General features: G+C 67.6%; 361 protein-coding genes, 2 tRNA genes, 1 other RNA gene and 3 pseudogenes (2 of these 367 only partly in view). 214 read left to right on the plus strand and 153 right to left on the minus strand.

Annotated elements, in window-relative coordinates; translation table 11 throughout:
* The 7 genes from GQ464_RS13000 to GQ464_RS13030 all read left to right on the plus strand — a co-directional run.
* On the plus strand, nucleotides 1-811 hold the 3' portion of the coding sequence (locus GQ464_RS13000; RefSeq protein WP_166976205.1) for a glycosyltransferase family 2 protein. The gene continues 20 nt to the left of window position 1, outside the view; 811 of the gene's 831 nt are visible here — the last part of the coding sequence; its start codon lies beyond the left edge, outside the window; the stop codon is at nucleotides 809-811.
* 23 nt (nucleotides 812-834) lie between these two features.
* On the plus strand, nucleotides 835-2088 hold the full coding sequence (locus GQ464_RS13005) for an O-antigen ligase family protein (RefSeq protein WP_228350280.1): 1254 nt from the start codon (nucleotides 835-837) through the stop codon (nucleotides 2086-2088).
* Between the two features lie 111 nt (nucleotides 2089-2199).
* Nucleotides 2200-3219, plus strand: coding sequence for a glycosyltransferase family 4 protein (locus GQ464_RS13010; protein ID WP_228350281.1), 1020 nt, complete (start codon nucleotides 2200-2202; stop codon nucleotides 3217-3219).
* Between the two features lie 23 nt (nucleotides 3220-3242).
* Nucleotides 3243-4433, plus strand: coding sequence for a glycosyltransferase (locus GQ464_RS13015; RefSeq protein ID WP_166976215.1), 1191 nt, complete (start codon nucleotides 3243-3245; stop codon nucleotides 4431-4433).
* 69 nt (nucleotides 4434-4502) lie between these two features.
* Nucleotides 4503-5138, plus strand: a complete 636-nt coding sequence (locus GQ464_RS13020; RefSeq protein ID WP_228350282.1) for a class I SAM-dependent methyltransferase — start codon at nucleotides 4503-4505, stop codon at nucleotides 5136-5138.
* A 36-nt stretch (nucleotides 5139-5174) separates the two neighbouring features.
* Complete coding sequence (locus GQ464_RS13025) at nucleotides 5175-5960, plus strand: WecB/TagA/CpsF family glycosyltransferase (RefSeq protein WP_166976221.1); 786 nt, start codon at nucleotides 5175-5177, stop codon at nucleotides 5958-5960.
* 14 nt (nucleotides 5961-5974) lie between these two features.
* Nucleotides 5975-6961 (plus strand): NAD-dependent epimerase/dehydratase family protein, encoded by a 987-nt coding sequence (locus GQ464_RS13030; protein WP_166976224.1) that lies wholly within the window; start codon nucleotides 5975-5977, stop codon nucleotides 6959-6961.
* Nucleotides 6962-7473: 512 nt separating this feature from the next.
* Here GQ464_RS13030 and GQ464_RS13035 read toward each other — a convergent pair.
* Nucleotides 7474-8640, minus strand: a complete 1167-nt coding sequence (locus GQ464_RS13035) for an RNA-guided endonuclease InsQ/TnpB family protein (protein WP_166976227.1) — start codon at nucleotides 8638-8640, stop codon at nucleotides 7474-7476.
* A gap of 273 nt (nucleotides 8641-8913) precedes the next feature.
* On the opposite strand from GQ464_RS13035, the gene wbaP reads away from it, so the two are divergent.
* Nucleotides 8914-10380: an undecaprenyl-phosphate galactose phosphotransferase WbaP gene (gene wbaP / locus GQ464_RS13040; protein WP_166976230.1), complete on the plus strand. Its 1467-nt coding sequence runs from the start codon at nucleotides 8914-8916 to the stop codon at nucleotides 10378-10380.
* A gap of 18 nt (nucleotides 10381-10398) precedes the next feature.
* Here the strand turns inward: wbaP and GQ464_RS13045 are convergent, their stop codons facing one another.
* Complete coding sequence (locus GQ464_RS13045) at nucleotides 10399-11226, minus strand: SDR family oxidoreductase (protein ID WP_166976233.1); 828 nt, start codon at nucleotides 11224-11226, stop codon at nucleotides 10399-10401.
* A gap of 20 nt (nucleotides 11227-11246) precedes the next feature.
* Nucleotides 11247-12716 (minus strand): aldehyde dehydrogenase family protein, encoded by a 1470-nt coding sequence (locus GQ464_RS13050; protein WP_166976236.1) that lies wholly within the window; start codon nucleotides 12714-12716, stop codon nucleotides 11247-11249.
* A 275-nt stretch (nucleotides 12717-12991) separates the two neighbouring features.
* Here GQ464_RS13050 and GQ464_RS13055 point away from each other — a divergent pair, with 275 nt between their 5' ends.
* From GQ464_RS13055 to glgX (GQ464_RS13065), 3 genes are all read left to right on the plus strand, one after another.
* Nucleotides 12992-13390, plus strand: a complete 399-nt coding sequence (locus GQ464_RS13055) for a response regulator (protein ID WP_166976239.1) — start codon at nucleotides 12992-12994, stop codon at nucleotides 13388-13390.
* Nucleotides 13374-14543 carry a response regulator gene (locus GQ464_RS13060; protein WP_166976242.1) on the plus strand — a complete coding sequence of 390 codons (1170 nt, stop codon included), beginning with the start codon at nucleotides 13374-13376 and terminating at the stop codon, nucleotides 14541-14543. The genes GQ464_RS13055 and GQ464_RS13060 overlap by 17 nt, the downstream gene beginning before the upstream one ends.
* Nucleotides 14544-14635: 92 nt before the next feature.
* The gene (glgX, locus tag GQ464_RS13065) at nucleotides 14636-16684 is read left to right on the plus strand and encodes a glycogen debranching protein GlgX (RefSeq protein WP_166976245.1); all 2049 of its coding nucleotides are present in this window, start codon (nucleotides 14636-14638) and stop codon (nucleotides 16682-16684) included.
* A 9-nt stretch (nucleotides 16685-16693) separates the two neighbouring features.
* On the opposite strand, the gene GQ464_RS13070 is transcribed toward glgX (GQ464_RS13065), so the two are convergent.
* Nucleotides 16694-18736 (minus strand): porin family protein, encoded by a 2043-nt coding sequence (locus GQ464_RS13070; protein ID WP_166976248.1) that lies wholly within the window; start codon nucleotides 18734-18736, stop codon nucleotides 16694-16696.
* Nucleotides 18737-18842: 106 nt separating this feature from the next.
* Nucleotides 18843-19190 (minus strand): histidine triad nucleotide-binding protein, encoded by a 348-nt coding sequence (locus GQ464_RS13075; protein ID WP_166976251.1) that lies wholly within the window; start codon nucleotides 19188-19190, stop codon nucleotides 18843-18845.
* Between the two features lie 255 nt (nucleotides 19191-19445).
* Between GQ464_RS13075 and GQ464_RS13080 the strand changes: the two genes are divergently transcribed.
* From GQ464_RS13080 to GQ464_RS13090, 3 genes are read left to right on the plus strand one after another with little or no spacing between them, the layout of a single operon-like run.
* Nucleotides 19446-19859 carry a 6-pyruvoyl trahydropterin synthase family protein gene (locus GQ464_RS13080; RefSeq protein ID WP_166976254.1) on the plus strand — a complete coding sequence of 138 codons (414 nt, stop codon included), beginning with the start codon at nucleotides 19446-19448 and terminating at the stop codon, nucleotides 19857-19859.
* A gap of 57 nt (nucleotides 19860-19916) precedes the next feature.
* Nucleotides 19917-20576 (plus strand): GTP cyclohydrolase I FolE, encoded by a 660-nt coding sequence (folE, locus tag GQ464_RS13085; protein WP_166976257.1) that lies wholly within the window; start codon nucleotides 19917-19919, stop codon nucleotides 20574-20576.
* Nucleotides 20577-20622: 46 nt separating this feature from the next.
* Nucleotides 20623-21324 carry an SDR family oxidoreductase gene (locus GQ464_RS13090; protein ID WP_166976260.1) on the plus strand — a complete coding sequence of 234 codons (702 nt, stop codon included), beginning with the start codon at nucleotides 20623-20625 and terminating at the stop codon, nucleotides 21322-21324.
* Between the two features lie 58 nt (nucleotides 21325-21382).
* Here the strand turns inward: GQ464_RS13090 and fusA are convergent, their stop codons facing one another.
* Nucleotides 21383-23503: an elongation factor G gene (gene fusA, locus GQ464_RS13095; RefSeq protein ID WP_166976263.1), complete on the minus strand. Its 2121-nt coding sequence runs from the start codon at nucleotides 23501-23503 to the stop codon at nucleotides 21383-21385.
* A 324-nt stretch (nucleotides 23504-23827) separates the two neighbouring features.
* Here fusA and tsaB point away from each other — a divergent pair, with 324 nt between their 5' ends.
* Complete coding sequence (gene tsaB / locus GQ464_RS13100) at nucleotides 23828-24556, plus strand: tRNA (adenosine(37)-N6)-threonylcarbamoyltransferase complex dimerization subunit type 1 TsaB (protein WP_166976267.1); 729 nt, start codon at nucleotides 23828-23830, stop codon at nucleotides 24554-24556.
* A 77-nt stretch (nucleotides 24557-24633) separates the two neighbouring features.
* Nucleotides 24634-25491, plus strand: coding sequence for an acetyl-CoA carboxylase, carboxyltransferase subunit beta (gene accD, locus GQ464_RS13105; RefSeq protein WP_166976270.1), 858 nt, complete (start codon nucleotides 24634-24636; stop codon nucleotides 25489-25491).
* Between the two features lie 173 nt (nucleotides 25492-25664).
* Here accD and GQ464_RS13110 read toward each other — a convergent pair whose 3' ends face one another.
* Nucleotides 25665-27827, minus strand: a complete 2163-nt coding sequence (locus tag GQ464_RS13110; RefSeq protein WP_228350283.1) for a GspE/PulE family protein — start codon at nucleotides 27825-27827, stop codon at nucleotides 25665-25667.
* Between the two features lie 227 nt (nucleotides 27828-28054).
* Here GQ464_RS13110 and GQ464_RS13115 point away from each other — a divergent pair, with 227 nt between their 5' ends.
* From GQ464_RS13115 to GQ464_RS13130, 4 genes are all read left to right on the plus strand, one after another.
* Entirely contained in the window at nucleotides 28055-28318 is a 264-nt protein-coding gene (locus tag GQ464_RS13115; RefSeq protein WP_166978273.1) for a hypothetical protein, read from the plus strand.
* Between the two features lie 159 nt (nucleotides 28319-28477).
* On the plus strand, nucleotides 28478-29254 hold the full coding sequence (locus tag GQ464_RS13120; RefSeq protein ID WP_166978271.1) for an acyl-[acyl-carrier-protein] thioesterase: 777 nt from the start codon (nucleotides 28478-28480) through the stop codon (nucleotides 29252-29254).
* Between the two features lie 23 nt (nucleotides 29255-29277).
* Nucleotides 29278-30135 carry a mechanosensitive ion channel family protein gene (locus tag GQ464_RS13125; protein ID WP_166978269.1) on the plus strand — a complete coding sequence of 286 codons (858 nt, stop codon included), beginning with the start codon at nucleotides 29278-29280 and terminating at the stop codon, nucleotides 30133-30135.
* A gap of 43 nt (nucleotides 30136-30178) precedes the next feature.
* Nucleotides 30179-30508 carry an SCP2 sterol-binding domain-containing protein gene (locus GQ464_RS13130; RefSeq protein ID WP_166978284.1) on the plus strand — a complete coding sequence of 110 codons (330 nt, stop codon included), beginning with the start codon at nucleotides 30179-30181 and terminating at the stop codon, nucleotides 30506-30508.
* 11 nt (nucleotides 30509-30519) lie between these two features.
* On the opposite strand, the gene GQ464_RS13135 is transcribed toward GQ464_RS13130, so the two are convergent.
* Both GQ464_RS13135 and GQ464_RS13140 read right to left on the minus strand, forming a co-directional pair.
* Entirely contained in the window at nucleotides 30520-31878 is a 1359-nt protein-coding gene (locus GQ464_RS13135; RefSeq protein WP_166978267.1) for a class II 3-deoxy-7-phosphoheptulonate synthase, read from the minus strand.
* Between the two features lie 82 nt (nucleotides 31879-31960).
* Nucleotides 31961-32920, minus strand: coding sequence for a threonine ammonia-lyase (locus tag GQ464_RS13140; RefSeq protein ID WP_166978265.1), 960 nt, complete (start codon nucleotides 32918-32920; stop codon nucleotides 31961-31963).
* 33 nt (nucleotides 32921-32953) lie between these two features.
* Here GQ464_RS13140 and coaE point away from each other — a divergent pair, with 33 nt between their 5' ends.
* A complete protein-coding gene (gene coaE, locus GQ464_RS13145) occupies nucleotides 32954-33577 on the plus strand; it encodes a dephospho-CoA kinase (protein ID WP_166978264.1) in 624 nt (207 codons plus the stop codon).
* Nucleotides 33578-33582: 5 nt separating this feature from the next.
* Here the strand turns inward: coaE and GQ464_RS13150 are convergent, their stop codons facing one another.
* Entirely contained in the window at nucleotides 33583-35262 is a 1680-nt protein-coding gene (locus tag GQ464_RS13150; RefSeq protein ID WP_166978262.1) for a carboxylesterase family protein, read from the minus strand.
* A gap of 231 nt (nucleotides 35263-35493) precedes the next feature.
* Here GQ464_RS13150 and GQ464_RS13155 point away from each other — a divergent pair, with 231 nt between their 5' ends.
* From GQ464_RS13155 to GQ464_RS13165, 3 genes and pseudogenes are all read left to right on the plus strand, one after another.
* On the plus strand, nucleotides 35494-36243 hold the full coding sequence (locus GQ464_RS13155) for a class I SAM-dependent methyltransferase (protein ID WP_166978260.1): 750 nt from the start codon (nucleotides 35494-35496) through the stop codon (nucleotides 36241-36243).
* Nucleotides 36244-36327: 84 nt separating this feature from the next.
* Nucleotides 36328-36930: a lysophospholipid acyltransferase family protein gene (locus tag GQ464_RS13160; protein WP_228350284.1), complete on the plus strand. Its 603-nt coding sequence runs from the start codon at nucleotides 36328-36330 to the stop codon at nucleotides 36928-36930.
* Between the two features lie 187 nt (nucleotides 36931-37117).
* Nucleotides 37118-38290, plus strand: a pseudogene (locus GQ464_RS13165) (GAF domain-containing sensor histidine kinase).
* Here the strand turns inward: GQ464_RS13165 and GQ464_RS13170 are convergent.
* The 11 genes from GQ464_RS13170 to GQ464_RS13220 all read right to left on the minus strand — a co-directional run bounded on the left by GQ464_RS13170 (nucleotide 38251) and on the right by GQ464_RS13220 (nucleotide 52299).
* Nucleotides 38251-39459 (minus strand): DUF3095 domain-containing protein, encoded by a 1209-nt coding sequence (locus GQ464_RS13170; RefSeq protein ID WP_166978254.1) that lies wholly within the window; start codon nucleotides 39457-39459, stop codon nucleotides 38251-38253. The pseudogene GQ464_RS13165 and the gene GQ464_RS13170 sit on opposite strands and share 40 nt — an antisense overlap.
* A gap of 16 nt (nucleotides 39460-39475) precedes the next feature.
* Nucleotides 39476-42199, minus strand: a complete 2724-nt coding sequence (locus GQ464_RS13175) for an alpha-amylase family glycosyl hydrolase (RefSeq protein ID WP_228350285.1) — start codon at nucleotides 42197-42199, stop codon at nucleotides 39476-39478.
* 131 nt (nucleotides 42200-42330) lie between these two features.
* Nucleotides 42331-43635: an argininosuccinate lyase gene (gene argH, locus GQ464_RS13180; protein ID WP_228350286.1), complete on the minus strand. Its 1305-nt coding sequence runs from the start codon at nucleotides 43633-43635 to the stop codon at nucleotides 42331-42333.
* Nucleotides 43636-43643: 8 nt separating this feature from the next.
* Complete coding sequence (locus GQ464_RS13185) at nucleotides 43644-44720, minus strand: M20/M25/M40 family metallo-hydrolase (RefSeq protein ID WP_166978252.1); 1077 nt, start codon at nucleotides 44718-44720, stop codon at nucleotides 43644-43646.
* Between the two features lie 4 nt (nucleotides 44721-44724).
* Complete coding sequence (argB, locus tag GQ464_RS13190; protein ID WP_166978250.1) at nucleotides 44725-45537, minus strand: acetylglutamate kinase; 813 nt, start codon at nucleotides 45535-45537, stop codon at nucleotides 44725-44727.
* Nucleotides 45538-45557: 20 nt separating this feature from the next.
* Nucleotides 45558-46607 (minus strand): N-acetylornithine carbamoyltransferase, encoded by a 1050-nt coding sequence (locus GQ464_RS13195; RefSeq protein ID WP_166978248.1) that lies wholly within the window; start codon nucleotides 46605-46607, stop codon nucleotides 45558-45560.
* A gap of 107 nt (nucleotides 46608-46714) precedes the next feature.
* A complete protein-coding gene (locus GQ464_RS13200) occupies nucleotides 46715-47899 on the minus strand; it encodes an aspartate aminotransferase family protein (protein WP_166978246.1) in 1185 nt (394 codons plus the stop codon).
* Entirely contained in the window at nucleotides 47896-48963 is a 1068-nt protein-coding gene (gene argC, locus GQ464_RS13205; protein ID WP_166978244.1) for an N-acetyl-gamma-glutamyl-phosphate reductase, read from the minus strand. The genes GQ464_RS13200 and argC overlap by 4 nt, the downstream gene beginning before the upstream one ends.
* Nucleotides 48960-50069: a hypothetical protein gene (locus GQ464_RS13210; RefSeq protein ID WP_166978242.1), complete on the minus strand. Its 1110-nt coding sequence runs from the start codon at nucleotides 50067-50069 to the stop codon at nucleotides 48960-48962. Before GQ464_RS13210 ends, argC begins: the two co-directional genes overlap by 4 nt.
* Nucleotides 50070-50071: 2 nt before the next feature.
* Nucleotides 50072-51295, minus strand: coding sequence for an argininosuccinate synthase (locus tag GQ464_RS13215; protein WP_228350287.1), 1224 nt, complete (start codon nucleotides 51293-51295; stop codon nucleotides 50072-50074).
* A 380-nt stretch (nucleotides 51296-51675) separates the two neighbouring features.
* On the minus strand, nucleotides 51676-52299 hold the full coding sequence (locus GQ464_RS13220) for a 5'-methylthioadenosine/S-adenosylhomocysteine nucleosidase family protein (protein ID WP_166978238.1): 624 nt from the start codon (nucleotides 52297-52299) through the stop codon (nucleotides 51676-51678).
* 102 nt (nucleotides 52300-52401) lie between these two features.
* Here GQ464_RS13220 and metF point away from each other — a divergent pair, with 102 nt between their 5' ends.
* Entirely contained in the window at nucleotides 52402-53358 is a 957-nt protein-coding gene (gene metF, locus GQ464_RS13225; RefSeq protein WP_166978236.1) for a methylenetetrahydrofolate reductase [NAD(P)H], read from the plus strand.
* 78 nt (nucleotides 53359-53436) lie between these two features.
* On the opposite strand, the gene hpf is transcribed toward metF, so the two are convergent.
* From hpf to GQ464_RS13245, 4 genes are all read right to left on the minus strand, one after another.
* Nucleotides 53437-53751 (minus strand): ribosome hibernation-promoting factor, HPF/YfiA family, encoded by a 315-nt coding sequence (gene hpf, locus GQ464_RS13230; RefSeq protein ID WP_166978234.1) that lies wholly within the window; start codon nucleotides 53749-53751, stop codon nucleotides 53437-53439.
* Between the two features lie 108 nt (nucleotides 53752-53859).
* Complete coding sequence (ybeY, locus tag GQ464_RS13235; RefSeq protein ID WP_166978231.1) at nucleotides 53860-54300, minus strand: rRNA maturation RNase YbeY; 441 nt, start codon at nucleotides 54298-54300, stop codon at nucleotides 53860-53862.
* Nucleotides 54301-54315: 15 nt separating this feature from the next.
* Nucleotides 54316-54771: a hypothetical protein gene (locus tag GQ464_RS13240; protein WP_166978229.1), complete on the minus strand. Its 456-nt coding sequence runs from the start codon at nucleotides 54769-54771 to the stop codon at nucleotides 54316-54318.
* 140 nt (nucleotides 54772-54911) lie between these two features.
* Nucleotides 54912-55262 (minus strand): cold shock domain-containing protein, encoded by a 351-nt coding sequence (locus tag GQ464_RS13245; RefSeq protein ID WP_166978227.1) that lies wholly within the window; start codon nucleotides 55260-55262, stop codon nucleotides 54912-54914.
* 601 nt (nucleotides 55263-55863) lie between these two features.
* Between GQ464_RS13245 and GQ464_RS13250 the strand changes: the two genes are divergently transcribed.
* Nucleotides 55864-56235, plus strand: coding sequence for a DUF423 domain-containing protein (locus GQ464_RS13250; protein WP_166978225.1), 372 nt, complete (start codon nucleotides 55864-55866; stop codon nucleotides 56233-56235).
* 14 nt (nucleotides 56236-56249) lie between these two features.
* Here the strand turns inward: GQ464_RS13250 and GQ464_RS13255 are convergent, their stop codons facing one another.
* The 3 genes from GQ464_RS13255 to sov form a co-directional block, all read right to left on the minus strand.
* The gene (locus GQ464_RS13255) at nucleotides 56250-56609 is read right to left on the minus strand and encodes a hypothetical protein (protein WP_166978223.1); all 360 of its coding nucleotides are present in this window, start codon (nucleotides 56607-56609) and stop codon (nucleotides 56250-56252) included.
* Nucleotides 56610-56704: 95 nt separating this feature from the next.
* Nucleotides 56705-57490, minus strand: a complete 786-nt coding sequence (lipB, locus tag GQ464_RS13260; RefSeq protein ID WP_166978221.1) for a lipoyl(octanoyl) transferase LipB — start codon at nucleotides 57488-57490, stop codon at nucleotides 56705-56707.
* A gap of 36 nt (nucleotides 57491-57526) precedes the next feature.
* Complete coding sequence (sov, locus tag GQ464_RS13265) at nucleotides 57527-65302, minus strand: T9SS outer membrane translocon Sov/SprA (protein WP_228350288.1); 7776 nt, start codon at nucleotides 65300-65302, stop codon at nucleotides 57527-57529.
* Nucleotides 65303-65723: 421 nt separating this feature from the next.
* Between sov and GQ464_RS13270 the strand changes: the two genes are divergently transcribed.
* The 5 genes from GQ464_RS13270 to GQ464_RS13290 all read left to right on the plus strand — a co-directional run bounded on the left by GQ464_RS13270 (nucleotide 65724) and on the right by GQ464_RS13290 (nucleotide 67907).
* Nucleotides 65724-66221 carry a YybH family protein gene (locus GQ464_RS13270; protein WP_166978219.1) on the plus strand — a complete coding sequence of 166 codons (498 nt, stop codon included), beginning with the start codon at nucleotides 65724-65726 and terminating at the stop codon, nucleotides 66219-66221.
* A 33-nt stretch (nucleotides 66222-66254) separates the two neighbouring features.
* Nucleotides 66255-66923: an SDR family NAD(P)-dependent oxidoreductase gene (locus tag GQ464_RS13275; RefSeq protein ID WP_166978217.1), complete on the plus strand. Its 669-nt coding sequence runs from the start codon at nucleotides 66255-66257 to the stop codon at nucleotides 66921-66923.
* Nucleotides 66924-67310: 387 nt separating this feature from the next.
* A complete protein-coding gene (locus tag GQ464_RS13280) occupies nucleotides 67311-67526 on the plus strand; it encodes a type II toxin-antitoxin system HicB family antitoxin (protein WP_166978215.1) in 216 nt (71 codons plus the stop codon).
* Nucleotides 67523-67747, plus strand: a complete 225-nt coding sequence (locus tag GQ464_RS13285) for a type II toxin-antitoxin system HicA family toxin (protein ID WP_166978213.1) — start codon at nucleotides 67523-67525, stop codon at nucleotides 67745-67747. Before GQ464_RS13280 ends, GQ464_RS13285 begins: the two co-directional genes overlap by 4 nt.
* Before the next feature lie 4 nt (nucleotides 67748-67751).
* Nucleotides 67752-67907: a hypothetical protein gene (locus GQ464_RS13290; RefSeq protein ID WP_166978211.1), complete on the plus strand. Its 156-nt coding sequence runs from the start codon at nucleotides 67752-67754 to the stop codon at nucleotides 67905-67907.
* 1 nt (nucleotide 67908) lies between these two features.
* On the opposite strand, the gene GQ464_RS13295 is transcribed toward GQ464_RS13290, so the two are convergent.
* Together GQ464_RS13295 and GQ464_RS13300 are read right to left on the minus strand one after the other, a co-directional pair.
* Nucleotides 67909-69081 (minus strand): saccharopine dehydrogenase family protein, encoded by a 1173-nt coding sequence (locus tag GQ464_RS13295; protein WP_166978209.1) that lies wholly within the window; start codon nucleotides 69079-69081, stop codon nucleotides 67909-67911.
* A 130-nt stretch (nucleotides 69082-69211) separates the two neighbouring features.
* Nucleotides 69212-69658, minus strand: a complete 447-nt coding sequence (locus GQ464_RS13300) for a hypothetical protein (protein ID WP_166978207.1) — start codon at nucleotides 69656-69658, stop codon at nucleotides 69212-69214.
* Between the two features lie 239 nt (nucleotides 69659-69897).
* Here GQ464_RS13300 and ettA point away from each other — a divergent pair, with 239 nt between their 5' ends.
* Entirely contained in the window at nucleotides 69898-71574 is a 1677-nt protein-coding gene (gene ettA / locus GQ464_RS13305) for an energy-dependent translational throttle protein EttA (protein ID WP_166978205.1), read from the plus strand.
* A 105-nt stretch (nucleotides 71575-71679) separates the two neighbouring features.
* Here ettA and GQ464_RS13310 read toward each other — a convergent pair whose 3' ends face one another.
* Complete coding sequence (locus GQ464_RS13310; protein ID WP_166978203.1) at nucleotides 71680-72642, minus strand: integron integrase; 963 nt, start codon at nucleotides 72640-72642, stop codon at nucleotides 71680-71682.
* 198 nt (nucleotides 72643-72840) lie between these two features.
* Between GQ464_RS13310 and GQ464_RS19240 the strand changes: the two genes are divergently transcribed.
* The 7 genes from GQ464_RS19240 to GQ464_RS13335 all read left to right on the plus strand — a co-directional run bounded on the left by GQ464_RS19240 (nucleotide 72841) and on the right by GQ464_RS13335 (nucleotide 78804).
* A complete protein-coding gene (locus GQ464_RS19240; RefSeq protein ID WP_423816156.1) occupies nucleotides 72841-73191 on the plus strand; it encodes a 4-fold beta flower protein in 351 nt (116 codons plus the stop codon).
* 93 nt (nucleotides 73192-73284) lie between these two features.
* On the plus strand, nucleotides 73285-74019 hold the full coding sequence (locus tag GQ464_RS13315; RefSeq protein ID WP_166978201.1) for a hypothetical protein: 735 nt from the start codon (nucleotides 73285-73287) through the stop codon (nucleotides 74017-74019).
* Between the two features lie 195 nt (nucleotides 74020-74214).
* On the plus strand, nucleotides 74215-74637 hold the full coding sequence (locus GQ464_RS13320) for a hypothetical protein (protein ID WP_166978199.1): 423 nt from the start codon (nucleotides 74215-74217) through the stop codon (nucleotides 74635-74637).
* 53 nt (nucleotides 74638-74690) lie between these two features.
* Nucleotides 74691-76964, plus strand: a complete 2274-nt coding sequence (locus GQ464_RS13325; RefSeq protein WP_228350289.1) for a right-handed parallel beta-helix repeat-containing protein — start codon at nucleotides 74691-74693, stop codon at nucleotides 76962-76964.
* Nucleotides 76965-77009: 45 nt separating this feature from the next.
* A protein-coding gene (locus GQ464_RS13330; protein ID WP_228350172.1) for an IS630 family transposase occupies nucleotides 77010-78139 on the plus strand; the annotation gives its coding sequence in 2 pieces (ribosomal slippage) (nucleotides 77010-77442 and nucleotides 77442-78139; 1131 coding nt in all).
* A gap of 25 nt (nucleotides 78140-78164) precedes the next feature.
* Nucleotides 78165-78344, plus strand: coding sequence for a T9SS type A sorting domain-containing protein (locus GQ464_RS19245; RefSeq protein ID WP_423816158.1), 180 nt, complete (start codon nucleotides 78165-78167; stop codon nucleotides 78342-78344).
* Between the two features lie 136 nt (nucleotides 78345-78480).
* Nucleotides 78481-78804 carry a hypothetical protein gene (locus tag GQ464_RS13335; RefSeq protein WP_166982058.1) on the plus strand — a complete coding sequence of 108 codons (324 nt, stop codon included), beginning with the start codon at nucleotides 78481-78483 and terminating at the stop codon, nucleotides 78802-78804.
* Here GQ464_RS13335 and GQ464_RS13340 read toward each other — a convergent pair.
* Entirely contained in the window at nucleotides 78775-80124 is a 1350-nt protein-coding gene (locus GQ464_RS13340) for an IS701 family transposase (RefSeq protein ID WP_166982011.1), read from the minus strand. The genes GQ464_RS13335 and GQ464_RS13340 overlap by 30 nt on opposite strands.
* Nucleotides 80125-80144: 20 nt before the next feature.
* On the opposite strand from GQ464_RS13340, the gene GQ464_RS13345 reads away from it, so the two are divergent.
* From GQ464_RS13345 to GQ464_RS13365, 5 genes and pseudogenes are all read left to right on the plus strand, one after another.
* Nucleotides 80145-80987, plus strand: a complete 843-nt coding sequence (locus GQ464_RS13345) for a T9SS type A sorting domain-containing protein (protein ID WP_166981981.1) — start codon at nucleotides 80145-80147, stop codon at nucleotides 80985-80987.
* A gap of 38 nt (nucleotides 80988-81025) precedes the next feature.
* Complete coding sequence (locus GQ464_RS13350; protein ID WP_166981978.1) at nucleotides 81026-81538, plus strand: hypothetical protein; 513 nt, start codon at nucleotides 81026-81028, stop codon at nucleotides 81536-81538.
* Nucleotides 81528-82810, plus strand: a pseudogene (locus GQ464_RS13355) (IS256 family transposase). Before GQ464_RS13350 ends, GQ464_RS13355 begins: the two are co-directional and overlap by 11 nt.
* 21 nt (nucleotides 82811-82831) lie before the next feature.
* The gene (locus tag GQ464_RS13360) at nucleotides 82832-83890 is read left to right on the plus strand and encodes a T9SS type A sorting domain-containing protein (protein ID WP_166981983.1); all 1059 of its coding nucleotides are present in this window, start codon (nucleotides 82832-82834) and stop codon (nucleotides 83888-83890) included.
* 239 nt (nucleotides 83891-84129) lie between these two features.
* Entirely contained in the window at nucleotides 84130-84822 is a 693-nt protein-coding gene (locus tag GQ464_RS13365) for a YqjF family protein (protein WP_228350291.1), read from the plus strand.
* 130 nt (nucleotides 84823-84952) lie between these two features.
* On the opposite strand, the gene GQ464_RS13370 is transcribed toward GQ464_RS13365, so the two are convergent.
* From GQ464_RS13370 to dnaX, 6 genes are all read right to left on the minus strand, one after another.
* On the minus strand, nucleotides 84953-86611 hold the full coding sequence (locus tag GQ464_RS13370; protein ID WP_228350292.1) for an ABC transporter permease: 1659 nt from the start codon (nucleotides 86609-86611) through the stop codon (nucleotides 84953-84955).
* A 29-nt stretch (nucleotides 86612-86640) separates the two neighbouring features.
* Nucleotides 86641-86982: a PIN domain-containing protein gene (locus GQ464_RS13375; RefSeq protein ID WP_228350293.1), complete on the minus strand. Its 342-nt coding sequence runs from the start codon at nucleotides 86980-86982 to the stop codon at nucleotides 86641-86643.
* Nucleotides 86983-87082: 100 nt separating this feature from the next.
* A complete protein-coding gene (locus tag GQ464_RS13380) occupies nucleotides 87083-87367 on the minus strand; it encodes a DNA-binding protein (RefSeq protein ID WP_166978106.1) in 285 nt (94 codons plus the stop codon).
* Nucleotides 87368-87454: 87 nt separating this feature from the next.
* Entirely contained in the window at nucleotides 87455-88138 is a 684-nt protein-coding gene (recR, locus tag GQ464_RS13385) for a recombination mediator RecR (protein WP_166978104.1), read from the minus strand.
* 76 nt (nucleotides 88139-88214) lie between these two features.
* Complete coding sequence (locus GQ464_RS13390) at nucleotides 88215-88550, minus strand: YbaB/EbfC family nucleoid-associated protein (protein WP_166978102.1); 336 nt, start codon at nucleotides 88548-88550, stop codon at nucleotides 88215-88217.
* 34 nt (nucleotides 88551-88584) lie between these two features.
* Nucleotides 88585-90561 carry a DNA polymerase III subunit gamma/tau gene (gene dnaX, locus GQ464_RS13395; RefSeq protein ID WP_228350294.1) on the minus strand — a complete coding sequence of 659 codons (1977 nt, stop codon included), beginning with the start codon at nucleotides 90559-90561 and terminating at the stop codon, nucleotides 88585-88587.
* A 304-nt stretch (nucleotides 90562-90865) separates the two neighbouring features.
* On the opposite strand from dnaX, the gene GQ464_RS13400 reads away from it, so the two are divergent.
* From GQ464_RS13400 to hutU, 3 genes are all read left to right on the plus strand, one after another.
* The gene (locus tag GQ464_RS13400) at nucleotides 90866-91204 is read left to right on the plus strand and encodes a tRNA-binding protein (RefSeq protein WP_166978100.1); all 339 of its coding nucleotides are present in this window, start codon (nucleotides 90866-90868) and stop codon (nucleotides 91202-91204) included.
* 126 nt (nucleotides 91205-91330) lie between these two features.
* Complete coding sequence (locus GQ464_RS13405; protein ID WP_272493475.1) at nucleotides 91331-92512, plus strand: metal-dependent hydrolase family protein; 1182 nt, start codon at nucleotides 91331-91333, stop codon at nucleotides 92510-92512.
* 99 nt (nucleotides 92513-92611) lie between these two features.
* Nucleotides 92612-94279 (plus strand): urocanate hydratase, encoded by a 1668-nt coding sequence (gene hutU / locus GQ464_RS13410; RefSeq protein ID WP_166978116.1) that lies wholly within the window; start codon nucleotides 92612-92614, stop codon nucleotides 94277-94279.
* 7 nt (nucleotides 94280-94286) lie between these two features.
* On the opposite strand, the gene GQ464_RS13415 is transcribed toward hutU, so the two are convergent.
* Entirely contained in the window at nucleotides 94287-97385 is a 3099-nt protein-coding gene (locus GQ464_RS13415; RefSeq protein ID WP_166978096.1) for an efflux RND transporter permease subunit, read from the minus strand.
* 36 nt (nucleotides 97386-97421) lie between these two features.
* Nucleotides 97422-98504, minus strand: a complete 1083-nt coding sequence (locus GQ464_RS13420) for an efflux RND transporter periplasmic adaptor subunit (RefSeq protein WP_166978094.1) — start codon at nucleotides 98502-98504, stop codon at nucleotides 97422-97424.
* 267 nt (nucleotides 98505-98771) lie between these two features.
* On the opposite strand from GQ464_RS13420, the gene hutH reads away from it, so the two are divergent.
* Both hutH and hutI read left to right on the plus strand, forming a co-directional pair.
* Nucleotides 98772-100289: a histidine ammonia-lyase gene (hutH, locus tag GQ464_RS13425; RefSeq protein ID WP_166978092.1), complete on the plus strand. Its 1518-nt coding sequence runs from the start codon at nucleotides 98772-98774 to the stop codon at nucleotides 100287-100289.
* 87 nt (nucleotides 100290-100376) lie between these two features.
* Nucleotides 100377-101615: an imidazolonepropionase gene (gene hutI, locus GQ464_RS13430; RefSeq protein WP_166978090.1), complete on the plus strand. Its 1239-nt coding sequence runs from the start codon at nucleotides 100377-100379 to the stop codon at nucleotides 101613-101615.
* Here the strand turns inward: hutI and GQ464_RS13435 are convergent.
* Nucleotides 101524-104145 carry a PAS domain-containing sensor histidine kinase gene (locus GQ464_RS13435; RefSeq protein ID WP_166978088.1) on the minus strand — a complete coding sequence of 874 codons (2622 nt, stop codon included), beginning with the start codon at nucleotides 104143-104145 and terminating at the stop codon, nucleotides 101524-101526. The genes hutI and GQ464_RS13435 overlap by 92 nt on opposite strands.
* A gap of 93 nt (nucleotides 104146-104238) precedes the next feature.
* On the opposite strand from GQ464_RS13435, the gene GQ464_RS13440 reads away from it, so the two are divergent.
* The 16 genes from GQ464_RS13440 (at nucleotide 104239) to GQ464_RS13515 (ending at nucleotide 121873) form a co-directional block, all read left to right on the plus strand.
* On the plus strand, nucleotides 104239-104721 hold the full coding sequence (locus GQ464_RS13440) for an asparaginase domain-containing protein (RefSeq protein WP_166978086.1): 483 nt from the start codon (nucleotides 104239-104241) through the stop codon (nucleotides 104719-104721).
* 89 nt (nucleotides 104722-104810) lie between these two features.
* Nucleotides 104811-105389, plus strand: coding sequence for a GNAT family N-acetyltransferase (locus GQ464_RS13445; RefSeq protein ID WP_166978084.1), 579 nt, complete (start codon nucleotides 104811-104813; stop codon nucleotides 105387-105389).
* A 10-nt stretch (nucleotides 105390-105399) separates the two neighbouring features.
* Nucleotides 105400-106125 carry a class I SAM-dependent methyltransferase gene (locus GQ464_RS13450; RefSeq protein ID WP_166978082.1) on the plus strand — a complete coding sequence of 242 codons (726 nt, stop codon included), beginning with the start codon at nucleotides 105400-105402 and terminating at the stop codon, nucleotides 106123-106125.
* Nucleotides 106126-106375: 250 nt separating this feature from the next.
* Nucleotides 106376-106939, plus strand: coding sequence for an RNA polymerase sigma factor (locus tag GQ464_RS13455; protein ID WP_166978080.1), 564 nt, complete (start codon nucleotides 106376-106378; stop codon nucleotides 106937-106939).
* Between the two features lie 150 nt (nucleotides 106940-107089).
* The gene (locus tag GQ464_RS13460) at nucleotides 107090-108250 is read left to right on the plus strand and encodes a FecR domain-containing protein (RefSeq protein ID WP_166978079.1); all 1161 of its coding nucleotides are present in this window, start codon (nucleotides 107090-107092) and stop codon (nucleotides 108248-108250) included.
* A 173-nt stretch (nucleotides 108251-108423) separates the two neighbouring features.
* On the plus strand, nucleotides 108424-111054 hold the full coding sequence (locus GQ464_RS13465) for a TonB-dependent receptor (RefSeq protein ID WP_166978077.1): 2631 nt from the start codon (nucleotides 108424-108426) through the stop codon (nucleotides 111052-111054).
* The gene (locus tag GQ464_RS13470; protein ID WP_228350295.1) at nucleotides 111051-112052 is read left to right on the plus strand and encodes a DUF4249 domain-containing protein; all 1002 of its coding nucleotides are present in this window, start codon (nucleotides 111051-111053) and stop codon (nucleotides 112050-112052) included. The genes GQ464_RS13465 and GQ464_RS13470 overlap by 4 nt, the downstream gene beginning before the upstream one ends.
* On the plus strand, nucleotides 112049-112714 hold the full coding sequence (locus tag GQ464_RS13475; RefSeq protein ID WP_166978075.1) for a RecX family transcriptional regulator: 666 nt from the start codon (nucleotides 112049-112051) through the stop codon (nucleotides 112712-112714). Before GQ464_RS13470 ends, GQ464_RS13475 begins: the two co-directional genes overlap by 4 nt.
* Entirely contained in the window at nucleotides 112711-113841 is a 1131-nt protein-coding gene (locus GQ464_RS13480; RefSeq protein WP_166978073.1) for an AI-2E family transporter, read from the plus strand. The genes GQ464_RS13475 and GQ464_RS13480 overlap by 4 nt, the downstream gene beginning before the upstream one ends.
* Before the next feature lie 40 nt (nucleotides 113842-113881).
* Nucleotides 113882-114712 carry a purine-nucleoside phosphorylase gene (locus tag GQ464_RS13485; protein ID WP_228350296.1) on the plus strand — a complete coding sequence of 277 codons (831 nt, stop codon included), beginning with the start codon at nucleotides 113882-113884 and terminating at the stop codon, nucleotides 114710-114712.
* 136 nt (nucleotides 114713-114848) lie between these two features.
* Nucleotides 114849-116600, plus strand: coding sequence for a trypsin-like peptidase domain-containing protein (locus tag GQ464_RS13490; protein ID WP_166978068.1), 1752 nt, complete (start codon nucleotides 114849-114851; stop codon nucleotides 116598-116600).
* Nucleotides 116601-116843: 243 nt separating this feature from the next.
* Nucleotides 116844-117254 carry a DUF3276 family protein gene (locus tag GQ464_RS13495; RefSeq protein WP_166978066.1) on the plus strand — a complete coding sequence of 137 codons (411 nt, stop codon included), beginning with the start codon at nucleotides 116844-116846 and terminating at the stop codon, nucleotides 117252-117254.
* A gap of 185 nt (nucleotides 117255-117439) precedes the next feature.
* Nucleotides 117440-118549 (plus strand): histidinol-phosphate transaminase, encoded by a 1110-nt coding sequence (hisC, locus tag GQ464_RS13500; RefSeq protein WP_166978064.1) that lies wholly within the window; start codon nucleotides 117440-117442, stop codon nucleotides 118547-118549.
* A 114-nt stretch (nucleotides 118550-118663) separates the two neighbouring features.
* Complete coding sequence (locus GQ464_RS13505) at nucleotides 118664-119251, plus strand: bifunctional nuclease family protein (RefSeq protein ID WP_166978062.1); 588 nt, start codon at nucleotides 118664-118666, stop codon at nucleotides 119249-119251.
* Between the two features lie 149 nt (nucleotides 119252-119400).
* Complete coding sequence (gene bshC / locus GQ464_RS13510) at nucleotides 119401-121053, plus strand: bacillithiol biosynthesis cysteine-adding enzyme BshC (RefSeq protein ID WP_166978060.1); 1653 nt, start codon at nucleotides 119401-119403, stop codon at nucleotides 121051-121053.
* Nucleotides 121054-121180: 127 nt separating this feature from the next.
* Nucleotides 121181-121873 carry an HD domain-containing protein gene (locus tag GQ464_RS13515; protein WP_166978058.1) on the plus strand — a complete coding sequence of 231 codons (693 nt, stop codon included), beginning with the start codon at nucleotides 121181-121183 and terminating at the stop codon, nucleotides 121871-121873.
* 32 nt (nucleotides 121874-121905) lie between these two features.
* On the opposite strand, the gene GQ464_RS13520 is transcribed toward GQ464_RS13515, so the two are convergent.
* The 5 genes from GQ464_RS13520 to GQ464_RS13540 form a co-directional block, all read right to left on the minus strand.
* Entirely contained in the window at nucleotides 121906-123018 is a 1113-nt protein-coding gene (locus GQ464_RS13520) for a metal ABC transporter permease (protein ID WP_166978056.1), read from the minus strand.
* Between the two features lie 8 nt (nucleotides 123019-123026).
* Nucleotides 123027-124181 carry a metal ABC transporter permease gene (locus GQ464_RS13525; protein WP_166978054.1) on the minus strand — a complete coding sequence of 385 codons (1155 nt, stop codon included), beginning with the start codon at nucleotides 124179-124181 and terminating at the stop codon, nucleotides 123027-123029.
* Nucleotides 124182-124244: 63 nt separating this feature from the next.
* Nucleotides 124245-124997, minus strand: a complete 753-nt coding sequence (locus GQ464_RS13530; RefSeq protein ID WP_272493450.1) for a metal ABC transporter ATP-binding protein — start codon at nucleotides 124995-124997, stop codon at nucleotides 124245-124247.
* Between the two features lie 68 nt (nucleotides 124998-125065).
* Nucleotides 125066-126037: a metal ABC transporter solute-binding protein, Zn/Mn family gene (locus tag GQ464_RS13535; protein ID WP_166978049.1), complete on the minus strand. Its 972-nt coding sequence runs from the start codon at nucleotides 126035-126037 to the stop codon at nucleotides 125066-125068.
* A 127-nt stretch (nucleotides 126038-126164) separates the two neighbouring features.
* Nucleotides 126165-127346 (minus strand): TolB family protein, encoded by a 1182-nt coding sequence (locus GQ464_RS13540; protein ID WP_166978040.1) that lies wholly within the window; start codon nucleotides 127344-127346, stop codon nucleotides 126165-126167.
* A gap of 106 nt (nucleotides 127347-127452) precedes the next feature.
* Between GQ464_RS13540 and trxA the strand changes: the two genes are divergently transcribed.
* Nucleotides 127453-128268, plus strand: coding sequence for a thioredoxin (trxA, locus tag GQ464_RS18750; RefSeq protein WP_166978036.1), 816 nt, complete (start codon nucleotides 127453-127455; stop codon nucleotides 128266-128268).
* Nucleotides 128269-128303: 35 nt separating this feature from the next.
* Here trxA and GQ464_RS13555 read toward each other — a convergent pair whose 3' ends face one another.
* Nucleotides 128304-128735 (minus strand): secondary thiamine-phosphate synthase enzyme YjbQ, encoded by a 432-nt coding sequence (locus tag GQ464_RS13555; RefSeq protein ID WP_166978033.1) that lies wholly within the window; start codon nucleotides 128733-128735, stop codon nucleotides 128304-128306.
* Between the two features lie 108 nt (nucleotides 128736-128843).
* On the minus strand, nucleotides 128844-130112 hold the full coding sequence (locus GQ464_RS13560) for an endonuclease/exonuclease/phosphatase family protein (protein WP_166978029.1): 1269 nt from the start codon (nucleotides 130110-130112) through the stop codon (nucleotides 128844-128846).
* A gap of 629 nt (nucleotides 130113-130741) precedes the next feature.
* Between GQ464_RS13560 and glgX (GQ464_RS13565) the strand changes: the two genes are divergently transcribed.
* The 7 genes from glgX (GQ464_RS13565) to GQ464_RS13595 all read left to right on the plus strand — a co-directional run bounded on the left by glgX (GQ464_RS13565) (nucleotide 130742) and on the right by GQ464_RS13595 (nucleotide 140172).
* Nucleotides 130742-132850, plus strand: coding sequence for a glycogen debranching protein GlgX (gene glgX, locus GQ464_RS13565; RefSeq protein ID WP_166978112.1), 2109 nt, complete (start codon nucleotides 130742-130744; stop codon nucleotides 132848-132850).
* Nucleotides 132851-132931: 81 nt separating this feature from the next.
* The gene (locus tag GQ464_RS13570) at nucleotides 132932-134578 is read left to right on the plus strand and encodes a UxaA family hydrolase (RefSeq protein ID WP_166978025.1); all 1647 of its coding nucleotides are present in this window, start codon (nucleotides 132932-132934) and stop codon (nucleotides 134576-134578) included.
* A gap of 34 nt (nucleotides 134579-134612) precedes the next feature.
* Nucleotides 134613-135596 carry a TRAP transporter substrate-binding protein gene (locus GQ464_RS13575; RefSeq protein WP_166978023.1) on the plus strand — a complete coding sequence of 328 codons (984 nt, stop codon included), beginning with the start codon at nucleotides 134613-134615 and terminating at the stop codon, nucleotides 135594-135596.
* Between the two features lie 50 nt (nucleotides 135597-135646).
* A complete protein-coding gene (locus tag GQ464_RS13580; protein WP_166978021.1) occupies nucleotides 135647-136162 on the plus strand; it encodes a TRAP transporter small permease in 516 nt (171 codons plus the stop codon).
* A gap of 26 nt (nucleotides 136163-136188) precedes the next feature.
* Nucleotides 136189-137484, plus strand: a complete 1296-nt coding sequence (locus tag GQ464_RS13585; RefSeq protein ID WP_166978019.1) for a TRAP transporter large permease — start codon at nucleotides 136189-136191, stop codon at nucleotides 137482-137484.
* 94 nt (nucleotides 137485-137578) lie between these two features.
* Entirely contained in the window at nucleotides 137579-138643 is a 1065-nt protein-coding gene (locus GQ464_RS13590; RefSeq protein WP_228350298.1) for a LacI family DNA-binding transcriptional regulator, read from the plus strand.
* Nucleotides 138644-138678: 35 nt separating this feature from the next.
* A complete protein-coding gene (locus tag GQ464_RS13595; RefSeq protein WP_166978017.1) occupies nucleotides 138679-140172 on the plus strand; it encodes a tagaturonate reductase in 1494 nt (497 codons plus the stop codon).
* Between the two features lie 233 nt (nucleotides 140173-140405).
* Here the strand turns inward: GQ464_RS13595 and GQ464_RS13600 are convergent.
* Nucleotides 140406-141535, minus strand: a protein-coding gene (locus GQ464_RS13600) for an IS630 family transposase (protein WP_228350172.1) whose coding sequence is annotated in 2 segments (ribosomal slippage) — nucleotides 140406-141103 and nucleotides 141103-141535 — 1131 coding nt in all. Because the reading frame shifts where the segments join, the coding sequence is not laid out codon by codon here.
* A gap of 56 nt (nucleotides 141536-141591) precedes the next feature.
* Here GQ464_RS13600 and GQ464_RS13605 point away from each other — a divergent pair.
* The 17 genes from GQ464_RS13605 (at nucleotide 141592) to GQ464_RS13685 (ending at nucleotide 167697) form a co-directional block, all read left to right on the plus strand.
* Nucleotides 141592-142083 (plus strand): bifunctional 4-hydroxy-2-oxoglutarate aldolase/2-dehydro-3-deoxy-phosphogluconate aldolase, encoded by a 492-nt coding sequence (locus GQ464_RS13605; protein ID WP_166974556.1) that lies wholly within the window; start codon nucleotides 141592-141594, stop codon nucleotides 142081-142083.
* 53 nt (nucleotides 142084-142136) lie between these two features.
* The gene (locus tag GQ464_RS13610) at nucleotides 142137-143165 is read left to right on the plus strand and encodes a sugar kinase (protein WP_166974553.1); all 1029 of its coding nucleotides are present in this window, start codon (nucleotides 142137-142139) and stop codon (nucleotides 143163-143165) included.
* A gap of 36 nt (nucleotides 143166-143201) precedes the next feature.
* Nucleotides 143202-144650 (plus strand): glycoside hydrolase family 28 protein, encoded by a 1449-nt coding sequence (locus GQ464_RS13615; RefSeq protein WP_166974550.1) that lies wholly within the window; start codon nucleotides 143202-143204, stop codon nucleotides 144648-144650.
* 6 nt (nucleotides 144651-144656) lie between these two features.
* Nucleotides 144657-146162, plus strand: a complete 1506-nt coding sequence (locus GQ464_RS13620; protein WP_166974547.1) for a right-handed parallel beta-helix repeat-containing protein — start codon at nucleotides 144657-144659, stop codon at nucleotides 146160-146162.
* A gap of 34 nt (nucleotides 146163-146196) precedes the next feature.
* The gene (kduD, locus tag GQ464_RS13625) at nucleotides 146197-146955 is read left to right on the plus strand and encodes a 2-dehydro-3-deoxy-D-gluconate 5-dehydrogenase KduD (protein ID WP_166974544.1); all 759 of its coding nucleotides are present in this window, start codon (nucleotides 146197-146199) and stop codon (nucleotides 146953-146955) included.
* Nucleotides 146956-147012: 57 nt separating this feature from the next.
* Entirely contained in the window at nucleotides 147013-147840 is an 828-nt protein-coding gene (gene kduI / locus GQ464_RS13630) for a 5-dehydro-4-deoxy-D-glucuronate isomerase (RefSeq protein WP_166974541.1), read from the plus strand.
* A 204-nt stretch (nucleotides 147841-148044) separates the two neighbouring features.
* Nucleotides 148045-150993, plus strand: coding sequence for a TonB-dependent receptor (locus GQ464_RS13635; RefSeq protein ID WP_228350299.1), 2949 nt, complete (start codon nucleotides 148045-148047; stop codon nucleotides 150991-150993).
* Nucleotides 150994-151017: 24 nt separating this feature from the next.
* Complete coding sequence (locus tag GQ464_RS13640) at nucleotides 151018-153234, plus strand: T9SS C-terminal target domain-containing protein (RefSeq protein ID WP_166974538.1); 2217 nt, start codon at nucleotides 151018-151020, stop codon at nucleotides 153232-153234.
* Nucleotides 153235-153266: 32 nt separating this feature from the next.
* Entirely contained in the window at nucleotides 153267-154289 is a 1023-nt protein-coding gene (locus GQ464_RS13645; protein WP_228350300.1) for a PorV/PorQ family protein, read from the plus strand.
* A complete protein-coding gene (locus GQ464_RS13650; RefSeq protein WP_228350301.1) occupies nucleotides 154286-155776 on the plus strand; it encodes a hypothetical protein in 1491 nt (496 codons plus the stop codon). The genes GQ464_RS13645 and GQ464_RS13650 overlap by 4 nt, the downstream gene beginning before the upstream one ends.
* Nucleotides 155777-155846: 70 nt before the next feature.
* A complete protein-coding gene (locus tag GQ464_RS13655; RefSeq protein ID WP_166974532.1) occupies nucleotides 155847-157421 on the plus strand; it encodes a T9SS type A sorting domain-containing protein in 1575 nt (524 codons plus the stop codon).
* Between the two features lie 50 nt (nucleotides 157422-157471).
* Nucleotides 157472-159733, plus strand: coding sequence for a T9SS type A sorting domain-containing protein (locus GQ464_RS13660; RefSeq protein ID WP_166974529.1), 2262 nt, complete (start codon nucleotides 157472-157474; stop codon nucleotides 159731-159733).
* A gap of 162 nt (nucleotides 159734-159895) precedes the next feature.
* Nucleotides 159896-161368, plus strand: coding sequence for a glucuronate isomerase (gene uxaC, locus GQ464_RS13665; protein WP_166974524.1), 1473 nt, complete (start codon nucleotides 159896-159898; stop codon nucleotides 161366-161368).
* A gap of 16 nt (nucleotides 161369-161384) precedes the next feature.
* Nucleotides 161385-163439 (plus strand): PA14 domain-containing protein, encoded by a 2055-nt coding sequence (locus tag GQ464_RS13670; protein WP_166974519.1) that lies wholly within the window; start codon nucleotides 161385-161387, stop codon nucleotides 163437-163439.
* A gap of 11 nt (nucleotides 163440-163450) precedes the next feature.
* A complete protein-coding gene (locus tag GQ464_RS13675) occupies nucleotides 163451-164653 on the plus strand; it encodes a glycoside hydrolase family 88/105 protein (protein WP_166974514.1) in 1203 nt (400 codons plus the stop codon).
* Nucleotides 164654-164668: 15 nt separating this feature from the next.
* Entirely contained in the window at nucleotides 164669-165865 is a 1197-nt protein-coding gene (locus GQ464_RS13680) for a DUF4861 domain-containing protein (protein WP_166974508.1), read from the plus strand.
* Nucleotides 165865-167697, plus strand: coding sequence for a pectinesterase family protein (locus GQ464_RS13685; RefSeq protein WP_228350302.1), 1833 nt, complete (start codon nucleotides 165865-165867; stop codon nucleotides 167695-167697). The genes GQ464_RS13680 and GQ464_RS13685 overlap by 1 nt, the downstream gene beginning before the upstream one ends.
* Here GQ464_RS13685 and ilvA read toward each other — a convergent pair.
* The 3 genes from ilvA to GQ464_RS13700 all read right to left on the minus strand — a co-directional run bounded on the left by ilvA (nucleotide 167675) and on the right by GQ464_RS13700 (nucleotide 170306).
* A complete protein-coding gene (ilvA, locus tag GQ464_RS13690; RefSeq protein WP_166974493.1) occupies nucleotides 167675-168907 on the minus strand; it encodes a threonine ammonia-lyase in 1233 nt (410 codons plus the stop codon). The genes GQ464_RS13685 and ilvA overlap by 23 nt on opposite strands.
* Entirely contained in the window at nucleotides 168900-169775 is an 876-nt protein-coding gene (folD, locus tag GQ464_RS13695; RefSeq protein WP_166974488.1) for a bifunctional methylenetetrahydrofolate dehydrogenase/methenyltetrahydrofolate cyclohydrolase FolD, read from the minus strand. The genes ilvA and folD overlap by 8 nt, the downstream gene beginning before the upstream one ends.
* Before the next feature lie 150 nt (nucleotides 169776-169925).
* The gene (locus tag GQ464_RS13700; RefSeq protein WP_166974481.1) at nucleotides 169926-170306 is read right to left on the minus strand and encodes a four helix bundle protein; all 381 of its coding nucleotides are present in this window, start codon (nucleotides 170304-170306) and stop codon (nucleotides 169926-169928) included.
* A 296-nt stretch (nucleotides 170307-170602) separates the two neighbouring features.
* Here GQ464_RS13700 and lptC point away from each other — a divergent pair, with 296 nt between their 5' ends.
* The 4 genes and pseudogenes from lptC to lptB all read left to right on the plus strand — a co-directional run bounded on the left by lptC (nucleotide 170603) and on the right by lptB (nucleotide 173823).
* On the plus strand, nucleotides 170603-171181 hold the full coding sequence (lptC, locus tag GQ464_RS13705; protein WP_166974474.1) for an LPS export ABC transporter periplasmic protein LptC: 579 nt from the start codon (nucleotides 170603-170605) through the stop codon (nucleotides 171179-171181).
* Nucleotides 171178-172722 carry an OstA-like protein gene (locus GQ464_RS13710; protein WP_166974471.1) on the plus strand — a complete coding sequence of 515 codons (1545 nt, stop codon included), beginning with the start codon at nucleotides 171178-171180 and terminating at the stop codon, nucleotides 172720-172722. The genes lptC and GQ464_RS13710 overlap by 4 nt, the downstream gene beginning before the upstream one ends.
* 54 nt (nucleotides 172723-172776) lie before the next feature.
* Nucleotides 172777-172935, plus strand: a pseudogene (locus GQ464_RS19250) (tetratricopeptide repeat protein); the annotation flags it as partial.
* A 105-nt stretch (nucleotides 172936-173040) separates the two neighbouring features.
* On the plus strand, nucleotides 173041-173823 hold the full coding sequence (gene lptB / locus GQ464_RS13715; protein ID WP_272493477.1) for an LPS export ABC transporter ATP-binding protein: 783 nt from the start codon (nucleotides 173041-173043) through the stop codon (nucleotides 173821-173823).
* A 95-nt stretch (nucleotides 173824-173918) separates the two neighbouring features.
* Here lptB and GQ464_RS13720 read toward each other — a convergent pair whose 3' ends face one another.
* Nucleotides 173919-174149 (minus strand): hypothetical protein, encoded by a 231-nt coding sequence (locus tag GQ464_RS13720; RefSeq protein ID WP_166974466.1) that lies wholly within the window; start codon nucleotides 174147-174149, stop codon nucleotides 173919-173921.
* A gap of 258 nt (nucleotides 174150-174407) precedes the next feature.
* Here GQ464_RS13720 and tyrS point away from each other — a divergent pair, with 258 nt between their 5' ends.
* The 9 genes from tyrS (at nucleotide 174408) to GQ464_RS13765 (ending at nucleotide 186348) form a co-directional block, all read left to right on the plus strand.
* A complete protein-coding gene (gene tyrS, locus GQ464_RS13725) occupies nucleotides 174408-175724 on the plus strand; it encodes a tyrosine--tRNA ligase (protein WP_166974463.1) in 1317 nt (438 codons plus the stop codon).
* 142 nt (nucleotides 175725-175866) lie between these two features.
* On the plus strand, nucleotides 175867-176904 hold the full coding sequence (gene aroF / locus GQ464_RS13730; protein ID WP_166974459.1) for a 3-deoxy-7-phosphoheptulonate synthase: 1038 nt from the start codon (nucleotides 175867-175869) through the stop codon (nucleotides 176902-176904).
* A gap of 188 nt (nucleotides 176905-177092) precedes the next feature.
* Nucleotides 177093-178928, plus strand: coding sequence for a glutamine--fructose-6-phosphate transaminase (isomerizing) (gene glmS, locus GQ464_RS13735; protein ID WP_166974456.1), 1836 nt, complete (start codon nucleotides 177093-177095; stop codon nucleotides 178926-178928).
* Nucleotides 178929-178945: 17 nt separating this feature from the next.
* Nucleotides 178946-180022 (plus strand): peptide chain release factor 1, encoded by a 1077-nt coding sequence (prfA, locus tag GQ464_RS13740; RefSeq protein WP_166974453.1) that lies wholly within the window; start codon nucleotides 178946-178948, stop codon nucleotides 180020-180022.
* 143 nt (nucleotides 180023-180165) lie between these two features.
* A complete protein-coding gene (rpsF, locus tag GQ464_RS13745) occupies nucleotides 180166-180519 on the plus strand; it encodes a 30S ribosomal protein S6 (RefSeq protein ID WP_166974450.1) in 354 nt (117 codons plus the stop codon).
* Between the two features lie 49 nt (nucleotides 180520-180568).
* The gene (gene rpsR / locus GQ464_RS13750) at nucleotides 180569-180778 is read left to right on the plus strand and encodes a 30S ribosomal protein S18 (protein WP_166974447.1); all 210 of its coding nucleotides are present in this window, start codon (nucleotides 180569-180571) and stop codon (nucleotides 180776-180778) included.
* Nucleotides 180779-180851: 73 nt separating this feature from the next.
* Complete coding sequence (gene rplI / locus GQ464_RS13755; protein WP_166974444.1) at nucleotides 180852-181313, plus strand: 50S ribosomal protein L9; 462 nt, start codon at nucleotides 180852-180854, stop codon at nucleotides 181311-181313.
* A gap of 136 nt (nucleotides 181314-181449) precedes the next feature.
* The gene (locus GQ464_RS13760) at nucleotides 181450-183510 is read left to right on the plus strand and encodes a protein-disulfide reductase DsbD family protein (RefSeq protein WP_228350303.1); all 2061 of its coding nucleotides are present in this window, start codon (nucleotides 181450-181452) and stop codon (nucleotides 183508-183510) included.
* A gap of 558 nt (nucleotides 183511-184068) precedes the next feature.
* The gene (locus tag GQ464_RS13765) at nucleotides 184069-186348 is read left to right on the plus strand and encodes a T9SS type A sorting domain-containing protein (RefSeq protein WP_166974441.1); all 2280 of its coding nucleotides are present in this window, start codon (nucleotides 184069-184071) and stop codon (nucleotides 186346-186348) included.
* Between the two features lie 19 nt (nucleotides 186349-186367).
* On the opposite strand, the gene GQ464_RS13770 is transcribed toward GQ464_RS13765, so the two are convergent.
* From GQ464_RS13770 to GQ464_RS13780, 3 genes are all read right to left on the minus strand, one after another.
* Nucleotides 186368-186844: a hypothetical protein gene (locus tag GQ464_RS13770; RefSeq protein WP_166974438.1), complete on the minus strand. Its 477-nt coding sequence runs from the start codon at nucleotides 186842-186844 to the stop codon at nucleotides 186368-186370.
* Nucleotides 186845-186915: 71 nt separating this feature from the next.
* Entirely contained in the window at nucleotides 186916-187299 is a 384-nt protein-coding gene (locus tag GQ464_RS13775) for a hypothetical protein (protein WP_166974435.1), read from the minus strand.
* A gap of 253 nt (nucleotides 187300-187552) precedes the next feature.
* Nucleotides 187553-188773, minus strand: coding sequence for an RNA-guided endonuclease InsQ/TnpB family protein (locus GQ464_RS13780; protein ID WP_228350304.1), 1221 nt, complete (start codon nucleotides 188771-188773; stop codon nucleotides 187553-187555).
* 364 nt (nucleotides 188774-189137) lie between these two features.
* On the opposite strand from GQ464_RS13780, the gene GQ464_RS13785 reads away from it, so the two are divergent.
* Entirely contained in the window at nucleotides 189138-191294 is a 2157-nt protein-coding gene (locus GQ464_RS13785; protein ID WP_166974432.1) for a KAP family P-loop NTPase fold protein, read from the plus strand.
* Nucleotides 191295-191633: 339 nt separating this feature from the next.
* Here the strand turns inward: GQ464_RS13785 and GQ464_RS13790 are convergent, their stop codons facing one another.
* A complete protein-coding gene (locus GQ464_RS13790) occupies nucleotides 191634-193556 on the minus strand; it encodes a GspE/PulE family protein (RefSeq protein WP_166974429.1) in 1923 nt (640 codons plus the stop codon).
* A 373-nt stretch (nucleotides 193557-193929) separates the two neighbouring features.
* On the opposite strand from GQ464_RS13790, the gene GQ464_RS13795 reads away from it, so the two are divergent.
* Nucleotides 193930-195096: a trans-sulfuration enzyme family protein gene (locus tag GQ464_RS13795; protein ID WP_166974426.1), complete on the plus strand. Its 1167-nt coding sequence runs from the start codon at nucleotides 193930-193932 to the stop codon at nucleotides 195094-195096.
* Between the two features lie 40 nt (nucleotides 195097-195136).
* On the opposite strand, the gene fni is transcribed toward GQ464_RS13795, so the two are convergent.
* Nucleotides 195137-196165, minus strand: coding sequence for a type 2 isopentenyl-diphosphate Delta-isomerase (gene fni, locus GQ464_RS13800; RefSeq protein WP_166974423.1), 1029 nt, complete (start codon nucleotides 196163-196165; stop codon nucleotides 195137-195139).
* Between the two features lie 4 nt (nucleotides 196166-196169).
* Nucleotides 196170-197132, minus strand: a complete 963-nt coding sequence (porQ, locus tag GQ464_RS13805) for a type IX secretion system protein PorQ (protein ID WP_228350305.1) — start codon at nucleotides 197130-197132, stop codon at nucleotides 196170-196172.
* Between the two features lie 493 nt (nucleotides 197133-197625).
* Between porQ and secA the strand changes: the two genes are divergently transcribed.
* From secA to GQ464_RS13835, 6 genes are all read left to right on the plus strand, one after another.
* Nucleotides 197626-201030: a preprotein translocase subunit SecA gene (gene secA, locus GQ464_RS13810; RefSeq protein WP_166974417.1), complete on the plus strand. Its 3405-nt coding sequence runs from the start codon at nucleotides 197626-197628 to the stop codon at nucleotides 201028-201030.
* A 104-nt stretch (nucleotides 201031-201134) separates the two neighbouring features.
* Nucleotides 201135-201356, plus strand: a complete 222-nt coding sequence (locus tag GQ464_RS13815; protein WP_166974414.1) for a type II toxin-antitoxin system Phd/YefM family antitoxin — start codon at nucleotides 201135-201137, stop codon at nucleotides 201354-201356.
* Nucleotides 201356-201742, plus strand: a complete 387-nt coding sequence (locus tag GQ464_RS13820; protein ID WP_166974411.1) for a type II toxin-antitoxin system VapC family toxin — start codon at nucleotides 201356-201358, stop codon at nucleotides 201740-201742. The genes GQ464_RS13815 and GQ464_RS13820 overlap by 1 nt, the downstream gene beginning before the upstream one ends.
* A 138-nt stretch (nucleotides 201743-201880) precedes the next feature.
* Nucleotides 201881-203596, plus strand: a complete 1716-nt coding sequence (gene recN / locus GQ464_RS13825) for a DNA repair protein RecN (RefSeq protein WP_166974408.1) — start codon at nucleotides 201881-201883, stop codon at nucleotides 203594-203596.
* A gap of 157 nt (nucleotides 203597-203753) precedes the next feature.
* Nucleotides 203754-206012 (plus strand): phosphohexomutase domain-containing protein, encoded by a 2259-nt coding sequence (locus GQ464_RS13830; RefSeq protein WP_166974405.1) that lies wholly within the window; start codon nucleotides 203754-203756, stop codon nucleotides 206010-206012.
* Between the two features lie 85 nt (nucleotides 206013-206097).
* Nucleotides 206098-206859 carry an inositol monophosphatase family protein gene (locus GQ464_RS13835; RefSeq protein ID WP_166974402.1) on the plus strand — a complete coding sequence of 254 codons (762 nt, stop codon included), beginning with the start codon at nucleotides 206098-206100 and terminating at the stop codon, nucleotides 206857-206859.
* Nucleotides 206860-206866: 7 nt separating this feature from the next.
* On the opposite strand, the gene GQ464_RS13840 is transcribed toward GQ464_RS13835, so the two are convergent.
* The 9 genes from GQ464_RS13840 to GQ464_RS13880 form a co-directional block, all read right to left on the minus strand.
* Nucleotides 206867-207925, minus strand: coding sequence for a PfkB family carbohydrate kinase (locus tag GQ464_RS13840; protein ID WP_166974399.1), 1059 nt, complete (start codon nucleotides 207923-207925; stop codon nucleotides 206867-206869).
* A gap of 11 nt (nucleotides 207926-207936) precedes the next feature.
* Entirely contained in the window at nucleotides 207937-208446 is a 510-nt protein-coding gene (locus GQ464_RS13845; protein ID WP_166974396.1) for a GAF domain-containing protein, read from the minus strand.
* Between the two features lie 21 nt (nucleotides 208447-208467).
* A complete protein-coding gene (locus GQ464_RS13850) occupies nucleotides 208468-208749 on the minus strand; it encodes a DUF427 domain-containing protein (RefSeq protein WP_166974393.1) in 282 nt (93 codons plus the stop codon).
* 70 nt (nucleotides 208750-208819) lie between these two features.
* Nucleotides 208820-210244: a cryptochrome/photolyase family protein gene (locus GQ464_RS13855; RefSeq protein WP_166974390.1), complete on the minus strand. Its 1425-nt coding sequence runs from the start codon at nucleotides 210242-210244 to the stop codon at nucleotides 208820-208822.
* A 68-nt stretch (nucleotides 210245-210312) separates the two neighbouring features.
* On the minus strand, nucleotides 210313-211209 hold the full coding sequence (locus tag GQ464_RS13860; RefSeq protein WP_166974387.1) for a DUF6454 family protein: 897 nt from the start codon (nucleotides 211207-211209) through the stop codon (nucleotides 210313-210315).
* A gap of 168 nt (nucleotides 211210-211377) precedes the next feature.
* Nucleotides 211378-212514 (minus strand): hypothetical protein, encoded by a 1137-nt coding sequence (locus GQ464_RS13865; RefSeq protein ID WP_166974076.1) that lies wholly within the window; start codon nucleotides 212512-212514, stop codon nucleotides 211378-211380.
* Nucleotides 212515-212585: 71 nt separating this feature from the next.
* Nucleotides 212586-213218 (minus strand): hypothetical protein, encoded by a 633-nt coding sequence (locus GQ464_RS13870; protein ID WP_166974385.1) that lies wholly within the window; start codon nucleotides 213216-213218, stop codon nucleotides 212586-212588.
* Between the two features lie 27 nt (nucleotides 213219-213245).
* The gene (locus tag GQ464_RS13875; RefSeq protein ID WP_166974383.1) at nucleotides 213246-213794 is read right to left on the minus strand and encodes a hypothetical protein; all 549 of its coding nucleotides are present in this window, start codon (nucleotides 213792-213794) and stop codon (nucleotides 213246-213248) included.
* Between the two features lie 409 nt (nucleotides 213795-214203).
* Complete coding sequence (locus GQ464_RS13880; RefSeq protein ID WP_166974381.1) at nucleotides 214204-215709, minus strand: S8 family serine peptidase; 1506 nt, start codon at nucleotides 215707-215709, stop codon at nucleotides 214204-214206.
* Nucleotides 215710-215983: 274 nt separating this feature from the next.
* Here GQ464_RS13880 and GQ464_RS13885 point away from each other — a divergent pair, with 274 nt between their 5' ends.
* Complete coding sequence (locus GQ464_RS13885) at nucleotides 215984-216454, plus strand: aminoacyl-tRNA deacylase (RefSeq protein ID WP_166974379.1); 471 nt, start codon at nucleotides 215984-215986, stop codon at nucleotides 216452-216454.
* A 19-nt stretch (nucleotides 216455-216473) separates the two neighbouring features.
* Here GQ464_RS13885 and GQ464_RS13890 read toward each other — a convergent pair whose 3' ends face one another.
* Both GQ464_RS13890 and GQ464_RS13895 read right to left on the minus strand, forming a co-directional pair.
* Nucleotides 216474-217262, minus strand: a complete 789-nt coding sequence (locus GQ464_RS13890; protein ID WP_166974377.1) for a slipin family protein — start codon at nucleotides 217260-217262, stop codon at nucleotides 216474-216476.
* Between the two features lie 135 nt (nucleotides 217263-217397).
* A complete protein-coding gene (locus GQ464_RS13895) occupies nucleotides 217398-218753 on the minus strand; it encodes an NfeD family protein (RefSeq protein ID WP_166974375.1) in 1356 nt (451 codons plus the stop codon).
* Nucleotides 218754-219071: 318 nt separating this feature from the next.
* Between GQ464_RS13895 and GQ464_RS18760 the strand changes: the two genes are divergently transcribed.
* The 6 genes from GQ464_RS18760 to GQ464_RS13920 all read left to right on the plus strand — a co-directional run bounded on the left by GQ464_RS18760 (nucleotide 219072) and on the right by GQ464_RS13920 (nucleotide 225308).
* The gene (locus GQ464_RS18760) at nucleotides 219072-219194 is read left to right on the plus strand and encodes a hypothetical protein (protein WP_262899673.1); all 123 of its coding nucleotides are present in this window, start codon (nucleotides 219072-219074) and stop codon (nucleotides 219192-219194) included.
* Nucleotides 219195-219277: 83 nt separating this feature from the next.
* A complete protein-coding gene (locus tag GQ464_RS13900; RefSeq protein ID WP_166974374.1) occupies nucleotides 219278-220405 on the plus strand; it encodes a 6-phosphofructokinase in 1128 nt (375 codons plus the stop codon).
* 281 nt (nucleotides 220406-220686) lie between these two features.
* Nucleotides 220687-221610 carry a complex I NDUFA9 subunit family protein gene (locus GQ464_RS13905; protein ID WP_166974371.1) on the plus strand — a complete coding sequence of 308 codons (924 nt, stop codon included), beginning with the start codon at nucleotides 220687-220689 and terminating at the stop codon, nucleotides 221608-221610.
* Between the two features lie 123 nt (nucleotides 221611-221733).
* The gene (locus GQ464_RS13910; protein ID WP_166974368.1) at nucleotides 221734-222390 is read left to right on the plus strand and encodes a deoxynucleoside kinase; all 657 of its coding nucleotides are present in this window, start codon (nucleotides 221734-221736) and stop codon (nucleotides 222388-222390) included.
* Between the two features lie 41 nt (nucleotides 222391-222431).
* Entirely contained in the window at nucleotides 222432-224345 is a 1914-nt protein-coding gene (locus tag GQ464_RS13915) for a putative porin (protein WP_166974365.1), read from the plus strand.
* An 84-nt stretch (nucleotides 224346-224429) separates the two neighbouring features.
* Nucleotides 224430-225308 (plus strand): EcsC family protein, encoded by an 879-nt coding sequence (locus tag GQ464_RS13920; RefSeq protein ID WP_166974362.1) that lies wholly within the window; start codon nucleotides 224430-224432, stop codon nucleotides 225306-225308.
* Here GQ464_RS13920 and GQ464_RS13925 read toward each other — a convergent pair.
* Nucleotides 225293-226285 (minus strand): RsmB/NOP family class I SAM-dependent RNA methyltransferase, encoded by a 993-nt coding sequence (locus GQ464_RS13925; RefSeq protein ID WP_166974359.1) that lies wholly within the window; start codon nucleotides 226283-226285, stop codon nucleotides 225293-225295. The genes GQ464_RS13920 and GQ464_RS13925 overlap by 16 nt on opposite strands.
* A gap of 253 nt (nucleotides 226286-226538) precedes the next feature.
* Here GQ464_RS13925 and clpX point away from each other — a divergent pair, with 253 nt between their 5' ends.
* The 3 genes from clpX (at nucleotide 226539) to GQ464_RS13940 (ending at nucleotide 231223) form a co-directional block, all read left to right on the plus strand.
* Nucleotides 226539-227819, plus strand: a complete 1281-nt coding sequence (gene clpX, locus GQ464_RS13930; RefSeq protein WP_166974356.1) for an ATP-dependent Clp protease ATP-binding subunit ClpX — start codon at nucleotides 226539-226541, stop codon at nucleotides 227817-227819.
* 207 nt (nucleotides 227820-228026) lie between these two features.
* A complete protein-coding gene (locus GQ464_RS13935; RefSeq protein ID WP_166974353.1) occupies nucleotides 228027-229034 on the plus strand; it encodes a YihY/virulence factor BrkB family protein in 1008 nt (335 codons plus the stop codon).
* 74 nt (nucleotides 229035-229108) lie between these two features.
* Nucleotides 229109-231223 (plus strand): BamA/OMP85 family outer membrane protein, encoded by a 2115-nt coding sequence (locus tag GQ464_RS13940; RefSeq protein WP_166974350.1) that lies wholly within the window; start codon nucleotides 229109-229111, stop codon nucleotides 231221-231223.
* Between the two features lie 57 nt (nucleotides 231224-231280).
* Here the strand turns inward: GQ464_RS13940 and GQ464_RS13945 are convergent, their stop codons facing one another.
* Together GQ464_RS13945 and GQ464_RS13950 are read right to left on the minus strand one after the other, a co-directional pair.
* Nucleotides 231281-231856: a pentapeptide repeat-containing protein gene (locus GQ464_RS13945; protein ID WP_166974347.1), complete on the minus strand. Its 576-nt coding sequence runs from the start codon at nucleotides 231854-231856 to the stop codon at nucleotides 231281-231283.
* 79 nt (nucleotides 231857-231935) lie between these two features.
* Nucleotides 231936-232008: transfer RNA gene (locus GQ464_RS13950), tRNA-Ala, on the minus strand.
* 262 nt (nucleotides 232009-232270) lie between these two features.
* Here GQ464_RS13950 and thrA point away from each other — a divergent pair.
* Nucleotides 232271-234730 carry a bifunctional aspartate kinase/homoserine dehydrogenase I gene (gene thrA, locus GQ464_RS13955; protein WP_166974344.1) on the plus strand — a complete coding sequence of 820 codons (2460 nt, stop codon included), beginning with the start codon at nucleotides 232271-232273 and terminating at the stop codon, nucleotides 234728-234730.
* Between the two features lie 2 nt (nucleotides 234731-234732).
* On the opposite strand, the gene mreD is transcribed toward thrA, so the two are convergent.
* The gene (gene mreD / locus GQ464_RS13960) at nucleotides 234733-235203 is read right to left on the minus strand and encodes a rod shape-determining protein MreD (protein ID WP_166974341.1); all 471 of its coding nucleotides are present in this window, start codon (nucleotides 235201-235203) and stop codon (nucleotides 234733-234735) included.
* A gap of 223 nt (nucleotides 235204-235426) precedes the next feature.
* Between mreD and GQ464_RS13965 the strand changes: the two genes are divergently transcribed.
* Nucleotides 235427-235717, plus strand: a complete 291-nt coding sequence (locus GQ464_RS13965) for a DUF3098 domain-containing protein (protein ID WP_228350306.1) — start codon at nucleotides 235427-235429, stop codon at nucleotides 235715-235717.
* 63 nt (nucleotides 235718-235780) lie between these two features.
* Here GQ464_RS13965 and GQ464_RS13970 read toward each other — a convergent pair whose 3' ends face one another.
* The 9 genes from GQ464_RS13970 to GQ464_RS14010 form a co-directional block, all read right to left on the minus strand.
* On the minus strand, nucleotides 235781-238336 hold the full coding sequence (locus GQ464_RS13970; RefSeq protein WP_228350307.1) for a family 20 glycosylhydrolase: 2556 nt from the start codon (nucleotides 238334-238336) through the stop codon (nucleotides 235781-235783).
* 46 nt (nucleotides 238337-238382) lie between these two features.
* Complete coding sequence (locus GQ464_RS13975) at nucleotides 238383-238862, minus strand: FG-GAP repeat domain-containing protein (protein ID WP_166974335.1); 480 nt, start codon at nucleotides 238860-238862, stop codon at nucleotides 238383-238385.
* A gap of 183 nt (nucleotides 238863-239045) precedes the next feature.
* Nucleotides 239046-240644 carry a SusD/RagB family nutrient-binding outer membrane lipoprotein gene (locus GQ464_RS13980; RefSeq protein WP_228350308.1) on the minus strand — a complete coding sequence of 533 codons (1599 nt, stop codon included), beginning with the start codon at nucleotides 240642-240644 and terminating at the stop codon, nucleotides 239046-239048.
* 60 nt (nucleotides 240645-240704) lie between these two features.
* Nucleotides 240705-244091, minus strand: a complete 3387-nt coding sequence (locus tag GQ464_RS13985) for a SusC/RagA family TonB-linked outer membrane protein (protein ID WP_166974329.1) — start codon at nucleotides 244089-244091, stop codon at nucleotides 240705-240707.
* A gap of 218 nt (nucleotides 244092-244309) precedes the next feature.
* A complete protein-coding gene (locus GQ464_RS13990; RefSeq protein WP_166974326.1) occupies nucleotides 244310-246091 on the minus strand; it encodes an SLC13 family permease in 1782 nt (593 codons plus the stop codon).
* 221 nt (nucleotides 246092-246312) lie between these two features.
* Entirely contained in the window at nucleotides 246313-247377 is a 1065-nt protein-coding gene (locus GQ464_RS13995) for an SIR2 family protein (RefSeq protein WP_166974323.1), read from the minus strand.
* A gap of 12 nt (nucleotides 247378-247389) precedes the next feature.
* Nucleotides 247390-247728, minus strand: a complete 339-nt coding sequence (locus GQ464_RS14000) for an SdpI family protein (RefSeq protein ID WP_166974320.1) — start codon at nucleotides 247726-247728, stop codon at nucleotides 247390-247392.
* A complete protein-coding gene (locus GQ464_RS14005) occupies nucleotides 247728-248486 on the minus strand; it encodes an SDR family NAD(P)-dependent oxidoreductase (RefSeq protein WP_166974318.1) in 759 nt (252 codons plus the stop codon). The genes GQ464_RS14000 and GQ464_RS14005 overlap by 1 nt, the downstream gene beginning before the upstream one ends.
* A gap of 89 nt (nucleotides 248487-248575) precedes the next feature.
* Nucleotides 248576-248848 (minus strand): hypothetical protein, encoded by a 273-nt coding sequence (locus GQ464_RS14010; protein WP_166974316.1) that lies wholly within the window; start codon nucleotides 248846-248848, stop codon nucleotides 248576-248578.
* A gap of 200 nt (nucleotides 248849-249048) precedes the next feature.
* On the opposite strand from GQ464_RS14010, the gene GQ464_RS14015 reads away from it, so the two are divergent.
* The 8 genes from GQ464_RS14015 to GQ464_RS14050 all read left to right on the plus strand — a co-directional run bounded on the left by GQ464_RS14015 (nucleotide 249049) and on the right by GQ464_RS14050 (nucleotide 258733).
* Entirely contained in the window at nucleotides 249049-249927 is an 879-nt protein-coding gene (locus GQ464_RS14015) for a DUF58 domain-containing protein (protein WP_166974313.1), read from the plus strand.
* Nucleotides 249924-251507 carry a UbiA prenyltransferase family protein gene (locus GQ464_RS14020; RefSeq protein ID WP_166974310.1) on the plus strand — a complete coding sequence of 528 codons (1584 nt, stop codon included), beginning with the start codon at nucleotides 249924-249926 and terminating at the stop codon, nucleotides 251505-251507. The genes GQ464_RS14015 and GQ464_RS14020 overlap by 4 nt, the downstream gene beginning before the upstream one ends.
* Before the next feature lie 75 nt (nucleotides 251508-251582).
* Complete coding sequence (locus GQ464_RS14025) at nucleotides 251583-252383, plus strand: SIR2 family NAD-dependent protein deacylase (RefSeq protein ID WP_228350309.1); 801 nt, start codon at nucleotides 251583-251585, stop codon at nucleotides 252381-252383.
* A 12-nt stretch (nucleotides 252384-252395) separates the two neighbouring features.
* The gene (locus tag GQ464_RS14030) at nucleotides 252396-253379 is read left to right on the plus strand and encodes a vWA domain-containing protein (protein ID WP_166974307.1); all 984 of its coding nucleotides are present in this window, start codon (nucleotides 252396-252398) and stop codon (nucleotides 253377-253379) included.
* A 121-nt stretch (nucleotides 253380-253500) separates the two neighbouring features.
* The gene (locus GQ464_RS14035; protein WP_166974304.1) at nucleotides 253501-254568 is read left to right on the plus strand and encodes a vWA domain-containing protein; all 1068 of its coding nucleotides are present in this window, start codon (nucleotides 253501-253503) and stop codon (nucleotides 254566-254568) included.
* Between the two features lie 13 nt (nucleotides 254569-254581).
* Entirely contained in the window at nucleotides 254582-255328 is a 747-nt protein-coding gene (locus GQ464_RS14040) for a hypothetical protein (RefSeq protein WP_166974301.1), read from the plus strand.
* Between the two features lie 35 nt (nucleotides 255329-255363).
* Nucleotides 255364-258024 (plus strand): BatD family protein, encoded by a 2661-nt coding sequence (locus GQ464_RS14045; protein ID WP_166974298.1) that lies wholly within the window; start codon nucleotides 255364-255366, stop codon nucleotides 258022-258024.
* A gap of 67 nt (nucleotides 258025-258091) precedes the next feature.
* Nucleotides 258092-258733: a thymidine kinase gene (locus tag GQ464_RS14050; RefSeq protein WP_166974295.1), complete on the plus strand. Its 642-nt coding sequence runs from the start codon at nucleotides 258092-258094 to the stop codon at nucleotides 258731-258733.
* Between the two features lie 67 nt (nucleotides 258734-258800).
* Here GQ464_RS14050 and GQ464_RS14055 read toward each other — a convergent pair whose 3' ends face one another.
* From GQ464_RS14055 to frdA, 5 genes are read right to left on the minus strand one after another with little or no spacing between them, the layout of a single operon-like run.
* Nucleotides 258801-259301, minus strand: coding sequence for a hypothetical protein (locus GQ464_RS14055; protein ID WP_166974292.1), 501 nt, complete (start codon nucleotides 259299-259301; stop codon nucleotides 258801-258803).
* A gap of 34 nt (nucleotides 259302-259335) precedes the next feature.
* Nucleotides 259336-259683, minus strand: coding sequence for a fumarate reductase subunit FrdD (gene frdD / locus GQ464_RS14060; RefSeq protein WP_166974290.1), 348 nt, complete (start codon nucleotides 259681-259683; stop codon nucleotides 259336-259338).
* A gap of 15 nt (nucleotides 259684-259698) precedes the next feature.
* Complete coding sequence (locus tag GQ464_RS14065; protein WP_166974288.1) at nucleotides 259699-260115, minus strand: fumarate reductase subunit C; 417 nt, start codon at nucleotides 260113-260115, stop codon at nucleotides 259699-259701.
* 57 nt (nucleotides 260116-260172) lie between these two features.
* Nucleotides 260173-260922 carry a succinate dehydrogenase/fumarate reductase iron-sulfur subunit gene (locus tag GQ464_RS14070; RefSeq protein WP_166974285.1) on the minus strand — a complete coding sequence of 250 codons (750 nt, stop codon included), beginning with the start codon at nucleotides 260920-260922 and terminating at the stop codon, nucleotides 260173-260175.
* Nucleotides 260923-260960: 38 nt separating this feature from the next.
* Nucleotides 260961-262715 carry a fumarate reductase (quinol) flavoprotein subunit gene (gene frdA / locus GQ464_RS14075; protein WP_166974282.1) on the minus strand — a complete coding sequence of 585 codons (1755 nt, stop codon included), beginning with the start codon at nucleotides 262713-262715 and terminating at the stop codon, nucleotides 260961-260963.
* Between the two features lie 300 nt (nucleotides 262716-263015).
* Between frdA and GQ464_RS14080 the strand changes: the two genes are divergently transcribed.
* From GQ464_RS14080 to GQ464_RS14095, 4 genes are all read left to right on the plus strand, one after another.
* On the plus strand, nucleotides 263016-263735 hold the full coding sequence (locus GQ464_RS14080) for a succinate dehydrogenase cytochrome b subunit (RefSeq protein ID WP_166974279.1): 720 nt from the start codon (nucleotides 263016-263018) through the stop codon (nucleotides 263733-263735).
* A complete protein-coding gene (locus GQ464_RS14085) occupies nucleotides 263732-265675 on the plus strand; it encodes a fumarate reductase/succinate dehydrogenase flavoprotein subunit (RefSeq protein ID WP_166974276.1) in 1944 nt (647 codons plus the stop codon). Before GQ464_RS14080 ends, GQ464_RS14085 begins: the two co-directional genes overlap by 4 nt.
* 154 nt (nucleotides 265676-265829) lie before the next feature.
* Entirely contained in the window at nucleotides 265830-266570 is a 741-nt protein-coding gene (locus GQ464_RS14090; RefSeq protein WP_166974579.1) for a succinate dehydrogenase/fumarate reductase iron-sulfur subunit, read from the plus strand.
* A gap of 175 nt (nucleotides 266571-266745) precedes the next feature.
* Nucleotides 266746-267207, plus strand: a complete 462-nt coding sequence (locus GQ464_RS14095; protein ID WP_166974271.1) for a thermonuclease family protein — start codon at nucleotides 266746-266748, stop codon at nucleotides 267205-267207.
* Between the two features lie 3 nt (nucleotides 267208-267210).
* On the opposite strand, the gene GQ464_RS14100 is transcribed toward GQ464_RS14095, so the two are convergent.
* From GQ464_RS14100 to atpD, 3 genes are all read right to left on the minus strand, one after another.
* The gene (locus tag GQ464_RS14100) at nucleotides 267211-268422 is read right to left on the minus strand and encodes an alanine racemase (protein WP_228350311.1); all 1212 of its coding nucleotides are present in this window, start codon (nucleotides 268420-268422) and stop codon (nucleotides 267211-267213) included.
* A 234-nt stretch (nucleotides 268423-268656) separates the two neighbouring features.
* Nucleotides 268657-269082: a F0F1 ATP synthase subunit epsilon gene (locus GQ464_RS14105; protein WP_166974268.1), complete on the minus strand. Its 426-nt coding sequence runs from the start codon at nucleotides 269080-269082 to the stop codon at nucleotides 268657-268659.
* A gap of 56 nt (nucleotides 269083-269138) precedes the next feature.
* Nucleotides 269139-270635, minus strand: coding sequence for a F0F1 ATP synthase subunit beta (atpD, locus tag GQ464_RS14110; protein WP_166974265.1), 1497 nt, complete (start codon nucleotides 270633-270635; stop codon nucleotides 269139-269141).
* A gap of 328 nt (nucleotides 270636-270963) precedes the next feature.
* Between atpD and GQ464_RS14115 the strand changes: the two genes are divergently transcribed.
* Nucleotides 270964-273537 (plus strand): zinc-dependent metalloprotease, encoded by a 2574-nt coding sequence (locus tag GQ464_RS14115; protein ID WP_228350312.1) that lies wholly within the window; start codon nucleotides 270964-270966, stop codon nucleotides 273535-273537.
* Nucleotides 273534-275384, plus strand: a complete 1851-nt coding sequence (locus tag GQ464_RS14120; protein WP_228350313.1) for a glycoside hydrolase family 9 protein — start codon at nucleotides 273534-273536, stop codon at nucleotides 275382-275384. Before GQ464_RS14115 ends, GQ464_RS14120 begins: the two co-directional genes overlap by 4 nt.
* A 40-nt stretch (nucleotides 275385-275424) precedes the next feature.
* Here GQ464_RS14120 and GQ464_RS14125 read toward each other — a convergent pair whose 3' ends face one another.
* From GQ464_RS14125 to GQ464_RS14140, 4 genes are all read right to left on the minus strand, one after another.
* Nucleotides 275425-278301 carry a protein O-mannosyl-transferase family gene (locus tag GQ464_RS14125; protein WP_166974259.1) on the minus strand — a complete coding sequence of 959 codons (2877 nt, stop codon included), beginning with the start codon at nucleotides 278299-278301 and terminating at the stop codon, nucleotides 275425-275427.
* 173 nt (nucleotides 278302-278474) lie between these two features.
* Complete coding sequence (gene rsmI / locus GQ464_RS14130; RefSeq protein ID WP_166974256.1) at nucleotides 278475-279143, minus strand: 16S rRNA (cytidine(1402)-2'-O)-methyltransferase; 669 nt, start codon at nucleotides 279141-279143, stop codon at nucleotides 278475-278477.
* A 128-nt stretch (nucleotides 279144-279271) separates the two neighbouring features.
* Nucleotides 279272-280819 (minus strand): LptF/LptG family permease, encoded by a 1548-nt coding sequence (locus GQ464_RS14135; protein ID WP_166974253.1) that lies wholly within the window; start codon nucleotides 280817-280819, stop codon nucleotides 279272-279274.
* Between the two features lie 35 nt (nucleotides 280820-280854).
* Complete coding sequence (locus GQ464_RS14140; RefSeq protein ID WP_166974250.1) at nucleotides 280855-282138, minus strand: metallophosphoesterase; 1284 nt, start codon at nucleotides 282136-282138, stop codon at nucleotides 280855-280857.
* A 179-nt stretch (nucleotides 282139-282317) separates the two neighbouring features.
* Between GQ464_RS14140 and GQ464_RS14145 the strand changes: the two genes are divergently transcribed.
* On the plus strand, nucleotides 282318-282968 hold the full coding sequence (locus GQ464_RS14145; protein WP_166974246.1) for an MBL fold metallo-hydrolase: 651 nt from the start codon (nucleotides 282318-282320) through the stop codon (nucleotides 282966-282968).
* A gap of 92 nt (nucleotides 282969-283060) precedes the next feature.
* Here the strand turns inward: GQ464_RS14145 and GQ464_RS14150 are convergent, their stop codons facing one another.
* The 4 genes from GQ464_RS14150 to bshA all read right to left on the minus strand — a co-directional run bounded on the left by GQ464_RS14150 (nucleotide 283061) and on the right by bshA (nucleotide 289261).
* Nucleotides 283061-284077 carry a DUF6588 family protein gene (locus tag GQ464_RS14150; RefSeq protein WP_166974243.1) on the minus strand — a complete coding sequence of 339 codons (1017 nt, stop codon included), beginning with the start codon at nucleotides 284075-284077 and terminating at the stop codon, nucleotides 283061-283063.
* Nucleotides 284078-284090: 13 nt separating this feature from the next.
* On the minus strand, nucleotides 284091-286874 hold the full coding sequence (locus GQ464_RS14155; protein ID WP_166974240.1) for an outer membrane protein assembly factor BamB: 2784 nt from the start codon (nucleotides 286872-286874) through the stop codon (nucleotides 284091-284093).
* A 151-nt stretch (nucleotides 286875-287025) separates the two neighbouring features.
* Entirely contained in the window at nucleotides 287026-288090 is a 1065-nt protein-coding gene (locus GQ464_RS14160; RefSeq protein ID WP_166974237.1) for a hypothetical protein, read from the minus strand.
* 19 nt (nucleotides 288091-288109) lie between these two features.
* Nucleotides 288110-289261 carry an N-acetyl-alpha-D-glucosaminyl L-malate synthase BshA gene (gene bshA, locus GQ464_RS14165; RefSeq protein WP_166974234.1) on the minus strand — a complete coding sequence of 384 codons (1152 nt, stop codon included), beginning with the start codon at nucleotides 289259-289261 and terminating at the stop codon, nucleotides 288110-288112.
* A 205-nt stretch (nucleotides 289262-289466) separates the two neighbouring features.
* On the opposite strand from bshA, the gene GQ464_RS14170 reads away from it, so the two are divergent.
* Complete coding sequence (locus GQ464_RS14170; RefSeq protein WP_166974231.1) at nucleotides 289467-290093, plus strand: porin family protein; 627 nt, start codon at nucleotides 289467-289469, stop codon at nucleotides 290091-290093.
* 132 nt (nucleotides 290094-290225) lie between these two features.
* On the opposite strand, the gene GQ464_RS14175 is transcribed toward GQ464_RS14170, so the two are convergent.
* Nucleotides 290226-290894: a cell wall hydrolase gene (locus GQ464_RS14175; RefSeq protein WP_228350314.1), complete on the minus strand. Its 669-nt coding sequence runs from the start codon at nucleotides 290892-290894 to the stop codon at nucleotides 290226-290228.
* A gap of 392 nt (nucleotides 290895-291286) precedes the next feature.
* Here GQ464_RS14175 and GQ464_RS14180 point away from each other — a divergent pair, with 392 nt between their 5' ends.
* A complete protein-coding gene (locus GQ464_RS14180; protein WP_166974225.1) occupies nucleotides 291287-292504 on the plus strand; it encodes a 4-phosphoerythronate dehydrogenase in 1218 nt (405 codons plus the stop codon).
* A 35-nt stretch (nucleotides 292505-292539) separates the two neighbouring features.
* Here the strand turns inward: GQ464_RS14180 and GQ464_RS14185 are convergent, their stop codons facing one another.
* The 4 genes from GQ464_RS14185 to GQ464_RS14200 all read right to left on the minus strand — a co-directional run bounded on the left by GQ464_RS14185 (nucleotide 292540) and on the right by GQ464_RS14200 (nucleotide 298466).
* Nucleotides 292540-295467, minus strand: coding sequence for an nSTAND1 domain-containing NTPase (locus GQ464_RS14185; RefSeq protein WP_166974222.1), 2928 nt, complete (start codon nucleotides 295465-295467; stop codon nucleotides 292540-292542).
* A complete protein-coding gene (locus tag GQ464_RS14190) occupies nucleotides 295464-296366 on the minus strand; it encodes an SIR2 family protein (RefSeq protein ID WP_166974219.1) in 903 nt (300 codons plus the stop codon). The genes GQ464_RS14185 and GQ464_RS14190 overlap by 4 nt, the downstream gene beginning before the upstream one ends.
* 290 nt (nucleotides 296367-296656) lie before the next feature.
* Nucleotides 296657-297574 (minus strand): GTPase Era, encoded by a 918-nt coding sequence (gene era / locus GQ464_RS14195; RefSeq protein WP_228350315.1) that lies wholly within the window; start codon nucleotides 297572-297574, stop codon nucleotides 296657-296659.
* Between the two features lie 166 nt (nucleotides 297575-297740).
* Complete coding sequence (locus GQ464_RS14200) at nucleotides 297741-298466, minus strand: pyridoxine 5'-phosphate synthase (protein WP_166974216.1); 726 nt, start codon at nucleotides 298464-298466, stop codon at nucleotides 297741-297743.
* A gap of 242 nt (nucleotides 298467-298708) precedes the next feature.
* On the opposite strand from GQ464_RS14200, the gene GQ464_RS14205 reads away from it, so the two are divergent.
* From GQ464_RS14205 to GQ464_RS14240, 8 genes are all read left to right on the plus strand, one after another.
* Nucleotides 298709-299161: a hypothetical protein gene (locus GQ464_RS14205; protein ID WP_166974213.1), complete on the plus strand. Its 453-nt coding sequence runs from the start codon at nucleotides 298709-298711 to the stop codon at nucleotides 299159-299161.
* A gap of 60 nt (nucleotides 299162-299221) precedes the next feature.
* The gene (locus tag GQ464_RS14210; protein WP_166974210.1) at nucleotides 299222-300136 is read left to right on the plus strand and encodes a hypothetical protein; all 915 of its coding nucleotides are present in this window, start codon (nucleotides 299222-299224) and stop codon (nucleotides 300134-300136) included.
* 94 nt (nucleotides 300137-300230) lie between these two features.
* Nucleotides 300231-300791, plus strand: a complete 561-nt coding sequence (locus GQ464_RS14215) for an RsmD family RNA methyltransferase (RefSeq protein WP_166974207.1) — start codon at nucleotides 300231-300233, stop codon at nucleotides 300789-300791.
* Nucleotides 300792-300796: 5 nt separating this feature from the next.
* Nucleotides 300797-301267, plus strand: a complete 471-nt coding sequence (gene coaD, locus GQ464_RS14220; protein ID WP_166974204.1) for a pantetheine-phosphate adenylyltransferase — start codon at nucleotides 300797-300799, stop codon at nucleotides 301265-301267.
* A gap of 117 nt (nucleotides 301268-301384) precedes the next feature.
* Nucleotides 301385-302593 (plus strand): pyridoxal phosphate-dependent aminotransferase, encoded by a 1209-nt coding sequence (locus GQ464_RS14225; protein ID WP_166974201.1) that lies wholly within the window; start codon nucleotides 301385-301387, stop codon nucleotides 302591-302593.
* Between the two features lie 122 nt (nucleotides 302594-302715).
* Entirely contained in the window at nucleotides 302716-303465 is a 750-nt protein-coding gene (radC, locus tag GQ464_RS14230; protein ID WP_166974198.1) for a RadC family protein, read from the plus strand.
* A gap of 139 nt (nucleotides 303466-303604) precedes the next feature.
* Nucleotides 303605-305050, plus strand: a complete 1446-nt coding sequence (locus GQ464_RS14235) for a glycine--tRNA ligase (protein WP_166974195.1) — start codon at nucleotides 303605-303607, stop codon at nucleotides 305048-305050.
* Nucleotides 305051-305311: 261 nt separating this feature from the next.
* Complete coding sequence (locus tag GQ464_RS14240; RefSeq protein ID WP_166974192.1) at nucleotides 305312-306970, plus strand: sensor histidine kinase; 1659 nt, start codon at nucleotides 305312-305314, stop codon at nucleotides 306968-306970.
* On the opposite strand, the gene GQ464_RS14245 is transcribed toward GQ464_RS14240, so the two are convergent.
* The 4 genes from GQ464_RS14245 to GQ464_RS14260 all read right to left on the minus strand — a co-directional run bounded on the left by GQ464_RS14245 (nucleotide 306955) and on the right by GQ464_RS14260 (nucleotide 314601).
* Entirely contained in the window at nucleotides 306955-307767 is an 813-nt protein-coding gene (locus GQ464_RS14245; protein ID WP_166974189.1) for a helical backbone metal receptor, read from the minus strand. The two genes, GQ464_RS14240 and GQ464_RS14245, sit on opposite strands and share 16 nt — an antisense overlap.
* 28 nt (nucleotides 307768-307795) lie before the next feature.
* Entirely contained in the window at nucleotides 307796-309313 is a 1518-nt protein-coding gene (locus tag GQ464_RS14250; RefSeq protein ID WP_166974186.1) for a UDP-N-acetylmuramate--L-alanine ligase, read from the minus strand.
* Nucleotides 309310-310440, minus strand: a complete 1131-nt coding sequence (locus GQ464_RS14255; protein ID WP_166974183.1) for a hemolysin family protein — start codon at nucleotides 310438-310440, stop codon at nucleotides 309310-309312. Before GQ464_RS14255 ends, GQ464_RS14250 begins: the two co-directional genes overlap by 4 nt.
* Nucleotides 310441-310704: 264 nt before the next feature.
* Entirely contained in the window at nucleotides 310705-314601 is a 3897-nt protein-coding gene (locus GQ464_RS14260; protein WP_166974180.1) for an efflux RND transporter permease subunit, read from the minus strand.
* 136 nt (nucleotides 314602-314737) lie between these two features.
* On the opposite strand from GQ464_RS14260, the gene GQ464_RS14265 reads away from it, so the two are divergent.
* Nucleotides 314738-315892 (plus strand): RNA-guided endonuclease InsQ/TnpB family protein, encoded by a 1155-nt coding sequence (locus tag GQ464_RS14265; protein ID WP_166974177.1) that lies wholly within the window; start codon nucleotides 314738-314740, stop codon nucleotides 315890-315892.
* A gap of 146 nt (nucleotides 315893-316038) precedes the next feature.
* On the opposite strand, the gene GQ464_RS14270 is transcribed toward GQ464_RS14265, so the two are convergent.
* Genes GQ464_RS14270 through GQ464_RS14280 form a run of 3 tightly spaced genes read right to left on the minus strand, consistent with a single transcriptional unit; the run spans nucleotide 316039 to nucleotide 319567 of the window.
* Nucleotides 316039-317178 carry an efflux RND transporter periplasmic adaptor subunit gene (locus tag GQ464_RS14270; protein ID WP_228350316.1) on the minus strand — a complete coding sequence of 380 codons (1140 nt, stop codon included), beginning with the start codon at nucleotides 317176-317178 and terminating at the stop codon, nucleotides 316039-316041.
* A gap of 44 nt (nucleotides 317179-317222) precedes the next feature.
* Nucleotides 317223-318851: a TolC family protein gene (locus GQ464_RS14275; protein WP_166974171.1), complete on the minus strand. Its 1629-nt coding sequence runs from the start codon at nucleotides 318849-318851 to the stop codon at nucleotides 317223-317225.
* 2 nt (nucleotides 318852-318853) lie between these two features.
* On the minus strand, nucleotides 318854-319567 hold the full coding sequence (locus tag GQ464_RS14280) for a TetR/AcrR family transcriptional regulator (RefSeq protein WP_166974168.1): 714 nt from the start codon (nucleotides 319565-319567) through the stop codon (nucleotides 318854-318856).
* A 356-nt stretch (nucleotides 319568-319923) separates the two neighbouring features.
* On the opposite strand from GQ464_RS14280, the gene GQ464_RS14285 reads away from it, so the two are divergent.
* The 6 genes from GQ464_RS14285 (at nucleotide 319924) to GQ464_RS14310 (ending at nucleotide 329918) form a co-directional block, all read left to right on the plus strand.
* The gene (locus GQ464_RS14285) at nucleotides 319924-320826 is read left to right on the plus strand and encodes a DUF4097 family beta strand repeat-containing protein (RefSeq protein ID WP_166974165.1); all 903 of its coding nucleotides are present in this window, start codon (nucleotides 319924-319926) and stop codon (nucleotides 320824-320826) included.
* A gap of 172 nt (nucleotides 320827-320998) precedes the next feature.
* Nucleotides 320999-321631: a TetR/AcrR family transcriptional regulator gene (locus tag GQ464_RS14290; protein ID WP_166974162.1), complete on the plus strand. Its 633-nt coding sequence runs from the start codon at nucleotides 320999-321001 to the stop codon at nucleotides 321629-321631.
* 139 nt (nucleotides 321632-321770) lie between these two features.
* Nucleotides 321771-323666 (plus strand): AMP-dependent synthetase/ligase, encoded by a 1896-nt coding sequence (locus tag GQ464_RS14295; RefSeq protein WP_166974159.1) that lies wholly within the window; start codon nucleotides 321771-321773, stop codon nucleotides 323664-323666.
* Nucleotides 323667-323681: 15 nt separating this feature from the next.
* Nucleotides 323682-326099, plus strand: coding sequence for a 3-hydroxyacyl-CoA dehydrogenase/enoyl-CoA hydratase family protein (locus GQ464_RS14300; RefSeq protein ID WP_166974156.1), 2418 nt, complete (start codon nucleotides 323682-323684; stop codon nucleotides 326097-326099).
* A gap of 60 nt (nucleotides 326100-326159) precedes the next feature.
* Nucleotides 326160-327347, plus strand: a complete 1188-nt coding sequence (locus GQ464_RS14305; RefSeq protein WP_166974153.1) for a thiolase family protein — start codon at nucleotides 326160-326162, stop codon at nucleotides 327345-327347.
* 72 nt (nucleotides 327348-327419) lie between these two features.
* On the plus strand, nucleotides 327420-329918 hold the full coding sequence (locus GQ464_RS14310) for an acyl-CoA dehydrogenase (RefSeq protein WP_166974150.1): 2499 nt from the start codon (nucleotides 327420-327422) through the stop codon (nucleotides 329916-329918).
* An 80-nt stretch (nucleotides 329919-329998) separates the two neighbouring features.
* On the opposite strand, the gene GQ464_RS14315 is transcribed toward GQ464_RS14310, so the two are convergent.
* From GQ464_RS14315 to thrS, 5 genes are all read right to left on the minus strand, one after another.
* Nucleotides 329999-330790: a hypothetical protein gene (locus GQ464_RS14315; protein WP_166974147.1), complete on the minus strand. Its 792-nt coding sequence runs from the start codon at nucleotides 330788-330790 to the stop codon at nucleotides 329999-330001.
* Nucleotides 330756-331643 (minus strand): 2-keto-4-pentenoate hydratase, encoded by an 888-nt coding sequence (locus GQ464_RS14320; RefSeq protein ID WP_166974144.1) that lies wholly within the window; start codon nucleotides 331641-331643, stop codon nucleotides 330756-330758. The genes GQ464_RS14315 and GQ464_RS14320 overlap by 35 nt, the downstream gene beginning before the upstream one ends.
* Nucleotides 331636-332493, minus strand: coding sequence for an SDR family NAD(P)-dependent oxidoreductase (locus GQ464_RS14325; RefSeq protein WP_166974141.1), 858 nt, complete (start codon nucleotides 332491-332493; stop codon nucleotides 331636-331638). Before GQ464_RS14325 ends, GQ464_RS14320 begins: the two co-directional genes overlap by 8 nt.
* A gap of 75 nt (nucleotides 332494-332568) precedes the next feature.
* Nucleotides 332569-332700: an ACT domain-containing protein gene (locus GQ464_RS14330; RefSeq protein WP_228350317.1), complete on the minus strand. Its 132-nt coding sequence runs from the start codon at nucleotides 332698-332700 to the stop codon at nucleotides 332569-332571.
* Between the two features lie 40 nt (nucleotides 332701-332740).
* On the minus strand, nucleotides 332741-334702 hold the full coding sequence (gene thrS, locus GQ464_RS14335) for a threonine--tRNA ligase (protein WP_166974138.1): 1962 nt from the start codon (nucleotides 334700-334702) through the stop codon (nucleotides 332741-332743).
* A 326-nt stretch (nucleotides 334703-335028) separates the two neighbouring features.
* Here thrS and GQ464_RS14340 point away from each other — a divergent pair, with 326 nt between their 5' ends.
* Nucleotides 335029-335550 (plus strand): hypothetical protein, encoded by a 522-nt coding sequence (locus GQ464_RS14340; protein WP_166974135.1) that lies wholly within the window; start codon nucleotides 335029-335031, stop codon nucleotides 335548-335550.
* 145 nt (nucleotides 335551-335695) lie between these two features.
* On the opposite strand, the gene GQ464_RS14345 is transcribed toward GQ464_RS14340, so the two are convergent.
* The 4 genes from GQ464_RS14345 to GQ464_RS14360 form a co-directional block, all read right to left on the minus strand.
* Nucleotides 335696-335905, minus strand: a complete 210-nt coding sequence (locus tag GQ464_RS14345; protein WP_166974132.1) for a hypothetical protein — start codon at nucleotides 335903-335905, stop codon at nucleotides 335696-335698.
* Nucleotides 335906-336001: 96 nt separating this feature from the next.
* Nucleotides 336002-336769 carry a 3-hydroxyacyl-CoA dehydrogenase gene (locus GQ464_RS14350; protein WP_166974129.1) on the minus strand — a complete coding sequence of 256 codons (768 nt, stop codon included), beginning with the start codon at nucleotides 336767-336769 and terminating at the stop codon, nucleotides 336002-336004.
* A gap of 129 nt (nucleotides 336770-336898) precedes the next feature.
* Nucleotides 336899-337927 carry a zinc-dependent alcohol dehydrogenase family protein gene (locus GQ464_RS14355; RefSeq protein ID WP_166974126.1) on the minus strand — a complete coding sequence of 343 codons (1029 nt, stop codon included), beginning with the start codon at nucleotides 337925-337927 and terminating at the stop codon, nucleotides 336899-336901.
* Between the two features lie 63 nt (nucleotides 337928-337990).
* On the minus strand, nucleotides 337991-338458 hold the full coding sequence (locus tag GQ464_RS14360) for a hypothetical protein (RefSeq protein WP_166974124.1): 468 nt from the start codon (nucleotides 338456-338458) through the stop codon (nucleotides 337991-337993).
* A gap of 44 nt (nucleotides 338459-338502) precedes the next feature.
* Between GQ464_RS14360 and queE the strand changes: the two genes are divergently transcribed.
* Together queE and glgB are read left to right on the plus strand one after the other, a co-directional pair.
* Complete coding sequence (gene queE / locus GQ464_RS14365) at nucleotides 338503-339144, plus strand: 7-carboxy-7-deazaguanine synthase (RefSeq protein WP_166974121.1); 642 nt, start codon at nucleotides 338503-338505, stop codon at nucleotides 339142-339144.
* 121 nt (nucleotides 339145-339265) lie between these two features.
* Nucleotides 339266-341212 carry a 1,4-alpha-glucan branching protein GlgB gene (gene glgB, locus GQ464_RS14370; protein ID WP_166974118.1) on the plus strand — a complete coding sequence of 649 codons (1947 nt, stop codon included), beginning with the start codon at nucleotides 339266-339268 and terminating at the stop codon, nucleotides 341210-341212.
* A 10-nt stretch (nucleotides 341213-341222) separates the two neighbouring features.
* On the opposite strand, the gene GQ464_RS14375 is transcribed toward glgB, so the two are convergent.
* A complete protein-coding gene (locus tag GQ464_RS14375) occupies nucleotides 341223-343052 on the minus strand; it encodes an FG-GAP-like repeat-containing protein (protein WP_166974115.1) in 1830 nt (609 codons plus the stop codon).
* Between the two features lie 69 nt (nucleotides 343053-343121).
* Nucleotides 343122-344522, minus strand: coding sequence for a beta-propeller fold lactonase family protein (locus GQ464_RS14380; protein WP_228350318.1), 1401 nt, complete (start codon nucleotides 344520-344522; stop codon nucleotides 343122-343124).
* A gap of 324 nt (nucleotides 344523-344846) precedes the next feature.
* Between GQ464_RS14380 and nuoH the strand changes: the two genes are divergently transcribed.
* The 6 genes from nuoH (at nucleotide 344847) to yajC (ending at nucleotide 351377) form a co-directional block, all read left to right on the plus strand.
* Complete coding sequence (gene nuoH / locus GQ464_RS14385) at nucleotides 344847-345872, plus strand: NADH-quinone oxidoreductase subunit NuoH (protein ID WP_166974112.1); 1026 nt, start codon at nucleotides 344847-344849, stop codon at nucleotides 345870-345872.
* A 40-nt stretch (nucleotides 345873-345912) separates the two neighbouring features.
* Nucleotides 345913-346578: a ribulose-phosphate 3-epimerase gene (gene rpe, locus GQ464_RS14390; protein WP_166974109.1), complete on the plus strand. Its 666-nt coding sequence runs from the start codon at nucleotides 345913-345915 to the stop codon at nucleotides 346576-346578.
* Nucleotides 346579-346840: 262 nt separating this feature from the next.
* A complete protein-coding gene (locus tag GQ464_RS18940) occupies nucleotides 346841-347683 on the plus strand; it encodes a M23 family metallopeptidase (RefSeq protein ID WP_166974106.1) in 843 nt (280 codons plus the stop codon).
* A gap of 173 nt (nucleotides 347684-347856) precedes the next feature.
* The gene (priA, locus tag GQ464_RS14400; protein WP_166974103.1) at nucleotides 347857-350340 is read left to right on the plus strand and encodes a replication restart helicase PriA; all 2484 of its coding nucleotides are present in this window, start codon (nucleotides 347857-347859) and stop codon (nucleotides 350338-350340) included.
* Nucleotides 350341-350424: 84 nt separating this feature from the next.
* Nucleotides 350425-350524, plus strand: an RNA gene (gene ffs / locus GQ464_RS14405) — signal recognition particle sRNA small type.
* 535 nt (nucleotides 350525-351059) lie between these two features.
* Nucleotides 351060-351377, plus strand: a complete 318-nt coding sequence (gene yajC / locus GQ464_RS14410; protein ID WP_166974100.1) for a preprotein translocase subunit YajC — start codon at nucleotides 351060-351062, stop codon at nucleotides 351375-351377.
* A 61-nt stretch (nucleotides 351378-351438) separates the two neighbouring features.
* On the opposite strand, the gene GQ464_RS14415 is transcribed toward yajC, so the two are convergent.
* Nucleotides 351439-353721, minus strand: coding sequence for a PAS domain-containing hybrid sensor histidine kinase/response regulator (locus GQ464_RS14415; RefSeq protein WP_166974097.1), 2283 nt, complete (start codon nucleotides 353719-353721; stop codon nucleotides 351439-351441).
* Nucleotides 353722-354150: 429 nt separating this feature from the next.
* On the minus strand, nucleotides 354151-355326 hold the full coding sequence (locus tag GQ464_RS14420; RefSeq protein ID WP_166974094.1) for a Gfo/Idh/MocA family protein: 1176 nt from the start codon (nucleotides 355324-355326) through the stop codon (nucleotides 354151-354153).
* Nucleotides 355327-355600: 274 nt separating this feature from the next.
* Between GQ464_RS14420 and GQ464_RS14425 the strand changes: the two genes are divergently transcribed.
* The 7 genes from GQ464_RS14425 (at nucleotide 355601) to GQ464_RS14455 (ending at nucleotide 365789) form a co-directional block, all read left to right on the plus strand.
* Nucleotides 355601-356422, plus strand: coding sequence for a hypothetical protein (locus GQ464_RS14425; protein WP_166974091.1), 822 nt, complete (start codon nucleotides 355601-355603; stop codon nucleotides 356420-356422).
* A gap of 41 nt (nucleotides 356423-356463) precedes the next feature.
* Nucleotides 356464-358044, plus strand: coding sequence for a WD40/YVTN/BNR-like repeat-containing protein (locus tag GQ464_RS14430; protein WP_228350319.1), 1581 nt, complete (start codon nucleotides 356464-356466; stop codon nucleotides 358042-358044).
* Nucleotides 358045-358105: 61 nt separating this feature from the next.
* Nucleotides 358106-359131: a PorV/PorQ family protein gene (locus tag GQ464_RS14435; RefSeq protein WP_228350320.1), complete on the plus strand. Its 1026-nt coding sequence runs from the start codon at nucleotides 358106-358108 to the stop codon at nucleotides 359129-359131.
* Complete coding sequence (locus tag GQ464_RS14440; RefSeq protein ID WP_166974085.1) at nucleotides 359131-360048, plus strand: PorV/PorQ family protein; 918 nt, start codon at nucleotides 359131-359133, stop codon at nucleotides 360046-360048. Before GQ464_RS14435 ends, GQ464_RS14440 begins: the two co-directional genes overlap by 1 nt.
* Nucleotides 360049-360281: 233 nt before the next feature.
* Complete coding sequence (locus GQ464_RS14445) at nucleotides 360282-361031, plus strand: 3-keto-disaccharide hydrolase (RefSeq protein ID WP_166974082.1); 750 nt, start codon at nucleotides 360282-360284, stop codon at nucleotides 361029-361031.
* 56 nt (nucleotides 361032-361087) lie between these two features.
* Complete coding sequence (locus GQ464_RS14450) at nucleotides 361088-363457, plus strand: choice-of-anchor B family protein (RefSeq protein WP_228350321.1); 2370 nt, start codon at nucleotides 361088-361090, stop codon at nucleotides 363455-363457.
* Nucleotides 363458-363593: 136 nt separating this feature from the next.
* Nucleotides 363594-365789: an HAD-IIB family hydrolase gene (locus GQ464_RS14455; RefSeq protein ID WP_166976983.1), complete on the plus strand. Its 2196-nt coding sequence runs from the start codon at nucleotides 363594-363596 to the stop codon at nucleotides 365787-365789.
* Between the two features lie 4 nt (nucleotides 365790-365793).
* Here GQ464_RS14455 and GQ464_RS14460 read toward each other — a convergent pair whose 3' ends face one another.
* The 4 genes from GQ464_RS14460 to malQ all read right to left on the minus strand — a co-directional run bounded on the left by GQ464_RS14460 (nucleotide 365794) and on the right by malQ (nucleotide 370232).
* Nucleotides 365794-366585, minus strand: a complete 792-nt coding sequence (locus GQ464_RS14460) for a CPBP family intramembrane glutamic endopeptidase (RefSeq protein WP_166976974.1) — start codon at nucleotides 366583-366585, stop codon at nucleotides 365794-365796.
* Between the two features lie 85 nt (nucleotides 366586-366670).
* Nucleotides 366671-367468 (minus strand): alpha/beta hydrolase, encoded by a 798-nt coding sequence (locus GQ464_RS14465; RefSeq protein WP_166976972.1) that lies wholly within the window; start codon nucleotides 367466-367468, stop codon nucleotides 366671-366673.
* Nucleotides 367469-367574: 106 nt separating this feature from the next.
* Nucleotides 367575-368663, minus strand: coding sequence for a mechanosensitive ion channel family protein (locus GQ464_RS14470; RefSeq protein ID WP_166976970.1), 1089 nt, complete (start codon nucleotides 368661-368663; stop codon nucleotides 367575-367577).
* 9 nt (nucleotides 368664-368672) lie between these two features.
* A complete protein-coding gene (malQ, locus tag GQ464_RS14475) occupies nucleotides 368673-370232 on the minus strand; it encodes a 4-alpha-glucanotransferase (RefSeq protein WP_166976968.1) in 1560 nt (519 codons plus the stop codon).
* A 249-nt stretch (nucleotides 370233-370481) separates the two neighbouring features.
* On the opposite strand from malQ, the gene GQ464_RS14480 reads away from it, so the two are divergent.
* Entirely contained in the window at nucleotides 370482-371264 is a 783-nt protein-coding gene (locus tag GQ464_RS14480) for a hypothetical protein (protein WP_166976967.1), read from the plus strand.
* Here GQ464_RS14480 and GQ464_RS14485 read toward each other — a convergent pair.
* Genes GQ464_RS14485 through GQ464_RS14495 form a run of 3 tightly spaced genes read right to left on the minus strand, consistent with a single transcriptional unit; the run spans nucleotide 371186 to nucleotide 374094 of the window.
* Complete coding sequence (locus GQ464_RS14485) at nucleotides 371186-372802, minus strand: PH domain-containing protein (protein ID WP_166976965.1); 1617 nt, start codon at nucleotides 372800-372802, stop codon at nucleotides 371186-371188. The genes GQ464_RS14480 and GQ464_RS14485 overlap by 79 nt on opposite strands.
* Nucleotides 372792-373262: a PH domain-containing protein gene (locus tag GQ464_RS14490; protein ID WP_166976963.1), complete on the minus strand. Its 471-nt coding sequence runs from the start codon at nucleotides 373260-373262 to the stop codon at nucleotides 372792-372794. The genes GQ464_RS14485 and GQ464_RS14490 overlap by 11 nt, the downstream gene beginning before the upstream one ends.
* A gap of 10 nt (nucleotides 373263-373272) precedes the next feature.
* Nucleotides 373273-374094, minus strand: a complete 822-nt coding sequence (locus GQ464_RS14495) for a tetratricopeptide repeat protein (RefSeq protein ID WP_166976961.1) — start codon at nucleotides 374092-374094, stop codon at nucleotides 373273-373275.
* A gap of 230 nt (nucleotides 374095-374324) precedes the next feature.
* Here GQ464_RS14495 and egtB point away from each other — a divergent pair, with 230 nt between their 5' ends.
* The 5 genes from egtB to GQ464_RS14520 all read left to right on the plus strand — a co-directional run bounded on the left by egtB (nucleotide 374325) and on the right by GQ464_RS14520 (nucleotide 379549).
* Nucleotides 374325-375623 (plus strand): ergothioneine biosynthesis protein EgtB, encoded by a 1299-nt coding sequence (gene egtB, locus GQ464_RS14500; protein ID WP_166976959.1) that lies wholly within the window; start codon nucleotides 374325-374327, stop codon nucleotides 375621-375623.
* 33 nt (nucleotides 375624-375656) lie between these two features.
* Entirely contained in the window at nucleotides 375657-376628 is a 972-nt protein-coding gene (gene egtD / locus GQ464_RS14505; RefSeq protein ID WP_166976957.1) for an L-histidine N(alpha)-methyltransferase, read from the plus strand.
* 91 nt (nucleotides 376629-376719) lie between these two features.
* Nucleotides 376720-377286, plus strand: coding sequence for an inorganic diphosphatase (locus GQ464_RS14510; RefSeq protein ID WP_166976955.1), 567 nt, complete (start codon nucleotides 376720-376722; stop codon nucleotides 377284-377286).
* Nucleotides 377287-377328: 42 nt separating this feature from the next.
* On the plus strand, nucleotides 377329-378096 hold the full coding sequence (locus GQ464_RS14515; protein ID WP_166976953.1) for a TIGR00266 family protein: 768 nt from the start codon (nucleotides 377329-377331) through the stop codon (nucleotides 378094-378096).
* Between the two features lie 70 nt (nucleotides 378097-378166).
* On the plus strand, nucleotides 378167-379549 hold the full coding sequence (locus GQ464_RS14520) for a M28 family metallopeptidase (RefSeq protein ID WP_166976951.1): 1383 nt from the start codon (nucleotides 378167-378169) through the stop codon (nucleotides 379547-379549).
* A 223-nt stretch (nucleotides 379550-379772) separates the two neighbouring features.
* Here the strand turns inward: GQ464_RS14520 and GQ464_RS14525 are convergent, their stop codons facing one another.
* Nucleotides 379773-380336 carry an O-acetyl-ADP-ribose deacetylase gene (locus GQ464_RS14525; RefSeq protein ID WP_166976949.1) on the minus strand — a complete coding sequence of 188 codons (564 nt, stop codon included), beginning with the start codon at nucleotides 380334-380336 and terminating at the stop codon, nucleotides 379773-379775.
* Between the two features lie 531 nt (nucleotides 380337-380867).
* On the opposite strand from GQ464_RS14525, the gene GQ464_RS14530 reads away from it, so the two are divergent.
* Nucleotides 380868-382034, plus strand: coding sequence for a sialidase family protein (locus GQ464_RS14530; RefSeq protein ID WP_166976947.1), 1167 nt, complete (start codon nucleotides 380868-380870; stop codon nucleotides 382032-382034).
* Nucleotides 382035-382126: 92 nt separating this feature from the next.
* Here GQ464_RS14530 and GQ464_RS14535 read toward each other — a convergent pair whose 3' ends face one another.
* The 3 genes from GQ464_RS14535 to proS form a co-directional block, all read right to left on the minus strand.
* The gene (locus tag GQ464_RS14535; protein ID WP_166976945.1) at nucleotides 382127-384523 is read right to left on the minus strand and encodes a DNA polymerase domain-containing protein; all 2397 of its coding nucleotides are present in this window, start codon (nucleotides 384521-384523) and stop codon (nucleotides 382127-382129) included.
* A 94-nt stretch (nucleotides 384524-384617) separates the two neighbouring features.
* Nucleotides 384618-387098, minus strand: coding sequence for a TonB-dependent receptor (locus tag GQ464_RS14540; RefSeq protein WP_228350323.1), 2481 nt, complete (start codon nucleotides 387096-387098; stop codon nucleotides 384618-384620).
* 240 nt (nucleotides 387099-387338) lie between these two features.
* Complete coding sequence (gene proS / locus GQ464_RS14545) at nucleotides 387339-388814, minus strand: proline--tRNA ligase (RefSeq protein ID WP_166976943.1); 1476 nt, start codon at nucleotides 388812-388814, stop codon at nucleotides 387339-387341.
* A gap of 310 nt (nucleotides 388815-389124) precedes the next feature.
* On the opposite strand from proS, the gene GQ464_RS14550 reads away from it, so the two are divergent.
* The 3 genes from GQ464_RS14550 to GQ464_RS14560 all read left to right on the plus strand — a co-directional run bounded on the left by GQ464_RS14550 (nucleotide 389125) and on the right by GQ464_RS14560 (nucleotide 393915).
* Complete coding sequence (locus GQ464_RS14550) at nucleotides 389125-390330, plus strand: hypothetical protein (protein WP_166976941.1); 1206 nt, start codon at nucleotides 389125-389127, stop codon at nucleotides 390328-390330.
* A gap of 132 nt (nucleotides 390331-390462) precedes the next feature.
* Entirely contained in the window at nucleotides 390463-391995 is a 1533-nt protein-coding gene (locus tag GQ464_RS14555) for an OmpP1/FadL family transporter (RefSeq protein WP_166976939.1), read from the plus strand.
* A 114-nt stretch (nucleotides 391996-392109) separates the two neighbouring features.
* Nucleotides 392110-393915, plus strand: coding sequence for a carbamoyltransferase family protein (locus tag GQ464_RS14560; RefSeq protein WP_166976937.1), 1806 nt, complete (start codon nucleotides 392110-392112; stop codon nucleotides 393913-393915).
* On the opposite strand, the gene GQ464_RS14565 is transcribed toward GQ464_RS14560, so the two are convergent.
* Nucleotides 393912-396326: a GAF domain-containing protein gene (locus GQ464_RS14565; RefSeq protein ID WP_166976935.1), complete on the minus strand. Its 2415-nt coding sequence runs from the start codon at nucleotides 396324-396326 to the stop codon at nucleotides 393912-393914. The genes GQ464_RS14560 and GQ464_RS14565 overlap by 4 nt on opposite strands.
* Before the next feature lie 246 nt (nucleotides 396327-396572).
* Between GQ464_RS14565 and GQ464_RS14570 the strand changes: the two genes are divergently transcribed.
* The 3 genes from GQ464_RS14570 (at nucleotide 396573) to GQ464_RS14580 (ending at nucleotide 400624) form a co-directional block, all read left to right on the plus strand.
* Complete coding sequence (locus GQ464_RS14570) at nucleotides 396573-398054, plus strand: SLC13 family permease (RefSeq protein WP_166976934.1); 1482 nt, start codon at nucleotides 396573-396575, stop codon at nucleotides 398052-398054.
* A 111-nt stretch (nucleotides 398055-398165) separates the two neighbouring features.
* Nucleotides 398166-399977 carry a PAS domain S-box protein gene (locus GQ464_RS14575; protein WP_166976932.1) on the plus strand — a complete coding sequence of 604 codons (1812 nt, stop codon included), beginning with the start codon at nucleotides 398166-398168 and terminating at the stop codon, nucleotides 399975-399977.
* The gene (locus GQ464_RS14580; RefSeq protein WP_166976930.1) at nucleotides 399974-400624 is read left to right on the plus strand and encodes a response regulator; all 651 of its coding nucleotides are present in this window, start codon (nucleotides 399974-399976) and stop codon (nucleotides 400622-400624) included. The genes GQ464_RS14575 and GQ464_RS14580 overlap by 4 nt, the downstream gene beginning before the upstream one ends.
* A gap of 90 nt (nucleotides 400625-400714) precedes the next feature.
* Here the strand turns inward: GQ464_RS14580 and GQ464_RS14585 are convergent, their stop codons facing one another.
* The 4 genes from GQ464_RS14585 to GQ464_RS14600 all read right to left on the minus strand — a co-directional run bounded on the left by GQ464_RS14585 (nucleotide 400715) and on the right by GQ464_RS14600 (nucleotide 403895).
* A complete protein-coding gene (locus tag GQ464_RS14585; protein WP_166976928.1) occupies nucleotides 400715-401740 on the minus strand; it encodes a threonine aldolase family protein in 1026 nt (341 codons plus the stop codon).
* 189 nt (nucleotides 401741-401929) lie between these two features.
* A complete protein-coding gene (gene mtgA / locus GQ464_RS14590; RefSeq protein WP_228350324.1) occupies nucleotides 401930-402634 on the minus strand; it encodes a monofunctional biosynthetic peptidoglycan transglycosylase in 705 nt (234 codons plus the stop codon).
* Nucleotides 402635-402682: 48 nt separating this feature from the next.
* Nucleotides 402683-403162 carry a transcription elongation factor GreA gene (greA, locus tag GQ464_RS14595; RefSeq protein WP_166976926.1) on the minus strand — a complete coding sequence of 160 codons (480 nt, stop codon included), beginning with the start codon at nucleotides 403160-403162 and terminating at the stop codon, nucleotides 402683-402685.
* A gap of 211 nt (nucleotides 403163-403373) precedes the next feature.
* Complete coding sequence (locus GQ464_RS14600; protein WP_228350325.1) at nucleotides 403374-403895, minus strand: NlpC/P60 family protein; 522 nt, start codon at nucleotides 403893-403895, stop codon at nucleotides 403374-403376.
* Nucleotides 403896-404149: 254 nt separating this feature from the next.
* Here GQ464_RS14600 and GQ464_RS14605 point away from each other — a divergent pair, with 254 nt between their 5' ends.
* The 12 genes from GQ464_RS14605 to GQ464_RS14660 all read left to right on the plus strand — a co-directional run bounded on the left by GQ464_RS14605 (nucleotide 404150) and on the right by GQ464_RS14660 (nucleotide 416252).
* Nucleotides 404150-404500, plus strand: coding sequence for a YtxH domain-containing protein (locus GQ464_RS14605; RefSeq protein WP_166976922.1), 351 nt, complete (start codon nucleotides 404150-404152; stop codon nucleotides 404498-404500).
* A gap of 51 nt (nucleotides 404501-404551) precedes the next feature.
* Nucleotides 404552-405007: a hotdog fold thioesterase gene (locus tag GQ464_RS14610; RefSeq protein ID WP_166976920.1), complete on the plus strand. Its 456-nt coding sequence runs from the start codon at nucleotides 404552-404554 to the stop codon at nucleotides 405005-405007.
* 265 nt (nucleotides 405008-405272) lie between these two features.
* Nucleotides 405273-405866 (plus strand): YceI family protein, encoded by a 594-nt coding sequence (locus GQ464_RS14615; protein ID WP_166976918.1) that lies wholly within the window; start codon nucleotides 405273-405275, stop codon nucleotides 405864-405866.
* Between the two features lie 47 nt (nucleotides 405867-405913).
* The gene (locus GQ464_RS14620; protein WP_166976917.1) at nucleotides 405914-406576 is read left to right on the plus strand and encodes a YceI family protein; all 663 of its coding nucleotides are present in this window, start codon (nucleotides 405914-405916) and stop codon (nucleotides 406574-406576) included.
* Nucleotides 406577-406589: 13 nt separating this feature from the next.
* Entirely contained in the window at nucleotides 406590-407855 is a 1266-nt protein-coding gene (locus GQ464_RS14625; RefSeq protein ID WP_166976916.1) for a porin, read from the plus strand.
* Between the two features lie 243 nt (nucleotides 407856-408098).
* A complete protein-coding gene (locus GQ464_RS14630; protein WP_166976915.1) occupies nucleotides 408099-409808 on the plus strand; it encodes a DEDD exonuclease domain-containing protein in 1710 nt (569 codons plus the stop codon).
* 124 nt (nucleotides 409809-409932) lie between these two features.
* Nucleotides 409933-411129: a 6-phosphofructokinase gene (locus GQ464_RS14635; RefSeq protein WP_166976914.1), complete on the plus strand. Its 1197-nt coding sequence runs from the start codon at nucleotides 409933-409935 to the stop codon at nucleotides 411127-411129.
* Nucleotides 411122-412138, plus strand: a complete 1017-nt coding sequence (locus tag GQ464_RS14640) for a Gfo/Idh/MocA family protein (protein WP_166976913.1) — start codon at nucleotides 411122-411124, stop codon at nucleotides 412136-412138. The genes GQ464_RS14635 and GQ464_RS14640 overlap by 8 nt, the downstream gene beginning before the upstream one ends.
* 185 nt (nucleotides 412139-412323) lie before the next feature.
* On the plus strand, nucleotides 412324-413667 hold the full coding sequence (locus tag GQ464_RS14645) for a Gfo/Idh/MocA family protein (protein WP_166976912.1): 1344 nt from the start codon (nucleotides 412324-412326) through the stop codon (nucleotides 413665-413667).
* A 150-nt stretch (nucleotides 413668-413817) separates the two neighbouring features.
* Nucleotides 413818-414294 carry a GNAT family N-acetyltransferase gene (locus tag GQ464_RS14650; RefSeq protein WP_166976911.1) on the plus strand — a complete coding sequence of 159 codons (477 nt, stop codon included), beginning with the start codon at nucleotides 413818-413820 and terminating at the stop codon, nucleotides 414292-414294.
* Between the two features lie 84 nt (nucleotides 414295-414378).
* Nucleotides 414379-415257 (plus strand): cell division protein FtsX, encoded by an 879-nt coding sequence (locus GQ464_RS14655; RefSeq protein ID WP_166976910.1) that lies wholly within the window; start codon nucleotides 414379-414381, stop codon nucleotides 415255-415257.
* A gap of 44 nt (nucleotides 415258-415301) precedes the next feature.
* On the plus strand, nucleotides 415302-416252 hold the full coding sequence (locus tag GQ464_RS14660) for a DUF4097 family beta strand repeat-containing protein (protein ID WP_166976909.1): 951 nt from the start codon (nucleotides 415302-415304) through the stop codon (nucleotides 416250-416252).
* A gap of 10 nt (nucleotides 416253-416262) precedes the next feature.
* Here the strand turns inward: GQ464_RS14660 and GQ464_RS14665 are convergent, their stop codons facing one another.
* Nucleotides 416263-417051, minus strand: coding sequence for a cyclase family protein (locus GQ464_RS14665; RefSeq protein WP_166976908.1), 789 nt, complete (start codon nucleotides 417049-417051; stop codon nucleotides 416263-416265).
* 177 nt (nucleotides 417052-417228) lie between these two features.
* Here GQ464_RS14665 and GQ464_RS14670 point away from each other — a divergent pair, with 177 nt between their 5' ends.
* The 5 genes from GQ464_RS14670 to GQ464_RS14690 all read left to right on the plus strand — a co-directional run bounded on the left by GQ464_RS14670 (nucleotide 417229) and on the right by GQ464_RS14690 (nucleotide 421789).
* Nucleotides 417229-418245, plus strand: a complete 1017-nt coding sequence (locus tag GQ464_RS14670; RefSeq protein WP_166976907.1) for a D-alanine--D-alanine ligase family protein — start codon at nucleotides 417229-417231, stop codon at nucleotides 418243-418245.
* Between the two features lie 110 nt (nucleotides 418246-418355).
* Nucleotides 418356-419552: a KamA family radical SAM protein gene (locus GQ464_RS14675; protein ID WP_228350326.1), complete on the plus strand. Its 1197-nt coding sequence runs from the start codon at nucleotides 418356-418358 to the stop codon at nucleotides 419550-419552.
* 161 nt (nucleotides 419553-419713) lie between these two features.
* Nucleotides 419714-421111, plus strand: coding sequence for a hypothetical protein (locus GQ464_RS14680; RefSeq protein WP_166976906.1), 1398 nt, complete (start codon nucleotides 419714-419716; stop codon nucleotides 421109-421111).
* Between the two features lie 61 nt (nucleotides 421112-421172).
* Nucleotides 421173-421475: a EutN/CcmL family microcompartment protein gene (locus tag GQ464_RS14685; protein ID WP_166976905.1), complete on the plus strand. Its 303-nt coding sequence runs from the start codon at nucleotides 421173-421175 to the stop codon at nucleotides 421473-421475.
* Nucleotides 421472-421789: a EutN/CcmL family microcompartment protein gene (locus GQ464_RS14690; RefSeq protein ID WP_166976904.1), complete on the plus strand. Its 318-nt coding sequence runs from the start codon at nucleotides 421472-421474 to the stop codon at nucleotides 421787-421789. The genes GQ464_RS14685 and GQ464_RS14690 overlap by 4 nt, the downstream gene beginning before the upstream one ends.
* A gap of 180 nt (nucleotides 421790-421969) precedes the next feature.
* On the opposite strand, the gene ppc is transcribed toward GQ464_RS14690, so the two are convergent.
* The 3 genes from ppc to GQ464_RS14705 form a co-directional block, all read right to left on the minus strand.
* Nucleotides 421970-424810: a phosphoenolpyruvate carboxylase gene (gene ppc, locus GQ464_RS14695; RefSeq protein WP_166976903.1), complete on the minus strand. Its 2841-nt coding sequence runs from the start codon at nucleotides 424808-424810 to the stop codon at nucleotides 421970-421972.
* 163 nt (nucleotides 424811-424973) lie between these two features.
* Complete coding sequence (gene pyrF, locus GQ464_RS14700; protein WP_166976902.1) at nucleotides 424974-425801, minus strand: orotidine-5'-phosphate decarboxylase; 828 nt, start codon at nucleotides 425799-425801, stop codon at nucleotides 424974-424976.
* 163 nt (nucleotides 425802-425964) lie between these two features.
* A complete protein-coding gene (locus GQ464_RS14705) occupies nucleotides 425965-426900 on the minus strand; it encodes a cation diffusion facilitator family transporter (protein WP_166976901.1) in 936 nt (311 codons plus the stop codon).
* Nucleotides 426901-427087: 187 nt separating this feature from the next.
* On the opposite strand from GQ464_RS14705, the gene GQ464_RS14710 reads away from it, so the two are divergent.
* Nucleotides 427088-427756 carry an outer membrane beta-barrel protein gene (locus tag GQ464_RS14710; protein ID WP_166976900.1) on the plus strand — a complete coding sequence of 223 codons (669 nt, stop codon included), beginning with the start codon at nucleotides 427088-427090 and terminating at the stop codon, nucleotides 427754-427756.
* Between the two features lie 18 nt (nucleotides 427757-427774).
* Here the strand turns inward: GQ464_RS14710 and GQ464_RS14715 are convergent, their stop codons facing one another.
* From GQ464_RS14715 to folK, 3 genes are read right to left on the minus strand one after another with little or no spacing between them, the layout of a single operon-like run.
* Nucleotides 427775-428017 (minus strand): hypothetical protein, encoded by a 243-nt coding sequence (locus GQ464_RS14715; protein WP_166976899.1) that lies wholly within the window; start codon nucleotides 428015-428017, stop codon nucleotides 427775-427777.
* A gap of 9 nt (nucleotides 428018-428026) precedes the next feature.
* Nucleotides 428027-428737, minus strand: coding sequence for a deoxynucleoside kinase (locus tag GQ464_RS14720; RefSeq protein ID WP_166976898.1), 711 nt, complete (start codon nucleotides 428735-428737; stop codon nucleotides 428027-428029).
* A 19-nt stretch (nucleotides 428738-428756) separates the two neighbouring features.
* The gene (gene folK / locus GQ464_RS14725) at nucleotides 428757-429308 is read right to left on the minus strand and encodes a 2-amino-4-hydroxy-6-hydroxymethyldihydropteridine diphosphokinase (RefSeq protein WP_166976897.1); all 552 of its coding nucleotides are present in this window, start codon (nucleotides 429306-429308) and stop codon (nucleotides 428757-428759) included.
* 316 nt (nucleotides 429309-429624) lie between these two features.
* Between folK and GQ464_RS14730 the strand changes: the two genes are divergently transcribed.
* The gene (locus tag GQ464_RS14730) at nucleotides 429625-430293 is read left to right on the plus strand and encodes a nitroreductase family protein (RefSeq protein WP_166976896.1); all 669 of its coding nucleotides are present in this window, start codon (nucleotides 429625-429627) and stop codon (nucleotides 430291-430293) included.
* Here GQ464_RS14730 and GQ464_RS14735 read toward each other — a convergent pair.
* Nucleotides 430277-430762: a PH domain-containing protein gene (locus GQ464_RS14735; RefSeq protein ID WP_166976895.1), complete on the minus strand. Its 486-nt coding sequence runs from the start codon at nucleotides 430760-430762 to the stop codon at nucleotides 430277-430279. The two genes, GQ464_RS14730 and GQ464_RS14735, sit on opposite strands and share 17 nt — an antisense overlap.
* Nucleotides 430763-430882: 120 nt before the next feature.
* On the opposite strand from GQ464_RS14735, the gene GQ464_RS14740 reads away from it, so the two are divergent.
* Nucleotides 430883-432145, plus strand: coding sequence for a glycosyltransferase (locus GQ464_RS14740; RefSeq protein ID WP_228350327.1), 1263 nt, complete (start codon nucleotides 430883-430885; stop codon nucleotides 432143-432145).
* Between the two features lie 8 nt (nucleotides 432146-432153).
* Here the strand turns inward: GQ464_RS14740 and GQ464_RS14745 are convergent, their stop codons facing one another.
* Complete coding sequence (locus tag GQ464_RS14745) at nucleotides 432154-433632, minus strand: M61 family metallopeptidase (RefSeq protein WP_228350328.1); 1479 nt, start codon at nucleotides 433630-433632, stop codon at nucleotides 432154-432156.
* A 252-nt stretch (nucleotides 433633-433884) separates the two neighbouring features.
* Here GQ464_RS14745 and GQ464_RS14750 point away from each other — a divergent pair, with 252 nt between their 5' ends.
* The 3 genes from GQ464_RS14750 (at nucleotide 433885) to GQ464_RS14760 (ending at nucleotide 440624) form a co-directional block, all read left to right on the plus strand.
* The gene (locus GQ464_RS14750; RefSeq protein WP_166976892.1) at nucleotides 433885-438141 is read left to right on the plus strand and encodes a S8 family serine peptidase; all 4257 of its coding nucleotides are present in this window, start codon (nucleotides 433885-433887) and stop codon (nucleotides 438139-438141) included.
* Between the two features lie 102 nt (nucleotides 438142-438243).
* The gene (locus GQ464_RS14755) at nucleotides 438244-438675 is read left to right on the plus strand and encodes an ATP-binding protein (RefSeq protein WP_166976891.1); all 432 of its coding nucleotides are present in this window, start codon (nucleotides 438244-438246) and stop codon (nucleotides 438673-438675) included.
* A gap of 125 nt (nucleotides 438676-438800) precedes the next feature.
* The gene (locus GQ464_RS14760) at nucleotides 438801-440624 is read left to right on the plus strand and encodes a class I SAM-dependent methyltransferase (protein WP_166976890.1); all 1824 of its coding nucleotides are present in this window, start codon (nucleotides 438801-438803) and stop codon (nucleotides 440622-440624) included.
* Between the two features lie 72 nt (nucleotides 440625-440696).
* Here the strand turns inward: GQ464_RS14760 and GQ464_RS14765 are convergent, their stop codons facing one another.
* Nucleotides 440697-444500, minus strand: coding sequence for a BamA/TamA family outer membrane protein (locus GQ464_RS14765; RefSeq protein ID WP_166976889.1), 3804 nt, complete (start codon nucleotides 444498-444500; stop codon nucleotides 440697-440699).
* Between the two features lie 70 nt (nucleotides 444501-444570).
* Nucleotides 444571-445491, minus strand: a complete 921-nt coding sequence (locus GQ464_RS14770; RefSeq protein WP_166976888.1) for an SdiA-regulated domain-containing protein — start codon at nucleotides 445489-445491, stop codon at nucleotides 444571-444573.
* 189 nt (nucleotides 445492-445680) lie between these two features.
* Between GQ464_RS14770 and GQ464_RS14775 the strand changes: the two genes are divergently transcribed.
* From GQ464_RS14775 to alaS, 3 genes are all read left to right on the plus strand, one after another.
* On the plus strand, nucleotides 445681-446424 hold the full coding sequence (locus GQ464_RS14775) for a Pycsar system effector family protein (protein ID WP_166976887.1): 744 nt from the start codon (nucleotides 445681-445683) through the stop codon (nucleotides 446422-446424).
* A gap of 12 nt (nucleotides 446425-446436) precedes the next feature.
* Entirely contained in the window at nucleotides 446437-447261 is an 825-nt protein-coding gene (locus tag GQ464_RS14780; protein ID WP_228350329.1) for an MBL fold metallo-hydrolase, read from the plus strand.
* Between the two features lie 133 nt (nucleotides 447262-447394).
* The gene (gene alaS / locus GQ464_RS14785) at nucleotides 447395-450250 is read left to right on the plus strand and encodes an alanine--tRNA ligase (RefSeq protein ID WP_228350330.1); all 2856 of its coding nucleotides are present in this window, start codon (nucleotides 447395-447397) and stop codon (nucleotides 450248-450250) included.
* A gap of 19 nt (nucleotides 450251-450269) precedes the next feature.
* Here the strand turns inward: alaS and GQ464_RS14790 are convergent, their stop codons facing one another.
* Together GQ464_RS14790 and GQ464_RS14795 are read right to left on the minus strand one after the other, a co-directional pair.
* Nucleotides 450270-453404 carry an efflux RND transporter permease subunit gene (locus GQ464_RS14790; RefSeq protein WP_166979735.1) on the minus strand — a complete coding sequence of 1045 codons (3135 nt, stop codon included), beginning with the start codon at nucleotides 453402-453404 and terminating at the stop codon, nucleotides 450270-450272.
* 18 nt (nucleotides 453405-453422) lie between these two features.
* Nucleotides 453423-454826, minus strand: a complete 1404-nt coding sequence (locus tag GQ464_RS14795) for an efflux RND transporter periplasmic adaptor subunit (protein WP_166979737.1) — start codon at nucleotides 454824-454826, stop codon at nucleotides 453423-453425.
* Nucleotides 454827-455189: 363 nt separating this feature from the next.
* Between GQ464_RS14795 and GQ464_RS14800 the strand changes: the two genes are divergently transcribed.
* From GQ464_RS14800 to GQ464_RS14815, 4 genes are all read left to right on the plus strand, one after another.
* Nucleotides 455190-456365, plus strand: coding sequence for a sensor histidine kinase (locus GQ464_RS14800; RefSeq protein ID WP_166979739.1), 1176 nt, complete (start codon nucleotides 455190-455192; stop codon nucleotides 456363-456365).
* Nucleotides 456366-456372: 7 nt separating this feature from the next.
* Entirely contained in the window at nucleotides 456373-457179 is an 807-nt protein-coding gene (locus tag GQ464_RS14805) for a LytR/AlgR family response regulator transcription factor (protein WP_166979741.1), read from the plus strand.
* A gap of 119 nt (nucleotides 457180-457298) precedes the next feature.
* Nucleotides 457299-457387: transfer RNA gene (locus GQ464_RS14810), tRNA-Ser, on the plus strand.
* A gap of 122 nt (nucleotides 457388-457509) precedes the next feature.
* On the plus strand, nucleotides 457510-459950 hold the 5' portion of the coding sequence (locus tag GQ464_RS14815; RefSeq protein WP_166979743.1) for a PD40 domain-containing protein. 454 nt of this gene lie beyond the right edge of the window; only the first 2441 of its 2895 coding nucleotides appear in the window; its start codon is at nucleotides 457510-457512; the stop codon falls past the right edge of the window.

A 459950-nucleotide genomic window follows, 5' to 3' on the forward strand; every position in this document is an offset into this window, starting at 1 on the left:
GCAACCGCTTGTGAGTGCAATCATGCCTGCGTACAATGAACAGGCACATATCGGTGATGCTATACGGAGTATTTTGAGTCAGACGCTTCAGAATTGGGAGCTTATCATCGTCAATGACGGCTCTACAGACAATACAGAGCGAATCGTTCTCAGCTTTGATGATGCTCGCATAAAGTATGTCTATCAAGAAAACAAGGGGCGCGGGGCAGCGAGAAATAAGGCCCTGTCTCTAGCAAAGGGGAAATATGTTGCTGTGACAGATGCCGACGATATCAGTTTACCAGAAAGGTTCGAAACGGAGGTGCGTTTTCTGGAAGAACATCCGGAGATAGCCGTCGTATCGGGGCAGTTGATGGTGTTTGGCGACTCTTATACTCCCCGTCTGTTATACAGGTATCCAACTGACCTGGAAGAGATTAGAGCATATTTTGGACGAGGAGTAATGGGCGTGCCGCATCCTGCCAGCATGATTCGCCGATCCGTGTTTGATGAAATCGGTGGGTATTGTGAAGAATGCCTGCGTGCGCAGGATTTGGAATTATTCCTGCGGATCAACCAGCGGTATACACTAGCCTGTCTGGACGAATGCATGATCCATTATCGGGCATTGCCCTCTGAAATGACTGCCTCGTTCTGGTTTCGTCTGATGAAATACCAGGAGTATGCATACTATAGAAGTCGCTGCATCGCACTGGGACGAGAACCGGATTCTTTTACTATGTGGGAGCATGGACATTTGAATCGTCTCCGATTTTATGTATGGCATGGATTGAGGTATGTGAAATATAAGATTAGGTTTTTTATTAAATGAATTAGTTGTGAGGCAAAGATAAAATGTGGACAACAGCTTATCATATAACCCATTCAGTAGGTTTGTTCAAAAATCGTGGAGTGGCTATTGTCCTCGCGGGAATTTTGTTGCTAAGTGCGTTCGGGCCAATTTTTAGCGAGCTCAAGCTGGGGCCTGTGTCTGTTTGGGCTGCTATTACGATTATTTATGTTGTATTTTTGTGGGGTGAATGGTTATTTCTTTTGCGTCCTGTCAGCAGAACATTGCTCCTGCGGCTTTTGCCATTGTTGCTTTTTATGGCATGGGCATGGTGCAGCCTTGTTTGGTACAAGGTTACATTGGCGGGTTTGCAGAATCTCATTCTGATGACAGCATTTCTCGGTAGCATAATGCAGGCAGCGCACCTTGCTCGCCGGGCGCCCGAACGAGTACGCTGGGTGGTTGGAGGTCTCGAGTGGGGCATCTGGATTGCCCTGGCCATCTACGGCATTGGGTTGTGGAAGGAAGGAGTTGGCGCAAAGGAGTTGCTACATTCTCGGTCCTTCGCCATGTTTGCCTTGACGGGGTTGGCCTGGCAACTTGCACAGGTCAGAGGTGGCCGACGTGTTAGCTACTGGCAGATGGGGTTTATTTTGGGTGCAATCATTGTAAGTCTCTCCCGGGCTGTGATGGGTGCAGCACTCATCATGGTTTTACTGGCGTACTTTCGACCTACAGGTAAAGGGATAATACAGTTTATGGTGATAGCAAGCCTCGCTGTTGCAAGCACGGTAATGCTGTTCCGGCATTTTGAGCCGCTTAAGGAACGTTTCACTCAGGGAGATCTTAGGAGCGTAGAAGTGCTTGCAGTCGGTAAAGTGGCAGTAAATATGTCAGGTCGAAATATGCTCTGGGAAATCACGCTACGGTCCGCACAAGGGCATTGGTGGTTTGGTAAGGGAGCAGGGGCTGTGCAAGAGGAAATATCGAGTGTGTTCAATGGGAAACTGGAGCATCCTCATAATGAATATCTTCGTCTTTTTCATGATTATGGTGTAATTGGTTTATTGTTGTTTTTAATTTCATATTTTTCTTTGGCATGGAGGTCGTGGAAAGCTTATCAGCAAGAGTACATACAAGCATATTCTGGCACTATTCACCTGGCTTCAACGTTGGCATTGGTCGGTCAAGCTATTGTGATGATAACGGATAATTCATTGGTTTACTTGTTTGCGATTGTGCCTGTTGGAATAATGTGTGGTCTGTCATTGGGTAAGATGAATAGGGTAAGAAGAAAACAAAAAACTTTTCCTGCATGAAGTATGTGTCGTGTGGCTTTTCTTACGAACTTTATCCCTCCATACCGGTTGCCGGTGTTACAGGCTCTTCATGAACGCCTGGAGGCGTTTTGCGTTATCGCTTCCGTCAGTATGGAGGAGAATAGAAATTGGGAGCACATAAACGTCGGTAGTTTGGATGTTCGATATCAGCGGTGTGTTACGGTTGCCCGCACGTGGCGACACCCTGCAAATTTTGAAGAGACTACCTATCTGCATATACCCTATGATACGCTTTCTCAACTGGCGGCTTTCAATCCTGACGTTATAATCTCCGCCGAATTGGGTGCTCGAACGAGTCAAGCTGTACTCTACCGTAAGCTTCATCCTGGTACCCGCCTGGTCGTCTATGCGGACCTTTCGGAACGGACTGAGCAGGGAAGAGAGGGGTGGAGAGGGCTTCTCCGACGCTGGATTCTTCGTCATGCCGATGCGATCATCACTAACGGTACGAGCGGCGAGAGGTACATTCAGAAACTTGGATTCTCTCCCGAATACATCTATAAAATTCCTTATACAACTGATTTGTCTCTTTTTGCAGAAAGCCCAGTCATCTGTAAGGAAAATGGGCAGCTAGAATTGATCTATGTGGGGAGTTTATCTCAAAGAAAAGGTCTTGTTATATTTTGTGAACATCTGGATGCCTGTGTGCGCGAATCCAAACGTGATGTCAGGTTAACGCTCGTTGGAAATGGACCTATGCAGGAAGAAATCGCGCGCATGAAACATCGACTGGCTTTTAAATTGAATCTAGTAGGTGACGTGGCGTACGAGCAATTGCCAGACTACTATGCGGCGGCCGACGCATTCGTTTTTCCTACATTGGCCGATACTTGGGGGCTGGTTGTCAACGAGGCGATGGCAGCCGGGTTACCAATCATTGGAAGTCGGTATAGCCAAGCTGTTGAGGAACTGGTGGTAGACGGCGTTCACGGATGGACCTTTTACCCCGATCAGCCTGAGACGGTATATAAGGCCCTGCATCAGCTTTTTGCCATGTCAGCAGAGGAGCGTAAAGAAATGGGCGAAACTGCACGTAAGGCAGCGTTAGAGTGGTCTCCGGAGCTCGTTGCCAGCCGTTTTCTAGCAGTTGTAGAGGCTGTTCAGAGTTGAGGTTCAAACCAGGTGTATTTGAGATGAAAATATTAATTGTGCATAATTATTATAGTGGTGGTTTGGGTGGTGAAGATGTGGTGTTTAATGTGGAGAAAAATGTATTGTTAAAATATGGTAATATCGTATTATCGTACGAACGTCACAACGACGAAATCGAGGCTTTAACTATCTGGGAACGGACAGCTTTGGTGCCAGGCACGCTATGGATGTCACGGGGTTATCGTGAGGTGCACCAGTTGATCAGGCGTGAACGCCCCGACGTCGCTCATTTCCACAACACCTTCCCACTTATTTCTCCGTCAGCCTATTATGCCTGTCGAGCGGAAGGTGTACCCGTTGTGCAGACGCTTCACAATTATCGATTGCTTTGCCCGAACGCCCTTTTTCTTCGTGATGCCCGACCCTGTGAAGCCTGTCTGGGCCGGTTCTTTCCCTGGCCGGGCATACGATATGCCTGCTATCGCGACAGCCGGCCGGTAACAGCTACCGTCGCGGTCATGCTCGCGACTCATCGGGCTATGGGTACGTATGCAAAGGCTGTCGATCGGTATATCGCGCTCTCCGAGTTTGCAAGGAATAAGTTCATCGAGGGTGGCTTGCCTGCGGAGAAGATTTCCATCAAGCCTAACTTTCTGGCACACGACCCGGGTTACTGTGAGGGCAGGGGGACATATGCCTTGTTCGTAGGACGGTTATCGGAGGAAAAGGGCGTGCGACCTCTGTTGAACGCCTGGTCGTCCCTGAACCATCCCCTTCTTCGGATCGTCGGGGATGGACCGTTGGCAGGCGAGGTGCAAGCAGCCGCCGCATCGTTTCCTGATCGGATCGTGTGGGAGGGGAGCCAACCACGCGAGCGGGTCTATCACTTGATGCAGCAGGCGATGTTTCTGGTGCTGCCTTCGATCTGTTATGAAAACTTTCCGATGACAGTTGTCGAAGCGTTTGCCTGCGGAACACCCATTCTGGCGAGTAAGATCGGGAGCCTGGCGGAGATCGTTTGCGATCGCCGCACCGGCCTTCATTTCCGCCCCGGCGATCCCGAGGACTTGGCGGCCAAGGTGGAGTGGCTTCTGGCCCATTCGGACGAACTGGCTCGTATGCGCCGGGCGGCCCGTGCCGAGTACGAGGCGAAGTACACCGCGGAGCGCAATTACGAGATGCTGATGGCGATCTACGAGCAGGCGATTGCGCAGAAGGCAGAAACGTCATGAAGGTCATTATCTTAATCAGACCTTCATGACAGGCTTTCCTTTCAAAGTTAACCCTATCGACAGGTAAATATGAACATACATGCCATTTACAGAGCTGTAGGAAAGCGTTTTCGCCGCAAGAGAATGGGCGATTTTGTTCGGGCGTTCGGGATTACTGCCCAAACGCGCATTCTCGACATCGGAGGTACGCTTTACAACTGGTCGTTGATCGACGTTCCACCGCAACTTACCATCGTCAATTTATCTCCTCCGCCGGCACATCTTCCGGACAACGTAAGCTGGATCGTCGCGGATGCATGCGAGTTGCCATTTTCTGATAACTCTTTTGACGTTGTCTATTCAAATTCGGTAATCGAACATCTCTTCACCCGTGAGGCCCAGCAGCGGATGGCCCGGGAAGTCCAGCGGCTTGCGCCCAAGTACTACGTGCAAACGCCGAACAGTCGTTTTCCGATGGAGCCGCATTACCTCACCCCGTTCATACACTGGTTTCCGGTGCCCTTGCGGAAGCGGATGATACGGAATTTTACGCTCTGGGGGTGGATCACCCGCCCTTCTCGGGAAGCGTGTGCGCGGCGGGTGGAAGAGATTCAGCTCCTGAATGAACAGGAACTGCGGAATCTGTTCCCAGATGCCACGATCCTCCGTGAACGGTTTGCAGGGATGACAAAGTCGCTCATCGTCGTGAAAGGGGCTTCGGGTTGACGTGTTCAGAGATGCGTCTCGAAACCTTACGCTCGTATGATAAAGGTGGAAGTCCTCGGCCTGCCCCTTTTCGCGCGGGACATCCCGGCGGCGGTTGCGCTCGTCGTGCAGGGGTGCCTGGAGGCGGAAGGGGCGTCGCCCCGGTGCATCAGCGCCACCGGGGCACACGGGCTGGTGTTCGCCCACGCAAACCCGGACTTCCACGCTCTGCTCCGCCGTTTCTACCTGAACCTGCCCGACGGCATGCCTGCCGTGTGGGTCGGCCGGTGGAAGGGGGCCCGGGCCATGCAACGCTGCTACGGCCCGGACTTCTTCGCGGCCGTGATGGAGGCCACGGCCGCGCTGCCCGTTCGACACTTTTTCTGCGGGGGGAAAGAGGGGGTGGCGGATCGGCTCCGGGAAGCCGTGGCGGAGAAGTTCGGCAACCGGAACGTGGTGGGGACGCACTGCCCGCCGTTTCGCCCGCTCACGGACGACGAGTTCGCCGCCCTCGGGGCCGAGATCGACGCCACCGGCGCGCACGTCGTCTGGATCGGCATCAGCACCCCGAAGCAGGAACGCTTTGCCGCCGCGCTGGCACGACATACCCGGGCGCGGTTCATCGCCACCGTGGGCGCGGCGTTCGATTTTCATATCGGCGCGGTGCCGCAGGCGCCGGCCTGGGTGCAACGGGCCGGGATGGAATGGTTTTTTCGGGTCCTCATGGAGCCGCGGCGGCTCTGGCGCCGGTACGCCGGAATTGTCCCGGCCTTCATCTACCTCAACCTGAAGGAACGTATTTTCCACCCCGACCGGTGGAGGGTGAACCGTTCATCAAGCTGAAAGAAGGAGAGATCATGGCACGGAAAACGGCGATCGTATGCGGGGCCGGCGGCTTCATCGGCGGCCACCTGGTCAACCGGCTCAAGGAAGAAGGCTACTGGGTGCGCGGCGTCGACCTGAAAGAGAACGAGTTCGGCAACATGAACGCGGACGACTTCGTCCTGGGCGACCTGCGCGACCCGCGCGTCTGCGCCGCTCTCTTCGACCGCCAGATCGACGAGGTCTACCAGCTCGCCGCCGACATGGGCGGGGCCGGCTACATCTTCACCGGCGACCACGACGCCGCCGTCATGCACAACTCGGCCCTGATCAACCTGAACATGGTCGAGGAAGCCCGCAAGCACGGCGTCGGCAAGGTCTTCTACTCGTCCTCGGCCTGCATGTACCCCGAGTACAACCAGCTCGACCCGGACAACCCGAAGTGCTCGGAGGACTCGGCCTACCCGGCCGCGCCCGACAGCGAGTACGGCTGGGAAAAGCTCTTCAGCGAGCGGCTCTACCTGGCCTACGCCCGCAACTACGGGATGAACGTGCGCATCGCCCGCTTCCACAACATCTTCGGCCCCCAGGGCACGTGGACCGGCGGGCGTGAGAAGGCGCCGGCCGCCATCTGCCGCAAGGTCGCCATGGCCGAGGACGGCGGCGAGATCGAGATCTGGGGCGACGGCAAGCAGACCCGCTCCTTCCTCTACATCGACGAGTGCATCGAGGCCGTCCGCCGCCTGATGGAATCCGACTTCCCGGGGCCGGTCAACGTGGGGTCGGAGGAGATGGTCTCGATCAACCAGCTCGTCGATTATGTCTGCGAGATCGCCGGGAAGACGCTCCGCAGGCGCCACGACCTGACGAAGCCGCAGGGCGTGCGCGGGCGCAATTCGGACAACCGCCTCATCCGCGAAAAGCTGGGATGGGAACCGTCCATGCCGCTCAAGGAAGGGCTGCGGCGCACGTATGAATGGATCGCCGAGCAGGTGCGCCGGCACGAGGCGGCCTCGGTCTGAGCGGGGAAGGTTTTTCTGCAGGGCGGTGAAAAAACTGCCGCCGTGGTCCTGTACCCGAGGACGTACGCGGTTTCTACCCCTCCGTCGCTTCGCGACACCTCCCCTTGCGAAGGGGAGGGCCTTTAAAGGCCGAAAAAACGCCCTACGAGCCCTTCCCCCGGCCGCGCCCGGCGGCCCTGCAGGGGGAAGTCTCCCGGAGGGAGATGGGGGTGAACCCATAGGGTTCTATCGCCAACTGTGTAACTCCTAATACCAGGGCAATTTCACCGGCAGGAGAACGCCGCGCTGCCCGGCCTCCGTGGTGCGGAGCCGTCGCGAAAGGCGATGGCACATCGCCTGAAGCCGGATCCGGCGTCAAATGTCACGGACCTGCGTTATTTCTGCTGCACCGGGATCCCCCACGGATTTTCTGGAGGTCGTTCCCTAAGTTTGCCGGCAAAGCAATGCGCATCGGGTTTGAGGTGTCTTGATTCTTGACACTCCCACGGCTCTGGGCACGTGGGATTCTTGCTTCATCGACAGTTGCCTTCGCTAACCAGAGCTAGCGCCGGTCTTACACCGTCTCCACAAGCTGACACGGTATGTCCTACCGCCAGAATATTCTGTGCCGCGTTTATATCGCGGTCATGTTCCTCCCCGCAGCGAGGGCATACCCATGCCCGCACATCGAGAGGAAGGGTTTCCATTGTATAGTTGCAGCGCGAACACGTCTTGCTGCTCGGATACCAGCGGTCGATCTGCACAAAGCGTTTGCAGTACAACGTCGCCTTGTACGAGAGCATCCCGACGAACGCGCTCCAACCGGCATCGCTGATGGCCCGGGCAAGGCTGTGGTTCTTGACCATGCCCCTGACGCAGAGCGATTCGGCGTAGATCACGTCGTACCGCCGCACGAGCCGCGTCGAAAGCTGGTGCAAGAAGTCGGTGCGTTGGTTCCGCACCTTCGCGTGCAGCTTCGCCACCTTCCGGCGTTGCTTGTGCCAGTTGGCGGACCCCTTCTGCTTGCGGGCGAGCTTTCGCTGCTCGCGGGCAAGACGATCCAGAGCGCGTTTGAGATGCTTTGGATTACCGCTACGCCAGCCGTCGGAGGTTACCACCACATCCTTCACGCCGAGATCGATGCCCACCTCTCTCCTGGTTCTCGGGAGAGGCTTGTGCTCCACCTCAACGACGAAGCTGATGTAGTACGTCCCGTCCGGCTCCTGAACCACCGTCAGCGAAGACGGAGCGGACGGCAGCGGGCGGCTCCACCGAATCTTGAGCGGGGTGCTCATCCTGGCGAGCTTCACGACAGGCTGCCCCCGCACACCGCTGTCTCTGAGCGAAAAGCCGCGCCGGGTGTACGTGGCGCTCTGCCGGTGCTTCTTCGCCTTGAAGCGAGGAAACCGGGCGGTGCTCCGGAAGAAGGCGGTGTACGCTTTGTCGAGATGTCGAAGGGCCTGCTGAAGCGGAACGCTGGAGACGTCGCGAAGCCACGCATGATTGGGATCGCGTTTGAGTTCGGTCAGACGGCGATCCGTCTCGGCGTAGCCGATCTTCTCGCCTCGCTCGCGGAAAGCATCCCGCTTGAGTGCCAGCGCCCAGTTGTAGACGTACCGAACGCACCCGAACTGCCGGGCGAGCATCTGTCGCTGCTTGGCGTTGGGATAGAAACGGTATCGGTAACGTACGGTGGGCATAATGGTACCGGGGCCTCACAAGTTATTATGTGTCGCCTGCGGAAGTTCCTGGCTGGGCTGGATTTGCTCGTGCCCGAACGCGGCTTTCTCCCACATGGGCTATCTCATGGGGCCGCGTTACACGGCCAACATAGCCCTGAAGTCCGTGGGCTTCCGCCGCTCTCAACCCTGACCCTTTTATCGTGAAGGCTTGAAGAACGGATGGCGGCATGCGCGGCTGGCACAATGTGTGCTCGAAGCCGGTTGACCGCTGTCATATCCCATCTCGACGACATGGGAATCTCGGAACCGCTCGCTGTCGGCCCGGACGTACTGCATGGGCACGTAGCAGGGAGGAGACGCCGGCGCCGTTTTCTCTATCACCGAAGCTGGCTGATCAACACCCTCATGCTGGGTGCGGGGGACGGGCTGGCCCTGACGGTCGCCATCCTGCTGGCCGGGGCCGTGCGTTTCCTGTTCCGGGAGGGGCACATGTTGCAGGAGTGGTTCGCGCTGCTTCCGCTGGCCTGGTGGGTCGGGGCCGGCGTGGCCCGGCTGCTGCCCGGCTGGGGTCTCGGGGCCGTCGAGGGGTTGCGCCGCATCGTCATCGTGCTGGGCCTGGTCTTCGGGGGGGCCCTCGTGACCCTGTTTCTCCTGAAGCAGTCCGGCTCGGCCAGCCGCCTGACGTTGTCGATCGCGTTCGTGAACAGCCTCGTGCTGGTGCCGTTCACCCGCAGCCTGATCAAACAGTGGCTTATCCGGCACGACAGCTGGGGGGTGCCGACGGTGATCTACGGGGCCGGGCAGACCGGCCGGCGGGTCATCCGGGCCCTGCGGGAAGAGGCCGGGCTGGGGTACCTGCCGGTGGCGGTCTACGACGACGACCCCGAGACGTGGGGGGAGCGCGTGGAGGGGCTGCCCGTCCTGGGGGGGATCGGCGGGGGAGGCGGCGTGGCGCCCGTGGCCGTCGTGGCGCTGCCGGGCCTGCCCCGGCAGCGGCTGGCCGAGCTGATCGACGGCCCGTTGCAGCACCACCGGCAGGTGATCATCATCCCGGACCTCTTCGAGATCCCGTCGCTCTGGGTCCAGTCCCGCAGCCTGGGCGGCGTGCTGGGGCTGGAGATCACGCAGACCCTCGCCGACCCGCTGGTGCAGGCGGCGAAGCGGGCGCTGGAACTGGTGGTGGTGGTGCTCACGCTGCCCCTGTGGGCTCCCCTCTGCCTGCTCGTCGCGGCGGCCATCTGGCTCGAGGACCGGCACGCCCCCTTCTTCTACCAGGAACGGGTCGGGCGGCGCGGGCGCCGGTTCCGGGTGTGTAAGTTTCGCACGATGGTGCCGGATGCCGAAAGGGTGCTGGAGGAGCACCTGGCGCGTGATCCCGCGCTGCGCCGGGAGTGGGAAACGACGTTCAAGCTCCGGCAGGATCCCCGCCTCACCCGGGTCGGCCGGTGGCTGCGCCGGTACTCGCTGGACGAGCTGCCGCAGCTGTTCAACGTGCTTCGGGGCGAGATGTCGCTCGTGGGGCCGCGCCCGCTGCCCGCCTATCACCACGCGGAGCTGCCGGTACGCATCCGGCAACTGCGTACCGGTGTGCGGCCGGGCATGACGGGGCTCTGGCAGGTCTCGGGCCGGAGCGACATCGGCAACGAGGGGATGATCCGCTGGGATGCCTTCTACGTGCGGAACTGGTCCATCTGGCTGGATGTCGTCATCCTGGTGCGCACGCTGCGGGTGGTCCTCCGGGGTGCCGGGGCGTATTGAGGCCGGCGCCGGCGGGGGCTAACGGTGTCCCCGGGCCCCGTCACCCGGCCTGAACGTGTCCATCGACCGGCTGATGCCGAAGACGTCGAGCAGGGCGTCGAACGGGGCGGGCGGGAGCAGGCGCAGCGGGAAGACGGCATACACGAACCGGGGCAGGATGAGGCGCCGCCGCCGCTTCCGCACGGCCCGGACCACCTGCCGGGCCACGTATTCGGGGTGGAGGATCGGAAGCAGGCGGGGGAAGCGCGTCCGCACACCGGCAAACATCCCTGTGTCGATGTAGAAGGGGCAGACGACCGTGGTGGTGATCGGGTAGCCGAGGCGCCGGGCTTCGAGGCGGAGGGCCTCGTCGAACCCGACGGCGGCGAACTTCGAGGCGCAATAGTCGGTCATGCGGGCCGTGCCGACGAGCCCGCCGGCCGAGGCGATGGTGACCACATGCCCCCGCCCGTGTTCGATCATGGCCGGAAGGAAGGCTTTCGTCGTCCAGTAGAGCGCCAGCGTGTTCACGGCGAAGGTGCGTTCGATGGCCTCGTCGGGGGTTTCGAGCAGGGGTTGCCCGGAGACGACCCCGGCGTTGTGGACGAGCACGTCGATCCGCCCGTGGGCGTCGAGGACGGCGCGGGCCGTTGCGTAGACCGCCGCGCGGTCGGTCAGGTCCACCGCGTGGACGGTATGGGGGGCCGGGAATGCCGAGAGTTCGTCCTGGAGGGCCTGGAGGCCGATGTGGTCCACGTCCCAGGCGATGAGGCGGGCGCCCTCGCGGGCGAAGTGCAGGGCCAGCCGGCGGCCGAGGCCGCCGGCGGCGCCGGTAATCAGGACACGCTGGTCGTCGAAAGCAGCCACGGGGAAGGGGCGGTCAGGGTTCAGGCACCGAGCAGTTTCAGCAGCGCCGCGATCAGGCGGCGCGTGGTCCGGGTGTAGGGCGGGTAGAACCGTTTCAGCGGGGTGCGCCGGAGCCGCTGCCGGAGTACGGCCCGCTCGTTCGAGAAGGCCAGGAACGTCCGGTACCCGTGTGCCCGTCCGATGCCGCTCGGCCCGGCGCCGCCGAAGGGCAGCTCCGGATGGATGAAGGGAAGCAGGGTGTCGTTGACGCAGGTGCTGCCGGCCGTCGTCCGGTCCAGGACGTAGGCGACGTTGTCCCGTTTCCGGCTGAAGACGTACAGCGTCAGCGGCCGGCCGCCCTCGTTGATGCGCCGGACGGCCTCGTCCAGGTGCCGGAACGGGATCACGGGCAGCAGCGGGCCGAAGATCTCCTCCCGCATCAGGCGCACGTCCGGTGGGACACCGGTCAGCACCACCGGGTCGATGAAGCGATCGCCGGCGCGGTGCGCGGCTCCGGGGAAGGGGGTGGCGCCCGCCGCGAGCGCTTCGTCGTAGCAGGCCCGCAGCCGCGCGAAGTGGTGGTCGTTGACGATGCGGGCATAGCCGGGCGAGGCGGCACGGGCGCCGGCGTCCGCACCGTAGAACGCCCGGATCTGCGCCGTGAGGGCCTGCACGAAGGCGTCGTGCCGGCTTTCGTGAACGAACACGTGGTCCGGGGCGATGCACGTCTGGCCCGCGTTCGAAAACTTGCCGAAGGCGATCTTTTCGGCGGCGTCCTCGACGTCGGCCGTCTCGTCGACGATGACCGGCGACTTGCCGCCCAGCTCGAGCGTGACGGAGGCCAGGTGCTCGGCCGCCGCCTGCATGACGAGCCGGCCCACGGCAGTGCCGCCCGTGAAGTAGATGTGGTCGAACGGCCGGCGGAGCAGCGCCTGCGCCACGCGCCGGTCCCCTTCGATCACGGCCACCTCGCTTTCGGGAAAGACCGTCGCCAGCAGCTCCTTGAGCAGGCGGCCGGTGTGCGGGCAATGCTCGGAGGGTTTGAGGATCACCGGGCAGCCGGCGGCCACGGCCCCCACGAGCGGCCCGAGCGTCAGGTTGACCGGATAGTTCCACGGAGCGAGGATCAGCCCGCGTCCCTTTGGTTCGTAACGCACCTCGGCCGACGTGCCGATCAGGTAGAACGGGGTGCGCACCTTCTTCGGCCGCATCCACGCGGGCAGGTGGGCGATGGCGTGCCTGAGCTCGATGAGCACCGGGCCGATCTCGGTCAGGTCCACCTCCTCGGGCGGCTTGCGGAAGTCGGCGTGGAGGGCGGCGTGCAGGGCGGGGCGGTGGGCCATGAGGGCCGCGCGGAGCCGCCGGAGCTTGCGGATGCGCTGCGCGGCCGTCGTCCGTCGAAGCGGCTCCGCCTGCCGGCCCTGGAGGGTGAACAGGCGTTCGATCTCGGCGGTCAGGTTCGGCGGCAGGATCTCCGCGGGCGGCGGATCGGCTTCACGGGTCGAGGGCATGGCAGGGCGGTTCGGCGACGAAAACGGTTTTTTCTACGTTTGCCTTGCCGGCAGGCTCCGGCGCCGGCCTGTGTTGGGCATCGCACTTGAAAAGTCGCAAAGAAGGTCGATACGGGATAAGGTATACCGTCTCTGCGAATGCACCGTGCATGCTTCTGAACGTAAGTAGCGTCCGTGCACAGGCGTTTCGTGGAGCAGGTAGTAGATCGCCATGCGGAGGCCGGAAGGGAGGGGGCGATCCGACCGGGGAAAAAGCCTGTGTTGGAGACAAGGGGATGCATACCACCCTGAAACGTATTCTGATGGTCGAGGATGATCCGGACATCCAGGACCTGGTGCGCCTCGTCCTGGAAGTTTTCGGAGGGTTCTGTGTGGAAGCATGCAGCAACGGGCTGGAGGCCCTGCGCAAGGGACCGCGCTTCCGGCCGGATCTGATCCTGCTGGACGTCATGATGCCACAGATGGATGGCCCGGCGACGCTGGCGGCCCTGCGCGAGCTGGCCGGTCTGGAGGCCGTTCCGGTCGTCTTCCTGACCGCCCGGGCGCAGCCGCACGAAGTGAACTGGTACGAGGGCCTGGGGGTCGCCGGGGTGATCGCCAAACCCTTCGATCCGCTGTCGCTGGTGCCGGGTTTGATTCGGATATGGGAGCGGTGCCATGGAGACATCGCATAAGAAACAGAAAATACTCGCCGCATTGCACCGGCAGTTCCTGGACCGGCTGCCCGGCCAGGTGGAGCAGATCGCGGCGGACTGGGAGGCGCTCTGTTCCGGGGTGGCGACGGCGGACACCCTGGGCCGGTTGCACCATCTCGTGCACCGGCTGCACGGTACCAGCGGCACCTACGGGTTGCACGAGATCAGCGAACTGACACGCGATTTCGACGCATACCTGCACGACCTCGTCACCTCCGGCCGGGCACCGACGCCGGAGGAACAGACGCGCTTCGCAACCCTCATCGAGGCGCTGGCCGAACGGGCCGGGGCCGTGCAGGACGCCCCCCCGCCGGAGATGCCGTCCGCCCCGGCCGAAAAAAAACCGGACTTTGCCCGGCCGTTTCGTGTTTTGCTGGCAGAGGATGCATCCCTCTTTCGGCGTCACGTGGCGGTCGTGCTGGAAGGAGCCGGGCTCGTGGTCGATGAGGCGGAAAACGGGCATATCGCCCTGGCGAAGGCCCGAAAGCAGCCGCCGGATCTGGTGGTGCTCGACGTTATGATGCCGGGGCTGAGCGGCCTGGACGTGCTGCGCCACATGCGGGAAGACGAGGCATTGCAGGCCGTGCCGGTGATCGTGATGACGGCCCACAGCACCGTCGAAGATGTGAAAGAGGCCCTCCGGCTGGGGGCCGACGATTTCCTGACCAAGCCCGTCGATCCGGGCCAGCTCTTGCAGCGCATCGAAGCATTGCTGGCCGGTACCGCCCGGGAAGAACCCCCCCCGCATGCGATCACGATCCTGCTGGTGGAAGACTCGGCCATTATCCGCAAGCTCTTCGGGCACGTGCTGCAGGAGGCCGGGTACATGGTCGAAGAGGCCGAAAACGGGGCGGCGGCGCTTGAAAGCATGGCGCGGAGCCGTCCGGATCTGGTGTTGATGGACGTGATGATGCCGGTCATGGACGGCCTGGAGACGCTGCGCCGCATGCGGCAGGACGAGACGCTGCGCGACATACCGGTCGTCATCTTGACGGCCAAAGGCACCCTGGGAGACGTCCGAGAGGCCATGGGCCTCGACATCGCGGATTACATCGTCAAGCCGATCCGGCCGGAGGCTTTCCTGGAGCGCATGCAGGCGAACATCCGGCGGCTCGCCCTGGCCCACTCCTGAAACGGGCAGATCACATACGGTGCCCCTGAAAGACCGGGATTCGCCTTCCCCCCGGCACCTCCCCTGACTCACCGCCGCCCTCCCCGACCGTCATGACGCACGGCGTTCTACCCGGCCAGAGCTTTCCCCTCGGTGCGACCGTCTGCGAGGGCGGGGTCAACTTCTGCGTCTTCTCCCGCAACGCCACGGCGGTGGAGCTCCTTTTTTTCGACGACGTGGATGCGGGCCGTCCTGCCCGGCGCATCGTCTTCGATCCGAAGGTCAACCGGACCTTTTATTACTGGCACGTCTTCGTGCCCGGCGTCGAGGCGGGGCAGCTCTACGGCTACCGCGTGCACGGCCCGTTCCGGCCCGAGGCCGGCGACCGCTTCGACGGGATGAAGCTGCTGGTCGATCCGTACGCACGCGCCGTGGCCGTGGGGCGCCACTACGACCGGGAGGCGGCCGTCCGGCCGGGGGACAACACCGCCCGGGCCATGAAGAGCGTCGTGGTCGATCCGTCCGCGTACGACTGGGAGGGGGACCAGCCGCTCTGCCGCCCCTACAGCCGGACCGTCATCTACGAGATGCACGTGGGGGGCTTCACCCGCCATCCCAGTTCGGGGGTGGATCCGGCCCGGCGGGGCACCTATGCCGGCCTCGTCGAAAAGATACCGTACCTGAAAGACCTGGGGATCACGGCGGTCGAGCTCCTGCCCGTGCAGCAGTTCGACGAGCAGGACGTGGCCCCGCCGCTGCGCAACTACTGGGGCTACAACCCGGTGGCCTTCTTCGCCCCGCACAGCGGGTACAGCACCGACCGCAGCCCCCTCGGCCCGGTGAACGAGTTCCGCGACATGGTCAAGGCCCTCCACGCCGCCGGCATCGAGGTCATCCTCGACGTCGTCTTCAACCACACCGCCGAAGGAGACCACCGTGGCCCGACGCTTTCCTTCCGGGGATTCGAAAACCGCGCCTACTATCACCTCGAACCGGACCGGCGTCGTTATGCCAACTACACCGGCACGGGCAACACGCTCAACGCCAACCATTCCGTCGTGCGCCGGCTCATCGGCGACTGCCTGCGCTACTGGGTGGCCGAGATGCACGTCGACGGCTTCCGGTTCGATCTGGCCTCGGTGCTGGCCCGCGACGAGGACGGGCGTCCCCTCAACAACCCGCCCATCCTCTGGTCGATCGAGTCCGATCCGGTGCTGGCCGGCACCAAGATCATCGCCGAGGCGTGGGACGCCGCCGGGCTCTACCAGGTCGGCTCCTTCGTCGGGCACCGGTGGGCCGAGTGGAACGGCCCCTACCGGGACGACGTCCGCCGCTTCTTCCGGGGGGAGGAGGGCATGGTCGGCGCCCTGGCGGCTCGCCTCACCGGCAGCCCCGACCTGTTCGACCGCGATGGCCGCGATCCCAACCGCTCGATCAACTTCGTCACCTGCCACGACGGCTTCACCCTGAACGACCTGGTCTCCTACAACGAGAAGCACAACGAGGCCAACGGGGAGGAGAACCGCGACGGCACGGACGCCAACTACAGCTGGAACTGTGGCGTCGAGGGCCCCACCGACGACCCGGAGGTGGAAGCGCTTCGCCTCCGGCAGATCAAGAACTTTTTCACGACGCTGCTGATCTCCCAGGGAACGCCGATGCTGCTGATGGGGGACGAGGTTCGCCGCACCCAGCACGGCAACAACAACGCCTACTGCCAGGACAACGCGCTGAGCTGGTTCGACTGGCGGGCGGTCGAGCGGCAGGCCGGGCTGCTTCGCTTCGTGCGGGGCTTGATCCGCCTCAACCTGACGCATGAAGCCTTTCAGCAGGACCGCTTCTGGATCGACGGGGGCAACAGCGGCACGACCCGCGTCGTCTGGCACGGTGTGCGCCTGCACGAACCCGACTGGGCACCGCATTCGCACAGCCTGGCCTTTACGCTCGAGGACGGCGACCATCTGCACGTGATGCTCAACGCCTACTGGGAGCCGCTCGTCTTCGAGTTGCCGCCCCTGCAGGCGCCCCTGCGCTGGCACCGCCTCGTCGACACGGGCCGGGCCGCACCGGAGGATTTTCACGACCCGGACGAGGCGCCGCCGGTGGAGGGGGGTACGTATGCGGTGGGGGCCCGTGCCGTGGTCGTGCTGATGGCCCGTTGAGGGGGGCGTTCAAAAGCGCCAGAGCACGCTCACGGCGAGGTTGGGGATCAGGGTGCGGGTGCCGCGCCGGCCGGCCCGGCGGATGCGGTCGGCTGCGCCTTCGGGGAGGTCGCCGTAGAGGCGCCGGCGCACGTGCTGTACGGTGAGCCAGCCGTCGAGGCGGAGGGCCGAGCCGCCCCGCATGGGCCAGAGGAGCGCGCACGTGGGGCCGACCTGCTCGATGCGCTCGCGGCCGGGGCGGGTGATGGTGGTCGTGAGGATCTGCCCGTTCTCGTCGCGGAGCACCTGGCCGTTCTCGTCCACCCGCTCATAGCGCACGGTGGTGGCCCGGTCGAAGTCGCTCCGGATGAAGAAGCGCAGGCCGATCTCGGCGGTGATGCGCTGCCCGGCCTGCAGGCGCAGCCATCCGCTGTAGGTCCGCAGCGTGTCGAACGGGATCTCGGCGAAGCGGTCGGCCAGGAAGCGGCCGAGGTGCAGGTCGCTGAGGCCGCCCCGGGCGAGCACCCGGAGGCCCCGGCCGAAGTCCTGCGTCACGTCCAGTTCATAGCGCATTTCCCGGGCGGACTGGTCGGAGGGGCGGCGCCCGGCCAGGACGAAGTCGTCCACGGTGTAGGTGGCGCGTACCTCGGAGGTGAGGCGTACCTGCGTGCGGGGTGCGGGGGTCCACCGGACCGACGGGCGCAGCCGGAGCGAGCGCTGCACGTTGTTCTCGGCCGAGCGCTCGGCCCGGAGGTAGACCGTGTGGAAGTAGGAGCCGAAGAGCTGGATGTCGATCTGGAGGTAACGGCTGGGCTGGAGCAGAAGACCGGCCGTGCCGTTGTAGAGGATTTCGTCGCGGTCGTCCGGGTTGATCTCGGGCGTGTCGTGGCGGAGGGCGCTGGCCGTGCCGTCGAGGTGGAGGGCGAGGAAGGGGGTCAGCGTGGCCCGCAGGCGGGCGAGCAGGGTGACGTGCCCGCGGTCGTAGTCGGCCTGCCGGAGCAGCCTCCGGTTCGGCCCGGCCAGGGCGGGCGGCAGGTCGCCGGCGTTGGCCAGGTCGCGTCGTTCGACTTCGGCCCCGCCCTGAAAGCCGAGCCGGAGGGCCAGGTCCGGGGTGTCGTACGTGAGGCCGAGGTCGAGGTCGAAGGCGCGGCGGTTGAAGTCGGAATCGAAGAAGAGGACGTCGTCGGGGGCCCGGAGGGTGCGGACGAACCGGTTGTTGAGGGCTACGTCGAGGCGGCTCCGGAGGTTGAGGCGGCCCCGGATCGGGGTTTCCAGTTCGACGAAGGCGAAGAGGGTGTCGCTGGTGGTGGCCTCGACGGTTTCGGAGAGGCGGTCGGTCGGTACGTTGCGGTTGAGGAACGAGTTGGCCTGGTAGGCGTCGCGGCGGAAGGAGGCGAGCCGCACTTCCGTCGTCAGGCGGGTGGCTTCGAAGGTGCGCTCGGCGCGCCCGTGCAGGCGGAGCATCCGCCCGCGCCGGGGCGTGATGAACTGCCATGTCCCCTCGCCTTCGAGCCGGAGGTGGTAGGCGTCGACGGGTGGGGGCGTCAGGGCCAGGCGCACGCCGGCGGCCGGGCCGGCGTCGGTGCGCAGGGGGGGCGGGGTGCCGGCCTCGGTCAGCGCGCCGGGCCGCTGGTCCAGCGCCAGCCCCACCACCGGCTCGACCCACGCATACGGGCGCGGCCGGTAGCGCATCCCGCCGTAGAGCTCCTGGCTGAAGACCCGGCTGAGGCTGAACCAGGCCGCCCGGCCCTCCAGGCGGGGTTCGAGCATCGCGGTGCCTGCCCGCGACGCCCGCCAGGCCAGGCGGTTCTCGTCCCGGAAGCTGAGGCGGTCTTCGAAGAGGATGAAGGCGTCCGAGGCGAAGCGGTTGGTGAGGTCGAACGTCCACGCGCCCACGGGCTGGCTGACCTGCAGCGCGGCCGTCCAGCGGTAGCGGTTGACGTCCCGCTCGAAACCGGCTTCGAACTGCCGGACCGGCTGGGCCCGCACGACCGGCACCGCGATCAGCACCGCCAGCACCAGGGCCGTCCGGCGGTACCGCCGTCGCCTCCCTGTTCCCTCGCTTCCGCTCATGGCATGGATCCTGTCCCGGAGGTCGGAGGCCTGGCCGCCCGGATCGTGTCCGGTCGTATCCGTCTTCGGGAGGGCCCGCGTTCGGATCGACCCGCAGGGCGGTCGCTCAGCCCGGTGGCCAGCGCAGCCGCCGCCCTCCGATCAGGTGCAGGTGCAGGTGGGGTACGGTCTGCAGGGCGTCCGGGCCGTTGTTGAAGACGGTCCGGTAACCTCCGCTGAGCCCTTCCTGCGCGGCCACGCGTTGGGCGACCACGAACAGGTGGCCCACCAGCGGGGCGTCCTCCTCGGTCAGGGCGTCGAGGCTGGGAATGGGCTTGCGCGGGATCACCAGCAGGTGCACCGGCGCCTGCGGGTTGATGTCCCGGATCACCAGGCAGTGTTCGTCTTCGTAGACGATGTCCGCCGGAATCTCCCGGTCGGCGATCTTCTGGAAAAGCGTCTTGTTCTCGGCCATGGCCTCACGCTGCTCATGAACCTTTCGGGCTCGCCAATATACCCCAATCCGTCGTCCGACAAAAGGGTAGAACCATCGACCGGCTCGCCCGTCTCAAGAAGGCTTCCCGCCTCGTTGCTCGTTGGAACATGTAATCGCCGTGACGGTCTCTCTGTAGCGCGCCGCCCTGATCCTTCCACCCTCCGCAATCCGAAACACGACCCGCTCGCCGGACCCCGCTACCACCCCGGCCGGTTCAATCGTTCTCCTGCCGCCATGCCCACGGTCTACGTCACCCGGAAGGTTCGCTTCAACGCCGCCCACCGCCTGCACAACCCGGCCCGATCCGACGCGTGGAACCGGGAGACGTTCGGCAAATGCAACAACCCGAACTGGCACGGGCACAACTACACGCTGGAGGTGACCGTCGCCGGCGAGCCGGATCCGGAGACCGGCTATGTGATCGACCTCGGCGTGCTCAAGCGTATCCTCGAGGAAAAGGTGGTGGCCAAATGCGACCACGCCAACCTGAACCTCGACGTGGATTTCATGCAGGGTGTTCTGCCTTCGACCGAAAACTTCGCCGTGGCGATCTGGCACCAGCTCGTCGATGCCCTGCCTTCGGGACGGCTGGTGTCGGTGCGGCTGTATGAGACCGAGCACAACATGGCCGAATACCGCGGCGAGTGACGGCCGTGTTACACGGCCCGATCGCCACCTTTTTTGTCTCAGCCTGGATAGAACGACATGAAACCGCAGGAGCGGGGCGTGCAGCGTTTTCCCCTGCACCTCGACGACGACGAAGCAACGATGGAGCCGGCGGCGGCCGTCGCCTATGACGAAGCGGTGACGGCGGCCCTCAGCGGCCACGTCTATGACATGCTCGCCCGGCTCGGGGAGGACCCGGACCGGGAGGGCCTCCTGAAAACCCCCGAGCGCGTGGCGAAAGCCCTGCAGTTCCTCACCCAGGGCTACACGCAGGACCCGCGCGCCATCCTCGAAAGTGCCCTGTTCGAGGAAGACTACAGCGAGATGATCCTCGTCCGGGACATCGAGGTCTTCTCGCTCTGCGAGCACCACATGCTGCCGTTCTTCGGCAAGGCGCACGTGGCCTACATCCCCAACGGCAAGATCGTGGGGCTGAGCAAGATCCCGCGTGTGGTGGACGTGTTTGCGCGGCGGCTGCAGGTGCAGGAGCGGCTGACGATCCAGATCCGCGACGCCATCGAGGAGGTGCTGCACCCGCAGGGGGTGGCGGTGGTGATCGAGGCGACGCACCTGTGCATGGTGATGCGCGGTGTGCAGAAACAGCACTCGGTCACCACCACGAGCGCCATGAGCGGCGAGTTTCTGCGCAGCACGAGCACCCGCGCCGAGTTCATGCGGCTCATCAACGGCGGCCGCTGAGCACGTCCCCGGACCCGACCGTTCGACAGACGTTGGAGGAGCAACCGTGCCGCACGTCGTCATCACCGGAGCCAGCCAGGGGATCGGTGCGGCCCTCGCCGAAGCCTTTGCCCGCGAGCCGGAAGCCCGGCTGGCCCTGCTGGCCCGTTCCCGTGACCGGCTCGAAGCCGTGGCCGCCCGCTGCCGCACGCTCGGTGCGGAGACGGCCGTCCACCCCTGCGACGTGACCGACGACGCGGCCGTCGCGGCCGTGGCCCGGGCCCTGCTCGAGGCCTGGGGGCCGCCCGACGTGCTCATCAACAACGCCGGCCTTTTCCTGCCCGGCGATGCGCTGGGCACCGGCCCGGACGACTTTCGCGCCCAGCTGGCCGTCAACCTGACGAGCGCCTTCGTGGTCACGCACGCGTTTCTTCCCGCCATGCTCGAACGCGGGGAGGGGCACGTGTTCTTCCTGGGCTCGGTCGCGTCCCTGAAGGGGTATCCGCGCGGGGTGGCCTACTGCGCCGCCAAGCACGGCGTGCTCGGGCTGGCGCGCGCCCTCCGGGCCGACACGATGCACCGGGGCCTGCGGGTGACCACGCTGTTGCCCGGGGCCACCTTCACCCCCAGCTGGGAGGGGGTGGACCTGCCCGAGGAGCGCTTCATGCCCCCGGAGGACGTCGCCCGGGCGGCCGTCGAGATCTATCGCCTGAGCGAGCGCACGGTGGTCGAAGAGATCCTCCTGCGGCCCCGCGAGGGCGACCTTTAGGGGCGGATCGGCCGGTGGAGGTGCACCGGTCCGTCGCCGGCCCCGGGAGGAGCCGGCCTCAGGCTTCCTCCAGGGCGGCCGCCTCGGCAACCACCTTGTCCTGCACGTGGCGGGGCATGGGTTCGTAGTGGCTGAAGGTGGCCCGGTGCAGCCCGCGTCCCTGCGTCAGGGAGCGGAGCGCCGTCGAGTAGCGGTAGAGCTCCGCCTCCGGCACCTGCGCGATGATCTTCTGGAACGGTCCCTCGGCTTCGATGCCCTGGATGCGGGCACGGCGCGTGTTCAGGTCGCCCATCACGTCGCCGGTGTAGGCCTCCGGCACCAGGATCTCGACGTTGTAGATCGGTTCGAGCAGCACGGGGTTGGCCTGCCGGAACGCCTCGCGGAAGCACATCCGGGCCGCCGTTTTGAAGGCCGCCTCGTTCGAGTCGACCGAGTGCATGCCGCCGTCGTAGATGACGACGCGCACGTCGCCCACCGGATAGCCGGCGATGGGGCCGTTCTGCATGGCCTCGGCCACCCCTTTCTGGATGGCTCCGAAGAACCGTCGCATGTCGATCACACCGCCGACGATGGCATCGATGAACTCGATCCTGGCGCCCCAGGGCATTTCCATCTCGGCCTTGCCGCGCACCGTGATGTCGGCGTCGGGCTGGAATTCGCCGTTGAGGGGTTCCACCAGGAGCGCGATGTCGGCGAACTGCCCGGCGCCGCCGGTCTGTTTCTTGTGGCGATACTTGGCCCGGGCCTTCGTCTGCACCGTCTCGCGGTAGGCGACCTTGGGGCGGGCGAACTCGACGTCGACGCCGAAGCGGCTCTTGAGGCGGTAGCGGGCGATCTCGAGCTGCATCTCGCCCTGCCCGCCGATGACGATCTGGCCCAGGAGCGGGTCGTGCGTGACCACGAGCGAGGGGTCCTCTTCGACGAGCTGGTGCAGGCCCTGGGCCAGCTTGTCTTCCTCGCCTTCCCGCACCGGGCGCACGGCGACGCTGTAGCGCGGCTCGGGAAACGCGATGGGTTTGATGACGACCCGGCTGCCCTTGCGCCGCAGCGTGTCGTTGGTGTGGGTGGCACGCAGCTTGACGAGGGCGCCCAGGTCCCCCGCCACCATTTTGGCCACCGGGTCCCGCTCGCGCCCGTTGATGGCGTAGAGCTGTCCCAGCCGCTCCATGTTGCCGGACTGGGCGTTTTCCAGGTCCATGCCCTGTTCCAGCGTGCCCGCATAGACCCGGAAGAAGGAGTAGTCGCCCACGTGCTGTTCGGCCATCGTGCGGTAGATGAACGCCACCGGTTCGGCGGCCGGGTCGGCCTGGACCGGCTCGCCGGAGGTCGTCTCGGCCGGCGGCATCTCGGCCGGCGAGGGGCACACGTTGTCGATGAAGCTCATCAGGCGGGTGACGCCGATCTGGTTCGTGGCGCTCGTCAGAAAGATGGGGAAGAGCTCGCGCCGGAGCATCGCCTCGTGCAGGCCCTGCCGCATCTCGTCCTCGCTCAGTTCGCCCTTCTCGAAGTAGAGCTCCATGAGGGCCTCGTCATTCTCCGCGATGTTCTCGACGAGTTCGTTGTGCAGTTCTTCCGCCTCTTGCTGGAAGGCCGGGTCGATGTCGCCGAGTGCGGGGTTGCCGTGCTCGTCGAAGGTGAGTTGCTTCATCAGGAGCACGTCGATGATCGAGCGCGTGCCGGTGCCGGCGGGCAGCTGCACGACCGTTGCGCCCCGCCCGAAGCGCTCCCGGACCTGGCGGACGACGTCGCGGAAATCCACGCCGGGCTTGTCCATGTGGTTGAAGACGAACATGGCCGGCTTCTGCATCTGCTCGCCGGCCTGCCAGGCCAGCTCCGTGCCCACCTGAACGCCTTCCGCCGCATTGATCACGTACAGGGCCGTGTCCGCCACCTTCAGCGCCGCGATGACCTCGCCGACGAAGTCGGGGTAGCCGGGGGTGTCGAGGATGTTGATCTTGTGCCCCTTCCACTCGACGTGCAGCAGCGAGGTGAACACGGACATCTGGCGTTCCCGCTCGCTCGGGTGGTAGTCGCTCACGGTGTTGCCTTCCTCGATGCTGCCCATGCGCTGCAGGGCCCCGCTGGCATGGAGCATCGCCTCCGCGAGCATCGTCTTGCCGCTTCCCTGATGTCCCACCAGCGCAATGTTCCGAATGTGATCCGCATCGTAGACGTTCATACACTTGCTCCCCTTTGTACCGCACCGGGCGGTGAATCCAACGTGCCACGGAAAAAAGCGCCACACGACCCGGAGCCGGTGGCGTTCTTCGGAACGCGGGCCTGAAGCCGTCGCACTCCGCAACCCGACAAAGATACGCGTGATGGTGAAATAGTCAAGAAGCCGGAGCGGGGCCGGACACATTAACGCGGCCATCCGGGTTGGAGCGCGGATAGCCGGCCCCGGGCGGATCGCCGCCGTCGCCGGATCCGTCCGGGCCCGCGTATCCTGCGGGCCGTCCTGCCGTTGCGGAACCGGGCACGGCTTTCGGCTTTTGCACAGCGTATGTCTTGCCTGCTCGCCATAGAGACCGCCACCGACGTGTGCAGCGTGGCCCTGATGCAGCACGGCACCGTCGTGGCGGCGTCGACGCTGGTTCGGCCGCGGGCCCATGCGGAGAACCTGGTGCCGATGATCCGCGATGTGCTCGGCTATGCCGGGGTGCCGCCGGAGCGACTGGAGGCCGTGGCCGTCTCGAAGGGGCCGGGCTCCTATACCGGCCTCCGCATCGGTGTGAGCACGGCCAAGGGGCTGGTCGTCGCGCTGGGGATTCGCCTCGTGGGCGTGCCTTCGCTCGAAGCCCTGGCCGCACAGCTCGTCCCGGTGACGGCGCCGGGCGACCTGATCTGCACCGCCTTCAACGCCCGGCGGGACGAGGTCTATGTCGCCGCCTTTCGGCGGGCCGCGGACGGTCTCACGCCGGCCGCCGAGACGGCGGCCCTGCCGGTGACGGCCCTGGCGGACTGGCTGCCCTCGCCCGGGGCCGGGCGCCTCTGGCTTGCCGGCGAGGGGGCCCCGGCGGTGGCCGCGGCGTTGCCGCCCGCCCGCCGGGAGGACCTGCACCTGGTCGATCCCGCCTGCCTGGTTCCCGATGCCGGCGCCGTGGCCCGCCTCGGCCGGCTCCGCCTGGAACGCGGCCAGACCGAAGACCCCGCCACGTTCGAACCTTTTTATCTCAAACCGTTCGTCGCTCGAAAGGCCCCGCGCTCGGCTTTCGAGCGCCTTCCTTTCTGAGAGCCTGCCGGCGTGGGGCGCTCCCGGCGGGCCGCCCCCGCCCGGACCGCCCCGCCCGGATCAACCCGAAACCGACTATGGCCTGGTTCAGACGCAAAGAAGCCGGCATCCGCACCGGACGCGCCGAGCAAAACGACGTGCCGGAGGGCCAGTGGATCAAGTGCCCCGAATGCAAGGAGATCGTCAATCGCCGGACGCTTGAAGAACAGCTGCGTGTTTGCCCCAAATGCGGCTATCACTTCAAGATGGACAGCCTGGGCTATTTCCGTCTCCTCTTTGACGACGGTCGCTACGAGCTCTTCGACGAGCACCTTCGACCCGTCGATGCCCTCTCGTTTGTGGACCGCAAGCCCTACACCGCCCGGCTGCAGGAGGCTTCCCGCAAGACCGGCCTGCACGACGCCGTGCGCAGCGCCGTGGGCCTCGTTGGCGGGCATCGCCTCTCGGCGGCCGCGCTGGACTTTACCTTCATCGGCGGCTCGATGGGGTCGGTCGTCGGCGAAGTCGTCGCCCGGAGCATCAAACGGGCCTATACCGAGGAGATCCCTCTGCTCATCATCTCCCAGAGCGGCGGGGCCCGCATGATGGAAGGCGCCCTCAGCCTCATGCAGATGGCCAAGACGAGCGCTCACCTGACCCGCCTGGCCGAACGCGGCCTGCCCTACATCTCGCTCATGACCAACCCCACCACCGGGGGTGTCACGGCCTCGTTTGCCATGCTGGGCGACTTCAACCTCGCCGAACCCAAAGCCCTCATCGGCTTCGCCGGGCCCCGCGTCATCCGCGAAACGATGGGGCAAGACCTGCCCGACGGCTTTCAACGCGCCGAGTTTCTGCAGGAGAAGGGGTTCATCGACTTCATCGTGGACCGCCGCCACCTCCGGACCCGGCTCATCCACCTCCTCGACCTGGTCCTGGAGCCGAAGTCGTCCTGAGGCCCGCATACCATGTAAAACGCCCGGCACCGCCATGCGGCACCGGGCGTTTACAGCTACTGGATAGACATCACCCTTTAAGAGGCCTAGAGTAGCTCACCCGCTCCCAATATAGGCGCCTGCGGGGCAAAGGCAAGCCGGTCTTCGACCAACCCGCTTTTTCTTTCGACGAATCAGAGGGATCCGCCCGTGACGCGCAGGAGCTCCTCGATCGACGTGTCGCCCATCTTGACCACCTCGCGGGCGGAGTCCTGCAGCGTCAGCATGCCTTCCTTGACGGCCTGGTCCCGGAGCGCCTCCTCGTCGATCATGTCTTCGGCTTCCATGATCATGCTCCGGATCGTTCGGGAGAAGAGCATGGCCTCGGCAACGGCCCGGCGGCCCTTGTAGCCGGCGCCCCGGCAGGTTTTGCAATGCGGGTCGTTCCCCGGCCGGTAGAAGGTCGTCGCCGCGATCTCTTCCGGTTTGAAGCCCAGATGCCCGAGGAGGTCGTGGTCGAGGTCCGTGTCCACCGTCTTGCAGGTGGGGCAGAGCTTGCGGATGAGCCGCTGCGCCACGACCAGGTTGATCGCGTACGCGATCAGAAACGGCTCCACCCCCATCTTGTAGAGCCGGCTGACCGCACTCGGGGCGTCGTTCGTGTGCAGCGTCGAAAACGTCAGGTGCCCCGTGTTGGCCAGCTTGATCGCCAGCTCGGCCGTGGCCCGGTCGCGCATCTCCCCCACCATGACGATGTCCGGGTCGTGCCGCAGAATGGCCCGCAGCGCCCCCTCCAGGTCGAGCCGGTGACTGAGCTTGATCTGCCGCACGCCCTTGATGATGTACTCGACGGGGTCCTCGACCGTCAGCACGTTGACCTTGGGGCTGATGACCTGGTGGAGGGCCGCCACGAGCGTGGTGCTCTTGCCCGAGCCGGTCGGGCCGGTCAGGATGACCATGCCGTGCGGCTCGCGGATGGCGGCGTTGAAGCGTTTGAGGGCGACCTCCAGCATGCCGAGTTCGCGCAAGTCGGTGAGGACCTTGCGGTCGTCGAGGACGCGGATGACGATGCTTTCGGCGCGGATTTCCTGGGCGGCGGAGGCGATCGGGAGGACGGAGACGCGGAAGCGGATGAGGGCGCCGTCGATCCAGCGCTGGATGAAGCCGTCCTGCGCGATGTCCCGGTCGAAGCGGTCGACGCCCGCGGCGTTGTCCTTGGCGACGGCCAGGAAGGCTTCCGGATGGATGCGCTCTTCGGTGTGCCAGCGTTTCAGCTCGCCGTCGATGCGGAAGTGGATCTCGATCTGCCGGTCGGGGTTGGGGTAGATGTGGATGTCCGAGGCGCCCTGGTGCACGGCATCGACGAGGGCGGCCTCGAAGAGGTTGATGAGGGAGGAGCGGCTGATTTCGGCTTCGAGGGCCTCCTCGTCGATCAGCTCGTTCTGCCGGTCCTCGTAGCTCATCCCCAGGTCGAAGGCCATGGGGTCTTCGTTGAGGCGTTCGAGGAACTCGTTCTTGCCCAGGAACGCCTGCGTGATGAGCGAGGTGATGACCGACTCGGGGGCGTAGCGAAGCTCGAACCGCCGGACCGCCAGCTGCTGCAGGAGGTGGTTGACCTCGGGCCGGGCGGGGTCGTTCGTGGCAAAGATCCAGCGCAGCTCGCCCCGGTAGGGCTCCTTCTCCTGGGCCACGGGCAGCACGAAGAGGTCGATCATCTGATCCCACTGCTCCTCCGTGAAGACTTCGTTGATCCCCCGGAGGAACTGCAGGGTTTCGTCTTCGCGGAGCTGGATCTCTTCGAAGGCGTAGACGCGGGCCGCCACGGCATAGAGGCGCTCCCGGTCGAGCTCCTTGTCGCGGGTCAGCACGCGCCACAGCGGCGTCTTGACGCCTTCGCGGCGCATGCGTTTCCACTGTTCGAGGGCCAGACGGACCTTCTTTTCCGGGACGATGCCCTGGGCCATCAACTGCGTCACCACGCGGTCCCGGCGAACCAGCATGGCAAACTCGTCGCCCGGGTCGGCCGGCGCCGGGTGACGCGGGTAGGGCGGTCGCGGCGGGGCCACCGCCGCCGGCGCGGCGCCGGGTGCCTCGGGCTCCACATCGACCGGATAGCCGTCGCCGCCGGCCTCCAGGTCGGCGTCCGGTGAGGGGCCGGGTTCCCGCTCGAACGAGGGGGGCGGTTCCAGGTAGACCGCTTCGGTGTCGGCGAAGAGATCGTCGTGCCGGGCCGGAGCCTCATCCGCCAGCTCATAGGACTCCGGAGCCTCCGGTGCCGAGACCGTGGCGTTGTCCAGCAGGCGCTGTATTCGCCGAAACTGCTGGCGAAAACTGAAACTCTCCGTTTTTTCTCTCATACCAGGCACTCCAGCGGCGCATCTCACCCGGACGCCCCCGGGGGCAGGGGCGGGGAAGCTTCGCCCTGTGTATCGGCGCGGACAGGGCACAGTTAAGCCTGGAATGCCAGTCTCGCGCCGGGACGGCGGCTTCGTCACATTTGCCCGGGGATGGCGGGTTGCATCCCGGGGCGCCCGGGCGCGTACGAAGCGACACGCACGGTTTCATCTTTTTTTTCGCTACGGCTATGCCCTGTCTGCTTGCTCTTCTGGCACTGTTCGTGCCGCGCCTCGTCATCCTGGGGCTCTGGTTCTTCACCCGCTGGTTCGAAGGACTTTTCGACACCCTCCTCTGGCCGGTTCTGGGCTTCCTTTTCGCTCCCACCACCCTGCTCTGGTACAGCGTGGTGCAGAACGTGTATGACGGCACCTGGGGAACGCTTCAGATCATCGTCCTCGTCATTGCCGTCATGATCGACTTTTCGCCCTCCGCCGGCAGGCGGAAAAAATAGGCCAGGTTCGTGAACGGGAGCCTTGCGCGGCGCAACGGCGGATCCCTTCCCTTCGCAATCCGCCTTCCCCGCATCCTTTGGACCCGCCCTTTGAGAAAGTTCGGCGCCGAACGCCTATCTTTCCGGAGGGTTTTGTTCGTCCGTCGATGCTCGCCTACCATGCCGCCGTCCGCCGATCCGTGGCAGGAGACGTTTCGTGTTCGCTCCTATGAAGTGGAGCCGGGGGGGCATGCCTCGGTGCAGACGCTCTGTCACTACTTCGAGGAAGCCGCCGGCAACCATGCGCAGGCGCTGGGTCTTTCGGTGGAACAGCTCGCCTCGCAGGGCCTGACGTGGGTTCTCTCCCGCCTGCACGTGCAGGTGGCGGCGTTTCCCCGGTGGCGGGACACGGTGCGCGTGACGACGTGGCCTTCCGGCCAGAACGGCCTCTTCGCCCTGCGCGAGTTTCAGGTCCACGACGAGGGCGGGCGGCTGCTGGCACGGGCAACGAGCGGGTGGGTGATGATCGATGTGCAACGGCGGCGCCCCGTGCGGCTCCCCGGCTTCCTCCGGGCCTACCTCTTCCCCCGCCCCGACCGGGCCGTCGAGGACGACTTCACCCGCCTCCGGCCGCCTCCGGACGGCTACGAACGGGCGCGTCGCTTCCACGTCCGCTACAGCGACCTCGATCTCAACCGCCACGTCAACAACGTGCGCTACGTGGAGTGGGCCGTCGAGACGCTGCCGCCGGCGTTCCTCGAAACGCACCGGCTCGCCGGGCTGGAGATCCACTTCCGGGCGGAGACCGGATACGATGCCGCCGTGATCGCCGAGGCGGCATCCGACGCGGCGGCCGGCACCGGAACCGGCTTCTGGCACCGCCTCCGGCGCGAGGACGACGACCAGGACGTGGCCGTGGCCCGGACCCGCTGGCGGCCCGCTGCCCCTTCGGACTGACCGACCACCAGACCGCTTGCGTCATGGATACGACCTGGGTTCAAACGATGCTCGATCTCGTCACGGCCTATGCCCTCAACGTCATCGGCGGGGTGCTGTTGCTCATCGGCGGGTGGGTGGTGTCGAAATGGGTGCACCGCGGCGCGGCCCGGAGCCTCGACCGGACCCGGCTCGACCCGACGCTCGCCCGGTTCTTTGCCAATGCGGCGCGCTGGCTCGTGCTCATCTTTGCCGTGCTGGCCTCGCTCGAGCTCTTCGGCGTGCAGACGACGAGCTTCATCGCCGTGCTCGGAGCGGCCGGGCTGGCCGTCGGCCTCGCTTTTCAGGGCACCCTGTCGAACTTTGCCGCCGGCGTGCTCCTGCTCATCTTTCGTCCCTTCCGCGTCGGCGACGCCGTCCGCATTGCCGGGCAGACGGGCAAGGTCGAGGAGATCGATCTGTTCATGACCAAGCTGGATACGTTCGACAACCGCCGGCTGATGATCCCCAACAGCAAGATCACCGGCGACGTCATCGAGACGATCACGTTCCATCCGATCCGTCGTGCGGACGTGGCCGTGGGCACCGAGTACGCGGCCGACCTGGACCGCGTCCGCAGCGTGCTCGAACGGGCGGCCGCCTCGGTCGAAGGGGCCCTCGACGACCCGCCCCCGCAGGTCGTGCTCACGGGACTCGGCGCCTCGTCCATCGACTGGGAGGTGCGCCTCTGGGCTCCGACGTCCGACTTCCTGGCCGTTCGGCAGGCCGCCCTGCGTGCCGTCAAGCAGGCCCTCGACGAGGCCGGCATCGGGATCCCCTTCCCGCAGATGGACGTGCACCTCGATCCGGCGGATACCCGCCCGGCGACACGGCCCCCCGGACCCGCCGGCGAGAAAACCTGATTTGAAAGGAGCCGAACCCGTCATCCACAACCCGGAGCGAGCCATGGCCATCGAAACCCTGCAAGACCTCTTCGAAGCCTACAAAGCGAACTTCGTCCCGGCGCGGGCCGAAGGCATCGAGGCCACCTTTCAACTGCATCTCAGCGGGGAAGGGGGCGGCGACTACGTCCTCCGCGTCCAGGACCAGGAACTGACCATCGAGGAAGGCGTGGCCGAGAACCCGACGACGACGCTCAAAAGCTCGGTCGAGGACTGGATCAACCTGAGCCTGGGCAAGGCCAACCCGATGACGTTGATGATGACCGGCCGGCTCAAGGTCAGCGGTTCCATCCCCATGGCGACCAGGTTCCAGTCGATGTTCCGCACGGGTTGAGGGCGTGGCGCTCAGGCGCGCATGCGCTGGTGCTTGCGGACGATGCGGAAGGCCATCTCCAGGGCCTGTTCCCCGTTGAGGCGGGGATCGACGTGCGACTTGTAGGCGCGCTCGAGGTCCGCCTCGTCGAGGCCGCGGGCCCCGCCGATGCACTCGGTCACGTCCTCCCCGGTCAGTTCGAAGTGGACGCCTCCGAGGTGCGTGCCCATCGCCGCGTGGATGTCGAAGGCCTGTTCGAGTTCGGCCAGGATGTTCTCGAAGCGGCGGGTTTTGAGGCCCGACTCGGTGGTTTCGGTGTTGCCGTGCATGGGGTCGCAGCACCAGAGCACCATGCGGCCGGTGGCCCGGACGGCTTCGATGAGGGGGGGGAGGCAGTCGCCGATCCGGTCGGCGCCGAAGCGGGTGATGAGCGTCAGCCGGCCCGGTTCGTCGTCCGGGTTGAGCCGGTCGAGGAGGTCGCACAGCCAGGAGGGGGTCATGTCGGGCCCGACCTTGAGGCCGATCGGGTTGGCGATCCCGCGGGCGTATTCGACGTGGGCGCCGTCCGGCTGCGCCGTGCGCATACCGATCCAGGGGAAGTGTGTCGAGAGGTTGTAGGCGCCGGGGCGGTGGGCCACGAAGCGGGTCAGCGCTTCCTCATAGGGCAGCAGGAGCGCCTCGTGGCTCGTGTAGAAGGTGACCCGTTCGAGGGCGTGCAGCGGGGCGTCCGAGACGGTTTCCATGAAGCGGATGGCCTCGGCGATGGCGTCGACGATGTGGCGATAGTCGGCGGCCAGGGGGGAATGCTGGACGAAGTCGAGGTCCCAGTATTCGGGGTGGTGCAGGTCGGCGAAGCCGCCTTCGGCCAGGGCGCGGATGAAGTTGAGCGTGAGCGCCGAGCGGCTGTAGGCTTCGAGCATGCGCCGGGGATCGGGGCGCCGTTCGTCGGCGGAGAAGCCGGGTCCGTTGATGATGTCGCCCCGGTAGCTGGGCAGCGACCGGCCGTTGCGCGTCTCGACGTCGGCCGAGCGGGGCTTGGCATACTGGCCGGCCAGGCGCCCGACGCGGACGATGGGCAGGCGCAGCCCGTAGACGAGCACCAGGCTCATCTGCAGCAGCACCTTGAGCCGGTTGGTGATGACGGCGGCGCTGCATTCGTCGAAGCGTTCGGCGCAGTCGCCGCCCTGGAGCAGGAAGCGCCGGCCGGCGGCGGCTTCGGCCAGCTGCTGTTTCAGGCGTTCGACCTCCCACGAGGTCACCAGCGGTGGCAGGGCGGCCAGGTGGGCCCGTACCGTCTCCAGCGCTTCCGTATCCTCGTAGTCGGGTTGTTGCAGGGCCTCCCGGTCCCGCCAGGAGGCCGGGTGCCAGTCTCGAACGGAAGGAACGACCATCTTCTAGAGCGTTGCAGTGTTTGGGTTTCGGATCCCGCAGGACCCCGGCGGCCGGTGGGCCGGCGCACGGACGCGCCGTCGTTCAAGCGAGGATGTTGCGGAGGGTGGCCAGGCTCACGTTGCGCCCGGAGAGGAGGACGACCACCGGCCCGGCGGGGGGAGGCACGTCGCCGGCGAGGCAGGCGGCCACGGTGACGGCGGCGGAAGGCTCGACGAGGTAGCGGTGGTGGTCGAGCATCCATCGAACGCCTTCGCGGAGGTCTTGCTCCGGGACCAGGGCGACGTGGTCCACCCGGTCCCGGAGCACCGCGAACGGCAGCACGCCGAGCCCCCCTTCCAGGCCGCCGGCCACCGTCTCGACGGGCGGCATCTCGGTCACGGCCGCGCCGCGTTCGAGCGAGCGCAGGAGGGCCGGCGAGGCCGCGAGCTGGCAGGCGACGAGCCGGGCGTCCGGCAGCCGTTCTTTCACATAGAAGCCGAAGCCGCCGGCAAGCCCGCCGCCTCCGACGGGCAGGAGGAAGGTGCGTGCTTCCGGCACGTCGGCCAGCACTTCGGCGGCCACGGTACCCCCGTTGCCGGCCATGACGTGCGGGTCGTCGTAGGCGCTGAGGAAGGGCAGGCCCGCCCGCGCCGCCTCCTGCCGTGCCCAGGCTTCGGTGGCATCATAGCCGGAAAAGGCCGACCTTACGACGCGGGCGCCCAGCGCCTCGATCGCCCGGAGCTTGGCCTCGTCCACGCCGGCGGGGACATAGATCGTCGCCGGAATGCCCAGCCGGTGGGCGGCATGGGCCAGCCCGATGCCGTGGTTCCCGGCCGAGCAGGTAGCCACCCCGTGCCGGCGGTCGGCTTCGGACAGCTTCGAGAGCGCGAAGAGGGCCCCCCGTACCTTGAACGAGCCGGTCAGTTGCAGGCATTCGAGCTTGAGGTAGACGGGCACGCCGAGCCGCGCCGAGAGCAGGGGGGCGGGCTCCACCGGCGTCCGGCGGACCTGCCCGTCGAGGAAGGCGACGGCCTCGTCGATCAGGCCCAGATCGAGTGTCATGAATCGCTTTTCAACCTTGTCCTGTATCACGGTATGGTGAAAACCCTCGGCGTCACCGGCGGGATCGGCAGCGGCAAGACGACCGTGTGCCGGATGCTCGAAGCCCTCGGCGCCCGTGTCTTCTACGCCGACGATGAGGCCAAGCGCATCATGGCCGAGGACCCGGCGGTCCGGGCCGAGCTGGTCGACGCGTTCGGCCCGGCCAGCTACGACGCCGCAGGGCGACTGAACCGGGCCTACCTGGCGCAGCAGGTCTTCGGGGACGAGGCGAACGTCGCCCGGATCAACGCCATCGTGCACCCGCGCGTCTACGCCGCCTTCGAGCAGGCCCGGCGCCGGGCGGAGGCCGACGGCGTCCCGCTGCTCGTCAAAGAAGCCGCCCTCATCTTCGAGACCGGCGGCGACCGCCACCTCGACGCCGTGGCCGTGGTCGATGCGCCCGTGGAGGAGCGCATCCGCCGGGTGGCGGAACGCGACGGTGCGACCCCCGGGCAGGTGCGGGCTCGCATGGCACACCAGTTGCCGCCCGAAGAACTCCGGCGCCGCGCCGACTTCGTCATTGAGAACGACGGCGACCTGGCGCACCTCCGCCGGCAGGTGGAACGGCTCTATCGTACCATGACCGGCCGGCAGACCGGGGCGCCGGGGACGGGCTGACCGCTTCATTCGCCGCCGGGAAGCACCGTGGGGGCGAGCGTGACGACCCCGGTGGCGCGGATCGCTTCGGCGGCCTCGGGCGGCAGGTGCCAGGCGTCGTCGAAGCGGCCCGCGGCGATGAGGTTCTCCCGGCTCCCTTCGAACAGGAGGAAGTCCGCATCCCCGGGAAGCTGGAGGGCCACGACGCCCAGCCCGAAGCGGAAGGCGTCGTCGCGGCCGTGCCACCAGGGCAGCCCGGCGCTGACGAGCACGTAGTGGCCCTCGTGGGGATAGACGTAGACCAGCCCGTACCGGTCCGTGGCCGCATCGTCGAGGTGGAGGGGCAGGCGGTCGGCGAGCCGGGCGATGAGGCGGTTGGTTTCCTTCGTGCCGAAGAGGACCAGGCTGCCGCTTTCGAGATCGCTGGGCCGCACCTCCTGGTCCGAGATGATGCGGGGGAAGACCATCACCCGTCCCCAGAACGGCCCGCGGTAGACGGACCAGTTGCCGGCCTGCTCGGCCACCGCCCGGCGGGCGGCCAGCACGTCCTCGCCGGGCTCGCCGGCCGTGCCGTAGACGTAGACGTGCCGCCCGGCCACGGCCGCCGTCATCGGTCCCTCGGCGCCCGGGCGTTTGCCCCGTGCCGGGGCCGGGCCAACCTGCCAGCGCCCGCCGTCCCGGTGGAAGGAGACGGAATCCGCCGCCGGCACCTCGAAGCGCTCACCGTCGAGCTCGACGGCGAGCGCCTGACCGGCGTCGAAGCGCGGGTGGCCGGAAAGGTGCAGCGTGAAGCCGTCGAGGGCGCCGGTGTCGATCCGGAGCCGGTTCGGGCCGGTGAACCGGGCGTCGATGCGGGCCGGGGTGCCGGGCGTGAAGGCGTCGAGGCGGAGCCAGTAGGCCCGGCGGGCGGCATAGCGCGCGGTGACGAACCGCACCCGCTCGGGGTAGGGGTTGCGCTCGAAGCGGGCGAACCAGTCGAAGATGCGGCCGCCTTCGTAGGCCTGCACCCAGCTGTCGTGCCCGACGCCCTCGTACTCCTCGTAGGCGACCTGCGTGTCCAGCGCCTTCAGGCTGTCCACCCAGGCGCGGGTGCCCTCGGGGCGTACGACCGGGTCGGCGCCGCCCTGGAAGAAGTGCACGGGCAGGTTGAGCGCGTTCGGGGCCAGCGTCCAGGTGCCGGGGGGCGGGGCCGGGCACACCGGCGCGATGGCTGCCCACAGGTCGGGCCGGGAGAGCCCGATCCACAGCGTGCCGCCGCCGCCCATCGACAGGCCGGTCAGATACATCCGGTTCTCGTCGATGGGGAAGCGCCGCCGCACGTCCGCCACCACGTCGAGCACGTCCTTCTCCGCGATGCCCTGGTAGCCCATCGTGCCCCGGGCATAGGGCGAGACGACGATGAAGTCCACGTCTTCCCATGCGGGGAAATAGCGGCTGGCTTCTACGTCCGTCTCGTCGCCCGCATTGCTTTTGCCGAAGACGCGCCGGAGGTTGAGCCGGTGGTTCGAGCCGGCGCCGTGCAGGCTCACGACCAGCGGGTACCGCCGCGTCTCATCGAAGCCCGGCGGGAGGTAGATCGCATACGGCTGCTCTGTGTCGTCCACGTCGGAGAAGAAGGTGAGCACCTGCGGTCCCGGTGGCAGTTTCTGTCCGGGGGCAGGGAAAGCGAGGAGCGAGAACACAAGCAGGGGCAACAGGCGTTTCATGGGAGGGTCCAGTCATGGGCGTGGTGGAGGACCCCATTTTACGCACGCCATACCGTGATCTCAATTCTCCCGCTGCACTTTTCAGGTAGGCATGGCACAAGGAGGCGTGTTGAGCAAGGGCATCGAGAGGAACGATTTTAGGCCACGAAGACACAAAGACACAAAGGGAAGGCCAGGGTGCTTTCATCCTTCCAGCCTTCACTATTCAATCTCCCATCCTACCTGTCCCCTATGTCGTTTCGTGATCATTTTTCTGCAGTGGCGGAGGCGTACGCCCGGTACCGCCCCGGCTATTCGCCCGCCGTCTTCGCCTTTCTGTCCGGACGGGTGCCGGTGCATGAGCGGGCCTGGGATGCCGGGACGGGGAACGGGCAGGCGGCACTCGGGCTGGCCCGGCACTTCGACGAGGTCGTCGCCACGGATGCCAGCGCCCGGCAGATCGAGCGGGCCGTGCCGCACCCGCGCATCACCTACCGCGTCGAACCGGCGGAGCAGACCACCCTGGCCGGGGCCTCGGTCGACCTGGTGACGGTGGCGCAGGCCCTCCACTGGTTCGACCTCGACCGGTTCTACGCGGAGGTGCGCCGGGTGACGCGGCCCCACGCGGTGCTCGCCGTGCTGGCCTACGAGATGTGCACCGTCACGACGGCGGTCGATGCGGTCGTAGAGCGGTACTACCGGGAGGTGCTGGACGCCTACTGGCCGCCGGAGCGAGCGTACTACCTGCGGGGCTATGACGTGCCGTTCCCGTTCGCGCCGCTGGAGACCCCCTCGTTCGTCTACGAAGTGGACTGGGACCTGGAGACGTTCCTGGGGTATCTCGGGACGTGGAGCGCCGCACGCCGCTATGTGGAGGACCGGGGGGAGGATCCCCGCGAGGCGATCCGGCGCGACCTGACGGCGGCCTGGGGCGCTCCCGGCGCGAGGCAGCGCATCCGCTGGCCCCTGATCCTGAAAGTCGCCCGGGTGCACGGCGGATGAACAGCCCGGGCTTTCCTGTAGGCCAGGGGGCGCACCCGCGAAGGGTGCGGCTACATCGCGCTGCACAACGACACCTTCAATAGCATGGCCCAGCGCTCTATCATGGATCTTCCCCGGCTCGGCCCCGAAGTCCCGCAACGTGGAAACGCCTTCACGCGATGGCTCGGGCGGACGGTGCTCCGCCTGATGGGATGGCGCATCGAAGGCACGCCGCCGAACCTGCGGCGGTTCGTCATCATCGGGGCACCGCACACGTCCAACTGGGATTTCGTCGTGGCCATGGCGGCCGCCTTCGCGCTGGACCTGGACGTGCACTGGCTGGGCAAGCATACGCTGTTCCGGGGGCCGTTCGGCCGGCTTTTCCGGTGGATGGGCGGCATTCCCGTAGACCGCTCGCGGGGGCAGGGCGTGGTCGAGGCGGCCGTGGCGGCGTTTCGCGCACGGGAGCGGTTCGTCCTGGGCCTCTCGCCCGAGGGGACGCGCCGCAAGGTGGACCAGTGGAAGACGGGCTTCCACCGCATTGCCACGGGGGCCGGGGTGCCCGTCGTGCCGGTGATCCTGGACTATGGCCGCAAGGCCGTCGTCATCACCCCGCCGTTCCATCCCACCGCCGACGTGGCCGCCGATCTGGCGACGCTCCGGCGGCGCTATCAGCCCGGGCAGGCCCGGTATCCGGCGTACTTTTGATGAGAGGGGGGCGTCCGGGGGCTTAAGTGACGCCGGCGAGGGGCGATACGAGAAGCGAAAGAGGTTTTGCAGGGCCGAGTGGGCCGGAGGCGTTTCCATGCGATTGGTCAGGGCATTGAGGCCGGGCAGGAGGCTACGTGCACCTCAATACGAGCGGCTGCTGGAGATCAGCGTGCGGCTCAACACGATGGAGGACCTGGACGACCTCCTGCAGTACATCATCGAGACGGCGGCGGGCGTGCTGGACTGCGAGGCCGCCTCGCTCCTGCTCTTCGAGGAGGAAGGGGGGTGCCTTCGCTTCGCTGCCGCCACGGGGTCCGACCCGGTGGCCATCCGGCGCATCCTGGTTCCCCTGGATGGCAGCATTGCCGGCGCCGTCTTCACCGAGAACCGTCCCCGCCGCATCGACGACGTCCGCGCGGTGGACGGGCACTTCGACGGGGTGGACCGGCAGGTCGGTTTCCGGACGCGCTCCCTGCTCGGTGTGCCGATGCGCATCGACGGCCGGCCCACGGGCGTGCTGGAGGCGCTCAACAAACGCACCGGCGCTTTCACGGACGCCGATGCCGAGGTGCTTACCATCCTCGCCGCGCACGCGGCCATTGCGTTGCGGAACGCCCGGCAGCGGCAGGCCCTGCAACAGGCCTACGATAAACTGGCCTCGTTCGACCGCCTGAAGTCGGATTTCCTGGCGCTGGCCTCCCACGAGTTGCGTACGCCGCTGGCGGCGATCACCGGGGTGCTGGACCTGCTCCGCGCCGAGGTCGAGGGGCCGCTGGCGTCGTTCGTAGAAGATGCGGGGGCCGCTGCCCGGCGCATGCGCGAGGTCATCGACGTGATGGGTTATCTGGAGCGCATCCGCACGGGCGGGCTGGAGGCATCGCTCCATCCGGTGTGCCTGAACGCCTTGATCGAGTGCATCGACCTGGAGATGAAACCGGAGGCCCGCCGGCGAGGGCACCGGGTGACGCTGGACCTGTCGGCGCCGAGCGTGTGTGTGCCGGGTGATGAGGGGATGCTACACCGCGTCTTCACCAGCCTATGGTCGAACGCATTGCGCTTCACGCCGGAGCCGGGCGAGATCACCGTGCGCCTGTGTGTGGAGGACGACCGGGCGCACGTCGCCATCCGAGACACCGGCATCGGCCTCGCGCCGGAACACCGGGAGCGCATCTTCGACGAGTTCTTCTAGGTCGAGGACCACATGACACGCCGCGAAGACGGCCTGGGCCTGGGCCTGACGCTGGCGCGCCGCTTCGTGGAGATCCACGGGGGCCGGCTCTGGGCCGAGAGCGAGGGGCCGGGGTGTGGCAGCACGTTTCACGTGGCGCTGCCGCTGGCCGTGCCGGGGCGTGCCTGATCACGGGGGTCGGCCTGGGCCTTGAGCATCCGGGCCGCCCGGGTGTAGCCCCCGCCGGCCCCGTCGACGAAGTGGACCTGCGCGCCCATCCGCTCGTAGACGAGGCAGGTCATCAGCGCGCTATCGGCCACGTGGAGGCCGTAGCGCAGCGTGCCCTCTTCCCGCTCCGCCTCCAGAAACGCCTGTAACGCGGTGCGGGCGGCAGGAGGACCCTGGAGCACCATGCGTAGCACGGCGTCGAGTTTGCGGTAGTCCGTTGTGGCCTCGATACGGCCGGGGTAGTCGCGCCAGCGGGTCGGCCCGGTGCGCACATCGAAGCGGATGAAGAGCAGCAGGAGGAACTGCTGGAACCAGATCTTGAGCGTGTAGGCGAGCCGGCGGAGCGGGGCCTCCGGCACGCGCACCTTCGGTTCCATGGCGTGCAGGTACGGCAGGCTGAACGATGCCCGGAGCCGGTCCGCGACGACGGGCCGCCGGTCGGTTTCGGGGCCGTAGCACCGGTCGATGGCGTCGAGGACGCGGCGGTAGGTGGCGTGCACGTCCGGCCCGAGGGCCTCGACGAGGAGCGTTACGGTCTCGCCGTGCCGCGCGCGGATGGGACGCCAGCGGCATTCGATGCCGGTGCAGTCGGGCGCGGGGGTGCCGGGTTCCGGGGCGAAGCGGTAGGCTCGTCCGTCCACGGGGTCTTTGATGCGACGCTCGGCCTCGGGTAGCCCGTCGCCCAGCAGGATAGCCTGGGCATAGCCCGGGTCCGGTGCGTAGCGGCAGAGCGTGAGGGTGTGGCCGGCGGCATACAGGTCGGCGACCGGCACGGCGCCGGCGCGCAGGCGCAGCCCGTAGGCCGCCTCCGCCTGCCGCTGCATGCCCGTCAGGGCGCGCCGCAGGGCCGGAAGGCATGAGGCGGGGGCCAGCAGCGTGGCGCCGTCGCCGCCGAAGACGAAGGGCAGCGAAACCGGTGCGGCGGCATTGAGCGCCGCCGCGATGCACGCCGCCCCGACGAAGTTGACCGCACGGTACCGCCCGGCCTCGACGGCCGCCGTCGAGCCTTCCACGTCCGCCACGAGGACGTACCAGTCCGGCGGCACCGGGTGGTGGTGGGCCGGGTCGGCCACGTCCCGGAAGTCCGTCACGGCGGGCAGGCGGGCGAAGAAGTCGTCGTTCGAGGTCATGGTGCCGGCCCGGCGTTCATTCCCGCACCCAGATCTTCACGCTCGTCGGCGGCAGGGTGAGGTCATGCGCGGCGCTGCCGTCGAGCGTCGCGTCGGGGCCGTCGAGGCCGGCGATGTGGTCGACGCGGTCGGCGTCGGCGATGAGGCGCCAGGTGTCGCCGGGCAGCGTCACGCCGGTGAAGGTCTGCTCGGCGCCGGAGGTGTTCACGAGCACCAGCACGCGGCCGTCGACCACATAGCCGAGCAGGTGCGGGTCCTCGGGGAGGATCCACCGGTAATAGCCCTCGGGCACGGGCTCCGCCCGGCGAAACACCTTGCCGGCGTCGCTCATCCGGAAGGCGATCAGCCCCTTCCAGTACGCCAGCATGCCGGCGTAGTCGTTCGGCCCGTCGGTGCGGCCCACGTTCTCCCAGACGAACCGGTTGGGAGCCCGCAGGTTGTACGTGTCGTCCCGCCCTTTGAAGTGGATGGGGCCGCCTTCGATCTCGCGCTCGAACTCCTCCAGCGGGGCCAGGCCCTTGCTCCGCATCATCTCGGTGCCGCCGTGGAGGACGACGGGGCCGACGGTGGTCATGAGCAGCGTCGCGGCGATCTTGTAGGGGCCGGCGTCCACGCCCAGGTTGCCGTTCCAGTCCTGTACGGCGAATCGGTCGGCCAGCGCCCAGTTGTCATGGATGTCCAGGTAGGCGATGCCCTGGTTGGGGGAGGCGGCTTCCTCGGGGTAAGCGTTGGCGAGCGCCCGCATGGCGTCCTCGCGGAGGGCGGCGTTGCCCCCGGCATAGCCCCGATCCGTGGCCTTGTCCACCAGGCGGAAGGGAGAGCCGATGAAGGCATCTCGGGTGGCATCCTGGAAGAAGGTGATCGGGGCGTCCTCCTTGTACCAGTCCCAGTCGGGGTTCTTACGGACCTCGGGGTCGCTGGCGTCGATCCAGGGCTCGCCGTAGAGGATGATGTCCTCGGGCAGCGCGGCCTTCAGCAGGTAGAGCGTCTGCTCGTCGATCTGCCCGGCCAGGTCGATGCGGAAGCCGTCGACGCCCAGCTCCTCGACGAACATCCGGCACTGGTCGATGAGCCACCGCTGCACCATCGGCCGGTCTTCGGTCTTGACCTCGTTGCCGAAGGGGCCGATGTGCTCCAGGTTTTCATCGGTGCGGTAATAGTAGGGTTTGTCGAGGGCGTTGAAGTTGAACAGGAAATGGCGGCCGTCCATGTTCTCGCCGGTGTGGTTGGGCACCAGGTCGATGATGACGGCCATGCCGGCGTCGTGGAAGGCTTCGACGAGGGCGCGGAACTGCCGGCGCTCGGTGCCCGGCGGCGTCCCTTTCTGGCGGTAGCGGCTCTCCACCGCGAAGGCGTGCGTGGTCCGGTAGCCCCACTGGTAGTTCTCCCGGTCGATGCCCATGGCCTGCGCGAAGGGGTCGTCGGCAAAGGCGGCCTGCCAGGCGTCGTCCGGGTAGTGAAGGTACTCCTGCACGGGCATCAGGTGGACGACGTTGACGCCCAGCTCCTTGAGGTAGTCGAACCCGACGGGCTCGCCCCGGCTGTTGGTCAGGCCCGGGGTGACCATGGCGGGAAACGTCCCTTTGAGGTCGTCGTCGACGGGCAGGAGGTCGGTGAAGTCCTGCACGTGCACCTCGTAGGCGACGACGTCTTCCATCCGGGGGCGGCCCCCGCGTACGGGGCGTGGCGGGGCCTCGGTGCGCCATACGCGCGCCTTGCCGAACGAGTCGAGGCTGACGCGGGCATACGGGTCGGTGACCTGCACGGGGTGGGTGCCGAAGAAGAAGTTGCCGGGGTCAGGCGGGCCGTAGACGCGGAAGTCGTAGTACACGCCGTGGTGATCGCCGGGCTGCCGGGCCTCCCAGACGCCGCCCCCCACGGGCGTCATGTCGACCACGGCGTCGGCCTCCTCGGGTTGCTGATCCGGGTGGAGGTAGAGGTAGAGCGCCACCCGCTCGGCCCGGGGGGCGAAGAGGCGGAAGGTGGTCTCGGCGGCATCCTCACTCACGGTCGCGCCGAGCGGGAGGTCGCTGTAGAGGGTGCGGAAGGAGGGATCGCGGCGGACGAGCGCCTTCAGCCCCTGATCCGGCAACGCCAGATAATAGACGCGCCGCCAGTCCAGGTCGAAAGCCGGGATGAGGAGGGTGCGGGAGGCCGTGTTCGGGAGGACGGCGGCCAGCGGGATCACGTCGCCCCGGGCGTTGGTCAGGCGGTAGGCCGCCGGGTCGAGCGGGCGCGTGACGCCGTCGCCGGAGACGTCGGCCCAGACGGCCCGCGGCCCGGCGATCTCGGCCTTCAGCGTGGGCGGGGTGACGCCGTGGAGGAAGACCAGGTTGCCCCCCTCGGCGTTGGGCGCCCCGGCCGGCGGGTCGAGCCAGATGCCGTCGTCGATGCGGTACTTGAAGGGGGTCCCCGGGGCCAGGCTACGGTAGGCCGGGTTGGGCACGGCCAGCACCCACACCCCGCCGTCGCGGGGGCGAAGCTGCCAGGCGGGCAGGTCCATGTTGCCGTCCCAGCTGCGGAACGGGCCGGTCACCACCACCCGCTCGGGCCGCACGCCGTACAGCCCGGCGTCGAACACGAAGTACGTGGTATCCCCGGCATGGACGTACCCCTGCCGCCGGGCCTCGTCCGTCAGCGGCTGGCCGGGCGCCGGGGCCACCGGCAGGGCGAGCGCCAGGAGCAGGAGCGAAGGAAGGACAAGAAAGCGAGAGACGATGGATCGGGGGATCCGGGGCATGGGGGCAGGCGGTTTCGAGGGACGGGAAGACCAGGGGAACGGGCGGCCCGCTGAAGGGCACCCTGGTCCCGCACGGGCTGCGGTTTGCTTCGGGGAGGAATATAGCGCCGGCGCACACAAAGGGCGACCGTTCATGCCGGCTCCAGCCAGTCCCGGTGGGCCTCGAGGCGCCGGCGGAGGAGGTCCGGGCGGCCCCGGCCGGGGAAGCCGTCCACCCGGTAGGCGGCCAGGGCGTCTGCGGCGTCCGGCGCGGCCCGCGTCCCGACGGCCTGTGCGGCCTTGCGGTAGGCCTCGCGGAACGGCACGCCGTCGCGGACCAGTTCCAGGGCGTGGGCTGTGGCATACAGCTCGGGTGTGCAGGCTTCAGCCAGCCGCTCGCGGTCGAAACGGAGTCCGGGCACGACGTGGTTCATCGCCGCGAGCAGGTCGCCGGCCAGCAGGGTGCACCGCATGACGGCCTCTTTGGTCAGCTGGAGGTCGCGGTGGTAGCCCGAGGGCAGGTTGGCCGGGAGCGTGAGCAGCACGTTCATCTCGGCCAGCAGGCGGTGGTACGTGGCCCGCGCCAGCTCCAGCACGTCGGGGTTCTGCTTCTGCGGCATGATGCTGCTGCCGGTGCAGTATTCGGCCGGAAGCTCCACGAAGCCGAACTCGGCGCTGTTGAAAAGCACTAGGTCGGACGCCATCCGGTTGAGCGTGGCGCCCACCTGCACGAGCGCGTGCGCCACGTGCAGTTCCAGCTTGCCGCGCGAGAGCTGGACGGCCGTCACGTGGGTCTGCACGCCGTCGAAGCCCAGCCGGCGGGCGACCTCCTCACGGGGCAGCTCGAGGTAGGGCACGCCGTACCCGGCGGCGCTCCCCAGCGGCGAGACGTTGACCTGCCCTGCCGCGTGGCGGAGCGCGTCGAGGTCGGCCAGGAGGCATTCGGCATAGCCCAGCGCCCACTGCCCGGCCGTGGTGGGCATGGCCCGCTGGAGGTGGGTGTAGCCCGGCATCAGGGCGTCGTCGTAGGCGTCGCCCAGGCGGCAGAGGGCCTCGGCGAGGGCGTGCACCTGCCGGCCCCGCGCCCGGAGTTGCTCGCGGAGAAAGAGACGGAGGGCGGTCAGCACCTGGTCGTTCCGGGAGCGCCCCGTATGGATCTTCTTACCCACCTCGCCCAGGTGTTCGGTCAGGTACGTCTCGATCACGGTGTGGCAATCCTCGTCCGCCGGTGTGACGGTGACGTGGCCGGCTTCGTAGTCTGCGAGAAGCTGCCCCAGGGCGTCTTCGATCCGGGCAAACTCCTCGGCGGAGAGGAGGCCGATCTGCGCCAGCCCCCAGGCGTGGGCCCGTGTCCCTTCGATGTCGTAGGGCAGCAGAAGCGTATCCCAGCGATAGTCTTCCCCCACGGTGAACCGCGTCACCCAGTCCTCGACGCGCGTGTCTTTCTGCCAGAGCATGGGCCTGTTCAGGTTGATGCTTCGTGCGTGGAAAAATAGGCCCGGATGATGCGTTTGTACACCGCCACGGCCTGCTCGACCTCGGCGACGGCGATGTGCTCGTCGGCGGTGTGGGAGAGGGGGCTCTCGCCGGGCCCGATCTTGACGGTGGGCACGTCGGCCAGGAAGATCCAGTCGGAGGCCGTGGGTGAGCCGAAGGGCTCGGCCTCGGGGAGCGCGGTGCGGCAGGCCCGCACGATGCGGGCGTCGGGCGACGTGGCGACGGGGATGAGGCGCTTGCTGTAGACCTCCACGTCGGACTCGACGTGCCGGGCGATGTATTCGGTCAGTTCCTTGTGCGTGTAGGCGGGCGTGGAGCGGATGTCGAGCGTGAGGGTGCACCGGTCCGGGATGACGTTGTTCTTCGTCCCGCCCTCGATCATGGTGACGTTGACGGTGGGGGGGCCGAGGAACGGGTCGGCGCGGTCGAACGTGAGGCGCTGGAGGGCGAGCACGTCGCGGGCGGCGCGGACGATGGCGTTGTCGCCCAGGTGGGCGCGGGCGGCGTGGGCGCTCCGTCCACGGGCGTGGAGCTTCAGGATGAGCAGCCCCTTCTGGGCCACGCAGGGCCGCAGGCCGGTGGGCTCGCCGACGAGGGCGGCGGAGAGTGGCGGCAGGTGGGGGCGCAGGTCCTGCAGGCCGTTGTAGCCGCCCCCGCCTTCCTCGCAGGCCGTCAGCGCCAGCAGGAGGCGGCCGTTCCGGGGCTGCCACCCCTCGTGCGCCAGGTCGAGGAGCGCCGTCATCATGGCCGCGCCGCTGGCTTTGGCATCCACGGCACCGCGTCCGTAGAGCCGGCCGTCCACCTCGGTAGGGGTGAAGGGGTCGTAGGGATGGTCTTCGGAGGGGGGCACGACGTCCAGGTGGGAGTTGAGCAGGAGCGTGTCCGGCCCTTCGCCCAGCCAGGCGTAGACGTTGTTGGCGTGGCGCCCCACGTGCACCCCGGCGGCCCGCAGCCGGGCCTCCACGAAGTCGGCGATCGGGCCTTCTTCGAGGCTGAGCGAGGGGAAGCGGATCAGGTCCTTCAGGAGGGCGACGGCGTCGGACATGGCTTCACGGGAGGATGCGCGTGGCGCGGCGGCGTTCGAGCAGGTCGTCCGGCGCGAGGACATACACGTCGGGGATGCCGGCCCGGAGGGCTTCGAAGGCGACGGCGAGCTTGACGCGCATGCCGCCCTGGATCCACCCGTCGGCCACGCCCCGCTCGAACGTGGCGGCGTCGCACCGGTCGAGGAGGGAAGCCGGATCGGACGGGGTGCGACGGAGGCCGCCGGCTTCGGTCACCAGGAGGAAGGCGGCGGCCCCGAGGGCGGTGGCCAGGTGCCGGGCCACGGTGTCGGCATTGACGTTGTACACCTGCCCGGCTGCGTCGATGCCGAGCGGCGCGATCACCGGGACGAAGCCGCCGGCCAGCAGGGCCGCGACGATGCCGGGGCGCACGGCCTCTACGTCGCCCACCCAGCCGAAGTCCACCGTCTCGCCGTCGACCTGCCAGGGGGGGCGGCGGACGACGCGGACCAGCCCGCCGTCGGCGCCGGAGAGGCCGGCGGCCGGCACCCCGTGGCGGTGCGCCTGGGCCACCAGGTGGGTGTTCAACTCACCCCGCAGGGTCCACCGGATGATGTCGAGGTCGAGGTCGGACGTCACGCGGCGTCCGTGGACGATGCGGGGCTCGTGCCCCAGTCGCCGCGCCATGGCTGTGGCCTGCGGCCCGCCGCCGTGTACCAGCACCACCGGCGTCGTCTCACGCAGCCGTGCCACGGCCGCCCACAGCGGATCGAGCCGCTCCGGCTCGGCCACGAGCGCCCCGCCCACCTTGACGACGACGGGCCGGGCGGCCTCCCTTCCATGGGGGTTCAACGACATGGTTGATGGCCGGGAATGGTTCAGTCCAGGACGAAGGCGGGGCCGAAGACCTCCAACCGGGGATGCGGGAGCCCCCACAGGTGTTCGAGGATGGCTTTCTGGGCGTGCAGGCGGAACTCGGCCTGGAGCAGGTGGATCGCCTGCGGCCCGTCGAGGACGGCGTCGTCCACCACCACCCCGCGCCGGACGGGCAGGCAGTGCATGAAGACCCCGTCGCGGGTGCGGGCCATCCGTTCGGCCGTCACGCGCCAGCCCCGGTGCGACGCGCGCAGGGCCGCCTCGGCGTCGGGGTCCGTGTACCGAAGCCGCCCGCCCCAGGCTTTGGCGTAGATCACCTCGGCCCCGTCGTAGGCCGCGTCCGGGTCGTCCGTCTCCTCCACGGCCGTGCCGTGGGCGGCCGCATACGCCCGCGCCGTTTCCATGACGCCCTCATCCAGCTCGAACCCCGCGGGACGGGCTACGGTGACGTGCATCCCCAGCCGGGCCGCCGCCAGCAGGGCCGAGTTCGGGACGGCCATGGGCAGCGCCTTCGGGTGATACGCCCAGGTCAGCACGAACCGCCGGCCCCGGACGTCGCCGTCGAAGCGGGTGGCGAGGGTGGCGGCGTCGGCCAGGGCCTGGCAGGGGTGGTAGAAGGCGGACTCCAGGTTGACCACGGGCACGCCGGCATGGCGGGCGAAGGTGTGCAGCAGGGCGTCGGTGCGGTCCTGCTCATAGTCGGTGCCGGAGGCGAAGAGGCGCACGCCGAGGGCGTCGTAGTACCGCGACAGCACCCCCACGGCCTCGCGGATGTGCTCGGCCTCGTCGCCGTCCATCACCCCCTCGCCCCAGGCAAAGCCCCACGTGCCGGAGCCTGGCGTGATCGTCGTGGCGTGGGCGCCGAGTTGCACGGCCGCCAGCTCCATCGACGTGCGCGTGCGGAGCGAAGGATTGAAGAAAATCAGCGCAATGCTCTTGCCGCGGGCGGCCTCCGTCCACGTCTTCCCGGCCCGGTAGTGGGCCACGGCGGCCGTCAGGCACCGCCTCCATGTCGCGTCATCGAGCAAATGCCAGTCGAGCAGGTGGGGCATGCGGTTCTAGGGTTTACGGGTTTCGCGTTGAACGTTGGACGTTGAACGTTGGACGTTGGACTACTCCCGCATCGTCGTGTATAGTTCATGATGAGCGGAACCAATCCTCAGGCGCCGGGAACGGCCTCATCCTGGTAGACCGCGAGGAACGTTTCGATGAACGTGTCGAGGGCGTCGTCCGGGGTGTTGAGGGGGGGCATGAGACGGAGGACGTTCGGATCGTCGGCGCCGCCGGCCAGGATGCCGGCTTCGCGGAGGCGGGCGATGACGGGACGGGCGGGGCCGTCGAGGACGAGGCCGAGGAGGCAGCCCCGCCCGCGCACCGCCCGCACGTGCGGCGCCAGGGCCGTGGCGAGGCGTGCGTGGATTGCCTCGGCCCGGGCCATGAGGGCCTCGTCCCGGATCGTCTCCAGCGTGGCCGTCACCGCCGCCATAGCCAGCATCCCCCCGCCGAAGGTCGTCCCCTGGTCGCCGGGCTTCACGGTGGCGGCGATGGCGTCGGCGACGAGCACCGCCCCGACGGGCACGCCCGAGCCGAGGCTCTTCGCCAGCGTGATCAGGTCGGGCCGCACGCCGAGCTGCTCGGCGATGGAGAACGTGCCGGTGCGCCCCACGCCGGTCTGCACCTCGTCGAAGATCAGGGCCACGCCGTGCCGGTCGCACAGCCGCCGGAGTTCCTCGAAGTAGGCCGGTGGCGCCTCGGTGACGCCGGCCATGCTCTGGATGGGCTCCAGGATGACCGCGCCGATGTCGTTCCGCCCGGCCAGCACGCGGGCCACGGCGTCGGCGTCGCCGAAGGGGACGAACGTCGTCTCGGGAAGCACGGCGGCGTAGGGCTCCCGGTACTTCGGGTTCCACGTCACGGCCAGGCTGCCGAGCGTGCGCCCGTGGAAGCCGCCCTCGGTGGCGATCACGCCGGGTTTGCCCGTCCACGTGCGGGCGAGTTTCAGGGCCGTCTCGTTGGCCTCGGTGCCCGAGTTGCAGAAGAAGACGTGGCGCAACCCTTCCGGCGCCATCGAGGCCAGGAGCGCCGCCGCCCGCGCCCGGACGGGGCTATAGACCACGTTCGAGTAGAACATCAGCGTGGCCGCCTGCGCCTGCACGGCCTCGACGACGCGCGGCGGGCAATGGCCGAGCAGGGTAACGCAGTGCCCGCCGTAGAAATCGAGGTAGCGGTTTCCGTCCGTGTCCCACACGTAGATCCCCTCGCCACGCTCGAGCGCGATGGGGTACTTGGCATACGTGGGGATCTGGAACGAGTCTTCGAGGCGGAGGATGTCCGGGGTGTTCATGGGGTGATGGCGGGGTTGGATACCGGAGTGGGGAGGAGGCCGGCCGTCTCGGGCAGGCCCAGGACGAGGTTCATGTTCTGGACGGCCTGGCTGGCCGCCCCTTTGAGGAGGTTGTCCAGGGCGAAGCCCACGACGAGGTGGCCGTCGCGGAGGGTCCAGCCGAGGTCGCAGAAGGGCGTGCCCACGGCGTACCGCAGTTCGGGGAGGGTGCCGGGCCAGCAGCGCACCGCCGGGGCGGCGGCATAGGCGTCTTCGTACCAGGTGGCGATGTCGGCTTCGGTGAGGCCGCCCGGCAGCGCGATGTGGGCCGTCCCCCAGATGCCGCGCGTCCAGGGGCCGGAGACGGGCACGAAGGCCACGTGGGCGTTCGGTCCCAGCGTCTGGAGCACCTCGGGCAGGTGCTGGTGGGCGAGCACCTTGTAGGCCCGCACGTTCCCGTCGCGGGTGGGGAAGTGGGTGGTGGAAGAGGGACGGGTGCCCGAGCCGGAAGCGCCCGTCAGGGCCGTCACGGCGGCGTCGAGGCGGGGCAGATGGCGGGCGAGCGGCCAGAGCGCCAGCGCCAGCCCCGTGGCGAAGCAGCCGGGGTTGGCGATGTACGGCGTGGCGTACGGGGCGTGGACCTCCGGCAGCCCGTAGGCAAAGTCGGAGAGCCGTTCGGGTGCCGGGTGGCTGAAGCCGAACCACCGGTCGTAGACGTCCGGGTCGCGGAAGCGGAAGTCGGCGCTCAGGTCCACGATGGCGCCTGCGTAGCCGGCCTCGAGCAGGCTGGCCACGGCCCGCGCTCCCTGCCCGTGCTCGGCCGCGATGAAGACGACGTCGAGCGTGTCGAGCGGCAGGTCGTCGCCGTCGGAGAAGGCCAGGTCGGTCTGGCCGCGCAGGGCCGGGTGGGCCGTCCAGACGGGCTGCCCGGCAAAGGTGCGGCTGGTGACGACCTCGAGCGTGACGTGTGGGTGTGCGGTGAGCAGGCGGATCAGCTCGCCGCCCGCGTAGCCGGCGCCGTGGAGGAGGGCCACCCGGGCCGGTGGCCGGTCGGTCGAGGTTTCGCGGAACGGTGGGTTGGTCATAGGGCGACTCCGGCAAGGGCGTAGGGGACGGTGGAGAGCGAAGCGCCGGCCACGGCGCGGGCGACCGTCTCGACGAGCGCCCCGGTGTCCTGCAGGGCGTTGTGCGCCGGGATGCCGAGCGCGTTTTGAATATACTGCTTGCCGACGGCGTTGTCCGTCACCGGGCCGACGATGGCCGTGATCGGGGCGCGGTAGCGGTCGCGGAAGAGGTGGTCGGCGGCCCAGGCCCCGGCCAGGTCGGTGGCGGCGACCACGTGGGCCCGCGTGAAGCGCTGCAACTCCTTGTCCAGCAGCAGGTCGTCGACGCCATAGTAGCCGATGAAGCCGTCGCCCAGTTCGAGGACGATCACGTCCGGGACGGCTTCGTTCAGGTGGGCGATGATGCCCTTGGCGAAGGGGGCCATGTCCTTGTTCGTCGAGGCCACCACGCCGGCGTCGTTGAACGTGGCGCAGGCCACGGCGCCGCTTTCCTGCATCATCCGCACGTCACGGCGGAGGGAGGCCCCGGTGAGCTTGGCGGCCGCCACGCGCCAGCCCCGTTCCGTCAGCCCCCGCACGATGTGCGCGGCGGCGTGCGTCTTGCCGGTGTTCATCGCCGTGCCGCTGACCATCACGAGCGGGGCCGAGTGGGAGAGCGTAAAGGCGGGTTCGAGCGCGTAGTCCTGGATGCGGGCGTGGGCCCGGGTATCGTCCAGCTCGACGAGCGCGGCGCCGAGCACCTCCACGCGCAGCGCCGGCCCCAGGTCGGGGTGGTCGGAGGTGCACAGCCCGATGATGCCGCCCATGTTGAGCAGGTGGAGCACGTCGCCGGGGGCGATGCGGCGGGGGATGCGGCCGCTGTATCCCTTCAGGGCCTGCCGCTCGCCCAGCGTGCCGACGAACACCATGTCTTTTCGGACGGTGTGGAACGTGCCGTCGGCGGCTTCGAGCTGGTTGTAGCCCTGTTTGTCTTCGAGCGCCCGCACCACCACACAGTACCCCTCCTCGGCGACGAGGTAGGGGGCGACGGCGACGGGGTTGGTGAGCGGGCACCGGCCGGTGCTGGAGGCGATGAGGTCGACCGGCCGGCGATGCCGGCCGTTGGAGGCAAGGATGGAAAGGGGCATCGCTACGTGTCTTTCTGGGTGGGGGTGGAGACGGCGCCCTGACGGGCCCGGTGGGCGAGGTAGGCCTGCAGGCCGTAGATCCGTGTGAAGCCGCGGGCGTCGCGGGCGTCCCAGAGCTGGTTCGTCTCGCCGTAGGTGGCCACGCCCGCGTCGAACATGGAGTGGGGGCTGTCGCAGCCGAGGACGCTCACCTGCCCCTTGTGCAGGCGCACCCGCACGGTGCCGGTGACGACCTCCTGCGAGGCGTCGAGGAACGCCTCGATGTCCCGCATGACGGGGTCGAAGTATTGCGCGCCGTGGAGCATCATCCCGTAGAAGTCGGCCAGGTGGTTCTTCTGGAACTGCTGCCACTGGGTCAGCACGATCTTCTCCAGCTCCCGGTGGGCGGTGATGAGGATGAGGGGGGCCGGGGCTTCGAAGGCCACCCGCCCCTTGATGCCCAGGATGGTGTCGCCCACGTGGATGCCGCGCCCGACGCCGTGCCGGGCACCCAGGTCGTTGAGCGTCTCGATGAGCGTCACCGGGTCGAGCGTGCCCCCGTCGAGGGCCACGGGCAGGCCCTTCTCGAACGCGATCGTCAGGTCGAGCGGCGCGTCCGGCGCCTCGGCCGGGGCGACGGTGTCCGGGTAGGCCGCCTCGGGCAGCGGGTCGTGCGTGGTGAGCGTCTCGCGCCCGCCGATGGTGGTGCCCCAGAGGCCCTTGTTGATCGAGTACGTCGCCTTCTCGGCCGAGGCATGGAAGCCCCGCTCGGTCAGGTAGGCGGCCGTCTCGGGGCGGCTCAGCCCCAGGTCGCGGATGGGGGTGAGGATCTCGAGGTCGCCGCCGAGGATGCGCAGGGCCACGTCGAAGCGGACCTGGTCGTTGCCGGCGCCGGTGGAGCCGTGCGCCACGGCCCGGGCGCCGAGCTGGCGGGCGGCCTCCGCCACGTGCCGGGCCTGCACCACCCGCTCGGGTCCCACGCACAGCGGGTAGACGCCGCCGCGCAGCACGTTGCCCTTGATGAGGTAGCTCAGGAGGTCGTCGTAGAGGTCGCGCCGGGCGTCGAGGGTCAGGTGCTTCGCCGCGCCGAGCTCGAGCGCCTTCGCCTCGAGTGCCGCCGCCTCCTCGGCCGTGAGGCCGCCGGTGTTCACGGTGACGGTGTACACCGGCTCGCCGTAGGTCTCGGCCAGGTAGGGGACGCAGAAGGACGTGTCGAGCCCGCCGCTGAAGGCCAGTACGATGGACATGGTAAGCTTGGTCTGGGATGAACGGATGGACAAAAAAAAACGCCGATTCCGGAGGAACCAGCGCTTCGCCGAGGGCAAGACGTACGATCTATCGCCTGTCACGTACCCCGAACCAGCACGCTTTCCTCCGACGCGGCGGCTTCACGCGTCGCGTACGTCGAGAAAAGAGGGCGATATCGGGATGGCTCGTTGTCATGACGGCGCGAATGATACGGGGCTTTAAGCGCCCCTGTCAAGGGAAATGTTTCCCGAAGGAGAAGAGAAGCCCGGGATCCCCGCCCGTCCGGCGAAGCGAAAGCGCTTTTTTCGCCTTGGGGGGGCGGTGTGTGTATGTATGAAGTTTTGGTGGAAGGGAGGTCGGGGAACGCCAAAGAGGCCCGTCAGACCGCCGCCAGGGTGTTCAGGCGGGCGAGCAGGAAGTCGGCGATGGTCTGGTGGGCCATGCTCAGGGTTTTGCGCAGGTCGGCGTCCGGGGCGTTCAGGTGCCCGGTGACCACCTTGATGAGATGACAGGGGAGCCCGTGGGTGGCCGCCACGTAGGCGATGGGGTAGCCCGCCATGTCGATCATGTCGGCGATGCGTTGCCAGTAGGTGCGTTCCTGCTGGCCCTGCACCAGGTGATCCTGGGTGACCAGGGTGCCCTGCGGCAGGTCGTCGAAGGGTACGTCGAGGGGCATGCGCGGGTAAGCGGGCGCGGCCAGCTCGATCCGGTCGCCTTCGAGGACCTGGGCGGCGGCGACCACCGTGCCGACCGGCAGCCGGTCGGTCAGCGCGGTGCAGGTACCGATGTGCAGCAGGCGCGTCAGGCCGACGTCCTCCTTGAAGTGCTGCAACATGCGTTCCGTCCGGAGCGTCGTCTTGATCTTACCCAGGCCCGTCAGCGTCACCAGCAGCATGTCGTCGTGGAGCGTTTCCCCTTCGCTGAGGCCGTCGAACCGCCCCCGCTCGTACTTTTGAAGAAACGGTGCAGCTTCCTCTTCGGTGGAGAAAACGATGCCGAGCATTGAACCAGGCCGAGGATTCGAAGTAAGAAACCGGCGCCTGCGTCGTCGCCGGGGCGCACGTATATTAACGTAGCGCGGTTGAAAACGAAAATCGCCGGGGGTATGAAAATCGTCGAGCTACTGGACCGGGCCAGCGAGACGCTGATCTCCTACGAAATCATTCCCCCGAAGCGGGGTGGCTCGGTGGCGCAGATCATGGAGATCGTCGCGTCGTTGATGGAGTTCGAGCCACCGTTCATCGACGTGACGAGCCATTCGGCGCAGGTCTATTACGAGGAGATGCCGGACGGCACGTGGCGTCGGCACGTCAAGCGGAAGCGGCCCGGTACGCTCGGGCTCTGTGCGGCAATCAAGGGGCGTTTCGGGGTCGAGACGGTGCCGCACCTGCTCTGCCGGGGTTTCACGCGCGAGGAGACCGAAGATGCCCTCATCGAGCTCAACTACCTCGGCATCCACAACGTCATGGCCCTTCGCGGTGACGACAACGGCTTCAACAAGCCCGTTCTGTTCAACCGCTCCCGGAATGAATATGCCATCGACCTCGTGCACCAGATCGCCGAGATGAACCGGGGCCGCTATCTCGAAGAACTCATCGACGCGGCGCCGACGGACTTCTGCATCGGGGTGGCCGGTTATCCGGAGAAGCACTTCGAGGCGCCGAACCTGATGTGGGACATCCTGAACCTGAAACGCAAGGTGGACGCCGGCGCCCATTACGTGACAACCCAGATGTTCTTCGACAACCGCGCCTTTTTTCACTTCGTCGAGCGGTGCCGGGATGTGGGCATCACCGTGCCGATCATTCCCGGGTTGAAGATCCTCACGAGCAAAAAGCAGCTTCAGACGCTGCCGAGCCGCTTTCACGTGGAAGTGCCCGAGGCCCTGGCCGCCGAGGTCGAGGCGGCCCGGGACGAGCAGGTGCCGGAGATCGGCATCGAATGGGCCCTCCGGCAATGCGAGGAACTGCTCAACGCGCAGGTCCCCTGTATCCATTTCTACATCATGCAGACGGCGGCGCACGTGAAGCGGGTGGTGGGAGCCCTGCGCAAGATGGCCTGAGGGCGGGGCGGGCGACCCCGTTGGGGGGCCAGCAAAAAAGCCCCGTCCGGGGAGGAACGGGGCTTTGCGGGGAGCTTTTCAGGCGCGGCGGCGGTGGTGCCGGTTGGTGCCGCGCAGTTTCTCCTTGTAGCGCAGGAGCTGGCGACGCAGCTGTTCCGTGCACCGATCCACGGCCTCGGCATGGGTGGTGGCCGTCTCCCGGGCGGTGAGTTGCTGGCGGTAGACGTTCAGGATGATTTCGGCCTGCCGGTCGCCCACCTGGCCGTTGGTGAGCACGACGTGGGCGTCGGTGATCCCGTCGTAGTAGCGCTCCAGCCAGGCCAGTCTTTCCTTGATGTGTTGCTGGAGTTCGCTCGGCGCATGAAAGTGGCGTGCCGTGATCTGGGTTTGCATGAGAAGTCCTCCACCCTGCTTGGAAATCGTTGGAAAGGGCGCGCGGGTGCGCGGCCCTTTATGATTGGTTAATCACGGGGAGGGGGATTGTCAATGGGGCGGGTCAATTTATTCGGCGGAGAGGGCGGCGAGGTACCGGTCTTCCAGCGCCCGCAGGGCGGCGCGTTCGGCGGGGGTGGCGTCGTCGTGGCCGGCGAGGTGCAGCAGGCCGTGGACCACATAGCGGCGCACCTCTTCTTCGAAGGAGGCACCGAATTCCGCATGGCGTTCGGCGGCCGTGTCGAGGTCCACATAGACTTCGCCGGCGCGTTCCGGTGTTGCTTCGTCCGAGAGGTCGAACGAGAGCACGTCCGTGTGGTAGTCGTGGTTCAGGTAGGTGCGGTTGAGTTCGAGCACGGTGGCGTGGTCCGTCAGGATGATGCCGACGTACTGCCAGCGCACGCCTTCGGCGGCCAGGACGTGGCGGGCGAGCCGTTCGAGGGCGGCTTCGTCCACGTCGTAGGACGGGTGCTCGTTGGCGATGAGGAGCTCGGGGGCGTTTTCGGGCACGCAGGGCGGCGGGCGTCAGCCCAGGTCATCGAAGAGGGATTCCGTCATCGACAGGGCCACGCTGCTCATGATCATCTCGGGCGGCAGCCGGGTGAAGTCCGTCGAGAACAGCCGGTCGTCGACGTTGGCGTAGAGCGAGCAGCCGGCCTCGCGTTCGACGACCAGGCCGTTGGTGCGGCCACCGTGTTTGGCGACGAAGATGACCTCCCCCAGTTCCTTGCTCGCCAGAAAGCCGGTGCAGCCCTGGAGTTGCAGGAAGGAACTCGGTGCATAGACCGAGACCAGGTTGGCCGGTTGCGTCGACGACAGTTCCGGCGGCAGCGCCAGGGCCATCTGGATCTCTAGCGTCAGGCGGCGGCCGCTGGGCGCGTCGTGCAGTTCGAAACGAACCAGCGAGCCGTCGCGCTTGGGCGTGACACCGAGCACCGATGCGATCCGTTCGACATCGGCGTCAGAGAAAGCGAACGCCATAGTACTGCAGGATTGGGGGAGACGCACACGAAAGCCACCGGCACACCGGCACCGCACCGCACGCGCGGCCAGGGGTGCCCGGGCGGAAGCGGCCTGCAGGAAGATAGGCGATGCCCCCGGCAAAAACAACGCGGCGAGGCCTACGACGACTGCGACAGCGAAGCCGTGACGGAGCCAGGGACCGGCGGTGTGGCCTGGAGCAGGCTGGCGTCGAGGGTGCTGCCGTTGTTGATCGCCGCGGCGACGGCCGCCGGGTCGAGCGAAGGACGAATGACCTCGTTCGTTCCCCGGACCGCGTGGGCGTGCAACCCCTTCGGACCGTCATGTAACTCGTACTCGACAACCTCGCCCGTGCGAAGCGTCTTGAAACGCTTCTCGGAGATGATCTGGGTGTAGTGGACGAAGATGTCAGGCCCCTGATCCGGGTTCAAGATAAAGCCGTAACCTTTCTTTGCGTCGAACCACTTGACGACACTGCGCTGAACCTTCATGATAGGCCTCCTCGAATTGGTGCGAATCAACGGTCTTAAAGGGTGGAACAGGCAGGGACCGGATCTTTCTGGAGGATGTCCGGGCACCGCCGGGCGACGTGCAGGCTGAAACGTCAGAGCTCCGTACGAAACCCGTTTGGGGTGCGGCGGGCATCATCAGCGTGAACCGGTACGGGCCGGTATAGGTGAGCCTGGATCGTGGCAGTACACCGCAAGGACGGCTGGCCCCTGCTGACACAATCACGACGGGCAAGGAGGAACTGACATGCCGGGAGGCAATCCAACACGAGGTAATGCCGGTCAGGGGCGCGCCGGGGAGACAGCATTACGGGAAACGGTTGCCTCGCCGTGAGAGAGAGGAAAGCCTGCCACGAAAGCTTGAATTTCTCGCTGATTGTCTCTGGAGAAACAATATAGAATGCGGGACTTGAATGTGTCAACAGCCTTGTGGATTGAAACGGCCGGTCGGTTCTTGCATTTTGGTGTCGCCGTGAGAATTTTTCTCCTTATCGTGTTTTCCGTATGCGCCCGTGTATGGCAAGGACCGGCCCTCCGGCTCTCCGGCGGCCTGGCGCGGGCGGTTGAATGACCGGGAGGGGATATGCAACGTTTTTTGCTGATCGGCGCGATAGCGGCGGGGCTGGCCGTGGCGGCGGGGGCTTTCGGGGCGCACGCCCTGGCCGGGCGGGTGCCGCCGGCGCGGCTACAGGCGTTCGAGACGGCGGTGCGCTACCAGATGTACCACGCCCTGGCCCTGCTGGTCGTCGGCTGGCTCGGGCGGACGTGGAGCCTGTGGCAGCTGGAGGGGGCGGGCTATCTGTTCACGGCCGGTCTGCTCCTGTTCTCGGGCAGCCTCTACCTGCTCGTGCTGACCGATACGCCGTGGCTCGGAGCCGTGACGCCCTTCGGCGGCGTCGCCTTCCTGGGGGGCTGGACGCTGCTCGTCTGGGCTGTGCTGGCGGCCCCCCGTTGAGGGGAGCCGGGCCGTCAGGCGGCCTCGTCTTCCTCGAAAAGCAGCGTGATGCTGGGGGTGAGGCCGTGGGTGCGGGCCAGATCGAGCAGGACGCGGGCCACCTCGGTCGGGCTGTCGTACGTGCCATACTCGTTGCTGTCGACGGCCAGGGCATAGCCGATGTCGTCGTCTTCATCCGGTACGTACGTCTCCCACTCGGTGGCTTCCTCCACGACGAAGACGCCGTCTTCGGGCACGTACGAGGCGATGAAACGCTCCCGGGCCGCGGTCCGGTCGATCAGGCTGAGGTTGCCCAGGGCCCCGTATTCCTCATCATAGAAAAGCGTTTCGGCGATCAGACGGAGCGTGAAATCGTCGAGGTCGAAGGCGGGCATGATGCAAGCGGGATGATGGGCGGAAAAGAACCCGGCACACGCGGCGCCGGACCCGGGGCCGGGGCGTGCCGGCCTGACCGGCTCGACGGTACAAACTATGATCCGGCAGGTTCCGCTTCAAGATAGTGGGCCAGGAAATCGTGCGTGCCCGCCGGATCGAGGACGGTGGTGCGGGCCTGGAACCGCCGGGCGAAATGCGCGATGAGGCGCGTGCGCACGGCCGCCTCGTCGACGGGCCGGCCCAGCTCGCGGGCCAGCGACGTCACCCCCCGGTCGGCAATGCCGCAGGGGACGATGTGGGAGAAATAGGAGAGGTCGGTGTTGAGGTTGAGGGCGAAGCCGTGCATGGTGACCCAGCGGCTGCACCGGATGCCCATGGCGCAGATCTTGCGTTCGGGGCCCCGCGCGTCCGGCCCGACCCAGACGCCGGTACGCCCTTCGACGCGGCCGGCGGTGAGGCCCTCGTCGGCGCAGGTCTGGATGACGACTTCCTCGAGCTCGCGCAGGTAGCGGTGGATGTCGGTGAAGAAGCGGTCGAGGTCGAGGATCGGGTAGCCCACGAGTTGCCCTGGCCCGTGGAAGGTGATGTCGCCGCCGCGGTCGATGTGGAAGAAGGTGGCGCCCCGTTCCGCCAGGGCCGCTTCGGAGAGGAGCAGGTGGGCGGCGTTCCCGTTCTTGCCCAGCGTGTAGACGGGCGGGTGCTCCACGAGCAGCATCACATGGGGCAGCGGTTCGGGTGGTTCCCGGCGCTTGGCGGCAATCAGCCGGGCCTGCAGGCGTTGCTGCAACGCCCAGGCCTCCGCGTAGGGCACGCGCCCGAGCGGGCACACGACCACATGCTCCGGCGCCGTGTTCCGGCGTTTTCCCTGATCCCGGCTCATGGGCATTTCGGCTCCGGGGTTTGCGTTGCTACGGCGTCAGTTCTGGATGTTCACCCGGATGTTGAAGTTCCCCTGGATGTTCGTGGCCGAGGGCTGGCGGCTGTCTTTGCTGTCGAACTGCTCGTAGCGCAGCGTGAAGTTGGCCGAGACGCGGTTGCTGAACTGGTAGGAGATCTGGGGCGAGATGACCAGCCGCGTGTGGTCCGTGATGAGCGAGACGTTGGGATCTTTGAGGGCGTCCTCGAGGACAAATTCGCTGCCGCGGGTGGCGGCGTCGATCAGGGCCCGGCGCAGCAGGAAACGCTGGTTGCTGGTCTGCGAGCGCGAGACGGTCAGGCTGAAGCTGATGCGGTTGTTGAGCCGCTTGCCCCCCAGCAGCGGGATCTTCAGGCCGGTTTTCTGGAAGCTGGCCGTCACCGAGAGCTCCCGGGTTTCGTTCTGGCTGACCTCGAAGTTGCTGGTGCTCAGGGAGAAGGCGTTGCTCGTGTTGAAGGCGATGTTGGTCTGGATGCGTCCTTTCCAGCTGATGTCCAGCCCGATGAGGGGCTGAAACCGTTCGTTGATCCGGATGGTGCCGGCTTCGGTCAGGGGGAGGGTGAACTGGATGCGCCGGGTGCCGAGGTCGAACGTGCCCAGCGAGTCGCCTCCGGCCGCCAGGGTGTTGGTGCGGTAGTCGGCGCTGTAGTCGGCGCTGTAGCCGTGGCGGAGCGTCAGGCTTTGCGTGAGGCTGCGGAGCAGGGGCCATTTCGAAAGCCCCGAGTAGTTGACGTTCCAGCCGGGCATGGGGAAGGGGAGCAGGCCCTGGTCGTCGAGCGGTCCCAGGCCCGTCGTGAAGGCGGAGCGGAAGTCCTCGGCGACGGACTGGTTCGTCAGCACGACCCGGCCGTTGCCGTCTTCGTCGCCGAGGAGGGGGTTGGCCGGGTCCGGCTGATGGGCGAGGTCACGCTGGTAGGTTTCCAGTTGCCGGCGGAACAGGTCGAGGTAGGAGGCCCCGAAGGTCCAGACGCTGGCGCGGTTGCTGCCGCTTTCCGTCTCGGTGATCTCGATCCGGCCCGGGTCGTCGGGGGGGCGGCGGTAGGTGAGGGTGCGTCCCTGGTTCCAGTCCACGCTCCAGTTGAGGTTGATCTGCAGGGACGGGCTGGGGTTGAGGGCCGTGCGGCCCTGGATCCGGTTGGTGTTGTCGAACTGGTCGGCCACCTGCAGCGTGGGGTCGATGAGGCGGTTCTCGAGCGGGAGCGTGCGCTCGAGGCCGAAGCGGTAGCCCAGCGAGGGGCCGTTGCCCCGGAAGGCGTCGAAGAGGCTCCAGGGGGAGAGGACACCCGTGCTGTCGGCATTGAAGCGGCCGACGTTCGAGGAGCGGGCGCTGCGCGTGCCGGAGTAGGTGAGGGTCAGATCCCGGACGCCGGTGACCGCGAGCACCAGCTTGCGCATCAGGGAGACCGGGTCGGGCAGCGGGACCTTCAGGCCGCCACCCTCGTCGTCCTCTTTTTCTTCGGCCTGATCCTCCTGCCCGGCTTCGCCCTGTTCCGTCTCGGGTTTCGGTTTGAGCTGTTCGGCCCGGCGGCGTTCGGCCTCGCGTCGACGGCGTTCCTTCTCGGCCTGGGCCTGGCGTTCGGCTTCCTCGAGGGCCCGGTAGAAGGCGAACTTGCGCCAGAAGTCCTGCAGGCGCAGCGTGACGCCGCCGCGCACGTCGAACTGGTTCGAGACGGCGGCCCCGGTGTTGCGCCCGACGGGCCCGTTCTGCCATCCGAACTGGGCGCTGTAGACGACGTCCTGGAGGTTGATCCAGCTGAGCACGCCGCTGCGCGAGAGCTGGGGGCGGAACGTGGCCGAGAAGCGTTGCTCGTGCCGTTCGGTGCGGACCCCGTCGGCGCCCTTGAAGAACTTGGCGAACACCTCGTCGGCCGGGCGCACGCGCAGGCGCGCCAGCTCGAAGGCGTTGCGGCCGATGTCTTCCGCTTCGATCAGTCCCTGGGCCAGGGCCTCGTCCAGGTTGAGCCCTTCGAACGTCTCGACGGTGCCGGTGCTGTCGCGCGTCACCACGGAGAAGAGCGTGTCCACGCCGACGGCGTTCAGGCTCTGGTTCGTCGACATGTCGAAGCTCAGGTTCAGGAAGCCGAAGGGGTTGTACTGCAACTGGAAGTTGCGGCTGTGGGTGAAGGCGTGCTGCTCGCGCAGGGGGAAGGCGACGGGCTCCGGCAGGGCGTCTTCGGCGAGGAGGTCGCCTTCGCGCGGGCGGTCCTGCGTCTGGGAGAAACTGCGGGTGGCCGTACCGGAAGCCGAGAGGGACTGCGGCAGGTAGTTGAAGCGCAGGTCGCCCAGGAGCCCGAGGAGGGGAAGCTCGTCCAGGAACCAGAAGGGTCGCACCGTCTTCGGGCGCGGGACGTTCAGGCGGTAGCTGAGCGTGCTGGACCACCGCCAGGTGTCGTTGAGCCGGAGGGAGGGGCTGCGGGCGTCGGTGTCGCTGTAGGCATAGGTCAGGGCGAGGCCGTCCAGGGTGTAGCGCAGCAGCCCCGAGCGGGAGCCCTGCTTGCCGAAGCGGGTGGTGAACGAGCGGGTGAAGCTGCGCGTCTCGGCCGCCTCGATGGCCCGCTGCTTTTCGAGGGCTTTCTGGGCGGGGTCCAGGTCGTCCCGTTCTTCGATCTGGGCGAGGATCTCGTCGAGGCGCACGTCGCCCCGGGTCGGGGAGAAGCGCGGGCGCGTGCGGTTCGACTGGATCTGCAGCGAGACGGGGATCGACCAGCCGTAGCGCTCGGGGAGGAGCTTGTCGGCGTTGACCTCGGTCAGGAGGCTCCAGTTCGTCAGGTCCACCTGGTCCCGTTCGCCGAGCGTGCTCGAGAGCGAGCCGAAGCCGTCGGTCCGGGTCTGGAAGTTGGCCTTGACGCGGCCGAAGTCGGCCAGCTTGACGTCGGCGTTGACGAGGGCGGCCCAGCCGTTCTGCTCGTCATAGCCGGAGACGCGCAGCTCGTTGACCCAGATGGTGACGTCTTCGAGGATGTCTTCGAGGGCGTTGCTCGTCGAGTCGGCGGGGTTGCGCAGGCCGATGACGATGGTGTTGATGCGGCCGAGCGAGGGGTTTCCCCGGATGGCCAGGCGCGTTCCCGGCGGGGCGAACGCTTCGGCGTCGGGCACGTCCGGGGCCACGAGGGAATCTCCCCGCACGTTCCAGAAGACCTCTTCGGTGGGTACGCCGAGGCGGTCCCGGGCCACCTTGAGCTGGTTGAGGGCGCCCAGGACCAGGTTCATCGAGTTCAGGTCCAGGATGCGCCCGTCGAATTCCCGGTTGGTCTGCCAGAGTTCGTCCTCGTCGCCGGCGGTCTCGCTGCTGGGCGTCAGCGGCTGTTCGTACTCATAGTAGTCGTTGGTCTGGTTGGCCCCCAGGCGAACGAAGAGGCGCACTTTGCGGCGGGCTTCCTCCTTCGGCAACGCGGTCAGGTCCACCCCGTCGGCGGTGCGGCCGTGCATGTGGACGAACATGCGGAGGTTCGCGTACTTGAGCAGGTCCAGGCCCTGGTTGTAGGTGCGGAAGATGGCGCGCTGCTGGCCCGGGCGCAGGTGCTCGACCCGGAAGACGAGCGACTGCTCGCGGGCGTTCTGGGTGCCGCCGGTGGCCAGCCGCGTCTGGCTGACGATGGCGCCGAGGGGGGGACGGTAGAGGCTGTTTTCCTCGTTGTTGATCGAGGAGATCGTCGTGCGGGTGGGGCTGGCCGTCGTGTCGGCGGGCGTTTCGCGCTCGAGCGTGACCTGTTCGGATTTCTGCCACTGGCTGCCCACCAGTTCGAGCGTGGCGAAGCGGATCGTGATGGGCACCTCGTGGCCCGTCGTCCAGATCCGGATGGACTCGATCAGGCTGAAGTCCCGGATGTCGCCTACCCGGCGGGTGTAGTTCTGCACGGGGATGCGGATCTGGTACCACCCCGTCCGCCGGCCGGTCTGCGTGTCGACGATCTCGCCGACGACGAAGTCGTTGACGCGTTCCGGGGCGGCCAGCGAGTCCAGGATGGCTTTGCTCAGCGGCACCTCGTACTGGAAATAGCTGTTCTCGGTGTCGATGGCCGAGTTGAGGTTGCGGTCCTCCGAGTCGGGATAGCGGGAGTTGCCGCGCTTGATGGAGGTGTTGTTGGCCAGCTGGTTCTGGGTCTCGAAGGCATTCAACTCGTGCCCGGCGAACCAGCGGGTGAAGCGCTGCTGGAAGGTGGCGCGGTTGGGGAAGAAGGTGGGGTCGTCGAAGAAGCGGTCGTTGGCGAAGTAGTGGTAGTCGTCCCCGGAGGGGTCGGCCAGCGCTTTGGCGACCTCGGCCTGGTAGCGGGCATCCCCGCTGACGGCCGTGATGGCGTCGAGGAAGTGCCGGAAGTGTTCCTGTTCGGTCTTCGAGTAGGTGCCGTCCGTGACGTAGGAGGGCAGGCCGTCGAGGCCGAGGTCTTCCGTGCGGCGGGAGGCGTCGTCGATGTCGACGGCGCTGTTCTGGGAGCCGTTGGGCGTTCGCCCCCAGGGGCCGACGGCGGCCGGGTTGAAGTCGCTCAGGGAGAGGCCGTCCTCGTTGTTGAGCTTCTCGTCGGGGAGGATGTCTTCCGAGATCGACCCGAGGTCCACGTACAGCTTGGCGTCGCGCCCGGCGTCGCCGGTGGGATTTTCGGGGAAGGGGCGGATGATGAACTCGACGAAGTCGATGTTTTTCAGGCTGAAGTCGGTGAAGCCTTCGGGCAGGCGCTGGGCCATGCCGCCCCAGGCGTTCTTCGGGTTGTCGAGGAAGCCCTGGAGGTCGGTGGTGTAGTTGTAGGGGCCGCGTTCGGAGGGGTTGAAGTAGAGGTCGAGCGTCTGGAGCGTCTGGTCGATCTCGGCGCGGGTGTCCCGGTTGGGGAAGACGTCGCGGATCTGGACGATGTCGACGGCTTCCAGGTCGTAGACAGGGACCCCGTTGAGCTGGGAAAACATGTTGGCGTTGATCGTGTACCATCCGAAGCTGCCGCGCCAGGTGGTGCGGAGGGAGTCGGCCCGGGTACCGGGTACGACGCCGTCCCGGTCGATGGCGCCGATGGAGTCGGGCGGGGAGGCCAGTTGCCAGGCGCCGGGCTGTTTGAGGGAGAAGGTGTTTTCGAAGCCCTCGAAGTCGTCGATGTAGGAGATGCCGCGGAGCTCGTCGCCGTTGAAGTCGCGGCCGGCGTTGCGCAGGTTGCGCCGGGTGCGTTCGAAGGCGAGGGTTTCATTGGAGCCGGGGCGGAGCTGGGCGAACTCGCCGGTGACCGAGATGGCGCTGGGGGCGCGGGTCTGCACCAGCGGCAGCAGGTCGATGGCGCGCGTGAGCCAGCGCGGCTCGAGCCGGAGCGTGCCGTCCACCCCCCAGATCGTGTTCTGGATGGGTTCTTCGCCGATGCGGTACTTGTCGATGGGGGACTTCTGGCTCAGGCGCATGACGGTGGCGCCGAGGCCGAAGTTTTCGTTCAGGCTGTAGTCGGCCCGCAGGCCGAGCAGGGTTTTCTTCTGCAGGTTGAAGAACGAGTTTTGCTCGTACTCGATGTTGATGTCCCGCCCGGCGGTCAGGTAGGCGGGGTTCGTGATGGTGAGGGTGCCGCCCTGGTAGTCGACGACGAAGTCGGTGCCTTCGTTGAGGGGGGTGCCGCCCGAGGTGACGCGGACGGAGCCGGGCACCAGGCCGGCATAGGCCCGCAGGTCGTAGAAGGCCTGCACGGCCCCGCGGTAGGAGCCGCGGATGCGGTAGACGTCGTGCTGCGTGTCGCGCCGGGCATTCTCCTTTTTCTGGCGGTAGAGGCTGGAGAAGACGAACAGGTTTCTGGCCTCCTGCTTTTCCTGCTCGGAGCCCCCGCCCTGTTCGATGAGCCGTTCGAGGCGGCCGCCGAAGGGTTCGAGGAAGGGGAAGATGAGGCGGCCGTTGCCGGGGTCGATGGTGTAGTTGACCAGGTAGTCGAACTGGTCGTCCGGGCGGGGGGCCTGGTCGGTGTTGAGCCGGTCGAGGCCCAGGAGCTGCAGCAGCGTGGCCTGCCCGCCGACGCCGGGCAGGGTCTTCGAGGCCGTCTTGCCCGGGGGTTCGTAGAAGATCTGGAGGTTGAACTCGTTCGGGTTGATGCCGCTGCCGGGGAAGCGGTAGATGTTGCGGAGCTGGAGGTACCAGACGGCCGGGTTGAAGCCGGTCTCGGGGGCGGGCTGGCGCAGCTGGACCGGGCGCAGGAGCTTCAGCACCAGCTTGTCCTCGTTCTGCCCGCCGCCCGAGCCGCCGGTGCCCGTCGAGAAGTCGCCGACCTGGACGGAGCGCCCGTTTGCGATGTAGCGGAAGCTGACGGCCAGGGCTTCGTTTTCGAGCAGGCGCTGGCGCAGCGAGATGAAGCCGAGCACTTCGTCGAGGGTGTAGTCCCGTCCCCGTTCGAGTTTTTTGAAGCGGCCGACCTGGAAGTCGGCGCCGGTGAGGCCCTTGACGTCTTCGAGGTAGGAGGCCGGGGCGGCGTTGCCGTCGCGCAGCTGGGTGTCCAGCTCGCCGCCGGGGGTGTCGTCATACTGGTCGAGGGCGGGGTCGGGCAGCACCGTGGCGGTGTAGGCGTTGGCCTCGGTGAGCAGGCGCGGGTCTTCGGCCAGGTCCACCACGGCCACGGCCTGGCGGACGTTTTCCTCCTCGGGGGTCGTCGGTTGCAGCTTCCACACCTCGATTTCGGCGATGCGCTCGAAGCCGTTGGCCACGCGGAGGTTGGGCGGGTCGGAGAGGGCGTCCTCCCAGCGGTTGCGGAAGTAGTAGGCCAGGAAGAAGTGGGTTTCGTCTTCGTAGTCGGTGGGTTTGAGGTCGAAGTTGGTTGTCTCGGAGCCGCCGCTGATGGAGAGGCTGTTGGCCTGGCCCTCCTGCTGGCTCATGACGGTGGTCAGGTAGAGGCCGCCGATCTGGAACTCGCTCTTGATGCCGAAGAGGCTCTGGCCGCCCCGGATGAGGGAGGAGGGGGTCTGGAGGAAGACGTTGCCGGCCTCGATCTTCCGGATGATCTCGTCCTCGTAGCCGGTATATTCGAGCTTGATCTGGTTCTGGAAGTCGAACTGGCTGTTCGAGTCGTAGTTGACGTCGATGCGGAGCTTGTCGCCGATGGTGCCGTTGATGCCGAGGCGGAGGTCCTGCTTGAAGTCGGGGTCGAGCTGGGAGGCCCGCCCGGTGATGGCCACCTGCTGGTCGCTCTTGCGGTAGTCGAAGCCGGCGCGGATGTCCGCCTGCCCGTTGACGCGGAGGTCGAGTTCGTTTTTGCCGAAGATGGTGGTGAAGGCGCTCTCGCGCCCGCCGGGCACCACGACGCTGATGCCGAGGCCGCTTCGCTGGCTGCGGTTTCGCTGGCGGGCGCGCTGGTCGTAGAGCTCCCGCCAGTTCCGGGAGAGGTCGTGCCGGAGGCGGGCCCGGCGGTACGCGGCCAGGTCGAGCACGACGGGATGCCGTACGTCCTGGCCGGCCACCTGCTCGCGGATGACGTAGGCCTGCTCCGTGGAGTCGAGGGCGATCCGGTGTTGCCAGATCCGGCTCGGCCCGAGCGAGAGCGGAGACCGGGAGCGGGGAAAGAGCGACGCCGAGGGGCGATCCCGCCGCCACCGGGGCAGGTACCTGGCGGCCAGGCCCGTATCCGGCAGGGCGATCGTCGTGTCGGAGGCCGGCCGCGCCACGTGCACGCTGTCGGTGTCGGCCCGGGCGATGTAGAAGCCGCCCGGCTGCCCCGGCGGGACGAAGCGGCCGGGGGCCGCCATGCCCGCCAGCGCCGCCAGCAAGACCAGCACACCGGCTGCCAGCGCCGCCACGAAGCGTAGCGGGTGGGGACGCGCCTGCCTGACCATACCGGACCCGTCGGGATTGGATCGCACGAAACCTGGGTGGATAATGATACTGCTTCGATGACTACACCGGTGCCACGGTACGCTCCGGTCATCTCCGGGCGTTCTGCCTCAAGCAAGAGGTGTGGCCATACCGTTCAGGTTCGTAGCAAGCGGCGCGTATAAGCGGTCGAGGAAAAGGGTGTTCGAGAAAAAAAAGTTCGTCCGGCGTCCGGGCGGGTCCGGCAAGGCGGCTCAAAGCGGTCGGAAAGCTAACGTTTGCGCCGGTCGGCTTCAAGAGCAAAAAGGAGGGCCTTGCACAATCAATGGAGGCTCCACACAGGCCGGGACGGGTGCCCTTCTTTACCGTACCGTCGTATTTTTGTTCTGGCCGGGTTCCGGCAGGCGGAACCGTTGAAGAACATCCCGTAACAGGATCGGAAGCATGATACACAGCTTAAACACAGGGGGGGCGCTGGCGGGCGGAATCGCGCTGGTGCTGCTGGTGGTCTGGCCGGGAAGCGGGTGCACCCCGCCGGCGCCCGGCGAAGGGTTCGATCCCGCTGCCGAGACGCGGGCCGTCCGGGACGTCCTGCTGCGGCAGGTCGCCGCCTGGAACGAAGGCGACGTCGAGGGCTTCATGGACGGCTATGCCCGCACCGACTCGCTCCGCTTTGCCTCGGGCGGCTCGGTGCGCCGGGGATGGCAGGCCACGCTCGAGCGCTACCGCGCCGCCTACCCGGGGCGCGACGCCATGGGCACCCTGTCCTTCGACAGCCTGGAGGTGCACGTGCTCTCTCCCCGCTGGGCCACCGTCTTCGGGCGCTGGCACCTCCGGCGCAGCGGGGGCTTCGAGGACGCCGGCGGCCTCTTCACCCTGATCCTCGAAAAGCGACCCGAGGGCTGGCGCGTCCTCTACGACCATACCTCGTCCGGGTCGTAATCCGCTACCACCCCCATCTGACCTGACAGCCTCATGCTGGAAAACAGGCTCATCGTCGTCACCGGCGCCGGCGGCCGCCTGGGCCGGCGCATGGTACAGGACTTTGCCCGGCACGGGGCCACCGTGGCCGCCGTGCTGCGGCGTGAGGCGGCGGCGCCGTCCGTGCCGCAGGAGGACGGCGTCCACCTCTTCTTTGCCGATGCGACCGAGGAGGCAGCCGTCGAGGAGGTGTTCGGGGCGATTGCCCGGCAATGCGGCCCGCCGGATGCCCTCGTCCACACCGTCGGCGGCTGGGAAGCCCGGCCGTTTCTGGAGACGACGGCGGCGCAGTGGGACGCCATGCTGCGCGTCAACCTGACGTCGGCGTTCCTGTGCTTCCGGGCGGCGGCCCGTGTGATGCAGGCCGGCGGGCGCGGCGGACGGCTCATCGGCATCGCCGCCGGGCAGGGCGCCGACCGGGGCGCGGCCGAGCAGGCCGCCTATTCCGCCGCCAAGGCCGGCGTCATCCGCCTCGTCGAAGCCGTCGCGGCCGAGTTTGCGGGTACGGGCCTCACCGCCCACGCCATCGCCCCGTCGATGATCCTGTACGACGAGGACGGCGACAAGGGCGTCCGCGCCGCCGACCTGGTGGCCCTCTGCCGCTACCTGTGCACGGACGCGGGCGCGGCGCTCAACGGTGCCACGCTCCGGGCCTACGGGTGAGGGTGCGTGGTCTCGGGCCGGTCTGGTTTTCCCGCGTCGAGCGTACCTGTTTTTATGGCACTTCCTGTTGCGCGTTGCAAAAGGAAAGGGTAGCATATGGAGGCGGTCATTGGTGTGGATGGTTTAGCTATCGTCCGATACGATGGCCAGACATCTTGGAGTCCATACCGACCCTGTAGCCGCGGGCTTTGGCCTGGCGATGGCCGATGGGGTACCCCCGTGAAGGGTGCGACTATCTGTCTGTCCATTCGAGAGGAAGCCTTCCATAGCTATGCTATCAGGAGGCGTTATGTAGGATAAGACGATCGCGCCCCCACCGGCGGCAACCGCCAACGCTTCCAGTCGTTCTATGACGGGATGTGCCCTAAAACCAAACGTAATAACAGTATGAGCCGGGACTATAATGTCGTCATCGAGCGCGACAGTGAAGGATACTATGTTGCCTCTGTACCGAGTCTGCCGGGCTGCCATACGCAGGCGAAATCGCTGGACGTGCTCATGGAGCGCATTCGAGAGGCAATCGAACTCTGCCTGGAGATGGAGCAAGACGAAGAGGAGGAGCTGGACTTTGTGGGCGTGCAGAAGGTACGCGTAGCGACATGACGAAGCTACCGAGCCTCACGGGCAAAATGATCATAAAGGCTTTGGGGAAGGCTGGCTTCAAGGTGGTGCGTGTGAAAGGGAGCCACCATTTTCTGCGCCATGAAGACGGGCGGACTACGGTGGTGCCAGTTCATGCGGGAGAGACGATCGGCCCGGGCTTGCTGTCGAAGATCTTGCGCGACTGTGAAATGACGCGGGCCGGGTTTCAGGCCTTGCTGTAGGCCCATGAAGATGAGGTGTTTCGGGGGGAAGGCTTGTTCCTCCAAGGAGAGCCGGTTTTATCCTGCCGGGCAGGGCGCCGACCTGGTGGCCCTCTGCCGCTACCTGTGCACGGGCGCGGGCGCGGCGGTGGGCGGCGCCACGCTCCGGGCCTACGGGTGAGTCACCCCAGCGGGTCGCGCACGTCCACGTAGCCTTCGTGCCACGTCGAGGTGATCGGCAGGCCGCGTTCGATGACGTGGGAGCAGAACATCGCCTTCGGCACGACGCACTCCGGTGGGGCGGCGCCGCTGCCGGGGACCTCGCCGGCCGCGAGCATGTGGGCCACGGTGGCCGTCGGGATGCTGGTGCAACGCTTCATGGCCGTCATGTGGGTCGCCTCGTCGTAGCGGTCGATCATCTCGTAGACGAGCGAGGCCTCTTTGCCCTCGAGCAGGCCGTGGATGACCACCCGCAGGAGGACGGCGTCGCGGTGCTCGCCCCCGAGGCGCTCGGTCATGCGGCGGATGAGCACGTCGCGGTAGGTCAGGTGGGTGCGCACGTCGATGAGGCGCTCTTCGGCGAAGCCCAGGCCCAGGACGAACGCCATCTGGCTGGCGTGGCCCGGCCGGCGGATCGTCTTGTGGTCGAGCGTCCGGACCCGCCCGGCCAGTTCCTCGGCGAGCATGGAGAGGCTGCCGGCGGTGCAGAAGGCCTCCATCTCGTCGAACGTATCGAAGCGGATCGTCTCCAGGCGGGTCAGCGGGGCACACCGGACCACCTGCCCGTCCTCGATCAGGTGCACGTCGTTCGTGTAGTCGTCGATCACCTTGTGGGCCGACCACGAGATGCGAAAGTTGAAGGGCGGCTCCGGCTCCAGCGGCACGTCGCCCACGCGCAGGTGGGCGGCCTCGACCTCGTCGAACTGGCCGATCCCGAGCAGGCACAGGATGTTGACCAGGCCGGGGGCCAGCCCGCAGTTGGGCACCACCCACACCCCTTTTTCCCGGGCGGCTGCGTCGAGGGCCAGCTCCTGCCGGACGATCTCGTCGTTGCCGCCGAGGTCGCAGAAGTGGGCGCCCAGCTCGATGCTCATCTCGGCCAGTACGGGGTTGGCCTGGGGGGCCGCACAGCCGATGATGCAGGCGCTCCCCTCGGCGATGGGCGCCAGCACGTTCAGGTCGCGGGCATCCACCTGGAACGAGCGCAGCCGGGGATCCTGCACCATCTCGTGGAGCTGGCGGAGGGCGCGTGCACGTGCGTCGCACACCTGCACCTGCGTCACCGTCTCGTGCTGGACGAGCTCGTGGGCGATGGCGGACCCGATGGAGCCCGCCCCGATGATGGTGATTTTCATACGGCTTGCTCTGGCCTGGTCCTCGATGCGCCCGCCAAGATACGCATCGCCCCGGAGGAGAAAATGAGGCGAACGGGAAGAATTGCAAAATGAAAGGGCTTCCGGGTCTGCCAGCTACCGGGACAACGGTCTACAAACTATCCCCGCCGTGCGATCGGGCCGGCGGTGTCACGGGGCCGGCGGGGGCGGGCGCTCGGGCAGGCGGTCGAGGTTGAGCCAGGCCCGGGCCCCGGCGAGGTCGCGAAACAGGCGTCTCCCGCCCCGACGTCGCCATCAACGCCTTGAAAGCCTTCGCCATGGCAAGGTCTATTTCGCGCCATCCGACCAGGGCACACCGGCCGAAGCCGATCACGCTGCGGGCCTCCTTTTCCATCGAGGCCACGTCGTGCAGGGTGTCCCAGTCGAGGTCGAGTGTTTCGATGTACAGCCCGTTCCACAGCTCATGGAAGCCCGGCGTCCATGCCGGGTCGTCATAGAGTTGCATGTTCGCATGGATGATGTCTTCGCCGGTCACGTCGCCGTAGAGCCAGACGAAGCCGGTCCGCAGGGCGGGATCTACGAGGGTCTGGTACGGCATGAAGGGCTGGACGGCAGGTGGCGGTGAAGGGCAATCGGGGGAACGCCGGGGAGGGGCAGGGGATCACGCCGAAAATACGGCATAGCCGGGGCGGGGTCCAGGGCGAGGGTCTCTCCCGGTACCTGGTCCTACTTGCGTCATCGCAATTCGCCGGAAACCCACACCCGCGCCAGAACCCGGACGGAGGCAGGCGGCTATACGTCCCTCTGGTTCTCCCCACCGTGTAGCCGGCGAAGACGATGAGCGATCAGAAAATCATCTTCTCCATGCGGGGCGTGGGCAAACGCTACCGCTCCACGAACAAGCAGGTCCTCAAAGACATCTACCTGTCGTTCTTCTACGGGGCCAAGATCGGCGTGCTGGGCCTCAACGGGGCCGGCAAGAGCACCCTGCTGCGCATCATCGCCGGGCTCGACACCGACTACGAGGGCACCATCGACGTGCAGAAGGGCATCCGGTTCGGCTACCTGCCGCAGGAGCCGGAGCTGGACCCGACGAAGACGGTGCGGGAGATCGTGGAGGAGGGGGCCCGCGAAGCCGTCGAGCTGCTCCGGCAGTACGAGGCCGTCAGCGCCCGCTTCGCCGAGCCGGACGCCGACTTCGACGCGCTCATGGCCGAACAGACCCGCCTGCAGGAACGCATCGACCAGATCGACGCGTGGGACATCGACAACAAGCTGGAGATGGCCATGGACGCCCTCCGCTGCCCGCCGGGCGAGACGCCCGTCGCCGTGCTCTCGGGGGGCGAGCGGCGGCGCGTGGCCCTGGTCCGCCTCCTGCTCCAGGAACCCGACGTGCTGCTGCTCGACGAGCCCACCAACCACCTCGACGCCGAGAGCGTGGCCTGGCTCGAACAGCACCTGGCCCGCTACCCCGGCACCGTCATCGCCGTCACGCACGACCGCTACTTCCTCGACAACGTGGCCGGCTGGATCCTCGAGCTCGACCGGGGCCGCGGCATCCCCTTCGAGGGCAACTACACGGCGTGGCTGGAGCAGAAGCGGCAGCGGCTGGCCGTCGAAGAGAAGCAGGCCTCGAAGCGGCAGAAGGCCCTGGAGCGCGAGCTCGAATGGGTGCGCACCAGCCCGAAGGGCCGCCACGCCAAGAGCAAGGCCCGCATCGCCGCCTACGAGCGTATGCTGGAGGAACAGCAGGAGGCCCGCGACGAGTCCGTCGAGATCCCCATCCCGCCGGGGCCGCGCCTGGGCCAGACGGTCATCGAGGCCGAGGCCGTGGCCAAAGCCTACGGGGACAAGCTGCTCTTCGAGGACCTCACCTTCAGCCTCCCGCCCGGCGGCATCATCGGCGTCATCGGACCCAACGGCGCGGGCAAAACGACCCTATTCCGCCTGATCACCGGCCAGGAGGAGCCCGACGCCGGCACCCTCCGCCTCGGCGAGACGGTGGTGCTCGGCTACGTGGACCAGAACCGCCCGCTCGACCCCACGAAGACCGTCTGGGAGGAGATCTCCGGCGGGCACGACGTGATCCGGCTCGGCAACCGCGAGATCAATTCGCGCGCCTACGTGGGGCGGTTCAACTTCAGCGGCAGCGACCAGCAGAAGCTCGTCTCCGAGCTCTCCGGCGGCGAGCGCAACCGCGTCCACCTGGCCAAGATGCTCAAGGAGGGCGCCAACGTGCTGCTGCTCGACGAGCCCACGAACGACCTCGACGTGAACACGCTCCGGGCGCTCGAAGAAGCCCTCCTGAACTTCGCCGGGTGCGCCGTGGTCATCTCGCACGACCGCTGGTTCCTCGACCGCATCGCCACGCACATCCTGGCCTTCGAGGGTGACAGCCGCGTCTACTGGTTCGAGGGCAACTACGCCCAGTATGAGGAGGACCGCCGCCGGCGCCTCGGCCACGACGCCGACCGGCCCCACCGGATCAAGTACCGCAAGCTCCAGCGCGGGTGAAGGACGTTTGCCGGTTGAACGTTAAACGTTGAACGTTAGGAGTTCTCCGGCGTTACTGCTCAGTGGTCCGGACGTGTGATCGCCTCCACGTCTTCCAGGCACGCCTCACCGGTCGAGCGGGCTACGGACCGTGGTGCCCCGGTTCAGCACGTGCGTATAGATCATCGTCGTGCGCACGTCCTTGTGGCCGAGCAGCTCCTGGACGGTGCGGATATCATACCCGTCTTCGAGCAGGTGCGTGGCGAAGCTGTGGCGGAACGTGTGGCAAGTGACAGGTTTGCTGAGGTTGGCCTGCCTTCCAGCCTTTCGGACGGCTTTCTGGATCACCGACGGGTGAAGATGGTGGCGACGCAGGACGCCGGAGCGTGGATCACGCGAGCGCTGGGAGGCCGGAAAGACGTATTGCCACCCCTCGCTGTAACCCGCGTTCGGGTACTTTCGGGCGAGCGCGTACGGCAAGGGCGCTTCACCAAAGCCGGCTTCGAGATCTTCCTCATGCAGCAGCCGGACGCGCTGCCATTGCCTTTGCAAGGGGCCATGAAGACGGTCGGGCAACAGGGTGATCCGATCCTTGCCTCCCTTGCCGTCGCGCACGACGAGTTGCCGGTAGCCGAAGTCGAGGTCCTTGACGCGCAGCCGCAGGGCCTCGAGCAGGCGCAAGCCCGAACCATAGAGCAACTGGACGACGAGCCCCGGGGGCCCGATGAGATGGGAGAGGACATCGCCTACCTCGTGGCGGGTCAGCACGACCAGCAACCGTCTGGGACGTCTGGCGCGGGCGTACCCACCGAAGTCACCGAGTTCTCTGTGCAACACATGGCGATACAGGAAGACGAGGGCGTTGAGGGCCTGGTTCTGTGTGGAGGCCGCCACCTGCCGCACTTCGGCCAGAAAACTCAGGTATTCGCGCACGTGTGAAGCCCCGAGTTGTGCCGGATGACGCTTGCCGTGAAAGTAGATAAACCGTTTGATCCACTGGACATAGGCTCGTTCTGTGCTTATACTGTAGTGCCGGGTCCGGCAGACGGACCGAACCTGATCGAGCAACCGGGGTGAAGACGGGTTCATGGTGCTTCATGGGAATATGTGTAAGATATGTTGGTATTATATGGCCCGTGGCGGTATATTGTCAAGCAGGACCGAGAGGTAAGTGCTTGATTGTAGGATGTTTTGCCGGGATGGCGGGCGGGTAATACATGGCCACGGGGCGCGTTGTAACACGGCCCATGGCGGGTTAATAATAGGTTAGGCGCACGGAGAGGCAAGATGGAACCCATATTCGATCGCACAGGAGCTGTCGTCGGTTGGCTCCACGAGGGCCGCATCCTTGATCGGTCGAACCGATATCGCGGTTTTGTCAAGGGCGACGCAGTCTATGCGATGGGCGGCCAATATCTGGGCCGCTTTCGGAATGGATTCTTCAGGGACAGGTCAGGTGGAGCTGTGGCGTTCATTCAGGGCGCATCAGGAGGTCCCCTCCTCCCGATCACACAGATCCCTCCTGTACCTCCGATACCACCCATTCCACCCATCAACCCTGTTCCGCCCATCCCGCCCATTCCACCGGTTGATTCCCTGTCTTGGGGTGTCGATTGGGACGAGTTCTTAAACGGGTGAGCAACGGTGCCTAACAAGCGCTTGCACCTGACGCCGCTCCGCTGCGCTTCGCGGCGCAGGTGAAGCGCAAGCCGTTATACGGCTCTCCAAACGATGAAAGTGAATTGGGTCGGCGCGTATAATCGCGTCTTCGAGATCATCGACAAGCGCGAGCCGGACGGCTGCTACTTCTCAGGTCCTCGTTTCATCGACAAGGTCCGCGAGCTGGACCCTTACTTCCCGAACTATAAGCAGTATCTGAACGACCGACAGGCGAGCGGAAACAGCACGAGCCGCCGCGACTTCTTCTACGACATCCTCATGGGGTTGAGCGAGGGCAACCGGGTGCGTTTACTGAACTCAATTCTGGATGAGGTCGCCTATTGTGACCAGCGGGTAGCCAGCGACGTCCGGGCCATGCTAGCTGGTGGTGATCCCGGACCAACTGCAACTGTCCCAGCGGAGGCGTGGAATTCTGATCGACTCAAGAAGTATCTCGGGCAGATCGACGCGAGCATCGCTGAGCGCGAGTTCAATAGGGCAGTCACGCTCTGTTACACTTGCCTTGAAGGGTTCTACAAGGCGTTTGTCAGAAAGCACATTCCAGAGCAAGCGCGCCAGGATGAGATCATCAAGCTTTCCCGAGCCATTCAGAAGCATCTCCGCACGACGCTGGACTCATACCCGGATGAGGCGCTCAGCATGATCAACCACGTATCGTACACGGTGGACAAAGCTCGAAACGGGTTCAGCGAGTCGCACTTTGATGAAGAGGCTGCTCGCTGGCTCGCAAGCTACATTCGAGACCTAACCAACAGTCAGATACGGTTGCTCATTCACTTTCTCTAGCTTTCTCTAGCACAGAGCCGTATAACCCGCGGCTGCAGGCGGACGCAGGGCTTCACGGTCTTGCTTCGTTCTACCTGCGCCACTTACACTGCCTCGTTCGACCGGCTTTGCTGCCCTGCGCCGCTGAGCCGCATTCTGTTAGGCGCCTACAGGGGTAAGTTTTCCAATCCTAAGCCAGTGGGGAGGTAATACGAGATGAAAAACATTTATGACACTTTACAAAAGGTCTTTTTGACGGCTTTCATAGTAACCTGCCTCTCGGGCTGTCTTCTTTCTGCGGATGATCACAGTGGAAGTGTGATATACGGCCATTGGGTACGTGAACCAGAGAAACCGGAATTAAACGAGCCATGGGAGCGACTAATCTTTAACCAGAGCGGATATTATACGCGTTCGGTATTTGACTATTTCGAGGGTGAGTGGAAGTCGTCCGGTGACTCTTTAAAGTTTGAAGTTACGGAAGACAGCCTTCTTTTGCAGGAAGCACCCGGGAAGCCTCTTATAGCGCACGAACTGGTCAGACTTACAGGAGAACAGTTAGAATACAAAGTATTGGTGAGCAATGAGGAAATCCTGCTCACATGGCGAAGACCGCGTACGGACGATCCTGGGTACTGAGATGGGCTCGCCTGTCTTCAACCTATGCACTTAAATCTCCGTGAGGTGTAACCATGACTTTTCTAACCAACTGCTCAATGGAATACCTGCATGAGGTCCGTCAATCGCGCCTCTTCGCGGTGAGTTTAATGATCTGCATTTTGCTTCTTAGTGCAAAGATTGCGGATGCACAAACATGGACCTGCTACACTGAAACTTCGGGGAGCGCTGCTAAATATGGTTCAGGAAGCTCGTGTTCGTATCCATACACCCCTACCAATGTATCATATAAGGTGAGAATTTTTGTTCATGTGGTACGCCGAACAGATGGAACGGGTGGGCTTACTTCCTCGCAGGTCACCAACGCCATAAACAAAATGGAATCGGATTTTCAATCCGCAGGGATAACCTTTGACCAAATCGGTTCAGGAGAGGTCAGAAGCGATTACTACTACAATTTCGATAATTCCAAGTTCACCGGCTTGATTGGTCAAAATCCTCACGATGACGCGGTTGACATCTACCTGCTCCCTGTTGGCAATTATGGGGGTCGAGCTTCCGGGATTCCTGGAAAGGCTTTGGTCTTGGATGGACAGTATGCTGGAACAAGTGTGCTTTCACATGAAATGGGTCATGCGCTGGGGCTTTTTCATACGCACAGTGGGCGAGGTTGCGGGGACTTTGCTAATTGCCAGGAGGCGGTAGATGGATCAAACTGTTGTGAATGTGGAGATCTGGTTTGCGATACCCCGGCTGATCCTTGCCTCTCAGGTAGAGTAAACACTTCGTGTCAGTACATTGGACCATCAGGGTTCAATCCTGACATTGGAAATATCATGGCTTATACGCTCCCCTCCTGCATGACTCATTTCACAAACGAGCAATATTCGCGGGCGCTTTCCGAAACAGTCAACAAACTTCAGGATGTCTTATCGGAACTGACAGCGAGTACAAATCTCACAATCTCCTCAGGACAAACGTGGAGTCTGAAAAATGCGACGGTGAAGCTGGCCTCTGGGAAGCGGATCTATGTTTACGGCACGCTCAATGCTGACAACACTACCTTCACCGCCAGCGGCAGCGCCTGGAGTGGAATCGTCTTCAACAGCGGGTCCACGGGCACCATCGACGGCAGCACCCTTCAGGCTACGAGCGGCTACGCCGCCGTCCAGATCTCCAGCGCCTCGCCCACCCTCTCCTACTCCACCATCAGCAGCAACACCATCGGCATCTCCGTCAGCGGAAGCAGTAGCTCACCCTCCATCCACCACAATACCATCACCAGCGGCAGCTACGGCCTGCGCTTCTACGACGCAGGCGGCAACGTCTACAACAACACCATCACCAACACCAGCCAGGCCAGTACCGCCGTCATCACCTCCGTCTACGCCGATCCTTATCTCAGTTCCTCAGGCAGTGCCGCCGGTCACAACAAGATCCACGGCTTCTGGCAGGGCCTATGGGCCGAGACCGCCGCGACGATCTGGACTGGCTCGGGGACCAATTGCATCTACAACAACACCTCCTACGACGCCTTTGCAATGGACGGCGGCGTGATCTACGCTGAGAACAACTGGTGGGGCGGCGGCGCACCCTATGTCGATACGGACGAAACGGGCATCGTGGACTACACACCCTACCTGACCGGTGGATCGTGTCCGGCCTCGGGAGCTTCGAAGATGCAGCAGGTGGTTTCGTCCGATGCTTCGAGCGCAGCAGAAGATCTCCAGGGGCAGCTTCTGGCGGCCAAGTGGAAGGCCGTCGAGGGGCAGTATGCGGCGGCCGCCCGGCTGTTCAAGGCGATTGTAGAAGCGGCTCCCTCATCGCAGGAGGCAGGCGTGGCACTGGTTGAGTTGGGGCGTCTGGCGCGTCAGCGAGGCGACGCGGCGCTGGCCTCGTACCTGAGCGGCCAGGTGAGTGCCGGGCACACGCACCGGGCGACGGTGCTGGGGGTGCTCATTGGCTACCACCGAGCACGGAGCGAGGAAGCCGCCGCTCTCGCGTTGGCGACGGCGCTGGAGCAAGAGTACCCCGGGACGTGGCAGGCTTTCTACGGGCAGTGGCAAATGTTCCAGATGCATTTGGAGGCTGGGCACTACACAGATGCGTCGCAGGTATTGGAGCGGATGGAGCCGACGCGGGAGGCAGAGGCCTACGAGTTGGCCCTGGCGCGTGAACGGTTGGCCGAGGTGGCAGGCGTGCACTTTGCGGAGGGGCCACCCGAGGCCCCTGCCAAACAAGGATCGCCGGAGGCGGGCGTGGAGGTGGCCGTCTACCCGAACCCATTCAATCCGGCGACGACGATTCGATACGAGCTAGTGCTGCGTCAAGGATCATCTGCCGGGTAGGATAGTAGCTTCAACAGTCGCTCACTCCTGAAGCCACTTCCTGCCATGGCCAAAAAATACTGCGTCACGCTCAATGACAGTGAACGCCAGCACCTCGATGACCTCATTGAGCGGCGTTCAAAAGGTGTCCCGCCGGTCAAACGAGCCTTCATGCTGCTCAAAGCAGACCAGAGCCAGGGCGCACCGGCCTGGACCGATGAACGCATCGCCGAAAGCTACAACGTCAGTGTCCGAACCGTCGAGCGCTTACGTCGGCGCTTCGTCGAAGAAGGCTTCGAGGTGGCTCTCTACGGCAAAAAACGCGAACCGGTTAAAGAGAAGATCTTCGACGGGCAGGTCGAGGCTCATCTGGTGGCCCTGCGCTGTTCAGAGCCGCCGGAAGGCTTTGCCCGGTGGTCGCTCCGCCTTCTGGCTGACCGTATGATCGAACTCGGTTACGTCGAATCGATCTCGCATGAGAGCGTGCGGCAGTTGCTTAAAAAAACGAACTCAAGCCCTGGCGCGTTAAGTCGTGGGTAATTCCTCAGGCCGATGCCGCCTTCGTCTGCCAGATGGAGCAAGTGCTCGATGTCTACGCCCGGCCCTACGACCCGCTCCGACCGGTTGTGTGCCTCGACGAAGCGCGCAAGCAACTCATCAGCGAGGTGCGACAGCCCTTCACGCGTGCCGACGGGGTGCGGCACGTGGATTACGAGTACAAACGCGAAGGGACCCGCACGCTCTATATGCTCTGCGAGCCCCTGGGCGGCTTCCGGAAGGTGCTCGTCAAGGAGCGTCAGGACCGTTTGACCTGGGCTCGTGTGGTGGCCCACCTCGTCGAAGACCTCTATCCAGACGCCGAGACGATCACGCTGGTTCAGGACAACCTCTCCGCGCACACCGCCTCGGCGCTCTACGAGGTCTTCGACGCCGAGCGCGCCCGGCGCATCGTGCGCAAGTTGGAGATAGTCTCGACGCCGGTGCATGGTTCGTGGTTGAACATGGCCGAGATCGAGCTTTCGGTGCTGGTTCGTCAGGGTCTCTGTCGCCGCATCGGCAATGCATCGCAGTTAGAGGGCGAGATCGCCGCCTGGTACGAGGCGCGCAACGCAAAGCAGCGGGGTGTAGACTGGCAGTTCACGACGGCGGATGCGCGGGTGAAGTTGAAGCGGCTATACCCGTCAATTATAACTTGACACAGCACTAGCCCAGGCAGGGCCGGTGGTGCTCAAGGTGTATGACGTGTTAGGGCGCGAGGTGGCCACGCTCGTCGATGGGATGCAGCAGGCGGGATCGCAAGAGATCCAGTTTGAGGGTGCTGATTTGGCCAGTGGGCTGTACGTATATCGGCTGGAAGCGTCGGGGCAGATCGTAACAGGGCGGATGCTCTTGCAGAAGTAGAGCGGCGCATAACCCGGCAATTCAGCGGACACAGGGCACGTCAGCAATCACCTGTACGATGTGCTCCGTAGCATCGTAGGGGTCGTACTTGCAGGGCGTTGCTTCGCAGCCCTTTGCCGCTGATCGCCAAGACGTTATGCGCCTGAAATTAAGAACGGAAGCTTTGTATGCTGTGATGCCGTACCCATCATTCGAATCGATCACTGCCATGACGGACCGCTCTGCCCACGTTTCGCATCTCACCCTGCTGTTCGTTGGCCTATTCCTGTTTGCATCAGCACAGGCACAGGATTGCCCATTCACCGAAAGCGATGCTATCGCCGACACGCTCAATCCGAAGGGCTATTATCCGCTGGAAATCAATATTGTTCATGAGTATGTGAACAGGAGTGGACCCTTTATCGACTATCTACTTAGCTCGACTTTGTCCTTATGCGGCATAGGCCAACGTGCTGGTTAGCCGCTCAAACAAGGGCCTTGGGATTTTCAACATTTCGGTTCGCTCATGCGACATCGGAAAATCCATAGCTCGCCAGAGCACCATCCGTACGCCGGCCAGCGCGTCACTGAAGGTCGGATGGGGTTTGTCGTACCATGCGCTCCGAGCCACGGTCAACTCCCCCTCGGCATGCAGGCGATCGGCCATCAAGGCAACCAGCGAGAAGAGCCCCAACAGACAGGGCGTCGTGCGCAGGATCGCCGGATCGGACCACTGACGCTGCGTCTCAAACCCGAGGTGGCGACGCACTTCCTCGAAGGTCACCTCTACCGACCAGCGCCGAACGAACCACGTAAGTATGTCTACGGCGCACGCCTGTTGATCCGTGCACAGAAACCCTTTCGGCTCAAGGCGTCCGGCCGGATCGCGCACGAGGACCCACCGCAGCGGTACGACCGGCAGGCCGCTGTGGTACCAGAGGGCGCATCCGGTAGCCACGTCCACCTCGTAGGCTTCTCTTCCATACCACTGGCTCACCTGGAAGCGTCGCCACGCGGTCTTTTCGTCCGAGAGGATCTCGTGCAGCGAAGGCAAGCGTCGGCCCTTCTTCCGGGGCCGTCCCACCTGACCGGGCTTGCGCGGCGGAGCCGGCTCGTAGAGGGCCGCGTCGAGTCGCAGGCGCGTCACGACGGTGACGTGCTCGCCTACAGCGGCCAGAAACTCAATCGCCGAAAAACTGCTGTCCGCGGTGACAACGATTGGCCGGGCGGGCAGCCAGCGCTTCAGTTGCAACAGCATCTGCCGCGCCCAATCGGTCAGCTTCTTATGCTGCTTTCCAGCTTCGGTATGATAGCGTTCGCTGGGACAGAGCACCGTCAGAAACGGCAGCGCCCAGACCCGCTCAGCCCAGGGGATGCGCGGCAGGTACATCAACGAGAGCCAGCGCAGCCCGCTGGCCTTGACGAAGTGGCCTCGGCTCGAACGTACCGGGTCGCGGTAGATGCCCTTGGCGTTGATCTTGACCCCGCGCCGGCGTTCGATGGTCTCGTCGATGCCAAAGACCAGCGGCCCCTCGTCTGCACGATCATGGAAGGTCTCGATGAGCATGGTCAGCAGGATCTGGGCCGCCCGGCGGGCCGACCACGTGGCCCGATTGAGCACGCGGTGATAGTTCTGGAATGTGGTGAGCGCACTCAGCCCCATCACGCGCAGGGCACTGGCCACTGTACGGCGACCCGGTGCGAGGATCGCCCCGGCCACGAGCACCTGAGCGTGCTGAAAGACGGACTTGGAGAACAGCGGCCGGAAGGCTATCATGAAAGCAGTAAACGCGGGAGGCATCGTAGGCACCGGTCATCCCTTTGGGCGAAGAGATGATCAGCTTACGGTGGCCTCCCCGTTTGCGTCAATTGGACAAAGTCGAGCTTAGACAAGAAGTTGTAGCCGACACGCTTATTGATGAAGATCTGTTCTATAAGCTCAAAGTGATTTCATTCGACGCTGAAAACACCACGATTATCACAGAGACAGACACGTCCTATTACTATCGAGCCGTCATTAATGGGGTCCTGTCTAGCTGGACCCCCGAGGCAGGAAAAACTGAAAGCGAAATTCAATTCTTCCGAGACTTCAACACCTGTTATACGCACGCCAACAGGCCGGATGGGATTATCGTGCAAGGAGCCTACGACACCACGTTCACGTTTCCGTCGGGCGAATCCTCTACTCTGGCGGCCGTGAAGGAATTCGTCTTCATTCTACCTCAGGCTAGAGAAACACAGGAATATGGCTATGGAATAGGACTCCTACACAGCGGGGGAGAACCTAGCGTGAGTACAACGCTGACCTATGCCCGGATCGGTGGGCAAGAGTACGGCACTCCACTCGATTCGCTCTTCGACATCCGGGTAAGTCTCGAATCGCCATCGCTTCCCAAAGAGACATTTAGCCTGTCGGCATACCCGAATCCGTCGTACGCTCTGACCCATTTTGCTCTGGTGCTAGCTCAGTCTGGCCGTGCCTCCATACGAGTTTACAACGTGCTGGGTCAGCTTGTCGCCATGCCCCTACAGGATGTTTACCTACCGATAGGCAATCACACGATTGAATGGAACGCTGAGGCTGTAACTACCGGCGTGTATTTCGCCGAGCTTTTCGTCGAGGGTCACCCTGTAGCAAAAAGCAGTGTCGTTGTCACCCGGTAGATCCGAGGACGTGCTTTCACATCTGGCATAATCCGTGGATGCTCCATTTCAAGAACGGCCTTTTTCTAACTCATTACCCAACTCCAACAGATAGAGTGACTTATACCACACTGAAACAGCGGTTTCCTGCGTCGTTACGCGGTGTTTTCTTGCTCATGCTGATAGGAATTGCCTTTCCCTTGAGCGTCTTGGGCCAGGAGACGTCCTGTGCCCATGGAAATATCCAGTGGACGCAGAGCCAGATGCAAGCCATGCTGAGTTCGCAGGCTGAGGTGCCGACCTCTGGTCAGTTCAGAGCACTCATCGTTTTTGTCAGGTTCAAGGACGACACGTTCAACGACACGTGTAACGACAAGTGGCTCGCCTGGCACACGAGTGACATGCTGCCCGATATGGCGCATGACTTCCTCGCTCCAGGTGGAGCAGGCGGTCAGGCACGAGTTACATTCGGAAGTTGTGTACGGGCATCAATGAAAAAGGCGGCGTATCCTGATGATTGTCCAGATCATCATCCTCAACGCAAGGAGGGATACGCCACCCATGAGACATGATAACGTTCACCCGCTTCAAAGTCATCAGGCTTCTTCAAACGCGCTGGTCGACGACCCGCTCACCGAACTGCTGCGCCGGGGAGCACGCAAGCTGATCGAAGAAGCCATTCATGCCGAACTGGACCTGATGCTCGAGAGCGTCGCACACCTGAAGGACGAGGCCGGACGTCGCCGCGTGGTCCGCAACGGCTACCTGCCTGAGCGCTCGGTCCAGACCGGCATCGGGGAGGTCACGGTCAAGGTGCCTCGGGTTCGAGACCGTGCCAAGACGGCCCAGCAGAAAATCCGCTTCACCTCCTCAATCCTGCCGAAGTACATGCGCAAGACGCGCTCGCTGGAAGCACTCATCCCGTGGTTGTATCTCAAGGGCGTCTCGACCGGCGACTTCTCAGAGGCGCTGGCAGCGCTCTTGGGCACGGATGCACCTGGGCTGAGTCAGCCGACGATCTCTCGCCTGAAGGCAGCCTGGAAGCAGGAGTACGAGGCCTGGAGGCAACGCGACCTCTCACAGAAGGAGTACGTTTACGTCTGGGCCGACGGCGTCTACTTCAACGTGCGCATGGACCAGGAAGCGCAGTGCATCCTGGTGATCATCGGCGCGACGAAGGACGGCCGCAAGGAGCTCATCGCCATTGAGGACGGCTACCGCGAGTCGGCGCAGTCGTGGCGTGAGATGCTGCTGGATCTGAAGCGTCGTGGATTGAAGGTAGCTCCGAAGCTGGCCGTGGGCGACGGGGCCCTCGGCTTCTGGAAAGCGCTCTACGAGGTCTACGGCTCGACCCGTCAGCAGCGGTGCTGGGTGCACAAGACGGCCAACGTGCTGGGCTACCTGCCGAAGTCACAGCAGCCGAAGGCGAAGCAGCGGCTGCACAACATATACCTGGCCGAGTCGCGGGAAGCGGCCGAGGAGGCCTTCGACTTTTTCATCGAAGCCTACCAGGCCAAGTACCCGAAGGCGGCCGACTGCCTGGCCAGGGACCGAGAGCAGCTCCTGGCCTTCTACGACTTCCCGGCCGAGCACTGGCGGCACCTGCGCACGACCAACCCGATTGAGTCGACCTTCGCCACGGTGCGGCTGCGCACGGCCAAGGTACGGGGCTGCTTCTCCCGCGAGACCGTACTGACGGACGCGTCGCGCGTCCAATGGTCTTCCGCTTGGGCCAGTGTGCCGAGAAGACGTGGCGTCGGTTGAACGGCTCACCCTTGTTGGCCGACGTGCTGGCCGGCATCAGATACATCGACGGGATTCACCCCGACAGGATCGCCGCCTGATTCCTCGTACACAAAACTTGCATGTATCTCGTCTACGCCAACGCATCGTCATTGACTCTCGGCATTGCCCCCTCGGTGGTCTTGCCTGATGGCTATGCCGGCTACAATTCAATCTACGCCAACACAGGGAAGGACATGTATCTGACCAACGGGTCGGATGTGCGAGCCGAGCAGCACTGGTGGGGAGAGTCCCCGCCGAGCACGTCCGACTTTCACATCTCCGGTACCTCAACGCTCGACTACACGCCGTACCTGAACTCGAACCCGAATACAGCGATGTTTGCCACCGCCCATGTGCGACCCGGTACTAGCGAAGCCCTGGGCCTCGCCGAAGTAGAAGCCGGGCAACCGGCCCTGGTGCAATCCGCATCTGCTCCGATGGCGGAGACGACTACAGGCGAGGCAGGCACCTCTACAAAATCGCCATCTTCGAAGGGTCGCTTTGTGAGAGAGATCCTGGAGCGACGGGCCGAGCGGGGTCGTGCCGCTTCGGCGGAGGTCTTGCTGCGCACCGCAAGTGAGCGAGGTAACCCGCTGGCCTACCTCGCTCAGGTGTTCGCTGTGGGAGATCTGCTCTACCTGGGGCGAACGCAGGAAGCTATCCTGCTGGGGGAGGCCGTGCTACAAAGCGGGCGACTCGATGAAGGGGCCACGAGCGTAGTAGCGCAGGCTATGCTGTGGGCCTATGAAGACGTGCTGAAAGACGAAGCCAACGCTGCCCGGATGAGGCAAGTCCTTGCCCTTGCCGAAGAGGCTTCTGAAACCAATCCAGCTATTGCCAAGCTCGGTAACGATCAGTCTGAAGTAAAACAGGAATCTGTAGGACTTCAGTCAGGGGCTTATCCGAACCCGTTCAACCCAGAGGTAACGATTCACTACGCTTTGCCACAGGAAGGACGGGTACGGCTCAGAGTCTTCGACATGTTGGGGCGTCAGGTGGCGATGCTGGTGGATGAGGTGCAACAGGCGGGACAACACCGAGTGCGTTTTGTGGCTTCCGAACTGCCGAGCGGGGTCTACCTGTACCGCATCGAAGCAGCGGGGCAGACGAAGACAGAGAGGCTCATATTGCTGAAGTAGGACGGCGCATAACCCGGCGCTGCACGCGGACCCAAAGCCGGTCGGCGTTTCTACGACCATAGTTGCTACCGCTGAAGGTTTTTCTGAACTTGAAACATGGTGCCCGCAGGCCCTGGGCCGGTGAGCGCCAAGTCGTTAGGCAGACCACCTTTGCCCCGGTTGCCGTGAACACGTCGGATCTCCTGGCACAGACCTCGCACCGACCGTGGCCGCTGCCGCATGCGCGCTGGAGGATGCAGATGCGCTGGTGCGATCTCGCCTTTCTGCACTGGCCGCTCCCGCCCCAGATGCTCCGGCCCTTCATCCCGGCCCCGCTCGAACTGGACACCTTTGAGGCTCAGGCATGGCTCGGCATCGTGCCCTTCCGCATGGAGGCCGTGCGCTACCGCTACAGCCCCCCCATTCCGACCACCCATGCCTTTCCTGAGCTCAACGTGCGCACCTACGTGTGTACACCCGAGCGCACCGGCGTCTGGTTCTTCAGCTTGGATGCCACGAGCCGTCTCGCGGTGCGCGCAGCACGGTGCGTCTACAACCTCCCCTACTTCGACGCCGACATCCGGCTCCAGAGGGAAGGTGAGGGGATCAGGTACACGAGCCACCGCACGCATTCTCAGGCACCGCCCGCCGAGCTTCAGGTCCAGTATCGGGCAACAGGGGACGTGTACGAGGCCGCGCCCGGCACACTGGAGCACTGGCTGGTGGAGCGCTACTGCCTGTTCGCCCAGGCACGGAGCGGAGCGGTGTTCTTCGTGGACGTCCACCACCAGCCCTGGCCCCTGCAGCGGGCACAGGCCCGTGTGGAGCAGAACACGATGGCAGAAGCCGCCGGCATYGAGCTGCCGCCCCAGCCGCCTCTGGTACATTTCGCACGCGCTCTCGATGTGCTGGCCTGGAGTCGCATGCCGGTGACCGCACGCAGCTCTGCCTGACGAGCGGATGCAGGCGACCCACGGCCAGCCCTGCTGCGGACGCGATCGCCTGGCCCTTGCGCCTCGGCCACGACGCCGACCGGCCCCACGCCAACACGAGTACCGCAAGCTCCAGCGCGGGTGAGCGGGTTCAGAGCGCCCCGGCGGCGTCGCGGGCGCCCAGGCGGTGCACCACGAGGGTGGAGAGGCCGATGAGCAGCATCAGGAAGACGGCGTAGGCGGCGGCCGCGCCGAAGTCGTAGAGCCGGAGTTGCGCCAGGATCTCGACGCTGATGGGCCGGTTCTCGAAGATGTAGAGCATGATGGAGGAGACGAACTCGCCCAGGGCCGCCACGAACGTCAGCAGCGTGCCGGCCAGGATGCCCGGGCCGATGACGGGCAGCACCACACGCCGGAACGTGGTGAGGAAGCCCGCGCCCAGGTCGGCCGAGGCCTCGGAGAGGCGGTCGTCGTAGCCCTCGAGGGCGGCCACGGTGGCGCGCACCACGAAGGGGATGTGGCGGATGAAGTAGGCCAGCGGCAGGATCCAGAAGGTGCCCACCAGGATGCGCCCGAAGCCGAGCGGTGAGGGGGTGTTGAACGTCACGATCAGGTTGACGGCGATGACCGTGCCGGGGATGGCGAAGGGCAGGGCCGTCAGCAGGCGGAGAAAGGTGCGGCCGGGCAGCCGGCTCTTGGCGATCAGCAGCGCCGCCGCCACGCCGAAGACCACGTTCGCCGCCGTGGCCAGCGCGGCCATGCGCAGGCTGTTGCGGATGGGCTGGAACACGTCCGGGTCGGCCAGCAGGTCCACGTAGTTGGCCAGCGTGTAGCGGGCCGGGAGGATCTGGTAGGTCCAGCTCCCTTCCTGCGCGAAGGACAGCAGCACGATGGTGGCGATGGGCAGCAGGAGGAACAGCAGCAGGGCCAGCGCCCCGCCCAGGGCCAGCGCCCGCGCCCACCCGCTGCGGACCGGCACCGGCGGCGGGGCGGCCCCCTTGGCCGCCCCCGTGCCCGGCCGCCGCGGCCCCAGCTCGATCAGCAGCAGGAACGCCAGGCAGATCAGCGTCAGCACCGTGGAGACGGCCGCCGAGAGGGCCAGGTCGCCGTTGGTCTTGTAGTTGTAGATCTGGAGCGTGAGGAAGTTGTCCGTGCCGGCAAAGAGCAGCGGGGCGGTGAACGAGGCCATGGACACCATGAAGACGAGCAGGGCGGCGCTCACGAGGGCCGGCCGCAACAGCGGCAGCACCACCCGCCGGAAGGTCAGGTGGGGCGGGGCCCCCAGGTCCGCGGCGGCCTCCAGCAGGCTCCGGTCCACCCCGCGCAGCGCGGCCATGACGAACAGGTAGAAGTAGACGTAGAGCGAGTAGACGTGCACCAGCCAGACGGCCCACAGCCCCTCGAACCGGAACGGCACGGCGTCGAGGCCGAGCAGCGCCTGGAGGCTGCGGGGCAGGATGCCGCTCTCGCCGTAGAGGAACAGGAAGGCCAGCACCCCCACCAGCGGGGGCAGCGCCAGCGGGAGGGCCGCCAGCGCCATCAGCGTGCGCCGCAGCGGGAAGTCGAACCGGAAGAACAGGTAGGCCAGCGTGGTGCCCAGCACCCCGGCCCCCAGCACCGTCGTCAGCGAGATCCACACCGACGTGTAGAGCGCCCGCACGTTGGCCGAGCGCCACGACGAGAAGAGGGCCGCGTAGTTGTCCCACGTCATGCCTGTGGCGAACATCCGCAGGCTGGGGTAGACCACGTAGCCCAGCAGGATCGCCAGGACGGGGACGAGCAGCCAGAACGCACCGCGACGGGAGAGCATAGGGCAAACGATTCAGATCAGGAGCCGGGTCAGCGTGCGCCGAGATCGAACGTAGATTCCAGCGGATTCAGGAACTGCACGCCTTCGATGGTGGCGCCGGTCGGGAAGTCCTCGCTCAGCACGACAGGGATCTGGTTCAGCCGGGCCGTTGCCCAGATCTGTGCGTCGTAATAGGAGAAACCGTGGTCCCGCACGCCGCGAACAGCTTCCAGGATGACGGCGGGCGTGAGGGGAAAGATCGGGAAAACCTGCGCGTAAAGCTCGACGTGCCGGTACGCCTCGTCCGGCGAGAGCGGAGGGGTCAGCTTGCGCAGGGCTACGCTGCAAAACTCCGACGGCCGGTAAGGCTGCGCTCTGGGTCGCCCCAACATGGGCGAGCACGTCAAAGGCGCGCTGTTGCTTGCTCGGCGTGGAAGCGTCGAAGCAATAGAGGAGCAGGTTGGTGTCGAGCAGGTAGCGCAACATGGCCCCTCAGCGTCGCGTGCCGGGACGCAGTTGCTCCTCGCGCTCGGCGTAGAGGGCTTCACGGTCGAAGCGAAAGCCGGCCGGTGTGCGATGGGTTTCGGCGAGGCGACGGGTGTATTCGAGCAGGCCATGGAGCGCATCGCGACGGGGCAGGGGCTCTCCGGGCTGGTCGCGCAGCATCGCATCGAGGGCCCGGCGGATGAGCTCGGCTTCGGAGACGCCAAGCGCTTTCGCCCGGCGTTTGAGCGCGTGCTCCTGCTGTTCGGTGATATAAAGCTGCTTGCGGATCATGGGGATGAACGGGGCTTGTTTTTTCCTCAAACCGGCAACTTCACGATGAGGTTGCACCCGCTTTGATCCGGGCGTTGGCGGCGGGGGTCACACGGCGATGCGGCCTTCGAGGGCGCGGGAGAGGGTGGCCTCGTCGGCGTACTCGAGGTCGCCGCCGATGGGCAGGCCCCGCGCGATGCGGGTGACGCGCACGCCGAAGGGCTTGAGCAGTTGCGAGATGTAGTAGGCCGTCGTGTCGCCCTCGACGTTCGGGTTCATGGCGAGGATGACCTCGCGCACGGGCGGGCGTGGCTCGGCGGCCGGACCGGGTTCGCGAACGGTGCCGGGGGCGGGCAGGCCGTCCCCGCCGGCGGCCGTCGTGGCGAAGGACGGGTCCACGCGGGCCACCAGCTCCCGGATGCGCAGGTCGTCCGGCCCGACGCCGTCGAGCGGGGAGATGACGCCGCCGAGGACGTGGTAGACGCCGTGGTACTCGTTCGTGCGCTCGAGCGCCACCACATCGTTCGATTCCTCGACCACGCAGATGAGGCCGTGGTCGCGCCGGGGAGAGCGGCAGATCGGGCAGGGGTCGTCGTCCGTCACGTTGAAGCAGACCGAGCACGCCCGCACCCGGTCCTTGACGGCCACGAGCGCCTTCGCCAGCTCGACGACCTCCTCGCGCGGCATCTTCAGCACGTAGGCCGCCAGCCGCTGCGCCGTCTTCCGCCCGATGGTCGGCAGTTTCGTGAACTGCTCCACCAGCGCCTCCACGGATTCCGAAGTGAATTGCATCGTGTGGAAAAAAGTTCAGTCGGTACGGTCTCCGGCAAACCTACCACCGCCGGGTGACATCGATGTGTCACCGGGTTTAAAGGCCCAGCTGGCTCAGGTCCATCCCCGGGGGGAGGAAGCCCCCGGCGGCTTTTTGCAGCTCCTGCCGGGCCATCGCGGCGGCCTCGTCGAGCGCCTTGTTGACGCCCGCGATGATGAGGTCGGCGAGCAGTTCGGGGTCGTTCGGGTCGATGACGCCCGGCTCGAGCTCGAGGCCGGTGATGCGCTGCTGGCCGTTGGCGGTGACGCGCACCATCCCGCCACCCGCCTCGGCGGTGACGGTCTTCCGGGCGAGCGCCTCCTGCGCCTCGGCCATCTTCTGCTGCATCTCCATGATCTTGCCGAACATGTCGGCCATGTTCAATCCTTCCATGGGGTCGTTCTCCGGTCGTCACACGGCGGGGAGCTTACCAGACGATCTCGCCGCCGAATTGTTCGAAAATAGCCTGTAGAACGGGATTTTCGGCCCGTTTGTGCTGGAAGTAGGCCCGGGCGTCGAAGGCGTCGCCGGTGTCCTCGTCGGCGGCCGGTTTCACCTCGGGGCGGATGACGAACTGCAGCCGGGCGATTTCCTCGCGGGTGGTGGTGCGCAACTGTTTCAGGAGGAAGTCGTGCTGGCTGCCGAGGAGCCGCTGGTGGAAGTCGTCCGGCACGGCGACGAGGACCGTGCCGTGGCGCACGTCGAGGGGGGCGGTGTGCTGGAGCAGCGCCCCCACGTGGATGCGGGCCTTCTTGACGGCCTGCACGTAGGCGGTCCAGGCGCCTTCGATCCGGCGCAGCATGGGGGTGTCGTCGGTGCCCGGTGCCGGGGCGGCGGGGGCCTCGGCCACGGCCACGTCGACGCTTCCCTGCGGTCCGGACCCGTCCCCGCGGGAGGTTCGTTTCTTCAGCGCCGGCGGGCCGAACAGGGTGGGGTAGAGGTCGGTGTCGGGCTGGGAGGAGGGGGCTTCGGGGGACGGCGTTCGGGGGTCGGGCTGTGGGCTGTGGGGGGGGGCGACGCCGGCGGGCTCCTCTTCTTCCGCTTCCGGTTTCGCGGTCTCCGTTTCTTCACGCGCGTCGTTTCGTTCCTCCGGCGTGCCGGTTTCCGGCGTCCGGGCGTCGCGTGCGGTGCCGGGCCGTTCGGGTTTCGCCGGGGCCGGGCGTTGCACGTTCCGGTGTTCCGCGGTTCCGGTATCCGGCCCGGCGGCTGCGGGCAGGTCTGCGGGAAGCCTGCCCGCGGCGAGCATTTGTTCGAGGTGGTCGAGGCGGGCGAGGGCGGTCCGGAGGTCGGTGCTCCGGGTGAGGGCGGCCATTTTCAGCAGGGCCGTCTCCAGGCGGAGGCGTGGCTGGCGGCTCGTTTTGAGGGCGTCTTCCGTCTCGGTGGCGATCAGGAGCAGGCGCAGCAGGTCGGTCTCGGTGAAGTCGCGGCTGTGCGTGGCGTATGCCTGGCGGGTGGCCTCGACGGCTTCGATGAGCGTCGTATCCGGCATGGTGCGGGCGACGAGCAGGTTGCGCAGGTGTTCCGTCAACCCGTCGACGAACTCCTGCAGGTCGTAGCCGGCGCGGACGATCCGGTCGACCAGGCGGAGCATGCCGCCGCCGTCGCGGGCGACGACGTTCCGCGTCACCTCGAAGAAGAGGTCGGTGCTGACGACGCCGAGGGCGCGGGTCAGTTCGTCGTGCCGGAGGTCGGTGCCGCAGAGGGAGACGGCCTGGTCGAAGACGGAGAGGGCGTCGCGGAGGGCGCCGTCGCCCTTGCGGGCAATCAGCATGAGGGAGGCCTCATCCGCCGTAATGGCTTCCTCGCGGCAGATGTGCCGGAGCTGCGCGATGATCTCGCTGACGGCGATGCGGCGGAAGTCGAACCGCTGGCAGCGTGAGAGGATCGTCGGCAGCACCTTGTGCGGCTCGGTGGTGGCGAAGATGAACAGGGCGTAGGGCGGCGGCTCTTCGAGGGTTTTCAGAAAGGCGTTGAAGGCTGCCTGCGAGAGCATGTGCACCTCGTCGATGATGTACACCTTCTTGCGGGCACCCTGCGGCGGGATGCGGATGGTTTCCTGCAACTCCCGGATGTCGTTGACGCTGTTGTTCGAGGCGGCGTCGAGCTCGATGATGTTCAGGCTGCGGCCGGCCTCGAACGACAGGCACGCCTCGCAGCGGCGGCAGGGTTCGGCGGCGTCGTCGCGTTCCGCGGGCGGCGTCGTGCAGTTGATGGCTTTGGCCAGGATGCGGGCCGCCGTTGTCTTGCCCACCCCGCGCGGCCCGCTGAACAGATAAGCGTGCGCGAGCCGGTCCATCCGCAGCGCGTTCTTCAGCGTCTCGGTGACGTGCTCCTGCGCGACGACCTCGGAGAAGCGTTGCGGGCGATACTTCCGGGCGGTGACGAGGTACCTCTGTTCGGGCATGGGAGCGGGGACGACGTTCGGTGAAACGGGCCGGGCGCAACATAGCAGGTCGATCCCGGATCTGCAAGGGCATACCCTCCGTGCCCCGGCAAAGATCCGGTGCGGGAAGGCGCAGGCCGGGTAACCCGACGCCGCCCTTTCCCCCACCCCGCCGGCAGACGCCTCACGCCTCCGCTCCGGCTGCCGCGACGACACGAAGAAGCCACCGGGCCATGGAGTCGTCATCCTCCTTCCTCCACCCCTCCACACTTTTTTGGCAGGCAAACGCCGGTGTATTACCTTGGGGGGGAAAAGAAGGAGGAAGATGGAGCCGATCACCTGGGACGACTTTCAGAAGGTCGAACTGCGCGTCGGGACGATCGTGGCCGTCGAGGCGTTCCCCGAGGCCCGCAAGCCGGCCTACAAGCTGACGCTGGATTTCGGCGAGCCGATCGGGCGCCGGCGTTCGAGTGCGCAGATCACCGACCTGTATGCGCCCGAAGACTTGCTGGGCCGGCAGGTGGTGGCCGTGGTCAACTTTCCGCCGAAGCAGATCGGCCCGTTCATGTCGGAGTGCCTGGTGACGGGCTTTCCCGATGCGAACGGCGCCGTGGTGCTGGCCATCCCCGAGCGTCCCGTCCCGAACGGTGCCCGTCTTTTCTGAGCAACCACCCGACCCGATCGTGAAGCCATGCCGTCCTTTGCCTTGCGTTTCTCCGTTGCCTGTACGTTGATCCTGGCCGCCGTGCTGCCGGTGTGGGCGCAGCCTGCGGCGCTCCGGGCCGCCCGGATGCTCGACGTCGAGACGGGGCGGATCGTGGCCCCGGCGGTGGTCGTCGTCGAGGGCGCGCGCATCAGCGCCGTCAACCCGCCGGCGCTGCCCGAGGGGGCGGCGGTGCTCGACCTGGGCGACGTGACGCTCCTGCCCGGCCTGATCGACATGCACACGCACCTGACGGGCGACCTCTCGGGCGACTGGGTCCACCGCCCGGTGCGCGAGACGGCCGCCGACGCGGCGCTGCGCGGGGCGAAGAACGCCCGCACGACGCTCCTGGCCGGCTTCACCACCGTGCGCGACGTGGGGGCCCCGGGCTTCGCGGACGTGGCGCTCATGCGCGCCGTCGAGCGCGGCGACGTCGCCGGGCCGTGGATCTTCCCCGCCGGGCATGCCCTGGGCATCACCGGCGGCCACTGCGACGTGACGGGCTACGCCCCCGGCATCCTGGAGGGCGGGCCGGAGCAGGGCGTGGCCGACGGCCCGGACGAGGTGCTCAAGGCCGTCCGCTATCAGATCAAACACGGCGCGAAGGTCATCAAGACGTGCGCCACGGCCGGGGTGCTCTCGCACGAGGGGCCGGTGGGCGCCCAGCAGTACAGCGACGAGGAGCTGCGCGTGATGGTGGAGGAAGCCGCCCGCCACGGCCTGAAGGTGGCCGCGCACGCCCACGGCAGCGAGGGCATCCTGGCGGCGGTGCGCGCCGGCGTGGCCTCCATCGAGCACGGCTCCATGCTCACCGACGAGATCATCGCCGAGATGAAGGCCCGCGGCACCTACCTGGTCCCGACCACCTACCTGGCCGACGCCATCGACCTGGACGCGCTGCCGCCCCACATCCGCGCCAAGGCCGAATACGTGCTGCCGCTGGCCCGCGAGAGCCTCCGCCGCGCCATCGCCGCCGGCGTCCGGATCGCCTTCGGGACCGACGCGGCCGTCTACCCCCACGGCGACAACGCGAAGGAGTTCGCCGTGCTCGTCGCGCTGGGCATGACGCCGCTGGCGGCGATCCAGGCGGCCACGATCCACGCCGCCGACCTGCTCGGCGTCGACGACCGCGGCCGCATCGCGCCGGGCCTGCTGGCCGACCTGATCGCCGTGCCCGGCAACCCGCTCGACGACGTGCGCGTGCTCGAAGACGTGCGCTTCGTCATGCGCGGCGGGCAGGTGTTCAAGCACGGCAAGACGGCCCCCTGAACCGTTCCTTTCTGCGGGGCTGTGGTGGCTCCGATCTTCGAAGCGCTTCCGGCGTTGGTTGTTTGTCTTCCCGATGAATCCCGTGAGCATGGAGCGATGATGAGCACGACGACCCACACCCCGATCAAGGCCCCCACGGGCACGACCCTCCACTGCCGGGGCTGGCACCAGGAGGCCGCCATGCGGATGCTGATGAACAACCTCGACCCCGACGTGGCCGAGAAGCCGGACGAGCTGATCGTCTACGGCGGCAGCGGCAAGGCCGCCCGCAACTGGGCCTGCTACCACAAGATCGTCGAGACGCTCCGGCGGCTGGGCAACGACGAGACGCTGCTCGTGCAGAGCGGCAAGCCCGTCGGCGTCTTCCGCACGCACGAGGAGGCCCCCCGCGTGCTCATCGCCAACGCGCACCTGGTGCCGCGCTGGGCCACCTGGGACGAGTTCCGCCGCCTCGAGGCCCTGAGCCTGACCATGTACGGCCAGATGACCGCCGGCTCGTGGATCTACATCGGCACGCAGGGCATCCTGCAGGGCACCTACGAGACGTTCGCCGAGTGCGCCCGGCAGCACTTCGGCGGCAGCCTGGAGGGTCGCCTCGTCGTGACGGCCGGCCTCGGCGGCATGGGCGGGGCGCAGCCGCTGGCCGCCACCATGAACGGCGCCGCCTTCCTGGGCGTCGAGGTGGACCCCCACCGCATCCGGCGCCGCCTCGAAACCGGCTACCTCGACCGCATGGCCACCGACCTGGATGAGGCCCTCGACCTGGTGCTGGCGGCGAAACGCAACCGCGAAGCCCTCTCGGTGGGCCTGCTGGGCAACATCGCCGACGTGCTGCCCGAGCTGGTCCGCCGCGGCATCGTGCCGGACGTGCTCACGGACCAGACGTCGGCGCACGACCTCCGCGTGGGCTACATCCCCCGCGGCTACGACCTCGAGGCGGCCGCCGCTTTCCGCGAGAAGGATCCCGAAGGCTACGAGAACGCCGTGCTCGACAGCATGGTCGTACACGTGGAGGCCATGCTCGAGCTCCAGCAGGCCGGCGCCGTCGCGTTCGACTACGGCAATAACCTGCGCGGGCAGGTGGCCGACCACCGGAAACTGGCCGAGGCGTTCAAGATCCCCGGCTTCGTGCCGGCCTTCATCCGCCCCCTCTTCTGCCGGGGTGCCGGGCCGTTCCGCTGGGCCGCCCTCTCCGGCAACCCCCGCGACATCGCCGTCACCGACGAGGCGGTCCTGGAGACGTTTCCCGGGAAAGAGGCGCTGGCCCGGTGGATCCGCCAGGCCCGCGAGAAGGTGCACTTCCAGGGGCTGCCCGCCCGCATCTGCTGGCTCGAATACGGCGAGCGGGCCGAGATGGGGCTCAAGTTCAACTGGCTCGTCCGCAAGGGCCGGGTCGAGGCGCCGATCGTCATCGGGCGCGACCACCTCGACAGCGGCTCCGTCGCCTCGCCCAACCGCGAGACGGAGGGGATGCGGGACGGCTCCGACGCCATCGCGGACTGGCCTCTGCTCAACGCGCTGCTCAACACCGCCTGCGGGGCCTCGTGGGTGTCGATCCACCACGGCGGCGGCGTCGGCATCGGCTACTCGATCCACGCCGGGATGGTGTGCGTGGCCGATGGTACCGAGCGCGGGGACCGGCGCCTCGAACGGGTGCTCACGGCCGACCCCGGCACGGGCGTCATGCGCCACGCCGACGCGGGCTACGAGGAAGCCATCGAGACGGCCCGCACGCGCGGCGTCGACCTGCCGATGCTCGGGGCATGAGGCGGCGTCAGCCCACCTCTACCAGTTCGGCGTCGGCGGTGGGGACGGTGGCGGCGAGCGTCGGGGCGGCGTCGCGGCGCGTCAGGTAGGTGTAGACCGCCGGGATGACGTAGAGCGTCAGGAACGTGCCGAAGAGCATCCCGCCGATGATGGCGATGCCCATCGGGGCGCGGCTCTCGCTGCCGGCGCCCAGCGCCAGCGCGATCGGGAGGATGCCCAGGATCGTCGAGATGCTCGTCATGAGCACCGGACGGAACCGGGCTGCCGCCCCCTCCCGGATCGCCTCCCCGATCGACTGCCCCGTCGCCTTCCGCTGGTTGGCGAACTCGACGATCAGGATGCCGTTCTTCGTCACCAGGCCGATGAGCATGATCATCCCGATCTGGCTGAAGATGTTGATCGTCTGGCCGAAGTACCACAGCGAGAAGAGGGCGCCGGCCAGGGCCAGGGGCACCGTGAGCATGATGATGAGCGGGTCGCGGAAGCTCTCGAACTGGGCGGCCAGCACCAGGTAGATCAGCACCAGGGCCAGGAGGAAGACGAAGAGCAGGCTGGAGGCACTCTCGGCGAAGTCGCGCGAGGGGCCGGTCAGCGCCGTGGCGAACGTCTCGTCGAGCACCTCCCCGGCGAGGCGGTCCATGGCGGCGATGCCGTCGCCGATGGTCTTGCCCGGCGCCAGCCCGGCCGAGATGGTGGCCGAGACGTAGCGGTCGAAGCGATAGCGCTGGGGCGGGCTGCTCTCCTCCGAGACGCGCACCAGGTTGTCGAGCTGGACGGGCTCGCCGGCGGCGTTGCGGACGAAGAGGGTGCGCAGGTCGAGCGTCTCGTTGCGGTCGGCGCGGTCCACCTGGGCGATGACCTGGTACTGCTTGCCGTCCATGATGAAGTAGCCGACGCGCTGGGCGCTGAGGGCCAGCTGGAGCGTCTGCGCGATGTCGAGCGCCGAGACGCCCAGCGCGCGCGCCCGCTCGCGGTCGATGGTGATGCGCAGCTCGGGCTTGTTGAACTTCAGGTCGGCGTCGACGAAGGTGAAGGTCGGCTCCCGGCGGGCGGCCTCCAGGAAGCGCGGCAGCGTCTCGCGCAGCTTCTCGAAGCTGGGGGCCAGCAGGACGTACTGCACCGGCAGCCCGCCGCGCCGGTCGCCCAGGCTCTGCGGCTCGGAGACGAACGTGCGGGCGCGCGTCATCTGGTTGACGCGGGCCGTGAGCGCCTCGGCGATCTCCGTCTGGGACCGCGCCCGCTCCTCCGCCGGGGGCAGGATGAGGAAGGCAAAGCCCGAGTTGACCGACGAGGCGGCGCCGAAGCCCGGCGACGTCACCGAGATGATGGCCTCGGCTTCGGGCACCTCCGCCTGGATCGTCCGGATGAGGTCGTCCATGTAGGCATCCATGTACTCGTACGTGGCGCCCTCCGGGGCCGTGGCGAAGAGCCGGATACGGCCCCGGTCTTCTTTCGGGGCCAGCTCCTGCGGCAGGCTGGTGAAGAACAGGTAGACCAGGGCGAAGCACGCCGCGATGACGGGCAGGGCCAGCCACCGCCGCCGCAGGAAGGCGTCGAGCGAGCGGGTGTAGCGGCGGTTGAGTTGCACGAAGAACGGCTCCGTCTTCCGGTAGAACCACGAGTGGTGCGCGTGCGGCTTGAGCAGGCGCGTGCTCAGCATCGGCGTCAGCGTCAGCGCCACGAACGACGAGATGACGACGGCCCCGCCGAGCACCACCCCGAACTCGCGGAAGAGCCGCCCGGTCAGCCCGCCCAGAAACAGGATCGGCAGGAAGACGGACACGAGCGCCAGCGTCGTGGCGATCACGGCGAAGAAGATCTCGCGCGTGCCCGTGATGCCCGCCTCCAGCGGCGGCTTGCCCGCCTCGATCTTGGCGTAGATGTTCTCGAGCACCACGATGGCGTCGTCCACCACCAGCCCGATGGCCAGCACGAGCCCCAGCAGGGTCAGCACGTTGATCGAGAAGCCGGCCACGTACATGATGAAGAAGGCGCCGACGAGCGAGACCGGGATGACGAGCACCGGGATGAGGGTGGTGCGCACGTCGCGCAGGAACAGGAAGATGATGAGCACCACCAGGACCAGCGCCAGGAAGATCGTCTGCTGCACCTCGGTGACGGAGTCGCGGATGTAGTCGGTCACGTCGAAGCCGATGCCGAGCTCGATGTCCGGCGGCAGGTCCCGGGCGATCTGGTCGACGCGGCGGTAGAACTCGTCGGCGATGGCGATGTAGTTGGCGCCGGGCTGGGGCTGGAGCACCACGCCGACCATCGGGATGCCGTCCCGCTTGAGGACGGTGCGTTCGTTGAGCGGGCCCAGCTCGGCCCGGCCCACGTCGCGCAGGCGGACGATCTGCCCCTGGTTTTCCTTCAGGATGAGGTTGTTGAACGCCTCCGGGTCTTCGAGGCGGCTCATGGTGCGGATCGTCAGCTCTACCTGATCCCCCTCGATGCGGCCCGAGGGCAACTCCACGTTCTCACGCTGGAGGGCGTTGCGCACGTCGAGCGGGGAGAGCCGGTAGGCGGCCAGGCGCTGCGGGTCCAGCCAGATCCGCATGGCGTATTCCTTCTCGCCCCAGATCTGCACGGCGCTGACGCCGGGGATCGTCTGCAGACGCTCCTTGAAAACCTCGTCGGCGAAGCGGGAGAGCTCAAGCAGGTTGCGCCGGTCGCTCCGAATGTTGAGGAAAACGATAGGCTGAGCGTCCGCATCGGCCTTGGAGACGACGGGTGGCTCGGCATCCGGCGGCAGGTTGTTCATCGCCCGCGAGACGCGGTCGCGCACGTCGTTGGCGGCCCGCTCGAGGTCCACGTCCAGGTTGAATTCCACCGTGAGCGTGCTGCGGCCCTCGCGGCTGACCGACGTCAGCGTACGGATGCCGTCGACGCCGTTGACGGACTCCTCCAGCGGCTCGGTGATCTGTGACTCGATGACGTCGGCGTTGGCGCCCGGGTAGCTGGTGCTGACGCTGATGATCGGCGGGTCCACGGCCGGGTACTCGCGCACGCCCAGGAAGGTGAAGCCGATGAGGCCGAAGAGCAGGATGGCCACGGACATCACGATGGCCAGGACGGGGCGGCGGATGCTCAGCGAATAGAGGCTCATGGCGCGGGAGGGCTGGAGGAAAGCGGGCGGCGCGGCTCACTCGGTGCCCGGGGCGGCCAGGTCGAACCCGGCCAGCTCGACCGGCAGGCCGGAGCGGAGCTGCAACAGCCCGGACGTGATGACGGTGTCGCCGGGGGCCAGCCCGGCCACCACCTGCACCTGGTCCTCCAGGCGCAGGCCGGTCTCGACCGGCTGTTCGACGGCGCGTCCGGCGCGGTAGACGAAGACCTGCTTGCCGCCCAGCACGGGAATGACGGCGATGGCCGGCACGGTCAGCGCGTCGGGGATCTCCTCGAAGACGACTTCGACGCGGGCGAAGGCGCCGGGCAGCAGCCGGCCCTGCGGGTTGGCGGCGCGGGCCCGCAGGCGCAGCGTCCGCGTGGCGGCGTCGATGCGGGGCTCGTAGGCATAGATACGCCCCTCGAACGTGCCCTCGACGCCCTCGACGGTGAAGGCGATCCGGTTGCCGACGCGGACGCGGTGGGCATGCCGCTCGGGGATGGAGAACTCGAGCTTCACCGTGCCGATGTCCTGCAACGTGGCGATCCGGGTGCTCGGGCTGATGTAGCTGCCCTCGCTCACGTAGCGCAGCCCGATGAGTCCGTCGAAGGGGGCCCGTAGCTCCGTCCGGGCGATCTGGGCCTCGATCAGGGCGACGGCGGCCCGCTGCACGTCCCGCTCGTTCACCGTGGCGTCGTACGTCTCCTGGCTGATGCCCTGCTTCTCGAGCAGTTGCCGCTGCCGCTGCACCCGGTCCTCGGCCAGCCGGAGGCGGAGCCGGGCCTGCTGGAGCTGGGCCTGCAACTCCTGGTCGTTCACCTTCAGGAGCAACTCGCCGGCCTGCACGCGGCGGCCCTCCTCGATGGCCAGGTGCACGATCCGGCCCGTGGCCTCACTCCGCAACTCGACCTCCTCGTTGGCCAGGATCGTGCCCGTGGTCACGAGCCGGTCCTGCAACGGCTGCGGCTCGACGACGACGGCTTCGACGCGGAGGGGGGCCTGGTTACCGGCCGCGGGCTGGGTAGCGCCGGCCGCCGGCGTGCCGCCGCGCAGCTTCGGCCAGGCCAGCAGCGCCACGACGACCAGCAGACCGGCACCGATCAGGATGCGTTTGATCACGTTGAACGGTCGGGAAAGGGGTGAGCAGAGAACCTCGTGAACGGGCGGTGCGGGAAATACGGCGACGCCCGCCAAAAGTTTGTCTTGCACGGGGCGAACTGCATCGGCACCTCTTCGAACTGCATGCCCCTGTTGCCGGCTGCATCTTGCGGGGGCGTTGGCGGATTCCGTGTCCCGCACTGGAAAAAAGGGCACGAAACCGCGACCGGCCCATACAAGCCGGCGGGAGAAGCCGTATTTTGTCCGGAAAAAGAAAAAAAGACCGGTATGCGACCCGAGCCTCTGGTTTACGTCACGATCGCGCACCTGTACGAAGATCTGTGTCGCAGCCTGGACATGCTGCGCCGGGATGACTCGGCGGTGCGGCGGTCGCGGGCCGTGGTGGAGCGGGCCCTGGCCGATGGCGGGACGTACTACGGCATCAACACCGGCTTCGGCAAGCTGGCCCGGGTGCGCATCCCGGCGGATCAGCAGGCCCGGCTCCAGCGCAACCTGCTCCTGAGCCATGCCGTCGGGGTGGGCGAGCCGATCCCGCGCGACGTCACCCGCCTCATGCTGCACCTGAAGATCCACGCGCTGGGGCTCGGCTATTCGGGCGTTTCGCCGGAGACGTTCCACCGGCTGTTGCTCTTCGCCGAAAAGGACTGGGTGCCGGTAGTGCCGAGCAAGGGCAGCGTCGGTGCCTCGGGCGACCTGGCGCCGCTGGCGCACCTGGCGCTGCCCCTCCTGGGCCTGGGGGCCTTCTGGCGTCCCGACGGGGCGGGCACGGTGCCCGCCGCCGACGTGCTCGCGGCGCACGGCCTCGCTCCCATCGACCTCCAGCCAAAGGACGGGCTGGCTCTCATCAACGGGACGCAGATGATGAGCGCCTACGGAGCCTACGTGCTGGAGAAGGGGAGCCGGCTCGTCCGCACGGCCGACCTGCTGGCGGCCATGAGCCTGGAAGCCCTGCAGGGAAGCATCAAGCCGTTCGATGCCCGCATCCAGGCCGTCCGTCCCCATCCCGGGCAGGCCCGCGTGGCCGAGAACGTCCGGCACCTGCTCGAAGGCAGCGAGATCCTGGAATCGCACCGCGACTGCGGGAAGGTGCAGGACCCCTACTGCCTGCGGTGCGTGCCCCAGGTGCACGGCGCCGGCCGCGACGCGCTCGCCTATGCCACGCGCGTCGTCGAGACGGAGATCAACGCCGTCACGGACAACCCGCTGGTCTTCGAGGACGGCGACATCCTCAGCGGCGGCAACTTCCACGGGCAGCCGCTGGCCCTGGCCCTCGACGTCGCCGCGATGGCGCTGGCCGAGCTGGCTTCCATCTCCGAACGCCGCATCTACCTGCTCCTCGAAGGACACGACGGCCTGCCGACCCTCCTCATGCGCGAGACGGGCCTCAACTCGGGCTTCATGATTCCCCAGTACACCGCCGCCGCCCTCGTCTCGGAGAACAAGGTGCTCTGCCACCCCGCCTCCGTGGATTCGATCCCCACGAGCCTGGGGCAGGAAGACCACGTCAGCATGGGCTCGATCAGCGCCCTCAAGCTGGTGAACGTGCTGCGCAACCTGGAACACGTGCTGGCCATCGAACTGCTCACCGCCGCGCAGGCGCTCGACTACCGGTTGCCCCTTCGGCCCGGTCGCGGCGTGGAGGCGGCCCATCGCTACGTGCGCCGCCTCATCCCCCATCGCGAGGCCGACTACCTCTTCCAGGAAGACCTGCTCCCATGCCTCGACCTGATCCGCACCGACGCCCTCCTCGATGCCGTCGCCGAAGAAGGCTGTGTGCTGGCTTGACGTTTAAAAAACGGGGGTGACGGGTTCCGCATTCCCGGCCTGAAACGTGGAACACGCTTGCTTTCCTTTCAACGTGGAGCGACGGACATGCCTTTGAAACGTCTCGTCAACGCCGGCCTCCTGTATACGTGCGCTGCGCCGGGCGGGCAGGCGGCCGTGCATCCGGTCCCGCGCGGTACGCTCGTGTGGGAGGGCGAGGTGATCCGCTGGGTGGGGCCGGAGGCGGACCTGCCGGCGGCTTTCGCCGGAGCCGAGCCGGTCGATGCCGGCGGGGCGATGGTGATCCCCGGTCTCATCGACTGTCATACCCACCTGGCCTTCGGGGGCTGGCGGGCCGGCGAGTTCGAGCAGCGCATCCTGGGAGCGGGCTACCGTGAGATCGCCCGTGCCGGGGGGGGCATCGCCGCCACGGTGCGGCACACGCGAGCGGCCTCCGAAGAGGCCCTGTTTGCGCGCTGCCTGGACTTTCTTCGCGAGATGGCCCGCCTGGGGGTGACGACCGTCGAGTGCAAGAGTGGCTACGGGCTCACCGTCGAGGATGAGTTGAAGACGCTGCGGGTGTACCGGCGCCTGGCCGGGGCACAGCCCGTGGGGATCGTGCCCACGCTGCTGGGGGCGCACGTCGTCCCGCCCGAGTTTGCGAACGACCGGGCGGGCTACCTGCACCTGCTGTGCGACGAGCTGATCCCCCGCGTGGCCGCCGAACGGCTGGCCGTCTTCGCCGACGTGTTCGTCGAGGAGACCGCTTTCCGGCCGGAGGAGGCGCGGCGCTACCTGGCGGCGGCCCGCCGGCACGGGCTGGAGGCCAGACTCCACGTCGACCAGCTCGGCGACGACGGCGGCGCGCGCCTGGCCGCCGAGGTGGGGGCCGTCTCGGCCGACCACCTCGAGTACACCGGCGACGACGGCATCCGGGCCCTGGCCCGGGCCGGGGTGGTGGCCGTGGCCCTGCCGCTGGCCACCCTCTACCTGGGGCAGCGGCCCATGGCGGCCCGCCGCTTCGTCGAGGCCGGCGTGCCCGTGGCCGTGGCGACGGACTTCAACCCGGGCACGGCCCCCAGCTACCACCTGCCGCTGGCCCTCACGCTGGCCTGCACGCTGAACCGCCTGACGCCTGCCGAAGCCCTCAAGGGCGCCACCTGCTACGCCGCCCGGGCAATCCGGCAGGAACGGCGCCTCGGCTCACTCGAACCCGGCAAACGGGCGGACTTCGTCCTCCTCGACGCGCCGGACGTCAACTACTGGCTCTATCACTTTCGCCCGAACGCCGCGCTGGCGACGTTTCTGCGGGGACGGCCGCTTTCCACCGGGGCAGCGTCACCGTGAAGGTGCTGCCCGCCCCTGCCTCCGAGGTCACCGTCACCTGCCCGTCCATCATCTCGACGGCCTTCTTCACGATGGCCAGCCCGATACCGGTGCCCGGATATTCCTCCCGGCCGTGCAGGCGGTGGAAAACCTGGAAGATCTGCGTGTGAAACGCCGCCGGGATGCCGATACCGTTGTCCACCACATGGACGAGCACCTGACCGGACGTCGTTTCGGATCGGATGGTGATCTCGGGAGGGATGCCCTGCCGGTGATAGGTCAGTGCGTTTTCCATCAGGTTCAGGAATACCTGTTGCAGCAGGGTCGGGTCGCCTTTGACCACCGGCAGGTCGTCCGGCCGGTCGAGACGGGCGTCGAGCGCTTGCAGGCGCGGCGCCAGGGTTTTTTCGACCTGGTCGAAGACCCGTGCGAGCGGCACCGGCTCGCGGCCGACGGCCTTGCGGCCGAGGCGGGCGTAGGCCAGCAGGTCTTCGATGAGCTGTTCCATCCGCTCGCTGGCTTCGAGGATGTGGTTGAGGAAATGGCGGGTCTGTTCGTCGTGGGGATGACGGGCCAGGAGGTCGGCGAAGCTGCGGATGGCCCGGAGCGGAGCCCGCAGGTCGTGGGAGACGGAATAGCTGAAGGCCTGGAGTTCCCGGTTGGCGGCCTCCAGGCGGGCGGCGCGGCGCTGGAGGTCCCGGTTGAGGCGGCGGATCTGCTCCTCGGCTTGTTTGCGTTCGGTGATGTCCCGGCCGACGGCCTGGTATTCGACGATGCGCCCCTGCTCGTCGCAGAGCGCGCGGTGCGTCCAGAGGTGCCAGCGCACGTCGCCGCCGGGTCGTATGATGCGCAGCTCGACCGTGCGCACCGGGGAGGCACAGTTCAGGTCGTCGAGGTTCTGTGCCAGCAGGTGCTGGTCCTCGGGCGGGATCTCGGGGATGAAGGTCGAGCCTACGATCTCGTCCACGGTGCGCCCGAAGTAGCGGGCATAGGCCGCGTTGGCGAACGTCGTGACGCCTTCCGGCGTGAAGCGGCAGATGAGCTCGGTCTGGTCCTCGACGATGGCGCGGTACCGGGCCTCACTCAAGCGGAGCGCGTGCTCGGTGCGCCGGCGCTCGGCGATCTCTTCTTCGAGCCGGGCGATGGTGTGTTCGAGCTCGGCCGTGCGCTCGGCGACGCGCTGCTCGAGCTCGGCGTTGAGGCGGCGGATCTCCTCCTCGATCTTTTTCTGCTCCGTGATGTCCACCACCCCCGCGATGGCGCCGGTATAGCGCCCCTGTGCGTCGAGGATCGGCGCCGTCGCCATCAGGGTGTGGATGCGCCGGCCGTCGCGGTGCATCAGTTCGAACGTATGGAGTTCCTTGATGCCCTGTTGTCGTCGCTCCAGGTTGTGCATGGCGATGGCCTTTCCCTGTTCGTCCATGAAGTCGAACAGGTGGCGCCCGAGCATCTCGGCCGGGGTGTAACCGAGCATGTGCGCCATGCTGGGGTTGACGAACGTGGTGACGGCCCCGGCATCGATCACCCAGATCCCTTCCTGGGCCAGCTCGACGAGTTGCCGGTATTTGCGCTCGCTCTCGCGCAGGGCCTGCTCGGCCTGCTTCCGCTCGGTGATGTCACGGATCAGTCCCAGGGCTTCGTCGTTTCCGACGGGTACCAGGCGGGCCTCGAAATAGCGGAGTGCGTGGCCGGCGCGGTCCGGCAGTTCGTATTCGAAGACCTGTCCCGTTCCCGTCGCCAGGGTCTGTTCGAGGAAGTGCTGGGCCCGGGTGGCCAGGCTCGGCGGCAGCACGTCCTGCTGGCGCTTGCCGAGCAACTCCTCGGGCGGGATCAGCGGCTCGATCTCTTTGGAGGGGATGTATTCCAGATAGCGCCCTGTCCGGTCGAGCCGGAACATCATGTCCGGTACGGCTTCGAGCAGGGCGCGCAGGTGGGTTTCACGCTCGCGCAGGGCCTTTTCGCTTTCTCGAAGGCGTTCGAAGGCCTTTTGGAGGGCGTGGGAGGAGAGTTCGAGCAGCAGGGCCGTGATGAAGAAGTACAGGGAAACGATGAACCACGAGGTGTAGGTCGTGTCGGGTTGCCGGGAGGCGGGAAGCAGGTCCGCCCGGTCCAGCCAGGTCAGCGCCAGCCCGGCGAGGGCGGCCGCGCCGGCCACCTTCAGGGCGCCGCCCCGGCGCAGCACCAGCCCGGCCATGATGATCAGCAGGAAAAAGCCGTAATACGGCGCCGTGTGGATGCCGCCCCCCAGCACACTGCCGGCAAGGAAGAGAGCGCCCAGGCCGGTGATGAAGGCCACCGCCGACGACCGCACGTACCCGCGCCGCACGGTGTAGAGCAACCCGATCATGAGCAGGGTGGCCAGCCCGGCAAGCAGGTAGCGGGGCAGATCGGGGGGAATGATCCGGAGCGCGAGCAACAGCCCGTAGAGACCCATGCCACCGAGCGAGATCAGCAACGTCAGGTACAGCACATAGGCCTCGCGCGACGGGCCTTCCCGCGCAGACAGCGGCAGGGTTGTCAGGGTGTGGAGCCAGGCAGGCGTCACGGTCACCTCGTCTTCGAAAAAAAAGCGCCGGAACGGGCTTCATTATAGGATCTGCCCCCGTATTTTGCGACGAGAAAAAAAGGATCTTTCGAGACGGGCATGCACGTCAAGATTTTCACCACCGGTGGTACCATCGACAAGGTGTATTTCGACGCGAAGAGCGACTACGTCGTCGGGGAGCCGCAGATCATCGAGATTCTGCGCCAGGCCAACGTGACGGTGCACTACGAAGTGGAGACGCTCTTTCGCAAGGACAGCCTGGATTTGACCGACGCCGACCGGGCGGTGATCGTGGAGCGGGTGCGCCACGAGCCGGCCCGGCACGTGCTCATCACGCACGGCACCGACACGATGATCGAGACGGCTCGTGCGCTCCGGTCGGTTCCGGGCAAGACGATCGTGCTGGTGGGTTCGCTCAGCCCGGCCCGCTTCAAGCACACCGACGCCGAGTTCAACATCGGTTTCGCGATGGCGACGGTGCAGGCCATGCCCGAGGGGGTCTACATTGCGATGAACGGCCGCATCTTCGACCCGGAGCGGGTGCGGAAGAACCGGGCGATGAACCGGTTCGAGCCGGCGTGAGCCGACCCCGGGCAGGGAGGACCGGGAACGATTCGGGCGGCCTCCGGTATGCGCCTGCGTCTGCACGGCGTGTGGAGAAGGAGGAGGCCATGCAACATCTCCAGCACCTCGCGGCCGGAGACGGCCGCAACGACATCCCGACGGCACCGTTTCTGCGGCTCGAACCGGTGCATCTCGGACATGCGCCCGCCATTCAACGCCTGGCCGCCGACCCCGCCGTCACGGCGACGACCAACCTGCCGGAACCCTACCCGCCCGACGGGGCGCTGCACTGGATTCGCTACCTGTTGCCCAAGCGGCAGGCCGGGGTCGAATACGCGTTCGTCCTGCTCGATGCCCGGGACGAGGTCGTCGGCGTCAACGGGTTCGTGGAGGTCCGGCGGGAGGAAGGATGGGCCGAGCTGGGCTACTGGATCGGGCGTCCCTACTGGGGGCGCGGCTATGCCACCGCCGGCGGCCGTCTCCTCCTGAACTTCGGATTTGGAGAGCTGGGACTGCATAGCGTCGTCGCGCGGCCGCTCGTGCGCAACCGTGCCTCCTGCCGTGTGCTCGAAAAGCTCGGGTTTCGCTTCGTGGAAACCCAGCGCAACGTCTTCCCGAAGTTCCACCCGGACGACCTGCTGGCCGTCTACGAGATGACGGCTGGGGAATGGGCCGCGTTGCCGTGAGCCGGACGGTATGGACGCCGCTTGCTACCGTGAGATGGCCGCCCTGGAGGATCACCACTGGTGGTTCGTGGCCCGGCGGCGCATCCTGGCGACGGTGCTCGACGGGCTGGACCTGCCGGCGCACGCCACGGTGCTGGAGGTCGGCTGCGGCACGGGGGGCAACCTGCCCCTGCTGGCCCGTTACGGGTCTCTCTACGCCTGCGAGCCTGCACCCGAGGCCCTTGCCCTTGCCGCCGCCCGCGGGCTGGCCCGCGTGGCTCCGGGCCGCCTGCCGGACGGCCTGCCCTTCGGCGACACGACGTTCGACCTCATCGCCCTGCTCGACGTGCTCGAACACGTCCGTGAGGACACGGCCGGCCTGGCGGCGCTGTATGCCCGGCTTCGCCCCGGCGGATGGCTGCTGCTCACCGTCCCGGCCTACGGGTTCCTCTGGAGTGCGCACGACGAGGTCAACCACCACGTGCGCCGGTATACCCGCCGCGAGCTCGTGCGGAAACTCCGGCAGGCGGGCTTTCGGGTGTGCCATGCCACGTACTTCAACACGGTGCTTTTTCCGGCCGTGGCCGGCCTGCGACTGGCCGGGCGACTGCTCGGCCGCACCGGCAGCGACCTGACCCTGCCCGGCCCGCGTCTCAACGGGATGCTGGTACGAATCTTTGCCGCCGAACGCCACCTGGTGTCCCGCCGGCGGATGCCCTTCGGCGTCTCCATCCTGGCGCTGGGCCGGCGCCCGTAGCGTGACCGGACCCGGCGGCACCGACCACGTAGCGCGCCGGGTTGCGGATCCCCCGTTCCGGGCGGTCGCCCTCCGAACAGGGAAACGGGCAACCGGGAACCCGGAATCTGCACCGGCAATCCCAGACCTCCTCCGAACGTTCAACGGGCCGGGGCAACCTGAGGCCGGGTGGGCACGTATGGGCCGCGCCGGCTGCCGGTGCCGCATGCCGGCCGCGAGACAACGCGCAAGACAGGACGACGCAAGATTCATGGCGGGGCAAGACGGCTTCGGGGAGCTGCTCGTGGCACAGGCCCGGGCGGGAGACGAACGCGCGCGATCGGTGCTGCTCGAGCGCCTGGAGCCTATCCTCCGGGCCTTCTTCATCAAGCGCATCGGCGTGCGACCCGAAGTGGACGACCTCGTGCAGAACACCCTCGTGCGGGTGCACACCGGCCTGGCCGACCTCAAGGATCCGGCCCGGCTGAAAGCCTTCGCCATGAAGGCCGCCCTGTTCGAACTGCAGGACCTGTACCGGGGACGCTATGGCACCAGGGAATATCTCTTCGCGCCGGATGCCGCACCGGAACCGGACCCGCAACACGGCCCGGACGGCGCCGGCGTGGATCTCGAGCGGGCGCTGGCGGTGCTGACACCCCGTGCGCGCCGCATCATCGAACTGCGCGAATATGGATACCGGTACGAGGAAATCGCGCAAATGATCGGTTCCACGGAGGCGGCCATCAAGATGCAGGTCAAGCGGGCGTTCGAGAAGATGCGGAACGTTCTCGCGACGGTGCTCGTGGCCGGGCTTCTTGCCCTGCTCGGGGGCTAGCGGCAGGGACCGCTCTCGTGCGGGTGCGGGGGGGAATCCGTTGCCGGGGAGGTGTCCTGCGCCGTTACTTTTACGGGTGTGCGGGCGGCTACTCCGAAGGGCCACTTCAGGCCGGTTGGCTTTGCCTTGCTTTTGATGAGGATGCGTTCGATGAAGCAGGAGTTCGATCCAACGCTTTTTGACGAAGCCCTGACGCCGGAAGCGCGGCGGGCGTTGCAGGCGGTGCTGGACGAGGATCCGGCGCTGGCGGCAGCCTTCGAGCGCTGGCGGCGCGTGCGGATCGCCCTGCGTGCGCACCTGGAGGCCCGGGTCCCCGACCGTCATCTGCTCGTCCTCTACGCGCTGGCTCGTGGCGGGCGCGCCGACGTGCTGGAGCCCGGGGAGCGTGCGGCCCTCGAGGCGGCCCGGGAAGACCTCGACCGGGCGCTGGCAGCCCATCCGGCCCTGCACGACGTCATCCGCCGCATCCAGGCCGACGCAGACGCTTTTGAGGCGGTATGGGAGGCCCGGTCCGCTCCGGCCCGGCCGCGCAGGGCTGCGCGCGGTCCTGCGGAGCGCCCGGCCCGGCCGCCCCGTCGCCGCACCGTGCAGCGCTGGTCCTGGCGGGTTGGCGCCGTGGCAGCCGTCACCCTCTTTGCGGTGGTGCTCACGCTGCTGGTGCAACGCGAGCGTGGGATGGTCACCCTCCGCACCGGCCCCGGTGAGGTGCGTCTGGTCGAACTGGCCGGCGGCTCGACGGTCCGGCTGATGGGGGGCTCGGAGTTGACCTATGCCGACCCGACCCGCGGGGGGCCGCCGCATCGCCGGGCCCGGCTGCGGGGCCGCGCCTTCTTCGACATCGCACCGGATGGAGAGGGCTTCACGGTCGAGACGCCGGTGGCGCTGGCCACGGTGCTGGGGACGCGCTTCGGCGTGCAGGCCGGCGAGGCCGAAACCGAGGTGGTCCTCGTGACCGGACGCCTGGCCCTGGCGCCCCGGTCGGTGCAGGAACGCCTGGTGGTGCTCGAGCCGGGCCAGATGAGCCGGGTGGCCGCCGGCGCCCTTCCCTCCACCCCCGTTCCCGTCGACCTGACCGCGGCGCTCGACTGGACGGGGCTCTTCCTCTTTCGCGCCACGCCCCTTCCCGAGGTCCTCGAGCGGCTGAGTGATCACTACGGCGTCCCGGTGACGCATGCACCGGCACTGGCCGGAGAAGCCATCAGCGGCACGTTCGAACAGGACCAGGCCCTTCCCGAAATCCTGGAGACCCTTGCGGCCGCCCTCGGCGCCGAGGTGCGCCCCGCCGGCAACGGGTGGCGGCTGGAACGCTGAACCCGGAAACCCCGTGCCCGGGTGCGGGTAGGTAACCTCCGTTCGTGCCCGATGCCCGCTGGGCGGTCGGGAGCGGATGCGACGGGGGGAAACCGGCTCCGGGATGTGGTGTGCGCTGTGGCCCCTGCCGTCGTTCCCTGGCTTATCCTTCAGCTTTTCGGCCTTTTTCCGGCATGGGGCGGTGCGTGCTCTTCTTCGGCATCCTGCTCACCGGATGGCTGGGCGGGCCGTGCACCGCGTCGGCCCAGACCATCCGCCTGGACGGGCGCGCGCGGTCGCTGGCGGCAGCGCTGGAGCTGTTGCGTGAGGAAGCCGGGGTGGATGTGGTTTATGCCGAGCGGATGGTGGCGGACCGGATGACCACCTGCCGGTATGCCGGGAAAGATCCGGCCGCTGCGCTGGCGTGCCTGTTGCAGGGAACCGGGTTGCGGGCCGAGCGGGTGCGGGCAAGGCAATACGTGCTCATAGAAGAACCGGCCGCCGCCACGTCCACATTGCGACGGGAGACGCTCTCGGGCTTCGTCGTCGACGCGGAGACGGGCGAGGCGCTGCCGGGGGCACACGTCTACCTGGTCGAGCAGGGGCTGGGGGCTACCACGAACGGGGCCGGCTATTTCGCCTTGCCTGTGCCGGGCCCGGCCTCGCACCGCGTGCGTGTCAGCTACCTGGGCTATCAGGCCGTGGATACGGTGCTGGCGCTGCCCGCCCGGGCCGTCACCGTAGCCCTGCAGCCGGCCGCGCTCCCGGGCGAGGAGGTGGTGGTGGAAGGCACGCACCACCCGGCCGGAGACGCCGCCGGTACGCCGGGGGTGGTGGCCGTGCCCGTCAGCCGCCTCGAAGAGCTGCCGGCTTCGCTCGGCGGGCAGGACCTCTTTCAGGCCCTCGAGTGGATGCCCGGCGTCCAGCGAGCCGGCGAGGTGACCGGCGGCCTCATCGTCCGCGGCAGCGGGCCGGACCAGAACCTCTACCTCCTCGACGGGGCCCCCGTATACCACCCCTGGCACGCCTTCAGCCTCATCTCGACGTTCCAGACGGACACCTTCAAGGACATCCGGCTCTACCAGGGCGCCTTCCCGGCCGAGCATGGCGGGCGCCTCTCGGCCGTGCTCGACGCCGAACTCAAGGACGGAAGCCGCACCCAGCCGCACCTGCTGGCCGCCCTGAACGCCCTGAATGCCCGCTTCGTCGTCGAAAGCCCCATCACGCCGAACAGCTCGTTCATGCTTTCCGGGCGCCGCTCCTACATCGACAAGCTCATCGGGCGTGAGCATCCCGTCGAAGACGAGGCCGGCCGGCGGGATACCCTCCGCACAGGCTACTATTTCTACGACTGGAGCGCCAAGCTCCTGGTGCGTCCCGGTGCCCGGAGTCGCCTCACCCTCAGCTACTACCGGGGCCGGGACGTCGTCGACCTGCGCCTGCCCTTCGACGTCTCGCTCGACTTTTCGTCCTGGCTGCGTCCGGCCGACCTCTTCTTCGAGATCGATCAGCAGTGGGGCAACACCCTCTATAGCCTCCGGTATCAATCCCTGGCCTCGGATCGTCTCTTTCTGACGGTTACGGGGTATGATGCCGAATATGCGGCGAGCGAGGGCACCGTCCTGCAGCCGACGAGCAGCGCTTCCGTCGTATCGCGCTACGGTGTACGCCTGCGCGACCTCGGGCTGAAGGTGGACGTGGACTACTACCACACGCTTCGCCATCAGCTACGGGCGGGGGTGCAGGTGGTGCACCGGCGCTTCCGCAGCGACCTCCACGCGGTGCTGCAGCGTTCCCGGGCCGCCATCGACACGGTGGCACAGGCCGGCCGGCTGAGCGATGTGGAACTGGCGGCCTATGTGCAGGAGGTGTGGCAACCCACGCCGCGCTGGCGAATCCAGCCGGGGCTCCGGCTGAGCTATTTCAGCGGGGGAAACTACGTGCGCCTGAGCCCGCGCCTGAGCCTGCAGTATGCGGTGCATCCCGAACGGCTGATCCTGCGCGCGGCCGCCGGTACGCAGGTGCAGTACCTCCACCGCCTGCGCGATCGCTTCTCGTTCCTTTACGACCTGGTTTCGAGCCGGTGGATCCCTGCCGGCGAACGGGTGCATCCGTCGCGCGGCGCCCAGGTGAGCGTCGGCGCCGAGAGCCGCCTGCGCCCGTGGCTGGCGCTGACGGTGGAGGGGTACTGGCGGGGCGCGCGCAACGTCCTGTTGCCCGAAGACGTGTTTCAGGACAAGGACGGGCTGGAAGGGCCGGGCATCGACGTGGGGGCGCTGCTGGGGCAGTACGTGCCGGGCTATGCCTATGCCTACGGTGCAGAACTGACGGCGCAGCTGGTGCACGGGCCCTGGCACGTGCTGCTGAGCCACACGGCCGCCCGTGCCTTCAACCGGGCCCGCGATGAGGCCGCGCGTTATCCGTCCGACTACGACGTGCCCGCCTCTCTGCGTACCGTCGTGCAGTGGGAGCGGGGACGATGGCGGGCTTCGGTCGCCTCGGTCTGGCGGAGCGGCTACCCGTTGACGGTCCCCGTGGCCCGTTACGTGCTCCGTGGCCCGCTCGACGACGAGCCCACCCCGTATCTCTACCGTCCCCGGGTCAACAACGGCCGCCTGCCGCCCTACCTCCGCTTCGACGTGACGCTCGGCTACCGCTTCTCCTGGCTGGGCGCCCGGTGGCACGCCGAGGTGCACGTGTACAACCTCACGAACCGGCGCAACGTCATCGACCGGACGTATGACCCGGCCCAGGAGGTGGTGCGCGGCCAGGATCGGTACGGCCTGCCCCTCCTTCCCCTGTTCGAATTCCGGATGGAACTGTGACGCGCCGCCCGGTCATAGGACCCCTCGGGTGCGGGCTGCTGCTGGGCCTGCTCATCCTGGCGCTCGGCCGGTGCGATACCGTCGAGCCCGTGGAGGACGAGCGCGTGGTGATCGAGGCCTTCTTCGATGCAGGCCGGCCGCTGCCGCCGCTGACGCTCCGGCGCACCGGACCGCTCTCGGCCCCCTACCTGCCGGGCGAGGCCACCGCCATCACCGATGCCGGGGTGGTCCTCGAACTCGACGGGCAAACCATCCCGTACCGCCCCGACCCCGAGCATCCAGGGCGATACGTGCCGGCCGGAGGACCGGCCGTGGTGCCGCCACGGGCTGGCTTCGCCCTCACGGTGCAGTGGGCGCACCAGGTCGCCCGGGCCACGGGGACCATCCCGCCACCCGTCGCCCTGGACACCGTCGAGGTGTACGTGCCGGAGCGGCCCGTGCAGGCCGTCCTGCTCGATTCGCTTTTTCTGGGTGTCGACTCACTCAACGTCGGGGCGCGCGAAGGTTTTATCTATCCGGTCGAAGTCACCCTCCGCTGGCACGTCGACTTTGACGAGATCGGGCCGGACAGCCTCTACTGGGTGGAAACCCGTCTCCAGCCCCGTACCGCCTTTTCGTCGACCCTCATCGACTTCTTCCTGCTTCCGGAAGAGATTCTCAGGGAACGCACATTGCCGCGCGACGGGCAGGGACGTCGCGTCTGGACGGGCGTCTACGCCGTCCCCGTCGAGGCGGAGGACGTGCCGCTGCCGCTGCATGACCTGCGGGTGGCTCTGCTGCGCAGCGGTCAGGACTACGCCCGCTTCGCCACCACCCGCGACGCCCCCGAACGCCGGGAACCCCGCTCCAACGTTACCGGGGGGCTCGGCATCGCAGCGGGCATCTCGGTCGATTCACTCCGTCTCCGCCTCGGGCCGGGCAGCGGCCTGCACGGGAACCCGCTCGCCGGGTCGTCGTCCTCCCTCCGGCCACACCGTGCACCGAGGAAGGCGCCATGACCGAGATCGACCCGCCGGTACGAACCATCACCCGCCTCGCGACGCAGCAGAAAGACCCCGACCGCGTCTCCGTTTTTCTCGACGGGGCCTTTGCGTTCGGCCTGCACGCGGAAGTGGTGGCGTCGTTCGGGCTGGCGAAGGGGCAAACGCTCACCGAAGACGACTGTGCCCGGCTGGTGGAGGCGGACGCCGTGCTGCGGGCCAGGGCCGTCGCCTTCGACTACCTGGCCCACCGGGCGCGCACCGAGGCCGAAGTCCGGCGCCGGCTGGTCCGCAAGGGCTTCGCGCCGGGTGTGGCGGAGGAGGTCATTGCCCGGTTGCGGGCCCTCGGGTATCTCGACGATGCCGCCTATGCGCGGGCCTACGCCCGGAGCCGGTTCGCCGCCCGCGGCTATGGCCCGCAGCGCCTCCGCGCCGAACTGCTCCGCCGGGGGGTGGAGCCGGCCCTCGTCGAGGAGGCCCTGGCGGACTTCGCCGACGAGGCGGCCTTCCTGGAGGAGGCACGCCGCCACGCGCGCCGGCGATGGCCGCGCCTGGCCGGGGAACCCGATGCCCGCAAACGCCGGAGAAAACTGGCGGACTACCTCACCCGGCGGGGCTTCTCGTTCGACGTCGTCCGCCAGGTGGTGGAGGAACTGGAGCGCGAGGCAGGCGCAACATGAGGCAGCCGACCCCAGCGACGCAGCACGAGGGGCCCGCCCGGGCCCCCGTACCGGACGGCAGCGCCCCGGGCCGGTCCACGCTCGACCGGGCGCTGCGCCTCCTGCCGGTCGTGCTCGTCGTGGGGCTTGCCGGGCTGCTGCTGTGGTTCTTTGCCCGCCTGGTGGCCTTTCTGATGATCGGCCTGGTTCTGTCCTATCTCATGCGGCCCCTCATGTATCGCCTCGAAGGGCTGGGCCTCGGGCGCATGCCCGCGATCCTCGTCACGTTCCTGGTCTTCTTCGGTGCCGTCAGCCTGCTCCTGACGTATCTGGTGCCGTTTGTCGTCAGGCAGGCCGGCGCCATTGCGCAGGAGGTGTCGCCGGAGCGGGTGCGCGGCGTGGCGGTCAGCATCGAGGCCTACATCCGCCGTGTGGTGCCGCTGCCGCCCGGGCAGTTCGAAGAGGGCCTCACGCACGCCGTCGAGGCCCTCTTCCGCGAGGAGCGCCTGAGGGGCCTCGTCGGGTCCGTGGTGGACCTCTTCACCAACCTCTTTTACGCCGTCATCGTCATCCCCTTCATCACCTTTTTCTTCCTGAAAGATGGGGCGCAGATCCGCAACGGGCTGCTCCGTCTGGTGCCCAACCGGTATTTCGAGGTTACGCTGGTCCTGGTGGAGAAGATCGAGACGAACATCGGGCGGTATTTCCGCGCGCTGGTGTGGCAGAGTCTCTCCATCGCCACCGTGGCGACGGTGCTGCTCTACGTCGTGGGCCTGGAATACGCACTGGTGGTCGGGATCTTTACCGGGCTGGCCAACACGATCCCGTACTTCGGCCCGTTTCTCGGCTTTCTGGCCGGCACGCTCGTCGGGATCGCACAGACCGGCGACTTTTCGCTGGTGCCGGGGGTGATCGTGGCGATGCTCCTCACCCAGTTGGCGGACAATGTGTTCTTTCAGCCCTACATTTTCTCGAAGGCCGCGCACACGCACCCGCTCGTCATCCTGTTCGTCGTGCTCATCGGGGCGCAACTGGCCGGCATCGTGGGGATGTTGCTGGCGATTCCGGTCACGACGACGATCCTGGTGACGGTCGAGCAGGTCTTGTGGAGTTTTCGTAACTACCGGATCCTGCGCGTGGCGCGCTGAGACGAGGGTTGCAACGAAGGAGGTTGTGATGGTTGCAAGGGTGTCCGATTCGATTCCGCCCGCCGCCGACGTGCGGGAGGCCGTGGCGGCGATCCGCCGGGAGGAGCCGCGGGTGCCCGAGGTGGCCCTGGTGCTCGGCTCGGGCCTGGGGGACCTGGCCGAGGCGGCCGAGGCGGCCCGCGCCTTTCCGACGGCCGGCCTGCCGGGGTACCCGCACAGCACCGTCGAGGGACACCGGGGGCGGCTCGTCTTCGGGCGCTTCGAAGGGCGGGAGGTGGTGTTCGTACAGGGACGGGTGCATCTGTACGAGGGGCATCCCGTCCGGGCCGTGGCGTTTCCGATCCGGCTGGTGCATGCCCTCGGCGCCCGCCGCCTCGTCGTGACGAACGCGGCCGGCGGTATCCATCCGCTGTGCACGCCCGGCACGCTCATGTTCATCACGGACCACATCAACTTCGCGTTCGCCAACCCGCTCGTCGGGCCGAACCGGGACGGCGGGCCGCGCTTCCCCGACATGTCGGCGCCGTATGATCCGGCGTGGATCGACCGGGCCGAGGCGGAGGCCCTTCGGCTCGGCATCGCCACCCGGCGCGGCGTCTACCTGTGGACGCGCGGGCCGAGCTACGAGACCCGGGCGGAAATCCAGGCGTTTCGCCGCCTCGGGGCCGATGCGGTGGGCATGAGCACCGTGCCCGAGGTCATCCAGGCACGCTATCTGGGCATGCAGGTGCTCGGCATCTCCACCATCACGAACTACGCCGCCGGGTTGCACCCGGACCCGCTCCTGCACGAGGAGGTGCTTCGGGTCGGTCGCCAGATCCGGGAGGACCTGGAACGGCTCGTGCGGGGTGTGGTGCGGATGGGCGCCTGAGGCCGGGCCGGAGACCGGGTGATGGACGAGGAATTGCCCCGGAAAGCATTGCCTTTCTGGAAGATGGGCGATATTGTTAGGGTGAAGGAGGCGACGTGTTCTTCTACGCGGTGGCCTGGCGTTGGAGGCAAGGCAGATGTATGGGGTGAGTCGGGAAGACGGATGGCGGGCAGGGCTTCTGCTGGCGCTGGTCCTGTTCCTGCCGGTGCGTGCGGCGGCGGATCCGGCGCCCTACCGCCTTCATCTTTTCAGCGAGCTCGAACACCGGGTGGTGGCCGTGGGGGCACCGATCATCCTGGGCGTGAGTGTCTATGCGACACCCGGCACGCCGGAGCAGGCGAGGCAGATCGAGGCAGCCTTTCTCTCGGGGACCTTGCAGGGAACGTGGGAGGCGTTTGAACTGCTGCGTCGGGAGGAGGAACCGGTGCGCCGGGTTTCCTTCGACGGCGGCCCGGAGGTGCTGGTGCTTTCTGCCCGGTTCATCCTCCGGGCCTGGCAGACCGGTTCATTGCAGGTGCCTTCCTTCGTGATGACGCTCGGGGCCGCGGCGTATCGTACCCCCGCGCATGGGGTGCAGGTGTACCGGGTCGATCCGTCGTTCTTTTCGGCCCGGGAAGCGGTGGTGCCGGTGCGGGTGGAGGCACGCGATGTGGAGACGCGCCGGATCTACCGGCGGCACGGGTCGGCTTTTCTGGTGGCGCCGGATGCGTTTGTCACGAGTTATCACGTGGTGATGGAGGCCTCGCGCGTCGAGGTGACGTTGCCCACGGGCCGGCGTCTTCGGCTGGATCGCGCCTGGGCGGTCGATCCGGTGCACGACGTGGTGGTGCTCTACGTGAACCCGAAGGAGACGCGCGCCGCCGGCATGGTGCCCCTGCGCCTGGCGGCCACCGAAGGCGGGCCGGTCCCGGTGCCCGATCCGGCGGGCGCCGGAGACGTCGTCTTCACCTACGGCTGGCCCGGCGGCGTACAGCGCAGCACCGCCGCCCGGCGGTTCGACGACGTGGTCCTCACCGGGGCCGAGCGACTCTGGATCAGTGCCAACCCGGTGCGGCCCGGCGACAGCGGCGGCCCGCTGCTCAACGGGAAAGGCGAGGTGCTCGGCGTGGTGTCGGCAGGGACGGTGCTGGCCTACCATCGGGACGTGCTGCGCGAGGAGGTCTGCATCGCCTCGGATCCACGGCCCGCCCTGGCGCAGCGACGGCTCGGCGCACGTCCCCGGCTGCTCGACGACTTCTTCGAAGACCCCGCCTTTCAGTCGATGCCCCACGTGCTGGCTTTCCGCCTCTCGTCGTTGTTGCTGGCCGGGCATCGCCGGCAGGCGCTCTTCGACGCCTGGCTGGCCCTCTTCGAGGCGGCGGTCGCACAGTGGCAGACGCCCGATCCCGGATTGCACTTCGTGCAGGGCATGATCCATCAGCTGCTCGGTACCACCGAAGACGCCGCCGCTGCCTACCGGGCCGCCCTCGACACCTACGGCGACTATTTCCCGGCGGCCTACATGCTGGGCCGGTATCATATGGAAGCCGGCCGCTATGCGCTGGCCGAGCGGTTCTTCCGTCGCACGCGGCGGTATCCGCCGTACCGGCACCTGGGGGCCTACGGGCAGGCACAGGCGCTGATGAAGCTGTTGCGCTACGAACACGCCGTTCCGCTTCTGCAGGCGGTGCTGCACCACGACGCCGGCTTCGGCCCGGCCCTCTACGACCTGGCCCTCTGCCGGCTTGCCCTCGGCGATCTGGAAGCCGTGCGCATCCTGCATGCCCGGCTCTTCGAGATCAGCCCGCCGTGGGCCCGGCGGCTACGGCAGGTGTTGCGCACCCCGGCCCTTCAGCCGATAACCCTCCTCGAACGTCCGCGTGCCACCCTGCGGCAACCGCCGCTCTGAAAGCCCTGCACGGCGCTTCGCCCCCCTCGCGCCGCACCCTTCAAATGTGAAGTAAAACGCCTCTCTTGTGGATCATTGTATTTTCTCTGTTCCTTTTGCATATTAAGATACATAGACATCACCCACCATGTGCCTTTCACCCTCGCTCGCGGCTCGCCACCCCCGGCGGGTCATCCGCGGGTCGTTTTACATCATCAAATAACCCCCTGCGCAGGCAGGCAGAGACGGACGGAGCTGGGATCGATGAGTTACCAACGGGAGCACCGGGACTACGAAGAGCGTCGACATGCGGGCCGTAACAACCGGTATCGGGAACACTATGACGACGAGGACGGAGGAGCAGCCTCCGACCGGTACCAGCAGGAAGAAGTCTTCTCCAGGCGCGTCCCGGCCGGGAAACGCACCTATTTCTTTGACGTGAAGCCGACGCGCTCCGGCGAGGACTTTTTCATCACCATCACCGAAAGCAAGCGCATCGACGACGGCCGCTACGAAAAGCATAAGATCTTTCTTTACAAGGAAGACTTCGGCAAGTTTATGTCGGCCATGCACGAGGTCGTACAGTTCGTCCGGGAGGAATGCCTGCCCGACTACGACTTCCGCGGGTTGCCGGATGTCTTCTCGGATGAGGACTATCGCGACAGCGATTATTGAGCCCGGGCCGGCCGTGCGGCGTGGCGACGGGCGGCTCCGTGAACCTTTTGCAAAGCCCGCCCGGCCGGACCCCGGGGGCGAACAAATACCGCCGCGTGGATTATACAGGCCGGGCACGCCCGGTGCCGAAAAGGGTATGTGCGGGCGGCGACCCGCAACCCCGTTGTGATTTCGGCAGAGAGCAGATGACAACCGTGCTCAGGCAAGCGGCGGCGCTGGAGGCGGTGCTCCGGCACATCCGGCCGGCGGTGCGGCGCGAGCGTCCCTATCACGTCGGCGGCCTCCCGGACGTGGCCGTCAAGCTCAACCAGAACGAATCTCCCTACGACCTGCCGGACGACCTCAAGCGGGCGGTGCTGGAGGCGTTCATGGAGATCCCGTTCAACCGGTATCCCACCGAACAACCGGACCGCCTCCGGCACGCGCTGGCCCGGCGGCTCGAACACGACCCCGACGGCCTGCTGCTCAGCAACGGCTCCAACGAGCTGACCTACACGCTCGGGCTGGCCCTCGTCGAAGCCGGCACACCGGTGGTGTTGCCGCGGCCCCTCTTCTCCCTCTACGAAACCATGGTGCGCCTCTTCGGCGGGAAGGTGGTGGGCGTGCCGCCTCGCCCGGACCTGCATTTCGACGCCGATGCCCTGGTGGCCGCCGTGGAGCGGCACCGGCCCGCGCTGACGGTCCTGGCCTCCCCGAACAACCCGACCGGGCTGGCCATGCCCCTGGCCGACATCGAACGCCTGGCCGCCGCCGCCGAAGGGTTCGTCGTCGTCGACGAGGCCTACGTCGAGTTCAACGACGAACCCAGCGCCCGGCACTTGCTCGATACCTACCCGAACGTGCTCGTCATGCGGACGTTCTCGAAGGCGTTCGGGCTGGCCGGGTTGCGTGTGGGGTACCTGATGGGGCATCCCGCCGTCGTCGCCGAGCTGCTCAAGGCCCGCCTCCCTTTCATGGTCGACCGCCTGGCCGAGACGGTGGCCCTGGCACTGCTGGAGCGGCCCGAGCTGGTGACGGCCCGCGTGGCCGAGCTGAAGGCGTCCCGGCAGGCCCTGACCCAGGCCCTCCAGGCCATCGAGGGCGTCGAGGTGCTGCCCTCCCAGGCCAACTTCGTCCTTTTCCGAACCCCCCTGGAACCCCGGCCGCTCATGGCTCGTCTCGCAGGGAAAGGCGTGCTGGTGCGCGACATGAGCGGCTATCCCGAACTGCCCGGCTATCTCCGCGTCAATGCCGGCACCCCGGCTGAGAACAAGGCGTTTTTGGGGGCGTTGAAAGAGGCACTGCATCCAACCTGATGCGGGCGAACCCGGCACCGACCGCATCGCCGCGCGTAGACGCGGTAAGAAACGATTGCAGCGTCTTTCCCGGCGCAACACTTTTTCCGATACGGCACATTTCAACAGGATGCAATGGGCTTTATCCAGGTAGAAATCATCGGACTTTCGACCAGTCCTTCCAGCGGGGGCGCCTATGCGCTCGTGCTCGGCGAAGTCAACGGCAACCGCCGTCTGCCGATCATCATCGGTGCTTTCGAGGCCCAGGCCATCGCCCTGGAACTCGAGAAGATCACCCCGCCGCGGCCGATGACGCATGACCTCCTGCGTGATCTCTTCGAGGCGGTCGATGCCGAGGTCCTCGAAGTGCTGATCGACGAACTGCGCGAGGGGACGTTCTTTGCCAAGATCCGCTACGTGCACGACGGTGAGGAAGGACAGCTCGATGCGCGTCCCAGCGATGCGGTGGCGCTGGCCGTCCGGGTGGAAGCCCCGATCTTTGTGGCGGCTGCCGTGCTCGAGGAGGCCGGTATCCCGACCGAAGACGAGATGTCCATGACGCATGCCGAGCCGGTGGAGGAGGAAAAGGAGGAAGAGCCCCTGCCGAAGTCGCCCCTGGCCCGGCTGCAGAAGCAACTCGAAGACGCCATTGCGGAGGAAAACTACGAGCTCGCCGCCAAGCTCCGTGACAAGATCCAGCGTCTCGAAAGCGAAAACAACTGACGCCCCACCGGCCCGCTCGCCGGTGCCTCCGTCGTCCTCACCCGTACCGGTGAAACGAAAGGCTGCCCGCTTCAACCCATACGCCGGCGCCCTTTCGTTTTTTTCTTTTCCCGGCGGTCGTTCGCTGCCCGTATCAGCCTTCCGAGTTCATGACCGTAGCCGCTTCGACCATCGCTGCCGTGCGTCGCATCCCGTTCGGTGCGTTCGACGCCTTCCCCCTGCTCTTCGAAACCTATTGTACGGCCTATGAAGCCCTGGACGCGTTCTATGCGGGCGACTTCCGCCGCGCCGAGGTCCGCGCCGACGCCGCCCGCCGCGCCGCAGAACACCCGCGGGACCGGGCAGCCCTGGTGGACGTGCTCCTGGAGCAGAACGCGCGCTGGGGGCTCGACGACGCCACGCGGGCCAACATCGAGGCGCTGCGCCGGCCGGAAACCGTGGCCGTGGTGACGGGACAACAGGTGGGGCTCTTCACCGGTCCGCTCTACACCCCGTACAAAACCATCACGACGCTCCAGCTGGCGCGCCGGCTGCAGGAGGAAACCGGCCGGCCCGTCGTGCCGGTGTTCTGGCTCGAAGGAGAAGACCACGACTTCGACGAGGTGGCTGCGGTGCGGTTGCTCCAGCGTAACGAGCTGGTCGAAGTCCGCTATGCCGGGCACACCCCGCCCGAAGGCGGCAACCTCGGCCCGGTCGGGCGGCTCGTGCTCACCGGGCAGATCGACGAGGTGCTCGCAGCCGTCGAGGCGGCCCTTGCTCCTTCCGACTTTCGGGACGGGCTGATGGAACGGGTGCGCGATGCCTACCGGCCCGGCGTCTCCCTGCTCGACGCCTTCGCCCGGCTCATGCGGGCCTTCTTTCCGGAAGAAGGACTGGTCTTCATCTCCCCGGATGACGCCCGCCTGAAGCGCCTGGCGGCTCCCCTCTTTCGCCGGGAGATCGCGGACCACGCCACGGTGCAGGCGCGCTTCGAGGCCGTCAGTGCCCGCCTCTCGGAGCATTACCATGCCCAGGTGCACGCCCGCCCCACCAACCTTTTCCTGCTCGAAGACAACCGGCGCTATGCCCTCGATGCCGAAGGCACGCACTTCCGGCTGCGGGGCACCGACCGCCTCCTGAACCGCGAGGACCTGCTCGCCCGCCTCGACGAGCACCCCGGCTGCTTCAGCCCGAACGTCATCCTGCGCCCGCTCATGCAGGATACCCTCCTGCCGACGGCCGTCTACGTGGCAGGTCCCGGCGAGGTCTCCTACTTCGCCCAGCTCAAACCGGTCTATGAATGGGCCGGCGTCCCGATGCCCGTCGTCTACCCGCGTGCCAGCGCCACCCTCGTCGAGTCCAAGGTGAAGAAGGTGCTGGCGCAGCACCCGATCGACGTGCCGGACCTGGCCGAAGAGGCGGACCGGCTCTTTCGCCGTGTGGTGCTCGACGAGATGGAGGTGGACGTGGAGGCGGTCTTTCAGGAAGCCGTCCGGCACCTGCACACCGCCGTCAACACGTTCAAGCCGGTGGCCGAACGGGTGGACCGCTCGCTCGGCAAGGCCGCCGAAGCGACGCGGGCCGCGCTGGCGAAGGAGTTCGCCCGCCTGAAGGAGCGCGTCCTCAAGGCCGAAAAGCGCCATCACGACACGCTCCGCCAGCAGCTTCACAAGGCCCGGGTCAACCTCTTCCCGGACGGCAAGCTGCAGGAACGGGTGCTTTCTCCCCTGTATTTCCTGAACAAATACAGCCCGGCCCTGCTGGTGCACCTCCGGAACGACCTCGACCTGGACACCACCGAACACCAGATCGTGGAACTTTGATCGGCTTAAAGAACGGGTACGGGGATGGGCGCGGAGCGACCCGCAGGAGGTGCGGGAACGGTTTCCGCTATCCCGGGTGAGGAAGGGTGGAAACCCCGCAATCTGAAAGCCGCAAAGCCCGTTTCAAATGCATTCGGACGCCGCTTCGACCTCCGTCTTCAGCCCGTTGATCGAGATGGCCATCGAGCTGTCGGCGCAGTGGCATGACGGGACGTACCGGAAGAGCCGCTGGCGAGATCCCGCCTTCGAGGTGCCGACGGCCGAGGCCCTCGGGGTGCCGGTGATGGCACATGTGACCAATGTGGCCCTCACCGTCCAGCGAGCGGGATGGGACGACGTGACCGTGGCGGCGGCTTTCCTGCACGACGTCATCGAGGACGCCAACCGCTACGGGGAAGAGCTTCGTTACGGCGAGCTGTGCGCGCTCATGGGGGAGGAGGTGGCCCGCCGGGTGGCCGAGGTGACCGAACGGAAGTACGACGAGCACGGCAACCCTCGTTCGTGGCGGGTCCGCAAAGAGGACTACGTGGCGGCCTTGCGTGCGGCCTCGTCCGGCGCCATGGCCATCAGCCTGGCCGACAAGCTGCACAACCTCTGGTCGATGAACGAGAGCCTGGCCAGCGGCATCAACGTCTTCGAGAAGGGGCCGAACCGCAAGCCCCTCAGCGCCGGCCCGGAGGCGCAACGCTGGTTCTTCCGGGCCGTTCTGGAGGCTTCCACGCACCACGCGGATCCTCGTCTCGAACCCCTCCGTGCCGCCCTGCGCGAGGAGATCGAGCGTTTCGAGCGTCTGGCGGCCACGCTGCCCGGGCCGCACTGACGCGCCCGCGTGGCCGGGTCGTGTCCCCGGGCTCAGGCCTGGACGATGGCCTCGCGGGCAAGGGTGCGGCCGGCGTCGGTGAGGTGGAGGCGCCCGTCGCTGCGGCGCACGAGGCCCCTGCCGAGGGCTTCGCGGACGACCCGGTCGGCGAAGGCGGCTTCCCAGCGAAGGTGCTCCTGGAGGTGGTCGATGCGGCACTCACGGGCTTCGTGCGGGCCGCCCTCGTGGTGGAGCAGGTGGATGGTGAGCATCTTCACGGCGAAGATCCATCGCTGGCGTCGCCGCCGCCGCACCAGGGCCAGGAGGCCGCGCTCGGGTGCCAGGAAGAAGACCGCGGCAAAGAGCAGGCCCACGACGGTGGCCATGGCACCGGCGATGGAGGCGTCGAGCAGGTGGGCCAGCCAGTACCCGCCGACGGCCGAGGCCGCCCCGAGGCCCACGCCGAGCCCGATCATGACGTCGAGGCGATCGGTGAGCAGGTAGGCCGTTGCCGGCGGCCCGATCATCAGGGCCACGACCAGGATCGATCCCACGGCGTCGAAGGCGCCCACGGCCGTCATGGAGACAAGCGTCATCAGCCCGTAGTGCAGCAGGCCCGGGGCGAACCCGAGCGCCGCCGCCAGCCCGGCGTCGAACGTGGCCAGCTTCAGTTCCTTGTAGAAAAGCAGCAGGAAGAGCGCATTGAGCAGCCCGACGGCGCCCATCACGTAGAGGGCCTTCGGGCCGAGGTCATACCCGGCCAGCACGAGCCGGTCGAACGGGGCGAAGGCCAGCTCGCCGAGCAGCACCGCGTCGGTGTCCAGGTGGACGTCCCCGGCGAAGCGGGCGATCAGGATGACGCCGAGGCTGAACAGCACGGGAAAGACGAGCCCGATGGCGGCATCTTCCTTCACCAGCCGCGTCCGGTGGATCAGCTCGACGAGCGCCACCGTGAGCACCCCCGTCAGCGCCGCACCCAGGATGAGCAGGGGCGAGTTCAGGTCCTCCGTGAGGAAGAAGGCGACGACGATGCCGGGCAGGATGGCGTGGCTGATGGCGTCGCTCATCATGGCCATCCGGCGCAGGACGAGGAAGGCACCCGGCAGCGCGCACGCCGCCGCCACCACCACGGCCACCAGTTGTATCTCAACCTGTTCGGGCGTCATGGTCTGTTCTATGCGTTCGCGTCCTGCGGAGGGTTCCCGGCGTTCCGGTCCGTTGTTTCGCCCCGTGCAGCCAGGAGGCGGCGGGCCTGTTCGGTGCCTTCGGGGGTGAGGGCCCAGTGCTGGTCTCCGGTGGGGCGGACGTAGCCCTGCCCGGCGAGGGCTTCCAGGCTGCGGCGCGTGTGCACCGGCTCGTCGCGCATCACGTCGAGGACCGATTCGTGATGGGGATGACCGGGGTCGGTGTGCTGGCTCGAGAGGGCATAGAGGTCGAGCAGCACGGCCTCGTGGCGGAGGCGCCGGCTGTTGCGCCGGGCCCGTAGCTGGCGGGCCAGCAGGCCCCGGTTCGGGGCAAACAGCAGGGAGACGACGACGAGCACCCCGGCGCAGAGCACGATCATCGGTCCCGTCGGCAGGTTGGCCGCCGTGCTGCTGAGGAGGGCGCCGCCGGTGCCGGCCAGGGCGCCGAAGAGGGCCGAGAGGGCCACCATCAGGCCGAGGCGGTCGGTCCATTGCCGGGCCGAGGCGGCCGGGGCAATGAGCATGGCGCTCATGAGCACCACGCCTACGGCTTGCAGGCCGATGACGATGGCCACGACGAGCAGCGACGTCAGGAGCACGTCGAGCGGGCCCATGCGCAGGCCCAGCGTGTGCCCGAAAGCCGGGTCGAAGGCCAGCAGCTTGAACTCTTTCCAGAAGAGCAGCATCAGCACGAGGGCCACCGTGCCGAGGACACCCATCGTGAGGACGTCGCGCGTGACCAGGGCCGCCGCCTGGCCGAAGAGGAACGTGTCGAGGCCGGCCTGGTTGGCGTCCGGGCGTCGCTGGATGAAGGTCAGGAGCACGAGCCCGAAGCCGAAGAAGACCGAGAGCATGAGCCCGAGGGCGCTGTCGTACTTGACGCGGGTCGTCCGGGTGACGGCCATCACGAGCAGGGTGGCCAGCCAGCCGGCCGCGGCCGCACCGAGCATGAGCACCAGCGGCAGCTTGCTGCCGGTCAGGAGAAACGCCAGCGCGATGCCGGGCAGGGCGGCGTGCGAGATGGCGTCGCCGAGGAGGCTCTGTTGCCGCAACACGGCGAACGTCCCCAGCGCCCCGCTCACAATGCCGAGCGTCACCGCGCCCAGGACCACCGTGCGCAACGTGTAGTCGGTCAGCAGCTCCATCCCGGTTGTGGTTTCAGGTGGCAGGTTGCAGGGCGGAGCGGATCCCCCGCGTAGCCGCCCGCATCACGTTACCGAGGCGGTTTTGAGGAAGGCGATCCGCCCGCCGTAGGTCAGGCGCAGGTTCTCCTCCGTGAAGACCTCGTCGACCGGTCCGCTGGCGATGCATCGGACGTTGAGCAGCATCACGGCGTCGAAGTATTCGGGCACCGTCTGCAGGTCGTGGTGGACGGCGACGACCGTTTTGCCGCGGGCCCGCAGTTCGCGCAGCAGGGCGATGATGGCGCGTTCGGTGGTGGCATCGACCCCCTGGAACGGCTCGTCCATGAGGTAGAGCTGGGCGTCCTGCACGAGGGCACGGGCCAGGAAGACGCGCTGCTGCTGCCCGCCCGAGAGCTGGCTGATCTGCCGCTTCGCGAAGGCGGCCATGTCCACCTTTTCGAGGGCTTCCAGGGCCAGGGCCCGCTCGCGCCGTCCCGGACGGCGAAACCACCCGAGACGGCCATAGAGTCCCATCATCACCACGTCGAGGACCGAAGTGGGAAAATCCCAGTCGACGCTGCCCCGCTGGGGGACATAGGCCACGCGGTCCCGCTGTTTTTCGTACGGCTGCCCGTAGACGAGGATCTCGCCCGCCGCCGGCTTCACGAGCCCGAGGATGGCTTTCAGGAGGGTCGTCTTGCCGGCTCCGTTCGGCCCGACGATGGCCATGAGCACCCCCGGCGGTACGTCCAGGTCGATGTCCCAGAGCACCGGCCGGTCCCGGTACGCCACCGTCAGGTCGCGCACCTCGATGGCAGGAATGGTTTCCGGTTTCAAGTTGCGGCTTTCCGGTTGTTCCGATCCGTGGTTCTCGGAAGGAAGCCCGGCAAAGAACGTTCGCTGTGTCATGTCGACTGTAGCGTTTGCCGGCCGAGCAGGGCGTCGACGATGGTGTCGACGTTGTGGCGGACCATGCCGGTGTAGGTGCCGGCGGGGGTGTCCGGGGCACCCAGGGCATCGCCATAGAGGGTACCGCCGATCCGGACGTCGAAACCGCGGGCCCGCACCGCCGCCCGCACCGCCTCGATGCCGCGCGGCGAGACGGACGACTCGACGAACATCGCGGGGATGCGCCGCGTCGCCACGAAGTCGGCCAGCGCCTGCACGTCGGCGGCACCGGCTTCGGTGGCCGTGCTGATGCCCTGCAGGCCGCGCACCTCGAAGCCGTAGGCGCGGCCGAAATAGCCGAAGGCATCGTGCGACGTGATGAGCACGCGCTGCGCCGCCGGGATCTCGGCCACCCGCGCCCGCACATAGGCCTCCAGCGTCTCCAGCTCGGCGACGTACCGGCGGGCATTGGCCTCATAGGTGGCCGCGTGGGCCGGGTCGAGCGTCGCCAGCACCTTCGCCACGTACCGGGCCGCCTCCATCCAGAGCGAGACATCGAACCAGATGTGCGGGTCGTAATTGCCCGTGAAGTAGGCGGAACTCCGGTACCGGGTGGTGTCGATCCCGTCGGTGACGGCATAGGTCGGAATGCCCCGCTGCTTCATCTGCTCGAAGACCTCCGTCATCTTGCCCTCGAGGTGGAGGCCGTTGTAGAAGATGACGTCGGCCGAGGCCATGCGCGTCACGTCTCCCTCGCTGGCTTTGTAGAGGTGCGGGTCGACGCCCGGTCCCATCAGCCCCGTCACGTCCACGCGCTCCCCGCCGATGTGGCGGACCAGGTCGGCCACGAGGCTGGTGGTGGCCACGACGCGGATGGGGCGCCCGGACAGGTCGGCCGCGTCCGTCCGGGCGGCCTGCCGGCCGCAACCGGTGCCCAGCAGGGCCGAGACGAGAAGAACGACGAAGGAAGAACGTAGAGGTCCTGGCATAGGCGTGAGGTCCGTGCGTTGAAGACACGGGGCCTATTACGCCACACACCAATTTTAGTTTGGGCTAAAAATAATTTATGCCTCCTCAATCCCCACGGGCGTGCGGGGGGCGGAGGCCGGCGGTACGTCAGGGCGTCGTATGGGGAGGCTGAAAGTTGATGTCGACCGGCTCGGGGTTTTCGATCCAGTCGGCCACGAAGATGTTGGTTTCGCGCGAGGGGGTGCGGCTGACGTTCCGGTTGGAGGCGAAGGCGAGCTTTTTCCCGTCGAAGGAGAACATGGGGAAGGCGTCGAACGTGCCGGAATGGGTGATCTGTTCGAGGCCGGTGCCGTCGAGGTTGATCATGAAAAGGTCGAACAGGCGGCCGTCCTCTGCGAGGGTGTGGTGGTTCGAGGTGAAGAGGATTTTTTCGCCCGAGGGGTGGAAGAAGGGGGCCCAGTTGGCCCCGGGAAGGTCGGTGATCTGGCGCGCGTTCGAGCCGTCGAGGTCGGCCACGAAGAGGTTCAGGGCTTTGGGTTCGACGAGCCCCCTGGCGAGCAGGTCCCGGTAGACGTCGGCGTCCTTGCCGGTGGGGCGGCTGGCCCGCCAGACGATCCGCTTCGAGTCGGGGGAGAAGAAGGCGCCGCCATCGTAGCCGAGGTCGTGCGTGAGCTGGAGCAGCTCGCCGGTGGCGATCTCATAGCGCCACAGCTCCAGGTCGCCGGAGCGGGTGGAGGTGAAGACGACGTAGCGGCCGTCGGGGGAGACGGTGGCCTCGGCATCGTAGCCCGGCCCGCCGATGAGGCGTTCGGTGCCGGAGCCGTCCGCGTTGGCGACGTAGATGTCGTAGGTTTCGTAGATGGGCCACACGTAACGTCCCTGCTCGAACATCACGGTGGGGGGGCAGGCCGGGTCGGCGGCATGGGTGGAGGCGTAGATCACCCGTCCGTCGGGGAGGAAGTAGCCGCAGGTGGTGCGGCCCCGGCCGGTGGAGACGAGGCGATAGGGCTGGCCGTCGTCGAACGGGCGGCCGTCGGCGTTCATGACGTAGATCTGGTCGCAGCCCTGGTCGTTGATCGCGTCCCAGTCGCTCTGGAAGACCAGTTGTTCGTTGTCGAAGCTCCAGTACGCTTCGGCGTTGTTGCCGCCGAAGGTGAGCTGGCGGATGTTGCGCAGGTGCACTTCCCCGGCGAAGCGCAGCGAGTCGGTCGCCGGGTCGTAGGCGGCCGGGCCGGAGGTGCTCCGGGAGGAGGCGTCGCAGCCGGCCGTAGCCAGGGCAAGCAAAAATGCGATGAAGCCGAATCCGGCACGGGAGCATCGGGTATGCATAGGCCAGGTAAGGAAACGGGCGAAATGCCTGTGCCTTCGCCCGTGGGGAGGAACCGGATCAAAGTTGAACAAACTTCTCCAAAGTTAACCGACACGGGGGTTCGATATGGCGGTAGCGGTTCAAAACTTTGAAGAAGACGTCTTACAGGCCAGCCATGAGAAGCCCGTGCTGGTCGATTTCTGGGCACCGTGGTGCGGGCCGTGCCGGGTGCTTGGGCCGGTACTCGAACGGCTGGCGACCGAGCAGCCCGATCGCTTTACGCTGGTCAAGGTGAACACGGACGAACATCCGGAGCTGTCGATGCAGTACGGCATCCGGGGCATTCCGGCGGTGAAGCTGTTCGTCGACGGGCAGGTGGTCGATGAGTTCGTGGGGGCGTTGCCCGAGTATGCCGTCCGGCAATGGCTGGAGAAGGCGCTGCCGAGTGAGCACAGGAAGCGGCTTGCCGAAGCCGAGGAAGCGCTGGAGGCCGGCGATGCGGCGCAGGCCGAGGCCCTGGTGCGCCGGGTGCTGGCCGAGGAGCCGGCGAACCCGCAGGCCCGGGCACTGCTGGCCCGTCTGCTCGTCTTCGACGATCCGGAGGAGGCCGCCCGCCTGGCCGAAGGCGCCTCGACGGCCGAGCCGCGCTACGTCCACCTGGCCGAAGCCGTCAAGACCATCGCCGGGCTGCTGCGGCGGCGGGAACAGGTCGAAAACCTGCCGGAGAGCCCGGCGCGGGAAGCCTACCGGGCCGCCCTCGAAGCCCTCGCCCGCAGGGACTTCGACACCGCCCTGGCGCATTTCATCGAGGTCATCCGCACCGACCGGTACTACGACGACGATGCTTCGCGCAAGGCGTGTATCGCCCTGTTCCATCTCCTGGGTGAGGAGCACGAGGTAACCCGCCGTCATCGCCGGACGTTCGACATGGCCCTGTACTGAGGCCGGGCGGGCGTCCCTTCGCCGGACCGGCGGCTCTACTGCGCCGGTTCGCCCGTGAGGGTGACGACCAGGCGGCGCGGGCCGCCCCGATCCCGGTGCTCGCACAGGTAGAGCCCCTGCCAGGTCCCGAGCCGGAGCCGCCCCCCGGCGATGGGGAGCGTCAGGGCGGAGCCGATGAGCACGGCCTTGATGTGGGCCGGCATGTCGTCCGGTCCCTCGACGGTGTGACGGAAGTACGGGGCGTTTTCAGGCACGAGCCGGTTGAAGAACGCCTCCAGGTCGTGCCGCACGTCGGGGTCAGCATTTTCGTTGAGGGCCAGCGAGGCCGAGGTGTGGAGGATGAACACGTGGGCGAGGCCGGTTTCGATCTGCCGGAGCTCCGGCACCTGACGGGTGACTTCGTCGGTGATCAGGTGAAAGCCGCGCGGGCGCGGCGCCAGCGTGATCTCGCGTTGAAACCAGAGCATGGTCCTGTGTCGGGGTCGTTTTGATCGGTTCACCTTGCTCGTCGGCGGTGCCGGGCTTTCGCCCTGTTCCCGTTCCTCAGGGTTTGTCCTATGGGCTGCGCGGCCCGCTCACCCGCCGCCGGTGCCGGGGAGGGCGAGGTCCAGCCAGACTAGGAAGTGGTCGCTGAGCGGGGCGTTCGGGTCGTCGGGGCGGTCGATGCCGCCGTCGAGAATGGTGAGGCCGGTCGAAGGGAGCACATAGTCGACGCGGAGGCCCCAGCGGGCGGTGTCGTCGGGGTCGAGGTCGGGAAAGGGGGACTGGCCCGCGGCCTGCGGCACGAAGTCGCCCTGGATACGCGGGTGCCGGAGGAGGAAGGTGCCGACGGGGTCGTTGAGGGAGGAGCCTTCGTCCGGGTCGGCATTGAGGTCGCCGAGGAGGACGAAGGGGGCATCCGGGGCAAGCCCCCCGCGGCGGCCCTGGTCGTCGATCAGGAACGTCGTGTCCCGGCCGCGGGGGGGTGCGGTAAGGTATTCGGCCCAGAAGCGGATCTCATCGTGGTTTCGGCGCTTGTTGCGGCCCTCGGGGCCGTCGAAGGCGGGCGGCGTGGGGTGGCTGGCGAGGAGGTGGAGGACATGCCCTCCGGGCAGGCGCACCGGCACGTCCCAGTGGCTTTTCGAGCTGAGGGGAAAGGCCTGCCAGACCGCGTCGTCGTACCAGGGTTCACCGGTGGCGGGATCGATGGGGCGGAGGGCGTCCGGCAGGCGGTGCCAGGGGAAGTCGCGGAAGGTGCGCACGCTGTCGGTGAGGATCTCGAAATCTTCTCGCACGAGCAGGGCCATGGCATACTGGCCGGGAAACGTGCCGAAGCCCCAGCAGTCATTGCCGTAGGCGCGGCCTTCGGGGGTCTGGGGGGCGGGCCGGCCATCGGGCCCGGAGGGGGGCGGTTCGGGAAAGGCCGTCACGGCACGGCCGTCGTGGTCGAGGTCGAAGCCGCTGGGCCGGCCCGTGTTGGTCGGGGCCATGAAGGCCCGGTAGCGGATCGGTTCGAGCCCTTCGGCCTGGGAGACGGCGAGGAAAGTGTCGGCAAAGCGCTGGCCGTTCCGGCCTGCCGGATCGCCTTCCCGGTAGCCGGGGGCACCGGGCATGTCGTAGGCGATTTCGTTGAGCAACAGGATATCCGGCCGGCGTCGCTGGATCTGTGCGGCCAGGCGTTTCAGGCGCGGGTGGTCCGGGCGGCGAAGGTCCTCCGTTCGCACGTCTTCCAGGTTGAACGTGGCCACACGCACGGTGACGCGACCGGGCACCTCCGGAGAGGAGGAACAGCCGGACAGGGAAAGGGCCAGCAGCAGGGCGGCGGGGAACAGGCACAGCACGGGGAGACAGGCCGGGGGGGTCATACGGGGTTCGGATGATGCGACGGAGGGACCCAACATAGCACCGCCGGAGCAAAATCGCACCCCTGTTTGCCGAACAGGTCGGCATTGAACAGCAGGCTGTACAGTCGGCCGGTGGAAAGGCGGAAAAGGCGCGTTCACAGACGCCGGGGGACGGGTCGCAGAACATGGCACGGGCTTTGGAGGCAGTCCGGACGTCGTGAAAGCGATCGGCCCGTCGCCTCCCCGTGTCATGGTGGGGACAGCAGTCGGGGAGGCGACCATGACCGCACACACGGGCCGGGCCCTGCGTCGTACCGGCCCGTGTTTCCAGATACATGCGATATGGCCTGCTTTGCCTGCGGAGGCATTTGGGGAGGTGCTGGGGTTCGCAGGGAAGCAGGCCCGGTGCGCGTCGCCCGCCTGGATGGGTTCCCCTTCCGGGCAGGGGACGCGCACCTTTTTGGAGGGAAAGGGACCGGTCTCCGGTTCGTTGCGACCTGCCGGACCGTTCGGTATATTCGTTCGTTCCGGCGGTGCCGGCCGGCCGGCCCGGTCCGGGCATCGCCTCTGCCTCGAACCAAGAAGCACCCCCCGTGAAGCGCGAAAACGAGCAGGAACTCCTCGCTCGTCTGACGAGGCCGTCGCTGCACATGCATCCCGGCAGGCCCTTTCCGCTGGGCGCCACCTTCGACGGCCTCGGGGTGAACTTTGCCCTCTACAGCGTGCATGCCGAACGGGTGGAGCTGGTGCTTTTCGATCACCCGGACGATGCGACGCCGGCTTACACGTGTGCCCTTCCGGAGCGCACGGGGCCGATCTGGCACGGCTACGTGCCCGGCCTGCGGCCCGGCCAGCTCTACGGCTATCGCGTCTACGGGCCTTACCGCCCGGAGGAGGGGCATCGCTTCAACCCGAACAAGGTGCTGCTGGACCCGTATGCCCGGGCCATCGGCCGGCCGCTTCGCTGGCACGACAGCCTCTTCGGTTTCAAGCCCGGTGATCCCCAGCAGGACCTGTCCTTCAACCCGCAGGACAGCGCGCCGTACGCCCCCCTCGGCGCGGTCGTAGGCGAAGGGTTTGCCTGGGGCGACGACCACCCGCCGCGCATCCCGTGGTCGGACACGATCATCTACGAGACGCACGTCAAGGGCATCAGCATACGCCACCCGGAGGTGCCCGAAGAACTGCGCGGGACGTACCTCGGCCTGGCCTCCGAACCCATCCTGGAACACCTCAAACGCCTGGGTGTGACGACGATCCAGCTCCTGCCCGTCCATGCCAAGGTGAACGACCGGCACCTGGTCGAGGCCGGCCTCGCCAACTACTGGGGGTATAACACCCTGGCCTATTTCGCGCCGGAGCCGACCTATTCGACGAACGGACCCATCACAGCCGTGGACGACTTTCGGATGATGGTCCGCGCCCTGCACGCCGCCGGCTTCGAGGTCATCATCGACGTCGTCTACAACCACACCGGCGAAGGCAACCACCTCGGCCCCACCCTTTCCTTCCGGGGCATCGACAACCGGGCCTATTACAAGGAGCACCCGGACAACCCCCGTTTCCTGATGGACTTTACCGGAACGGGCAATACGCTCGACGCCGGCAACCCGCACGTGCTCCAGCTCATCATGGACAGCCTGCGGTACTGGGTCGAGGCGATGCACGTCGACGGCTTCCGCTTCGACCTGGCCGCCGCCCTGGCCCGCGACCTCTACGAGATCAACATGCTCTCGGCCTTCTTCAAGGTCATCCAGCAGGACCCCGTGCTCAGCCAGGTCAAGCTCATCGCCGAGCCGTGGGACGTGGGACCCGGCGGGTATCAGGTGGGGGAGTTTCCCTGGCTCTGGACCGAGTGGAACGGCAAGTACCGCGATGCCGTCCGCCGCTTCTGGCGCGGCGACCGCGGCGTCGCCGGCGACTTCGCCACGCGCATCGCCGGCTCCAGCGATCTCTACGAGCTTTCGGGCCGCCGTCCCTTCGCCTCGATCAACTTCGTCACCGCCCACGACGGCTTCACGCTCGAGGATCTGGTCAGCTACGAAAAGAAACACAACGAGGCCAACCTCGAAGACAACCGCGATGGCACCAACGCCAACTACAGCACCAATTGCGGCGTGGAGGGACCCACGGACGACGAGCGGATCCTGGCCCGGCGCGATGCCCTCAAGCAGAGCCTGCTCGGCACGCTGCTGCTCTCACAGGGTGTGCCCATGCTCCTCGGCGGCGACGAGCTCTCGCGCACCCAGCACGGCAACAACAACGCGTACTGCCAGGACAACGAGATCAGCTGGTACGACTGGGATCTCGACGAGCGCAAGAAAGCCTTCCTCGAATTCACACGCCGGCTCATCGCCTTTCGAAAGGCCCATCCCAATTTTCGTCGTCACCGCTTTCTGACCGGTCAGGTGGATGAGTTCGGGATCAAGGATGTGACGTGGTGGCATCCCGGCGGGCGGGAGATGACCGTGAAGGACTGGCAGGCACCGGAGCTGCATGCTTTCGGTATGCTCCTGCGGGGCGATCGCATCGCCGATGTGAATGCCCAGGGAAGACCCATCTTCGACGATACGTTTCTGGTGCTGTTCAACGCCGGGGATCGGAGTGTCGCCTTCACCCTGCCGGAGGCGCCGGCGGGGGCCCCGCGGCTGTGGGAACGCATGCCCGAGTTCCCGCGCAGCGTGCCGTTGCTGACCTACCGGCCGGGAGATACGGCCCGGCTCCGGCCCCATCATCTGGCCGTGCTCCGGGCGCGGTAGCGGGGCGGTGGTCCCGGCGGCTTGCGCGAAGCGCTTTTGTTTCGTAGCTTCGCTTAACCGGTAAAGTAGACGGCGGCTCACATGGCTCAGGTGCTCCAGGTTCATCCCGCGGACAACGTGCTCGTGGCGCTGGTCGACCTGCCGGCGGGCACGAGCGTGTCCTGCGACGGGGCCCGCTGTGTGCTGCCGGAGGCCGTGCCGGCCAAGCACAAGTTCGTCACGAAGGACCTGGCGCCCGGCGACCCGGTCGTCATGTACGGGGTGCTCGTCGGGCGGGCGGCCCGGCCCCTGACGCGGGGCACGCGTCTGACGACGGAGAACGTGCGTCACGACGCCAGCGGCTTCGGGGCCTGGCACGGCCCCCGTCCCTGGCAGGCGCCGGACGTCTCGCGATGGCAGGCGCGTACCTTCCTCGGCTATCACCGTTCGGACGGTCAGGTAGGGACGGCCAACGTGTGGCTCGTCGTGCCCCTCGTTTTCTGTGAGAACCGGAACGTAGAGGTGTTGCGCGAGGCCTTCGAACCCGTGCTCGGCTATGCCCGGCCCGGGCGCTACGCCCAGCTGGTCGCCGCGCTGGCGAACCGCTACCGGCAGGGCGCCACGCCCGACGAGCTGCGGCACCTGCCCGTCCCGCCGGGGACGGAAGCCCGTGCCGGCCGCGTCTTCCCGAACGTGGACGGCATCCGCTTTCTGACGCACCAGGCCGGTTGCGGGGGCACCCGCGAGGACGCCCGTGCGCTCTGCGGGTTGCTGGCCGGTTACCTGCATCATCCCAACGTGGCCGGTGCCACCGTCCTCAGCCTGGGCTGCCAGAACGCCCAGGTCGAGGTGCTGCGCGAGGAACTCCACCGGCGCAATCCCCGCTTCGACAAGCCGCTGCTGGTCTTCGAACACCAGCGCTACGGCACCGAGGAGGACCTGCTCACGGAGGCCGTACGGCAGACGTTCGTCGCCCTGGCGGAAGCCGACCGGATCGAACGGCGACCCGCCCCGCTGGGCAGGCTTACCATCGGAGTCGAGTGCGGGGGGTCGGACGGCTTCTCCGGGTTGTCCGCCAACCCGGTCATCGGGCACGTGGCCGACCTGATCGTAGCCCTCGGCGGCTCGGTCATCCTCTCGGAGTTTCCCGAACTGTGCGGGGTCGAACAGGAACTGATCGACCGGTGCGTGAGCGCCGAGGTGGCCGATCGCTTCCGGACGCTGATGCGGGCGTACGCCGCACGGGCCGAGGCCGTCGGGGCCGGCTTCGACATGAACCCCTCGCCGGGCAACATCCGGGACGGGCTCATCACCGACGCCATGAAGTCGGCCGGGGCCGCACGCAAGGGCGGCACCTCCCCGGTGGTGGATGTGCTCGACTACCCGGAATACGTGCGGCGGCCGGGTCTGAACCTGCTCTGCACGCCCGGCAACGACGTCGAGTCCACGACGGCCATGGCCGGTGCCGGCGCCAACGTGATCCTGTTCTCGACCGGGCTGGGCACGCCCACCGGCAACCCGGTCGCCCCCGTCGTCAAGGTCTCCTCGAACACGGCGCTGGCCCGGCGCATGCCGGACCTGATCGACTTCGATGCCGGGCCGGTGATCACCGGGGAGCAGACGATCGCGCAGGCCGGCGCAGCCCTGCTGGAGCTGGTGATCCGGGTTGCTTCCGGTGAGCAGCTTACGAAGGCGGAACGACTCGGCCAGTACGATTTCATCCCCTGGAAACGCGGGGTTTCGCTCTGATCGCTCTTTCGGTGCAAACGATCTGCTGAACGCTATGGCTGCATACGGCGGGCGTCGCTTTCTCCTGTTGGTGCTGATCTTCGTCCTGGCCGGATGCAGCGGGCGAACCGGCGTGCGGGTGATCAAGCTGGGCCACGGTCTCGACCCGACCCACCCGGTGCACCGGGCCATGGAGTACATGGGGGAGCGGCTGGTCGAGCTCTCCGGCGGCACCATGCGGCTGCAGATCTACCCGAGCCAGCAGCTGGGGACCGAGCGGGAAACGCTCGAACTGCTCCAGATCGGCTCGCTCGGCATGACGAAGGTGTCCTCCAGCGTGCTCGAAGGGTTCGTGCCGGCGTTTCAGGTCTTCGGCCTGCCCTATCTTTTCCGGGACGACACCCACCGGTTTGCCGTGCTCGACGGGCCGGTGGGGCAGGAGTTGCTGCGGCGGGCCGAGCCGTTCAACCTTCGCGGGCTGGCCTATTACGACGCCGGCAGCCGGAGCTTCTACACGAAGGACCGCCCCGTCCTCACGCCGGCCGACCTGGCCGGGCTCAAGATCCGGACGCAGGAGAGTCCCGTGGCCATCCAGATGGTGCGGGCCCTCGGCGGGTCGGCCACCCCCATCGCCTGGGGGGAACTGTATACCGCCCTCCAGCAGGGGATCGTGGACGGGGCCGAGAACAACCCGCCTTCCTTCTACCTCTCCCGTCACTACGAAGTGTGCCGCTACTATTCGCTCGACGAGCACACCTCGGTGCCGGACGTGCTCCTGATCAGCACGCTCCTCTGGGAGGACCTGACCCCGCAGCAACAGGGCTGGTTGCAGGAGGCTGCGCAGGCCTCGGCGGTGTACCAGCGGCAGCTCTGGCAGGAGGCCGTCGAGGAGGCCCTGGCCGCCGTGCAGGAGGCCGGCGTCGAGGTCTTCCGCCCGGACAAGACCCCGTTCGTCGAGGCGGTGGCGCCGCTCTACGAGGCTTTCCGGAGCGACACGCTGGTCTACGGCCTCGTCGAGCGGATCCGCCGCACGGAGTGAGGCCGGCGCGGGAACACTGGCTGGACCGCATGAACCCGGAACGACACACCATGGAAAAACTACGCCGCCTCGTAGATCGCGGGCTCGCCGGGCTGCTCGTGGGCGTGATCGGGCTGGCCGTGCTCAACGTGCTGTGGCAGGTGTTCACCCGCTGGGTGCTGCGCGACCCGAGCTCGTACACGGAGGAACTGGCGCGCTACCTGCTCATCTGGATAGGGCTGCTCGGAGCCGCGTACGCCGCCGGGCAGAAGCTGCATCTGGCCATCGACCTGCTGCCGGGGCGGCTCACCGGCCGGGCGCGGCACCTCCTGGAGCTGGCGATCGGCGGGTGCGTCTTCGTCTTCGCGCTGGCCGTCATGGTGGTGGGCGGGAGCCGGCTCGTGCTGCTGACCCTTCGCTTCGAGCAGACGTCGGCGGCCCTGGGCGTGCCGCTCGGCTACGTCTACCTCGTGCTGCCGCTGAGCGGGCTGCTCATCATGTTCTACGCACTGGCCGACGGGCTCGGGCAGTGGCGGGCCTGGCGGCCGCGGCGGGACGAACCGCCCGCCCCCGGCGCGGAATCCTGATTTTCTGATCCTTGCTTCCCGGTCCTATGGCGTGGCTCGAAATCTTCATCCTGGTCTTCAGCTTCGTCGTGCTGATGACCCTGGGCGTCCCGATCGCGTTCTGCCTCGGGGTTGCGGCGGTGTGCACGATGCTGGTGAGCATCGACCCGGTGCCGGCCGTCACCACGGTGGCCCAGCGGATGGCCACCGGGCTCGACAGCTTCGCCCTGCTGGCGATCCCGTTCTTCATCCTGGCCGGCCAGCTCATGAACCGGGGCGGGATCGCCCGGCGCCTCATCGACTTCGCCAAGACCCTGGTGGCGGTTCTGCCCGGCGGGCTGGCCCACGTCAACATCCTGGCGGCCATGCTCTTCGGCGCCATCTCGGGTTCGTCGGTGGCGGCGGCCTCGGCCGTCGGCGGGGTGATGGCGCCCCGCATGGAAGAGGAGGGCTATGACCGGGGATTCGGCGCGGCGGTGAACATCACCTCGGCGACGACCGGTCTCATCATCCCGCCGTCGAACATCCTCATCGTGTATTCGCTCGCCTCGGGGGGGGTCTCCATCGCCGCGCTGTTCCTGGCGGGGTACCTGCCCGGCATCCTGGTGGGGTTGGCCCTGATGGTGGTGGCCGGCGTGATCGCCTGGCGGCGCGGCTACCCGCGGGCCGAACGCCTGCGGCCCCGCCTGATCGTGCGCCGCGGGCTGGAAGCCTTTCCGAGCCTGTTCATGCTCGTGCTGGTCATCGGCGGCATCGTGGCGGGCATCTTCACCGCCACCGAGGCCTCGGCCGTCGCCGTGGTCTATGCCTTCGTCCTGGCGATGATCTACCGCGAAGTGCGCCTGGCCGACGTGCCGGGCATTCTGCTGGAGACGGTCAAGACGACGGCCATCGTGATGCTCCTGATCGGCACGTCCATGGGGCTTTCCTGGGTGATGGCCTACGAAAACATCCCGCAGAACGTAACCGAGGGCCTCATCGGGCTGGCGGAGAGTCCCCTCGTGATCCTGCTCATCATCAACCTCATCCTGCTGGCCGTCGGCACGTTCATGGACATGACGCCGGCCGTGCTCATCTTCACCCCGATCTTTCTGCCCATCGTGACCGAGCTGGGGATGGACCCGACGCATTTCGGCATCGTGATGGTGCTCAACCTGTGCGTGGGGCTGTGCACGCCGCCGGTGGGGAGCGTCCTGTTCGTCGGGTGCGGTATCGCCGGGGTCCCCATCACGCGGGTCGTCCGGCCGCTGTTGCCGCTCTTTGCGGCCATGATCGTCGCGCTGTTGATCGTCACGTACGTGCCCTGGCTGAGCCTGTGGCTTCCGCGGGTGTTCGGTTTTTAGCCGGGGGCCGGTTCGTTGCTTTCGACGGGTGCACGTCGTAACTTAACCGATAAAGTAAACCCAAGGGGCGGGAACGACGCCTTCGAGGAGCATCATGGCCAAGCGCGTGCGCCTGATCGACATTGCCGAGCGGTTGAACCTGACCAAGGTCAGCGTCTCGAAGGCCCTGCGCGACCACCCGGACATCTCGAAGGAGACACGGGAGCTGGTCAAGAAGACGGCGGCGGAGATGGGCTACACGCCCAACCTGCTGGCGCGCTCGCTCTCGTCGCGCCGGTCCCACACGCTCGGGGTGGTCGTGCCCAAGATCGCCCACACCTTTTTCTCGACCGTCATCGACGCGGTGCAGGAGGAGGCGACGAAGGCCGGTTACGGGATCGTGCTGGCCGTCTCGAGCGAGCGCGCGGAACTCGAACGCCAGCACATCGAGCGCCTGCTGGCCATGCGGGTGGACGGGCTGCTCGTCTCGGTGTCGAAGGAGAAACCCGACCGGGCCATCTACGAGCGCGTCCGCGAGATGAACGTCCCCCTGGTCTTTTTCGACCGGCGGATCGAGGACATGGGCTTCAGCAGCGTGACGGTGGACGACCGTGACGGGGCCCGGCAGGCCGTCGCCTACCTGATCGGGCAGGGTTACCGGCGCATCGCGCACATCGCCGGGTCGAGCGAGGTCGAGATCGGCCGGGAGCGACGGGCCGGGTACGAGGAGGCGCTGCGCCGGCACGGCCTTCCGGTGCCGGCGCACTGGGTCATCGAAGGCGGCTTCGACGAACAGCACGGCTATGACGCCTTCCGCCGGATCCTCCAGACGGGCGACCTGCCCGAGGCGGTCTTCGCGGCGACGTTCCCGATCGGCCTGGGCGTCTACCGGGCCATCTGTGAACACAGCGTGGCCCTGTGCCGGTCGATCCAGATCGTCACTTTCGGCGAAGGGGGGCTGAACGAGTTTTATACGTATCCGCACCTGTGTGTGCGCCAGCCCACGCGCGAGATGGGGCGCCGGGCCGTGGAGGTGTTGCTGGCCGAGATCGAGGCGCTCGATGCGGGCCGGGTTGCGGAGGCGCCCCGGCACGTCGTGCTGGAGACGGAGCTCGTCCTGCCGCCCGACTACCCGCTGGCGCCGCTGGACGGCACGCAGGCACGCACCCCGGCCGGGTAATTTTTTATTTTGCCCGATAACTTAACCGGTTAAGCATGGCCTTACCCGACCTCAACCGGCATACGGCCCGGCAACGCGGGCAGGAGCCGCTGGCGGCGCTGCCGGAGCGGGTGCTCCAGTTCGGCACCGGCGCCTTCCTGCGGGGCTTCGCCGGCTACTTCGTCGACCGGGCCAACGAGGCCGGCCGGCTCAACGGCCGGATCGTCATGGTGGGCTCGACCGGCAGCGGGCGCGTGCAGCGCCTGGCCGCTCAGGACGGCCTCTACACGCTGCTGGTGCGCGGGCGCGAGCACGGGGAGGTCGTCGACCGGGCGCACCTCATCACGGCCGTCGGCCGGGTGCTCTCGGCCCGCGACCGGTGGGCCGAGGTGCTCGAAGTGGCCCGCCACCCCGACCTTGCCCTGGTCGTCTCGAACACGACCGAGGTGGGCATCACGCTGGACGAGGACGATCGCATCGACCGGAACCCGCCGCGTTCGTTTCCGGGCAAGCTCACCGCCGTGCTCTACGAGCGAGCCCGGGCCTTCGACTTCGACCCGGCGCGCGGGCTCCTCATCCTGCCCTGTGAACTCGTCGACGACAACGGGGATCGGCTCCGGGAGATCGTGCAGGCGCTGGCCGCCCGCTGGAAGCTCCCGCCCGCCTTCCTGGCGTGGCTCGACGCCTCCTGCCGCTTTTGCAACACCCTGGTCGACCGGATCGTGCCGGGGACGCCGCCGGAGGAGGAGGCCGCGGCCTTCTATGAGCGGCTGGGGTACCGGGACGAACTGCTGACCGTGGCCGAGCCGTATCGCCTCTGGGCCATCGAAGGCGACGACGAGGTGCGGGAGCGCCTGCCGCTCGCCGGCACCGACGCGGGGATCGTGGTCGCCGGCGACATCACGCCGTACCGGCTGCTCAAGGTGCGCATCCTCAACGGCGCGCACACGATCTCGGTGCCGGCCGCGCTGCTCTGCGGCCTGGAGACGGTCTGCGAGGCCGTGGGACACCCGCTGGTGGGGCGCTTCATCCAGCGCCTCGTCCGGGACGAGATCGCGCCGGGGCTGGACCTGCCGGAGGATCTGGTCACCCCCTTTGCCGAGGCGGTCCTGGAGCGCTTCGCCAACCCGTTCATCCGGCATGCCCTGCGCGACATCACGTTTCAGCAGACCATGAAGATGCGGGTGCGTGTGGTGCCCTCGATCGAGGCGTATGCGGCCCGGTTTGGCGAGGCGCCGCCGTCGCTGGCCTTCGGGTTTGCCTGCTTCCTGCTGTTTCAGCACCCGTGCTTTCGCCCGGACGGTCCCTGGCCCGAGGACGAGGCTGCGCCGTACTGGCAGGCCCGCTGGCAGGGGGTGGCGCCGGACGACGCGGAGGCGCTGGTGCAACGGGCCGCCGACGTGCTCGCCGACGCCGGCCGGTGGGGCCTGCAACTCCGCGCCGTGCCGGGTTTCGAACGGCACGTCGCCGTACATTTGCGGCGGGCTCTCCGGGAGGGTGTCCCGGCGGCACTGGCCGCGCATCTCGATGAGGTGGGCAGCCGGTCGTGAAGGGCCCGTGCAGGCACTCTTTCACGCAACCTGTGTGCAACCATGCGAGCGACGATTCTTCAGCGCATCATCGACAGCGGGGCCGTAGCCGTGATCCGGATGCGGGACGCGCAGAAGCTCCTGCGAGTGGTCGAAGCGATCCGGGAAGGCGGCATCACGGCGGTCGAGGTGACGATGACGGTGCCCGGGGCGCTGGCCGTCATCGAGGCGGTGGCCCGCCACCTAGTGCTGTGTCAAGTTATAATTGACGGGTATAGCCGCTTCAACTTCACCCGCGCATCCGCCGTCGTGAACTGCCAGTCTACACCCCGCTGCTTTGCGTTGCGCGCCTCGTACCAGGCGGCGATCTCGCCCTCTAACTGCGATGCATTGCCGATGCGGCGACAGAGACCCTGACGAACCAGCACCGAAAGCTCGATCTCGGCCATGTTCAACCACGAACCATGCACCGGCGTCGAGACTATCTCCAACTTGCGCACGATGCGCCGGGCGCGCTCGGCGTCGAAGACCTCGTAGAGCGCCGAGGCGGTGTGCGCGGAGAGGTTGTCCTGAACCAGCGTGATCGTCTCGGCGTCTGGATAGAGGTCTTCGACGAGGTGGGCCACCACACGAGCCCAGGTCAAACGGTCCTGACGCTCCTTGACGAGCACCTTCCGGAAGCCGCCCAGGGGCTCGCAGAGCATATAGAGCGTGCGGGTCCCTTCGCGTTTGTACTCGTAATCCACGTGCCGCACCCCGTCGGCACGCGTGAAGGGCTGTCGCACCTCGCTGATGAGTTGCTTGCGCGCTTCGTCGAGGCACACAACCGGTCGGAGCGGGTCGTAGGGCCGGGCGTAGACATCGAGCACTTGCTCCATCTGGCAGACGAAGGCGGCATCGGCCTGAGGAATTACCCACGACTTAACGCGCCAGGGCTTGAGTTCGTTTTTTTAAGCAACTGCCGCACGCTCTCATGCGAGATCGATTCGACGTAACCGAGTTCGATCATACGGTCAGCCAGAAGGCGGAGCGACCACCGGGCAAAGCCTTCCGGCGGCTCTGAACAGCGCAGGGCCACCAGATGAGCCTCGACCTGCCCGTCGAAGATCTTCTCTTTAACCGGTTCGCGTTTTTTGCCGTAGAGAGCCACCTCGAAGCCTTCTTCGACGAAGCGCCGACGTAAGCGCTCGACGGTTCGGACACTGACGTTGTAGCTTTCGGCGATGCGTTCATCGGTCCAGGCCGGTGCGCCCTGGCTCTGGTCTGCTTTGAGCAGCATGAAGGCTCGTTTGACCGGCGGGACACCTTTTGAACGCCGCTCAATGAGGTCATCGAGGTGCTGGCGTTCACTGTCATTGAGCGTGACGCAGTATTTTTTGGCCATGGCAGGAAGTGGCTTCAGGAGTGAGCGACTGTTGAAGCTACTATCCTACCCGGCAGATGATCCTTGACGCAGCACTAGGCGACGACGTGCAACTGGGCGTGGGGTCGGTGCTCTCGGCCGAGGTGGCCCGCCAGGCCATCGACGCCGGCGCCCGCTACGTCGTCAGCCCCGTCTTCAAGCCCGAGATCGTGGCCGAGGCGCACCGGCACGACGTGCCCGCCATGCCGGGCTGCTTCACGCCCACCGAGATCCTGGCCGCCACCGAGGCCGGCGCCGACCTCATCAAGGTGTTCCCGGCCGACGTGGTGGGGATGCCCTTCTTCAAGGCGGTGCTGGCCCCGATGCCGCACCTGAAGCTGATGCCCACCGGCGGCGTCACGCTCGAGAACGCGGGCGACTGGATCCGCGCCGGCGCCGTGGCCGTCGGCGTCGGCAGCGCCCTGCTGGACAAGGCCGCCATCGCCGCGGGCGACTATGCCGTCCTCACCGAGAACGCCCGGACGCTGCGCCGGAGCGTCGAGGCCGGGCGGGCCGCCGTGGCCTCCTGAGCGGCTCCAGGCCGGCGGCGGGTTTCATCCAACGCAAAACAGGAACAGCGATCATGAAAGTCATCACCCTCGGCGAGATCATGCTCCGGCTCTCGACGCCGGGCTTCCAGCGGTTCGTGCAGGCGTCGTCGTTCGACGTCACCTTCGGAGGCGGCGAGGCCAACGTGGCCGTGTCGCTGGCGAACTACGGCTTCGAGAGCTACTTCGTCACGAAGCTGCCCCGCCACGAGATCGGGCAGGCGGCCGTCAACCACCTGCGGCGTTTCGGGGTGTCGGACCGCTTCATCGTCCGCGGCGGCGAGCGGGTCGGCATCTATTTCCTGGAGACGGGCGCCAGCCAGCGGGCCTCGAAGGTCGTCTACGACCGGGCCGGCGCCGCCGTCACCACGCTCACGCCGGAGGAGTTGGACTTCGAGGCGCTCTTCGACGGGGCGCGGTGGTTCCACTTCACCGGCATCACCCCGGCCCTCGGCGAGATCCCCCGGCGGACGGTGACGGCCGCGGCCCGCGCGGCCAAGGCGGCCGGCGTGACGGTTTCGTGCGATCTCAACTACCGCAAGAAGCTCTGGACGGTCGAGGAAGCACAGGCCACGATGCGCCCGCTGATGGAGTACGTGGACGTATGCATCGCCAACGAGGAGGATGCCGAGAAGAGCCTGGGCATGAAGGCGGGCGGGACCGACGTGGAGGCGGCGCACCTGGAGGAGGAAGCCTACGTGGAGCTGGCGCGCCGGCTCAAGACGACGTACGGGTTCGAGGCCGTCGCCATCACGCTGCGCGAGAGCTTCTCGGCCTCGGTCAACGGCTGGAGCGCGCTGCTGCACGACGACCGGGATTGCCGGGAGCCGTACCGCTCGCGTCGGTACGAGATCCAGCTGGTCGACCGCGTCGGCGGGGGGGATGCCTTCGCCGGCGGGCTGATCGCGGGGCTGTTGCAGAAGGACGACACCCGCCAGGCCCTCGAGTTCGCCGTGGCCGCCTCGTGCCTCAAACAGACCATTCCGGGCGACTTCAACCTGGTCAGCCGCGACGAGGTCGAGAAGCTCGCCGCCGGCGGCGGTTCGGGGCGCGTCGAGCGCTGAACCGGCCCGGCTCCGTTTCACCAGCCATCCACCCCCATGTCGTCACTCGCTTCCCGTCGTGAATTCCTCCGGTGCCTGGCAGCCGGGGCCGGAGGCCTGATCGTGCTGCCCCTGGCCGGCAGCGGTTGCCGGGGGGGCGCAGGCCTCCGCGATGCGGCCGCGTGGGCGGAGGTGCCCGGCATCCTTGAGCGCATCCGGCCGCCCCGGTTCCCCGACCGTGATGTGCTCGTCACCGACTTCGGCGCCGTGCCGGGCGGGACGGAACCGGCCACCGACGCGTTCCGCCGGGCCGTGGCCGCCTGCCATGACGCCGGCGGCGGGCGCGTCGTGGTGCCGCCCGGCGACTTCCTCACCGGCCCGATCCACCTGCGCTCGAACGTCAACCTGCACCTCGCCGAAGGCGCGACGCTGCGCTTCTCCACCAACCCGGAGGACTACCTGCCGCCCGTCTACACCCGGTGGGAGGGGGTCGAGTTGATGAACTATTCGCCGCTCATCTATGCGCGGGGGCAGGAAAACGTGGCCGTCACCGGGGCGGGCACGCTCGACGGGCAGGCCGACGAGCAGCACTGGTGGCCGTGGAAAGGGCAGGCCCGGTATGGATGGACGGAGGGCAGCCCGGAGCAGGGGCCGGCCCGCGATCGCCTCTTCCGCATGGCCGAGGACGGCGTGCCCGTCGCCGAGCGCGTCTTCGGCACGGGCGACTACCTCCGGCCCAGTTTCATCGAGTTCTACGACTGCCGGAACGTGCTCATCGAAGGGGTGACGATCGTGCGCTCGCCGATGTGGCTCGTGCACCCGACGCTGTGCACCAACGTCACCGTGCGCGGGGTCACCGCCCGTTCCCACGGGCCGAACAACGACGGCTGTAATCCCGAGAGCTGCACCGACGTGCTCATCGAGGACTGCTTCTTCGACACGGGCGACGACTGCATCGCCCTGAAGTCGGGGCGCAACGCCGACGGGCGGCGCGTGGGCCGGCCCATCGAGAACGTCGTCATCCGGCGGTGCACGATGCGCGACGGGCACGGCGGCATCGTCATCGGGAGCGAGATGTCCGGCGGCGCCCGCCGCATCTTCGCCGAGGCCTGCCATCTGGACAGCCCCAACCTGGACCGCGTCCTGCGGATCAAGACCAACTCGGTGCGGGGCGGCTTCGTCGAGGACGTCTACCTGCGCGACATCACGGCCGGGCAGGTGGCCGACGCCGTCATCCGGATCAACTTCCTGTACGAGGAAGGAGATGCCGGCCCCCACGATCCCGTCGTGCGCAACATCGACGTGCGGCGGCTCACGAGCGGTCAGAGCACGTACGCGCTCTACCTCATCGGCTATCCGGACGCCCCCATCCGCGACGTGTACCTGGCGGACTGCCGCTTCGACGGCGTCGCGCGCGACAGCGTCGTCGAGCACGTCGAAGGTCTGGTGCTCGACGAGGTGTTCATCAACGGAGAGCGGGTCGAACGGCTCGCGCCCACAACCTGACCATCTATGCGAGGCTGGTTTCTTTTTCTGCTGGTGATGCTGGTGCCGGCGACGGCCGCGGCCCAGCAAACGTACTATGTGGCGCCGGGCGGACGTGCCACGGCGGCGGGCACCCTGGCCGATCCGTTCGATGGCATCCCGACCGCCCTGGCCCATGTGTCACCGGGCGACACGATCTACGTGCGCGGCGGCACCTACGTCTCGCCGGTTCCCATCCGCATCGACCGTACCGGCCTCGAAGGGCAGTATCTCCACATCTGGGCCTATCCCGGCGAGACGCCGGTCTTCGACTTCACCGGCGCCTCGCGCGGGTTCGACCTGCGCGGGTTCTACCTGCACCTGAAAGGGCTCGTGGCCGAGCACGCCGAGGATAACGGTTTTTACCTGAAGGGGGCCTCGTACAATATCCTCGAACAGGTGGTGGCGCGCTACAACGGCGACTCGGGCGTGCAGCTCGAAGACGGCGCCTCGTACAACCTGCTGCTCAACGTGGACTCCTACGGCAACTACGACCCCGGCAACCACGGCGAGAACGCCGACGGCTTCGCCATCAAGTTTGGCGTGGGGCCGGGCAACGTGCTGCGGGGGTGCCGGGCCTGGGGCAACTCGGACGACGGGTACGACTTCTGGTCGCGGGACGATCCCGGGCAGCAGGGCGTCACGGTGGAGGACAGCTGGGCCTTCAAGAACGGCATCAACGTGTGGGACGACCCGGGCTTTCAGGGGGATTCGAACGGCTTCAAGCTCGGGCACGGGCCGGGCCCGCACGTCCTCACCGGCAACGTGGCCTGGGGGCACCGGGCCCACGGCTTCGACGTCAACGGCAACCTCAGCGGGGTGACGCTCTACAACAACACGGCCTACCTCAACGGCGGCTACGACTTCTATTTCGACGACGATCCGAACGTGGCCGACGGCGGGCACGTGCTGCGCAACAACCTCGCCTACGGCCGGGTGCGGATGGATGCCACGGTGGTCGATGATGCCGGTAACGCGTGGAATGCCGGCCTGCCGGCCCCGCAGCCGTCCTTCTTCCTGAGCCTCGACGACACCGGCGCCGACGGGCCGCGCGGTCCGGACGGCAGCCTGCCCGTATTGCCCTTCCTCCGCCTGGCCGCCGGCAGCCCCTACATCGACGCCGGCGTGGACGTGGGGCGTCCCTACGAAGGGGCGGCGCCGGACCTGGGCGCCTTCGAGTCGCCGTATGCGACGGGCACGCCGGTGCAGGTGAGCAACGAGGTGCCGGAGCGCCTGTGGCTCGGGGCTCCCTATCCGAACCCGTTCGTCGACCGGGTCCACCTCACGTTCGAAGCCGCCCCGGCGGAGGAGTACCGCCTGCGCATCTTCGACGTGCTCGGGCGTACCGTCACCACGCTCGTCGATGGCGCCGTGGCGCCCGGGCGGCATACGGTCACGTGGGCGGCCGGCGCGCACCTGCCGCCCGGCCTCTACTTTGCCCGGCTGGAGGCCGGCGGGTCGGTACAGGTGGTCCGGCTCGTCAAAGCACGATAGAGCGATCGTTCAAACCAGACCGGAGCAACGACCGATGAAGCTGTTTTCGCTCGACGGCAGGAAGGCGCTGGTCACGGGGGCCAGCCGGGGGCTGGGGCGGGCGATGGCGCTCGCGCTGGCCCGTGCCGGGGCGGACGTCGTCTGTGCCGGCACCACCCGCCGCGGAACCGACGAGACGGCCGCCGCCATCCGGGCCCTGGGCCGCCGCGCCTGGCAGGTGGCGGCCGACCTTTCCGACCGCGCGGCCCTGCACGCCCTGGTCGAGGAGGTGCAACGGGCCGCCGGCGACATCGACATCCTGGTCAACAATGCCGGCACGATCCGCCGGCACCCGGCCGTCGACTTCCCCGCCGAAGACTGGGACCTGGTGCTGCGCACCAACCTGGACGCCACGTTCTTCCTGAGCCAGGCCTTCGGTCGCGCGATGATGGCACGGGGTGGCGGCAAGATCATCAACGTGGCCTCGCTGCTTTCCTTCACCGGAGGGATCACCGTGCCGGCCTACACCGCCAGCAAGCACGCCGTGGCCGGCCTCACCAAGGCCCTGGCCAACGAGTGGGCCCGGCACAACGTGCAGGTCAACGCCATCGCACCCGGCTACTTCCGCACCGACAACACGAAGGCGCTGCAGGAGGACCCGGTTCGTTCCCGCGAGATCAGCAGCCGGATTCCCGCCGGGCGGTGGGGAGAGCCGGACGACCTCGCCGGCGCCGTCGTCTTTCTGGCCGCCCCGGCCAGCGATTACGTGAACGGCCACATCCTCGTCGTCGATGGCGGCTGGACGGCCCGGTGACGGCAAGGGGCGGTGTGGTCCCTTCTCTTGAGATGACTGCGAACGAATACCGGAACCATGATGCATTACCTGCCTGATCTCGAACGCTTCCGCCGCATGAACACCGAGGAATTGCGTGCCCATTTTCTCGTGTCCGGCCTGTTTCGGCCCGGGCACGTGACGCTGCGCTACATCGACCTGGACCGGCTGGTGCTCGGCGGTGCGGTGCCGGTGGAAGAGGCGCTGCCGCTGGAGGCCGTCGACGCGCTGGCGGCGGCCTATTTCGCCGAGCGGCGCGAGGTGGGCATCCTCAACGTCGGCGGCAGCGGTCGCATCACGGTGGACGGCACACGGTATGCCATGGCGCCCCGCGACGGGTTGTACGTGGGCCGCGGCAGCCGGGAGGTGCGCTTCGAAAGCGATGACCCGTCCCACCCGGCGCGGTTCTACCTGGTCAGCTATCCGGCCCATGCGGCCTACCCGACGACTCCCATCCGCCAGCAGGACGTGGAGCGGGTGGAGCTGGGAACGGACGAAAAGGCCAACCGGCGTCACCTGTACAAGTACATCCATCCGGGTGGGGTGCGGAGTGCCCAGCTCGTCATGGGCATCACCGCGTTGCAGCCCGGCAACGTCTGGAACACGATGCCGGCCCATACGCACGCCCGGCGGACGGAGGTGTACCTGTATTTCGACCTGGCCCCCGACGACGTCGTCTTCCACTTCATGGGCGCGCCGCAGGAGACGCGCAGCCTCGTCGTGCGCAACGAGGAAGCGGCGCTCTCGCCCGGGTGGTCCATCCACGCCGGAGCCGGCACCGGCGCCTACACGTTCTGCTGGGCCATGGGCGGCGAAAACCAGGACTTCGCCGACATGCAGTTCGTCGACATGAAGGATCTGCGTTGACGGGAAGCGGACCCGCTTCCGGGGCAGAGACTTTTTTGAAGAGGCCCGGGAGATTGTCTTGACTTTGTTTGAAGGTTAAGATAGTTTAACCGGTGAAGTTACCGGTTAAGTCCCGGAGCAGAGACGGGAAACAGGGTGGGGTCTTCCGGGCGCGGGCGCCTTTCCCGGCATCCGGTTCACCGGGACGTAGATGGAATGAACGGCATGGCACGCGCATTCGAACAACGCCTGCACGCGCCGGCACGGCAGCCGGAAGCGCTTGTATTCCCGAAGCGCTGGCGCATCGGTGTCCGGAAGCTTGGTCTGGGGATGGTTCTGGCCTTTCTTCCCGTGGCGACGGTCCTGGCGCAGAACGTCGGTCGTATCGCCGGAACGGTGACGGATGCGTCCACCGGGGAGCCGCTGCCCGGCGTCAACGTGGTCGTGGAGGGGACGAGCCGGGGTGCCGCCACGGACGTCGACGGCACCTACTACATCCTGAACGTGCCGCCCGGGCGCTACGACCTGCGGGCCAGCATGGTCGGTTACGAGGCGGCCGTCGTGACGGATGTCATCGTCCATGCAAACCGGACTACCACGGTCGACTTCGTGCTCACCGATGCGGCCATCGGGGCCGGGGAGGTGGTCGTCACCGCCGAGCGCCCGGACGTGGAGCGGGACAAGACGTCCACCAGCTATGTGGTGCGCCCCGAAGAGGTGCAGGCCCTGCCCGGCATCCGCGACATCGGCGACGTGCTCCGGCTGAGCTCCGACGTCGTCGACGGGCACTTCCGCGGCGGGCGGCTGGGCGAGGAGTTCTATTCGGTGCAGGGCATGGGGATCATGAACCCGCTGGACAATTCGGCGGCCTTCATGCCCATCATGAGCGCCGTCGAGGAGGTCGAGGTCATCACGAGCGGGTTCGGGGCGCAGTACGGGAACGCGCAGTCCGGAGTGGTGCGGATCTCGATGAAAGAGGGGGATCGGACGGCCTGGCGCACCCAGGTCGAGGCCCGGGTGCGGCCGCCCGGACGCAAGCACTTCGGCCCCAGTGTCTTCGATCCGGACGACCAGCCCTACCTCCGCCTGTTGCTGGTCGAGGGGGACATCTGGCTGCGTGGGGATCCCGGCTCCGACGATCCGCAGCCGTTCTACGGGGCCATGGCCTCCGGTCTGACGAGCTACTTCGCCGGCGACACCCTGGCCCAGCTCGCCATGGCCCGCGCCCTCTACGAACAGACGCGCCGGGATGCCGGCCGGACGTACGGGCAGAACCTCGACCATTCGGTCGAACTGGCCACGGGCGGCCCCATCAACGACCGGATGCGCATGTTCGTAGCCCTGCGCACGCTCGACCGGTATCCCTTCCTGCCGACGGAACGGCCCGACACCGAGCAGCAGGTGATGGGCAACCTCGTCACGGACCTGTGGGACGGCGCGGCGCTCCGGGTGAGCGGGGGCCTGCTGCACGAGCGGGAAAGTGTCTTCCCGAGCCGGAACAGCGTCGGAGGCTACCAGCAATGGCTGTGGGACCGCGTCGTCGGCCTGCGCTACCGCAAGCGCACCAACGTGCAACTGGGGGCGCGCCTGACGCACGCGCTGAGTCCGAGCACCTACTACGAAGTGCAGCTCAGCACGCTGCAGACCAGCGACGAGGTGGGCTCGACGCCCGTGCCACACACCCTCCCGGATACGGTGAACATCAACTGGTTCGTGGGGACGCTCGCCTTCCCGAACAACAATTCGCCGGACGGGCTCGACTATCAGATCGGCAACCACACGTTTTCCAACGAGAAGAGCCGGACCATCTCGTTCGACGGCTCCATCACGAGCCAGGTCACGGAGGCGCATCTGGTCAACGGGGGCGTGCAGGTCAACGCCTATTCGATCGACGTCGCCAACATGCTCAACGTGCGCACGAGCCGTCTTGCGGAGGACTATACGGCCCGGCCGTTCGAAGCCGCCGTCTACCTGCAGGACAAGATGGAGTTCGAAGGGCTGATCGCCAACGTGGGCCTGCGCCTCGACCTGTGGTACTCCGGGATGGAGTACTACACGGACCTGTATACGCCGTTCGGCTCGCCCGACTCGACCGGCGTGTTCGATCCGGAGGCCGGCACCCGCAGCAAGGCGCCCGTGCACGTGCGCGTGCAGCCCCGGGTGGGCATCTCGTTCCCCGTCACGGCGAGCACCGTCTTTCACCTGAACTACGGGGCGTTCATGCAGCGGCCCTCGTTCCAGTACATCGTCTCCCGGCGGATCGGGCAGGTGGACCGCCGCCCCGACATCCTGGGCAACCCGGCGCTGAAGCCCGAGACGACCAACAGCTACGACATCGGGGTGTTGCAGGGCCTCGGGGCCGGCTTCACGCTGGACGTGAGCGGGTACTACAAGGACGTCAAAAACCTGGTCGAGCAGGCCCAGTTCACCGATGAGCGGGCCGGCTATCAGGTGGCCTCCTTCTTCAACCTGGATTATGCCGACATCCGGGGCTTCCGCATCGCCCTGAACAAGCGGCGGGGGGCCCTGCAGGGGTCGCTGAACTACCAGTACAGCTATGCCACCGGCAAGAGCCCGAACGCCACGGCGGCCTCGCCGCTCTTCAGCCGGGACACCCTGGGCGTCGTCACGAGCGACCTGACGAACGTGCCGACGCGCGACATCATCCTGGACTTCGACCGCACGCACAACCTCATCGTGTCGCTGACCTACCTGACGGGGGACCAGGCCGGGCCCAAGATCGGGAACGTCCGTCCCTTCGCCAACATGTCCTTCTCGGTCTATTCGACGGCCCGGAGCGGCCGGCCGTACACGTCGCCGACGGACATCCGGCTGATCAACACGAAGCGGACGCCGGCCGAGTACAACACCGACGTGAGCATCTCGAAGCATTTTCCCCGCTTTTTCGGGGCGTCGGCCACGTTCTACTTCGAGATCTTCAACCTCTTCAACAACGCCATCCTGAACTACAACTACCTGTTCCGCCGGCCGACGGCGACGAATCCGAACCTGGCGTTGCAGTACTACGAGACGTACGGCATCGAGGACCCGGACAACGGGGTGCGCTACTGGTGGGACAAGGGGCGGCAGGGGCCCTTTGCGGTGGATCAGTCTTTCCTCATCTACAGCAACGAGCCCCGCTCCTACAGTCTGGGCGTGCGGGTGACGTTTTAGCTCGGGCAATCCGTGAGAGTACGCATGAGAAGGTTCGTTTTGATGCTGGGGATGCTGGTCGTGCTGGCCGGCCCGGCCCGTGCGCAGCAGCGCGCGTGGCAGGTGCATACCCGGGGACTGCTGCATCAGACCGTCTTCAACACCGGCGAGCTGGGCCGCCCCTACAGCGCCGGCGGGACGGTGCCGGAGGGGCGCCCGTCGATGGAGTGGCCGCCCCACTCCCGGCTGATCCTGGACCGCCGCAACTACCCGGGGCAGCACAACTCGTTCGGCAGCGGCGTCTGGCTGGCGGCCACGAGGCCGGACGGGACGCGCCAGTACGCGTTCTGCGGGGCGGTCTCGAACACGGACGGCGAGCCGGTGCCCGTCGTCGGGGTCTACAGCACGCCCGTCGAGATACGCCGCATCGAGAACTTCCCGGTGCTCGAGGACGGCTCGCTGAATCCCGCCTTCGACCCGGACGAAGCGGAGGAGATCATCATCGCCGTCTGGGACACGCCGCTGGGCATCCGCGTCACGCGGACGAGCCGGGCCTGGAGCTATCCGGGCTATGACAGCTTCATCATCTACGAGTATGCCTTCGAGAACCGGTCCGGGCAGGTGCTCGAAGACGTCTTCATCACGTTTGCCAACACGTTCGCCCCGTCGATGTTCGGCTACCAGCGGATCCACGGGGACTGGACGGAGGCCTCGTTTCGGGGGCAGCCGCCGGCGGGGCTCGGGGATCATTTCGCCCGGTTCGATCTGAAGCGCTGGATGACCTACAACCACGAGCGCAACGGGCTGCCCGATCCCGACTTCTTCGATGCGTGGTCCGTGCCGGGCGGGCGGGGCGGCCTGAACTCGCCGCAGGCGGTGGGGCTGATGGTGCTCCACTACGACTACGAGCACCTCGCCACCCGGGATCAGACCCGCCAGGTTTTCCTCGTCCCGGCCGACAGTGCGGGCATGTGGGATCGCAACGGCAAGGCCAAGCAGCCCTTCCTGCTGCGCTATGAGAATGGCAACCTCTACGAGGGCAAGATCGCCACGTGGATGGATCCCCGGCTGCGCCGCAAGACGGGCATCTGGCAGAGTCCCCAGGACTCGACGCGGTTCAGCGAGCAGTTCGACCCCGACCTCTGGTCCTACTGGAAGGGGCGCACGAGCACGTCGAACAACCTTTCGTGGTGGCAGCCCGTGGCCCGGGCCTACGGGTTCTTTCCCTACTACATGGAGCCGGGTAGCACGGTCCGGTTTGCGGTGGCGGAAGTGGTGGGCTACGGCCCCGGCGGGCCGGGCGACCACGTCTATACCGACCTCGGGGGCACCGTGCGTGCCGGTGCCGATGCGGGGGCGCTCTTCAGCCCGGTCCCCAGCTGGTACGACGTCCTCGAATACCCGCACCTGGGCAGCGACGGAACCATCGGGAGCACCTACCTGCGGGATCATCCGCTGCCGTGGTACGTGACGCCCCCGGTCGTGTCGATCCGGGATGTGGCGGACCGGGCCATCGAGATGTACACGGGGCGGCTCCTCGTCAAGCACGACACGGTGCAGTATGAGCCGCTCGACGCGCCGCCCACGGGGCGGTACAACACCGTGCCCATCCCCGTCCCCGCCCCGGCCATCCGGATCGAGAACACGAGCGCGGCGGCCAACCGGATCGTGTGGGGGCCCCAGGTCGAATCGTTCTCGACGCCCCGTCTGCGGGCTCCGCTGGATCATTACGAGGTGCTCCGGGCGCCGCATCCGCTGGGACCCTGGACCGTCATCGCGCGGGTGACGCCGGGCGACCCGCAGTACTTCCAGGACGGCGAGTACCGCGTGCTCGACCCCGAGAGCAACCTGGGGGACGAGGTGGCCTATGCCGTGCGCTCGGTGGACGTGGAGGGGGGCAAGAGCGGCTGGACCAACCTGACCGTGCACGAGACGCAGGCCCCGCCGGCCGAGCGCCTGGGCAAGGTCTACGTGGTGCCGAACCCCCTGGTCGTCACGAGCGGCCTCTCCGGCGCGGACCGCGGCGGCGACATCGCGGACCGGATCCAGTTCATGGGCCTCACGAGCCGGTGCACGATCCGCATCTTCTCCTATACCGGCCAGCTCATCCAGACGATCGAGCACGACCGGGCCTCCTTCGGCAATCCCTGGTACCAGCTTTCCTTCAACAACCAGGTCATCGCCTCGGGCATCTACTACTTCGTCGTGGAGGATCACGCCACGGGGGAAAGGGCGACCGGCAAGTTTGTCGTCATTCACTGATAGCTATGGGCAGAACGGCGATGTGCACGAAAATGAAAGCCCTTCTGGGAGTCGTCGCGCTCCTCTTGCCGTGTGCGGGAACGGGGATGGCCCAGAAGGTGGGCAGCACCTCGATGCAGTTTCTGAAGGTCCTGCCTTCGGCCCGAGCGGCCGCCCTGGGCGAGGCCTACAGCGTCTGGGCCGCCGGGGCAGAGGCGGTCTTCTGGAACCCGGCCGGCCTGGCCCGCTCGCAGCGGCATGAGGTTTCGCTGACCTATACGGACTGGCTGTTCGATGCCCGGCAGGGGGCCTTCTCCTACGCACACCACCTCGGCTCACTGGGGGCCGTCGGGTTCCAGGTGCAGTACGTGGATTTCGGGGTGTTCGAGGAGACGACGAACGAGCGGCCCCACATCAGCAACCCCGATCAGCCCGGCATGACGGGGCGGACGTTCCGGCCTTTCAGCTACGTGGTCGGCCTCACCTATGCCCGCCACCTCACCGACCGCTTCGCCCTCGGCTTCGGGGCGAAATACGCCCACGAGTCGCTCTTCGACGGGGGAGCCGTGCGGGCTCAGATCCGGCAGAACGTGTTCGACGAAGTGGATACCCGGGCCTCGGCGGTCCTGTTCGACTTCGGCATCCGGTATGAGACGGGCTTCCGGTCGGTGCAGATCGCTTCGGCCGTGCAGAACTTCGGCCCCGACGTGCGCTATGCGGTCGAGTCGTATCCCGTTCCGCTGCTGTTTCGGGTGGGGATCGCGGCCGACCTGGTCGGGCCGGACGGGCTGCTGGCCGGGGGACGGGAGGACAGCCAGATCCGGGCCGCATTCGACCTCTTTCATCCCAACGACTATGCGCAGCAGATGCATTTCGGGATGGAATACGAGTTCATGCACCTGCTCTCCCTGCGGGCGGGATACAAGTTTTTCTACGACGCGGACGGGCTGACGCTCGGGGCCGGGCTGCGGTACGCGCTGGGGGCCGCCGGCGTGGCGATCGACTACAGCTACGGCTCGATGGGGGATTACCTGAGCGGGGTTCAACGTTTCAGTTTGATGATCGTGATTCCATGAACCGAGACCGGCATTACTGGATTCTGACGGCGGTTGCCTGTCTGGCGTGCCTGGCCTGGCCGGCCGCGACGGTGCGGGCGCAGGGATACGGAGGGCCGCTGACGGTGCAGGGATTGCACCAGCAGCACAACCCGTCCGCCGCCTCCCGCGCGTTCGGCGGGGTGACGATCGGGGCCGGAGGCGATCTGGGCCTGATGTTCGCCCACCCGGCGGCGCTGCACGGAGTGCAGGGGTTGCAGGTTTCGGTGGCCGGTTACCACCGCACCCGGGATCTGCGCCAGGAGCAGCACTATGCTCCCGTGCGCTACTATCCCAACCTGAGCCTGCTGCTCGAAAACCGGACGGATGCGATCCCCGACCCGGATCCGGAGCTGGTCGGTTTCACGCCGGCGGACTCCGTGCAGCGGCCTTACGACGACCTCTCCCCGAACTGGTCCCGGGATCGGACGGACAGCCGCCCGCTGCATGTGCTGCTGGCCGTTCCCTTCTCGCTGGGCGGTCTGCGGCTGGCCGCGGGGCTCGGTACGATCCAGTATGCGAACCTGGATCACTACTACCAGAACAACAACGTCCTCGACCCGGCCGTGCTCGCACAGCGGCCCCTGCCCACCCTGCGCCCCACGGACGACAACCCGGTGACGGTCGACTGGTACCAGGCGATCCGATCCCGCCAGGGGACGATCGACGGCTACGGCGGGGCGCTGGCCGCGCACCTGCCACGCCTCAACCTCTCACTCGGCGCCGGCGCGCTGCGCCTGCGCGGCGAGAGCGACGACTTCGAGCAGCGCCGTGAACGGGGGCGGCTCACGTTCCTGGCCAACGAGTTCCGGGCCGATTCGAGCGGGGGGCAGGTCACCCGCATGGGGACGTCCCGCTTCTCGGCCACCGAGTGGAGCTTCAGCGCGGAGCTCTCCGGCCGGTATGCCAGCCTGGGGATTACCCTGCATCCCCCCACGGCCTTCACACGGGAGTACACGCAGGCCGTCGAGGCCGACACCGCCGGGAGCTTCCACACCTGGACCGTCGACGGGGAGGATCGCTTCCGGTTGCCCTGGCGGGGCACGGTGGGCGTGTCGCTCCGGCCGCGCGAGCAGTTGCGCGTCGGCTTCGAGTACGTGTTCCGCCCGTACGCCCGGGCGACGTACACCCCGGCGGCGGGCGAGGCGACGACGCCCTGGCTCTCGGCCCGCCTGTTCCGTTTCGGTATCGCGTATGAGCCGGCGGACTGGCTGGTCTTCCGCGGGGGGATGCGGAGCGAGGCCGACGTGTTCGAACCCGAAGGCAGCGCGCTCGTCGGGGAGCCCGTCACCTACCGGGTTTTCTCCGTCGGCTTCGGGCTCTCCTTCCGGGGCATCCGGTGGGACGTCACGTACGAAGGCGGCCGCATGAAGTACGAAGACATCTGGGGCAGTGCCCTCAGCAAGAACACCGACGTGCGGCACGTCCTGGCGACGAACCTCTCGTTCACGCTTCCGGTCTCTCGATAGCCGGCCTGTGCGGCCCGTCGCCGGACCTCACCCATACGCACACCACAAACGATAACGCAGGAGGTGCAACATGAGAAAGACGGTTACGACGCGGTCGGTAGGGGCCGCACTACTCGGCATGTTCATGGGGGTCCTGCTCGCGGCGCCGGTCCGGGCCCAGTCGGAGGGGGACTATCGCACGCGGGACAGCGGCAACTGGAGCAACGCGCAGATCTGGGAGCGCTTCAACGGGTCCGCCTGGGTGGCCGTTGCGACGCCGCCCTCCGGGAGCGAGGTGATCACCGTGCGGGAGGCGGACTCGGTCTACGTGGACGTCGAGACCACGCTCACCGGGCATCTCGTCAACCAGGGCATCGTGGACACGGACAGCCTGCTGACCATCGGCGACGGCGGGGTCTACGAGCACGCCCGTGACGAAGGCAAGATCCCCCGGGTGATCTGGGCCGAAGGCTCCACGTTGCTCATGACCGGGGTCGTTGCCACGGCACCGGCGGACCGGAACCAGAACTACTACCACGTCACCTTCAACACGCCGGGCCTGCTCTCCAACCTCAACATGGCCCTCGACGAAGCCACCATCGGGGGAGACATTCGCGTGCTCGACACCGGCCTGGCCCGGTGGTACCTGACCACCGCCTCCCCCAACGACACCTCCACCGTGACGATCATGGGCAACGTCTACGTGGAGAACGGGGCCTTCTCGGTGCATGGGACCAGCAATGCCGGGACCACCTTCATCGTGCATCACTACGGCAACATCGAGGTGACGGGCGGCAACTTCTCCATCAGCCGCGGCTCGCAGGGCCTCGGCACGACGACCTGGTACCTCTACGAGGGCGATTTCTTCATGGCGAACGCCACGACGCAGAGCTCCACGATCACCCCGGGCGGGGCGAAGTTCGTCTTTGCCCGGCAGGGTCGCCAGACACTCACACTCGAGAACGTGGAGTTCTCGGCCCTGCCCATCGAGGTCAGCAGCGGCACGACCCTGGACATGGGCCTGAGCAAGCTGGGCGGAAGCGGCGACTTCACCCTGAAGGAAGGCGCCGGGCTCGCCACGGCCCTGCCGGGCGGCGTCGCCGAGATCTTCACGGACGTCGCCGGGGTGGTCACGCTCGAGGATAACGCCAGTTTCGAGTTCAACGGCACGGAGGCGCAGGTGACCAGCACGGCGATGCCGGCGGTCGTGCAGGACCTGGTGATCGACAACGCGGCGGGGGTGACGCTCTCGCAGGAGACGACGATCAACGGGGTGCTGGTGCTGCGAGCCGGTGTCTTCGACAACACGATTCCCTTCACACTCGGGAGCGGGGCCTCGATTTCGTTCGAGGGGGGCAGCCTGCTGATCCCGGTCGCCAGCGAGGTGGAAGGAGAGCTGCCCCGGGTGTTCTTCGTGGACCAGAATTACCCCAACCCCTTCAGCACCTCGACGGTGATTCGCTACGGCCTGCCCGTGGCCTCGGAGGTGACGGTGCGGGTGTACGACCTGCTGGGCCGGGAGGTGCGGACGGTGCATGAAGGCAGCAAGCCGGCCGGCGTGCACGAGGTGGTTCTGGAGGCCCGTGAACTCGGCGCCGGCCTGTATCTCTACCGGGTCGAGTCGGCTGGCCGTTCCGTTTCGCGGCAGATGGTCGTGATCCGTTGAAAAACCACCGCCTACGCAAGAACCGGATGGATACACACAGGGAGGACGTCATGAGAATCGTATTGACTATCGCTACTGCTCTATGGCTGCTGAGTCCCGGTCTGGCCAACCGGGCCCAGGCCCAGCAAGCCGGGGACTATCGCGCCGTGGCAAACGGCACCTGGAGCGCCGCCGCCACCTGGGAAACCTTCGACGGGACGAACTGGGTGGCCGCCGCCACGGCGCCAACCGGCTCGGAGACGATCACCATCGCCGGGGACGACACCGTCCGCGTCGACGCGGCCGTGACCGTGACCGGCTACGTCCGGGTGGCCGAGGAGGGCGTGCTGCTCGTCGACGGGGGCTCGTTGCAGTTCGCCGACGGAAGCACCTACGAACACGCCCGCGACGGCGGGGATCTGCCGTCGGCCGAATGGGCGGCCGGCTCCACCTACCTGCTGACGGGCACCGAGCAGGACGCACCGGGGAACCGCAACCAGAACTTCCACCACCTCACCATCAACACGCCCGCGCTGGGGCGCAACCGGGACCTCGGCCTCAACGGTGTCACCATCGGCGGGGACATCCGGGTCATCAGCACGGGCAGCAACCGGTGGCAGTTGACCTCGGCGTCCGCCGGCGACTCGTCGGTCGTGACGATCCTCGGCGACGTTTACGTCGAGGACGGCCAGTTCGCCGTGCAGGGGACCGGCAACGCCCTCACCACCTTCATCGTGCATCACTACGGCAACATCGTCGTCACCGGGGGCAACTTCTCCGCCGCACGGGGCTCGCAGGGCAGCGGCTCCGGCACGACCACCTGGTACCTCTACGGGGGTAACTTCACCCTGTCGAACGCCGCCACGCAGAACTCGAACCCCACTCCGGGCAACGCCCGCTTCGTCTTCGCCGCAAACGGGACGCAGCAACTGGCTTTCGAGAACGTCGACTATGCCGGCGGGCAGGTTCATTTCGAGGTGGCGGACTCCACCATGCTGGAGATCGGAGACGGGTTTGCCCTGAACGGCTGGCTCATCAACCGCGGAGAGGTGACCCCGCTCGGGACGCTGACGGTCATGGATGGCGCCGTCTACGAGCACGCCCGCAACGGAGGAACCGTCCCTTCGGCGACGTGGATGGAGGGCTCGACGGCCCTGTTCACCGGCATCACGACGGACGCCCCCGAAAACCGCGGGCAGGATTACCATCACCTCACGCTCGACACGCCGGACCTGGCCTCGAACCGGGACCTGGGCCTCGACGGGCACACGATCGGCGGCAACCTGTCGGTCCTCAGTTCCGGCAGCGCCCGCTGGCGCCTGGTGGGCGGAAGCTCCGGCACGGTGGTGATCAAGGGCGACCTGATCGTGCGCGACGCAAGCTTCGAGACGCAGGGTACCAGCAGCCCCACCGACGTGGTGGTCGAGCACTACGGAAACGTGGACGTCGACGGCGGTGAGTTCTCCATCAGCCGGGGCTCGCAGGGCAGCGGTACCGGCACGACCCTCTGGTACCTCTACGGAGGGAACTTCACGATGGCAAACGCCCGGACGCGGAACTCGAACCCCACCCCGGGCAATGCCCGCTTCATCTTCGCCGGGGGCGGGACACAGCACCTGACCCTGGGCGCGGACAACCAGATCGACGACCTGTCGGTGGAGGTGTCGGACTCGACGACCCTCGACGTGGGTACGAGCGAGATCGGAGGAGCCGGCGTGTTCATCCTGCAATCCGGAGCCACGCTGGCCACGGCACACCCGGACGGGGTGGCCGGATCGATCCAGACGAGCGGCCCCGTGACCCTGCCCGACGACGCCCGTTTCGAGTTCAACGGCACGGAGGCGCAGGTGACCAGCACGGCGATGCCGGCGGTCGTGCAGGACCTGGTGATCGACAACGCGGCGGGGGTGACGCTCTCGCAGGAGACGACGATCAACGGGGTGCTGGTGCTGCGAGCCGGTGTCTTCGACAACACGATTCCCTTCACACTCGGGAGCGGGGCCTCGATTTCGTTCGAGGGAGGCAGCCTGCTGATCCCGGTCGCCAGCGAGGAAGAGGCGGACCTCCCGTCGGAGTTCGCCCTGTATCCGAACTACCCCAACCCCTTCAGCACCTCGACCCTGATCCGCTTCGACCTGAAGGAAGCGGCGCACGTGACCCTCACGGTCTATGACGTCACGGGGCGGGAGGTGGCTGAACTGATGAACGATCAACGGGGGCCGGGTCGCTATCAGGTCGAATGGAACGCGGCCGGCCTGTCCAGCGGCGTCTATTTCTACCGGATCCGTGCCGGCTCGTGGCAGGAGACGCGGAGCCTGCTGCTGGCCCGATAGGCCGGCCCGGTTCCGGTACCATGCCGGCCAGGGTGCCTGCTGCGATCGTATGGGTCCCCCGGTCGCAGCAGGCGCCGCCGGCTTATTGCCCGGTGCTTTACGCCTCCCGTAAGGCGCCGGAAGGTGTGTCATGCCTGTCCCTTTTCTCTGAAGACTTGATCCGTGGAACCGCTCGAACTGCATCCCGACCGTTTTTTCGACCCGGACCCGTCGATCCGCCGGATCGCCCGCACGCTCTACGAGGAGGTGCGCGACCTGCCGCTCGTCTGCCCGCACGGGCACGTCCCGCCCGAACTGCTCGACCACAACGAGCCCTTCCCCGAGCCGACCTCGCTGCTGATCATCCCGGACCACTACATCTTCCGGATGCTCTACGCGCAGGGGGTGCCGCTCGAAGACCTGGGCATCCCCACGCGCGACGGCACGCCGGTCGAGACCGACCCGCGGGCCATCTGGCAGCGGTTTGCCGCACGCTACCACCTCTTTCTCGGCACGCCGACGCGGGCCTGGCTCGACCACGTCTTCTACGAGGTCTTCGGGCTGCGCGTCAAGCTGTCGGCCGAGACGGCGATGCACGTCTATGACCGCATCCTGGAGCAGCTGCAGGATCCGTCGTTTCGGCCGCGGGCGCTCTTCGAACGGTTCAACATCGAGGTGCTCACGACGACCGACGGGGCGGCCGACGCGCTCGTGCACCACCGCAACCTGCGGGCGTCGGGATGGGGCGGGCGGGTGATCCCGTGTTTCCGGCCGGACGCGGTCTTTCGCCTGGCCGCGCCCTCGTGGCGGGCGGAGGTGGCGCGCCTGGCCGAGGCGGCGGGGATGGACATCGCCGGGTACGCGGACTTCATCCGCGCGCTGGAGGTGCGGCGGGCCTTTTTCAAGGAGATGGGGGCGACGTCGACGGATCACGCGGTGCTGGAGCCGTACACGGAGCGGCTGTCCGAGGCGGAGGCGTCGCGGCTGTTCGAGCGGGGGCTCCGGGGGCGTGCCACGGCAGAGGACCAGCGCCGGTTCGAGGCGCACCTGCTCATGGAGATGGCGCGCATGAGCGTCGAGGACGGGCTGGTGATGCAGTTGCACGCGGGAGCGTTTCGGGACCACAACGAGGCGGTGTATCGCCGGTTCGGGCCGGACAAGGGCGGAGACATCCCGGTGGCGACGGAGTACACGCGCAACCTCCGGGCGCTGCTGAACGCCTACGGGACGGACCCGCGCTTCACGCTGGTGGTGTTCACGCTGGACGAGAGCACGTATGCGCGGGAGCTGGCGCCGATGGCAGGTCATTACCCGGCGATGCGGCTCGGACCGGCGTGGTGGTTTTTCGACAGCATCGAGGGGATCCGGCGCTACCGGGAGTGGACGACGGAGACGGCGGGGGTGTACAACACGGCCGGGTTCAACGACGACACGCGGGCGTTTCTGTCGATACCGGCGCGCCATGATCTGTGCCGCCGGGTGGATGCGAACTACGTGGCGGGCCTGGTGGCGCGTCATCAGGTGGACCTGTCGGATGCCCGCCGGATGGTTCGTGCGATGGCGTACGATCTGGCGCGGGAGACGTACCGGCTGGGCGATGCCGCGCCGGCGCCGGCTCCGTCGCGGGACGGTGCGGCCGGCGCACGCGATGACTGAACGGGGATTCCGGGCGATGCGGTGGCAAGGCACCATACGGCTCCTGGCGGCGGCGTGGTTGCTGGCCGGGTGGGCCCTGCCGGGGGCGGCTCAGGAGGGGCCGCGCCGGCTCCCGGCCTTTCCCGGCGCCGAGGGCTTCGGGGCCTTCACCGCCGGCGGGCGGGGCGGTGCCGTCTACCGGGTGACGACGCTGGCCGACTACGACGAGGACGAGCCGCCGGTGCCGGGCAGCCTGCGGGCCGCCGTTGAGGCCGAAGGGCCGCGTACCATCGTCTTCCGCGTCGCCGGGTACATCGCCCTGAAACGCCCCCTCGAGATCCATCACCCGCACCTGACCCTGGCCGCCCAGACGGCGCCCGGAGAGGGCATCACGCTGAAGAACTACGGCGTGGAGGTCTATGCCTCCGACGTCATCCTGCGCTACCTGCGCGTGCGCCCCGGCGACACGGCCCACCGCGAGCAGGACGCCATCAACGTCCGGGGGCGCAACGTCATCATCGACCATTGCTCGGTGAGCTGGTCCACCGACGAGGCGCTGAGCGTCATCGGCGCGGCCGACGACGTCACCATCCAGTGGTGCCTGATCGCCGAGAGCCTCAACCGCTCCGTTCACCACAAGGGGGCGCACGGTTACGGCAGCCTCCTGACGGCCACCGGGGACGTCTCCATCCATCACACCGTCTATGCCCTGCACGAGAGCCGCAACCCGCGCCCGAAGGACGTGCGGCTCGACTTCCGCCACAACCTGATCTACGGCTACGGCAACGAGGCCGGTTACAACGGCGAGGACGTCACGCGGATGAACTACGTGGGGAACGTCGTGTGGCCGCTGGCGCATAGCCATGACCCCGCCTGCGGCTTCCGCATCGGCGGGCGGCAGACCCGCGTGTTCGTGGACGGCAACCGGCTGGGCTACGGGCCGTCGGTGCGACGCGATGAGGCCCTGCTGTGCACGACGCGGGACCTGCGCGGGGAGGACGTGCTGGCGGCGGTGACGGTGGACGTGCCGTTCCCCGCCCCCTCGGTGACGCCGGACCCCGCCGCGACGCTGCCGGCGCGGTTGCTCGCCGGGGCCGGGGCCGTTCTGCCCGCCCGCGACGCCGTCGACCGGCGTGTGATGGAGCTGATCCGGGACGGCCGGGGGCGCATCATCGACACGCAGGACGAGGTGGGGGGATGGCCCCCGCTCGCGACGGCCGCGCCGCCGCCGGACGAGGACGCCGACGGCATGCCCGACCCCTGGGAACGGCTCCACGGCCTCGACCCCCGCGACGGCACCGACCACGCCGCCGATGCCGACGCCGACGGCTACACCAACCTCGAAGAATACCTCAACGCGACCGACCCGCGCGATCCGTTCCCCTGGGTGCCCCCGCCGGTGCTCGACCCGCCGCCCGGCACCGCCTTCACCGACTCCGCCCTGACCGTCGTCGTGCGCCCGCCGGAGCCGGGGTGGCCCGTGCACGTCACCCTCGACGGGCGCGAGCCGACCGCCGCCGATCCCCGCTACGAGGCGCCGCTCCGCCTCACCGGCAGCGCGCACGTGCGGGCGAAGGTCGTCCGGGACGGCCTCGTCACGACGGCGGCCTACGGGGCGTACGAGCGCCTGCCCTGGCTGCCGGCGGTGCCGCCGCCGCCGGCCACCGCACCCGGCCTGCGTTACGCCTATTACGAGACCGACGACTGGGACGACGGGCCGCCGCCCGAGGCCCTGACGCCCCGCGACACCGGCCGCGTGGACACCCCGGACCTGTCCGTCGCCCGGCGCTCTCACCACTTCGGCCTGCTCTTCGACGGCTACCTCCGCGTGCCGGAGGACGGCGTCTACACGTTCTTCCTCGAAGACGATTACCACAGCCGCCTCTTCATCGACGGGCGCCTCGTCACGTCCGGCACGGCACCGGGGCAGCCGGGCGGGCAGGTGGCGCTCCGGGCCGGCCTGCACCGTTTCCACCTGCGCATCCTCCAGGAAGGCGGCTATCCGGCGTCTCGTCTCCGCTGGGCCGGTCCCGGCTTCGGACCCGCCCCGATCCCGGCCGGCGTCTTCGTCCATGAACCCGAACGCCCATGATCCCGCCTGCCATGAACCGTTTCATCCTGCTCCTGATCTGCGTCCTCGTCCTCCCGGCCCGTGCCCAGGACGCCCCGGACCCCTCGCCCGTCGAGGAGGCCGGCCGCTGGGCCGTGCGCATGGCCGAATCCTTCATGGCCCGGCGCCCCATCGTCCGCGAGCGCTGGGACTATGAGACCGGCACCGTCCTGCGCGGCATCGAAGAGCTGTGGAAAAAGACGGGCGATGCCCGCTATTTCGACTACATCAAGCAGAACGTGGACGCCTACGTCCGGCCCGACGGCTCCATCGAGACGTACCGGTTCGAAGACTTCAACCTGGACAACATCAACACGGGCAAGCTGCTCTTCCTGCTGCACGAGCGCACCGGCGACCCGCGCTACCGGAAGGCGGCCGACACCCTGTTCGCCCAGCTCCGGCACCAGCCGACCACGAGCGAGGGCGGCTACTGGCACAAGAAGCGGTATCCCTACCAGATGTGGCTCGACGGCCTGTACATGGCCGAGCCGTTCGCCGCGCGCTACCTGCTCACCTGGGGCGACCCCGCCACGGTGGACGAAGGCCTGCGGCACGTGGCCCTGCAATACGCCCTGGCGGCCCGCTACCTGCGCGACCCGGCTACCGGCCTGTTCTACCACGGCTGGGACGAAAAGCGGGTGCAGATCTGGGCCGATTCGCTCACCGGGCGCTCCCCCCACTTCTGGGGCCGCGCCGTCGGGTGGTATGCCATGGCCCTCGTCGACGTGCTCGACGTCTTCCCGAAGGACCACCCGGACTACGGCACGATCCTCGGCATCTTCCGCGACCTGGCCGAAGCCGTGCGCCGGGTGCAGGATCCCGTCACGGGCGTGTGGTACCAGATCCTGGACCTGCCCGCGCGGGAAGGCAACTACCGGGAAGCCTCGGCCAGCAGCATGTTCGTGTATGCACTGGCCAAAGGCGTGCGCATGGGGTACCTGGATGCTTCCTACCTGGCGGCGGCCCGCCGCGGTTTCCGGGGGCTGGTCGAGGAGTTCGTCTCCGTCGAGGACGGCCACGTCAACCTGAACCGGATCGTCAAGGTCGGTGGTCTCGGCGGGGATACGCTCCGCGACGGCTCCTTCGAATACTACATGAGCGAGCCGGTGGTGACGAACGATCCCAAGGGCGTCGGACCCTTCATCCTGGCCGGGGTGGAGATCGAGGCCACGGCCGGCCTGTCTTTAACACCTTGATGGAAGGAGGGTACGATGCGGCTTTCGTTGACGCCGGGGTGGATCGATTCGTGGCTGCTGGCGCTGGCGCTGGCTTGTAGTGCGGTGGCACAGCCCGCGGCCGTCACGGTGCGGGTCGAGAACCCGCTGGCCGAGGCCCGGCCGGACGAGGTCGTCGCGGTGTCGTGGGCGGCGCTGCGGGAGCGCCTGCCGGGGCTGGCGGCCGGGCAGGTGCGCGTGCGAGAAGCCGCCACCGGCCGGGAGATGACGGTGCAGGTCGTCGATGAGGACGGCGACGGGGCGCCCGATGCGCTGCTCTGGCTGGTGCACCTGTGGCCGGAGGAGGTGCGGCACTACGCGGTGGAAGCCGCGGCCCCGGAGCAGACGCCGGTGGCACGGGCCTACGCCCGCCACGACGAGGAGCGCGACGACGTGGCCTGGGAGAGCGACCGCATCGCCTTCCGGGCCTACGGGCAGGGGCTGTGGCAGGCCTCCGCCTACGAGCCGCTCGTCAGCAACGGCATCGACGTCTGGCCCAAGCGCGTCCGCGATCTCGTCCTCGAACGGTGGTACGCCCTGGGCCATGACGCCTACCACGTCGACCGGGGGGAAGGGGCCGACTTCTTTTCCGTGGGGCCCTCGCTCGGTGGCGGCGGGACGGCCGTCTGGCACGCGGGTCGCATGTACCCGGCCCGCAACTTCGCCGCCTACCGGATCCTGGCCCGGGGACCGATCCGCGCCATCGTCGAACTGGTGTACGAACCCTGGGACGCCGGCGGGATGACCGTCTCGGAGGTGAAGCGCATCACCATCGACGCCGGGCAGCACCTGTTCCGTGCCGAGAGCGTGTATGCGGCCGAAGGGGCCGACTCGCTGTCGTTCGTCGTCGGGTTCGTCAAGCGACCGGAAGGGGTCGTCGGGGCCATGCGCCGGGAAGGGGACTGGGCCTGGCTGAGCACCTGGGGACCGGTCGAGCGCAAGAACGGCGGGCATGGCCACCTCGGCACCGCCGTCCTGATGCCGGCGGCGCGGCTGGCGGGCGTGCACGAGACGGAGGATCACTACCTGGCACAGGCCCGCGCCCGGTCCGGCGAGCCCGCCGTCCATTACGTCGGCGCCGGGTGGACGGCCTCCGGCGACTTCGACCGGGTGGAGGACTGGTGGGCCTACCTCGACGCCTTCGGCCGCCGGCTGGCCGCCCCGCTTCGTATCACCCTGCTGCCTTCGGAATGATGAATGCACTGCGTGGATGGCCCCTCCTGCTGCGCTGGGGCCTGCTCGCCGGGCTTCTGCTCGGGCTCGGAGGCCCGCCGCGGCCCATCACCGTCTTTCTGGCCGGCGACTCGACGATGGCCGAGAAGCGGGCGGATCGCCGCCCGGAAACCGGCTGGGGAGAGGCCCTGCCGGCCTTCTTCGACACGACGCAGGTGCGGGTGGAGAACCATGCCCGGAACGGGCGCAGCACCCGGACCTTCATCGAGGAAGGGCGGTGGCAGGCTCTGATCGAGCGGGTGCAGCCCGGCGACTACGTCTTCATCCAGTTCGGCCACAACGACCAGTCCGAGGCCAAGCCGGATCGCTACACCCCGCCGGAGGCGTTTCGGGGTAACCTGATCCGGTTCGTCCGGGACGTGCGGGCGCGGGGCGGCGAGCCGGTGCTCGTGACGCCGGTCGTGCGCCGTCGTTTCGATGCGGAAGGGCGGTTCTACGACGTGCACGGCGTCTACCCGGACCTGGTGCGGAGTGTGGCCGTGACCTACGGCGTGCCGCTGGTGGACCTGCACCGGGCCAGCGCCGGCCTGCTGCGGGAGCTGGGGCCGGAAGGGTCGAAGCGCCTGTTCCTGCACCTGAAGCCGGGGGCGCATCCGAACTACCCGGACGGGCTGGAAGACGACACCCACTTTTCCCCGGCCGGGGCGCGGGCCATGGCAGAGCGGGTCGTGCAGGAGGTCCGGGCGCTCGGCCTGCCCCTGGCGGCGCACCTGCGCACGCCGCCGCCCCCGCCGCCCCTGCACGACGCCGTCGTGGATGCACGGCACGCCGGCCCGCCCGGCGCCTTCGTCGACGGCGTGCCGGTCTATGCCACGCTCGGCGACGCCCTGGCGGCGGTGCCGGTCGACAACGACCGGCCCTTCGTGATCTTCATCCGGCCCGGGCGGTACCGCGAGAAGCTCACCATAGACCGCCCCCACGTCCACCTCGTCGGCGCGCAGCGGGACGCGACGGTCCTCACCTTCGACGCCTCGGCGGACACGCCGGCCCCCGGCGGCGGCACGTATGGCACCGAGGGCAGCTTCACCCTCCGCGTGACGGCCCCCGGCTTCCGCGCCGCGAACCTCACCATCGAGAACGCCTTCGACTATCCCGCCAACGCGGCCCTACCCGACGACGACCCCGCTCGTGTGCGGAACCCGCAGGCCGTCGCCCTCATGACCGCCGGCGACAGCGACCGGGCCGTCTTCGAAGACTGCGTCATCTCCGGCTACCAGGACACCCTCTTCCACGACGCCGGCCGCGCTTACTTTCACCGGTGCCGCATCGAAGGCCACGTCGACTTCATCTTCGGCGCGGGGCAGGCCGTTTTCGAGGACTGCGACATCGTCTCGCGCAACCGCCCCGGGAAGGACCCGACGGGGTACGTCACGGCGCCGAGCACGCCGGTGGCCCATCCCTACGGCTTCCTGTTCCTGCGAAGCCGCTTCCTCAAGGCGTCGCCGGACGTGCCGCCGGCCTCCGTGCGGCTGGGGCGTCCCTGGCACCCGTCCGCCGACCCGCACGTCAACGGCAGCGCCGTCTTCATCGGCTGCTTCATGGACGACCACCTCGGGCCGGACGGCTATGCCCCCATCTCCAGCCGGAACGCCGAAGGCGAGCGGATCTGGTTCGATCTGGAGCCCGGATCGCGTTTCTTCGAGTACGGGAGCTACGGCCCGGGTGCCGTCACCGGCCCGCGCCGCCCGGCGTTGACCGGGGCCGCGGCGGCCTGGTACACGCCGCGTCAGGTGCTCGGCGGGTGGGACCCGCACGGGCCCGGGGCGCCGGTCAGGTCAGTACCTGGCAGGTGAGGTGGCGCTCGGCCAGGGCCTGCCGGATGGCGTCGATGTGCTCCCGTCCGGGCGTGCGGAAGGTGATGGTGATGCGGACGTGCCCGATGGGGACAGCCGTGGTGAAGCGGTCGTGCTCGACCGACTCGATGTTGGCCTGCAGGCCGGCCAGGATGTCGAGCAGGAGCTGGAGGCTTCCGGGCTTGTCGGGCATGTCCACGGCAATGCGGGCACGCAGGCCCGTGTGCAGGAGGCCCCGCTCGATGATCTGCGTCAGCAGGCCCAGGTCTACGTTGCCGCCGCTGAGGATGACGGCGACGCGCCGGCCGGGGCACGTCACGGCGCCGGCAAGGAGAGCCGCCAGCCCGACGGCACCGGCCGGCTCGACGAGCAGCTTGGCCCGTTGCAGGAGCAGGTAGAGGGCATAGGCCGTGTCGCTGTCGGGCACCGTTACTACCTCGTCCACGTAGGCCTGCGCCAGCGCGAACGTCAGCCGGCCGGGCGTCTTGACGGCGATCCCGTCGGCGATCGTCGAGAGGCTGGTGGCCGGGACGAGGTGGCCGGCCTCGAGGGAGCGTTTCAGGGCGGGGGCTCCTTCGGCTTCCACCCCCACGATCCGTACGGAGGGGCGCAGGTGCTTCAGGGCCACGGCCACGCCGCCGATGAGCCCGCCGCCGCCCACGGGACAGAGCACCACGTCCACGTCGGGCAGGTCGTCGTAGAGTTCGAGGCCGAGCGTGCCCTGCCCGGCGATGATGTCTTCGTCGTCGAAGGCGGGGATGTACGTCTTGCCGTGTTCCTCGCAGAAGGCGCGGGCCGCCTCGTACGCCTCGTCGTACGTCCGGCCCACCAGGCGCACCTCGGCGCCGTAGGCCCGTGTCGCCTGGATCTTGGCCGGCGGCGCGAAGACCGGCATGAAGACGGTGCTGGCGATGCCGTGTGCGGCGGCCGAGAAGGCCACCCCCTGCGCGTGGTTGCCCGCCGAGGCACAGACGACACCGCGGGTCCGCTCGCCGGGGGTGAGCCGGCTGATCCGGTAATAGGCGCCGCGCAGTTTGAAAGAGCCTGTGCGCTGGAGGTTTTCGAGCTTGAGGAACACGTCGCTGCCCGTCATCTCCGAGAACGTCTTCGAGCGGATCAGCGGCGTGTGCCGGGCGACGGCCCGCACCGTCTCCCGGGCCGCCACGAGGTCCTCGAAGACCGGGCGCAGGGACGGAGGGACGTCAGGCATCGGAGCGGCGGGCAGCAGCCAGCGTGTTCTTCAGCAGCATGGCGATGGTCATCGGGCCGACGCCGCCCGGCACCGGCGTGATCCATCCGGCTTTCTCCTGCACCGCCTCGAAGTCGACGTCGCCCACGAGCCGGTAGCCGCGCGGGCGTGTGGCGTCCTCCACCCGGTTGATGCCCACGTCGATGACGACGGCACCGGGCTTGACCATCTCGGCCGTGACGAAACGGGCCCGCCCGATGGCGGCGATGAGCAGGTCGGCCTCCCGCGTCAGCGCCGGCAGGTCTCGCGTCCGGCTGTGGCAGACCGTGACGGTGGCATCGACGCCCTTCTGGAGGAGCAGGTTGGCCATCGGCTTGCCCACGATGTTCGAGCGGCCCAGCACCACGGCCCGCCGCCCCCGCGTCTCGATGCCGTGCCGGCGGATCATCTCCATGATCCCGGCCGGCGTGCAGGGCAGAAAGCGCGGCTCCCCGATGACGAGCTTCCCGACATTGACCGGGTGGAAGCAGTCCACGTCCTTTTCCGGCGCGACGGCCAGGATCACCTTCTGCTCGTCGATGTGGCCGGGCAGGGGGAGCTGGACCAGGATGCCGTCGACGCCGTCGTCGCGGTTCAGCTCGTCGATGACGCGCAGCAGCTCGGCCTCCGGGATGGAGGCGTCGAAGTGCAGGGTCTGGGCGTCGATGCCGGCTTCCAGGGCGGCTTTCTGCTTGCCGCGCACGTACGAGGCCGAGGCCGGGTTGTCGCCCACGAGGACGACGCGCAGGCAGGGGGGGCGGTGGCCGGCGGCCGTCCAGGCCTCCACGTCGGCGCGGACCTCTGCCCGCACCCCGGCTGCCAGCGCCTTTCCGTCGATCAACTGTGCCACGGGTTTCCAGCCGATGGTTGAAGGGTCGTGGCGAAGGTAAGCAGCGCAGACTGAAATGTTTATCAAAGCCGCTCGAAATCGTGACGGGCCGTGGCAAAAGAAAACGCCCCGCCGCTGGAGGCGACGGGGCGAAGCCGGAGCGTGTGCGGCTCAGAGCTGCCCGCATCGGGTACGCAAGAGGGTGATCAGGCGTTCGACCCGGTCCCTGCGGGTGGTGAGGATGCGGTGCTCGTCCGGCGAGAGGTTTTCACAGGCCCGGGCCACCTCCAGCCAGAGGGCCAGCCGGCGGCAGGCCTCGAGGGCCTCGTTCAGGTGCATGTGGAAGAGTGTGGCATCGTGCCGGTGGGTCCAGGCGTCTCCGATGGCTTCGGGAATGGCTTCGGCGTGGCGACGCAGCTGGTCGGCGATCATGTTGCGCCCTCCGCCCGGAAAGCGGCGGGTGAGCCAGAACAGGTCGGAGGCCAGATCCCAGGCCCGGCGATAGGCACGCAGGTTACGGTGTGAAGACAGCGTGGATACTAGCAGGTTCATAAGGGGGATCAAGCGGTTGAACGAACAACGGGCGTCTCATATTTAAAACACATCCTTGACCCGGATATAACCTCATGATGGAAAAAAAATTGTGATTGTTGCACGCGAGGTTCACATTCCGGAGACGGGCGCGTTCCGGCATCCCCGGGCAGCCTGGTGCGAACAGCGGTTCGCCCTGCGGCGTTGCACGAGGACCGCCCTGTTGTTCCGGGGCCGGGTGCCGGCACGTGTGAAGCTTGTTTCGGCCGTGTTCCCGTGTCCCGCATCCTTCCTCTGCAGCCTGATGGCCCGTCGTCATGAGAAGCCTTTCCCTCATAGCGCTGGTCGTGATCTGCCTGCCCGTTTTCGGCGGGATGGGCTGTGAGCGCCGGGTGCCGTCGCCGGTTTCCCCGCAGGTGCTGCAGGGGGATGTGCCGGACCGCGAGAGCTGGAACACCCGGTTTTACGTGAGCGAGGACGGGCGGCCCCGGGTGGAGATCGAGGCGGCCTACATGGCCGAGTACGAGCGGGAGGACAGCACCTATATGCTCCTGCGCGGCCTGCCCGACAGCGGGGCGGCCCGTGTGACGGTCCGTCTCTTCGATGAGCGGGGCGAGCCGTCGGCCACCCTCACCGCCGCCCGGGTGTATTATTATGACCGTGAACAACGCTTCGAGGCACACGGCGATGTGCGCGTCGTCACCCGTACGGGACGCCGGCTGGAGACCGAAGACCTGTTCTGGGATGAGCGTGAGCGCATCGTGCGCACGCCGGGCTTCGTACGGATCACGACGGAGAAAGAACAGTTGCAGGGCTACGAACTGGAGGCGGACGAGGACCTGGCCACCTACCGGCTCCGGCGCGTGACGGGAAGACGAACCGTGGAGGACGCGTGAGACGACGCACACAGCCGATACGACGGAGCGTGCGGGTGCTCCCGGTGGGCCTGGCGGCCCTGCTGTACCTCGTGCCGGTGACCGCCCGTGCCCAGGCCGCCGATACCACCGGTGCCGTGAAGGAGGTCGAACTCGTGCATGCCGATGAACTGCGCAAGACGTCGGCCGATACGCTCAACCTCATCGGCGACGTGCACCTGCGGCAGGGGGACACCGTGCTCCGCGCCCACCGCGCCATCGAGCTCATCGGGCGAGACGAATACCTCTTTCTGGGCGAGGTCTTCATCATCGAGCGGGGGGATACCCTGCAGGCCGGGCAGGTCCGCTACGACCGGCGAAGCAAAGTCGGCTATGCCACCGGGGCCGTGCGCCTCTCCGACGGCGAGGTGATCGTTCGGGCACCCTCCGGCCGCTATTTCACCGAAGAGAAGCGGGCCGTCTTCGACGACGGGGTCACGCTCGTCGACAGCGCCACCGTGCTCACGAGCCGGAGCGGCGTCTACTGGTCCGACGAGAAGCGGGCCGAGTTCGCCGGCGAGGTGAAGCTCTCCGGCGACCGCACCTACCTCGAAGCCGACTCCGTCACGTATTACCGCGAGACGGAGGTCGCCGTCGCCCGGGGCAACGTGTTCATCGAGCGCCTGGGCACGCGCGACGCCGCGGGGGCCGACTCGACCACCCGTACCTTCCTGTTTGGCGCATGGGCCTACAACGACAACCGTGCCGCCGTCAGCCGCATCCGGGGACGCCCGCTGCTGGTGCAGCTCCGGGCGGATTCCACCGGGGCCCCGGCCGACACCCTGCTCATCCGGGCCGGGCGCATGGAAGCCGTCCGGGAAGACTCGCTCCAGCGGCTCATTGCCGTCGACAGCGTGGAGATCTGGCAGCGCGACTTCGCCGCCGTCGCCGACTCGGTCGTCTACGAGCGGCGCCGGACGCCGGAGGGCATCCTTCGTGAGGAAAGCCGTCTCTTCGGCCGGCCCTCGGCGTGGTTCCAGCAGGCCCAGGCGACGGGCGACACCCTCCGGGTGACGGGGCGCGAGGACGCCGTCGATACCCTCTTCATCCGGGGCCGCGCCTTCGTCACCCGGCAAGACACCACCCTCGACCGCCTCTCGCAGCTTCGCGGGCGCGCCATGACCGGCCTCTTCGAACGCGACACGCTCCGCACCCTCCTCGTCGGTCCCAACGCCGAGGCCATCCACTTTCTCCGCGACGAAGAGACCGGCCGGCCCGACGGGGCCGTTCAGGCTTCCGCCGACCGCATCGTCTTCCACCTCCGAGGCGATGGCGAGGTGCAGGACATCCGGTTCTACCGCGGCGTGCAGGGGACCTATTACGACGAGGCCCTGGTGCCGCAGCCCTTCCGGCTCGAAGGGTTCCGCTGGGAACCCGAACGGCGACCCCGGAAGGAAGGGTTGCTGTCGCCCGGGCGCCTCGAACGGCTCACGCGGTGGACCGAACGCCTGCATGCCGCCGTGCCGGTGCAGCCGCCCTCCGGCGAGGCAGGGGCCGCGCCGCGCCGGCCACCGGAACGATGAGAAGGGGAGAAGGCGTAGAGGGAGACGCAACGTTGCAACGAACGGACCGACGACATGTCTCTCGGTGAGATCGAACAGGCGCTGGCGCTGCTGAAGGCAGGCAAGCCGGCCGAGGCCGTTCCCCTGCTGGAAGGGCTCGTGCGGCGGATGCCGGCCGATGTCCTGGCGCACGTCCTGCTGGCCCAGGCCTATGAGGCCGCCGGGAAGGGGGCGCAGGCGATGGGCGTCTGGCGGCGGCTCCACGAGATCGTACCCGGCGGGGCCGTCTCGCCGGAAGAACCGCCGCTGGCGGGGAGCCGGGCCGGGCCCGAACGGACGATGCCGGAGGACCCGGCCGGGAGGCACGACGGCACGGGCAACGGCGACGTGCTGACCCTGCGCGCCGTCGACCTCGTCAAGCGATACAAGAAGCGGACCGTCGTGCAGGACGTGAGCCTGACCGTCCGCAAGGGCGAGATCGTCGGGCTGCTCGGGCCCAACGGCGCCGGCAAGACGACGACCTTCTACATGATCGTCGGCCTCGAGCGTCCGGACGGGGGGCGGGTGCTGCTCGGGGGGAAAGACATCACCCGCCTGCCAATGTATGAGCGGGCGCGCCGGGGCATCGGCTATCTAGCCCAGGAGGCGTCCGTCTTCACCCAGCTCACCGTCGAAGACAACCTGCACGCCGTGCTCGAGTACCAGCCGATGACCCGCGCCGAACGGCAGGCCCGCGTCGACGAGCTGATCGCCGAGTTCGGGCTGGAGACGGTTCGTCGCTCCCGGGGCTACATGCTCTCGGGCGGGGAACGCCGGCGCACCGAGATCGCCCGGGCCCTGGCCACCCGGCCCAGCTTCTTCCTCCTGGACGAACCCTTTGCCGGCGTGGACCCCATCGCCGTCGAAGACATCCAGTCCATCGTGGCCGGGCTGAAGGAGCGCGGCATCGGCGTGCTCATCACCGACCACAACGTGCACGAGACGCTGGCCATCACGGACCGGGCCTACCTGCTCTATGAGGGCAAGATCCTCAAACAGGGCACGGCCGAAGCCCTGGCCGCCGACCCCGAGGTGCGCAAACGCTACCTCGGCGAGAAGTTCACCCTGGAACGCTACCGTTGAGGGGAAACGCTTCGGATGAGGGCCGCCGGGAGACCACGGCCGGCAGAAAGACTTCGGGCGATCTGAGATCGCCTGTGGACGGGGCGCCGTTCGGATCACAGCACGAGGCGGGCCAGGTCCACGAGCGTCTGGTGCCCGACGCCCAGGCGCCGTGCAGCGTAGCTGAGGGCGAAGAGGCGGGCATCTTCGAGGACGCGGTCGAGGTTCGCCTGCTCGTCGGCAAGGGCTCGCTGTAGCCGTTCGAGGTAGTGCTCCGGCGTTTCGAGCCGGTCCGGCACGCGCGGGCGTGCGGGGCGTTCGGGGGGCAGAATCGGGGCGGGTTCCATAGGATCGGGGGTCTGGAGGCGGAAGGTTCAGGGGACGGCGCGAGCCGGGACGAAAGATCCGTGCGGCGCACCGGAGCACGTTACGGGCTGGACGGCGAAAGCGCAAATATGCCGTGAAACCTCCACCGGAAGGGGTTCCCGGCCTTTCCATCCATCGTCCGTTGCCGTTTTATCCGGATCCCGGACGACGGGCCGTGAATACAACGCGGACATCCGGTGCGCCGGGCATCGGCATCCTTGCAACCAGTCTGATCCGACATGGAGACGAAGACCGAACGCGCGACCGCTTCCACCGGCACCCGAACGAACCTGTATGACGAATACGCCTGGCGCGGCATGGTCTACCATGCCACCCCCGAGCTGCCCGAGGTGCTCGCGTGCGAGAAGGTGACGGCCTATATCGGATTCGACCCCACGGCGCGCAGCCTGCACGTGGGGTCGCTGTTGCCCATCATGGCGCTGGCCCGGCTGCAACGCTTCGGCCACACGCCCATCGCCGTCGTCGGCGGCGGAACGGGGCTCATCGGCGATCCCAGCGGCAAGAGCCAGGAGCGCCCGCTGCTTACGCGCGCGCAGGTGGCCGAAAACCTGGAAGGCATCCGAAACCAGCTCGCCCACTTTCTCGACTTTGATGCGGTCTCGAATCCGGCCCGCATCGTCAACAACCTGGACTGGCTCGGGGCGCTCTCGCTGGTCGACTTTCTCCGCGACGTGGGCAAGTACTTCACCGTCAACTATATGCTGGCGAAGGAGTCCGTCAAGCGCCGCATCGCCTCCGAGGACGGCATTTCGTACACCGAGTTCACCTACATGCTCCTGCAGGCGTACGACTATTACGTTCTCCACGAGCGGTACGGGTGCACGTTGCAGATGGGCGGCAGCGACCAGTGGGGCAACATTCTGGCCGGTACGGATCTGATCCGCCGCGTCGCGGGGGCAAAGGCGCATGGCCTCGTCTTCCCGCTGGTGACCACCGCCGGCGGCACCAAGTTCGGCAAGACCGAGGCCGGCACCGTCTGGCTCGATCCGGAGCTGACCTCGCCCTACCGGTTCTATCAGTTCTGGCTCAACACCGACGACCAGGACGTGGTCACCTATCTGAAGTATTTCACCTGGCTGCCCCCGGAGGAGGTCGACGCGCTGGCGACGCTCGTGGAGACGGCCCCCGAACGCCGGGAAGCCCAGCGGACGCTGGCCCGCGAGGTGACCCGCACCGTCCACGGCGAGACGGCACTGGCCCGCGCCGAACGGGCCTCGGCCGTGCTCTTCGGCGGCGAACTGGGTGACCTCTCGCTCGATGAGCTGCGCGACATCTTCGAGGACGTGCCGTCGGCCGAGCTGCCGCGCGCGGCCTTCGAAGGCGAAGGCCTGGGGGTGGTCGACCTCTTTGCCGAGAGCGGGCTCGCTTCGTCGAAGGGCGAGGCGCGGCGGCTCGTGCGCAGCGGAGGCGCCTACGTCAACAACGTTCGCGTGCCGGACGAGCAGCACCGCGTCACGCTCGAAGCGGCCGTCGAAGGGCAGGCCCTCGTGCTGCGCAAAGGACGGAAGCACTACCAGCTGGTATGGCTACGGTGACACCCCCTCGCGGGGCCGGAAACGCTTTCCGGGAAAGCTTTATGTTTTGTACATTTGTGGCGCCGCTTCCCGTGCCGTATACTCGGAGGCCGGAGGCGGGGCATCCCGGCTTCACGCCCGAAAACAAAGCAGGGAGTACCCTATGGTTGTCGTGATGGAAGTGGGGGCTTCGGAGGCCCAGATTCAGTCCGTCATCGAGCATCTGAACCGCTACGGGTTCGACGTGCACCGGTCGAGCGGGGTGCAGCAGACCGTCCTCGGCGCCATCGGGGTCAAGCCCGACTTCGACGTGCGCCACATCAAGGTGCTCGACGGTGTGGCGGATGTCTATCGCGTCACCGAACCGTACAAGTTTGCCAGCCGGGCCTGGAAGCAGGAGAACACGCGGATCGACGTCCGGGGGGTAACCATCGGCGGGGACGAGGTGGTGGTGATGGCCGGGCCGTGCTCGGTCGAGGGAGAGGAGCAGATGGAGGTGACCGCCGCGCACGTGGCCGCCCACGGTGCGACGTTCCTCCGGGGGGGCGCCTTCAAGCCGCGTTCCTCACCGTACTCGTTTCAGGGGCTGGGGGAAGAGGGCCTGCGCATCCTGCGCGGGGCCGCCGACCGGCACGGCCTGCGGGTGATCACCGAGGTGATGGAGACGGCCCAGATCGAGCTGATCTATCCCTACACGGACGTCTTTCAGATCGGGGCGCGCAACATGCAGAACTTCTCCCTGCTCAAGGAGATCGGCAAGACGGACAAGCCCGTCTTTCTCAAGCGCGGCCTCTCCGCTACGATCAGCGAGTGGCTCATGAGCGCCGAATACGTGATGTCGCAGGGGAACCCCCACGTCATCCTGTGCGAGCGGGGCATCCGCACCTTCGAGACCTACACGCGCAACACGCTCGACCTCTCGGCGGTGCCGGTGGTGAAGGCCAAGAGCCACCTGCCCATCGTCGTCGATCCGAGTCACGGGACCGGCATCCGGAACAAGGTGATCCCGATGGCCCGGGCCGCCGTGGCCGCCGGGGCGGACGGGCTCATGGTGGAGGTGCACCCGGATCCGCCCAATGCCCGCAGCGACGGGCCCCAGTCGCTCTACTTCGATCAGTTCGTCGAACTGATGCAGCAGGTCCGGCGTATTGCCGAAGCCCTCGACCGGACCGTCCGTGCGCCGGAGCGGGTCTCGGTCTGAAGCGGCGCGGGAAACGTCTCCCGGCTGTGGGCGGTCTATGGGGAGTCCGCCCGGAAAAATTGAGAAGGGAATAGTATTTGTCCCCGGCGAAGCGGCAGGTGTTGCTCCGGCAACGTGCCGGGGATATGGCTCGCCGGGCAACGGGTATGGGTATGAACAAGCATAAACAATCGAAAGGATAACGTGCCATGTGTGGAATTGTCGGGTACATCGGGCACCGGCCGGCGGCCGACGTGTTGTTGCGCGGCCTGCAACGCCTGGAATATCGCGGCTACGATTCGGCCGGGATTGCGGTGATGAACGGAACCCTCGCCGTGCACAAGAAGAAGGGTAAGGTGCAGGATCTGGCGCACCTGCTCGAAAACGTGCAGGTCGACGGGTCCCTCGGTATCGGGCATACCCGCTGGGCCACCCACGGCTTTCCGAGTGACGTCAACGCCCATCCGCACGCGAACCCCTCGGGGGATTTCGCGCTGGTGCACAACGGGATCATCGAGAACTACGCGGCGCTGCGCGAGAAGCTCGTGGCCGAGGGCCGGACGTTCCAGAGCCAGACCGACACCGAGGTGCTGGTGCACCTGATCGACCGGCTGTGGGATGGCGGTGCGATATCGCTCGAAGAGGCCGTCCGGCAGGCGTTGCAGCTGGTGGTGGGCACCTACGGCATCGCCGTGGTCTCGGCCCACGACCCGGACCTGCTGATTGCGGCCCGCAAGGGGAGCCCGCTCATCCTCGGGGTGGGCGAGGGGGAGTACTTCATCGGGTCCGACGCGGCACCGCTCGTCGAATACACCCGCCAGGTGGTGTTCCTGAACGACGGCGAGATGGTCGTCGTCCGGCGGAGCGGGTACGAGGTGCGCACCATCGACAACGTGGTGCTCAACAAGGAGGTGCACGAGCTGGAGTGGGACCTCGAGCAGATCGAGAAGGGGGGCTACGAGCACTTCATGCTCAAGGAGATCATGGAGCAGCCCGTGAGCCTGGAGAACTGCATGCGGGGACGAGTGCAGCCGGCCGAGAACACCCTCAAGCTCGGGGGCCTGATTCACGAGATGGACCGCCTCCGCGCGGCCCGGCGCATCGTCATCGCCGCCTGCGGCACGTCCTGGCATGCCGGGCTCGTCGGTGAATACCTGATCGAGTCGCTGGCCCGCATCCCGGTCGAGGTCGAGTATGCGAGCGAGTTCCGGTATCGTAACCCCATCCTGGGCGAGGGTGACGTGGTGCTCGTAATTTCGCAGAGCGGCGAGACGGCCGACACGCTGGCCGCCGTTCGCGAGGCGAAACAGCGCAAGGTGCCCGTCTATGGCATCTGCAACGTCGTCGGCTCGACCATCGCCCGGGAGACCGACGCCGGGGTCTATCTCCACGCCGGCCCCGAGATCGGCGTCGCCTCGACGAAGGCGTTCACGGCGCAGGTGACGGTGCTGGCGATGCTGGCCCTCAAACTGGCCGAGGGGCGCACGATCTCGCAGGCCGAGATGGCCCACTACCTGCAGGCCCTCGCCGCGATCCCCGACAAGGTGCGTGCGGTACTCGAGACCTGCGACCAGCCCATCCGGCAGATCGCCCAGGTCTATCGCTATGCCTCGAACTTCCTGTACCTGGGACGCGGTTACAATTTCCCCGTGGCCCTCGAAGGCGCGCTCAAGCTCAAGGAGATCTCCTACATCCACGCCGAGGGCTATCCCGCCGCCGAGATGAAGCACGGGCCGATCGCCCTGATCGACCAGTTCATGCCCGTCGTCTTCATCGCCATGAAGGACAGCACCTACGACAAGGTGGTCTCGAACATCGAGGAGGTGGTGGCGCGAAAAGGCTCCGTGATCGCCATCACGGACACGGACAACGGCGAGCTCGACAAGCTGTGCGAGTACGTCATCCGCATTCCCGCCACCGAGGAGTTTCTCTCCCCGCTGCTGACGGTGGTGCCCTTGCAGCTGCTTTCCTATCACATCGCCGTCATGCGCGGGTGCAACGTCGACCAGCCACGCAACCTGGCCAAGAGCGTCACGGTCGAGTAAGCCGGTCTGGGTGCGGTATGATCGATCTCGACAAGCTGGAACGAATCAAGGCGCGCTGGCACGAAGTGACCGCCCTCATGGCGCAGCCCGAGGTGGCGACCGATCCGGCCCGGATGGCGGCGCTGGGGCGCGAGCACGTCGAACTCCGGGAGGTCGTCGAGGCGATCGAGCGGTATGAGGCCCTGCTGCGGGAGCGGGACGACCTGCGCGGCCTGATCGAGGCCGGCGAGGATGCCGAGCTGGTTCGGATGGCCCGGGCCGAGCTGGAGGACCTGGAGGAACGGTTGCCCGAGGTGGAGGAGGACCTGCGCTTCCGGCTCATCCCGAAGGACCCGGAAGATGCCCGGAACGCCATCGTCGAGATCCGGGCCGGCACGGGCGGCGACGAGGCGGCCCTCTTCGCCGGCGACCTCTTCCGCATGTACGCGCGCTTCGCCGAACAGCGCGGCTGGAAGCTGGAGGTGCTCGACAGCTCGCCCGGCGCCGTCGGCGGGTTCAAAGAGATCATCTTCAGCCTCAGCGGGCCCGACGCCTACGGCACGATGAAGTATGAGAGCGGTGTGCACCGGGTGCAGCGCGTGCCCGTGACCGAGTCCGGCGGTCGCATCCACACCTCGGCGGCGACCGTGGCCGTGCTGCCGGAGGCGGAAGAGGTGGATGTGCAGATCAACCCGGCCGATCTCAAGATCGACGTCTACCGCTCCAGCGGGCCGGGCGGGCAGAGCGTCAATACCACCGACTCGGCCGTGCGCATCACCCACCTGCCCACCGGCCTGGTCGTCACCTGCCAGGACGAAAAGAGCCAGCACAAGAACAAGGAGAAGGCCCTGCGGGTGCTGCGGGCCCGGCTCTACGAGCAGGAACGGGCACGGCGGGAGGCCGAACGCAGCGCCGCCCGCCGGTCCATGGTCTCCACCGGCGACCGCTCCGCCAAGATCCGCACCTACAACTGGCCGCAGGGCCGCGTCACCGACCACCGCCTCGAAGGCGACGACAAGAACCACGCCCTCGAACAGGTCATCGACGGCGACCTCGACGACATCATCCGCGCCCTGCGCACCGCCGAGCACGCCGAACGCCTGGCCCGCCTCTGAAACGGCTTCGTGGATATCTTGCAAAGCCGGATACCGGGCTGGTTTCGCTGCGTTATACGGCCTAACTTATCCCGCTACGGCAATCCCTGCTCTTACCCGCAGGCGGTAAGGGCGCACCGTCCAACCATCCACAGGGAAGGCTCATGGCCAGTCGAAAGAACACGTACGAACTCACGTACATCATCAACGCCGCCATCAGCGACGACCAGATCAAGCAACTGGTTCAGCGCGTCAACAAGTACATCGAGGAGCACGGCGGCAAGATCCTCGAGGTGGACGAGTGGGGCAACCGCCGGCTCGCCTATCCGATCAACAAGAAGCGCAACGGTTACTACGTCAACCTCTACTTCGAGGCCGAAGGCGATCTGATCGGCCGCCTCGAACGCGCCCTCGAGATCGACGACAACATCCTGCGCTATCTGACCCTGCGCATGGACGCCCGGATGCTCCGTCACTACGAGGCGCGGAAAAAGGCCGCCGCCCAGGCCCAGGACTGACGACCCGCGTTGCCTTGCGAACCACCACCTTCTTTGATCGAGAGAGACCATGGCAGACAACAAGCCCCAGGACACCGAACCGGCCTACGTCGACTACAAGGACGTCGAGTTGCTCAAGCGGTATCTGAACGAGCAGGGTAAGATCCTGCCCCGGCGTATTACCGGCGTCTCGGCCCGGTTTCAGCGGCAGCTTACCCGGGCCGTCAAGCGGGCGCGGCATCTGGCCCTGATTCCGTTTGTGGCCGACGCGGTGCGCTGAGCCGCACCGGTCCCCGGTCCACCCCGGTTCACGCCGAGGCGTGCCCCGGCGCGCCTCCACAGCAGAGAGAGTCATGAAAGTTCTTTTGCTTCAAGATGTTGAAAACCTCGGCAACGAGGGCGACATCGTGACCGTCAAGGACGGTTATGGACGCAACTACCTGATCCCACGGGGACTGGCCCGCCTGGCCACGCCGAGCCTGGTCAAGGCCTGGAAGGAGGAGCGCCGGCAGGCCGCCCGCAAGCTGATGCAGCAGAAGGCGGACGCCGAGAACCTGGCCGCCCAGCTGGCCGAGATGGAGGTCGTCGTCCCGGCAAAAGTGGGTGAGGAGAACCGCATCTTCGGCACCGTCACCGCGCAGCAGGTGGCCGACGGCCTGGCGAAGCAGGGCGTGCAGGTGGATCGCCGGCGGATCACCCTGGACGAGGACATCCGCCTCATCGGCGTCTACACCGCCACGCTCAAGCTCCATCCGGAGGTGACGGCAACGGTGAAGATCCGCGTCGTGCCGGAGGAGACGGAAGCCGAGGCCTGACCCCCTCCGGCCCGTGGCAACAATTTGCAAGGGTGCTCGTTTCCGGCGTGAGACGAGCACCCTTCGTCGTTTGAGACGGGCGTAACGTTCGGGAGGGGTCCTGTTCTAACAAAGGCAAAGTGAATAGCCCTTTTTGATGATGTCAGCCGTTCGCATCCGGAAGCGGTTGCCGGCGTTGCTGCTCCTCGCCGTGTGCATGGGCGGGGGGACGGTGGCGGCGGCCCAGGAGATCGGTCGTCCGTCCGACTACGTTGCCTGGCAGGCGCGGGCCGTCCCGCAGGGGGTGGCGCCGGGGGGCCAGGTGCAGCTCCTGCTCTCGGCCCGGATTGCCGACGGCTGGAAGATGTATGCGATGGACTCGCCGCCGCCCAGCCAGGGCGTGCAGGTGCATCTGGAGGAACCGCCTCCCGGTTTCACGCTGAGCGGGGCCCTGACGCAGTCTCCCCCGGCGGAGGCCTTCGATCCCTACTTCAAAACGAACGTCCGGTTCTTCAAAGAAAAGGCCCGGTTTGCGGCCGTCTATCGCGTGGGCGGAGACGTCTCGCCCGGTACGTATGAGCTGAGCGGGCGTGCCCGGTACCAGATCTGCAACGACGAGCTCGGTGTTTGCCTGCCGCCGGCCCCGGCCCCCTTCACGGTGGCGGTGGTCGTCGATCCGGGCTGCGACCCGGCCCGTGCGGGGGCGGGCGAGTGCCCGGTGGAGATGATCATCGAGGGCGATGGGTTCGATGCGACCGGGCTGGAGGCGCCGCGCGATCTCCGCCGGGGTACGCCCGGCGTGCCCGGGGCGGCCTCGCCCGGAAACGACGTTGCGCCGACCGACCTGGAGGCGGCGACGGCCGGGGGGCTCTGGACGTTTCTCCTGCTCGCGTTCGGTGCGGGGCTGGCGGCGCTGCTCACCCCGTGCGTCTTCCCGATGATTCCGCTCACGATCTCGTACTTTACGAAACATGCGGGCCGGCGTAGCGAGGCCCTCCGTATGGCGAGCGTCTACGGCGCCTCCATCGTCCTCACGTTTACGGGGCTCGGCGTGATCATGGCCGTGGTGGTGGGAGCGGCCGGGGCGCAGACGATTGCCGCCAACCCGTGGGTCAACCTGTTCATCGCGCTGGTGCTTGTCGCCTTCGGCCTGTCGCTGCTGGGGCTCTATGAACTGCGCCTGCCCGCCGGCCTGCTCAACTACGTGAACCGGCAGAGCCATACGCGCCGCGGCTACGTGGGCGTCCTTTTCATGGGGCTGACGCTGACGCTCGTTTCCTTCTCGTGCACGGCCCCGTTCGTCGGCGGGCTGCTGGCCGCGGCTGCCGGCGGGACGTGGGTCTATCCGCTGCTCGGCATGTTTGCCTTCAGCCTGGCTTTCGCCCTGCCGTTCGTGCTGCTGGCGCTTTTCCCGAAGGCCCTGGGCGCCCTGCCCCGCTCCGGAAGCTGGATGAATGCCGTCAAAGTGACGCTGGGTTTCGTCGAGCTGGCGGCGGCCCTCAAGTTCCTCTCGAACGCCGATCTGGTGTGGGGGTGGGGGATCCTTTCCCGCCCGCTCGCCATCGCCCTCACCACCGTCCTCTTCTTCCTGGCCGGGCTCTATCTGATCGGGGTGCTCCGGCTGGCCCATGAACCGGCTCCCGAGACGGTGGGGGTGGGCCGGCTGCTGGCTGCCGTAGCCTGCTTCGGGCTGTCGCTCTACCTGCTGCCCGGCCTCTTCGGGGCCCCGCTCAACCGTCTCGATGCTTTCCTGCCGCCGCGCCAGGGTACCGACGTGAGCCTGGCGGCTGCCCTGCGCGGGCGGGCCGAACCCGGTGGAACCGGCGAGGAAGCCTGGTTCGTGAACGACCTCGAAGGAGCCCTCGCGCGGGCCCGGCGGGAAAACAAACCGGTCTTCATCGACTTTACCGGCTATACGTGCACCAATTGCCGGGAGATGGAGGCCACCGTCTTTCCTCATCCCGATGTCGCCAAACGATTCGAGCGCGACTATGTGCTGCTGCGCCTCTATACCGACGACCTGAACAGCGGCGAGCGGTGGCTCAACTACCAGCTCAGACTCACCGGCACCGTCGCCCTGCCGACCTATGCCGTTGTCGATCCCGTCTCGGAGAAGCTGCTGGTCCGCAAAAGCGGGCTCCTCAAGGTCGAGGCCTTCCTGGCCCTGCTCGAAAACGGCACGGCCCGGTTCCGCCAGATGCATCTCGCGGCCGGCTGAGCATACGGCGGCGGGGCAGGGCGCACAAAATCCCCGTGCACGATTCACGGGTGGGAGCGTCCGGGATGTGTACGAGACCGGCCGGTTGACATCGACCCGCCGTTCGGCGCTACGGTCGTACGGAGCCTGCACAAAGGACCGCTGACCTGCGCTATACGGGTTGCGCTTTCTCTGTAAACACAGGATATTGCCCGGGTCAGGTATCTATTGCCCGGTGCATGTTTTGCAGGGCGCGTTGTGAGACGGGAGCTTTGTCGCGCCTCGCACGGCGAGCTATCGTGACCATGCTGGTGAAGTCGACGTCATTTCGGGCTCGCCGCGCTGCCAGGTACCTGTATCTCTTCGGCAAAGAGACCGGAATGTTCGCCTCTTTTGCGTGCCGTTGCTTTCCGTAGAAAGATGCGCGGGTGGCACCTGCACGGGTGGGTGGGAGAGTCCGTCCGCAGTGAGACAGGCCCATCCCGTTGACAAGAGGACAGATCGATGAGCAACGCTACGGAGCATGCATGTACCGGTCGTCGATGCCGGATGAACTGGCGGCGGTTGGTTTTACCAGTGATGGGGTGGGTTCTGATGCTGGGCATCGAGGATGCCCTGGCGCAGCGGGGCATGCGGGTCGAGGAGCGGTCCGAGCCGGAACGTCCCCCCATGGTCGCCTGGATCAACGGATATAGCCCGGACCGTCCCGTCCGGGGCATCTTCTACGACATCCGTCCGGTGGCCGGGAAGGCGGTGGACCCGGCATGGGAAAACCTGACCCACGAACCCATCAGGCCATTGAAGCTGTTTCACGGCACGGCCGACCGGCAACCGCTGGCGGTGGCCCCGCCGGTGCCGGCCGGGACCGCGGTTCCGGGGGCCCGGGCTGCGGCCGCGGTCATCTCGTTCGAGACCCAGGACTACGACGACAACATCACGACGACGGGCGGTTCGGCCTTCATCCCGCCGGATCCGCATGGTGCCGCCGGCCCCGCCGATGTGGTGGTCGTCAACAACGCCTCCATCGCCTCCTACGACAAGACGACGGGCAGCGTCTCGGGGGTGGCCCTGCAGAGCCTGAAGACGTTCTTCGGCTCGGCAACCTTCACGTTCGATCCCAAAGTGGTCTACGATCACTTCGATGACCGCTTCGTGCTCGTGACGCTGGAACGGGAGGATACCGAGAGCGGAGCGGCTTCGAACGAATCCCGCATCCTGCTGGCCGCCTCGCCCGTGGGAACGCCCGCCGGCACGTGGACGGCGGTTTCCATCGACGCCAAGTTGACGATCGGCGCCGACGAGAGCTGGTGCGACTACCCCGGCCTCGCCGCCGACGAAGAAGCCGTCTACGTTACCTGCAACTACTTCACCTTTGGAAGCTCGCCCACGCACAAGGGCCAGCGCCTCTGGACCGTGGACAAGGCCAAGTTCTACGCCGGCACCCTCACCGGTTCGGATGTCTTTACGTACGACCCGGCCACGGCCGCCGGTCCGTCGTTTCACGACGTTACGATGATGCCGGCCCGGCTCCACAGCGACCCCGATCCGGGCGGCAGCACCGGCACCTGGCTCGTGGGGTACAACGGGCTTACCGGAGGTGGGACGGAGTTTTACCAGGTGATCCGTGTCGACAGCCCCCTGGGGGGCGGAAGCGCCTCCTTCACCGGCACGTTCGTCTCCCTGGGCGACGTGGATGCCACGGCGACGGGCTTTCCGAATGCTCCCCAGTCCGGTACGGCCACGCGGATCGAGACGAACGACCGTCGCCTGCTCGACGCCGTCTGGCGGGACGGTGCCCTCTGGGGAGTGACGACCCTGATCCCGACCTCGGGCGCCGATGCCGGGCACGAGACGGCCTACTTCGCCCGGATCGATACGGGCACCCTGAGCAAGACCCTCGACGGCTTCGTCGGCGGGGAGCAGCTGGGCACGGAGACCTACACCTTTTTTCCCTCCATCGACGTCAACGCCGACTGTGCGGTCATGGGGTTCGCGGCCTCGAACGCCTCGATCTTCGCCGGGGCCTATTACGTGGGGATCAACGTCGGCACCGGCGCTACGGGAAGCCCCCTGACGCTGCGGGTCGGCGACGATTACTACATCCGCACCTTCAGCGGCTCGAGTAACCGGTGGGGAGATTATACGAGCACCGTGCTCGACTTCGACGATGAAGCCAGCTTCTGGGTCTTCAACCAGTATGCCCAGGTCCGCAGCGGCGTCCCCGACGGCAACGGCCACGACGGGCGCTGGGGGCAACGTGCCGCCGAGGACGCCTGCGGAAGCGTGCTGCCCGTGGACCTGGGGGCGTTGCACGCCCTGGCCGCGGGGCAAAGCGTGACGCTCACCTGGCGTACCTTCGGTGAGACGAACAACGCCGGGTTTGAGGTCGAGATGCGCCCGGCGACCGATCCCGGTGCAGCATGGCAGGTACGTGGCTTCGTGCCGGGGGCCGGCACCACACGGGAAACCCGAACCTATACGTACCGCCTGGACGACGTTCCGCCCGGCCCCCAGGTCTTCCGGCTCAAACAGCTCGACTTCGACGGAACCTTCTCCTACAGCCCCACGGTCGAGGTGTTCGTCGACCTGCCGGACGGCTTTGCGCTCTCGGAGGCCTCTCCGAATCCGTTCAGGGGGCAAACCCGCTTTACCCTGATCGTCCGGGCGGCGCAGCACGTGACCGTGCGCGTCTTCGACGTGCTGGGTCGTGAGGTGGCGCGGCTGCATGACGGGCCGCTGGCGCCGGAGACGCCCCACGTCTTCACCTTCGACGCGACCCGCCTGCCCGGCGGGCTGTATTTCTATCGCGCCGACGGCGAGACCTTCAGCACGGTCAGGACGGTGGTGCGGGTCCGGTAGGACTTTTTCCGGGAAGAAGTCAATCGAAGAGGTAGCGGGCGCCGAGGCCGCCGCCGAGGTCGCCGTCCGTGGCGGGCAGGAGGCTCAGGCGCGGGGTGAGTTGCACGAAGAGCTCGAACCGCTCGATGAAGAGTCCGAGCCCCACCTGGCCGCTGAGACCGACGACGACCTCGTCGTCCCGGAACCGGGGCCGGTCCAGGATGCCGATGAAGGCGCCGGGGCCGAAGAAGACGTGGAACTCCCGTTCCCGCCCGAGCGGGCGCGCGTTGAGCAGGTGGACGTTGAGGAAGAAGAAGTCGTCCAGATCCCACGCGGCGAGAAAGTCGTAGGAAACGCTCCGGGAGCGATAGAGCTTGAGTGTGATGCCGCTGGGCTCGCCGATCTGGCCGCCCAGCCCGAAGGAGCCGGGGGCCGGCTGGGCGTGGGTGGCCGGGGTGCCGAGGAGGAGACAGAGGACCGGCAGGACCGGAAGGAGCCGTCGAGGGGAGCAGGACATAGGCACGTGCATCGGGTTAAATTCGAAGGAAAGGGGCGGCACACGACGCCCGGGATCGGTCCCGGGTCGCGCTACGGGGTGTTCACGCTGAGCCACGCCATGGCGTCCTCGTAGCTGGCGAACGATCGTATGTTCAACCCGCGGTTCTGGGCGCACGTCGAGAGAAAGGCGACATGGTCGAAGAACCTGCCAGCCGGCACGAGCACGGCCACCTGCCGGCGGGTGGGCAGGGCCGGGTTGGGCCAGGCCATGTGCACGGCCAGTTCGTAGGCGTCCATGACCGACAGGGCACAGTTCATCTCCCGCAGGTCCAGCAGGATCTTGAAGCGCCGGTCGTAGTCCGGCGAGCCGGTAAGCCGTTGCAGGAGCTGCTTCGAACGCGGAAGGTCCAGCGTTCCCCGGGACGTCAGCACGATCAGTTCCTGGGCTGGATAGATGAAGATCTGCGTTTCCATCGAGGCCTGTTCCCGACAGGCATGGTACCGGTTGGGGGAAGCCCGGCCCTTCAGACCGGGCGTACGGCACGAAAAGCTCTGGAGAGAGGAAGCCGGCCGGGGTGTCGCGGGGCCGGCAATCCCGGTGCGCCAGATCACATCGAAGTCCGATCCGGTTCGGCGGTTCCCGGGGTTGTTGAATGAAAAGAAAAGACGATTGAATCGGGACAGGGTCTTGACACTCCCACGGCTCTGGGCACGTGAGATTCTTGCTTCATCGACAGTCGCCTTCGCTAACCGAGGCTAGCGCCGGTCTTACACCGTCTCCACAAGCTTTGCCGAACGAAAGGACGCGTAACGCGTCCGGTTCGGCTACGGTCTGCCCGACCGCCAGAACGTTCTGTGCCGCGTTTATATCGCGGTCATGTTCCTCCCCGCAGCGAGGGCACACCCATTTCCTCACATCGAGAGGGAGGGTTTCCATTGTGTAGTTACAACCCGAGCAGGTCTTGGAAGAGGGATACCACCGGTCGATTCGCACCAGCTGCTTGCAGTACAACGCCGCCTTGTACTCCAGCATCCCGACGAACGCGCTCCAACCGGCATCGCTGATGGCCCGGGCAAGGCTGTGGTTCTTGACCATGCCCCGGACGCAGAGCGATTCGGTGTAGATGGTGTCGTACCGGCGCACGAGCCGCGTCGAAAGCTGGTGCAGGAAATCCTGCCGCTGGTTCCTGACCTTCGCGTGCAGCTTCGCCACCTTCCGGCGCTGCTTGTGCCAGTTGGCGGATCCCTTCTGTTTGCGAGCGAGCCTTTTCTGCTCCAGAGCAAGACGATCCTGTGCACGCTTGAGGTGCTTTGGCCGTGTTACACGGCCCTTATTCCCGCTACGCCAGCCATCCGACGTGACGACCACATCCTTCAAGCCGAGGTCGATACCAACGCTGCGTTTGGTTCTCGGCAGCGGCTGATAATCCACCTCAACGACGAAGCTGATGTAGTACGTCCCGTCGGGCTCCTGAACCACCGTCAAGCTCGAAGGATCGCTCGGGAGCGGGCGGCTCCACCGAATCTTGAGCGGGGTACTCATCCTGGCGAGCTTCACGACGGGCTGCCCCGGCACTCCGCTGTCTCTGAGCGAGAAGCCGCGCCGGGTGTACGTGGCGCTCTGCCGGTGCTTCTTTGCCTTGAAGCGAGGAAACCGGGCGGTGCCCCGGAAGAACGCCGTGTAGGCTTTATCGAGATGTCGAAGGACCTGCTGAAGCGGAACGCTGGAGACTTCGCGAAGCCACGCATGATCGGGTTGCCGTTTTAGCTGTGTCAGCCGGCGATCCGTCTCAGCGTAGCCGATCTTCTCGCCTCGCTCGCGGAACGCATCGCGCTTCATTGCCAGCGCCCAGTTGTAGACGTACCGAACGCACCCGAACTGCCGGGCGAGCATCTGCCGCTGCTCGGCGTTGGGATGGAAGCGGTATCGGTAACGTAGGGTGGGCATGTGGGCGTTGAATCTTTACGAGACATTCAGTGTCGTTGCGAAAGTTCCTGCTCTCAGACAGGAAGTTGTGCTTTGAGTTGAGGCGCATTCCTCCCACGTTGGGCCGCGTTACGCGGCCTTTAAAGCACGTGGGCTTCCTGCGCTCGCGGGTATCAACTCTTTATCGTGAAAAAGTGACGGTTCCGTTCCGGCCGGACGGGTCGCATCGGGACGGGGCGGCGGCACGCCTGCTCCCGGCAGGAGGGGCCGGGGATTTTTTGCGGCGGCACTTTGGATTGGAATCGTTCGGCCGATACCTGCGATGTTCCATTCCATGAGGGAACGATCGGACGGACCCGTCACATGCGCGCCCGGTCGCCAGAGCATGATGCAAGAAGTCAACCCGGAATATTCCACGCCGACGTTTGCCGCCGATGCGCCGATCGACGATCCGGCGCTGGATCGTTTTGAACGCTGGCCGTTTGCCGAACGTGTGGCCAAGATTCTTGCTTCGCGGCAGGATCCGAGCAGCCTGGTCCTCGGGCTCTATGGCGCCTGGGGCGAAGGGAAGACCACCGTGCTGCGCTTCATCGACCGGGCTCTCAAGGACTACCCGCACGTCGTCTGCGTCTGGTTCAACCCGTGGCGTTTTCGGGACGAGGGGCACCTCATCCGGAGCTTCTTCAATGCCCTGGCCGACGCCGTGGACGCCTCCCTGGGACCGCGTCACGAGAAGGTGGGTCCCCGGCTGCAGGACTATGCGGCGATGCTGGTGCCGCAGGCGCAGGGGACCGGCCTGATGAACGGCTCCGGCGACGGCGGGCGTACCTACCGGGAAGCCAACGTGGCCGTCGAGCTGAAGAAGGTGCGGGCCTGGATCGGCGACCTGCTGCAGGCCCTCGGCCGCCGCGTCGTCGTCTTCGTCGACGACATGGACCGGCTGGACCGCGAAACCGTGCAGGCCGTCTTCCGGCTGGTCAAACTCTCAGCCGACTTCGACAACACCATCTACGTCCTCTCTTTCGATCCCAAGGTCGTGGCGACGTCCCTGCAGGCCTCGGGCTATGGCCGGACCGGCTACGACTTCCTCGAAAAGATCATCTCCGTACCGCTTCAGCTTCCGCCGGCCAGTCCCTCCTCGCTCCTCGACCTGGCCTACGACGGCGTCAACGAGGCGGTGCGCGTGGCCGAGATCGACCTGACCCAGCGGCAGGTCGACGAGTTCGTCCATCGTTTTCGTTATGGCTTCGAGCCCCGGCTTCAGACGCCGCGCATCGTGAACCAGTATGCCAACGCCCTGCTTTTCGCCCTGCCCATTCTGAAGGGCGAGGTGCATCCGGTCGATCAGATGCTCGTCGAGGGGTTGCGTATCTTCTACCCGGGACTCTACGAGCACATCAAGGAAAACCCGGATCTGTACCTCGGGCGCAGCGGAAGCCGGGACAAGGCCCAGCTACGCCAGGAGGCAGCCGAGCGCGAGCGCCCGCTCGAACGCCTCAACCGCCGCGAGCGGGAAGCCGCCCGCCGGCTGATCGCAGCTCTTTTTCCCCAGACGACGGGGGCCCGGCAGGATCAGACCCGGTGGGATCGGGAGCAGCGTGTTGCCTCGGAACGCTACTTCGAGCGGTACTTCCAGTATGCGATCTCCTCGCACGACCTGCCCGACCGGGAACTGAGTGCCTTTCTGGAACAGGCCGGGGACTGGTCGAGCGAGGAGGTGCACGCGCAGGTGCTGGCCCTGCTCGAGAAGGTGGATCCGAAGACCGTTGTGCGCAAGGTGGGCCTGCGGGTGGACGAGGTGCATCCGAAGGCGGCCTTCAAGCTGGCCCGGGTCCTGGCCAGGCTGGGGACCCGTTTCCCCGACACGCGCGAGGGCATGGTGGGTCCGTCCCTTTCCGCCGAGGCGGCCTATCTGGTAGCACAGTTGCTGGCCACCCTGCCCGAAGCCCAGCGTTTCGAGGGGGCCGCCGCCGTGCTCGGCGAGGCCGAACCGCTCTGGTTCGCGCTGCTGTGCATGTCCCGCCTGGTCGGCGACGAGGTCCGGGACGATGACGCCTGGCTGGGCGATGAGCAGGCGATGGAGCTGGTCAGAATGCTGGGCACGCGGATCCGTGAACGGGCCGCGCAGGGGCCGCTCCACCTCGACGAGCCGGAGCATGCCGTGGCGCTCTATACCACCTGGGCCGCCGGGTGCGGAGAGGCGGAGACGCAGGCCTACCTGGCCCGACGCTTCGCCGAGGAACCCACCGAGGCCCTGGCTCTCCTGAAGGCCAGCCTCCCGAAGATATGGCACCACGGCGGCAACGCCCGGCCCGGCAACTTCGAACGGGCCGAGTACGAGACCCTCGCCTGCTTCGTGGAGCCGGAGACCGTCTATGCCGCACTCGATCGGTGTTGTGCCGGCAGCCTCGACACGGTCCGGCGCAGCCACCTGAACGACCCCGACCTGTCTCTGGAAGAACGGGTGATGTACCAGTTCGCGCTGCTTCATCACCAGCACCGCCCGCGGCAGGACGACGCCCCGGCCGGCGCAGCCGCCTGACACGGGTTTCGTGGGTGCGCGTCCGCCGGGCCGGCCGTGCGGTGGTGGGGGCGCAAAGGCTGCGATACCGCGGCCGAAACGGCCCGGGCATGCGTGCCGTTCGTTCAGGAGCCTCAGGCGTTGAACACGAAGGCCAGAGCCAGCAGGAACAGCGACCAGCCGATGGCAAAGGCGGAAGCAAGGGTCGCGTGGCGCGACCCGTTCGAGGTCACTTTCATGGTGGAAGCCGGTGGGGAATCGCGTCAGGGAGACGGCGCCAACCTAGTCTGTCATCTTCGGGATAACAATGGGAAAAAGACGGGTTTGGATATGGGAATTTTTCCCGCCGGAGGCGGTGGTTCAGCGGTGCGTGAAGATGACGCGTAGCACCTCCTCAACCGACGTTTTGCCGGCCTGAATCAGCTTGCGGGCGGCTTCCTGCTGGGTGATCATGCCTTCCTTGAGGGCCTGTCGGCGGATGGCGCCCTCGTCGATGGCTTCCCCGGCGGTAATGATGAGATGCCGGATTGCCTCGGAGACGGGGAGCAGTTCCGCGATGGCCTGGCGGCCCCGGTAGCCGGCCCCGAAGCAGGTGCTGCACTGGGGCTTTTCGCCGGGTTTGAAGAAGGTGGTGGCGGCGATCTCCTCCGGGGTGAAGCCGAGCCGTTCCAGCAACACCGGGTCGGGGTGTTCGTCGGGCACCTTGCATTCCGGGCAGAGGATCCGCAGCAGTCGCTGCGCCACGACCAGGTGAATCGCGTACGCGATCAGAAACGGCTCCACCCCCATCTTGTAGAGCCGGCTGACCGCACTCGGGGCGTCGTTCGTGTGCAGCGTCGAAAACGTCAGGTGCCCCGTGTTGGCCAGCTTGATCGCCAGCTCGGCCGTGGCCCGGTCGCGCATCTCCCCCACCATGACGATGTCCGGGTCGTGCCGCAGGATCGCCCGCAGCGCCTCGTCCAGGGTCAGGTTGTGGCTGAGCTTGATCTGCCGCACCTTGGGCAGCACGTATTCGACCGGATCCTCGACCGAGAGCACGTTGCGGTCCGGGGTGGCCACCTGGTTCAGCAGGGCATTCAGCGTGGTGCTCTTGCCCGAGCCGGTCGGGCCGGTCAGGATGACCATGCCGTAAGGCTGCCGGATGGCCCATTCCAGGGTGGCGCAGGCCGGCTCGTCCAGGCCCAGCAGGCTCAGGTCCTGAATCACCTTGCGGTCGTCGAGGACGCGGATGACGATGCTCTCGGAGCGCAGGTCCAGGCGGGCGTTGACGACCGGCAGGACGGAGACGCGGAAGCGGATGAGGGCGCCGTCGACCTGGCGCTGGATGAAGCCGTCCTGTGCCCGGTCCCGCACGAAGCGGTCGACGCCCACGGCGTTGTCCTTGACGACGGCGATGAAAGCCTCCGGGTGCACGCGCTCTTCGACGTGCCATTGATGAAGAACGCCGTCGATGCGAAACAGGATCTCGATGTGGCGCCGGCTGTTCGGCACGATGTGGATGTCGGAAGCACCCTGCCGGACCGCCTCGACGAGCACGGTCTCGAACAGGTGAATGAGGGCCGAGCGGTTGATCTCGGCCTCGAGCGTCTCCTCATCGATCCGATGCTCGTCGTCCGGTGCCTGGCTGTAGTCGAGGGCCAGTTCGTGTCGTTCGAGCGAGGCCGTGTAGCGGGTGCGACCGGCCAGCAGGGCCGAGACGAGCGTCTCGGAGGCGTACCGGAGTTCGTAGCCCCGGAGGTTGAGGGATTCGAGGAAGCGGTGAACGGCCGGGTTGGTCGGGTCGTGCGTGGCGAAGATCAGCGGGCGCTGCCCGTTGCGGGCCGTATAGTCGATGCCGGCGGGCAGGAGGCGCAGCTCGGCCATGCGGGCCCACTGTGCGTCGGTGAACTGCTTGGCGTGGGTCTGAAGAAAGGCAAGGATCTCGACCTTGGTCAGTTCGAGCGGCTTGAAGTCGTAGACGGCTGCCGCCTGGGCAAAGATCGTCTCGCGGTCCAGGTCGGAAACCTCGAGCAGGAAGCGCCACAGCGGGGTCCGGTTGTTGGCGCGCCCGGCTTTCCACCGGTACCATGCCTGTTCCACCTGTTCGATCCGGATCAGCTCCTCGTAGAGCAGCTTGATCACCACCCGGTCTTCGAGCAGGTGCGGTGAGAAAGGGTCCGTACCGGCGGCATCACGCGGTGGAGGCGCCGGCGTTTCGGCGGCCGGCCGGGCCGGGGGATGGGGCCGCGTAGCCCGCTTGCGGCGAAGACGATGGGCGAGGATCCGTGGGGTTCGGGAAGGCATGGACGAGAAGGTTGAGGGGGCGGGACGGAGAAGACCGCTTTCGCTGCATGATGCCGGCCCCGGCCCGGCTACGGGAGCTACGGCGGGGCGGGATGCCGGGCGGTGCGGTGCGTGTCGTGGTTTGAAGTTCCCTGTTCGCGGCACGTCCGGCGTCATGCCGGCGGAATGACACGGGGAAGATATCGGCCTGTTTGATCCCGGCTAAAGCCTCGGGGAGGCCTCCCGGTTCGCGTCGCGTTTTTCGAGGGTGCCGGGTCCGTGCCGGATACGAAGTTCGAGACCGGGAAACCTGGCAACTTTTCCCCACGTACGGGCAGATCGCGATCCGCTTCATGCTTCCCCCGTCCACACCTCCACCCCTCATTTGTATCCCATGCCTTCCATCGACACGAAACTCATTCACGCCGGAGAACCGAAGCCGCGCATCCGTGGTGCCGTGGCGATGCCCATTTTCCAGACGGCCATGTATGAATATGGCGGCGAGGGTGCGCCGGACGAGCTGATGTACGTCCGTTACAACAACACGCCGAACCACGCCGCGCTCGCGCACAAGCTGGCGGCCCTCGAAGAGACGGAGGCTGCCCTGGTGACGGGCAGCGGCATGGCCGCCATCTCGGCGGCGCTGCTGGCGGTGCTCCGGCCCGGCGATCACCTTCTGGCGCAGCACGGGCTTTACGGCGGCACCTTCGGGCTGGTGACGCGGGAACTACCGGCTCTGGGCATCGAGGTGAGCTTCGTCGACGCGGCGGCGCCGGATACCTGGGCCGCCGCCCTGCGCCCGAACACCCGCGCCTTCTACGTCGAGGCCATCTCCAACCCGCTCATGGAGGTGGGCGCCCTCGATGCGGTGGCGGGCTTTGCCGGGGCGCACGGCCTCGTCTCGCTCATCGACAACACGTTTACCACCCCGGTCAACTTCCGGCCGGCGACGCTGGGTTTTGACCTCGTACTCCACAGCGCGACCAAGTACCTCAACGGTCATTCGGACCTGGTGGCCGGCGTAGTGGCGGGCCGGGCAGATCTGGTCGAGCGGGCCGGGGCGAAGCTCCGGCACCTCGGGGGAGCGCTCGATCCCCACGCCTGTTTCCTGTTGCATCGGGGCCTGAAGACGCTCGCACTCCGGATGCAGCGGCACAACGAGAGCGCGCTTCGGCTGGCCCGTTTCCTCGAGGCCCATCCGCTGATCGAGCGGGTGCACTATCCCGGCCTCGCCTCCAGCCCGCACCACGAACGGGCGAGTCGGCTGTTTGCGGGTTTCGGCGGGATGATCAGCTTCGAGCCGGCCGGCGGGCTGGCGGCGGCCGACCGGCTCCTGCAACACCTGCGCCTGCCCGTCGTGGCGCCGAGCCTGGGGGGCGTCGAGACGCTCGTCACGCGCCCGGCCATCACCTCGCACGCCGGGCTCACGCCCGAGGAGCGGGCGCGCCTGGGCATCCACGACCACCTCATTCGCCTCTCGGTCGGCATCGAAGGGCCGGACGACCTCCTGGCCGACTTCGAGCAGGCCCTGGCCGCGCTGGAGGTCGAGGCGGCGGGATGAGGCGTGCCGGCCGGGACGGCGGCGCTCACCCGCCGGCCGGTCAACGGATCTCGGAGCGCCGGACGAGGGGGGCGTGGCGCAGTTCGGCCAGGGTGCGGGCGCCGGTGCAGAACATAGCGATCTTGAGTTCGTGCACAAGGCGGGCCGCGTGCCGGGCCACGGCGTCGGCGTTTTCGAGGGCGGGTTGCAGGAAGGGGGCGGCGATCCCCGCCAGGTCGGCGCCCAGGGCGATGGCCTTGGCGACGTCGAGGCCGGAGCGGATGCCGCCGCTGCCGATGACGGTCACGCCGGGGACGGTGCGGACCTGCCGGATCGCCTCGGGCGTGGGGAGGCCCCAGTCGCCGAAGAGGGTACCGAGGTTTTCGTCGTCGGCGCGGGCGCTTTCGATGCGGGCCCAGCTTGTGCCGCCCCGCCCGGCCACGTCGAGGATACGCAGGCCCCGCGCCGCCAGCCGCTCGGCCGTCGCCCGCGAGAGGCCGGCGCCGACCTCCTTGACCACGACCGGCACGGGCAGGCGCGCCGCCACCGCCGCCATCTTGTCCAGCAGCCCGGTGAAGTTCGTTTGCCCTTCGGGCTGAAGCACCTCCTGGAGCGGGTTCAGATGGAAGATGAGGGCATCGGCGTCGATCATGCGGACGGCCTCGGCGCATTCGTCCACCCCGAAGCCGTAGTTGAGCTGGACGGCCCCCAGGTTGGCGAGCAGGGGCACCGACGGCGCCAGGTCGCGCACCTCGAATGTGGCGCGCTGCGACGGGTCCTCGAGGGCCTTGCGCTGCGAGCCCAGGGCCAGCGCGATGCCGGCCTGCTCGGCCCCGGCCGCCAGGTTGCGGTTGATCACGGCGGCCGCCTCCGTGCCGCCCGTCATCGACGAGATCAGGAGCGGCGCCGCGAGCGGTTTGCCCAGGAACGTGGTGCGCGTGTCGATCCCCGCGAAGTCGATCTCCGGCAGGGCTTCGTGGACGAAGACGTAGTCGTCGAAGAAGTTGCGCGCCTCCTGCATCCGTGGATCGAGTGCGAGGTGGAGGTGCTCGGCCTTGCGGTCGCGTTTGTCGGGTCGGCGGGGGGTCATGCCGTCAGAGGCGGGTGCGGACGGTGAACTGGTGCAGGCCGCCGAGCGAGGACCAGGAGTTGAAGGCGTAATCGACCCGGACGCGGGTGATCTTCAGACCCACGCCGATGCCGAAGCCGGCCAGGTCCAGCCGGCTTTTCAGCTTGAGGTCTTCGTGCCGCCGGTGGTTGTAGCCGAAGCGGAGGTTGAACGCCTCGCTGAACTGAAACTCGCCGCCGAAGGCGAGGTAGCGCAGCACATTGCTCACGGCGGAGGCGTTTTCGGGGCCGTCGCCCAGGTCGTGGAGGTTGTAGCCCATCACGGTGATGAGCAGGGGCAGGTGGCGCAGCCGCTTCGTGAAGCCCAGGCGCAGGTCGAGGGGCAGTTCGTCGCGGGTCAGGGTGCCCAGGGAGGAGAGCGTCACGCCCAGGTTGTTCACCGAGGCGCTGAGCGTCAGGTTCTGTTCGGCGAGGAGGTAGAGCACGCCGAGGTCCACCGCCAGGGCCGAGGCGTTGTAGGCGGCGATGCTGCTGTAGACGGCATGGATGCCGGCGCCATAGCGCAGGCGCTCGCCGTAGGTGCGGGCGGCGCCCAGGGTGAGGGCCACGTCCGAGGCGCCGAAGGTGCCCTGGCGCTCGCCATGCTCGTCGGCCCGGTCGAGGCGGCCCCAGGAGAGGAAGCGCAGGCCGAGCCCGAAGGTGCCGAGCCCTTCGTAGTGCCGGCTGTAGGCGGCGAAGCCGGCGTTCAGGTCGGCCAGGTGGTTCAGGTAGGAGAGCGAGAGCATCCCGTGCATCTGCTCGTTGAGCAGGGCCGGGTTGTAGAACAGGGCGTTGGCGTCGTCGCCGTAGACGGCCGCGTAGGAGCCGCCGAGGGCCGCCGCCCGGGCCGAGGGCTCGAGCCGGAGGAACGAGAAGCCGGTCACGTCGCCCGGCTGGGCCGTCGCAGCAAGCGGCACGACGAGGAAAAGGAGCAGGCAACGCAGGCGCATCGGGAAACGGAATGAACGCATCGGCGACGGGAAGCGGGCGGGTTCCGGCATGATACACCCGCGAGGAGGACCAGACCCAACCGGGAGGTCGGCCTGCCCGGGCAACGGCGGAGCTTTGTACGGCCGGCCGGTCGGTTGGTTCTTCCGGGAGGGCAGGGCGTTTCACCCGGCGGAAGAAGATACGTTCGGAAGGCCGGGCGCGCAGGGCAAAAAGGCGGAGAGGGGGCGGCCGGGCGGCGGAAGAAGGCGGCGCGAAGAAGCGAAAACGGTGGGAACGGAACGAAACGGCCGGGCGTGAGAGCATCGGCGTGTTGCGGCCTGCGTGGAAAGCCCGGACGTTCCGGGGAGGCCCGGTGCCGGTCGGGCCGTCGGTCCGGTTGGCACATTTTTCGTTCGTGCCCTCTCCGGTCGGATCGCCGGGCAGGCCGCGACACAATGGCAGAAGAGGCTCTCCGGCAAGGCCTTTTCCTTTCTTTCATTTCCGACACCCATCATGCTGAACGTCATAAAGAAGCTCTTCGGCGACAGCAACGAGCGAAAACTCCGGAAGCTGTGGCCGATCGTGGAACGGATCAACGAGGAGTTCGAGAAGCTGAAGGATCTCTCGGACGAGGAACTGCGGGCCAAGACCGATGCATTCCGGCAGCGGATCCGCGAGGCCGTCGCCGATATCGAGGCCGAGCAGGAAGCCATCCGGCGCCGCCTGCGTGGTGTGGTGGAGGTCGAGCACGTGGGCGGCAACGGCCAGGCCCCCGTGCCCGAGCGGCTGACCCCCGAGGAGCGGCAGGAGCTCTACGACCAGCTCGACGAGCTCGAAGAACAGTGGCTGGAGACGGTCGAGGACGTGCTCGAAGAGCTGCTGCCCGAGGCGTTTGCCGTCGTCAAGGAGGCCTGCCGCCGGATGGTGGGCAAGACGTGGGAGGCCGGCGGGCAGACCATCACCTGGGACATGGTGCCCTACGACGTGCAGCTCCTCGGCGGCATCGTGCTGCATCAGGGCAACATCGCCGAGATGAAGACGGGCGAGGGGAAGACGCTCGTGGCCGTGGCGCCGCTCTATCTGAATGCCCTCGTCGGGCGCGGGGCCCATCTGGTCACCGTCAACCCCTACCTGGCCGAGCGGGACGCCGAGTGGATGGGGCCCATCTACCGCTTCCTCGGCCTGACCGTCGACGTCATCGACCGCTACGAGCCGCACACCCCCGAGCGCAAGGCCGCCTACCGGGCCGACGTCACCTATGGCACCAACAACGAATTCGGCTTCGACTACCTCCGCGACAACTCGTTCGTGATCGACCCCGACCAGCTCATGCAGCGTGGGCATCACTACGCCATCGTCGACGAGGTGGACTCCGTCCTCATCGACGAGGCCCGCACGCCGCTGATCATCTCGGGGCCGGTGCCGCAGGCCGAAACGAACCGCTTCGAGGAACTCAAGCCCGCCGTCGAGAAGCTCGTCTACGCCCAGCAGCGGCTCGTCGGCAGCCTGGTCACCGAGGCGGAGCGGCTCCTCAATGAGGCCGACCGGGCCCTCGAAGCCGGCGACAACAAGCGGGCGAAGGAACTGGAGGACGACGCCGGACTGGCCCTGCTGCGGGCCTGGCGCGGCTTCCCCAAGAACAAGAAGCTCCGCAAGCTCCTGACCGAGCCCCGCTTCGAACAGCTCCGGCAGAAGACCGAGTTCTTCTACCTGCAGGACAACGCCAAGAACATGCCTTTCGTCGACGAATACCTGTATTTCGCGCTCGACGAAAAGCAACGCTCCATCGAGATGACCGAGAAGGGGCGTGAGTATGTCTCGCAGGCCGCCGGCATGGACGTGAACCTCTTCGTCCTGCCCGACGTCGGGGAGGAAGTGGCCCGCATCGAACGAACGTACGAGGAGAAGCTCCGGGCGCTCGAAGAAAGCCTGGCCGCCGACGAAAGCCTCTCTGAGGAGAAGCGGCAGAACAAGCTGGAGAACGACCGCCGCCTGCTCCGGAAGGAGATGGAGGAGGAGAAACGGCAACTCTACACGACCTACGCGGAGCGGGCCGAGCGGCTCCACGCCATCGAACAGCTCCTGCGCGCCTACACGATGTATGAGAAGGACGTCGAATACATCGTGCAGGACGGCAAGGTGATGATCGTCGACGAGCACACCGGGCGCGTACTCCCCGGCCGGCGCTATTCGGAAGGGTTGCACCAGGCCATCGAGGCCAAGGAGGGGGTCAAGGTGCAGGCCGCCACGCAGACCTACGCGACGATCACGCTGCAGAACTACTTCCGCATGTACCACAAGCTGGCCGGCATGACCGGCACGGCCGAGACCGAGGCGGAAGAGTTCTTCAAGATCTACGGGATGGACGTGGTCGTCGTGCCGACGAACAAGCCCGTCGCCCGGAAGGACCTCGACGACCTGGTCTTCCGCACGAAGCGGGAGAAATATGCGGCGGTCATCGAGAAGATCAAGGAATACCATAAGAAGGGGCAGCCGGTGCTGGTAGGCACCACCACGGTGGAGGTCTCCGAGACGCTCAGCCGGCTGCTGCAGCGCGAGGGCATCCGGCACAACGTGCTCAACGCCCGCCGGGACCGGGCCAAGGAGGAGTCGCTCATCGTCGCCGAGGCCGGGCGCAAGGGCGCCGTCACGATTGCCACCAACATGGCCGGTCGCGGCACCGACATCAAGCTGGGGCCCGGAGTGCGCGAGCTCGGCGGCCTGGCCATCATCGGCACCGAGCGTCACGAGAGCCGCCGCATCGACCTGCAGCTGCGCGGGCGCTCCGGCCGCCAGGGCGATCCCGGTGAGAGCCAGTTCTACGTCTCGCTCGACGACGACCTGATGCGCCTCTTCGGCTCCGACCGCGTTGCCCGCGTCATGGACCGGCTCAAGCTCGAAGAGGGAGCCGTCATCACCCATCCCTGGGTGAACAAGAGCATCGAGCGGGCCCAGAAAAAGGTGGAGCAGAACAACTTCGCCATCCGCAAGCGCCAGCTCGAATACGACGACGTGCTCAACGCGCAGCGGGCCGTCATCTATGACCGCCGCATGCACGCCCTCAAGGGCGAGCGCCTGCGCGGAGACCTGCAGGACATGCTCCGCGAGGTCGTCCAGCGCATCGTCGGAAAGCACTACGACGAGGGCAACCTCGACGAGATGCGCGAGGAGCTGCTGCGCACCATCGCCCTGGACTTCGAGATCGACCGGGAGGAGTTCAGCCGCCTCGGGGAAGACGGGGTCGTCGAACGGGTCTACCAGGCCGCCCTCGACTTCTACGAGCACAAGCGTAACATGCTGGCCGAGCCCTTCTACGCCAGCATGCGCCAGGTCATGGAGAGCGACCACGAAAACAAGCCCGAGCGCGTCTACGTCGACTTCACCGACGGCAAGCGCCTCATGCGGGCCGTCGTCCGGGTCGAGGACGCCCTGGCGACGCGCGGGCAGGAGATCAACGACGCCCTCGAACGCGTGGCGATGCTCTCTTTCATCGACATGTACTGGACCGAGCACCTGCGCAACCTCGACGAGCTGAAGGAAGGCATCGGCCTGCGCGCTTTCGGCCAGCGCGACCCGCTCATCGAGTACAAGATGGAGGCCTTCAAGCTCTTCACCCAGTTGATCGAGAACATCGACAACGAGATGGTCTCCTTCGTCTTCCGGGCCGGCCCGCTCGTCGACGGGCAGGCGGCCCGCCGCGGGCAGCCCACCCAGCAGCGCCGCCTCGATCCGCGCCGGGCCCGGTCCTCGCACGTCACCCGCGAGTCGTACGGCGTCGCCGCCGGGCAGGACAGTGCCGCCGGGCGCGATCCCACGGCCAAGCAGCAGCCCGTCGTCCTCGAAGAGAAGGTGGGCCGCAACGACCCGTGCCCCTGCGGCAGCGGCAAGAAGTACAAACACTGCCACGGACGGGCGTAAGGGTGGATTGGCCTCGTCATGGTGCTGTTCTCAAACTCCGGGGAGCCCCGCCCTATTCGTTGCGTTTGAGCCGGTGAAGATCACCTGCAAAACCAGAAGCTGCCATGTCACAGATCGAAATCGATCAGGCCAAAAGCCGCCTTGAGGAGCTCATAGAACAGGCCGCACGCGGCGAAGAAATCGTAATCACCAGAAATGACCGGCCCGTTGCCCGGCTGCTGGCCGTTGTGCCGGGGCGACGTCGTGAATTCGGCAGTGCAAAAGGGAAAATCTGGATGAGCGAGGATTTCGATGAGCCCCTTGAGGACTTCCGGGATTACATGTGATGCGGCTCTTGCTCGACACGCATAGCTTCCTCTGGTTTATCGGTGGCGACGAGCGGCTCTCGGCAAGGGCACGTGAGGTCATTGCCGATATCGAAAATGAAGCCTATCTGAGTGTGGCGAGTCTCTGGGAGATGGCGATCAAGATCAACCTGGGTAAGTTGAGGTTGCCTAGACCCTTCGGCGTGTTTGTTCCGGAGCAGATCATGCTCAATGAGATCAAGATCCTGCACGTCGAATTGCCGCATATATCAAGGTATATCGAGCTCCCATTGTACCATCGAGACCCCTTCGACCGGCTGCTGGCAGCGCAGGCTTACGTCGAGGGGATGACGGTGGTTAGCAAGGATGAAGTATTTGCCCGCTACGAGGTTGATCTTTTGTGGTGAAGGGGCCAGACCGATGTCGAAACACAAGGTGCTGGGTGAGCGCTTCGAATGTGCTGCGTCTGGATTTGTCGTTGTACTCCGACGCTAATGTGCCAAAAGGCGTTATCTGAAAACAACCCCTAAACCGGTAGTCAGGTCGTGCTTCGTACGCTCTACATCCGGGACTACGCACTGATCGAGGAGCTCGAGGTCGAGTTCGACAGCGGCCTCAACGTGATCACCGGCGAGACGGGGGCCGGCAAGTCGATCCTCGTCGGTGCCCTGAAGATGATCCTCGGCGAGCGGGCTTCGACGGACGTGATCCGTACCGGCGCCCGCAAGGCCGTCATCGAGGGCGTCTTCGACGAGACGGATACGCCGGTGCTGCGGGCGATGCTCGAGGCGAACGAGATCGACGTGCAGCCCCGGATGATCCTGCGCCGCGAGATCACCCCGAGCCAGAGCCGGGCTTTCATCAACGACACGCCGGCCACGGCCACGCTCCTGCGCGACGTGGCCGCCCGCCTGATCGACCTGCACGGCCAGCACGAGCACCAGTCGCTCCTGCGCACGGAGACGCACCTGGAGCTGCTCGACAACTTCGGCGGTCTGGGTGGGCTCGTGGCGGGCTACCGGCGGCAGTACGACCAGGTTGCCCGGTTACTGCAGGAACGGGACGAACTCGTCCGGCGCGAGCGGGAGCTCCGGCAACAGCAGGAACTCTACGGCTACCAGATCGAAGAGATCGACCGGGTGGCGCCGCAGGAAGGTGAGGAGGATGCCCTGGAGGCCGAGCGCCGCATCCTGGAGAACGCCGAACACCTCTACGAAGGAACGGCCCGGCTCTACGAGATGCTCTACGAGTCCGACGCCGCCGTGCACGACCAGCTCGTCGTGGCCCGGAACGAGTTGCAGGACCTGGCCCGCATCGACCGGGATTTCGAGGAAGCGCTCGAAGAGATCCGCTCGGCGCAGATCATCGTCTCGGAGGTTGCCAAGTTTCTGCAGGACTACAATGCCCGGATCGAGTTCAACCCCGAACGGCTCGAAGACATCCGGGCGCGCCTCGGCGAGCTGGAGCTGCTCAAGCGCCGCTACGGCGGGACGCTCGAGGCCGTGCTGGCTTACCGCCGCGAGATCGGGGCACAGTATGAACTGGCCAGCAACTTCGAGGGGGCTATCGCACGGCTGACGCAGCAGGTGGACGAGGCGCAGGCGGGGCTGACGGAGGCGGCGAGGCGCCTCTCGTCGAAACGGCGCGAGGTGGCCGGGCGCATCGAACAGGCCATCGTTGCCGAGCTGGCTCGCCTGGGGATGCCGCACTGCCACTTCGAGGTCCGCTTCGAGCGCGAAGCCGATCCCGGAGGCTGGATCCGTTTCGCCGACCGCGAACGCTATACCGCCTTCCCCCACGGGATGGACCGCGTCGAGTTTTACCTGACGACCAACCTGGGCGAGGCGCCGAGGCCGCTCGTGAAGGTGGCCTCCGGCGGGGAGGTCAGCCGCATCATGCTCGCACTCAAGACCATCCTGGCCAAGAGCGACCGCCTGCCCATCCTCGTCTTCGACGAGATCGACGTGGGCGTCTCCGGGGCGGTGGCGCACAAGGTCGGCCAGAGCCTGCACGACCTGGCACGCTACCACCAGATCATCACCATCACCCACCTGCCCCAGATCGCCGCCCTGGGCGACGTGCACTTCGTCGTCGAAAAGCACGTCGAGGGCGGGCGCACCAAGACCCGGATTCGCCGGCTCCCCGAAGAAGAACGGGCCGAGGCGGTGGCAACCCTGCTCAGCGGTTCCGAAATTACCGAAGCCTCGCTGGAGAGTGCCCGTGAATTGATCGTCGCCGGACGGCGGGACGTGCAACCCTGAGCCCGCCGGTGAACCCCGGCGCGGACCGCGGCCGTCCGGAGCACCGGGACGGCCCGCGCGAGCCGGTCAAGAGGCATCCCCGTTCCTCGCGGCATGGGACCGCACCCGATCCTTATATTCTCGCAACCCATTCGACGATTCAAACCCCACATTACCCATGATTACCGACCAAGCTGCCGATCTGCTGAAGCGTGCCGAGCAAGGCATCATGGAATACCTGAACGAGGCCCGCGCCGCCGGGCGCATCGACGAGGTGCTCTACAACACCGCCGTCGCCAACACGGTGCCCAACCTGAAAGCCTGGCTGGCGGACCCCAACATCGACCGCATCTCCAAAAACCTGAAAGAAGGGATCTACCGGACCATCGAGGCGGAGAAGTGGGAGGACCTGGTCAACGCCTACCGGCAGAACCTGCGCTTCGGCACGGGCGGCATCCGGGGCATGATGGCCTTCGACCGGGAATCCATCCGGATGATGTATGAGCACGGCATCGACGTGCCGATCCTGAAGGGGCCCAACACCATCAACGAGATCGTCTTCCTGAAGACGTCCGTGGGCGTGGCGCAGTTCGGGAAGGACCAGGACCCGGCCTTCGAGCGCATCGTCATCGGCTACGACAGCCGCGTGCGCGGGCAGGACTTCGCCCGCATGATCGCCGAGCTGTTCCTGGCCTACGGCTACACCGTCTACTTCTTCGACGAGCCCTGCCCGTATCCGGAAGTCACCTTCGCCATCCCGCACCTGAAGGCGGACGTGGGCATCCTCATCTCGGCCAGCCACAACGACTACCGCTACAACGGCTACAAGCTCTCCTCGGCCAACGGCTCGCAGTTCGACCCGAAGGAGCGCAACGAGATGTACAACGACTACATCGCCACGGCCACCACCGACGGCATCAAGCTGCTGCCCTTCGACCAGGCGCCGGCCGACAAGCTGTACTTCCTCGGCGGGGCCGAGCCCGTGGAGGGCTTCGACTACGGCGGGCGGGAGGCCAACCTGATCAACATCCACGCCCGGCACCAGGCGCACGTCAAGACGTTCCTCATGACGCCCGACCTGGCCGAGCGGCAGGCCGCCTCCGACGACCCCCTCCAGATCGCCTACTGCGCGTTCCACGGCGCCGGGCGCAAGGCCGTCCCGCGCCTGCTGGCCGACGTGGGGCTGACGCATGTGCGGGCCATCCACCACAACGGCCTCAACGACCTCAATGGCCTGTTCCCCTCGTTCAAGAGCGACCCGGGCGAGGAGCAGCAGCCGGACCCCGGCGACCCCCGCGCCGCCGAGATCGCCGTGGGCGCCTTCAAGGCCGAATACGGCGAGGAGGCCTGGGAAGAGATCGACATCCTCATCGGCACCGACCCGGACGCCGACCGCTGCGGCGTGGTGGTGAAGGTGCCCGAAAACCAGCGGCACGTCTACGGCGGCAAGGACTACTACCTGATGCCGGCCGACGACCTGTGGACGCTGCTCATCTGGTACCGCCTCTACCGCGAGATTGAAAAACACGGGGCGGTGCAGGAGCCCGAGAAACGCTTCCTCACGCTCTCGCACACCACCTCCGAGGCCATCGCGGCGCTGGCGCGCAAGCACGGCATCGGCGTGGTCAAGACGTGGGTGGGCTTCGCGGCCCTCTCGGCGGCCACGCGCGACGTGTGGGAAGGCAAACACGATCTCATCGCCGGCCTCGTGGAGGGGCGCAACGATGAGTTCGTCGACCTCTGCCACCCGTTCGTGTGCACCACCGAGGGGCTCGACGCCCGCCGGTCGTTCAACATCGGGGCGATGGAGCAGAGCAACGGCTTCTCGCTGCTGGGCGGCCCGCCGAAGGACAAACGCTCGCTGGGCACCGGCGGCCATGTGCGCGACAAGGACGGCACCTTCGCCGCCTTCCTGATGGCCGAGGTGGCCGCCTGGGCCAAGGAGAACGGCACCAACCTGATCGAGCTGCTCGACAAGCACGTCTACCTCGACCCGGACGTGGGCCTCTACATGACGTTCTATGAACCCGACCCGCTCGACGGTGAGTATCCGGGCATCGAGGGGGACCGCATCAAGCTGGCCATCCTGCGCCGTGCCCTCGGCCTGTTCCAGTTCGCCCTGGCCGGGGACCTGGAGATCGCCGGCATGCCGGTCAAGTCCGCCACCATCTACCGGACGGGCAAGTACGACGCCATCTACCCGGCCACCTGGCACTTCCAGTTCCCGGACGAAGGCATCCGTTTCTACTTCGACGACGAGCAGCGCAACCACCTGACGATCCGGCCCTCGGGCACGGGCAACTCGCTGCGCTTCCACATCCAGCTTCACACGTTCCCGACGGCGGACACGCTCATCGAGGACAAGCTGGCGCTGAAACAGAAAGGGGAAGCGCTCATGGACGCCCTGCGTGAAATGCTCCGCGCCCCGCGCGGCTGACGACGTGCCTGAACACCCACCGGCCGGTTTCCCGTCGCCCGCCCGCACGGGGAGCCGGCCGGTGCTTTTTGAAGCGAGGTATCCGATGGAGGCAGGCGAAGCGCTCGACGTGGCCGTGCGGCTCGTCCGGCAGGGTGGCATGATCGCGCGCGACATGATCCGCCGCGTGGACGTGCACGCCGTCAAGGCCCGGGGCGACCTGGTCACGGCCGCCGACCTGCGCGTGGAGGCCCACATCCTCGACCACCTGCGCCGGCTCTTCCCCGACCACGGCTTTTTCTCCGAGGAGAAGGGCGGGGAGCGCACGGAGGCGCCGTACGTGTGGGTGCTCGACCCCATCGACGGGACGAAACACTACGTGCGCGGCAACCCGATGTACGCCGTCTCGCTGGCGCTGACGGCCGGCGGCGAAACGGTGGCCGGGGCGGTCTACCTGCCCGAGATGGAGCAGCTCTACGCGGCGGCGCGGGGGCAGGGGGCCACGGTCAACGGGCGGCCCATCCGGTGCTCGACCGAGGCCCGGCTCGCCGAGGCCATCCCCTGCGTCGAGATCCCGAGCCGGCACATGGATGGCCCGGATCAGGCGCGCGCCTTCGACCGGCTCCAGCGCCTGATCCGGCACACCCAGCGCGTGCGCATCTTCGGCGTCAGCTCCATCGGCCTGTGCCTGACGGCCGCCGGCAGCTTCGACGTGTACGTCAACCTGGGCAGCGGCTGGCAGCCGCACGACGTGGCCGCCGCCCGCCTCATCCTGACCGAGGCCGGCGGCCGCTACCACGCCGAGGGCCAGCACCTCATCGCCGGCCCGCCGGCCCTCTGCGAGCAGGTGGAGCGGGTGCTGGGGTGAGCGAGAGCTAGGCCGACTCCAGGATGGTCTCGGCCTGCCGGACGAGCGCCAGGTCGAACCCCCGGGTGCCGGCGGCGTGGCGCACGGTGGCGGCGGCGACGGCCTGGCCGAGCCGGAGGGCGGCGGCGAGGTTGCGTCCGGTGGTGAGGCCGAGGAGGAAGCCGGCGTGGGCCGCATCGCCCGCGCCGAGGGTGGGGCCGGTGGCGGGGCCAAGGGCAGCGGCGAGCGGTGCGATATCGATGCGTGCCGACGGCGAGCCGGGGGGCGGGACCGCCTGCCAGACCCACGCGCCGGAGCGGTCGTGCACGTGGAGGATGCCGCGGAATCCTTCCCAGCGGGACGGGTCGATCTGCTCGAACTCGCGGCGGTTCATGGAGACGTAGTCCGGCGCCAGCCCGGCTTCCAGGCAGCGGATGAGGGAAGGGACGTCGATGTCGGCCGCGATGCGGGTGGTGGGGGTGACGGTGCGGAGCGTGCGGAGGACGTCGGGGTAGAGGCCGGGGACGCCGAGGGGTACCGAGCCCGCCAGCACGACGAGCCCCTCGGGCGGCTGTCGCCGGAGCGTGCGGAGGACGTGCCGCGCTTCGGCGTCGCTCCACACGAGGCGGGGGCTGAAGTTGAGCAGGTCGGTGCCGGTGCGCTCGTCGACGAGGTGGATGCACCGGCGGTCGGCGACGAGGCCGTCGCGGGGCGGGAGGGGTTCGTAGGCCAGCGTGATCCGGCGCATCTCCTGCCGTTGCAGGGCCCGGACGAACGCCGCGCCCGGGGTGAGGTCGTCGTCGCCGGGCCCGCTCCGCGCGAGGAAGGTGGTCAGCGATACGGTCGGTGCCGAACCGTCCCGGGCATCGAGGAGGCGGTCGAGGACGCGGGCCACGTTGGTGGCCTTGCCGCCGGCATAGAGGCCCCGCAGGAGGGGCCGCATCTTGGTGTCGTGCCGGGGGATGTCGTGAAAGGTGAGGGTGCCGGCGTCCGGGTCGCGGGCGGCATAGCCGGCATGGGGGTCGTGCTCGAGCCCCCAGATCTCGTCGGCGGCGGGGGCGAACTCGAGGATCGTGATCGGGGACACGGAGGCGATGGTCAGCGGACGGGCGTGCCGGCGAACCGCCGACCGAGGCGGGCACAGAGCCGTTCGAGGTACTGCTGGTCGGTGGCGTCGAAGGCGGCGGGATCGTCCGAGTCGACGTCGAGCACGGCCAGGAGGTCGCCCGCGGGCGTGAGGACCGGCACGACGATCTCGGAGCGGGTGGTCGACGAGCAGGCGATGTGGCCCGGGAAGGCGTCGACGTCCGGGACGAGCTGCGTGCGGCGCTCGCGGGCGGCGGCCCCGCAGACGCCCTTCGAGAACGGAATACGCAGGCATCCGTGCCCGCCCTGATAGGGGCCGATCACGAGCAGGTCGTCCGAGACGGCGCGGTAGAAGCCCGTCCAGTGGTAGTACGGAAAGGCATGGTGGAGCTCGCACGCCACCGTCGCCATCGCGGCGATCCAGTCGGTTTCGCCGTCGAGCAGGGCGTCGATCCGGGCCAGCACGGCCTCATAGGTGGCGGCGCGGTCCGTGGTGGTTGCGATGGTCGCGGGGTGGGTCATCGGCTGGTCGGGGAAGCAACGTTATTCGGTCACCTGCACGCCGTGCCAGAAGGCGACGTGATCCTTGATCTGCGCGGCGGCGGGCTTCGGGTCGGGGTAGTACCAGGCGGCGTCCGGGTTGCGTTGCCCGTTCACGACCACGGTGTAATAGTGGGCCACGCCTTTCCAGGGGCACGTCGTCCGCGTGTCGCTCGGTTCGAAGTAGGCCCGGTCGATCGATTCCGGGGGGAAGTAATGGTTGCCTTCGACGACCACCGTGTCGTCGCTTTCGGCCAGGACAGCGCCGTTCCAGAGGGCTTTCATGGGCGTGGGGGGATGGGGTGAGGGGAGTCGTTCAACGCGAGAGGGCGCGGGGGCGTTTCGGCCGGAGCCATCATTTGACGCGTTCGTAAGCGTCGAGCGCCCGCTGCCGGGCCTCGGCGTGGTTCACCATCGGCGCCGGGTACGTCTCCCCGAGCCGGACGCCCGCCTTCGCCAGCACCGCCGCCCCGGCTTCCCAGGGGGCGTGGAGGGCCCTGTCCTGCACGTCCTTCAGTTCCGGCACCCACCGGCGGACGTAGGCTCCGTCGGGATCGTGACGGCGGCCCTGCGCGACGGGGTTGAAGATGCGGAAGAAGGGCTGGGCGTCCGCGCCCGAGCCGGCGGACCATTGCCACCCGAGGGTGTTGTTGGCCAGGTCGGCATCGACCAGCGTGTCCCAGAACCAGCGAGCGCCCTCCTGCCAGGGGATGAGCAGGTCTTTCGTCAGAAACGAGGCCACGATCATCCGCACGCGGTTGTGCATCCATCCCGTGTGCCAGAGCTGTCGCATCCCGGCATCCACGATGGGGAAGCCCGTCCGGCCCCGCTGCCAGCGGTGCAGGGCGTCGTCGTCGTCGCGCCAGGGGAAGGCGTCGAACTTCTCCTGAAGGGGCCGGTCGGTCGTGTGGGGGAAGTGGTGGAGGAGGTGGTATCCGAACTCGCGCCAGCCCAGCTCGCGGAGGAACGCTTCGCCGGCGTCCTGCTCGCCGGTCTCCGCAATCCGGTTCCGGACGGCGTGCCACACCTGCCGGGGGCTGATCTCGCCGTGGGCCAGGTGGGGTGAGAGGCGCGATGTGCCGGGGCGGTCCGGCCGGTCGCGGCCTTCGGGGTAGGCCGCCAGGGTGTCGTCGAGGAAGGCCTCGAGGCGGGCGCGGGCGCCGTCCTCACCCGGCGTCCAGGCTTCGCGCAGCCCGCCGGCCCAGTCGATCTCGGGCAGGAGGCCCAGGGCGTCGACCGGGAGCGTCTCGGGCCACGTGGCAGGGGTGTGGTCGGGGGTGAGGTCCGGGACCGGCAGGGGGGCGGAGACCTCCACGGTGGCCTTCATCTTCTTCCAGAACGGCGTGAAGACCCGGTAGGGATCGCCGGCGTTCGTGCGGACGGCATCCGGGTCGTGCAGGAGCCGCCCGCCGAAGCGCGCCACCGTGATGCCTTCCCGTTTGAGGCTTTTCGCCAGGCGCTCGTCGCGCCGGCGGAGGGCTGGTTCGTAGCGGGCCGTCCAGTAGACGGCCGTGGCGCCGGTCTCGTCGAGCAGGGCGCGCAGGGTCTCGGCGGCGGGACCGCGGCGGAGGATCAGGCGCAGGCCCTTTCCGCGCAGAGCTTCGTCCAGGCGCCGCAGGCTGTGATGGAGCCACCACCGGCGGGCGGCCCCCGGCGGCCACGCGCCGTGCTCTTCGGGCGACCAGATAAACACCGGGAGAACGGGTCCGTCCGCGGCCGCCTGCGTCAGAGCCGGGTGGTCGCAAAGGCGGAGATCGTCGTGGAACCAGACGATGGTCATGGGCGGGTGCGGCTCAGTGGAGGGGGACGGTAGTACGCGCCAGCCCCCTCAGGTTTCACCCGGTCCGGTCAACCCGCGAGGCGGAAGGCGAGCACGTCGGCCAGGTGGCCGTCGCCGGGGAGGAGGTACAGCCGGTCGTCGTGGAAGGCGAGGCCTTCGCGGGTGAGCAGCAGGCCCGCCGCCGTGCGCCCGGCGTCGATGCGGTGGACGAGCCGCCACCGCACCGGGTCGATCAGGTCGATCATGCCCCGGTACGGGTTCCGGTAGCCCCCGCAGAGCAGGTGCTCGGCCACGACCTGGCAGTCCTGGTAGGCCACACCGGTGGGACTGGCGACCCGTTCGAGGAGGTTGCCCGCGTGGTCCCAGACGTAGAAGTGCTTCGAGTTCCAGTCGGTGCCGTAGAGGCGGCCCTGCCCGTCGGCGGCCACCAGGCTAACATGGTGGGGGACGACGAAGCTGTGTGCGACGCGCAGGTCGTCCGGCCGGAGGGCGAGGATGCGCGTGGCGCCATGCCGGTCGTAGGTGGCGTTCGGGACCCAGAGCCAGCGGCCGTCGAACGACAGGCCGCCGGGGTGGATGCGGGCGGCCTCGGTCAGGTCGACGCGCTGCGTGGGCCGTCCGGTGTCGCGGCGGACGCGGAAGAGCCAGCCGCGTCGCCGCCAGAGGTCGACGGCCGTGATGAAAAATGCGGTGTCCGTCACGACGAGCCCCTGCGTGTGGTGTGCCGGGAAGTGCAGGGGCAGCCGTTCCGGGCGATGCAGGCGAGGCGTGCCGGTGCCGAACACATCGCGGAGGAGGGCCGTCGCCGCACCATCCGCATTGCCTCGGGCCTGCGTGCCGGACTCCGGCGACCACGCGGCGAAGCGGTAAGCGTCTTCCGTGGGCAGGAGGCGGGGAGACGCGCACTGTGCGACCAGCAAGAGCGCCAGCAGGCAGGGTGTCGAGCGGAGGGCTGGTGCCGGCATGGAGGTTGGAGGCCTGTTCCGTTTTGCGCAGGAAGCTAGGCCGGCCGTATTAGGGGAGGTTAAAAAAGGTGTTAGGCAAGCTTGATGGATGGCAACGGGAGAAAAAGAAACCGGCAGGCCTGCACGGGGCGGCCTGCCGGTCCGTATGAGCCGGGCTTCGTATGCGGCTTATGTGCCGGAGGCGGGGATCATCCGGACCTCGATGACCTGGTCGCTGAAGTCCGGCATGTGGCCGTAGTCGCGCAGGCGCCAGTAGCCGCGTGCATCCGTTTCCGTCCAGCCCGTGCCACCGTAAGTTTTCTTCTTGTTATTCCACTGTGTGGTGCCGTATCCGTTCTGTTTGACGTCTTCGAGCTTTTTCTTGTCGAAGATCAGGTCTTCGAACGCGATGCGCCAGGTGCCCGGGTTGTAGGGGTTTTCCTGTATCATCGTGTATTCGCCCTCTTCGAGGTCCTTGAGGTCGGACGTGCCCAGCACCAGGGCTTCACGCGTGTATTCGAACATCGGGTCGTCGATGGTGACGCTCGTGTCGTTGCGTTTCTCGCAGTTGAAGTCGGCGTCGACGGCCAGGATGAAGTTGATGCGTTCGCCGGGGTTGATCACGGTCGAGTAGGTAGCCATGGCGCCGTCGCGGTTGTTGCCCGGGGCAAAGATCAGCTCGGGTTCGAGGAGGGTCCAGGCGCCGTTCCCCTTGGGCGTTTTCTTTTCGTCGTCGACGCTGGGGTCGCTGTCTTCGCCCTCTTTCGAGCCGCCGGGGTTGCTCGAGTCCACGCCGTCTTCGTTGTTGCCATGCCCGTTGTTACCCTTGGGGACCATACGCTGGAGGAAGATGGCGGAGCAGTAGCCGGCCATCGACTCCAGGAACTCGACCTCCAGGGTGCTCGGTTCCTCCACTTCGAGGATGCCGTCACCCAGGATGCCGCCGTCTTCGAGTTTTTCCGAGTGCACCTCGTGCTCGTTGACCTCATAGAAGCCCGTCGACGAGACGCCGAAGCTGGCGGCGCTGGTCAGGTAGATACGGGCCTGGTAGTAGCCGCCCTGATAGGAGCCGGTGATGTAGCCCTGCTGCCCGTTGACCAGGTCGATGATTTCTTCCAGGGTTTTATTCGGATATTCCTTCTGCAGCTGCCGGGTACGTGAGAGCAGGGCATTGTGGCCCGAGCGGGCGATCTCACGCGCCACCAGCTGTCCCTGTCGTTCGGCCTGCCGGATGTCCGTCTGCACGCGCGACTGGTTGTTCTGGAGCAAGATGGTGCTGCTCCCGACGATGGTGGCAGCCACCAGAAGTATTGCAAGCTTGCCCATAGTAGTTCCTCCGTGCGGTAACGTGACTTGATCAAAGGTTCAGGATGGTCGGACGTCGGGGGCGAAGGGGATCAGTTGGGAATGAGGAGGGTGGACCCGTAGTAGACGCGCCGGATGGCGGTAGTGGCCGTCTCGAAGGGGGTCACCATGAAGAAGCGGACCCGCGTGTTGCGGATCGCCTTCGGGTCGGCCGTGGCCGCGGCGACCGGGTCGGCCACGGGGACCGCGTCGCCGTTGAGCATCTCGATTTTGAAAAATCCGAGTGCCGGAGCACTGCCGCCGCTCGCTTTCCAGGGGCCGCCGTCGACCCGGAAGGACCGGGCGATCCGGTACACGTCCAGGGTGTCTCCCCCGGTGATGCGGCTGCCCATTTTTTTCAGCTCGTAGCGCGTTTCGATGCGGAAGGTGTCCGGGGGGATGACGCTGGTATCGAGCGAGTCCCGGAAGAAGCTGAAGGTGGTGGTCACGCCGGCCGAGTCGACCGGGTTGGTGAAGGGAATCGTCTTCGTCAGGTCCATGTTTTCGCCGATCTGGAGGAGGTCCTCCTCCAGCCAGGTGGCCAGGTTCGAAGCCTGGTTCTTGACCATGTACGTGGAGGTTTGCTCGATGCTCATGCCGGTGAGGCGCATCTGGAGCATGAGCAGCATCATCATCACGGTGGCGCCCACCAGGGCGGCGCTGAGGTGGTCGAAGATCAGGTTCATCGGTGCCAGGGCGGAAGGTGAAGGCCGTCAGAATTCATAGGCGAACACGCGTGAGAGCCGGACCGGCTCGTTCAGGAACGGGGTGCGGTCGATGCCCGGCCAGGTGTCCTGCACGCTTACGGTCACGGCTTTGTGGAAGGTGGGGGCGTCGTGGCGCTCGAAGTTCTCATCGACGTACATCACCTCCACGTCCAGCGTGAAGTACAGGGTGTCGGTGCCCATCGGGAACGGGACGGTGGCCGTTTGCATGCGGTGGAAGTCGTCGATGTCGTCGCAGACGTCGCCGCCGAGCCCGAAGACGCTGCAGGCGCGCCCGGTGGTGAAGTGTTCCTGGGCCGTGTTGAACGAAAAGAGATCGACGTCCGACAGCGTGCGGGTGACCGTGCTGTCCAGGACGGCCTGGTCGAACGCACGGGTGCGGATGATCTCCATGGCTTCGAGGGCGACGGAGCCGGCCATCTCCTCGATCTCGCGGGCGATGTCGCGTTGTTGCATGAAGACGTGCTGGCGCTGCACGCTGACCGAGTACGTGGTCATCAGCATCATCGCGACGAAAGCGAGCAGGGTCTGCGGCATGGCTTCTCAGAAAGAACGGGACGGAGGATCGTGGAACGGGATGAGGCCGTCGGGTGCCGTGCCTGGCGACGGGGATACCGTTGCTAAGTTCGGGGATCGTCGCGGCCGGAAACGGGCTTAAACCCGAAGGGTACCTTTTTGTGACAGGGCTTTTCTCCGGATGACGTCGCCGGCGCCGGCCCGTATCTCGGCAGCCGTCCGGGCGGCCGCGCCTGCGGTGCACGTGCGTGTCTGGCGGAACAGGGGGGTGCCGGCCGCTCCGGATCGTTTTTCGTTGCAGTACAGAGTATCTGGACGGGGTATCGGCCGGTCGTCCAAAAACTTAAGCGATCCTCGCGAAGGCTCGGGGGCGGGGCATCCGGGCCGGGGGAAGGGGCCGGAGGGGCGTCGCAGGGCGAGGCCGGTCGGGTCAGAAGGGCCGGTTGGCGGCGACGGGCTCCGCCAGCACGGCGCGCAGGGCGGCCTCGGCGTTGATGAGCCGTCCGACCCGTTCGGTGTCCTCGACGACGGTTCCGGTATCGTGGAGAAGGGTGTAGAGGTCCTCGGCCGTCAGGTCCGGGTCGAGGGCACGCAGCACGCCGGCGAGCCCGGCGACCAGGGGCGTGGCCATGGACGTGCCGCTGAGCGCGACGTAGGCGTCGTTCGGCTTGAGGGAGAGTATGTTGACGCCCGGGGCGGCCAGCGGGCGTTTCAGGCTGGTGTTGGTGTTCGAGAAGGGGGCCTTGCGCAGGTTTTCGTCGACGGCGGCCACCGTGATGACCCCCTCGACGTTCGAAGGCATGTGGTAGCGGGCGTCCTCGTTGGCGTTGCCCGCCGAGGCCACCACCACCGCGCCGCGCCGCCGGGCATATGCGATGGCGTCGACGATCACCTTGGGTGGGGTGGGGGCACGGTCGCCCAGCGAGAGCGAGATCACGTCGGCGCCGTCGCGGGCCGCGTCGATGATGGCCTGGGCGATCATTTCGAGGGTGCCCATGCCGGCCGCATTGAGGGCCTGGTAGCCGGCCACTTCCACGAACCGGCCTTCCCAGTTGAGTGAGGCGATGCCCACACCGTTGTTCGTGACGGCCCCGGCGAGGCCGGCACAATGGGTGCCGTGCCCGTGGGCGTCGCGGGCGGCCGGGCTCCGGTGAAAGGCTGCCTGCACGTCCTCATGGTTCCCGTCGACGCCGGTGTCCACGATGGCGATGCGGGCTTTTCGAACCGGTGTCCGGTCCCTGAGCAGGGCGTGTGCTTCGTGGGCGCGGATGGCGTCGAGGGCCCACTGACGGGCCACGAGCGGGTCGTTTTCCAGCACCGTCCGCGCGGAGGCGGCCGGCGCGCCGGCCGCCTCCGGCGGGGTGAGCCGGATCCACCGGTTCTCCTCCACGTGGTCCACGTTCTCTTCGTCGCCGCGCAGGGCCGTCATGAGCTCCGGAAGCGCGCGCGCCTCGACGTAGATCAGGAAGACCTGGGCCAGGTCCTCGTCGGTGTCCGGGGAGAGGCCCGGGAAGGCTCGCTCGTACCGGGCGCCGAAGCGTTCCAGCACCGGCATCACTTCCTCGATCCGGTCATCCGGGCCGAGTTCGAGGAGGAAGGACGTCTCGGTGCCGGCCGGTTGCAGGCCCAGGAGGCGTGTTCCGCCGTAGAAGAGGCCGGCGAGGCCCAGGGCCAGCAGGCCGAGTGCGAGGAAGGGGCGTGCCGTCGCCTTTCGGGCGGCCGAGAGGCCCGCCGCCAGGAGCAGGCCGATCCCCACTTCAGCCGAGAGGGCGGTCACCGAGAGCAGCAGGTGTCGTCCGGAGAAGAGGTGCAACAGAATCGCCGTGCCGAACAGGACCAGGCTCAGCAGCGGCACCAGGGGACGGCGGTGCTTCCCGGAGGCATCCCAGGCGAGCAAAAGCAGCGCAACGACGGTGAGGAAGGCGGTGACGTACATGAGGGCCGGGAAAAGTTCGTGCGTTCTGTCGCGGGGTCGATGCTCCGGCTACGAAGTGGTGGGACCGGGGGTTTCGGGCAGGCCCGATTCTCGTCGTCGGATACGGGGGTGTCCGGGATCGGCCTGCAGCGGGAACCGGGAAAGCCCGGCATCATCGTCGGGTTGTGCGGCCTACCTTGCCGCTGGAACGATGCAAGGGATAAGTCGTGAGAAAAGAAAGTTGTAGGATCCGGAAGTGCCTGCCCGTGTCACCTAACCCTGCGAGGTAAGCGTCATGCCTGTCCAGAAGCTGAAATCCTATCTCGATGCGAACGGCGTCAAGTACGTCACGATCAGCCATTCGCCGGCGTTCACGGCCCAGGAGGTCGCCGCGTCGGCCCACGTGCCGGGCCGGGAGATGGCCAAGACCGTCATGATCAAGGTGGATGGCAAGATGGCCATGGCGGTGTTGCCGGCTACCTTCAAGGTCGATCTGGAGATGCTCCGGCAGGCGCTCGGGGCGCAAAACGTCGAGCTGGCCACGGAGGAGGAGTTCAAGGACCTCTTTCCGGACTGTGAGCTCGGGGCGATGCCGCCTTTCGGTAACCTGTACGGGATGGACGTCTTCATGGCGGCCACCCTGGCCGAGGACGAGGAGATCGTCTTCAACGCCGGGACCCACACCGAGCTGATCCGGATGGCTTTCCCGGACTACGTGCGGCTGGTGAAGCCGGTGGAGCTTCAGTTTTCGCTGGTGACGGCCTGAGGATCCGGGCCGGGGGCGCTCATTCGGCCGGCGGTTTGTTCGAGGCGCCGGCATCCTCCGGGCGTTGCCGGAAGAAGGGGACGATCAGGTCGAGCGGGACGGGGAAGACCACGGTGGTGTTGTTCTCGGCCCCCACCTCGACGAGCGTCTGAAGAAACCGCATCTGCATGGCCATCGGATGTGCTTCGATGGTGCGGGCGGCCTCGCGCAGCCGGTTGGCGGCCTGGTATTCGCCCTCGGCGTGGATCACCTTGGCCCGTCGTTCGCGCTCGCTCTCGGCCTGTTTGGCCATGGCCCGCTTCATGTGTTCCGGCAGGTCGACGTGTTTGACCTCCACCAGCCCCACCTTGATGCCCCAGGGGTCGGTCTGCTGGTCGATGACCTCCTGCAGGTGCCGGTTGATCTTGTCGCGTTCGGCCAGCAGTTCGTCGAGCTCCACCTGGCCGACGATGCTGCGCAGCGTGGTCTGCGAGAGCTGGCTCGTCGCGTAGACGTAATCCTCGACCTCCAGGATCGCCTTCATCGGGTCGATCACGCGAAAGTAGACGACGGCGTTGACCTGCACGGAGACGTTGTCCAGGGTGATCACGTCCTGGGTGGGCACGTCCTGCACGATGACGCGGAGGCTGACGCGCATCAGCCGGTCGATGGGCCAGAAGACCATCAGGATACCGGGACCTTTCGGTTCGGGAAGCACCCGGCCGAGCCGGAAGATGACGCCGCGCTCGTATTCGTAGAGGATGCGGATACAGCTGACGAAGTAGAGGGCTATGACGCCCAGCGCGATACCAACGTATTGGAGTGTCATCGGCGTGGGGAGGTTGGTGGCGAGGAAATACCGGTTCGGCCGGGCCCTGCCGGCCCGGCAAGACGTCTTTCGTGGAGCGTAGGACGGCGTGCGGGAAGGACGCCGGGGGCGGCGGGGCCGCTCGGACGGCCGGCGTCATACCGGCTCGACGGTGAGGGTCAGGCCGTGTCGTTCGCGCACGCGCAGGCGGGTGCCGGCCGCGACGGGCCGCTCTGCGACCGCCTGCCAGATCTCCCCGTGGATGCGCACCGTCCCGCGAAAACGGCCGGCCTCAGGGGTGAAGTCGTCGAGGGCGACGGCCGTCTCGCCCATCAGCGACTCGCTGCCGGTGCGAACCGGCGTGCGATGACTTCTAAACACCCGGGTCATCAGGAAGAGCGAGATCAGCGCCGTGGCGAGGGCCAGCGGCAAAAGCACCGAGAGCGAGACGCGCATCACCGGGACGGGGGTGTCGACAAGCATCAGCCCGCCCAGTACCAGGCAGACCGTGCCGCCCAGGGTGAGGGCACCGTGGCTGGCGAAGAACGCTTCGGCCACGAACAGGCCCAGGCCCAGCGCCACGAGCGCCAGCCCCGCCATGTTGATCGGCAGCACCGAGAGCCCGAAGAAGGCCAGAATGAGGCAGATGGCGCCCAGGGTGCCGGCAACGCCCCAGCCGGGCGAGTAAAACTCGAACACGATGCCGTAGAAGCCGAACATCAGCAGGAGGAACGCCACGTTGGGGTTGGACAGCACGCCCAGCAGCTTTTCGCCCCACCACATGTCCAGGGGGCGAACCTCGGCGCCGGCCGTGCGGAGCGTGACGACCCCGGTCGGGAGCGTGACGCTGCGCCCGTCCACGGCGGCCAGCAACTCGGCCACGTCCCCGGCGACGAGGTCGATCACGCCGGCTTCGAGGGCTTCGGAGGCCGTGGCCGAGATGCTTTCCGTGACGGCCCGGGCCGCCCATTCGGCGTTGCGGCCGCGCAATTCGGCCAGCGAACGCACCCACGCCACGGCGTCGTTGACCACCTTTTGCTCCATGGCGCGCTGCGACGTGGCCTGCGACGTGTCCGGTGGGGCCGCGGGGCCGAGGGGCGATCCGCCGATGGAGACGGGGTGGGCCGCCCCGATCCGGGTGGCCGGGGCCATCGCCGCCACGTGGCTCGCCATCGTGATGAAGACCCCTGCCGAGGCCGCCCGTGCGCCGGCCGGCGACACGTAGACGAGGACCGGCACCGGGCTCTCGAGCATCGCCATGACGATGTCCCGGGTCGAACTCATCAGCCCGCCCGGGGTGTCGAGCACGAGCAACAGGCCGGTCGCCCCCGTCTCGCGGGCGGTGCGGAGTCCCCGCTCCACGTAGCGCGCCGTCACGGGGGTGATGACGTCGTCCTCCAGCCGGAGGCGGATCACGACGGCCCCGTCGCCGGGCTGGGCGCCTGCCGGCGAGGTGTACAGACCGAGGACGAACAGCCCGAACGCGAGGCCCAGGCAACAAGCCGGACGCATGGCACGGGACGAAAGGAAAGAGGAAGCAGGCGTGCAGAAGCCCGTCCCTCATGTATAACGCGCCACGGGATGAAAAGCAATCCCGGCTTCGCCCGGAAGGAAAGCCGTCAGAGGAGTGTGAAGACCGTGAAAACGATCATGCTTACGATACCCGCGCCAACCGTCATCGTTCGGATGGCACGTTCTACGGGGTTACGCATGGTCCGATACGGGTGGGATGTTTCGGATTATCAGGACGCTATCGGTATCGGAGGGCCGGAGAAGGAGTAAAATCGTCACGGGAAGAAAAAAACGGAGGGGACAACCCATCGCCCGTTCATGCGTAGTATGGACGGTTCGTTTCCCACCACCGCGCCCGCCATGCGGAAAGCCTTTCAACGGTTCTGGTTCGTGGGCCTGCTGCTGCTGGCGTTCGTCCTGGTGATGGCGCTGTGCGGCTGAGCCCGATGCCGGCCTCGCCGTGACGTCATGGCCGAGGTTGTCCTTTTCCGTTCTGTTATGGCAAACCCTCCGTATCCAGATCCATGTCTCGATCCCTGCGTGTAGGCGTCTTGACCGGCGGCGGCGACTGCCCCGGCCTCAACGCCGTGATCCGTGCCGTCACCAAGAGCCTTATCCTGGAGCATAACGCCGAGGTGCTTGGCTTCGAAGACGGCTTTCTCGGCCTGATCGAACGACGCATGCGCCCGCTCTCCTACGGTGACGTCAGCGGGATCCTCACGCGCGGCGGCACCATTCTCGGCACGCACAACAAGGCCAACCCGTTCAGCTATTACAAGCGCGGCGGCGCCGACGTCTCGGCGCAGGTGCTCAAGTATGCCGAGACGCTCGGCCTCGACGCCCTGGTCGCCATCGGGGGAGACGGGACCATGTCCATCGCCCATCGCCTCCAGCAGATGGGGCTCAACGTCGTCGGGGTTCCCAAAACCATCGACAACGACCTGGTCGGCACCGACCGCACGTTCGGCTTCGACACGGCCGTCTCCATCGTCGTGGAGGCCATCGACCGGCTGCACACGACGGCCCAGAGCCACCAGCGGGTGATGATCGTCGAGACGATGGGACGGTATGCCGGGTGGATCGCCCTCTATGCCGGCGTGGCCGGTGGGGCCGACGTGATCCTCATTCCGGAGTTCGAATACGAGATCGACGAGGTGGTGCAGATCATCCGGGAGCGCGAGAGCTACGGCCGCAGCTTCACGATCATCGTCATCGCCGAGGGGGCCAAGCCCCGGGGCGGCGAGCTGGTCGTACGCGACGTGATCGAGGAGAGCCCCGACCCCCTCCGCCTCGGGGGCGTCGGGCGGCAGCTGGAGCTGCAATTGCGGGAGCGCGTCAAGAGCGAGGTGCGTACCACCATCCTGGGGCACGTGCAGCGCGGCGGCACGCCCTCGGCCTACGACCGCAACCTGGCCACCGTCTTCGGCACCTATGCCGCCGCCATGGTCGCCGACGGCTCGTTCGGACGGATGGCCGCCCTGCAGGAGAACCGCATCACGAGCGTCCCGCTCGAACTGGTGGCCGGCAAGACCCGCAAGGTGCCCCGCGACGCCCCGATGGTGGCGGCGGCCCTGGCCGTGGGCACCTCCTTCGGCGTCCGGGAACTGTCCCACCGTTTCGTCGGCACCGAAGAGACGGCCGCCATCTCGTGATCCCGGGCAGGTGCCTGCACCGGCCGGTCCACGCCGGGTAGCACCGCTTCCGTCCGGGAACATCCGTGTGCCGCGGAGGGCGTGCGGATTGCAATACGTGAGGCGCCCGCGTGCCGGTCCGGATCCGCAGTGCCCGTTCTCGATCCGGGACGCGGCGGGTCCCGGCGGGGATCAGAGGGCGAAAGGCGGTCGCTTCCGCCCACCGGCGCCCCACGTCACGACGCCGCGCCGTCCCGGCGCAGGCCGGATCCGTACAACACACCAACCGTTTTTCGCCTGCCATGCATGTCTACGTCACCGGTGCCACCGGCTTCATCGGATCCTACGTTTTGCGCGAGTTGCTTGCCCGGGGCCACACCGCCCGCTGCCTCGTGCGCGATCCCGGCACCGCCCTCGTCGAGGCGGAGCGGGACCGGGTGGAACGCGTCCGGGGGGACGTGACCGACCCGAAGTCGCTTGCCGGGACGATGCGCGGCTGTGACGCCGTCATCCACCTCGTCGGCATCATCGAGGAGAAGCCGTCCCGGGGCGTCACCTTTGAGCGCATCCACTACGAGGGCGCCCGGAACGTCATCGACGAGGCCGTCGCCGCACGGATCGACCGGTTCGTGCTGATGAGCGCCAACGGGGCCCGCCCGGACGGCGTCTCGGCCTACCAGACGACCAAGTGGAAGGCGGAAGAGCACCTCCGCAAGGCCGGCTTCCCGCATGCCACCGTCTTCCGTCCCTCCGTCGTCTTCGGGGACCCGGGCCCGGAACACGAGGAATTCGCCACGCGCCTGGCCCGGACGCTCGTGAAGCCCTTTCCGATCCTGCCCGTCTTCGGCGATGGGCGTTTCCGCATGCAGCCGGTCTCCGTCGAGGAGGTGGCTGCGGCGTTCGTGCAGGCCCTGGAGCGCGAGGCCGCCCGCGGGCAGGCGTACGTGGCCGTGGGCCGGGAGGCCTATCCCTTCGTCGAGATCCTGGACATCATCGCGCGGGCGCTGGGGCTGGAACCGAAGCCCAAGCTCCCGCAGCCCCTCTGGCTCGTCCGGCCGCTCGTCCATACCGCCGGTCGCATCGGCCTGTTGCCCATCTCCCCGGACCAGTTCGAGATGCTCGTCGAGGGTAACACGGGCGACCCGACCGCCTTCTACCGGGATTTCGACCTCACCTATCGCCCCTTCACGCCGGAAAACCTGGCCTACCTCCGGGTGCGCGCCTGAATCGAAGCGGGGTGTCCACAATCGATCCACAACGCGCGAAACCGCTCCGCATCCTCGCACGAGGTTGCGTATCTTGGGCGCGGTCGATCACACCGGACCCGTCAAGCCGTTTTGCAGACCTCTATGGGGAAAGAAGCCGAAGTGCCCGGTGCCGGCAAGAAATACGTGGCCATCGCCGGTAATATCGGAGCGGGAAAAAGCACCCTCACGAAGGTGCTGAGCGATTATTTCAAATGGGAGGCCTTCTACGAACGGGTGGACGACAACCCCTACCTGGCCGACTTTTACCGGGACATGCGGCGCTGGTCTTTCAACCTGCAGGTCTTTTTTCTCTCCAGCCGGTTCAACCACCAGCGCCAGATCGAGGCGGCGCCGCATTCCGTCGTGCAGGACCGCTCCATCTACGAGGACGCCGAGATTTTCGCGCGGAACCTGTATGAGATGGGCCTGATGACGAAGCGGGACTTCGACAACTACACGGAGCTTTTCAAGATCATGACGTCGTATTTGCGCCCGCCGGATCTGCTGGTCTACCTGCGGGCGTCGGTGCCCACGCTCGTGCGGCACATCCAGGCCCGGGGGCGCGAGTTCGAGACGAGCATCCGCATCGACTACCTCGAACGCCTCAACGAGCACTATGAGAACTGGATCGAGCGGTACGATGCCGGGCCCCGGATGATCATCGACGTGGACGAGCTCGATTTCGTGAAGCGGGAGGAAGACCGCCGGGAGATCATCCGGCGCATCGAAAGCCGCCTCTACGGATTATTCCCTGAATGAAGGGGCAGGCGGCCATAGGGAAGCGGTGGAGGCGGTGCTGGGTGGCGGTGCTGCTGGGGGGGTGGCTGGCCGTGCCGCTGGCGGCCCAGGAGGCCGACACCCTCCGGGGGGCGCCGGCCGCGGCGACGACGGCGTCTTTCCCCGCCCCCGTGGCGTTTCCCGTGCCCGGCGACGCGGTCGGGACGGCGCTGCCGGCCCGGACGATTGCCCTGGACCCGGTCGACCTGCTGGGCGCGCAGCCCGGCAGCTTCGTCTACGATTTCGGCACGCCGGGCTGGCCGCATGGCTGGAGCCCGTACGGGGTCAGCCCGAACACCGTGGGGCTCTACGTCGACGGGTTGCCCTTCAACGACTTGATCACCGGCCGGGCCCGCTACGACCTGATCCCGTTCACGTTCATGGAGCCGCTTCGGGTGCAGCCGGCCTGGAACGATGCGCCGGTGGCGGTGCAGGGCCGGCTGCGTGCGTTCGACGTCGCCGAGCCGCTGACGGAGATCCGCTACCGTACGAGCAACAAGGGGTTACAGAGTGTGACGGTGGCACACGTGCAGCAGCGTCGTCCCGGATGGCTGGGAAACCCGGCCCGGCTGAACGTGCTCTTCGGCTACGGCGGGCACGCGGCGCGCGGGGAGTATCCCGGCAGCCGGTTACGGCGGGCGCGTCAGTTGCTGCTGCGGCTGCAGTATGCCCGTCCCGGCTGGGCGGTGGAAGTGAAGGAACTCTTCAACCGGCGGCGTGTGGGGGCCCACGGCGGGGTGCTGCCGATCCCGGGGGCTCCCTATGCGTCCATCTACCAGCGGCTCGGGGCCCGGGTGGAGCGGGAGGAAGCCCGGCGCGAAACCATCCGCAACGACCTGTCGGTCACGCTCCAGGTGCAGCTGGCGGCCGGGTATGCGCCCCTGCGCCTGACTGGCTTCTGGACGAACGAGCGCTTCCAGTACCGCAACGCGGCGGACACCCTCACGGCCCGGATGCGCCGGCTCGGCGTGCAGGCGACGCACAGTCTCCTGCCGGGCCGGCTGCATCTCCGCGCCGCGTTCTGGCACGACCGCGTCCGCGAGGGCCGGGCGCTCCCCGACTCGCTCGGCCTCACCCGGACGCAGGTGCACCTTGCGGCCCGTGACACCCTCGCCGCCGGCGGTTTTGAGGCGGTCCTCGAAGGCGGGTACCACCGGGACGGCGGGCGTACCTATCCGGCCGCCTTCGGACGGCTGGCCCGGGAAACCGGTCCCGTGACCCTCTTCGTCGAGGCAAGCCGGACGGTGCAGCCGGTTTCCCCCATGGTACGTTATGGCTTCGGATCCGTCGTACGCCCCTCGGACGAACCCGGCGGGCCCGTGACGCTGGGCCGCGGCGGCTTCACGGTCCGGCTGGGCTCCTTCGACCTGACGGCCTTTGCCTTCCTTCACCAGACCACCGACCCGCTCGATCTTTTCGTCGTGGCCGGAGACACGGTGGCGGCCCGGGTGGAGACCGGCACCTGGCGGCGTGCCGGCATCGCGCTCGATCTCGGCTTCCGCCGCCACGCCCGGCGGGGCCTCTACTTCGTCTTCCGGCCCACCTTCAGCCGCCCCGACCCGCCGGCCGGGGCCCTGCCCGACGCCCTGCCGGGCGTCTTCGGCGAGGCCCGCCTCGGCGCCCGGTTCGTCCTCTTCCGGAACGACCTCGATCTCGACGTCACCCTCCGGGGACGCTACTGGGGCGCGATGCAGGGACGCACGTTGCACCCGCCCACGGGACTGCTCGTCTTGCCCGAAGCCGGTGCGCGCCCGGTCGATGCCGCCGGCACGCTCGACCTGTTCGTGTCGGCCGGAGTACGTACGGCCATCCTCTTCCTCGCCTATGAGAACATGCTCAGCGGTACCGCCCTGCTGGTGGGAAACCTGATCGTTCCGGACTATCCGCTTCCGGAGCGCCGTTTTCGGTTCGGCGTTTTCTGGCCGATCTTCAACTGAGAACAACCTTTTGGTTCTGGCTCGTATAAGACCCGTTCGCCGCCGGCCGCAGCCGGGGGCATCCTCCTTCGACACGGAACGATCATGTCGCACGTACCGGTACCGGCTCCGCAGCCCTCGCCCTACGAGCGGGCGGTGTGGCGGCAGGCGCAGGCCTGGCGCAACCCGGAGAAGGGGTGGCTGGCACAGGCGGCCGGGGCGATCTCGGAGGCCTGGAGCGACGTAGCCGACCTTCTCTGCCAGGTGCCCGGCGTCGGGTGGACCGTCGACAACGTGGTGGCCGGGTTGCTCACGGTGGTCAATGAAGTCTGCCAGGATACCGTGCCGGCCGATGCCATCTGCCATGTCTACCGGCAGGCGGGGCACCCGGTCCGTCATCCCCGTGACATCCGCCGGCTCGACCTGGCCGAGGTGGACCGGGCCCTGGCGGGGCTCCGCGGCAAATACCGGGCGCTGGCGGCCGCCGAGGGCGCGGCGACGGGACTGGCCGGTGCCTCCGGCATCGTGCCCGACCTGGTGGCGCTGGTGGCGCTCAACCTCCGGGCCACCGGCGAATACGCGGCCTATTGCGGCTTCGACATCGCCGAGGCCGGGGAACGCCTCTATGCCCTCTCCATCCTGGACCACGTCTCGCGTTCGCGCAGCAAGGCACGCGACCTGGCGCTGAGCCCCGTACTCTCGGCCGCCGGACGGGTGGCCCGCCGGCAGGGCCTGCAGGCCATCGAACAGATGGGGCTGACGCGTGCCCTCGAACGGGCGGTTCGGATGCTGGGCCTTCGCCTGACCGGCGCCAAGCTGGGACAGGCCGTTCCCGTCGTCGGGGCCGTGGTCGGGAGCGGCTTCAATGCCTATTACACCGACCGCGTTTGCCGGACGGCCTATCATCTCTATCGCGAGCGTTTCCTTTTTGAAAAGTACGGGCCGGCAATCCTGCAAGAAGCGGCCCCTCATCCGGCGGCGTGACGTCTCCCGAGGGTGCTGTGCAGCTTGCGGAGCCGGCATACGAAGAACCCTTCCATGATCGGCGTCGGCAGCAGGCGACGGGCCGGTGCAAGGCCGGGGTCGAACGGGTGCCCCTGCCAGGCGGTGAGCGGCGGCTGCATGTTGTCGAGCGTGAGGCCGAGCGGTTCGGCGCGGAGGGCGTCGCCGAACTGCCGGAGGGCCCAGGCGATGATCCCCTCGTTCTCTTCCGGGGCGAGCGAGCACGTCGCATAGACCAGCACCCCGCCGGGCCGCAGGCACTGGACGGCCGAAAAAAGCAGCCGCCGCTGCTTGCGCACCATCTCCCGGATCTTGCGCGGGCTCCAGTAGGCATAGGACGACGGGTCCGCCGTGTGAAAGCGGCCCTCGCCCGAGCACGGTGCATCCAGCAGGACGCGGTCGAAGTATTCGGGGCGATGGCGCCAGGCGGTGGCGCCGTCGCGCAGGAGGGGACGGACGAAGGACGCGGCCCCCTGGGCCTCCAGGTTGGCGCGGAGCTTGAAGAACCGGTGCTTCACGGCTTCCACGGCTACGAGTTCGCCGGCACCCTGGAGGCGACAGGCGATCTGCAGGGTTTTGCTGCCCGGGGCGGCGGCCAGGTCGAGCACGCGCTCGCCCGGCACCGGCGCCAGGACCTCCACCGGCACCATGCTCGAGAGGTTCTGGACGTAGATCCGGTGTTCGACGGCCGGGGCGGAAGCCAGCAGGCGCGCGCGCATGGCCGCCGGTACCCAGAAGGCATCGGCCTTCCAGGGAACGGGATGAAGCCGGAGGCCCGCCCGCGTCAGGGCCTCCGTCACCTGCGCCGTGGCGGCCCGGAGCGTGTTCACCCGGAAGCCGGTCGCCCGGGGGGCAACGAACGCGTCGAGGACGGCCTCGTAGCGGTCCGGCGCCACGATGGCCCGCAGCCGGTCCAGGAAGGCCGGGGGCAACGACAGGGAACGGCGCGGGTCCAGCATGCGAACCGTGCGTCAGGTACCAGAAAACCATGAACGGCGCGTGGGCGCTCCGGGATGCAGCCCGCCTACCGCCGAAATGCGGCCGGGTTTCCGGGCGGGCATCACCCCGGTGAACACGCTTTTCACAGGGGGCGATCGCCGGGCCCGGCTTAAGTGGTTGCGGATCTGATGCGATATACGTACCATGGCAGAACGCATGGCGTGGGCCGATCCTTCCCCTCCTTTCGACCATCTTCAGGTATATCCATAGATCATGAGCAATCGGCGCGGAGAGGACATCATCCGCTGTTCCTTTTGTGGTCGTACGGCCCATGAAGTGACGTCGATGGTCGCCGGACCGGATGTGTACATCTGCGACCGGTGCATCAACGATGCGGCCGGTATCGTCCGAAGCGACCTGGCGGCCTATCACGGAGGGAACGGTGCTCCGGGAGGGCGGCGCGGTGCGCCCCCCCGCCACCGCCGGCTGACCCCCCTGGAGATCAAGCAGGCCCTCGATGAATACGTGATCGGGCAGGAACGGGCGAAAAAGGCCCTGGCGGTTGCCGTCTACAACCATTACAAGCGCATCGACGCCCGCGACTATTTCCACGAGTACGACGACGTCGAACTCGAAAAGTCGAACATCCTGCTCATCGGGCCCACCGGCACGGGCAAGACCCTGCTGGCCCGCACGCTGGCGCGCATCCTCGACGTGCCTTTCTCCATCTCCGACGCCACCGCCCTGACGGAAGCCGGCTATGTGGGCGAAGACGTCGAAAGCATCCTGGCCCACCTGTTGCACGCCGCCGACTTCAACGTCGAGCGGGCCGAGCGGGGCATCATCTACATCGACGAGATCGACAAGATCGCCCGCAAAGGGGACAACGCCTCCATCACGCGCGACGTCTCGGGCGAAGGGGTGCAGCAGGCCCTGCTCAAGATCCTCGAGGGCACCATCGCCGGCGTTCCTCCCAAGGGCGGGCGCAAGCACCCCGAACAGAGCCTCATCAACATCGACACCACCAACATTTTGTTCATCTGCGGCGGTGCCTTCGACGGCCTGAGCGAGATCATCGCCCGGCGCCTCTCGCGCAACACCATCGGCTTCCTGGCCGACGAGTCCCGCTCCGTCAGCAAGAACGACCCGGACATCTTTCAGCACGTCGAGCCGGACGACCTGCTCCGTTTCGGGCTGATTCCGGAGCTCATCGGGCGCCTGCCGGTCATCGCCGCGCTCGATGCCCTCTCAGACGAGGCCATGAAGGCGATTCTCACCCAACCCCGCAATGCGCTCGTCAAGCAGTACCAGAAGCTCCTGGCCATGGACGGCATCGACCTCTATTTCGACGACGATGCGCTCGACGCCATCGTAGAACGGGCGCGGGCCCTGGGTACCGGCGCCCGCGGCCTGCGGGCCGTCATGGAAGAAACGATGCTGGAGGTCATGTTCAATGTCCATGCCCATGCGGACGTCGGGGCCTGCCGGATCACCCGCGGCGCCGTCCTTTACAAGGAGGCGCCGGTCTACGAGGAACGCAAGGCCAGCGCCTGAGGGGCCGGCGCGCGTCGCGTGCCCGGCGATCTGCCCCGCCTCCACCTTTCCACCCTTCCACCCCCGCCTTCCTGCCCGGCGGGGGGTGGTCCGGGCAGGGAGCGCGTCAGGCCGGAGGGACGTTGCTTGCATCACGTAGCGGACGGAACGCGTCCGGATCGGAACGGCGTTGAATCAATCCCCGCGTGTTGCGAGTAGAGTTCCCGTATGAAGGAATTCCTGGTACGCCTGACCCCGGCGCCGGTCCGGTACTATCTGGGGGGATTGTACCGGCTTCTGGACGACAAGGACGTTTTCCTGTGGGCCCAGGCCATCGCATTCAAGGTGCTCGTGACGCTCGTGCCGCTGGTTCTCCTCGGCACCGGCATCCTCGCCCTCATGCTGCGCCAGGACGCTCCGCTGGAGACGGCCTTCGAGGCGATCTCCCGGCTCGTACGGGACTTTTTGCCGCCCCCGCAGAGCTGGCAAATCATCACGTTCCTGCAGCAGTTTCTGGCCGTCGGCGGCACGTTGACCTTCATCGGGGCGGTGGCGTTGTTTCTCTCCGCCATGACGCTCTTTTCCACCGTTCGTACGGTTCTGGCGAACGTCTTTCGCGAGGAGTGGCACGACCACCGTTCCATCCTGCGCGGCTACCTGTTCGACATGCGGATGGTCGTGCAGGTCGGCATCTTTTTCATTCTGTCCCTGGCACTCACCTTCGGGCTACAGGCGCTCAATGCGGCCGGTGCGGATTTTCTCCAGCAGGTCGGTCTGGACTACGTGTGGCTCCGCACCGGATGGCGGCGGCTGTTCAATGCGCTGGGCCTGGTGTTGCCTTTCGTGCTGAGCACGGCCGTGTTTTTTCAGCTCATCTATTTCAATCCGAAGCCGCACCCTCCGGTTCGGAGTGCCTTGCTCGGGGCCACGGTGGCGGCGTTGCTGTGGGAGGTGGTGAAGGTGGCCTTCGCCGTCTATGCCACCAAGGTGGGGCGTTTCGGCGGGGTCGGGATCGCGGCCGGCACCTTCGGGCTCATCATCGCGCTGGTCTTCTGGGCCTACTATTCGGGGCTGGTTTTCATCATCGGTGCGCTGGTGACCCTGCTCCATGAAAAGCGACACCGGCTGGGCGGCAGGCCGGAAGCGCCGCCGGAACCTGATGCGGTTTCCGGGGAACGAATGGATACGACCACGGTAACGGAGCCTTCTCCGGAAAAGCACCTCTCGCCACGTTAACTCGCCGTGCCATGTCGTGTATCGCACCCGGACGGAAAGGGGCCCGGGGTCGACGAGCCGCCGGGGGCCGGCGGATGGCCCTTGCGGGGCTGCTGCTCGTGCTGCTCGGGGGGGGCACGGCCGGGCCGGCGCGCGCACAGAACACCACCGACCTCTTTCTGAGCAACGACGCCACCACCGTCCGGGCCATTTCCTTCCGGTTCGTCGACACGAAGACGTTCGAGGAAGAGCAGCTCAAAGAACAGATCGTCACGCGGGCACCGGGCTTCTGGGACCGGCTGCGCGACGTGTTGCCCCTGCTCTCGTATGACCGGAGCCTCTACCGGCTGGACCCCATCGAACTGCAGCGGGACGTGGTGCGGCTCCGGCGCTTCTACCGGCGCAACGGTTTTCTCAATCCCGACATCGACTATCCGGCTTCACAGCTCGACACGACCGAGAACACCCTCCACGTCATCTTTACCATCCGGGAAGGGCCTCCGCTCGTTTTGCAGGACATCCGTTTTACCGGAGCCGACGGGCGCCCCGCCGTGGAGCAGTTTCCCGAGCCGCTGCAACCCCGCTGGCGCAAGCTGCGCGACCAGATCCGGCAGCGCGCCGGCAACCGGTTCACCGAGACGGAGCTGGTGCTGAGCCGGGGCGAGGTGGTACGCTGGCTGCGGGACCGGGGCTATGCCTTCGCCCAGGTCGATGCCTGGACGCTTGTGGATTCCGCGGCCCATGTGGTCGATCTGCATTTCACCGTCGATGCCGGTCCCATGGCCTATTTCGGGGAGGTCGAGGTGGAGGGGGTCCGGTCGGTGAGCGAGCGCGTGGTGCTCCGCGAGCTGCCGTTTCGGCCCGGCACCCGTTTTTCCTCCGGTCGCCTCGAACGGGGCCAGCGGGAGCTCTTCGGGCTGAACCTTTTCCGTGTGGCGCTCGTGGAGGTGCCCGAAGATCAACCGCGCGACAGCACCGTGACCGTGCGGGTGCGGGTCCGGGAGGCCGAACCCCGGTACGTCACGACGCAGATCGGCTGGGCCCGTGAAGACGGCCTGTCCCTGCAGGCCAGCTGGCAGCACCGCAACTTTTTCGGCGGGGCTCGCCAGTTCACGGCGTCGGCCGAGTGGCGGACGGGGTTGCTGGCACTGCCGCAGGGGGATCGCCAGGCCGTTCGGAGCTTCAGTGCGTCGCTGTCGCTGCGCCAGCCCTACCTCTTTACCACTCGCCTCTCGGTCATCCCGTCTCCCTTCTTCACCTGGTTCGACGACGAGAACCAGCTCGGCACCAGCTTCTACGAGTTTGGGATCAACACCACGTGGATCTATGAGTTCTTGCCCTTTCGCACGCTCAGCGTCCAGCACACGTTTGCCCGGGCGGTGCCGCTCGGAGGCGGCCAGATCGCCGACACGCTGAACGTCTACAACCGCAACATCGTGACGGCCGGTGCCACCCTGGGCCGCCTGAACGATTTCCAGAACCCGCGCCGGGGGTTTCTGATACGCCCGCAGGTAGAAGCGGCAGGGCTGTTGAAGTCGGGCATCACCTATTACAAGGCGTCGCTGGATCTACACGGCTACCTGCCGCTGACGCGCCGCGTCGGCCTGAATGCGCGTGTGACGGCAGGCCGGCTCTGGCCGCTGGGCGGGAGCCGCAACCAGCAGGATCCCGAGGTGGAATTTCGGTTCGACCCCATCCGCTTCTACGCCGGTGGCAGTGGCGACGTGCGGGGCTGGGCGTTGCAACTGCTCGGGGCCAAGTTTGCCCGGCCGGCCGCCCGGGACACCCTCTACGAAGCCGTGGGCGGGCTGGCCAAGCTGTCCGGCAGTGTGGAGGTGCGCTGGCCTTTTCCGGGGCTGGGTTCCCGGTGGGGACTGGCCACCTTCCTCGACGTCGGGCAGATCTCCGGCGCCCTGCAGCGGGACGCCGACGGGCGGGTGCTGCGCGACGAGAGTGGCAACCCGCTCCTGGCCGCGGAGTCGATCTTCAACCTCGATGCTCTCAAGTATGGCGTGGGCGCCGGGCTGCGGTATCAGTCGCCGGTCGGGGCGTTGCGCTTCGACATTGCCTACAAGCTGAACCCGGATCCCGAGGATTTACAGCCGGCGGCGGCGCGCTATCTGTTCGACATCGGTGCCCGCCCCGACCCGCCGGAGGAACGCTTCCTGAACCGCTTCAACATCCACTTCAGCATCGGGCAGACGTTCTGAAGGGCCTTCTCGGGCGTGTATCTGGCGTCGCCCGGTCAGGGCGAAGACCTGCATTCTTCACGCTTCGCGCTTCCAGTCTTCTTCTCCCTGGTTGAAGAGCGGCGGCAGGCTGGCGCCGTCGAGTGTGGCGCCGTCGAGTGTGGCGCCGATGAGGTCGGCATCGGTGAGGTCGGCGCCGGTGAGGTCGGCGCCGGTGAGGATGGCTTCGCGGAACTTGGCCCGCCGGGCCACGACGCCGCGCAGGTTGGCGCCGAAGAGGAGGGCTTCGAGCAGGTGCGCGTCGGAGAGGTCGGCGCCGGTGAGGTCGGCTTCGTTCAGGGTGGCGAAGCCGAGGTCGGCGTGCTGCATGCGGGCGCGCCGGAGACGGGCCCGGTCGAGGTGGGCGCCCGTGAGGTTGGTTTTCGTGAGGTCGGCGCCGGTGAGGTCGGCGTCTTCGAGGTCGGCCACCGTCAGGAACGTCTTGTGGAGGCGGGCGCCCTGCAGGTTGGCCCGCTTCAGGTTGATGTTCGTCAGGTTACGTCCCGAGAGGTCGGCGTCTTCGAGGTCCGGGCGGGTGTCCGGTTCGGCATCCCGCCAGGTGTTCCAGGCATCGACGCCCTGGTGGAGCCGGTCGAGGTGGGTCGGGTTGGCCATGGCGGTGGGATCGAGGGGGAAAGGAGCCTGGCGGTTGCCGGGGCAAAAAAAGAAAGCGGGGCAAGCCCGCTTCCGTGTGTGGAGCTAAGCGGATTCGAACCGCTGACCTCTGCAATGCCATTGCAGCGCTCTACCAACTGAGCTATAGCCCCCTGTGCCAGTAAGGACACCCAAGATAGCAAGCATCGGAACGGCGTTGCAATGCTTGCGGGGGCTTCCACGATCAATTCACAAACCAGGTTCCCGGCCGGCGTATCCCGGCCGCGCCCCGCGGCCCTTGTACGTCGCAGACGAGATTCGGCTTGTTAATTTTTTCGGGAAGAAGCGGGAAGGGGGGAACACGGGGTGGGATCATGGAAGCCCTTCCGGCGGTTGGGGGCGCTTCAACAGCGCACATGCAGTCGACGAAAAGCCATGGCAAGCGGGCTACCTTTTCACGTTTTCAAGTTTGGCGGCACCTCGGTGGCGACGGCCGAGCGGATCCGCCGGGTGGTGGAACTGGTGCGGGCCGAGCCGGAGGACGCCCACCGTGTGGTGGTGGTCTCGGCGCTCGGCGGGGTGACGGACCAGCTCATCGCCGCCATCGACGCGGCCCTCGCACGCACGGGCGAGCACCGGCAGCTACTCGATGCGCTCTGGCGGCGGCACGAGGAGGTCTTGCAGGCCCTGGCCCCGGCGGGGGAGCGGGAGGCGCTCCGTGAGACGCTGGCGGCCCACTGGCGAGACCTCGGCGAGCTGCTCGACGGTGTCTCGCTGCTCCGGGAGTGCACGCTTCGTTCGCGCGATGCCATCATCGGGATGGGCGAGCGCGTGTCGGCCCCGCTCGTGGCCGCCGCCTTTCGGGCCGCCGGCCTCGACGCCGCCGCCCACGACGCCACCCGCTTCATCCGTACGGACGATGCCTTCGGCGAGGCCACCGTCCTCTTCGACGAGACCAACCGGCTCGTCCGCACCTACTTCGAGGCGTTGCCCCCCGGTCAGATCGCTGTCGTAACCGGCTTCATCGCCTCGACCGAGCGCGGGGTGACCACCACCCTGGGCCGTTCGGGCAGCGACTATACGGCCACCATCCTGGCCGGGGCCCTTCGCGCCGAACGCGTCGTCATCTGGACGGACGTGGACGGGGTGCTGTCGGCCGATCCGCGCCTGGTACCCGCCGCCTTCACCCTGCCCGAACTGAGTTATCGTGAGGCCGCCGAACTGGCCTACTTCGGCGCGAAGGTGCTGCATCCCCGGACCATGCGGCCGCTCATCGAGGCCGGCATTCCGCTGCGTATCAAGAACACCCTCAACCCGGAGGCGCCGGGAACGCTGATCACCTCCGTTTCCAGGCCGACCGAGGGGCGGGTGAAGGCCGTCACCTCGATCCAGGGCGTGGCCCTCGTCATGATCGAAGGGACCGGTATGATGGGGGTGCCCGGCATCTCGGCCCGGGCCTTCGGCGCCCTGGCCGCCCGGCAGATCAACGTGCTGATGATTTCGCAGGCGTCGAGCGAGCAGAGCATCTGCATTGCGGTGCGGGAAGGGGAGGCCGAGCGGGCCGTGACGGCGCTGGTCGAGGCCTTCGCCCGTGAACTCGAACACGGCGACATAAGCCGCGTCTATCCCGTGCCGGAATGTGCGGTGCTCTCGGTCGTCGGTGATCAGATGCGGATGCAGCCGGGGCTGGCCGGCCGGATGTTCTCCACGCTCGGCCGGGCCAACATCAACGTGCTCGCCATCGCCCAGGGCGCGGCCGAAACCAACATCTCGGCGGTCGTGAGTGCGCGCGATGCCCGGCGGGCCGTGCGGGCGCTGCACGAGGTCTTTGCCCGGGCCCACGAGCGCGTCCACCTCTGCCTGATCGGTCCCGGCGGGGTCGGGCGGGCGCTCCTCCGCATCCTGGAGGTGCAGGCCCCGGTGCTGCTCAAAAGCCTGGATCTGAACCTCCGCCTCGTCGGGGTCGCCAACTCGGGCCGCATCGTGTGGGACGACGAAGGGATCGACTTCGGCGGTGCATGTGCCCGTCTCAAGGCAGAGGGCACGGCCACCACACTCGACGAACTCGTCGAACGGCTCATCGACAGCCATCTCGAGCGCCTCATCGTCATCGACGCGACGGCCTCGGAGGCGGTGGCCCGGCGCTATGCCGACCTCATCGGCAACGGCATCGGCGTCGTCACGCCGAACAAGCGCGCCAACACGCTGGAGCAGGCCTATTATGACCGGCTCCACTCGCTGGCCCGGCGCAACGAGGTTCCCTACCGCTACGAGACGACCGTGGGCGCAGCGCTGCCGGTGATCTCCACCCTGCGCGACCTGCTCCGGGCCGGGGACCGGCTCCTACGGCTCGAAGCGGTGCTTTCGGGAACGCTGGCCTTCGTCTTCAACCGGATGGCCGAAGGCGTGGCTTTCTCCGAGGCGGTCCGTGAAGCCCGCGCCCACGGCTACACCGAGCCCGACCCCCGGGAGGACCTCGACGGGCGGGACGTGGCGCGCAAGCTGCTCGTGATCGCCCGCGAGGCCGGCCTCAAGGCCGAACTGGCCGATGTGGCGGTGACGTCGCTCGTGCCCGGGACGCTGCGTTCGGGTTCCACGGAGGCGTTCCTGCGCTGCCTGGCGGAGGGGGACGACGCCTGGCGCGAACGCCTCGCACGTGCGGGGCGGTTGCAGTATGTGGCCCGCCTCGAGGACGGCTGCCTTCGCGCGGGCGTCGAGGCGGTCGATCCCGGCTCTCCGCTGGCCGGGCTGGCCGGCACGGACAACATGGTCGTCTTCACGACGGAGCGGTACCGCGACCGCCCCCTCGTCATCCAGGGGCCCGGTGCCGGACCGGAACTGACCGCCGCCGGCGTGCTCGCCGACCTCGTCCGCGCCGCCCGGGCGATGGCCTGAGCTCAACGCACGTTGAACAGGGCGGCGACGAAGCCGACGAACGCCGTGTAGAGGGACGACCCGAGCCAGAGCGCCGTCGCCATGAAGGTGTTGCTCGCCCCGGACTCGAGCGCCAGCAACGTGACCACGACGCCGTTGTGCAACAGGGCGATGACGAGCCCGCCGACCAGCGCCTGGCGCGGCAGGATCAGCAGCGTCTCGCGCTCCCGGGCCGGAAAGAGCCCCAGCAGGAAGCCCGTCAGGGTCTTGGCGAACATGTGGATGCCCCACAGGCCGTAGATGGCATCCATGAAGAAGCCGAAGACGAAGCCGCCGATCGCCCCGTAGCGTCGCCCGTGACGCAGGCCCAGCCAGGCCACGAAGAGCAGCACGGCATCGGGGGTGGCGCCCCAGAGGGCCAGCCGTCCGAGCACGAGCCATTGGACAAGCAAGACGACGAGGCCGGCGGCGGCGTGGCGAAAAAACGTGAGCATGGGACGAAAGCCTGAGCGGAACGGGCGGCAGGTCCGGCGGTGCCGCAATCTACGAACCAGCTTCTCCGGCCGGTACACCGGCGCGCAAGTTTGGCCGGTTTTCACGCGGCGGGCCGGTTGCGTTCCGACACCGGGCGACGGGGCGGAACCTCATCCCGGAACCCGAGTTTGTCGCCGGGTCGTCGTCAACGGCTTTTTGTCCACCTTCACGATTCCCGTCGAGATGCCTGCCCGATCCACTGCACGCCGGCGTTCGCGCGCCTCCGGTACCCGGCGCCGTCCGGGCACCCGGCGTGGCGGCGCGATGGTCTTTACCCGTCGCAACTACCTGTTGCTGCTGCTGGGGGTGGCGCTGGTCGTCGTCGGCTACGTGATCATGCGGATCGAGAACGAGGTGGACGGGTTCATCTCGCTGTACGTCGCCCCCCTGCTCATCCTGGGTGGCTACCTGGAGATCATCTACGCCGTCCTCTGGCGACCGAAAGCGGAGACGCCGGAGGCCGCCGGGGCCTGAAGGGGCGTCGTCGCTGCGGCAGGTAGGCAGGCAGCGTGGCGGTCGCGACCGGGCCGTGTGTCGCTACGGGTGAACCTCGACGGTGCGGCTACCGCGCCCGCGTGTGTCGAAGGTGCGGAGTTTCACCGGGCCGGTTACGGCCACGGGGCCGGCGTAGACGGTGGAGGTCGCCGTCGGCTCGGTGCCGTCGGTGGTGTAGCGGATCGTCAGGCCCGGAAAGGCCACGTTGGCGTGGAGCAGGCCGTTCTCGATGACGGCGCCGGGTGGCGGCAGGCGGTAGGCGACGCCGCCGTGCAAGTGGTCGAGTCGCGGCAGTTCGCGGCGGCCCAGGCGGTGGGCGAAGGCGCTCCAGGCTTCGGCCAGCGCGGCCTGGCGGCTGGCGGGGTCGTCGTGGCGGGCCCAGGCAGGCTCGGGCGCCCAGGCCCGTTCGGCCAGGCCGAGCAGCTTCGGAAACGCCATGTACTCGAGCCGCTCCGGCGAGATGAGGGTCTCGCCCCAGAGCTGCCCCTGCAGGCCCAGGATGTTGCGCCGTCCGGTCTCGGTCAGGCGCGCGCGCCCGGTGAAGGTGGCGGGATCGAGCGGGCGCCCCAGCGCATCTGCCCGGGCATTCTTGAACAGGTCGAACGGCACCAGCTCGAACGCCGCCCGCGTATCGGTGAAACCGGCCCAGTAGAAGCCCGGCTCTTCCGGGTGTTTGTCGTAGGCCATGTCGAAGTAGAGGTGGGGAGCGTTCGACAGGACGACGGGGTAGCCGGCGTTGGCGAGCCGGTAGGCCAGGTCCTCGGCGCCCCAGCCCCAGACGGTGTTCCACACGTAGGCCCGGAAGCCGCGCCGGGCGAAGCCGGGGTTCGGCACGCCGGCGGTATGGTCGGAGGAGGCCGCCAGCGCGATTTCCTCCCAGCCGGCCGTGGTCAGTCCACGCGCGGCGAGCAGGTCGCTCGTGCGGCGGAGGAAGTGGTCCCAGAGGTCATCCGTGCCGTCGAGGGCCGGGTCTTCGGCGATCAGGGCGGCGCACGCCGGTGAGCGTTCCCATACACCGTGCGGAACTTCGTCTCCGCCGATGTGGACGGTCGTCAGCGGTGCCCCCGCCTCGGCGTACATCGCGACGAGCGCGTCGAAGACGGCTTCGAGGAAGCGGTACGTACCGGGGACACAGGGGTTGAGGACGTTGTCGTCCCACATCTGAACGGAGCGGTAGGAGGAGGCGTCGTCCGGGTCGATGAGGCGGTAGGCGGCCGCCTCGCCGGGACGGTCCTCGGCCAGCAGGCGGGCGTGCCGGGCTTCCATCGCGCGGATGGCGGCCCGGGCGTGACCGGGCACGTCGACCTCGGGGATGACCTCGATGTGGCGGGCCGTCGCATGGCGAAGGATCTCGACGAAGTCGTCGCGGGTGTAGTGGCCGCTGCCGGGGAGGTGGTCCGGGAAGGGGCCGGAGCCGTAGGAAGGTACAAGGCGGTCGCGCTCGTCGGTGGTATGGCCTCGCCGCCCGCCGACGTCGGTCAGCTCGGGCAGGTCGGGGATTGCCAGGCGCCAGCCCTCGTCGTCGGTCAGGTGGAAGTGAAACCGGTTGAGCTTGTAGAAGGCCATCAGGTCGAGGAGCTTGAGGACGGCCTCCTTCGGCTGGAAGTTGCGGGCCACGTCCAGGTGGAAGCCCCGGTACGGAAAGCGCGGGGCGTCCTCGAGCGTGAGGGCGGGCACCTCGAGCGACGGCTGCGGGCCGGCATAGGCCTGGACGGGCAGGAGGGCCCGCAGGCTCTGTACGCCGTAGAACACCCCGGCCGGCCCCTCTCCGGCGATGCGGATGCCTTCCGGCGTGACCGCCAGGCGGTAGGCTTCGTCGTGCGTTGCGATGCCCGGCACCGCCACCGGGCCGGTTTCCAGAACGACGGCGCCCGCCCGGCGCTCCGTGCCGGGTTCGACGGGTGGGCGGGTGCCCAGGAGCGGGGCCAGCGCCTCGGCCAGGAAGGCCGCCTCGCCGTCGAGCCCTTCGGCGTGGCGGATGGGGGTGTCGGGCGTGAGTGTGAAGGTGCCCGTGCCCGGGGTCATCCGTACGGGCGTCGGGACGATGACGGGCGGTGTCTCGGGCGGGTGCGGCGGGAGGGCGGCGTTCGTGCGGTACACCGAGGCCGCCGTCGGCACGGGCAGCACGTCGGCCGGCGAGCGGCGCGTCTGCCGCTCCGACGTGAACGGGCGCACGGTGACGGGCACGGGGACGGGATCACGGTCGTCTTCGAAGATCAGATAGAATCCGGCAGGGGCGTCCGAGCGCTTGATGGCCCAGTACTGCCCCTGCATCGTCAGGGTCAGGCTGTCTCCCGGCGCGAGCTCGGGGAAAGCGTCGGTGGGGAAGAGGCGAAACAGATCCCCGTTGACGTGCTCGACGGTGACCTCGGGCGGTACCGACTCGGGCAGGATCCGCCGCAGGCTGTTGAAGTACAGCGTCCAGCCCGAAGCCGGCCAGGGGGCTGTACCTGCATTGGTCAGCGTGAGTGTGAAATCGAAAGCCTGGCCGCGGTTCTCTACGACGCCCCAGGTCAACCGGAGGGGAGCGGATTCGGGGGGCGTCTCACAGGCGACCAGCATGAGGGGGAGGGAGCACAGGGCGAGAAGCAGGCGCATGGGCGGAGGGGTTGGCTGGGTGGATGAGTGAGGGGGCGATGCGGCTTCACGAAGGGGGGCGGGACGGCAGGAGCGCGAAGACCGCCAGCGGGCCGTCGTTGTAGGCGGCGACAACGAGGGGCACCGTCCTCGTGCCGACGCCGGTATCCCGGGTGGCGTCGGTGCCGGAGAGGCCGGCCTGTTCGGTGACGTCTTCGAAGACGAAGTCGCCCCGGTTGAGGTAGAGCCGGTTGGGGCCGGCGTTGGCGGTGAAGAAAAGGTCGGGCAGGCCGTCGCCGTTGACGTCCCCGGCGACCACTCCGCCCCCGTTGTAGAAGTATTCGTATTCGAGGACGTTGAAGCCTTCGTCCTCGACGATGCGGTTGACGAAAGTGATGCCCGACCTTTCCGGCGGCACGCGGGAGAAAAGCGGCGGGACCTCTTCCGGCGGGCTGCTCCCGCATGCGGTTGCGAAGAGCACCGTCAGGAGAAGGGCCCGTTGCGGGGCAAGCCAGGTGCTGTTTGCGCGTGCAGCGTGCGGGTCCATGATCTTTGGCTGTTCCGTTCTCGGCGTGTACACGCCGAGATGTGGGCGTTCCGGGTGACGACGAAAGCGCGGGCCAGGAGATCCCGACCCGCGCTTTCTCGTCCCGCCAACCGGCCGTTGCTCAGGCGGCCGGTCTTGCGACCCGGGGCGGAGAGACGTCCCGGGTCGCGGTGATCCGGTGGGTCAGGGTGCGTCCCACCAGACAGGTGTAGAGAGGTCGAACTGGCCGGAGAGGCCCTGGCGTTCGAGGGCCGTCCGGGCATTGGGGTTGAGGACCAGGTCTCCCCAGAAGCCGAGCCGCCGGGGAATGCGCCCGCCGGTGACGTTGCCGGGCCAGTTGACCGGTTCGAGGACGGGGTAGCCGCTGCGCCGCCAGTTGGCCCAGGCCTCGTGGCCCTGTAGGAAGGTAGTGATCCAGATCTGGGTGTTGATCTGTTCGAGGGCCCGGCCCGGGTCGAAGGGGTTGGCGGCCAGGTAGGCGTCGATCTCGGCGGCGGAGATCTCCGGTGCGCCCTCGTAGAAGGCCAGTTGCTGCATGGAGGCGCGGACGCCGCTGGCGTAGTGCGTGGCCGGGTCGCCGCCGATCCCCCAGCGCACGGCGGCCTCGGCCGTGAGGAACGCGACTTCGGCGTAGGTCAGCAGGAACGTGGGGGCCGTTTTGCTGCTGACCCAGTCCGTCGGCACCGAATAGTCCGCAAAGCTGGTGAAGCCCGGGTCGTGCCAGGGCCAGCTCGGATCGCTGATCGTGTTGGCGTCGTTGCCGCCAGGCATGCCCTTTTGTGCTTCGAGTGAGGTCAGCCTACCTCCGATGCCGCAGAAGACGGTCAGGCGGGGGTCGGCGGTGGTTTTGAGGTGGTTGACGAATGTGCGGGTGCACTTGGGCCGGCCGAAGTCGGAGAGGACCTCGCCGACGCCGTTCGTGTTGAGGCCGTTGGGGCCCTCGCTGCCGCCCCGTTCGTGGCGCACCATGAAGTTGTCGTCAATGCCCTGCATGAGCCCGCCGCTGATGGCCTTCTGAGCCCATTGCTGGGCCAGGGCCGGGTCCCGCTTGACCAGGCGCATGGCCAGGCGGAGCATGAGCGAGTTGCCGAAGCGCCGCCATTTCTCCACGTCACCGCCGTAGATGACGTCCGCCGAGCCGTAGGTGGGGAAGGCCGGGTCGAGCTGGGCCACGGCCTGTTCCAGCTCTTTGAGCATGTCCCGGTAGATCTCCTCCTGCGTGTCGAAGCGGGGGGCGATGATGTTCCGGAGGAAGCCCATGCCGGCCTCGAAGTAGGGCAGGTCGCCGTACATGTCGGTCAGGCGCTGGAAGACGAACACGCGCAGCATCCGGGCCGCGGCGATCTTGTTGACGTTGGTCGCCGGGAAGGGGGGACATTCGGTGAAGATCTCCTGCGTCTGGCGGCATTCGGGATCCACGTTGTTGTAGATCAGGTCGACGAGGAGCTTGATCGGGGCCCGTTGCCCGTCGCCGTTGCCGTTGTAGGAGACCGTCCACAGGGCCGAGAGCCAGTCGGCGTTGGTGGTGTACTTGTCGCCGGTATACCAGGTCTCGGCCAGGTGCTGGATCATGGCCTCGGGGTAGATCAGGTTCGAGCGCCACTGTTCGTAGCGGGTGCCGGCCGTGGCCAGTTCCGCCGTGGTGAAGAGGAAGTCCGGCGGGATGGTGCTGGCCTCGGTCGGGTTCGTGTTCAGCTCGGTGAAACGGTCATCCTGATCGCAGCCCGCCAGCAGCAGGACGGCGGTGGCCAGGAGGGCCGCACGTTTCAGGGCAGTGCGCATGCGCTTCATGGTCAAGATCCTTTTTCTTTTCAACATAGGGCTGTCTGAGCGGCAGGCGGATCAGAACCGCAGGTTCACGTTGAAGCCGATGCTCCGGACCTGCGGGACGCCGGCCAGCTCGGTACCCTGTGCATTCCCGACGTTCAGGTTCGACTCGGGGTCGACGTTGGGGATGTTCTTGTGCAGGATGAGCAGGTTGCGGCCCACCAGCGAGACGGTCGCCATGCGGATCGGGGTACGGGCGATCCAGCGCGTGGGCAGGCGATAGCTCACCTGAAGCTGGCGCAGCTTGACGTAGGAGGCATCGTAGACGAACTCCTCGGCGATCTGGCTGACGATGCGCCCGTAGTAGTCTTCGGGATAGACCTTGGTGGTGTTCGGGGTACCGGCTTCGAAGACCTCGCGGGTGCGGCCGTTGCCTTCGCCTTCGTCCGGGCCGGGATAACCCGGGTCGCCGGGGCCGAGGCCGTCGCGTCCCTTGTCGCCGCTTTCGAAGGGGATGCCGTTCGGGAAGACGACTCCCGGGGCCGTCCAGCACGGTGCGGCGTAGCCGGCGGCGTCACACTCGGCCCGGCCTTCGAGCGTGTTTTTGTGCAGGCCGGCGGCATAGGCCTGCGCGTTCGTCCCGGAGAAAATCTCTCCGCCGACGCTGATGTCGATCAGGGCGCTCACCGTCAGGTTCTTGTAGCGGAACGTGTTGGTGATGCCGGCTGTCCAGTCGGGGTTGCCGTTGCCCAGCTCTTCGAAGGCACCCTGCACGGGCAGGCCGGCGTCGTCGAGGATGATGTTGCCGTTGGCATCGCGGGCATACTTGAAGCCTTTGATGATGCCGTAGGGCCGCCCCACCTCGGCAAAGATGCCCATGGTGCTGCCGCTGGCGATGCGCGAACGCCCGCCCAGGTCGAACGAGCCGAGGAACTGGGTGCAGTCCACGTCCTCGGGCGGGAACGGCTCGGCGCAGGCCGGGTCGCCGAGCAGCTCGGTCACCTTGCTGACGTTGCGGGCGAAGTTGACGTCGAGGTCCCAGCGCAGGGCGGGAGTGCGTACCGGCGTCAGGTTCAGCAGCAGCTCGACGCCCCGGTTCTCGATGGCTCCGGCATTGATGATCTTCGCGTTGTAGCCGGTGGTGACGGGCACCGTCGTGCTGAGGATCTGGTCGCTCGTCTCGGAGCTGTAGTAGGTGAAGTCCAGCCCGATCCGGTTGTCGAAGAGCCGGGTTTCAAAGCCGACCTCCCAGCCGGTATGGGACGAGGGCTTGAGGTCGGCCAGCGGGATCGACGTCTGCGCGATCCGCCCGACGGGCTGGCCCTGGTGGGTGAAGTTGGCCAGGGCATAGGTCAGGCTGAGGCGGTAGGGATCGGTGTCGCCGCCGACCTGGGCCCAGCTGCCGCGCACTTTCCCGTAGGTGAGCCAGGACGGCATCGAAAGGGCGTCCGAGAAGACGAAGCTGCCGCTGAAGGAGGGGTAGAAGTACGAGTTGTTGTTCACCGGCAGCGTCGAGGACCAGTCGTTCCGGCCCGTGACGGTCAGGAAAAGGTAGTTCCGGTAGGAAAACTCGGCCGAACCGTAGAGGGAGTTGATCTCTTTCTTCGAGACGCCGAAGCCGTTGCTGGTCTGCGCGGCGTTCGAGATCGTCTCGAGGCCGGGGATGCTGAAGTCGCTGCCGTTGAGGCTGAGTTGCTCGAACTCCCGTTGCAGCTTGTTCCCGCCGAAGGAGGCATTGAGGCGGATGTCCTGCGTCAGGGGCCGGTCGGCCATGAAGAGGAAGTCGTAGTTTCGTTCCTGGACCGTCCAATCGACCTCGTCGATGGAGCCGCGGGGGATGAAGGCGGTGCCGAAGGGCTGCACCCGCGTGCGGCGCGTCTTGTACCAGTCCTGCCCGACGCGGCCTTGCACGGAGAGCCAGTCCAGCAGCTTGTAGCTGAGCTGGGCGTGGCCGATGAGGCGATCCCGCGTGTCATCGGCGGTGAACTCGAGGGCGGACCAGTAGGGGTTCTGCTGGAAGACGCTCTCGCTGATGCGGAACTCGGCGTTCTCGTCGGTGCCCTGCGGGCAGATGGGCTTGCTCGGATCCGGGTCGCCCACGCAGTAGCCGGGCTTCATCGTCTCGACGTTGACGTTCGGCGGGAGAAAGGCCACCGTCCAGTTGGCATTGCGCGGGGCGTCGCTGAGCTCGCTCCGGTTGTTGGTGATGTCCCGCACGTAGTTGACCTTCACGTCCGCCGAAATGCGGCTGCCGAAGTCGGAGGTGCCGCGCAGGGAGAAGGTGTACCGCTCCAGGCCGGAGTTGGGGACGATGCTCTCGCTGTGCAGGCGCGAGAAGGAGGCCCGTACCGCCACGTTCTGGATGCTGCCGTTGAGCGAGAGGGTGTTCGTGTTGGTAAGGGCGGACCGGTAGAAGCGGTCCATGTTGTTGCCGACGGACGCGTAGGGACGGGCCACGCCGTCGAACTGGACGACCGGGGAGCCGTCCAGGCGGGCGCCCCAGGCGCTGAAGGCCTGGCTGAGGGCCTCGTCTTGCGTCTCCGGCTTCTGTCCTCGCGTGCCCTGCCCGTATTCGTCCTGGAAGTCGTAGCGGACGAGCACGTCTTCGAACGTCACGTTGGCGTTGTATTCGACGCCGATGCCGCCCAGGCCCGTCGCACGCCCGGTTTTCGTGGTGATCAGGATGACGCCGTTCTGGGCGCGGGTACCGTAGAGGGCGGCTGCCGCCGGGCCCTTGAGCACCGAGATGGACTCGATGTCGTCCGGGTTGAGGCTGGAGATGCCGTCGCCCAGGTCCTGGCCTCCCCACATGCCGGCGCTGCCCAGGTTGCTGTTGTCGATCGGGACGCCGTCGACCACGTAGAGCGGCTGGTTGTTGCCCTCGAGCGACGTGTTCCCCCGGATGATGACGCGGCTCGATCCGGCCGGTCCGGAGGCGGGCTTGCTCACGACCACGCCTGCCACCTTACCCGAGAGCGAAAGCGCCACGTTGTTCTCCCGGGCCTGGCGCAGGTCCTCCCCGTTGATCTCGCCGACCGAGAAGCCGACGGCGCGCTCTTGCCGCTCGATCCCGAAAGCCGTAACGACCACCTCTTCGAGGGCCGCCACGTCCTCCTGGAGCCGGATCGTCAGCTCCGGCTGCCCGTTGACGGGGACGGTCTGGGTGAGGAAGCCGACGAAGGAGACGGCCAGCGTGGCGTTCGGGTTGGAGACGATCAGGCGAAAGTGGCCGTCGGTGTCGGTGGCGGTGCCGGTCTGCGTGCCCACCTCGACGATGTTCACCCCCGGCAGGGGGGAGCCGTCGGCCGCTGAAAGCACGGTGCCGCGCACCTCGAACCGCTGGGCCCAGGCCAGCCCCGGCACCAGCATCAACAGGAGGAAGAACAGGCCGGCCCGGCCCAGCCGGTCGCCGGGTGCCGGGTCCAGGGAGAGAAAAGATTGCCGTCGTACGCTACGCTTCATGGTAAGCCTGACAGGGTGGTGAAAAGGGAAAGGATGTTTATCACGAAACCGGGAAGGTGGCCGCATAACCGGTTTCGAAACAAGGGAATAGGCCGGTGCGGGTGGGTGTGTGCTAACGGTATGATAACGCGGTGAAGACACCGTGGAAAGGCAACGACGGAGTTTGGAACCGATTCCAGATCAGGTTTGGAATCGATTCCAAAGTTGCCTCGAACGGGCTAGAGCCAGAGCAGCCCGATCATCGTGATCGCGATGATCGTGACGAGCAGGTTGACGATCAGGCCCGACTTGATGAAGTCGGTGAAGTGGTAGCCGCCCGCGGACCAGACCATCAGGTTGGTCTGGTAGCCGATGGGCGTCAGGAAGCTGGCCGAGGCGGCCACGGCCACGGCCACGGCGAACGCCTCCGGCGGGACGCCGAGCTCCTGGGAGGCCGCCAGGCCGATGCCCAGGGTGAGGGCGGCGGCGGCGTTGTTCGTGATCACTTCGGTGACCAGGCTCGTTGCCACGAAGAGCGCCGCCACGACCCCTATCGTCCCGAAGACGGAAGCCTTGTCGATCATGAGGTGGGCCGCCGCGGCGGCCAGGCCGGTGCGGTCGACGGCCATCCCGATACCCAGTGCGGCGGCGATGACGAGCAGGACCGGGAAGTCGACGGCCCGGCGGGCGTCCTGAAGGCGCAGGCAGCCGGTCACGATCATGGCCAGGGCGCCGAGGAATGCCGTCGTTACGATGTCGGCCACGTCCAGGGCGGCGAAGAGGATGACGCCGGCCAGGATGAGGAGGGCCAGCGGGGCCTTCCCGGTCTGCAGTTTCACCCTTTCGGGACGCCGGGGCGCCACCAGGTAGAACTCGTCCCGTTGCCGGTTCCATCGCTGGTCGAAGCCGTTGCGGGCTTCGATCAGCAGCAGGTCTCCGGCTTCGAGGGGGACGCGGCTCAGCGGCCCCTCGATCGTCGTCGCATGACGATAGATGCCCAGCACGATACCCTGATACTTTTCCCGAAACCCCACCTCCCGCAGGCTTTTGCCGACGAGGCTGGAGGTGGGCGCTACGACGGCTTCGTAGAGCGGCAGGGTGGTGTGGGACGTGGGGGCCACCTCCTGCTGAACCCGCGACAGCCCCGGCCGCTCCAGCAGCCGGTCCAGCACCAGGGCGCTACCCAGAAACGAGAGCACGTCGCCCTCACGAAGGAGGGTCTGGGGCGAAGACGGGATGATGTCTTCTCCGCGGCGCAGGTGGACCAGGTAGGCGTCTTCGAGGGAGCGAAGCCCGGCTTCTTCGACGGACAGCCCGGCCAGCGGGGAGCCGGGAGCCACGCGCAACTCGAACATACATTGCCGCAGGCCTTCTTCAACCCGGGGACGGGCCTTGCTGCGGTCGGGAAGGAAACGGTGCCCGATGAGGGCGAAGTACAGGATCACGCCCAGGGCCACGGGAATGCCGACGCCGGCCAGATCGAAGAGGCCCAGGCTGCCATGGCCGGAGGCCTCCATGAGCCCGGCCACCAGCAGGTTCGTCGAGGTGCCGATGAGGGTCGTCATGCCGCCCACGATGGTGCCGAACGAGAGGGGGATCATCAGTTTCGAGACGGGCACGCCCGTTTTCTCGCACCAGGCCCGCACGCGCGGGATGAGCATGGCCACGATGGGGGTGTTGTTGAGAAAGGCTGACATTGCGGCGGTTGTCAGCATGAGACGTGCCGTAACGAGGGACAGGCGCCGTGTGGAACGGGGAAAAACCAGCCGGTCGGCCATCTGAAGCGCCCCCGTGTGTTGCAGCCCGGCGGCGATGACGAAGAGGGCACCCACGGCCAGGACCGCTTTGTTGGCGAACCCGGCGAAGGCTTCTTCCGGCGTGAGCACGCCGAAGAGCAGGAGCAGGCCCAGGCACCCCGGCAGGATCAGCTCCGGGCGAGCCAGCTCTTTGAGCAACGCCACGAACATGAGCAGGAGGATGCCCAGCGTGATCCAGGCGTCCCAGCCTAGCACAGGAGCCATAGGGGGCAGAAAGGATGTGACCGGGGGGCGGTCCGTCGTCGGAGCCCCGGAAGCGCCGCCGCACCCGGTTTTCGGATGCCCGGGTGCCACGCGGCGTTCTCGAAGCACCCTGCGTCTTGCCCGGATCCCGATCCGACTCCTGATCGGGGCAAAGGATTCCGGGGAAAGTATCCCGGCCGGTGCGTCTCGCGGGGCCTGCGTTTCCGTGAGGCCGGCGGATTTCAGCCGGAGAGATGGGCCAGGAGGCCGGGGATTTCCGCGTGATCCTTGTACCAGATCGGCGTGACGCCGAGCTCTTTCAGCACCTTCGTGTTCTGCTCGACGCCCACCTGCTCGACGGCCTCCAGGATGCCCCGGATCTGTTCTTGCCAGCTCGGTCCCTTCCGGGCCACGCCCTTGATGCCGCTTCGCTCGAAGCGCTCCATGTAGGTGATGGCGCGTTCGTGGATGGCGCGCAGGTCGGCTTCGGAGGGCTGGCGTGGCGGGGGCATCTGCAGCAGGGCGTATTGCTCGCAGGGCAGGGCGGTGCGCGTGAGCGCGTCGAGCAGCCGCCGCATGTTACGGTCCGAGAGGGAGAGCCCGATCATGAGCCCGACCGTGCCGGACATGCTATGGAGTTGCACCAGGTTCGACCAGGAGTAGGCGTCCTGTGCGGCCAGATGGTACTGGTCCTCGGTGAAGACGATCTGGCTGGCGGTTGAGCCCTCGCCCGAAGGGGGCACGTAGCCGTGGACGTGGTAGATGGGCAGCGTGCCGGGCCGGAGGGGCGCCGGGCGCCAGAGCGGCTGCACGTCCCGGCCGTTCAGGGCTACCTCCAGCAGGCAGTCGTAGTTGTAGGTGACCACAGCCCGGACGCCTCCGGCCCCGGCTGCAAGGCCTGCCTCGCAGAGCCGGGCCACGGCGTCGAGGGTGGTGTTGCCGGACCGGAGCTCCCGGGGGTCGAGGGCCAGGTAGGCCGGGTCATCGCCGAAGCCGGCATAGAGGGTGGCTCGAAGGTCGGCCAGGAAGTCGTCCTGGTTGTCGTAGTGCAGCCGGATCTTGCGGGCCGTGATTTCGAGCGGCTCCTCGCGGTGGGCCAGTTGCCACTCGGCGATGGCGAAGAGGTAGTTCGGAAAGGGACGCCAGCCGGGCAGGTGGACCCTGCTGATGGCGGTGAAATACATCGCCAGCACGAGGCGCTCCCAGGTGGGCAGGCCGCTGGCGACCGAGACGCCTGCGCCCAGGTACAGGGTCAGGTCGTTCGCACGAAAGGCCGCGCGCAGGCGGTCGAGGGCGTCGTCGCTCATGGCGTCGGGGGGCTACAGCCCGCGTGCGTACCGGTACGTTTCGAGGCACGGGACCAGGTAGAGGAGCGGGGCGAGGGCGAACAACCATACCGGCAGGCTGGCTTCCTCCTCCAGGGGAACGAAAAACGCCGCCAGCCCGATCAGGAGCAGAACCGTCGACCAGAAGATCATGCGCCGGGCTCCGTAGCGGTTGATGTCGTACCACAGCGCCTCGGATTCGAAGGCTTTCCTGAAGCGGACTCCGTAGAGCCGGTTCGGTTTTACCCGGCCCCGGAGCAAGGGGAGGGACAGACCGATACCCAGCAGGGCACAGAGAACGTTCGTCAGGCCGAGGAAGATGCCGGGGTTCATCAGTGGACGTAGCTGCCGGCGTTGATGTCGATGGTGCATCCGGTGGCGTGGTCGGCCAGGCCGCTGGCCAGGAGCACGACGAAGGGCGCCAGGTCCTCCGGCTCCGTCAGGCGGTCGAGCGCCAGGTCGGCCAGGACATGGCGCTCGCCGTAGGTGTCGATGAAGTCGCGGGCCATGTCGGTGCGGACGAAGCCGGGGGCCAGGGTAAAGGCACAGACGTTGTCTTTGCCGAACCCGCGGGCGATGGAGCGGGTCAGGGCCACCAGCCCGCCTTTCGAGGCCGCGTAGGTCATGTATTCGGGGGTGTCTCCCCGGAAGGCGGCGCGGGAGGCGACGTTGATGATCCGCCCGCCGCCGTGCGTCCGGAAATGTTGCAGCGCCCGGCGGCACAGCAGTTCGGCGGCCCGGAGGTTGATCGCCATCGTGCGGTGCCAGGCGGCGGCCCAGTCGGCCGTCGGGGCGTCGAGCGGCGTCTCCAGGGCGATGCCGGCATTGTTGACGAGCGTGTGGAGGCGCCCGTAAGCGGCCACGACGTCGTCGAAGAGACGTTCGCAGGCGTCGAGGTCGGCCAGGTCGGCGGGGAAGACGCGGGCGCCCCGACCGAGTTCGGCGGCCAGGGTCTCGGCCTCGTCCCGGTGACGGTGGCAGTGGAGCGCCACCTGGGCCCCGGCACCGGCCAGCGCCCTTGCCAGCGCCCGCCCGATGCCCCGGCTGGCACCGGTGACCAGGATGTGCTGTCCGGTGAGGTCAAGCTTCATGAGGAAGGGGTGGGGGCGGTCGGCATGAAAAAACGCTGCGCGGCTCCCAAGATACGCGCAGCGTCGTTGAAAAACACCGGCGAGGGCGTTCAGTCGTCCACGTGCCGGATGTCGCCGTGACAGGCCTCCCGGATGCACCGGCAGACGCGGTAGAGGACGATCACGGCGCCGAGGGCCAGCCCCGTATAGAGGGCTATCTCGCTGGCATCGGCCCAGCTCAGCACCCCGAAGGCGACCATGCTGCTGCCCAGCGCCACGCTCCCGGCGGCGACGGCCGCCAGCGCCACCACCATCAGGGCAACGTGATCCAGGAGCCAGTCGAGCATCCCGGAATCCTGATTTTGCAGGGCATCGTTTTCCATGGCCGGGTGGGGGGCTGGAGCGGGAGGGCCGGTGTACATAAGAAGAGCGTATACGTTTGTAAAGTCAAGGGTCTGCCGGCGGAACTTTCTTCCTGTTTCGGCCGGTTGGGCACAGGCTGTAGCGGCCGGTGCAGAAAAAGGCACAACATGTCGGGCGCTGGGTCGTTATAGGTTTCCCGTCCGGATATGCCACCGTGCCGATGATCCCCAGAGAGCTTTTCAAAAAGATTCGCCAGATCGAGATCCGCACGCGCGGGCTCGTCCACGACATCTTTGGCGGGGAATACCATTCCGCCTTCAAAGGACAGGGAATCGAGTTTTCCGAAGTCCGCCCCTATCAGATCGGGGATGACATCCGCACCATCGACTGGAACGTTTCGGCCCGCAGCGGGGAGACCTATGTCAAAATCTTCGAGGAGGAACGGGAGCAGACGTTGATGCTGCTGGTAGACGTGTCGGGTTCGGAGGATTTCGGCTCGAAGGAGAAGTTCAAGCGGGAGGTGGCGGCCGAGATTTGCGCGGTGGCGGCCTTCAGTGCCATCCAGAACAACGACAAGGTGGGGTTGTTGCTTTTCACGGACCGGGTGGAGCGGTTCGTCCCGCCGAAGAAGGGACGGCGGCACGTGCTCCGGCTCATCCGCGACCTGTTTGCGCACACGCCCCAGTCGACGGGGACGAACCTGTCCGTGGCGTTGCAGCATGCGCTGCATGTGCTGCGGCGGCGTTCCATTGTGCTGATCGTCAGCGACTTTTTCGACGACGGTTTCGAGCCGGCCCTGCGGGCGCTGGCCCGCCGGCACGACACCGTCGCGATTCACCTGCAGGATCCCCGGGAAGAGGAGTTGCCGGCCGTCGGGCTGGTGGAACTGACGGACCCGGAGACGGGTGAGACGGTCCTGCTGGACACGTGGAGCCGCTCGGCCCGCCGCGTCTTCGCCGAGCAGGCCTATGCCCGCCGGCAGCGCACGGCCGGCCTGTTGCGCCGGCTGCACGTCGATCACGTGCCGATCCGCACCGATGAAGGCTACGTCGAGCCGCTGATTCGCTTCTTCCGCCATCGCAACCGCAAGGGTCGATGATGCGAGGTTTCTTTTTCGAAGGCATCGTGCGCCTGGGAGCCGGGTTGTTGCTATGCGGAGGCCTGGCGGGGCTGCCGGCGCAGGCGCAGCGCGTCGCGGCGGTGGCCTCTGCGGACAGCGTGACCGTCGGGGAGCGGTTTTACCTCACCCTCCTCATCGACCACGCCGCCGTGGAGCGACCGCGCCTGCCCGACGAGGCGCCGGCCGAAGTCGATTCGGTCACCGGCAAGGTGCGCCTCGGCGACCTGGAGCTGATCCGGCAGGTGAGCCGTGCCCGGCGCGCCCTGGCCGCCGGCATGATGCGGGACAGCGTCGTCTACGAGGTGACCACCTTCGCGCTGGACACGGCGTTCGTCCCGCCGATTCCGGTGGAGCTGGCGGCCGAGGGCGACACGGCGACGGTGTTTTCCGAACCCCTCCAGGTGTTCGTGACCTCGCTGGTGCCGCCCGACGCCGCCGACATCCGTGATCTGGCACCCCTGGTCGATTTTCCCCGGCCGCTCTGGCCCTGGATGCTGCTGGGTGGTGTATTGCTGATGCTGGTCGGGTTGCTGGTCTATTCCCGGCGGCAGCGCCCGTCGCCGGCGGCCGTCCCGGTGGCCCCGCCGCCTGCCCCGCTCTCGCCATTCGAAGAGGCCGTGCAACGCCTGCAGCATCTGGAACGCATCGACCTTTCGGTGCCGGAGGCCATCAAACCGTTCTACGTGGATCTTTCCGAGACGCTGCGCCGGTATCTGAGTCGCCGGCTGGGGGTGGCGGCGCTGGAGCACACCACCCGCGAGCTCGTTCACGATCTCCACGGGGTGGCCCGGCAGGGGCGCCTGAAGCCGGAACTCCCGGAGGCGGTCCGTGAGATCCTCGAACTGGCCGACTTTGCCAAGTTCGCCGATGCCCGGCCACCGGTGGCCCGGGGCAAGGAGGCCCTGCGGCGTGCGCGGGCTACGGTGCAGGCGATAGAGCTGCAGCAGGCGCATGCCATGGACGGCCAGGCCGGTGTGGAGGCGCCCCCGGCGCCGGCCGGTCCCGCCTCCGGTGCCCCACCCGGGGCGACGAACGGGCGCGCCCGGCACGACGGCCCCTCGAAACGCCGCCGCTCTGGCCGCGTCACGCGGCCCATCGTGTACCTCCTGGCCGGGGTGACGGTGGCCGGCGGCGTGCTGGCGTGGGGCTACGGCGGCCCCGGCGCGGCGTTGCCGTTCATGCTGGCCCTCGCCGTCTTCGTGGCGATCCGGCCGTTCGTGCCGGCGGACCGGCGCCCCTGGCTGGAAACGCTCTCCGTGCAGGCCGGGTTGTATGCATGGCTGCTCGGCGGGTACGTGTGGGCACCCGAACTGGTGGCCCACCCCGGGCTGGCCAGCGCCGAGGTGGTGCTGGCCGTGGCCGGGCTGGCCGGGCTGATGATCCGGCCGGGACGGCTGCCGGCAGGCCTGCTCGGCCTGCTCCAGCTCGGCGGGCTCGGCCTGCTCCTGCTCGGCGAACCGGCAGCCGTCGCAGCTCCTCCGGCCGTCGAAGGCGGCCTGCGTCTGCTGGCGCTCGCCACGCTCGGCCTCGGCCTGCGAGCCGGACAAGTGGACACCTGACAGCGCGTCGAGAACCCCGGCTGCCGTCCTCCTCCCGGACCGACATCCAGAACCCCCAACCCGCACTCCGCACGCTTGACCCCTCCGTTTTCCGACATACTCGTCCGGCGCCTGGCCCGGGCACGCCGTGTGGCGGTGTTGACCGGGGCGGGCATCAGCGCCGAGAGTGGCATCGCCACGTTCCGGGATCCCGGCGGGATCTGGGAAAAGTTCAGCCCGGAGGAACTGGCGAATGTGCGGGCTTTCCTGCGCAACCCGGAGCTGGTGCAGGGATGGTATGCCCATCGCCGGCGCCTCGTCGAGCAGGCCGTGCCGAACCCGGGTCATGAGGCGCTGGCCGCCCTCGAACGCATGGTGCCGGACTTCACCCTGATCACCCAGAACGTGGACGGCCTGCACCAGCGGGCCGGCAGCCGTGGCGTCGTCGAACTCCACGGCAACCTGACCCGCAGCTATTGCATCGACTGCCGGCGCCTCGCCACGGCCGAAGACCTGGATGCGCTGGCCGAGGGGGTGCCGGCCCGGTGCCCGGATTGCGGCGGGCTCATCCGCCCGGATGTCGTCTGGTTCGGTGAGTACTTGCCCGTGGCGGCTTTCGAGGCGGCCGAGGCGGCGGCCCGGCGTGCCGAGGTGTTCCTGAGCATCGGGACGAGCGCGGTGGTCTACCCGGCGGCGGGGCTTCCCCTGCTGGCCCGCGAGCACGGTGCCTACGTGGCCGAGGTCAACCTCACACCGAGCGCCATCGCCGGGTACGTGGACGAGGTGGTCGAAGGGGCGGCGGGCGCCGTGCTGCCCCGGCTCGTGCAGGCCGTCCGGGCCGCAAGCCGGGAAACGACCCCGGCCTCCGGCGTACAAAACGGGCGCAAAGAAGCTTGAGGCAAGAACGCGATGGAATTTGCCGAACCCGGATGGCTGTGGCTGCTCGTCCTCGTACCGGTGGTCGGGGCGTGGACGTGGTGGCGGGACCGTCACCGGCCGGGGCTGCGGTTCAGCAACGTGGCGGCGGCCCGGGGGGTCCCCCCCTCGCACTGGAGCCGCCTGCGGGCGCTGCCGGCCGTGCTCCGCATGACGACGCTCGCGCTCGGCATCCTGGCCCTGGCCCGGCCACAGGAGCGCAATGTCACGCGCGAGCGCTTCGCCGAGGGCGTCGACATCATGATGGTGCTCGACACCTCCACCTCCATGCGGGCCCAGGACTTCACCCCGAACCGCTTCGAAGCCGCCCGCAACGTCGGCGCCGAGTTCATCCGGGGACGCGTCTCCGACCGCATCGGCCTCATCGTCTTCGCTGCCAAGGCCTACACCCAGGCTCCGCTGACGCTCGACTATGACTTTCTCCTCGCGATGCTGCGCGAGGTGGAGATCGGGGTCATCGAGGACGGTACGGCCATCGGGACGGCGCTGGCCACGGCCGTCGCCCGGCTGAAGGACTCCGAGGCCCGGAGCAAGGTCATCATCCTGCTGACCGACGGGCAGAACAACCGGGGCGAAATCAGCCCCGAGACCGCCGCCGAGGTGGCGGCCACGATGGGGGTGCGCATCTACGCCATCGGGGTCGGCGCCCGCGGCGAGGCCCCCTTCATCGTCGATCACCCGTTCGCCGGCCCGCAGCGCCGCATGGTCCCCGTCGAGATCGACGAGGAAATGCTCCAGGCCCTCGCCGAAAAGACCGGCGGGAAATATTTCCGGGCCACGGACAACGAGGCCCTCCGTGCGATCTACCGCGAGATCGGTGAACTGGAGAAGACCAAGATCGAGGAACGGGTCTATGTGGACCACGAGGAGCGGTATGCGGCGTTTTTGTGGCCTGCCTTCGGGCTGCTGCTGCTCGAACTGCTCCTGGTCAACACCCGCCTCCGACGCCTGCCGTGATCACGGGGGAGCGAGATGTGTCGATGGATGCAGGCGGGAGGAAAGGTGTCGTACGCTGTAAAAAGTTGACAATGTTCAATTTGTAATCTGCCATTTGCAATCTTCTTAGGTCTAACCCGACATGGACTGGCTGCATCCGTCATACCTCTGGGCGCTGCTGGCGGTGCCGGTGGCCGTGGGACTGTTCCTGTGGGCGGCATGGCGCCGGCGTGAGGGATTCCGGCGGCTGGGTGATCCGGCGCTGGTGGCGCGCCTGGCGGTGGTCGTCAGCCCGCGCCGGCGGCGATGGAAGGCGGCCCTCCTCGTCCTCGGCGTGCTCTTGCTGGGGGTGGCACTGTCCGGGCCCCGTTTCGGGACGCAGCTGCGCGAGGTCAAGCGCGAAGGCGTGGATCTGGTCATCGCGCTCGACGTCTCCCTCTCGATGCGGGCCGAAGACGTGGCGCCGAACCGGCTCGCCCGGGCCAAGAACGAGATCAAGAAGCTGCTCGACACACTACGGGGCGACCGGGTGGGGCTGGTCCTCTTCGCCGGAGACGCCTTCATCCAGTGCCCGCTGACGACCGACTATAACGCCCTGCGCCTTTTCCTCGACGTGGCCGACCCCACGCTCATTCCCACTCCCGGCTCCGACTTCGGCGCGGCGTTGCGCACCGCCCTGAAAGCCTTCGAGAACACCCCGGCCGCGCCCGACGCCCCGCGTACCCGTGCCCTGCTCGTCGTCTCCGACGGGGAGAGCCATACCCCTCTCCACGACGACCTCCTCGACGAGCTGCGGCGGGCCGGCATCGTCGTCTTCGCCGCCGGGGTGGGCGAGACGGAAGGCACCGTCATCCCGCTTTACCGTGCCGGGCGGCGCGTCGAATACAAGAAGGACCGCGAAGGGCGCGTCGTCACGACACGGCTCGAAGAGGAAACCCTGAAGACGCTGGCCGAGGAGGGCGCCTATTTCCGCATCGCCCGCACCTCCAGCTCGCTCGGCAAGCTGGCGGCGGCGCTCGAAGACCTGGACAGGACGGAGTTCGGGCGGGAGCAGTTTGAGGCGTATGAGGAACGGTACCAGTGGCCGCTGGCGCTGGCGCTGTTGCTGCTCGTGGCCGAATACCTGATCGGCGACCGGCGTCGCCGCCCGGGGCCCGGATCGTATACGGGAACGCTTTTCGCCGCCGACGCCGGCGGCAACGTCAACTGATCGCGTGCAGACCATGTGGATCCGAACGCTCATGTTCTTCGTCGTCTTGCAGGCCGTGGCGCCCGCGCCGGGCGGCGACGGGTCGAGGCAGGGACGGCGCGGCAATGCGCTGTACCGGCAAGAGGACTATGCCGGGGCGGCCGCCGCCTACCGGGACGGGCTGGCTGCTTCCGAAGGACGCGGCCCCGGATTCGTCCGCAGCGGGCTCTTCAACAACCTGGGAGCGGCCCTCTACCGGAGCGAAGACTATGAAGCCGCTGCCGAAGCCTTCCGGAACGCGATGGGCGCCGCCGTGGCCGACGCCGACTTTGCACGGGCCGCCTACAATGCGGGCAACGCCGCCATGCGACGGGAGGACCTGCAGGCCGCCGTCGACCGCTACCGGCAGGCGCTCCTGGCGAACCCCGACGACGAGGACGCCAAATTCAACTACGAGTTTGCCCGGCGTCGCCTTGACGAGCAGCAACGATCCCGGCAGCAACAGAACCGGCCACAGGAACAGCAGCCGGATCAGGAAACACCACAGGATACGGGCCGGCAACCGCCGCCGCAGGAACAGCCGGACCAGGAAGGGCAGCCGGAGCCGGGACCGCAACAGCAGGGACAGGACCAGCCCCAGCCACGTCCCCCCGCACCGGACGCGCTGAGCCGGGAAGAGGCGGAGCGCATCCTGCAGGCCCTCCAGAACGACGAAGCGCAGCTTTTGCGCCAGGTGCAGCAGATGAAAACCCCGCCGCGCCGGGTTGAGAAAGACTGGTGAGCGGGAGACGGATGTCGAAGCGAAAGAGAACAGCGATGAGAAGACTGTGCGGCGCCCTTTCGTGCGGGTCCGTGCTGGTCCTGTGGATCGTGCTCGGGGTGGCAGCGCAGGCCCAGCCGGTCGTCTCCGCCTCCGTCAGTGAGACGACCATCGGGACGGAGGAGCGGCTGGTCTACACCGTCGAAGTGAAGGGCGGGCAGCTGGGGCGGGTCGAGCCGCCGGAGCCGCCCGAGACCCGCGGGCTCGTGCTCGTGCAGCAGTTCCCGAGCACCTCGCGCAGCATCTCCCTGGTGGGCGGGCAGATGGAACAGCGCATCAGCTTTCAGTGGACGTATCAGCCGGTGCGCGAGGGCACGGCACAGATCCTGCCGGCCCGCGTCAAGATCGGCGATGCCGTCTACCAGACCGAGGCCATCACGGTGACGGTCGTGCCCCAGGCGCAGCGTCCGGCCCGCCCACGCCGCGACCCGTTCGCACGCCTGCTCGACCCCTTTGCCGCACCCCCGGACGAGCCGCCGGCCGAAGAACCGGCGCCGGAGGACCTGTTCATCCGCGTCATCCCCAGCCGGCAGCAGGCCTATCAGAACGAGCAGGTCACCGTCGAATACCAGCTCTTCTTCCGCGAAGGCGTCCAGCTTCGCCAGAGCCGGCTCGCCGACTCGTGGGACGCCGAAGGGTTCTGGCGGGAGGAGTTCGAGGTGGACACCCGGCCCATCCCGCGCTCGGTCGTCGAAAACGGGTTGCGTTACCACATGATCGTGCTCAAGCGGGCCGCCGTCTTTCCCACGCGCACGGGGGAGCTGCGGATCGACCCGCTGCGCATCGAGACGGAGGCGATCCTGCCCTCGGCTTCGCGTGATCCCTTCGAACGCTTTTTCAGCCGAACCCGCGGTTTCCGAACCGTGGAGGTGGCCTCGGCCCCGCTGGTCATCACGGCACGGCCGCTGCCGGACGGGGCCCCGCCCGCTTTCCGGGGGGCGGTCGGGCAGTTCGAGATGCGCACCACGGTGGACCGGGCCGAGGTGGATCTCGGCGGCTCCGTGCAGCTCCGCGTCACCCTTTCCGGTACCGGCAACCTGGCGACGCTGGCGCCGCCGGTCTTCAATCCGCCGGGCGTCTTTGAGGTGTACGATCCACAGGTCGATCTCACCATCGACCGGAGCGGTCGTCACATTCGCGGAACGAAGACCTTCACCTATGTGCTGGTGCCGCGGTCGAACGGCACCTTCGAACTGCCGCCGGTGACCTTTGCCTTCTTCGATCCCGAGCAGGGGCAGTATCGGACGCTGCGTTCGGCCCCGCATCCCCTCCACGTGCGGGGGACAATGCCCCGTGCCGCCCCGGCGACGGCCACCTCCGCCGGGCTGCCCGTGGACGACATCGCCGGCCCGCTGGTCCGGGCGGACGGGTGGGTGAAGACGGGCCGCACGCCCCTGCACCGCCAGCACTGGCCCTACCTGCTGCTCGTGTTGCCGGCGCTGGCGCTCGCCGGCCTGGCGGCCTACCGGCGGTACGTGACCCGCCTGGCAACCGACGTGGCCTATGCCCGCCGACGCCGGGCCCATCCCGTGGCCCGACGCCATCTGAAACAGGCCGCCGCCCTGCTCGAGGCGTGTACCCGCGGCAACGAGGCCGAAGCCCGCGCCTTCTATGCCGAGCTGGATCGGGCCGTGCGCGGCTTCGTCGGCAACCGCTTGAACGTCGCCGAGGCGGGCCTGACACGCGCCCAGCTCGACGAACGCCTCGCCGCTGCCGGGGTGGCACCCGCCTGCCGGGAGGACCTGCATCGCCTGCTCGATGCGTGCGACCACGCCCGCTTCGCCCCCGTTCCCTCCGATCGTGCGGCGATGGAGGAAGCCCTCGACCGGGCCGGACGGCTCATTGTCCTGCTCGACGAGCAACTCGACCGGCCGCCCGCCCCGGCCACACGACCGGGACCGCGGGTGCTTCTCATGATGGCCGCGCTCGTGCTGTTCGGTGCTGCCCGCGCCCCGGCTCAGGTGACCGAGGCGGTACGGCACTTCGACGCGGGCAACCGCCTGTACGCCGAAGGCGACTACCGCGGTGCCCTCGAAGCCTACGAGCGTGCCCTGGCCACCGGCTTCGCCAGCGGCGCGCTTTACCTGAACCTGGGCAATGCGTATTATCGGCTCGACGAACTCGGCCAGGCTATCCGGTATTACGAGAAGGCCCGGCGGCTGCTGCCCGAAAGCCGGGAGGTGAGCCACAACCTGCGCATCACCCGCAGCCGTGCCGTCGATCAGTTCTCGCAGGTGCCGGTACCGTTCTGGCGGGGGTGGTGGCAGAAGGCCGTCGCCGCCCTCGGGGCCCGCGGCTTCTTTCTGGTCGGGCTGTCCGGCTACCTGACGGCTCTCGGCCTGGCCGGCCTGCGGATCTGGCGAGCGCGGCCGCACGCCTGGCACCGGCGGATGCTCACGCTGGCGGCCCTCGTGGGGGGCGTCGGGCTGGTTGCCGCCTTCGGCGCGTCCGTTGCCGAGGAGGGCGGGCGAAGGGCGGTCGTCGTCGTCGAGCAGGTCGAGTTGCGGACCCGGCCCGGCGAAACGGGGGAGGCCGCACTCACCGTACACGAGGGGCTCGTCGTCGACGTCACCGGCGAGGACGGCGGCTGGATCGCCGTGCGGCTGCCCAACGGCGTCACCGGCTGGCTGCGTGCCGGCACCCTCGGGGAGATCTGAGGAAGCCTCCGGGTGCCGCCTCAGGACCTGTTTTCCCCGCCTACAAACCCACAACGCACAGGCAGGCATGGTGGAACCACACGTCTTTCACCGGGACAAAAAGCCGGGCTGGATCGAGGTGATCTGCGGGTCGATGTTCAGCGGAAAAACCGAGGAACTGATTCGGCGCCTGCGGCGGGCCCGGATCGCCCGGCAGCGCGTCGAGATCTTCAAACCGGCGCTCGACAACCGCTTTGCCGCCGATGCGGTCGTTTCCCACGACGAAAACGCCATCCCCTCGACCCCCGTCGACGCCGCGGCTCAGATCCTCCTGTTTGCCGGGCGGGCAGACGTGGTCGGCATCGACGAGGCGCAGTTCTTCGACCTGACGCTGGTGGAGGTGTGCGAACGGCTTGCCCGCGACGGCCGGCGGGTGATCGTGGCCGGGCTGGATCAGGACTACCTCGGCCGGCCCTTCGAACCGATTCCCCAGCTCATGGCCGTGGCCGAGTACGTGACGAAATTGCATGCGGTATGCGTCGTCTGTGGTGCACCGGCCAATCATTCACAGCGACTCGTCCGTGAGGGGGGGCGGGTGCTGCTCGGCGCCAAGGAAACCTATGAACCCCGCTGCCGCCGCTGCTTCGATCCTCCGGATGACGAGCCCGCCCCTGCTCCCCGAGATCTGGAGGCAGTGCCGGCCACGCCTCCGGACCTGCGCGGTGAGTAGCCCGGGGAGAGGGCGGCACGAACGGTCCGGAGCCGCGGGTCGCCCGGACACGCGACGGCGGTTGTGTTCATTCCAGCATTGCCGGGCGGGGGTATTCGGGCTCGGGACGGACCTCCGGGTGGCGCATGATGATGCGGGCGCAGGTGTTCCACCGCAGGATGGCGTCGTCGTTGCCTTCGGGGCTGAGCGGTTCGGCTGCCTCGTAGCGTTCCATGGCCTGCCGGAACCACGCGTAGGCCAGGTGCCCGGCACCGGGGGTGCCCTGCCGGAGGTGGGCCTTGGCCCGCCGCTCGCAGATGAGGCCGTCGTAGTAGGCCCGGTGGTAGGGGTCTTTCAGGCGTGGCAGCAGGGCGCAGGCGCGCTGGAACGGCTCGCTCAACGTCCGTTCGAACTGGTCGGTCAGGGCCAGCAGCAGCGTGATGAGGGCGTCCTGGTGCCCGGGTTCCACTTCCAGGATGTCCAGGCAGATGCTTTCGGCCTGCATCGGCTCGTTGAGCAGGCGGTAGTGGCGGGCTTTTTCCAGCGCCGCCGGGATGCTTTCTCTGCGGATGGGTTTGAGTTCGAACATGGTACGCCTCCGTGGGGTTGGGGCAGTTCTCGGCTCAGAGCTGCCAGAGCAGGATGCCGGCCAGGAGAGAGCCGGCGAGGGCACCACCGTAGCAGAAGGCCAGAATGAGCGTCTCCAGGTGTTTGAGCTGGAGGCCGTCGTAGAGGGTGAAGCGGAAACGGTGCGCCCAGTGAAGCAGGGAAAAGGTGATCAGGACGAAGAGAAACAGCCGGGCCGGGAGGGAGGCGATCCGTGCCCGCAGCGCCTCGTAGCCGGGTGCTTCGACCCAGCCCAGCGGGATAGCCAGGCCGAACAGAAGGAGCAGAACCGGCAGGCACAGCGCCGACAGGGTGCCGCCGGCGCTAAAGAACGTCCACCAGAACGGATCGCGCGTTTTCTTCATGACGGCGGTTGCGGCTTAAGTTGCCAGAAGGAGGCCGGCCAGTCCCGCCGAGACGACGACCCAGGCCGCGTAATTCAATCCGCGCACGGCGGCATCCGGAATGCGCCGTCCTCCGGCGTGAAGGACCAGGGCGCGGGGGGCCAGGTTGAACCAGGTGAGGCTGTGGAAGAGCAGCATCAGCACCGTCACCGCATTCAGGATGAGGGCGACCGGTGTTTGCAGCCAGGCCAGGAAGGCCGCGTAGGCCGCCGGCCCCTGTCCCAGCGCTCGCACCAGGAACAGCAGCTCGAGCGCGCCGAAGGCCACGAACACGCTGGTCAGTTCCCGCGTGATGAAACGGATGTGGGCGGCCCGGTGCACCCACCAGAAGATCGGCATGCGGCGCTGGTAGAGCCGGGGCTGGTATCGGCGGTATCGCGGCCGGTGCGACATGGCAGGACGTCTTTTCGTGTTGCGTTTTTCCCTGAAGCCGTTCTCTCTTCCGCACGGCTATGTGCCGCGCTGCCAGGGGAGCAGGAAGTGCTTCCACCAGGCCACGGCGGCGGTAAGCTTGTACCGCTGTATGGCACCGGCCGGGTCGACGCCTTTCGGGCATACCGTAGAGCATTCCCCCACGAACGTGCATTCCCAGATGCCGTCGTCCTGCGAGAGCACGTCGGTCCGTTGCCGGAAGCCCTCGTCCCGGCTGTCCAGGTTGTAGCGCTGGGCCAGGGCGATGGCAGCCGGTCCGATGAACGTCGGTTCCAGCCCGTAGACCGGGCAGGCGGCGTAGCAGAGCAGGCAGTTGATGCACATGCTGTATGGTTTGTATTCGGCCAGCTGGGCGGGGGTCTGCAGGTATTCCCCTGCGCTCACGGGTTGCTCCTCGTGCCGGATGAGCCAGGGATGGACGCGGTTCAACTTCTCCATGAAATCCGTCATCAGGATGACGAGGTCGCGCACGACCGGGAAGTTTGCCAGGGGCTCGACGCGGATGGGGCCGGGACGATAGGAGGACAGGAAGGCGCCGCACGTGAGTACCGGCGTGCCGTTGACCATCATCCCACAGCTCCCGCAGACCCCCATCCGGCACGACCATCGGAAGGAGAGCGATCCGTCCAGCTCGTCCTTGATGTAGTTGAGCGCGTCCAGGATGACCCAGTCCTTCCGGCAGGGGACTTCGTACGCCTGAAAGGCCGGCGCTTCCTCGCGCTCGGGGCGGTAGCGAAAGATTTCCAGGGTGATGGTTTCTTCGGTCATGGCGTGCTGTTGTGGAGGGGTGGGTGCCGTGGGTGCGGCTATCGCCCGTAGACCCGTTCGCCCGGGGGCCAGCGGGTAATGACCACGTCCTTGTAGTCGATCCGGGGCGGGCCGTCGTTCGTGCGATAGGCCAGGGAGTGCTTGAGGAACCGCTCATCGTCGCGGCCGGGGTGGTCGGTACGCTGGTGGGCGCCCCGGCTTTCGGTGCGGGCCAGGGCGCTGTGTGCGATGGTCTCGGCCACGTCGAGCATGCCGTCGAGTTCGAGGGCGGCCACGAGTTCGGTGTTGAAGGTGAGGCTGCGGTCGTCGAGGCGGAGGTGGTTGAAGCGTGCGCGCAGCTCCGCCAGCTTCTCACAGGTCCGTTTCAGGTCATCGGCGTGGCGGTAGATGCCGGCGCCGGTTTCCATCGCCTCCTGCATCTCCCGGCGCAGCCGGGCCACCCGCTCCGTGCCGTCCTCCTTGCGGAGGAAAGCCCGGGTGAGCCGGGCCTGCTCGTCGACCCCCTGTTTTTCGAGGGCGACCACGTCGAGGTCCGGATGAGCAGCGGCGTAGGCGGCGGCCGCCCGTCCGGCGCGGGCGCCGAAGACCAGCAGCTCGGTCAGCGAGTTGGAGCCGAGCCGGTTGGCGCCGTTGATCGAGACGCAGGCGGTCTCCCCGGCGGCGAACAGGCCCGGGAGGGCGGTGGCGCCGTCGAGGTCGGTGTCGATTCCGCCCATGAAGTAGTGAACCACGGGCCGTACCGGGATCGGCTCGTCGACCGGGTCGATGCCGGCGTACTTGCGTGCCAGCTCGCGCACGAAGGGGATCTTTTCGTTGATCCGTTTTTCCCCGAGGTGGCGCAGGTCCAGCAGCACCACGTCGCCGTAGGGACCGGGGAGGGTACGGCCTTTTCGTTGTTCCTGGACGAAAGCCTGGCTGAGCCGGTCACGCGGGCCGAGTTCCATGCTCTTCTTGACCGGATGGCGCGGGTCGGTCACGTCCAGCGGGGTTCCCAGGTCGTAATCCTGGAGGTAACGATATCCGTCTTTGTTGACGAGGATGCCGCCTTCGCCGCGGGCGGCTTCGGTGATCAGGATACCGGTGCCGGGCAGGCCGGTGGGGTGGTACTGGACGAACTCCATGTCCTTCAGCGGAACGCCGGCGCGGTAGGCCAGGGCCATGCCATCGCCGGTTTTGATGGCCCCGTTCGTGGTGAAGGGGAAGACGCGCCCGGCGCCGCCGGTGCAGAGGATGGTGGCCCGGGCGGCCAGCACGTGCACCCGTCCCGTCTGCAACTCCAGGGCCGCCACGCCCTGGCACCGCCCGTCCTCGACCAGCAACCGGGTGACGAACCACTCGTCGTAGGGCGTGATGTTGTCGTACTTGAGCGAGGTCTGGAACAGGGTATGCAGCAGGTGGAAGCCCGTCTTGTCCGCGGCGAACCAGGTGCGCTCGATCTTCATGCCGCCGAAGGGCCGGACGGCCACCCGGCCGCCGGGTTCGCGACTCCAGGGGCATCCCCAGTGTTCGAGGCGCAACAGCTCCCGGGGCGCCTCCGCCACGAACAGTTCCACCGCGTCCTGATCGACGAGCCAGTCGCCCCCGGCGATGGTGTCCAGCGCGTGGGCCTCGAAGCTGTCGTGCTCCTTGATGACGGCCGCCGCGCCTCCTTCGGCGGAGACAGTGTGGCTGCGCATCGGATAGACCTTGCTCACCAGGGCCACGTCCAGCGACGGGTTGGCTTCGACCACCGCGATGGCCGCCCGCAGGCCGGCTCCACCTCCCCCGACGATGACCACGTCGTGTTCCGGCATAAGATGGTTCCTCCGGGCCTGCCCGCCGCATCGCCCCGGCAGCGGGATGAGAAGAAGAAGAATGGAAGAAAAAAGGATGGATGCATTATATCACATAAGGCCTTGTTTGTCAAAGGTGTGGCGTCGTTTTGTGGGTGCCGTCGTCCGCACTTCCGGGGTGGGATGGAGGGAAGGGGATGCAGGCGGCGGCGTGCACCGTGAAACGGGCGATCTTCACGCGCGTTTTGCCCCCCGGGGTGTCTTTCTTGGCCGCTTTGATTTACTTTACGGGCGGCTTTTTGGAAACCTGAACCGGGTGCCATGAACTCCTCGACCACGCGCCGATCCCTCTTTGCCTCGCCCGTCGGGAAGAAGATCCTGACGGGGCTCACCGGGCTGGGACTGACGGTGTTTGTCTTTTTCCACATGGCGGGCAACCTGACCCTGCTGTTCCGGGGTCGCGATGCGTACAATGCCTATTCGCACTTCCTGGTCAGCCTGGGGCCGCTGCTCTATGCGATCGAGCTGGGGCTGGCGGCGTTCTTCATCATCCATGCGGTGCTGGGCATCCGGATCTTCATCGGCAAACGCATGGCCCGGGGAGACGACTACTACCTGTACCGGAGTGCCGGGCGGCCCAGCCTGCAGTCGTTCAGCTCGCGCAGCATGATCTTCACCGGTGCCGTCCTGCTCGTCTTTCTGGTGATTCACCTGGCCTCGTTCAAGTTCGGCCCCGGTGGGCCGGGCCATGCCGACCCGAACTACGTCACCACGGTGGACGGCGTACAGATGCGCGACCTGGCGAAGCTCGTCATCGAGAAGTTCCAGAACCCGCTCTACGCCTTCGGCTACACGGCGGTGATGGTGCTGCTGGGCTTTCACCTGCGGCACGGCGTCTGGAGTGCCCTGCAATCGCTCGGGGCGATGAACCCCCGGCTGACGCCGCTCGTCTACGGCCTCGGCGGGTTGCTGGCCGTGCTGATCGCCGTCGGCTTCCTGGTCGTCCCCCTTTGGATCTACTTCGGAGGTGCCATCCGATGAACAAGGACGTGCTCGTTGCGGAAACGAAACGGCTCGATGCCCGCGTACCGGCCGGGCGGTTGCAGGAAAAGTGGGACAACTTCAAAAACACCTGCAAGCTGGTCAGCCCGGCCAACAAGCGCAGGCACACCATCCTGGTCGTCGGGACCGGGCTGGCCGGCGGTTCGGCGGCGGCGACGCTGGCCGAGCTGGGCTACAACGTCAAGAGCTTCTGCATCCAGGACTCCGCCCGGCGGGCCCATTCCATCGCCGCGCAGGGGGGCATCAACGCCGCCAAGAACTATCCCAACGACGGGGACACCATCTGGCGGCTCTTCTACGACACGATCAAGGGCGGGGACTACCGCTCGCGGGAGGCCAACGTCTACCGCCTGGCGCAGATCTCGAACCACATCATCGACCAGTGCGTGGCGCAGGGCGTGCCCTTCGCCCGTGAATACGGCGGCCTGCTGGCCAACCGCTCCTTCGGCGGGGCGCAGGTGTCGCGCACCTTCTACGCCCGCGGGCAGACCGGGCAGCAGCTCCTGCTCGGGGCGTACCAGGCCATGAGCCGGCAGATCCAGGCCGGCCGCATCCAGATGTACGCCCGGCACGAGATGCTCGACCTCGTCGTCATCGACGGGCAGGCCCGCGGCATCGTCACGCGCGACCTGGTCACCGGCGAGATCGAGCGGCACCTGGGCGACGCCGTCGTGCTGGCCACCGGCGGCTACGGCAACGTCTACTTCCTCTCGACCAACGCCAAGAACTCGAACGTGACGGCCGCCTGGCGCTGCTTCAAACGCGGGGCCTTCTTCGCCAACCCCTGCTTCACGCAGATCCACCCCACCTGCATCCCCGTCTCGGGCGACTACCAGTCCAAGCTGACGCTCATGAGCGAGAGCCTCCGCAACGACGGACGGGTGTGGGTGCCGAAGAAGAAAGGCGACAAGCGGCCGCCGAACGAGATCCCGGAGGATGAGCGCGACTATTACCTGGAACGCCGCTACCCCAGCTTCGGCAACCTCGTTCCCCGCGACGTGGCCTCGCGCAACGCCAAGTACGTCTGCGACGAGGGGCGCGGCGTCGGCGAGACGGGGCAGGCCGTCTACCTGGACTTCCGCGACGCCATCCGGCGGCTCGGCCGCGAGGTCATCGAGGAACGCTACGGTAACCTCTTCGAGATGTACGAGCGCATCACCGGGGAGAACCCGTACGAGACGCCCATGCGCATCTACCCGGCCGTGCACTACACCATGGGCGGCCTCTGGGTGGACTACGAGCTGATGAGCACCATCCCCGGCCTGTTCGTCCTCGGCGAGGCCAACTTCTCCGACCACGGCGCCAACCGCCTCGGCGCGAGCGCCCTCATGCAGGGCCTGGCCGACGGCTACTTCATCATCCCCTACACGCTGGGCAACTACCTGGCACAGACCGACCTCAAGCCGGTCACGACGGATCACGAGGCGTTCGCGGAGGCCGAGGACGCCGCCCGCCGGCGCCTGACGAAGCTGCTCTCGATCCGGGGCGAGAAGACGGTGCTCGAGTACCACCGCGAGCTCGGCAAGATCATGTGGGACTACGTCGGGATGTCGCGGACCCGGGAGGGACTGGAGCACGCCATCGAGGCCATCGCGCGGCTTCGCGACGAGTTCTGGGAGAACGTCCGCGTCCCGGGCGAAAACGAGATGTACAACAAGAACCTGGAATTTGCCGGGCGGGTGGCCGACTTCATGGAGCTGGGCCAGCTCATGGCCCTCGACGCGCTGCACCGCGAGGAGTCCTGCGGCGGCCACTTCCGGGAGGAGTACCAGACGCCCGACGGGGAGGCGCTCCGCCGCGACGACGAGTTCGCCTACGTGGCCGCCTGGGAGTACACCGGCGACATGGCCCGTCCCGTCCTCCACAAAGAGGACCTGGTGTTCGAGAACGTCAAACTGACCACGCGAAGCTACAAATAACGTTCGGTTTCCGGGCTGCCGGCCGGCGGTGCTTTTCGGGACGTGCGGCCGGTGGTCTGCCCGGTGGCGCGGTCAGGGGCACCGCCTCGCCGGCCGCGCGTCCAATCCGCAATCGGGAGAGCCGACAGCCAGAAGCGCTATGAGTGACAGCACGATGACCATCCACCTGAAGGTGTGGCGGCAGGCCGGGCCGGAGGCGCCGGGCCGGCTGGTCGACTACACGGTGCAGGTCAACCCGCACATGTCGTTCCTCGAGATGCTGGACGTGCTCAACGAGGAGCTGATCAAGCGGGGCGAAGAACCGGTCGAGTTCGATCACGATTGTCGTGAAGGCATCTGCGGTTCCTGTGGCATGGTCATCAACGGCATCGCCCACGGCCCGCAGCAACGTACGGCGGCCTGCCAGCTCCACATGCGCCATTTCCAGGACGGCGACACGATCGTCGTCGAGCCCTGGCGGGCGACGGCCTTCCCGGTCATCCGCGACCTGGTCGTCGACCGCAGCGCGTTCGACCGGATCATCGCCGCCGGCGGCTACGTCTCGGTCAACACCGGCTCGGCACCGGATGCCAACACGCTCCCGGTCCCGAAGGAGGATGCGGACCAGGCGTTCGACTACGCCACGTGTATCGGCTGCGGGGCCTGTGTGGCCGCATGCCCGAACGCCTCGGCCTCGCTCTTCACGGCGGCCAAGATCGCCCACCTGGCCCTGCTGCCGCAGGGCGCGCCCGAGCGCAAGCGCCGCGTCGTCGCCATGGTCGAGCAGATGCGCGCCGAAGGGTTCGGCGACTGCTCGAACCACGGCGAATGTGAGGCCGTCTGCCCCAAGGGCATCTCCATCTCGGCCATCGCCCTGATGCGGCGCGAATACCTGAAGGCCGTTCTTTCCTCGTAAAGCCACGCACCCGTGTAGCCGCGGGCTTCACCCCGGGCCTGCCGGTAGACGGAAGGCCGGCGTGCGTTCATGGGGCCGGCGTCGTATCTTGAACGACGTTGGGGCGCTGGTGCGGGTCCCTCCTTGCCTTTCAAAGGAACCTGTTGGCCGCGCAAGGTGGCCGGAGAGGACTGTCATGTCACGCCTTCCACGGGAGTTCGAGGTTCATCCGGCCGCCTATGAGGCCGTGAACGCGCGCGGCTTGCACCGGGCCGTCTGCCGCTACGTCGTCGACGGCGACACGGCGGACTTCTTCATCGACCTGGGCTGGCTCCAGTACGCCTATGTGTCCGTCCGCTTCTACGATGTGGACACGCCGGAGCTGCGCGGCACCTCGGGTGCCGAGCGGGAGGCGGCCTTCCGGGCGAAGGCGCGCGTGCAGGAACTCTTGCTCGACCGTCCCTGCCTGCTGAGGTCCTACAAGGACGCCACCACGTTCGGGCGCTTCGTGGCCACGATCTGGTTCGTCGTCCCGGACGACGACCCGCTCACCAGCCTGACCGGGTCCTTCAAGCTGGAGGCGGATGCCTCCCACACCTGGGTTTCCGTTGCCGAGGTGCTCAAGCACGAAGGGCTCATCAAGGCGGCCTTCGCCTGAGGGCTACCGCACCTGTCCCTGGGCGTCGACGGCCCACGTCGCGAGCACGTCTTCGCCGTCGACCAGGTAGAGCAGGGGCTGGGTGTTGACGACGACGCAGGCGTGGTTGGGGATGACGCGGAGGCGGTCGCCGACGCGGAGGGTGGCACCGCCGGGGACGCGCACCCAGGCGTGCTCTTCCGAGAGACCGGTGATGCGGGCGTGCGGCAGCGGGTCCATCGTGCGGGCGTTGTAGAGCGGGATGCCGTACCCCAGGGTGTGGTAGCCGACGTCCGAAGTGAAGACCTTTTTGCCGGCGTCGAGATAGAGCCGGTCCTGGCCGGTCGCATCGCGGTGCTTGCTGACGACGGTGGTGAGGACGGTCAGGGCGCAGGCGTCGAGGCCGGCCACGCCGAGACCCACCTGGATGGCATCGTGGAAGACGTAGTTGCCCGGCCGGATCTCGGTGATGCGGAAGCCCGCATGCGTGCGGTTTTCGAAGAAGCGGAGCGAGGGGGTGGAGCCGATGCTGAGCTCGAACGTGCCGGGGGTGACGCCCGGGATGCCGGCCTCGTGCAGGGCGGCGGCGAAGGCGAGCATCCGATCGCGTTCCTCCGCGCCGACGCGGCGGAGGGCGTCCTCGGCCGTCTCGTTTTCGCGGGGGCCGTGGTAGGCGTGCCCGGCGTGGGTGAGGAGGCCCGCCAGGCGAAGCCCCGGCAGGGCGGCGACCTCGCGCACGAAGCGGATGCTTTCGGGATGATCCCACCGGACGCCGCAGCGGCCATAGCCGACGTCGACCTCGACGAGCACCTCGGCACGGCGTCCGTGGGCTGCATAGAAGGCCGAGGCGGCCCGGGCGCCGTCGAGCGTGTCCACACAGAAGGAGATGCGGGCCCGTTCCATCAGGCGCAGCAGCCGGGCATGCTTCTCCTCGCCGACGACCGTATAGGCCAGGCGCACGTCGTCGAAGCCGGCACCCACGAACACCTCGGCCTCTCCCGGCTTGGCCACGGTGAGGCCCCGGGCGCCGAGGGCCGCCTGCCGCCGCGCCAGGGCCACGGACTTGTGGGTCTTGACATGGGGGCGAAGGGCCACCCCCTGTGCGTCGGCCAGCGCCTGCATCCGGGCCAGGTTACGTTCGAGCCGGCGGTGTTCGACGAGCACGCACGGCGTCGACAGGTCATCCAGCCGCAGGGCGGGCGTCGTCGCCGGTCGGGGTGCGGTCGTCGTCTGCATCCGTTCGGTCGGGGCCTTCGGGTGAACGGGAAGCCGGCAGGCCGTGTAACGCGGCGGTACGCAGGTACGCCGGCGCTTCGGGGGCGCGGGGACCGGCGTCCGGCGTTTCGGAGGACGGGGTGATCCGCCGTGAATGCCGGAAACGGGGCGGGGCTTTTGGAGGAGGCAAACGCAGGCGGCTGCCGGGGGTTTCTGAGCCGGCGGCCGCCGCGGGCGTGCCGGGTGCGGGTGGCGTCAGGAGGCCCGGGTGCCGACGCGGCCCATGGCGACGCGCAGGCGGTTGCGGGCCCGTTCGAGGGCCCGCTGGGCCCGGGCCCGGTCGATGTCCGAGCCGCCGGCCTGCAGGCGTTCGAGGGCCCGCTGTTCGGCCTCCCGGGCCCGCTCCACGTCGATGGCCGAAGCCGGTTCGGCCGTCTCGGCCAGCACCGTCACCGTGTTGTTGAGTACCTCGACGAACCCGCCGCTGGTGGCGAAGACGATCTCTTCGCCCGAGGGATCCACCACCACGAGGGGACCGATCTCGATGGCGGCGATCATCGGGGCATGGTTGTAGAGCACCTCGAAGGAGCCCTCCACGCCCGGCGCCTTCAGGGCCCGGGCTTCACCCCGGAAGACGCTTCCATCCGGCGAGACGATGTCGATGAAGAGTTTTCCTGGCATGACCGTTCGTCGTTTCCGGCTCCGGGGCAGTTCGACCGGCCGCCCCGGAGCGGGGCTCATTCGGCTTCGCGAAGCATGCGCTCGCCGTCCTCGATGACCTCCTCGATGACGCCCTTGTAGGCGAAGGCGCGTTCGGGCAGGTGGTCCAGCTCGCCGTCGAGGATCATGCGGAAGCCGCGGATGGTGTCCTCGATCTTGACGTATTTGCCCTCGAAGCCCGTGAACTGCTGAGCCACGAAGAAGGGCTGGCTCATGTAACGCTGGGCACGACGGGCGCGCTGCACCACGAGCTTGTCCTCGTCCGAGAGCTCGTCCATGCCGAGGATGGCGATGATGTCTTGCAGTTCTTTGTAGCGCTGCAGGAGCTGTTTGACGTCCTGGGCCGTCTGGTAGTGGTCTTCGCCGAGGATCTTGGGATCGAGGATGCGGCTGGTGGAGTCCAGCGGGTCGATGGCCGGATAGATGCCGAGCGAGGCGATCTGCCGGGAGAGCACGGTGGTGGCGTCGAGGTGGGCGAAGGTGGTGGCCGGGGCGGGGTCGGTCAGGTCGTCCGCGGGCACGTAGACGGCCTGGAACGAGGTGATGGCCCCGTTCTTCGTGGAGGTGATGCGTTCCTGCATCTCGCCCATCTCGGTGGCGAGGGTCGGCTGGTAGCCGACGGCGCTGGGCATCCGGCCCAGCAGGGCCGAAACCTCGGAGCCGGCCTGGGTGAAGCGGAAGATGTTGTCGATGAACAGCAGCACGTCGCGGCCGCCGAGGTCGCGGAAGTACTCGGCGATGGTGAGGCCGGAGAGGGCCACGCGGGCGCGGGCGCCCGGCGGCTCGTTCATCTGCCCGAAGACGAGGGCCAGGCGGCTTTCCTTGACGGCGTCCAGGTCCACCTTCGAGAGATCCCAGCCGCCTTCCTCCATGCTCTTCATGAAGGCCTCGCCATAGTTGACCACACCGCTTTCGAGCATTTCGCGGAGCAGGTCGTTGCCCTCACGGGTGCGCTCGCCCACGCCGGCGAAGACGGAGAGGCCCTCGTGGGCCTTGGCGATGTTGTTGATCAGCTCCATGATGAGCACCGTCTTGCCCACGCCGGCGCCGCCGAAGAGGCCGACCTTGCCGCCCCGTGCGATGGGCTGGATCAGGTCGATGACCTTGATGCCCGTCTCCAGCATCTCGACGCGGGTGGCCAGCTCCTCGAACGGAGGGGGTTCTGCGTGGATGGGGCGGAAGTCTTCGGCTTTCGGCTGCGGGAGCCCGTCGATGGCCTGGCCTACGACGTTGAACAACCGGCCCCGCACCTCCTGGCCGATCGGCATGGCGATGGGGCGGCCGGTGTTGCGCACGGCGGTGCCCCGGGTGAGGCCGTCGGTCGAGTCCATGGCGATGGTGCGAACCCGGTTCTCGCCGAGGTGCTGTTGCACTTCGAGCACGAGCTGGCTCCCGTCTTCACGGTCGATGACCAGGGCGTCGAGGATTTCCGGCACGGCGTCGGCGGGGAACTCGGCGTCCACCACGGCGCCAACGATCTGCACCACCTTGCCGGTTGTCTGCTTGGCTTCCATCAGCTGTTGAAGGCGTTATGTTCTGAACGATTGTCGCAGGGGGCGCTGCGGTCCGCGGTGAGCCGGTCAGGGAACGGCGATGCGGGAGCGCAGGGCGTCGGGCGGCCCGGCGGGCGGGCACGGCGGGAGACGGGTAAAAATAAAGCGCCTGCCGCCGAAATGCGCCCCCTCCAACGCCCGTAACCCGTCCCGGATCGCAAAGAAACCGGGAATTCCCCTCCGTTTTCGTGCGAAGCAGGCGGCCGGGCTGCCGGGCCTGTGCTTGGCTCCGTTCCGGCTGCATGCTATCTTGCGGGCACGTTCCTTCACGATCAACATTGGACGTCTCATGCGTCCGGCAGGTGTCATGATGGGTTTCCTCCGTCCCGGTTACGTGTTGTTGCTTTGCTGGTTCGTCCCGTTGATCGCCGCGGCGCAGGGCCTGCCGTCCATCGCCGAGAAGACGCGCGGCTTCGAGCGGCAGGACGGCTTCTTCCCGCTCTACTGGGACGCGGCGGAAGGCAAGGTGTGGCTGGAGATCCCGCGCTTCGACGAGGATTTCCTGTACGTGGTCTCGCTGCCGGCGGGGCTGGGGTCGAACGACGTGGGGCTGGACCGCCACCAGCTCGGCGATGAGCGGGTGGTCCGCTTCGAGCGGGTCGGGCCGAAGGTGCTGCTCGTCGAACCCAACCTGCGGTTCCGGGCCGGGACGGACAACCCCGCCGAGCGAAAGGCCGTCGAAGAGGCTTTTGCACCGGCCGTGGTGTGGGGCTTCAAGGCCGAAGCCGAAACCGCCGGCCGTGTGCTCGTGGATGCGACGGACTTCGTCGTGCGGGATGCCCACGGGGTCATCCGGCGCCTTCGCGAGACGGGGCAGGGCACGTTCCGGCTGGATGCGGCCCGCAGTGCGCTCCACGTGCCGATGCTCAAGGCCTTTCCCGAAAACACTGAGATGGAGGCACGCCTGACGTTCGTGAGTGACGATCCGGGCCGGTTCGTGCGCGACGTGGCCGCGGATCCCTATGCCGTCACGCTGCGGGTGCGTCATTCGTTCGTGAAACTGCCTTCGCCGGGCTACGAGCCCCGCGCTTTCGATCCCCGCGCCGGCTTCTACCCTCTGACGTACGCCGACTATGCCGTGCCCATCGGGGAGGAAAAGGAGCGGCGCTTCATCACGCGCCACCGCCTCGCGTGTGCCGGCCCGCGGGGCGCCGACGGCCTGTGCGATCCCGTCGAGCCCATCGTCTATTACCTGGATCCCGGCACACCGGAGCCGGTCCGCTCGGCGCTGCTCGAGGGCGCGCGGTGGTGGAACGAGGCCTTCACCGCCGCCGGCTACCGCAATGCGTTTCGCGTGGAAATGCTGCCGGAGGACGCCGACCCGATGGACGTGCGCTACAACGTCATCAACTGGGTGCACCGGGCGACGCGCGGCTGGAGCTACGGCTCTTCGGTGACGGACCCGCGCACCGGCGAGATCATCAAGGGGCACGTGCTCCTCGGCTCGCTCCGCGTGCGGCAGGACTACCTGCTGGCCGAGGGGTTGCTGGCACCCTACACCGGCGAGCGCGCCGCCGGCCCCCCGCCCGAAGACGATCCGATGCTGGCCATGGCCCTGGCCCGCCTGCGCCAGCTCTCGGCCCACGAGGTGGGCCACACGCTCGGCCTGGCTCACAACTTCGCCGCCTCCGTCAGCGATCGGGCCTCGGTGATGGACTACCCCGCCCCGCTCGTGACGCTCGATGAGGACGGGCAGGTCGTGCTCGATGGGGCCTATGCCACCGGCATCGGCGCCTGGGACAAGGTCGCCATCCGCTACGGCTACACCGACCTTCCCGACACGGTGGACCGGAAGGCCGCGCTGGAGGCCATCCTGCATGAAGCGCACGCAGCCGGGCTGCAGTACGTCACCGACGCCGATGCCCGGCCGGCCGGCGGTGCGCACCCGGCCGCACACCTCTGGGACAACGGCGACGACGCCGTCCGCACCCTGGCGCAGGAGATGGCCGTTCGCCGTGCGGCCCTCGAACGGTTCGGGCTCTCGAACATTCGGGTGGGGCGGCCCCTGGCCACGCTCGAAGAGGTGCTCGTGCCGCTCTACCTGCGCCACCGGTATCAGGTCGAGGCCACGGTGAAGCTCGTCGGCGGGGTGCACTACACGTACGCCCTCCGGGGCGACACGCAGTCGCTACCCGAGCCGGTGCCCGGCGCCCGCCAGCGGGCGGCCCTCGAGGCGCTGCTGGCCACGCTCGCCCCCGAGGCCCTCCGCCTGCCCGGGCAGCTCCGCACCACGATCCCGCCGCGCCCCCCCGGCTATGGCCCCCACCGTGAGCTGTTCGACCGACACACGGGCCTCGTCTTCGATCCCTACGCTCCCGCGGCCGGGGCGGCCGAACTGGTCCTCGGCCTGCTCGTCCACCCGGAGCGTGCCGCACGGCTCACCTATCAGAAAGACTTCGACCCGTCGCTGCCGGACCTGAGCGAGGTGCTCACGACCGTCTCCGAGTTCGTCTGGGAACGCAGCGTGCCAGACGACCCCTACGACGCCGAGTTGCAGCGCACCGTGCAGCAGGTGTGGACGGACGCCCTGCTCGATGTGTCCACCCGGGACGACCTGGCGCCCGCCGTCCGCGCCCGCATGACACAGCACCTCCGCGAGGTGCACGCGTGGCTGCAGGATCACCCCGGTAACCCGCGGGACCATGAAACCGTCGCCCACCGCGCCTTCGTCTTCGACCAGATCGACCGCTACCTCTTCCGCGAATACCGGCCGGATGAGCCCCGGGCCGACCTGACCCTGCCTCCCGGTTCGCCCATCGGGCAGGACGCGCCCGGCTTCGTACACCGCCGGCACGCCCGGCGAGCCTATCTCGAACACCACGCCCCCGCCGCGTTGTGCACCTTCTCCGACCTTCAGAGATGACGGGTTCATCGTACGTTCGCCTGCGCCTCGCCGGCGTGCTGATGGCCGGTCTGTGGGGAGCGGTCGCGGCCACTTGCGCGGGTACCTCCGGCGGCGTGCGGCCTGCCGTGCCCGCCGACACGGTCTTCGTGCGCGTCAACCTCGTCGGTTACCTGCCGGGAGACGCCAAGGTCGCCGTCGCTTTTTCCGAGGCTCCGGTGCACGGCGCGTTCACGGTCGTCGAGGAGCCGGCCGGGGCGGTCGTCTTTCAGGGGGAGGTGCGGCCCGCACCGGCAAAAGGCTGGGGGCGGTTCGCCCACTACTATGAACTGGACTTCAGCGGGCTCGCCACGCCGGGCCGCTACCGCGTCCGCATGGAGCAGACGGGCGACGTGTCGGCCCCCTTCACGATCGGGCCGGACGCCTACGGGGCCTACCACGAAGACCTGCTCGGCTTCCTGCGCCAGCAGCGCTGCGGCTACAACCCCTTCCTGGACCGCGTCTGCCACCGGCGTGACGGGCGCACCTTCTATGGCCCGGTGCCGGACTCCACCTACCTCGATGTCAGCGGCGGCTGGCACGACGCGGGCGACCAGCTCAAATACCTCATCACCGGCAGCAATGCCACGGCACGCCTGCTCCTGGCCTATCTGCTCGAGCCCGACAAGTTCGGTGACGTCGTCAACGACCTGGGGCAGCCCCGGCCGAACGGCCTGCCCGACGTGCTCGACGAGGCCCGCTGGGGACTCGACTGGCTGCACAAGCTGCACCCCGAACCGCATCTGCTCGTCCATCAGGTGGCCGACGACCGGGATCACATCGGCTGGAAATGGCCGGACCGCGACCCCTCGGACTATGGCTGGGGGCCGAACAGCTATCGCCCCGCCTACGTCGCCACGGGGCGGCCGCAGGGCCTGCGCCAGTACCAGAGCGAGGCCACGGGAATGGCCAACCTCGCCGGACGTTTCGCCGCGGCCATGGCCCTGGCGGCCCGTCTCTGGCAGGACCTCGATCCGGCCTTCGCGGCGAAATGCCTGGCGGCGGCTAAGTCCGCCTACGCCCTGGGACGGGCCCACGAAGGCTACCAGCAGGGGAACTCCTACGGCGCCCCCTATCGCTACGCCGAGCGCACCTGGGCCGACGACATGGAATGGGGCGCCGCCGAACTCTATGCCGTGACGCGGGATCCGGCCTACCTCGCCGATGCCCGGCGCTACGCCCGCCTCGCCGGAGCGACCTCCTGGATGCCCCGCGACACCACGGAACACTACGAATACTACCCGTTCGTCAACGTCGGTCACTTCGCCCTGTATCCCCACGTGGACGGAGCCTTCCGGGACACGCTGGCCGGCTACTACCGCGACGGCATCGAACACGCGCTACGGCGCGGCCAGACCAATCCCTTCCGCATCGGGGTGCCCTTCATCTGGTGCTCGAACAACCTGGCCACGGCCCTCATCACCCAGATCCTCCTCTACGAGCGCATGACGGGCGACACTCGGTACCACGACTTCATGCTGGCCCAGCGCGACTGGCTCCTCGGCCGCAACCCCTGGGGGACTTCCATGTTCATGAGCATTCCGCGCGACGGGGAATACCCGCAGGACGTGCACACGAGCATCTGGGCCCTGACGCGCCGTGAAGTCCCCGGCGGCCTCGTGGACGGCCCCGTCTACGCCACGATCTTCAACAGCCTGCGGGGCCTGCACCTGACCGCCCCCGACGAGTTCGCCCGCTTCCAGAACCCCTACGTGGTCTATCACGACGACATCGGCGACTACGCAACGAACGAGCCGACGATGGACGGCACCGCCGGCGCCGTCTATTTCATGGCCCATTTCGGCTCCGCGGCGCACCTCGCACGCTGACCGTCCCGTCCCGGTTTGGGGGGCACGAAGCGGATGCGGCTTACGGTCCCGGAGGGGGTTGCGGTGCCGGGCGGCCGAGCATCTGGTCGTAGAGCCGCCGTAGTTCTTCCGCGTCCTGCCGGTAGGTCGAGTCTTCCAGCGTTTCCGCCAGGCGGGTGCTGAAGGCGGCGGCGGCCTCGAAGTCGCGCGCGTCCAGGTAGGCCAGTTGCAGCATCTGGACGAAGCGGGCGGCCATCTCGAGGTCGCGTTCGCTGCGGGGATGGCGGAGGCGGTGCAGCACCACCGGTTCGGCCTGTTGCAGGATCGCGATGGCACGGGCGCTGTCCCCGGCGGCCTGGTAGGCGCGGGCCATGAAAAGGAACGAGCGCTCGTCGCCGGGGATGGTGTCGAAGGGGACCGCCTCCATGAAGTCGTCGAGCAGGGTGCGGGCTTCCTCCGCGTGCCCCTGTTCGGCCAGGCTCTCGGCCGTGTGGGAGAAGACGGTGCGGTAGCCGTCCACCATCCGCCGGATGTTTTCGTCGTAATAGACGTCCGGGTCGTTCAGGTTGGTGAAGCGGAACTGGCGGAGGCGCCGGGGGGTGATCTCCGGCACCACGCGGCCCAGGGGGTCGTCGGTCTTGATCGGCACGACGCGGTAGGCCTGTCCTTCGAGCTGGAAGTAGTCCTGCAGGTCGAGTTGCCCGTCCGGGCTGACGGTGACGGCGAAATAGACGGGCCGCTCCCAGTTCTGGCGGGCGTTGGTCGTCAGGATGTCGAGCACCACCTGGTCGGCCACGTAGAGGATGTTGATCTCCTGCCCGTTCTCATCCCGTCCGAAGGGGCGTCCCCGGAGGGTCCAGCGCATCGGGCTTTCGATCCGGTTCGTGTCCGGCGCGGGGATGGGGAACTCCGGGTTGTCGAAGAGTTTCTGCCGGTCTACGGGCAGGGCCAGCTCGCGCGGTTGCCAGCGTACGACGTTCAGGCTGGCGATCTCGCGTTCGGAGAGGGAGATCGGCAGCGGGGCCGACTCGCGGGACCACTGGTTCTTGAGCTGGCGGATGTACCAGTCCGTGTTCAGCAGCGACAGGTTCACCACGCGCACGTCGCGGCGGATGCCCTCGACCTCCTGCAGGTACCACAGCGGGAAGGTGTCGTTGTCGCCGTTGGTGAACAGGATGGCGTTCTCCTCGACGCTCATGAGCATGTTGTAGGCGTAGTCCGGTGCCACATACCGGCCGGAGCGGTCGTGGTCGTCATAGTTGACGTACGTCATCCAGAACGGCACGGCGGCGGCCAGGACGGCGGCGATGCCCAGCGGGGCCGCCAGGGGCAACGTCCCGAGGCGGCGCCGCAGGCTGTGGGAGGCGGTCTCGATCAGGCCCGAGGCGCCGATGCCGACCCACAGGCTGAAGGCGAAGAAGCTGGCGACGTAGGAATAGTCCCGTTCACGGGGCTGGAGCGGCGGCTGGTTCAGGTAGAGGATGATGCCGATGCCCGTGACGAAGAACAGGATGAACACGGCGAAGGCCCGCCGCCAGTCCCGCCAGAAATGGAAGGCCATGCCGATGAGGCCCAGCAGCAGCGGCAGGCCGTAGTAGGCATTGCGGCTGGCCCGCTCGCTGGGCGTCTGTTGCAGGTACGGTTTCGCCCGGGCATCCGAGAAGGTCACGATGTGGGGAGCGTCCTGTACGTCCGCCGCCCTGCCGACGAAGTTCCACAGGAAGTAGCGGACGTACATGTGCCCGAGCTGGTAGTGCAGGAAGAAGTCCAGGTCGGAGTCGTACTGGGCGTAGACGCGTTCGTGGTTCGGATCGGGCGAGTGACGGCGGGGGAAGAGCACCTCGCGGCGGGTGTCCACGCGGCGGAGGCGGTTGTCGAAGGTGGGGCCTTTGAGGATCGGGGTGTTGCCGTACTGCTCGCGTTTGAGGTAGTAGACGATGGCCTCGGCCGTCTCCGGGTCGTTCTCGTCGATGGGCGGATCGGCCATGCTGCGGATGAAGATGAGGGCGTACGTCGAGTAGCCGATGAGCACCAGGGTGATCGACAGGGCCACCAGGTTGGCGGCCTGCAGGCCCCGTGTGTGCGTGTAGTAGACGGCGAAGGCGACGAGCGCGACGACGGCGAAGAAGAACAGGAACGGCGCGCCCGAACGGCCGGCCCAGTCGGGCAGCCACTGGACGATGACGGGGAAGATCAGGAAGAAGGCGAGCGTGGAGACGAGGCCCGTCCCGAGCAGGCCGAGCCAGCGCTGGCGCGGGGTCCAGTCCGGCTTCTCGAACTCGGTGTAGAAGAAGATGAGGGCGATGAAGAAGATCGCCAGCAGGTTCAGCAGGTGAACCCCGATGGCCAGGCCGAACAGATAGGCGATGAGCAACAGGTAGCGGTTGGTCGCCAGGCCGAAGGGGTGTTGCCCGCGCCCGGCCAGGGCTGCTTCCTCCTGCAAGGCCTCCTCCCGCCATTTCAGGATGAGCCAGACCACCAGCGCCGTGAAGAGCATCGACAGGGCATACACCTCGGCCTCGACGGCGTTGAACCAGAACGAGTCGGTTGCCGCGAAGGTGCAGGCGCCGATGACGCCGCCCGCGAGCGCCGCGAGGCGGTCCCCCGTCGTCCACGTGGCGGGTGCCCCCTGCCATTCGCGCACCAGCCGCACGATGATCAGGTGGGTCAGCAGTACGGTGAGGGCACTGGCCAGGACGGAGACCAGGTTCACCGCCAGCGCCACGTGAGGAGCCGGCACGAACATCGAAAAGAGCCGCCCGATGAGCATGTAGAACGGCGCACCGGGCGGGTGGGAGACCTCCAGCCGGTTCGCGATGGCGATGAACTCACCCGAATCCCAGAACTCCGCCGTGGGGGCGACCGTCAGGACGTAGAGGACCAGCGCGTAGAGAAAAACAGCGGCGGCGACGAGCCGCTCCGTCAGCTTCCAGTTCATTTTCAGGGTTTTATTGCACCGTGCATGTGGCGTGGGAACGGCACCCGTGCGCGATCCGGAATACGCGATTCCCGGCCCGTTTCGGGGCCTGAGCGGGCCGCTGCGTGTACCGTGGCGGGTTCCGGACACGCCCGCTATGAACGCAGCCGGTGCCGGTTTGATTCGCCCGCCGGTCAGCGGTTGCCGCCGACGACGAGCACGATCTCCCCGCGTACCCGCTCCTGCCCGGCATAGGCGGCATGCAGGTCGGCCAGCGTGCCGCGGCGGATCTCTTCGAACTTTTTCGTCAGTTCGCGGGCGACGGCCGCCGGGCGTTCCGCCCCGAAGACCTCGACGAACTGCGCCAGCGTTCTGACCAGCCGGTGCGGCGACTCGTAGAAGACCATCGTGCGGGGTTCGGCCGCCAGGGCCTGCAGCCGCGTCCGGCGTCCTTTTTTGACGGGGAGGAAGCCCTCGAAGACGAAGCGCTCGCACGGCAACCCGCTTGCTGCCAGGGCCGGCACGAAGGCGGTTGGCCCCGGCAGGGCCTCGACGGGCAGGCCCGCCTCCAGGCAGGCCCGCACGAGGTAGAAGCCGGGATCCGAGATGCCGGGTGAGCCGGCGTCGGTGATCAGGGCCACGCGGGCGCCGGCCTGCATCCGGGCGATGAGCTGCGGCGTCTTGCGGGTCTCGTTGTGGTCATGGTAGCTCGTCCGTGGCGTCTCGATGCCGTAGTGGTCCAGCAGCACCCCCGAGGTGCGGGTGTCCTCGCAGGCGATCAGGTCCACCTCCTTCAGGATGCGCAGGGCCCGGAGGGTGATGTCCTCCAGGTTGCCGATCGGTGTGGGAACGAGGTACAGCAAGGCGTGTTCGTGGCTGTCAGCGGGATCGGGAGTTCGGGTTCCGGGGCGTCGCGTTCGCGACCCGTGATCGGGTTCCGGCCACCGCGCCCGACCTGGTCCCTCATCCGAACCGCACCCTACCCTACAAACTACGGGCTGCGATCACGGCGTTCCACGTCGCGGGGGCGAAGGGCTGCCGGATCGTTCGTCGAAGGCCGCCCGGCGGCCGGGGGGGCGTCGGTGCTCTGTCCCCGGCGGCGGCGCAGGTAGGTCGCCAGCCGGGTGCGCAGGCGGGGCGTGGCGCGCAGGTCGAGCGTCACGTAGAGCACCAGCCACAGGCCGGCCACGAGCGTGACGAGGTTGGCGGCCCACATGCCGACCCACGGTGAGAGCAGGTTGCGGTCGGCGAGCTTTTCGCCCTGCACCAGGGTGACCCAGTAGAAGAGGAACAGGCCGAGGGCCAGGGCGCCGGCCGTACCGAGACCACCGCGCCGGATACTCAGGCCCAGCGGGGCGCCCACGAGCACGAAGATCAGGCAGGCCAGGGCGATCGAGCGTTTCTTGTGGATCTCCACCCGGTAACGGTTGGCCTGTTCCTCTTGCCATTGCAGCGTGCGCCGGGCGTTGTCGATCTCGGTGCGGGTCTGGCGGGCCCGTTGCACGGCCACGTCATAGACCTCGTACTGCCGGCTTCTCGGGAGGTCGCGGAGCACGGCCCGGGCGGCACGGTGCAGGGTGTCGGGGCCGGCGGCGACGGTCGGCAGGGCCGGCGGGCGGTCCGCCCCGCGCGACGTCGTGTCCCGGGCGGTGGCCAGCCGCAGCGTCTGCGCCAGGAGGGCCTGCCGTTCCCGGGCGAGGCTCTGCTCCAGCGAATCCACGACACGAAGCATCTCGGCCGAGCGCATCGTCCGGTCGGAGCGCCGGGTGCGGTCCGGGTCGCTGCGTTCGAAGATAAAGTCGGAAAGGTCGAGGCGGAGGCGATACCGTTCGAAGGCGAGGCGTTCGTAGCGCTCCGGCTCCCGCATCGAAGGGGGGCGGTTGCGCCGGTGGATCTCGCCGTCGTGGAGGATCAGGTCGACCCGCTGGCCGTCCTCCAGGGGGCGGATACGCCCCTGCCGTGCTTTGATGTCCACGCGTTGCCGGGAGCCCTCCGTGTAGTCGTAGATGAGCACGTCCTGAAGCCGGTTGGGGTCGTCGGGCGGGATGTGCTGCACCAGGATGCTGTAGTTGTTGAGTCCCTCGTAGAAGACGCCGGGCCGCAACTCGAAGCCGGGTTTCTTCTTCCGGATGTCCCACCACAGGTTGCGGGCGCGAAAGTTGGCCTCGGGAAGGACCTCGTTGTTGAAGTACCACATGCCTCCGGCCAGCAGGGCACCGGCCACGAGGACGGGCCAGACCAGCTGGGGCAGCGACACGCCGGCACCCTTGATCACCGCGTAGGCGTTCGACTCGGCCAGGCGGCCAAAGGTCATCAGCGTGGCGATGAGCACCGACATGGGCACGGCCAGCACCAGCATGTAGGCCAGATTGTAGACGATCAACTCCAGCACCACGGCCAGCGGCAAGCCCTTGCCGACCAGATCCGGCAGGTACCGGATCAGAAACTGCATCAGCAGCAGAAACATGAGGATCCCCAGCCAGCCCAGGAACGGGCCGGGCAGGAGGCGGAGGATCATCCGGTGAAAACGGGTCAGCATGAGGCCGGCGGCGGTCGACACTCCGGATCGGGGCTTCAGGCTCGCCGGAGGGTCAGCAGGGTGATTTCGGGGCGGATGCCCAGCCGGACCGGCGGCCCGACGGTGCCCAGCCCGCGGTTGACGTAGAGGAACTGGCGACGCCCGGTGCCGGGGTGGTCTTCGGCGTAGAGACCGGCCCAGCGCGGGTAGACGACGCGGGCCAGGCTCCACCGGAGCGGCCCGGCCTCGATGCCGAGCTGCCCGCCGTGGGTATGCCCGCAGAGCATCAGGTCGATCTCGGGATGGTGCGGCCGCACGTGGGTATCCCAGAACGAAGGGTCGTGTGCGAGCAGGAGCGTGGTGCTGTCGTCGCCGGGGACGACGCCGTCGAGGGCGGCCGGCAGGTCGGCATAGTTCTGGCGGAAGCCCGTGTTATCGGTGCCGACGACGTAGAGCCGGGCGCCGTCGATCTCCAGGATGCGGTTTTCGTTGACGAGCAGGTCCACGGGCGTTGCCCGCACGGCGTCGACGACGGCCGGGGTGTGGGCGTAGTGGTCGTGGTTGCCCAGGCAGCCGAAGACCCCCAGCTCGGCCCGGAGCGTGCGCAGCGCCGGCAGGATCAGGTCCAGTTCGCGCTCGTCGTTGTTGACGAAGTCTCCGGTGACGGCCACCAGGTCCGGTTGCAGTTCGCGCACGAGGGCGACGGCCTCGTGCATGGGCCGCGGGCTGAAGAACGAGCCGGCGTGCAGGTCCGAGAGCTGGGCGATGCGCAGCCCGTCGAGGGCGCGGGGCAGGCCCGGGATCGGCACCTCCACGCGGAAGAGGGTGAAGTCGTAGAGGGTGCGAAAAACCCCGTAGCCGACGATCACGAAGGGCACGGAGGCGGCACTCCAGCCCAGCTTCTGCAGGAAAGCCCGGCGGGGCATGCGTTTCATGTCGGAGAGGTCGAGGGCCGGTTCGCCGGGCGCATCGGCCGGGGCGGAGGACGCCGTCGCCGGGAGCAGCCGCTGCTGGAACCACCCGAACAGCCAGATCACGAAGCGGATCGCATCTTTCACGAGCAACCCGGCGGCAATGACGACACGGGGCAGGTAGTAGATGACCCACACGCCGACCACCAGCCCCCGCACCAGCTTGGGCTCGACCTCCCACCAGCGTGAGACGGAAAAGTACGCCGGCAGGAGAAACGGCATTACCCAGAGAGCAACCCGGTAGACCGGCAACGTGCGGCGGGCCCAGCGCCGGAGTCCGGCGAAACGCCGCCAGTTCCGGTACACGTAATAGTCGAGCAGGAAAAGGCCGGCGGCAAGGCCGAGTGCCAGGAAAACAAAGTTCAGCATGGCCGTGATCGTCGGAGAGGCGACGAGGCAGGGAAGAGACGGGCCCGTCGCGCACGCGCTTATCGTTTGCCCGGTCCTATTGTTCCACGAGAAAAGCCGAGGGCGGCGCGGGATCCCGGCAGGCCGTATGGCATACCACCGCACCGGTTTTCTCTGATTCCAGCAGAACGGCAGGCCGCATGACGATCAAGACCTTCACCTTCAACCCCTTCATGACGAATTGCTACGTCTGCCACGCCGCCGGCGAGGCGGTGCTCGTCGACGCCGCCGCCTCCACGCCGAAAGAGCAGCAGGCCGTGCTCGACTATGTCGAGGCCAACGACCTGACGGTGCGGCACCTGCTGCTGACGCATGCACACATCGACCACATCTTCGGCTGTGCCGCCTTTGCCCGGCACTTCGGCCTGTCGTTCAAGATGCACCGGGACGACCTGCCGCTGCTGGACCGGGCGCAGGACCAGGGTATCCTCTTCGGCCTGGAGGTCGAACCGCCCCCGCCCGTGCAACACTTCCTCGACGAAGGCGATACCCTCCGTTTCGGCGGGCATGCCTGGGAGGTGTTGCATACCCCCGGCCACTCCCCCGGCTCCATCTGCTTTTACGATGCCGCGGGCGGCTTCGTCCTCTCCGGCGACGTGCTCTTCCAGGGGTCGATCGGCCGCACCGACCTCTGGCGCGGCTCCCTGCCCGAACTCATGGCGTCCATCTACCAGAAGCTGATGCCCCTGCCCGACGAAACCCGCGTCTATCCCGGGCACGGCCCGGCCACGACCATCGGCCGCGAACGAACCCATAACCCTTTTCTCACCGGCAGCTTCTCGTCGTTTTGACGGTCGAAGGCCCGGGCGATCCGGGTGGGTGTGCGAGATGGTTTCAGGTTCCGGTTTGAAACCGGCCCCCCCCTTCTTCCCCGGAGCCGGTGTCAGAAGGTCAGCCCCAGGCCTGTCGAGAACGTGGTCATGTGGCCGAGGCCGGCGTCGGCGTTGAAGGTCACCGGGCCGAGGAGCAGGCTCAGGCCTGCGATGCCCCGTGTCTTGTTGATGCCCTTCAGCGTGAAATGGATCGGGACGGGTCTTCGCCCCCGCACCGAGGGGTCCAGCGTGTAGCGGATGGTGACGGTGGATTCCTCCCTCTGAAGCCCGCCGTAGAGTGTGAGCACGCCCAGGCGCTTGCTGACCTGCACGTTGGCGGCAACGGTCTCCAGCTCCACGACCCGGCTGCCCGTCGCGTCGTCGGCCGTGACGCGTTGCCAGGCGGCCTGTACGGCCAGGTCGAAGGGGAGCAGCGGAACGTACTGCGCCAGGCTGTGGCGTACGCCGACCCCGTAGAGGGCCACCCCGCCGAAGTCGGACACGGTGGTTTGCGGGAGCCAGCGGACCATCACGTCCGTGCCCAGCACGGTGCCGAGACCCAGTTGCAGCACCGCCGATGGCAGGGCGGGCAGGTCCACGAGCCCGCCTATGGTGGCATAGTCCATCGTCGTGTCGAACGCCGCCGGGAGGACCAGCCCCAGGTAGTGGAGCGTCGTGTCGTGATCGACCACGATGGCGGCTTCGGGGGCCTGCGTCTCGCCGAAGATCGTCGGGGCATCCTGCAGGACCACGGTCCCGGGCACGTCGACGGGGATGGTGGTCGAGCCGATCCTTTGCTCCAGCGTCACGCTGTCGGTCAGAATCAGGTCGAACCGCTTGCCGGCCTCGGGGATGAGGGTGCCGAAGGCCTTGATACCCAGGTACACGTTGAGCCCGAAGCGTTCGTTACCCACGCGGGCGGTGTGGAACAGCCCCGTGTTGAGGTTGGCTCCGGCGGCGTCGGCAAAGGGTTGCGTGTAGGCCCGGGCATAGGCCTCGCCGACCCGGCTCAGGGTCTCCCGGAGGTCCTGGGCGTGCAGGAGGGGGGCAGGCAGGAGCAACAGGAGTGACAGCAGGAAAAGGCGCATGGTGGATCGCAGATCAGCGTAGGCGGAGCATCGTCCGGACCTCGGCAGACGGCCCGGCCTTCAGCCGGTAGAGGTAGACGCCTGCCGGCACGCGGGCACCGGCATGGTCGAGGCCGTCCCAGGTCACCGCGTACGTGCCCGGCGGCTCCACCCGGTCGACGAGCCGGGTCACCTCGCGCCCCAGCACGTCGAAGATCACCAGTTCGACGTGATGCCGGGCGTGCAGCCGGTAGCGGATCGTCGTGGCATCCTGAAAAGGGTTGGGATGGTTCGGCTCCAGCGCAAACGTCCCGGGCGGGGTGGAGACCCGGTGTGCCGGGTCGGCCGCGAAGGCTTCGGTGCCGATCAGGATACGCAGGAGGTAGGGCTCCCCCGCCTCCGGCGACAGCCGGAACCCCCCGGGCCCGGCCGGCAGGAAACGGCCCGTCTGCCGGTCTACGACGTAGATCCGGAAGCCGTCCGGCAGCGGCTGTTCCATGTCGATCTCGAACTCGATTGGAAGCGACGGTTCGGTTGCGACGACCTCGATGTCCCACGCCTGTCCCGGTTCCTGCAGGGGTTTGAAGTTGCCGGCATAGCGTCGCCCTTCCTCGACGATGGAGAGCCGGAGCGAGGATTCCACGGGGGGCGGCTCCAGGAAGTCGAACGGGTCCCGGCCCACCGTGGCCCCGGGGAGGAGGCCGATCCAGTTCCAGGTGTCGCGGAGGGCACCCGGCCCCCGGGCCTGCAGGCGCACCACCGGGCCGCCGGGCGGCGAGCTGCGGAATCCGGTCGCCGTCGTTTCGCCGGCGGCCTCGTGCGGCGGAATGATCATGCGCACCGGCTCGTCGCTGTCGTTCCGGATGAAGTATCCCGTCCAGGGCTCCATCCAGGGGGTACGCCCGGGAGCTGCGACGAACTCCCCGTCGAAAGCGTAGATCTCGTTCCGGTTGATGACGTCAGGCTCGAAGCGGACCTCGTCCCAGGCGACACGGAAGGCGAAGGGGTTGCCGATCTGGGTCCAGGCGTTCGGAGGCAGGGAGAGCGTGTACGGCGTCGACGTGTCGACCGAGTGCCCGCTGCCGGTGCCGAAAGGCTGCCCGTCTGCAGTGATCAGAAAGAAGGCCGTGCCGGGGGTGAAGCCTTCGCCGGTTTCGGGGTGTTCGACGTAGGCGTTGCGGGCCGGGCTCCACCGGAGCAGGCGCCACCGCGCGCGGTCGTAGGGACCGTAGTCGTCGGCCAGGACGGCGTCGGTGCCCGGGGCGTCGAGCACGAGCGGGACGGACACCATCCGGTAGGCCCGCGGGGGCGGTGGGACGGGCGGCTCCAGCGTGCCGACGCGCACCGGAAGGACGGCCGGGCGGTTCCGGGGGTCGCGCGGGGGAAAGGTGGTGCCGTCGCCCAGTTCGATCCAGTACTCGAGGCCGCGTGCGGTGACGAAGGGACCGGGGATCTCGACCATGCCGTTCGTGATCGGGATCGGGGGCTGGTACGTGCGCGCACCGCCGGGCCGGAAGTACAGGGTGCCGCCGGCCGGACGGCCGTCGAACCGGCTGACCTGCAGGCGCACGCTGGTCCCGGCCGTGGCGTCGCCGGCGTCGACGCGCACGGTGGTCGAGGCGATGGCCAGGAGGTGGGCCCGCGCGCCCGTGGTGTCCGTGGCGGCCACGTAAAGCGTGCGGTCGGAACCGAGGGCCGGAGAGGACCAGACGACGTCGTGCCCGGTCGGGAACGACCACCGGGCCGAACCGTCCGGCCCGACGGCGTAGAGGCGGCCGTCGAAGGCGCCAAAGTAGGCGACCCCTTCCGCATCGACGGCCGGAGACGAGGTGACGGGCGCGCCGACCGGAAAGCGCCAGCGCAGCGTGCAGTTCGGGGCGACGGCATAGAGGTGGCCGTCGAAGGAGGCGACGTAGACCGTGCCGTCGGGTCCGATGGCCGGGGAGGCGACGATCCGGCCGCCGGTGACCTGGCAGGGAACCGGGGTGTCGCTGCCCGGCCGGAGGGCATAGAGGGTGCCATCGAAGGCGCCGGCGTAGACCGTGCCGTCGGGCCCGATGGCCGGAGAGGCGACGACGTCGCCCTGGAGAAACCACGCCTGCCGGCTCTGGTCCGGGCGGCAGGCGTAGAGGTGGCCGTCGAGCGAGCCGGCGTAGACCGTGCCGTCGGGTCCGACGGCCGGGGAAGCGACGACGTCACCGTCGAGGTGGCACACGGCCCGGGGGACGTTGCCGCCGGGGGCGACGGCGTAGATCGTGCCGTCGAAGGCGGCGACGTAGACCGTGCCGTCGGGCCCGACGGCCGGGGAAGACCAGACCTCACTCCCGGCGGCAAAGGAAGCCGGTGTCGGGGTCCCGGCGGCCGCATCGAGCCCGTAGATCGTCTCGTCGAGCGAGCCGATGTAGACCATGCCGTCTTCGGTGAGGGCCGGGGAGGAGAGCGCCGGCGCGTCCAGGGCCGTGGCCCACCGGAGGGTGCCGTCCGCGTGGAGGGCGTAGACCTGCGTGGCCGAGCCGATGTAGATCGCCCCGTCGGCCCCGACGGCCGGTGAAGAGAACGTGGGACCGATCAGGGCATACGACCAGGCCAGGGCCGGTTGCTGCGGGCCCAGGTTGCCGGTGCGGCCGGTGCGGGCGGCGTCGTGCCGGAACATCGGCCAGGGACCTGCCGCCGGGCGGGGCGACCGGACGGCGGTGCCGGCCGAATCCGCCGGCTCGCCTCCGGAAGCCGGGAGCATCCCGGCCTCTCGCATGGAGGCGGGGCTGCTGAACCACATGGCCACCAGGACAAGAAGAACCCGGATCGTCGCGACGGTCATAAGACTCTCTCGTTCTCTGCAAGGGAGCAGCCGGAACCAGCGCTGCGATGCGGGGCACAGGGATCGAAGCAGGGTTAATCTACTGCACGGCGGGCAGATTTGCCGCCTGGACCCGATAAAAGGAGTGACGGGGTTGCCGGAGAGACCGGCATCAGGGCCAGGTGGGTTGCAACAGCGGGTTCGGGGTGCCCTTACGGTCGAAAAGGCGGTGGATGGACGCATAGACCAGTTCGCCCATGGTGACGCACCGCTCAAAGGTTTCGTCTTCGTAATGTGCGGCCAGCTGCGCGCCCAGCCGTCGCACGTGTTCGTCCGGAGCGATGAGGTCTTCCTGCATCACCTCCATGAGCCGGTCGAAACGCCCGTGCGAGACACGTACCCGCCCCGTGATCAGGGCCCGCTCCTCCCGCTGGTACTGGTCCACGTTTTCGGGCGAGAGGTAGCGGCGTGTGGCCCGGAGGAAGGGGCCGTTCTGGGGGTAGCACTCCGGGATGTAAGTCTCCTTGCGCCAGTGATGACACTGCTGGTCGAAGTCGATCGGACGCATGTGGAAATGCCATTTCTCGAAGTCGCGCGTGATGTCGATGACGAAGTTGCCCGAGTGCATGTCGCCCAGCAGGCAGATGAAGCTCCGCTCGTTGAACTTGACGAATTCCTTGGCCAGGCGTACGAGGTCGAACCGGGTCATGGGCATGCTCTCCCGCGCGAAGTCGTTCGCCGGGATGCCGATGACGTGCTCCTCGATGACGGTGTTTTCGTGGATGAAATAGTTGATGCGGTTCGGGGAGAGGATGTGTTCGAGTTCGAGGCCGTAGATCCGGTTGGCATCCACCCGTTTGATGTAGAAATAGTCGAAGTTTTCGTTGAGCCGGTTGACGATGCGCACGCGAAAGGGCAGCGTGTTGCCGTAGTTGCACACATCGATGCGGTCGATGTAGAGGTTGCGTGCAAAAGAAAGGTCTCCCTCGGCCTTGAGGATGGCGTAGGTGAGGAGCAGGTGGTGGTGGATCTCTTCCTGCTCGGTGGGTGGATAGAAGACGGTGGACCAGAGCGTATCCTCGCCGGCCTCGTTGTAGACGGGGATCTCTTTGTCGAAGCGGCGCAGGTCTTCGTACCGGATACCAGCCGACGAGAGACGGCCGTACCGCAGCAGGTATTCCCGGAAGAAGTCGCTGATCGGGTAGACCGCCTTTTTCCGGCTGATGAGGTGCTTCATGGCGAACGCGGTCCCCGGGTCAGACGCTGTGCGAGAGCATGCGCTCCCGGACGCGCTCGTAGTAGGCCTCGTAGAGCGGGACGATGTGGCGCACGTCGAACGTGTTCACCGCCCGGGCCCGGGCGGCCTTCGCCATGCGGGCATGCAGCGCCTCATCCAGGAGGATTTCCCGTGTGCGGGCCGTGAAGGCCTCGATGTCGCCGAGGGGGCAGAGGAAGCCCGTCTCGCCGTCGACGACGAGTTCGGGCAGTCCGCCGATGTTGCTGGCCACGACCGGCACCTCGCACGCCATGGCTTCGAGCGCCGCCAGGCCGAACGTCTCGGAGCCGCTGGGCATCAGAAACACGTCGGCGATGGAGAGAATCTCCTCGACCGGCTCCTGCTTGCCCAGAAAGCGGATGTCCTCGTAGACGCCGCGTTGCCGGGCCAGGTGCTCGGTGGGAACGCGGTCCGGGCCGTCCCCGACCAGGATCAGCTTCACCGGAAGGTTTTCCGACCGGAGCCGGTGGAAGACCTCCACCACCTCCGGAGCACGCTTGACGGGGCGGAAGTTGGACACGTGCACCAGCAGTTTTTCCCCCTTCGGGCAGATCGCCTGCTTGAAGTGCTCCTTGTTGGTCCGCCGAAACCGCCGGGTGTCGATAAAGTTGGGGATCACCTCGATCTCGGCCGTGACGCCGCCGCAGCAGCAGAGCGTCTCCTGACGCAGGTATTCCGAAACGGCCGTCACGCCGTCCGACCGGTTGATCGAGTAACTGACCACGGGGGCGAAGGAGGGATCCCGCCCGACGATGGTGATGTCGGTGCCGTGGAGCGTGGTCACGACCGGAACGTGGAGGCCTTCGGTGGCCAGGATGTCCCGGGCGAGCACGGCGCTGGTGGCGTGCGGGATCGCATAGTGCACGTGCAGCAGGTCCAGCCGCTCGTACTTCACCACGTCCACCATTTTGCTCGTCAGGTTGAGCGTGTAGGGCGGGTACTCGAAGAGCGGGTAGGCATTGACGTTCACCTCATGGAAGAAGATGTTTTCCTGCACGCTTCCGAGCCGGAACGGCATGGAATAGGCGATGAAGTGAATCTGGTGCCCGCGCGCGGCAAGGGCCTTGCCCAGCTCGGTGGCGACGACGCCGCTTCCGCCGTAGACGGGATAGCACGTGATGCCGATTTTCATGCGACGGCGGGTTGGGTGGATGCAACGGGGCCGGCAATCTTTCCCATGAACGCGACGTCCGGGTACAGGTTGCAACGGCCGGTTGTTACGAGGCCCCGGCTGTTGTGCGGCTTTTGTCTCACGAAGCGGATTGCCACGGCGCCGTTTGGTATACTTGTTGGTATGTTGGTTTGCGTCCTTTCGTATCTCATCCCTGACCCGAACCATGCGACGAACACTTCTCTGGATCCTGGGAGCCGGCCTGCTGATGCTGGGTACGACGAGGCCTTCACGGGCACAGCTCGTCGTCGCTGCCGGCCTCAACTTCGACGATATCACGGACATCGAGGTGCTCGACCGGGAAGCCACCTTCGAGAACGCTACGGGGTGGCATCTGGGCGTGCTTTACGACATCGCCCTGGGGCCCGTTGCCCTGCGGCCCGGCGTCATCTACCGGGACATGAGCAACGTCGAGTTTGACCTTGCCGGCATGCCCGAGCACTTCGGCTTCGACGTGAGCATGATCGACGTCCCCATCGATGTGCGTTTCCGGCTGGCCGCCACCCCCCTGGTCAAGCCCTATGCGACGGTGGGGCCGGTCTTCAGCTTCGTCTCGAACGTCGATGAGGAGTTCGAGGATGCCGTGGAGGATTTCCGGCTCTCCGCCGACGTGGGGGTGGGCCTGGAACTGGCGATCCCGGGGCTGGGCCTGCGGCTCTATCCCGAGCTGCGCTATGCCTTCGGCGTCTCGAAGTTCATCAACGACGAGTTCACCCTCCTCGGGCAGCAGGTCCGGGCGGAAGAGTCGGCCCGGTTGAACTCGTTCATGCTCCGGCTCGGGGTCGGGCTGTAGGGTATGCCGCTTCGGGCCGGTGGAAAAAATCTTCGGCCCGGAAGCCTATCCCGCCCGGAGGCACGGTCGAAAAAAAGGGCACGCTTCGGTTCGGAAGCGTGCCCTTTGCATGGTTGGTTTCGGTGCGGCCCGCTACGAGACGCCCTCGAAGAAGCGGAAACGCCGTTCGTCGATCTCGTACCGCCGGTTCGGGCGGATCGGCTCACGCCCCAGCGCCCAGTTCGGGTGCGGGACGTCGCCCAGCGACCGCTCGCTGTAGAAGTGGCGTGTGTGCAGGGAGAACGGGCGCAGCGAGTCGGGCGCATGGCGCACGTAATGCGCGATCCAGAGCGCCCGCTGCCAGCCCGGCACGTTGGATTCGGGCGTGAGGCTCATGTAGAAGTCCCGTTTGTAGTAGCCGGGCCGGAACGCGCTGAACTGGTAAGGATCCAGCACCACGTCCCGGTAGGTCTGCCGGCCGCGATACTGCGTCTCGACGCGGTTGCGCACCACCCAGGCAATGAGTTCCTGCTCTTCCGGCCGCTTCGATTCGGAGAAGATGCAGCGGGCCAGCCAGAGGGTTTCGGTGTCGATCAGGTCAGGGGGAAGCGGCGCGAGCCGCCTGGGATTGCGAAGGATCTCTTCTATCGGAGGTATCCGGAGGGAGGCGGTCGGGATCGCCGTGCTGTCCGGGATGGCCAGGCTATCGGCGCGCGGCGGGGTGCCGGCACCGGAAGCCGCCAGGCCGACGAGACCTCCACTCAATGCAATCACACCCGCGAAAAGGGAAGGCACGGCAAAGGCCGTAAGCTTCTTTCGCATGGGCTCCTGCGGTTGGTTCAACATAAAGAAATCGTCACCTTAAGGTCGTTAAGGTGACGACGAGCGTGTGCTTACCACACGATGACGTCCTACGGAAACACCATCCGGGTGTTCTGATCTGAAAATAAAATTCAAATCCTTGAAAAACAGTCGTGTGAAAGATATGCGACACTTTATTCACCCCCCGTTCATCCGGTGTTCACGTCGTATTGGAGCGTCGGGGGAGGGGCCGTGCCGTATGCCCGTGTGCCGGGGATGCTTTTGCATGGACGGATCGTAGGGTGCGATTTGTCTTGTGTGCGTCCGGTTCGACCTGCCCGGGGTCGAAACCGGCGAGCCTCCCCGGCGTTGCCCTGCGGTTCAACGTCCTGTCGTATCAGACCGGTTCCCGGATGGCTTTTCGGATCCTTGCCGACGAAAACATTCCCTTTGTGCGTGAGGCGTTCGGGGCTTTCGGCGAGGTGCGCCTGGTGCCGGGCCGGTGCATCCGCCGGGACGTGCTCCGTGCGGTGGACGTCCTGCTGGTGCGCAGTGTCACCCCGGTGGGGGCCGCGCTGCTCGCGGGTACGCCGGTGCGTTTCGTCGGCACGGCTACGATCGGGACGGATCACGTGGACGTGGACTGGCTCCGGCGGGAGGGGATCGCGTTTGCCCATGCGCCGGGTTCCAACGCCGGGTCCGTCGTCGAGTACGTGCTGGCGGCGCTGCTCCGGCTGGCGGTGCGGCGGGGGGTGGCGCTGCGCGGGCGGACGGCGGGGATCGTAGGGTGTGGTCACATCGGGGGGCGGCTGGTCGGGCGGCTCCGGGCGCTCGGGATGGAGGTGCTCGTGAACGACCCGCCCCTGGTCGAGGCCCTTGCGCGGGGGGAGCGGCCGCCGGCCTGCCCGCTGCGGGAAGGGGACCTCCACTTCGTCCCGTTCGACGAGGTGCTGGCCACGGCCGACGTGCTCTCGTTGCACGTGCCGCTCACCCGCTCGGGGCCGTATGCCACGGACCACCTCATCGACGCGGCGGCGCTGGCCCGGATGAAGCCCGGCGCCTGGCTCGTCAACACGGCGCGCGGGGCCGTGGTGGACGGTGCCGCGCTGCAGGAAGCCCTGCGGCAGGGAACGATCGGGGCCGCCGTGCTCGACGTGTGGGAAGGCGAGCCGGCACCCGACCCGGCGCTGATCGCCCGCGTGGATCTGGGTACCCCCCACATCGCCGGCTATTCGTACGACGGAAAGGTAGCCGGCACGGTGATGCTGTACCGGGCGTTCACGGCGCATTTCGGCCTGGCGCCCGCCTGGGATGCCGGGACGGCGCTGGCGCCCGCTCCCACCGACCGCCTCACCCTCACCCCGCCGGACCCCGCGCTGGACGAGACCGCCTGGCTCGATGCCGTCGTCCGGCAGATGTACGACATCGAGGCGGACGACCGGCGGTTTCGTCCCCTGGCAACCCTGCCGCCGCCCGAGCGGGCCGAGCACTTTTCCTTGCTGCGTAAGACGTACCCCCGTCGCCGTGCTTTCGCCTGCCACACCCTGCCCGCCGCCGTACCCGGGGCCTATCGGACGGCGCTCACGCACGGGCTGGGGGTGCGCCTGCCGGACGAGGCGGAGGGGCCCTGAAACATCCGGGCGGGCAGGGGCGAGGGGACGGCGACTCAGAAGAGCTTACCGAACCGTCGGGCCTCGATCAGCCGGTAAATGTCGAACAGGTTGAGTCCCAGCGTCAGCTGCACGAACGTCTGGTGACCCCGGCTGAAGAAGGAGGCATCGACGTTTTGGACGCGCCCGGCATGGAGGGTGTAATGCACCAGCCCGCGTTCGTAGATCAGCGTCAGCCCGAAGAGGCGTTCGTCCGTGTTGGCCGACTGGAGCGATTCGAGGGCCACGCGGAAGACACCGCTGGTGACGGGGCCCCGGTGGGTTTCGCCGAGGCGGTAGGAAAGGCGCAGCCCCGCGAAGTTGGCGCTGCGGATGTCTTCGAAGCGGGCTCCCGTGACGGCAAACGAGGGACCGAAGCGGAAATGCCCGCCGATGAGGTCGAAGCCGATGTCGAAGTTGATCCGGGGCCAGAGGATCGGGGTGAAGTCGCCGCCGTCGCTCAGAAGGAAGCCGGGGCTTGGCAGTTCGAGCGTGACGGCGGGGACCTCTACCGGGGCGTAGTAGTCGATCGATTCGATGGCGGCGCGGCGCCCGAACGAACGCTGGCCGCCGGCCTTGTAGGTGCGTTCGAGTTCGTTCAGCACGGCGATCTGGCCCGGGTCATTGCCGAGCCGTTCCCACAGCGGCCAGGCCGAGGCATACGCCGTGAGGGAGGCTTCGTAGGCGTCCGCCTTTTCCGAAGGCTTCGTGGCCGGGAGCGCGTTGCCCTTTTTGCGTAGCATGGCCCCTCGTTTCATGTGGAGCCGTGCCCGGGTTTCTTCTGAGGGGGCGTCGGCGAGGGCCTCGTCGTAGTGGGCCAGCGCCCGGTCGTACCGGGCGAGGCCGGTCTGGCGTTGTCCCTGCTCGGCCAGGGCATCCCCCCAGGCGCCGTACACGTCCCCGAGCTGCTCGACGATGTCGGTCCGATTGCCTTTGCCGCGGGTGAGTTGGAAGTCGAAGGCGGTCTGGAGTGAGTCCCGGGCCTGTGCGAATCGTCGCATCCTGAGCAGGATGTCGCCCGTGAGGATGAGGGCCCGGGCCACACCGGCGGGTCGCCGGGCGAAGCGGTAGAGGCTGTCGGCTTGCTGTGCCAGGGTCAGGGTATGGTGCAGGCCGGGCGTGCCTGCGTCGAGGGACCGGGCGGCATCGTCCATGAGGTCGTCGGCCTCCCGTCCGGCCCGTTCGCGGGCGAGCAGGGATTGTGTTCGTGTCAGGAGGCCGTCCGTCACGGCGAGCAGGCTGTCCGTCGTGGCCCGGGCGGTTTCCGCCTCGCGGCGGCGGTACTCGGCGAGCCGGAGGGCCATGCCCAGGGAGTCGAGCAGTCCCTGCTGCCGGAAGGCCAGGCGCTGGATCGCCAGGCGCTGGGTTTCCGAGGTGTGCAGGTTGGCGGCCAGGACGCGGCCCAGGGAGTCGGCGTGTTCCTTCTCGACGGTCAGCGCGGCCAGCGTGCCTTTCAACTCGTCGTTGAGGTGGGAGGATTGCTGGAGGAGGGTCTGGATGCTGTCGCGGGCGGCGGCCAGGCGTTCGGCGGCGGCGACGGCCCGGCGCTGCTGGTCGAAGGCATAGGCGGAAGCCAGCAAGGCGAGGCCCAGGGCAACGAGGGCGGCGATGGCCAGGCGTTTGTTTCTCCGGGCGGCCCGCGCCTTCGCCTCGGCCAGGCGGCGCAGGGCCTCGGCTTCGGCTTCGGCGGCCGCCTGGGCCAGCGTGCGTTGCCGTGCCAGCGCCTCACCCTCCCGCCGGATCAGCGGGATCAGATACTCGCTCGACACCTCGTAGTAATAGGTGCCCCGCTGCGGTTTCTGGTTGACGAACCGGCGGCGGTCCAGGAAGGCAAACGTGTCCCGGAGGCGTTCCTCGTCCAGCCGGCCTTCGAGGTCCTCTTCGAGAAAGGCCCGGAGCTTGTCCTCACTGACCACGTCGCGCGTGCCGGACTTGGTGATCAGCCGGCTCAAGAGGAGCACCGCCAGGTAGCGCAGGTCGGGGTCGAGGCGGTCGAGTTCGGCTTTCCAGAAGTCTTCCAGGATACGCTCGACGCCGCCCTCGGCCTCGTAATGCGTGACGTCGATGACGGGGTGGGTGGCGGCATACCGGTCCCAGAGGCGCCGGCAGACGATCTGGAGCTGGGTCGGCTGGATCTGCGTCTCTTCACCGGTGCGTGTGAGGTCGGCAATCAGGCGGCCGGCCAGGGCGGGGGTCAGCTGTGCCGGGAAAGCCGGGCAGGGTTCGCGGCGGTTGCCCGTCTCCGGCCTTCGGAAGGGCCCGCAGATCGCTTCACGTGCCTCGGCTTCGTCCAGCCGGCGCAGTCGCACGCGGTGGTCGAAGATGCGGGGGTAGGCGGTCGCCAGCGTTTCCAGCTTGCCAAGGAAGTCCTCCCGGATGATCAGGAGCACCTTCACCTTCAACCCGCTGTTGACCAGGTCGAGGAGGGTAGCCAGGAGCCGGCGTTGCAGGGCCAGCTCTTCGGCCGGGGATGCCTGTTTGCCCTGGCCGAAGAGGGTGAACAGCTCCTCGAACTGGTCGAAGATCAGAACCGGCCGGACGACCCCGGAGCCGGTTTCGATCAGGTGGCGGAACCGTTCGAGCGAGCATTGCACGGTCGTTCCGGGGGCATCGCCGGCCAGGAGGGAAGGCAGGTAGACCGGCTGCCCGTCCCGGTCGTCGGTGATGCGCTCGATGGAGAGCGGCTCGTCGGGGAAGGGCATGACGCGGAGGCGCTCCGGCTGCATCCCTTCCCGGAGCAGGGCCGGGATCAGCCCCGCATTGATCAGGGACGACTTGCCCGCCCCCGATTCCCCGAAGAGGATCACCAGGCGTGAGACCAGGATCTGGGCCAGGAGGGCATCGGTGGCCTCCTCCCGTCCGAAAAAGCACCGCCGGTCCGCATAGCGGAAAGGGTCGACGCCACGGTAGGGGGAGGGGGGCGGGAGGTCGTCAGCACGAGTCATGGCGGGTAGGCGCGTCCGGTGACGGCTTCATAGAGGGCGGGAACGAACTTCCACAGGTCGTCTTCGACGAAGCGCACCATCTCCTGAAAAATGGAAACGATGAGCTGGTCGGGATAGGGGTCGATCGAATAGGAGAGCGGCAACGTGGCCGGGTCCAGGTACCAGCGCATCGTCCGGTAGAGCAAGCGCAGGTTGTAGTCTTTCAGGCTGTAGCCGATGAACAGGACCGGCCAGGTGTTGATGCGGGAACGGATGTTGAGATGGATCGGGTGCTCCTTCTCATTGCTCATCTTTTCGATGAAGCAAAGGTAGTCTTCCTCCGTGACCACGATGGAGTCCCGGTTTTCGATGTCTCCGTGGAGCTTGAGCAGGACCGGGTTGCGCTCGGAGGGGTCGAGCGTGACGTATTCGGGGGCCCCGTCGGGGTTGTAGACCTTCACGATCGGGTCTTTTTCGCGTCCGTCCAGGGTCAGGGCGCGTTTGAGGGCCCGGTCGAAGAGCCGGTCATAGTTGGTCGTGATGATGATGGGGAAAGGAAGGGCGGCCAGCATGTGCAGGGCCGGGGAGGGGTCGTATTCGATCCGCCCCGTTCCATCGGGCGCGTTGCAGCCCGTGATCTCACGCTGGATGGCCTCGACGAGCCGGCTCCGCGACGTCTGGATCTGGTAGTAGAGGGAGACGCGCAGGAGATTCCAGGTATCGTCGTACGGGTAGTTGCAGGCACGGGCCAGCCGCCGGGAGAGCTCGGCCCCGCCGGGCGGGGCGGTCCGGTAGGTGTAGGGACAGCCCGCCGGCGACGGCGCCGAAGCCATGGCGCCGAGAAAGAGAATACACCGCCCCTGGCGAACACTTTCGGCCACGTCGGCAAGGTTCGGGATCGGGTATGCGGGGACCTGCATGGGCACGCACGTCGGGAAAGGGGTTGAAGGGGACGGTCTACCACACGGTGCAGGGACAGGACGCGGCATGCACCCCCGGCACGGTATCCGCGCCACCGGAGCGATCGGAAGACCCGGCCCACCGGGTGACATGAGCGACCCCGTGCGCCGTTTCAGGCAGGCCGTCCAGGGAGGGCAAAAGCAGGGGATGGCGCGCCGGTCGTTCTTCCGTGATGCCGTGGCGTTGCGGTGCGTGAGGTGTCCGTAAAGGTAAAAGATTGAGGCGGATAATGAAAGCCGCCCGGCAGGGCTCAGGGCTGGTAGCCGTAGGCGCGCAGGTACGTATCGGTGTTGCGCCAGTCCGCCCGGACCTTGACGTGCAACTGCAGGTAGACGGGCTTGCCCAGGAAAGCTTCGATGTCTTCACGGGCGGCCTGCCCGACGCGCTTCAAGGCCCGCCCCCCCTTACCGATCAGGATGGCCTTCTGCGTGTCGCGCTCCACCACGATCTCGGCGTCGATGAAGTCCTTGCCCTCCGGACGCTCCTGATACGTAACGATGTTCACCTGCGTCGAGTACGGGATCTCGTCGCGGTATTGCTGGAAGATTTTTTCCCGGATGATCTCGGCGATGAAGAAGCGTTCGGGGTGCTCGCTGAGCATGTCGCGCGGGTAGAACGGCGGGCCGACGGGGAGGCGGGCGATGATGGCTTCGAGGAGCCGGTCGAGGTTGGTGCCCTGGAGGGCCGAGATGGGGATGACCTCCTCGAAGGATCGGAGTTCGGTATAGGCCTTCACCAGCGGCAGGGCCTCCTCCTGCCGGATCAGGTCCATCTTGTTGAGTACCAGCAGGGCGGGCCGGTCGCCGAGGTGTTCGAGGCTGAAGGTGTCCGGGCGGTCCCGGGTGGCATCGGCCATGAAGAGCAGCAGGTCGGCGTCCCGGATGGCGCCGGCGACGTCGCGCATCATGGCTTCCTGGAGCCGGTAGCGCGGCTTGATGATGCCGGGGGTATCCAGGAAGATGATCTGGGCGCGCTCGTCGGAGCGAATGCCGAGGATGCGGTGCCGGGTCGTCTGCGGCTTCGGGGTGACGATGGCCAGCTTACGGCCGAGCAGGGCATTCAGGAGGGTGCTCTTGCCCACATTGGGTTTGCCAATGATGGCCACGTACCCGCTGCGGTGGTCGGCCGGCACGTCGTCCAGGTTGATGATCGGAGGGGTTTCGCTCACGGGCAATGACGGTGTCGGGCAGGGAAGTACACGGCGGATGAGACGCCCGGCCGTCGTACTTTGCTCCCGCCGGGCGGCGTTGCGTGCCGGGGCGGGCGTGTTGATGATGCGGGGGGGTGGAGAGAAACATTCGGGGGCCGGTGTCGTGCCCCCGGAGGCACGACGCTCAATAGCCTTTCACGACGCGGCGCATCTCGCGGACGGCCCGGTCGAGGCCGACGAGCACCGCCCGGGCGACGACGGCGAAGCCGATGGAGACCTCCGCTACGTGCGGCACGGTGCGCTTGAACAGGCCGAAGTTGTTGTAGTTGAGGCCGTGTCCGGCGTGGATGCGGAGGCCGAGGGCATGGGCCCGCTCGGCGGCGGCGGCCAGGCGCTCGGCCTCGGCACGCCGGTCCTCGAACGTCGGCGCGTTGGCGTAGTCGCCCGTGTGCAGTTCGATGGCGTTGGCGCCTACCTCCCGGGCCGCCTCGACCTGGTCCGGGTTCGGATCCACGAAGAGGGCGACTTCGGGGATGCCGGCGTCGTAGAGCCGGGGGATCAGCGCCCGGAGGCGGGGCCGTTCGGCCAGCACGTCGAGCCCGCCCTCCGTGGTCACCTCTTCGCGCCGTTCCGGGACCAGCGTGGCCAGGTCCGGCTGCGTGGCGCAGCAGATCTCGACGACCTCGGGATTCGTCGAGAGTTCAAAATCCAGCTTGCCCTGTACCGTTTCCCGGAGCAGGCGCACGTCCCGGTCCGTGATGTGGCGGCGGTCCTCACGCAGGTGGAACACGATGCCGTCGGCGCCGGCGGCTTCGCAGAGGGCCGCGGCATGGACGGGGTCCGGAAACGTCTCACGGCGTGCATTGCGCAGCGTCGCAATGTGGTCGATGTTGATGAGCAGGTCGATCACGGCGATGTATTCCTGATGAAGAGAGCAACGTGCGGCGGGGTGGCTAGTCTAGAACAGAACGACGTGTTCATGCAAGCCCCGGCGGCCGCCCGGGTGGGGGCGCTTGCGGGTGCGGTTGCATTTCGGGGGGGCTTCCTGTATTTTCGCCCGGTGAGGCCGCTCGACCCCTCCGCTTTTCACCGGGCGGCCTCGTGCTGCCTTGATCAACACCATCCTCAACCATAGCCGGAGCAAGACGCACCATGGGCCAGGGTACCCGTATTGCCCTTCAAGTCGTTCTGGGCATCGTCATTCTCGTGCTTGCCTATTTCCTCTACGTCTCCATCACGGAGCCGTACCAAGCGGTCGAGCGGCAAAGAGAACTGACCCGCCTGACCCGGGAACGGATGGACGATGTCCGGCAGGCCCTGGTGTATTACCGGCAGGTGAACGAGCGTTTCCCGAGGACGCTGGACTCGCTCGTCATGTTCTTGAAGACCGACTCGCTGGCCCAGGCACGGACCGACAGCCTCTTCGGCGAACCGGTCAACTTCGACTCGTTGATCTATTCTCCACGCACCGGCAAACCGTTCGAATACGCCCTCAACGACACCTCGCAGGTGATGATCTACCTGCTCAAAGATCCGGATTCGGACGACCAGATCGGCTCGCTCATCCCCGACGTGACGCTGCTGAATGCGGCCAGCTGGGAGTGAGGCCGGCGGCCGGCGCAGGCACCGGGGCCCGACCAACCCAACCGCAACGCGCCACAGGCTATGGATGCGCAGGCACGGGCAGGCATCGACCTCTACGGGCGTGTCATGCGCTATGCGGAGGTAGAGCAGTTCAACGGGCGATACCGGCTGCTCCGGCTCGGCAGCTGTGATTTCGAGTTCGAGGCGGCACGGGAGCTCTTCGAGGAGGAGAACCCCGCGCATCTGGATACGGTGGCCGAGGCCATCGGCGACGTCTTTAGCGGGACCGTGGCGACGGAGCTGCGCCTGGCGGTGCATCCGCCCGTCGGGCAGGTGTTCTTTTCCCCGTGCGAGGCGTCGCTGCCGGAGGCGGCGTGCCGGGCCCGCTTCGAGCGCGAGGCGGCGTTGCTCGGCGGGCAGGAGCCTGCCGCCTTCCACCTGGCCGTCGACGCCGCGCGGGAGCAGGTGCTTGCCGACGAGACGGTGCGCTGGTACCAGGTGTTGATGTTGCCCCGGCGGATTCACACCCGCCTTGAAAAGGTGCTGCGGGTTTTGCCCGCCCCCCGGCGACGATCCGTGACGAGCATGCAGGGTGTGGCACAGGTCGTCAACAGGCTGGCACAGCGGGCGGCGCTCACCCCCGCCGGGCGCCCGTTCGTTCTGGCCGTGGGCTGGTATCCCTCGCACACGGAATACTGCCTCTGCGAGGGCGGGGCGTGGCAGTTCTGCCACCATGCCCCGGCCGGGCCGCCCTCCGACGCCCTCTACTTCGCGCTCGCCCTGCTGGTCCGGCAACGCATCGAGCCGGGGCAGGTCGGCCGGGTCTTTTTCTACGGGGTGGGCCTTGCAGACGGGGCCGGTGACCTCTTCGCGCAGGTCTTTGGCGTGACGCCGGAGAAGCTCAATGCGGTGCCCGTCGTCGACCTCGATCCGGGCAGCCTTTCCGCCAGCTTCGACGTCGAGGCGTACGCGCCGTGCCTGGGTATCACGCTCTGAGCCCGAAACCGGGCCTCGCCCCGCCGGTTGACCCGGTGCATACGCGCCGAACGTGAAGCGAAACCCATCGGCCGCGCCAGGCGGCCCATCGAACATGCGCATCATTGCCGGACGGCTGCGAAGGAGGAGCCTGCGGGCCCCCGCCGGTCATCTCACCCGCCCGACGACGGACCGCACGCGCGAATCTCTTTTCCACCTCGTCGAGAGCCGGCTCGACCTCGAGGGGGCCGACGTGCTCGACCTCTTTGCCGGCACCGGTGCCCTCGGCTTCGAAGCCCTCAGCCGGGGCGGGCGGGCCGTGACGTTCGTCGAACACGACGGGCGGGTGCTCCGGTACACCCGCCAGAACGCCGAAGACCTGGACGTGCTCGAGAGCTGCACCTTCCTCCGGGCCGATGCGGTGACCTATCTCCAGCGGTACGACGGCCCCCCCTTCGACCTGATTCTGGCCGATCCGCCGTATACCCTGCCGGCGATTCCGCGCCTGCCCGGGCTCGCGTTGCCGCATCTGAAGCCCGGAGGGCTCTTCGTGCTCGAACATGACCGCCGCCACCGTTTCACCGACCATCCCGCCCTCGATACGAGCCGGCCCTACGGGCGTACCACCGTCTCGGTGTTCCGGCGTGTGGACGAGGGGGCGGATGCGCCTGCCTGAACCCCATGGCCCTCGCCCTTTATCCCGGCACCTTCGATCCCTTCACCTACGGCCACCTCGACATCCTGGAACGGGCCCTGCGCCTCTTCGACCGGGTGGAGGTGACGGTGGCCGTCAACACGAGCAAGACGCCCCTCTTTACGCTGGAGGAGCGGTGCGAGCTCATCCGGCGTTGCACCGGCCACCTGACCGGCGTCTCGGTGGTACCCTTCGAGGGGCTGCTCATGGAGCACGCCCGCCGCCGGGGCGCCGTCGCCCAGGTGCGCGGCCTGCGACAGGTGAGCGACTTCGACTATGAATACCGCATGCTCTTCGCCAACCGCCGCCTCTTTCCCGAGCTCGAGACCGTCTTCCTGATGCCCTCCGAGGCCCACCTGCACATCCATGCCTCGCTCGTCCGGGAGATCCACCGCTGGGGCGGGGACGTCTCCTCGTTCGTGCCGCCGCCCGTGCTGGAAGCGCTTCAGCGGAAATAGAGCAAAGTTCAAGGACCGGGGTTCCCCCTGTGGGGCCGGCCCGTTAACTTGTGATGCGGGAGGACGGCCGCCCCGTCCCGTTCGTCGATCCCCGCCGTACCTCGATCCGAAGCCGATATGTCCGTTTCCGTATTGCAGTTCAACCCGAACGTGGCCGCGATGCAGCCGTCGGCCACGCTGGCGATGACGGCGCGTGCCAAAGAGCGGCGACGTGCCGGGCATCCGGTCGTCAGCCTGAGTGCCGGCGAGCCCGACTTCGACACGCCGGCACCCATCCGCGAGGCCGCCATCGAGGCCATCCGGGAAGGGTTTACCCACTACACGATGAACGCCGGTATGCCCGAGCTGCGCGAGGCGATCTGCGAGAAGCTCCGCCGCGATAACGGGCTCGACTACACGCCGGAACAGATCCTTTGCTCCAACGGTGCCAAACAGTCCGTCGCGCTGGCGATCCTGGTGCTCTGCCGTCCGGGAGACGAGGTGCTGATCCCGGCGCCGTACTGGGTGAGCTACCCCGAGATGGTGCGCCTGGCCGGTGCCGAGCCGGTCGTCGTCCCGACCTCGGTCGAGCACGACTATCGCCTGACGCCCGAAGCCCTCGAAGCCGCCCTCACGGAGCGGACGCGCCTGCTGATCCTGAACTCGCCGTCGAACCCGACCGGCTCGGTCTATACCCCGGCCGAGCTGGAAGCCCTGGCCGACGTGCTTCGCCGCCACGAGCAGGTCTTCGTGCTCTCCGATGAGATTTACGAATACATCCTCTACGACGCCGCCCACGTGGCCTTCGCTTCGCTGCCGGGCATGAAGGAACGGACCATCACGGTCAACGGGTTCTCGAAGGGATATGCCATGACGGGATGGCGCCTGGGCTACCTGGCCGCCGAAGCCCCCATCGTGAAGGCGGCCGGCAAGGTGCAGGGGCAACTCACCTCCGCGCCGTGCAGCATCACCCAGAAAGCCGGCATCGCCGCCCTGGCGATGGGCATGGAGCCGATCCGCGACATGGTCGCCGCCTTCCGCCACCGGCGCGACTACGTCCTCGAACGCCTGCAGGCCCTCGACGGGGTCGTGTGCCCCCGGCCCGAAGGGGCCTTCTATGTGTTTCCGGACGTCTCGGCCTACTACGGGCGGACGGCCCCGGACGGCCGCGTCGTTGCCGGCAGCGAGGACCTGTGCTTCTACCTGCTCGAAGCCCACGACGTGGCCCTTGTGCCCGGCCATGCCTTCGGCGCCCCGGACGGCGTCCGGCTCTCCTATGCCGCCTCCATGGACGACCTGTCCACGGCGCTCGATCGCATCGAGGCCGGTCTGGCGGCGCTGCGGTAGGCCGCCGCGGGCAAAAAAAGCGTGGGGCGGGTTAGATGCGGGGGGCGCAAGGTGTTTTGGTAGCAGCGGCCCCGGTCACGGGAGGGGCCGCCCGCTGCGATCACCAGCCGCCACGTTGCCGTATGTCGTCCTCCGATGCGCTTGCACCGATCCGGCCGGCCGGGGAGCCGGAGATCCGCTATCGCGTCCCGATCAACCAGTGGGACGAGTCCGACCGCCCGCGGGAGAAGCTGATGCGGCGCGGGCCGTCCGCGCTGACCGACGCCGAACTCATTGCGTTGATCTTTGGTACGGGCACGCGCACGAAAGAAGGGCCGATCTCGGCCGTGCAGCTCGGCCGGGCGCTGTTGCAGGCCTACCGCTCCCTGCACAACCTTTCCCGGCGCGAGCTGAAGGAGCTGATGCGGGTTGCCGGGGTAGGGCCGGCCAAGGCGGTGCAGCTCGTGGCGGCCTTCGAGATCGGGCGGCGCGTCGAGTCGCAGCGGAGCGGCGAGCGGGTGCAGGTGCGCACCCCGGCCGATGTGGCGGCCGTCTACGGGCCGCTCATGCGCGACCTCAGGCGGGAAGTCTTCAAGGTAGTGCTGCTGAACACCGCCAACGTCATCATCGGGGACGAGACGGTGAGCGAGGGCGGGCTGGCCGCCAGCATCGTGGAGCCACGCGGGGTTTTCCGCCGGGCCATCCTCGAGAATGCGGCCGCCATCATCTGCCTGCACAACCACCCGTCGGGCAACCCCGAGCCAAGCCGCGAAGACCTCCGCGTCACACGGCAACTCGTCGAGGCCGGCAAGCTCATGGGTATCCCGGTGCACGACCACCTGATCATCGCCGGCACACAGTACACCTCGCTCGCCGAACGCGGGCTGATTTGAGCCCGGATCCGGGGCACAATCCCCCCGAATCTTCGAGAATTTCAACCGCTGCGCGTTGCGCTCCGAAGGCGAACGTGCTAGCATGCTTCGCCCCGCATGCGTGGGGGGCACGCCACCCTGGAATTCACCACAGCCCGACATGACCGACCTTTTCGATAAGATCGTCTCGCTGAGCAAGCGGCGCGGCTTCATTTTTCAGTCGTCCGAGATCTACGGGGGCCTGGCCGCCACGTACGACTACGGACCGCTGGGCGTCGAACTCAAACGCAACGTGCAACAGCGCTGGTGGAACGCCATGGTCTACCGGCACGACAACATCGTGGGGCTCGACGCGGCCATCCTCATGCATCCGACCGTCTGGAAGGCTTCCGGCCACGTCGACGCCTTCAACGACCCGCTCATCGACGACCGGCAGTCGAAGATGCGCTACCGGGCCGACCAGCTCATCGAACAGCACATCGAAAAGCTGCGCCGCGCCGGGCAGGAGGCCCGCGCCGAAGCCGTGCACCGGCGGCTGGTCGAAGCGCTGCACCTGGAGGATCAGGCGATGTGCCGGGCCCTCTACGAACTCATCATGGAGGAGGAGATCCGGGCCCCCGACTCCGGCGCCTTCGACTGGACCGAGGTCCGCCAGTTCAACCTGATGTTCACGACGCACGTCGGCCCGGTGGCCGATGCCGAGAGCAAGATCTACCTGCGCCCGGAGACGGCCCAGGGCATCTTCGTCAACTTTCACAACGTGCGCGAGACGGCCCGCCAGCAGATCCCCTTCGGGATTGCGCAGATCGGCAAGGCGTTCCGCAACGAGATCGTGGCCCGGCAGTTCATCTTTCGCATGCGCGAGTTCGAGCAGATGGAGATGCAGTACTTCGTCCGGCCGGGGACGCAGATGGAAGCCTACGAGGCCTGGCGCGAAAAGCGCATGCAATGGCACCTCGACAACGGCATCCGCCCGCAGAAGCTGCGCTGGCACGCGCACGAGAAACTGGCCCACTACGCCGATGCCGCCCACGACATCCAGTACGAGTTCCCCATCGGCTGGCAGGAGGTCGAAGGCATCCATTCCCGGACCGACTACGACCTGCGCAACCACCAGCAATACTCCGGGAAGAAGATGGAATACTTCGACCCGCAGACGCAGGAGCGTTACATCCCTTACGTCGTCGAAACTTCGGCCGGGCTCGACCGCACCGTGTTGATGTTGCTGTGCGAGGCCTACCGGGAGGAAGAAGTCGGCGAAGAGACCCGCACCGTGCTGTGCTTCCATCCGGCCATCGCCCCGGTCAAGGTGGCCGTCTTCCCGCTGGTCAAAAAGGACGGGATGCCCGAAGTGGCCCGCGCCATCGCAGACGACCTGCAACCCCACTTCAACACGTTTTATGACGAAAAAGGGGCCATCGGGCGACGCTACCGGCGCATGGACGAGATCGGCACCCCCTTCTGCATCACCGTCGACGGCGACACACTCGAAGACGGCACCGTCACGGTCCGGGAGCGGGATTCCATGGCCCAGGTGCGCATTCCCCGTGACAACGTCGTCGCCTACGTGGCCGACCGGATGCGTTCCTGGACGCCGGCCGGCTGACGTCCCGGCACGGGCGCCCGCCGGAAGTCTATGCCGGGCAGGACGTTAAAAAAAATCGTGATAACTGGACATTGGATGAAAAACGTCCGAGATTAGGGCTGCCCGGCGTATGCGCGCTTGCGGCCAGGCCGGGTTGCACGTGCTTGCCGATGTGACGCCCTCCCCACCCACCGGGCGACATCGTGTGGTGCGAGAAGCCGTAGTGTGTCGGAGCCCTTATCCCTGGACGACATGGTAGGCCGGACGGGAACACGTAGGTCGATGGTGGATCCGTCGGAGGCTGCGCCTGCCTGGGAGATTTTTCTGGGACGCCTGGCCCGCATCGCGGCCCGTGCCTGCCGGTGTCCCGTGTCCGTGGTCACGCTGGTGGATGCGTCGGGGCGTCATCAGCTGGCGGCCTGCGCGGGTGTCGAGCCCGGACCGGAGGGCTTCCCGATGACGTTTGCCGGGCAGGTGCTGGCCGGGGGGCAGCTGCTTGCCCGTCAGATGGACGGGGACGTTTCCCTGTCGCTGGCGGGGCAGCCGGAAGCAACCCCGGTACGCTTTGCGGCCGGCCTGCCCATTCGGGATCGCCATGACCGGCCGGTCGGCACGCTCTGTCTTTTCGACACCCGGCCGCGTACCCTGAGCGGAGAGGAGCGTTTCAGCCTGCACGACCTGGCCCATCTGCTGGCCGAACGCCTGGAAGAGCGGCAGGGCCTGTTGAAGGCGGAGGCGGAAACGGCGGTGCTCCGGGCTTTCTATGAGGACGTGCTCAACGAACTCCCCGTCGAGGTGGAGGTGTTCGATCCGGCCGGGCGCTACGTGTGGGCCAACCGGGCCGTCGCGCCGGAGGAGCGGCTCGCCCGCATGATCGGCAAGACGCCGCTCGAATACGGCCGGGCCTTCGGGCTCGACGATGCCCTCTACCGCCAGCGCCACGAGTGGATCATGCAGGTGGTGGAGACGGGCGAGATGGGGTCCGTGGATGAGACGGTGCTCATGCCCGACGGGACGGTGCGGCACATGCTGCACGTGGCCACCCCGGTGCGGGATGCGCAGGGCCATGTGCACGCCGTCATCGGCTACCGCATCGACCAGTCCGAGGCGAGGCGATACCAGCAAGAGTTGATCGCGGCCAAAGAGCAGGCCGAAGCCCTCAGCCGGCTCAAGTCGGCCCTCCTGGCGAACATGAACCACGAGGTACGCACGCCGCTGACGTCGATCATCGGCTTCGCCGACATTCTGCAGCAGCGCACCAGCGGCGAAAACCGGGAATTCGCCGAACTCATCCGGAAGAACGGCCGGCGGCTGATGGATACGCTCAATGCCGTGCTGGACATGGCCCAGCTCGAGAGCGGCACCATGAAGCTGCGACCTTCCTTCTTCGAACTCAATGCGTTCTTGCTGGAGGTGGCCGCCGGATACCGGCAAGACGTCGAGCGGCAGGGCCTCTGGTTCCGCCTCGAACTGCCCGATATCCCGGTGCATCTCTTTCAGGATTATATGGCCCTGCAACGGGCGCTGTCGCATCTGCTGGCCAATGCCGCCAAGTTCACCAGCCAGGGCGGTGTGACGCTCCGGAGCCGGGCCGAAACCGGCCATGTCTGCATCGAGATCGAGGATACGGGGATCGGCATGCAACCGGCCTTCCTGGAGCAGGTCTTTGAAGCCTTCAGGCAGGAGTCGGACGGCATCGGGCGCCACTTCGACGGCATGGGACTGGGCCTGACGATCACCCGAAGCCTGCTGGCGCTGATGGGGGGGACGATCGCCGTGGAAAGTGAGAAGGGCACCGGCAGCTGCTTCCGGATACACCTGCCCTACCAGATGCCGGGTCAGTGGGTGCAACTGGACCGGCTCGAGGTGGTCTCCGCGCCGCACGGGGACGGCGCCGTACCGGTACGTGAACGCCTGCACGAGGATCAGGCAGGACGTTGAGGAGCTGACGCCGGTGCGGCCATGGCCCGGCGCAACCGCGTGAAGTAGGCCGGCGCGTGCCGGAGGCGGCTCCCGTACCACGAGAAGAACTCGCCATCGACCAAGTGGAGGGGAAGGTCGGGCAGCACGGCCCGTAGCGCGTCCCGGTGCTTCTCCCGGAACGGGTAGGGCTCGCTCGAAAGCAGGATCACGTCCGGCGCGGCCGCCGCCATCTCGGCCTCGGTGACGACCGGATAGCGCGTGTGGCCGGCAAAGACGTTGACGAACCCGGCCCGGGCCATCATGTCGTGGATGAACGTGTCGCCTCCGACGGTCATGTAGGGGTTCCGCCAGATGAGGTAGACGGCCCGGCAGGGGGGGAAGGGGGGAAGCGCGGCAAAAGCCGAGGCGATGCGGCCGGCGAGGCGTTCGGCCCGTTCGGCCCGGCCCGTCAGCCGGCCCACGGTGCGGATCATCGCCAGGGCGCCGGGAAGGTCGCATACGTCCGTCACGAAGACGGGCGCGAACGTTTCGATGGCCTCGACGTCGGCGCGGGTGTTCTCCTCCCGGTTGGCCAGCACGAGGTCGGGTTGCAGCGCGCGTACCCGGTCGATGCGGACCTGCTTCGTGCCGCCGACGATCGTTTTCCGGCTTTTCCATGCGGCGGGGTGCACGCAGAAGCGTGTCACGCCCACGACGGCCGCGTCGAGGCCGAGTTCGGCCAGGAGTTCGGTCTGGCTGGGGACGAGCGAGACGATGCGGCGCGGTGGGGTTTCGAGGCGGAGGGTATGGCCGCGTGCGTCGGTGCAGTCGATCATGGGGTCGGGAGGCGGGGCGGGTGTTTCCTCATGAAGACGGCTTCAGGGGGGCGGTTTCCCGATCGGCCAGGGCCGTGAGCAAGCGTTCGTGCAGGTTGTCGAAGCTGCCGTTGCTCATGATCAGCACCACAGTGGGGCCGGTACGGGCCGCGCCGGCCTGCAACTGGTCGAGCAGCGGCGGCAGGAGGGCGCCGGCGTTCGGGAACGCACCGGCCGGCACACCGCGCCGTTGCAGGCCGGCCACGAGCACGTCCATGTCCATGAAATCCTCCGGCCGGTCGTTGTGACGGAAGGGCGGGGTGCTGAAGAACACGGCGTCGGCGTCGTCGAAAGCTTCCGTATACCCCTGTTCGAAGACCTTGCGGCGGCTGGAGTTGGAGCGGGGCTCGAAGACGGCCACCAGGCGGCGGGCGGGCCATCGCTCGCGGGCGGCACGGATCGTCTCGCGAACCGCCGTGGGGTGGTGCGCGAAGTCGTCGACGACGAGGACGCCGGCCGCCTCGCCGCGCACCTCCAGCCGGCGTTTGATGCCCCGAAACGAGGCCATGCCGGCCGCGATCCGGTCCGGGGACAGCCCCTCGTCGAGGGCGAGGGTGCACACGGCCAGGGCGTTGAGCAGGTTGTGCCGGCCGCTCAGGGGAAGGAAGAGCTCGCCGGCCGCCGTGGCGTCCACGACGAGCGTGAAGTGCTGACCGGCTTCGGTGCGGCGTACGTCGCGGGCCGTCACGTCGGCGCCGGGGGCAAGGCCGTAGCGCCGGACGCGGGCCGGCGTGTGGTCTGCCAGGGCCGTCACCTCGGGGTCGTCGTTGCAGAGCGCCAGCAGCCCGTGTGGCGGCACCAGGGCCACGAAGGCACGGAAGGCGTCCCGGTAGTCCTCCCACGAGGCATAGATGTCGGCATGGTCGAACTCCATCGACGTGACGACGGCGCTCGTGGGGCGGTAGTGCATGAACTTGGGGCGCTTGTCGAAGTAGGCGCTGTCGTACTCGTCCCCTTCGACGACGAAGTAAGGCCCGCTCCCGACGGCGTAGCTGTCGTTGCCGTTGCGCATGATCCCGCCGACGAGGAAACCGGGATCGAGGCCCGCCGTGCGCAGCACGTGCACGAGCAGGCTGGTGGTGGTGGTCTTGCCGTGCGTGCCGGCGACGACCAGCGAGCGGCGATCCCGGATGAAGAAGTGCGCCAGCGCTTCCGGCAGCGACTGCTGCACGAGGCCGTGCTCGCGGGCATACGTCGCCTCCACGTGTTGCGGCGTGCAGGCGTTGCCGACGACCACGAGGTCCGGTGCCGGGTCCAGGTGGGCCGCGTCGTAGCCGTGGTGGACGGGGATGCCGAGTTCGGCCAGGCGGGTGCTCATGGGCGGGTAGACGCCCGCGTCGGCCCCTCGCACCCGGTAGCCGGCCTGCTGAAACAGCCCGGCAAGCGATCCCATCCCGGTGCCGCAGATGCCGATGAGGTAGACGTCTTCGATCGCATCGGGCGCCGGCACGGGCGGGCGCTCAAAGATCCGGAGGTGGGCGTCGGGCAGGTCGGCGATGTTTTTCATGAGTTTTCCTGTTCCGTACGGCTTTGCGGTGTCCCCGTCAGCCGGCGGGAATCCTGGTTCCCTTCAGCGGGCACCTCGAAATCCCGGGGGACGAGGCCCAGCCGCTGCGCACGCCGGATCCATTGCTGGCGTGCAAGGGCCTGCATGTCCTCCACAGAGTCGACCTCATCGACGATCTCCAGTCCCAGCAGCGTCTCGACGATGTCTTCCATGGTAACGATCCCTTCCGTACCGCCATATTCATCGACGACGAGCGCGATGTGCTCGGTCTCCTCGAGGAGGCGCTTGAAGAGATGCGGCAGTTGCATCGAGTCGGGCACGATCTGAATCTCGCGTTTGATCTCGCGGAGCGGCAGGTGTTCCTGCCCTTGCGCGGCTTTCAGCAGAAGGTCGTCTTTGAGGACGTAGCCGGTGATGTCGTCCTTGTTGCTTCGGTAGACGGGCAGGCGTGAGAAGCGGAGCGTCGGATGCTCGTTCAGCACCTCGGCTACCGGCCTGGTCTCGGGCAGCGCGAAGAGCACGATGCGCGGCGTCATGACGTCGCGGGCGCGCAGCGAGCGGAAGCGGAAGAGGTTTTTGAGGATACGGGACTCCTCCTCTTCGAAGACGCCTCTTTCGGTGCCGAGCTCGGCGAGGGCCGTGATCTCTTCGCGACTGATCCCGGGGTGCCGCTCGCCATGCGAGAGCAGCCGCGTGATGCCCTGCGACAGCTTCACCAGAGGCCACATCAGCCAGATGGTCGGCACGAGGACGCGCACGAGCACCGGGGCGAGGGCGCGCCAGTAAAGGGCGCCCAGGGTTTTGGGGATGATCTCGGAAAAGACCAGGATCAGCAGGGTGAGCACGGCGGAGAAGATCCCCAGGGGCACGCTTTCCCAGACCAGGGCGGCCTGGGCGCCTGCCCCGGCGGCGCCTACCGTGTGGGCTATCGTGTTAAGGCTCAGGATGGCTGCCAGCGGCCGGTCGATGTCTTCTTTGAGCCGGCGCAGGTGGGAGGCGACAGGGACGCCTCGTCGCTCCAGCATCGCTACATACGACGGCGTCACGCTCAGCAACACCGCTTCCATGATCGAACACAGAAACGAGACGCCGAGTGCCAGCAGTACGTAGAAGATGAGAAGCGTCATGGAAGCGTCGGACCGGGGGGCCGTTTCCGGTGGTTGAAGCGTGGAAGGAAACGCGAAGCGAAGCATTCCCGGCAGGAAGACCGGTTTTCTTCGTCCGCTACCCGACATGAATGCGCCGCCTCCGTCCCGGTTTCGCCGGTGCGAAGGCGGCGCCGATCTCCGGGGGTGAAGCCGCGGGTCCGTGCCGGGTTTCCGTCCCGGTGCAAAAGAGAACCGCAGGCCCGGGGAGGGCCTGCGGTTCGAGGTGCCGGCGCCGGAGGGGGGTCAGGGTGTTTCGGCCGGCCGGGGAACGGGCCGGTCGCTGCCGTTCCCCGACAGTTCGGATACCGGCAGCGGCGCTTTGCCGTCGACCGGCTGCCCGGCTTCGGGCGTCTCCGGTCGATGCCCGAAGAGGGTGCCCAGGCGTATTTCCAGCGAGTCGAAGACCGAATACATCACGGGGACGATCACGAGGGTCAGGAACGTGGCGAAGGTCAGCCCGCTGATGATGGCCGTGCCCATCGGTCCCCAGAACTGGGTGTTTTCCGAGCCGAGCTGGAAGTCGGGGTCGAGGTCGGTCAGCAGCCCCACGAAGTCGACGTTGATGCCGAAGGTGAGGGGGACCAGCCCGATGATCGTGGTCAGCGCCGTCAGCAGCACCGGGCGCAGGCGCGTGGCGCCGGCCTCGATGATGGCGTCGTGCTTGGAGAGGCCCCGGTCACGCAGCTGCATCGTGTAGTCCACGAGCACGATGCTGTTGTTGACCACGATGCCGGCCAGCGAGATCACCCCGATGAAGGTCATCAGGCCGAAGGGGGTGCGCGTCAGGATCAGCCCGAGCATGACGCCGATGAGGCTCAGGCCCGTGGCCACCATGATGATGAAGGGAGAGCTGACGTGGTTGAACTGGGCCACCATGATCAGGAAGATCAGCGCGCCGCCGATCATGAGCACCACGGTCAGGAAGCCGAAGCTCTCCTGCTGTTCCTCGTTCTCGCCGGTGTAGGCGAGTTCGTAGCCGGGCGGCAGGTTCTGCTCGTAGTCGGCCAGGTAGGCCTGGACTTGCTGCAGGATGGCCTGCCCGTTGTAGCCGGGGGCCGCGTTGCCGGAGACGGTGGCCACGCGCGCGAGGTCGAGCCGGGTGATCGAGCCGAGGCCGCCGGTCATCTCCAGGTCGGCTACGGCCACGAGCGGGATCTGCTGGCCTTCGTGGAGGATCGTCAGGTTGCGCAGGCTCTCCAGGCTGGCCCGGTCGGCCTCACGGAGGCGCACCGTGATGTCGTACTCGTCCTCCCCTGTGCGGTACTTGCTGGCCTCGATGCCGTTGATGGCCGCCCGCACCGTCGAGGCGATCTGCGAGGTGTTCAGGCCGAAGCGGGCGGCCCGCTCCCGGTCGATGACCACCTTCATCTCCGGCCGGCCCGTGTTCAGGTTGTCCGTCACGTCGACCAGGCCGGGGATGCGGCCCGTCTCCGACGCTTCCACGAGCATCCGGCGGATCTCCTTCGTGATGCGCACGATCTGGTCGAAGTCGTCCCCGGAGATCTCGATGTTGACGGGGGCGCCGGTGGGCGGGCCGGCATCGTCCTGGTCGAACTCGATCGTGACGCCGGGGATACCCTGGAGCTGGGCCCGGAGCTTGGCGAGCGTGTTCTGGCTGGATTCCGCCCGGTCCTTGTAATCGACGATGTTGAGCGTCATGCGGGAGCGCTCGGGGCTGGCCGCGCCACCGCCGAACATGGCGTCGCCGCCCACGCCCACGTTCACGAGCAGGTTCTTGATGTTCGCCTTGACCTCCGGGTTCTCGTCGAGGAGCCGGTTGATGCGGTCTTCCAGGGTGAGGGCCACCCGGTTCGAGGCCTCGAGGTTCATGCCGAGCGGGCCTTCGGCCGTGATCATGACCTGGCGCGGATCCGTCGTCGGGAAGAACTCGACCCCCGTGGGAGCCAGGGCATACATGATGACGATGGCGAAAAGCCCGCCCAGGGTGCCGTTGAGCAGGCGCGCGCGGTTGTCCGTCAGGATCAGGTAGCGACGGCCCTTCCGGTTGAAGAGCATCCCGAGCAGCCCCACGCCGACGATCACCAGCGGGAGGATGAGCAGCTCGGCGATGGTCGTGAGGGCGACCTCGCGCGGGCTCAGGTACATCAGGCTCAGGATGACGAGCACCACGGCGCCGAAGATCAGGCCGGCCTTGACGCTGCTCTTGCCGCCGAGGAAGAGGCTCTCGAGCGTGTGGACGAAGATACCCAGGAGGCCGAGCACGAGCAGCAAGCCGCCCGGCGCCAGGAGGATCAGCCCCGCCATCGAGCCGGCGGCCGAGGCGACGAGCCCGCCCAGGGCCAGCAGCACTACGCCCAGCGTGAGGCTGCCCAGGGCGAACGTGTTACGCAGCAACGCCCGGCGCGGCGTGTAGTCCCGCTGGAGCATCCAGTCCAGGAAGCGACGGTAACGGGCCACCAGAGCCGGCAGGCCCGAGCGCACGAACCGGTCTGCGATGGGCTTGAAGGCCCGCGTGTGCAGCAGGTAGAGCACCGGGATGGCGACCGAGAGCACCAGCAGCGTCCGCCAGTTGGCAAAGCCGAGCACCATCGCCAGCAGCACCATCACCACGGCGGCGACGAACTTCGTCGTGCGGGGCAACGGGGCACGCTCCTCGTCCTCCAGCTTCACGAAGATGCCGGTGATAACCGGGTTGATGACGATCGCGACGAAGAGCGAGCACGAGAGCGTCACGATGAGCGTCAGCGGCATGTAGGACATGAACTCGCCGATGATGCCGGGCCAGAAAAGCATCGGCACGAAGACGGCGACCGTGGTGGCCGTCGAGGCGACGACGGCTCCGCCCACCTCGGCCGTGGCCAGGCGGGCCGCCTCGAACCGCGTGTGGCCTTCCTCCCGGTACCGGTAGATGTTCTCCACGATCACGATCGCGTTGTCGACGAGCATGCCGAGCGCGATGATCAGGCTGAACAGGATGACGAAGTTGAGCGTGTAGCCGAGCGCCTGCAGCACGATGAACGAGATGAACATCGAGAGCGGGATGGCGATGCCCACCAGCGTGGCGTTGCGCACGCCCAGGAAGAACAGCAGCACGGAGATCACGAAGATCAGCCCGCTGATGATGTTGTTCTCCAGGTCCTTGATCAGGTCGCGCACGAACTCGCTCTGATCCCCCGTGATGACGATCTGCGTGCCGCTGGGGAAGGGGAACGTGTCCAGTTTCTGCTGCACGGCCTCGACCGTCTCGAGGATGTTCTCCCCCGAGCGCTTCTTGACGTTCAGGCTGATGACCTGCACGGCGCCCGTCTTCTCGTCAGGGAGCCGGATCAGGTGCCCGTCCTCGTTCTCGCGCTGGAGTTCGCGCAGGCGGGCGTAACTCTCACGTTCCTTGAATCCGAAGACGACCTCGGCCACGTCGCGTACGTAGACCGGCGTGCCGCCCGGGGCGTCGAGGACCAGGTTCTCGATCTCGGCAGGATCGCTGAACTCGCCGTCGACGCGCACCAGGTAGTTGAGGCGGTCCACGTCCACCGAGCCGCCGGGCAGGTTGGTGTTCTCGTTGCGGATCGTCTCGACGAGGTCGTTGAAGGTCAGGTTGTAGCCCTGGAGGGCCTTGAGGTCCACGTTGACCTGTACCTCGCGCTCGAGCCCGCCGATGAGGTCCACCTCGAGCACACTGGGGATGCTCTCCAGCTCGTCCTGCAGATCCTCGGCCACCTCCTTGAGACGGGCCAGCGAATAGGTGGCGCCCAGGTTGATCGTCAGGATGGGAAACTCCTCGAAGTTGATCTCGCTGACGATCGGCTCTTCCGCATCGGTGGGCAGTTCCGGCTTGGCGATGTCCACCTTGTCCCGCACCTTCTGAAAGGCATCGTCCATCGAGACGTCCGGGTCGAACTCGACGATGATGGTCGAGACGCCCTCGGTGGAGGTGGAGCGGATCTCCTGGATGCCATTGATGCTCTGAAGCTCCTGTTCGATCTTCTGGGTGATGAGCGACTCGATGTCGCTCGGGCTCGCACCCGGGTAGAGCGTGGTGACGACGATGTTCGGGACCTCGATCGAAGGCTGGGCTTCTTTGGGGATCGTCAGGTAGCTGTAGAGCCCGCCGATGATCAGGATCACCGTCAGCACCATGACGGCGGTGCGGTATTTGATCGCGGTGTCGGTGATTTTCATAAAATTACGTTTCAGGTTAAGAGGCACGGAGACCGCCGTTTCGGCCGTGTAACACGGCCCCAGGCGGCGGAGAAAGTGCCGGTCGGGAACAAGCGTCACATGGCGGCGCGTACGCGCCGCTGAGGCTGGCAACCCCATGCAGACGCTGACAATCAAATGCAAGCCGATTCTCTCCGACGAGGAACGCGGGGCGATCGACGCCACGATGGAGGCGTTCGCCGCCGCGTGCAATGACGCCATCCGCGTCGGGCGCGAGATGGGCACCACGTCGAACGTGCGTATCCACCACGCCTGCTACAAAGACCTGCGAGCCAATCACGGGCTTACCGCCAACCTCGCCGTGCGTGCCATCGCCCGGGCGGCGGGCATCCTGAAAGTCAGGAAGCGCAGGCGTTCGACGGTTCGCCCGACGAGCATCGACTACGACGCCCGCATCTTCTCCTTCCGCGAAGCCGACTGGACGGTCAGCCTTTCCACTATAAGCGGGAGGATTCGCGTTCCCATCCGCGTCGGAGACTACCAGAAGCAGCTTCTCAGCGGAAGGAAGCCCAAGAGCGCCGTCGTCTGGAAAACGCGGCAGAACGAGTACTACATCGGCATCCACGTGGACGTCGAAGCACCCCCGCCCGGCTTTGAAGAAAAGCATGGGACGCATGACGCGTCCCGGTGGATCGGTGTTGATCTGGGTATCGTCAACATCGCCACGCTGGATGACGGTACGGCATTCAGCAGCGATACTCTGGAGGAAACCCGTACCCGGTACCATCGCACGAGGCGTTCGCTCCAGCGAAAAGGCACGAGAGGCGCACGGTGCGTCTTGAGACGGCTTTCGGGGAAGGAGCGGCGCTTCCAGCAGGCGGTCAACCACGAGATCAGCAGGCGCATCGTAGACAAAGCCGCCGCCGAAGGTAAAGGCGTTCGGCTCGAAGACCTGAGCGGGATCCGTGATCGGATGCGCGTCAGGAAGTCGCAGCGCCGCAGGCACCACGGTTGGGCGTTCTACGATCTGCGATCCAAGATCGAGTACAAGTGCGCTCTTGCCGGCGTGCCTTTCGAGATGGTTGATCCCCGCTACACTTCTCGCCGGTGCCCCGTCTGCGGACATACCGAGAAGGCCAATCGCAAGAGCCAGAGCGAATTTCGCTGTCGCTCTTGCGGGTTGGAAGCGCACGCCGACATGATCGGCGCGATCAATATCTCCCTCGGGGGCGCTGTCAACCGTCCCGAAGTAGCGCTCAGGACGTTCGGCCGATTGGACGATTGGACGCGCCACGCGTCCAGACGCGTCTAGACGCGGCTCAATGCGTCCATTGATGTCTTGGCGGTGTTGCTTAGTCAGCATCGGGCTGAGACGGGGAGCAGCTACAAGCCACCCTCTTCAGGGGGTGGTAGTTGACAAGTCGGGACGGTCCGGAGATGGTCGGAAAAGAGGCGGGGTCAGCGGGCGGCCAGGCTCGAGTCCCGGCGGACGACCTCGACGGCGTCGCCCTCGGTCACTTTCGTCTGGCCGACGACGATGACCTCGTCGCCCGGCTCGAGGCCTTCCTCGACGACGACCCGGCCGCCGTAGGAGGGGCCGAGCGTGACCGTGCGGCGCCGGGCCACCCGTTGCGCTTCCTCCTGCTCGACGACGTACATGGTCTGGCCGTTTTCGTCACGAAGCACGGCCGTCTGGGGAACCACAAGCCGGTTTTCGTAGGTGGCCCGCGTCAGGTAGACCTCGGCAATCATTTCGGGCTTGAGGCGACCGTCCCGGTTGTCGAGTTCGATCTCGATGCGGAAGGTGCGGTTCTGCGGGTTGATGACCCGTCCGGCGAACGTGACCCGGGCCGGGCGACGGGCCATGCCGTAGGCCTTGAAGCCGACCTCGACGGGCGTGCCGGCTTCGATGTCGTTCGCGTAGCGCTCGGGCACGCCGGCGACGACCTTCACCCGGTCCGTGTTCACGAGGCGGACGACGGGCGTGCCGGGCATGACCTGCTCGCCCACCTCGACCAGGTGGGCTTCGACGGTGCCCGCGAACGGCGCCCTGATCCGGGTCTGGCGGAGCTGCTCCTCTGCCTGGCTGAGGGCGGCCCGGGCCTGGGCCAGCTGGGCCTTGGCCTGGTTGCGTTGCGTGCGCACGTTCTCGAACTCGATGGCGCTGATGATCGAGTCCCGGTAGAGCGGCTCCTGGCGGCGGAAGGTGTCCTCGGCCAACTCATACTGTGCCTGGGCCGCTTCCACCTGCGCCCGTGCCTGTTCCACGGCGGCCCGGGCCAGCTCGGCGTCCAGTTCGGCGACCACCGTGCCCTGGCGCACGGCCTGGCCCAGCGGGGCCAGCGAGAGGATCGTGCCGGCCGTCTCGGCCGAGAGCGTGGCATCGAAGGCCGTCTCGACGGCGCCGGTCAGCTCGACGATCTCGGTGAACGAGGCCGGCGCCAGCACGAGCGTCTCGACGCGGACGGTGCGTTTGCCGGGCAGCGGGGCGGCGGCTTCTTCGGCGGCGCTGGCGTCTTCACTTCTGGCACAGCCGGAGAGCACCGGCCCCAGGGCCAGCAGGCCCGCAAGCAGCAGAGGTGTGGATCTATGGAGCATCGTGATCTTCATGTTCGTTGCCGGATTGCGCGCCACGGGCGCGTTCAGTTGCGTGTTTCGGTGAGGTTGAAGCCGGGGAGCCCCTCCCGGTCCGGCAGACCGACGGCCGCTTCGAAGGCGGCCCGGGCCCCGAGCAGGTCGTGCATGGCCTGCAGGTAGTTGAGGCGGGTCTGGTCGAGTTGCTCGGAAGCCTCGCGTACCTCCAGCGGGCTGGCAACGCCTTCCTGCAGGCGGGCCAGGGCATAGTCGTAGTTGAGCTCGGCCCGGTCCACGTTCCGGCGCTGCGCCTCGATACGTTGCCGGGCGGCCTCCAGGTTGCGAAGCGCCTGTTCCACCTCCAGCTTCACCTGCTGGACCAGCTCGTCGTACTGCAGGCGGGCCTGGCTCACGGCGATCTTGCGCTGCTGCACCTGCTGGCGCCGCTGGAAGCCGTCGAAGAGGGTCCACGAAAGCCGGAAGCCGACGTTGACGTTCCAGTCCCAGTAGGCATCGCTGAAGAAGTCGTTGCGCTGCGTGGTGAAGCGGAACGGGTCGTCCGGGTCCGAGAGCACGACCAGGCGGTTGTCCGGAACGTTACCGAGGTAACCGATGCTGGCAAAGGCGTCGAGTGTCGGGAAATACTGGGCCCGCGTCGCCTGCTCCTGCACCTTTTGCAGCTCCACGTTGATCCATGCCTGTTCCACGTCCGGCCGGCGTTCGAGCGCCAGCGCGAGGGCGCGTTCGGCCGAGATCTGGATGAACTGGCCGGGATCTTCGGCTTCCAGGCGGCCGCGCAGCGAGACCGGCTGCTCGATCGGGAGGCCGAGGAGCAGCTTGAGGTCGTCGGTGGCCTGTGCCGCCGCGTTCTCGGCCTGCACGAGCTGGGTTTCCAGGTTGGCCAGCTCCACCTCGGTGCTGAGGCGGTCGAACTTGGGCGTAACCCCCTGGGCGACGCGCTTGCCCACTTCCTCCAGGGTCCGGCTCGTGCGGGCCACGCTCTGACGCGCCACCTCGACGCGGGCCTGGGCCAGCAACGCCTGGTAAAAAGCCTGTTTCACCCGGGCGATGAGCAGCTGCTCCTCCCGTTCCAGCCGGCGTTCCGTGAAGGGTTCGAGGTATTTGTCGGCGCCCGCGGCGCCCCAGATGGCCCGTCCGTCGAAGATCTTCTGGGTGATGCTGATGGTGTTGCTGAACTGGTTCGGCACCGAGAAGGGGTTGCCGCCGCCGGTCAGGGTGGCGCCCGCCTCGTCCAGCCCGGCCTGCCGGCGGGAAAAGAACTCGGCCAGCGAGATCGGGTTGGTGGCCGGGTCGTCGTCCGTGCGGGCCTGCTCGTTAAAGGCCAGCCAGTCGATGAAGGCAAACGAGTTGAACAGGCTGCCGGCCTGGCTGCCCGCAAAGGGGTTGGCCGATTCGAGGTTTCGCGTATAGCTGGAATTCAGGGCAATCTGGGGCAAGAGCTGCCCCCATCCCTCTTTGACCTGTGCACCGGCGTTCTTGAGATCCAGCCGGGTTCGCTGGAGAGCATAGTTGTTCGCCAGGGCAACCTGAATCGCTTCGTCCAGGGTCAGGCTGATCGGGGCGGCGGAGGGGGTAACCTGGGCCCGCGCAGGCAGGGCAAGGAGCACGGCCAGCAGCAACACCGCAAGACCGCCGTGCCGCAAACAACCTTTGAAAGCGAGATCTATCCGGTTCATGTTCAGCTTGTCGGTCGTTCTGGGGAGGGCCGGACACCGGCCGGATCGGCCAGCAGCCCGTCGAAAAGCATCGTCGTCAGAAAGCGCGCCATCGACTGTGCCGTCTCCTCGACGGGACAGCAGGACGGATCCTCCCGGCACTCGAGCATCATGTGCATCTGGCAACCGTTGATGTTGCCCATGATCATGTGCGCGACGGCCTGCGCCGGCAGCGGCTTGAGTTCGCCGCGGCGCATGGCCGTCTCCAGGGGCGGTACCAGCGCTGCGTTGATGCGCTCCTTCTGCCGCAGGAAGTAGGCCGTCTTCTCCGGGTCGTCGCCAAAGATCATGCGGTGGGCTTCCTTCATCAGAATCTTGAACAGATCCTGCCGGTCGAGGAAGAACTGGAAGCAGGACGCGATGAACTGCTCGAACAGCTCGCGGGTCGGATACTGCCTGGTGCGTTCCGGCGAGAACGAGCGCACGATCAGGTGGTAAAGGTCGTCGTAGATCTCGTCGAAGATGGCGAAGAGGAGATCCTCCTTCCCCCCGGTGAAATAGTTGTAGAGCGTGCCTTTGCCGAACTCGGCCCGCTGGGCGATTTCATCGACGGTTGCCTGCAGATAGCCTTTTTCGGCGAAGACGGCCCGGGCCGCCTCGAGCATGGCGCGCCGTCGCATGAGCCGTTCTCGCTCGCGACGCGGCAGGGCGGTTTCGGATACGTCCGGTTCGTACATCGGATCAGGGTTCAACGTGCGGGAAGGTGAGCGTCGTCTGCCAGGATACACCCGTACCCGTGACAACCCTCGGTCATGACCTTCGACCGGCGGAGGCCGGTCTCCATGTCGTATTCAAAGAAAGAATTCTTAATGTGCAAACGGTTTGTAAACAATGATTTATAAAATTATGACCGGTCAGTCACTTTTCGACTGCTACGTCATTTCATCGAAATGGATGCACACCGCGTGTTAAGAAATCGGAAAGAAGGACGGGCGTGTCGAGGCCGGTGTGACAGGGTTTCTCCGTCTCGTTGTAACCCGGCGATGAACATTGCGTAAAGCCGGATCGGACCCTGCCATTTTTCTGCGATGTCATGAAGTACGTGTTTTCGTTTCGCTGCCTTCTGGTGCTTTTGCTGATCGGAGTGACCGGTGCGCCGGCCCATGGTGGTCCGGCGGAAGCCTGGGATACGGTCAAGCGTACCTTCAAGGTGCGGCCCGGCGGCACCCTGTTCATCGATCTCGATCACGGCAACGTCACGGTCGAGGTGGGCCGCGACGATCTCGTCCACATCGAGGTCGAGCGCATCGTGGAAGCGGACAGCGAGGAAGAAGCCAAGCGCATCCTGGACCGGCACGAGCTTGATTTTTTGCAGGACGGCAACAATGTGCATTTCCGCTCGCGTTTCGAGGACCAGCGGTGGACGCGCAAGCTCTGGGGGCGTAGCACGCGGTTCAAAATGGAGGTGCGGGTCAAGGTGCCGGAGCGTTTTAACGTCGACTTCAGCAACGGGGCGGGTAACCTTGTCATCGCGGACGTGGTGGGTCGGGTAGCGGGGCGCACCGGCGCCGGCAACGTGCGCATCGGCACCGTGCGCGGGCCGGTCGAGGTCAGTTCCGGAGCCGGCAACATCGAGGTAGATGGGGCGGTAGGCCGGGTCGAGGTCAGCTCCGGGGCCGGCAACATCACCCTGCGGCGTATCGAGGGACAGATCCTTGCGCACACGGGGGCCGGCAACATCACGGCCCAGATCACCAGCCAGCCGGAGGATGCCTCCCGGCTTGAATCCGGCGCCGGCAACGTGACGGTGTACCTCGACCGGGACGTAGGGGTCTATGTCGATGCCGTGGCGGGACTGGGGTCGGCCGAATGTGAATATGGCCTCGAGATCGAAGGGAAATGGATGAAGAAGTCCTTCGGAGGGCGTGTCAACGGCGGGGGACCCGAGCTGACGCTGCGCTCCGGGGTTGGCAACGTGGCGCTCAAGAAGATGTGACCGCCTTTTCCGGGTCTACGGCAAGGGTCTCGCTCCGGTGAGACCCTTTTTTCTTTGGGCATACCGGAGGCCGGAGGCGCCGTGCGGGCAGCACGGTGTTTGAAGTCCGTCGGGGAGGGCTTGACAAAAACTTGAAACTTTGCTTGCTTAACACTGTTAACCCCGGTGTGTCATGGAGCCTTCTGCACAGGATAGCGGCGATCTCCGGCGGCGGATCCTGGATACGGCCCGGTGCCTGCTCGTCGCCGACGGGTACAAGCGCCTGTCGATGCGCAAGATCGCGCGGGCCATCGGATACAGCGCCACGAGCATCTATCTCCATTTCGAGAGCAAGGATGCGCTGGTGCACGCCCTGATCGAGGAGGGCATGGAACGCCTGTACGGGGCCTTTCGGCGCGTGTGGGCCGCCCACCCCGACGATCCGTATGCCCGGCTGGAAGCGCTTTGCCGCTGTTACGTCGATTTCGGGCTGGAGCACCCGGAATATTACGAGATCATGTACCTGCTGCACCCGGAGCAGATGGCCCGCTTTCCTGCCGAGAAGTATCGCCGGGCTCGTCGCAACCTGGAGCTCCTCGTCGAGACGCTGGCCGAGGGGGCGGAGCGCGGGGTGTTTGTGCCGGAGGATCCGCTCCGGGCGGCCAGTGCCATCTGGGCGTCGTTGCACGGGGTCGTCTCGCTGTTGCTCTCTCGCCGTGTGGACGTGCGGGTGGAGCCCCGGCAACTGGTCGATGCCACCATCCGGCAGGTGCTGCGCGGCTATGCAGTCACCCCGCTCGACGTAGACCTACCGGCTTCCGGTTAAAGCCCGCCTTCGCGGGTGCATAGATCGCCGGCCGGCAGGCCGGCACCTGACCCGGCTCGCGCCGTCCTTCGCGTGACGGGCGCTGGAAGGGCGCCGTGCCGGAAGCCCGTTCCCTCGAAACCGAAGTCGCCAGCCCGCCATGCCCGCTCGCATCTACACGGCCCCTCCGGAAGAGGGCGACCCCGTGCTGGGACGCACGTTGCCCTCCCTGCTCTACGAGGCCCTCGCCCGCTATCCCAATGACCGTGCTTTCAACCAGCCCCGGGGGGACGACTGGCGGCCCATCAGCCTGGATGCTTTCCGCGACGGCGCCGAGGAACTGGCCCTCGGGCTGCTGGCCTTCGGGTTGCAACGGGGCGACCGGGTGGCCTTCTATCTGGAAAGCGACGCCTATTTTTGCCTGGCGGATATGGCCTGTCTCATCGCCGGGCTGGTCGACGTGCCGGTTTACCTCTCGCAACCCCTCGAAGCGATCCATTATGTGATCGAACATGCCGAGGCAAAAGCCGTGTTGGTCTCGAACGTCGAGCGGCTGGCCGAGATCGCGCCGGTGCTGGCCGAGACGCCGCAGGTGGAGACGGTGATCGTCGTCGAGGCGGAGCAGGGGGGCACCTGGCCCTCGCTGCCCGAGCGTGTCGGTCTGCTGACCCTCTCGGCCATCCGGCAGGCCGGTCGCACCCGGCGCGGGCAGGACCCCGGGGCCGTCGGCCGCCTGCTCGAACAGATCGATCCGCACGACCTGGCGACGATCATCTACACGAGCGGCACCACGGGCCGGCCCAAGGGGGTGATGCTCTCCCACGAAAACATCTCGTCGAACGCGCTGACCTCCTTCCGGTGCCTGGGCGACTACCGGCCCGGCCCGAAAGGGGAGACGGTGCTCTCCTTCCTGCCGCTGACGCACATCTTCGCCCGGACGCTGTACTACGGCAGCGTCGCCTACGGGTCGTGCATCTACTTCACCACGCCCGAGGCACTGGGCACGGCCCTGCCGCGGGTACGCCCGACGATCTTCGCCACGGTGCCCCGCCTGCTAGAAAAGGTCTACGGGCGTATCCTGGAGCGAGCGCACGACCTGCCCGCGATGAAACAGCGCATCTTCCGGTGGTCGCTGGAGGTTGCCCGGGCGTACGAACTGGGGGAGAAACCGTCGCCGGTGTACCGGATCAAGCGGCGGCTGGCCGACGGGCTCGTCTTCGACAAGTGGCGCGAAGCCCTCGGCGGGCGTGTCAAGTACGTTATCTGTGGCGGTGCGGCCCTCAACGCGGACCTGGCCAACCTGTACGCCGCCGCCGGCATCGCCGTCCTGCAGGGCTACGGCCTCACCGAGACCAGCCCCGTCGTCTCTTTCAACCGCCCGAAGCGTAACCGCGCCGGTACCGTCGGGCAGCCCATCCCCGGCGTCGAGGTCATGATCGCCGAGGACGGCGAGATCCTCGTGCGCGGGCCTAACGTCATGCTCGGCTATTACCGCGATGCGGAGACCACCGCCGCCGTGCTCGAACCCGACGGCTGGTTCCACACGGGCGACGTGGGAGACTTCACCGAGGACGGGTTCCTTCGTATCACCGACCGGAAGAAGGACCTCTTCAAGCTCTCCACCGGCAAGTACGTCGTGCCCCAGCCGCTCGAAAACCGCCTCGTGGCCGAGCCGCTCGTCGAGCAGGCGGTGGTGGTGGGACCCGAGCGCAAGTTCGCCGCCGCCCTCATCTTTCCCGAGGAACAGGCGCTCCGGCGGGAGGCGAAGTCGCTGGGGTTGCCGGCCGATCAGCCCCTCGAAACGCTCGTCGAGCACCCGCAGATCGTGGCCCGTTACCAGCAGCTCGTGGACCGGGCCAACGAGGGCATGGACCCGTGGTCGACGATCAAGCGCTTCCGGATCGTACCGGCACACCTGACCGTCGAGGACGGCCTGCTTACCCCTACCCTGAAGGTGAAACGGCGGAAGGTCTACGAGCGCTTCGCCTCCGAGATCGACGCCCTCTATGCCGACGCGGCGTCGCCCCATCCATCCGAAGCATCGCATTCAACCTGAGTCCCGATACGCATCATGGAAACGACCACCCTGGATCCGAAGACCCGGCCGCACGGTGCCGCCACGGCACACCGGCCCTTCCGCACCGTGACCGTCCTGGGCGCCGGCACGATGGGCGCGCAGATCGCCGCCCACTGCGCCAATGCCGGCCTGACGGTCAACCTGCTCGACATCGCCCCGCGTGACGAGGCGCAGCCCCGGAACGCCGTCGTGGAGGCGGCCTTCCAGCGGGCGACGAAGCTCAAACCCGACCCCTTCTTCACCGACGCGGCGAAGAAGCGCATCCGGCTCGGCAACTTCGACGAGCACTTCGACCGGGTGGGCGAGGCCGACTGGGTCATCGAAGCCGTCGTCGAGCGGATGGACATCAAACGGCAGGTGATGGCCCGCGTCGAGGAGGTGGCGCGGCCCGATGCCGTCATCTCGACGAACACGAGCGGCCTGCCCATTGCGCAGATCGCCGAGGGGCGCTCGGAGGCGTTCCGGCGCCGGTTCATGGGCACGCACTTCTTCAACCCGCCGCGCTACCTGAAGCTGCTGGAGGTCATCCCCACGCCGGACACGGACCCGGCGCTCGTCGAGCGGGTGGCACACTTCGGGCGCGTGCACCTGGGCAAGGGCATCGTCATCGCCAAGGACTCGCCCTACTTCATCGGCAACCGGATCGGCATCTATGCCCTGATGGTGGCGCTCCGCCACTTCACCGAAGGCGACTACACGATCGAGGAGATCGACACGCTCACCGGCGAACTCGTCGGCCACCCGAAGTCGGCGACCTTCCGCACGGCCGACGTGGTGGGGCTGGACGTGATGAAAGACGTCATCGAGAACCTCTACGCGGCGGTGCCGCACGACGAGGACCGGGAGGTCTTCCGCGTGCCGGAGGTCCTCGTGAAGCTCGTCGAACAGGGGGCGCTCGGTGCCAAGACCGGGGCCGGCTTCTACCGGAAAGAGGGGAAGGTCATCAAGTCGATCAACCCGGCGACGGGGCAGTACGAGGAGCCGCGCCCGATCAACCTGGAGGGCCTCGACGCCATCAAACAGGCCGGCGGGCTCGCCGACCGGCTGCGGGCGCTCTGGCAGGACGAGGGCCGTGCCGGTGCCTTCTTCCGCGACACGACGCTCCGGCTGCTCTCCTACAGCGCCCGCCGCATCCCCGAGGTGACCGAGAGCCCGGCGGACGTGGACCGCGCCCTGAAGTGGGGTTTCGGGTGGCAGATGGGGCCGTTCGAGATGTGGGACGTGCTCGGCTTCGAGGCGGTCGTGGAGGCGCTGCGCGAGGCGGGTCTGCCCGTGGCCGCCTGGGTCGAGGCCATGCCCGCGCACGGCGCAACGACGTTCTATCGCCGTGCGAACGGCATGCCGCAGGTCTACGTCCCGGCCGAGGAGGCCTACGTGGATGACCCGCCGCCTGCCGATGAGATCAGCCTGGCCGCCATCAAGACGGACGAGCGGCGCGTGCTCTGGAAGAACCCCGACGCGGCCCTGCTCGACCTGGGCGAGGGGGTGGCGCTCTACGAGTTCCGCTCGAAGGCCAACGCCCTGGGGCAGTTCGTGATGGAAGGGCTCATGGAGGCCATCGAGAGGGTGGAGAACGATCCGGACCTGCGGGGGATGGTCATCGCGAACGAGGGCAAGAACTTTTCGGTCGGCGCCAACCTGGGTGAGGTGGCCATGGCCGTCATGTCCGGGCAGATGGACACGGTAGAGCAGGCCGTGCGCGGGTTCCAGCAGGCGGTGCAGCGCGTACGCTACGCCGCCAAGCCGGTGGTGGTGGCGCCGCACCAGATGACGCTCGGCGGGGCGTGCGAGCTGGTGATGGCCTGCCCGAATCCGGTCGTGGCCGCCGAGACGTACATCGGGCTGGTGGAGCTCGGCGCGGGCCTCATCCCGGCCGGCACGGGCACGATGCGCCTGGCCGCGCAGGCCGCCGCCCTGGCGCCGAACGGCTTCCCGAACGAGATCCAGGCCTACCTGCAGAAATACTTCGAGCAGGTGGCCATGGCGAAGGTGGCCACGAGCGCGCGACAGGGACAGGAGATGGGCTATGTGGCCTCGCACGCGCCGGTGGTGATGAACGCCGAGCGGCGCTTCTTCGTCGCCCGGCAGGAGGTCATCCGTCTCTCCGAGCAGGGGTACCTGCCGCCCCCGCCGCTGACGCACATCACCGTGCTCGGCCGTCCGGCCGCCGCCGCGCTCGAAGTCGGGGCCTATCAGTTCCTGCAGGGGCGCTTCATCAGCGCGTACGACTTCCATCTGGCGAAGAAACTCATCTACGTCCTCACCGGCGGCGACCTGACCGGTCCGGCGGAGGTGCACGAGGATTACCTGCTCGACCTCGAACGGGAGGCGTTCATGAGCCTGCTCGGTGAGCCGAAGACGCAGGAGCGCATCATGCACCTGCTCCAGCATAACAAGCCGCTCCGCAACTGAGGCCGTCCGAAGGATGTGCCAGGGACCCTTTCGTTTTGATCTGAACAGGAGAGAAGAGCCATGCAGGCAAAAGAAGCATACATCGTCAGCAGCGTGCGGACGGCCGTGGGAAAGGCCAAAAAAGGCACGCTCCGCAACATGCGCCCGGAGGAGATGGGCGCGGTGGCCGTCCGGGGTGCCCTCGAACGGGTGAAGGGGCTGGCGCCCGAGATGGTGGACGACGTCCTCATCGGGTGTGCCATGCCGGAGGGGGCCCAGGGGATGAACATGGGCCGCCTCATCGCGCAGAAGGCCGGCTTGCCCGACGCCGTGCCGGGGGCCACCATCAACCGGTTCTGTTCCTCAGGGCTCCAGACCATCGTGATGGCCACACAGGCGATCATGACCGGCCAGGCCGACGTGATCGTGGCGGGCGGGTCCGAGTCGATGAGCCTGGTGCCCATGACCGGCTTCTACTTCCAGCCGGACCCGGACCTCGTCGCCCGCGACATCGACGCCTACATCAACATGGGCAATACAGCCGAGAACGTGGCCGAGAAGTACGGCATCACGCGGGAGGAGCAGGACCGCTTCGCCCTCCGCTCCCACGAGCGGGCCATCGCGGCCATCGAGGCCGGGCGCTTCGACGAGGAGATCGTGCCGCTGCCGGTGCACGATGTGGTCTATGCCGGCGGCGCCACGCAGGCCGTCGAGACGGTGTTCACGGTGGATGAGGGGCCGCGGGCCGATACGAGCCTGGAGGCGCTGGCGCGGCTGAAGCCGGTCTTCCGCGCCGGGGGCACCGTCACGGCCGGCAACGCCTCGCAGATGTCGGACGGCGCGGCGGCGGCGGTGGTCATGAGCGGCGAGACGATGCGGGAGCTGGGCGTGGACCCGATGGGGCGGGTGCTGGGCTTCGCCGTGGCCGGCGTGGCGCCCGAACTGATGGGCATCGGCCCCGTGGACGCCATCGCGAAGGTGCTGCGGCTGACGGGCCTTTCGCTCGCGGACATCGGTCTCATCGAACTGAACGAGGCCTTCGCGGCGCAGGTGCTGGCGGTCATCAAAGAGGCCGGGCTGGACGAGGAGATCGTCAACGTCAACGGGGGGGCCATCGCGCTCGGGCACCCGCTCGGCTGCACCGGGGCCAAGCTCACGGCCACGCTCCTGCACGAGATGAAGCGGCGCGGCACCCGCTACGGCATCGTGACGATGTGCATCGGCGGGGGGATGGGGGCGGCGGCCGTCATCGAGAACCTGATGCGGTGAGGCACGGGGACGTCCGGGCACGCGCCCGTGCGCTTCCTGCCTGCCGCGCTCATGAGACAAGGAGGTGTTGTCATGAACCTGCCTTTTTATGATTTCCTGGCCGGGATGCCGGTGGCCTGGGTGGTGGCCGGCATCGTCGTCGTGGCGCTCGTGCTCGGCTACACCGGGGCGCCGCTGTGGCTGTGGACGCTCGCGGCGGCGGCGCTACTCTACGGCTTCGGCGCGCCGCTGTGGCTGTGGGTCGTCTTCGGCCTGGTGGCGGTCGTCTTCAACGTGGCGGCCGTGCGGCGGGTGCTCCTCACGCGCCCGATCATGCAGCTGATGAAGGCGCTCAACTTCCTCCCGTCCATCTCCGAGACGGAGCAGACGGCCATCGAGGCGGGGACGGTGTGGGTCGAGGGCGAGTTGTTCTCCGGCAAGCCCGATTTCAAGCGCATCCTGAATGAACCCTACCCCGGCCTGACCGAGGAAGAACAGGCCTTTCTCGACGGCCCGGTAGAGGAACTCTGCCGGATGTGTGACGACTGGACGGTCTGGCAGCACCGCGACCTGCCGCCCGAGGTGTGGCGTTTCATCAAGGAGCATCGCTTCTTCGGGATGATCGTGCCGAAGGAGTACGGCGGGCTGGGGTTTTCGGCCCTGCTCAACAGCGCCGTCGTGCAGAAGCTGGCGACGCGCTCGGGGCCGCTCTCGGTGACCGTGATGGTGCCCAACTCGCTCGGTCCGGCGGAACTGCTCATCCACTACGGCACGCAGGCCCAGCGCGACTATTACCTGCCGCGCCTGGCCACGGGCGAGGAGATCCCCTGCTTCGCCCTGACGGAGCCGGAGGCCGGGTCCGACGCCGGGGCCATCTCGTCGCACGGCGAGGTGTTCCGGGGCGAGGACGGCCGGCTCTACCTGCGGCTCAACTGGAAGAAACGGTACATCACGCTCGGGGCGGTCGCCACGCTCATCGGGCTGGCCTTCAAGCTGCGTGACCCGGACAACCTGCTGGGCAAAGGCACGGACCTGGGCATCACCTGTGCGCTCATCCCGGCCGACACGCCGGGGGTGGTGCAGGGCTACCGGCACGATCCGATGGGGGTCCCGTTCTACAACAGCCCGCTCGAAGGGCACGACGTGGTGGTTCCCATCGACGCCATCATCGGCGGGGCCGAGGGGGCGGGGCAGGGCTGGCGGATGCTCATGGAGTCGCTGGCGGCCGGGCGCGGCATCTCGCTGCCGGCCACCTCGGCGGGCGGCGCCAAGCACGTCTTCCGCGTCGCCTCGGCCCATGCGGCCGTGCGCCGGCAGTTCGGGCTCCCCATCGGCAAGTTCGAGGGGATCGAGGAGCCGCTGGCCCGTATCGGCGGGTGGAACTACCTGATCGAGGCGGCGCGCACGTACACCTGCGGAGCGCTCGACCGGGGCTCGAAGCCGGCCGTCGTCACGGCCATCATGAAGTACAACACCACCGAACTGGCGCGCAAGATCATCAACGATGGGATGGACATCCTGGCCGGCAACGCCATCTCGCGCGGGCCGCGCAACCTGCTGGCGCACGGCTACATCAACCAGCCGGTGGCCATCACCGTCGAGGGGGCCAACATCCTCACGCGCACGCTGATGATCTTCGGGCAGGGCGCCATCCGGTGCCATCCGTATGCCTACGCGGAGATCAAGGCGCTGCTCGATGACGACGCGAAAGCGTTCGACCGGGCCTTCTGGCGCCACATCGGTCACGTGGGGCGGAACAAGGTGCGGGCGTTTCTGCTGAGCCTGACGCGCGGCTACCTGGCCGGCTCGCCCGTCGGTGGCCCGTCGGCGCGGTACGTGCGCAAGCTGGCCTGGGCCTCGGCCTCGTTCGCCTTCCTGGCCGACGTCGCCATGGGCACGCTCGGCGGCGATCTCAAGCGCAAGGAGAAGCTCACCGGCCGTTTTGCCGACATTTTCTCGTGGATGTACCTGGCCGCGGCGACGATCCGCCGCTTCGAGGCCGAAGGGCGGCCGAAGGAGGACCTGCCGTACTTCCACTGGGCGATGCAGTACGCGCTCAAGCAGATCCAGGACGCCTTCGACGGGCTCTATGCCAACCTCCGGGTGCCCGGGCTGACGTGGTTCGTGCGCGGGCCGATGGCGCTGTGGTCGCGCCTGAACCCGATCTCGCGCGGGCCGAGCGACCGGCTCGGGCACGAGGTGGCCCGGCTCATGCAGACGCCCGGCCCGCAGCGCGAGCGCATGGCGCAGGGCGCCTACGTGCCGGACGACCCGGACGAGGCGCTGGGACGGCTGGAACGGGCCTTCCGCCTGGCCGCGCAGGCGCAGGACGTCGAGCGCAAGCTGCGCGACGCCGTCAAGGCCCGGCAGCTCCCGAAGGCCGCGCCGGCGGAGCTGGTGAAACGCGCGCTGGAGAAGGGTCTCCTCACGCCGGACGAGGCCGCCCTGCTCGAGCAGGCCGAGGCGGCCCGGAACGACGCCATCCAGGTCGATGCCTTCACGCTGGACGAATACCTGCAGACGGCCATTCCGTTCGAAGCGGTGAAGGAGGGCGGCGACGGAGCGGTTCGCTCGCCGGCCTCGACCCGGTGATGCGCTGTTCCCGGGCGCCGGGCGCGTGTCGCATACGCGTGATCACGGCACCGGCACGGCGGCCCCGGCAGGGAACGGTCTCAAAGCCGCAGCGGTGCCAGATGGCGGATCGTGACGTGCCGGCTCTCCGGGGCAAAGCGCTCGTACAGGCCGGGGAGATGATGCTCCACGTCGTCGAGGAAGGCGTCGAGGAAGGGGAGACGGCCGGCGGGCAGGTCGCAGACGAGGGTGGTTCCCGGCCGTGTCCGGCGGTAGTGGGAGGCGTCACAGGTTTCTGTGAGCAAGGCCGGGAGGTACCGTTCCAGGTGTTCCGGCGTGAACTGGGCGAGGACGCGCTCGACGTACCTCCGATGTTCGGGCGGGGGCACGTCGCCGGGGTCCGGTACACCGCCTTCGAGGGGGAAGCGGTAGGTCTGCCGGCGGCGTTCCAGGCTCCGGCAGTCGTAGGCTACGACCGAGAGGACCTCGACGGGTAGCGGTGCGATGGCCTCTTGCTCCAGCCGGGCGTTCCAGGGCCGGCAGAGCCGGTAGAGCACGTCGACGTGGTCGGGTGTGAGGAGCCGGTCCTGGTGCCGGGCGGCCAGGGTCACCTTGGGCCAGCGGCTGCCCGGTTCCTCGGGGTAGAGGTCGGGAAAAGCCCGTTCGAGGTCCCGCTTGAGGGCCAGGATCGAAGCCGGAAAGCCCGAGAAGGCCAGGGTCAGTACACCCGAACGAGCGACGAAGAAGGCACGGGGGAAGAGCCGGGTTCGGGGGCGGGGGTGGAGGTGTTCGGCCAGGGCTGCCAGTACCTCCTCTCCGGACGGTACGGAGGGCCGGGCACGGAGGGTGCGGGGCCTGTCATTCGAAGGTGACGGTGACGTCGACGGGTTCATCGGCCAGCCCCACATAACGTGCCGTGATGGTTTGCCCGGGTTGAACGGGCAGGAGGGGGGTCAGGCTCCCGAGTGAGAGCAGATCACCTTTTTTTAACCGGATACCGTCGGCGTGCAGGGTGTCGCGGAGCCAGCGGACGACGTGGAGGGGGTGGTCGAGCAGGTAGGTGCCTTCGCCTTCGGCCACGACGGTGCCGGCCGTGTCCAGCAGCATGACGCGGAGTGCGGCCAGGCGCTCGTAGGCGTCGCCGGATGCGGGCAGGGGGATCGGGGGGCCGAGGATGCCGAGGCGGGCGCCGGCGTTGGCGGCCGTGAGGGCACGGGCGTCGAGCAGGTAGGCCGGGTCGTACAGCAGGTCGGGCAGCTCGATGAACGGGATCGCGGCGTCGAGTGCGGCGAGCAGGGCGGTGTCCGTTGTCGCCGTGTTGATGGCCTCGTCCCCGACGCGCACGACCAGGTCGCCCTCGAAGACCGGCCGGGTACCGAACAGGGTGGCGACGGTGTCCCCGGAAGGCCGGAGCATGTCCCGGAGCAGCACGCCCCGGATGGGCTCCGTGGCGCCGAAGCGGGCCTGGGTGGTGGGGGTCGTCAGGCCGGCCTTGTAGCCGACCGGCGGGCCCAGGGCGGGGGCGAGGGCTGCCACGAAGGCGGTCTGCAGGGCTTTCGCGCCCTGCATCGTGAGCGTGTCGGGAGGTGGGGAAAGCAACTGCCGGGCCAGGTAGTCTGCGGCCATCTGGCGTGCCAGGGCCTGCAGGGGCGCGTAGGACGAGCCGGCGTTTTCGTGCTTGCCGCAGCCGAGCAGGAGGACGGCCAGAAGGCCCATCAGCAGCCGGACGGCCCGGGGTTCAGGCATTTGTCTCTGCTGCCGAGCTGGGGTCGGGATCTTCGACATGGACGACCCTTTTTCGAGCGAGGAGGGAACGCCACTCGGTGCCGAGGTGGCGCCGCAGGTAGGCCCCGAGTGCCGAGCGACCCAGGCTGGCCAGCACCCGGTAGATCAGGCGGGGAATGACGATGATCCGCCCGCGTTCCAGCGCTTCCAGCGAGGCCTGAACGACCTCGTGGGTCGTCAGCCAGAGGAAGTCCGGGATCAGGCTGCGGTCGAAGCCCGTGAACGTCTCCGTGTCATGAAACTCGGTCCGGGTGAAGCCAGGGCAGAGGGCCTGCACGGTCACGCCGGTGCCGCGCAGCTCGTGTGCCAGGGCTTCGGAGAAGGCATTCAGATAGGCTTTGGTGGCGCTGTAGGTGGCACTGCCGGCATTGGGCCAGAAGGCGGACACCGACGAGACGTTGATGATGCCGCCGGCGCCGCGGGCCATCATACCCGGCAGGGCGGCCCGGATCAGGCGCACCGGCGCGATCACGTGCACGTGGATCATGGCCAGTTGCGGCGCCAGGTCGATCTCGGCAAAACGTCCCGTGGTGCCGAAGCCGGCGTTGTTGACGAGCAGGTCCAGCGTGTCGCAGTCCACGATGCGGGCCTCGACGCGGCGGATGCCCTCGTCGGTGGCCAGGTCGGCCGGGAGCCCTTCCGCCTCGATGCCGTGGCGGGTCTGCAATTCTTCCGCCAGCTCGGCCAGGCGATCGGCCCGGCGGGCCACCAGGATCAGGTTGTAGCCGCGTTCGGCCAGGCGACGGGCAAACCCCGCGCCGATACCACTGGAGGCTCCGGTGATGAGGGCGGTTCGGGCGTCATGAGCCATGTCGGAAAAGGGGATGGGTGAACGAAGCACACGGACCTGTTACCCCGGTGCGACGGCCGAGGTTGCGGGGATTCCTCAGGCTTTGACCGAAAAAACCACCGCCCGGAGCGCCCGGACCGCCTCCGTGACGTGGCGGGTGCGGACGAGCACGTAGTCGGTGTCGGACGTGGAGAGCGCAAACACCGGGATGCCGGCGTCGGCCAGCACGCCCGTCAGGTCGAAGTCGAGCGTGCCGGTGTGGTCGCGCTCAGGCCGTCACGGCCGGCTGCATCGCCGTGTCGATCTCCTTCAGGATATGCGCCGTGAAGTCGGCCAGCGACATGCTGCCCCGGTCCCCCTCGCCGTGGCGGCGGACGGAGACGGTGCCCTGTTCTTCCTCGCGCGCGCCGACGATGAGCATGTACGGGATCTTCTGCACCTCGGCGCTGCGGATCTTGTAGCCCACCTTCTCGTTGCGCCGGTCCACCTCGACGCGGAGGCCGGCCTGGCGCAGCGCCTCGCCCACCTTTTCGGCGTAGGCTTCGAAGTCCTGGCCGACGGGCAGCACGGCCACCTGCACCGGGGCCAGCCACGTCGGGAAGTTGCCGCCGGTGTGCTCGATCAGCACGCCGATGAAGCGTTCGAGCGAGCCGAAGGGTGCGCGGTGGATCATCACCGGGCGGTGTTTCTGGTTGTCCTCGCCCACGTACCAGAGGTCGAACCGCTCGGGGAGGTTGTAGTCGAGCTGGACGGTGCCGAGCTGCCATTCGCGGCCCAGGGCGTCCTTCACCATGAAATCGAGCTTGGGGCCGTAGAAGGCGGCCTCGCCGGGCACCTCCACGGCGTCGAGGCCCATCTCGGCCGCCGCCTCGCGGATGGCCTGCTCGGCGCGGTCCCAGGCGGCCGGGTCGCCGATGTACTTTTCTTGGTTGGCGGGATCGCGCAGGGAGATCTGCGCCTTGAAGTCGTCGAACCCCAGGGCGCCGAAGACGAACAGCGTCAGGTCGATGACGTTCTTGAACTCGTCCTTGACCTGTTCGGGGGTGCAGAAGATGTGGGCGTCGTCCTGCGTGAAGCCGCGCACGCGGGTCAGCCCACCCAGCTCGCCGGACTGTTCGTAGCGGTAGACCGTGCCGAACTCGGCGTACCGGATGGGCAGCTCGCGGTACGAATGCGGCCGGTCCGCATAGATCATGACGTGGTGCGGGCAGTTCATCGGCTTGAGGAGGTAGCCCTCTTCCCGCTCCGCATCCTCGAGCATGGGGGGGAACTGGCTCTCCTTGTAGTACGGGTAGTGCCCGCTGGTGCGATACAGCTCCAGGCGACCGATGTGCGGGGTCACGACCGGCTCGTAGCCGCGCCGGAGCTGTTCGCGCTTGAGGAACTCGGCCAGCGTATCGCGCAGCGTGGCGCCGCGCGGGAGCCACAGCGGCAGGCCCGGCCCCACCTTCGGGTTGAAGGTGAACAGCTCCAGCTCCCGGCCCAGCTTTCGATGGTCGCGTTGCCGGGCCAGCTCGAGCCGCTCCAGGTACTCGTCCAGTTCCTTCTTCTTCGGGAAGCTGATGCCGTAGATGCGTGTCAGCTGCGGGCGTTTCTCGTCCCCGCGCCAGTACGCCCCGGCGATGTTGAGCAGCTTGGGGTACTTGATGACGCCGGTCGAGGGGACGTGCGGGCCCCGGCAGAGGTCGGTGAAGTTGCCCTGGGTGTAGAAGGTGATGGTGCCGTCCTCCAGCTCCTCGATCAGCTCGAGCTTGTACTCGTCTCCCTTTTTCCGGTAGTAGGCCAGGGCTTCTGCTTTCGAGACGGGTCGCCGTTCGTAGGGCACGTCGCGCCGGGCCAGCTCCACCATCTTTTCCTCGATGCGTTCGAGGTCCTCCGGGCCGATCTTGCGCCCGCCGAGGTCGACGTCGTAGTAGAAGCCGTGTTCGATGGGCGGGCCGATGCCGAACTTGACGCCGGGATAGAGGGCTTCGAGGGCCTCGGCCATCAGGTGGGCCGTCGAGTGCCAGTAGGTGGCTTTGCCCTCGGGGTCGTTCCAGGTGTAGATCCGGACGTGTGCGTCCTCCTCGATGGGACGGCTCAGGTCGCGCACCTCCCCGTCGACGCCGATGGACAGGGCGGCGCGGGCCAGTCCCGGCGAAATGCTCTCGGCCACCTCGCGGCCGGTGACGCCCCGGGGGTATTCACGGGTGGATCCGTCGGGAAACGTGAGTCGGATGGTGTCGGGCATGTTCGGGGTGGGCTTGCGGTTGGTGACGACGCACAAAAAAACGCCCCATCGTGCCGGCGACGGGGCGTTCTTTCGCCTCCGCACGCGGCTCAGCGGGGCTGTGTCGTCGTGTCGGTCGTCCGGTTCATGGTCGTTGTCGGAGGGCGGCAGCGGATGACACGCAGGGTTCACGGGCGGGTTTCATCCGGGCGCACACCGTCACCGGCAATTTACACCCGTCCTGAAGGTGAAACTGCAAAAAAACGAGGTATTCCCGGGTTCGCTTAAACGAAACGCCGCGACGGACGATCACAACGAAAAGGCCATTCAACCCGAGCAAGATCCGCGTGGAGACAACCGGAAGCCTGCGTTCGCTGCACCTGCGCTATGCCCCGCACCTCAAGCCGTGGGTAGGCACCCTCTTTCTGGCACCGTGGTGCCTCTATTTCGTCCTCTCCTACGGCACCTACACATTCATGGACACTGTGGCCCTCATCTTCCACGAGGCCGGTCACGTGTTCTTTGCCCCCTTCGGCCCGTTTCTCCGCATCGCCGGGGGGACGCTGATGCAGGTGCTGCTGCCGCTCTTCCTGGTGTGGAACTTCCGGCGCCAGGCATACCGGTTCGGGGTGCAGGCCATGCTGGTCTGGCTGGGGCACAACCTGCTCAACGTCAGTGTCTATGCGGCCGACGCGCAGGTGCGGCAACTCCCCCTGCTCGGTGGCGACCGCGCCGTGCACGACTGGGCCTACCTGTTGGGTGAACTGGGCCTGCTTCCCTATGCCCAGGCCGTCGGCAGCCTCTTTTTCGCGCTGGCTCTGCTCGTCTTCAGCCTGGCGCTCGTGCTGCCCCGCTTCTCGGTGGATTGAGCCGGGGCTGGTGGCGCAAAAAAAGAGCGTGCCGTCCGCTCGGGCGGGCAGCACGCTTCGTTGTGGAAGCCGGGGTCGTGGTGGCATGGCACATCGGGGGTGATGACTCCAAGGCGAGTGCACCCCGGCAAAGTACCGCACCGCTTCAATCACAGCGGACGATCTCGACCGTCTCCAGGTCGTTGCTCAGAGCCACCGACCCGCGGTCGCGCAACTCTTCGAGCAGGGTGCGGCGCGAGCGCATGTCGGTGCGCTTGTCGAGCTTGAGCCGGCAGAGCGCGGCACTCAGAGCCACCCAGGGATTCGTGATCGGGAGCACCAGTTGTTTCTGCGGTATGTGAACTTCGTACAGCATGGCAGGCGTGAAGGAGAGGTTCGTCGAAATGGTGTAAGGAGGTTCGGACGGACGCCCACCCTGCTTTCAGCTTGCCGGTCGAAAAGCGCCTGCGGCTCATCGGGGGGCCATGCGGATGGCGCCGTCGAGGCGGATGACCTCGCCGTTGAGCATCACGTTCTCGATGATGTGCCGGACGAGGAAAGCATACTCGGCCGGGCGGCCCAGGCGCGGCGGAAAGGGGACCTGCTGGCTGAGGGAAGCCTTGACCTCTTCCGGCATGCCGGCCACCATCGGGGTTTCGAAGACGCCCGGCGCGATGGTCATGACCCGGATTCCGTGCCGGGCCAGGTCGCGGGCCAGCGGCAACGTCATCCCGACGACGCCCCCCTTCGAGGCCGCGTAGGCCACCTGCCCGATCTGACCGTCGAAGGCGGCCACCGAGGCCGTGTTGACGACCACGCCCCGCTCGCCCTCTTCGCTCGGGGTGTTCTCGGCCATGACGACGGCGGCCAGCCGGATCACATTGAACGTGCCGAGGAGGTTGATCCGGACGACGCGGGCGAAGCTTTCGAGGTCGTGTGGGCCGTCTTTGCCCAGGGTTCGCCGGGCGAGGACGATGCCGGCGCAGTTGACCACGCCGTGAAGGGCGCCGAAACGTTCGCGGGCGGCGTCGAGGGCCGCCCGGACGCTGTCCTCTTCGGTCACGTCCGTTTCGACGAAGTGGGCGCGTTCGCCCAGCGCGGTGGCGCGTTCCGTCCCCGCCGCCGCGTTCACCTCGGCGATGACGACGTTGGCCCCGGCTTCGATGAGCTGTTCCGCGGTGGCGGCCCCGAGGCCGGAGCCGCCGCCGGTCACGAGGAAGGTATGCCCGGGTATCTGCATGACAGGCCCTCACGTTGGGTTCGAAAGGGAAAAAGCGCTTTTCCGCGCGTGCCGGTGAAGGTACGACGCCCCGGTGTGAAGGCGCGGCGAAAACGGCTTTTGCCACCGGGCCCGGCGCGTGCCGTCCCCTCAGGAGACGACCAGCACCTTGGCACCGCGGATCTTCTGCGTCTTCAACTCGAGCAGGGCCCGGTTGGCTGCTTCGAGCGGGTAGGTTTGCACGTCCGGCCGGAGGGGCACGCCAGCGGCCAGGGCCAGGAACTCGCGCACGTCGCGGCGGGTGACGTTGGCCACGCTCTTGATCTCGCGCTCCATCCACAGGTGTTTCGCATAGTCGAGGCGCAGGAGCTCCTTGCGGTCTGTGTCTTCCTTGCGGATGGCGTTGACGACCAGGCGCCCGCCCGGCTTGAGGTTCTTCAGGGCTTCGACGACGGGCTTCCAGGCCGGGGTGGTGTCGATGACGGCGTCGAGCGGTTCGGGGGCTTCGTCGGCCGTATCTCCGGCCCAGACGGCGCCGAGCTCGCGGGCGAAAGCGCGTTCGGTGGGGCTGCGGGCGAAGACGTGGACACGGGTGTTCGGGAAGCGGTGTCGCACCATCTTCAGCACCAGATGGCCCGATCCGCCGAAGCCGGTCAGGCCGAGCGCCTGCCCGTCCTGCACCCCGGTGAGGCGGAGCGAACGGTAGCCGATGGCGCCGGCGCACAGGTGCGGCGCGGCCTCGGCGTCGGTGAAGGCATCCGGGATCGGATGGACGAACGCCGCCGGCGCTTTCATGTACTCGGCATAGCCGCCGTGCACGTCGCGGCCGGTGGCGCGGAAAGCCGGGCACAGGTTTTCCTGGCCGGACCGGCAGAAGGGACAGGTGCCGCAGGCCGCGTAGATCCAGGCCACTCCCACCCGGTCACCTTCGTGCACGTCGCTTACGCCCGGACCGCACGCCACCACGCGGCCGACGACCTGATGCCCCGGCACGACCGGCAGTTTCGGCGGGGGCGTCCGTCCTTCGATCTCGTCGAGTTCGGTGTGGCAGACCCCGCACGCCGAGACGCGGATCAGTACCTCGCCCTCGCCGGGATCGGGAACGGGCAGTTCGGCCGGTCGGAGCGGCTCCGGATCGTCCGGCAGCCGCGTGATCCGGTCGAGTAGCATCGCTTTCATAGGTCCACATTACTGGGCTTACAGGTTGTACGACGGGTCGGGTCAGGGGGCTTCGCCGCTCCGCTACGCCCCTCCGGCCTGGTCGGCCGCGCGTTTCCACATGAGCAGGACGAGCCAGAGGACGAAAACGCGGAAGGCCAGGGGCAGCGTCTCCGGCAGGTCGGCCAGGGCGCGGCGCGAGAAGGGACGGGCCGGGCGGATGGATCCCACGGGCCGGTCGTTTTGGCAGAGCACATACCGCCGGCTTGCCCATGAAGCGGGCCGGAGCACGTACCGCTCGCCCGCAAAGTCGATCTCGAAACGGCGGCGGAAAGCGCTGGGCTTCTCGGCGGAAGCCACCACCCTGTCGTCACACGCGAGGAGGAAACGCCCGCCGAGGAGTTTTTCCCGGGTCACCGTGTAGGCGGCTTCTTCGAGGAGGAGGTGCCCGGCTTCGCGGAACCAGGAGCGCTCGGTGACGGCTACGGGCGTCTCGTCGTCGAAGATCCGGTAGTTCCACGAGAACGGGCCGAGGGGGCGGGCATGGAGCATAGACGGAGGATGTGGCGTTTATGCCGGGCAGGAGGCATGGCGGGATGAGCTACTCGGTCAAGGAAATATACTACACGCTGCAGGGAGAAGGGGCGCAGACGGGGCGTCCGGCCGTCTTTCTCCGCTTTGCGGGGTGCAACCTGTGGACGGGGCGGGAGGCGGACCGCGCCACGGCCGTCTGCCGGTTCTGTGACACGGACTTCGTGGGCACCGACGGGCCGGGGGGCGGCAAGTACCGGACGCCGCAGGCGCTGGCCCGCGCCGTGGCGGCGTGCTGGCCCGGTCCTCGCGACGGGCACGACCGCCCCTACGTCGTCTGCACCGGTGGCGAGCCCCTGCTCCAGCTCGACGCGCCGCTCGTGGCGGCTCTCCACGCCGAGGGCTTCGAAGTGGCCGTCGAGACGAACGGAACGCGCCCCGCCCCGCCCGGCCTCGACTGGATCTGCGTCAGTCCCAAAGCCGGCGCCGACCTGGTCCTCACCCGCGGCGACGAGCTGAAACTGGTTTATCCCCAGCCCGGCGCTCCGCCCGAGCGCTTTCGTCACCTCGCCTTCAAGCACTTCTTCCTCCAGCCCATGGATGGGCCGGACGTGGCGGAGAACACCCGCCGCGCCCTGCAGTATTGCCTCGAACACCCGCCCTGGCGGCTCAGCCTGCAGACACACAAGCTGCTGGCCATCCCCTGACGTGCCGCGAAACCGGCCGCCGGGCTTGCTCCTGCCCCTCTTTTGCCCCTACTTTGCCCGGGGCGTCAAACGTGGCTACGTCCGACGCCTCGATCCGCAATGGGCAATCCGAGCGATCCGTATGGGCTGGTTCACGCAGGACGACTTCGACCGCTGGCTCGCCGGCGAGCACTTCGACAGCTATCACCGTCTGGGGGCGCACCCGGACGAGCACGGCGTGTGGTTTGCCGTCTGGGCGCCACACGCGGACTACGTCGCCGTCATCGGCGACTTCAACGGGTGGAACCCCGGGGCCAACCCGTTGCACAAGGTCGGCGGGTGGGCCGGCCTCTGGGAGGGCTACGTCGAAGGGGCACGCCCGGGCCACCACTACAAGTACCGCATCCAGCGCGGGTATTATCACGCCGACAAGACCGATCCCTATGCCTTTCGCATCGAGGCGCCGGTGCCCGAGGGCAATCCCGTGGCCGGCCTCTCGGCCATCGTCACCGATCTGCATTACCCGTGGGGTGACGACGACTGGATGCACCGCCGGAGAGGCCCTGCTTCCCTCGAACAGCCCGTGGCGGCCTACGAAGTCCACCTGGGCTCGTGGCGCAAACGGGCGGACGGCTACTCGCTCTCCTACCGTGAGATCGCCGAACCGCTGGCCGACCACGTCGAGCGGCTCGGCTTCACGCACGTCGAGCTGCTGCCGGTGATGGAGCATCCTTACTACGCCTCGTGGGGGTACCAGGTCGTGGGCTACTATGCGCCCACCTACCGCTACGGCACGCCCCAGGACCTGATGTACCTGATCGACTACCTGCACCAGCGCGGCATCGGCGTCCTCATCGACTGGGTGCCGGCCCACTTCGCCACCGATCCCCAGGGTCTCGTCTTCTTCGACGGCTCCACCCTCTATGAGTACGACGACCCCCTCATGCGCTATCACCCGGACTGGGGCACCTACGTCTTCGACTACAACAAACCCGGCGTCCGCAACTTCCTCGTCTCCAACGCCCTCTTCTGGCTCGACCGCTACCACGCCGACGGCCTCCGCTTCGACGCCGTGGCCTCGATGCTCTACCGCGACTACTCGCGCAGCGAATGGCGACCCAACCGGTACGGTGGGCGTGAGAACCTGGAGGCCATCAGCCTGCTCAAGACCGTCAACGAGGCCGCCTATGCCCGCTTCCCCGAAGTGATGATGGTCGCCGAGGAATCGACGGCCTGGCCGAAGGTGTCCCATCCTACCTGGGAGGGCGGGCTCGGCTTTCTCTACAAGTGGAATATGGGGTGGATGCACGACGTGCTCGAGTACATGCGCCGGGATCCGATCCACCGCAAGTACCACCACCACCAGTTCACCTTCTCGATGGTCTACGCCTATTCGGAGCACTACATCCTGCCGCTCTCGCATGACGAGGTGGTGCACGGCAAGGGGTCGCTCTGGGGCAAGATGCCGGGCGATGCCTGGCAGAAGGCGGCCGGCCTGCGGCTGCTCTACGCGCACATGGTGGGCCATCCCGGCAAGAAGCTACTGTTCATGGGCGGGGAGTTCGGGCAGGAACGGGAGTGGAACCACGACGCCGAGCTCGACTGGCACCTGCTCGACGACCCGCTGCATGCCGGCGTCTTCCGCTGGGTGACGGATCTCTTTCACCTCTATCGCAACCACCCGGCCCTGTGGAACGACCAGCCCGGCGGCTTCGAGTGGGCCGTGCTGGACGATTACCAGCAGAGCGTCTTTGCCTATGAACGCCGGGGCGGCGACCAGACGCTGCTGTTCGTGCTCAACTTCACGCCGGTGCCCCGGGAGCACTATCGTATCGGCCTCTCCCGGGCCGGCACCTGGCGGCAACTGCTCAACAGCGACGCCACCCCCTACGGCGGCAGCGGGGTTGGCCTCGTCGAGCGCGTGGCGACCGAGCCCGAGCCGATGCACGGGCGCGAGCAGTCCGCCGCCTTCACCCTGCCCCCGCTGGGGGCGATGGTCTTTGCTTTCGAAGCGCCGCCGGAGAAGGCGAGACGATCCCGGCGTTCGGCTGCAAAGAAACCTGCCGGCGCCCGGAAGCCGGGCACGTGAGGGCCGGTGTTCAGCGTCGCCGGTAGTAGATCAGCCCGCCGCCCGCCCCGCCGGAGACGAAGTCCGCATCGCCGTCCCCGTCGAGGTCGACGAAGGCAGGGGTTGCCAGGAAGGGCACCTCGAACGGAAACGGCGTCTCGTCCCGGACGAAGGCCGGCGCATGTGGCGAGCCGTCGTTGCGATAGACGACGAGCCCCTCGGCCTCGGAACCGATGATCAGGTCGAGGTCGCCGTCGCCGTCGAGGTCGTGGAGGACGGGGAAGCTTCGCTGGCCCACGTCGATGCCCAGGTATTCGTCGGAGACGAGGACGAAGTCGGGTTGCTGCGGGGTGCCGTCGTTGCGGTAGAAGTTGATCGTCCCCGAGAACTCGCCGACGAGGAGGTCGAGGTCGCCGTCGGCGTCGAGGTCGGCGAGGGCGGGGGTGGCGTTGCTGCCGCGCGTGAGGCGCAGGTATTCGTCGGAGACGAGGACGAAGTCGGGTTGCTGCGGGGTGCCGTCGTTGCGGTAGAAGGCGACTTTTCCGCGGGTCCAGGTGCCGACGAGGAGGTCGAGGTCGCCGTCGCCGTCGAGGTCGCCCAGGGCCGGGGCGTAGTGGTAGGCGGTGTGCAGCGGGAGCGTGCCGCGTTGCCGGAAGGCCGGTGCCTGCGGGGTCCCCGTGTTTTCGAAGAAATACATTTCGGCGGAGTCGAAGCCTCCCGGAGCGATCTTGTTTGCGAGCAGCAGGTCGAGGTCGCCGTCGGCGTCGAGGTCGGCGAAGGCGGGGATGCTTTCGCTGCCGGCGTCGAGGGTGTAGAGGAAGCGCTCCGTTTGCAGGGTGAAGTGGCCGTTGCCCCGGTTTTCGAAGAAGTAGAGGTTGGCGGCCGCGGTTCGGATGGGGTTGAAGGCGCCGCCGAGCACGCCGACGAGGAGGTCGAGGTCGCCGTCGGCGTCGAGGTCGGCGAAGGCGGGGGCGTTGTAGCCGCTCGACGAGAAGGGGTCATTGGGGGGGAAGGGTACCGGTTGGCCCCGGAGCGAGGGCCGGGCGCACGTGCCGGTGTTCTGGATGAAGAGCAGCCCCGGCTCGAAGAAGTCGCCCCAGAAGAAGTCCTGGTCGCCGTCGTCGTCGATGTCGACCAGGGCGAGGGTGTTGGCCCCGTGGAGGCTGCCCTGGAGCTGGGCCACGATCTCGATGTCCTCGAACCGGTCGGTGACGAGGGCGAAGCGGGGGATGCCGCCTTCGTCGGTGTGGGTGGCTTCGTAGCGCATCACCGTTCCGTCGAGCTTGCCGATGAACAGGTCGAGCCGGCCGTTGCAGTCGATGTCGGTGAGGTTCGGGATGTTCTGCCGGTCTGAGAAGATGGGTCGCCCGGCGGCATCGCGGAGCGAGTCTTCGGCGGGGACGAAGGCGGGCCGCTGCGGGGTGCCGTCGTTGCGGAAGTAGCGGATGTAACTGAAGCGCTGTTCGGCGAGCAGGTCGAGGTCGCCGTCGCCGTCGAGATCGAAGAAGCGGTACCATTCGCCCACGTCCAGGTTCTGGTAGCGGTCGGTGCGCCAGACGAAGCGGGGTTGTGCGGGGGTGCCGGTGTTTTCGAAGAACATCACCTTGCCGGTCACCTCCTGCACGAAGAGGTCGAAGTCGCCGTCGGCGTCGATGTCGACGAGCTGGGGCCGGGGCACGTTGAAGCCGCCGAGGAAGGGGTGGTCGTACGGCACCCCGTCGGCGTCGAGGACCTCGAACGGATAGACGGCTCGCTCGTAGGCCGGCGCTTCCGTGTCGGGGGCGGGCGGCCGGGCGGCCCGGGGGGCACAGCCCGCGCCCAGCAAAAGCACCGGCAGGATCGGCAGGAGACGCTTGGTCATGCTTGCGGGCGTTGCGCGTTACGCGTTGAACGTTGCGCGTTGAACGTTGCGCGTTGGACGTCGGGGGATTTAACGTGCGGCCGTGCCCATGCCGGAACCGTAGGGGCCGATCTCCATGACTTTCACGATCTCGTGGGTGGCCGTGTCGATGACGACGACGGTGCCGGGTGGCGGGGTGTCCACGAACGGGTAGCGGGGCGTGTAGGCTCCCTTCAGGTTGTTGTTCGAGACGAAGAGGTAGCGGCCGTCGGGCGAGAGAGCGGCGCCGTGCGGTTCCGAGAGGCCGGTGCCCTCGATGACGGTGACCACCTCGCGCGCGGGGACGTCGACCACGGTGACGCTGTTGTGCATCTTGTTGCCGAAGTAGGCGAAGCGGCCGTCCGGCGAGAAGACGGGATGCCAGGGGCCGTGGGGCACGTCGAGGGTGGCCAGAAGCGGCAGTTCCGGCGGGTTCGAGGCGTCGAAGAGCAGCAGCTTGCCTGTCATCTCGCCCCCCACGACGAGCGTGTTGCCGTCGGGCGAGAGGGCGAACTGCACGAGCGTGTGCACCGGGCCGTCGAGGCGGTGCAGCTCCACGTCGCCCGTCGTCATGTCGACGACGGCGATGCTGTTCTCGGCCAGGCTGGCGCTGTAGACGACGTTGCGACGGCTGTCGACGACGAGGGCATGCGGTCGCGGGAAGAAGACGCCGACCTCCTCGAGCTCCATCGTGCTACGCGTGATGATGCCGATGCGCTGCGGCGGGTTGACGGCCGCCATGGAGCGGCCCACGTAGAGCGAATCCCGGTTCGGGTCCAGCGCCAGCATACCGGGCCGCTCGAAGTCCACCTGGCCGACGAGCCGGTTGTCCCGGTCGAACTTGAGCACCTTGTTGTCGGAGATGAGGGAGACATACCAGTGGCTGCCGTCCGGCTCGACGGCCACGTGGTGGGGCTTGGCCGTGGCGGAGAAGCCCAGGGCCTGGAGGTCGACCGTGCGGATGACCACCTGGTGGTCCATGTCGAGGATCCAGACGCGGGCGCCGTCCTGGCTGGCGACGTAGAGCCGGTGGGTGGCGTCGGCAAAGGGGATGGCGCCGTCGTCGTTGCGGGCGCCGTCGGCGATCCAGCGGCGCATCGTCTCCAGCTCCCCGGCGGTGATGGCATCGGCGTAGGGACGGAGCGGGTGGCCGGCCGGGAGCCGTGTCGCCAGCCGGATGAGCAGGCTGTTCTCCGGATCGAAGGGGATGACGACGGCGCCGTGGTCCGAGCCGGCGAGGAGGCTTTCCCAGGAGTCGAGCCGCAGGCCGGTCTCGTGCCGGAGCAGGGGGGCGAACTTTTGCTGGAGCAGGGGCAGGATGCGTTCGGAGAAGACGCCGCGGGTCGTGTCATCGACGGGAGGAGGCATCGAGGCCTGCGAGCGGGTGGCGGTGCAGCCGGCCGTCAGGGTGAGGAGCAACAGCAGGATGCCGGAAGCAAGGGCGGTACGCATGGCATGTTCAGGGATGAGACGGTTGGGATTCGCCGGTCAGGGAGCCCGGAAGCGGGCCGCCGGAGGCGACCAGTACGCCCGGTTCGCAAGGTAACGGGGCCGGCGGGAAGTCGCCGTGAATGTGCCGCCGGGGTTGATGAACTCTTGCTTAAAACGGCCTGCCCGGGCGTTTCCGGTCAACGACGTACATCGTCCGAAGTTGCATGGCACCGGCCGGCAAACTAGATTGGGCGGGCATGCGACGGCCCTCCCGGCCGATCTCCGGATCCGGGTTGCTCCGGGTACCCCGGCCGGTGCTCCTTACCCTCCGATCAGGTATCCGCGATGGATTTGCCGCTGTACTGGATTGCGCTGATTGCGTTCGGCATCATCAACTTCTTTCTGGTTTCCGCCTCGGTGCTGGTCTATGCCGAGCGGAAGGTGTCCGGGTACATCCAGAACCGTCCGGGTCCGAACCGGGTCGGTCCGGCCGGCTTCCTGCAGCCCTTCGCCGACGTGGTGAAGCTCGTCTTCAAGGAGAACATCGTTCCGCGTTCGGCGAGCCCGTTCGTGCACACGCTGGCGCCCTGGTTGATGGTGCTCATCGCCATGACGGTGCCGGCTGTGATTCCGTTCGCGCGCGGGGTGGTCATCGCCGACGTGGATGTGGGCGTGCTGGTGGTGCTGGCGCTGACCTCGATCAGCGTCTATGGCGTGACGCTGGCCGGCTGGAGCTCCAACAGCAAGTACTCGCTGCTGGGAGGGCTGCGCTCCTCGGCCCAGATGATCTCCTACGAGCTGTCGATGGGGCTGGCCGTCGTCTCGGTGGTGCTGATTGCGGGCTCGCTCAACCTGACGGCCATCGTCGAGGATCAGAGCGGCGGCTGGGCCATCCTGGGATGGAACGTCTTCCGCAACCCGGTCGGTGCGCTGCTGTTCATCATCACGGCTTTTGCCGAAACCAACCGGGCACCGTTCGACCTGCCCGAAGCCGAGCAGGAGCTCGTCGGCGGTTATCACACCGAGTACAGCGGCATCAAGTTCGGCATGTTCTTCCTGGCCGAGTACGTCAACCTGTTCCTGGCCTCGTTTCTGATCGCGACGCTCTTCTTCGGTGGCTACCTGGTGCCGTTCGAGCCGCTGTTGCTGAAGGCGTTTCCGTCGCTCGAAGGCAGCGTGTTGCTCGGCCTGCTCCAGTTCGGTTCGCTGCTGCTGAAGGCCGGCTTCTTTGCCTTCGTCTTCATCTGGGTACGCTGGACGCTACCGCGCTTCAAGTACAACCAGCTCATGACGCTCGGGTGGAAGTACCTGCTGCCCATCGCGCTGGTGAACACCATCGTCGTCGCACTCGGTGTCGCCCTGCTGCGCTGAAGGTTCCGGCACGGCGACGGCCGGCCCGAACCGCCGCCCCATGATCCTCGCCCCCTCGATCCTTTCGGCCGACTTTGCCCGGCTCGAGGCCCATTGCCGTGAGGCCCTCGAAGCCGGCGCCGACTGGCTGCACGTGGATGTGATGGATGGGCATTTCGTGCCCAACATCACCGTCGGGCCGCTCGTGGTCCGTGCCCTGCGCCCGCTGGCCGACGAGACCGGCGCCCTGCTGGACGTTCATCTGATGATCGAACGGCCCGACCGGTACGTCGAGGCCTTCGCCCGGGCCGGGGCCGACCTGCTGACCGTCCACGTCGAGGCCTGCACGCACCTCCACCGCACCGTGCAGCGGATCAAAGAGCACGGCATGAAGGCCGGCGTGACGCTCAATCCGGCCACCCCGCTCGGGATGCTCGAAGAGATCCTGCCCGAGGTGGACCTGGTGCTCGTCATGTCCGTCAATCCCGGCTTCGGCGGGCAGGACTACATCCCCGCCAGCACGGACAAAATCCGTCGCCTGCGACGGATGCTCCGTGCGATCGGCTCGGACGCCCACCTCGAAGTGGACGGCGGGATCAAGCCGGACAACGTGCGCGAGGTCGTCGAAGCCGGGGCCGGCGTAATCGTCGCCGGCAGCGCCGTCTTCCGCGGCGATGTGGCCGGCAACGTCGCCGCCTTTCGCCGGGCTCTGTCCCTGCGTGCCTGAATCCGGCTCCGGGCGTAGCCGGGCGGTAGCACCTCGGACGCGCCACGCGTTCCAGCCCTGCCGGTCGGCGTTACGGTCGGGTCCGCGGAGCAGGCACAACCTTTTCGCCGTAACGGTATCTAAGGGTGCCGGTCCGCGCTGTATCCTAAGAGCAACGAAAAACCTTCGCAACAAATGGGATGTCGGATGATTTCATACGCTGCGAGGGTCCGTTCCGGATCGGCAGCGCGCGATTGATCTAGCGGGGATTTCGTCGATAGCCATGAAGTGGATGAGCGGCGTGCGGGCGATGGGGGTCGTGCTCGTGCTGATGCCGGCCGTGCCCGCCGGGGTGATGGCGCAGAAGGATTGTTACGAAGGGGTGTTCTGCGTCTTCGCGGAGCGCCACGAGCGCTATGTGGACATCTTCGTCGAGAACCGGCAGCCGGGCGAGGTGACGGTCCGGTTCGCGATGACCCTGGAAAACCTGCGGCCGGAGATCGCCCTGCCGTACACGGCCACCTATCCGGGCGAGGCCACCACACGCGTGATGCGGCTGTGGCTGGAGGACGAGACGGCCGGGTGGAGCTACCGGTTCGACATGGACTGGATCCACGGCAGCCTCGAGGCCCGGCACGACGACGCCTACGTCTATGCACTCCCGTATCCGCCCGGCCATGCCTTCACGGTGGGACAGGGGTACGACGGCGCCTTCAGCCACCGGGGGCATTTTGCGCTGGACTGGATCATGCCCGTCGGCACGCCCGTGCTCGCGGCCCGCGAGGGAGTCGTCGTGGAGGTGCGGGACACCTTCCGGGAAGGCGGCGCCGACGAAGCGCTCCGCGACCGGGCCAACCGCATCAAGATCCGCCACGACGACGGCACCATCGGTGCCTACGTCCACCTGATGCGCGGGGGGGCGCGCGTCCGTGTCGGCCAGCGTGTGCGACGCGGCCAGGTGATCGGCCTCTCCGGCAACACCGGCTACTCGACGGGGCCCCACCTGCACTTCGAGGTGTACAAGATCGAACCGAACTTCCGCCGCCGTACCTTCCCCGTGCGTTTCCGGGTGGACGGTCACCCCGAGGGCGTCTATCTTGCCGAGGGACAGGCGTACCGGCATTAAACGCCGCCGGGGTCTTCGGCCGTGTGACCGTCGCCAGGGGGGCGCCTCACCGGTCGTCGTGCTTCCGTCCCCGGGCCGTCCCACGGGCGACCAGGACCTCCGCCCGGTCGTGCGGGCGAAAAGACAGACAGGTAGGACAAAAGCTTCCGATCTTCAACCCGAACCGGTTCCGTATGCCTGCTGCCGTCCGTGTCGTCGTTCCGCTGCCCGTCGATCAGACGTACACCTATCTGGTGCCGGACGATCTGCAGGAGGAGGCGCGGGTCGGGTGCCGGGTGCTGGTACCGTTCGGGCCGCGCCGGCTCACGGGGATGATCGTCGGGGCGGCGGAGCCCGCGGTGGAGGGGGTCACCCTCCGGCCGATCCTGGACGTGCTCGACGAGACGCCGTCCTTCACCGGGGAGATGCTCCGGCTCACCCGCTGGATCGCCGACTACTACGTCTGCGGGTGGGGTGAGGTGATCAAGGCGGCGTTGCCCTCGGGCATCGAGGTCGAGAGCCGGTGGGTGCTGGTGCGCACGGCGGCGTCCTGCGACGGGTGGACGGGACCCCCGGCGGCCCGGGCCGTGCTGCGTTATCTCGAGGTGCACGGCGGCGAGGCCTCGCTCGATGCACTCCGGCAGGCAGGTCTGGATGCCAGGCTGGCCCTGGCCCGCCGGCTCGAGCGCGACGGCCTGGTGCGGGTCGAGGCCCGGCTGGCCCGGCCGAAGGTGCGGGTTCGCCGGGAAAAACATGTGCGCTTTGCTCCGGCCTTCCGCACACCGGCGGCCCGGGCGGATCTCGGAGCGTTGCTCCGGGGGGCGAAGCAGGTGGCTGTCGTGGAGGCGCTGGAGGCGCTGGTGCGGGCGGGGAAGCGGGAGCCGCGCAGGGCCGAGGTGCTTGCCCGGGCGGGGGCTTCGGCCGCCACCCTCAACGGGCTCGTCAAGAAAGGTATCCTGGAGGTCGTCGAGCGGGAGGTCATCCGCTCGCCCCTCGACGCGCCTGCGCCGGAGGAGGTGCCGCCGCCCGCCTACACACTGCACCCGTCTCAGCAGACGGCCCTCGACCGGATCCACGAGGCCGTCGCGGCCGGGCGTTTCGAGACGTTCCTGCTGCACGGCGTCACCGGCAGCGGCAAGACCGAGGTGTACATCGCCGCCCTGAAGGCGGTGGTGGCCCGTGGCAAGACCGGCATCATCCTCGTGCCCGAGATCGCCCTCACGCCGCAGACCGTCCGGCGCTTTCGCGCCCACTTCGGGGATCGCATCGCCGTCCTGCATTCGCGCATGAGCCCGGGGGAGCGCTACGATGCCTGGCGGCACCTGCGCTCGGGACGGTTCTCCATCGTCATCGGGCCCCGCTCGGCGGTGCTGGCGCCCGTCTCCAACCTGGGGCTCATCGTCGTCGATGAGGAGCACGAGCCCTCCTACAAGCAGTTCGATCCCGCCCCGCGTTACCACGCCCGCGACGTGGCGGTGATGCGGGCGTACATGAACGACGCCGTGTGTGTGCTTGGCTCGGCCACCCCCGCTGTCGAGAGCTACATGAACGCACGCTGGGGCAAGTACACGCTGCTCTCGATGCCGGAGCGGGTGCCGGTGCCCGGCCACGCCGCCGCCCCGCTGCCCGTCGTCCACATCGTGGACCTGGCGCTCGAGCACAAGAAGCACCGGCTCGACGGCGTGCTCTCCGAGCCGCTGCGCCGGGCCATCCGCACCCGCCTCGACCGCAACGAGCAGGTCATCCTCCTGCAGAACCGCCGCGGCTATGCCCCGGTCATCGCGTGCCGGTCGTGCGGGTGGGCGCCGATGTGCCCGGACTGCTCCGTCTCGATGACGTACCACAAGGACAAGCGGCTCCTCCGCTGTCACTATTGCGGCCGCACGCGGCGGCTCCCGCCGCGGTGTCCCAAGTGCGAGGCGGAGGACCTGGCCCGTCTCGGCGCCGGGACGCAACGCGTCGAAGAGGAGCTGGCCGCCTGCTTCCCGGAGGCCCGCATCCTGCGGATGGACCTCGACACCACCGGCCGCAAGAACGCCCACCACGAACTGCTCGAACGTTTCCGCAAAGGCAAGGCAGAGGTCCTCCTCGGCACCCAGATGGTCGCCAAAGGGCTCGACTTCCCCCGGGTCACCCTCGTCGGGGTCGTCGATGCCGACGTCGGCATGCTGCTGCCGGATTTCCGGGCCGAGGAGCGCACGTTTCAGCTGCTGACGCAGGTGGCCGGCCGGGCCGGCCGGGCCGGCCTCCGGGGGGAGGTCATCCTCCAGACCCGCAATCCGGACCGGCCCGTGCTGCGCTACGCCGTCGCACACGACTACGAGGGGTTCGTCGCCGCGATCCTGCCCGAGCGGGAATTGCTCGGCTATCCCCCGTTCGGCCGCATCGTCGGCGTCGAGTTTCGCGGGCCGCAGGAGGCGGAGGTGAGGCAGTATGCCGGGCGGTGGACGGCCGCGCTGCGCGGCCAGGTCGGCGAGGCGCTCGACGTGCTCGGTCCCGAGGCGGCCTTCATCGGGCGCGTCAAACGGCAGTATCGCTTCCACACCATCATCAAGGTGCCGCGCGGCTTCAAGACGGAGACGCTGCAGCGGGTCCTGCGCCACACCGGCATACGGGCCGGCGCGCCGCCCGGGGGCAGCCGCGTCGCCATCGACGTCGATGCCGTCGGGTTGTTCTGACCGCTTCCGGCGCACGCCGGTTCGCACGATTTTTAAAAGGCCGGACGGAACCTCCCCCGGCGCGTTCCGTTGAGCAGCCCGGAAGGGCAAGTCCCGTACGGCCAGCTCCCTCTGAACCCCGTCAGGACCGGAAGGTAGCAGCGGTAGGAGGTCGCAGCGGCGCGATACGGATCGCTTGCCCTTCTTTTTTTGTCTTCAACCGTGGTCCGAAACGATAGGGCGTCGGTCATGATATAGCGAAGGTCATGATGATTGAGGGCATGGCTGCTCTGGGCAAACGGCCCACGTGTAGCCGCGGATCTGGACGCGTTGCGCGTCCCGTTAGCCCGGGCGCTTCGGTGACCCAGGGGGCGCACCCGTGAAGGGTGCGGCTACATCGCGCTGCACCATGACGCCCTCAATAGCATTGACCAACGCTATATGGCTGTCGTTGGGGAGGGGGATGGCGGCCCATCAGCCGGGGCCCCCCACAAACAGCGGGGCGCACCGTCAAGCATATAGCCGCAGGCTTCAGCCTGTGCCGTCCCGGCGGTGCACGCCCGTGAAGTGCCGGCCCCGCGCGAAGTCGAAGACCCCGTACCGCAGGCCGGTGGCCGAGGGGGCGGCTACAGGTTTTTTCCTGACGGCCGGCTCAACGCTTTCGACCGCTGCAATATTTCTCGTGGAGCGTCGTATCTTGGGCCGCGAAACCGTATTCAGAGACCAAGCCGGTATCGTCCATGTTCTTTTACGATACATTCCTGATGGGGGCCCCTGCCGACGGGCAGGCCAACCCGCTGGCGATGTTCCTGCCGCTCATTCTCATCTTTATCGTCTTCTACTTCTTCATCATCCGCCCGCAGAAGAAGAAGGAGGACCAGCGCAAGAAGATGATCGAGGCCGTCAAGAAGGGGGACCGCATCGTGACCATCGGCGGGGTGCACGGCACCGTCACGCAGGTGGACGAGACGAGTGTGCTCGCCCAGGTGGACTCGAACACCAAGCTGCGCATCGAGAAGAACGCCATCGCCACCGTCATCGGTAAGGACAAGGAATGAGCCGTGCCGGGCGTGTGCCGGTACGCAGGGGCCTGCCGCACTTTGTGGTTGCCGGGTGGGTTCAGCCCCCGGAGGGGTCCTGCTGGCCGGTCGCGGAGCCCGGCGGGGTGGGTCGCCGGCGTGCGAGCGTCTGGTGCAGGGTCTGGAGCAACTGTTGTTGCGTGAAGGGTTTGCCCAGGTAGTCGTCGAAGCCGGCGTCCAGGAGGCGTTGCCGGTCGCCGGGGAGGGTGTGGGCGGTGACGGCGATGATCGGCGTGCCGGCGTAGCCCGGCAGCTTCCGGAGCGCCTTCAGCACGTCCACGCCGTCCCAGTGGGTACTCAGGGAGACGTCCAGCAGGACGGCGTCGTAGCGGTGGCGGCCGGCCCGTTCGAGGGCTTCCCGTTCGTTCCGGGCCCCGTCCACGTCGCCGTGGCGTGCCAGCATCCGGGAGATGAGCTGGCGGATGCTGTCGTTGTCTTCGATCAGCAGCACCCGGATGCGGGGCAGGTCGCCGGTGGCGTCGGGGGAAGGCGTCGTTTCCGGCGGGGGAGCGGTCTGCGGTGCGAGCGGGAAGGAGACCGTGAAGACGGTGCCCCGGCCCGGCTCGCTCGTCACGTCGATGCGGCCGTCCAGCAGTTCCACCAGGTGCCGGGTGATGGCCAGCCCCAGGCCGGCGCCTTCGTGCCGGCGGGCCATGCCCGTGCTTTCCTGCTTGAATTCGTCGAACAGGTGCGGCAGGAAGGCCGGGCCGATGCCGGGACCGGTATCGCGGACCTCCAGTTCGGCCGATGCACCGGCGACCCGCACGGTGACGGTCACCGTTCCGTGTTCGGTGAACTTGATCGCGTTTCCCACGAGGTTGTTCACGATCCGGGTCAGGGCGCCCCGATCCGCTTCGATGAAGACCTCCTCGGGCGGCGTGTGCAGGGTGAGCCGGAGCCCTTTTTCCCGGGCCAGCGGCTCCATCAGGGCCGTGTCTTCGGCGACCTGTTCGGCCAGGTCGAGCCGTTCGCGGTTGACTTTGAGGCTGCCTGATTCGAGCATGGACAGGTCGAGGACCGAGTTGAGCGTCTCGAGCAGTCGCTGCCCGCTTTTGCGGATGAAGGCGATGTACTTCGCTTCGACCCGGGGAAACTCGTCGGCCAGCACTTCGGCGAACCCGAGGATACTGGTCAGCGGGGTGCGGATCTCGTGGCTCATGTTGGCCAGGAAGGTCGTTTTGAGCCGGCTCAGCATTTCGGCCTCTTCCTTGGCCCGGCGGAGGGCCAGTTCGGTTTCCCGGCGCTCGGTGATGTCGCGCACGACGGTCTGCACCGCACGGCGTCCTTCGTGGAGGATCGGCGTCGAATACGTCTCAGCGTATCGTTCCGTGCCGTCGAGGCGGCGAACCGGGTGTTCGAGCGGCGGGGGCGTCTCATCCCGGTGCAGGCGAGTCAGGTGATGCCGGGTCCTCTCGTGCAGCGCAGGGGGCAGGAAGTCGAAGATGCGCCGTCCGAGGACGTCGTCCACGGAGGCGGCGCCGAGCAGCCGGACGGCGGCCCGGTTGCAGTACACGATCACCCCGTCTTCGCTGACGAGGATCGGTTCCGGGTTGCTCTCGACCAGGCGCCGCCACCGCTCTTCGCTCACGCGCAGTGCCTCCTGCGATTGCCGGATGCGCCGCAGCATGACGGTGCTCAGGGCGGTTCCGCCGGCGATCAGGGCCAGGCCCGTGAACAGGAGAAACAGCCGTATCTGACCCATCAGCCAGCGGGTGCCCTCGCCGAGCGCGCCGGAAAAAGCGTTCTCCAGCTCCGTGAGCCGGGTGTCGATCCGGACGACCTCGTCCAGGATGGCCCGTACGCGCGCCGTGTCCGGTGCACCGGAGCGAATCTCGGCGCGGAGGGCTCGGGCCCGGGCCTGCAATTGCGCGATCATCCGATCCGCATCCGCCCAGATTGTGACGGCCCGGTCGAAGGGTTCGCTCCGGCGGAAATAGCGGAAGAGCCAGATCAGGTCGTCCACGTCGTCCGGGTGGTTGGCGCCGTCCAGAAATCCTTCCCGGGCGGCCACGAGGTCGGGCGGGGAGGCTTCCAGGGCCAGCCGGGCCCTGCGGTCGGCCAGCGGGATGGTGAGGGCCTGCTCATAGGCCGCGTAGGCCGCCTCGTCGCCGGAGGCCGCGTAGCGGGCCAGATGCAGCACGGCGGATTTCTGCGCCTTCGACCACAGGCTGTTGCCAGCCACATAGGCCCGCGTGGCATCGATCGCCCGCAGGCTCACAAAGGTGACGGCCAGCAACGAGCCGACGATCACCGCCAGCAGGGCGGCCGTGGCGATGATCTGGCGGGGCAGGCCGGGCAGTCTGTGGGACCGTGTTGTGAACATTACGCCGGGGGACAGGAGGTATGCGCGAAGGGGTTGCGGGCTTCAGATTTCTGATTGGATCTTCAACTTCCCAATCTTCCGGGTCGATTATGGCACGTGGGTCGAGGACAGATCTTTTTGCCACGCGGGTATACGGGGCATCGGACGACCTTGCCGCAACCCTCATGTTCCCGGCTTGCAATGCAAACCCGGTTACACCGGCCAGGGTGTTTCGAACCGTCGCGACGCTCGGGATAGACCGGGGGCTCGAGGCGAGTTTTCTGCAGGGTCAGGGATCCTCGCGGGCGTTTGTTTCAATGGGCGCACACCTGCTATGTCAAAAATACGACCTGATAGGAAATAGTTTATCGTACGGGTGTCCAAAATGCTCCCCGGCGCGGGGTTGCCGGCGGCTTTCCGGCTTGAGGGAACGGGCGCATCGAGCCCGGTTTAAAAGGATGGCTCCTGCGTCCCGGCAGCCTGCCCTCGTGCGGCCGCCGTCGCGCGCGCGGCGTCGAGGCTCGCCAGGCCGGCTTCCAGGGGAGCGGTGAGTTCATGGGACGGGTCGGTGATCTTGTGGAGCACGTCTTGCAGCGAAGCCCGTACGCAGCCGGCGTACACGTCCTGCTTCGAACGCCCGAGCCGGAAGGTGCCGGTTACGTGTTCATGCACCAGGTAGGCGATCCCGCCGGAGCGAATCCGGTGCCGGTCGGCGGGGCCGGCGGCTTCGGAAGGACCCCATCCGGCAGGCCGGGAGGCATCGGTCATCGCCTCCACCGGCACCGTGTCGAGGGTGTCGAAGGGCAGTTCGGCCAGCAGGGCCGGCTTCGTCCGGGTGTTTACGAGGGCGCGGACCTCGCCCTGGAGCGGGATCCAGCCCTGCAGCACCACGTCGGCCAGGTCGTAGGCGAGCCGGATACGGGTCGTCTCGAAGAAGCCGGGGCGAGCGAAGGCATGGTAATGGGTGGCGAAGAGCCCGCCTTCGTAGAGCATCCCGGCCAGCACCTGGTCCTCCTGTCCGGGGCGGCGGTCGTGCTTGAGGCCCTGCACGGCCAGGAGGGGAGCCGGATGGAGGAAATGAACCAGGTCGATGAAGTGGACGCCGTGCTCGACCAGGATGCCGCCGGAACGCGCGACGTTCCAGAACCAGTGCGACGGCGGCAACTGCTCGTCCTGGGCGTAGTTCTCGACGGCTACCCGGCGGAGCCGGCCGAAGGCGCCCTGCCGGGTGAGGCGACGGAACGCCTGCACCAGCGGGTTGAACCGCATGACGTAGTCGACGGCGGCGACGACGCCCGTCTCGTCGCGAACCCGGATGAGCGCCCGGGCCTCGGAGGGCGTGAGGGCAAGCGGCTTTTCGATGAGGACGTGTTTGCCCGCGCGCATGCAGGCTTCCGCGATGGGCGCGTGCGTGTCCGGGGGCGTGGCGACGGCCAGCACGTCGATCTCCGGCCGGTCGAGGAGGTGTCGCCAGTCGGTGTAGACCGGCACCGGACCCTCCGGTGAGCCGGGCGCGGCCGCGTCCGCGACGGCCACGATGCGTACGTTGTCGAGTTCCCGCCAGGCATGATGCAGGAACCGGCCAAACCCACCGTATCCGATCAGGCCTGTGTTGAAGATGCGCATGATGCCCGGGTTCTGTTGTACCGTGCGTGTCGGGCCAGGAAACGACACCGGCGGGAAAGACGCAATACGGCAAAAATTGGTACCGCCGGGATCAATGTTTTCCGCACCGTCGTTCACGCCCCGCTTTTCGCTGCGATTCGGGTTTTCGAGAAACTTCTTTCAAACGGACACGCGATCGACGTACCTTGCTACGAACGTTTCTGGTTTGATCTCACCGGTGGTGTCGTCCGGCGGAAGCTAGCCGGTACGTTGCCGGGTTTTTCCGTTCGTACGTATGCGTGATTTTTCCGTCCGGATCGCGGCGGGTGCCTGCCTGTTCGGGTTACTCCTTGCGGGGTGTGATTCGGTGCCGGGGCCGCCGGCCGACACCCGGCCCCCGTTGCTGAGTGGCTTTTCTTTCTCGCCGCAGCGCATCGTGCTCGAAGAGCTTCCGCCCGGACAGATCGAGGGGGATCTGGTGCGGGTTCCGCTGGAGCTTGGCGTGACGGCCCGTGACGAGGACGGCGACCTGGAGACGGTGCGTTTCCTGGTGCGGCCGCCGCTTTCGAGCACGGAGGTGGTGGCGCAGGGAGAGATGACGGCGGCCGGGGATGGGCGGTATGTGGCCGGTCCCGTTCTGGAGTTTTCGCGGGGTGAGGTGGGGGTCTATACGGTGCTCGTCTTTGCCGTCGATGCGGCCGGGCAGTTCAGCAACCAGGCCCGGGGCGAGCTCGTCTTCGAGGCCGCCGGCCGCCCTCCGGTCATCGAGGACGTCGAGATGCCGGAGCGGGTGACGCGGCCCGCACCGGGAGAGAACCCGCTGGCGATCCCGATCGTCGCCGTCGTCTCGGACCCGGACGGGCTGGAGAACATCGCACGGGTGGAGATGCAGGTGGTGCCCGGCGGCGCCGTGTTCCGGCTGTGCGACGACGGAGGCGACGGGGCCTGTAACCCCGGCGCATCGAGCGGCGACGCCGTGGCCGGCGACGGGCGGTTCACCATCACCGTCCAGCTCACCAGCGACAATGCGCCCGGCCAGACCACCTTCCGGTTCCGCGCCGTCGACCGGGCCGGGCTCGAAAGCGAGCCGGTCGAGCGCACCATCACCGTCGAGTAACCGTGTTACGGGAGGCCATGCAGCGACTCTTTCGTGCTTTGATGCGTTGCCTGCGTGCCGCAGGGCATTCGGCGCCGGGCCGGTGGGCCGTTGTGGCGGCGCTGCTCGTGGGAGCGGCCGGTCCGGAGGCCCGGGGGCAGGCCACCGAGGCGGCCCGCGTGGCCGAGATGATCCCCACCATCCTCAGCAACAGCATCTCCAACCTGCACGCCGCGGGGGACACGCTCTGGGTCGGTCCTTTTCTCAACTACACGTTCGACGGCGGCCAGACCTGGCTCGACGCCCCGGCGGACTCGCTCTTCGGCACGCGCAACCGCGTCTTTTCCCTGGATATCGAGGGCTCCGTGATCTGGGTGGGGCTTGGCTTCAACGACAACACGTCGGGCGAGACCGTGCAGTCGGCCGGCGGCTTCCTCGTCTCCACCGACGGCGGGCGCTCCTTCACCTACCGCTTTGCCCAGCTCGACAGCCCGGTCGACACGGCCGTCGTCTACGGCGTCTCGACGCTGCGGGCGCTGGCCGTCGTCGTGCCCCAGCAGAGCCCGCCCTTCGACATCGACTACGACCCGGTGCGCGACGTGGTGTGGGTGGCCGGATGGGCCAGCGGCCTCCGCCGCTCCGACGACGGCGGCCGTACCTGGCAGCGCGTCGTCCTGCCGCCCGACGACCTCGACGCCATCCACCCGGACAGCACGTACGACTTCTTCGTAGCGCCCCAGCGCGGGGCGGAAGGGCACCTCAACCACATGGGTTTCGCCGTGCTCGTCGACGAGACGGGCACCGTCTGGGCCGGCACGCCGCGGGGCGTCAACCGCTCGACCGACGGCGGGGTGAGCTGGCGCCGCTTCGGCGCCGACGGCACGAAGAACACCCTGCCCGGCAGCTGGGTCGTCTCCATCGAAGAACAACCCCTGGCGGGGCGAAACCCCGTCTGGATGGCGACCTGGAACGCGGGCGAGGGCGGGGAGAACCAGGCCTTCGGTGTGGCCGTCACCCGCGACGGCGGCCAGACCTTCGAGCAGAAACTCATCGGCGTGCAGGCCATCGACTTCGCCTTCCGCGGCGACACCGTCTATGTGGCCGGGCGGACGAGCGGCCTTTTCATCTCCGAAGACGGCGGCACCACCTGGCACAGTGTCGTCGACTTCCGCGACCACAGCAACCCCGACCGGCTGATCCGGCCCGGCGCGGACGTGCTCTCGGTGGCCACCACCCCGGAAGCCCTCTGGGTGGGCACCGACGACGGCCTGCTCAAGAGCACCGACGGCGGCAACACCTGGTCCGTCTTCCGCGTCGAGGTGCCGCTCGACCCGCCGACCCCCACGGCCCGCGTGCCCCGTGTCGAGACGTTCGCCTACCCGAACCCGTTCTCCCCTCCGGCCGACCGTTTCGTCCGCATCCGGTACGACGTGGACCGCCCCGCCGACGCCCACCTGCGCATCTTCGACTTCGAGATGAACCTCGTCCGGGAACTCCGAAAAGAAGCGACGACCGCCGGCGCGCAGGAGATCCGCTGGGACGGCACCGATCGCGACGGCCTCCGGGTGGCCAACGGCGTCTATTTCTACGCCGTCGAGGCCGACGGCCGGACGCGCCGGGGCAAGATCCTGGTGATCCACTGAACGGCGCGGGGGCGCCTCCGGGACCTCAACGCAGAACGTGCCAACGCTTAACGCTTATCGCATGCGGTGTTTTTGCATTTTCCTCGTGCTCGTGATGGGGCTTGCTCCGGGCGGAACGGTCTACGGGCAGGCGGCGGGGGCGTTTGCCCGCATCGGTTTCGGCGCGCGCGGCGTCGCCCTGGGCAATGCCCTCGTGGCCGACGGCTTCGGGGAGGCCAGCCCCTACTATAACCCGGCCCTCGCCCCCTTCACGGCACGCCAGAACATCGAGCTTTCCGCCGCCCTGCTGCGCTTCGACCGCGAGCTCCAGCACGTGCAGTTTGCCGCCCCGCTGCGGCCGCGGGCGGGCATCGCCCTCGGGCTGATCCATGCCGGCGTATCGAACATCGACGGGCGCGACGGCAGCGGCTTCCACACCGGAACCCTGTCGGTCGACGAGTTCGCCCTCTTCATGGCGTTCGGCCTGCGGGTGACGGAGCGGATCACCGCCGGCGCCGGCCTGCAATTCTTTCGTACCGACCTGTTCGACGGGCTCCAGCCGGTCAACAGCATCGGCCTCGACCTCGGCCTGACGGTGCAGGTGAGCGAGGCGCTCCACCTGGGCTTCGTGGTGGACGACCTGCTGGCCCGCTATTCGTTCAACACGTCGAGCGCGCTGGGCAGCCAGGGCGGCACGACCTCGGACCGCTTCCCCCTGCGCCTCCGCCTGGGCGGGGCCTACCGCCTCCTCGACGGGCGCATGACGCTCCTGGCCGAATATGAGAGCCGCATCACCTCGATGGAGCGACGCACGCCGCGCGTGGAGCTCTCCGACGGCATCCCCCGGGCGGTGACGGAGCGCGAGCGGCTGGACATCCACGAGAACCGGCTCCGTTTCGGCGGGGAGTACCGGCCGGCGCCGGCCTTCGCCGTGCGCGGCGGGGTGGAACGCCTGGGAACCGGTGCGCTGGAGGGGGCCCGCCCGACGGCCGGCTTCATGGTCGAACAGCCGGTGGGTGAGCTCGTGGCCCGTGCCGAATACACGGTGGGGCTCGAACCCTTCGCCGAGGGCACCCTGCACCTGCTGACGCTGCGCGTCTTTTTCTGATGAAGCACCTCTTCTCCCTGGCAACGCTGGCGCTGGCGCTCGCCCTGCCGCTCCGGGCGCAGGAAGGGGGACTTTTCTTCCTGCGCATCGGGGCGAACGCGGCGTCCCAGGCCCTGGGCGATGCCGGGGTGGCCCATAGCCGCGATGCCTTCTCGACGTACTGGAATCCGGCCGGGCTGGCGGTCGCGCCGAAAAACATGGCGGCCCTGACCCTCCACCGCTGGGCCGGCGACGTGCAGACGTACGGGCTGGCGGCCCGCCTTCAGGCCGGCGCAGCGGGCGGGCTGGGCCTGTTCGTGACGGCCACCGGCAGCGGCGACCGGGCCGCCTTTCAGGACGCCGGGGCGTCCGACGGCCTCTTCGACGCCCAGTTCATCAGTGCCGGGGCTTCCTACGGGCGGGCCTTCGGGCCGGTGCGCGCCGGGGCCACGGTCAAGTTCCTCTCCGAGCGGCTCACGACCCGGCAGGCCGACGGCATCGCGTTCGACTTCGGCGTGCAGGCCGATCTGCCGGGCCGTACCCTCCGCGTCGGCGCGGCCTATCAGAACCTGGGCAAGATGAGCCGGCCGGATGCCGGGCGCAGCGAGTTGCCGCGCCTGCTGCGCGCCGGGGTGGCCTTCTTCCCCTTTCGCGTGCTCGCCCGCCTCGACGATGCCCCCATCCTCAACACCTTTCTCGTCTTCGAACTCTCCCACAACTTCGCCGGCAAACGCACCCAGTATCACCTGGGCATGGCCGCCGAGGTGATGGAACTCGTCACCGTCCGTGCCGGCTATATCACGAACGACGCACTGCGGGATTTCTCCTTCGGCGGCGGGCTGGAATACGGGGCCTTCGTCGTCGATTACACCCTGCTTCCTTTCGAAGAGGGTTTCGGCACCGCCGGGCACATCCTGACGCTCTCCTACGGCTGGTAGAAGCGCCGGGGGTGGCATGAAGGCGGTCTGCGTCGTACCTTCCCAGCCGGTTCCGCCGTCGCCGGGCAGGCGGCCTGCCCCGTCGTATGGCGCGCATCGCCCGCAGGGGACGCCGTGCGAGACGGGACGACCGGGGCCCCGGCCGGTGGGACGCCCTCCGCAACCCTGCACGCCCTGCGGCATGGTTGCAGGGGGGCCAGCGAAGAGAACCGGAAACCTGAGCCCTGATTCCCATGAAAACCCTGTTGTTTGCGTTCGTCGCCGTCGTCCTGGTTGGATGCGGGGACGGAGAAGCGCCCGAGACCGCCGGTGAGCATACCGCGCACGGCGCTGCCGACACCACCGGTGAGCATGCCGCGCACGCCACCGCCGACACCGCGTGGATCGCCCTCTTCGACGGTACGAGTACGGATCACTGGCGCGGTTACCGCAAAGATTATCTCCCGGATGCCTGGCAAATCGAGGACGGTACGCTTGCCTTCGTTCCCGGCAGCGGCGAAGGCGGGGACATCATCACGAAGGAGCAGTTCGAGGATTTCGAGCTGGAGCTGGAATGGAAGGTCGCGGAGGGCGGCAACAGCGGCATCATGTACCTCGTGGTCGAGTCGGAGGAGTACGACTATCCCTGGCAGACCGGTCCCGAGATGCAGATCCTCGACAACGCGGCACACGCAGATGCGCAGATCGAGAAGCACCGGGCAGGTGATCTCTACGATCTGATCGCCGGCAGCGAAGACGCCTCGAAGCCCGCCGGTGCGTGGAACCACGTGCGGATCGTCCTGCACGACGGCCACCTGGAGCACTGGCTCAACGGCAAGAAGGTGGTGGAGACCCGGCTCTGGACGCCCGCGTGGGACAGCCTCGTAGCCGCAAGCAAGTTCAGGGACATGGAAGGCTTCGGCCAGGCCCGCCGGGGCCACATCGCCCTGCAGGATCACGGGGACCGCGTCTGGTTCCGCAACATCCGCATCCGGCGGCTCTGACGCTGCCTGACGGGGGGCACCGCATCGGTCGGCGGGAAAAGGTCCGGAGGCTTGCCATGAGACGGCTCGTACCGCTGGTTCTGGTGTGCTTGTTGACGGTGCCGTCCCTGGCACAGCAGTTCGGCGGGACGCTGGCCCTCGGGGACGGCGAGGTCTTCGCCGGGGAGACGCGCAACGAAGCGTGGCCGGGACGGGTGTATGTTTTCCGTCCCGATGCCGGTGGCGCATGGGAGGAGGCCGCGGTGCTGCAACCCTCCGACGCCGGCGACGCGGCCGACGGCTTCGGGCGGGCGCTGGCGCTCGATGCGTCTGGTGGCGGTCGCGGCGCGCGGCTGCTCGTGGGTGCCAACCTGCGCGACGGGCAGACCGGGGCGGCGTATGTGTTCGAGCGCAGCCGCGATGGGCACTGGGTGGAAACGGCTCGGCTGGGGGCCGGGGCTCCCGGTGGCCGCTTCGGCACGTCGGTGGCGCTCGCCGGCGACGTGGCGCTCGTGGCGGCGACCGAGGAGGACAGCACCGGCGTGGTGCACGTCTTCGAACGCGATGCCGCGGGACGCTGGACCCGCACCGCCCGCCTCGCCCCGGCCGGTCTGGAAGCCGATGCTCGCTTCGGCACCGGCCTGGCCTTCGACGGCACGGTGGCGCTGGCCGGTGCGCCCGGGCACGACGGGGGAGCCGGTGCCGTCTATGCCTTCCGCCGGGCGGAAGACGGCACGTGGACCGAGACCGGTCGGCTCGAGGCCGGAACCCTCGAGGCGGGCAGTAGCTTCGGCGTGCGCATCGTGCTCGCCGGCGCCCGGGCCTTTGTGGCCGCGCCCGGCTTCGGAGGTGGCCTGGGCACCGTCTTCGCCTTCACGTGGGACGCCGGGGCCGGTACGTGGCGGTTGTCCGGGCGGGTCGTACCCTTCGATGCCGATCCCGGTCGTTTCGGCACCGCGCTGGCCTATGACGGGCAGGCGCTCTGGGTCGGTGCGCCCCGGGCCGGCGGCTTCCGGGGCGCCGTCTACCGCTTCATACACGGGGCGGACGGCACGGGCTGGGCCGGGGTGGAGAAGGTGCAGGAAGGCGGGCTGCTCCGCGGGGCGGCCTACGGTGCCGCCCTCGCCGCACAGGGCGGCCGCGCGCTGATCGGCGTCACCGGTGCGGACTACGGGGCCGGCGCCGTGCAGGTCCTCGAACGGGTGGACGGCACGTGGACCGCCCGGGCGCGTCTCGTTCACCGCCTCCGCAACTTCGAGGCCGTCACCGGCGGCAGGGTGACGTGCGAGGAAGGCCGGGCCGCCGCCTTCGACTGCCAACACGTCGATCTGCTCTCGTTCCTGCCCGTTCAGGACATCGGCGGCGGGCGCGGCGTCCGCACCAACGACCTCTGGGGCTGGACCGACCCCGAGACGGGCCGCGAGTATGCCCTCGTCGGCCTCACCGATGCCACTTCGTTCATCGACGTCACCGATCCCTACCGGCCCGTCCTGCTCGGCACACTGCCCCTGCACGAAGGCGCCAACGGCAGCGTGTGGCGGGACATCAAGGTCTACCGGAACCACGCCTTCATCGTGGCCGACGGCGCCGGGCCGCACGGCATGCAGGTCTTCGACCTGACCCGCCTCCGCCGCGTCGAGAACCCGCCCGTCACCTTCACCGAGGACGCCCACTACGACCGCATCAACAGCGCGCACAACATCGTCATCAACGAGGAGACGGGCTTCGGTTTCATTGTGGGAGCGAGTATGGGCGGCGAGACGTGCGGCGGCGGCCTGCACATGATCGACCTCCGCGAGCCGAAGAACCCGCAGTTCGCCGGCTGCTTCAGCCACACGGGCACGGGCCGGCAGGGCACCGGGTACACGCACGACGCGCAGTGCGTCGTCTACCGGGGGCCGGATGCCGAGCATCGCGGCAAGGAGATCTGCTTCGGGGCGAACGAGACGGCCCTCTCCATCGCCGACGTGACGGACAAGGCCAACCCGAAGGCCATCGCCCGCGCCACGTATCCCCGGGTGGCCTATACGCACCAGGGCTGGCTGACCGAGGACCAGCACTACTTCTACGTCAACGACGAGGGCGACGAGGCGCAGGGGCTCGTCGCGGGCACGCGCACGCTCATCTGGGACGTCTCCGATCTGGACGACCCGCAACTCGTGGGCGAATACATCGCGACCAACCGTGCCATCGACCACAACCTGTACATCCGGGGCAACCTGATGTACCAGTCGAACTACGTCGCCGGCCTGCGCATCCTGGACATCACCAACCCCGAGCGGCCCGTCGAGGTCGGCTACTTCGACACGGTGCCCTACGGCGAGGATGCACCCACCACCGGCGGCGGTTCCTGGAGCAACTACCCCTTCTTCAAAAGCGGCATCATCGTGGTCACGAGCGGGCGCGAAGGCGTCTTCATCCTGAAGCGAAGCGACGTGGACCTTTGAGCGCGTGGCAAGGAGGTGGTTCCGGGCGGCCGTGCTCTGCGGCGTTGAACGTTTGACGGCGCGCGTCGTATAGAACGTTCGCAATGGTACCACCACGATCCGCAAGACGGTGTTATCGGATACGACGCAACGGGATATTCGTACCTCTTCATCCACTTCATCCGGCGGGCACTACCTGGTCCTTGTCAGCGTGCACGGGCTGATCCGCGGGCGGGATCCCGAGCTGGGGCGCGACGCCGACACCGGCGGGCAGGTCAAATACGTGCTCGAACTGGCCCGGGCGCTGGCGGCCGACCCGGCCATCGGACGGGTGGATCTGCTCACCCGGCGCATCGAAGACCCGAAGGTGAGCCCGGATTACGCGGTGCCGGAAGAACAGATCGCCCCCGGCGCCTACATCGTCCGGATTCCCTGCGGCCCCCGGCGCTATTTTCGGAAAGAAGTGCTCTGGCGCTATCTGGACAGCTTCGTGGACGAAGCGCTGCTGCACATTCGCCGGGTGGGACGGCTTCCACTCGTCGTGCACGGGCATTACGCCGACGGTGGCTACGTCGGGTCCCGGCTGGCCGGGCTGCTGGGGGTGCCCTTTGTCTTCACCGGGCATTCCCTGGGGCGGGTGAAACGGGCGTACCTGCGCGAGCGCGGTGTGAGTGAGAAACGGCTCGAGTCGTATTATCACATCAGCACACGCATCGAGGCCGAGGAGGAGGCGCTCGATGCGGCGGCCCGGGTCATTGCCAGCACCCGGCACGAGATCGAAGAACAGTACGCCCGTTACGACCATTTCCATCCCGATCGGAAGCTGGTCATACCGCCCGGCACCGATCTGGAGCGGTTCAAGCCCCCGGCGCCGGGCATGGAACCGCCCCCCATCCGGGCCGAACTGGCGCGCTTTCTCCGCGAACCGGATCGCCCCCTCGTGCTGGCCATCGCCCGCCCGGACGAGCGGAAGAACCTGGCCACGCTGGTCGAAGCCTTCGGCCGGCATCCTCGTCTCCGCGATCGGGCCAACCTGGTCCTCATCGCCGGCAACCGCGACGACATCCGCGAGATGGATCGCCGCCCGCGCCGTGTGCTGAACGAGCTGCTGCTGCTCATCGACGCGCACGACCTCTATGGCCACGTGGCCTTTCCCAAACACCACACCCCCGAAGACATCCCGGACCTCTACCGGCTGGCGGCCCACAGCCGCGGCGTGTTCGTCCTGCCGACCATCCACGAACTCTTCGGGCTGACCCTGATCGAGGCCGCGGCCTCGGGGCTGCCGCTCGTGGCCGCCCACAACGGCGGGCCGCCGGAGATCGTCGACTACTGTGAGAACGGCCTGCTGGTGGACCCGCAGGATGCCGACGCCATGGGCCGTGCCATCGAGGAAGTGCTCGACGACCCCGAACGGTGGGAGACCTGGTCGCGGCGCGGCATCCGGCGCGCACGCGAGCGCTATTCCTGGAAGGCGCACGTCCGCACCTATCTGGAAGCCGTCCGGGCGATGATGCAGGAAGACGAATACCGGCCCTCTCCCGTCTTCTTCAAGAGCCGCCTTCCCCGGATCGACCGGATGCTCGTCAGTGACATCGACAACACCATGACCGGCGATGACGAGGGACTCCGGCTCCTCGTCGAGCGGCTGGCGGCGGCCCAGGGGACGGTCGGCTTCGGGGTAGCCACCGGCCGGACCGTCGAAGGGGCCGTCTCGGTCCTGCGCCGGTATGAGGTCCCACTGCCCGACGTGATGATCACCTCGGTCGGGACGGAGATCTACTACGGCCCGTACCGGGTCTCGGACGCCGTCGACTGGCCGCACGACCGCAACTGGGCCAAGCACATCAGCTATCGCTGGGAACGGGAGGCCCTGCAGGAGGCGCTGGCGGGCGTGCCGGGGCTCACCCTGCAACCCGGTGAGGCGCAGCGCCCCTTCAAGCTGAGCTACTTCGTCGACGAAGAAGCGGCGCCCTCCATCGAAGCGTTGCGGAGCCTGCTGCGCCAGCAGGGTCTCTCGGCCAACCTGATCTACTCACACGGCCAGTTTCTCGACGTCATCCCGATCCGCGCCTCGAAAGGCCGGGCCATTCGCTACGTCGCGATGCGCTGGGGCGTGCCGATCGAGCGGTTCCTCGTGGCCGGCGACTCGGGCAACGACGAGGAGATGCTCCGCGGCAACACACTGGCCGTGGTGGTGGGTAACCACAGCCCGGAGCTGGAACACCTCCGCGACGATCCCCGGATCTACTTCGCGACGGCGCACCACGCCCGCGGCATTCTCGAAGGGATCGACCACTACGACTTCTTCGGCGAGATCCGCTACCCGGTTCACCAGGCTGCCGGGGCGTGAGGGGTCAGCGCCCGAGCCAGGCGCCCAGCAGCTCGATCAGGGCGCCGGGCGCGACGCCGGAGACCCCGGTGCGGATGCGCAGCGTGCACCAGAAGTCCAGCGCGAGCATCTGGAAGGCGTGGATGGGCACGGCGATCCAGAACGAGCGGCACCGCCAGACGAGCGCGCCGAGGACCACCCCGCCCAGGATGGAGAGCAACGCCTCCGGGAGAGGCTTGTTGTAGTGGAGGATGGCAAAAGGCATCGCCTGCACGAAGATGGCGTAGTAGCCCAGCGTGTGGGCGGTGCCGAAGAGGACGAAACCGCGCCAGAGGTATTCCCAGCCGATCCAGTAGAAAAGGAAAAGGGCCTCGTAGACGAAGAAGACACGCCAGTCCAGGGCGGCGGGCTGGTAGTGCGGGTACTTCGCCTGGAAGGCCGCGCCGTCCGAGAGCACCCACGTGCCGAGCAGGACGAGGGGCAGGTAGAGCAGGGCGAGCGTGAGCGCCAGGCGGACGTCGCCCGCGCCGAGGCCGATCTCGTGCGGGCGGCGCCGGAAGAGCACCCGCAGGCAGAGCACGGGAAGGACGAACCCGAAGACGCCCTGCGCGGCGAACCACCAGCCCCAGGCCAGCAACTCACGCCAGGCTTCGGGGAAGAGCGGCGCCAGTTCCGACCGGAACAGCCGGCGGCTGCCGAACTGCATCTGCAGGATGACGAACAGGGCCGCCGCCGCCAGCACGAACGCCGTCTGCCGGTCGACGGTCCTGGCCGCGTTCACCAGCCGCTGCCACTCGCTCCGGAGCCTCGCTTTCATGCCGTGCGTACGGGTTTGCTCTGGCGGGACGACCCCATGATACGGCGGGCGGGGAAAAGATCCGACCGCATGTCCGGGGCGGGTGTCAGCGGTCCAGCGAGGCCAGGAAGGCCCGCACGCCTTCGGTGTAGCGTGGGGCCGAGACGGCGAAGCCGTCGTTGTGCCGCCCGGCAATCTCGAGAAACGTCTTGGGGCCGGCGGCCGCGTCGAAGAGGGCACGTCCGTGGGCGTACGGTACGATCTCGTCTTCCGGGCTGTGGATGACGAGCACCGGCACCCGGATGCGGCGTATCCGGTCCAGGTTGTCGAACCGGTGGCGGGCCAGCCAGCGTACCGGCAGGAAGGGGTAGTGCCGGGCCGCCACGTCCGGCACCGACGTGAAGGTGGATTCCAGGATGAGCGCCCCCGGCCCGGCGCGTTCGGCGAGCCAGGTGGCCGGCCCGCCGCCGAGCGATCGGCCCAGCAGCAGCACCTCTTCCGGCGCCAGGCCGCGTGTGGCCGTCAGGTAGTGCCATGCGGCGGCGGCGTCCCGGTAGAGCCCTTCCTCGGAGGGCGTCCCCGTGCTTCGCCCGTACCCCCGGTAGTCGAACACGAAGACGTTCAGGCCCAGGCCGTGCCAGACCGAGATGAGCGGCAGCCGGCCCGAGATGTTGCCGGCGTTGCCGTGGAAGAGAAGCAGGGTGGCCCGCGGGTGCTCGGCCGGGATCCACCAGCCGTGGAGTCGTTCGCCGTCCTCGGTTTCGAGCGTCACGTCTTCGTAGGCAAGCCCGTGCGCCGCCGGCGTCGGCCCGAGGTCCGGAGAGGGCAGGAAAAGGAGGCGGTGCTGGAACGTGAAGACGACGAGCACCAGGAGCGCGTAGCCGCCGAGCAGGGTCAGGAGCATGAGGAAGCGGGGTCGCACGAGAGAGCATCACCGCGCATCCGGCCGGGCGCGGGGTCTTTATGCTGAAAAGCCGGTGTCCGACGGCGTAAGGTAACAGCAGCGGGACTCAGTCGCCGTCGGATGCGTCCGGGGGCACGGGGCGGGAAGCCGGCTCCCCGTTCCGGTTGAAGAGCGGGAACTCGCGTAGTCCCTTGGCTTCGTCCAGGAAAAGCTGGCGGTGCGGGAAGGGGATCTCGATGTCGGCTGCCCGGAGGGCCTCGCGCACCTTCTCCACGTATTCATACTTGATCTGCATTTCCTGGAGGGGATTTTTCAGGTAGAGCCGGAGCGACATGTCGACGCTGGAATCGCCGAGGCCCGTGACGACGCATTCCGGCGGGTAGTTCGGGTGGAGCCGGTCGTCCCCCTCGGTCAGCCGGAGGACCACCTTGCGGGCCTCCTCCGGATACTCCTTGTAGGCGATGCCGAAGGGAATCTCGACGCGCAGGATGCCCAGCATCGTGTGGTTGATCAGCTTCTGGTTGATCATCTGGATGTTGGGCATGACCAGGATCTCGTTGTTGAGCGTGCGCACACGCGTCGAGCGCAGGGTGATCTCCTCGACCGTGCCATAGATGCCTTCGATGACAATGCGATCGCCGACGCGGAAGGGGCGGTCCAGCAGGATCGTCACGCCCGAGATGAAATTTTCCAGGGTGTCCTTGGCGGCGAAGCCGACGGCGATGCCGACGATGCTGAAGCCGGCCAGCAGCGCGGTGATGTTGATGTCGAAGTTGGCCAGCACCATCAGCGTGATGAACGAGAGGGCGACGACGCGGTAGGACTTGAGGAGCAGGCTCTGCAGGCCGGGTTCCACCTTCCGGCTGCGCTCGAGCATCCGGTGCAGGATCGAGCCGAAGATGCGGTAGAGGATGTAGAAAAAGATGAAGACGAAGAGGGCGCTGAGCAGCTTCGGGATGAAGGCTACCGCCAGCCCGCCCAGGCCGTCGTAGAGGCGGTTGAGCACCAGTTCCCATTTGCCCTCGATCAGCAGCCGGCCGGTCTCCCCGACCTCCCGGCTGAGGGTACTGATCGCGCCGACGGTGTCGACGGCCGACGTGTCGGCGGCCAGCGTGTCGGGCGCGACCTGACCGGTGTCCGGTGCCGCCTGCTGCGGCAGGACGACCGTGGAGTGGAACGAAAAGGAGGGTTTCATCGGGCCCTGCTATGCGGCGACTTCGTCGAGGACAGGGGTTTTATTCACGGAGCGGCCGTAGAGTTCGGTCAGAAGCCGGAGGCGGTCTGCGATGGGGCGGGTGAGCTGCTCCGGCGTGAAGCGCCAGGTCCAGTTGCCCTGTTCCTGGCCCGGCGTGTTCATGCGGGCCTCGGAGCCGAGGCCGAGCACGTCCTGCAGCGGGACGATGGCGAAGCCGGCCACCGAGGCGAAGAGGGCGCGGATGAAGGCCCAGTGGATCTCGCGCTCGCGGCGGGCGTCGAGGTCGAGGTAAAGGCGGCAGTAGCGGTGGGCCCGCTCGACGGCGGCGGCGTCCTGGGTGCTTTTCGTTTCGTGCCACCACCCGACGACCGTGTCGTTGTCGTGGGTGCCGGTGTAGGCGACGAGGTGGTGCCGGTAGTTGTGCGGGAGGAAGTCGGCATCGGCATCGCCGTCGAAGCCAAACTGGAGGATGGCCATGCCGGGAAACCCGAAGCGGTCCATCAGGGCCGTGACCTCGTCGGTGATGACGCCCAGGTTTTCGGCCACGACGGGCAGCTCGCCCAGTTCGTGCCGGAGCGTTTCGAACAGGTCGGCCCCCGGCCCTTTCACCCATCGCCCGTTGACGGCGGTTTCCTCGGAGGCCGGAACCTCCCAGTAGGCTTCGAAGCCCCGGAAGTGGTCGAGCCGGACGAGGTCGACTTCCGAGAGGATCTTATGCATGCGCCGGGTCCACCAGGCATAGCCGTTTTCGGCCATGACGTCCCACCGGTAAAGGGGGTTGCCCCAGCGTTGCCCGGTTTTGCTGAAGTAGTCCGGCGGAACCCCGGCCACGACGGTGGGGTTGCCGTGGGCGTCGAGGGCGAACAGGTGGGGGTTGGCCCACACGTCGGCGCTGTCGTGGGCGACGTAGATGGGCAGGTCGCCCATGATGCGGATGCCGCGTTCGTTGCAGTAGGCTTTGAGGGCCTGCCATTGTTCGTGGGCGAGGAACTGCCAGAACCGGTGCATGCGGATCTCGGTGGCGTAGGCCTGCCGGGCCCGGGCCAGGGCCTCGGGCCGGCGATGGGCCAGCGCGGGATCCCAGGCCGTCCACACCTGTTCTCCGTGGACCTCCTTCAGGGTCATGAACAGGGCGAAGTCGTCGAGCCAGGCGGCGTGCCGGGCACAGAAGGCCTCGAAGTGGGCGGGGTCGAGGAGGCCGGCCCCGGCCTCGAAGCGGCCGAAGGCCCGGCGCAGCAGGGCCGTCTTGACCGGGATGACGCGGTCGAAGTCCACCCGGCCGGCAGGAAAGGCGGGCAGGCCGGTGAGGTCGTCCGTGTTCAACAGGCCCTGTTCGCGTAGCCGTTCCGGGCTGATGAGCAGCGGGTTGAGGGCAAACGTGGACAGGCCCGCGTAGGGCGAGAAACCATAGCCCACCGGGACGAGCGGCAACACCTGCCAGATCCGCTGGCCGGTCTGTACGAGAAAGTCCGCGAACTGATAGGCGGCGGGGCCGAAGTCGCCGATGCCGTAGGGGCCCGGCAGGGAAGTGATGTGAAGCAGCAGACCGCTGGAACGTGTCAGTTGCATGTAAGAAACGATCAATAGGCCGTAACGGCCCGTGGAAAATTAGCCGTGGAGGTGCAAGGATAAGGAAATTTAGCCCGACCCGGGCTGTGATGAGAGGTTTCCTCCGGGGATCGTCCCGTTTTTCGGCGCTATTCGCCAAGATTTAAACGTGATAACGGGGTCGGTTACCTGCCCGCGGTTGCGTAACCCGCTGCCGTCCGGGGCGTAACAACAGGCCCGCAAGCCCACCGACCGTCTTACGACTGCCCTATGCAAGACCTGCTCGCGATCCTGACGCCGGCCGACTGTGCGTATCTGATCGGCCTTATCGACAGCAACGTGAACCTGACCGACGCGGGCAGGCTGCGTCGCCTGCTGGCCGAGGTGGAGGCGCACGACACGCCGGCGACGCGTGCCGCCCTGAACCGGCAGCTCGAGCGGGAGATCCGCTACCTCGGAAGTTCCGAACTGCTCTACTGGGCCCGTTATGCGACGGGCCGGGAGCCGGGTGCTCCGTTCCAGCACGTCGTGCGGGACGTGGCGAAGGCACTCAAGGTGGACCCGCCGCGTCCCGGTACGGCCCGCGAACAGGTCGAGGCGGTCGTATCGCAGTATGTCACGCAGCAGTTTGCCGGCCTCTCCCCCGGGGAGCAACAACGCCTGCTCGAAGAACTGGGCGTCGAGCGGGAGAAGGCGGCCGCGTTCCTCAAACGCTCGGCGGGGGTCTTTGCCCTGCCGCTGCTCATTCAGGCCTTCAACACGATCGTCGTCGAAGGGCTTATCAAGCGGATCATCTTTGGCACCATCGCCCGGATCATCGGGGCCCGGCTCGCCCGGCAACTCTTCCAGCTCATCGCCGGGCGCTTCCCGTGGTGGGTAGGCTGGATCGGTCCTGCCGCCTGGACGATCTCCATCGGCTGGACGGCGCTCGACCTGCAGGGGCCGGCCCTGCGCCAGACCGTCCCCATCGTGCTTTACCTGGGGCTCTGCTCACTCCGCGAGCGGATGGCCTCGACGCCGGCCTCCGCCCCCGGCGGTTCCGCCCCGGCGTAGTGTGCCTGGAACCGGGCGTAGAGGGTCTCCAGCAGCGCTTCGGCCTCACCGGCCGGCAGGTCGTGGATCACGGGGGCGGCGAAGCCAGCGACCCCGGCCGTGTCCACATAGACGGAGCACAGCCCCAGCCGTCGCTGGAACAGCGAGGCCGTCAGATAAAAGACTTGAAACTTCTCGACGGGCAGGACCCAGACGTGGTGCCGGAGGACGCCGCGCCGGACGAAGAGCCGTTCGCCCGTGAAGACGTACCCGTGGCGCCGGAAGGCCAGCCAGGCATAGAGACCGACGAGCGGCAGGGCCGTCAGGCTCCACCAGGCCGGCGTCCAGAAGAGGGCCGTGCCGGCTGAGAGCAGCAGCAGCGCCAGGGTCCAGCGCACGAAGACGCGGCGGGCATGCAGCGGCGAGACGGAACGAAACGTCTCGGGCAGGTGAAAGGGCAGCATGGGCCGGGCCACCGCCTCGATCTCGTCGAGACGTGCGAAGGGAGCGGCCACCTGATAGCCCTGCTCCCGCGGGTCGAATCCCATCGTTTGCAGCTTCAACTCCCACCATCCGAAGCGCTGCATCAGCGGGTTGGTACGCAGGATGAGGGCCTGAACCTTGCGAAAAGGGATGGTGTTCTCCGAGACGGTCAGCAGGCCGTGCCGCTTGTGCAGTTTGCCCGGCTCGTACCAGAGCCGGAAGCCGTAGTACTTGCCCAGGTTGACGGCGATGCCGGTGAGCCAGGACAGGAGCGCAGCCAGGAGGGCAAACAGGAAGGCCGTCAGCCAGGGCGCGTCGGCGGCGCGGGTTATCAGCGGCCGGAGCGCCCCCCGCGAGAGCCAGAGCGCAATGGCCTCCGGATCCGGGTCGAAGTACTGGAGCAGGGAGAAAGCGACGGCGATGTAGAGCAGGGAAAACCGGAAGGCGCCCGAGAGCAACACCCGGCGCAGCGACAGGCTAAGCCCTGTCGTCTCCGGCGTGGCCTCGCCCGTCTCCGGCGTCGTGGCCGGTGGACCGGCGGCCGCCTCCGGTGCGTCCGTGCGGTGTTGCTGGTAGACCCGGACGATCCGCCGGATGGCGTGGGCCTCGGGCACCGACACGTATTCGAGGACGCCCTCGGTGGCTGCGCTGCCGGCCGTCTGTACCTTCACCTTGGCCAGGCCCAGCAACCGGGCCAGCAGCCGCTGCTCGATCTCGATGCTCTGGATGCGCTCGATCGGGATGTTGCGGTGCTTGCGTGTGAGCACCCCGCTCTCGATGATCAACTCGCGGGGGGTGATGCGATACCGAAAACGGTGGTAGTAGAGGACGATCCAGGGCAGGGCGATCACGCCGTAGATGATGGCAATGACCAGGTTGATCCAGGCATCCCGGTCCGGGTGGCGAAGGAACGGCAGCAACAGGAAGAAAAGGGCCGGCAGGCTCACGACCAGACGCTGCACGAGCGTGAGCGGGTGCAGCCGCCGGGCTTCCCGGTAGGAGGCCGGATCCACGGGCGAAGACCCCTGCCCGTCACTCCGGGACAACACGGGGACCGGCGGCACGTCAGACGACATCTTCCTCCAGGATATAGCGTTTCATGGCGTCGCGCAGCTTTTCGGCTTCCTCGTACCGCAGCCCGGGCAGCACGATTTCACTGCTGCGGGCGCCCGCCGTGTGCACGACGAGCCTTCCGAGGCCGAATTCACGCTCGATGACGTCCTGAGAGACGTCCAGGTGCTGGATGCGGCGCAGGGGCACGATGGTGCGGACCCGGTTGAAGAGGCCACGCTCGAGGTAGAGCTCCTCCGGGCGGAGCGCGTAGCGCCAGAAACGGTAGCGCAGCGGGGGCACGATCAGGCACAACGCCAGCCCGGCCGCAAGCACCAGGGCGGTCGTGAGGCCGAAGGGCAGGGGAAGGTCTCCGTCGAACAGGTTGAGCACCTCATAGGCCAGCGTGCCGAGTGTGGCAACCCCGGCCACCATTCCCAGCTTGAGGCGCCAGACGTTCAAAACGGCTCGGTCGAGAGGGTGCATCGCGTGGTGTTCATGAACCTCCAGTCAGTTCGGCCAGCAGCTGGCGGGCCTTTTCCCGGTTCCGGCGGTCCTGGCTGGTAAACGGCGGCAGGGCGAGGACCCGCCGCAGATGCGGAATCGCCAGCGATGCCCGGTCCATGGCAAGATAGGTCATGGCCAGTTCGTAATGGGCGATCACCAGCGTGGAGTCGAGGGCGAGGGCCCGCTGCAGCATGGCGACGGCATCCTCCTTCGAGCCGGAGGGAACGTCGCCGAAGAGCACCTTCGCAAACGTGCGCTGGACCCAGCTCAGTTCGGACACCTCCCGGTAGAAGATACCCAGGGCCACGTAGGGCAGCGCATACGTCGAGTCCAGCTCGATGGCTTTTCGGGCATAGGTTTCCACCGCCCGCCCGATGCGCACCTTCTCCTTACCGCCCCTGAAGCGTGCCAGGTTGCCGTTCGTGGCAGCCAGGAAGAAGTACGTCTCGGGGCGTTCCGGGTGGTGCTCGCGAAGCTGCTCGGCGAACGCGACGGCCTGCACGAAGTGTTCCTCGGCCGCCTGTTTCGAGCCGGCGGCCAGCAGGTCCTGCGCCAGGTCGTTGTGGGTGCGTGCCAGCCGCAGGAGGACGTCAAAGCTTTCGGGTGCCCGGGCATAGGCGCTCCGGTAGGCGTCGAGCGCGGCCGCATGGTCGAAGCGCCGGTAGAGGGCGTCGCCGCGTGAGAGCAGGGCCGCCACCGTGGTGTCGCCACCCACCGGTGCAGCGGGTACCTGACCCCGCAGCGGGACGGCCGGGACGAGCATCAGGCCGGCGGAGGCCCAGAGCCAAAGCGCCTTCAGAGAAGAGAGCATGTCGGAAAAGAAAAGGACGTTGCCGGCCCATCAGAACGAATCAGCGGCGGGCAGGTTCGCCCGGCCGGGGGGACTCCGGGCCGGTTCCGGCCTGAGATGGTGCGGGAGGCCGTTCTTTTTTTCGTACTCCCGTAACGGAAACAAACCCGGAAGAAACCCATCTCAACCTCGTCGCCTATGTGCTGTTTATGTGCAGGCATGCCGTTCGTCTCACCCGACCCCGTTTACCCATGATCGACCTGAAAGCCCCCGTCTCGACCGACGCCGACCGCTCCCCGGAGGCCGCCGCCCTCGCCACCCGGTACCGGGACGTGCGCGCGTTTTCCGAAACCCTCTGCCGGCCGCTCGTCACGGAGGACTACGTGATCCAGTCCATGCCCGACGTCAGCCCGACGAAGTGGCACCTGGCGCACACGACCTGGTTCTTCGAAACCTTCGTCCTGAAGGAGCACGACCCCGCGTACGAACCCTTTCACCCGGCCTATGCCTACCTGTTCAACTCGTACTACGTGCAGGCCGGGGAGCGCTTCTATCGCCCGCACCGGGGCCTGCTCTCGCGCCCGACCGTCGAGGAGGTCTACCGCTATCGCGCCCACGTCGACCGGCACGTGACGGCGCTGATCGAAGGGGCCGGCCCGGCACGGCTCGAGACCATCGCTCCCCTCGTCGAGATCGGACTGCACCACGAGCAGCAGCATCAAGAGCTGATCCTGACCGACCTCAAACATGTCTTTTCGATGAACCCGCTGTATCCCGTCTACGCCGAGCGCCGGGCCGTGGAGGACGCGGCAGCGCCCGGGGACGGCATGGACTGGGTCGTCTTCGAGGAAGGGCTCTACGAGATCGGGCACGACGGGCGCGGCTTCGCCTACGACAACGAGGGCCCACGCCACCGCCGCTTCCTGCAGGCCTTTGCCCTGGCCGACCGGCTCGTGACGAATGCCGAGTACCTGGCCTTCATGGAGGACGGCGGGTATGAGCGGCCCGAACTGTGGCTCTCGCTGGGCTGGGCCACCGTGGAGGAACGCGGCTGGAAGGCCCCGCTGTACTGGGAGCGGCGTGACGGGACGTGGTACCACTACACCCTCGGCGGCTTCCGGCTCGTCGACCCGGCCGAGCCGGTGTGCCACATCAGCTATTTCGAGGCGGATGCCTATGCCCGGTGGGCCGGTGCCCGCCTGCCCGAAGAGCAGGAGTGGGAGGTCGCGGCCTGCGGCCTGCCCGTCGAGGGCAACTTCGTGGAGCAGGGGCATTACCATCCCGTGCCGGCCCCGGCGCCGGGCGGCCTGCGCCAGATGTACGGCGACGCCTGGGAGTGGACGCGCAGCGCCTACAGTCCCTATCCCGGCTACACACCCCCGCCCGGTGCCCTGGGCGAGTACAACGGCAAGTTCATGTGCAACCAGTACGTCCTCCGGGGCGGCTCCTGCGCCACGTCGCAGACGCACATCCGCCCCACCTACCGCAACTTCTTCCCGCCCGACGCCCGCTGGCAGTTCTCCGGCATCCGCCTGGCGAAAGACGTCTGAACCGGCACGGTGCTTTCCGGAAATCTTTCTTCTATGCCTGAACAGAATCACGGCGTGGCCGTCCTGGACACCCGCCCCCGGCCCGCCGACACGCGGGCCGAGGTGCTCGACGGGTTGCGGCGGCCGCAGAAAACGCTGCCTTCGAAGTATTTCTACGACGAACGCGGTTCCCGCCTCTTCGACGAGATCACCCGGTTGCCGGAGTACTACCTGACCCGTACCGAACTCGACATCATGACGCGGTACGTGGCGGAGATGGCGGCCTGCCTGGGACCGCGCTGCCTGCTCGTCGAGTACGGCAGCGGCAGCAGCCTGAAGACGCGTATCCTCTTGGATCACCTGCCGGACGTGGCCGCCTACGTGCCCGTGGACATCTCGCGGGCGCACCTGGAGGCCGCCGCCGCCCGGCTCGCGGAGGAGTATCCCGGCCTGCGCATCCTGCCCGTCTGCGCCGACTACACGGCTTCGTTCGAGCTCCCGGACCCCGGCGTCCCCTTCCGCCGCGTGGCCGTCTACTTTCCGGGCTCCACCATCGGCAACTTCACGCCGGAGGAAGCCCGCGCCTTCCTCGAGCGCATTGCCGGCGTGGCCGGACCGGGCGGCGGCCTGCTCATCGGCGTGGACCTGCGCAAAGACCCGGCCGTCATCGAACCCGCCTACAACGATGCTCGGGGCGTCACGGCCGCCTTCAACCGGAACATCCTCGTGCACCTCAACCGGCTGCTCGGGGCCGGCTTCGACCCGGAGGCCTTCGCCCACCACGCCTTCTTCAACGAGGCCGAAAGCCGCGTCGAGATGCACCTGGTGAGCCTGAAAGACCAGTGCGTCCGCCTCGACGGCGAGGCCATCCCGATCCGGCGCGGCGAGACGATCCTGACCGAATACTCGTACAAGTATACGCCGGAGGCCTTCGCCACCCTGGCCGAAAGCGCCGGTTTTCGCGTCGAGCGGGTGTGGACCGACGAGGCTCGCTATTTCAGCGTGCAATACCTGTGCGTTCGCTGACGAGGCCCTGCGCCGGTCGTGGCGCGTTCGTATCTTCGGGTCCGATGCCGGTCCCCTCGGCGGGCACCGGGCTTTCTCACGGGAGGACGACATGGCGCATCCCTGGCACGACATCCCCATCGGTCCCGAGGCCCCGGAGCTTTTTCAGGCGGTCATCGAGATCCCGCAGGGGGGCAAGGTCAAGTACGAACTCGACAAGGAGTCGGGGCTGCTTCGCGTCGACCGGGTACTCTATTCGTCGGTCATCTATCCGGCCAACTACGGTTTCATTCCGCGGACGCTGGGCGACGACAACGACCCGCTCGACGTGCTGGTGCTGATGCAGGAGCCCGTGGCCCCGCTGAGCATCCTGCGCGCCCGCCCCATCGGCCTGATGAACATGCTGGATCAGGGGCAGAACGATGAGAAGATCATCTGCGTGCACCTGGACGATCCGGCCTTCAACGGCTATTACCACATCTGGGAGCTGCCCGAACACCGGCTCCGCGAGCTGAAACGCTTCTTCCTCGACTACAAGAAGCTGGAGGAAAAGGAGGTGCTCGTGCAGGACTTCCTCGGCCCCGACAAAGCCCGCGCCGTGGTGGCCCAGGGGATGAAACGCTACCGGGAGATTTTTCTCAGGCCGGCGCAGGAGGAAGAAGCCGGGGGCGGGACCTGAAGGCGGCGGGACGGGGTGCTCAAAAAAAACGACCAGCCTATCATGGCAGACGTGATCGACTACCGGATTCTCGGCGACGACATGCAGGTGGTGGTGATCGAGCTCGATCCCGGCGAAGGCGTGCGGGCCGAGGCAGGAGCCATGCTCTTCATGAGCGACGGCGTTCGGATGCAGACCGGCACGGAAGGGGGCCTGTTCAAAGGATTCAAACGGGTGCTCACCGGCGAGAGCTTCTTCATCACCACCTTCATGCAGGCAGGCTCGAACCGGGGGACGGTGGCCTTCGGAGCACCCTATCCCGGCAAGATCATCCCGATCGATCTGGCCGAGCACGGAGGGGCTTTTCTCTGCCAGAAGGATGCCTTTCTGTGTGCGGCCCGGGGTGTCGAGATCGAGGTGGCCTTCACGAAACGGCTCGGGGCCGGGCTCTTCGGAGGGGAAGGCTTCATCCTGCAGCAGCTCTCCGGAGACGGGATGGCTTTCGTGCATGCAGGCGGCACGATCATCCGGCACGACCTGGCCCCCGGCCAGACGCTCCGCGTCGATACGGGCTGCCTGGCTACCTTTTCGACGACCATCGACTATGACATCCGGTTCGTCGGTGGCTTCAAGAATGCGCTCTTTGGCGGCGAGGGGCTGTTTCTGGCCCACCTGACCGGTCCCGGCGTCGTGTACCTGCAGAGCCTGCCCTTCTCGCGCCTGGCCGACCGCATCTACGCCGTGGCGCGTGCCGGCCAGGATCGGGAAGAACGGAAAGGGGTGGGGGGCAGCGGCCTGTTCGGCGGGCTCATCAGCGGAGACAAGTGGTGACCCGATCGTGGGTGGGCGGGTGCGGAAGGCCCGTCCCCGGACTTTTTCTCACCTTCAACCTGACTGGCATATGCGCATCGTTCTGACGGCTTTTCTGTTGTTTCTGCTCTCGGCCCCCGCCCTTCGTGCCCAGGAGGCGGGATGGGTGGAGGCCTACCGCGGCGTCGCTGACCGCATCATCGACGCGGCTCTGGATGACAGCGCGGCCTTCGACCGGCTGGCCTACCTGGTCGACACGTTCGGCCCCCGCTTCAGCGGGACGCAAAACTTGGAAGACGCCATCGACTGGGTCCTGGCGGAGATGGCGGCCGACGGGCTGGAGAACGTCCGGGGCGAGCCGGTGATGGTGCCCCGCTGGGTGCGCGGCCGCGAGTCGCTCACGCTGCTGGCGCCCCACGAACGGGAGCTGCAGATGCTGGGGCTCGGCGGCAGCGTCGCCACGCCGCCCGAAGGCATCGAGGCGGAGGTGCTGGTGGTGGGCTCGTTCGACGAGCTCCGGGCGCGGGCCGCCGAAGCGGCGGGCAAGATCGTGCTCTACAACGTGCCCTTCACGACGTATGGCGAGACGGTGCGCTACCGCACCACGGGGGCGGTGGAGGCCGCCCGTGCCGGCGCTGTGGCCAGCCTCGTGCGGTCGGTGGGGCCGTTCTCGCTCTACACGCCGCACACGGGCAACTCGCGCTACGAAGAAGGGGTGCCGGAGATCCCCCACGCCGCCGTGACGGTCGAGGATGCGATGATGATGCAGCGGATGCAGGACCGGGGGCAGGCCATCCGCGTGCGGCTCTACATGGAGGCCCGGACGCTCGACGACGTGCCCTCCCGTAACGTCGTGGCCGAGCTCGTCGGGCGCGAGCGGCCCGAAGAGATCGTCGTGCTCGGCGGGCACATCGACTCGTGGGACGTGGGGCAGGGGGCCATGGACGATGCCGGCGGCTGCGTGGCCGCCTGGGAGGCCGTCCGCCTCCTCAAAGCGCTGGGCCTGCGCCCCCGCCGGACCCTCCGCGTGGTGCTCTGGACCAACGAGGAGAACGGCCTGCGTGGCGCGCTGGCCTACCGCGACGCCCACCTCGAGGAGATCGAGAACCACGTGCTCGCCATCGAGTCGGACGCCGGCGTCTTCAAGCCGACGGGTTTCGGCTTCGGGGGGAGCGATGCAGCCTACGAGGTCGTCCGCGCCATCGGTCGCCTGCTCGAACGCATCGAGGCCGGAGCCGTCACGCGGGGCGGCGGCGGCGCCGACATCGGCCCGCTCATGCGCCTGGGCGTGCCCGGCATGGGCCTCTCCGTGGACGGCTCGAAGTACTTCTGGTATCACCACACGAACGCCGACACGCTCGACAAGCTCGACCCCCACGAGTTCAACTTGGCCGTGGCCACGCTGGCCGTGATGGCCTACGTCGTCGCCGAGATGCCCGAACGCCTGCCCCGCGAGGTACCCCCCGGCGGATAAGGCCGCGTTGCGCGCCTGAGCGCAAAAGAAAACACCGGCAGACCCACCTGGGATTGGTTGCTGATCTCCTCAAAGAGACCCGTAACGGGAGGAAGGGGGTGTGCCGGTGCTACTGTCGATTTCTACCCGGCCGGTAGAGGGGGGTTTCCACGTGCTTCGTCGTTGCGTGGTTCGCAAACGAACCGGGCCATACGCAGACCGGCGAGATCATACCGGGGGCGGCTCAAGCGGCTTTGGCAAGGACTTCGAGGGCCGTGCGGTAGGTTTCGTAGTCGGCTTCGGAGAAGAGGACGAAGCGGACCTCGGCGAAGGCGCCGGGCCGGGCCTGGACCTCGTCGCGGACGGTGCGCAGGGCGATGGGGGCGGCCAGCGTGATCGGGAAGCCGTAGGCTCCGGTGCTGATCGAGGGGAAGGCAACCGTCCGCAGGCCGTGCTGGTGGGCCAGGGCCAGGCTGTTTCGGTAGGCGGCGGCCAGGATTTTCTCCTCGCCGTTTCCACCGCCTGTCCAGATCGGGCCGACGGTGTGAATCACCCACCGGGCAGGTAACTCACCGGCAGTCGTGATGACGGCCTCACCGGCGGGCAGGCCGTCCGGATACTGTTCGGTGCGAATCTGCCTGCAGGCTGCCAGGATGCGCGGGCCGCCGCGCCGGTGGATCGCGCCGTCCACGCCGCCGCCGCCCATCAGGCTCGAGTTGGCCGCATTGACCACGGCCTCCACGTCCTGTTCCGTGATGTCGCCCTGAACGAGGCGCAACGTCGTGTTACCGATCTGCAGCGTATCCATGGTGCGTTTTCACGGTTTGCTCCGGGGGACGGCATCGTCCGAAGAGAAGATTTGCGGGTTGCATGCGATGACGAGATGCCGGTCGCGTATATTACGGGCCGTGGAGGCTTCGGTTCGCTCACTGGAACGGGCGGAAAGGTTGACGGATTGCTGAAAAAAGTGCACATTGGAGCCGGTTCAAAAAAACCCTCCGTGGGGGGCTTTGAACTTATAAAAGGGTCTCGAAATGCCGAAACAAGAGACAGCTCGCACGCACCCTTGGGCGTAGATTCAGGTTTTTTTCTGTAGCGAGCCTGTATGGAGCCCCGAACGGGCCGTAGGGAGAAGTTCGTCGGGCCAGTTGCATGAACGGTAGGGGAAGTGCGCGTATTGCGGCGGCGGGTCTGTTCCCGGGGGTACCCCCAGCGCGGATCATCCCTGCCCTCCTCTTTCGCTACCGGTGTTTGATAACTTTGAAAACTACGGGCCGGCTTTATGAGAAACGCATGCTGTTTGTGTCTTGCCGCGCTGGGATGGTTCTCCGGTTGTGCCATGTCGCCGGAGCCGGAGATTCCTCTTGCTGCCGTTGAGCCGCTTGCGCTGGAGGCGGCGCCCGGCAGCAGTTCACCTCACCTGACCGTCGGGCCGGACGGGACGGTCTACGCCGTGTGGATCGATCCGGTGGAAGAGGACCGGCATGCGCTCCGCCTGGCCACCTATGCACCCGGGGATACGGCCTGGAGCATCCCGCGGACCATTGCTTCGGGAGCGCGCTGGTTCGTCAACTGGGCGGATGTGCCGTCGCTGGCGGTGGGGGCGGACGGTGTGCTGGTGGCGCACTGGCTGGTCTATAACGGAACCGAACGGTATGCCTACGGCGTCAGGGTGAGCCGCTCGGCTGACGGCGGCGCCACGTGGAGCGCTCCGGTATGGCTCCACGAAGACGACAGTCCCACCGAGCACGGCTTCGTCTCGATGGTGCCCGTGGCGGGGGGGGCCATGCGGGTCGTCTGGCTGGACGGCCGCCTGTTTGCCCGGGGCGATCGCACCATGACCCTGCGCGGGCGCCTGCTGCATGCCGACGGGTCGTTCGGCCCCGAAGCCCTGCTCGACGAGCGCGTCTGTGAGTGCTGTCCCACGGCGGCCGTGTCGCTGGACGACGGCGCCGTGCTGGTCGTCTACCGGAACCGCACCGGGGAAGAGGTGCGGGACATCTGGCGCGTCCGTTTCGACGGCACGGCCTGGGGTTCCCCGGCACCGGTGCACGAAGACGGCTGGGAGATCACCGGATGCCCGGTCAACGGCCCGGCGGTGGCTGCCCGCGGCAAGCAGGTCGTTGTGGCGTGGTTCACCGCCGCCGGTGAGGTGCCGCATGTGAAGGCGGCCTTCTCCGAGGACGGCGGCGAGACCTTCGGGCCGCCGGTCCTGCTCGACCAGGGCCAGCCCACCGGGCGGGTGGATGCCGTCTTGCTGGACGACGGCACGGCCTTCGTGAGCTGGATCGAGGGGAAAAGCGCCGGCGAGGAAGCCGGCCTCTATGCACGCCGGGTGACGCCCGACGGCCGGACGAGCGAGGCCGTGCTGCTGATGCCGTCGACGACGTCGCGGGCCGGCGGCTACCCCCGCATGGTTCACGCCGGGCAGGAACTCGTCTTTGCCTGGACCGAGCCCGGCACACCCGGCCGCGTCCGCTCCGCCCGGGCCCGGCTGGGGAACTGATCCCCTTTCCGCCCGGGGACGCCCGCAGGTCGTGGTGGGGTTGCAGATCGGAGGTGGCTTCGTGTTCCGGGGTGAACCGGTCGTTGGGGGCCTCAGAACGGGATCTCGTCTTCGACCTCGTCCGGGACGCGCTCGTGGGTGAGCGGGCGGATGCCCCGGGGGGAGAAGCCAAACAGGTCTTCCGGGGAGAAGATGAGGCGGAAGTCGTGCTCGGTGAAGAAGGGTTCGAACTTGCGGGCGAACTCGTCGAGGCGTTTGAGGTAGTAGGCGGTGTTCTCATCGGGCCGGGCGGGGTCCCATTCCCCGGCGAGGCGGGCGTTTTCGAAGCCGGTGACGTGGGCGCCGGTTCCGGCGATGTAGTACGTGACGCGGTCGCCCTTGCGCACGGGCTGGCCGGTCGTCTCGGCCCGGCGGCGGGCCAGTTCGTACGCGGCGGCCCGGGGGCGCTTGCCGGCGGCCACGTCGGCCTCGTACTGCTCGAGTGTGTCTTTGAGCGTCTCGGTGCGGGCAAAGTCCTCCACGCCGTCCCAGGCGTGGGCGGTGATGCGGTCCCGGTAGGCCAGGTAGAGATCGTGCAGGCCCTGGATGTCTTCGTCGAGCAGGAGGCGGACGGCCTCGCGGACGAAGCGCCGGCCGAAGCGCTCCGTCGAGCGGGAAACGAGCGAGGAGCCCTTGAAGCGGAGCCGGTCGTCGTAGGTGAGCAGGGCGTAGTTCTTTTTCTTGTACGAGAGCATCTTCTTGAAGCGCCCGTCGAAGCCGATCCGGATGCCGGGAGGCATGGCTTCGTTCAGTTGCCGGACGAAAGCCCGTTCGGCGGCTTCTCCCGCAACGCCCGGCGGGGGGACGAAGAGCACGCCGTCGGTGTCCACTTCCACCACCCGTCCGCCGGCTTTGCGGATCAGTCCGATGATCCGGCGCAGGAGCTGCTGGCCGGTCGTCGCCACGCGGTCGGCTTCGGCGAAGTCGTTGAAAAGGGCCAGGCTGAACCCGAGGTGGCCGTAGAAGCTATTGATGATGTTCTTGTACGAGGTCTGGCGGGCGTCGAGTTCGCTGCGCAGTTCTTCGGACGGGGCCGTCTTCATCCGGTGTTTGGCTTCGAGGCGCAGTTCGGTCAGGCGGCGGAGGAGTTCGGGAAAGAGGCCGAGGGCGTCGCTCCGGGGGCGGACGTCGTACTGGAGCATGATCGACGGATAGAGGCTTTCGACGTCGGCGTAGACGATCGGGCCGGTGACGCCGGTGATGAAGACGTCGGTGTAGCCGCCGGCCGTCTGGCTGCCCCACTGGCTTTTCGGCAGGCTGTGTCGCCGGCGCAGGTATTCGCGCACGAAGAGGGCCTCGATCTTGGCGGCCGGGCCGGTGCGGGCCACCTGGCCGTAGGGCATCGGGAGCATCTGCGTCAGGTAGAACGTGGAGCCGGAGAGGTGGCGGGCCAGGCGCTCGGTTTCGGTCACGTCGTCGAGGGCATAGGCCAGCAGCCGGGCCGGGTCTTCCCGCCAGGCGCGGGCCAGTTCGGGGCCTTCGACGTAGGTGCGCTCCTTGGCGGCGAAGCCGAAGTAGCGGGCGGCGGCCTTCAGCCCGTAGCCGGGCAGGTCGCGCTTGAAGACGTCGTAGCTCATCACCTGGAAGTAGGTGTCGACGATGTGCCGGCCGGGGATCTCGAAGGCGGGGAAGTCGACGGTGCGTTCGGCGAAACGCATGCTGGAGGGGAAGACGCGGGGGGTGCTGCCATCGCGGCCCAGGGTGAGGGCCAGGCCGTGCCGCTGGCAGCGGGCCTGCAGGTAGGCCAGGTCGAAGGCGTAGACGTTGTGGCCCTCGATCACATCCGGGTCGCGCTCGCGCACGAGTTCGATGAGGCGGCCGAGCAGCGCGGCTTCCGTCTCGAAGGCCTCTCCGTGGGCCACCGTCACGCCGGGCGCCCGGTGGAGTAGCCGTCGCCAGCCCCGGTTGTCCGAGAGGGCGACGATGACGACGGCGTCCCCGGGGCGTTCCGCCAGCGGGAAACCGTGCTCGGTGTAGACCTCGATGTCGAGCTGGAGCCGGTGCAGGTCGTCGAACGTCATCTCCTTGAAGCACGTCCGGCCGGTCTGCATCAGGTACTGCTGTGCCGGGTTGCCGACGAGGTAGAGCGCCTCCGGCCGGCTTTCGCGGCGCTCGGTGCGGCGCTCTACGTGGCGCACGGCGTCCCAGTAGGCTGTCCACGAGGAGAAGACGACCAGGAAGCGGAAGAAGTTGTCCCCGGCGAGTCGCTGGAAGCGGAAACGCTCGCGGGGAAACCCGTTCAGCAGGGTGATGTCGCTGAGGAAGAAGAAGGGGAAGAAGGGGGCCGTCTCCGTTTCGATGTGGCGGCCGTCGGGGCTGCGCCGGTAGACGCGCACCCGGGCCGCGTCGCCGTCGAGCAGGGGCTGGACGTCCACGATGCGGGGCGTCGCATCCTTACCGAAGAGGGCGATGTCCGTCGGGGAGCCGGAGGCAGGGAGCGGGTGGGACACACGCAGGGGATCCGGTTGGCAGATACGGGAGAAGAACGCGCCAGGCGCCGGTTCGTTCGGGGCGTGTGGGCCGGCGCCGGCGGCGGCCGTGCTCTCAGAAGTCGACGCGGAGGCGCACGTTGACGGTGCGGGGAGTCAGGCGGGTCGGGATGCGGGTCCAGATGCCGGCGGCGTCGGGCACCCAGGTGTATTCGACCGTGTTGACCATGTTGAAGACGTTGAGGATCTCGCCCGTGAGTTCGAGCCGCACCGGCCCGCTGATGCCGTGTTCGAAGACGGCGATGTGTTTCGTCAGCCCCATGTCGAACCGGAAATAGCGCGGATAGCGGGCCGAGAAACGCTCGCCGGGAACCTGCGTGACGAGGTTCCCCACCTTCGGTCCGGGGCGGGGCGGGGTGTAGGGCAGGCCGCTGCCGAAGAGCGTGCGGAGGTGGATCTTCCAGGTCGTGTCCCCGGGGATGTAGTCCTGGACGAAGAGCGAGACCGTGTGGCGCTGGTCCGTCGGGCGGGGGATGGAGCCGTCACGATATTCGTCGACGAACGCTTCCTTGAAGCGCTCGCGGGCGACGAGGAAGCTGTAGTTGACCCAGCTCTCGAGGCCCGGCACGAACTCGCCCCGGAGTTGCAGGTCGAAGCCGTAGGCGTAGCCGTCGGCGTCGTTTTCGCCGGAGTAGAGCACCCGGACGTTCTCGATGTCATACGTGATCAGGTCGTGCAGGTCTTTGTAGTAGGCCTCGCCGCGCAGGTAGAAGCGTTGTTTCGGCAGGAAGTGTTCGACGCCGGCGACGAACTGCATCGACCGCTGGGATTTGAGGTTGCGGTTGAGCGCGCCCAGGATCGTTTCGCCGGGCTCCGGCTGGCCCCGCAACTCGCGGTAGGTCGGTGTCTGGTAATAGATCCCCCAGGCGCCGAGCAGCGTGGTGCGCTCGTCGAGGCGGAAGCGGGTGGAGAAGCGGGGTGAGAGGGTGAGTTCGTCGTTGAAGGAGAAATAGTCGGCGCGGAGACCGCCGGTGAACGTGAAGCGGCCGGGACGGCCGGGCAGGACGTCGAAGCTGTCTTGCAGGTAGAAGCCGGCCTGCCGGGCGCTGAGCGAGGCGCTGTCCTGGAGTTCGTTGGCGACGATACGGATGACGTCGCCGTCGGTGGAGCGGCCGGTGACGGAGGTGGCCTCGTCGAGGCGATCGTTGAAGGTGAGGTGGCGGAAGAAGAGGCCGGCCTCGGCGACGTGCCGCCCGAGCAGCAGTTGCCAGCGGCTCTGGCCGGTCCAGGTCGTCACGCGGACGCGGTTGTTGGCATGCTCTTCCTGCCGGGAGTTGCCGATGGGAAAGAGGCCCTCCCCTCCCTGGGGGTTTTCGCTGCCGGGGTCCACCTGAAACAGCACGGACGATCCGCTGAGCTGGAACACCTCGTCCTCGACAGTATGGAAGTAGGATACGTCGTGTTCGAGGCGGAGCGCCGGGGTGAGCCGGTTCGAGAGGCGCAGCCCGGCGAAGCGGGTGGCGTAGCCGTCGCGTTCCTCGCTGCCGGCATCGTAGCTGATCCAGATCGACTTGAGGTTGGAGGGGGCGCGGCGGCTGTCCTGGCTGAGGGTGCCGAAGAAGGTTTTGCGGGCGCTGGGGTCGAGCGTGAAGGTGTGTTCGGCCCACATCCCGAGGGCTTCGAGTTCATGCCCGGGCGCCAGGGTGAAGGTGAGCAGGGCCTGGAGGTCGGTAAAGTCCGGGTTATAGTCGCCCTGGAGTTCCTGGGTGGCGAAGAACCGCCGGGGGCGGGACTTGCGGAAACCGACGAGCCATCCGAGCCGCCCGTCGAGGGCCGAGGCGCCGCCGCTGAGGCCGGCGTCCAGGAGCGAGGCGTAGGCCGAGCCGCTGAGCGGGGCCCCGGTGCGGTTCGGGCGCCGGTATTGCACGTCGAGGGCCGAGGAGAGCTTGCCGCCGTAGCGGGCCGGAAAACCGCCCGTATAGAACGTCATCCGTTCGGCCAGGTCGATGTTGAGCAGGCTCAGGCCCTCTTGCTCGCCCTGGCGCGGGCGGAAGGGAAGGAAGATTTCGAAGCCGTTGATGAAGATGAGGTTTTCGTTGAAGCCGCCGCCACGGACCGAGTACTGGTTGGAGAGCTCGTTGTTGGTCGCCACGCCGGGCATGGTCTTGAGCGCACGGAGGCCGTCGTTGACGGGCATCGGTATGTCCTGCACGGTGCGCGGGTCGACCTCATAGACGCCGGCTTCTTCCTGGACCGCGCGTCCTTCCACCGTCACCCCCTCCAGTTCGATCGTCTCCGGCGTGAGGACCACGTCCAGGAAGAAGGTTCGATCCCGGCGCACGTGTGCCGAATCCAGGCGGGCGGCAAAGCCGACGGCGGAGAAGCGCAGGAGGTAACGGCCTTCGGGCAACCGGAGGCTGTAACGTCCCTGTTCGTCCGAGGCGGTGCCGAAATTGGTGCCGTTCACCAGCACCGTTACACCGGGCAGGGGCGCACCGGAATCTTTCTCGGTGACGCGGCCGGCTACCTCGCCCCAGTTCTGGGCCAGGGCGCCCTGTGCCAGCGAAAACAGCACAAGCGCAGCAAAAAAACGCATGATCCGATGACGGCGGTTCGAACAGAAGGGGGATGACAGGATCGTAGTATCGGTGCGTCGATATGCGTTCTTTCGCTGGGGGAAAAGAATCTTCGAAGAGGAAGGAGCCGCCGGGGTGCGCCCGAAGCCCTCAAACGGCACGTCGTCGTCAATCGTTCCGGGAACGCGTCCCGCGTGCCTGCCTGGAAGGTAAGCTGCCGGCTCGAGGCCGGCAAGGAAGAAAACGGGCCCCGTGCCGGTTCAGTAGGCCCGTGCGAAGACGACACGTCCTTTCGAGGGTTTGCCGGTGATCATGTCGGTGCCCGGCGTGTCGTCCCGTTCCAGGGGGATGCACCGGATCGTGGCCGTCGTTTCGGCCTTGATGCGGGCTTCCGTTTCGGGCGTGCCGTCCCAGTGGGCCAGGACGAAGCCGCCCTTTTCGTCGAGCACGGCCTTGAAGTCGTCGTAGGTGTCGACGCGGGTGGTGTGGGCTTCGCGGAAAGCCAGGGCACGGTCGAAGAGGTTGCGCTGGATGGCGTCGAGCGTGGCGCGGACGCGTTCCGTGAGGCCCTCCTGGGGAATCGTTTCCTTCTCGCGCGTGTCGCGCCGGGCGAGCTCGACGGCGTGGTTGCGCACGTCGCGCGGGCCCAGGGCCAGGCGAACGGGGACCCCCTGCACCTCGTGCTCGTTGAACTTCCAGCCCGGGCGATAGCCTTCGCGGGCGTCGAGCCGGACGGAGATCCCGGCGTCCCGCAGCGTCCGGGCGATGCGTTCGGCCGCCTCCAGGACGGCGGTGCGCTCGTCGTCCTGCCGGTAGATGGGCACGATCACCACCTGGGTGGGGGCCAGGCGGGGCGGCAGCACCAGGCCCTGATCGTCCGAGTGCGTCATGATGAGGGCCCCGATGAGCCGCGTCGAGACGCCCCAGGACGTGGACCACACGTATTCGAGCTCGTTGTTCTTGTTCTGGAACTGGCAGTTGAAGGCCCGGGCGAAGTTCTGCCCCAGGAAGTGGCTGGTGCCGGCCTGCAACGCCTTGCCGTCCTGCATGAGGGCCTCGATACAATAGGTCTCGACCGCCCCGGCGAAACGTTCGCTTTCCGACTTGAGCCCGCGCAGGACCGGCATCGCCATGTACTCTTCCGCGAAGCGGGTGTAGATGTCGAGGATGCGCAGGGTTTCCTCGAGGGCTTCTTCGCGGGTGGCGTGCGCCGTGTGGCCCTCCTGCCAGAGGAACTCCATGGTGCGCAGAAACAGCCGGGTGCGCATCTCCCAGCGGACCACGTTCGCCCACTGGTTGATCAGGATGGGGAGGTCACGCCAGGACTGGATCCAGCGGCTGTAGGTGTCCCAGATGATCGTCTCGCTGGTGGGGCGCACGATCAGGTTTTCCTCCAGCTTCGAGGCGGGGTCGGGCATGAGGCCCCGCCCGTCTTCGGTCGCGGTCAGGCGGGAGTGCGTCACCACGGCACATTCCTTCGCAAACCCCTCGACGTGGGCCGCCTCCCGTGCCAGGAACGACTCCGGGATGAAAACCGGGAAGTAGGCGTTCTCGTGGCCGGTCTCCTTGAACATGCCGTCGAGCACCCGCTGCATGTTCTCCCAGAGCGCATAGCCGTTCGGGCGGATGATCATGCATCCCCGGACGGGCGAATAGTCGGCCAGCTTCGCATGGCGAACCACGTCGAGATACCACTGCGAGTAGTCTTCGGCGCGAGGGGTGATAGCGTCAGCCATGGTGTACAGTCCTGCGAAGTTTTCAGTACACGGCGGGCCGGAGGGGTGCCTGTACGCCGCCGTAGGCGCCGGCGAGCGACTCGGCCCGGTATTTGCCGTAATTTCAAGCGGAGCCGGGCCGTTACGCCCGGGTATCTGCGCGCGGCTCATACCTACGACGGGGCGGTCCTGCCGGCCGCCCCGGGAGCCGGGCGGGGAATATACCGGCTCGCCTCCGGGTTTTCCAACGCGTTGCCTGCGAGGAACGCTTGAATATGCGAGGGATTATAACGAGGTGCTCGCATCCGAAGCTTCAACAGGGGGGATTGTCATGAGGAGGGTTCCGAAAACGATCGCGCGTTTCCTGGCCGGGTCCGTCCTGCTGCTGGCCGGGCTGGCATTGACCGGCTGCTATACCCAGCTCGCCGTGACCGAGACCTACGACGAGCGGTACCGCGATCCGGACTACGTCGAGGAAGAAGTGTATGAGGAGGACGGGGAGGTGGTCGTCCACAAACATTACTACTACGACGACTGGCATCGGCCCTACCGGTTCCGGCGGTACTTCTACCGGTTCTACGATCCGTTCTACTACGGATTCTACGATCCTTTCTTCTATGACCCCTTCTTCTACGATCCCTTCTATTACCACTCCGGATTTCACATCAGCATCGGTTTCGGCTTCGGATATCCTTACTGGCGTTACCACAGCCCCTGGTATTATCGCCATCACTACGCGTTTTACCCCTACGGGGGCTATTACTGGGATCCGTTCTATTACGGTGGGTCGCGTCTGGTTGTCGTGAAGCCGCCGCGAACGTTCCAGCCGCGGGGCGGCACGCTGGGCCGCAGTATGCTCGCCGACGACCGGGACGGGCGCCGCGGCACGCGGGGCTACGATCGCGGAGAGGCGGGGCTCAACGACCGTCAGGCCGGGCGCAGCGTCGTGCGAACCACCGCCCCGGGCACTTCGGCCGGCAAGGATGAGGCGCCGGCCCGCAGCACGCGCGGCGTCATCCGGTCGACGGATGCACGTGCGGGGCGCAGCACCGACGGGCGGGGCATGTCGTTGCGCGAGCGCTATACGTCCCGCTCCGGCAGCCGGGGGGTCGTCCGGGGCACCCCGCGCGACGAGGCGGACGAGGCGGCGGCCCGCACCTTCTACCGGAATCGCTCGACCTGGATCTCGTCCCGCGGCGAGACGCGGCCGGAGGAGCGCGGCGGCAGCGCCGTACGCAGCCGCACGACCACACGGGGCACCACCGGCAGCTACGTCTTGCCCCCGCGCTCGTCGGAAGGGACGGTGCGCTATGTGCCGCCCCCGTCGTCGGAACAGGTGCGCTCCCGGTCCGAAAACCCTGCGCCTCGCTCGAGCGGGTCGGTGGAGCGTTCGGCCCCGAGCAGCCGTTCGAGCGGGTCGGTGGAGCGTTCGGCCCCGAGCAGCCGTTCGAGCGGGTCGGTGAGCCGCTCCTCCGGCGGTTCGAGCCGTTCCGCCGGGCGGAGTAGCAGCAGCCGCGGCGGGCGCCGGAACAACTGAGCCCGGCGGTACCTGAGAATCTTGCTCAAACGATGAGCCGGGAAAGAGGCCCGTGCGTCCGTGCGGGCCTTTCCTGTGCGCCCCCGTTACAGAATTCCACGCGAGCAATGGAGGGTTGAAATGCGTAACGCGATGTTTTCGAAAGGGTGGTGGTTGCCGGTGCTGGCGCTGGCAACGGCCGGGATGCTGGCGACCACCGCGCATGCCCAGACCGGTGAGGATATCCTGCGGTTCACCGCGCGTTTTCCGGGCGTCGGGCCGGTGATGACGGGGATGGGCGGGGCCGGGGTGGCCGGCGTGGACGACTTTTCCGCCCTCTTCCTGAACCCGGCCGGTCTGGCCTATTTCCGGACCTCGGCCGTCTCCGGGTCGCTTGCCTCGCTCTCGACCGAAGAAGAAGGCGTTTTTCGGGTGCCGGGCACCCGCAATGCCCTGAGCAACGACATCAGCGATACGCAGATGGGGCACCTCGCTTACGTCTATCGTTTCCCGACGCGGCGCGGCAGCCTGGCCTTCGGGGTGGCCCTCGGCCAGGTCAACACCTTCGAACGCGACCTGCTCTTCGAGGGGCGGAACCCCAGCAACTCCATCACCGATTTCTTCATGCCCCTGCCGGGCGAATTCACCCTCGAAGAGGACGAGCAGGGCCTCTTTCCCGTCTTTACCCGGGATCTCTCCTTCATCGCCTTCGAGACGTTCGCCATCGACCTCGATCCAGACCTGGTGCAGGCGGGCGACCCGGTGCCTTTCGTGCCGGCCGTCACGCGGGGGACCGTGGCGCAGGTGGGCAGTGTCACCGAAACCGGGAGCATGCGTGAGCTCAACTTCGGCGGGGCGTTCGAGGCTGCCCGGGACGTGATGGTCGGTCTCTCGGTCAACATCCCCTTCGGCACGTACCACTTCCTCCGGGTCTTCGAAGAAGAGGACATCGACAACGCCAACGACGGCACCGGCGGCACGACCGACTTCGACTTTCTTCGCTTCGAGGAGCGTTTCCGCTCCGAGCTCGTCGGCGTCAACGTGCGGGCGGGGGTGACGGCCCGCCTGGCACCCCAGGTACGGGTCGGCTTCACCGTCGAGACGCCTACCCGCTACGACGTCGACGAGGAGTTCGACACGCTGCTCGAAACCTTCTTCGACAACGGGGACGTGTTCGTCTACGGAGACGAGGCCCGGGAGGACGCCGGCTCGGGTGTCTTCGAGTACGACATCGTCACGCCTTGGCGCCTGGGAGCGGGCCTGACCGTCGAGAACGCCGGCTTTACCCTCTCGGCCGATGCCGAGTTCGTGGACTGGTCGCAGATGGAACTCGAGGCCGATGGTTTCTCTTTCGCCGACGAGAACCGCCGGATCCGCCGGGCCTACGACGCCGTCGTCAACGCCCGCCTCGGGGTTGCCTATACGCTGGGGGCGTTCGTCCTGCGGGGTGGTTTTGCCTACCAGCCCGATCCCCGCACGGCAGACGACGAGGTCGACCGCGACCGCCTGTTCTACGCTGCCGGCTTCGGTTACCGCGTCAACGAGCAGTTCCAGCTCGACTTCGGCTGGATGCAGGAACGCTTCGACGACCAGTACCGCCCCTACGTGGAGGTGACCGACGCCCCGGTGGTGGACGAGCAGGTCGTGCGCAACCGTTTCGTCCTCGGCGTGAAGGTGTCTTTCTAGACGGGTGGCCGGGACGGTGCCGCCGCACCAGACGGGATCGTCGTCGTTCGGGAACGGGTATCGTCGTACCGGTTTGATTATCTTGGCCCTGCAGGACGACCTGGAGCTCCGGCCTTGAACATCCTCGGCATCTCATGCTGGTACCATGACGCGGCCGCCTGCCTGGTGCAGGACGGGCGGATCGTGGCGGCCGCCCAGGAGGAGCGCTTCACCCGGCGCAAACACGATCCCTCCTTTCCGCGCCATGCCATCGCCTATTGCCTGCGCGAGGCCGGTCTGGCCGCCCGGGACCTCGACCTCGTCGCCTTCTATGACAAGCCGTTCCTCAAATTCGAGCGGCTGCTGGAGACGTACGTCGCCACGGCGCCGAAGGGGCTGCGTTCCTTCATCCGGGCGATGCCGCTCTGGCTCAAGCAGAAACTCTGGATCCCCGACCTGATTGCCCGGGAGCTGGACTACGACGGGACCATTGTTTTCCCCGAACACCACGAAAGCCACGCCGCGAGTGCCTTCTATCCTTCCCCGTTCGAGCGGGCCGCCTTCCTGACGGCCGACGGCGTCGGCGAATGGGCCACGACGTCCTACGGCTTCGGGGAGGGAAACCGGCTGCGCATCCTGGCCGAGATCCACTTTCCCCACTCGCTGGGGTTGCTCTACAGCGCTTTCACCTACTTCTGCGGCTTCAAGGTCAACTCGGGCGAATACAAGCTGATGGGGCTGGCACCCTACGGCGAGCCGCGCTACGTCGACGTGATCCTCTCCGAGCTGATCGACCTGAAGGAGGACGGGTCGTTCCGGCTGAACATGGACTATTTCACGTATGCGCACGGGCTGCGGATGACGGGGCGGCGGTTCGCCCGGCTCTTCGGTGGCCCGCGGCGCGTGCCCGAAGGGCCGCTGACCCGTCGCGAGATGGACCTGGCCCGCTCCATCCAGGTGGTGACGGAAGAGGTGATGTTGCGCCTGGCGCGTCACGTGCACCGGGCCACGGGAATGAAGCACCTGTGCCTGGCCGGTGGCGTGGCACTCAACTGTGTGGCCAACGGCCGGCTTCTGCGCGAGACCCCGTTCGAGCAGCTCTGGATCCAGCCGGCCGCCGGGGATGCCGGCGGCGCGCTCGGGGCGGCCCTGATGGCCTGGCACGACTACCTGGGCCGTACCCGCATCCCCGCCGTGCCGGATGCCATGCAGGGTGCCTGCCTGGGGCCCGCTTTCTCCGATGCCGACATCGCCGCCTTCCTCGAACGCGAGGGCGTTCCTTACGAGCACCTGGCCAGCGAAGACGACCTCGTCCGCCGTGTGGCCGCCCTGCTGGCCGCGCAGAAGGTCGTCGGGTGGTTTCAGGGAAGGATGGAGTTCGGTCCCCGTGCCCTGGGCAACCGCTCGATCCTGGCCGACCCGCGCGGGCGTGACATGCAACGCCGGGTCAACCTGAAGATCAAGTTTCGCGAGAGCTTCCGGCCCTTCGCCCCGAGTGTCCTCGCCGGGCGGGCAGGCACCTTCTTCGACCTCGACGTCGAGAGTCCCTACATGCTGCTCGTGGCGCCGGTGCGCGGGGCCCGCATCGAAGGAGAAGGGCTCGAACGGCTGCGCCACATCGACGCCCCCCTTCCCGCCGTCACCCACGTCGACGGCTCGGCCCGCATCCAGACGGTCGATGCGGCCACGAACCCCCGGTTCTATCGCCTGCTCGAAGCGTTCGCCGCCGAGACGGGCTGCCCGGTGCTGGTCAACACCAGCTTCAACGTCCGGGGCGAGCCCATCGTCTGTACGCCCGAAGACGCCTACCGGTGCTTCCGCCGCACCCACATGGACGCGCTGGTGCTGGGTTCCTACCTCGTCACCAAAGAGATGCTGCCCGGGGCCGAGGCGACCGTCCTCACCCCCGAAGCCGTGGCGGCGGCATTCGAACCGGACTAGGCGGGTTCGTGGGCTGCACCGTCCCCTCCCGTTGCCTCGAGGGGCGTTGTCAGCTCGGCCGGGACGGCGTAAAGCACCTCGGCTTCCGGCTCGCCGTCGGCCACCGTGACGCGCAGCGCATGCAGGCCGTAGACCCCCTGCAGGTCTTCCAGTTCGAGGTGCTCTACCGGGTCCTTCAGGTAGCCCGAAGCCTGCAGGTATTCGATGTAGCGAAGGTATTCTTCGGCTTCGCGCGGCTGGGAATAGACGATGGCGATCTTGCCCGGCTGCGTCAGGCGTTCGTCGCGTCCCCGGATGCGGGCCTTGTCGATGCGTTTCTTGACGATCTCGTAGCGGATGTTGTAGGCGCCGTCCACGTCGAAGCGTTTTTCGTCCTGCCGGAAGCGGATCGAGAGCGGCACGTCCTGGACCAGGATCAGGTGGGCGGTCTCCAGGGGGATCGGCAGCTTCGGATGGAGCCGGTTCAGCTCCCAGACGACGCCGCACATCGTCATGAGCTGCCACAGCCGGAGGTTGCGCAGGTAGAGCCGGTCGAACGGCTGTTGCTCGACGAGCGAGGCACCAACGTAGATGTTGTAGTCGACCCCGTCCGTTTTGTACTTCTCGAAGTAGTGCGGGAACATCTGCTGGGCCTGTTCCTCGCGCCGATCGAGGTAGGCCGAGATGGTTTCGTTGATGAGGGTGACGCTTTCTTCGAAGTCCTTACGCTGGCGGTAGAGGATGCCGAGGCCGGGGTCGAGGGCTGTGCGGTAGGCTTCGATCCGCTCGCGTACGCGCTCGTGCATGGTGGCGAGCTGGTCGAAGAGGGATTCGACGTCGTCGCGGAGGAAGTTGAAGATGAGCGTCTCGTCGCCGGAGTGCAGGCCCGAAACCAGCTCGTCGATGTATTTACCCAGGCGGTAGCCCAGCTCGTCGAGGACCGGAAGGGGGCGGTGGGTGCTGGCTTCGATGATGATGCCCAGCGCCATGCCGAGTTGCTCGATCAGATCCGCCTGGATGGCGGCATTCCGGATCGTCGACGAGTCGCGGATGTCCGAGAGGCCGTAGAGCGGGTAGACGTTGTGGAAGACGATGGGCTCCAGCTCGGCGTGCTCGCCCGTCTCTTGCCGCTGCATGTAGGTGAGGGCCGCCTTTCGGAAGCGCCACTCGACCGTGGGGTGGATGGCCGTGTAATGCTTCTTGATGAGGGCCTGTATCCGGTCTTCCTGCTCTTCGAGACTACGCTTCATGGCGGTGGCGAGCAGGGTGATCACCTCGTCGAGCACCACGGCGTTGGCGGCGTTGACCGCCCCGGGGCGGGGCGAGGCCAGTTCGAGCAGGCCCAGCAACTGGTCCTCGTACCAGAGCGGGGCGATGACCAGGTTGCGCAGGTGCTGCTGGCGCAGGTGTTGTTCAAACCCTGTGCAGACCTCGCAGGTTTGCAGGTCGGTGACGATGAGTGGCTGCCGCATCTTCAGGGCCTGCACGTAATAGGAATGGCACTGGTCCTCGCAGGCCGGCAAGGTGTCCTCGCTCATGAGCAGGCTGCGCCCGACGGCGCGGGCGCCGGTGATGGCCTCGCCGTTGTCGCGCAGGAAGCCGATCAGGCCGACCTGGAGCTGCGGGGCCCGCAGGAGCATCCGCAGCCGCGTCTGCAGCGTGTCGATCCGGTCGACCGACGTGAGGGCCTCGCGCTGGAGCAGGTCGTCTTTGAGCAATGACAGGATCTGCTGCACGGTCACGTCCACGGCCGTCAGGATGGTGAAGCCGTGGAAGACGAACTGCTCGGGCGGGAGCCACTCCTGCCAGAGGTTCTGGTTCATCGGGTCGGCCAGCAGGCGCTGGATCTGTTCCTCGGAGAGCGGCTTGAACGGCGCGCGCGTCTCGATGTCGATGAACCGGGTGTCGGTGCTGATCTTGAAGTGCCGCTTGAGCCCCGTCTGCTCGTCCGTCGTGGTGACGATGAGCGGAAAGTCGATGCAGCTGTCGATCCCGTAGAACCGGTTCAGGATGTGGTGATAAGCCAGCATCGTCTTCATGTGGTTCATCTCCCCGGGATCGAAGGGTTGCCCGTTGATGAGCAGGTCGTCCTGCAGGTGTTCCAGGAGCTTGAGGCGGGCGAAGGCGGGGGTGGCGTAGAAGCTGACCAGGTCGAACGGGACGAAGGCGGCGGCGTGGGTCTGTTCCCACAGGGCCATCGGGAAGACGGCCGTCATCATCAGGTCCAGCAGTTCGATGTGTCGTTCGAGCGGGGCCAGGTCGGTGATGGGCTCGCGCAGGTCGGGCGCCTCGTCCAGCATGGCGAGGATGGTACGGCCCAGCGCCGCGCGCGGCGACGAGGCATCCGCGGCCACCTCCTGCCAGAAGTCGATCAGCGGCCTGAGGCTGAGCACCCGCTCGAAGGGAAAGGTGTCGTTTCGGTCGTTCGTCATGGATCCGGGAGAGGCTGCATCACACGCGCGGCGACGGGCAGGGTTTAAACGTAGCCCGGGTCCGGCGGTTGCACCCGCCGACCCCGGCTGCCCCGCATACGGCCATGCCTTGATCGCCGGCGCGGCGCGTGTTTTTTTTGTGAGACGAAGGAGGGGGTCGTTCGTTACGCATAGCGTTCGGGGTATGAAGTTGAAAAACAGTCGTTTGTCCGGGTGTTTCGGTCGGAGGCGGGCGGAGGGGGGGCGATGAGGTGGACCCTGTTCCGGAAGGGCCCGGAGGCGGTGCCGGGACGCCTGAAGACCGCCGGTGCCGTTGCCGGGCCGGTGCTCTTTGCGCTGATGTTGCTGGCGGGCGTTCCGGAGGAGCTCGGCACGGCGGCCTGGCGGACGGCCGCCGTAGGGGTGCTGATGGCCATCTGGTGGATGACCGAAGCCCTGCCCATCGCCGTGACGGCGCTGCTGCCCCTCATCCTTTTCCCGGTGCTCGGCATCGCCGACCTCGACGCGACGGCGGCGCCCTACGCCAACCCGCTCATCTTCCTCTTTCTCGGCGGGTTCATCCTGGCGCAGGGCCTGCAGCGGTGGGGGGTGCACCGGCGCATCGCGCTGGGCGTCGTTGCCCGGGTCGGCACACGACCCGGGGGGCTCATTGCCGGCTTCATGCTCGCCTCGGCGCTGCTGAGCATGTGGGTCAGCAACACCGCCACCGCCCTGATGATGTTGCCCATCGGCCGCTCGGTTGCCGAGCTGTCGGACGGCCCGGTGGAGGCGGGGACGCCCGCCCGGCGGTCGTTTGCCGTGGCGCTGATGCTCGGCATCGCCTACGCGTGTAGCATCGGCGGGCTGGGCACCCTCATCGGCACCCCGCCGAACACGCTGCTGGCGGCCTTCATGGCCGAGACGTACGGTCGTCCGATCGACTTTGCCCGGTGGATGCTCGTCGGCGTGCCGGTGGTAGCCACCGGCCTGCCGCTGGCTTTTCTGGTCCTGACGCGCCTCGTCTTTCCACTGCGGCTGGCGTCGCTGCCGGGCGGGCGGGCGCTGGTCGAGCAGGAGCGCCGGCGCCAGGGACCGATGCGGTTGCCGGAACGGCTCGTGCTCGCGGTGTTCATCCTGACGGCGCTGCTCTGGATGACCCGCCCGCTGCTGGCCGCGTATGTGCCGGGCCTCTCCGATACCGGCATCGCCATCTTCGGCGCCGTGCTGCTCTTCGTGCTGCCCGTCGACCGTTCCGGGCGCCGGTTCCTGTTGAACTGGCGGGACGCCGAGGCCCTGCCCTGGGGCGTGCTCCTCCTCTTCGGCGGCGGCCTCACCCTGGCGGCGGCCATCAACGACACGGGCCTGGCGACGTGGATCGGGGCGGCGCTGGAAGGGATCGGCACGTGGCCGCGCCCGCTCGTCGTGCTGATGATGACGCTGGTCGTGATCCTGCTGACCGAGCTGACGAGCAACACGGCCACGGCCGCGGCGTTTCTGCCCGTGGTGGCCTCGGTGGCGGTCGGGCTCGGAGAGGATCCGCTTCGCTTCGCCGTTCCGGCGGCGCTGGCGGCCAGCTGTGCGTTCATGCTGCCGGTGGCGACCCCGCCGAACGCCATCGTCTACGGCAGTGGCCTGCTGTCGATGCCGCAGATGGCCCGTGCCGGTCTCGTGCTCAACCTCCTTTTCACCTTCCTGATCACCGTGCTTGCCCTGCTGCTCGTTCCGCGGGTCTTCGGCCCCGGCGCGTAAGGCTTTTCCCTACACGACCGGTAGGGGAGGCCCTGTGGAAAAATCGGGCCGGGGATCGTACCCTGATCCGGAACCGTGCAGTGAGGGCGGTCCGCAAACGCGACGAGCTTCATGTCACGTATTCCCGTTTCGATTCTGCCTCCCGTGGAGGAGGGCGGCTTCCCGCAGTACCTGGACCTGGACGGCGCCGTCTTGCTCGTGCTCGACCGTGCCGGGCGGGTGCTGCGCCTCAACCGGCACGGCAGCGACGTGCTCGGCCTGCCGGAGGAGGAGGTCGTGGGCCGGGACTGGTTCGCGCGTTTCATCCCGCCCCGGTTCCGCGAAGAGGCCCGGCGTGCCTTCGAGGCTCTGCTGGGCGGGGAGGCCGGCAGCGGCGGGTATGCCGAGCATCCCGTCCAGACGGCATCGGGCGAGGAGCGGATCCTGGCCTGGAACAACGTCGCGGTGCGGGATGCGGCCGGGCATATCGTGGCCGTGCTGAGCACCGGGACGGACGTCACCGAGCGGCGCCGGGCCGAGGACGAACGCTTCCGCACGCTCTACAACCGGACGCCGGCCATGCTCCACTCCATCGATCGAGACGGGCGCATCGTCAGTGTCAGCGACTACTGGCTCGAGCGGATGGGTTACACGCGGGAGGAGGTGGTGGGCCGGCCGCTGACCGCATTCATGGACGAGGACTCCCGCCGACGGGCCGTCGAGGAGCACTTTCCCAACTTCTTCGAACAGGGGTTTTGCAAGGACGTGGCGTATCGTTTGCTGCGGAAAGACGGTACCCCGATGGAGGTGCTCCTCTCGGCCACCGCCGAGCGGAACGCCGCCGGGCAGGTCGTCCGCTCGCTGGCGGTGGTGGTGGACGTCACCGAGCAGAAACGTACCGAACAGGCCCTCCGGGAGAGCGAGGCCCGCGTCCGGGCCATTCTGGAGACGACCGTCGACGGCATCATCACCATCGACAGCCGGGGCATCATCCAGTCCTTCAACCGGGCGGCGGAGCGCATCTTCGGCTATGCGGCGGGCGAGATCATCGGCCGGAGTGTGAACGTGCTCATGCCCGAGCCGTACCGCAGCGAGCACGACGGCTACATCCGCAATTACCTCGAAACGGGTCACAAGAAGATCATCGGCATCGGGCGCGAGGTCTACGGCCGTCGCCGGGACGGCACGACGTTCCCGATGGAGCTGGCCGTGAGCGAGGTTCGCCTCGACGGCGAGGTCACCTTCACCGGCATCGTGCGCGACATCACGGAGCGGCGCCGGCTCGAACAGGAGATCCTGCGCATCAGCGACCAGGAGCGGCGCCGGATCGGGCAGGACCTGCACGACGGCCTCGGCCAGATGCTTACGGGCGTCGGCCTGATCACCCGTACCCTGGCCCGGCAGCTGGCGCGCGAAGGACACCCGCAGGCCGGCACCCTGGCCGAGGTCACCGGGACGATCCAGGAGGCCGACCAGTTCGCCCGGAGCCTCTCGCGCGGGCTCGTGCCGGTGGACGTGGACGAGCACGGCCTGGCGGTGGCGCTGAGCCGGCTGGCCAGGAATGCCGAACGGCTCTTCGGCATCACCTGCCACTTCGAGGAGGTCGGTACCCCCGCCATCTACGACGCAGACGTGGCCCTGCATCTCTATCGCATTGCCCAGGAAGCCGTCAGCAACGCCGTCAAGCACGGCCGGGCCGATCACGTGCGCATCGTGCTGGCGGCCGGCGCGGGGTCGGTGCGCCTGCGCATCCAGGACAATGGCGTGGGCTTTCCCGAGCATCCGAGCGAGGAGCGGGGCATGGGCGTGCGCATCATGCAATACCGTGCCCGCATCATCGACGGCGTGCTCGACATCCGTTCCGGCCCGGAAGGCGGAACCGTCGTCACCTGCACCCTCGCCGGTCGCCCCCTGTTTCCTCAACCGACTGCCGAACAGCCATGAAAAAGATCCTCATCGTCGACGACCATCCGTTGATGCGCAAAGGGCTGGCCCTGAGCATCGAAAGCGAGACGGACCTGAAGGTGGTCGCCCAGGCGGCCGACGCCGAGGAGGCCCTGGCCGCGCTCGAAACCCACGATCCGGACATGGCCGTGGTGGACATCTCGCTGCCGGGCATGAGCGGCCTCGAACTCATCAAACACATGCTGGCCCTCAAACCCGGGCTCAAGGTGCTGGTCGTCTCGCGCCACGACGAGTCGCTCTACGCCGAACGGGCCATCCGGGCCGGTGCACGCGGCTACGTGATGAAGCTCGAGGCCGGGGAGGTGATCGTGCAGGCTGTTCGCCGCGTGCTCAATGGCGGCATCTACGTGAGCGAGGAGGTCAACGAGCGCCTGCTGATGGGCATCGCCGCCGGGCGTGAAATGCTGGCGAAGTCGCCCCTCGAAGTGCTCAGCGACCGCGAGCTGGAAGTCTTCGAGCTGACCGGGCGCGGGCTGGGCACGCGGGAGATCGCCGAGCGGCTGCACCTCTCGATCAAGACGGTGGAGTCCTACCGGGCCCGGATCAAGAACAAACTCAACCTGAACACCGCCGTCGAACTGATGCAGCACGCCGTCCAGTGGGTCGAGGGCGAGCGAACCGGGTGACAGCGAGAGGTGTGTTTGGGTGTTTGGGTGTTTGGGTGTCTGGGTGTTTGGGTGTTTGGGTGTCTGGGTGTGGGGGAGCGGAGTTGCAGGTCAGTTTCCGAAACGCCGGTGGATGCGGGCGATGGCCTGCTCGATGTCTTCCATCGACACGTCGCGGTGGGTGGTGGCGCGCACCGTGGCCGGGCCGAAGGGGACCATCAGGATGCCGTCCGCCTTGAGTTCCTCGACGGTCCGGAGGGCGTCGCCGTGGTCGACGTCGAAGAGGACGATATTCGTCTGGACGCGGTCGGGGTCCAGGCGGAAGCCGGGGAGTTCGGCCAGGCCTTCGGCCAGGCGCCGGGCCTTGGCATGGTCCTCGGCCAGGTGGGGGCGATGGTGTTCGAGGGCGTAGAGGGCCGCCGCGGCCAGGATGCCGGCCTGCCGCATCCCGCCGCCGAACATTTTCCGGTACCGGTGGGCTTCGGTGATGAGGTCTTTCGGGCCGGCCAGGGCCGAGCCCACGGGGGCGCCCAGCCCTTTCGAAAAGCAGACGTTTACGGTGTCGAACGGTGCGGCGTAGACGTGCTCGGGGATGCCGGTGGCGGCGGTGGCGTTCCAGAGCCGGGCGCCGTCGAGGTGGTAGCGCAGGCCGTGCCCGCGCACGACCGCCGCGATGGCTTCGACGTTCTCCAGCGGGTAGACGGTGCCGCCCGCCTGGTTGAGGGTGTTTTCGAGGCAGACGAGCCGCGAGCGGGCCATCCAGTAGTAGCCGGGCCGCACGGCGGCGGCCACCTGCTCGCCCGTCAGGATGCCGCCTTCCCCGTCGAGGGGGTGCAGGACGACGCCGGAGAGCAGTCCCGGCGCCCCCGACTCGTAGTTGAAGATGTGGCACGTGCGTTCCAGGATCACCTCGTCGCCGGGGCGGGTGTGCACCTTGAGGGCGAGCTGGTTGCCCATGGTGCCGGAGGGAACGAAGAGCGCGGCCTCTTTACCGAGCAACGCCGCGACCGTCTCTTCGAGCCGCCGCACCGTGGGATCCTCGCCGAAGACGTCATCTCCCACCTCCGCCTCGTACATGGCCCGGCGCATGCCTTCGGTGGGCTGCGTCACCGTGTCGCTTCGCAGGTCGATCCGCATGGGATTTCAGGTGCCTGGTTCCGGGTGTCGGATGCTGTTCCGCCGGGTTGCCGATCGCTCGAGCGTGACAGCCCGGGGAAAGATAGGGAGTTTGTGGCTGTGTCATCTGAACCCCGGACCGGGCAGGGGGTGTCGTTGGCGGTCAACGCGTTGTGGCCTGGGTCCGGAGGTGACTCCCCGCCGGTGTGCTCAGTATCCCATCTGCTGCATGCGGCGGAGGATGACGTCGCGGTACCAGCCCATGCGGTCCGGGTGGCGGTGGCGGGGGTTGGGGATGACGGCGGCCAGGGCGGCGGCCTGGTGCCGGGAGAGCCGGTCCGCCCCGATGCCGTAGTAATGCCGGGCGGCGGCCTCGGCGCCGTAGATGCCGTCCCCCCACTCGATCACGTTCAGGTAGAGCTCGAGGATCCGTTCCTTCGAAAGCAGCAACTCGGCCAGGTAGGCCAGTGGCACCTCGAGCGCTTTGCGCAGGTACGAGCTGTGGGTGGTCATGAACAGGTTCTTGACGAGCTGCTGTGTGATCGTCGAGCCGCCGCGCCAGGTTCGGCCCCGGCGCCGGTTGTCTTCGACGGCTTCGCGCACCGCCTGCCAGTCGATCCCGTGGTGTTCGAAGAAGCGGCCGTCCTCAGCGGCAATGACGGCGTGCTCCAGCACGTCGGCGATGCGTTCGAGCGGGACCGGCCTGTAGTGTTTCTCGTACGGCTGTTCCGAGAACCAGGAGGCCACCCGGCGCTGGAGTTGCACGCCCGTCGTGGGGGGATCGACGACGTTGTACAGGAGCAGGGCCAGGGTGCACAGGCCGAAGTAGCCCGCCAGTGCGACGAGGAGCCCCCGCACGATGCCGCGAAGGAGCCGGTGCAGCGGGGAGAGGCGTTGACGGGAGGACCGGGCCATGGAAGGCAGCAGACGGACCGAAGACGCACGCCGGGCGGTATGGAACCGCTACCGGGTGATCTCGACGATCTCGAGTTGTACCTTTCCGGCCGGCACTTTGATCTCCACGACTTCTCCGACGGTGCGTCCCAGCAGGCCCTTCCCGATGGGGCTGCTGACGGAGATTTTGTTCTGGGACAGGTCGGCTTCCTGGGCCGAGGTCAGCGTATAGGTCTGTTCGGTGCCGGTTTTGAGGTTCTTCACCCGCACCTTCGAGAGGATGTAGGCCCGGGTCGTGTCGATGGTTTGCTCGTCCACGACGCGGGCATTCGAGATGGTCTCCTCGAGCTTGGCGATACGGGCTTCCAGGTGTCCCTGGGCTTCTTTGGCGGCGTCGTACTCGGCATTTTCCGAGAGGTCACCCTGGCCGCGGGCTTCGGCGATGGCCCGGGCGATGCGTGCACGCTCCTTGGTGCGAAGGAACTGCAACTCGTCTTTCAGCTTCTGCAGGCCTTCCGGCGTCAGGTATACGGTGTCAGGCTTTTTCATAGGGGTGTCGAGGGGAGACGTGGCTTCATCTGATGGAGGTACAAAAAATGCGAACGCCACGGCCTTCCGGGAAGGCTGCGGCGAGCGGAGACTATCGCGATGTAGGCGAAGACGACTGTGGAACGGGCCGGCGGGCGTCCATCCGCGAAGCCCTTTCACGCGCGAGCAGCGGTCTGGGATCCCGTGCCTTCAAAAAAAGGCGGTGCGGGGCTTACCAGCCGGGGCGCGGCGCCGGGGGGCGGTCTGCCGGCGGGGGCGCGGTGGTTGCCGGCAGCACGCGGCGGGCCGCACGGAAGGCGCGTTGCCAGTAGGGTTCGTCGAGGTGGGAAATGGTGACGCCCAGGCTGCTGGAGGCATGGGCGAACTCGCCGCAGCACAGGTAGATGCCCACGTGCCGGGTGCGCTTGTCGATCTGAAAAAAGACGAGGTCGCCGGCCCGGAGCGCCTCCGGTCGTACGGGTGTGCCCGTACGGGCCTGGGCCTCGGTGGTGCGCGGCAGCCGGAGTGCGAAAAGCTCGCCGAAGAGGACGTGCACGAGCCCGGAACAGTCGACGCCCGCGCGGGAGGCACCGCCCCACCGGTGCGGGGTGCCGATCCAGGTTGCCACCTCGGCCCGGAGGCGCTGCTCGACCACCTCGGCCGGCAGCGGCGTGGTATCCGCCGGGAGGGGCGTGCGCGGGGCCGATGAGGCACACCCGCCTACCACCAGCACCGTGAGCACCAGCCACGGCACCGGTGGGCCGTATCCCGTACGCCCGGCAGGACGGAACCCTCTTGTCGTGACAGGAAAACGCATGTACCGAAGAAGCAAGAAGCACATCGACCGGAGCCGGTCGCAAGATACGTTCCCGTTTTCTCAGTTGCGCGGGGTACGAACCGGGAGCGTGTGGGCCGGCTCCGCCCGCGTGGGGTGCCGGGAAGGAACGGAACCGTGCCGCGGTCCATCGTATAACCCCGAAACGCGTCCGCCTATTTTCCCAGAGAGCGATGTATACGAACCGTGATCTGATCTGCACGGCCCTGCTGGCCTTTGCGGGGGGGGTGGCTGCCGGCATCCTGTTTGCGCCGGATTCGGGCCGTGCCTCGCGCGAGAAGATTGCTGCCCGGCTTCGTGCCGAACGGCGCCGCATCGAGCAGCAGCTCCGGGCCATGGAGGAGCAACTCTCCAGCCTGGAGGCGCAGCTTGTCTCGGCCGGTCAGGAGGTTGGGGAAAAGGTGCGCGAGGCGGCCCAGCGGGTTCAGGCCCAGCTTACCCCGGACCTGCCCGGAGATCCGGACGCCTGGAAGGTCGAGGACAACGAGCTGGGGCGCGACCTGCGCCGGATGCCGCGCCGGTGAAGGCGGGGCGGGTCCACTGTTGCCGCTTCAGCAGCCTGGAGGCAGGGTCCGATGACGCCGTCGCCGTCCGAGATCTGGGTGGTCCGCCCGACGCTCGAACAGCTCAACGCCCTGAAGGCGGGTACCATGATGGAGCACCTCGGCATCACCTTCGTCGAGGTCGGTGCCGATTTTGTGGAGGCGACGATGCCGGTGGACCACCGGACGCGGCAGCCCTTCGGCCTCTTGCACGGTGGCGCTTCGGTGGTGCTTGCCGAGACGCTCGGGAGTGCGGCGGCCAACTTCTGCGTGGCACCGGAACGCCATTACTGTGTGGGGCTGGAGGTGAACGCCAACCACGTCCGGGCCGTACGCTCGGGCATCGTGACGGGGCGGGCCCGCCCCCTGCATCTGGGACGTCGCACGCAGGTCTGGGAGACGCACATCTACGAGGAGGCGGGTCGTCTCGTCTGCATCAGCCGCCTCACGCTGGCCGTGCTCGAGCGCCGCGAGGAACGCCCGCGTTGAGCACCCGGTCCGCCCCTGGCCTTTCTTCTCCCTTCGCTCTGCCGTATCGTGGACCCGGTGTAGGGGAATCCCTCACCCGGTTGTGATCGGATGTACCTACGTTTGCCGGTCGTGTTTTCCCTACACCGGGTGCGGGGAACGACTGTCACCGGAGCTGTTCCCGCGTGCGTTTCTTTTCCCTCAGGTTATCGTTCCCACAGACGCTGACCGCGCGGCCGGGCCGGAAGCCCCGTTCCCCGCGCGTGACGAAAAGAAGGAGGGACTCATGAAACGCTATGCGCTGTATGTGGCGGTGCTCGCCGGGTTGCTGGGGCTCGGATGGAGCCTCCCCGGGGTCTACACCCTGACGGCCGAGAGCCGCCTCTGGATCGACGGTACCTCGACGCTGCACGACTGGACGTGTGAGGCCACAACCCTGACCGGTACCTTGAGGGTGCCGGACGGAGCCGCCGGCCTTGAAGCGGGGCTCGCGGGGGCCGAGGTCGTCGTGCCCGTGGCAGGCATCGACTGCAAGAAAGACAAGATGAACGGGAACCTGTGGAAGGCCCTCAAGGCGGAGGACCATCCCGAGATCCGGTATGTGCTGGATCAGGCCACCGCCCGCCCCGGTGAGGTCGCCGGCACGTTCGTGCTGGAGACGAAGGGGCGCCTCACGGTGGCCGGCGTCGAACAGCCCCTGGAGATGGCGGTCACCGGGCAGGTCCTCGAAGACGGGCGCTATCGCTTCGCCGGCCGCACGGCCTTCTCCATGAAAATCTTCGACGTGAAGCCGCCCTCGCTCATGCTCGGCACCATCAAGACCGGTGAGGATGTGACGGTGCGCTTCGACGTCGTGGCGGCGCCGGCCGGGACTCTCTGACCGGGAAGACCGTGTCCTCGAACCTGCATCCAACCGCCCGCTCGGCCATGCAAGCACCGCGTGACATCTACCCCGGAAAGCTGCTGCTCATTGCCGCCTGCATGCTGGCCCTGGCCGGAGAGACCGGGGCGCAGCAGCGGGTTGTGCTGGCCGAGGAGAGCCGGCTCTGGATCGAAGGGCAGACCAGCGTCAACCGTTTTGCCTGCGAGGCCCGGTCCTTTGCCGGGGAAGGGGTGCTGGCCGGTGGGAACGTCCTCTCGGGAAGCCCGGCGAAGCGGGGGGCCTCCCGGGGGATACAGCGCCACGTGGCGCGTCTGGTGGTGCCGGTACGGCAGTTCGACTGCGGCAAGGACCGCATGAACGCCGACCTCTACGAGGCGCTCAAGGCCGAGACCCATCCCGAAATCGTCTTCGAGCTGGAGGAGGCAGAGGTCGTCGGGCCGCGCAGAGACAGCACCGTCGCGTTGCGGGTCGACGGGCGGCTCCGCATAGCCGGCGTGGAAAACGACATCACCCTGACGGTCACGGCCTGGCCGGCGGGGGCGGGGCGCTATCGTGCCCGGGGCGGCTATCCCCTGCGCATGAGCGACTACGGCGTCGATCCGCCCCGTGCCCTGCTGGGCCTCATCCGGGTGCAGGATCAGATCGTTGTCCGCTTCGATCTGGTCGCTGTACCGGCGGACTCCCTGAAAAACGAAAAATCGAGATAAGGAGGCTACATCCATGCGTACACGACGACTGAGCTGGCTTCTGGTACTGGTGGCCCTGCTGTGGACCGTGCCGGCCTTCGGCCAGGAAACGGACGACGAGAACGAAGGGCCCGAAATCCACGGCTTCCTGCGGCCCGACTGGCTCATGCAGAAGGTCGACGATCCCTTCCGGGAAAGCCTGCGGGTGTTTCACTTCCTCACGCGGTCGCGCCTGTATGTGCAGGGAACCTATGAGGGCATCCGCTACCGGGTCGAACTGGGCCTGACGGGGCCGGAAGCCGAAATACCGGTCTCCCGCTCGGGCTTCTGGGGCATGCCGCAGATCCTGCAGGATTTCTATGCGGACATTCCGTTCCCCGGCCTGGAGAAGGTGTACGTCCGGCTGGGGCAGTTCAAGGTACCCGCCGGCCTCGAAGGCCTGACCTATTCGGCCGAGATGCCCTTCGTGGATCGCTCCATCGTCCACGACTTTCTCGGCCTGATGCGGGACTACGGCGGGGCCCTCCATGCCTATCCGGGGGAGAACGTCTCGCTGGTCCTGGCCGTGCAGAGCGGGCTGGGCCGGAGCATCCCCAACCGGTACCTGCCGGAGGAGTTCGGCTTCCCCTTCCTGACGGCCCGCCTGCAACTGGGACCGAACCGGGGGCATGACCTTTTCCGGCTGGCTCCCCGGCTCGCGGGTGAGACGGCGGAGGTACGGATCGGGGCCAACCTTACCTACCACCGGGACGTCGTCGCCGGGCACTCCACCGCCCTCAACGTGTGGAACAAGGAAAAACCCATCCTGCTGCAGGGCGGCTGGAACGCCTTCGTCGGCCAGCGGCCGCTGGAGGCCGGGACCCTGCTCATCGCCGGGGCCGACGTGTCCATGGGCTTCCCCACCGAGGACGGGCAACTCTGGCTGCAGGGGCAGGTCACCCACGGCCAGTATGAGAACGACTACGGCGACGTGGCGGCCACCGCCTTCTTCGCCCAGGGTACCTACGACCTGGCCCAGGTCGGCTTCGGCCTGCGCTATGCCCTGGTCAGCCTGGACAATCTCGGGGGAGATCGGATGGGGAGGCGCGTCATCCAGGAAGTGACCCCCATGCTGACCTACCGGCTGCGTAACAACGTGAAGATCATCCTGGATGGCGACATCCTGCTGGACGCGCCGGTGGCCGTGGAAAAAGACGTCGGCGTCTATGTCCTGACCGACCAGCCCGACCAGATCGGCCAGGAGACCATCGAGCGGCAAGATGTCTTCAACTTCCGGGCAGCCGTGCAGGTGGGGTTCTGAGCGGGTTGCCGGCCTGAAAAACGGAGAGGGGGGCTGCCATGCCCCCTTCTTTTTTTGAGCACGCCCCGCACCGGTCGCGCCGGCGTGGGAACGTCGTTTCGGGGCCGGTCGTTGGCCGGGTGTCGCTACGCTGTCATCCCCTCCGGCGTCCTTGATCGAAACACGGGTTTTTCCGGCGTGCGGGCGCCGGGAGGCCACCGGCGGCCCGGGCACGGCCGGGGCCCCACATCCCGACGGCACACCATGCGCCTCGCAGAGATCCCCTTCGTCGTGACCGACGTCGAGACCACCGGGATCGACCCCGGGCGACATCGGGTGATCGAGATCGCCGCCGTGAAGGTCGTCGGAGGCGTGGTGGTGGACCGGTTTACCCGGCTTGTCAACCCGGGCCGGGCCGTGCCGCGCCGCATCACCGCGCTGACGGGCATCTCGACGGCCATGCTCTATGGAGAGCCCCCGCCCGGGGAGGTGTTGCCCGGCTACCTCGACTTCCTGGGCGACGGCGTCTTCGTGGCGCACAACCTTCCGTTCGACCGCGGCTTCCTCGACGCCGAGCTGGCCCGTCTCGGTCGGCCCGCCCTCACCAACCCGGGGCTGTGCACCCTGCGCCTGGCCCGGCGGCTGCTCCGGGGGCTGCGCTCGAAGAGCCTCGGCAGCATCGCCGCCTTCTACGGCCTCTCTCCGAACGGGCGGCATCGCGCCCTCGGCGACGCCGAACTGACCGCCCAGGTGCTCCTGCGCCTGCTGTCGCAACTCGGCTTTCAGGCCGGCCTCGAGACGCTCGACGAGCTGCTCGCCTTTCAGAACAAAACGTACGTTCATCTCGAGGCCGGGCCCGGGCACCTGCAACGCCTTCGGGAAGAGGTGGTGCCGCGCCTGCCCCGCCGCCCCGGCGTCTACTTCATGAAGGACGGGCAGGGAACGATCCTCTACATCGGCAAGGCCAAAAGCCTGCGCGACCGGGTGCGCAGCTACTTTACGGGCATCGAGTCGCACGCCGAGCACATCCGGCAGATGGTCGCCGGGGTGCGTGACGTGGCGTGGGAAGAGACGGGCTCGGAGCTGGCGGCCCTCCTGCTCGAATCGAAACTCATCAAAGCCCACCGGCCCCGCTTCAACCGGGCCCAGCGCCGCTACCGCAACCGTCCCTTCATCCGGCTCGACGTGACCGAGCCCTTCCCGCGCGTCCGCTGGCAGGCCTTTCTCGCCGATGACGGGGCCGAGTACTTCGGCCCGCTGGGGGGACGGCGCGAGGCCGAACAGGTCGTCGAACTCATTCAGCGCTACTACCGGCTCCGCGAATGCGACGACGATACGTTCGCCCGCGGGCACCGGTGCCTGTACGCTGCCATGGGCCGGTGTGACGGGCCGTGTGAGGGCGGCGACGCCGCCGGAGCCTATGCGGCCGAAGTGCAGCGCGTGCGCGACTTTCTCACCGGCAGGGATCGCACCGTGCTCGAACGCCTGGAGGCCGACATGCGGGCGGCCGCCGCCAACCTCGACTTTGAGCAGGCCGCCGCCCTCCGGGACGCCCGGGATATGCTGGCCCGCCTGCTCGACCGTCAGCAGGCCGTCGCCGCCGCCGTCCTGGATCACCATGCCGTGATGGTGTTGCCCGGCCCGCCGGAGGCGGACGACCCCGGGCCCGGGGCGCCGCCCACTGCCCGGCTCCTGTGCGTGCGCTTCGGCCGTCTCGTCGCCACGCTCACCCTGCCCCTGCCCCCGGGGGCGGACGACGTGATCCGGCTCCGCGCCCGGCTTGCCCGGCACTTCGATCCCGGCAGCCCGCGTCCCGAACGGTATCTCAAAGAGGAGGTCGATGAAGTCCGCCTCCTGGCGCACTGGCTCTATGTCCACCGCGGCCGGACCCCGACGGTCCGCTGGCAGCCCGGCGATGACTTCGAGGCCTTTGTCGCCGCCGTGCTGCACGAAGCCCGCCGTCTCCTCCGCTGAGGGCGGGGGCGCTCCGGCATCCCGGGGCGAATGCGAGCCGCCCCTCCGGCCCGGTGCGCCGGAATGTCGTGTTTCCTATTTTGATGTTGCCTGACGACGGTCGAACCGGAACACTGGCATAACCATGGCCTACAGAGGAACCATCGGCATCCTCACCGGGGGAGGAGACGTGCCGGGCCTCAACCCTGCCATCCGCGCCGTCACCATCCGTGCCCTGCGCGAAGGCTACCGCGTTCTCGGCATCCGGCGCGGATGGGCCGGCCTCGTCGACCTGATCCCGGACAAGGATGCCGACAACTCGAACAACGTGCAGGTGCTGACCGAGGACCTGGTCAACCGGGCCGGGCGGACGGGCGGCACGTTCCTGCACACCTCACGCACCCGGCCGAGTCACCTGCCCCGTGCCGTCGTGCCCGTGCACCTGCGGGACCGGTACACGGCCGAGGTCAACGACGTCACGCCCACGGTGCTCGAGAACCTGGAGTTTCTCGGCATCGACTACCTGATCCCCATCGGCGGGGACGACACGCTCAGCTATGCGCTGCACCTGCACCGGCAGGGCGTGAAGATCGTGGCCATCCCCAAGACGATGGACAACGACGTGCCCGGGACCGACTATTGCATCGGCTTCGGGACGTGTGTCACGCGCACCATCGAGCTGACGCACCAGCTCCGCACCTCGGCCGGCTCGCACGAACGCTTCCTCGTCATCGAGGTCTTCGGCCGGTATGCCGGCTTCACAGCCCTGCTTCCGACCATGGCCGGGGCCGCCGACCGCTGCGTCATCCCCGAGTATCCGTTCGAACTCGACCGGCTGCTCGAACTGCTCGTCTACGACCGCAACCGCCATCCGAGCCGGTACTCGGTGGTGCTCGTCTCCGAAGGAGCCCGGCTGGCCGGGCAGGACGAGATGCTCTTCGAAAGCCACGAAAAGGATCAGTTCGGCCACCGCAAGCTCGGCGGCATCGGGGACAAGGTGTCGGCGCTGCTGAAAGAACGCTCGGCGGACTTCAACCAGGGACGCCGCATCAACGTGATCAACCAGCGCCTGGGCTACCTCGTCCGCAGCGGGCCGCCCGACGCGCTCGATTCCATCGTGCCGATGGCCTTCGGCAACCTGGCGCTCGACCTCGTGCTCGAGAACACCTCGGGTCGCCTCGTCAGCATCCGCCACGGCGACTACGACAGCGTCCCCATCGACGTGATCCAGGGACCGGCCAAGGTGGTCGACGTGGAAAAATACTACAACACGGAGCGGCTACGTCCCCGGTACAAGACGTTCTACCACAACCCGCTCTTCATCATGACGAGCGATGCCTGAAGCACCGCGCACATCCGTGGCGAGGAAGCTACGCTGGGGACTCCTCGGCACGGCCCGGATCAACCGGTCGCTGATCCCGCCCCTGCGCCTTTCGCCGCGCAACGAGCCGGTAGCCGTCGCCAGCCGTGACGCCGAACGGGCCGCCGCTTTTGCACGGACGTGGGACCTGCCGAAGGCCTATGGCTCCTACGAGGACCTGCTCGCCGACCCGGACATCGACGTGGTCTACGTGCCGCTGCCGAACCACCTGCACGTGCCCTGGACGCTCCGCGCGGTGGCCGCCGGCAAGCACGTGCTGTGCGAGAAGCCGATGGCCCTGACGCCGGCGGACGTCGACGCCGTGGCACGGGCCGCCGACGAGGCCGGGGTGGTCGTGGCCGAGGCGTTCATGTACCGGCATCACCCCCGCACGCGGCGTATCCGCGAGCTGATCGCCGGCGGTGCCCTGGGCGAGTTGCACCTCGTCCGCGGCGCCTTCACGTTCGTCCTCGACCGCCCGAACGACGTGCGCTGGCGGCCCGAGTGGGGAGGCGGCAGCCTGTGGGACCTGGGCTGCTATCCGGTCAGTTTTACCCGCCACGTCGTCGGCGCCGAGCCGGAAGCGGTCTTTGCCTGGCAGGTCCTCGGCCCCACCGGCGTCGACGTCTCCTTCACCGGGCAGATGCGTTTTCCCGGGGACGTCCTGGCCGTCTTCGATTGCGGCTTCCGCTCGCGCTTCCGCATGGAGATGGCGTTCGTGGGCCGTGACGGGCTGCTCGAGGCGCCCCGCGCCTTCAAGCCGCGGCCGGAGGAGCCGATGCGGCGCTACGGCCCCGACGTGGACGTGCCCGAACCCGTCCTCGTCGACGACCCGGACGACCTGTACCTGGGCGAGGTCGAGGACCTGGCCGCTGCCGTGCTCGACGGCCGTCCGCCCGAGGTGACCCTGGCCGAGACGCGCGCCAACACGGTCGTCCTGGAGGCCCTGCTCCGCTCGGCCCGCACCGGCCGGCCCGTGCGGTTGTCATGATCGGTGCCCGGCGCGAGAAACGGGGGGGCCTGTATGCCTGTATCCGGGGCTTGCGCATGACCGCCGGCATGGCACATGGCGCCGGCCCCGGTTGCGCATATCCATCCAATTGACTTATTTGGTCCGGTTCGGAAAGAACCACCCTGTCCGGACGGCCCGTCTCAACCCGGCAAAAGAAGGATGTCATGAAACAGACCCGCCGCGACTTTCTGCACCACGGCACGCTGGCCCTGGCCGGAGCCGGCCTGGCCGGGTGGATGCCCGATGAAGCCGTCGCCCGGAAGCGCCGGGCCGCTCCGTCCGACCGCATCAACGTCGGGGTCATCGGCTGCAACGGCATGGGCTGGACGAACCTGCGCGCGCACCTGGGGATTCCCGAGGTCGAGTGCATCGCCCTCTGCGACGTGGACCGGAACGTGCTGGAGCGCCGGGCGGCCGAGCTGGAAGCGCTCCGCGGAGCCCCTCCGGCCCTCTATGGCGACTACCGTGCCCTGCTGGAGAACCCGGACGTCGACGCCGTCATCATCGCCACGCCGGACCACTGGCATTGCCGGATGCTCGTCGACGCCGTCGAGGCCGGCAAGCACGCCTACGTCGAGAAGCCGCTGGCCAACTCCATCGACGAGTGCCGGGCGATGGTGGCCGCCGTCGCACGGACCGGCCGGATCGTGCAGGTGGGGCAATGGCAGCGCAGCGGCACCCACTACGAAGACGCCATCGCGATGGTCCGCTCCGGCGCCCTCGGCCGGATCCGGCTCGTGAAGGTGTGGGCCTACCAGGGCTGGATGAGGCCCGTCCCCGTGCAGCCGGACGGCGACCCGCCGCTGGGGGTGGACTACGCGATGTGGCTCGGTCCCGCCCCCGCACGCCCCTTCAACCCCAACCGTTTCCACTTCAACTTCCGCTGGTTCTGGGACTATGCCGGCGGCCTCATGACCGACTGGGGCGTCCACGAGATCGACATCGCCCTCTATGCCATGCAGGCCACGGCTCCCGTCTCCGTGATGGCCTCCGGTGGCAAGTTCGCCTACCCGGACGACGCCTCCGAGACGCCGGACACGCTGCAGGCCGTCTTCGAGTACGACGGGTTCAACATGCTCTGGGAACACGCCACCGGCATCGACGGCGGCAACTACGGGCGCACCGAAGGCATCGCCTTCATCGGTAACCTGGGCACGCTGGTCCTCAACCGGGGCGGCTGGGAGGTCCTGCCGGAGACCGAAGAGCGGGACGGCCGCCGCGTCTACAAGATGGAGGCCCTGCCCGAACAGCCGCGCCGGGGGGACTACCTGGCCTTCCATGCCCGGAACTTCGTCGAGGCCATGCAGGCGAACGATCCCGCCCGCCTGAAGTGCGGCGTCGAGACGGGCAGCGTCGCGGCCGTCAACGCGCACATGGGCAACATCGCGTTCCGGACGGGGCGCAAGCTCTACTGGGACGCCGCCCGTGGCACCTTCCGGAACGATCCAGAGGCCAACGCCTTCCTCCGGCCCACCTACCACAACGGCTGGACGTTCCCGGAACCGTGAGCTGCGCCGTGACCCGGCCACAGCAAGGTGGGTTGTCCGTACGCGATCGGGATTGCTTGCCTGCCTGAGGCGACGCTATCTTGCACTGCCTCAAGGCCCGTTCGGGGCCCTGCGGCGTGATCGATCCCGTCGATTGAAAGGGGGACGGAGATGCATGACCGCACCGGGGAGGTTGCGATCCGGTTGCTCGAGGAGCCGGATCTGCAGGAGGCGTTTGACGTGTTGCGCCGGCTGCGCACCCACCTGACCTGGGAGCTGTTCCGCGAGCGGCTGGACCGGCAACGGCGTGTGCAGGGATACCGGCTGGTCGGCGCCTTCGCGTCGGGAAAAGTGGTGGGGGTGCTGGGGATGCGACCGGTGGAAACCATGGCCCGGGGACCGCACCTGCACGTCGACGACCTGGTCGTCGCCGAACACGTCCGGGGCCGTGGCATTGGCCGGAGCCTGCTGGCCTACGCCGAGCAGTTCGCCCGTCGGCACGGGCTGGGAGCCGTCTTTCTCGACAGCCGGCCGGAGGCCCTGCCGTTCTACGTCGCGCTCGGGTACCGGCACCACACGGCCACCCTGATGCGCAAGGCGCTGGATGATGCCGGGATCGACGGGCCGGGGCTTTCGCCGGGCGGCTGAAGCGGGAGCCGGCCGGAACGGAACTTCCGCCCCGTGTCTTTCGTGGATGCCCGGCACAGGAGTCTCTTGTCTCTGGGATCCGCCATGCCGCTTTTGCCCTACAGCGTACGTGAAGGCCTGGCCGGGCTGCGGCGCGCTCGTTTCGCTTCCGTGGCCGCCACCAGCGCGATGGCCGTCGCCCTCGTGCTGATCGGGCTGTTCATGTTTCTCAGCTACGAGGCCCAGATCGTCTCCCAGTGGCTCCGGCAGCGGGTCGGCGAGCTCGAGATTTTTCTGGAAGACGTGGACGAGACGATGGCGCAGGCGCTCCACGAGCGGGCGGCCGCCACGCCGGGTGTCGCCGAGGCCGAATACGTCTCCCGTGCCGAGGCGGAGGCGATCTTCCGGCGCGAGTTCGGTGAAGGGGCCGAGGTGTTCTTCGACGAGCCGTTCCTGCCGGCCTCCATCAAGGTGCGCGTCGAGTCGGATTATGCCAACCCGGACAGCCTGGCGGCGCTCGTCGAGGAGTTTGCCTCGTGGAACCGGGTGGACGATGTGGTCTTCAACCAGCCCCTGCTGGTCAAGGTACAGCAGAACCTCCGGTTGCTTACCCTCATCGGTCTTTCGCTGGGCACGCTCGTGGTGCTGGCCTCCATCTTCCTGGTCGCCAACACGATCCGGCTGACGATCTATGCCCGGCGCCTGCTCATTCGCACGATGAAGCTCGTCGGGGCTACCGATGCCTTCATCCGCAAGCCGTTCATCGTCGAGGGGGTGGCGCAGGGGGTGCTGGCAGCGCTGCTGGCCCTGCTCGTCCTCGGCGGGCTCTATTCCCTGATGAAGCGTTACCTGCCCGCCCTCGAGGTCGGCGGGGTGGTGCCGGTGCTGCTGGCGCTGGTCGTGCTGGTGCTGGGGGTGCTCCTCGGCTGGCTCGGCTCCTATTTTTCCGTTCGTCGCTTCATCAAAAACGTCGCACTGCATTGAGGCATGCCGTCATGACCGGATGCCGGAGGAAGACCATGTCGTCGATGACCCGCATTTTTTGTGTATGGACCGGGGGCCTGCTCGCCGGGGCGGTGGTTCTGCTGGCGGGTTGCCAGCAGGGGGCGGACGTCCGGCAGACCGAGGAGGGGAGCCTGGTGCTCGGCTCGGCGGAGGTACAGGAGGCCGTCAGCCGGGCCGTGGCCCCCGGTGCCCGGACGCTCGTGCTGGACGGTTTCGCCGGCGACGTTGTCCTCACGGCGTCGGTCGATGCGGTGGCCCGCTTCACCTTCACGAAGCGCGCCCGGGGCGACGATGCCGGGGCCGCACGCCGCAACCTGGAGCGCATCCGCATCGAGGAGAGCGGCGATGCACAGACGTACCGGTATCTGCTCCGCGCGGACCGTGCCGAGCTCAGCCGCGTGGACGTCGAAGGCACCGTACCGCGCGGCGCGACCCTCCACATCCTCCTCCGGAGCGGCAACGTTTCCCTGGACGGGCTGGAAGGGCCGATCACGGTGACGAATGAGAACGGCAACGTCCGCATCACCGGTGCCGGCGCCGGGGTGACGGTGCAGACCGCCAACGGCAACGTGGCCGTCGGCATGAACCGCCTGCCCGCCGGGGAGTCCGTACGCCTGACGACCGTCAACGGCAACGTTACGCTGGCCCTGCCGGCGGCCGTCTCGGCCCGCATCGAGGCCGGCACCAGCGCCGGTGAGATCCGCGTGGACGGCCTCACCTTCGCCGACCGGCGACTCGATCCGCAGGGAGCCGGAGGGCACTTTCAGGGACGCCTGGGTACCGGTGCGGCCACCGTCACGCTGAAGACGGAAAACGGCAACATCGTCCTGCGGGAAGGTCCCCTCGAGGTGCCGCCGGCCGGAGAAGACGTGCCGGCCGACACGGCCATGGCTCCCCCGGCGGACACGTCGGCCGCGGTTCCGCCCGGCCCCGCGCCGGTCGCCGTGCCGCCGGATACGACGGGCGGCCGCTGACCGGCGCTTCTCAGCCCGCCGGCACGATGGCCACGATGCGCAGCGGCCCCCCGCTGCCTCCCCGGATCTTCATCGGCAGGGCAATGACGTAGGCGCCCGTTTCCGGCAGGCGGTCCAGGTTGGCCACGTTCTCAAAGGCCGGGATGTTCTCCGCAAAGAGGGTCTGGTGGGTTTCGAACAGCTTCGATTGCCCGTAGTCGATGCTGGGGGTGTCGATGCCGACGGCGTGGACCGACCGGTTTTCGACGAGCCAGGCGGCCGCTTCGGGATGCAGGCCGGGGAAGTGGAGGTCGGCGACGGCTTCGGGGCCGCGGGCATCGGTGCCCATGTAGCGCACGCGGTCGGGCCAGTACTGCCCGAAGCCGGTACGCAGCAGCACGATGACGCCGTCGGGCAGGCGGCCGTGCCGGGCTTCCCAGGCCTCGAAGTCGGCCACCGTGACGCGGTAGTCGCGGTCGGCGGCGGCCTGTGCCGTCACGTCCACGACGACGGCCGGGCCCATCAGGCGGTCGAGCGGGATCTCGTCCGTCGCCTGGCGCCCTTCGGCGAAGTGCACGGGGGCGTCCAGGTGGGTGCCGCCGTGCTCGGCGGTGCAGAACGAGTACGCCGCATAGTAGTACCCGGCGTCGGTGTAGCCCTCGAAGTCGGTCGTCTTCGTGAAGCCGGAGGCGGTAGGCCAGTAGATGGTTTCGGCGTCGAAGGGATGGGTCAGGTCGACGAGCTCGCCCTGCGGGAAGGGTGCCGGCGATTCGCAGGCCGGGAGGGCCAGCAGCGGGATGAGCAGCAGCATGGTTCGCATGGGTGTACCTCCGTTCCGTTGGTGTCCGTCGCCGGGAAAGATACGGCAGCCGGGCATCGTCTACGGCGTTTCCACGGAGCCTTCGAAAACCGGGTGGATTTTGCCGGCGTAGGTGGGCGGCGGCGGTCCGGCGTCGTAGTTTGGCCTGTTGTCGACGCAGGCGTAGCGAAAGAAGACATGCGCATCGGGCTGGTATACGACCTTTTCGAAGACTATCCGTGGGTGCCGGGTGAGGCGCCCGACGCCGACGCCGAGAACGAGCCGCCGGAGACCGTCGAGGCGCTGGCGGCGGCGGTCCGGGCACTCGGGTATGTGCCCGTCCCGGTCGGCACTGCGTTCGACCTGCTCCGGCGGCTCGACACGCTCGAGCTGGACGCGGCCGTCAACATCGCCGAGGGGGCGCGCAGCCGCAACCGGGAAGCTTATGCCCCCATCCTGCTGGAGATGGCCGGCATCCCCTGCCTGGGTTCCGATGCGCTGACGCTCTCGCTCAGCCTGGACAAGGCCTGGACGAAGGACCTGGCCGTCGCCGCCGGGGTGCCCACGCCGCCGTACCGCATCTATGCCTCGGCGGGTGACGTCGACGCGGACGACCTGCCCGGGCCGTTCCCGCTCTTCGTCAAACCCCGGTACGAAGGCTCCTCGAAGGGGATCACGGCCGAGAGCCGGGTCGACACCGTGGAGGCCCTCCGGGCACAGGTGGATCGGATCGTGTCTGCGTACGATCAGGACGCCCTGGTCGAGCCGTTCATCGAGGGGGGCGGCGAGTTCACGGTCGCCGTCGTCGGGAACGATCCGCCCGAAGCCCTGCCCGTGCTGCAACGGGCCGTCGAGACCACCACCCGCATCGGGCTGCACGCGCTGGAACGGCGGGGCCTGCCCGGACGCACCTGGGACTACGCGCTCGAAGGAACGCTCTCCCCGGCACTCGAGAAGGAACTGCAGCGCCTGGCCCTGCGGGTCTACGCAAAGCTCCAGTGCCGCGACTTCGCCCGGCTCGACTTCCGCGTCGATGCGACGGGCCGGCCGTGGTTTCTGGAGATCAACCCGCTGCCCACCTTCGCACCGGACGGCACCTTCGCCATCCTGGCCGAACTCACGGGACGTACCTATCCCGACTTCCTGGCCGACGTGCTGGCCCGGGGCTTCCGCCGGCTCGGCCTGCCTCTGGCCACCCGCCGCCGGGCCGGATGAGCGCGGCGCGTTCGGGCACGCAGGCCACGAAGTCGCATCGGATTGCGGGTTGAAGATTGAAGGCGTTTGGACGCCATCCTCCAGACCTCCCCACCTTCCTCCGCACAATCGTGAACCCTGACCGTCATCACCCGCAGTGGCGCGACTGGCGCTGGCAGATGCAGCATCGCGTGCACGACGAGCCGACGCTGCGGCGCTACATCAACCCCGTGCCGGACGAACTGGCCGCCATCGAGGCGACCCGGGACGTCTTCCGGTGGAACATCACACCGTACTATGCCGCGCTCATGGACCCGGACGACCCGGATTGCCCCATCCGGCGGCAGATGGTGCCCCGCATGAACGAGCTGGCCCCGGACCTCGTCGGCGTCGTCGACCCGCTCGAAGAGGTGGCCCACTCCCCCGTGAAAAACCTCATCCACAACTATCCGGACCGGGTGGCCTTCTGCGTTACGGCCGAGTGTGCCATCTATTGCCGGTACTGCCTGCGCAAGCGCATGGTGGGGGACGCCGAATACATGATGCGCCGGGCCGAGCACCGGGCCGCCATCGACTACATCGCCGCCCACCCCGAGATCCGGGACGTGCTCCTGACCGGCGGCGACCCGCTGACCTTCAACGACGCCCACCTGGACGAGCTGCTGGGGGCGCTCCGGGCCATCCCACACGTCGAGATTTTACGGCTGGGTACCCGGCTGCCGGTGACACTGCCCTATCGCATCACCCCCGCGCTCTGCGCCGTGCTCGAGAAGTACCATCCGGTGTGGGTGAACACGCATTTCAACCACCCGAAGGAACTCACGGACGATGCGGCCGAGGCCGTCGACCGGCTGCTCCGGGCCGGTGTCCCCGTCGGCAATCAGACGGTGCTCCTGCGCGGCATCAACGACGACGTGACCACGATGAAGGCCCTGTGTGAGGGGCTCGTCCGGATGCGGGTGCGGCCCTACTACCTCTACCAGGCCCAGCTCATCGGCGGGACGGCCCATTTCCGCACCTCCATCGAGCGGGGCATGGCCCTCATGGAAGCGCTGCAGGGCCGGACGACCGGCTTTGCCATCCCGAAGTACGTGCTCGATACGCCCTTTGGCAAGGTCCCGCTCAACCGGTCGTACGTGCTCGGGCGAGCCGGCGACCACGTGCTGATGCGCACGCCGCGCGGGCCGCTGTGGGCCGAGCCCAACCCCCTCCCGCCGGGTGAGGCACCGGGGCTCACGTTGCCGGCCGTCCGCCTTCCGGAGAACGTTGCCACGATAGTCACCGGGGTCCCGCGGCGGGAGGAACCCCTGCTGCACCGGCAGGGGTGAAGCGAAAAGGCTTGCCGGGTCTGCGGAAAAATTGTCGCAAACAGGCGGCAACAGCGCGTTTTTGTTGACTTTCGTAATGTGTGCTGGTAGATTGGCGCAGATTTGGAGATAATCGGCTTTCGCGCAGTCCCGTTTTGCCCACGGCCCCGGTGCCTCTCCATATGATTCGTATCCTTATGTTCATCCTGGCCATTGTGGCTGTCGTTCTTGCCGTCGTGTTGAAGGAGCCGTTGCTGTTTGTGATTGCCGGGGGGCTGGTGCTGGGGGCACTCCTGGCCTTCGTGGCGCTGCTGCGTCGTCGTCATCGCCGGATGAAGGTGCAGTATGCGCCACCGGCCCGGGAGGGGGACGACGAGCTCAAGGCGCTCGGAATTCTGGAGATCCGGCCCAAGGCGTCGGAGGCGCGCCCGGGGCCGCACCTGCAGCAGGAAGCCGGGGTGCCGGATGTGATGCCCGCGGCCACGCCGGAACACGCCGGGATGCCCGGAGCCCGGGGCGGCGAGCCTCCGGAGCAGGAGCGAGCCGCGGAAGCCGTGCCCGGGACGGGCGGGACGCCGGCGACGGACGACCGTGGCATCGAGGCCGAAGCGGAGGAGGACATGGTGATCGAGGTGCGCAAGAAGGATCCCGAACGCTACGTGGCCGTGGAGGCGGCGGCGGACGGGTACGAGGAAGACGTGCTGTTGCCCGTGCTCCATGCCCTCCGGTCGGCGCTGAAGGCCACCACGGTCTGCCTGCTTCGGCAGGAGGAAATCGCCCTCCGCTACCATATCGTCGCGATCGTCAGCCGGAACGGCTATGCCCGCGGTCCCGGCAGCTTCTCGACACGCATCCCGCTGCTGCCTGCGGGCGAGGCCCCGGTGTGGGTACGCCGGGTGCACGAGAGTGACCTGCCGGCCAAGAGCCTCGGGTACTACCGCGAGCCCATCGCCGTGCGGCGTGTGGCCGTGGCTCCCGTGCAGGGCGGCGCCACGGGACACGTCACGCGCCCGAACGCCTTCTTTCTCCTGGCCGACGCCATGGACGAGCGCGTCTTCGAGACGCCCCGCGCACAGGCCCTGTTGCTCCGGAGTGCCGACTTGCTCGGCGTCCTCCTCGACGGCCGCCTGCCGCCGTCGGTTCCGGCCTCGGCGCCGCGCCCGCGTCGCGAGATCATCGCCGAGGAGATGGCACAGGCCCGTATGCGCCGGCACCCGCTGGTGCTGGCCCTGGTTTATCTCGAAGGCGGTGAGCGCCTCCGGGCGGCCTCCGAAGGCGACATCGAACAGGCCGAAGTCGCCCTGAAGGGGCAGCTGCACGAGGCCGTCCCCACCGCACGCATCGAGCGCTTCGGCGAGCTGATGTACGGCGTCTTCTACCGTGAACCCCTCGACGACGTCGAATCCTGGGCCCTCGGCCTCCAGGAACGGCTCGATGCCGCCGGCTTCGACGGCAAGGTCTACGTGGGCGTGGCCCTCCTCCAGGAACGCCACCGGACGCCGGACGACTTCAAGGCGGAGGCAACCGCCGCGCTCTACGAGGCCTACGAGACGGGCACGTGTACCATCATCGAATCTTGAAGACGCCGCCCGTCGTTCTCTTCCGGCATCCGCTACCCGCTGCCTATCATCCGGCCGAATCATGACGCTCGGAAAAGTTGTCGGTACCGTCTGGGCCACCCGCAAGGACGAACAGCTCGTCGGCATGAAGCTGCAGATCGTGCAGGAGGTCGATCTGGACTACACGCTCAAGGACAGCTTCGTCGTCGCCGTGGACAGCGTCGGGGCCGGCGTGGGGGAGATCGTGCTGTTCGCCACCGGGTCGAGCGCCCGTCAGACCGAGCTGACCCGCAACAAGCCCGTCGACGCCGTCATCACAGCCATCGTGGACAAGCTCGACGTGCCCGCGACCGCCGGGGTGACCGAAGCCGAACCCGTCGCATGAACCTCGCCCGCGTCATCGGTACCGTCTGGGCCACCCGCAAGTATCCCACCCTCGAAGGGCGGCGCCTGCTCTTTGCCCAGCCCCTGACCTTCGGCGGCGACGCGCTCGGCGACCCGATCGTCATGCTGGACACGGCCGACGCCGGGGTGGGCGACGTGGTCCTCTACGTCACCTCCAGCGAGGCCGCCATCCCCTTTCACCCGAACCTGACCCCTACGGATGCGACCATCGTCGGGGTGGTCGAACGCATCGACCGCCTGGATACGACGTGGCACACCCTGCCCGGAGCGGGCACCGACACGGGGCCGGAATGATCCCCGCTCCCGTCCGGGAACGCCCGTGTGCCGGGAAGGGATGGCACATTGCCCGTTGAAGACCGGGGGCCTGTCGCGTCTTTTGCGCCTTGATGCCTTCGGGGCCCGTGAGGTGGGATGTCCTCAAATCCGTGATGATCCGTTCCCGGTTGCAGCGGCGGGTGCCCGCCACGCCCCGCGTCAGCCGGTGCTTTGCATGGCGGCGGCGATGCCGTTGATGCTCAGGAAGAGGGCCTGCCGGAGTGCCTCACGTTCTGCGGGGCGGGCGGCCCGCTCACGCTTCATCAGTTCGATCTGCAACAGGTTGAGCACGTCCGTATACGGGTTGCGCAGGACGATGGACTGCTGCACGGCGCGGCTGATGTCGAGCAGTTCCGCCTGGCCGGTGATCTGGAGCACGGCCGTGCGGGCACGGTGGAAGTCGGTGGCGATGATGTCGTGGAAGGGTTTGTGGATGTCGTCGGCCAGGCGGGCGTAGTGGCGGGCGATCTCCAGGCGGGCCCGGGCCATCTCCAGCTGGGCGTTGTCGATGACGGCGCGGAAGAAGGGCCATTCCCGGTACATGCGGCGGAGGATGTCGAGGGGGGCGCTTCCGGCGTCGAGGGCTTCGGCCAGGGCACGTCCCAGGCCATACCATCCGGGGACGATGTAGCGCGTCTGCGTCCAGGCGAAGACCCAGGGGATGGCGCGCAGTCCCTCGAAGTCGACCTCGTCGGCGGATTTGCGGGAGACGGGCCGGGAGGCGATGGGCAGGCGGCTGATCTGGGCGATGGGGGTGATGCGGGTGTACCAGGTCCAGAGCTGTTCGTCGTGGATGAGGTCGCGGTAGGCCTGCATGGCGCGGTCGGCCAGTTCTTCCATGAGCCGTGCTTCCGGGGCGTCGGAGGTGACGCGGGAAGCCGGGCGTCGGGTGTCTTCCGCCGTGGCCGGTGCTTCCCGCGGCCCGCCGGGGACCGTGGCCAGCAGCATCGCGTTGACGATCTGCTCCAGGTGGCGATGGGCGATCTCGGGGAGGGCGTAGCGGAAGGAGATGACCTCGCCCTGCTCCGTGAAGCGGATGCGGCCGTTGTGCGAGACGGGGGGCATGGCCAGGATGGCCCGGTTGGCCCGCCCGCCACCCCGCCCGACGGTGCCGCCGCGCCCGTGGAAGAGCCGGAAGTCGACCCCGTAATCCCGGCAGACGCGTCCCAGGCGTTCCTGCGCCTTGTGCAGTGCCCAGTTGGCCATCCAGAAGCCGCCGTCCTTGTTCGAGTCCGAGTAGCCGAGCATGATCTCCTGGAAGTGACCGCGGGCGGCCAGGTGCTTCCGGTAGACGGGATGCTCGAAGAGGGTTTCCATGAACAGGTGGGCCGTCTCCAGGTCTTCGATGGTTTCGAAGAGGGGGACGATGTCGAGCGGGCAGGTGACGGTGTCGCCTTCCAGACGCCAGAGGCCGACCTCTTTGGCCAGGAGCATGACCTCCAGCAGGTCGCTCACGGCGTGGGTCATGCTGACGATGAGGCTGCCGAGGGCGGCCGGTTCCTGCGCGGCCATCTCGCGGGCGACCTCGAACGTTTCGATGACCATCCGGGCCGTTTCGGGCAGGGGGGCGCCGTGGGGGCGCAGGGGACGGGGGTTGTGCAGTTCCCGGGTGAGCAGTTCGAGCCGCTCCGCCTCGGTGAGGGCGGCGTAGTCCCCGGTCACGCCGGCGATGCGGAGCAGGGCCGCCACCGCTTCCTCGTGCACCCGGCTGTGCTGCCGGATGTCGAGGGCGGCCATGTGGAAGCCGAAGGTGCGGGTTCGGGCCAGCAACCGGCCGAGCTGGCCGTCCCGCGCCAGTTCGCCGAAGCCGGTGGCTTCGAGACAGCGCCGGAGCAGCAGCAGGTCCTGGAGATAGCGGGTGCTGTCGTAGACGGGCGGGGCCGGTGTTTCCTCGCCGGTGCGTGCGGCCTCGAGCAGGGTCGCCACCCGTGTCATCATGTAGCTGATTTTGAGGCGGTACGGCTCGTACTGAAACTGCCGTGCCCAGGCCGGGTCGAGCGTGATCTCGGCGGCGTCTTCGGCGAGTGAGGCGGTCAGGGCCTCGGGGATGCGGATCTGTCGCTCGGAAAGGCTGAGCTCGCGGCGCAGGTGGCGCAGCGCCTCGTAGTGGAGCCGGAGCGCCACCTGTCGCAGCCGCCGGACGGTCCATCGCGTCACCTCGGGCGTGACGTTCGGGTTGCCGTCCCGGTCGCTGCCGATCCAGGAGCGGAAGCGGAGGAAGGCGGGTAGCTCGGGGGTGATACCGTAGTACTGTTCGAAGGCCCGGCGCACGTCGGCATAGATCCGGGGCACCGTCTCCCAGATCGTGTTGCTCAGAAAGTAGAGGCCATGTTCCACCTCGTTCTCGACGCTGACGCGCTCGGCACGGACCTCGTCGGTAGCCAGCAGGAGGGCGATCTGGTTGTGGACGTCGAGGCGGGCCTGTTCGGCTTCGACGGGCGTCGTCTCGCACTGGCGGCGACGCTGCGTGAGCAGGGTGGCCAGGCTTTGCTGTTTGTACAGGATGCTCCGGCGCCGCGCCTCGGTGGGATGGGCCGTCATCGTGGGCTGGATGTCGAGGCGGCCGAGTACCGCCAGCGCCTCCTCCGCCGGGAGGCCCCGCGTGCGAAGATGGAAGAGGGCCTCGTCGATGGCGTCGGCACGGGGGTGTTCCGGGGTGGCCTGCCGTGCCCGTTCCCGGTTGATGCGGATGATTTCCTGCTGTTCGGCCTGGTTGAGCAGGTGAAAGAAGGCGGTGTAGGAACGCAGGAGCTCGACGATCCGGTCCAGGTCCAGGGCGGCAATGCGGGCCTCGGCCTCGGCACGGGGGGCCGGGTCGTCCTCGTTCGTGGCACGGCGGCACAGGCGGTGCAGCACCTCGATGTCGTCGAGCAATGCCGGGCCGTACTGGTTTTCGACGGCCTGCCCGAGCTCGGTGCCGAGCAGGTCCACCACTTCGTGCAGGGACTCGGAGATCCAGACGACGCCGTCATCCGGACGCCAGGGATTCGGTGCAGGCATGGGAGCGTTGCGGGACTGAGGGGTGAAAAAAGGAAAATCTACAATCGTGCGGGAAAATACCAGTCCGATGGGCCGGGGGGGCATGCACCGGGGCGGGGTGTTGCACGGTGAGGCAGGCCGTGCGTGTGCGGGCCGGCACCCGCGTGCCTGTGGCCGGGGGCGGTCATGCTCGCCCCCGGGCCTCTTCGAGGGTTTGCCGGAGGCGTTCGGCTTCGCGGGCGGCGGCTTCGGCGAAGTCCGTGCCGCCGGCGGCGTAGAGGATCTGCCGGCTGCTGTTGATCAGAACGGGGCCGCGGCCGGCCGCCTGCATCACCGCGCGGGCATCGCCGCCCTGGGCACCTACGCCGGGGATGAGCAGCGGCAGGTCCGGGCAGGCCTCGCGAAGGGTGCGCAGGGCCGCCGCGCTGGTGGCGCCGGCGACGAGCCCACCGTCGCCGGGGGCTTCGGCGGCCCAGGCGGCCACCTGCCGGGCCACGTACAGGTAAAGCGGCTCGCCCCGGCAGTCGCGCTCCTGGAAGTCCGCTGCGCCGGGGTTCGAGGTGCGGGCGAGCACGAAGGCGGCTTTGCCCGGATAGGCCAGGAAGGGCTGCACGGCGTCGTGGCCCATGTAGGGCGTCACGGTGCAGGCGTCGCAGCCCAGTTGCTCGAAGACCGACCGGGCATAGAAGCGCGCCGAATTGCCGATGTCTCCCCGTTTGCCGTCGGCAATGACGAGCACGTCGTCCGGAAGCTGGCGGCACGTGGCTTCCAGGGCGCGCCAGCCTTCGGCTCCGAGGGCCTCGTAGAAGGCGAGGTTGAGCTTGTAGGCACACGCCACGGCGGCCGTGGCCTCGATGAGAGCGGTGTTGAAGGCGACGACGGCCGCGGCAGGGGTCGCGCCGGCGAACAGGTGGGGCGGCATGCGCGCCGGGTCGGGGTCGAGCCCCACGCAGAGGACCGACTTTTTGCGGGCCTGAATCTGAAGCAGGCGTTCGGTGAACGTGGCGGTCACGGCAGGCCGGTGGACGGGTGGGGAAGGAGCACGAGGGCGTCATCCCGTTCGCGCATGACGCGATCCGGTTGGGGCGGCATGCACACACTGCGGACGACAGCCGAATATACGCGTCCCGCTGCCTGGTCCTCGACGCCGGATTGTCGAATCTCCGTGAGAAACGTCATCGGGCCGTTGCTTTCTCGAAGCACGGGGGGGCCGGATCCTGGCCACAGGGTACGAACTCGAACTCCAGCGTCGAGTGGCCGATGCCGAAGCGCTCTTGCAGCAGGTCCTTGATGCGTTGCTTGATGGTTTCCATCCGTGCCAGGTCCTCCTTTTCGATGACGATGTGGGCTTCGAGGGCCGGGTGGTTTTCGTCCAGTTGCCACACGTGCAGGTGGTGCATGTCCAGCACACCGTCGATGGCCTGCACGGCGCGGATGACCTCGTCGAGGTCGAGGCGGGGCGGGGCTCCCTCCATCAGGATGTCGGTGGTGCGACGCAGCAGGTGGTAGCTGTGATAGAGGATGTACACCGAGATGAGCAGCGTCAGGATGGGGTCGACCAGGTAGACGTCGAGCCAGAGGATCAGCACGCCGCCGAGGACGACCCCGACCGACGAGACGGCGTCGGTGAGGATGTGCAGGTAGGCGCTCTTGACGTTGAGGCTGTGCCGGGCGTCGCGGTGGAGCAGCAGCGCCGTGGCCACGTTGGCCCCCAGCCCGATTACCGCCACCGCGAGCATCACCGGCCCGTCGACGGGCTGCGGGTCGAGCATCCGGCGCACGGCTTCCTGGATCAGAAAAAGGGCGATGAGCACCAGCGTGATCAGGTTGACGAAGGCACCGAGAATCTCGGCCCGCCGGTACCCGAACGTCTTGCGCTGGTTGGCGGCCCGCCCGGACAGGCGTCGTGCCCCGTAGGCTACGCCCAGCGAGGCCGTATCGCTGAAGTTGTGCAGGGCGTCCGAGAGCAGGGCCAGGCTGCCCGAGACGATGCCCCCGATGACCTCCGCCACTGTGATGAGCAGGTTCAGGGCAATGGACCAGCCGAGCCGCTGTCCTCCGCCCGGCGGCGTGTCGTGCACGTGGTGGTGGTGGTGATGTGTATGACCCATCGTCTGCCGGTCCCGTGTCCACGATTCCCTTTCCGTATGCCGCCGTCGTCTTCAGGATCCGCAGGGCATTGAATCCCGGGTTCCGCCGGGGTACCTTTCCCGTAGTCCTGCCGCGCGTTTGCCCGAGAATCTGTCCCGCCGATTTCTTTCCGACCGGCAGCGGTGGGAAGGAGCCGGCCTTCGTGCCATGAACACATCGACGGTCTTGCGACGTGTGCCGGCCGCCCTGTTCCTGTGGCTTGGTCTTATCGTGCCGGCGGCGGCCCAGCCGGCCGTTCGGTTTTACGGGCATGCCGGATCGGCATCGCCCGTCGGGCCGAACAGCTTTGTAGATTTCTGGGAAACCGGTTTGCAGGCCGGGGCCGGTGTCGGTTTCCGGGTTTTCGGGCAGGCAGAAGCCGTCATCGGGGTGGACTACCGGCGGTTTCCACTCGAAAAGGACGAGTTTCTGGCCGATGCCGGTGTACTGGGCCTGGATCTCCGTCTCGACGGCGGGGGCCTGGCCGTGCTGTCGGGCACCTTCCGCCTGAAAGCCAATCTGGAGGCGAGCGACCGGTTCGCTCCCTACGTTGCCGCCGGTTTCGGGCTTTACCGGCGCACGCTCGACCGTCTCACGGTTTCCGCTGCCGGCGAGCACCTGACGCTCCCGGGGGAATCCGAAACCACCCTGGGCCTGGAGGGGGCTGTCGGGGTCGGGGTCATCCTTTCATCCCGCCTGCAGGTGTTTGCCGAACCGGCTTTCACGTTTCTTGCGACTTCTTTCGAGAAACCCGCTTTCAACCGGGATATCGACCGCACCGAGGACAACAACATGCGCTTTCTGATGGTGCGGCTCGGGGTGGTGCTGGGCCGCTGAGGGAACGCACGCCCGCGGTCAGGGGAGGTCTTCCCACCGGGCGTCTTCGATGTCGAGGTGGGGCGGGGTGGATCGGGCCCGAGGGGCCATGCGTTGCCGCTCGTAGGCTCGCGGGCCGTAGGAGGGCGGGTCGGGAGGCGGCGGCATCTCGCGCGGTGGCCGGCCGTCGTGCAGGGCGGCACGGATCAGGTTGCGGGCGTACCGGAGCACGAGGTAGAACAGGAGGACGAGCAGGACCGTGTTGAACAACAGCTTGAGCACGATGGGACCTTACAGGTGAAGCGAGCCGGAGGGCGTCGGGTTGAAGTAGGTCGTACCGGGATGTTTTATCGTCATGATCTGCCGGACAAGTTCCTCCAGTTCGTCCGGATTCCTGACGAAATCGATGTGGGAGGCATGGATGATCAGCAGCGGGCTTTTGGTGTAATGGTAGAAGTAGTGGTTGTAGGCCCGGTTGAGGGTGTCGATATAGTCGGGGTCCATGTCTTTTTCATAGGGGCGGCCGCGCCGGGCGATGTTCTGCAGGAGGCGCTCGGTCGTGCACTGGAGGTAGACGACCAGGTCCGGCGTCGGGACGACGGGCTGCATCAGGGTGAAGAGGGTGTCGTAGAGCCGTCGCTCGTCGCCTTCGAGGTTGAGGTGGGCGAAGATGCGGTCCTTGTCGAAGCTGTAGTCGCTGATGACGAGTTGCTGGAAGAGGTCGCGCTTGAGCAGGTTCTGCTGCTGGCGGAAGCGGCTGGCCAGGAAGCTGAGCTGGGTGTGAAAGGCCCAGCGGCGGCGGTCTTCGTAGAAGCGGGCGAGGAACGGGTTTTCGTCGAAGGCTTCGAGGACGAGCCGGGCGTTGAAGCGTTCGGCGAGCAGGCGGGCCAGCGTGGTCTTACCGGCCCCGATGACCCCTTCGATGACGAGGTAGCGCAGGTCCTCGTGGGGTGTCACCGGCGGTGCAGGAGCCTGTGGACCGGGGGTGATCTCGGGTTCCATGGGGGCGGGTGGGGTTCGGTCAGGGAGGCGGAAGCTCGCCCGTCCAAAGGGGCTGGGGGAGGCGGACGAGCGGGGTCGGGTCCGGGCAACGGTCGAGCAGGATCCGGACCGTCGTATCATACGGCGGGGGAACGTACAGGTTCGGGGCGAGGTCGGCCAGGGGCCGGAGGACGAAGCGGCGGTTGCCCAGGCGGGGATGCGGCAGGGTGAGGGTGGGGGTTGAGCAGGTGAGGGCGTCGTAGACGAGCAGGTCCAGGTCGAGGGGGCGGGGGGCCCAGCGGCCTGCCCGGCGATCCCGGCCCGCCCGGTGTTCGAGCGCCAGCAGGACGTCCAGCAGGGCCTCGGGCAGGTGCCGCGTCCGCAGGTGGACGACGGCGTTGAGGTAGGGCGGTTGTTTCTCGCCGGGGGTGAGGGTGTGGGCCGGGCCCTCGTAGAGGGGCGAGGCCGCCACGACGCGGATGCCCGCGTCGGCGTCGAGCCGGGCCACGGCCGTGCGTAGCTGCTGCAGGCGGTCGCCCAGGTTGGCTCCCAGCGCCACGTAGGCATCGACCGGCATCGGTTGCGGGTGCATCACGTTGGAAAGGTACGGCTTCTTCGCGGAAAAGAGGAGGGTATTGAACGTTTCGTGGCACCGGAGGCGTTCGCGGCGGGTCCGGAAACGGACGGGACCCGTGGCATGCGGGCCTGCCCCGGCCTATCTTTCAACATCGGTTTCAACCCATGGTGGAGGTCATGGCTGCCCTTAGCGAACCGGACCCACCGCGCAACGCGTCCCGTCGGTCCGGGCTCTCCTGTGGGTCAGGGGGTGCACCCGTGAAGGGTGCGGCTACATCGCGCTGCCCACCGACGCCTTCAATGGCTATGACCCGTTTAATATCCGGAAGTCTATGCATGAACCTGTCTTCGTTCCCCTGAGGGAATTTCCGTCGTACTCCGAGGCCGAGATGCTCCAGCGGGCGACGGCGTTTTACGAGGCGATGCAGCGGCGGCGCACCGTGCGGCAGTTTTCGGACCGGCCCGTGCCGCGCGCAGTCATCGAGGCGTGCCTGCGGGCGGCGGCTACAGCGCCGAGCGGGGCCAACCGGCAACCTTGGCACTTCGTCGTCGTCTCGGATCCGGAACTCAAGCGCGAGATCCGCGCGGCGGCCGAGGAGGAAGAACGGGCCTTCTACCGGGAACGCGCGCCCAGGGCCTGGCTGGAAGCGCTGGCCCCGCTCGGCACCGACGAGCACAAGCCTTTCCTCGAAACGGCCCCGTACCTCATCGCGGTCTTTGCCGAGCGCTACCGGGTATCGCCGGACGGCTCGAAAGAGAAGAACTACTACGTGCAGGAATCGGTCGGTATTGCCGTGGGGATGCTCATCACGGGGTTGCATCTGGCCGGGCTGGCGACCCTCACGCATACGCCGAGCCCGATGCGCTTTCTCAATGAGCTCCTGAAACGACCCGAGAACGAACACCCGTTTCTCCTGCTCGTGGTCGGCTATCCGGCGGACGATGCCGTGGTGCCCGGCATTGCGCGGAAGGCGCTGGAGGAGGTCACGACGTTTCGATGAGGGCGTCGTGGCGGGTGAGGTGGCCGCGGTCGTCGAGGGTGAGGCCGGGCACGCGGGTGGCCAGCTCGTGCAGAAAGCTTTGCCGGTGGCGGGGCGAGATCAGGACGAAGCGGCGACGGTTGCCGGCCCGGTAGTCGATGCGGAGACGGTCGAGCGAGAGCGCCGGGCTCGCCAGCGGGTTTCTCGTGGGCCGTACCCGTACGATGGCGTCGTAAGGCACCCGGTAGCGGATCACCCCGCTGCGGATCAGGAGGGCGTCGGCGGCCAGCCGGTAGCGGCAGGGGACGATGAGCGAGAGGGTGGCCAGGAGCACCAGCAGGGCGCCGGCCGCCAGGACCCGGTCTCCGGTGCCGCTCTCGCTGGCAAGCGCCGCCAGGCACGCGGCCATGCCCAGCCCGTAGGAAAGCACCAGGACCGCGATCAGCCAGCGGTCCACCTTCGAGGGAAAAACCGGTTCCTTTCTTTCCATCGTATCGCCAGGGCTTGACGGCTGCGATCGTTCCGGTCGGATAGCGCCGTGCAGGAGCGTATGAACGTCTCGACACATCAACGTTTCGTCGCGCCCGGTCGTTCTGCTGACGAGCGCCGTGTGCTCGTGGTTGCATACTATTTCCCTCCGATGGGGCTCAGCGGAGTGCAGCGGGTGGCGAAGTTCGTCAAGTACCTGCCGGAGCACGGCTGGCGGCCCACCGTGCTCACGGCGGCGCCGGGCGGCTATTTTGCCTATGATGCGTCGCTGCTGGCGGACGTCGAAGCGGCGGGCACTGAGGTCGTGCGCACCGCGTCCTGGGATCCGACCCGGCTTTTCGGAAGGGGCCGGACGGTGGCGTTGCCGGCGGAACGGGCACGGCGGTGGTGGGCCGGGCTGAGCCAGTTTGCCTTCATACCAGACAACAAGGTGGGGTGGTGGCCGCACGCCGGACGGGCGGGGCGCCGGCTGCTCCGGGCCGGCACGTTCGACGCGATCTTCTCCTCGGCCCCGCCGTACACGGCCCACCTGGTCGCCGTGCACCTGGCCCGGTGGAGCGGGCTGCCGCTCATCACCGACTTTCGGGACGACTGGGTGGGCAACCCGCGCCACGTCTACCCGACCCCCCTGCACCGGGCCCTGCACCGCCGCCTCGAACACCGGGTGCTCCGGGCGAGCCGTCACGCGACCACGATCAACACGTACATCCGTGATGCCCTCCTGGCCCGGAACACCCGACCCGGCTTCACCCCGTCCGTTACCGTGCTGCCGCAGGGCTTCGACCCTGCGGATTTCGACGTGCCCCCCGTGCCCCGGGACGGCACGCGGATGCGGCTCGTCTACAGCGGCATCTTCTACGACGCGCAGACTCCCGACGCCTTCCTGCAGGCGCTGGCGCTGCTGCTGGCTCGCCGGCCCGGGGTGCGCCCGCACGTCGAGGCCGTCTTCGTCGGGCTGGTGCCCGGGGCTTCCCGGGCTCTTGCGACCGCGCTGGGGCTGGATGACCTGGTGCACTATACGGGCTATCTGCCGCACCGGGAGGCTGTGCGCCACCTCCGGGCGGCCGATGTGCTGTGGATGACGGTGGGGCGCCGCCCCGGCGCCGAAGGCATCTCGACGAGCAAGCTCTACGAGTATTTCGGCGCGCAGAAGCCCATCCTGGCGCTCGTGCCCGAAGGGGCCGTCCGGGAAGCGCTGGCGCCCTACGGGGCCGCCGTCGTCACCGGGCCGGACGACGTGGAGGCCGTCGCCGATGCGCTCGAAGGGCTGTACGAACGCTGGCGGGCCGGTTCGCTGCCCGCGCCGGATCGGGCCTACGTGCGTCGCTTCGACCGTCGCCGCCTGGCCGGTGAGCTGGCCGCCCTGCTCGGGGGCGCGGGCTGAGTCGTCGTTCAGGGCTGCTCGGGCGTGCTTTCGGGAGCCGGGAGGGCGAAGGGGGCGCGGAGATAGGGCGTCAGGTCGGTGTTTCCCTGCCGGGCCAGCAGGCCCTCCACGCTGTCGATGGGGGCCGGCGCATAGGCCTGCCAGGCGGAGCGGAAACGGGGAAAGCTCTTTTCCACCCCGCGATGGAGCGGAATGAACGCCTGCATGAAGCCGCGCAGGGTCTTGTGTCCGTTCGAGTGCTGCCGGAGGGCCATGTCGAGGTAGAAAGCGAAGCGCATGCCTTCGTAGTAGGTATAGTAGAAGGCCGCCGGGTTGTCGTAGTATTGCTCGCAGGCATCTTGCAGCGTCCAGGCACCTTCCGGGTCCTGTCCCCGGGCGAGCCGGGTCATGCGTTGCAGGTTCCGGCTCAGGGCTTCGGGGGTGAGCAGGCCGGCATCGAGCAGGGCGAGGTGGGCCAGGTATTCGGTCACCCCTTCACGCATCCAGCACATCGGGGTATCCCATTCCACCGGGAGCGGGGCGGGGTGGGGCAGGGCCTGTTCGCGGGCGTAGGTCCAGGTATGGATCAGCTCGTGGGCCATGATACGCAGGATGTGCTCGCCGGCGTAGGGCCACATCCGGGTGAGCGGCAGGCCGTGCGGAAACTGGAGTTGTATGGAAGAGGCCCCCGCCGTTCCGCCGGTCATGATACCCCGGCGGGACGTGTCGTGCAGCAGGAACGTCAGGTGGGTGCCGAAGCCGCCCGGCTCCAGGTCCAGGACGGTCCGGATAACCTGCATCATCTGGTTCGCCACCGGTTCCGCCAGGGTGCCGGGCCCCGTCCAGGCCAGCGTGACGTTGGTCTGGCCGATGCGCCGGGTTTGTACGTCCCCGGTACGGAACGCGACGAAATAGTTCTTCAGCAGCGCATACAGTCCGGGTGCCTCGACGCTGCGCCGGTCGCTGGACCAGGGGGTCACCACAGTCCATTCTTCCGGGACGTCCCAGGTCAGGGAGATGGCGGGGTGGAGGGGAATGCCTTCGGGCCACAGGAAGGCATACCGTGTCAGATAGAGCCGGGAGGAGTCGGCGTACGGCATCACCGATTGCCAGACGTTGTCCTCGGGCAGGGCGTGCGCGTCGCGATCGGTGCGCACCCGGTAGGAGAAGTGTAGCGTGCCGTGGACATCCTGCAGGATCCAGGTGCCCGGCCCGTCTGAGACCGGATGCAGTTCCCTTCGCTCGTCGCGGAACGAGACGTCCGTGATCAGTTGCAGGGGATAGGGGCCGAGGCGGGCGGGATGGCGAAAGCGCAGCGGGGTGCAGGGTGGGGTTTCCAGCCTGCCGCGTACGAAGACGGACGCCGACGTGGTGTCCATCCGGAAGGTGTAGGCCAGGCGGGCCGGGGTATCCGGACACCCCTGCTTCGAAGGGATCGTATCCGGGCGGATGCCGGTCAACAGGAAGAGCGGCAGGGCCGGGAACAGCAGGCGAAACAGCGCGCACATAACCCGCAACACCTTGAAGGGCATACCAACATGCATGAAAGGACGACGCGTACCGTTCAGGTCATCGGCACAGAAGCTTGTTTTTTGAAGCCGGGACGTGTAGCCGGTTGAGGTGTGGCGCCGGTGCGTTGCAGAGGGGCTTCGAACGAAAAGGCGGGTTGGTCGTCCAAGGGCCGGTGCGGCTGATACCGGCCTCCTCCGGTGCAATCTCTGCAGGATGATGGCATTCTTTTCCTCTGGTCCTCTTGTGGCATGAAGCGCGTTGCCACTCTGGTGCTTTTTGCTTTTCCGCTGGTCGTGTACGGGCAGGTGGAGGTGATCGTGCGCCTGGCCGACGAGGCCGGAGCCGATCTCGTTGCCGCCATGGAAGGCGGGGCGGCGAAGGACGGGGCGCTGGCCCCGCTGTTTGAAGGCGTCCTCGCGGTGCAGCCGGTGGTCGCCCGTCGCGGGGCGGGCAAGCAGGCCGGGGCGTTTCCGGCCTACGTGCTCGCCGTGCCCGACTCCGCCGCCTTCGAGGCGGTTCGTGCCCGCTGGGCGGCGCAGCCCGGCGTGGCCTACGTACAGCCCAACCGGCGTTACCGGCTCGACGGCCTCCGCCCGGACGTGGTGCCCCTCCGGGCCGGCGATCCCCTGGCCGACAGCCTCGGCCACCTCGCCGTCATCCGGGCCCTGGAGGCCTGGAACGTCACCACCGGACGACCCGAGGTGCGCATCGGGCTGATCGACACCGGCGTCTTCTTCGAACACCCCGACCTGGCCGGGCAGATCGCGATCCATCCCGGCGAGGATCTCGATAGCAATGGCCGTGCCAACGCCTCCGACTTCAACGGGCTCGATGACGACGGCAACGGCTATGTGGACGACCTCTACGGCTATGACTTCCTCGACCGGCCCGGCAACGTGGAAGCCGGCGATTACCACACGCGCGATCCGTTCCCCGACGAGGACAACCTGCCCGGCGGGGGACGCGGGCACGGCACCTCCGTGGCCGGTGTGCTGGTCGCCGCCCGGGACAACGGTGTCGGCATCGCCGGGGTGGCGCCGGGGGTGCGCCTGGTGCCGCTCCGCGCCTTCGGCGCCGACGGGGCCGGGGACGACGACGACATCGCCGCCGCCCTCGTCTATGCCGCCGATAACGGCCTCGATGTGGTCAACCTCTCCTTCGGCGATGCGGTGGCTTCTCCCCTGATGCACGAGGCCATCCGCTATGCCGTCGACCGGGGCGTCGTGGTGGTGGCATCGGCCGGCAACGCCGGCGGTGACGGGCCCCATTACCCGTCCGACTATCCCGAGGTGATCTCGGTGGCTTGGTTCGATGCCGACGGGCGCGGCCTCGCGGCCCGGGGCACCCACGGCGTCGGGATCGATCTGGGCGCGCCCGGCTCGTTCGTCTATACCACCCTGCTGCCCCCGCCGGAGACGCCGGACCCGGAAGCGGTCGCGGCGCTCTACGGGCGGCGCAGCGGCTCGTCGATGGCGGCTCCGATGGTCGCCGCCACGGCCGCCTTGCTGCGCTCGCTCGAGCCCGGTCTCACCCCCGCCGCCGTGCGCAGCATCCTCACCGCCTCGGCCCGCGACATCGAGGCGCCCGGATGGGACCACCGCACGGCTGCCGGTCTGCTCGACGTCGCCGCCGCGCTGCTGAACGCCCTTCCCGCCCGTACCGAGGTGCTTTCCCCCGCCCAGGATGACGGTGTGGCCGCCGGCGTCGTGCCGGTCCTCGGAACCGCCGTCGATCCCGCCTTCCTGGCCTATTCGGTCGAGGTGGCGGCCGGTGCCGGCGATCCCGGCGACACCTGGATGCCCGTGGTGACGGAGGTGCGGCGTCAGGTCTGGCGCGACACGCTGGCCCTGTGGGAGGCCGGCCGGCTGCCCGAGGGACCCTATACCCTGCGCCTGGCGACCCGCCTGCGCACGGGCAAAACGATCGAGGACCGGCGGCGCGTCTACGTCGACCGGTCCCCGCCCCGGATCACCGTCCATTTGCTGGAGCGGGCCCTGGTCGCCGGGGCGCACGGCCTGCAGGTCGATGTGGAGACGGACGACCTCACCACCGTGTCCCTCGAGGTTGACCACGCGGGGAACACCCACCGGGTCGCCTCCGGGCGGCGCGGGCGGCGGCACGGGCTCGTCTGGACAGATGCTTCCGGCACGGGCGGCCCCGTCGTCGTGCGCCTGGTCGCCACGAACGCCGCCGGCCTCCTCACGACGCACACCGACACGCTCGTCCTGCCCGCCCGCACCCTCCATGCGGCCCTCTTCGACGAAGAGACGCTCGCCGTCCCGCACGGCTTCCTGCTTCCGCACGCCACCGACTTCGACGGAGACGGCCTCCGGGAGATCGTCCTGAACCGGTACGAAGATGGCTGGCTGGGCGACACGCTCGCCGTCTATGAGTGGGACGGAACGGGCTTCCGCCCCGCCTTTCACCTGATCGCCGGCGTCTTTCCCCGGGACACGGGCGACGCCGACGGCGACGGGCTCCTCGAACTGCTCACCCAGGTCGGCGGGGCCACGCTCGTGCTCGAACAGACCGCCGCCCGCGCCTATCCGTCCACCACCGCCTTCCTCGACACCACCGGCCTGGCCAACCCCTTCGACCCGGAGGCGGCCTTCGGCGCCCGCCTCACCGACCTCGACGGCGACGGGCGCGGCGAGATCCTCGTCCACAACACCCGGCAGTGGCGCCTCCTCGAACACGACGGGAGCGGCTTTGCGGAGGTCGCCCGGCTGGAAAACCCCACGGGTGTGACGGGCTCCGAGCTCGACCGGAACGAGTTCCAGGAACCCGAGGCCCTCATCGACGACTTCGACGGGGACGGCCGGCTCGACCTGCTCGTGGGCGACAGCGACGGCGACTGGATCCTCTACGAGCACGACGGCGACAACACCTTCCGCGTGGCCTGGACGCACGAGACGAACCGGTACAACGCCGGCAGCCGCTTCGCCCGGGGCGACTTCGACGGGGACGGCCGGCCCGAATTCGTCACCTACACCCAGAACTGGACGCAGGTCACCCGGGACGGAGAGCGAGAGCCGGACGCCGGCCTGGTCTTCGTGTGGGAGAACACGGGGGAGGATGCGTTCGCGCTCCGTCACCGTTTCGCGCTGGCCGGCACCCCGCTCTCGCGCCACGGCTCGCTCAACGCCGCCGACTTCGACGGCGACGGGCGGGACGAACTCGTCGTCGTGCACCCGCCGGATCTCTACGTCCTCGCGTTCGACGCGGCGGGGCCGCAGCTGCGCTTCCATCGGGGAGGGGGCGATCCCGCCGCCCCCTCCGGCCTGCGCAGCATCCAGACGGTGGCGGCCGACTTCGACGGGGACGGCCGGCCCGAACTCGTCGCCGCCGGGGCGGACGGCCGGCTGCACCGTTTCATACCGGATCCGGCGGTGGAGCACACGCCGCCCCCGCAATGGGTGGATGCTTTCGCCCTCGATGCCCGGCAGGTACGCCTGGCCTGGCACGCTCCCGGCGCCGACTCGGTGACGGTCCTGGCCGGCCCGCCCGGCGCGGCGCTGGATCCGATCGGGACGACGACCCGCGGTGCCTGGGTGGATGAGACGGAGGCCCCGCGCTCCTATGCACTCCGGGCCTGGTTCGGCGGCACCGCCTCACCTCTTTCGCCGGTGCGGCTCGTCCGCCCGCATGCGCCGGCCATCGTGGCGGCCGTCACGTACCCCGGCCCCGCGACGGTCGAGCTGGCGTTTACCGAGCCGCTGGCTCCCGGCCTGCTCCCCGGTCAGTTTCGCCTCGACAGGGGGGGGGAACCGGCGGGGCTGCTCGCGGGGAAAGGAGGGCGCTCCGTCCTTCTCCGCTTCGACACCCCGCCGCCGGCCGACACGCTCCGGTGGACGGGCGTGCGCGACGCCGAAGGGACGCCGGTCGGGCAGACCGCCGCGGCCGTGGCCTTTCCCGAACCGGCCTACGGCACGCTCATCGTCACCGCGTTCGAACTGCTCGACCCCGCCCGTGTGGCGCTCGTCTTTAGCGAGGCGCTCGACCCGGCCTTTGCCGCCGACGCGGCCAACTACCGCCTGCGACCCGCCGGCCACGTTGCCGAAGCCCGCTTCGACGCCGCCAGGCCCGACCGGGTGACGTTGCGTGTGGAAGGACGTGTTCTCGGGGCGACGGGCCTGGCAACGTCCGTCGAGGTGCTTCGTATGCGGAGCCTCACGGGCAATACCCTGGCCCCGGAGGGCACCACCGTGCGCCTGACGGTGGCGGCCGAAGACCTGGCCGGCGTCTACGTTTTCCCGAACCCGTACGAAGCGGGGCGCCACCCGCCTCGCGTCATGATCGCCGGATTGCCGCCCGAGGCCACCGTGCGTATCCTGTCGGTGCAGGGTGGCTTCATCCGCCTGCTCGAAGAGACCGACGGGGACGGCGGTGTCGCCTGGGATCTCAACGACGACGGCGGCCGTCCCGTCCCCTCCGGTATCTACCTCGTCCGCGTCGAGGCGCCGGGGCACGCCCCCGTCTTGCGCAAAGCCGCCGTGATCCGGTAGCAGGACGGAAATCCCTGTGCCGTGTTGCGTATTTCACGCCGTGTCCTTAATTGCGTACCGGGTCCCGTCCCTTCAGGCCGCCGACAACCTGCCGAGCATCTTATGTTTCCCAGTGATGATCCCGTACCCGACCGGCTCCGCGTGGTCATGGCCAGCGAGCATTTCCAGCTTGAGCGTATCATACAACTGGCCGAGGAATTCGTCCGGGGTCATGAGTCCGATGAGGACTTCGTCTACCGCGTCGTGCTGCTGACGAGCGAAGCTTTTACGAATGCCATCGAGCACGGTAATCGCCTCGACCCGGACAAGAAGGTGACGGTCGAACTCAGCGCCGAACCGGACCGCATCGAGGTGTGGGTCGAAGATCAGGGGCCGGGCTTCGACCGGGAAGACGTTGTGGACCCGTTGCAGAAGGAGAACCTGCTCGAGGACAGCGGGCGCGGCCTCTTTCTCATCGAACAACTGGCCGATGAGGTACGCTACGAACAGAGCGGCCGCCGCATCGGAATGATCTTCCTTCGCCCGGACCGGTGAGGGGCGTCGGGGCTTTCGCATTGCACGTTCCTGGAAGGATTTGAGAGCCTGAAACGCACAACGTGTAACGTGAAACGAGAACCTTCGATTCTTCCACCCAGAGACGCACTATCCGAGTCGTGCCGGTGCTGAACGATCGAGGCAAGGTGGGGCTGCCGGCGCTGCTCGTGCTGGCCGTGCTGGCGATGTCGGTCTGTGCCGGGGTGCGGGCCTGGTGGTACGGCTTCGTGGCGGCGGCCTTCGTGGCCGGGGGGCTGATGGTGCTGCTCTGGCGCCGGGGCGGCTACCGCATGCGGACGGTGCTGCTGCTCGGCATCGCCCTGCGCCTGGCCGTGCTCTGGCTGCCCCCGCTCCTCTCCGACGACGCCTACCGGTACGTGTGGGACGGCCTCCTCCAGGTCGAAGGCATCAACCCGTACCGGTATGTGCCGGAGGATCCCGCCCTGGCCGGGTTCCACGATGAGCCGATCTACGAGTGGCTCAACTCGTCCCGCTTCTACTCCGTCTACCCGCCGCTCTCGCAGGTTTTCTTTGCCGTGGCCGGGCTGTTCTACGGCTTCGGGTGGGAGGTGAGCTATTACGTCCTGAAGGTGCTGCTGGCCGGCATGGAGGTCGGGGCGATGCTGCTGCTGGCTCGCATGGTTCCCGCCCGGCGGATGATCCTCTATGCGTGGAACCCGCTCGTGGTCATCGAGACGGCCGGGCAGGTCCACACGGAGGCCGTCATGCTGTTCTTCCTCGTGCTGGCCCTCTGGCTGGCACGGCGCCGGCGGGGCTCCGCAGCCGCCGCGGCCCTGACGTGCGCCGGCTGGGTGAAGCTCTATCCGTTCGTGCTCCTGCCGTTCCTCTGGCGGCGTTTCCGGTGGCGTGCCGTGTGGCCCCCGGTACTCGTCTCGGCGGTGCTCGTGGCGCCCTACTTCGACCCGGCCATCCCGGGCCATGTGGCGGCCTCGCTGGACCTCTACGTCCGCTACTTCGAGTTCAACGCGGGGCTCTACTACGGGGTGAAGAAGCTCTTCCTCGTGTTTACGGGGGAGGACTGGAGCAAGACGCTCGGTCCCTTCTTCCAGATGGTCTTCATTGCCGCCCTGCCGCTCCTCTACGCTCTGGACGGATGGGAACGCTGGTCGCTCCGCCGGGCGTTCGTGTGGACCCTGGGTGCGTTCTTCGTCTGCGCCACGACCGTGCATCCGTGGTACCTGCTGGGGCTGCTGGCGGTGTCGATGCTGGCGCCGCGCCCGTCCTGGCACTGGCTGTGGCTGGGCGTGGCGTCCATCGGGACGTACCTCCTCTACGTGGACGGGCCGTACTGGCCGTTCGTCGTCCTGGGCTGGGGCGGATGGGCCGTGCTGGCGGCCGTCCGGTATGCCGATCCCTTGCTGCAGCGGCTCCAGCGCCATCGGGCCCGCCGCAAGTTCGAAGCCATCCGCGACCTGATCCCGGCTCCCGTGGGGTCGGTGCTCGACCTGGGCGCGAGCGAGGGGTACGTGGGGGAGGTGGCGGCCCACCGGCTCGGGGCCCGCGTCCACCTGGCCGACGTCGTGGACATGAACCGCACCCGGCTGCCCCACACCGTCTACGACGGCCGGCGCCTGCCCTTCGCCGACAGGGCGTTCGACGTGACGATCCTGTACTTCGTCCTCCATCACTGCGCCGACCCGGAGGCGGTGCTGCGCGAGGCCCTGCGGGTGTCCCGGCGCGGCGTGATCGTCGCCGAGTCGGTGTACGAGACGGAGCCGGAGCGCCGCCGCCTGGCCTTCCTCGACCGGTGGGCGAACCGCCTGCGCTCGGGCGGGCGGATGCGGGCGCAGGAGGCGCACCTGCACTTCCGCACCGCCGCCGGCTGGCGGGAGCTGTTCGACCGGCTCGGCGCCGCCGTCGTCGCCGAGAAGCGGCGGGGACGGTGGATCCACCGGCAGGCGTTCTTCCGGCTGCGTCCGCCCGCCTGAGGCCGCGCTACGCGGCCCAACGGCCCCTGCCGCTGTTTACTCGGGTGAGGGAGGGTTCGTCGATCCGGCTCCTCAGAACAGAAAGCCGAAACGGAGGGTGAAGAGCACGTCCTCCGGGGAGGCGTCGAGCGTGGCGGTGAGGACGAACAGGTCGAAGACATCGGCCCAGAGGCCCGCGCCGTAGCCCTGGTGGTAGCCGTCGAAGAACGCCTGTGAGACGTCCCGGTCGTCGTCGGCCTCGGTCCAGACGCGGCCGTTGTCGAGGAAGGCCAGCAGGCCTGCCTGCCCCCGGGCCACGTACGTGGAGAAGTCGAACAGTTCCAGGCGGAGTTCGAGGTTCTGGAAGAAGCTGGTGCGCCCGGCGAAGCGGGTGCTGCGGTAGCCGCGCAGGTTGTCCTTGCCGCCGAGTGTGTTGGCCTGGTAGAAGGGGAAGTCGCCGAGGTTGTGGGCCACGCCCACGCGGGCGGCCAGCGTCATCTGGGGTGAGATGGACGGGGAGACGTAGAAGGCGAACGCCGAGGTGAGCCGGGCATAGGTGTCGCTCGTGTTCTCGAAGCCCAGGTTCAGGTCGAGCGTGTTCGTCCAGCGGAAGCCCTGGCGCGGGTTGAGGTCGCTGTCCGTCTGCGTGAGAGTCAGGCCCGTTTCGACGCCGGCGAACCACTGGTCGGAGAACGACTTCGGGGAGATCCCGGCCTGCGGTTGCCCGATGAAGCGGTCCTCGTCGCGGCGGACCTTCGTGAACTCGAGCGTGGGGCCGAGGAAGGCCTCCAGGGCGCCGCCCGCGGTCCGGTGGCGGAGCGACGGCATCAGGCGCACCTGGGCCAGCCGGGCCTGGTAGAAGGAGAACGTCCGGTCGTCGTCGGGACGGGTCCGGTTGCCGAGGCCGAGGAAGTTGCGGATGCTGTTGGGGGAGAGCACGCGGGCGTCCAGTCCGGTGTCGAGGGGGCCGAAGGTGTCGGTGAAGCGTCCTTCGTAGACCAGGTTGAACGCCTGTGTGGCGGCGGCGAAGTTGCCCACGAGCACGTGCCGCCGGGCATACGGCTCCTTCCGGAAGCCGTGACGAATCACCTGCACGCCCCCGCCGACGAAGAGGCCGTCGTCTTTGTTGCTGCCGAAGAAGAGGCGTGGGGCGGCCGTGTCGAAGCGGAAGGCGCGCGGGTCGTACGTGTTGACGGTTGCGTCGTCGGAGACGATGACACGGGTCTTCGGGCCGGGCTCGAAGGCGGCGCCGGTCGTCGTGTCGTAGAACCAGACGGGGATATGGGAACGGTCGATCAGGGTGTCCTGTCCCGGCCCGCCCACGGCGATGACGCGGGGGCCGCGCCGGGCCGGCCCTGTCACCTCCACGTGGTCGTTGCCGCCGAGGCCGTAGAGGCGGATCTCCCGCGTCTCGTCCGCCAAGAACGTCCGCCGGAAGAGGGGCCGGACGACCGTGCCGTCCTTTTTCGTCTTGTAGACGACGACCTCCGTCTCGCGGTCGTTCAGGCGCCGCACCTCGAAGCGTTCGTGCTTGTGGCTGCCGACGACGTCCACCACCTCGGCCAGGATCTCATAGTAGCGTTCGGCCACCTCGGGCAGCCGGTCGCGCCGGGCACGGAGCTTTTCGGTGAACTCGTCCTCGTAGAGGGCACGGATGGGTTCGGGCCACCGCGCGAGGGCCCGTTCGATGGCCTCGTCGGTCAGGCGGGCCTGCAGGTCCCGCCCGATGGCGATCCAGTCGGACCGGGTCAGGGAGGCGGTGAAGCGGCGGTCGAGTTCCAGCCCGGCCAGGTTCAGCCCCTTGAGGTAGCCGTAGTCGTGTTCGAAGTCCTGGAATTTGGGCTCGAAGTATTTCGTTTCGAGGAGGGAGGGGAAGAGGCCGTCCATCTTGTTGAAGGCCCAGTCGCGGTCGCGGGGGATGGGACGGTAGACTTTGCCCCGCTTGCGCTCGTCGCCCGTGAGGGAGGGATCGAGTTCGTAGGGCTCGAAGGCGGCCCAGCGCCACTGGTCGCGGTGGCGGTCCCAGTCGCTGAGGTACATGTCGAAGAGGCGGGTGCGGGCGAAGAAGGTGGCATCGACGCGGTGGTCGTTGTCGCCGTTGACCTCGTCGAAGAGCTTCGGCGAGCCGATGACGTCGCGGGCACCGCCGAAGCCGGGCAGGTCGGACATGTCGTCGTCCGGTCGCTCTTCGAGCATCATGAGCTGGCCGGCCACGAGGTTGCGGAAGCGGCCCAGGCGCGGGTCGTCCGGCACATAGACCAGTTCGGGGTTGGTGTGGTAGACGCCGGCGGCTTCGGCCAGGGGCGGGATGATGAAGGCGCCGTAGGGATGGAGGATGGCGACCTGGTCGTCGAGCACGTCGTCGGCGACGGTGCCGCGGAGGGCCGGTGGGAGCGAACGCTTCGGATCCTTCGTGATGGAGCGGAGGACGTACGTGTGGCCGTCGCCGCCACGGAGGCGCAGGGAGGTCGTCTGCAGGCCGCCGCCGCGCCGGAGGGGCGTCAGCCCGCCTCTGGCCCGGCCGACGTCGAGCACGGGGGCGCGGACCGGCGTCGTCCAGGCCGGGCGGTGCTCGGTTCCCAGAAAGAACCGTTTGATCGGGCCGGCGGCGAGGTCCGGACGGGCGGCCACGACGACGGTGCTGTCGGCATAGTCCGCGGGCGTCGTAGCCGGTGGGGGTGTCTCGGTCGCTCCGGCGAACGCATCGCGGGGGCCGCTGAGGCGGGTGCGGAAGACGACCCGCCCCTCGTTTCCGTCTCCGGTTGGTTCCCATACCTCCATCCACACGGAACCATCCTCGAAATAGTCGACGACCATGAAGCCGGGCGCGGCGTGGGTGAAGACGGCCTCGCCGCCGCGTGCGGCGTAGTCCGGCGCCCGTGAACCCGACCCGCTGATGAGGTGGTGCTGGTCCCGGTGGGTGAAGTACTGGAGGTTGTGCTCATGCCCGGCGGCGTAGATGAGCACGCCGTCGTCGTGCGTCTCGAACAGGCGGAGGAGCGCCCGGCGGAGTGTCGCATACCGGGGATGGGCCAGGTCCTGCCGGCCTCCGAAGGTGCGGATGTAGAACGGCACGAGGGAGCCGAGCACGGGCAGGGGGAGGTAGGCGTGCTCGAACTTCATCGTGAGCGGGAAGAGGTGCTGCTTCAGGGGGAAGCGGCCGGCGTGGCGCCCGTTCGAGAAGAGGGGGTGATGGCCCACGATGAGCAGGTCGTCGTCGTCCCGTTCCCGGATGCGCTCGTGGAGTTCCAGGAAGAAGTCCTCGTCCTCCTCGATGTCGTAGTCGCCCGCGTCGCCGTAGGGTTTGTCGTGGGGATAGAGCCACCATTCGGTGTCGAGGGCCAGGAGGTAGAGCCGGTCGGCCAGTTTGACCTCGACGGGGCCGGGGAAGCCGTCGTCGGGGAGGAAGACGTTGCCTTTGTGGGGCAGGTGGGCTTCGATGAAGGCTTCCTGCCGCCGGAGGGCTTCGGCCCCGCCGGGGTGGCCGTGGTTCCAGTCGTGGTTGCCGGGGATGAAGACGACGCGCCCCGCGAAGTCGCGCACGGCGTCGATCTGGGCGCGGAGGCGGGCCTCGGCCGTGGCCCGGCGGGCGTCGCCCGAGTCGGGCAGGCCGCAGCAGTAGGCGTTGTCGCCGAGGAAGACGACGGCGGCGTTCGGTCCGGTGGTGTCGAGCCGGGCGCGGAGCAGGCGGAGGACGGGTGTCTCGGGCGTGGCGGCCCCGGCGTCGCCGATGAGGAAGGCCCGGTAGCGGAGGGCCGAGGCCGGAGGCGGGGCCAGCGTGTCCCAGCCCCGGTACGGCGCGGCCACGTACGGGCCGGTCGAGGCGCAGGCGGCCAGCAGGAGCGGCAGCACGAGTAGCACGAGGTACCGGAGGAGCGGGCGGGAGGTCGTGGTCATGCGCCTTGAAGGGGATGAGCGGAGGGCAGGGCAGGAAGCGGGTACGTGTACACGCGGTGGCCCGGCGAGGTCAGCCGTCGTTCCCGGGAAGGTACGTAAAGCGGAGGAGCGTGGCTTTGCCGCCGCGTCCTTCGCTGGCCAGGAAGAGGTCGCCTTCGGGTGTGAAGGCGATGCCTTCGGGCTGCGGCAGGCGGTCCCCGGGCAGGGGCCACACGGCATGCAGGGTGCCGTCCGGCTCGAGCACGGCGAGCACCCGGCGCACGGACGAGAGCACGTAGACCCGCCCGGTGATCGGGTGGACCGCCAGGCCCGACGGCTTGAAGTCGCTCAGGTCGACCAGGGGCGAGAGCAGCCGGCGGAGCGTGCGGTTGAGCGCGTTGCTTTCCGGCAACCGTTCCGCCACGGCCCGGAGCGGGATCGTGTACACGGGCGTCTCGCGCAGGCGCTCCGTTTCCAGGTCGAACGCATAGACGGCCCGGTGCCCGTGCAGGTCGTTGCCCGGGTTCTCTTTGCACGCGATGAGGAGCCGGTGCCGTGCCGGGTCGTGGGCCAGGCCCTCCGCGTCGCACCCTTTCGGAAGACCGGTCCGGTGTTTCTTCGCGTCGTAGTCTTTCGCCTGCCAGTCTTCGATCTCAAAGAGGGTGCCGTCGCTGCGGAGGACGAACACGCGGCGGTCCACCCGTTCGACCCCCTCGTAATCCCCGTCGCCGGCGAACTTCTCGTCGCGCACGACCTTGCCCGTGGCGGCGTCGAGGAGGTAGAGCCGGCCGTCCTCGTCCTGTACGGCCCCGAGGTGGTGGCCGTCGAGGAGGGTCAGGCCGGAGATTTCATACAGCGCGCGGGGCAGTTCGAAGGCGGTGGCGGGGCGGTCGAAGGCGTACGGCGGCGGGGCGTCCGGGGGCACGGCCGGGCGAGCACAGGCCAGCCCCAGGCACAGCAGCCAGGCACCGGCGCGAGAAAATGCAGGATGGAAGGAGACGATGTGGAACATGGAGAATGAGGGAAGGCAGGGGGCTTCGGAGCGTTTCGCCGGTTTCACCCTGCCGGGCACGCGAAAGAGCGAAACGCTTCGTATTTTGGCGGAACCAACGGGCGGCCCGAAAACCCGTTTATCCGTTTTCCACGGCGGGGTTTCGGGGTGTGATGTCCCGTCGCTCCGATCCGATGCCACTCGACGAGTATGGCCTCATCCGAAGAACATACCGAAGCGGGCGTTGCGCCGTCTCAGCGACCGGCGACGACCCCCGTTTCGGGCGATGCCGTTCCCGTGCCGGGCACCTCGTCCGGTACCGGAGGCGGGTCCCTGCCTGCCGGTGAAGACGAGGATGCGAAGCCGAAGAAGAAGAAAAAGAAGAAAAAGGGGAAGCTTGGCACCGAGCGGGGCATCGAGACGATGTTCCGCACGTCGTATCGGACCCACATGGACCTCAGCGCCCTGGCCGATACGAAGGCGAACATCATGATCAGCATCAACGGGTTGATCATCTCCATCCTGATCGCCTCCATCTCCCCGAAGATCGACGCCAATCCCTGGCTGCTCATCCCGACGGCCATCTTTCTGCTGTGCTGTCTGGTCTCGATCATCTATGCCGTCCTCGCGGCCCGTCCCCGCGTCACCAGCGGGGTCATCTCGCTCGAGGACGTGCGCGCCCGCCGGGCCAACATCCTGTTCTTCGGGCACTTCGTCAACCTCTCGCGGGACGATTATGTGGCGGCCATGACCGATCTGATGCAGGACACCGATGAGTTGTACCAGAGCATGATCCGGGACATCTACGGTCTGGGGCTGGTGCTCCAGCGCAAGTTTGCCCTGCTTCGTATCTCGTACAACGCTTTCATGGTCGGGCTCATCGCCGGCATTCTGTCGTTTCTGGGTATCTTCACCTGGGTTGTGCTGGGTACGGGCGGGACGGCCCTGCCCTGAGAAGGGATAGCGATGGTCATCAGGTTCTGGGGGGTACGCGGATCGGTGCCGAGTCCCGGTCGCCACACGTGCCGGTACGGCGGGAATACGTCGTGTGTGAGCGTGGAGGTGGGCGACCGGGTGCTGGTGCTCGATGCCGGCACCGGGGTGATCCAGCTGGGGGCGGCGCTGGCCGGCTCGGGCCGCGAGGTCTTTTTTTTGCTCACCCACCTGCACTCGGACCATATCGCCGGTTTTCCGTTCTTTCCCCTGCTGTACCGTTCCGAGAGCCCCGTCCACCTGCTCAGCTATGAAAAGGATGGAAGGCCCTGGTCGCTGATGAGCCTGCTCGACGGGTATCATTTTCCGTTGCAGGCCGCCGACGTGGTGGCGCCGGTCATCCGGGTGGACACCGATCCGCTGGGGTATCTGGCGGATCATGGCTTCTCGGTGGCGCGTCTGGCGGTCACCCATCCCGGCGGGGCCTTCGGCTACCGCGTCACGCACGGCGGACGCAGCCTGGTCTTCATTCCGGACCACGAGCTGAGCCCGCCGCCGCCCGTCGAGGCAAGGCAGGCCGAGGTGGTCGCCTTCTGCCGGGAGGCCGACGTGCTCGTCCACGATGCCCAGTACCTGGCAGCGGAGATGCCGGCCCGGTGGGGCTGGGGGCACTCGACGCTCAGGCAGGCCTGCGAGCTGGCCCGGGCTGCCCGCGTGAAGCACTTCATCCCCTTTCACCACGACCCGGGCCGCACCGACGAGGCGCTCGACGCCATGCAGGAGCAGGCACGGGCCCTGCTGGAACCCCACGGCATCGCCTGCACCGTCGCCTACGAAGGACTCCGGGTCGAGCTCTGAGGGCGGAACCGGGTCCCCGGGGCAATTCAAGGGCAAATCACGGGCGCGCGGGGCACCTCCCCCCCGGCTGAGGCGTTTACGGCGCCGGGATCTCGTCGGTCCCTTCCTTCTCCTGCATTCCCTTTCCCTCCCTATGAGCCAGAAGAAAACCTCCGAGCAAATTCGCGCGGAATTTTTGAGATTTTTCGAGGAGCGGGGCCATACCGTCGTCCCGAGTGCTTCCCTGGTGCCGCAGAACGACCCGACGTTGCTCTTCACCAACGCCGGGATGAACCAGTTCAAGGACGTCTTTCTGGGGACCGGGACGCGCCCGTACCGGCGGGCCGTCGATACGCAGAAGTGTCTCCGCGTCTCGGGCAAGCACAACGACCTTGAGGAAGTCGGGTACGATACGTACCACCACACCTTCTTCGAGATGCTGGGCAACTGGAGCTTCGGCGACTACTTCAAGAAGGAAGCCATCCGGTGGGCCTGGGAGCTGCTCGTGGACGTGTGGGGCCTCGACCCGGACCGTCTCTATGCGACGGTCCACGCCGGCGACGATCGGCTCGGGCTCGAACCCGACGAGGAGGCCGCCGCCTTCTGGCGCAGCGAGACGCCCATCGCCCACGACCATATCCTCTTCGGCAGCTCGAAGGACAACTTCTGGATGATGGGCGACACCGGCCCCTGCGGCCCCTGCTCGGAGGTCCACATCGACCTCCGGCCGGACGAGGAACGGGCGCGGATCCCCGGTCGTGAGCTGGTCAACCGGGACGACCCGCGCGTGATGGAGATCTGGAACCTGGTCTTCATCCAGTACAACGCCCTCGGCGACGACCGGCTCGAACCCCTCAAGGACCGGCACGTCGATACCGGCATGGGCTTCGAACGCATCGTGGCGGTGCTGCAGGAGACGGGTGGCAGCACGTATGACACCGACCTGTTCGCGCCCATCCTGCAGGCCATCGCCGAGGCCAGCCCGCGGGCGGAGATCCGGGGCTACCACGACATCGACGCGGAGCCGGCCGAGCGGGAGAAGGTCCGCGTGGCGATGCGCGTCATCGCCGACCACATCCGCGCCATCGCCTTCGCCATCGCCGACGGGGTGGTGCCGGGCAACGCCGGGCGCGGCTACGTCATCCGTCGCATCCTCCGTCGTGCCGTGCGCTACGGCTACCAGACCCTGGGCCTGCACGAGCCGTTCCTCTACCGCCTCGTGGCCCCGCTCGAAGCCAAGATGGGCGACACGTTCCCCGAACTCGCGCGGGAGCGGGCGTACATCGAACGGGTCATCCGGGCCGAAGAGGAGAGCTTCCTGGAAACGCTCGGTACCGGCCTGGCCTTCTTCGAGCGCCTCACCCCCTACATCCACGCCTTCGCCACGGCCTCCGACGGGCAGGCCGCCTCGGTACGCGAACGCCTCGAGGCCGACCGGGCCACGCTCGACCTGCTCCAGAAAGCCTATGTGAACGCCGGCAGCCGCGATGCCCTCATCGAGGCCTTCGCCGCCACGGCGGCCGCGCGGCGTATCCCCGGCGAGGTCGCCTTCCTCCTGCACGACACCTACGGCTTCCCGGTCGACCTGACCCAGCTCATGGCCCGCGAGGAACGGCTCGGGGTGGACATGCAGCGGTATCAGGAGCTGATGCAGGAGCAGAAGGACCGCGCCCGCGCCGCGGCGGCGTTCAAGGTAGACCAGAGCCGCGCCGGCGAATGGGAGCACGTCAGCGACGGCGAGGACTCCGTGTTCGTCGGGTACGACCAGAGCCGCCTCGAAGGCGCCCGCATCCGGGCCGTCCGCACCGTGGAGACGGAGGAGGGGCCGCAGTACGAACTGCTGCTCGATGCGACGCCGTTCTACGCCGAGAGCGGCGGTCAGGTGGGGGACACCGGTGTGCTCCGCGTCGGGGACGAGGAGGTCCGCGTGCTCGACACGCAGAAGCGGGCCGGCCACATCATCCACTACGTCGACCGGCTCCCGCGCGCGCTGGACGCCCCCGTCACGGCCGAGGTGGACGTGGCGCGGCTGGCCCGCATCAAGAAGCACCACACGGCCACACACCTCATGCACGCGGCCCTGCGCGAGGTCCTCGGCCCGCACGTCAAGCAGAAGGGCTCGCTCGTGGCGCCGGACCACCTCCGGTTCGACTTCAGCCACTTCGAGCGCGTCACGCCCGAGGAGTTGCGGGCCGTCGAGCGGCGCGTCAACGAGGTCATCCAGCGCAACGTGGCGAAGCTGGAGGAGCGTGACGTGCCGCTCAAGGAGGCCCTCGACCGTGGCGCGATGGCCCTCTTCGGCGAAAAGTACGGCGACCGTGTCCGCGTCATCACGTTCGACCCGGACTTCTCGGTCGAGCTGTGCGGCGGCATCCACGTCGACGCCACGGGCGAGATCGGGCTGTTCCGCTTCGTGTCCGAGGGTTCGGTGGCCGCCGGCGTCCGGCGCGTGGAGGCCGTCGCCGGGCTCGATGCACTCCGCTACCTCGACCGCGAGCTGGACGAGCTCGAGCGGGTGCGCGGGCAGTTCAAGACGCTCCAGCGCCCGGCCGACGAAGAGGTGGCCGACCTGATCGAAGAGAAGAAGCGGCTGGAGAAGGCCCTCGAAGAGGCGAAGCAGGCGCGGCTGGCGGCCGGGCTCGATGCCTTCATCGGGCAGGCGAGGCGGCTGGGCGACGTGCGCCTGGTCTCGGGCCGCGTCGAGCCGGCGGACATGAGCACGCTGCGTGCGCTCGGCGAGACGCTCCGGGACCGGCTCGGCGGCGGAGCCGTCGGGGTGCTGGGCACGGTCGATCCCGAGGGCGGGAAGGTGTACCTGGTCGCCACCGTGAGCGACGACCTCGTGGCGCGGGGCCTTCAGGCCGGCAAGCTCGTCGGGGCCCTGGCGAAGCGCGTCGGCGGGGGCGGGGGCGGGCGGCCCACGCTGGCCACGGCCGGCGGGCGCAACCCCGAGGCGCTCGACGAGGCCCTGGCCGCCGCCGAGACGGTCCTGCGCGAGATGCTCGGTTGATCCCGGCCGGCGGAGCCGGTCAGGACGACGGGCGTGTGGCGGGGTCGAGGGAGGCGCCGCGCAGGTTGAGGACGAAGGCGCGGGCGCGGGCCGCCGCGGCCGTGGCACCCACGTAGACGACCGGGATGAGCACGAGCGTGATGAGCGTAGAGGCCAGCAGGCCTCCGATGACCACGCGGGCCAGCGGGGCCTGCAACTCGGCGCCGGCCCCAAAGCCCAGGGCCAGCGGCAGGAGCCCGAGCGTCGTCGTCAGCGTCGTCATCAGGATCGGCCGCAGGCGCAGCCGCCCCGCCTCCACGACGGCCGGCAGGACGTCCAGCCCGTGCTCGCGGCGCAACAGGTTGATGTAGTCCACCAGCACGATGGCGTTGTTGACGACGATGCCGACGAGCATCACCATCCCCATGACACTCTGCATGTTGAGTGTGGTGCCCGTCAGGAGCAGGGCCGGCACCACCCCCACGATGGCCACGGGCACGGAGCACATCACGATGAGGGGGTCGAGGAACCGCTCGAACTGGCCGGCCATGACCATGTAGATGAGCACGAGGGCCATGAGGATGGCGATGAGGAAGTCCCGTTCGGCTTTCTGCTGCTCCTCGTACTCGCCGCCGAAGGTGATCGAGAAGCCGTCGGGCAGCGGGATCCGGGCCAGCTCCTGCCGGATGCGCTCGACGGCGTCGCCGAGGGCCACCCCCGGCGCCAGGTTGGCCGAGATGTAGGTGACGCGCTGGCCGTTGATGCGCTGGATGGTGGTGGGGGCACGGCCCCGCTCGTTCCGGACGAGCGAGGCCACCGGCACGAGGGCCCCGGCCGGCGTGCGCACGGCGATGTCGTCGAGGTCGAGCAGGGTGAGCCGGTCCTTCGGGCGGAAACGCACGGTGATGGGGAACTCGTCGCCGCCGGCACGGAACTGCCCGGCGCGGCTGCCCCCGATGCTCGTCTGGATGGCCCGGGCCACCTCCTGCACCGTCAGGCCCAGGCTGGCGATTTTCTCCCGGTCGAACACGATGTTTTCCTCGGGCCGGCCTTCCCGGCGGCTCAGGCGCACCCCCGTGACGCCTTCGAGGGTTTCCATGCGTTGCTGGATCTGCCGGGCCAGGGCGTCGGCCTGTTCGAGGTCGTAGCCGCGCAGCTCCACCTGCACGGCCTCGGTGCCGTCGCCCGAGCTGAAGATGCGGCGGAGGATCCAGAGGGCAGAGCCGGCATCCACACGTAACTCGGCGCCGGGGATGAGGCCGTCGACCTGCCGGCGGATCTGCTCGGCCAGCACGGCGCTGTCGATGCGACGCTCACCCGCCGGCTTGAGGCGGATCTCAATCTCGGCATCCCCGCCCCGCACCTCTGTCACGACGTTCACCACGTCGTCTTCCGGCAGCAGGGGGCGCACGACCCGCTCCAGCTCGTCCAGGTATTCCTTCACCACGGCAATGTTCGTCCCCTGGGCCATCTCCAGGTCGATGCCGATCTCGTCGGCGTCGACCGGCGGGGCCAGCTCGACGGGGATGAGGGGCCAGGCCAGCACCGTACCCAGGAGCAGGACGCCGGTGCAGCCCAGCACCACGTAGCGGTGGGCCACGGCCGTCTTCAGCGCATGCGAATAGCGGTGCTCCAGGGCCTCGAAGAGACGCCGGAAGCGGGAGCGGTGTGCCGGCGCCTTCTCCTTGCCGGGGCGGGGGGAGACGGTCAGGAAGCGGCTTGCCAGCACGGGGACGAGCGTCAGCGCCACCAGCAGCGAGCAGCCCAGCGCGAAGACCACCACCACGGCCAGCGCCTGGAACAGGTCGCCCGTCGTCGAGCGCATGAACACCAGCGGGAGGAAGATCACGCACGTGGTCAGCGTCGAGGCGACGATGGCGCCGGCCACCTCGCGGGTGCCGATGCGGGCCGCCTCCATCAGCGTGGCGCCCTTCTCTTCGCGGTGTCGCACGATGTTTTCGAGCACCACGATGGCATTGTCCACCATCAGCCCGATGCCCAGCGCCAGCCCGCCGAAGGTCATCTGGTTGAGCGTCATGCCGCCGAAGTAGAGCAGCCCGAAGGTGGCGATGACCGAGATGGGAATGGCCAGGGCGATGATGAAGGTCGAGGAGCCGTTGCGCAGGAACAGGTAGAGCACCAGGATGGCCAGCAGCCCGCCCCAGATGGCCGACGACTGCACGTTCGAGATGCTCTGCCGGATGAAGGTGCTCTGGTCGCTGATGACGTGAATGCGCAGGTCGTTGCGCTCGGCGTTGATGCGGTCCACCTCGCGCTGGATGGCCTCGGCCACGGTGACGGTGTTGGCCCCGCTCTGCTTCTGGATGTTGAGCAGGATGACGGGCATGCCGTTGAGCTCGGTGAGGCGGTCGATGTCCTCGTAGCCGTCGACGACCTCGGCCACGTCGCGCACGCGGACGGGCTTCTCGCCCACGGTCGTGATGATGGTGTTGCGGATCTGGTCGAGGGAGGTGAACTCCCCGCGCGAGCGCACGTAGAGGTCGCGCACCCCTTCTTTGACGTTGCCGCCGGGGAGCGTCATGTTTTCTCGGGCCAGGGCCTGCTGCACGTCGGAGGGGGTGAGGCCGCTGGCCTGCAGGCGGTCCCGCTCCAGGTTGACCTGAATCTCGCGGTAGATGCCGCCGCGCACCTCGATGGTGCCCACGCCGGGGATCTGCTCGAAGCGCTGGGCCAGGTCGCGTTCCAGGATGCGGGTCAGCTCCTCCAGGTTCCGGCGCGATTCGACCGCCAGCGTCACGATGGAGATGTTGTTCGGATCGAACTTCCAGATGCCGGGCGGTTCGGCTTCCGGGGGCAGGTCGTCCCGGATGCGGTCCAGGGCCGCCCGCAGGTCGTTGGCGGCCTCGTCCAGGCTCGTGCCCCGGGCGAACTCCAGGCTGACGAAGCTGACGCCCTCCTGCGAGCGGGAGCTGATGCGCTCCAGGTTGGGCAGGCCCGAGACGGCATTCTCGATAGGGTCGGTGATGATCTGCTCGATCTCCTCCGGTCCCACGTTCGGATACCGCGTGTAGACGGTCATCCGGGTGAACTCGATGGGGGGCAGGAGGTCGACCGGCAGGTAGAGGAAGCCGACGATGCCCAGGGTGATCACGACCAGGTAGAACATGGCCGTGGCCACGGGGCGGCGGATCGAGAGGTTGGTCAGGGAAGCCATGGGATCACCGGAATCGGGTCAGGAGCGGGGGGGCGGGGACGAGACGACGGCGGCGGGCGCGGCGGTGGGGTCCCCGGAGGCGGCCGGGGTGGCATCGTTGAAGATGTCGCGGGCCAGGCGCTGGTGCTTCTCCATGAACTGGCGGAGCAGGTCCTGGTCCTGGAGGGATTGCAGGGCCAGGAGGCGTTCCCAGGTCTGCGGGCGGGCCCGGGCCATGATCTGCCCCTGCCCGCGCCCGGAGAGCAGGTGCTGCCCGACACTCACGACCCACGCGCCGGGGGGCACGCCGCTGACGCCCACGAGGCCGCGCCCCCGGGCCAGCACCGTCACTTCCTGGAACTGCATCGGGGTCGGTTCGGTCAGCGGCGGCGGATTACGCTCGTCGTACGTCTCCGGCGGTTCGAGGGGCGTCTCGGTGCGAAGGGACGGGGCCACGAACACGCCCAGGGCGCCCGTCGTGGGGTCCTCGTAGAGGGCACTGGCCGGCAGGAGCGTGGCCTGCTCGCTTTCCCCGTAGAGGATGTCCACCGTCACGAACATGCCGGGGCGCAGCAGGCCGTCCTCGTTGGGGACGTCGATCTCGGCACCGGCGCTGAAGCTGCCTTCCTCCAGGAAGGGAGAGATACGGGAGACGGCCGCCTCGATCACTTCGGAACGATCCCGGTTCAGGGTGATGAGGGCCGTCTGGCCCACCTCGATGTGGTGGATCACCTCGTCCGGAATGGCCACCTCGACGCGGACGCGGTCGAAGTTGCCGATGGTGAAGAGACGGGTGCCGGGATCGACGCGCATGCCCACCTCGGCGTTGCGTTGTCCGACCTGCCCGCTGATGGGGGCCCGCACGACGGTGCGCCGGAGGGCTTCCTGCTGCTCCCCGACCGAGGCCTCGGCCTGGGCGATGCGGGCCAGCGCCTGTTCGTGAGCGGCCCGGGCCGCCTCCACCTGGGCCTGGAGGGCTTCCAGCTCCTGCCGGCTCTGGTATTGCTTTTCGACGAGCTGGCGGGTGCGTTCCAGCCGGGCTTCGAGCTCACGGAGCGCGGCCTCGGTGCGCCGGGCATCCGCGCGGGCCACCTCCAGGGCGGCTTCGGCCTGCCGTAGCTGCTCGCGGAACGGGGTGTCCCGCAGGTAGACCAGGGGCTGGCCGGCCTCTACCCGATCCCCGTTCTGGGCAACGACCCGCACGATGGGGGCCGAGATCTCGGGATGGATGGCCACCTGGTTGTCCGCCCGTACGATGCCGCTCAGGCGTTCCTCCAGTGGAAGCGCGCCCAGGCGGGCCTGAATGACTTCGACGGACGGGATCGGGCCACGGTCGTCGAAGCCGGGACGGTCGGAGTCCTCGTCCCCGCCGCAGGCCGCCAGCAGCAGGCAGAACATCATAACCGGACCGATGAGGCGATAAGGCGGACGGATCTGATGCATGAAGACCTGGTTTTTTGGCGAGGTAAACACGTGATGCCGGCGAGGGTATGTCCCGGCCCCTATTCCGGGCTTAATAAGGCCGAGCGGCGCGCAGGTTCGGGCCGGATCGTGAGCTGCACGCCCGTGGTGTGAACTGCACGAGCCTGCAGCCGGCCAGTACGGTGCGCCGAGACGCCACACGGCGGACGGCACGGGGCGAAGCCGGCGCATGGCACGCAGCCACACCCGTGTTGCGGGCGAGACCGGCCAATGCAGGATGGTGCATCTGGTGGATCGTCTGGTGCCGGTGACGGCATACCCCTTGAACCGGGGGCGTGTGAAGCGTTTAATACTTCGATGCAAAGCACAATATTCGGTCCCGGCATGTTGGATGCACACGAAGCAACGTCCTCCCGGACCGGCCGCCGCACCTGGCGTCCGTGGGTCGAGGCGGGCCTGATCCTGCTGTTCTGGACGTTGATCGCCGCCTTGACCATCGGCCGCCGGGCCATCGACCCGCGCGGGCCGCAGGAGGGGTTACGGGCCGGGCAGGTCCTCCAGACCCTGCTGGAGTTTGGCCTGTGGGCGGTCTTCACGCCCCTCATCTTCTGGTTCATCCATCGCTTCGGGCTCGAACGGGACAACTGGCTGCGTCGCCTGGCGTTGCACGCCATCATGGCCGTGGCGGTGGCCGCGCTGTTCGACTTCATCGGGCTGAAAACCTACTTTGCCCTGGTGCGCCACGAATCCGTCGATTACTCGCTCATGAAGAGCCTGCTGGGGCTGCGTTTTCTGGACGAGCTGATCGTCTACCTGACGGTGCTGGCCGCTGGCATCGCCCGCGACTACTTCGTGCGGTACCAGGAGCGGCAGGCCGAGGCGGCGATGCTCCGCACCCAGGCCGCCCGGCTCAAGGCCCAGCTCGCCGAGGCGCACCTGCAGGCCCTGCGCATGCAGGTCAACCCGCACTTTCTGTTCAACACCCTGCATGCCGTCTCCTCCCTCGTCGAACGCGACCCGAAGGGCGTGCGGCGCATGATCGTCCGCCTGAGCGAGCTGCTGCGCTACACGCTGGAACGCACCGGCGAACAGGAGGTAACCCTGCAGGAAGAACTCGACTTCCTCGAACGCTATCTGGATATCGAGCGGATCCGGTTTCAGGACCGGCTGGAGGTCGTCCGGGACATCCAGCCGGAGACGCTCGAGGCGCTGGTGCCCAGCCTGGTCCTGCAGCCGCTCGTGGAGAACGCCATCAAGCACGGTGTCAGCCGGATCGAGGAGACCGGGCGGATCGAGATTGCCGCATGGCGGCGCGGGGGCTATCTCTACGTGTCGGTGAGCGACAACGGCCCCGGCCTGCCGGCTGTCTCGGGCAACGGCTTCGAGGTCGTCGGCGAGGGGGTGGGGCTGCGGAACACGCGCGAGCGCCTCCGGAGTCTGTACGGGGAAGCACAGGAACTGCGCCTGGAACAGCCCGAAACGGGCGGGTTGCGGGTGCTCGTGCGTATCCCTTACCATACCCGCAGCGACCTCTACACCGCCGTCACCGAAACCGCGTGAGCCGCCAATGACGCCGGAAACGAAGCTTCGGGTGCTGATCGTCGACGATGAACCGCTGGCCCGGCAGCGCCTCGAAGACCTGCTGGCCGCCCGGGACGACGTGGAGATCGCCGGCACGGCAGACAGCGGCCGGAAAGCCGTCGAGGCCATCCGCACGCTCAAGCCCGACCTCGTCTTCCTCGACGTCCAGATGCCCGGCCTCACCGGCGTGGAGGTGGTGCAGGAGGTGGGGCCGGAGCACATGCCCGCCGTCATCTTTGTGACGGCCTTCGACCAGTATGCCGTGAAGGCGTTCGAACTGGCCGCCCTCGACTACCTGCTCAAACCCTTCGACGACGAGCGCTTCGAACAGGCTTTCGAGCGGGCCCGCCGTGCCGTGCTCCTGCGGGACGTCGAGACGATCCGGACCCGCCTGGCACGCCTCTTCAACCCTGCGCCGGACCCTCCCCGCCCGCCCCGGCCGGACTACCTCGAACGCATCGCCGTGGACATGCGCGGGCAGGTGCGCGTCATCCCCGTCGAGGAGATCGAGTGCATCACCGCCAGCGGCACGTACGCCGAGTTGCACGTCGGCAAGGACCGCTACGTCATCCGCGAGCGCATGCAGACCCTGGAGGAACGGCTCGACCCTGCACGGTTCATGCGCATCCACCGCAGCGCCATCGTGCGCCTGGATCTGGTGGAAACCCTGTTCTACAACCCCGGCGGCGACTATGCCGTGCGCCTCAAAAGCGGCAAGAAGCTCAGCGTCAGCCGGAGCCGGCGCAAGGAGCTCGAAGCCCGCCTGGGTCTCGATGCGCTCAAAGGCGAGTGAGGGCGACGCCTCCCATGCGGTAGTTTGTGCAAAAAAGCGGCAAATCCGGCCGTCACGGGGCGGGGCGTTTGCCCGGGAGAAACCCGAAAGCGTAGATTGTCGTTACTGGCCCCGGCTTCGGAGGGGTGCCGGAGTGGTTGAACGGGGCGGTCTCGAAAACCGTTGTGCCCTTTGCAGGGCACCGTGGGTTCGAATCCCACCCCCTCCGCTACAGGCGTTCAGGAGAATCTCTGAACGCCTTTTTTCTTTGTCGCCCGCGCCGTTTCTTTCCCGCGGTCCCGGGGCCCGTGCCCCCGGATGACGTCGTCTTGCCGGTTCCGGTCTGCTATCATGCGGGTTCATCGTTCGGGTTACCAGCGTCTCCTGGGTCTTGCCCTCGGCATGTGGGCGCTGATCGCGCCGGGTGGGAGGACCGTGCAGGCGCAGGGATTCGTCTACAACGTGGTTTATCGTCCTCCCGAGGCGCGGTACTTCGTGCTGGAGACGCCGCATTTCGAAGTCATCTATGAGGAAGGGGCCGGGGCCGAGGCGCGGGAGACGGCGGCCCGGCTGGAGGCGAACCTGCCGGCAGTGCAGGCCCTGGTCGGGGCCCGGAGCCGCCTGCGGATGCCGGTGGTGATCAACCGGTTCAACGATCGCTCGAACGGCTATGTCACGCCGCTGCCGTTCAAGCAGGAGATCGAGGCCGTCAGCATCAAGGGGGCGGTGCTCTCTCCCCGCTATCGTTCGTGGATCCAGACGGTGGCGCCGCACGAGCTGGTCCATGCGGTGCATGCCGACTTCCAGGAAGGCTTCGGGGTGGGGGAGGTCGTCCGGTGGCTTTCCCCCGACCTTTCCCGCACGCTCAACCTGACGATCCCGCCGGGCATCGCCGAGGGGGCGGCGGTGCTGTACGAGAGCAGCCTGGAGGAAGGTCGGGCCGGCCGGCTCAACCATGCCTTCTTCACCATGGTGTACCGGGCGGCGCTCATGTCGGATCGACCCTGGAGCCTGGCCCAGATGCTCGAACGGTCCGCCTACACGTTCCCCTTCGACCGGCATTACCTGGGCGGGGCGTACCTCTTCCGGTTCCTTCACGAGCAAGGGAAGACCGACTTCTTTCCCCGGGCTACCCGGCTGCACTACCGGTTCCCGCTGCTGGGCTACGGGGTCAACCTCTGGTACGGCGCGCGCACCTGGCCGCGCTCCCTGCGGAAAGCACTCCAGGACTCGCTGCGGGCCGGGGAGGTGCGGCGGGTGGCGGCGCTCGGGCCGGTCACGGTCCCCACCCGCATCGCCGGGGCGCGGGGCGTCATGCACCACCGGCCCCGCTGGCTCGACGCGCACACGCTCGTCGCCTACGTCTTCGGCTACGACGTCACGGCCGGCCTCTACCGCATCGACGCCCGCACGGGACGGCGCACGCTCCTCTCGGTGCAGGCGCTGCCGGAGGACCGCTTCTTCAGCTTCGACGCCGACTCCTCCGCCCTCCTCTTTGCCCGGTACGAGCCCGATCCCCTCGTGCCCATCCGGCGCGTCGCCGAGGTGTTCCGCCTGGAGCTGGCGACGGGCCGCGTCACGCGCCTGACGCGGGGCGGGCGCGTCATGACGCCGGCGGCGGCACCGGACGGCGGCGTGTGGGCCCTGCGCAACGAGGGGCAGTACAACCGCTGGGTTCGCCTCACCGGCCCCTCGTCCTTCGAGCCGGTTGCGGACTGGACCCGGGCCCGCTTCGTCTCGCTCCATCCTTCCCCGGACGGGAAGGAGGTGGCTGTCATCGTCAACCTCGAGGGACACCAGGGCCTCTTCCGCGCGACGCTGGATGCCGGCGGCCGGGTCACGCTCGCGCCGTGGGTGGGGTTCGCCGGTGCCTCGGTCTATGATGCCGCCTGGAGTGCCGACGGGCGCTACCTCCTCTTCACGGCCGACCGCGGCGGCATCGCCAACGTGTATGCGCTCGAAGTGCGGACCGGCCAGGTGCGGCGGATGACGAACGCACGCTACGGGGCCATGGAGCCGGCCCTCTCACCGGACGGCCGCACGCTGGCCTTCATCCACTACGAACACGAGCGCTACGACCTCGTCCGGATCCCCTTCACCTTTGAAGCCGGGCAGGTCGTCCCGCCCGAAGCAACCCGCTTCTTCGACCGGGTGGACTGGGAGGCATGGCTCCGGGAACCCCCGGCTCCTTCGATGCCGCTGGCGGAGCCGCGGCCGTACCGGTCGCTGGCGCACCTGCGCCCCCGCATGCTCCTGCCCACCTTCCGCCTCGATGCGCCGGCGGACCGTCCCGGCGACACCCGGCTGGGACCCGGCTACGGCCTGATGCTGCACGGCACCGACCCGCTGCAACGCTGGACCTTCGGCGCCGAAGGGTTCTTCCAGAAAGAGCGGGTCTGGGGCAGCCTGGCCGTGCGCACGAGCCTGCTGCCGGTGTATCCGATGCTGCGCCTGTTCCGTCGCCCCGAAACCGTGCGGGCGAACGTCGTCGACGCGGAGGGGCAGACCGTGGAGACGGTGCGCCTGGGACGTGAAGAACGCGGGGGCGACCTGACGTTCTCTTTTCCGCTGACGCTGGAATCGAACGTGCACCGCACGAGCCTGCTCCTCTCGGTGCAGGGGGGCTACCGGCAGGAACGCCTCTTCGACCGGAACGGCCGCTACCTCACCGGCTTCACGGGACGGTACACGGTGAGCCCGGCGCTGAGCTTCGTCTACCGCCTCCGCCGGAACATTCGCGACCTGGTGCCGCATCAGGGGCTCGTGCTGGGGGGCTTCGCCGAGCGCGACGT

Origin of the sequence: Rhodocaloribacter litoris (genome assembly GCF_011682235.2) — a bacterium.
GTDB lineage: Bacteria > Bacteroidota > Rhodothermia > Rhodothermales > ISCAR-4553 > Rhodocaloribacter > Rhodocaloribacter litoris.

What these genes read in the sequence shown, in the direction of transcription:
- GQ464_RS13005 (WP_228350280.1), top strand. Translation starts at nt 835, where the DNA reads ATGTGGACAACAGCTTATCATATAACCCATTCAGTAGGTTTGTTCAAA.
- GQ464_RS13010 (WP_228350281.1), top strand. Translation starts at nt 2,200, where the DNA reads ATGGAGGAGAATAGAAATTGGGAGCACATAAACGTCGGTAGTTTGGAT.
- GQ464_RS13015 (WP_166976215.1), top strand. Translation starts at nt 3,243, where the DNA reads ATGAAAATATTAATTGTGCATAATTATTATAGTGGTGGTTTGGGTGGT.
- GQ464_RS13020 (WP_228350282.1), top strand. Translation starts at nt 4,503, where the DNA reads ATGAACATACATGCCATTTACAGAGCTGTAGGAAAGCGTTTTCGCCGC.
- GQ464_RS13025 (WP_166976221.1), top strand. Translation starts at nt 5,175, where the DNA reads ATGATAAAGGTGGAAGTCCTCGGCCTGCCCCTTTTCGCGCGGGACATC.
- GQ464_RS13030 (WP_166976224.1), top strand. Translation starts at nt 5,975, where the DNA reads ATGGCACGGAAAACGGCGATCGTATGCGGGGCCGGCGGCTTCATCGGC.
- GQ464_RS13035 (WP_166976227.1), bottom strand. Translation starts at nt 8,640, where the DNA reads ATGCCCACCGTACGTTACCGATACCGTTTCTATCCCAACGCCAAGCAG.
- wbaP (WP_166976230.1), top strand. Translation starts at nt 8,914, where the DNA reads ATGGGAATCTCGGAACCGCTCGCTGTCGGCCCGGACGTACTGCATGGG.
- GQ464_RS13050 (WP_166976236.1), bottom strand. Translation starts at nt 12,716, where the DNA reads ATGCCCTCGACCCGTGAAGCCGATCCGCCGCCCGCGGAGATCCTGCCG.
- GQ464_RS13055 (WP_166976239.1), top strand. Translation starts at nt 12,992, where the DNA reads ATGCATACCACCCTGAAACGTATTCTGATGGTCGAGGATGATCCGGAC.
- GQ464_RS13060 (WP_166976242.1), top strand. Translation starts at nt 13,374, where the DNA reads ATGGAGACATCGCATAAGAAACAGAAAATACTCGCCGCATTGCACCGG.
- glgX (WP_166976245.1), top strand. Translation starts at nt 14,636, where the DNA reads ATGACGCACGGCGTTCTACCCGGCCAGAGCTTTCCCCTCGGTGCGACC.
- GQ464_RS13070 (WP_166976248.1), bottom strand. Translation starts at nt 18,736, where the DNA reads ATGAGCGGAAGCGAGGGAACAGGGAGGCGACGGCGGTACCGCCGGACG.
- GQ464_RS13075 (WP_166976251.1), bottom strand. Translation starts at nt 19,190, where the DNA reads ATGGCCGAGAACAAGACGCTTTTCCAGAAGATCGCCGACCGGGAGATT.
- GQ464_RS13080 (WP_166976254.1), top strand. Translation starts at nt 19,446, where the DNA reads ATGCCCACGGTCTACGTCACCCGGAAGGTTCGCTTCAACGCCGCCCAC.
- folE (WP_166976257.1), top strand. Translation starts at nt 19,917, where the DNA reads ATGAAACCGCAGGAGCGGGGCGTGCAGCGTTTTCCCCTGCACCTCGAC.
- fusA (WP_166976263.1), bottom strand. Translation starts at nt 23,503, where the DNA reads ATGAACGTCTACGATGCGGATCACATTCGGAACATTGCGCTGGTGGGA.
- tsaB (WP_166976267.1), top strand. Translation starts at nt 23,828, where the DNA reads ATGTCTTGCCTGCTCGCCATAGAGACCGCCACCGACGTGTGCAGCGTG.
- accD (WP_166976270.1), top strand. Translation starts at nt 24,634, where the DNA reads ATGGCCTGGTTCAGACGCAAAGAAGCCGGCATCCGCACCGGACGCGCC.
- GQ464_RS13110 (WP_228350283.1), bottom strand. Translation starts at nt 27,827, where the DNA reads ATGAGAGAAAAAACGGAGAGTTTCAGTTTTCGCCAGCAGTTTCGGCGA.
- GQ464_RS13115 (WP_166978273.1), top strand. Translation starts at nt 28,055, where the DNA reads ATGCCCTGTCTGCTTGCTCTTCTGGCACTGTTCGTGCCGCGCCTCGTC.
- GQ464_RS13120 (WP_166978271.1), top strand. Translation starts at nt 28,478, where the DNA reads ATGCCGCCGTCCGCCGATCCGTGGCAGGAGACGTTTCGTGTTCGCTCC.
- GQ464_RS13125 (WP_166978269.1), top strand. Translation starts at nt 29,278, where the DNA reads ATGGATACGACCTGGGTTCAAACGATGCTCGATCTCGTCACGGCCTAT.
- GQ464_RS13130 (WP_166978284.1), top strand. Translation starts at nt 30,179, where the DNA reads ATGGCCATCGAAACCCTGCAAGACCTCTTCGAAGCCTACAAAGCGAAC.
- GQ464_RS13135 (WP_166978267.1), bottom strand. Translation starts at nt 31,878, where the DNA reads ATGGTCGTTCCTTCCGTTCGAGACTGGCACCCGGCCTCCTGGCGGGAC.
- GQ464_RS13140 (WP_166978265.1), bottom strand. Translation starts at nt 32,920, where the DNA reads ATGACACTCGATCTGGGCCTGATCGACGAGGCCGTCGCCTTCCTCGAC.
- coaE (WP_166978264.1), top strand. Translation starts at nt 32,954, where the DNA reads ATGGTGAAAACCCTCGGCGTCACCGGCGGGATCGGCAGCGGCAAGACG.
- GQ464_RS13150 (WP_166978262.1), bottom strand. Translation starts at nt 35,262, where the DNA reads ATGAAACGCCTGTTGCCCCTGCTTGTGTTCTCGCTCCTCGCTTTCCCT.
- GQ464_RS13155 (WP_166978260.1), top strand. Translation starts at nt 35,494, where the DNA reads ATGTCGTTTCGTGATCATTTTTCTGCAGTGGCGGAGGCGTACGCCCGG.
- GQ464_RS13160 (WP_228350284.1), top strand. Translation starts at nt 36,328, where the DNA reads ATGGCCCAGCGCTCTATCATGGATCTTCCCCGGCTCGGCCCCGAAGTC.
- GQ464_RS13170 (WP_166978254.1), bottom strand. Translation starts at nt 39,459, where the DNA reads ATGACCTCGAACGACGACTTCTTCGCCCGCCTGCCCGCCGTGACGGAC.
- GQ464_RS13175 (WP_228350285.1), bottom strand. Translation starts at nt 42,199, where the DNA reads ATGCCCCGGATCCCCCGATCCATCGTCTCTCGCTTTCTTGTCCTTCCT.
- argH (WP_228350286.1), bottom strand. Translation starts at nt 43,635, where the DNA reads ATGCTCTGGCAGAAAGACACGCGCGTCGAGGACTGGGTGACGCGGTTC.
- GQ464_RS13185 (WP_166978252.1), bottom strand. Translation starts at nt 44,720, where the DNA reads ATGTCCGACGCCGTCGCCCTCCTGAAGGACCTGATCCGCTTCCCCTCG.
- argB (WP_166978250.1), bottom strand. Translation starts at nt 45,537, where the DNA reads ATGTCGTTGAACCCCCATGGAAGGGAGGCCGCCCGGCCCGTCGTCGTC.
- GQ464_RS13195 (WP_166978248.1), bottom strand. Translation starts at nt 46,607, where the DNA reads ATGCCCCACCTGCTCGACTGGCATTTGCTCGATGACGCGACATGGAGG.
- GQ464_RS13200 (WP_166978246.1), bottom strand. Translation starts at nt 47,899, where the DNA reads ATGAACACCCCGGACATCCTCCGCCTCGAAGACTCGTTCCAGATCCCC.
- argC (WP_166978244.1), bottom strand. Translation starts at nt 48,963, where the DNA reads ATGACCAACCCACCGTTCCGCGAAACCTCGACCGACCGGCCACCGGCC.
- GQ464_RS13210 (WP_166978242.1), bottom strand. Translation starts at nt 50,069, where the DNA reads ATGCCCCTTTCCATCCTTGCCTCCAACGGCCGGCATCGCCGGCCGGTC.
- GQ464_RS13215 (WP_228350287.1), bottom strand. Translation starts at nt 51,295, where the DNA reads ATGTCCATCGTACTGGCCTTCAGCGGCGGGCTCGACACGTCCTTCTGC.
- GQ464_RS13220 (WP_166978238.1), bottom strand. Translation starts at nt 52,299, where the DNA reads ATGCTCGGCATCGTTTTCTCCACCGAAGAGGAAGCTGCACCGTTTCTT.
- metF (WP_166978236.1), top strand. Translation starts at nt 52,402, where the DNA reads ATGAAAATCGTCGAGCTACTGGACCGGGCCAGCGAGACGCTGATCTCC.
- hpf (WP_166978234.1), bottom strand. Translation starts at nt 53,751, where the DNA reads ATGCAAACCCAGATCACGGCACGCCACTTTCATGCGCCGAGCGAACTC.
- GQ464_RS13240 (WP_166978229.1), bottom strand. Translation starts at nt 54,771, where the DNA reads ATGGCGTTCGCTTTCTCTGACGCCGATGTCGAACGGATCGCATCGGTG.
- GQ464_RS13245 (WP_166978227.1), bottom strand. Translation starts at nt 55,262, where the DNA reads ATGAAGGTTCAGCGCAGTGTCGTCAAGTGGTTCGACGCAAAGAAAGGT.
- GQ464_RS13250 (WP_166978225.1), top strand. Translation starts at nt 55,864, where the DNA reads ATGCAACGTTTTTTGCTGATCGGCGCGATAGCGGCGGGGCTGGCCGTG.
- GQ464_RS13255 (WP_166978223.1), bottom strand. Translation starts at nt 56,609, where the DNA reads ATGCCCGCCTTCGACCTCGACGATTTCACGCTCCGTCTGATCGCCGAA.
- lipB (WP_166978221.1), bottom strand. Translation starts at nt 57,490, where the DNA reads ATGAGCCGGGATCAGGGAAAACGCCGGAACACGGCGCCGGAGCATGTG.
- sov (WP_228350288.1), bottom strand. Translation starts at nt 65,302, where the DNA reads ATGGTCAGGCAGGCGCGTCCCCACCCGCTACGCTTCGTGGCGGCGCTG.
- GQ464_RS13270 (WP_166978219.1), top strand. Translation starts at nt 65,724, where the DNA reads ATGATACACAGCTTAAACACAGGGGGGGCGCTGGCGGGCGGAATCGCG.
- GQ464_RS13275 (WP_166978217.1), top strand. Translation starts at nt 66,255, where the DNA reads ATGCTGGAAAACAGGCTCATCGTCGTCACCGGCGCCGGCGGCCGCCTG.
- GQ464_RS13280 (WP_166978215.1), top strand. Translation starts at nt 67,311, where the DNA reads ATGAGCCGGGACTATAATGTCGTCATCGAGCGCGACAGTGAAGGATAC.
- GQ464_RS13285 (WP_166978213.1), top strand. Translation starts at nt 67,523, where the DNA reads ATGACGAAGCTACCGAGCCTCACGGGCAAAATGATCATAAAGGCTTTG.
- GQ464_RS13290 (WP_166978211.1), top strand. Translation starts at nt 67,752, where the DNA reads ATGAAGATGAGGTGTTTCGGGGGGAAGGCTTGTTCCTCCAAGGAGAGC.
- GQ464_RS13295 (WP_166978209.1), bottom strand. Translation starts at nt 69,081, where the DNA reads ATGAAAATCACCATCATCGGGGCGGGCTCCATCGGGTCCGCCATCGCC.
- GQ464_RS13300 (WP_166978207.1), bottom strand. Translation starts at nt 69,658, where the DNA reads ATGCCGTACCAGACCCTCGTAGATCCCGCCCTGCGGACCGGCTTCGTC.
- ettA (WP_166978205.1), top strand. Translation starts at nt 69,898, where the DNA reads ATGAGCGATCAGAAAATCATCTTCTCCATGCGGGGCGTGGGCAAACGC.
- GQ464_RS13310 (WP_166978203.1), bottom strand. Translation starts at nt 72,642, where the DNA reads ATGAACCCGTCTTCACCCCGGTTGCTCGATCAGGTTCGGTCCGTCTGC.
- GQ464_RS19240 (WP_423816156.1), top strand. Translation starts at nt 72,841, where the DNA reads ATGGAACCCATATTCGATCGCACAGGAGCTGTCGTCGGTTGGCTCCAC.
- GQ464_RS13315 (WP_166978201.1), top strand. Translation starts at nt 73,285, where the DNA reads ATGAAAGTGAATTGGGTCGGCGCGTATAATCGCGTCTTCGAGATCATC.
- GQ464_RS13320 (WP_166978199.1), top strand. Translation starts at nt 74,215, where the DNA reads ATGAAAAACATTTATGACACTTTACAAAAGGTCTTTTTGACGGCTTTC.
- GQ464_RS13325 (WP_228350289.1), top strand. Translation starts at nt 74,691, where the DNA reads ATGACTTTTCTAACCAACTGCTCAATGGAATACCTGCATGAGGTCCGT.
- GQ464_RS13335 (WP_166982058.1), top strand. Translation starts at nt 78,481, where the DNA reads ATGCGCCTGAAATTAAGAACGGAAGCTTTGTATGCTGTGATGCCGTAC.
- GQ464_RS13340 (WP_166982011.1), bottom strand. Translation starts at nt 80,124, where the DNA reads ATGCCTCCCGCGTTTACTGCTTTCATGATAGCCTTCCGGCCGCTGTTC.
- GQ464_RS13350 (WP_166981978.1), top strand. Translation starts at nt 81,026, where the DNA reads ATGCTCCATTTCAAGAACGGCCTTTTTCTAACTCATTACCCAACTCCA.
- GQ464_RS13360 (WP_166981983.1), top strand. Translation starts at nt 82,832, where the DNA reads ATGTATCTCGTCTACGCCAACGCATCGTCATTGACTCTCGGCATTGCC.
- GQ464_RS13370 (WP_228350292.1), bottom strand. Translation starts at nt 86,611, where the DNA reads ATGCTCTCCCGTCGCGGTGCGTTCTGGCTGCTCGTCCCCGTCCTGGCG.
- GQ464_RS13375 (WP_228350293.1), bottom strand. Translation starts at nt 86,982, where the DNA reads ATGTTGGGGCGACCCAGAGCGCAGCCTTACCGGCCGTCGGAGTTTTGC.
- GQ464_RS13380 (WP_166978106.1), bottom strand. Translation starts at nt 87,367, where the DNA reads ATGATCCGCAAGCAGCTTTATATCACCGAACAGCAGGAGCACGCGCTC.
- recR (WP_166978104.1), bottom strand. Translation starts at nt 88,138, where the DNA reads ATGCAATTCACTTCGGAATCCGTGGAGGCGCTGGTGGAGCAGTTCACG.
- GQ464_RS13390 (WP_166978102.1), bottom strand. Translation starts at nt 88,550, where the DNA reads ATGGAAGGATTGAACATGGCCGACATGTTCGGCAAGATCATGGAGATG.
- dnaX (WP_228350294.1), bottom strand. Translation starts at nt 90,561, where the DNA reads ATGCCCGAACAGAGGTACCTCGTCACCGCCCGGAAGTATCGCCCGCAA.
- GQ464_RS13400 (WP_166978100.1), top strand. Translation starts at nt 90,866, where the DNA reads ATGGAGCCGATCACCTGGGACGACTTTCAGAAGGTCGAACTGCGCGTC.
- GQ464_RS13405 (WP_272493475.1), top strand. Translation starts at nt 91,331, where the DNA reads ATGCTCGACGTCGAGACGGGGCGGATCGTGGCCCCGGCGGTGGTCGTC.
- hutU (WP_166978116.1), top strand. Translation starts at nt 92,612, where the DNA reads ATGAGCACGACGACCCACACCCCGATCAAGGCCCCCACGGGCACGACC.
- GQ464_RS13415 (WP_166978096.1), bottom strand. Translation starts at nt 97,385, where the DNA reads ATGAGCCTCTATTCGCTGAGCATCCGCCGCCCCGTCCTGGCCATCGTG.
- hutH (WP_166978092.1), top strand. Translation starts at nt 98,772, where the DNA reads ATGCGACCCGAGCCTCTGGTTTACGTCACGATCGCGCACCTGTACGAA.
- hutI (WP_166978090.1), top strand. Translation starts at nt 100,377, where the DNA reads ATGCCTTTGAAACGTCTCGTCAACGCCGGCCTCCTGTATACGTGCGCT.
- GQ464_RS13440 (WP_166978086.1), top strand. Translation starts at nt 104,239, where the DNA reads ATGCACGTCAAGATTTTCACCACCGGTGGTACCATCGACAAGGTGTAT.
- GQ464_RS13445 (WP_166978084.1), top strand. Translation starts at nt 104,811, where the DNA reads ATGCAACATCTCCAGCACCTCGCGGCCGGAGACGGCCGCAACGACATC.
- GQ464_RS13450 (WP_166978082.1), top strand. Translation starts at nt 105,400, where the DNA reads ATGGACGCCGCTTGCTACCGTGAGATGGCCGCCCTGGAGGATCACCAC.
- GQ464_RS13455 (WP_166978080.1), top strand. Translation starts at nt 106,376, where the DNA reads ATGGCGGGGCAAGACGGCTTCGGGGAGCTGCTCGTGGCACAGGCCCGG.
- GQ464_RS13460 (WP_166978079.1), top strand. Translation starts at nt 107,090, where the DNA reads ATGAAGCAGGAGTTCGATCCAACGCTTTTTGACGAAGCCCTGACGCCG.
- GQ464_RS13465 (WP_166978077.1), top strand. Translation starts at nt 108,424, where the DNA reads ATGGGGCGGTGCGTGCTCTTCTTCGGCATCCTGCTCACCGGATGGCTG.
- GQ464_RS13475 (WP_166978075.1), top strand. Translation starts at nt 112,049, where the DNA reads ATGACCGAGATCGACCCGCCGGTACGAACCATCACCCGCCTCGCGACG.
- GQ464_RS13480 (WP_166978073.1), top strand. Translation starts at nt 112,711, where the DNA reads ATGAGGCAGCCGACCCCAGCGACGCAGCACGAGGGGCCCGCCCGGGCC.
- GQ464_RS13490 (WP_166978068.1), top strand. Translation starts at nt 114,849, where the DNA reads ATGTATGGGGTGAGTCGGGAAGACGGATGGCGGGCAGGGCTTCTGCTG.
- GQ464_RS13495 (WP_166978066.1), top strand. Translation starts at nt 116,844, where the DNA reads ATGAGTTACCAACGGGAGCACCGGGACTACGAAGAGCGTCGACATGCG.
- hisC (WP_166978064.1), top strand. Translation starts at nt 117,440, where the DNA reads ATGACAACCGTGCTCAGGCAAGCGGCGGCGCTGGAGGCGGTGCTCCGG.
- GQ464_RS13505 (WP_166978062.1), top strand. Translation starts at nt 118,664, where the DNA reads ATGGGCTTTATCCAGGTAGAAATCATCGGACTTTCGACCAGTCCTTCC.
- bshC (WP_166978060.1), top strand. Translation starts at nt 119,401, where the DNA reads ATGACCGTAGCCGCTTCGACCATCGCTGCCGTGCGTCGCATCCCGTTC.
- GQ464_RS13515 (WP_166978058.1), top strand. Translation starts at nt 121,181, where the DNA reads ATGCATTCGGACGCCGCTTCGACCTCCGTCTTCAGCCCGTTGATCGAG.
- GQ464_RS13520 (WP_166978056.1), bottom strand. Translation starts at nt 123,018, where the DNA reads ATGACGCCCGAACAGGTTGAGATACAACTGGTGGCCGTGGTGGTGGCG.
- GQ464_RS13525 (WP_166978054.1), bottom strand. Translation starts at nt 124,181, where the DNA reads ATGGAGCTGCTGACCGACTACACGTTGCGCACGGTGGTCCTGGGCGCG.
- GQ464_RS13535 (WP_166978049.1), bottom strand. Translation starts at nt 126,037, where the DNA reads ATGCCAGGACCTCTACGTTCTTCCTTCGTCGTTCTTCTCGTCTCGGCC.
- GQ464_RS13540 (WP_166978040.1), bottom strand. Translation starts at nt 127,346, where the DNA reads ATGCATACCCGATGCTCCCGTGCCGGATTCGGCTTCATCGCATTTTTG.
- trxA (WP_166978036.1), top strand. Translation starts at nt 127,453, where the DNA reads ATGGCGGTAGCGGTTCAAAACTTTGAAGAAGACGTCTTACAGGCCAGC.
- GQ464_RS13555 (WP_166978033.1), bottom strand. Translation starts at nt 128,735, where the DNA reads ATGCTCTGGTTTCAACGCGAGATCACGCTGGCGCCGCGCCCGCGCGGC.
- GQ464_RS13560 (WP_166978029.1), bottom strand. Translation starts at nt 130,112, where the DNA reads ATGACCCCCCCGGCCTGTCTCCCCGTGCTGTGCCTGTTCCCCGCCGCC.
- glgX (WP_166978112.1), top strand. Translation starts at nt 130,742, where the DNA reads ATGCATCCCGGCAGGCCCTTTCCGCTGGGCGCCACCTTCGACGGCCTC.
- GQ464_RS13570 (WP_166978025.1), top strand. Translation starts at nt 132,932, where the DNA reads ATGGCTCAGGTGCTCCAGGTTCATCCCGCGGACAACGTGCTCGTGGCG.
- GQ464_RS13575 (WP_166978023.1), top strand. Translation starts at nt 134,613, where the DNA reads ATGGCTGCATACGGCGGGCGTCGCTTTCTCCTGTTGGTGCTGATCTTC.
- GQ464_RS13580 (WP_166978021.1), top strand. Translation starts at nt 135,647, where the DNA reads ATGGAAAAACTACGCCGCCTCGTAGATCGCGGGCTCGCCGGGCTGCTC.
- GQ464_RS13585 (WP_166978019.1), top strand. Translation starts at nt 136,189, where the DNA reads ATGGCGTGGCTCGAAATCTTCATCCTGGTCTTCAGCTTCGTCGTGCTG.
- GQ464_RS13590 (WP_228350298.1), top strand. Translation starts at nt 137,579, where the DNA reads ATGGCCAAGCGCGTGCGCCTGATCGACATTGCCGAGCGGTTGAACCTG.
- GQ464_RS13595 (WP_166978017.1), top strand. Translation starts at nt 138,679, where the DNA reads ATGGCCTTACCCGACCTCAACCGGCATACGGCCCGGCAACGCGGGCAG.
- GQ464_RS13605 (WP_166974556.1), top strand. Translation starts at nt 141,592, where the DNA reads ATGATCCTTGACGCAGCACTAGGCGACGACGTGCAACTGGGCGTGGGG.
- GQ464_RS13610 (WP_166974553.1), top strand. Translation starts at nt 142,137, where the DNA reads ATGAAAGTCATCACCCTCGGCGAGATCATGCTCCGGCTCTCGACGCCG.
- GQ464_RS13615 (WP_166974550.1), top strand. Translation starts at nt 143,202, where the DNA reads ATGTCGTCACTCGCTTCCCGTCGTGAATTCCTCCGGTGCCTGGCAGCC.
- GQ464_RS13620 (WP_166974547.1), top strand. Translation starts at nt 144,657, where the DNA reads ATGCGAGGCTGGTTTCTTTTTCTGCTGGTGATGCTGGTGCCGGCGACG.
- kduD (WP_166974544.1), top strand. Translation starts at nt 146,197, where the DNA reads ATGAAGCTGTTTTCGCTCGACGGCAGGAAGGCGCTGGTCACGGGGGCC.
- kduI (WP_166974541.1), top strand. Translation starts at nt 147,013, where the DNA reads ATGATGCATTACCTGCCTGATCTCGAACGCTTCCGCCGCATGAACACC.
- GQ464_RS13635 (WP_228350299.1), top strand. Translation starts at nt 148,045, where the DNA reads ATGGCACGCGCATTCGAACAACGCCTGCACGCGCCGGCACGGCAGCCG.
- GQ464_RS13640 (WP_166974538.1), top strand. Translation starts at nt 151,018, where the DNA reads ATGAGAAGGTTCGTTTTGATGCTGGGGATGCTGGTCGTGCTGGCCGGC.
- GQ464_RS13645 (WP_228350300.1), top strand. Translation starts at nt 153,267, where the DNA reads ATGAAAGCCCTTCTGGGAGTCGTCGCGCTCCTCTTGCCGTGTGCGGGA.
- GQ464_RS13650 (WP_228350301.1), top strand. Translation starts at nt 154,286, where the DNA reads ATGAACCGAGACCGGCATTACTGGATTCTGACGGCGGTTGCCTGTCTG.
- GQ464_RS13655 (WP_166974532.1), top strand. Translation starts at nt 155,847, where the DNA reads ATGAGAAAGACGGTTACGACGCGGTCGGTAGGGGCCGCACTACTCGGC.
- GQ464_RS13660 (WP_166974529.1), top strand. Translation starts at nt 157,472, where the DNA reads ATGAGAATCGTATTGACTATCGCTACTGCTCTATGGCTGCTGAGTCCC.
- GQ464_RS13670 (WP_166974519.1), top strand. Translation starts at nt 161,385, where the DNA reads ATGCGGTGGCAAGGCACCATACGGCTCCTGGCGGCGGCGTGGTTGCTG.
- GQ464_RS13675 (WP_166974514.1), top strand. Translation starts at nt 163,451, where the DNA reads ATGAACCGTTTCATCCTGCTCCTGATCTGCGTCCTCGTCCTCCCGGCC.
- GQ464_RS13680 (WP_166974508.1), top strand. Translation starts at nt 164,669, where the DNA reads ATGCGGCTTTCGTTGACGCCGGGGTGGATCGATTCGTGGCTGCTGGCG.
- GQ464_RS13685 (WP_228350302.1), top strand. Translation starts at nt 165,865, where the DNA reads ATGAATGCACTGCGTGGATGGCCCCTCCTGCTGCGCTGGGGCCTGCTC.
- ilvA (WP_166974493.1), bottom strand. Translation starts at nt 168,907, where the DNA reads ATGCCTGACGTCCCTCCGTCCCTGCGCCCGGTCTTCGAGGACCTCGTG.
- GQ464_RS13700 (WP_166974481.1), bottom strand. Translation starts at nt 170,306, where the DNA reads ATGAACCTGCTAGTATCCACGCTGTCTTCACACCGTAACCTGCGTGCC.
- lptC (WP_166974474.1), top strand. Translation starts at nt 170,603, where the DNA reads ATGAGAAGCCTTTCCCTCATAGCGCTGGTCGTGATCTGCCTGCCCGTT.
- lptB (WP_272493477.1), top strand. Translation starts at nt 173,041, where the DNA reads ATGCCGGAGGACCCGGCCGGGAGGCACGACGGCACGGGCAACGGCGAC.
- GQ464_RS13720 (WP_166974466.1), bottom strand. Translation starts at nt 174,149, where the DNA reads ATGGAACCCGCCCCGATTCTGCCCCCCGAACGCCCCGCACGCCCGCGC.
- tyrS (WP_166974463.1), top strand. Translation starts at nt 174,408, where the DNA reads ATGGAGACGAAGACCGAACGCGCGACCGCTTCCACCGGCACCCGAACG.
- aroF (WP_166974459.1), top strand. Translation starts at nt 175,867, where the DNA reads ATGGTTGTCGTGATGGAAGTGGGGGCTTCGGAGGCCCAGATTCAGTCC.
- glmS (WP_166974456.1), top strand. Translation starts at nt 177,093, where the DNA reads ATGTGTGGAATTGTCGGGTACATCGGGCACCGGCCGGCGGCCGACGTG.
- prfA (WP_166974453.1), top strand. Translation starts at nt 178,946, where the DNA reads ATGATCGATCTCGACAAGCTGGAACGAATCAAGGCGCGCTGGCACGAA.
- rpsF (WP_166974450.1), top strand. Translation starts at nt 180,166, where the DNA reads ATGGCCAGTCGAAAGAACACGTACGAACTCACGTACATCATCAACGCC.
- rpsR (WP_166974447.1), top strand. Translation starts at nt 180,569, where the DNA reads ATGGCAGACAACAAGCCCCAGGACACCGAACCGGCCTACGTCGACTAC.
- rplI (WP_166974444.1), top strand. Translation starts at nt 180,852, where the DNA reads ATGAAAGTTCTTTTGCTTCAAGATGTTGAAAACCTCGGCAACGAGGGC.
- GQ464_RS13760 (WP_228350303.1), top strand. Translation starts at nt 181,450, where the DNA reads ATGATGTCAGCCGTTCGCATCCGGAAGCGGTTGCCGGCGTTGCTGCTC.
- GQ464_RS13765 (WP_166974441.1), top strand. Translation starts at nt 184,069, where the DNA reads ATGGGGTGGGTTCTGATGCTGGGCATCGAGGATGCCCTGGCGCAGCGG.
- GQ464_RS13770 (WP_166974438.1), bottom strand. Translation starts at nt 186,844, where the DNA reads ATGTCCTGCTCCCCTCGACGGCTCCTTCCGGTCCTGCCGGTCCTCTGT.
- GQ464_RS13775 (WP_166974435.1), bottom strand. Translation starts at nt 187,299, where the DNA reads ATGGAAACGCAGATCTTCATCTATCCAGCCCAGGAACTGATCGTGCTG.
- GQ464_RS13780 (WP_228350304.1), bottom strand. Translation starts at nt 188,773, where the DNA reads ATGCCCACCCTACGTTACCGATACCGCTTCCATCCCAACGCCGAGCAG.
- GQ464_RS13785 (WP_166974432.1), top strand. Translation starts at nt 189,138, where the DNA reads ATGATGCAAGAAGTCAACCCGGAATATTCCACGCCGACGTTTGCCGCC.
- GQ464_RS13790 (WP_166974429.1), bottom strand. Translation starts at nt 193,556, where the DNA reads ATGCCTTCCCGAACCCCACGGATCCTCGCCCATCGTCTTCGCCGCAAG.
- GQ464_RS13795 (WP_166974426.1), top strand. Translation starts at nt 193,930, where the DNA reads ATGCCTTCCATCGACACGAAACTCATTCACGCCGGAGAACCGAAGCCG.
- fni (WP_166974423.1), bottom strand. Translation starts at nt 196,165, where the DNA reads ATGACCCCCCGCCGACCCGACAAACGCGACCGCAAGGCCGAGCACCTC.
- porQ (WP_228350305.1), bottom strand. Translation starts at nt 197,132, where the DNA reads ATGCGCCTGCGTTGCCTGCTCCTTTTCCTCGTCGTGCCGCTTGCTGCG.
- secA (WP_166974417.1), top strand. Translation starts at nt 197,626, where the DNA reads ATGCTGAACGTCATAAAGAAGCTCTTCGGCGACAGCAACGAGCGAAAA.
- GQ464_RS13815 (WP_166974414.1), top strand. Translation starts at nt 201,135, where the DNA reads ATGTCACAGATCGAAATCGATCAGGCCAAAAGCCGCCTTGAGGAGCTC.
- GQ464_RS13820 (WP_166974411.1), top strand. Translation starts at nt 201,356, where the DNA reads ATGCGGCTCTTGCTCGACACGCATAGCTTCCTCTGGTTTATCGGTGGC.
- GQ464_RS13830 (WP_166974405.1), top strand. Translation starts at nt 203,754, where the DNA reads ATGATTACCGACCAAGCTGCCGATCTGCTGAAGCGTGCCGAGCAAGGC.
- GQ464_RS13835 (WP_166974402.1), top strand. Translation starts at nt 206,098, where the DNA reads ATGGAGGCAGGCGAAGCGCTCGACGTGGCCGTGCGGCTCGTCCGGCAG.
- GQ464_RS13845 (WP_166974396.1), bottom strand. Translation starts at nt 208,446, where the DNA reads ATGACCCACCCCGCGACCATCGCAACCACCACGGACCGCGCCGCCACC.
- GQ464_RS13850 (WP_166974393.1), bottom strand. Translation starts at nt 208,749, where the DNA reads ATGAAAGCCCTCTGGAACGGCGCTGTCCTGGCCGAAAGCGACGACACG.
- GQ464_RS13855 (WP_166974390.1), bottom strand. Translation starts at nt 210,244, where the DNA reads ATGACCATCGTCTGGTTCCACGACGATCTCCGCCTTTGCGACCACCCG.
- GQ464_RS13860 (WP_166974387.1), bottom strand. Translation starts at nt 211,209, where the DNA reads ATGCCGGCACCAGCCCTCCGCTCGACACCCTGCCTGCTGGCGCTCTTG.
- GQ464_RS13865 (WP_166974076.1), bottom strand. Translation starts at nt 212,514, where the DNA reads ATGGGCAAGCTTGCAATACTTCTGGTGGCTGCCACCATCGTCGGGAGC.
- GQ464_RS13870 (WP_166974385.1), bottom strand. Translation starts at nt 213,218, where the DNA reads ATGAACCTGATCTTCGACCACCTCAGCGCCGCCCTGGTGGGCGCCACC.
- GQ464_RS13875 (WP_166974383.1), bottom strand. Translation starts at nt 213,794, where the DNA reads ATGCCGCAGACCCTGCTCGCTTTCGTCGCGATGATGCTGATGACCACG.
- GQ464_RS13880 (WP_166974381.1), bottom strand. Translation starts at nt 215,709, where the DNA reads ATGTACGTCACCGCCTTCCTCACCGTCGTTGCGCTGCTTTTGCTCGCC.
- GQ464_RS13885 (WP_166974379.1), top strand. Translation starts at nt 215,984, where the DNA reads ATGCCTGTCCAGAAGCTGAAATCCTATCTCGATGCGAACGGCGTCAAG.
- GQ464_RS13890 (WP_166974377.1), bottom strand. Translation starts at nt 217,262, where the DNA reads ATGACACTCCAATACGTTGGTATCGCGCTGGGCGTCATAGCCCTCTAC.
- GQ464_RS13895 (WP_166974375.1), bottom strand. Translation starts at nt 218,753, where the DNA reads ATGCGTCCGGCTTGTTGCCTGGGCCTCGCGTTCGGGCTGTTCGTCCTC.
- GQ464_RS18760 (WP_262899673.1), top strand. Translation starts at nt 219,072, where the DNA reads ATGCGTAGTATGGACGGTTCGTTTCCCACCACCGCGCCCGCCATGCGG.
- GQ464_RS13900 (WP_166974374.1), top strand. Translation starts at nt 219,278, where the DNA reads ATGTCTCGATCCCTGCGTGTAGGCGTCTTGACCGGCGGCGGCGACTGC.
- GQ464_RS13905 (WP_166974371.1), top strand. Translation starts at nt 220,687, where the DNA reads ATGCATGTCTACGTCACCGGTGCCACCGGCTTCATCGGATCCTACGTT.
- GQ464_RS13910 (WP_166974368.1), top strand. Translation starts at nt 221,734, where the DNA reads ATGGGGAAAGAAGCCGAAGTGCCCGGTGCCGGCAAGAAATACGTGGCC.
- GQ464_RS13920 (WP_166974362.1), top strand. Translation starts at nt 224,430, where the DNA reads ATGTCGCACGTACCGGTACCGGCTCCGCAGCCCTCGCCCTACGAGCGG.
- GQ464_RS13925 (WP_166974359.1), bottom strand. Translation starts at nt 226,285, where the DNA reads ATGCTGGACCCGCGCCGTTCCCTGTCGTTGCCCCCGGCCTTCCTGGAC.
- clpX (WP_166974356.1), top strand. Translation starts at nt 226,539, where the DNA reads ATGAGCAATCGGCGCGGAGAGGACATCATCCGCTGTTCCTTTTGTGGT.
- GQ464_RS13935 (WP_166974353.1), top strand. Translation starts at nt 228,027, where the DNA reads ATGAAGGAATTCCTGGTACGCCTGACCCCGGCGCCGGTCCGGTACTAT.
- GQ464_RS13940 (WP_166974350.1), top strand. Translation starts at nt 229,109, where the DNA reads ATGGCCCTTGCGGGGCTGCTGCTCGTGCTGCTCGGGGGGGGCACGGCC.
- GQ464_RS13945 (WP_166974347.1), bottom strand. Translation starts at nt 231,856, where the DNA reads ATGGCCAACCCGACCCACCTCGACCGGCTCCACCAGGGCGTCGATGCC.
- thrA (WP_166974344.1), top strand. Translation starts at nt 232,271, where the DNA reads ATGGCAAGCGGGCTACCTTTTCACGTTTTCAAGTTTGGCGGCACCTCG.
- mreD (WP_166974341.1), bottom strand. Translation starts at nt 235,203, where the DNA reads ATGCTCACGTTTTTTCGCCACGCCGCCGCCGGCCTCGTCGTCTTGCTT.
- GQ464_RS13965 (WP_228350306.1), top strand. Translation starts at nt 235,427, where the DNA reads ATGCCTGCCCGATCCACTGCACGCCGGCGTTCGCGCGCCTCCGGTACC.
- GQ464_RS13970 (WP_228350307.1), bottom strand. Translation starts at nt 238,336, where the DNA reads ATGCGCCTGCTTCTCGCCCTGTGCTCCCTCCCCCTCATGCTGGTCGCC.
- GQ464_RS13975 (WP_166974335.1), bottom strand. Translation starts at nt 238,862, where the DNA reads ATGGACCCGCACGCTGCACGCGCAAACAGCACCTGGCTTGCCCCGCAA.
- GQ464_RS13980 (WP_228350308.1), bottom strand. Translation starts at nt 240,644, where the DNA reads ATGCGCACTGCCCTGAAACGTGCGGCCCTCCTGGCCACCGCCGTCCTG.
- GQ464_RS13985 (WP_166974329.1), bottom strand. Translation starts at nt 244,091, where the DNA reads ATGAAGCGTAGCGTACGACGGCAATCTTTTCTCTCCCTGGACCCGGCA.
- GQ464_RS13990 (WP_166974326.1), bottom strand. Translation starts at nt 246,091, where the DNA reads ATGGCTCCTGTGCTAGGCTGGGACGCCTGGATCACGCTGGGCATCCTC.
- GQ464_RS13995 (WP_166974323.1), bottom strand. Translation starts at nt 247,377, where the DNA reads ATGAGCGACGACGCCCTCGACCGCCTGCGCGCGGCCTTTCGTGCGAAC.
- GQ464_RS14000 (WP_166974320.1), bottom strand. Translation starts at nt 247,728, where the DNA reads ATGAACCCCGGCATCTTCCTCGGCCTGACGAACGTTCTCTGTGCCCTG.
- GQ464_RS14005 (WP_166974318.1), bottom strand. Translation starts at nt 248,486, where the DNA reads ATGAAGCTTGACCTCACCGGACAGCACATCCTGGTCACCGGTGCCAGC.
- GQ464_RS14010 (WP_166974316.1), bottom strand. Translation starts at nt 248,848, where the DNA reads ATGGAAAACGATGCCCTGCAAAATCAGGATTCCGGGATGCTCGACTGG.
- GQ464_RS14015 (WP_166974313.1), top strand. Translation starts at nt 249,049, where the DNA reads ATGATCCCCAGAGAGCTTTTCAAAAAGATTCGCCAGATCGAGATCCGC.
- GQ464_RS14020 (WP_166974310.1), top strand. Translation starts at nt 249,924, where the DNA reads ATGATGCGAGGTTTCTTTTTCGAAGGCATCGTGCGCCTGGGAGCCGGG.
- GQ464_RS14030 (WP_166974307.1), top strand. Translation starts at nt 252,396, where the DNA reads ATGGAATTTGCCGAACCCGGATGGCTGTGGCTGCTCGTCCTCGTACCG.
- GQ464_RS14035 (WP_166974304.1), top strand. Translation starts at nt 253,501, where the DNA reads ATGGACTGGCTGCATCCGTCATACCTCTGGGCGCTGCTGGCGGTGCCG.
- GQ464_RS14040 (WP_166974301.1), top strand. Translation starts at nt 254,582, where the DNA reads ATGTGGATCCGAACGCTCATGTTCTTCGTCGTCTTGCAGGCCGTGGCG.
- GQ464_RS14045 (WP_166974298.1), top strand. Translation starts at nt 255,364, where the DNA reads ATGAGAAGACTGTGCGGCGCCCTTTCGTGCGGGTCCGTGCTGGTCCTG.
- GQ464_RS14050 (WP_166974295.1), top strand. Translation starts at nt 258,092, where the DNA reads ATGGTGGAACCACACGTCTTTCACCGGGACAAAAAGCCGGGCTGGATC.
- GQ464_RS14055 (WP_166974292.1), bottom strand. Translation starts at nt 259,301, where the DNA reads ATGTTCGAACTCAAACCCATCCGCAGAGAAAGCATCCCGGCGGCGCTG.
- frdD (WP_166974290.1), bottom strand. Translation starts at nt 259,683, where the DNA reads ATGAAGAAAACGCGCGATCCGTTCTGGTGGACGTTCTTTAGCGCCGGC.
- GQ464_RS14065 (WP_166974288.1), bottom strand. Translation starts at nt 260,115, where the DNA reads ATGTCGCACCGGCCGCGATACCGCCGATACCAGCCCCGGCTCTACCAG.
- GQ464_RS14070 (WP_166974285.1), bottom strand. Translation starts at nt 260,922, where the DNA reads ATGACCGAAGAAACCATCACCCTGGAAATCTTTCGCTACCGCCCCGAG.
- frdA (WP_166974282.1), bottom strand. Translation starts at nt 262,715, where the DNA reads ATGCCGGAACACGACGTGGTCATCGTCGGGGGAGGTGGAGCCGGCCTG.
- GQ464_RS14080 (WP_166974279.1), top strand. Translation starts at nt 263,016, where the DNA reads ATGAACTCCTCGACCACGCGCCGATCCCTCTTTGCCTCGCCCGTCGGG.
- GQ464_RS14085 (WP_166974276.1), top strand. Translation starts at nt 263,732, where the DNA reads ATGAACAAGGACGTGCTCGTTGCGGAAACGAAACGGCTCGATGCCCGC.
- GQ464_RS14090 (WP_166974579.1), top strand. Translation starts at nt 265,830, where the DNA reads ATGACCATCCACCTGAAGGTGTGGCGGCAGGCCGGGCCGGAGGCGCCG.
- GQ464_RS14095 (WP_166974271.1), top strand. Translation starts at nt 266,746, where the DNA reads ATGTCACGCCTTCCACGGGAGTTCGAGGTTCATCCGGCCGCCTATGAG.
- GQ464_RS14100 (WP_228350311.1), bottom strand. Translation starts at nt 268,422, where the DNA reads ATGCAGACGACGACCGCACCCCGACCGGCGACGACGCCCGCCCTGCGG.
- GQ464_RS14105 (WP_166974268.1), bottom strand. Translation starts at nt 269,082, where the DNA reads ATGCCAGGAAAACTCTTCATCGACATCGTCTCGCCGGATGGAAGCGTC.
- atpD (WP_166974265.1), bottom strand. Translation starts at nt 270,635, where the DNA reads ATGGAAGCCAAGCAGACAACCGGCAAGGTGGTGCAGATCGTTGGCGCC.
- GQ464_RS14115 (WP_228350312.1), top strand. Translation starts at nt 270,964, where the DNA reads ATGCGTCCGGCAGGTGTCATGATGGGTTTCCTCCGTCCCGGTTACGTG.
- GQ464_RS14120 (WP_228350313.1), top strand. Translation starts at nt 273,534, where the DNA reads ATGACGGGTTCATCGTACGTTCGCCTGCGCCTCGCCGGCGTGCTGATG.
- GQ464_RS14125 (WP_166974259.1), bottom strand. Translation starts at nt 278,301, where the DNA reads ATGAACTGGAAGCTGACGGAGCGGCTCGTCGCCGCCGCTGTTTTTCTC.
- GQ464_RS14135 (WP_166974253.1), bottom strand. Translation starts at nt 280,819, where the DNA reads ATGCTGACCCGTTTTCACCGGATGATCCTCCGCCTCCTGCCCGGCCCG.
- GQ464_RS14140 (WP_166974250.1), bottom strand. Translation starts at nt 282,138, where the DNA reads ATGCTGAACTTTGTTTTCCTGGCACTCGGCCTTGCCGCCGGCCTTTTC.
- GQ464_RS14145 (WP_166974246.1), top strand. Translation starts at nt 282,318, where the DNA reads ATGACGATCAAGACCTTCACCTTCAACCCCTTCATGACGAATTGCTAC.
- GQ464_RS14150 (WP_166974243.1), bottom strand. Translation starts at nt 284,077, where the DNA reads ATGCGCCTTTTCCTGCTGTCACTCCTGTTGCTCCTGCCTGCCCCCCTC.
- GQ464_RS14155 (WP_166974240.1), bottom strand. Translation starts at nt 286,874, where the DNA reads ATGACCGTCGCGACGATCCGGGTTCTTCTTGTCCTGGTGGCCATGTGG.
- GQ464_RS14160 (WP_166974237.1), bottom strand. Translation starts at nt 288,090, where the DNA reads ATGAAGCACCTCATCAGCCGGAAAAAGGCGGTCTACCCGATCAGCGAC.
- bshA (WP_166974234.1), bottom strand. Translation starts at nt 289,261, where the DNA reads ATGAAAATCGGCATCACGTGCTATCCCGTCTACGGCGGAAGCGGCGTC.
- GQ464_RS14170 (WP_166974231.1), top strand. Translation starts at nt 289,467, where the DNA reads ATGCGACGAACACTTCTCTGGATCCTGGGAGCCGGCCTGCTGATGCTG.
- GQ464_RS14175 (WP_228350314.1), bottom strand. Translation starts at nt 290,894, where the DNA reads ATGCGAAAGAAGCTTACGGCCTTTGCCGTGCCTTCCCTTTTCGCGGGT.
- GQ464_RS14180 (WP_166974225.1), top strand. Translation starts at nt 291,287, where the DNA reads ATGGCTTTTCGGATCCTTGCCGACGAAAACATTCCCTTTGTGCGTGAG.
- GQ464_RS14185 (WP_166974222.1), bottom strand. Translation starts at nt 295,467, where the DNA reads ATGACTCGTGCTGACGACCTCCCGCCCCCCTCCCCCTACCGTGGCGTC.
- GQ464_RS14190 (WP_166974219.1), bottom strand. Translation starts at nt 296,366, where the DNA reads ATGCAGGTCCCCGCATACCCGATCCCGAACCTTGCCGACGTGGCCGAA.
- GQ464_RS14205 (WP_166974213.1), top strand. Translation starts at nt 298,709, where the DNA reads ATGGGCCAGGGTACCCGTATTGCCCTTCAAGTCGTTCTGGGCATCGTC.
- GQ464_RS14210 (WP_166974210.1), top strand. Translation starts at nt 299,222, where the DNA reads ATGGATGCGCAGGCACGGGCAGGCATCGACCTCTACGGGCGTGTCATG.
- GQ464_RS14215 (WP_166974207.1), top strand. Translation starts at nt 300,231, where the DNA reads ATGCGCATCATTGCCGGACGGCTGCGAAGGAGGAGCCTGCGGGCCCCC.
- coaD (WP_166974204.1), top strand. Translation starts at nt 300,797, where the DNA reads ATGGCCCTCGCCCTTTATCCCGGCACCTTCGATCCCTTCACCTACGGC.
- GQ464_RS14225 (WP_166974201.1), top strand. Translation starts at nt 301,385, where the DNA reads ATGTCCGTTTCCGTATTGCAGTTCAACCCGAACGTGGCCGCGATGCAG.
- radC (WP_166974198.1), top strand. Translation starts at nt 302,716, where the DNA reads ATGTCGTCCTCCGATGCGCTTGCACCGATCCGGCCGGCCGGGGAGCCG.
- GQ464_RS14235 (WP_166974195.1), top strand. Translation starts at nt 303,605, where the DNA reads ATGACCGACCTTTTCGATAAGATCGTCTCGCTGAGCAAGCGGCGCGGC.
- GQ464_RS14240 (WP_166974192.1), top strand. Translation starts at nt 305,312, where the DNA reads ATGGTGGATCCGTCGGAGGCTGCGCCTGCCTGGGAGATTTTTCTGGGA.
- GQ464_RS14245 (WP_166974189.1), bottom strand. Translation starts at nt 307,767, where the DNA reads ATGATCGACTGCACCGACGCACGCGGCCATACCCTCCGCCTCGAAACC.
- GQ464_RS14250 (WP_166974186.1), bottom strand. Translation starts at nt 309,313, where the DNA reads ATGAAAAACATCGCCGACCTGCCCGACGCCCACCTCCGGATCTTTGAG.
- GQ464_RS14255 (WP_166974183.1), bottom strand. Translation starts at nt 310,440, where the DNA reads ATGACGCTTCTCATCTTCTACGTACTGCTGGCACTCGGCGTCTCGTTT.
- GQ464_RS14260 (WP_166974180.1), bottom strand. Translation starts at nt 314,601, where the DNA reads ATGAAAATCACCGACACCGCGATCAAATACCGCACCGCCGTCATGGTG.
- GQ464_RS14265 (WP_166974177.1), top strand. Translation starts at nt 314,738, where the DNA reads ATGCAGACGCTGACAATCAAATGCAAGCCGATTCTCTCCGACGAGGAA.
- GQ464_RS14270 (WP_228350316.1), bottom strand. Translation starts at nt 317,178, where the DNA reads ATGCTCCATAGATCCACACCTCTGCTGCTTGCGGGCCTGCTGGCCCTG.
- GQ464_RS14275 (WP_166974171.1), bottom strand. Translation starts at nt 318,851, where the DNA reads ATGAACCGGATAGATCTCGCTTTCAAAGGTTGTTTGCGGCACGGCGGT.
- GQ464_RS14280 (WP_166974168.1), bottom strand. Translation starts at nt 319,567, where the DNA reads ATGTACGAACCGGACGTATCCGAAACCGCCCTGCCGCGTCGCGAGCGA.
- GQ464_RS14285 (WP_166974165.1), top strand. Translation starts at nt 319,924, where the DNA reads ATGAAGTACGTGTTTTCGTTTCGCTGCCTTCTGGTGCTTTTGCTGATC.
- GQ464_RS14290 (WP_166974162.1), top strand. Translation starts at nt 320,999, where the DNA reads ATGGAGCCTTCTGCACAGGATAGCGGCGATCTCCGGCGGCGGATCCTG.
- GQ464_RS14295 (WP_166974159.1), top strand. Translation starts at nt 321,771, where the DNA reads ATGCCCGCTCGCATCTACACGGCCCCTCCGGAAGAGGGCGACCCCGTG.
- GQ464_RS14300 (WP_166974156.1), top strand. Translation starts at nt 323,682, where the DNA reads ATGGAAACGACCACCCTGGATCCGAAGACCCGGCCGCACGGTGCCGCC.
- GQ464_RS14305 (WP_166974153.1), top strand. Translation starts at nt 326,160, where the DNA reads ATGCAGGCAAAAGAAGCATACATCGTCAGCAGCGTGCGGACGGCCGTG.
- GQ464_RS14310 (WP_166974150.1), top strand. Translation starts at nt 327,420, where the DNA reads ATGAACCTGCCTTTTTATGATTTCCTGGCCGGGATGCCGGTGGCCTGG.
- GQ464_RS14315 (WP_166974147.1), bottom strand. Translation starts at nt 330,790, where the DNA reads ATGAACCCGTCGACGTCACCGTCACCTTCGAATGACAGGCCCCGCACC.
- GQ464_RS14320 (WP_166974144.1), bottom strand. Translation starts at nt 331,643, where the DNA reads ATGCCTGAACCCCGGGCCGTCCGGCTGCTGATGGGCCTTCTGGCCGTC.
- GQ464_RS14325 (WP_166974141.1), bottom strand. Translation starts at nt 332,493, where the DNA reads ATGGCTCATGACGCCCGAACCGCCCTCATCACCGGAGCCTCCAGTGGT.
- thrS (WP_166974138.1), bottom strand. Translation starts at nt 334,702, where the DNA reads ATGCCCGACACCATCCGACTCACGTTTCCCGACGGATCCACCCGTGAA.
- GQ464_RS14345 (WP_166974132.1), bottom strand. Translation starts at nt 335,905, where the DNA reads ATGCTGTACGAAGTTCACATACCGCAGAAACAACTGGTGCTCCCGATC.
- GQ464_RS14350 (WP_166974129.1), bottom strand. Translation starts at nt 336,769, where the DNA reads ATGCAGATACCCGGGCATACCTTCCTCGTGACCGGCGGCGGCTCCGGC.
- GQ464_RS14355 (WP_166974126.1), bottom strand. Translation starts at nt 337,927, where the DNA reads ATGAAAGCGATGCTACTCGACCGGATCACGCGGCTGCCGGACGATCCG.
- GQ464_RS14360 (WP_166974124.1), bottom strand. Translation starts at nt 338,458, where the DNA reads ATGCTCCATGCCCGCCCCCTCGGCCCGTTCTCGTGGAACTACCGGATC.
- queE (WP_166974121.1), top strand. Translation starts at nt 338,503, where the DNA reads ATGAGCTACTCGGTCAAGGAAATATACTACACGCTGCAGGGAGAAGGG.
- glgB (WP_166974118.1), top strand. Translation starts at nt 339,266, where the DNA reads ATGGGCTGGTTCACGCAGGACGACTTCGACCGCTGGCTCGCCGGCGAG.
- GQ464_RS14375 (WP_166974115.1), bottom strand. Translation starts at nt 343,052, where the DNA reads ATGACCAAGCGTCTCCTGCCGATCCTGCCGGTGCTTTTGCTGGGCGCG.
- GQ464_RS14380 (WP_228350318.1), bottom strand. Translation starts at nt 344,522, where the DNA reads ATGCGTACCGCCCTTGCTTCCGGCATCCTGCTGTTGCTCCTCACCCTG.
- nuoH (WP_166974112.1), top strand. Translation starts at nt 344,847, where the DNA reads ATGGATTTGCCGCTGTACTGGATTGCGCTGATTGCGTTCGGCATCATC.
- rpe (WP_166974109.1), top strand. Translation starts at nt 345,913, where the DNA reads ATGATCCTCGCCCCCTCGATCCTTTCGGCCGACTTTGCCCGGCTCGAG.
- GQ464_RS18940 (WP_166974106.1), top strand. Translation starts at nt 346,841, where the DNA reads ATGAAGTGGATGAGCGGCGTGCGGGCGATGGGGGTCGTGCTCGTGCTG.
- priA (WP_166974103.1), top strand. Translation starts at nt 347,857, where the DNA reads ATGCCTGCTGCCGTCCGTGTCGTCGTTCCGCTGCCCGTCGATCAGACG.
- yajC (WP_166974100.1), top strand. Translation starts at nt 351,060, where the DNA reads ATGTTCTTTTACGATACATTCCTGATGGGGGCCCCTGCCGACGGGCAG.
- GQ464_RS14415 (WP_166974097.1), bottom strand. Translation starts at nt 353,721, where the DNA reads ATGTTCACAACACGGTCCCACAGACTGCCCGGCCTGCCCCGCCAGATC.
- GQ464_RS14420 (WP_166974094.1), bottom strand. Translation starts at nt 355,326, where the DNA reads ATGCGCATCTTCAACACAGGCCTGATCGGATACGGTGGGTTTGGCCGG.
- GQ464_RS14425 (WP_166974091.1), top strand. Translation starts at nt 355,601, where the DNA reads ATGCGTGATTTTTCCGTCCGGATCGCGGCGGGTGCCTGCCTGTTCGGG.
- GQ464_RS14430 (WP_228350319.1), top strand. Translation starts at nt 356,464, where the DNA reads ATGCGTTGCCTGCGTGCCGCAGGGCATTCGGCGCCGGGCCGGTGGGCC.
- GQ464_RS14435 (WP_228350320.1), top strand. Translation starts at nt 358,106, where the DNA reads ATGCGGTGTTTTTGCATTTTCCTCGTGCTCGTGATGGGGCTTGCTCCG.
- GQ464_RS14440 (WP_166974085.1), top strand. Translation starts at nt 359,131, where the DNA reads ATGAAGCACCTCTTCTCCCTGGCAACGCTGGCGCTGGCGCTCGCCCTG.
- GQ464_RS14445 (WP_166974082.1), top strand. Translation starts at nt 360,282, where the DNA reads ATGAAAACCCTGTTGTTTGCGTTCGTCGCCGTCGTCCTGGTTGGATGC.
- GQ464_RS14450 (WP_228350321.1), top strand. Translation starts at nt 361,088, where the DNA reads ATGAGACGGCTCGTACCGCTGGTTCTGGTGTGCTTGTTGACGGTGCCG.
- GQ464_RS14460 (WP_166976974.1), bottom strand. Translation starts at nt 366,585, where the DNA reads ATGAAAGCGAGGCTCCGGAGCGAGTGGCAGCGGCTGGTGAACGCGGCC.
- GQ464_RS14465 (WP_166976972.1), bottom strand. Translation starts at nt 367,468, where the DNA reads ATGCTCCTGACCCTGCTCGGCGGCTACGCGCTCCTGGTGCTCGTCGTC.
- GQ464_RS14470 (WP_166976970.1), bottom strand. Translation starts at nt 368,663, where the DNA reads ATGAAACCCTCCTTTTCGTTCCACTCCACGGTCGTCCTGCCGCAGCAG.
- malQ (WP_166976968.1), bottom strand. Translation starts at nt 370,232, where the DNA reads ATGCAACTGACACGTTCCAGCGGTCTGCTGCTTCACATCACTTCCCTG.
- GQ464_RS14480 (WP_166976967.1), top strand. Translation starts at nt 370,482, where the DNA reads ATGCAAGACCTGCTCGCGATCCTGACGCCGGCCGACTGTGCGTATCTG.
- GQ464_RS14485 (WP_166976965.1), bottom strand. Translation starts at nt 372,802, where the DNA reads ATGTCGTCTGACGTGCCGCCGGTCCCCGTGTTGTCCCGGAGTGACGGG.
- GQ464_RS14490 (WP_166976963.1), bottom strand. Translation starts at nt 373,262, where the DNA reads ATGCACCCTCTCGACCGAGCCGTTTTGAACGTCTGGCGCCTCAAGCTG.
- GQ464_RS14495 (WP_166976961.1), bottom strand. Translation starts at nt 374,094, where the DNA reads ATGCTCTCTTCTCTGAAGGCGCTTTGGCTCTGGGCCTCCGCCGGCCTG.
- egtB (WP_166976959.1), top strand. Translation starts at nt 374,325, where the DNA reads ATGATCGACCTGAAAGCCCCCGTCTCGACCGACGCCGACCGCTCCCCG.
- egtD (WP_166976957.1), top strand. Translation starts at nt 375,657, where the DNA reads ATGCCTGAACAGAATCACGGCGTGGCCGTCCTGGACACCCGCCCCCGG.
- GQ464_RS14510 (WP_166976955.1), top strand. Translation starts at nt 376,720, where the DNA reads ATGGCGCATCCCTGGCACGACATCCCCATCGGTCCCGAGGCCCCGGAG.
- GQ464_RS14515 (WP_166976953.1), top strand. Translation starts at nt 377,329, where the DNA reads ATGGCAGACGTGATCGACTACCGGATTCTCGGCGACGACATGCAGGTG.
- GQ464_RS14520 (WP_166976951.1), top strand. Translation starts at nt 378,167, where the DNA reads ATGCGCATCGTTCTGACGGCTTTTCTGTTGTTTCTGCTCTCGGCCCCC.
- GQ464_RS14525 (WP_166976949.1), bottom strand. Translation starts at nt 380,336, where the DNA reads ATGGATACGCTGCAGATCGGTAACACGACGTTGCGCCTCGTTCAGGGC.
- GQ464_RS14530 (WP_166976947.1), top strand. Translation starts at nt 380,868, where the DNA reads ATGTCGCCGGAGCCGGAGATTCCTCTTGCTGCCGTTGAGCCGCTTGCG.
- GQ464_RS14540 (WP_228350323.1), bottom strand. Translation starts at nt 387,098, where the DNA reads ATGCGTTTTTTTGCTGCGCTTGTGCTGTTTTCGCTGGCACAGGGCGCC.
- proS (WP_166976943.1), bottom strand. Translation starts at nt 388,814, where the DNA reads ATGGCTGACGCTATCACCCCTCGCGCCGAAGACTACTCGCAGTGGTAT.
- GQ464_RS14550 (WP_166976941.1), top strand. Translation starts at nt 389,125, where the DNA reads ATGAGGAGGGTTCCGAAAACGATCGCGCGTTTCCTGGCCGGGTCCGTC.
- GQ464_RS14555 (WP_166976939.1), top strand. Translation starts at nt 390,463, where the DNA reads ATGTTTTCGAAAGGGTGGTGGTTGCCGGTGCTGGCGCTGGCAACGGCC.
- GQ464_RS14565 (WP_166976935.1), bottom strand. Translation starts at nt 396,326, where the DNA reads ATGACGAACGACCGAAACGACACCTTTCCCTTCGAGCGGGTGCTCAGC.
- GQ464_RS14570 (WP_166976934.1), top strand. Translation starts at nt 396,573, where the DNA reads ATGAGGTGGACCCTGTTCCGGAAGGGCCCGGAGGCGGTGCCGGGACGC.
- GQ464_RS14575 (WP_166976932.1), top strand. Translation starts at nt 398,166, where the DNA reads ATGTCACGTATTCCCGTTTCGATTCTGCCTCCCGTGGAGGAGGGCGGC.
- GQ464_RS14580 (WP_166976930.1), top strand. Translation starts at nt 399,974, where the DNA reads ATGAAAAAGATCCTCATCGTCGACGACCATCCGTTGATGCGCAAAGGG.
- GQ464_RS14585 (WP_166976928.1), bottom strand. Translation starts at nt 401,740, where the DNA reads ATGCGGATCGACCTGCGAAGCGACACGGTGACGCAGCCCACCGAAGGC.
- mtgA (WP_228350324.1), bottom strand. Translation starts at nt 402,634, where the DNA reads ATGGCCCGGTCCTCCCGTCAACGCCTCTCCCCGCTGCACCGGCTCCTT.
- greA (WP_166976926.1), bottom strand. Translation starts at nt 403,162, where the DNA reads ATGAAAAAGCCTGACACCGTATACCTGACGCCGGAAGGCCTGCAGAAG.
- GQ464_RS14605 (WP_166976922.1), top strand. Translation starts at nt 404,150, where the DNA reads ATGTATACGAACCGTGATCTGATCTGCACGGCCCTGCTGGCCTTTGCG.
- GQ464_RS14610 (WP_166976920.1), top strand. Translation starts at nt 404,552, where the DNA reads ATGACGCCGTCGCCGTCCGAGATCTGGGTGGTCCGCCCGACGCTCGAA.
- GQ464_RS14615 (WP_166976918.1), top strand. Translation starts at nt 405,273, where the DNA reads ATGAAACGCTATGCGCTGTATGTGGCGGTGCTCGCCGGGTTGCTGGGG.
- GQ464_RS14620 (WP_166976917.1), top strand. Translation starts at nt 405,914, where the DNA reads ATGCAAGCACCGCGTGACATCTACCCCGGAAAGCTGCTGCTCATTGCC.
- GQ464_RS14625 (WP_166976916.1), top strand. Translation starts at nt 406,590, where the DNA reads ATGCGTACACGACGACTGAGCTGGCTTCTGGTACTGGTGGCCCTGCTG.
- GQ464_RS14630 (WP_166976915.1), top strand. Translation starts at nt 408,099, where the DNA reads ATGCGCCTCGCAGAGATCCCCTTCGTCGTGACCGACGTCGAGACCACC.
- GQ464_RS14635 (WP_166976914.1), top strand. Translation starts at nt 409,933, where the DNA reads ATGGCCTACAGAGGAACCATCGGCATCCTCACCGGGGGAGGAGACGTG.
- GQ464_RS14640 (WP_166976913.1), top strand. Translation starts at nt 411,122, where the DNA reads ATGCCTGAAGCACCGCGCACATCCGTGGCGAGGAAGCTACGCTGGGGA.
- GQ464_RS14645 (WP_166976912.1), top strand. Translation starts at nt 412,324, where the DNA reads ATGAAACAGACCCGCCGCGACTTTCTGCACCACGGCACGCTGGCCCTG.
- GQ464_RS14650 (WP_166976911.1), top strand. Translation starts at nt 413,818, where the DNA reads ATGCATGACCGCACCGGGGAGGTTGCGATCCGGTTGCTCGAGGAGCCG.
- GQ464_RS14655 (WP_166976910.1), top strand. Translation starts at nt 414,379, where the DNA reads ATGCCGCTTTTGCCCTACAGCGTACGTGAAGGCCTGGCCGGGCTGCGG.
- GQ464_RS14660 (WP_166976909.1), top strand. Translation starts at nt 415,302, where the DNA reads ATGACCCGCATTTTTTGTGTATGGACCGGGGGCCTGCTCGCCGGGGCG.
- GQ464_RS14665 (WP_166976908.1), bottom strand. Translation starts at nt 417,051, where the DNA reads ATGCGAACCATGCTGCTGCTCATCCCGCTGCTGGCCCTCCCGGCCTGC.
- GQ464_RS14670 (WP_166976907.1), top strand. Translation starts at nt 417,229, where the DNA reads ATGCGCATCGGGCTGGTATACGACCTTTTCGAAGACTATCCGTGGGTG.
- GQ464_RS14680 (WP_166976906.1), top strand. Translation starts at nt 419,714, where the DNA reads ATGATTCGTATCCTTATGTTCATCCTGGCCATTGTGGCTGTCGTTCTT.
- GQ464_RS14685 (WP_166976905.1), top strand. Translation starts at nt 421,173, where the DNA reads ATGACGCTCGGAAAAGTTGTCGGTACCGTCTGGGCCACCCGCAAGGAC.
- GQ464_RS14690 (WP_166976904.1), top strand. Translation starts at nt 421,472, where the DNA reads ATGAACCTCGCCCGCGTCATCGGTACCGTCTGGGCCACCCGCAAGTAT.
- ppc (WP_166976903.1), bottom strand. Translation starts at nt 424,810, where the DNA reads ATGCCTGCACCGAATCCCTGGCGTCCGGATGACGGCGTCGTCTGGATC.
- GQ464_RS14705 (WP_166976901.1), bottom strand. Translation starts at nt 426,900, where the DNA reads ATGGGTCATACACATCACCACCACCACCACGTGCACGACACGCCGCCG.
- GQ464_RS14710 (WP_166976900.1), top strand. Translation starts at nt 427,088, where the DNA reads ATGAACACATCGACGGTCTTGCGACGTGTGCCGGCCGCCCTGTTCCTG.
- GQ464_RS14720 (WP_166976898.1), bottom strand. Translation starts at nt 428,737, where the DNA reads ATGGAACCCGAGATCACCCCCGGTCCACAGGCTCCTGCACCGCCGGTG.
- folK (WP_166976897.1), bottom strand. Translation starts at nt 429,308, where the DNA reads ATGCACCCGCAACCGATGCCGGTCGATGCCTACGTGGCGCTGGGAGCC.
- GQ464_RS14730 (WP_166976896.1), top strand. Translation starts at nt 429,625, where the DNA reads ATGCATGAACCTGTCTTCGTTCCCCTGAGGGAATTTCCGTCGTACTCC.
- GQ464_RS14735 (WP_166976895.1), bottom strand. Translation starts at nt 430,762, where the DNA reads ATGGAAAGAAAGGAACCGGTTTTTCCCTCGAAGGTGGACCGCTGGCTG.
- GQ464_RS14745 (WP_228350328.1), bottom strand. Translation starts at nt 433,632, where the DNA reads ATGTGCGCGCTGTTTCGCCTGCTGTTCCCGGCCCTGCCGCTCTTCCTG.
- GQ464_RS14750 (WP_166976892.1), top strand. Translation starts at nt 433,885, where the DNA reads ATGAAGCGCGTTGCCACTCTGGTGCTTTTTGCTTTTCCGCTGGTCGTG.
- GQ464_RS14755 (WP_166976891.1), top strand. Translation starts at nt 438,244, where the DNA reads ATGTTTCCCAGTGATGATCCCGTACCCGACCGGCTCCGCGTGGTCATG.
- GQ464_RS14765 (WP_166976889.1), bottom strand. Translation starts at nt 444,500, where the DNA reads ATGACCACGACCTCCCGCCCGCTCCTCCGGTACCTCGTGCTACTCGTG.
- GQ464_RS14770 (WP_166976888.1), bottom strand. Translation starts at nt 445,491, where the DNA reads ATGTTCCACATCGTCTCCTTCCATCCTGCATTTTCTCGCGCCGGTGCC.
- GQ464_RS14775 (WP_166976887.1), top strand. Translation starts at nt 445,681, where the DNA reads ATGGCCTCATCCGAAGAACATACCGAAGCGGGCGTTGCGCCGTCTCAG.
- GQ464_RS14780 (WP_228350329.1), top strand. Translation starts at nt 446,437, where the DNA reads ATGGTCATCAGGTTCTGGGGGGTACGCGGATCGGTGCCGAGTCCCGGT.
- alaS (WP_228350330.1), top strand. Translation starts at nt 447,395, where the DNA reads ATGAGCCAGAAGAAAACCTCCGAGCAAATTCGCGCGGAATTTTTGAGA.
- GQ464_RS14790 (WP_166979735.1), bottom strand. Translation starts at nt 453,404, where the DNA reads ATGGCTTCCCTGACCAACCTCTCGATCCGCCGCCCCGTGGCCACGGCC.
- GQ464_RS14795 (WP_166979737.1), bottom strand. Translation starts at nt 454,826, where the DNA reads ATGCATCAGATCCGTCCGCCTTATCGCCTCATCGGTCCGGTTATGATG.
- GQ464_RS14800 (WP_166979739.1), top strand. Translation starts at nt 455,190, where the DNA reads ATGTTGGATGCACACGAAGCAACGTCCTCCCGGACCGGCCGCCGCACC.
- GQ464_RS14805 (WP_166979741.1), top strand. Translation starts at nt 456,373, where the DNA reads ATGACGCCGGAAACGAAGCTTCGGGTGCTGATCGTCGACGATGAACCG.